A 457,174-nucleotide genomic window follows, 5' to 3' on the forward strand; every position below is an offset into this window, starting at 1 on the left:
CGTGGGCAGCTCCGTCGACCAGCCCGCCAGCTCGGTCGTCCAGCGGCGGTCGTCGGCGAGCGGCGGGGCACCATGGCTCAGGTAGAGCACGGGAGCTGGCATCGCGGAGCCTCACTGTCAAAAGTCGTTGAACTATAAATTACCAGACGGGGCGCGGGTCTGCGTCCATTCTCGCCGGACCCGCGTGCGCCCGGGGGTGCTTCACCGCAGCCGGTCGGTGCGGCGGATCGATGCGACTGCCCGGAGGTGGTGCTGTTACCGTCGGTCCGCGTCCACGTCCGGGCAGCGACGAATCCGCTGCACGTGAGATGCGGGAAGTCGAGGAACAGGCATGGCCGCAGGCAAGGGGCGCAAGCTCGTCATCGTGGAGTCGCCGGCCAAGGCGAAGACCATCGCCGGCTACCTCGGCGGTGAGTTCGAGGTCGAGGCGTCCGTGGGTCACATCCGGGACCTGCCGAACCCGTCCGAGCTGCCCGCCGACATGAAGAAGGGTCCCTACGGCAAGTTCGCCGTGGACGTCGAGAACGGCTTCGACCCCTACTACGTCGTCGACCCGGACAAGAAGAAGAAGGTCGCCGAGCTCAAGCGGCTGCTCAAGGACGCGAGCGAGCTCTACCTCGCCACCGATGAGGACCGCGAGGGCGAGGCCATCGCGTGGCACCTGCTCGAGGCGCTGAAGCCCCGGGTGCCCGTCAAGCGCATGGTGTTCCACGAGATCACCCGCGAGGCGATCCAGCGTGCCGTCAACGACACCCGCGAGATCGACACCGCGATGGTCGACGCCCAGGAGACCCGCCGCATCCTCGACCGCCTCTACGGCTACGAGGTCAGCCCCGTGCTCTGGCGCAAGGTCCGCCAGGGCCTGTCGGCCGGCCGCGTGCAGTCGGTCGCCACCCGCATGGTCGTCGAGCGCGAGCGCGAGCGCATGGCGTTCGTCCGCTCCTCCTACTGGGACGTCGAGGGCGACTTCACGCCCGACAGCGCGAGCCAGCAGTTCACCGCGCGCCTCTCCTCGGTCGACGGCGTGCGCGTCGCGACCGGCCGCGACTTCGCCGACGACGGCCGCCTGACCGGCAAGGGCGTCGTGCACCTCGACGAGGCGCTCGCCACCCGCATCGCCGAGGCGTGCCTTGCCGCCGGCGCCCGCGTCACGGACGTCCAGGAGAAGCCCTACACCCGCCGCCCGTCGGCGCCGTTCACGACCTCGACCCTCCAGCAGGAGGCCTCGCGCAAGCTGCGCCTGTCGTCGAAGAACGCGATGCGCGTCGCGCAGCGGCTCTACGAGAACGGCTACATCACCTACATGCGAACCGACAGCACGACGCTGTCGGACGCCGCCACCACCGCCGCCCGCAGCCAGGCCCGCGACCTCTACGGCGCCGAGTACGTGCCCGACAGCCCCCGCCGCTACGAGAAGAAGGTCAAGAACGCGCAGGAGGCCCACGAGGCCATCCGCCCCGCGGGTGACCGGTTCCGCTCGCCGGCGCAGGTCGCGGGTGCGCTGCGCGGCGAGGAGTACGCCCTCTACGAGCTGATCTGGAAGCGCACCGTCGCCTCGCAGATGGCCGACGCCCGCGGCTCGACGGCCACCGTCAAGCTCGCCGTCGACACGGTCGTCGAGGGTGCGCAGTCCGTCGAGTTCAGCGCGAGCGGCACCGTCATCACCTTCAAGGGCTTCCTCGCCGCCTACGAGGAGGGCCGCGACGACGAGGCCGCCGCCAAGGCCGACGCCGCCGCCGAGGAGCGCCGCCTGCCCAAGCTCTCCGCCGGCGTCGCGCTCGAGGTCGTGCGCGCCGAGGCCGACGGCCACGAGACGAGCCCGCCCGCGCGCTACACCGAGGCCACGCTCGTCAAGGCCATGGAGGAGCGCGGCATCGGCCGCCCGTCGACGTATGCCGCGACCATCGGCACGATCCAGGACCGCGGCTACGTCTTCACCAAGGGCCAGGCCCTCGTGCCGACGTGGCTCGCCTTCGCGGTGACGCGCCTGCTCGAGGAGCACTTCGGCAACCTCGTCGACTACGAGTTCACCGCCTCGATGGAGGAGGACCTCGACCGCATCGCCAACGGCGACGAGGGCCGGGTCGAGTGGCTCAAGCGCTTCTACTTCGGCGAGGAGGCGACCTCGGCCGAGGGGCTGCGCAGCCTCGTCGAGGACCTCGGTGAGATCGACGCCAAGGAGATCAGCACCATCCCGATCGGCGACGGCATCGTCGTGCGCGTCGGCCGCTACGGCCCCTACGTCGAGGAGGTCGTGCCGGCCGGTGTCGACCTCGCGACGGGTGAGGTGGCCGACGGCGCCGAGGTGCCGGCGACCCCGCGCCGCGCGACGATCACCGACGACGTCGCCCCCGACGAGATGACCCCGGAGAAGGCCCGCGAGCTGCTCGAGGTCGCGGCCGACGACGGCAAGGTGCTCGGCCAGGACCCCGCGACCGGCCGCGACATCGTCGCCAAGGCCGGCCGCTACGGCCCCTACGTCACCGAGGTCCTCGAGGACGACGACGCGGCCGCCGAGAAGCCGAAGGGCAAGAAGGCCGCCAAGGTCAAGCCCCGGACGGCCTCGCTCTTCAAGGACATGGAGCTGTCGACCCTGACGCTCGACGACGCGCTCCGGCTGCTCTCGCTGCCGCGCTTGGTCGGCGTCGACGCCGAGGGCGTCGAGATCACGGCGCAGAACGGCCGCTACGGCCCGTACCTCAAGAAGGGCACCGACTCGCGGTCGCTGACGACGGAGTCGCAGCTCTTCGACATCACCCTCGACGAGGCGCTGGCCATCTACGCGCAGCCGAAGCAGCGCGGCCGCGCCGCGGCGACCCCGCCGCTCAAGGAGCTCGGCGCCGACCCCGTCAGCGGCAAGCCGGTCGTCGTCAAGGACGGCCGCTTCGGCCCCTACGTCACCGACGGCGAGACGAACGCGACGCTGCGCAAGGACGACGACCCGGAGTCGATCACGGCGGAGCGCGGCTTCGAGCTGCTCGCCGAGAAGCGCGCCAAGGGCCCGACGACCCGCAAGCGGACCGTGAAGAAGACGGCGAAGAAGACCGCGAAGACGACGGCGAAGCGCACGACGAAGAAGGCCACGGCCAAGAAGGCCTGACCGCCCGTCGGCGCCGGGGGCGGCGGTGAGAGGGTGAGGCCATGGCAACCGTCGTCTTCGTCCACGCCCACCCCGACGACGAGGCCTCGCAGACCTCCGGGTCGATGGCGCGCGCCGTCGCCGAGGGGCACCGGGTCGTGCTCGTCGTCGCCACCAACGGCGACCACGGCGACGCGCCCGCCGACCTCGCCGACGGCGAGACCGTCGTGCACCGGCGGCGCGCGGAGGCCGAGGCCTCGAACGCCGTCATCGGCACGCACCGCGTCGAGTGGCTCGGCTACGCCGACTCCGGCATGACCGGCTGGGCGCAGAACGACCACGAGGAGAGCTTCGCCCGCGCCGACACCGAGGAGGCCGCGCAGCGGGTCGCGGCGGTGCTTCGCGACGAGCACGCGGACGTCGTCGTCGGCTACGACTGGCACGGCGGCTACGGGCACCCCGACCACGTCAAGGTGCACGCGGTGACGCGCCGCGCGGCCGAGCTCGCCGGCACGCCCCGCTACCTCGAGTCGTCGATGAACCGCAGCGCGATGGTCCGCGCCTTCGAGGCAATGGTGGCGGCCGGCCAGGACGTCGGTGAGGACTGGGACCCCCGGGCCCCCATGGACGACGGCAACCCGCTCGGCAGCCTCGAGGAGGAGCTGCACTGGGCGTGCGACGTCAGCGACTTCCTCGACGTCAAGCGGGCGGCGCTCACGGCGCACGCGAGCCAGTCGGACGCGCAGGGCATGCTCGAGATGCCGGGGGAGATGTTCGCCGCCGCCTTCGGCTGGGAGCACTTCATCGAGCCCGGCCGCCCCGACGGCATGGTGACCGGCTGGTTCCTCGCCCCCTGACGCCGCGCCCCGCCCCGCCCCGCCCTGCCTCGCAACACACCGAGAAAGCCACGACCCACCGGGATCGGATCCCGGTGGGTCGTGGCTTTCTCGGTGTGTTGCGCTGCGCTGCGGGGTGCCCCGGAGCGCGGGCCGCTCAGGCCAGGGCGTCGACGATCCCGTTGAAGGTCTTCGACGGACGCATCACCGCGGCCACCTTGTCGGCGTCGGGGCGGTAGTAGCCGCCGATGTCGACCGAGTGGCCCTGGGCGTCGACGAGCTCCTGCGAGATCGTGTCGATGCTCTCCTGCAGGTCGCGGGCGACGGGGCCGAAGATCTCCGCCAGGGCGGCGTCGTCGGTCTGCTTCGCCAGCTCCTGCGCCCAGTAGAGCGCCAGCCAGACGTGGCTGCCCCGGTTGTCGATCTGGCCGACCTTGCGGGCCGGGCCCTTGTTCTCGTCGAGCAGCGTGCCGGTCGCCCGGTCGAGCGTCTGGCCGAGCACGCGCGCCCGCGCGTTGTCGGTGACGTCGGCGAGGTGCTCGAAGCTGACCGCGAGGGCGAGGAACTCGCCGAGGCTGTCCCAGCGCAGGTAGTTCTCCTTGACGAGCTGCTGCACGTGCTTCGGGGCCGAGCCGCCCGCGCCGGTCTCGAAGAGGCCGCCGCCGTTGATGAGCGGGACGACCGAGAGCATCTTGGCCGACGTGCCGAGCTCGAGGATCGGGAAGAGGTCGGTGAGGTAGTCGCGCAGCACGTTGCCGGTGACCGAGATCGTGTCCTCGCCCTTTCGGATCCGCTCGAGGGAGAAGGCGATCGCGTCGGTCGGCTTCATGATCTCGATGGTGAGGCCCTCGGTGTCGTGCTCGCCGAGGTACTCCTCCACCTTCGTGATGAGGTTGGCGTCGTGCGCCCGGTCGGCGTCGAGCCAGAAGACGGCCGGGGTGCCGGTGGCGCGGGCGCGGGTGACCGCCAGCTTGACCCAGTCGCGGATCGGCACGTCCTTGGTCTGGCAGGCGCGCCAGATGTCGCCGGCCGAGACGGGGTGCTCGAGGAGCGTCGTGCCCGAGCCGTCGACGACGCGCACGGTGCCGTCGGCGGGGATCTCGAAGGTCTTGTCGTGGCTGCCGTACTCCTCGGCGGCCTGCGCCATGAGGCCGACGTTCGCGACCGACCCCATGGTGGCCGGGTCGTAGGCGCCGTGGGCGCGGCAGTCGTCGAGGACGACCTGGTAGATGCCGGCGTACGAGCTGTCGGGCAGCACGGCGAGCGTGTCCTGCTCGTCGCCGTCGCGGTTCCACATGTGGCCGGACGTGCGGATCATCGCCGGCATCGAGGCGTCGACGATGACGTCGCTCGGCACGTGCAGGTTCGTGATGCCCTTGTCGGAGTCGACCATGGCGATGGCCGGCCCGTCCTCGAAGCCCTTCGCGACGGCCGCCTCGACCTCGGCGCGCTCGTCGGCCGGCAGGCCCTCGACGGCCTTGAGCACCGCGCCGAGCCCGTCGTTGGGGGAGGCGCCCACGGAGGCCAGCGCGCCGGCATACGTCTCGAAGACGTCGGGGAAGAAGGCGCGCACGACGTGGCCGAAGATGATCGGGTCGGAGACCTTCATCATCGTCGCCTTGAGGTGCACGGAGAAGAGGACGCCCTCGGCCTTCGCGCGACGCACCTGCTCGGAGAGGAAGTCGCGCAGGGCGGCGACGTCCATCGACGTCGCGTCGACGACCTCGCCGGCCAGCACCGGGATCGACTCCTTGAGCACCGTCGTCGACCCGTCGGCGCCGACGAGCTCGACCCGGAGGGTGTCGTCGGACGCGATGACGACGGACTTCTCGTTGTGCCGGAAGTCGCCCGCGTCCATCGTCGCGACGTTCGTCCGCGAGTCCGCGGACCAGGCGCCCATCGAGTGCGGGTGCTTGCGCGCGTAGCTCTTGACCGACGCGGGGGCGCGGCGGTCCGAGTTGCCCTCGCGCAGGACGGGGTTCACGGCCGAGCCCTTCACCTTGTCGTATGCCGCCCGCGCCGCCTTCTCGTCGTCGGTCGACGGGTTGTCGGGGTAGTCGGGCAGCGCGTAGCCGGCCGCCTGGAGCTCGGCGATGGCCGCCTTGAGCTGGGGGATCGAGGCCGAGATGTTCGGCAGCTTGATGATGTTCGCCTCGGGCGTCTTCGCGAGCGCGCCGAGCTCGGCGAGCGCGTCGTCGACGCGCTGCTCGGGCGTCAGGACGTCGGGGAACGAGGCGATGATGCGCCCCGAGAGCGAGATGTCACGCGTCTCGACGTCGACGCCGGCCTGCTTGGCGAAGGCCGAGACGATGGGCAGCAGCGAGGCCGTGGCCAGGGCGGGTGCCTCGTCCGTGTGCGTGTAGATGATGGTCGAGTCCAACGCGGGTGCTCCGTTCGGGTTGCGGTTCCTGCCGGGTCCGGTTCGAGGGGATCCCGAATGAATCTTGATGTCAAGATATCCGATACGAGGCGGCGACGGGGCCGCCGTCCCATCCTGCCGGGGTGGTCTGCGCCACGCCAGCGCCCCCGACCTAGGGTGGAGCGGGTGGACATCGACCCGAGCACCGCCCGTTCCCTGCACCACACGCTCGCCGCGGAGCAGCGCCGAGGACGCGTGCCGTCGCTCGCCGCCGGCCTCGTGCGCGACGGCGCCCTGCTCTGGGCCGACGCCGTCGGCACGGTCGACGGTCGGGCCGGCGGTGTGCCGGCCGACCCGGACACGCAGTACCGGATGGGGTCGATCACCAAGACGTTCGTCGCCGTGGCCGTGCTGCGGTTGCGCGACGCCGGGCGGCTCGACCTCGACGACCGGTTCGAGCAGCACGTGCCCGGCACCCGGCTCGGCGGCGTGACGATCGCCCAGCTGCTCTCGCACGGGGGTGGGGTGCAGGCCGAGACCAACGGGCCGTGGTGGGAGCGCACGCCCGGTGGCGGCTGGGACGAGCTCGTCGGGTCGCCCGTGGCGCAGCGCTTCCGCGCAGGGCGGCGCTTCCACTACACGAACGTCGGCTTCGCCGCGCTCGGGCAGCTCGTCGCCCGGGCCCACGGCGTCGACTGGTTCGAGGTGGTCCGCCGTGACCTGCTCGACCCGCTCGGGATGACGCGCACGACGACGCGGCCCACCGGCCGTTCCGCGCCCGGGCTGGCGGTGCACCCCTTCGCGGACGTGCTGCTGCCCGAGCCCGAGCACGACGCGGGCGCCATGGCCCCCGCCGGCCAGCTGTGGACGACGGTCGGCGACCTCTCCCGGTGGGCCGCGTTCACGGCCGGAGACACCGCCGAGGTGCTCGCCGCCGACACGCTCGCCGAGATGGTGGAGCCCCACACGGTCGCCGACGAGCCGGGCCAGCCGTGGACGACCGCGCACGGGCTCGGCTTCCAGGTGTGGAACGTCGAGGGCCGGAGGTCTGCCGGTCACGGCGGCTCGATGCCCGGCTTCCTCGCGGGGCTGCGCGTCGACCTCGAGACCGGTGACGGCGCCGTCGTGCTCGTCAACGCGACGAGCGGGGTGGCCCCCGTCGCGCTCGCCGCCCGTCTGGTGGGCGAGCTCGCCGAGCAGGCGCCGAAGCCCGTGGAGCCCTGGCACGCGGCCGGTGACGCGTCGGTGCTCGACCTCGTCGGCACGTGGCACTGGGGCCCGACGGTGACGGTCGCCCGCGCGGTCGGCGAGCACCTCGTGCTCGGCGAGCCGGGGCAGGCCCGCGGGTCGCGCTTCGCCGCGGCCGGGCCCGACGCGTGGGTCGGGCTGGACGGCTACTACGCGGGGGAGCCCCTGCGGGTCGTCCGCCGGGCCGACGGGTCGCCGTCGCACCTCGACCTCGCGTCGTTCCGCTTCACCCGCACCCCCTACGATCCCGAGGCCGACGTGCCGGGCGGGGTCCACGACGAGGGGTGGCGGTAGTGCCCGTGCCGGGCGAGGTCGTCCCGCCGTGGCTGCGCGCGCGCCTCGAGGGACTCACCTGGCCGCGCCGCACCCACCGCCTGCGCCTGCGTCCGCTCCGCACCGACGACGTCGACGCCGTCCTGGCCTACCGGAGCCTGCCCGACGTGGTGGTCCACCTCTCCCACGACGTGCTCGACCGCCCTGCCGTCGAGGCCCGCGTCGCGGGGTGGGTGGCCCGGGGTCTGCCGGGCTCGACCGCGCCCCTGCTCGGTCTCGCCGTCGAGGAGCAGTCGAGCGGCCGGGTCGTCGGCGACGTCATGCTGCGGCTGGAGCCCAGCCACAGCATCTCGCGCACCCCGACGGCCGAGTGGGAGGGCACGATCGGCTATGCCCTCCACCCCGACGTGCACGGGCGCGGGTTCGCGGCCGAGGCCGCCACCGAGCTGCTCGCGCTCGGCTTCCGCGAGCTCGGTCTGCGCCGCATCACCGCCGACGCGTATGCCGCCAACATCGCGAGCAACCGCGTGCTGCGACGGATCGGGATGCGGCACGAGGCGACGGTCCGCGCGAAGTCGCTCGGCAAGGACGGCACGTGGCTCGACGACAACATCTGGGCCCTGCTGCGCGAGGAGTGGTCCGGCTAGGAGCCCCTGGGCTTTGAGTGGCCCTGAGAAGCCCTGGGGCGGGAGTGGCCGGGCGGGACGGCGGGGCGGCGGGCTCGCGGGACGGCGGGCTCGCGGGCGCGGGCACGTGCAGGTGTGGGCCGCGCACCGGAAGGGAGTCCGGTGCGCGGCCCACGGTCGGCCAACACCACCTCGGGAGGAAAGGGGCCTGGCCTGGAGGAAGGTCCTGGGGCGACGTCCAAGGTTTGTCCAAGGTTGCCCCCGATTCAAGAGGGCTGCCGCCCTCGTGTCAAGGGCGGGGGGCGTCCTGCGTCTCGCGGTCCCCGGCCGCAGCCTCCGCCGAGGCGGCGACGGGGCCTCGGGCGGGCGCCGGGTGCGGGCGCCGCGGCCACCAGAACCGGTCGCCGAGCACGATCGCGATGGCCGGCACGAGCAGGGTGCGCACGACGAGCGTGTCGAGCAGCACGCCGACGCAGATGATGACGCCGATCTGGGCGAGCACGACCAGGGGCAGCACCCCGAGCACCGCGAACACCGCCGCGAGCAGGATGCCCGCGCTCGTGATGACCCCGCCGGTCGCGGCGAGTCCGCGCAGCATGCCTTGTCGCGACCCGTGCTCGCGCGACTCCTCGCGGGCTCGGGTGACGAGGAAGATGTTGTAGTCGACGCCGAGCGCCACGAGGAAGACGAAGGCGAAGAGGGGTGCGTTGTCGTCGAGGGCCGAGAAGCCGAACACCTTCGTGAAGATCCACCACGACGCGCCGACGCTCGCGAGGTACGTCGCGACGACCGTCGCGACGAGCACGAGCGGGGCGACCACCGAGCGGAGCAGCAGGCCGAGGGCGACGAGCACGAGCGCGAGCACGATCGGGAAGATGACGAGCCGGTCCCGGGCCGAGGCCTCGGCCTGGTCGAGCGCGACGGCCTCGGTGCCGGCCACGTGCGTCTCGGGGAGGTCTGCGACGGCGGCGCGCAGCGCCCGCACCGTCTCGGTGGCCTCGTCCGAGCCGGGGGCGGCCTCGATGACCGCGTTCACCTCGGCGACGCCGCCGGCCTGCGCCACCGTGCGCGTCCCCGCGATGCCGGGCACCTGGCCGACGGCGGCGCCGACCGCCTTCGGGTCGGCCGTCGTGACGACGATGGCCGGGTCGGCGCTGCCGGCCGGGAACGACCTGGCCAGCCGCTCGCTCGCGGCGATGGCCTCGGGCTTCTTGAGGAACTGGTCGGACGACTTGAGGCCGGTGTCGATGGCGGCGATGCCCGCGGCCATGACCGCCAGCACGACGAGCGTGACGCTGATGATCCGGCGGGGGTGGGCGGCCACGCGGTCGCCGACCCGGCGCCACAGGGAGTGGCCGTCGGCGAGGGCCGCCTCGCCCTCGTGGGGCACGCGGGGCCAGAAGATCCACCGGTCGAAGATGACGAGGGCGGCGGGCAGGACGAGCAGCACGAAGGCCGCCGCCACGACGACGCCGACGGCGCAGGCGAGGCCGAGGCCGCGCGTGGCGGGGAAGAGCGACAGGAGCAGGGTCAGCAGGCCGATGACGACGGTGACGGCGCTCGAGAGCACGGCCTCGGCGGTGCGTCGCAGGGCCAGCGACATGGCCTCGCGGCGGTCGTGGTGGCGACGCAGCTCGTCGCGGTAGCGCGAGATGAGCAGCAGGGCGTAGTCGGTGCCGGCGCCGAAGACGAGCACCGAGAGGATGCCGATGGTCGACTCGTCCCACACGACCGAGAACGCGGCGAGCACGTGCGTGGCGAGGACGGCGGCGAGGCGGTCCGCCACGCCGACGACGACGAGCGGGAGGATCCACAGGATCGGGCTGCGATACGTCAGCACGAGCAGGAGGGCGACGACGGAGGCGGTGGCGATGAGCAGCCGGGTGTTCGCCCCCGCGAAGACCGCCGCGAGGTCGGCCTGGACGGCGGCGGGGCCGGTCACCTGCGCCGTCACCCCGTCGGGAAGGTCGGCCTTGACCGCGGCGCGCACGTCCTTGACGCGCTCGGCGACCGCCGTGGCGTCGGTCGCCTCGACGGGGATCACGGCCAGGGCGGCCGTGCCGTCCTCGCTGCGCTGGAGGGGCGTCCGGCCCGCGCCGGGAGCGTCGGCGAGCCGGGCCTCGATGGCCGAGACGTCGGCCGCGGAGAGGGAGCCCGACTCCCGGCTGAAGAGCACGACGGCCGCCGATCCCTCCGCCTCGGGGAGTCGGTCGCGCAGCTGCTGGGCTGCCGCGCTGTCGGATCCGATGGGCAGGGCGTCGGTCGAGGCGCTGGTCCGCGTCGCCTCGCCGAGCGTGCTCACCACCCCCATGGCCCCCGCAAGGGCCACAATGACGATCGCCACGGCCCACCATTTGCGCGTGATCCTGTCGGTCACCGAGCGCACGACACACCTCCCGTAGGATGAGTAATCAGCTTACTCAATAGATTACTAAGTTGGTGAGTGACATTAGCAGCAAGCACCCAGCCGGCCAACCGCCGACCCCTCCGACCCCGCGGCCGAGCACGGATGCCGGTGGTGGCGTCGCCGACGTCGCCGACGGCCGCCCGGACGTCGGGCTCGTGCCGGGCGTGCCCGCCTGGCGCACGACGGGCACCCTGGCCGCCCTGCAGGAGCTCGTCGAGGTCTCCGAGACGGTTCCGGCCGTCGTCGCCCGCCAGGCCGGCCTGAGCACCTCGGAGCTGCACTCGCTGCGCCACCTCATGCGCGGGCCGGTGGGACCCGTCGACCTCGCCCGCCTCCTCGGGGTCACGTCGGCGGCCTCGTCGGGGGTCGTCGACCGGCTCGTCTCGCGCGGTCACGCGGAGCGCCGGTCGCACCCGGGCGACGGGCGCCGTACGGAGGTGCGTATCACCGCCAGCGGCCGCGCCGAGGTGCTGGCCCGCATGACCCCGATGTTCGAGAGCCTCGCCGCGCTCGACGCGACGCTGCACGACGACGAGCGGGTGGTCGTCGAGCGCTACCTGCGCGGCGCCACGGCCGCGATGCGCAACCTCATGCAGTGACGGCAGCCGCCGGCGAGGCCCGACCGTCCGGCTGGCACCGGAGGTCTCAGGCGGGGAGCCGGCCGCGCAGCAGGCTGTCACCGGAGTGTGCCGGCTTGTCGTCGTAGAGCTCTCTCGAGATGTCGACGACGACGTAGCCCTGGTCGATGAGCGACTGCGAGATCGGGAAGGTGCCTGACTCGCCCTGCCCGAGCACGCCCACCGACACCATGCGCTTGCCGTCCGCGTTGAGAAGCCACACCTCGAGGTAGCCGTCGCCGGCGTCGAGTCGCCGGTCGGTCACGACGCGCAGGTCGAGCCCGTCGCGGGCGCGCAGCACGGTGGCCTCGCCCTCGCGGACGGCGGTGTCGAGGGTCGAGAGCGCCACCTGGCTGACGCGGCCTCCGTCGCCGCCACCCCAGATCGCCCGGCCCGTGAGGAGGCCCACGACGAGGCTCGCCGCGACGAGGGCGCCGGTGAGGGCGACGGTGCGTCGCCGGAGCCGGAGCCGGCGCGGGCCTCGCCCGCCGGCCCCCGGGTGCGCGGGCAGAGGGTGCACGGCCCCGGGGTGCGCGGGCAGGGCGTGCGTGGTGGTCGTCGGTGGGGTCGGGGTGGGCTCGGCCTCGGGTGCGGGCTTCGCGGGCGCGTCCAGCTCCGCCGCGATGCGCTCCCACACCTCGGGGCGAGGTGGCTGCCAGTCGACCGGCTCGGTCGACCATCCCGTGAGGACTCCGGCGCGGCGGAGCTGCTCGAGCGCCGCGGTGCAGCGGTCGCAGCCCGCGACGTGCGCACGCTGCGGCTCGCCCACGGGCTCGCCGATCGCGAGGTCGACGAGCTCGTCATCGCTCGGATGCGACACGTTCCACCTCCTGGAGTCGGTTCCTCAGCTCGATCAGTCCGCGCCGCACGTGGCTCTTGACCGTGCCGAGCGGCAGCTCGAGGGTGCGGGCGATGTCGTCGTGCGTGCGGTCCTCGATGAAAGCCATTCGGAGCACGGCGGCCCGCGGATCGCCCATCCGCTCGAGCTCGTGCACGAGGAGCAGGCGCTCGGCCCAGTCGGAGTCGTCGACGTCCGCCTCCGTGGCGGCCGCCGAGGCCACCGCCTGCAGGTTGCGCCGGGAGCGGTAGCGACCCGCCTGCGCGTCGGCCACGCGGTGCTTCGTGATCCCGACGAGCCAGGCCGCGGGCGAGCCCCGATCGAGCCGGAGCGAGGCCCGTCCCTGCCACGCCGCGACGAACACCTGCTGCACCACGTCCTCGGCGTCGTGCGGGTCGCCGAGGGACCGCAACGCGATGGTGTGCACGAGCGTGGACCACCGGCGGTACATCTCCGCGAGCGCGTCGCGGTCACCACCGGCGAGACGGGCGGCGAGCTCGGCGGACTCGACGTCAGGGTCGTCGTGCACGTGCACGGACCCACCCTAGCTGCGCCGCCCTCACGCCGTGGGCTCGGCAGTCACGACGACGTTCTCGTCGTAGCGTCGGGCCTCGCGGTCGAAGTCGCCCCCGCACGTGACGACGTGGAGCCGAGCCGGCCCGTCGCGGGCGAAGAGCGCGTCGAGGTCGAGGGCGGTCTTGCGGGTGCTCTCGACGGAGGTCACCGTGTAGCTGCGGACGGTCGGTCCCGACCGCACGGCGATGACGTCGCCGCGCCGCAGCGACCCGATGGCCGCGATCGGCCCGATGCCGTAGCCCGGCATGTCGAGGTGGGCCGCGACCACCGTCGCGCCCGATCGTTCACCGGGGCGCGGGCCGTAGGCGTACCAGCCGGCGAGCGCGGGGGTGGACGGCAGGGCCATCTCGCCGTCACGGGCCACCCCCACCGGCACGATGCGCATGTCGACGCCGAGGCGCCCGATGCGCAGCCGGTCGGGGGCCGGCGCCGCGGCGGGGGCCGGCGCGGCGGCGGCCGACCGTGCCGTCGCGGACCGCCGGGCCGCGGCGCGGTCCGACGCCGACCGCGCCGCTGAACCCGGAGCCACCGTGCCGGGAACCTCGACGTCGGTCGACGTCCCGATCTCCGGCGCCGTCGCGGGGGCCGGGTCCGTGGGGCGGGTCAGCCAGGCCGTGCCCGCCCCCGCGAGGAGGGCGGCGGCCACCGCGGCGGCCACCCTCCTGCGGGCGGACGACCCGGTGCTCCCCGGGGTCGGGGAGTCGTGGTCGGACGGGTCGGTCATGGTGATCGGTCCTGGTGATCGGTCCTGGTGATCGGTCCTGGTGAGCGGTCCTGGGCGGCGTCCGGCCGGGTCAGCGCGCGCCCGCGCCCCGCCGACGGGCGACGAGCACGAGGCCACCGGCGGCGGCAGCCGCACCGACGACGAGCGCGGAGCGGGCCGCGGCCGAGTCGGACCGCGCCTCCGCCGCCTGCCCACCGGCGCCGGCGGGCACGCCGCCGGGGGCCGAGTGCATGCCCGAGATCGTCTGGACCGCGAGCTCCAAGTTCTTGTCGGCGGCGCTGCCCCACGCGTACACGATGGTGTTGGTGCCCTCCTTGAGCGTGAGGTCGGCCGGGCCGATCGCGACGTCGGACGTGCCGGCGAGCACGACGTCCGCCTTGATCGTGCCGGCGTCGACGACAGCCTTGGCCTCGTTGGGGTTCGTCAGGCCCTTGAGCGCGACGGCCCCGTTGGCGCGCACGTCGACGGCCGGGGCGGCGGCCGTGTGCCGGACGGTGAGGCGCGCCTTGCCGGCCGGCACCTTCGAGGTGTCGTTGACGAACGGTGTCAGCACCGGCTTGCCGTCCGCGGAGAGGTGGGCGACGACGGTGACGTTGGCGCCGCCCGGCACCTGCACGTCGTTGGCCTCGATGACGGCCTTGCCGCCGGCGCCCGCACCGGCCGCCGTGACCTTGAGGTCGTAGGTGCCCTCGGGGAGCATGAGCGGGTCGGTCAGGGTGCCCGGCTTGAAGTTCGTCAGCAGGGCCTTGCCGTTCGCGTAGACGTCGACCGTCGCGCCCGGCACGCCGTGCAGGATCGAGACGGTCGCGTCAGCGGCGTGGGCGGGTGCCGCGAGGAACGCGGCGGGGGCCAGGGCGAGGGAGACGGCGGCGGCGATGCGGATGGTCTTCATGGGAGGTCCTTTCGAGGGTGAGCTGCTCGGGTGGGACTGCTGTGGAGGGGGACGGGGGTCGTGGGTGCGCCGGTCGGCGCAGGTGTCACTCGGGTCTCTGGCATCGGTGGCACCGGTGGCACGGCACGAGGGCCGTGCCGGGACCGGTCAGAGGTCGAGCGGGCGCAGGACGAGGACGATGCCGTGGGCGACCTGCCGGTTGCCCCGGTTGATGTCGAGCGCGCGCGGGTTGAGGAGCGGGTCGAGGTCGTCGCGGTCCTGGTCGACGAGGCGGACGAGCTTCAGCCACCGGGACAGCACGTCGACCTTGATCGTCGCGCCGGGCAGGGCGGTCGTCAGCCGCGCGCCGTCCGAGCGCAGGGCGGTCTGCGACGAGATGGGTGCGCCCGGCACGACGTGGTAGAGCAGCACCGACTCGATGGCGTCGACCCCGACGGCGCCGACGAGGGCCGAGAAGACCTGGGACTCCTTGCCGTACCAGCGGTGGGTGAGGTCGGCGGCGAGCACCTGGAAGGCGCGGTCGTTGGGGATGAACGCCGTGACCGGCCGGTCGCCCCGGGTGAGCACGCTGACGGGGCTGTTCGGCTTGGCCTTGAGCACCGCGAGCACGGCCTCGGTGACGATGTCGTAGTCGTACCAGTTGCGGTCGAACCGGTCGCCGTCGGCGGTCAGGACCGCCGCGAGGCTCCGGGTGCCCGAGGGCAGCGCCGACGACGCGGTCGGGGCCGGAGCGGCGGCGGTCGGTGCCGCCACGGCGGCAGGGACGGCGAGCGCGCTCGCCAGGGCGGCGACCACGGGGACGAGATGACGCTTCTGCACGGTCTGTCCTCTCTTCGGGTGCGACGGCGTCGGTGCCGTCTGCTCCCTACTTCCGAGGACGTGGCCCGTCCGGATGCACCCGGAGCGAACTTTTTTTCGGCAGGTCGCCCGGGTGTCGCGTCAGGCGGCCCGCAGCGCCGCGCGCCCCCGCCACCGGGCGGCGGCGGCGAGCACGACCACGGCGGCCACGGCGGCGGCGAGCCCGGTGGCGACCGAGCGGGGCTCGTCACCGAGGCGGCCCACGGCGATCCAGGCGAGGCCCCACGCCATCGCGGCGGCCACGGTCCACCGGCCGCCGAGCTGCTGCGCGAAGACGGCTCCGAGCACGGCGGCCACGGCGACGACGACGACGGCGGCGACCTGGTTGCCGACCGAGCCGAGGTCGACCCCCGAGTCCGCCAGTGCCGCAGTGACGTTCGCGCAGGTAGCGACGGCGACCCAGCCGAGGTAGAGGCCGAACGTCGCGTCGACGACGACGCGCTCGAGCGTCGACGACGCCGGCTCGGTCGTGAGGCGGCGCAGCAGCACCCCGAGGGTCAGCGCGAGGGCGACGATGACGACGACGCTCGCCCAGATCCAGCCCTGCTGCGTCACGAGCAGCCAGGCGGCGTTCAGCACCATCGACGCGGCGGCCAGCCACCCCGTGCGCCGCACCCGCTCGCGGACGGCGTTGGCGGGCAGGGCCTGCCACACGGCATACGCCAGGAGCCCGAGGTAGATGACGCTCCAGATGGAGAACGCCGGCCCGGCGGGCGCGACGAGGGTGGCGGTGGCGGCGAGCGCGCCGCCCGCGGCCTCCTCGACGCGGGTGCCGAGCACCCCGATGCCGAAGAGCGTGCCGACGACGCAGAAGATCTCGGCGGCGACGACGACGACCCGTCGGGCCTGGTCGGTCGTCGTCAGCGTGGCGTGGGCGGTGGGCGTGGCTGCGGTCATGTCGATCACCTCGGAGCGCGGGACGGGACAGGCGGGTCGCTCGGACGATTGCTCACCTGCTGAGCGACCCGATCGACCTGCTCCTACCCGATCACCCGCGCAGCCGGACCGAGAGGCACGTGACGCACCCCTCGAGCTTCTCGAACTCGGAGATGTCGACGGTCGTCACGTCGAGCCCGCGCGCCGACAGCAGCTGCGCCGTGCGGGGGGCGGCGGCCGACAGCAGCACCGACTGCCCGCCGAGGAGCACGACGTGCGACCCGGGCTCCTCCGGCACGGCGAGGAACTCGCTCCACGTCGATGGGTCGTCGACGAGCGGCGGGTAGCCGATGACCGTGCCGTCGGGCAGGGCCGTCACGGCCGACTTGAGGTGCAGCACGCGGCTCACCGGCACGGGCACGACGTCGACACGGTGGCCGTCGAGGGCCCGGCGCAGCTGCTCGGCGCCGGCGGCGTTGGTGCGACCGCCCACCCCGACCCAGACGTGGTGCCCGTGCTTGAGCACGTCGCCGCCGTCGAGCGTCGCCGGCTCGGTCATCTCGACGACGCGGTAGCCGAGCGGCTCGAGCACGCCGCGCAGGCCGACCACCTCGGGCCGCCGCGAGGCGGCGCCCGAGCGGCAGACCACGGCGACGTCGCCGTGCACCACGACGTTGTCCTCGACGAAGACGCCGTCCGGGCAGTCGTCGACGGGGGCTGCCTCGAGGACCTGCCAGCCGCGCCGGCGCAGCACGTCGACGTACTCCTGCCACTGCCGAAGGGCGAGGTCGGCGTCGACGTCGGATGAGCGCTCGAGGTGCGTCACGATGCCCTCCGCCAGCCGGGGGGAGGGGCGGCGGACGAGCGCGAGGCGGCGGTGCACGCGCCCACTCTAGGTGCGGCTCCGGGCCACACTTGACCCTGACGCGACGTGAGGCGCGAGGCTCGAGCCATGACCGGAAGGACGCAGGAGATGACCACCTGGACGGTGGGGCAGGTCGCCGAGCTCGTCGGCGTGACGGTGCGCACGCTGCACCACTACGACGAGATCGGCCTGGTCGTGCCCAGCGAGCGCTCGCGGGCCGGCTACCGGCTCTACACGGACGGGGACCTCGCGCGCCTCCAGCAGGTCGTGGTCTACCGGCGGCTCGAGATGCCGCTCGAGCAGATCGCGACCCTGCTCGGCGGCGGCGAGGACGCGGCCGACCACCTGCGCCGTCAACGCGCGACGGTCATGACCCGGCTGGACGAGCTGCGCGAGCTCGTCACGGCCATCGACCGAGCACTGGAGAGAGAGATGAACGACCAGCCCGCCACGCCCCAGGACCTCAAGGAGCTCTTCGGCGACGGTTTCGAGGACGAGTATCAGCAGGAGGCGCAGGAGCGCTGGGGCGAGACCGACGCCTGGAAGCAGTCGCAGTCGCGGACCCAGCGCTACACGAAGGCCGACTGGCAGCAGGTGAAGCAGGAGGCCGACGAGGTCAACGCGGCCTTCGTCGCGGCCCTGACCGCGGGTGAGCCGGCCACCGGTGAGGCGGCCATGGCCGCCGCCGAGGCGCACCGCCGGCACATCGACGACCGCTTCTACGACCTCGACCACGCCTTCCACCGCAACCTCGCCGACATGTACGTCGCCGACCCGCGGTTCACGAAGACGTACGAGGACCTCGCGCCCGGGCTCGCGGCATACGTCCGCGACGCGATCCACGCCAACGCCGACCGCCACGCGACCGGGGACTGAGCACGGGTCGGGCACGGCCCGCGCCTGACCGACAGGTGAACGCGGCGGGGGAGGGCGACCTTCCCCGCCGTACCCTTGTCGCCATGCGAGTCGGAGTCTTCGGTGCCACGGGTCAGGTCGGCGGGGTCATGCGCGCCCTTCTCGAGGAGCGCGACTTCCCGGTCACGCAGGTGCGCTTCTTCGCGTCCGCCCGGTCGGCCGGCACGACGCTGCCGTTCAAGGGTGAGGACGTCGTCGTCGAGGACTCCGCCACCGCCGACTTCTCCGGCATCGACATCGCGCTGTTCTCCAACGGTGGCGCAGCCTCCAGGGAGCTCGCACCCAAGGTCGCCGCGGCCGGTGCGACCGTCATCGACAACTCGAGCGCGTGGCGCAAGGACCCCGAGGTGCCGCTCGTCGTCTCGGAGGTCAACGCCGCCGACCTCGACGACATCCCCAAGGGCATCGTCGCCAACCCGAACTGCACGACGATGGCCGCGATGCCGGCGCTCAAGCCGCTGCACGACCGCGCCGGGCTGGTGCGCCTGCACGTCAGCAGCTACCAGGCCGTGAGCGGCTCCGGCGGGGCGGGCGTCCAGGAGCTCGACCGCCAGCTGACGGGAGCGTATGCCGCGGGCGACCCCACCGGGCTCGCGCTCGACGGGCGCGCGGTGGCCGTGCCGGACGCCAAGCTGTATGCCGTGCCGGTCGCCTTCAACGTCGTCCCCCTCGCCGGGTCGGTCGTCGACGACGGCTCCCTCGAGACCGACGAGGAGCAGAAGCTGCGCAACGAGTCGCGCAAGATCCTGCACGCCCCCGACCTGAGGGTCTCGGGCACGTGCGTGCGCGTCCCCGTCTTCACCGGCCACAGCCTCGCGATCCACGCCGAGTTCGCCGAGGACATCTCGCCGGACGAGGCGCTCGACCTGCTGAAGAACGCCCCGGGCGTCATCGTCACCGACGTGCCCAACCCGCTCGAGGCCGCCGGCCGCGACGAGGTCCTCGTCGGGCGGGTCCGCGCGGACCAGGCCGCGCCGGCCGGCAAGGGGCTCGTGCTCTTCGTCGTCGGCGACAACCTGCGCAAGGGCGCGGCGCTCAACGCCGTGCAGATCGCCGAGGAGCTGCTCGCCCGTCGCTGACGGCCTGCGCCGAGCTCGACCCCCAACACACCGAGCAGGTCACAACCCACCGCGATCCGATCGCGGTGGGTTGTGACCTGCTCGGTGTGTTGCCTTGTGGACGGGCGGGCGGGGCTGGCGGGCGGGTTGAGGCAGGGCAGGCGTGGGCCGCCTGACGGTGGGGTCGCATAGGGTCGGGGCGTGACGGAGAACCTCGCGGCCGCGACCCACCGGCAGGAGACCGCGCCCGGGCTCTTCGTGTGCTTCGAGGGCGGTGACGGCGCGGGCAAGTCCACGCAGGTGCGCCTGCTCGCCGAGGCCCTCGAGAGCCGCGGCAGCAGCGTCGTCGTGACGCGCCAGCCGGGTGGCACCCCGCTCGGCGCGCGCATCCGCGAGCTCGTGCTCCACGGCGACCACGTGTCGGCCCGGGCCGAGGCGCTGCTCTTCGCCGCCGACAAGGCCCACCACGTCGACGAGCTCATCCGCCCGGCCCTCGAGCGTGGGCAGGTCGTCGTCACGGACCGCTACGTCGACAGCGCCATCACCTACCAGGGAACCGGGCGCGAGCTCGGCCGCGACGAGATCACCGCCCTGCAGCACTGGGCCGTGGGCGGCCTGCTGCCCGACCTCACGATCGTGCTCGACGTGTCGCCCGAGGCCGGCCGCCGACGCCGCGGCGACGTGCACGACCGGCTCGAGTCGGAGGCCGACGACTTCCACGCCGCGGTGCGCCGCGGCTACCTCGAGCTGGCCGCGCGCGACCCCGAGCGCTACCTCGTGCTCGACGCCACCCTGTCCGTCGAGCACCTCCACGCCGCCGTGCTCGACGGCGTGACCCGCGCGCAGGACCGGCGATGAGCGTCTGGGACGACCTCGTCGGCCAGGAGCCGACGATCGGCACGCTGTCGCGGGCGGCCGGTGACGAAGCGGCGATGACGCACGCCTGGCTCTTCACCGGGCCGCCCGGCTCGGGGCGGTCGACGGCGGCGCGAGCCTTCGCGGCGGCGCTCCAGTGCCCCGAGGGTGGGTGCGGGCGGTGCCGCGAGTGCCGCACCGCGCTCGACGGCAGCCACGCCGACGTCAAGGTGGTGGCCACCGAGGGCCTGTCCATCAAGGTGGCGGAGGCCCGCGCCCTCGTGCAGGAGGCGGCCCTGCGCCCGTCGCTCGGGCGGTGGCGGATCATCATCATCGAGGACGCCGACCGGCTGACGGCCTACACCGACGCCCCCGCCGACGCCCTCCTCAAGGCCCTCGAGGAACCCACCCCCCGCACCGTCTGGATGCTCTGCGCGCCGAGCCTCGAGGACGTCATCGTCACCATCCGCTCCCGCTCGCGGCACGTGCGCCTGCGCACGCCGCCCGCCGCGGCCGTCGCCGAGCTGCTGACCCGCCGCGACGGCGTCGACCCCGCCATGGCCCTGTATGCCGCCCGTGCCGCGCAGTCGCACATCGGCCTCGCGCGCCGGCTGGCGCGCGACGAGCAGGCCCGCATCCGGCGCCGCGACGTCATCGCCATGGCGACGCGGATCAGCGGCGTCGGCGACGCGATCGGCGCCGCGGCCGACCTCGCCCAGATCGCCGACGAGGAGTCGTCGTCGGCGACCGCCGAGCGCGACGCCGCGGAGCGCTCCCGGCTGCTCGAGACGCTGGGCGCCGACCCCACCGCCCGCACCCAGCCGCCGCACATCCGCTCGCAGGTGGCCGCCCTCGAGCGGGAGCAGAAGACCCGGGCCACCCGGGCCGCCCGCGACGTCGTGGACCGCGCGCTCGTCGACCTCACCTCCGTCTACCGCGACGCGCTCGTGCTGCGGCTGCGCTCCGACGTCGACCTCGTCAACCCCGACGCCGTCGACAAGGTGCGTGCGCTGGCGGGCGTCTTCGGGCCCGAGCAGCTGCTCGCGGCCATGGACGCGATCGCCGAGGCCCGCGACCGCATCAACGCCAACGTCTCGCCCCTGCTCGCCCTCGAGGCGATGGCGCTGCAGCTGCGCGTCCCGCGCGACCTCGGGGTCTAGCCGTGCGCAGCGGCGCCGGACCCGGTCGTCGGCCGGCGTCTGACGACCTGCCGCGGACCGGCGACCCACGGGTGGCCGGGTTACGGTGTGCGCCATGACGACACGGCCCGCCGCGCCCGCCGCGCCCGCCGCGCCCGATCAGCCGCACGCCCGGCCGCACGCCCGCCGCCGCCCGGCGGCAGCGGCGCTCGCGGTGCTGCTCGGCGCGGTGGTCGCCCTCGGGGCGTGCTCGACGAGCGAGCCGCCGACCCCGCCCGCGGCCGGCACCGACGTGCCCCCGGCCACCGCCGCGCCGACGGCCGCCCTCGCCCGCTACTACGGCCAGAAGCTGGACTGGACGGCCTGCGGCGGACTCCAGTGCGCCGACCTCACCGTGCCGCTCGACCACGCGAACCCCGACCCCGCCGACGACCTCACCATCAAGGTCGTGCGGGTGCCGGCCCGCGACCAGGAGCACCGGCTCGGCTCGCTCCTCGTCAACCCCGGGGGTCCGGGCGCCTCCGGCAACGCCTACGTCCGCGCCGGCGCCGACAGCATCGGCGGACCCGAGGTGCGTCGCTACTACGACCTCGTGGGCTTCGACCCGCGGGGCGTGGCCGGCTCGGACCCGATCGACTGCCTCGGCGACGCGGCCCTCGACCGCTTCCTCGGCACCGACTCCACCCCGGACGACGCCGCGGAGGAGCAGGCGCTGCTGACGCAGGCCGAGGCGATGGCCGACGGCTGCGCCGCGCACGCCCCGAAGCTGGTCCGCCACCTCTCGACGGCCGACGCGGCGCGCGACCTCGACGTCCTGCGCGCGGCGCTCGGCGACCCCCAGCTGAACTACCTCGGCAAGTCCTACGGCACCTTCCTCGGGGCCACCTACGCCGACCTCTTCCCCAAGCGCGTCGGCCGCGTCGTGCTCGACGGGGTGCTGCCGCCCGACATCACGAGCGCCGAGCTCGGCGAGGGCCAGGCCAGAGGGTTCGAGATCGCGACGACGGCCTACCTGCAGGACTGCGTGACCGGTGACTGTCCGCTCGGCGACTCGGTCGACGCGGCGCGGCGCGGCCTCGACGACCTGTTCACCGCGATCGACCGCGAGCCCCTGCCGACCGGTGACCCCTCCGTGCCGCAGCTCACCGAGGCCTGGGCGCGCCTCGGCGTCGCCATCGCGCTCTACGACCAGGGCATGTGGGGCTTCCTCACCGACGCGATCCGCGAGGCCCGGGCGGGCAACGGCGCGAGCCTCATGCAGCTCGCCGACAGCTATGCGCACCGCCGGCCGGGCGGTGGCTACGACGGCAACCTCATGGAGGCGATCTTCGCCGTCAACTGCCTCGACCGGCCCGACAGCCCCGACCTCTCGGCCTACGCGCGCTACGCGAAGGACTTCTCGGCCAAGGCGCCGACGTGGGGCGCGACCCTCGCCTGGGGCGCGCTGCCCTGCGGCGTGTGGCCGGTGACGGGCGGCGTCGGGCCGCACCGCGTCACCGCCGCGGGCAGCAACCCGATCGTCGTCGTCGGCACGACCCGTGACCCCGCGACGATCTACGAGTGGTCGGTGCGGCTGCGCGACCAGCTCGACGACGCGGCCCTCGTGACCTTCGACGGCGACGGCCACACGGCCTACGGCCGGAGCAACTCGTGCGTCGACAGCGCCATCGACGCCTACTACGTGCAGGGGCGCGTGCCCCGGGACGGACTGCGATGCTGAACGACACCCCGCACCCCGACGACCTCCCCGAGGCGCCCAGCGCGTATGCCGCCCTCCCGCCCGACTACCCGCACGCTCCCTCGGGTGCGGGTGCGGGTGCGGGTGCCGGCCAGGCTGGGTCGTCGGGCGGGTCGTCGGTGGGCGGCGCCGGTGGTCCGGGCCGCTCGCCCCGGCTGCTCGTCGCGGCCGGCGTCGCGTTCGTGCTCGTCGTGGCCGTGGCGCTCGCCGTCTGGAAGGGCGGCGGCGCCGAGCCGGCCGCCGGCTCCACGGCGCTGCCGTCGGCGACGGGCAGCAGCAGCCCGACCGGCCCGACCAGCCCGAACCCGTCGACGCCCGCACCCTCGCCCGCCGCGCCCAGCGGCGTGCCGGCGGGGCTCGTCGGCTTCTACACCCAGCGCCTCGACTGGTCGCCGTGCTCCGACAACGCCAAGCACCGGTGCGCGACGATGGACGTGCCCGTCGACTACGCCAACCCCTCGGGCGACCGCTTCACGCTGGCGCTGCGCAAGGCGCCGGCCACCGACCCCGCCAAGCGTCTCGGCTCGCTCGTCATCAACCCCGGCGGGCCCGGCGGCTCGGGGGTGGAGTACGCCCAGTACGCGTCGTTCGTCTTCTCGCCGGCGGTGCGGGCGGCATACGACGTCGTGGGCTTCGACCCGCGCGGCATCGGCGCCTCCTCGCCCGTGCGGTGCCTGACGGACGGCGACATGGACCGGCTCTTCAGCTCGGACCCGACGCCCGACTCGGCGGCCGAGCGCTCGAAGCTGCTCGCCGAGGCCGACGACATCACCGCGCGATGCGCGGCCCGCGGCGGCGACCGCGCCCGTCACCTCAGCACGACCGAGGTGGCCCGCGACATGGACGTCATGCGGGCGCTGCTGGGCGACGAGAGGCTCAACTTCTTCGGCGGCTCCTACGGCACCTTCCTCGGGGCGATCTACGCCGACACCTTCCCGACGAAGCTCGGGCGCATGGTGCTCGACTCCGCGATGTCGCCGAACCAGACCGACGAGCAGGAGATGTCCTACGACATCCAGGGCTTCGAGTCCTCGATCGACGCGTTCATCGACTGGTGCGTGCCGCGCTCCGACTGCGCCCTCGGCAGCGACAAGGCGGGAGCACGGCAGAGGATCGTTCAGCTGCTCGACGACGTCGAGCGCGACGGTCTGACGACGACCACGCCGGGCCTGACCCGCATCGGCGAGGGCTGGGTCGGCTTCTCCATCTTCATGTGCCTCTACTCCGACACGTCGTGGCCGACCCTCAACCAGGGCCTCAAGGAGGCGTTCGCGGGCCGGGGCGACATCCTCCTCGAGAAGGGGATGTCGGTCGTCGAGCGCGACGGCTCGGGCGCCTACGCCCCGACCACCTACCTGCAGGCGATGATCCCGGTGCGGTGCGCCGACTGGCCGCGCTCGGCGAACGACCCGGCGCTCGCCGCGGCCCAGGCGAAGGCCAAGCGCGAGCACCCGCTGTGGGCCCGGATGACGGGGGAGCTCTACGACAACTGCCGCACCTGGCCGACGGCCGGGCGCACGCCCAAGGGCTCGACGCTCGCCGTGGGCGCCGCCCCGATCCTCGTCATCGGCAACGAACGCGACCCCGCGACGCCCATCGGCGGCACGAAGCAGCTCGCCGAGGACCTCGACTCGGGCATTCTTCTCACTTCCGACCACGACGGACACGGCACCTACTACGCTGGCAACTCGTGCGTGGACTCCGCCGTGGACGGCTATCTGCTGAGGGGAACGCCGCCGGCCGACGGCACGACCTGCTGAGCCGGCTGCGCGCGCCCCTCGTCTCCGCTGCCCTCCTCGGCGGGCTGCTGGCGCTCGCCGTCGCCCCGACCTCGGCGTCCTCGACCGGCACCCCGGGGACGGCTGGGACCCCCGGGTCCACGGGCTCCGGCGCCGTGACCGGTGCTGCCGCGGCCGAGCAGCCGGAGGAGCGTCCGGGCGGCGACCTGACGCCGTTCGCGTTCACCGGTCCGGTCGACCCGGAGCCGGAGGAGCTCGCGGCCTTCTACGGCAAGCGCGTGCGCTGGAGCCCGTGCGAGGACGGCGGCGGCTTCGACTGCGCGACCGTCACGGTGCCCGTCGACTACGCCCACCCGGAGGGTGCCACGACCGGGATCGCGCTCCGGCGCCTCCCGGCCGCCGGACCGGCGCCCCGCATCGGCTCGCTCTTCCTCAACCCGGGCGGCCCCGGCGGGTCCGGCATCGACTTCGCCGAGGCGGCGCCCGACGTCTTCGGCGACGCCGTGCTCGAGCGCTACGACGTCGTCGGCTTCGACCCGCGCGGCCTCGGTGAGTCCGACCCGGTCGACTGCCTCACCGACGCCGACCTCGACGAGGTGTTCGGTGCCGATCCCACGCCCGACACGGCCGCGGAACGGGCGGCTGCCGCCCGTGCCCCGGCCGCGCGGGCCCGTCGCTGCCTCGAACGCGGCGGCGCCCTCGCCGGCCGGATGGGCAGCGAGTTCGTGGCCCGCGACCTCGACGTCCTCAGGTCCGCGGTGGGCGACGAGCGGCTCAACTACTACGGCGTCAGCTACGGCACGATGATCGGCGCGCTCTACGCCGACTTCTTCCCCGCTCGGGTGGGGCACGTGGTGCTCGACTCCGCCGTGCGCACCGACGGGCTCGACCCGGGCACGCCGACGCAGCAGGAGATCGACGCCTATGCCCGCGGCTGGGCGTACGAGTTCGACGACGTCTTCGACGACTTCGTCACCGCGTGCGTCGACGAGGCCGACGACGCCGACGACGGCACCGGCTGCGCGCTGGGGTCCGACACGGCCGAGGCCTCCCGACGGATCGTCGGGCTGCTCGACCGGCTCGACCGCACGCCGCTGCCGACCGGGCTCGACTCGCTCCCGCAGCTCACCGAGGGCTGGGCTCGCACCGCGATCGGCTTCGGCCTGGGCGACCCCGACGCCTGGCCCGACCTCACCGCGGCCCTCGCGGCCGCGCTCGAGGACGACGACGGCGAGGGGCTCGCGTGGTTCGCCATGGACGAGGCCGAGCGCGACGACGACGGCAGCTACCCGGCCGCCTCGTTCGGTCGGGCCCAGCTGCTCGTCCGCTGCTCCGACTGGCCGTCGACCGCATGGGACGCCGCCGTGCCGAGCGCCGACGTGCTCGCCAACCACCCGCTGTGGGCCCGCGTCGAGCCGCCGGTCACCGACCCGTGCACCGGGTGGCAGGGCGTGCGGCGCACCACCCTGCTCGTCGGCGCCGACGTCGCCACGCCGGTGCTCGTCATCGGCAACGCGCACGACCGCACCACCCCGATCGAGGACACCGAGGCGATGGCCGCCTCGATCGTGCGCAGCCGCTTCGTCACGGTCGAGGCGGAGGGGCACGGCGCCTACGACAACGGCAACGAGTGCGCCGACGCGGTCGTCGACGGCTACCTGGCGCGCGACGAGGCACCCGAGGACGACTACGTCTGCGGCTCCTGACGCCGACCCGCGCCGGGGTCAGTCGGTCGAGACCTGCACGGTGATCTTGCCGGCCGTGTGACCCTCCTGGCTGAGCCGGAAGGCGTCGGCCAGCTCCTCGAGGGGGAAGGTGCGCGCGACCTGCACCGTCAGCTCGCCGTGCTCGACGAGCTCGGTGAGGCGCGAGAGCTCCGCGGCGTCGGGGCGCACCCAGATGTAGTGGCCGCCGGCCTCGGTGACCGACCCGTCGGCGATGGACGCGTGCCGCCCGCCCTCGGCGAGCACCGCGGTCGTCACGTCGAGCACGTCGCCGACGAAGTCCGCGACCACGTCGACGCCGTCGGGGGCGAGGGCGCGCACCCGCTCGACCACCCCGTCGCCGTACGCCACCGGCTCGGCCCCGAGCTCACGCAGCCGGTCGTGGTTGCGCTCCGAGGCGGTGCCGATGACGCGGGCGCCGAGGGCGCGGGCGATCTGCACGGCGAGCGAGCCGACGCCGCCCGCCGCCGCGTGCACGAGCACGGTGTCCTCCGGGCCGACCTCGAGGCGGGTGAGCAGGCGCAGGGCGGTCAGGCCGGCGAGCGGCAGCCCTGCGGCCTCGTCCCAGCTCATCGACGCCGGCTTCGCGGCGAGGGCGCGCACCGGCACGGTGACGAGCTCGGCGAACGTGCCGCCGTGCACGTAGTCCTTGCGCGCGTAGGCGAGCACCTCGTCACCGGGGGCGAACTCGGGGGTGTCGAACCCGACCTCCTCGACGACGCCGGCGACGTCCCAGCCGGGCACGACGGGGAAGCGTACGTCCATGACCGCGTCGAGGCCGCCCGACATGAGCTTCCAGTCGACCGGGTTGACCGAGGCGGACCGCACGCGCACGAGCGCCTCGCCGGGGCCGACCTTGGGGCGCGGCTGCTCGGTCAGGGCGAGCACCTCGGGGCCGCCGTAGGTGTCGTAGGTCATGGCGCGCATCGTGCTCATCGGGTGTCCTCCGGGGTTCGGGGCCGCCGTCGTCCGCGGCCGTCCCTCGGGTCAAGGACGGGCGGGTGGTGCGGCATTCCCGGGCGCCGTCGAGGCCAGCGGGATGCGTGGGGTGGCGGGCGGCGGGAGGAGCGCCGCGACGGGCTCTGGCGCGATTTTTGTCCGGGTCCGGGTCGTGCGTATACTCAACCTCCGTGTCCGGTCGCGCCTGTCGCGCCGAGCACGACCAGCCGCTTTAGCTCAGTCGGCCAGAGCGATTCACTCGTAATGAATAGGTCGTCGGTTCGATTCCGACAAGCGGCTCGGCCCGAGGCCCCGTTCCCTCCCTGGGAACGGGGCCTTCGCCGTGCCCGGGGCCGACCGGACCCGGGTCGACGGCGCGGGCGGGAACGACGAAGGAGCCCGCCTGCGGTGCAGGGGGCTCCTTCGGGGCTGGTGCGGATGGGGGGGGTGCGTTCCAGCCATGGGGGTTGTTACAGATGCGACATTAATCAGCCATTGCCCCAGTTGTGTGGGGTTTCGGGGATTTTTTCCTAAGAATTTTGCCGGCTGCTGCTCGGGAGGCCGCCGCGGGAGGGCGTCGTCGGGCCGTCGCACGACGGAATCCGTGGTCTGATCCAGGGGATCTTCGGGATGGTCCGGACCTACCACCGCAGACCCGGCACCGGGCTGGGTGAATTCAGGAGACGCGCCCGATGAGGGTGCCCATACTGAAGAGGCAGCCGGGGGGATGGCACTGGGGGGTACAGGGCATGGGCGCAGGTGTGTCGGGGCAGACGGCAACGCAGGCGGAGTCGATTCGGGTGCTCGTGGTGGACGACCACCGCACGGTGGCGGACGCCATGTCGTTCGCCCTTGCTTCGGAATCCGGCATCGAGTGCATCGGTGCCGTGCACAGCGCCCGGGAGGCCCGCGCGATGGCGCACCGCCTCGGGGCCGACGTCGTCGTGATGGACGTCCAGCTCGGCGACGGCGACGGGGTCGAGGTCGCCGCCGACCTGATGCATGCCGCGCCCGGGCTCAGGGTCGTCATCCTCACGGGCATCGTCGACCAGCCCCTGCTGCGCCGGGCCGCCGACGCCGGCGCCGTGGCGGTGCTGGCGAAGGACGGCACGCTGACCGAGCTGCTCGCCGCCATCCGGGGCTCGTCGTCCGAAGGTCTCGTCGTGCACCCCCGGGTGCTGCGCCGGCTGCTGGCCGCCGCGGCCCCGGGGGCGGGAGCCACGGTGCGCCTCACTGCCCGCGAGGGGGAGGTGCTGGCCCTGCTCGCCGAGGGCCTCGACGTCCACCGCATCGCGGCCCACCTCGGGATCACGGTGCTGACCTGCCGGGGCTACCTCAAGAACCTCATGGCCAAGCTCGACGCGCACACGCAGCTGGAGGCGGTCGTCACCGCCACGCGGCTCGGACTGGTCCGGGCCGCGCCACGTGGTTAGGCCCGGCGAGGCCGAGCAGATCGGGCTCCCGGTCCGCTCGGTCCGCAGCCAGGCCGTGCGCCGGTTCGTCTGGTGGAGCCTCGCCGCGTTTGTCATCTGCACGGTAGGGGGCGTCCTCGCGGTGCGTGCGGTGGCCTCGGAGATCGCCGCTCGCGACGCCGGCACGCGAGGCTCGTCGTTCGCGCGCAATGTCGCGGCCCCCCTCGTCAACGCCGCCGTCCGGCAGGGCGACGTCGAGCAGACCAGGCTGCTCGACACGGTGATGCGCAACCGCATGCGTGACGGCTCGATCGTCCGGATCAAGATCTGGTCGCCGGAGGGCAAGGTGATCTGGTCGGACGACCCCGTGGTGAACGGCGAGACCTTCACCCTCGAGGAGCAGGACGCGGCCCTGCTCGGCAGCGAGGGGGTCAACGCCTCCGTCTCCGACCTCGACAAGCCGGAGAACAGCCGCGAGCAGGGCTTCGACGAGCTGCTCGAGGTCTACGCCGGGGCGAGGGACGCCGACGGCCGGCCCCTCCTGGTCGAGTCGTACTGGAGCACCGACCGCATCCTGCGCGACGAGCTCGTCATCTCCACCCGCGTCGTGCCGCTCATCGTCGGCGTGCTCGTCATCTTCATGCTCGCCGTGCTCCCGCTCGCCTTCTCCCTCGCGCGCCGCGTCGACCGGGCGCAGGCCGACCGTGCCGCCATGCTGCGGCACGCCCTGGCGGCCTCGGACCGCGAGCGCCGGCGGATCTCCCGGGAACTGCACGACGGCCTCATCCAGGACCTCACGAGCCTCGGCTACGCGCTGCCCGCGGTGGCCAGGGAGCTGCCCCCGGGCGCCGACGCCGCGCGCGACCTGCTCGAGTCGGTCCACGTCGGGCTGCGTGACGACGTGACGTCGTTGCGCAGCGTCCTCACCGAGCTCTATCCCGACGACCTCGCGAGCGAGGGGCTCACCTCCGCCGTCGAGCAGCTCGTGGCGCCCCTGCGGAGCGGCGGGCTGACCGTCGAGGTGCACGTCGCCGACGCGGTCGCGTCGCTCTCGCCGGACGCCGTGCAGCTCGTCTACCGGGCCGTCCGGGAAGGGGTGCGCAACGTCGTCAAGCACGCGACGGCCCACTACGTCGTCGTCGAGGCCCGGCTGCAGGAGGGCGACGTCGTCGTCACCGTGACCGACGACGGTGTCGGACCGGGCGGCCGGGCGACGGAGGGGGCGCCCGACAGCGGCCACCTCGGCCTCCGCATGCTCCAGGACGACGCCGGCGACATCGGCGGCGTCGTGTCGTTGCGCGCTCTCGAGACCGGGGGCGCCTGCCTGACGGTGCGTTTCCCGAGCGAGTTCAAGTGGTCCTGGGGGGTCCCGAGCCCCTGAGCGGCGGCGTCCGACCCCCCACGTGGGGGGTCGCGTGCACCCCGACCGGGGGCTGCCCGCCGGGGTCCGGCCACGCGAGCATCGATGCGTGGACATGAGGGCCGGGGGGCCTGTGAGCCCAAGATCTCGAACGAGCACCGACGCCGTGCCGCCCACCCCAGGGGTGGCGGCCGGGACGTTTCAGGTGCGTCTGCGCGGAGAGCTGTCCGTGCGCCTGGGACCCGTCGTGCTGGGCCCGCGCCAGCTCGGCGGCGTCAAGCCGCGTCGGCTGCTGCTCGCGCTCCTGCTGGCGCGCGGTGCGCCGGTCTCCAAGGACCGTCTGGGCGAGCTGCTCTGGGACGGGCCGCGGCCCGTCACGGCGGCCGCCACCATCGAGGCGTACGTGTGCGTGCTGCGCAAGCGCCTGGAGCCGCAGGCGGGCCCCCGGGCCAGCCTCATCGAGACGCGCGCCGGCGGCTACCGCATCGAGCGCGCCCGCCTCGTCCTCGACGTCGACCGCGACGAGCGCCTGGCGTCCCGCGCCCTCCACCCGGCCACGCCTCCCGGGGACGCCGTCGGGCTGCTCCGCGAGGCCCTGTCCGAGGCGACGGCTCCGCTCGTGCCCGACGAGGGCTCCGCGGACTGGCTCGTGGCCGCCCGAGCGGCGCACGAGGCGCGCACGCGCGAGCTGCTCGTCGCCGCGGCCGAGAAGGTCGCCCTCGTCGCGCCCGACGACGCCACGCACTGGGCACAGCTCGCCCTGGACTCCGACCCGTTCGACGAGTCCGCCTGGCACGCCCTGATGCACACGAAGGAGCTGAGCGGCGACCACGCCGACGGCCTGCGCGCCTACGGCCGGTGCCGCACGCTCTTCGCCGACGAGCTCGGGTGCGCGCCGGGGCCCCGGCTCCAGGAGCTCTACGCCCGGCTCCTCGGCGGTGGCGGTCGCGCGACATCGGGCCCGCACGGCGGCGCCGGTGAGCTCGAGCAGCTCATCGAGGCCGTGGTCCGGCTGCACCACGACCTCTCCGACGGCCCGGCGTCCACCGCGGACGGGCCGGGGCGGGGAGCCGCACGCGGCATCTCCTCCGACCAGGCGCGGCGGGCCCTGACGGCGCTCGTGCAGCGCTCGGCACGCTCCCGCCCGCAGCTCGTGCGGACCGCGAGCGCGTGACGACGAGCGCGTGACAGCGAGCGCGTGACAGCGAGCGCGTGACGACGAACGGCTGAAGAGGGGCCGTCGCCAGGGGGCCCAGGGCCCCAAAGGTTTTTCGAAGGAGCCCACACCACCGTGGGCAGGACCAACTCCACTGATGAGGCAGGTGTGCAATGAATCGGTTCACCGGCATGTTGCCCCGGGGATCAACACCCGGGGCCCGCGACGGCGCCCGTCGGCCACGGGGCGCCGCCCCGTGGCGGCCGAGCCTGGCCGTCCGGTTCCGGCGGGTGGCGGCGGGCGTCGCCTTTGTCATCCCCATCGCGATGGTCATCCCCACCACCCCGACGCAGGCCGCCGTCGCCCCTGCGGGCAACGGGTTCGTCGTCACCGCCGGTGACCTCTCCTACATCCTCAAGCAGATCAAGATCGCCGAGCGCCACTCGGCGACGTGGACCGCCTCCAACCTGTGCGGCACGCTCGTCGGCCCCGGCCCCGACCAGGTGCCCGACCGGCTGACGTCCTACGGCCTGCGCACCGTCGACGGGTCGTGCAACAACCTCTTCTCCGGACGCGAGACCTTCGCCGCCGCCGACCAGCCGTTCCCGCGCCTGGCCGCGGCGACCTTCCGCGACGCCGAGGACAGCCCGCCCGACTTCTTCGGCCCCGGCAGCGGCACCGTCCCCTCCAACGGCGGCTACACGCAGAAGCTCGCCGGCAACGTCGTCTTCGACTCCCAGCCCCGCACCGTGAGCAACCTCGTCGTCGACCAGACGTCGACGAACCCCGCCGCCATCGCCGCGGCCGGGGCGCCGGTGCGCTCCCAGCGCAACCCGGGTCTCTTCCCCTGCACCGTCGACCCCGACCCGGTGAACAACGTCGACGCGTCACCGGCCGGCTGCGTGCCCTCGCACCAGACGCTCTTCATCCCCAACGTCACGACCGACGTCGGGCTCTCCCCGCCGTACAACTCGATGTTCACCTTCTTCGGCCAGTTCTTCGACCACGGTGTCGACCAGACGGTCAAGAGCAGCGGCACCGTCTTCGTGCCGCTCCGCGCCGACGACCCGCTGCGCACGCTCGGCGCCGACGGCAAGGCGAACACCGGTGACGAGGTGCCCGCGAGCCAGGCCTTCATGGTGCTGACCCGCGCACAGAACCAGCCGGGGCTCGACGGAGTGGTCGGCACGGCCGACGACGTCACCGACGCCACGAACACCGACTCGCCCTGGGTCGACCAGAGCCAGACGTACACCTCGCACTCCTCGCACCAGGTCTTCCTGCGCGAGTACACGCAGGTGTCGGGCAAGCCCGTGCCGACCGGCAGGCTGCTCGGTGGCCTGCCCGCGGGGCAGACGTATGCCGGCTCGCCCGACGGTCGTGACGGCATCTCGACGTGGGCCTCGACGAAGAAGCAGGCGCACGACCTGCTCGGCCTCCGGCTCGTCGACGCCGACGTGACGAACGTCCCGATGCTCGCCGCCGACCCGTACGGCAACTTCCTGCCCGGCCCGAACGGGCTGCCGCAGTACGTCCTCAAGGACGGCAGCACCGTCGAGGGCCGCCTCGACGACCCGGGCACCGCGGCCGACGAGACCGTGCCCGTGCCGGCAGACGTGCGCTACTTCGACACCCCGTTCCTCACGGACATCGCGCACAACGCCGACCCGTCGCCGCAGGACACCGACCACAACCCCGGCACGCCGCCGGTCGCGCCGTCGCCCGACGCCGACAGCACGCCGTCCGCCGACTTCGCGCACCAGCCGGCCGGGACCTACGACGACGAGATGCTCGACGCCCACTTCACCTGTGGTGACGGACGGTGCAACGAGAACATCGCCCTGTCGACGATCCACCAGGTGTTCCACTCGGAGCACGACCGGCTCGTCGCCGACATCACCGCCACGCTGAACAAGCCCGAGAACGCCGCGCTCCTGGCCGACTACCGGGCCGCTCACCCGTTCGCCGGTTCGGACGTCAGCTTCGGTTTCGGCGGCCGTCTCTTCCAGGCCGCGCGCTTCGTCACGGAGATGGAGTACCAGCACCTCGTCTTCGAGGAGTTCGGGCGCAAGATGGTGCCGGCGATCCGCCCGTTCCACGTCTACTCGCCCGACCTCGACCCGGCCATCGACGCCGAGTTCGCCCACGCCGTCTACCGGTTCGGTCACTCGATGCTCGACGACGACGTCGCCCGGGTGTCGACGAAGGCCGACGGCACGAAGGTGGACAACCACCTGAAGCTGCTCGATGCCTTCCTCAACCCGCCGGCGTTCTACGACAACGCCGTCGACCCGGCGCACCCGGTCTACACGCCGCAGGAGGCGGCCGGCGCCATCGTCATGGGTTCGTCGGACCAGGTGGGCAACGAGCTCGACGAGTTCGTCACCGAGACGCTGCGCAACAACCTGCTCGGGCTGCCGCTCGACCTCGCCTCGCTCAACATCACGCGGGCGCGCGACGCGGGGGTGCCACGGCTCAACGAGTTCCGCCGGGCGGTCTTCGCCGACACGAACGACGGGCAGCTCGCGCCCTACACGAGCTGGCAGGACTTCGGTCAGCACCTCAAGCACCCGGAGTCGCTCATCAACTTCGTGGCTGCCTACGGCCAGCACCCCAGCATCACGAGCCAGACGACGCTCAAGGGCCGGCGTGACGCCGCCCGGGCCATCGTCGACCCGCGGCCCGTCCAGCCCGGGCCGGACGCCGTGCTCGGCACGGCGGACGACATCCCGGCCGACGTGCAGCCGGCCGACGCCTCCGACTTCATGTTCGGCAACGCGGCCTGGGCCGACGCCGCCGGGCGGACGACGACGGGCGTCGACGACGTCGACCTCTGGGTCGGCGGCCTCGCCGAGGTGACGAACCTCTTCGGCGGCCTGCTCGGCTCGACCTTCAACTACGTCTTCCAGACGCAGATGGAGAAGCTGCAGGACGGTGACCGGTTCTACTACCTGGCCCGCACGCCCGGCATGAACCTGCGCACCCAGCTCGAGGGCAACAGCTTCTCGGAGATGATCCAGCGCAACACCGACGGCACGAACACGCTCAAGGCCGACGTCTTCGCGACGGCCGACTGCAAGTTCCAGCTCTCGGCCCTCAAGGGCACGGCCGCCGACTACACGGCGCTCGGCTCGACCGTCGCCGACGACCCGGCGACCGAGGACTGCAACGAGACCCTGCTGCTCGTCCGCTCGCCCGACGGCACCATCGCCTACCGGCAGCGCAACACCGTCGACCCGACCGGCATCAACGGCCAGGCCGTCTACAACGGCACGTCGCGGGTCGACCGCATCAAGGGCGGCAACGACAACGACACCTTCTGGGGTGGCGACGGCAACGACGTCATCGACGGCCAGGGTGGCGACGACGTCGCCCTGGGTGGCGACGGCAACGACATCCTGACCGACCTCGACGGCGCGGACGTGCCCAAGGGCGGCCCGGGGAACGACGCCATCGACGCCGGTCCCGGGGACGACATCCCGATGGGCAACGAGGGTCAGGACTTCATCAACGGCGGCGCCAACGACAACGAGACGTTCGCCGGGCCCGGCAACGACTTCGTCATCGCCGGCCAGGGCGCCGACGCCGTCTTCGGCGACGGTGGCGACGACTGGATCCAGGGTGGCTCGGGGCAGGACCTGCTCCAGGGCGACCACGGTGCACCGTTCTTCGACGACCCCGCGGAGTCGGCACCGGGCAACGACGTCTTCGTCGGTCAGGTCGGCGAGAACGACTACGACGCCGAGGGGGGCGACGACATCATGGCGCAGAACGCCGCCGTCGACCGCAACGCCGGTGCGGGCGGGTTCGACTGGGCGATCGGCCAGTACAACACCGTGGCCCAGAACGACGACATGATGGTCAACAACAACCTCGGCGGCCTGCCGATCCAGCTCGTCGTCAACCGCGACCGCTGGCAGGAGGTCGAGGCCGACTCCGGCACGCGGTTCAACGACACCATCAAGGGCACCGACGGCGTCCTCGCCACGCCACGCCTCATCGACGGCACGACCGGCGGCTTCACGGGGTGCAACGCCATCGACCAGGCCGGCATGGCCCGGATCAGCGGACTGTCGGCGATCCTGCCGCCCGTCGCGCAGTGGCAGGGCACGTCCGCCGCGGTGGCGGCGCTCTCCGCCTCCGGCGTCTGCCCGCTGAGCGGGCCGGTGTGGGGCGAGGGCGACATCCTCCTCGGCGGTGGCGGCAACGACACCTTCGAGGGGCGTGCGGGCGACGAGATCATCGACGGCGACCGCGCCCTGACCGTGCGGATCAGCGTCCGCACGAACCCGGCCGACCCCGCCACCGAGATCGGCAGCACCGACCTCATGGAGAACCGGGCGGTGACCGGCAACTTCGGGGCCGGCACGACGGGCATGACGCTCCAGCAGGCGGTCTTCGCCGGGCTCGTCGACCCGGGCAACCTCGTGGCCGTCCGTGAGATCGGCTCGACCGTCACGGCACCGGGCGACTGCGGGACGACCGCGCCGTTCACGGCGACGGCGACCTCCGTCAACTGCGACGTCGTCGTCTTCACCGGCCCGCGGGCGAACTACACGATCACCCCGGTCGCCGCGAGCGGCAGCACCGCTGCCGGCGTCGTGGTGAGCCAGACCGGCGCCAACGTCGTCGGCCAGCGCGCCAGCGACGGCACCGACACCGTGCGCAACGTCGAGGCGCTGAAGTTCAGCGACGCGACGGTGCAGGTCAAGGTGCCCGCCGCACCGACCATCGGCACCGCCACGGCCTCGGCCGCGGCCACCGCCACCGGGACGGCGACGGTGAGCTGGACCGGACCGGTCGCCAACGGCGGCCCGCCCGTCACCGGCTTCGAGATCGTGGCCACCCCGACGTCGGGCACCGCGCCCGTCGTGACCCGCACCGGCATCGCGCGCACCGCCCTCAGCGGGACCGTGACCGGACTGGTCAACGGCACGACCTACACCCTCCAGGTGCGCGCCGTGAACCTCTTCGGGGCGGGCCCGTTGTCGGCCGCGTCCAACGCGGTGACCCCTGCCGGACTGCCGGGCACGCCGACCGCGGTCGTCGCCCTCCGGGGCAACGCCTCGGCAGCCGTCAGCTGGACGGCTCCGGCGAGTGACGGTGGCTCGCCCATCACCGGCTACGTCGTGCAGGTGCGCGTCGCCGGAGTGGTCGTGCGCACGGACACCCTGACGGGTGCTGTCACGAGTGCGACGATCGGCGGCCTGACCAACGGCACGACCTACACCTTCCGGGTGCAGGCCCGCACGGCCGTCGGTCTGGGCGCCCTGTCCACCGCGTCGAACGTCGTCACCCCGGCGACGGTCCCGGGCGCCCCGGTGCTCGGTGCCGTCACGCAGGGTGCGGCAGGCGGCGCGCTCACCATCGCCGTGGCCTGGACGCCGCCGGCGAGCACGGGCGGCAGCGCCATCACCGCCTACACGGTGTCGGCCTACAACGCGGCGGGCACCGCCGTGCAGTCGGTCGTCGTCGGGTCGGCCACGCGCAACCGGACGTTCACGTTCACCAGCGTCGGACCGTTCACGTTCGACGTCACGGCGACGAACGCCGTCGGTGACGGAGCGGCCTCCAGCCGGTCCGCCGCGGTGAACGCGCGGTAGCCCGGGCGTCCGTGTGACGACCTCCCCGTGCCCCGGCCCCGTGAGGGTCGGGGCACGGGCGCGCCCGGCCCCGGGCGTGCGGCCCCGAGCGCCCGGCCCGGAGCGCCCGGCCCCGAGCGCCCGGCCACGGGGTCACGCGGTAGGCGGGGTCAGGCGGGCGTCGTCGACCCGGGCTCGAGGGCCCGGAGCTGGGCACGCTCGAGCATCCGGTGGAAGCCCCACGACACGAGCACCGCGGCCGCGCCGGCGCCGACCGTGACGGCATACGCCGGCGTGTGGCCACCCCAGTCGGCGAGGCGTCCGGCGAGCGCGGCCCCGACCGCGTAGCCGAGCCCGGTCGAGGCGGCGAGCACCGTCATGGCCGCACCGGTGCGCGAGGGCGGGGTGACGCGCTCGGCGAGCGTGAAGGTCGTGATCATGTAGGGCGCGACCGTGCACCCGAGCACGAGCAGCACCGGCACGAGCCCCGGCAGCGACCCGACGAGCAGCAGCGGTGCCGAGAGCACGAGCAGGCCGAGCGCGAACCAGCGCAGCCGCTGGGGGAGCGAGATCGTGGCGGGCAGCGCGGCGACCGCCAGGCCGGCGAGCACGCTGCCGATGCCGAGGAGCGCGTGGAAGTAGCCGGTGAGGCCGGGGGAGCCCGCGGCGGTCGCGAGCACCGACGTCCCGGTCTGCACCGACCCGAAGACGGTGCCGACGAGCAGCTGGGCCGCGCAGAGCACGACGAGCGCGGGCGTGAGCAGGCGGCCGACGACGCCGCGTCGACCCGCCGTCGCGGCATGGGTCGCGACGGCCGTCTCGTGCAGCGCGAACCACGTGCCGAAGACGGCGAGGGCGACCGCCGCGAGGGCGAGCGCGACCGACGGGTCGGCGACCGAGACGCCCAGCCCGACCAGCGCCGGGCCGAGCACGAAGGAGGCCTCGTCCGCGGCGCCCTCGTAGGAGAAGGCGGCGTCGACGAGCCGGTGCTGGCGCGCGCCCGTCTTCGAGGTGATCGGGCGCCAGCGCACGCGCGCGAGCGGGCCGATCTGCGGCAGCAGCAGACCCGCGACCGCGCTGACGAGCGCGGCCACGCCCCAAGGCAGCCCGGCACCGACGACGAGCAGGATGCCAAGGAGGCCGGCCGCCCCGGCGAGGGACTGGAAGGCGACGACGCGGCGCTGGCCGAGCCGGTCGGCGCGCGCGCCCCAGAAGGTGGCGCCCGCGGCGTTCGCCACGGCGAGCGCTCCCGCGCAGAAGCCCCCGGCGCCGTAGCTGCCGGTCGCCGACGAGACGAGCAGGAGGGTGCCGAGCTGGCTCATGGCGAGCGGCAGCCGGGCGAGGAAGGCCACGACGATGTAGGTGCGGCCGGTGAGGCCGAACAGGTGGCGGTACGAGTCGATGGGTGACACGGGGCGGCTCCGGATCTGGTCGCGGGGTACGCGACGTCGGGTGCGCGCCTACCCGCCCATCAGGCCACGCCGGATCCCTGTGCGCTCCCAGTGTACGGCGTGCGCGGGAGTGGGTCGCCCCGCCGCAGGTCAGTCGCGCACGTGGTGCGCGTCGCGGACCGACGGCGAGAGCCGGTAGATCCCCTCGACGACCGCCGCCCCGACGGCCCCCACGGCGAGCGACTGCCACACGAGCGCGAGCGGTGCGTCGAGGTTGAAGAACGTCCCCGCGAGGGGGAGCACGAAGGCGAGGACGGCGAGCCCGACCATCGCGGCCACGAGCGCCGCCTTCCAGGCACGGAACGGCCGGGCCAGCACGACGAGGATCCAGAAGAAGACGGTGAGCAGGGTGATCGTCGCGCCGCTGCCCGTCTGCCAGCACGCCACGTCGCTGACGGTCTTCGCGCCGGCCTCGACCGCGCACCGGTCCGCGAACTCGTCACGGGGGACGCCGTAGCTGCTGCCGGCCAGCAGGTAGGCGGTGATGACGGCGACCCCCGCCACCGCTCCCGAGGGCACGGCGAAGCGCAGGATGCGCCCGAGGAAGCCGGGCAGGTAGCGCCGCTGGTTCGGCCCGAGCGCGAGGAAGAAGGCGGGGATGCCGATGGTGACGGCCGACACGAGCGTCAGGTGGCGGGGGAGGAACGGGAACGGCACGGCGATGAGCGCGGCCGCGAGGATCGCGACGAGGCTCATCGCGTTCTTCGCCACGAAGAGGTTGGCGACGCGCTCGACGTTGCCGATGACGCGCCGGCCCTCGGCGAGCACGTCGGGCAGGTGCGAGAAGCGCCCGTCGAGCAGCACGAGCTCGGCCACGGCCTTGGTCGCCTGGGCGCCGTTGCCCATGGCGACGCCGATGTCGGCGTCCTTGAGGGCGAGAGCGTCGTTGACGCCGTCGCCCGTCATGGCGACGACGTGGCCGTCGGCCTGCAGCGCGTGCACGAAGGCGCGCTTCTGCTCCGGCGTGACGCGCCCGAAGACGGTGTGCGTGGCGAGTGCGACACGCAGCGCCTCCGGGTCGTCCGGGAGCGTCCGTGCGTCGACCGGCTCACCCACCTCGAGCCCGACGGTCCGTGCGACGGCGGCGACGGTGACGGGGTTGTCGCCCGAGACCACCTTGATCGCGACGTCCTGCTCGGCGAAGTAGGTGAGCGTCTCCTTGGCGTCGGGGCGCACCTGCTCGGTCAGCGTCACGAGGGCGGCCGGGGTGAGGTCGGGCGGGAGGGTGGCGTCGGTGAGGTGCTCCTCGCTGCGGGCGAGCAGCACGACGCGACGGCCGGAGTCGGCGAGCTCGGCCACCCGCGCGCGGATCCGGTCGAGGACCTCCGGCGGGGACGGTTGGGGATCGGCCGCGAGCAGCACCTCGGGCGCGCCGAGGACCCAGGTGGACCGGCCGGCGAAGCAGGCCGCGCTCCACTTGCGCGAGGAGTTGAACGGGATCGTCCGCGTGCGCTCCCAGCCGGGCGCCTCGACGACGCCGGCGACCGCGGTAAGCGTGCCGTTGGCGTTCGGGTCGTCGGCGAGCGCGCCCAGGGCGCAACGGATCTCGTCGGCGTCCTGTCCCTCCAGCGCGTGGGCGTCCTCGAAGGCGATCTCGCCGGCGGTCAGCGTGCCGGTCTTGTCGAGGCACACCACGTCGACCCGTGCGAGCCCCTCGACGGCGGGCAGCTGCTGCACGAGGACGTTGCGCCGGGTCAGCTGCACGGCCGACAGGAGGAAGGCGACGGACGTCAGCAGCACGAGCCCCTCCGGCACGAGCCCGACGACGCCGGCCGCCGAGCGGATGACCACCTCGCGCCAGCCCTGGTCGCCGACGGTGCGCCACTGCGACCAGATCGCGATCGGCAGGGCGCCGACGATGACCCACGTGATGTAGCGCAGCAGGGTATTGATCGACTCCTGGATCTCGGAGCGTGTGCGCGTGAACTTCCTTGCGTCGGCGGCGATCCGGTTGACGTAGGCGTCTGCCCCGACCTGCTGCGCGTGGTAGCGGCCCGACCCGGCGACGACGCTGGTGCCCGACATGATCTCGTCGCCCTCCGCGTGCGGCACCGGGTCGGACTCGCCGGTGAGGTTGGCCTCGTTGAGCTCCAGCCCGGCGCTCGCGATGAGGACGCCGTCGGCCGGCACCTCGTCACCGGTGCGCAGCTCGATGAGGTCGTCCTGCACGACGTCGGTGGTCGCGACGACGCGCACCTCGCCGTCACGCAGCACGCGCGTCGTCGGGGCGTTGAGCAGCGCGAGCCGGTCGAGCTTCCGCTTGGCGAGATACTCCTGGACGATGCCGATGGCGGAGTTGACGACGAGGACGATGCCGAAGAGGCCGTCGGCGAACGATCCCGTCACCATGACGAGCACGAAGAGCGCGCCGAGGATGGCGTTGAAGCGGGTCAGCACGTTGGCCCGCACGATCTCGCCGATGGAGCGCGACGTGCGCTCGCTCAGGCGGTTGACGGCGCCGCGGGCGACGCGCTCGGCCACCTCGGCGCTCGTGAGGCCCTCGGGGCGGGTCAGGGTCGCGTCGCCGGGTGTCGTCACTGGGCCATTGTCGTATGCCGGTCGCCGCGGCCGTGGCGGCACGCGCGGACCCGGGGCGCCGGGTCGGGTGCGGGACGGCACGCGCACGGCATACGGCGGTGGGAGGGAGGCGACGGACAAAGGTTACTGATCGGTCCGCGGACCATGTCGGGCGCGCTTCTCGGATCGTGGGACGATGGCCGACGTGACTGAGTCGATCCAACGTGCCCGCGCCACCACCGCCTCCTACTCGATCACGATGCGCATCCACACGGGGACCGATCCCGCCGTGATCGGGACCCTGGCGGTCAAGGTGGCCGAGAGCGGCGGCATCACGACCGCGCTCGACATCGTCGACTCGCACCCGGACCGCCTCGTCATCGACCTCACCTGCTCCGCGAGCAACGCCGAGCACTCGACCGAGATCGTCGCCGCCGTCGAGACGCTCGACGGCGTGCGCGTGCACAAGGTCTCCGACCGCGTCTTCCTGCTGCACCTCGGCGGCAAGATCAGCGTCGAGAGCAAGGTCAACCTGCGCAACCGCCAGGACCTCGCGATGGCCTACACGCCGGGCGTCGGCCGGGTGAGCCAGGCGCTCGCCGACCACCCCGAGGACGTGCCCAGGCTGACGATCAAGGGCAACTCGGTGGCCGTGGTCACCGACGGGTCCGCGGTGCTCGGCCTCGGCAACATCGGCCCGATGGCCGCGCTGCCCGTCATGGAGGGCAAGGCGGCGCTCTTCAAGCGCTTCGCCGACATCGACGCGTGGCCGATCTGCATCGACACCACCGACGTCGACGAGATCGTGCGCACCGTCGAGCTCATCGCCCCCGGCTTCGGCGGCATCAACCTCGAGGACATCGCCGCGCCGCGCTGCTTCGAGGTCGAGGCCAAGCTGCGCGAGCGCCTCTCGATCCCCGTCTTCCACGACGACCAGCACGGCACCGCCATCGTCGTGCTCGCCGCGCTGAAGAACGCGCTGCGCATCATCGACAAGCCCCTCCCGGAGGCGCGCATCGTCGTCTCCGGTGGCGGCGCGGCCGGCTCGGCCATCGTCCAGCTGCTCCTCGCGGCCGGGGCCCACGACGTCACGGTCAGCGACCGTCCCGGGCTGCTCAACCAGGCCGACGAGTCGCTCACCCCCGCGTGGCGCGAGCTCGCCGGCAAGACGAACCCGCGCGGCCTCACCGGCACGCTCCGCGACGGCCTCCAGGGTGCCGACGTCTTCATCGGCGTCAGCGCGCCGCGCATCCTGCACCCCGACTGGATCGACGAGATGGCCGAGAAGCGCATCGTCTTCGCGCTCGCCAACCCCGACCCCGAGGTCGACATCCACGAGGCCACGCAGCGGGCAACCGTCGTGGCCTCGGGCCGCAGCGACTACCCGAACCAGATCAACAACGTGCTGGCCTTCCCGGGTGTCTTCCGCGGCCTGCTCGACGCGCGCGCGACCGACGTCACGACCGAGATGCTCATCAAGGCCGCCGACGCCATCGCGTCGGTCGTCACCGACGAGCAGCTCAACCCGAACTACATCATCCCGAGCGTCTTCCAGCCCGACATGAGCAAGACCGTCGCCAAGGCGATCGTCGACTGCGTGCCCAAGGCGCCCGAGAAGAACATCCCGATGACCGGCGCCAACTGAAGGAGCCGGTCGACCGGATGACGAGCACGACCCCAGCCCGGCAGCGTCACGCGCTCGACGGCCGGCGCGCGTGGGCGGTGTGGGCGGCGGCAATCGCCGTCTACGTCCTCGCCGTCTTCCACCGCACCTCCCTCGGCGTCGCCGGCCTCGACGCCGCGGAGCGCTTCGGCATCAGCAGCTCGCAGCTGTCGACGTTCACCATCGTCCAGGTCTTCGTCTACGCGGCCATGCAGCTGCCGGTCGGGGCCCTGCTCGACCGCTACGGCTCGAAGAAGCTGCTCGGCGTGGGCCTGACGCTGCTCACGGTCGCGCAGTTCGGCTTCGCCTTCGTCGACTCGTTCCCGGCCGCGCTCGCGTGCCGGGTGCTGCTCGGCATGGGCGACGCCATGGTCTTCATCTCGGTGCTGCGCCTCGTCGCCCTGTGGTTCTCGCCGCGGCGCACGCCGATGGTGACGCAGCTGACGGGCGTGCTCGGCCAGCTCGGCGCCCTCGCCGCGGCCGGCCCGCTCGCGGCGGCGCTCGACCACTTCGGGTGGACGCCGTCGTATGCCGTGTCGGCCTCGGTCGGCGTGCTGACCGGCCTCGCGCTCGTGCTCGTCGTCAAGGACAGCCCGTACGCCGACCACCACCGCGACGAGCTGAGGCTGCGGGCCATCGCCCGCACGCTGCGCGCGGCCTGGCTCGTGCCCGGCACCCGGCTCGGCCTGTGGTCGCACTTCACGTCGCAGTTCGCGGCCAACATGTTCACGATGCTGTGGGGCTTCCCGTTCCTCGTCGCGGGGCAGGGCCTGGCGCCGTCCACGGCGAGCGTGCTGCTCATGGTCATGGTCTTCACGTCGGTGGTCTCGAGCCCGGTCATCGGCACGCTGACGATGCGCTACCCGTTCTCGCGCAGCACGCTCGTGCTGTGGATCGCCGGCGCGGCCATCGCGGCCTGGACCGTCGTGCTGCTCTGGCCGGGGCGGGCCCCGCTCTGGCTGCTCGTCGTCCTCGTCGTGCTCATCGCGGTGGGCGGGCCCGGCTCGATGATCGGCTTCGACCTCGCGCGCACCTTCAACCCGCCGACCCGCATCGGCAGCGCGTCGGGCATCGTCAACACGGGCGGCTTCATCGCCACCCTGACGGCCGTCGCCCTCGTCGGCGTCGTGCTCGACCGGGTGTCACCGGGCGGTCCGTCGACGTGGGACGTCGACTCGTTCCGGGCCGCCATGACGGTGCAGTACCCGGTGTGGGCGCTCGGCGTCGTCCAGGTGCTGCGCTACCGCCGCAAGGCGCGGCGGGCGGCCCTCGAGGCCGACCCCGAGGCGTACGCCGCCATGCAGGCCGGCCGCAGCGTCACCTTCCACTGACCCGACCGTCGAGACGCCCCCCCCGGGCAACACACCGTGAAAGGCACAACCCACCGGGATCGGATCCCGGTGGGTTGTGACCTGCTCGGTGTGTTGCGGGGGAGGGGTCAGGCGTCGCCGACCGTCAGCGCCTCGGCCTCGGTGCGCGAGGTGACCTCCTCGGCGCCGTGGCCCGGGGCCTCGTCGAGGGCGCCGATGATGCGGCGCGCCGTGAGCAGCACGAGGATCGCGAGCACGACCGCGCCGGAGCCCACCCAGAAGGGCAGGTGGATCGACCGCTCACCGAGGTTGCCGGCGAGCCACGGGGCGACGGCGCCGCCGCTGAAGCGGACGAAGGAGTAGGCCGCCGACGCGACGCCGCGCTCGACGGGCGCGACCTTCATGACCGTCTCGGTGATGAGGGTGTTGTTCACGCCGAGGAAGGCGCCGGCCAGGATGGTGCCGACGACGAGGACGGTCTTGTTCTCGGTGTAGCCCGCCATGACGGCGAGGATGACCGCGAAGCCGGCCAGGGCACCGACGATGCCGGCCATCGTGCCGAACCGGCGCTGCACCATCGGGGCCACGAACACGGAGGTGACGGCGAGCAGCACGCCCCAGCCGAAGAAGATGAAGCCGATCTCGTGGGCGCCCATGGCGAGCGGGAACGGGGTGAAGGCGAGCAGCGTGAAGAAGCCGAAGTTGTAGAGCAGGGCGGTGATGCCGACCGTGAGCAGGCCGCGGTGCCCGAGGGCCCGGATGGGCGCGGCGAGCGAGGTGGGGTTCTCGGCCGGCGGGGTCTTCGGCAGCGTCGTCAGGGTCGCGATGAAGGCGACGGCCATGAGCACCGCGACGCCGAAGAACGGCCAGCGCCACGAGATGCCGCCGAGCCACCCGCCGAGGAGCGGACCGGTCGCGATGCCGACGCCGAGCGCGGCCTCGTAGAGGATGATGGCCTGCTTGACCGACCCGGAGGCCGCGTTGACGATCGTCGCGAGCGCCGTCGCGATGAAGAGGGCGTTGCCGAGGCCCCACAGGGCGCGGAAGGCGACGATGCCGCCGACGGTGTCCTGGCTGCCGGCGAAGGCCGCCCCGACGATGATGAGGGCGAGGCCGAGCAGGAGGGTCCGCTTGGCGCCGACCCGGCTGCTGACGAAGCCGGTGCCGAGCATCGCGATGCCCATGACGGCGAGGTAGCTCGTGAAGAGCAGCGAGACCTGCGAGGGGCCGGCGCCGAGCTCGTCGGCGATCGGCTTGAGGATGGGGTCGACGAGGCCGATGCCCATGAAGGAGATCACGCAGGCGAAGGCGATCGACCATACGGTCTTGGGTTGGCGCCACATGGTGGTGGTCATCCGTCCTTTCGGGTGGGGTTCGGGAGGGGCGCGTCCGCCGCCGCGGCGAGCAGCTCGTCGAGCACGTCGACCGCGATGCGGACGCGATCGAGCGCAGGACCGTCGAGCCGGTCGAGGACGGGGGACAGGACGGCCAGTCGGGCCCGGCGCACGCTCTCGAGCGCGGCGTGACCCTCGTCGCTGAGGGAGACCACCGAGGCACGCGCGTCGTCCGGGTCGGACGCGCGGTGCACCCAGCCCGCCGCCTCGAGGCGCTGGAGCTGGTTGGTGGTCGTCGGCTGGCTGCTGTGATCGGCGGCCGCGAGGACGCTGACGCGGGACGGGCCCAGCTCGTCGAGGAGCGCGAGGAGGCGCGCCTGCGCGAAGGGGACGTCGAACGACGCGTGCCGGCTGGCCCAGCGCGAGAGGCGCGCGGCCGAGCGCAGCAGCTCGTTGCCCAGAGCGGTCGGTTCCATCACTCGCTCCAACTTACATAGACAACCTATGTAAATCAAGTCGAGGGCGCCCGGGCCGGCCCGGCCGGCGCCGGGTGGTCCGGGTTCAGAGGAGCTGGCGCAGCACCCCGTCGGCGATGTCGGCGAGGTGGTCGAGGTCGGCGAGGTCGAGGACCTGCAGGTAGATCCGCTCCGCCCCGACCGCCTCGAACGTCGCGATCTTCTCGACGACCTCGTCGGGTGATCCGGCGAGCCCGGACTCGCGCAGCTCGTCGAGGTCGCGCCCGATGGCGTCGGCGCGACGCCGCAGGGTGGCCTCGTCGCGCCCGACGCAGACGACCTGCGCGGCCGAGAGCGTCAGCGACGCCGGGTCGCGTCCCTCGCGCCGGGCCAGGCCGCGCACGCGCTCGAAGAGCACTCCCGAGGCCTCTGCCGACGAGAACGCGGCGTTGAACTCGGCGGCGTACCGGACCGCGAGCGCGGGCGTGCGGCGCCTGCCGCCGCCCCCGATGATGATCGGCACGCCGCCGTCCTGCACGGGCCTGGCGAGCGCGGGGGAGTCGGTGACGGGGTAGTGGGTCCCGTCGTGGCTGAACGTCGTTCCGGGCTCGGTCGACCAGAGTCCGGTGATGACGGCGAGCTGCTCCTCGAGCCGGTCGAAGCGTTCGCCGAGCGAGGGGAAGGGGATGCCGTATGCCGTGTGCTCGGCCTCGAACCAGCCGGCGCCCAGCCCCAGCTCGACGCGACCGCCGCTCATCTGGTCGACGCCCGCGACCTGGACGGCGAGCGGCCCGGGCAGGCGGAAGGTGGCGGACGTGACGAGCGTCCCGAGCCGGATCGTCGAGGTGTCACGCGCGAGGCCGGCGAGGGTCGTCCAGGCGTCGGTGGGGCCGACGCCGCCGTCGCCACCCATGTGGAGGTAGTGGTCGGAGCGGAAGAAGCCGCTGAACCCGAGCTCCTCGCCGGCTCGTGCGACGGCGAGGAGGTCGTCGTAGGTGGCGCCCTGTTGGGGCTCGGTGAAGATGCGCAGGTCGACGGTCATGCCCGTGCAACGACGGATCAGGCGCGGACAATCCCGTCGACGACGACCTCGAGCATCGGTCGCACGTCGAGGTCGGCGCGGCTCGTGTCGGCCACGCTCGCGACGCCGCTGACGAGGCGCATGACGTTGGCGGCGTCGACGCCGGGGCGCAGCTCGCCCGTCGCGTCGAGGTGGTCGATGACGCGGCGGTTGGCGTCGCCCATGACCCGGCACTTTCGGTACATCGGCGAGGCGGGGTCGTCCATGGCCGCGCAGATCTTGCTCGCTGCCCCGCGGTGGAGGGTGATGTGGTCGACGAAGTGCTCGAACCAGCCGAGCAGCATGTCGCGGGCGGGTGCCTCGGTGGCGATCGCGGTGTCGGCATCGGCGGCCACGCGATCGGTCCAGTCCTGCATGAGCGCGTCGACGAGCGCCTCGCGGGTGGGGAAGTGGCGGTAGAGGGTGCCGGCGCCCACGCCCGCGCGCTTGGCGATCTCGTCGAGGGAGGAGTCGGTGCCGCGCTCGGTGAAGACGATCCGGGCGGTGGCGAGGATCTTGTCGTAGTTGCGGCGGGCGTCGGCACGCATCGGCCGAGCGGATTTCCCGGTGCTCTCCAGGGCGGGTGCGTCGGCGCGATCCCCTTGGGTGCCAACGGATTCCGGCGACGGATCGAGCGTCGCCCCGCCGGTTGCGGCAGACGTCACGGGAAATTCCTCCTTGCAAAAGCGGAGAGTGTCTCCGTATTGTGGGTCAGGCAGAACCGGAGAGGTTCTCCGCTCATCGTAGCGCCGCCCGACGTCATTGAGGAGTCCGGCACCCATGACCATCACGATCCAGCCCACCCGAGCAGCCCGACGCGTGCACCTGTCGCACCTCGCGACCACCCACCGCGCCCCGCTCGTGCCCCGCGGTCCCCACGCCCACGGCGCCCGCGCCACGTCCTTCACCCCGATGGCCCGCGACCCGCTCACCGCCGAGACGCCGCGCCCCCAGTTCGAGCACCACGAAGCCTGAGGCAGACCATGTCGACCACCACCACCTCGCCCGCCACCCGACCCCCGGTCGCACCCACGGCGTCCGCGTCCGACCGCACCGCACGCCGCGGGGCCATCGGCCTCGGCGTCGTCCTCGTCGCCCAGCTCATGCTCGTGCTCGACGCCACCGTCGTGAACGTCGCGCTGCCGCACATCCAGACCGACCTCGGCTTCACGCCCGCCGGCCTGTCGTGGGTGCTCAACGCCTACACCCTGGCCTTCGGCGGCCTGCTGCTGCTCGGTGGCCGCCTCGGCGACGTGCTCGGACGGTTGCGCGCCTTCGAGATCGGCCTCGCGGTCTTCACCGTCGCGAGCCTCCTCGGCGGCCTCGCCACGTCACCCGCGTGGCTCATCGCCGCCCGCACCCTCCAGGGCGTCGGCGCCGCCCTGGCCGCCCCGAGCGTGCTCGCGCTCGTGACGACCAGCGCCCCGAACGAGGCCGCGCGCAACCGCGGCCTGGCGCTCTTCACGGCCGTCTCGTCCGCGGGCGCCTCGATCGGCCTGCTCCTCGGCGGCGCGCTCACCGACTTCGTCAGCTGGCACTGGACGCTCTTCGTCAACGTGCCGATCGGCGCCGTCGTCCTCGTGCTCGCCCGGCGCTTCGTCACGGAGACCCCGCGCGTGCGCGGCCGGTTCGACGTCGTCGGCGCGGTCACGGCGACGCTCGGGTCGGTGGCCGTGGTCCACGGCTTCATCAGTGCCGCCGACCGCGGCTGGACGGCGCCGCTGACGCTCGCGTCGTTCGTCGTCGGCCTGGGCCTGCTCGCGCTCTTCGTGCGCACCGAGAGCCGGGTCCCGGCGCCGCTGCTGCCGCTCGCGCTCGTGCGCGACCGCACCCGCGGTGGGGCTCTCGTGCTCATGGCGCTCGTCGTCGGGGCGCAGTTCTCGACGTTCTTCCTCGTGACGCAGTACCTCCAGCTCGTCCTCGGCTTCAGCCCGGTCGCGACGGGCGCCGCGTTCCTGCCCCTCAGCCTCGCGATCTTCGCGACGTCGCGGGTCAGCGCGCGCCTCGTCGCGAAGGTCGGCCCCCGCCCGATGCTCCTCGTCGGCACGCTGGGGCTCACCGCGAGCTTCGTGTGGCTGAGCAGCATCACGACGACGAGCACGTATGCCGGTCACCTCCTGGGTGCGCTCGTGCTCAACGGCGTCTCGGCCGCGCTCGTCTTCATGCCGGTCACCGTCGTCGTCCTCGGCGGCGTCGACCGGGCCCAGGCGGGCACCGTGTCGGGGCTGCTCCAGACGGCGCAGCAGCTGGGCGGCGCCGTCGGCCTCGCGGCCATCGTCAGCGTCTACGCCTCGAAGGCGGTGCCGGGGCAGTTCGTCCCCGGCGTCGAGCCGGCGTTCCTCACGTCGGCGAGCTTCACGCTCGTGGCCCTGCTCGTGGCGGCCCTCGTGCTGCGGCCCCGCCCGGCGCGGGCCGCAGCCGGGCCGGAGCCGACGCGCGAGACGGTCACCGTCGAGGCCGGCTGACCGACGGCAGGGTCACCTGGAGCTGCAGACGGTGCTGCGTCCGGTGGGGTGATCACCCCACCGGACGCAGCACCACGTGCGGACCCACGGCGCCGCGGCCTGGATCACCCGGTCGCGAGCAGCACCTGAGACCACACGACCCCCGCGGCCTGGGTGGGCTGCGGGGGTCGAGCGCACGGCATACGGCCCGTGTGGACTGCTCGCGCGGGCTCAGTGCCCCTGCGGCATGGCCCAGCGTGCCGTCGACGTGCCCTGCTCCTTGGCGCGCTCGAGGGCCTCGCCGATGATCTTCTCGGCGGCCTCGCGGTTGCCCCAGTCGGAGCCCTCGACGTGCTTTCCGGGCTCGAGGTCCTTGTAGCGCTCGAAGAAGTGCTGGATCTCCTTGAGCGTGAACTCGTTGACGTCGCCGATGTCCTGGACGTCGGCGTTGCGCGGGTCGACCGGCACGCAGAGCACCTTGTCGTCGCCGCCGGCCTCGTCGGTCATGTGGAAGACGCCGATCGGGCGCGCCTCGACGACGACGCCGGGGAAGAGCGGCTCGGGCAGCAGCACGAGCGCGTCCAGGGGGTCGCCGTCCTCGCCGAGCGAGTCCTCGATGTAGCCGTAGTCGGCGGGGTAGGCCATCGGCGTGAAGAGGTAGCGGTCGAGGCGGATCCGACCGGTCTCGTGGTCGACCTCGTACTTGTTGCGCTGTCCGCGCGGGATCTCGATGGTGACGTCGAACTCCACGTCTTCCCCTTCTTCACGGTCTTCGGGCGCTCGTCCGGGCGCGGTCGCTGCGCTCGGGTGCCGGGGCACGCGCCTGCGGCTGACAGAATCGTCCGCGACAGTGTGTCAGCAACGGCGGTCCTCGCGCGAAATCGCGGCGGACGGCGGACAGGGGTGGGAAGCGTGGAGCCAGCGGTGCGGCGACGTGCGGCACCCGCCCGGCGCCTCGTCGCGCTCGGCGCCGTCGGGTCCCTCGTGCTGGCGTATGCCGTGCTCGACGTCGTCGACGCGGTGCCCGGTGTGCTGACGACGCGACCGCTGCCCCCGCCCGCGCCCACCGAGACGGTCGCGCCCCGCACGGCGCCGAGCGTGGCGCAGCCGAGCCCGCCGACGTCGGCCCCGGCGCCGCTGCCGGCGCTGGCCGGCGAGGCCGAGGGCGCGTCGCCGGCCGGGGTGCAGCGGGCGCTCGCCGCGGTGCGCGACCTCCCCGCCCTCGGCGACGCCGCGCTCGTCGTGCGCGACGGCCAGAGCGGCCGGGTGCTGCTCGACCAGGGCGGCGACCAGCTGCGCATCCCCGCGTCGACGACGAAGCTGCTCTCGGCGGCGGCCATCGGCAAGGCGTTCGCGCCGGGCGACGTGCTGCGCACCGTGGTGCGCCAGGGCGCCGCGCCCGACCGGATCGTGCTCGTCGCCGGCGGCGACTCGCTGCTCGCGCCCGGCGCGGGCGACCCGGAGGCCGTCGCCGGCCACGCCGGGCTGCGCGACCTCGCCCGGCAGGTGGCCGCGAAGCTCGAGGGGGCCGGGGTGCGACGGGTCACGCTCGCCGTCGACGAGACGTACGCCCCGGGGCCGACGACGGCGCCCACGTGGTCCTCGTCGTTCCGCAGCACCGGCATCACCGGCGCGGTGGCGATGCTCGGCCTCTCGACCCAGCGGGCCCACGGCGGTTCGCCCGGTCCGGCCGACCCCGTCGCGTCGGTGCGCGGGGCCTTCGCCGGCCAGCTCGAGGCGCTCGGCGTCGCGGTGGAGACGGCGCCCCGCGACGAGAGCCCGACGGGGGGTGTGGCCGCGGCCGGTCCCGTGCTCGGCAGCGTCGAGTCGGCGCCGGTGCGCGACCAGCTGGCGCTCGCCCTCACCGACAGCGACAACGCGCTCACCGAGATCCTCGCCCGGCAGGCGGCCTTCCGCGCGGGCTCCGGCACCGACTTCGCCGCCGTGGGCGGCTGGATCGTCACCGAGGTGCGCGCCCTGGGGCTCGACACGACCGGGGTGCGGCTCGTCGACGCGAGCGGGCTCTCGCGGGAGAACCGGGTGCGTGCCTCGCTGCTCTCCGACGTGCTCGTGCTCGGCTACGACGGGTCGCACCCGGTGCTGCGCCGAGCCCTCGACGGCCTGCCGATCGGCGGGCTCACCGGCACCCTCGCCACCCGGTTCACCGGTGCGCAGCACGACGCCGCCGGCCGCGCACGGGCCAAGACCGGCACGCTGACGGGCGCCAACGCGCTCGCCGGGAGCGTCGTCGACGACGACGGTCGGCTGCTCGTCTTCGTGGGTATGGTCGCCGGGGCGGGAACCAACGACGCGCGGGCGGCGTTGGACCGTTTCGTAGCGGCGCTCGCCTCCTGCGGCTGTCGCTGACGGGCCGGTGGGCCGCTCGGGTGGCCGGCCTTCGCGACAGGGAGCGCCGTCGACCACGGCCGACCGACCGCACACCCACGACGTCGTCGTCGTCACGGCGCGGCACGGAAAGGGCTGGCATGACCGACACCACCGTCCCGATGCCTCAGTCGACGGACCGGGCGACGGACCGGACGACGGACCGGGCAGCTGCCGGCGGACCCCGTGGCCGGGCCGCCTACGTCGACTACGACTTCGCGAAGAAGACCGGCCGCACGGTCGTCAGCCCCGGCCCCCAGGTCACGGGTGACGAGGCGGCTGCCATCGTCGCCGACCTCCGGGCGGCCGCGGCCGCGGCCGTGGCACCCGTCGCGGAGACGAGCGCCCTCGTCGCGCCCGACGACGCCCCGGCGCCCCTCGTCGTCGACCGGCCGGGCTGGATCGACGCCAACGTCGACTCCTTCCGGGCGCTGCTCGACCCGGTCGTCGACAAGCTCAGCACCTCGAAGTCGACGCCCAGCGCGGCGGCCGCCGCCATCGGCGGCAAGGTGACCGGAGCGGAGATGGGCGGCCTGCTCGCGTTCCTCTCGAGCAAGGTGCTGGGGCAGTACGACCTCGCGCCCGGCGGCACGCCGCGCCTGCTCCTCGTCGCGCCGAACATCGTCGCGACCGAGCGTCGGCTCGCGGTCGACCCGACCGACTTCCGGCGGTGGGTCGCGATGCACGAGGAGACCCACCGCGTGCAGTTCACCGCCGTGCCCTGGCTGCGCGAGCACCTCGTCGAGCGCACGCAGTCGCTCGCCGTCGACCTCGCGCCGACCTCCGAGGACCTCGGCCGTCGCCTCGAGCAGCTGACCCGCAACCTGCCCGACGTCCTCTCCTCGGGCGAAGGCCTCGGCCAGCTCTTCGCGACGCCGGAGCAGAAGGCCCGGATCGCCGAGCTGACCGCGGTCATGTCGCTCCTCGAGGGCCACGCCGACGTCGTCATGGACGCCGTCGGCCCCCGCGTCATCCCGACGGTCGACGAGATCCGCCGCAAGTTCGACCAGCGGCGCACCGGCTCCGTCGGCGTCGACCGGCTGCTGCGCAAGCTGCTCGGGCTCGAGGCCAAGATGCGCCAGTACCGCGACGGGGCCGCCTTCGTCCGGGCCGTCACCGACGCGGTGGGTCGCGACGGCTTCAACGCCGTCTGGTCCTCGCCCGACCACCTGCCCCGAGCCGCCGAGATCGTCGACCCGGGCGCCTGGGTGCGCCGGGTCCACGGCTGAGCCGTGCGAGGTCCAGCAGACATGCCCGGTCCCGACCCCGCCGTCGCCGCCACCCGGCTCGCCGTGCGCGAGCACCTCGTCGACGTGCCGGAGGGCGGCGTCGTGCTCGTCGCGTGCTCGGGCGGCCCCGACTCCGTCGCGCTCGCGGCAGCCCTCGCCTTCGAGGCACCGCGGGCGGGCGTGCGCGCGGGCGCCGTCGTCGTCGACCACGGGCTGCAGGAGCGCTCCGCCGAGGTCGCCGAGGAGGCGGGTGCCCTCTGCCGCGAGATCGGCCTCGACCCCGTCGAGGTGGTGCGGGCCGACGTGCGCACGAGCGGCGCGGGTCTCGAGGCCGACGCCCGCACGGCGCGCTACGCCGCCATCGAGGAGGTCGCGGGCCGCGTGGGGGCCGCGCTGGTCCTCATCGGCCACACCCGAGACGACCAGGCCGAGCAGGTGCTGCTCGGCCTCTCGCGGGGGTCGGGAGCCCGCTCCCTCAGCGGTATGCCGGTGCGCCGCGACCGCTTCGTGCGCCCGCTCCTCGCCCTGCCGCGCGCCACGACGCTCGCCGCCTGCGCGGCCTACGGCATCGAGCCCTGGGTCGACCCGCACAACAGCGACGACTCGTTCCGGCGGGTGCGCGCGCGGCGGCTGCTCGCGACCCTCGAGTCCGACCTCGGACCGGGCTTCGGGGCCGCCCTCGCCCGCAGCGCCGACCTGCTGCGCGAGGACGCCGACTACCTCGAGACGCTCGCGGTCTCGGCCCGCGCGGGTCTCCCGCCCGGCCCGGACGGCGACGGCGTCGACCTCGGGGCGCTCGCGGACCTGCCCCGCGCCATCCGGACCCGGGTGTGGCGGCTGCTCGCCGCCGAGGCCGGCGCACCGCTCGCCGACGTCAGCGCGGCCCACGTCGAGTCGCTCGACGCGCTGCTGACCTCGTGGCACGGCCAGGGGCCGCTCCACGTGCCCGGCGGCATCGCCGTCGCGCGCACGCGGGGTGCGATCGTCTTCCGCCCGCTGCGCGAGAGCGCCATCGCCTGAGGGACTCCGTCGCCCGAGGACTCCCCGCCGGGGACGCCGTGACCGCGGGTGCGGTTGAATGGAGCCGCCCCGCACGACCCGCACAGCACGACACCGAGGAGCCTTCGTGGACCACGAGCACATGGGAGACGACCTGGCGCAGGTCCTCTACACCGAGGAGCAGATCCAGGCCCGGCTCGCCGAGCTCGCCGCCGACATCTGGAAGGACTACGAGGGCAAGGACTTCCTGCTCGTCGGGGTGCTCAAGGGTGCCGTCGTCGTCATGGCCGACCTCATGCGGGCGCTGCCCGGCACGGCCCCGATGGACTGGATGGCGGTCTCGTCCTACGGCTCCGGCACGAAGAGCTCGGGCGTCGTGCGCATCCTCAAGGACCTCGACACCGACATCAGCGGCCGCCACGTGCTCATCGTCGAGGACATCATCGACTCCGGCCTGACGCTCTCGTGGATCAAGTCCAACCTCGAGTCGCGCAACCCGGCCTCGGTCGAGATCTGCACGCTGCTGCGCAAGCCCGACGTCGTCAAGGTCGACATTCCCGTGCGGTACGTCGGCTTCGACATCCCCAACGAGTTCGTCGTCGGCTACGGCCTCGACTACGCCGAGAAGTACCGCAACCTGCGCTGCGTCGGCACCCTCGCGCCGCACGTCTACGCCTGACGGCCGAGGCGCTGCCGTGACCTTCTCCATCGTCGCGCGCCAGGGCGAGGCCTTCGGCGTCGCCGTCGCGAGCAAGTTCCTCGCGGTCGGTGCCGTCGTGCCCGACGCCCGCCTCGGCGTGGGCGCCGTCGCCACGCAGTCCTACGCCCGCGTCGCCTACCGCGACGAGCTGCTCGACCGGCTCGCCGCGGGGGAGGCCGCGGACCCTGCGCTCGTCGCGGCGACCGCGCTCGACGAGGGCCGCGAGACGCGCCAGGTCGGCGTCGTCGGTCCTGCCTCCGCAGCCACCTTCACCGGCTCGGAGTGCAACGCGTGGGCGGGGGGCGTCGCGCGCGACGACGGCGACACGGCATACGCCATCCAGGGCAACATCCTCACCGGGCCCGAGGTCGTCGAGGAGATGGAGCGTGCGTGGCACGCCTCGTCCGGGCGGCCCCTCGCGCAGCGGCTGCTCGCCGCCCTCGTCGCCGGCGACGCGGCGGGCGGCGACTCGCGGGGACGCCAGAGCGCCGCGATGTATGCCGTCGAGCCCGGGTCGGGCTACGACACGTGCGGGGTGCTCGCCGACCTCCGCGTCGACGACCACGCCGACCCGGTCACCGAGCTCGGCCGGCTCCTCGCCGAGTGGGAGATGTTCTTCGGCCGCCCCGAGGACGTCGCAGCCCTCACGGGCGAGCTCGCCGGGGAGGTGCGCGACCGCCTCGCCCGCCTCGGCTTCGAGGCCGACGACCTCTCCGTCGCCCTCGCCGACTGGGCCGGCAACGCCAACTACGAGGCGCGCCTCAGCCCGGACGGCATCGACGCGCGGGTGCTCGAGGCGCTGCGGGCGGCCACCGCCTGAGAGCGCGGGTCCGGGCGCCGGTCCGCCGAAGGTTCGACGGACTGGTTGGTCACCGGCGCGTCGCATGCGGAACACTGGTGAGCCACCGGACGTTGTGCCGGTGGATCAACTCACCGGACGAGCAGGAGGACCGGGGCCCGACAGGCCCCGCACGTACATGGACGCAAAGCGGATTCTGCGCACCCCACTGCTGTGGATCTTGGTCCTCATCAGCGCGCTCGTCTTCGGCATGATGTTCTCCGAGTCCGGCCCGCCCCGGATCGACACGTCCGAGGCGATGAAGCAGATCACCAACGGCAACGTCGAGTCGGCCAAGCTGCTCAACAACGAGCGCATGGAGCTGACCCTCAAGGCGCCCTACTCCTCGCCCGACGGCACGGTCAAGGACGCGAAGTCGGTCTACGCCTTCTACGTCGACGCCCGCGGCGGCCAGGTCGTCGACGCGCTCAACGCGAAGCCCCCGGCCCAGGGCGTCGACGACCAGATCGACGAGCCGAGCTGGTTCGGCTCGCTCCTCTTCTCGATCCTGCCGATCATCATCATCCTCGGCCTCTTCTGGTTCCTCATGGGCCAGATGCAGGGCGGCGGCAACCGCGTCATGCAGTTCGGCAAGTCGCGGGCCAAGCTCGCGACGAAGGACACCCCCAAGGTCACCTTCGCCGACGTCGCCGGCTGCGACGAGGCGATCGAGGAGCTGCAGGAGATCAAGGAGTTCCTCCAGGAGCCCGCGAAGTTCCTCGCCGTCGGCGCCAAAATCCCGAAGGGCGTGCTGCTCTACGGCCAGCCCGGAACGGGCAAGACGCTCCTCGCCCGCGCGGTCGCCGGCGAGGCGGGCGTGCCGTTCTACTCGATCTCCGGCTCCGACTTCGTCGAGATGTTCGTCGGCGTCGGTGCGAGCCGCGTGCGCGACCTCTTCGAGCAGGCCAAGGCCAACGCCCCGGCCATCGTCTTCGTCGACGAGATCGACGCCGTCGGCCGGCACCGCGGCGCCGGCATGGGCGGCGGCCACGACGAGCGCGAGCAGACGCTCAACCAGCTGCTCGTCGAGATGGACGGCTTCGACGTCAAGACGAACGTCATCCTCATCGCGGCGACGAACCGTCCCGACATCCTCGACCCGGCGCTGCTGCGCCCGGGCCGCTTCGACCGCCAGATCGCCGTCGACGCCCCAGACATGATCGGTCGCCACCGCATCCTCGAGGTGCACGCGCAGGGCAAGCCGATGGCGGGCGACGTCGACCTGCTCGCCGTGGCGCGCCGCACGCCCGGCTTCACGGGTGCCGACCTCGCCAACGTGCTCAACGAGGCCGCGCTGCTCACGGCCCGCAGCGACCGCAAGGTCATCGACAACGCCGCGCTCGACGAGGCCATCGACCGCGTCATCGCCGGCCCGCAGAAGCGCACCCGCATCATGTCGGCCAAGGAGCGCAAGATCACGGCCTACCACGAGGGTGGCCACGCCCTCGTCGCCGCGGCGCTCAACCACACCGACCCCGTCACCAAGGTGACGATCCTGCCCCGCGGTCGCGCCCTCGGCTACACGATGGTGATGCCCGTCGACGACAAGTACTCGACGACGCGCAACGAGATCCTCGACCAGCTCTCCTACGCGCTCGGTGGCCGGGTGGCGGAGGAGATCGTCTTCCACGAGCCGACGACCGGTGCGAGCAACGACATCGAGAAGGCCACCGGGATGGCCCGCAAGATGGTCACCGAGTTCGGCATGTCCGAGCGTATCGGTGCGATCAAGCTCGGCCAGAGCAACGGCGAGGTCTTCCTCGGCCGCGACATGGGCCACCAGCGCGACTACTCCGAGCAGATCGCGGGCGTCGTCGACGCCGAGGTGCGCAAGCTCATCGAGAACGCGCACGACGAGGCCTACGCCGCCATCAACGAGAACCGCGACGTGCTCGACCGTCTCGTGCTCGAGCTGCTCGAGCGTGAGACCCTCAATCAGCACGAGCTGGCCGAGATCTTCACCGACGTCGTCAAGACGCCCCAGCGCCCCACCTGGCTCTCGTCCGAGGCCCGCGTGCCCGGTGAACGTCCGCCGGTGCTGACCCCGGCCGAGATCGCCGCGCGCCAGAACGGCTCGAACGGCCAGAACGGCCACCTCCCGCCCCCGGCGCCCGCCGACAAGGCGATCGAGGACAAGATCGACCAGGCCGCCGCGGTCGGCGCCCACCCGCTCGCCGAGGAGCACCCGGTCGAGCAGGTCATCGAGGTGCCGGACGACCGTCCGGTCAACCCCGGCGAGAAGAGCTGACCCGTGCCGATCGACCAGCCACGGGCGGAGGCGGCCGTGCGGGAGCTGCTGCTCGCGATCGGGGAGGACCCCGACCGCGAGGGCCTGCTCGACACCCCCGCGCGGGTGGCCCGCTCCTTCGCCGAGATCTACGCCGGCCTCGACATGACGGCGGCCGACGTGCTCGGCACGACGTTCGAGATCGACCACCAGGAGCTCGTCATCGTGCGGGACATCGAGCTCTACAGCACGTGCGAGCACCACCTCGTGCCCTTCCACGGCGTCGCGCACGTCGGCTACATCCCGAGCCAGGACGGGCGCGTCACGGGGCTGTCCAAGCTCGCGCGGCTCGTCGAGGTCTACGCCCGGCGCCCGCAGGTGCAGGAGCGCCTGACGACGCAGATCGCCGACGCGCTCGTCGAGCACCTCGACGTGCAGGGCGTCATCGTCGTCGTCCAGGCCGAGCACCTGTGCATGTCGATGCGCGGCATCCGCAAGCCGGGTGCCAGCACGATCACCTCGGCCGTGCGCGGCCAGCTGCGCAACGCCGCCACTCGAGCGGAGGCCATGGCGCTCATGCTCGAGGGCAACAAGTGACGCGGGGCCGCACGGCGCCGCGACCGACCGCGACACAATGACGGCCATGACCACCCGCCGCAGCACCCCCGACGTGACGTCCCTGCTCCGGACCACCGACCGAACCCTCGTCATGGGCGTCGTCAACGTCACCCCCGACTCGTTCTCGGACGGCGGTGAGTGGTTCGAGCAGGAGGCCGCCGTCGCGCACGGCCTCGAGGTGCTCGCGGCCGGTGCCGACGTCGTCGACGTCGGTGGGGAGTCCACGCGGCCGGGGGCCGAGCGCCCGTCGGTCGAGGAGGAGCTGCGCCGCGTGCTGCCCGTCGTCACGGCGCTCGTGGCGGAGGGCGCCGTCGTCTCGATCGACACGATGCGCGCCGAGGTCGCGCGGGCCGCGGTCGACGCCGGCGCCGCCATCGTCAACGACGTGTCGGGCGGCCTCGCCGACCCCGGCATGGTGCCCTTCGTCGCGATGGAGCGGCTGCCGTTCGTGGCCATGCACTGGCGGGGCCACAGCACCGAGATGCAGTCCCGCGCCGTCTACGCCGACGTCGTCGCGGACGTCGTGCGCGAGCTGGCGCAGCGGCGCGACGCGCTCCTGGCCGCGGGGGTCGACGAGGACTCGCTCGTGCTCGACCCGGGACTCGGCTTCGCCAAGCACGCCGAGCACAACTGGGCGCTCATGGCCGCCCTGCCCGAGCTGCACGCGCTCGGCCACCCGATCCTGCTCGGGGCCTCCCGCAAGACCTTCCTCGGCCGGCTGGGCCGCGACGAGGGGTCGGCGCCCCGTCCGGCGGCCGAGCGCGACGTCGAGACGACCGCCACCTCGGTGATGGCCGCCATGGCCGGGCTGTGGTGCGTGCGCGTGCACGACGTCGCCTCAACCGTGCGCGCGCTCGCGGTCGTGCAGGCCGCCCTCGACCACGCCCCCGACGAGCCGACCGACACGGCGTGGGGAGACCTCGACCGATGAGCGACCGCATCGTGCTGCAGGGCGTCAGCGCCCGCGGCACCCACGGGGTGCTGGACTTCGAGAAGCGCGACGGGCAGACCTTCCTCGTCGACGTGACGATGGACTGCGACCTCTCGGCGGCCGGTCGCACCGACGACCTCGCCGCGACGGTCAACTACGCCGAGGTCGCCGACGACGTGGTCGCTCGCATCACCGGCCCGTCCTTCGACCTCATCGAGCGGCTCGCCGAGGTGGTGGCCGACGACGTGCTGCGCCACGACCTCGTCGACCGCGTCGAGGTCGTCGTGCACAAGCCGGAGGCGCCCGTCGGGCACCCGTTCACCGACGTGCAGGTCGCGGTGGTGCGCGACAACGCGGCCCGCGTCGTCGTCGCGCTGGGCTCGAACCTCGGCGACCGGGGCGAGACGCTGCACGCCGCGGTCGGTGCCCTCCGCGCCCTGCCCGGACTCACGGTCACGGCGGTGTCGGCCCTCGTCGAGACCGACCCCGTCGGCGGGCCGGAGCAGCCTCCCTACCTCAACGCGGTTCTCGTCGGACGCTCGACGCTGCCACCCGCCGAGCTCCTCGCCGCGTTGCACGCCGTCGAGGCCGACCACGGGCGCACCCGCGAGATCCGTTGGGGCGCGCGGACGCTCGACCTCGACCTCGTCCAGCACGGCGTGCCCGGTGGCCGTCGCGAGGTGACGAGCGAGGTCGCCGAGCTGACGCTCCCGCACCCGCGCGCGAGCGAGCGGGCCTTCGTGCTCGTGCCGTGGCTCGACGCCGACCCCCGGGCCACCCTGCGGGTCGGACCCGGACCGGACGGCATCCGGCGGGTGTCCGACCTGCTGGCCGACCTCGACCGCTCGGGCGTGCGCCCCGGTCCCCGATGGGAGCAGCCGTGAGACCACACGCCGGCATCCGCGTCACGACCCTCGTGCTCGCGGGCCTCGCCATGACCGTCGTCGCCTGGCTCGTGCTGCGCTGGGTCGCCGCGGGCGCCGCCGTGCCCGAGGCGGGCTGGGTGGGCGCCGCGGCCATGCTCTGCCTCGCCGCCGGCCTCGTCGTCGCGGGCCGCCAGGTGCGCACGGTGCGCGACGGCATCCCGAACCCGGCGGTCACCCCGCTGCGGGCGGCCCGCACCCTCGTGCTCGGCCAGGCGGGAGCCCTGACGGGCGCCGTGCTCGTCGGGTGGTACGTCGCGAACGTCCTCGTGCTGCTGCCCGACGCCGACGTCGAGTCGCAGCGCGGGCGGATCTGGCCCTTCGCGGCGCACGCCGTCGTGGCGGTCCTCCTGTCGGCCGCCGGGATGCTCGTCCAGCGGTGGTGCCGGCTGCGTCCCAGCGACGACGACGACGAGGAGTCCGGCCGCGCCTGAGCGTGGCGCAACGGTTTCGGTCCCTCGATCCGGCCTCGGTCCCGTGACAAGTCGCCCGACCGAAGCGCGTCCGCACGACTGAACACTCCTCGCGGGACTTGGCCCGGGCCCGGGCCCGCGCGCCGCGGGGCCGGGACACGGCTCAGGTGGTCGAGGTCACCGTCGAGGTGGGTGCCGCGGGCGGCTGGGGCGGGCCGTCGGGCGTCGTCGTCCGGGTCGGCCAGGGCGGCGGGATCGTGTCGACGGTGTCCTCGTCGGAGCAGGCCGCGGCGAGCGTCACCGTGGCCGTGACGAGCGCGACGGCAGCGGCGCGCAGGACGCTGGCGCGGGTGAACCGGGCGGACGGCATACGGCCCCTCACTTGTCGACGTCGCCGACGACGAAGAACATCGAGCCGAGGATCGCCACCATGTCGGCGATGAGCTGACCGGGCAGCATTTCGGCGAGCACGCTGACGTTGTTGAACGACGCCGAGCGCAGCTTGAGCCGCCACGGGGTCTTCTCCCCGCGCGAGACGAGGTAGTAGCCGTTGAAGCCGAGCGGGTTCTCCGTGGCGCTGTAGATCTCGCCCTCGGGCACCTTGAGCACCTTGGGCAGCTTGACGTTGATCGGGCCCTGCGGCAGCTGCCCGAGGCGGTCGAGGCAGGCGTCGACGAGGTCGAGCGAGACGTGCACCTGCTCGAGGAGCACCTCGAGGCGCGAGAGGCAGTCGCCCGCGGTGCGCGTGACGACCCGGCCCGGGCCGCCGGGCGCGAAGAGCTCGGCGTAGGCGAGGTAGGGCGCGTCGCGCCGCAGGTCGACGTCGAGGCCGCTCGCCCGCGCGATCGGGCCCGAGACGCCGTAGGCCTCGACGGTCGGCAGCGGCAGCACCCCGACGCCGCGCGTGCGGGCCTCGAGGATCTCGTTGCCCACGACGAGCCGCTCGAGGTCGGGCAGGCGCCGGCGCACGGCCGTGACGGCGTGCGCGACGCGCCCGAGCCAGCCGGACGGGAGGTCCTCCTTGAGGCCGCCGACCCGGTTGAACATGTAGTGCATCCGGCCGCCGGAGACCTCCTCCATGACGGCCTGCAGCTCCTCGCGCTCGCGGAACGCGTGGAAGACGGGGGTGATCGCGCCGAGCTCGAGCGGGTAGGACCCGAGGAACATCAGGTGGTTGAGCACCCGGTTCAGCTCGGCGAGCGCGGTGCGGGCCCAGACGGCGCGCTCGGGCACCTCCATGCCGAGCATCTGCTCGACACCGAGCACGACGCCCAGCTCGTTCGAGAAGGCGCTGAGCCAGTCGTGCCGGTTGGCCAGGACGATGATCTGCCGGTAGTCGCGCACCTCGAAGAGCTTCTCGGCGCCGCGGTGCATGTAGCCGACGATCGGCTCGGCGCTGACGATCCGCTCGCCGTCGACGACGATCCGCAGTCGCAGCACGCCGTGCGTGGCGGGGTGCTGCGGGCCGATGTTGAGCACCATGTCGGCGGTCGCGAGGCCCCCGGCGCCCACGCCGACGGTCAGGGAGCGGCCGCGCCCGTCCGCGGGCGCCGCGGTCCCGGGGTCGCTGCTCACGGGATCGACCCTACGTCGCTCATGCGCCGAGTATGCCGTGAGCCCCCGTTCGCGGGGGACGCGGCGTAGCGTGGTGCCGCCGTCGAGACGGGCGCCGACCTGTCCGGCGTCCGGGCGCGGCACCGTGTCGAGAGCGAGGAGCACTCGTGGGCGAGCTGACCCCGTACATCTGCGTGGCCGACGCCGCGGCGGCCGTCGAGTGGTACCGCGACCGCCTCGGAGCGGTGGTGACCTACGAGCCGATCGTCATGGACGACGGGCGCATCGGCCACTGTGAGCTCGCCGTCGACGGGGCCCGCTGGATGATGTCCGACGCCTTCGACTCCGCCGGGGTGGCCCCGCCCGACCCGGCCCGCGGCAACGCCGTCTCGCTCCACCTCACGGTCACCGACGTCGACGCCTTGGTCCGGAGCGTCACCGAGGGTGGCGGCACGCTCGACCGCGGCCCGGAGGACAACCCGCCGGTCGGGCGCGTCGCCGTCGTGCACGACCCCTTCGGCCACCGCTGGTTCCTCAACCAGCCGCTCGGGGGAGCGACGGAGGACGGGGCCGGCTCGACCGGATCCGACTGAGGCGCAGTCTGACCCGCCGGCCGACGGGCTGGTCAGCGGCGGTCGGCCTCGCGCCCGCGGAGCACGAGGTAGCCCCCCATCACGAGCAGCACGATGGTGCCGATGACGGTGAGCAGCACCGCGACGAGCGGGAAGTCCTGCGACGTCGAGGTCGTCGCCGGGGCGACGTGGACCGTCGCGCCGGCGGTGGCCGTCGACCCGTCGAGCCCCACCGTGGCGTGGAACGAGAACGTGCCGGTGACCGGATGGCCGTCGTCGGAGGTCACCCGGTACGAGACCGTGTAGTCGCCGCCGGGTGCGCTGGGCGCGAGCGCCTGCGTCACGTCGCGCCCGTCGATCACCGGCGACCCCGAGGAGACCGGGCCCGTGGGGCCGGTCACGACCACCTGCGTGCCGAGCGCGAGCGGCTCCTCCGAGAAGGTGAGCGTCACCGCGCCGGGCAGCCGGTCGACCGTCGTGCCGTTCGCGGGGGTCGTGCGCTCGAGCACGTCGTGCGCCCACGCGGTGCCCGGCACGGCCAGCGCCCCCAGCGCGAGCAGCACGGATCCCAGCAGCACGGAGGCACGACGACGCATGCCTCTCAGGCTACGACCCCGCCGGGACGGGCCGGCACGCTGCCCGCCCGTGCCCGCCCGAGCCCGCCCGTGCCGGCCCGTGCCGGCTCGTGCCGGCTCTTGCCGGTGCCGGTCGGCGTGGCGAGACTGGCCGGACGGTCCGGCACACACGTCGGCACGACGCATAGGGGATGTCATGCACGCACCGTTCCACCGTCACACCGCCACCCGGGCGTTCGCCGCAGCAGCGCTCGTCGCCGGCGGCCTCGTCGCCGCATCGGCCCAGCCGGCGGCTGCCGCCTCGGAGTGCAGCAACGTCGTCGCCGGCTCCGGCAAGGCGACGCCGCTGCGCGACTCCGCCGGACGCACGGTCGCGACGATCTGGTTCCACCAGCGCACGAGCTCGCCGCGCGGGTGCTACGTGCTGCAGGCCGGGCTCTACCGCGGCACGGCGCACTACATGTACCTGCGCATCTGCGACTCGGTGACGCCGCTGACCGGCTGCACCGGGTGGGACGCCGGCAACTACAAGTACTTCGCCGGGCCCATCAACACCGACCCGATCTGCAACAGCGCCGTCGTCAAGGTGCACGCCCCGAACGGCGCCGTCCTCTTCGACCGGAAGGTCAACGGGCTCAACGACATCTGCAACTGACCGCGACTGACGGCGACAACAGTCCGCGTCAGCCGCGTCTAGCCCACCCGTCCGGCACGCCCACCCGCCGGACGGCCCACCAGAACGCCCCGAACCCGCCCACGTCGAGCAGCCGGGCCTCGGCGCTCGCCCGCTCCAGGGCGGCGAGGTAGCCGAGCGGGTCCGTGGAGGCCAGCGCGTGCGGCGGCACCGTGCCGCGCAGCCCCAGCGCGCGCAGCGCGTCCCGCTGGGTGCGCACGGTGTCGGCCCCGAGCGTGTCGACGGCGACGTGGGCCGTCACGTCGCACGAGCCGTCCGGCACCGGGTGGGTCTGTCGTCCGCCGACGTATGCCGTCAGCGAGCCGCCGTCCGGACGCGCGGTCGCCGTGTGCCCGTAGTCCACCGCGACGAGGGTGCCCGAGCGCACCCGGGCGACGAGCCCAGCCCAGGCCCGGTCGCGCTCGAGCCCGACCTCGAGCCGGTCGCCGGGCGTCGTCGTGGGCCAGTGGGCCGCGCACCACTCGCGGTCGGGGCGGTCGAGGAGGTCGCCGAGCGTCTCCGCGCCGCTGACGGGGTCGACGAGCACCTCGCGCAGCTCGCCGTCGGGGTCGACCTGCGCCACCGTGCACGGCACGACGTCGAGCCACTCGTGGGCGATGACGAGCGCGTCCTCGAGGTCGCCCAGCTGCTCCGGGAGGGCGCTGCCGCCGGGGGAGCGGAGCCACTCGACGCGCTCGTCGAGGCCGGGCGGGCGCTCGACGACGTCGACCGCGACGACCCGCACCCCGTCGGGTCGAGGTGGTGCTGCGTGACCGGGCGCGGCGGCATACCTCGACCCAGTGGTGGCGTCATCGGGTCGAGGTGGTGCTGCGTGACCGGGCGCGGCGGCATACCTCGACCCGGGGGCGAGCGCCTCGACGAGGTGCGTGGCGAGCTCGCCGCGGCCGGCCCCGACGTCGACGACGACGCGCACGGGGTGCTCGGGCACCGCGAGCAGCGCCTCGGCCAGCAGGGCGCCGGTGGGGCCGTGCGTCGCCGTCGTGAAGTGCGCGGCCGGGCCCGCGCCCGCGACGTAGAAGCCGCGCCCGGCGGCATAGAGCGCGGTGTGCCACGCCTCACGCCAGGGAACGGGATCCACGACCACGGACTGTAGGCGATAGCGTGCCGTGGGTGAGCACCCCGCACGAGCGTCCCGCACGCTTCGACGTCGGCGTCGTGGGCGCCGGGCGGGTCGGAGCCGTGCTCGGTGCCGCCCTGGCGCGCGCCGGCCACGTCGTCACCGGCGTCTCGGCCGTCAGCGAGGCCAGCCTCGAGCGCGCGGCCGCGCTGCTGCCCGGCGTGCCCGTCAAGCCGATCCCCGACGTCGTGTCGGGAGCGCACCTCGTCGTGCTCGCCGTGCCCGACGACGCGCTCGCCGACCTCGTCGCGGGGCTCAGCACGACCGGCACGTTCACGCCGGGACAGCTCGTGCTCCACACGTCGGGGGCCCACGGGATCGCGGTGTTCGAGGCGGCGGCGGGCAGCGACATCATCCCGCTCGCGATCCACCCCGCGATGACGTTCACCGGCACCGAGGTCGACCTCGACCGCCTCGCCGACTGCTGCTTCGGCGTCACGACGGTCGACCTCGCCCGCCCGCTCGCCGAGGCCCTCGTCATCGAGATGGGCGGCGAGCCCGTCTGGATCGCCGAGGACGACCGGGTCACCTACCACGCGGCGCTGGCGCACGGCTCGAACCACCTCGTCACGCTCGTCGCCCAGTCGATGCAGCTGCTCGGCGAGGCCGGGGTCGACGACCCGGCCCGGATGCTCGAGCCGCTGCTCACGGCGGCGCTCGCGAACGCCCTGCAGCGCGGTGACGCCGCCCTCACCGGTCCGGTGGCCCGCGGCGATGCGGGTACCGTGGCCGGGCACGTCGCCGTGCTGCGTACGGTGGCGCCCGACATCCACCCGACCTACCTGGCGCTCGCGCGGGCGACGGCGCAGCGGGCCCTGCTGAGCGGTCGACTCCGTGCGGCGGCCGCGGACCCGCTGCTCGAGCTGCTCGCGCACGAGGAGGACCAACCATGACCGAACCGACCGTGACGGACACGCACGCCGTGCGCGCCGTCGACGCCGCAGGGGACGGCGCGTCCGGCGCGTCCGGCGCGTCCGGCGCGTCCGGCGCGTCCGGCGCGTCCGGCGCGTCCGGCGCGTCCGGCACCGTCCGGTCCGAGGTGCCCTCCGCGCCGGTCGTGCCCGTGGTCGCCCGCACCCGCGACGAGCTCGTCGAGGCGCGCTCGGCGCTCGGCGACGGTGACGTGGCTGTCGTCATGACGATGGGCGCGCTGCACGAGGGCCACGCCACGCTGATCCAGCAGGCCCGCCGCGCGCACCGCCACGTCGTCGTCACGATCTTCCTCAACCCGCTGCAGTTCGGGCCCAAGGAGGACCTCTCGCGCTACCCGCGCACGTTCGACGCGGACCTCGACATCTGCACGGCCGCGGGCGTCGACCTCGTCTTCGCGCCGACGCCCGACGTCGTCTACCCGGACGGCGACCCCGGGGTGCGCGTCTCGGCCGGGCCGCTCGGCGACGTGCTCGAGGGACAGTCGCGGCCGGGGCACTTCGACGGCATGCTCACCGTGGTCGGCAAGCTCATGCACCTGACCCGGTGCAGCGCGGCCTACTTCGGCCAGAAGGACGCCCAGCAGCTGCTCCTCATCCGCCGCATGTGCCGCGACCTCGACTTCCCGGTGCGCGTCGTCTCGGTGCCGACCGTGCGCGAGCCCGACGGCCTCGCGATGTCGAGCCGCAACACCTACCTCACCCCGTCCGACCGCGAGACGGCGCTGTGCCTCTCGGCCGCGCTGCGCGCCGGTGCGGAGGCCGCGCCGGAGGGGCCCTCCGCCGTGCGGCGCGCGGCCCGGGCCGTCCTCGTGCGCGAGCCCCTGGCCCTCGTCGACTACCTCGTGCTCGTGCACCCGGACACGCTCGAGGACGTGCCCGAGTGGTATCGCGGCGAGGCCCTCCTCGCGGTCGCCGGCCGGGTCGGCACGACGCGCCTCATCGACAACCTGCCGCTCCTCGTCGGCCCCGGGGGCGGCGCCCTCGAGACCTTCTCGCAAGACTGAGCACCCCTCTCCCTCGACGTCATCCAAGGACATCGCCGTGCAGCGCTTCATGCTCCACTCGAAGATCCACCGCGCCACCGTCACGCAGGCCGACCTGCACTACGTCGGTTCGCTCACCATCGACCGAGACCTCCTCGACGCGGCCGACCTCTGGCCGGGCCAGCAGGTCGACGTCGTCGACGTCGACAACGGCAACCGCCTCACGACCTACGCGATCGAGGGGGAGCGGGGCTCGGGCATCGTCTGCATCAACGGTGCGGCTGCCCGCCTCATCGCGCCCGGCGACACGGTCATCATCATCGCGTACGCCGCGATGGACGACGCCGAGGCGCGCACCTTCGAGCCGCAGGTCGTCTTCGTCGACGCGCACAACCGGATGGTCGAGGTGGGGCACGATGCGGGTGACGTCCCCGACGGCTTCGGCCTGCAGACCTCGGCCGTCACCGCGCGATCCCACGACCCGAAGCACTGAGAGGCCATCGCATGCCGCAGAGCGGGCTCCCCGACGTCACCGTCCCGCGACGGCTGCGCGCCCCGGCCCCGGGCTGGACGGCGACGGCAGACGTCATCGTCGTCGGCTCCGGCATCGCCGGCCTCACGACCGCCCTCCGACTGCGGCGGCGCGTCGACCGCGTGCTGCTCGTGACGAAGACGGTGCTCGACGAGGGCTCCACCGCGTGGGCGCAGGGCGGCATCGCCGCGGTCATGTCCCCCGAGGACAGCCCGGCCGAGCACGTCCACGACACCCTCGTGGCCGGCGTGGGGCTCTGCGACGTCGACGCCGTCGAGACCCTCGTCCGCGAGGGCACGGATGCCGTCTGGGACCTCATCGCGCTCGGTGCGGAGTTCGACCGTGGCGACGGCGGCAGCCTCTCCCTGACGCGCGAGGGCGGCCACCACCGCGACCGCATCCTGCACGCCGGCGGCGACGCGACGGGCCGGGAGATCAGCCGGGCGCTCATCGCGGCCCTCGACCGGGTGCGAGACGACCCGGGCATCGAGGTCATCGAGCACGCTCTCGTCGTCGACCTGCTCACCGACGCCGAGGCACGGGTCTGCGGCGTGACCCTCCACGTCATCGGGGAGGGCCAGGTCGACGGGGTCGGCGCGGCGCACGCCCGCGCCGTCGTGCTCGCGACCGGCGGTCTGGGACAGATCTACGCGTCGACGACGAACCCGTCCGTCGCGACCGGCGACGGCATGGCCGCAGCGCTCCGCGCCGGTGCCGTGCTCGCCGACCTCGAGTTCGTGCAGTTCCACCCCACCGTGCTGTGGTTGGGCGAGGGCTCGCGCGGCCAGCAGCCGCTCATCTCCGAGGCGGTCCGCGGTGAGGGCGCCTTCCTCGTCGACGCGTCCGGCGAGCGCTTCATGCAGGGGGAGCACCCGCTCGCCGACCTGGCGCCGCGCGACGTCGTGTCGCGCGCCATCATCCGCCGGATGCGCGAGACGGGCACCGACCACGTCTTCCTCGACTGCCGCCACCTCGGTGCGGAGTTCCTCGAGCAACGCTTCCCGTCCATCGTGCGGCGCTGTCGCGAGCTCGGTTTCGACCCGGCCACGCAGCTGCTCCCGGTCGCGCCCGCGCAGCACTACGCGAGCGGCGGCGTGCGCACCGACCTGCGGGGACGCACCTCGCTCGAGGGCCTCTACGCGTGCGGCGAGACCTCGTGCACGGGCGTGCACGGCGCCAACCGCCTCGCGAGCAACTCCCTCCTCGAGGGCCTCGTCTTCGCCCGGCGCATCGCCGACGACCTGACGGCCCGCCTCGCCGCCGGCGAGCTGCCCGAGACCGCTCCCGTCGCCCCGCAGGGCGAGCCCGGGCTCGTGCGCGGCAAGCGCCGCCTCGACGTGCAGCGGGCCATGACCGCGGGCTCCGGCACCGTGCGGTCGGCGACCTCGCTCGCGCGCACCCAGCAGGCCCTCGCCGAGCTCGCCGCACGAGCCGTCGCCGACGACGCCGACAAGCAGGGCGGGCCGAAGAGCTGGGAGACGACGAACCTGCTCCACCTCGGCCGCGCGCTGACGTATGCCGCGGCGCTGCGTGAGGAGACGCGCGGGGGTCACGTGCGCGAGGACTTCCCGGCGAGGGACGACGTCCGCTTCCTGCACCACGTCCACCTCGCGAGGGGGTCCGACGGGACGCTCGTGGCCGAGGTGGTGCCGGTGCCCCCGGCCAACCTCGACGGCCTGGACCTCGACAACACTGCAGCAGCGGAATCGACCGTTGCGCAGGATGATTCATGGATGGAAGGACGACGGTGAGCGTCGACGGACTGCACGGTTTCCCGCACGCCTGGGCGCAGGAGCTCGTCGCGACGGCCCTGCGCGAGGACCTCGGCCCCGACGGCGTCGACGTGACGACGCTGGCCACCATCCCCGCCGACCAGACCCGGACGGCCGAGATCGTCGCCCGGGCTCCCGGCGTCGTGGCCGGCGTGCCGGTCATCGGGCTCGTGCTCGCCGCCGTCGCGGAGCAGCTGGGTGCCGAGCCGCCCGCGGTCGAGGTCGTCAACGACGACGGCGCGCGGCTCGAGCGGGGCGACGTCATCGCTCGACTGCGGGGAACGACGCAGGTCGTGCTCGTCGCCGAGCGGACGATCCTCAACATCCTGAGCCGGCTCTCCGGGGTCGCGACGCACACCCGACGGTGGGCGGACGCGCTCGAGGGCACGACGACCATGGTGCTCGACACCCGCAAGACGACGCCCGGCATGCGCTGGCTCGAGAAGTACGCCGTGCGCTGCGGCGGGGGCACGAACAAGCGGATGGGCCTCTACGACGTCGCGATGATCAAGGACAACCACAAGCTGGCGGCGGGATCGGTGGCTGCGGCGTACGCGCTGGTGCGCGACCGCTTCCCGGACGTGGACGTGCAGGTCGAGGTGACGACGCCCGCCGAGGCCCGGGAGGCCTACGACGCGGGGGCGCGGTTCGTGATGTGCGACAACATGGACGTCGCGACGCTGCGCGAGACGGTCGCGCTGCTGCGGGCGGCGGGTGAGCCCGTCGAGATCGAGGCCACCGGTGGGCTGACGCTCGAGGTCGTGCGCGACTACGCCGGCACCGGGGTCGACTTCGTCTCCGTCGGCGGGCTCACGCACAGCTCGCCCATCGTCGACATCGCCCTCGACCTCACCGACTGACCCGTCGAAAGGCCAATTCCTGCGGGTCTTCAACCGTCGAGAGGCCAATCCGTGTGGGTCCCCAACCGTCGAGAGGCCGAACTCTGCGGGTCCCGAACCGTCGAGAGGCCGACGTTCGTTGCCGCTCGTGTATGCGCGAACGCAGGCCTTTCGACTTTGGGGGAGCCGCGCACGCTGGCCTTTCGATTTTGGGGGAGCCGCGAACGCTGGCCTTTCGACGGTGGGTGAGCCGCGAACTATGGCCTCTCGACGGTGGGGGACCCGCGAAAGGTGGCCTCTCGACGGTCAGAAGCGGCGGTGCCAGAGGTTGACGGCGTAGTCGACGCCGGTGGCGTCGGGGTGCTCGGCGAGGATGAGGTCGGCGTGCTCCGGCGCGAACTCGATGCCGACGACGGCCTCGAAGTCGGCGCGCGAGTCGAAGTCCCAGCGGATGTCGAGCCGCTCGCGCTCCCACCCCTGCCGCTGCCAGAAGCGCTCGACCGCGCGCGGGTCGTAGGAGGGCAGGGCGCGGCGGAACCACTGCCCGAACGTCGACCGCGTCGCGTCGTTGTCGATGACGAAGGCCGCGCCTCCCGGGCGCACGACGCGCTCGAGCTCGGCCAGCCCCGGCTCGCAGCCCGGCCCGAAGAAGTAGGCCCACCGGGCGTGCGCGACGTCGAACGACCCGTCGGGCACCCCGATCGCGGCTGCGCCCTCCTCACGGACCGAGACGGACGGCATACCCGAGACGCGTTGCGCGGCAAGGGCGGCGAGCGGCGGGTGCGGCTCGACGCCGACGACCGAAAGCGCGTCGCGGGCGAAGAAGGGCAGGTGGTAGCCGGTGCCGCACCCGATGTCGACGACGTCGCGACCGGACCAGTCGAGCACCGCGCGCATCGCGTGCTCGATGACGTGGTCGCGGTCGACGCCACGGTTCTCGGTCTCGTAGACGTCGGGCGTCTCCCAGATGTTGGGGGACGGGATGATCTCGCCGGAGTCGCTCATGCAGACCTCACTTCGCGCGCTGGGCCTCGATGGTCGCCGGGTGCACGAGCAGCGGGAGCAGCTTGCGCACGCCGCGCGCCCGGACCGCCTTGACCTGGGCGAGGTGCGCCTCGGCGCGGATGGCCAGCTCGGCGTAGGCGAGCGGCCCCATGAGCTCGGTCAGCTCGGGCGCGTTGGAACGGTAGACCGGCTCGCGGCCGACGTGCGCCTCGGAGTTGCCCGAGCAGTACCAGTCGAGGTCGTGGCCGCCGGGGCCCCAGCCGCGTCGGTCGTACTCGGTGATCGTCACCTCGAGGTAGCTCGTGTCGTCGGGCAGCTCGACGGTGCGGAAGGTGCGGCGGATCGGCAGCTGCCAGCAGACGTCGGGCTTGAGCGTGTGCGGCTCGACTCCGGTGAGGACGGCGTGCTGGTGGAGGGCGCACCCGGCGCCCGCCGGGAAGCCGGGGCGGTTGAGGAAGATGCAGGCGCCGTCGACGACCTTCGTCTTGCGCGCGCCGTCCTCCTTCTCGGTCCAGTCGTCCTTGCCGCCCGTGGCCCGACCGACGGAGTGGTACTCCCACTCGTCCTCGCCGAGCTCCGCGACGGCCTTCTCGACGCGCTTCCAGTCGTCCTTCTCGGTGAAGTGCGCACCGAGCGTGCAGCAGCCGTCGTCCGGTCGGCCGGCGTAGATGCCCTGGCACCCACTGCCGAAGATGCACGTCCAGCTGCTCGTGAGCCACGTCAGGTCGCAGCGGTAGCGCTGGTTCGCGTCGGCGGGATCGGTGAACTCGACCCAGACGCGGGGGAGGTCCAAGGGTGCTTCGGCCACCGGATCACCCTATGCCGTCCCGGTTTCGCCCGCGTGGGCACCACGCGCCGCGGGCGCGTCACCCGGCGTAGGCTGGCACCGGCGTCCAGGTCGCCCCCGGTGCGCGGGAAGGGGCTCAGCCTCCCTGGGAGCACGACGACACGCGGCCCGACCTCCTTTCGGCCCGACCCAGCGCACGCGGGCTGACGAGAGGAGGCCGCCATGGCCCTGTCCCTTCCCGGCAACCCCGACCTCGAGCACCTGCGGCGCGCGGCGCGGAACCTCCAGCGAGCCGTCCGCGAGGGCGAGGCCCGCGCGCTCGCGCTGGTGGCGCACCACCACCCGGCGGGGGTGCCCGACGAGCCGCGGCGCTTCACACTCGCCGCGGCGCAGCTCGTCGTGGCCCGGTCGCACGGCTTCGCCAGCTGGCCCCGTCTGGCGTCGCACCTCGCCGCGGCCGCGCGCCTCTCCCGCGACCCGGTGGTGCTCGACCCGGTCGGGTCGTCGGACGACCCCGCCGTCCTCGTGCCGGCGCTCGCCTGCCTGACCTACACCGACCGCGACGAGCCCGCGCGCTGGGCGCGTGCGGTCGAGCTGCTGGCCGCGCACCCGAACCTGCCCGGAGACGACGTCACGGTCGCGGCGACCGTGGGCGACGTCGTGGCGCTGCGGGCCCACGTGTCGGCCGACCGCGCCGCGGCGGTGCGCGAGGTCGGGCCGTTCCGGTGGGCGCCGCTGCTCTACGTCGTCTACTCGCGTGTGCCACAACAGGATCCGGTCGCTGCCGCGTCGCTGCTGCTCGACGCGGGGGCCGACCCCGACAGCGGCTACCTCTGGCAGGGCCTCGCCACCCCGTTCACCGCGCTGACGGGGGTTCTCGGCGAGGGCGAGGCCGGCCCCGGACGCCAGCCGCGTCACCCGCGCTGGCGGGAGCTGGCGGAGCTCCTGCTCGACCGCGGCGCCGACCCGAACGACCGGCAGGCGCTCTACAACCGGATGTTCGGGCGCGACGACTCCCACCTCGAGCTGCTCCTCGACCACGGCCTCGGCAGGCCCGCCTCCGAGGTGTGGGCGCAGCGCCTGACCACGCCGGGCGAGACCGTCGAGGAGATGCTCGACCGCCAGGTGCGCTGGGCGCGCGACCACGGGTTCGACGAGCGGCTGGCGCTCCTCGGGCGCCACGGCCTGGTGCCCGACGGGAGCACGCCGGGTCCGGCGGTGCCGACGATCCACCGGGCCCGCACCCCCGAGGCCGTGCGCGCCGCCGCTGACTCCGGCGCCGACCTCGACGCCCTCCACGAGGGTCGCACCGCGGCCCACCAGGCCGCCTTCCTCGGGGACGTCGCCCTGCTCGAGGCCCTGCTCGACGCCGGGGCCGACCTCGGCGCCGTCGACGCCGGGCACGGCACCACGCCGCTGTCGTGGGCGCGGTGGGCCCGCCAGGACGCCGCTGCAGCCTGGCTCGAGGTGCACGCGACCGGCGCGACCGGCGCGACCGACGCGGCCGACGCGGCCGACGCGGCCGACGCGCACGAGCAGGGTGCCGGGCGTCCCCACGGGCAGGGCTAGCGTGGCCCCATGACGTCACAGACCGCCGACGCGGCGTCGGCGCGAGGCCGCGGGCGGCGCCCCGGTGGCGTCGACACCCGAGCCGCGATCCTCGAGGCCGCCCGGAAGTCCTTTGCTGCCAAGGGTTACGACAAGTCGAGCCTGCGTGGGATCGCGCGTGAGGCCGGCGTCGACCCGGCTCTCGTGCACCACTACTTCGACGGCAAGGCCGCGCTCTTCGCCGAGACGATGGCCGTGCCCGTCAACCCGGCCGAGCTCATCGAGCGGGTGCTCGAGGGCGGCCACGAGCGGCTCGGCTGGCGGCTCGTCGAGACCTTCCTGTCGGTCTGGGAGCCGCCCGAGCGGCGCGAGTCCCTCGTCGCCCTCGTGCGCTCGGCGATGACGAGCGAGGAGGCGGCGCGGATGCTGCGCGAGTTCCTCGGGCGCGAGGTCTTCGGGCGCCTCGCGGCCTCGGCCGGCGCCGAGGACGCGCAGCTGCGCGGCGCCCTGGCCGCCTCGCAGATGATCGGCGTTGTCATGGCGCGCTACGTCGTGCGCGTGCCGGGTCTGGCGGACGCGACGCGCGCCGAGCTCGTCGAGCGGCTGGGCCCGGTGCTCCAGGGCTACCTGGTGGACGGGGCGACCCGACCGGAGTAGATTTCATCACATGATGAATAACCACGGTCCGGCCATCTCGGTCAGCGGGCTGCAGGTCGTGCGGGGCCGGCGGCGCGTCATCCCCGGTCTCGACCTCGAGGTGCCCGCCGGCGAGGTCGTCGGCCTGCTCGGGCCGTCGGGGTCGGGCAAGTCGACGCTGATGCGCTGCTTCGTCGGCGTCCAGGTCGTCGAGGCCGGCACCGTGACGGTGCTCGGCCACCCGGCCGGGTCGGCCGTGCTGCGCGCCGAGGTCGGCTACGTCACGCAGAGCCCCAGCGTCTACGCCGACCTCAGCGTGCGCGACAACGTCGCCTACTTCGGGCGCGCGGTGGGCCTGCGCGGCGCCGACCTGCGAGAGGCCGTCGATCGCACGCTCGAGGAGGTCGACCTCACCGGGTTCGCCTCCCAGCTCGTGCAGGACCTCTCCGGCGGGCAGGAGTCGCGCGTCTCGCTCGCGGCCGCCCTCGTCGGTCGGCCCACGCTGCTCGTCCTCGACGAGCCCACGGTGGGCCTCGACCCCGTGCTGCGCCGCGACCTCTGGGACCTCTTCCGGCAGCTGGCCGGGAGGGGGCACTCGCTCGTCGTCTCGAGCCACGTCATGGACGAGGCCGCCCGCTGCGACCGGCTCGTGCTGCTCCGGGAGGGGCGGGTGCTCGCCGACCTCACGCCCGACGAGCTGCTGAGCCGCACCGGAACGGCCGACGCGGACGCCGCCTTCCTCGCCCTCATCGACGCAGAGGTCGCGCAGTCGCACGAGCGGAGGGCGTCGTGAACGCGGGCCTCGCGACGGCCACCTCGGGCCGCGTCCTGCGCCAGGTGCGCACCGACCGCCGCACCATCGCGCTCATCCTCGTCGTGCCGTGCGTGCTGCTGGGACTGCTCGCCTGGATCTACGACGGCACGCCCGTCTTCGACACCATCGGGCCGGCCCTGCTCGGCGTCTTCCCGATGATCGTGATGTTCATCGTCACGTCGGTGGCGACCCTGCGCGAGCGGCAGTCGGGCACCCTCGAGCGCCTGCTGACCACGCCGATGGGCAAGGGCGACTTCATGATGGGGTATGCCGTCGCGTTCGGAGCGCTCTCGACGGTGCAGGCCCTGATCGCAACGGGATTCGCCGTGTGGGTCTGTGGCTTGGACGTCGCCGGGCCGCTGTGGCTCCTCGTCGTCGTCGCCGTGCTCGACGCCGTGCTCGGCACGGCGCTCGGGCTGCTCGCGAGCGGCTTCGCCCGCACCGAGTTCCAGGCGGTGCAGTTCATGCCGGCGTTCCTGCTGCCGCAGTTCCTGCTCTGCGGGCTGCTCGTGCCGCGCGACCAGCTGCCGACGGTGCTCGAGTGGGTGAGCAACGTGCTCCCGCTGTCGTACGCCGTCGACGCGATGAAGGTCATCGCCGCCGAGGTCGAACCGGTCACGACGGTGCTCGGTGACCTCGGCATCGTCGCCGCCTTCATCGCCGGCGCCCTCGCCCTCGCGTCGCTGACCCTGAGCAGGCGCTCCGCCTGACGGCATACGGCGGGTGGGGGCCACGGACGCGGCACTAGGGTGGGCGCATGCGCCTGGGCGTCATCGACATCGGGTCGAACACGGTCCACCTCCTCGTCGTCGACGCGCACGCCGGGGCGCAGCCGATCCCGGCCTTCTCGCACAAGACCGAGCTGCGGCTCTCGGAGAGCCTCGACCCCGACGGGCGCGTCAGCGACGCCACGGCAGACCGCCTCGTCGCGTTCCTGCGCGAGTGCCTCGTCGTCGCCGAGGACCAGGGCGTCAGCGACCTCTTCGCCTTCGCCACGTCGGCGCTGCGCGAGTCGCCGAACGGCGAGGCCGTCATCGCCCGGGTACGCGCCGAGACGGGCATCGAGCTCGACGCGCTGAGCGGGCCCGACGAGGCGCGCATGACCTTCCTCGCGGTGCGCCGCTGGTTCGGCTGGTCGAGCGGCCGGCTGCTCGTCGTCGACATCGGCGGCGGCTCGCTCGAGCTCGCGAGCGGCCTCGACGAGGAGCCCGACGTCGCCCTCAGCCTGCCGCTCGGGGCCGGGCGTCTGACGCGTGAACGCCTCCTCGGCGACCCGCCCGTCGAGGCCGAGGCGCGCGACCTGCGTGCCTACGTGCGGGCCTCCCTCGCCGAGCACGTGCGCCCCCTGCTCACGTCCGGCCAGCCCGACCGCGCCGTCGGCACCTCGAAGACGATGCGCTCGCTCGCGCGGATCGCCGGCGCCGCACCGCGCGCCGAGGGGCCGTTCGTGCCGCGCACGCTCTCCCGTGCCGACCTGCGCGCCGTGGTGGCCCGGCTCGCGGTGCTGGACTCGGCCACCCGCGCCACGCTGCCCGGCGTCTCCGAGGGGAGGGCCCGCCAGCTCTACGCCGGCGCGCTCGTCGCCGAGGCCGCCCTCGACCTGCTCCAGGTCGACCAGCTCGACATCTGCCCGTGGGCGCTGCGCGAGGGGCTCATCCTGCGCCGGCTCGACCACCTCGGCAGCTAGGGCCCGCACCCCGCCGCAGCCCGTGCCCGCGGTGGTGGCGCAGAATGGCGGCATGACGATCCGGGTCGGCCTCTCGACCTCCTCGTGCTACCCCGACACCGCGGCCACCGCGTTCGCGACGGCGGCCCGGCTCGGCTACGACGCGGTGGAGGTCATGGTCTGGACCGACCCCGTCACGCAGGAGGCCGGGGCGATCCGCGCCCTGTCGCGGCTGCACGGGCTGCCCGTCGTGTCGGTGCACGCGCCGACGCTGCTGCTCACCCAGCGTGTCTGGGGCACCGACCCGTGGGGCAAGGTCGACCGGTCCATCGAGCTCGCCCTCGACGTGGGCGCGCGCACCGTCGTGCTGCACCCGCCGTTCCGCTGGCAGCGGGAGTATGCCGCCGGCTTCGTCGAGGGGGTCGCCGAGCGCGAGCGCGCCTCCGGCATCCGGCTCGCGGTCGAGAACATGTATCCCTGGCGCACGGCGCGCCGCGAGGTGATGGCCTACCTGCCGCACTGGGACCCGGTCGGGCAGGCCTACGAGCACGTGACGCTCGACCTCTCGCACACGGCGACCGCGGGCTCGGACGCGCTGGGGATGACCCGGGCGCTGGGGTCGCGGCTCACGCACCTCCACCTCGCCGACGGCCTCGGCTCGTTCAAGGACGAGCACCTCGTGCCGGGGCGCGGCAGCCAGCCCTGCGCGGCCGTGCTCGAGCACCTCGCCGACTCCGGGTGGGACGGCGACGTCGTCGTCGAGGTGTCGACCCGCAAGGCCGGCCGCGACCAGCGCGAGGTCGACCTCGCGGCGGCGCTCGCCTTCGCCCGGCTCGCCCTCGTGCCCACCCGCGGAGCCAGCCGCATCTGACCCCCGAGACCGCGCAACACACCGAGCAGGTCGCAACCCACCGGCATCCGATCCCGGTGGGTCGTGTCTTTCTCGGTGTGTCGCGGTGGTGGCGGGGTCAGGGGCGCCAGCCGCGGGGGCGCACCGAGACCATGTCGATGCTCGCGTCGGGGCCGGCGTCGATCGCGAGCCGCGCCGCCCGCACCACCGAGTCGACCTCGAGGTAGGCGCCCGCGTCGTACTCCGCGCCCTCGAACTGCACGAGCTCGTGCTGCATGTCGGTGTCGACGCGGCCGGGATGCAGCGAGGTGACGCGCACGCCGTGCTCGCGCTCCTCCTGCCGCAGGGCGTCGCTCAGGGCGCGCAGCGCGAACTTCGAGGCGCAGTAGGCGCCCGACGCCGGCGTCGAGGTCAGCCCCGAGCCGGAGTTGACGGTGATCACGAGGCCGTGCGCCCGCCGCAGCGCCGGCAGCAGCGCCCGGGTGACGGCCGCGACCGCGACGACGTTGACGGTCATCGACACGGCCCAGTCGTCGACCTCCGACTCGGCGACCGTGCCGTTGCGCAGCACGCCGGCCGAGTGGACGAGCACGTCGACCCGGGGCAGCCGGGCCGCGAGCTCCTCGAGGGCCGCCTCGAGCGAGCCGCCGGCGGAGCAGTCGGCGAGGTCGGCCACGAGGCCCTCGGCGGAGGGCAGCGAGGCCACGACGGCGTCGACGGCCTCGCGGCTGCGCCCGCCGACGACGAGGTGGTGCGTGTCGGCGAGGTCGCGGGCGATCGCGAGGCCGATGCCGCGGGTGCCGCCGGTGACGACCGCCACCGGGCGCGGGGTGGACGGGACCGGGGAGGGGGAGCTCATGCGGTCACCCTACGAGCCCGGCGGCATACGGGACCGGGTGGCGGACGGGACCGGGCGGCGTGGGGCGCTCAGGCCAGGCCGAGCGCGTGCGCCTCCTCCCACAGGTCGTCACGGACACGGGGGTGCGCGCACTCCTCGATGATGTCGTGGCACTGGTCGCGCTCGCTGCGGCCCCAGAGGGGGGCGAGGCCGTGCTCGGTGACGATCGCGCTCTGCTGGAAGCTCGTCACGGGCTCGTCGAGCAGGGGCACGATCGTCGAGACGTCGGCCTTCGGGTGCCACGAGCGCAGCGCGATGAACGACTGCCCGCCGGGCGAGTGCAGGGCGCCCACGATGAAGTCGGTCTGGCCGCCGAAGCCGGAGTGGATGCGGGCGTTGATGCGTGAGGCGTTCGCCTGGCCGAAGAGGTCGACCTCGAGGGCCGTGTTGACCGAGGTCATCTGGCGCTGCTGGGCGATGAGGCCGGGGTCGTTCGTCTTCTCCGTGCGCATCATCCGCACGCGGGCGTTGCCGTCGAGCCAGCGGTAGAGCTCGGTCGAGCCGAAGCAGAACGACGTCACGAGCGGGTGGTCGGCGTCGAGGGCGCCCGCCTCGTCGAGGGCCAGCACGCCGTCGGAGAACATCTCCGTCCACATCCGGATGCCGCGGCGCGGGGTGAGCGCCGCCAGCGTCGCGTCCGGCACCGCCCCGATGCCGAGCTGCATCGTCGCCCCGTCCGCGACCCGCGCGGCCACGCGCTCGCCGATGAGCCGGCTCTCGTCGTCGGGCACGGCGGGCGCGTGCGCCGGCATCGGCGCGTCGACCTCGACGAGGAGGTCGACGTGCTCGAGCGGCACCTCGGCGTCACCGAAGGTGTAGGGCATCTGCGGGTTGACGACCGCCACGACGAGCCCACCGCGCGAGCGGCAGGCCTCGAGGGCCGCGGGCAGCACGTTGACCTCGAGGCCGAGGCTCACGTGCCCGTGCCGGGGCGGCGCGCAGTGCAGCAGCACGGCGTCGGGCGGCAGCACGCGGCCGTAGAGGAGCGGCACGAGCGAGAGCCGCGACGGCACGTAGCGCAGCCGCGGGTGCCGCCGCATGCCGGGGCCGACGAAGCACGTCTCGACGGTGACGCCGTCGCGCGTCGGCAGGCCGGCCGGGGCGTTGAGGGCGTGCAGCACGTAGGCCGGCACGGCCTCGTCGAGCGCGCGCACCGCCTCCCACGGCACCGCCATGTTGCCGCTGACGACCACCCGGGGGTTCTCGGGGAGGGTCCGCAGTCGTCTCGTCAGCTCGTCGATCGTCGCCGTCCGCACGCTGCCATCCTCGCGCAGGCACTGGCCGCAACGGGGGCGTATGCCGGCGACGTGACGCACGTCGCCGGCTGAGGGGGCGCCGGGGTCAGCTCGCCTTCTTGGTCGCCGCCTTCTTGGTCGCCGCCTTCTTGGTCGTCGTCTTCTTGGGCGCCGCCTTCTTCGTCGTCGTCTTCGCCGTCGTCTTCTTGGACGTCGTCTTCGCGGTGGCTGCCTTCGCGGTGGCTGCCTTCGCGGTGGCTGCCTTCGCGGTGGCCTTCGTCGCGCCCGCGCCGGCACTGTTCGTCGCCGCGCCGGACGTGTCGGAGGTGCCCGAACCGCCCTTGGCGGCCTTGGCCTTGTCGACGCTGCGCTGCAGGGCGGCGAGCAGGTCGACGACCTCCGTCTCCTCACCGGTGGCGTCGGGCGTCTCGGTGAGCTCCCCGCCCTCGATCTTCGTCGCGACGAGCGCGGTGACCGCCTCGGCGTAGTCGTCCTCGAACTCGTCGGGCTCGTAGTCGCCCGACAGCGAGTCGACGAGCGAGGACGCCATGGCGAGCTCCTTGGCCGTCGCGTGCGTCTCCTCCGAGAGCGACTCGAACTCGGGGGTGCGCACCTCGTCGGCCCAGAGCAGCGTCTGCAGCACGATGACGCCGTCGCGCACGCGGAGCACCGCCAGCGTCATCCGGGAGCGCACCGAGACGGTGACGAGGGCCATCCGGTCGGCCTTCTCCAGGGCGTCGCGCAGCAGGACGTAGGGCTTGAGTCCGGTCTTGTCGGGCTCGAGGTAGTAGCTCTTGTCGAACAGGAGCGGGTCGATCTGCTCCGACGGCACGAACTTCTCGATCGAGATCTCCTTCGTCGAGCGCGTCGGGAGGCTCTTCATGTCCTCGTCGGTGAGCACGACCATCTGACCGTCTGCGGCCTCGTATCCCTTGGCGATGTCGGAGTAGGGCACCTCCTCGCCGTCGATCGCACAGACCCGCTGGTACTTGATGCGACCCCCGTCCTTCTCGTGGACCTGCCGGAACTGCACGTCGTGGTTCTCCGTCGCCGAGAAGAGTCGGACCGGCACATTGACGAGGCCGAACGACACGGCGCCTTTCCAGATGGCTCGCATGGGAACAAGAATGCACCCATGCGCCCCATGCTCGCGACGTCCACGTCGACCATTCCGGCCGGCGAACGGTGGCAGCACGAGGTGAAGTGGGACGGGATGCGCGTCCTGGCCGACGTGCGCGACGGCGAGCTGCGGCTGTTCTCGCGCACCGAGCGCGACGTGACGGTGGCCTTCCCGGAGCTGCGCGGGCTGGCCGCGGAGTACGCCGACATGCTGCTCGACGGGGAGATCGTCTCGATGCGCGACGGCATCCCGTCGTTCGCGGCGCTCGCCGAGCGGTTCCACGTCACCGACGCGCGGCGCGCGGCCGGGCTGGCGGAGGCGTCGCCGGTGACCCTGATGACCTTCGACCTGCTCCGGCTCTACGGCGTCGACGTGCTCACGCGCCCGTGGTCCGACCGCCGGTCGACGCTCGAGCGGCTCGACCTCGCGGCGCCCCGCTGGCAGACGCCACCGACCTTCGGTGACGGTGCCTCGCTCCACGCGGCGACGAAGGAGCAGGGCCTCGAGGGCATCGTGTCCAAGCGCGTGGACTCCGTCTACGTGCCGGGGCTGCGCTCGCCCCACTGGCTCAAGTCGCCCCATCGCGGCACCGTCTCGGTCGTCATCGGGGGCTGGCGGCCGGAGTCGACGGGGACCGTGTCGAGCCGGCTCGGGGCCGTGCTCGTCGGCGTGCCCGTCGCGGGCGGTCTGCACTACCTCGGCCGTGTCGGCTCGGGGCTGGCGGGCAAGGCCGGGCAGTCCCTCATGCGTGACCTGCGCGAGCTGTCGGTCGACGAATCGCCTTTCGCCACAGACGTCCCCAGGGAGGATGCTGCCGGGGCGACCTGGGTGCGGCCGGTGCTCGTCGCCGACGTGGAGTCGCTGGGACTCGGCGGTCAGGGCCGACTGCGCCAGCCGGCATACAAGGGCCTGCGCGGCGACCTGACACCCGACGACGTCGACGGGCACGAGGACGGTGCGTGATGGCGTACGAGCCGACGAGGGTCACGGTCGAGGTGGACGGGCGCCGGATGAAGCTGTCGAGCCTCGAGAAGGTGATGTACCCGCGCGCCGGCACGACCAAGGCGCAGGTCATCGACTACTACGCACGCATCGCGCCGGTCATCCTGCCGCACCTGCGCGACCGGGCCGTGACGCGAATCCGCTTCCCCCACGGGGTCGGCGACATGCAGTTCTTCGAGAAGAACATCCCGGCCGGCACCCCGGCATGGATCCGGCGCGCGGGACGCGACCCGGTGTTCCCGCTCATCGACGACCTCGCGGGGCTGACGTTCTTCGCCAACCTCAACTCGCTCGAGCTGCACGTGCACCAGTGGCGCTACGAGGGGGAGGGGCGCGACGCGGTCGCGCTCAACCCGGACCGGCTCGTCATCGACCTCGACCCCGGCCCGGGCACGGGTCTGCACGAGTGCGCGCGCGTCGCGCTCGTCGTGCGCGAGCGCCTCGGCCGCATCGGGCTGCCGACGGTGCCGGTCACGAGCGGCAGCAAGGGACTCCAGCTCTACGCCGTGCTGCCGGGGGAGCACACGAGCGACGAGATCCGCGACACGGTGCAGCAGCTCGCGCAGGAGCTGACCAGGGCCCACCCCGACCTCGTCGTGTGGAAGATGGCCAAGGAGCTGCGCCCGGGCAAGGTCTTCCTCGACTGGAGCCAGAACGTCGCGGCGAAGACGACGGTGTGCCCGTACTCCCTCCGCGGCCGGGACCGTCCGACTGTCGCGGCGCCCCGGTCGTGGGACGAGATCGAGGACGGTGCCGACGGCGGGACGCTCGAGCAGCTGACCGCGGACGAGGTGCTCGAGCGCGTCGAACGGGACGGCGACCTCGCGGCCGAGATCACCGCCTGATCACCGCCTGATCACCGCCTGAGCACCGCCTGAGCACCCCGAGGCGGGGACGCGCCGGCCCCGCGGGACGTGGGCGAGGCGACCGCGCGAGGGCATGGGCAGGGCCCGGCACGTCCAGCGCGCCGGGCCCGTGGCTCATCTCCGGTGAGGGTCAGTGCGCCTTGTCGTAGGCCGCCTGGACCTCGGACGAGATGCGCCCGCGGTCGGAGACGTCGTGGCCGTTGGCCCGCGCCCACTCGCGCACGGCCGCGAGGTCGCCGCGCTTGGGGCCCGAGGAGCGGCGGCGTGAGCCGGCGCCCTTTGCCGAGCCCGAGCCGGCGCGACGGGCGTGGCCGGTCCACGTCGCGAGGTCGTCGCGCAGCTTGGCTGCATTCTTGTCGGAAAGATCGATCTCGTAGGTGACGCCGTCGAGTCCGAACGTCACCGTCTCGGACGCATTTCCACCGTCGATGTCGTCGATCAACACCACTTCGACACGCTGAGCCATGATTCTCCATCTGAAGTTGTCGGGCCTTTGGAGGGGAAAGCCCGCGAATACAGGGTTTCGCGGCAGGGCCAATTTACAACGCCGCGAGAAGAAATGCATTTACGTCCGGGAATGCGCGGGGCGGATGCCCGCAAATGCGTGGTGCGCCCTCTTCGCGACGTCGCCGGAAATGCGGTCCGGCCTATTCGGTGGGCTCTTTCGCGGCGGCGTCGCGGCGGTCCTGCTCCGCCTCCCACTTCGCCTGAGCGAGGCGCTCGCGACGGTCTCCCTGCAGGATGCTCTTGATGACGACGTAGAACAGTGCGCCGACGCCGATGGTGGGCACCAGGGCGAGCACGTAGGGCAGAACCGAGTCCATGGTCTCAAGTTTCTCACGGTGGGCCGGGGCGACCGCCCGCCGTCGGTGTCGGTCCCGCCCCGTACGGTCGTGCGCATGGCTACGAGGACGACGACGCGCCGCACCCCCGGCTTCCGCTGCGCCGAGTGCGGTTGGACCACCGCGAAGTGGGTCGGGCGCTGCGGCGAGTGCCAGGCCTGGGGTACCGTGGCCGAGACGGGCGCGGCCATCCCGCGCACGACGGCCGCCGCCGTCGCGACCCCGGCCCAGCGCATCGCCGACGTCGACCTCACCCGGGCCGCGGCCCGGCCCACCGGCGTCGCCGAGTTCGACCGGGTGCTCGGGGGCGGCCTCGTGCCGGGCGGTGTCGTGCTCGTCGCCGGCGAGCCCGGGGTCGGCAAGTCGACCCTCCTGCTCGACGTCGCGGCCCGCACGGCGCGGTCCGGTGCCGACGTGCTCTACATCAGCGGCGAGGAGTCCGCGGCCCAGGTGCGCACCCGCGCCGAGCGCATCGACGCCATGGCCGACACGCTCTTCCTCGCGGCCGAGACCGACCTCGGCACGGTACTCGGGCACGTCGAGGCGCGCTCGCCGGCCCTGCTCGTCGTCGACTCGGTGCAGACCATCGCGAGCGCCGACGTCGAGGGCCAGGCCGGCAACGTCTCGCAGGTGCGCGAGGTGACCGGCAGCCTCATCCAGGCCGCCAAGTCGCGCGGCGTGGCCGTGCTGCTCGTCGGCCACGTGACGAAGGACGGCTCGATCGCGGGGCCGCGGCTGCTCGAGCACCTCGTCGACGTCGTCATCGCCTTCGAGGGCGACCGGCACTCCCGGCTGCGGCTCGTGCGCGCCGTGAAGAACCGGTTCGGCCCCACCGACGAGGTCGGCTGCTTCGACCTCTCGGACGGCGGGATCGTGGGGCTCGCCGACCCGAGCGGGCTCTTCCTCTCCACCCGCGACCACGCCGTGGCCGGCACCTGCGTCACGGTGACCCTCGAGGGGCGACGTCCGCTCGTGGCCGAGGTGCAGGCCCTCGTGGCGCCCTCCACCCTGCCCTCGCCCCGGCGGACGTCGAGCGGTCTCGACTCCGCCCGGCTCGCGATGATCATCGCGGTGCTCGACAAGCGGGCCGGTGCACCGGTCGGCTCCCGTGACATCTTCGCGGCCACCGTCGGCGGCGTGCGCATCACCGAGCCCGCCGCCGACCTCGCCATCGTCTGCGCCGTGGCCTCGTCGGTCGTCGACCGGGCGCTGCCGACCGACGTCGTGGCCTTCGGCGAGGTGGGCCTGGCCGGGGAGGTGCGCCGGGTGGCCGGCCTCGACCGCCGTCTCGCCGAGGCGGCCCGGCTCGGCTTCCGCCACGCGCTCGTCCCGGCGGGGAGCCTCGGCGACACGACCACCCCGCCCGGCATCCGCGCCGTCGAGGTCGCCGACGTGCCGCGCGCCATCGAGGCCATGGGACGCCTCGCCGGGGGCCGGTCAACGAGCGCCGCAGCGGTCGGCACCGTCTAGACTGCGACCGGCCGGGGGCGCACGCGCCCGACCCCTCCGATGCGAACAGGGACGTGATGGACCGGAACGACGAGCTGCTGCTCCGCGCGGCCCTCGCCGCTGTCGCGCCCGGCACCGAGCTGCGCGACAGCCTCGAACGCATCCTCCGTGGTCGCACGGGCGCCCTCATCGTGCTCGGCCACGACCGCGTCGTCGACTCCATCTGCACGGGCGGCTTCTCGCTCGACGTCGAGTTCTCGGCCACGCGCTTGCGCGAGCTGGCCAAGATGGACGGCGCCGTCGTGCTCGACCGCGAGGGCACCCGCATCCTGCGCGCCGCCACGCAGCTCGTGCCCGACTCGAGCATCGAGACGACGGAGTCGGGCACCCGGCACCGCACGGCCGAGCGCGTGGCCAAGCAGACCGGCTTCCCCGTCATCTCGGTGAGCCAGTCCATGGGCGTCGTCGCGCTCTACGTCGGCGACCTGCGCCACGTCATCGAGGGTTCGCCGACGACGCTCTCGCGCGCCGACCAGGCGTTGCAGACGCTCGAGCGCTACAAGTCGCGCCTCGACGAGGTGACCGGCACGCTCTCGGCCCTCGAGATCGAGGACCTCGTCACGATCCGCGACGTCACCGCCGTGCTGCAGCGCCTCGAGATGGTCCGCCGCATCTCGGCGGAGATCCAGGACTACGTCGTCGAGCTCGGCACCGACGGCCGCCTGCTCAGCCTCCAGCTCGAGGAGCTCATCGGCGGCCTCGGCAACGACCGCGAGCTCGTCATCCGTGACTACCTGCCCGCCACGAAGTCGGGCCTGGAGCTCGACGACGCGCTCGCCAACCTCCAGGCGCTCAACTCCGTCGAGCTGCTCGACCTCGCCGCCGGTGCCCGCGCCGTCGGCTTCTCGGTCGTCGGCGACAGCCTCGACGCGCCGGTGTCGCCGCAGGGCTACCGCCTCCTGACCAAGGTGCCGCGGCTGCCCACGGCCATCGTCGACCGCCTCGTCGTGCACTTCGAGTCGCTCCAGCGGCTGCTCGCGGCCGGCATCGAGGACCTCATGCTCGTCGAGGGCGTCGGCGAGGGCCGCGCGCGCGCCGTGCGCGAGGGCCTCTCGCGCCTGGCCGAGTCGAGCATCCTCGAGCGCTACGTCTGACCCGCACGTCCGAGGTCGATCAGGTATGCCGTCCGGTCGGGTCCCGCTCGCGCTGCTCCACGAGCGCGTCAACGCCTGGTACGCGACCGAGGGGCGCGCACACCTGCCGTGGCGCCATCCCGACTGCCCGCCCTGGGGCGTCTTCCTCTCTGAGGTGATGTCGCAGCAGACCCCGCTCGCACGGGTCGAGCCGATCTGGCACGAGTGGATGGAGCGCTGGCCCACTCCGGCCGCGCTGGCCGCCGCGGCGCCGGGGGAGGCCGTGCGGGCCTGGGGCCGGCTCGGCTACCCGCGCCGGGCGCTGCGCCTCCACGAAGCGGCCACGGCGATGGTCGAGCGCCACGACGGGCAGGTGCCCCGCACCCCGGAGGAGCTGCTCGCGCTGCCCGGTGTCGGCGCCTACACGGCCGCGGCCGTGTCGTGCTTCGCCTTCGGCCTGCCCGAGGTCGTCGTCGACACGAACGTGCGCCGGGTGCTCGCGCGCACCCTCGAGGGCAAGGCCTTCCCGAACCTGACGCTCAACCGGGCCGAGGCACGGCTCGCCGCCGAGTCGATGCCGGCCGACCGCGACACCGCGAACACGTGGAACGTCGCGGTGATGGAGCTCGGCGCCCTCGTCTGCGTGGCGCGCGGGCCCCGGTGCGACGACTGCCCGGTGGCCGACCTCTGCGCCTGGAACCTCGACGGCCGCCCGGCCTACGACGGCCCGCCCCGGCGTGGACAGGCGTGGCACGGCACCGACCGGCAGGTGCGCGGCGAGCTGCTGCGCCGGCTGCGCGAGTCGACGGCACCGTTGCCGGTGCAGGCCCTCGAGGGTTCCGGCGACGACCCGCTCCAGGTCATGCGCTGCCTCGACTCGCTCGTCGCCGACGGCCTCGTCGAGCCCCTCCCGCGCCGCCGCTACCGCCTCCCCGCCTGACCGTCGAGCGGTCCCGGGCGATCCGCCCTCGGTTCGGCACGCCAACCCAGCCAAGGCGCACTTCGCGCAGCGATTCAGCCTCGGTTCGCCACGCCAACCCAGCCAAGGCGCACTTCGCGCAGCGATTCAGCCTCGAATCGCCACGCCAACCCAGCCAGGGCGGACTTGCCGCGGCGATCCGCCCTCGGTTCGGCACGCCAACCCAGCCAAGGCGCACTTCGCGCGCCGATTCAGCCTCGAATCGGCACGCCAACCCAGCCAGGGCGAACTTGCCGCGGCGATCCAGCCTCGAGTAGGTCGTGCGGGTCCCCGCCCGACGACGGGTCGATCAGACGTTGCCGAGCACCGACCGGACGGCGATCTCGACGACCACGCGCTCGGGGTTGGCGCGCGGGTCGCGGTAGCGGGCGGCATACCGGCGCTCGGCGTCGGCCACGGAGGCGGGGTCGTCGAGCACCCGCGCGGTGCCCTGCAGCGACAGCCACCACCGGCCGTCCACCTGGCAGAGCACTGCCGGGCAGCCGGCGAGGGCGTTTCGGGCCTTGCGGCTCTCGCGGCTCGTGATGACGCGCGCGACCGACGTCTCGGGGTCCCACGTGAAGCCGACCGGCACCACGTGCGGCGAGCCGTCGGGGCGCAGCGTCGTCAGCGTCGCGAGGTGTCGCACGGCCAGGAACTCGAGGGCCGCGGGGGAGAGGTCGCGGGGCAGGGTCGACATCGCGGTCACACCACGACGCTGAGCGCCATGACGAGCGCGAAGCCGACGACGGAGATCACCGTCTCCATGACCGACCACGACTTGATCGTCTCGCCGACCGTCAGGCCGAAGTACTCCTTGACGAGCCAGAAGCCGGCGTCGTTGACGTGGCTGAAGAAGAGCGACCCGCAGCCGATGGCGAGCACGAGCAGCGCGAGGTGGCTCGTGGTCAGGGTCGACGCGAGGGGGCCGACGATGCCGGCGGCCGTGATCGTCGCGACCGTCGCGGAGCCGGTGCCGAGGCGGATGAGCACCGCGACGAGCCAGCCGAGCAGCAGCACCGAGAGGTTGACGCCGGTGGCCCAGTCCTTGATGACGTCGCCGACGCCCGCGTCGACGAGCGTCTGCTTGAAGCCGCCGCCGGCCGCGACGATGAGGATGATGCCGGCGATGCCGGGGAGGCTGGCGCCGAACGAGTCGCTGACCTGCATCCGCGTCATGCCCGAGGCGAGGCCGAGGCGGAAGTAGCAGAAGATGACGGCGATGAGGAGCGCGACGACGGGCGTGCCGAAGACGTCGACGACCTTGCGTATGCCGTTCTCCTCGTCGGTGACGAGCAGCTTGGTGATCGCGTCGACGAGCATGAGCAGGACGGGAAGCGTGATGGCGACGATCGCCGAGCCGAAGCCGACGCGTCGGCGGCCGGGCTCGAGCGGGGCGTCGAGCTCGTCGAAGCCCTGCGCGTCGCCGCTGCTGCCGGTGGCCGAGCCGCCGGTGGCCGAGCCTCCGGCCGCCGAGCCTCCGGCGGACCCACCGCCGGGGAGGGCCGTGACGTGCTTGGGCACCCAGCGGTCGACGAAGGTCGCGAGCACCGGCCCGGCGATGACGACGGTCGGGATGGCGATGAGGATGCCGTAGAGCAGCGTGCGGCCGAGGTCGGCGCCGAGCAGGCCGATGGCGGTGAGCGGGCCGGGGTGGGGCGGCACGAGCCCGTGCAGCACCGAGAGGCCGGCGAGGGCCGGGATGCCGACCTTCATGACCGACAGGCCCGTGCGGCGGGCGACGAGGATGACGACCGGCACGAGGAGCACGACGCCGACCTCGAAGAAGAGCGGCAGGCCGAGGATCGCCGCGATGGCGGCCATCATCCACGGCAGGCCGTTCGGCCCGACCCTGCCGACGAGCGTCGCGACGATCTTGTTCGCGCCGCCGGACTCCTCGAGGATCTTGCCGATCATCGCGCCGAGGGCGATGAGCACCCCGACCGAGCCGGTCGTCGAGCCGAAGCCCGTCGTGAAGCTCGTGACGATGTCGCCGGGCGGCATCGTCGCGACGGCGCCGAGCACCGCCGAGCCGAGCATGAGCGAGAGGAACGGGTGCAGCTTGACGACGGTGATGAGCAGCACGACGGCGAGGATGCCGAGCAGGCACGCGGCGACGAGCTGGCCGTTGCCGGCATACGGCGCCTTGGGGGCCTCGTCGGCGAGGCGGGCGACCGACGGCAGCGCCCCGGTGGGGAGGGCGGCGGTCAGGGTGGCGAGGGTCATGCGGTGGGGTCCTTCCGGAGTCCGAGAGCACGCAGGGATCGGTCGAGCACCTCGGCGGCGGTGCCCTCGTTGGTGACGCTCACGCCGGGCTCGTCGGCCCCCAGCGGCTCGAGCGTGGCGAGCTGGCTGGGCAGCAGCGACGGGGGCATGTAGTGGCCAGCGCGGTGCTCCATGCGGTCCTGGATGACCTCGCTCGGCGCCTCGACGTGGAGGAAGCGCACGTGCGGGCGGCCGTCGCGCAGCAGGTCGCGGTAGACCCGGCGCAGCGCGGAGCAGGTGACGACGGCGGACTCGCCCACCGCCTCCTTGGCGCTGATCCACTCGCCGATGGAGCCGAGCCACGGCCACCGGTCGTCGTCGGTGAGCGGCTGGCCGCTGCTCATCTTCGCGACGTTGGCCTCGGAGTGGAAGGCGTCGCCCTCGGCGAACTCCCAGCCCATCAGGCTGGAGATCCCCTTGGCGACGGTGGTCTTGCCGCTGCCGCTGACGCCCATCACGATGACGACGTCCACGCGATCCGGAGCGCCGCCCGGGTCGCCGCTCGGGGCACTGCTGTCGGCGGGCCGGTCCGGTGGCCGCGGTGGGGCGGTGTCGTCCGTGCGGTCAGCGGCAGAGTCCGGCATGTCCCTGAACGTACCCCGTTGTCGACGAGTCGGCTCCGCGGTAGCGTTCGCCCTTGTGCCTGCCTCCGCCGTCTCGTCGTGAGCACCTTCTGGCTGCTCGTGCGCGCGGGCTTCCGGCGGCACTCGACCTACCGGCTGGCCCTCCTCGCGGGCATGACGACGAACTCCGTCTTCGGCGTCATCCGCGCCTCGATCCTGCTGGCGGCCCTCGCCTCCGCCGGCTCCACCATCGGCGGCTACGACGCCCCGACGGCCGTCGCGTTCGTCTGGTGGGGCCAGGCCCTGCTCGGCACCGTCAACCTCTGGGGCTTCGCGGAGGTCAAGGACCGCGTGCGCTCGGGCGACATCGCGGTCGACTTCCTGCGACCCGTCGATCCCCAGCTGGCCTATCTCGCAGGCGATCTCGGACGGGCGGGCATCAACCTGCTCGGTCGGGGAGTGCCCGCGATCCTGCTCGGGGCGCTCTTCTTCGACATGGCGGCCCCACCGTCGCCCGTCAGCTGGGTCGCGGGCGCCGCGTCGGTCGTGCTCGCCGTCGTCGTCGCGTTCGCGGGCAACTTCGTGATCAACCTGCTCGCCTTCTGGCTCGTCGAGATCCGGGGCGTCACGCTGCTGTGGATGATCACGGGTGGCCTGCTCTGCGGGCTCTACATCCCGGTGCCGTGGTTCCCCGACTGGCTGCGCACCATCGCCCAGTGGTCGCCGTTCCCGTCGATGCTGCAGAACCCCATCGACATCCTGGCCGGGCGTGTCGTCGGCGCCGACATCGCCTCGGCCGTCGCCGTGCAGGCCTTCTGGGCGGTGGCGCTGCTCGCGCTCGGCCAGCTCGTGCTGCGGGCCGGGCGGCGTCGCCTGGAGGTGCAGGGTGGCTGAGGTGACCCTGTCGCAGCGGCTGCGGCCCTACCGTGTCCTGCTCGCCTCGCGGGCCCGTGCCCAGCTGCAGTACCGCGCGTCGTTCGTCACCGACATCCTCGGCACGGTCGGGGTGGGCCTCGCGGAGTTCGCCGAGGTGTGGGTGATCTTCCACAACGTCGACGTGCTCGGCGGCCTCGACTTCACCGAGGCCCTGCTCGTCTTCGCCCTGTCCAACCTCGCCTTCTCGCTCGCCGACATGTTCGTCGGGCACCTCGACCAGCTGCCCGTCTACATCCGCGCCGGCCAGGTCGACGCCTTCTACGTGCGGCCGCTACCGCTGCTCGCGCAGCTCATGACGAGCGACCTGTCGCTGCGCAGGATCGGGCGGCTCACCGTCGCCGTCGTCGCCCTGGCGGTGGCCCTGACGACGGCCGACATCGACTGGGGGCCGAGCACCGTCGCCCTGCTCGCCCTGACCGTCGTCAGCGGCGCAGCGATCTTCTCGGCCCTCTTCACGACGGCCGGTGGGCTCCAGTTCTTCCTCGTCGACGGGGCGGAGTTCACCAACGCCTTCACCTACGGCGGGTCGTATGCCGCCCAGCAGAGCCAGCAGGTCTTCCCCGGTCCGCTGCGCATCTTCTGGACGTTCGTCGTGCCCACCGCGTTCGTCGCCTACGTCCCGGCCGTCGCCGTGCTCGACCTGCCACCTGACCCGTTCGCGCCGCACTGGCTCGCGTGGTGCACGCCGCTCGCGGCGCTGCTCGCGTGGGCGATCGCCGGCCTCTGCTGGAGGCTCGGGACCCGTCACTACCAAGGAGCCGGTGGATGAGCGCCCCCGTCATCGAGACCCACGAGCTCGTGCGCGACTTCCGGAGGACGCGGGCCGTCGACCGGATGACCTTCTCGGTCGAGTCGGGCGAGGCCGTCGGCTACATCGGGGCCAACGGCGCCGGCAAGTCGACGACGATCAAGATGCTGACCGGCATCCTCAGGCCGACGTCGGGGCAGGTGCGCACGTGCGGCCTCGACCCGATGCGCCGCCGCGTCGACGTCGCGCGCCGGGTCGGGGTCGTCTTCGGCCAGCGCTCGCAGCTGTGGTGGGACCTGCCGCTCCGCGACTCGTTCGCGATCCTCGGGGCGATCCACCGGATGGACGACGCGGCCACACGGGCCCGCACCGACGTGCTCGTCGAGCAGCTCGAGATGGGGCCGCAGCTCGGCACCCCGGTGCGCTCGCTGTCGCTGGGCCAGCGCATGCGCGCGGAGATCGCCGCGGCGCTGCTGCACTCGCCCGAGCTGCTCGTGCTCGACGAGCCGACGATCGGGCTCGACGTGCTGTCCAAGCAGCGCCTGCGCGAGTTCCTCGTCGCCGAGCGGCGCGAGCGCGGCACGACGCTGCTGCTCACGACGCACGACATGGGCGACGTCGAGCGGCTCTGCGACCGGGTGCTCGTCGTCGACCGCGGCCGGCTGGCGTTCGACGGGAGCCTGACCGGGCTCGCCGGCACGGTCGGGGCCCAGCGCGTGCTCGTGCTCGACCTCGCCGCCCCGACCCCCGACCTCGACGACGTGCCCGGTGCCAGCCTCATCTCGAGCGAGTCGGGCGGCCTGCGCCAGCGTCTGGGCTTCGACGCGGAGCGCACGACCGCGGCAGCCGTGCTCGCCCACGTGTCGGCGCGGCACGAGGTGCGCGACCTCGCCATCGAGGAGCCCGACATCGAGGACGTCGTCCGCCGCATCTACGCCGCGTCCGGGCGCGGGTGACCTCGACCGGCGCGCGCACGCACGTCTTGGCCTCTCGACGCTTTGGGAGTCGCGCGACGTGGCCTCTCGACGCTTTGGGAGTCGCGCGAAGTGGCCTCTCGACGGTCAGAGGGTGCGGAGCATGCGGGTGTTGCCGAGGGTGTTGGGCTTGACCCGTTCGAGGTCGAGGAACTCCGCGACGCCCTCGTCGTAGGAGCGCAGCAGCTCGGCGTAGACGTCCATCGGCACGGCCTGGCCCTCGATGACCTCGAAGCCGTGGCGCAGGAAGAAGTCCGTCTCGAAGGTGAGGCAGAAGAGCCGCTCGACCCCGATCTCCCTCGCGTCGTCGACGAGGGTCTCGAGCAGGCGGCCGCCGAGCCCGGTGCCGAGCTGGTCGGGCGCGACCGCGAGGGTGCGCACCTCGGCGAGGTCCTCCCACATGACGTGCAGGGCGCCGCAGCCGACGACGCGTCCGTCCTGCTCGGCCACGCGGAACTCCTGGAGGCTCTCGAAGTACGTGACGGCCTCCTTGCTCACCAGGACCCGCCGCTCGGCGAGCGGCGCGACGAGGGCCCGGATGCCGCGGACGTCCGACGTGCGCGCGCGCCGGATCACCGGGGTGCCGGCGGTCACGAGAGGTTCCCGTCACGGAAGGACCGGAACAGGCTGCGCGCCTGGGCGCCGAGCACGACGATCGACTGCTGCCCGGCCCAGCCGAACGCGCCCTTGGCCACGCCCCGGCCGACCTGCAGCGGGTTGAGCTGGTGCAGCCCGGCGGAGAAGGTGAGGATCTGCTCGGCGCTGAGGTTGCTGCGCCCGACCTTGCTGAAGCTGGTCAGCGCGCCGGGGATCGCGATGGGGCCGGCCAGCTTGGCCTTGACCGCGGCCGCGAGGATGACCTCGCCCTGGTGGCGCGAGCGCCCGAAGTCGCCGTCGGGCAGCGTCTTGCGCTCACGGGCGTAGGCCAGGGCCTGCTTGCCCGAGAGGGTCTGCGGCCCGGCCTTGATGACGAGGTCGCGCGCGTGCGAGGCGACGACGGTCCTCGGGATGACGATCGGGATGCCCCCCTGCTCGTCGACCACCTGCTTGAAGCCCGGGAAGCCGAGCACGACGTAGCCCTCGACGGGCAGGCCCGTCACCTTCTCGACCGTGCTGACCTGCGCCGTGGGGCCGCCCATCACCATTGCGGCGTTGATCTTGCCCTTGCCGCCGGTCGCCAGCGGCACCCAGAGGTCGCGGGCCATGCCCATGACGCCGCCGCCGCCCTTGCCGTCGATGCCGATGACCTGGAGCACGTCGGCGCGGGTGCGCTCGAGCGGCTGGCCCGGCCGCGCGTCGGAGCCGATCGCGAGCACCCAGCGGGGGCCACCGCCGAGGCTGGGCTTCGCGACGCCGAGCGAGGGCCACCAGCCGCCGACGACCTTCCAGCTCGGACCGACGGCGAGCGTCACGTCGTCGCCCGCCGTCACGACGGCCACGGGCGTGCCCATCCACGAGCCGACCTTGGCCGTGGCGGCGACCGGCCCGGTCGTGGGGGTGCGCGCCTCGAGCGCGGCCGCAGCGCTCGCCGATGCGGTCTTCGTGAGGTCGCCGCCGGCATACACGCTCGTCACGAGCGTGCGCAGGGCCGCGGGGGCGCCGGCCACGGTCACCCCTGAGGGCGCGCTCGAGGAGGAGCTCGTCGTCGTGCCGGCCCGTGACGACGGGCCGGGCGCCCCGGCCTGCGGCGTCGCGCCGGTGCAGGCCGCGAGCACGAGGGCGGCGACGACGGCCGTCCCGGCGGTGCGGGCCGCCGTCGAGGCCGGTGCGGTGGGGCGGTGCGTCGAGATCACCGCCCCACCGTAGACGACCGGTTCAGGCCACGCGGGACGCCGTCCGCACGAGCGGGCGGGACGCGAGCACCGAGGTCAGCACGACCGCTCCGGCCACCGCCGAGGTGACGACGAACCGCACGACGAGCGCGGTGTCGATGGCGTTCGTGAAGGGCAGCATGAGCACGAGCACGAAGCCGGCGGCCAGCACGATCGTCAGGGCGAGCGGCAGGGCGACCTCGAGGGCACGGGCCCGGTGGAGCGAGCGCTCGCTCGTGCCGGCGAGGGCGAGCGAGCGGTACTGCTCGCGCTGGTCGAGCACGCGCGCGGCCTGCACCACTCCGGTGGAGGTGGCCCCGACGACGGTGATGATGACGAGCGTCACGAGGGCGCCCGTGCCGAGGTCGTCGGCGAGGTAGGCCTCGAGCGGGTTGCTCGGCTCGTCGACGGAGGCGAGGCTCGTGAAGCCGACGACGACGACGGCGAGCCCGAGGGCCCCGACGGCGCGCCACGTGCTCTTGGGGTCGTCGGCGATGCGGCGGGCCGCGAGCAGCGTCGCGGCGCTCGGTGCCACACGCGCCGCGACGCGGCCCGCGACCATGACGACCCAGGGGCCGACGGCGTTGACGGCGAGGATCATGGCGCCGAGCACGAGCACGATCGTCATCCGCTGCGGCTCCTTCATCGGCGTGACGACGAGCACCCAGGCCGCGCCGGCCGCGACGGCGACGAGCACCCGCAGCACGCTGAGGCGTTTCGGGGTCGTGCGGGTAGCCACGCCGAGCGGGCTGATCGCCACCCGGGCGAGGCTCGACGCCCCGGAGACGACGGCCACGACGACCACCGCGGCCACCACGGCGAGCACCTGCGGGAGCGGGAGCACGAGCTCGCTCAGCTCGAACGGCCGGCCCTGGAAGGAGAGCCGGGCGACGAGCGGCAGCACCGCGAGGTGGAGCACGACGCCGGCCACGGCACCGACGAGCGCCTGCGCGGCCGCCTCGGCGAGCGTCATCAGCGTGACCTGCCCCGACGTGGCACCGGTCAGGCGCAGCGCGGCGAGGCGCTGGTCGCGCCGCGCGATGGCCAGGCGCGCGGCCACCCCGCCGAGGGTGAGGATCGGGATGACCATGCACGTCGTCGCGATCCACGCGAGCGTGACGTAGAGGTTGCCGAGGGCGGCCTGGTCGGTCAGCGGCCCGTCGAGGCCGCCGGGAGGGGTCGGGTTGCGCACCTCGAAGGCCCGAAGCCCCGCGATGCTGACGAGCAGGGCGGCCGTCGCGACGGCGAACGACACGACGGCGAGCACGCCGGGCAGCCGGTCGTCGGCGGCAGCGGCGCAGCGCAGCCGCCACCAGAGTGCGAGCGCGGCCCTCACCGGGTCACCGTCGCGGTGGTCGGGGAGGATGCCGGCACGCCGTGCCCGGCGATGCGACCGTCGCGCACGTGGACGACGCCGGTGCACCAGCGGGCGACGTTCTCGTCGTGCGTCACGACGACGAGCGAGGCGCCGGTGTGCGCGGCGAGCTGGGTCAGGTGCGCCATGACCTCGGCGCTCGTCGTCTGGTCGAGCGCGCCGGTCGGCTCGTCGGCGAAGACGACGCCCGGCCGCGCGACGAGCGCCCGGGCGATGGCGACGCGCTGGGCCTGGCCGCCGGAGAGCTCGCCCGGGCGCCGCTTCTCGAGGCCGGCGAGCCCGAGGGGGGCGAAGAGCGCGGCGGCGCGGGCGGTGGCCTCCGCCCGGCCGACGCGCCCGAGCATGAGCGGCAGGGCGACGTTCTCCACGGCCGGCAGCTCCGGCAGCAGCATGCCCTGCTGGAAGACGAAGCCGAAGTCCTCCCGGCGCAGCTTCGTGCGCTCGCGGTCGGACATCCGGGCGATGTCGCGGCCGCGCCACTGCACCTGGCCACCGGTCGGTCGCAGGATGCCGGCGAGGACGTGCAGCAGCGTCGTCTTGCCGGAGCCCGACGGCCCCATCACGGCGAGGCTCGTGCCCGCGCGGACGGTGACGTCGACGCCGCCCAGGGCGGGCGGGCCTGTCGTGCGCGAGCGGCCGTACGTCATGACGAGGTCGCGGGCCACGAGGTCACGCGAGTCGGGAGAGGCAGCGGCGGAAAGGCCGGAAGCGGCGGGAGAGGCGGCGGGGGAGGCGGCGGGCGGCGCGGCCGGGCGCTCGGGGGCACCGGCCGGCATACGGGCGGGGTCGTGGTGGCTCATGGCACCCAGCGTCGCCGGGGAGGGTGCGCCCCGGCGTCGGGCCGTGGTCGCCTCCTGCTGCGGGCGGCATACGACCCCGGTCGGACACGGGCGGCCCTGGCGTACGACCCGCACCTCGCACGACCCGGGCTGCGCACGACGGAGGGGCCGGGGACTCGCGTCCCCGACCCCTCCGGTCGACCTGTCGTGCGGCGCTCAGCGCTCCGTGCCGGTCAGCCCCGCGTCGGGGTAGACCTGGTCGTCGGGCACGGTGGGGCCGGCAGTGACGTTGACGCCGAGGGCCTCGTCGAGGGCGGCACCCTCGGGAAGCTCCGGCAGGTCGTCGGCCGGCCGGTGCGCGGCGTCCGGGTGGGCCATGTCGGAGAAGGTGAACTTCTCCTCCTTGCCCTCGCCCTCGGTGTCGATCTTGATGTACTGACCCGAGCCGAACTCGGCGAAGAGGATCTTCTCCGACAGGGCGTCCTCGATCTCGCGCTGGATGGTGCGGCGCAGCGGGCGCGCACCGAGCACGGGGTCGTAGCCCTTCTTGGCGAGCAGGTCCTTGGCCGCGGGCGTGAGCTCGATGCCCATGTCCTTGTCCTTGAGCCGCTTGTCGAGCTTGGCGATCTCGAGGTCGACGATCTGCGTGATCTCCGCCTTGTTGAGGTGCGGGAACACGATGGTGTCGTCGACGCGGTTGAGGAACTCGGGGCGGAAGTGCTGCTTGAGCTCGTCGGTGACCTTCGCCTTCATCCGCTCGTAGTCCGAGCGGCTGTCGGGCCCGGCCGAGAAGCCCATGTTGGCCTTGGAGATGTCCCGCGTGCCGAGGTTCGTCGTCATGATGATGACGGTGTTCTTGAAGTCGACCATCCGACCCTGCGAGTCGGTGAGGCGGCCGTCCTCGAGCACCTGCAGCAGCGAGTTGAAGATCTCCGGGTGGGCCTTCTCGACCTCGTCGAAGAGCACGACGGAGAACGGCTTGCGGCGCACCTTCTCGGTGAGCTGGCCGCCCTCCTCGTAGCCGACGTAGCCGGGGGGCGAGCCGAAGAGGCGGCTCACGGTGTGCTTCTCGGAGTACTCGGACATGTCGAGCTGGATCAGCGCGTCCTCGCTGCCGAAGAGGAACTCGGCGAGCGTCTTGGCGAGCTCGGTCTTACCGACACCGGTGGGGCCGGCGAAGATGAACGAGCCACCGGGGCGACGCGGGTCCTTGAGGCCTGCACGGGTGCGGCGGATCGCCTGGGACAGCGCCTTGACGGCGTCGTCCATGCCGACGATGCGCTTGTGCAGCTCGTCCTCCATGTGGAGCAGGCGGCTGGACTCCTCCTCGGTCAGCTTGAACACCGGGATGCCGGTGCTCGCAGCCAGGACCTCGGCGATGAGCTCCTCGTCCACCTCGGCCACGACGTCCATGTCGCCCGACTTCCACTGGGCCTCACGGGCGGCCTTCTCCTGGCGGAGGCGCTTCTCGTCGTCGCGGACGCGGGCCGCGCGCTCGAAGTCCTGGCCGTCGATGGCCGACTCCTTCTCGCGCACGAGGGCGGCGATCTTCTCGTCGAACTCGCGCAGGTCCGGCGGGGCCGTCATCCGGCGGATGCGCAGTCGCGCGCCCGCCTCGTCGATGAGGTCGATGGCCTTGTCGGGCAGGAAGCGGTCGTTGACGTAGCGGTCGGCCATGTTGGCGGCCGCGACGAGCGCGCCGTCGGTGATCGTCACGCGGTGGTGCGCCTCGTAGCGGTCACGCAGACCCTTGAGGATCTCGATGGCGTGCGGCAGCGTCGGCTCCTGCACCTGGATCGGCTGGAAGCGCCGCTCGAGGGCCGAGTCCTTCTCGATGTGCTTGCGGTACTCGTCGAGCGTCGTCGCGCCGATCGTCTGCAGCTCGCCACGGGCGAGCATCGGCTTGAGGATGCTCGCAGCGTCGATGGCGCCCTCGGCGGCACCCGCACCGACGAGCGTGTGGATCTCGTCGATGAAGATGATGATGTCGCCGCGGGTGCGGATCTCCTTGAGCACCTTCTTGAGGCGCTCCTCGAAGTCACCGCGGTAGCGGCTGCCGGCCACGAGCGAGCCGAGGTCGAGGGTGTAGAGCTGCTTGTCCTTAAGCGTCTCGGGCACCTCGCCCTTGACGATGTCCTGGGCCAGGCCCTCGACGACGGCGGTCTTGCCGACGCCGGGCTCGCCGATGAGGACGGGGTTGTTCTTGGTGCGGCGCGACAGCACCTGCATGACGCGCTCGATCTCCTTCTCACGCCCGATGACCGGGTCGAGCTTGCCCTCGCGGGCAGCCTGCGTGAGGTTGCGACCGAACTGGTCGAGCACGAGCGAGCCCGCCGGGGTGCCCTCGGCCTGGCCGGGGCCGACGCCGGCGCCGGCCTTCTCGCCGCTCTGCCCGCCCTGGTAGCCGGAGAGCAGCTGGATGACCTGCTGGCGCACCTTGTTCAGCTCCGCGCCGAGCTTGACGAGGACCTGGGCGGCGACGCCCTCGCCCTCGCGGATCAGGCCGAGCAGGATGTGCTCGGTGCCGATGTAGCTGTGGCCGAGCTGGAGCGCCTCGCGGAGCGAGTACTCGAGGACCTTCTTCGCGCGGGGCGTGAAGGGGATGTGGCCAGTCGGGGCCTGCTGCCCCTGGCCGATGATCTCCTGGACCTGGGCCCGGACCGCTTCGAGCGAGATGTCGAGCGACTCGAGGGCCTTCGCGGCGACGCCTTCGCCTTCGTGGATCAGACCCAGGAGGATGTGCTCGGTCCCGATGTAGTTGTGGTTGAGCAGGCGAGCTTCCTCCTGCGCGAGGACAACCACCCTTCGGGCCCTGTCGGTGAACCGTTCGAACATGTTCCTTCTCCTGACTGATCGAGAGACATCTCGATGCTATCCGTGCCCGCTGTGGACGAGCACAACCCGACCAACGCGGGTCGGGTGCGTCCTGTTCCCATCCTGAGCGTGATCGGCTCAGGTTCTGCCTCTGTTCGCCGTGGGCGGACAGATCGGGCACGTAGTACCCGCTGCCGCCCACCCCGTATGCCGGGACCCTCCCTTCGCGATCCCCCCGCCCCCACTCCCGCCAGGGCTGAGTTGGCGCGCCGGAACGCGTGGCTGCGGGCGTGCGAACTGCGCCCTGGCTGACTTAGCGTGCCGGGAACGGCGGCTCGGGGGCCGCCAACGTCGCCGTGGCTGACTTGGCGTGCCGGGAACGCCGGCTCGGGGCCCGCGAAGCGCGCCTCGGCTGACTGGGCGTGCCGGGTCAGGCCGGCGACTCCTCGTCGCCCGGTCGTCCGGGGAAGTGTCGTCGCCACTCGTCGTTGAGCGGGGGCACGGACATGCCCTGCCCTCGCATGGCCTTGGTGATGCGGCCCAGCGTCCGTCCCGGCACGCTGTAGATGTCCCTCGACACGATCACGAGGCGCCGGATCCCCGAGTCGTCGAGCTCCTCGTCCCGACCGATGTCGGCCAGCCACTGCTCGTTCGACTCGGCGTGCTGGCGACCGTCGTACTCGATGACCAGTCGGTGGGCTGGGTAGGAGAGGTCGAACCGCCTGAGCAGCGTGCCGTCGGAGTCGTGCACGCGGTGGTCGACCTCCGGCTCGGGTAGGCCGGCGAGGACGATGAGCAGGCGCAGGCGGGTCTCCATGGCCGAGTCCACGCCCGTCCGGACGAGGGACGCCGCTCGCCGGGCGAGCCGGCTGTGCGGGCCCGTGGCGCCGGCCACGAAGGTGCGCAGCTCCTCGACGGTGAAGCAGTGGCGGCGGACGAGGGAGTCGCCCAGCACGACGAGGTCCACGAGGTCGAGCACGTGCGCGAGGTCGCGGAAGGTCTGCAACGGGCTCGTGACGCGCAGGCCGGAGCGGGAGACCACGAGCTGGGACCGCTTGCGGCGGTGTGCGGCGACTCCGGTGACCTGGGCGCGCGGCCCGGGATAGCTGACGTGCACGTCGGGATGGTGCGGGACGACGCCGCCCCACAGTCGAGCCGCCGTGTGGTGCGAGAGGAAGGCCCCCGGTGGCGAGATGAGCAGCGCGGCCTCGGCGAGCAGCGTCGGCGAGGGCCTGACGTCCTTGGCGACGTAGACGCCGCGGAAGAGCGCCCGGTGCGACCGCCGGAGCTCGAACTCGGACATCGAGCAGGCCTGTGCGTCCTCGCTCGTGAACGGCCGCCCCGCTTCGATGGCCCGTGGACCCCGTGGGCGAAGCCGTGCCCTCCGCCGCGGTGCCGGGTTCGGGGTGCGCGCCTCCATGCCAATGAGGGTGGAGCAGTCAGGTCGGCCCGCGCCGCCGCCATCCACAGGGCCGCCGACTGCGCCTTGGCTGGGTTGGCGGGCCGATCCGGGCGGTACGGGGTGCATCAACTGCGCCTTGGCTGGGTTGGCGGGTCGGTCCGGGGGCTACGGGGTGCGCCGACTGCGCCTTGGCTGGGTTGGCGGGCCGATCAGGGCGCTGCGGGGTGCGCCGACTGCGCCTTGGCTGGGTTGGCGGGTCGGTCCGGGGGCTACGGGGTGCGCCAACTACGCCTTGGCTGGGTTGGCGGGCTGGGTCGGCGGGGGCGTATGCCGGGTGGCGGGGTGAGTCGGTTCGGCGGCGGGGTCAGTCGGTTCGGTGGGCGAAGCGCTCGTGGAGGGCGCGCACCTCGTCCTCGAGCTCGGGTGCGGGGCCGTCGACCACGGCGCCGGGCACGACGTCGAGGATCGACAGGGGCGCGACCGGTGACGCGGGCGAGCCCCACGCGGAGCGCCACGCGGTCAACCGGTCCGAGCCGACGGCGTACACGATGCGGCCGAGACCGACCCAGGCGTGCGCCGACGAGCACATCGGGCAGTGCTCACCCGAGGTGTAGACGGTCGCGGACGCCCGCTCGGCCGCCGTGAGGTTGGCGCCGGCCCAGCGGGCGATGGCGAACTCCGGGTGCTGCGTGGCCTCGAGCTCGACGACGTGGTTGTGGTCCTCGAAGAGCACCTCGCCCGCGCCCGAGACGAGCACCGACCCGAAGGGCTCGTCGCCGCGCTCGAGCGCGAGGCGGGCCAGGCCGACGGCGCGGCGGAGGTGGACGAGGTCGGTCGGCGTCAGGCTCATGCGACCCTCCCGGTGACGAGGGCGAAGGTGACGAAGGCGCCGCCGTCCGCCTCGAGCATGGACTGCACGGGGGAGGTCGGCTGGCCCTTGAGCTCCATGACGGCGCGCTCCCAGAGCAGCCAGTTGGCGCAGGCGTCGTCCTGGGTGCGGGCGGTGACGTCGGCGAAGGCGCGGCTGAAGGCCCACTGGCTGCGCAGCCACTCGGCGGTGTGCCAGGCGGCCGTCTCGGCGCCGACGACGCGGTCGATGTGGTCGGGGATCTCGCCGAGCTCGCGCACCTCGCTCGTCAGGGCGGGGGTCGCGACGCCGAGCTGTCCGCCGGGGCGGAGGAACTTCGCGAGGTAGGGCGGGTAGTGGTCGCCGGTGCCGAAGTACTCCCACGCGTCGATGCTGACGATCGCGTCGAACGAGCCGCTGCCGAAGGGCAGGGCGTGGGCGTCGACGCGCATCGGCAGCACCCGGTCGTCGACGCCCTCCTTGCGGAAGACCGCGCCGGCCGCGCTGGGGTCGACCCAGAGGTCGGCCGCGACGACGCTGACGCCGTACTCCCGCGCGAGGAAGACCGACGTGGCCCCGAGGCCCGAGCCGAGGTCGAGCACGCGCATGCCCGGGCGCAGGTCGAGGTCGGCGGCGAGGTCCTCGAGCAGCCACAACGGGTGCGGGCCCATGTCGAGGTCGACGAGCCACCGCGCGTCGTACTTCGACGACTTGGGAAAGGCGTCGCGGGTCAGGTGGTCGAGGGCGGGCATGCCACGATCCTCCGCGACCGGCCGGGCCCACGTCGACCCGGTTCCACCCCACGAGCGCACGACCGGGCGGGCGACGGCCCGCCGGAGGGTCCATGATGGGCGAAGCACCACCCGGGCCGCATCGGGTGGTCCGACACAGGGGAGTGCCGATGCACCACGCCGACACCACGCCTCGGAGGCTGCGCACGAGGTTGCTCGTCGTCCTGGCCGCCCTCGCGACGCTCGCGACCGCCGTCCTGCCGGCGACGTCGGCCACCGCTGCCACCGCGCCGCCGCCCGTCTCGGGCATCACGGTCACCGAGCGCACCGCGCACCGGGTCACCATCAGCTACCTCGTCCCGGCGGCCTACTACAGCCCCGGCGGCGGTGGCGTCGTGCGCGTGACCCGCGGCTACACGCCGGCGGCCTCCCCGACGAGCGGGTATGCCGTCCCCGTCACCGGGCGCACCGCCCGCACGACGCTCGTCCCCTCCCTGACCCCGAACGTCGCCTACACGTTCGCCGTCTGGGTCAGGGTCGGCCGCACGTACTCGGCCCGCCGCACCATCACGGTCGTCACCCGGCCCGACGTGGTGACGGGGCTGCAGTCGGCCGCGTCGGTCACGCCGCCCTCGTACGACCTCGGCCACGCGCAGGTGCGGCTCACGTGGCGCAACCCGGCCGGCCCGCTCAAGGCCGTCCGGATCGTGCGCAACACCGCCGCCACGACGACGGGCGGGACGGTCACGACCCTCCCCGGCACGGCCACGAGCTTCACCGACCCGTCCCTCCCCGCCTCGGTGTGCGGTGGCCGGACCACGGGGTGCAGCACGGCGCCCGTGCACTACTGGGTCATCCCCGAGTCGACGACCGGCGGCTTCGCCGACCGCTACGTGCGCAGCGACGTCGTCGTGGGCAGCCGCACCATCACCGGCACCGTGTCGCGGGGCAGCTCGGGCGTCGTCGCCCTCTGCTGCAACAACCTCTTCGACGCGGAGGGCGTCCTGGTCGCGCAGGCGGCTGCGGACCCGGCCGTCGCCGGAGGGGCGTTCACGATGCACGTGCCCCCGGGTGTGTACGCGGTCTGCACCTTCGCGGACCGCCCGCCGCAGAACCAGGTCGGCACGTGCTGGAGCACGGCCGCTGGCGGTTCGACTGAGGTCTGGTGGGAGGTGGGCGGCGACCCGACCCCCACGGTCGACGTGCGGACCGCGCCGTCCTACAACGGGGTCCGCCTCTAGAGGCCTCGGCGAGCGCGGGCCTGCAGACGTCCGCCCGGCCGTCGTCCACGTCGTGAGACGTCCGGGTGCCGACGGCACGACTCCGCAGATCCGCACGCGCAGTCCGGGTTGGGCGGCGGGGCGCTGTGGTAGACCGATCTCGGGCTCCGCGGCGGGGCTCCTGGATCGTCTGACGACGACTGCCCGAGAAGGACGTGCCTCGTGAACAAGAAGCTGCTCGTCGCGCCCCTGGCCCTCGGCCTGGCGCTCGCCGTCGGGGCGTGCAACCCGGCCCCGAAGAACTCCCCGACGGGCACGGGCGGCGCTGCGGCGTCGACGAAGCCGCTCGTCGTCGACACCGTCTTCGTGCTGAAGAGTGCCGACCCGGCCCGCAACTACGAGCCCACCGGCAACATCGTCGCGCGCGCCCTCTACGACACCCTCGTCACCTTCAAGGGCGCCGACCTCAAGACGCCGGTGCCCTCGATCGCGTCGAAGTGGGAGCAGTCGGCCGACGGCCTCAGCTGGACCTTCACCCTCGACCCGTCGGCGAAGTTCTCCGACGGCTCGGCGGTGACCGCCGACGACGTCGTCTTCTCCCTCACCCGCGTCGAGAACGTCAAGGGCAACCCGTCGTTCCTCGCCGACGGCCTGACGGTCACGGCCACGAACCCGCAGACCGTCGTCGTCAAGACGGCGACCTACGACCCGGCCCTGCTCGGCAAGCTCGCGAGCCCGTCGCTCGGCATCGTCAACTCCAAGGCGGCCAAGGCCGCCGGCGCCTCCGACGCCCAGGACGCCGCCACCGCGGACACCGCCGAGGACGCCTTCGCCAAGGCCTCGATGGGCTCGGGCCCCTACGTCCTCGAGTCCTTCGGCCTCTCGACCGAGGTCGTCCTCAAGGCCAACCCCAACTACTGGGGAGGCACGAAGCCGCACTACCAGCGCGTCGTCATCCGCAACGTCGACGCCGCCCAGCAGAAGAACAACGTCGAGAAGGGCGAGAGCGCCCTGGCCCTCGACCTCTCGCCCGATCAGGTGGCCTCCGTCGGCTCCGGCGTCGTGTCCACGTCGGTGCCGTCGCAGTACACCTTCTACCTCTTCACGAACGCCAACCCCGCGGTCAACAAGTGGACGGCGAACCCCGACTTCCAGGAGGCCGTCCGCCGCGGCATCGACTACTCCGGTCTGCTCGAGCTCGCCGGCAAGGGCTCGCGCCGGGCCGCCGGCATGGTGCCGGTGCAGTTCGCCGGGTCGCTGCCCGACGACAAGGCGCCGACCTTCGACGCCGCGGCCGCCAAGGCGGCGCTCGCGAAGTCGGGCTACGACGGCACCCCGGTCGAGATCTCGTTCCCGTCCGACCTGACGCAGAACGGCGTCTCCTTCACGGACATGTCGACGCGGATCGCCTCCGACCTCAACAAGATCGGCATCAAGACCGAGCTCAAGGGGGCGCCCGTCGCGACCGTGCTCGAGCTCGCGCGCGGCGGCAAGCAGCAGGTCGGCGTGTGGCTCTGGGGCCCGGACTTCCCGGACGCGAGCAACTACCTCGCCTTCGGCCCCGGCGGCATCGTCGGCGGCAAGCGCGTCAACTGGAAGGCCGGCTCCGACCCCGCCCTCGAGGCCGTCATGAAGCAGGCAGCCACCGAGAAGGACGAGACGAAGCGGGCCTCCCTCATGGAGCAGTTCCAGGAGGGCCTCAACGCCGGACCGGTCATGGGCCTCATCCAGCCGGCCCAGGTCTTCCTCGCGTCCGACTCGCTGAAGAACCTCAGCTACAACCTCGTGTGGTCGGTCAACGTCGCCGAGCTCGGCTGAGCCGCATCGCATGACGGCACCCGCCACGACACCACCCGCCGCGACACCACCCGCCTCGCCCGCGGGCCCGGCCGGCCGACGCGAGTCGGCCCGCCGGGCCTCCGGGCTCGGGGGCTTCCTCGCGCGCCGGGCGCTGGCCGGCGCGCTGCTCGTCGTCGGCATCACGGTCGTCGCCTTCCTGCTGACCCACGTCGTGCCCGGCGACCCCGCCGCGGCCGCCCTCGGTCAGCGGGCCATCGAGGACCCTGCGACGGTGGCGGCGTTCCGGGCCAAGTACGGCCTCGACCAGCCGCTCTGGCAGCAGTACCTCACCTACCTCGGCAACCTCCTGCAGGGCGACCTCGGCACCTCGCAGCAGACGCGGCGCCCGGTCACGACCGACCTGCTCGAGTACCTCCCGCCCACCATCGAGCTCGCCCTCGTCGCGATCGTCATCTCGCTCGTCGTCGGCGTGCTGCTCGGCACCGTCGCCGCGCTGAAGCGCGACCGCTGGCCCGACCAGCTCATCCGCGTCGTCAGCCTCACGGGGGTCTCGGTGCCGACCTTCTGGCTCGCGCTGACGGCCTCGCTCGTCTTCTCCGTCAAGCTCGGCTGGTTCAGCTCGACCGGACAGCTCGACCCCGGCTACCCCGCCTCGCCCCGGGTGACCGGGCTGCTCCTCATCGACTCGCTCCTCGACAACGACCCGTTCACCTTCCAGATGGCGCTGCACCACATCCTGCTCCCGGCGCTGGTGCTGTCGGCGTACACCGTCGGGCTCATCACCCGCTTCACCCGCGCGAGCGTGCTCGAGGTGCTCGGCAACGACTACGTCCGCGCCGCGAACGCCAAGGGGCTGCCGCGCCGGACCGTCATCGTGCGCCACGTCCTGCGACCCGCGATGGTGCCGATCATCACGGTGTCCGGCCTCGCGTTCGGGTCGCTGCTCTCGGGGACGGTGCTCGTCGAGTCGATCTTCTCGTGGCCGGGGCTGGGGCAGTACGCCTACAAGTCGTCACTCGCCCTCGACCTGCCCGCCGTCATGGGCGTCTCGGTGACCGTGGCCGTCGTCTACGTCGTCATCAACCTCGTCATCGACGTGCTCTACGGCGTCATCGACCCGCGGATCCGGCTCTCGTGAGCGCGGCCGGCACGAGCACGCCGCGCCGCCGACCGTGGCGCCGCGCACCGGGAGCCGCACGGTCCCCGTGGAGCCGTCCGCTCGCGGTGGTGGGCACCACGGTCATCGTCCTCTGGGTGCTCGTCGGCGTGTTCGCCCCGCTCATCGCCCCGCACGACCCGAACGCCCAGGACTTCGCGCGGCTCCTGCCGCCGGGCGGCGAGACCGTGCTCGGCACCGACGGGCTGGGCCGCGACATCCTCAGCCGGATCATCTACGGCACCCGCATCACGCTGCCGCTCGCGGTGCTGCTCGTCGTGCTCGCCACGGCCGTCGGCACGGTGCTCGGGTCGATCGCCGGCTACTTCGCCGGGTTCGCCGACACCGTCGTCATGCGCCTGGCCGACCTCGTCTTCGCCTTCCCGGGGATCATCCTCGCCATGGCAGCCGCCGCAGCCCTCGGTCCCGGTCTGCGCAACGCCGTCCTTGCCCTCGTCGTCGTCATGTGGCCGTCGTACGCCCGGGTCGTGCGCTCCATGCTGCTCGGACTGCGTGAGGCCGAGTTCGTCTCTGCCACGAGGCTGCTCGGCGCCTCGGCCCGCCGGACCCTCGTCACCGACCTCCGCCCGAACATCGCCGGGCCGGTCCTCGTGCTCGCCGCCCTCGAGGTCGGCAACGCCGTCCTGCTGCTCTCCGGCCTGTCGTTCCTCGGCCTCGGCGCGCAGCCTCCGGACCCCGAGTGGGGCGCCATGGTGTCGGAGGGCGCGCGCAACTTCGACGCGTGGTGGATCGGCGTCTTCCCCGGCCTCGCCATCCTCAGCGTCGTGCTCGCCTTCAACTTCCTCGGCGACACCCTGCGCGACGCGCTCGACCCCCGCACCGCCCGAGCCCTGAGGGAGACCCCGTGACCGGCGCCACGAGTGCTGCCCCGAGCGACACCCCGGTGCTCCGGGCGGAGTCGCTACGGGTCGAGCTGCCCGGCGGGCTCACCCCGGTGGACGGCGTCGACCTCGTCGTGCGGCCCGGCGAGGTCGTCGGCCTCGCCGGTGAGTCGGGCAGCGGCAAGACGCTGACGGCCCTCTCGCTCTTCGGCCTGCTGCCGCACGGCGGTCGCACGAGCGGGCGCCTCGAGGTCGGGGGTCGTGACGTGCTCACCATGTCGGAGCGGGCGCTGCGGGCGCTGCGGGGCGACGAGGTCGCGATGGTCTTCCAGGACCCGATGACCTCCCTGCACCCCATGCTCACCGTCGGCCGCCAGGTCACCGAGCACCTGCGCCACCACCACCGCACCGGGCGTGCGGCCGCGCGCGAGCGGGCCGTCGAGCTGCTGCGCCAGGTGCGCATCCCCGACCCCGAGCGCACCCTCGGCGCCTACCCCCACCAGCTCTCCGGCGGCATGCGCCAGCGGGCGGCCATCGCGATCGCCCTCGCGTGCTCGCCCTCGCTGCTCGTCGCCGACGAGCCGACGACGGCGCTCGACGTGACCGTGCAGGCCGGCATCCTGCGCCTGCTCGACCGGCTCCGCCGCGAGGAGGGCCTCAGCATCCTGCTCATCACGCACGACCTCGGCGTCATGGGCGCGCTCACCGACCGCCTCGCGGTCATGTATGCCGGCCGGATCGTCGAGACGGGCCCCACCGGTGACCTGTTGTCGGGGCCGCGCCACCCCTACACGCGCGGGCTGCTCGAGTCGCTGCCGAGCACCGACGTCGACGAGGTGCCTTCCGGCGGCACCGGCCGCGAGCCGCTCCGGGCCATCCCCGGTGCGGCGCCCCGGCTGACGCAGGTGCCGCCCGGGTGCCCGTTCCACCCCCGCTGCGCGCACGCCCGGCCGTCGTGCGCCACCGACCGTCCCGCGCTCGTGCCGATCGCCACCACGGCGCCTACGTCATCCACCGCGCCTACGTCATCCACCGCGCCGACGGCACCCACGGCATCCGGCGGCGGGCGACTGCTCGCGTGCCCCGTCGACCCGTTCGCCCCGACGTCGTCGGCCCGTCCCGAGGGGAGCCCGGCATGAGCCTCGTCACCGTCGAGGACGCCGAGGTCGTCTACCACCGTCGCGGTCAGGCGGTGCGAGCGGTCGCGGGCGCCAGCCTGACGGTCGAGCGGGGTGAGGTCGTCGGTCTGGTCGGCGAGTCCGGCTGCGGCAAGTCGACGCTCGCCAAGGCGATCCTCGGGCTCGTGCCGCTGGCGGCCGGATCGGTGCACTTCGAGGGCGAGCCGGTGGTCCCGCTGGGCCGGGGACCGCGGTCGCGGTCGCTGCGCGGCATGCAGATGGTCTTCCAGGACCCGTACTCCTCGCTCAACCCACGCCGCCGCGTCGGCGACCAGATCGCGGACGGCATCGAGCTCGGCACCGACGACCCGCCCCGCGCGGCCGAGCGCCGCACCCTCGTCGGCGAGCTGCTCGAGCGGGTCGGCCTGCCGCCGGAGTTCGCCCGGCGCTACCCCCACGAGTTCTCCGGTGGCCAGCGCCAGCGGATCGCCATCGCCCGGGCGCTCGCGGCCCGGCCGCGGCTCATCGTCGCCGACGAGGCGATCTCGGCCCTCGACGTCTCGGCCCAGGCCTCGATCGCGAACCTGCTCGCCTCGCTCGTCGCCGACCTCGACATGGGGCTGCTGTTCATCTCGCACGACCTCGGCATCGTGCGCCAGCTGAGCGACCGGATCGCCGTGATGTACCTCGGTGAGGTCGTCGAGACGGGACCGGCCGAGGACGTCTGGGCGCGCTCGGCCCACCCGTACGGCCGGGCCCTCATCGGCGCCATCCCGTCGGTGTCGAGCCGCGGCCTGCCCGACGACCTGCCGGGCGACGTGCCCGACCCGGCGGCGCCCCCGACGGGCTGCCGCTTCCACCCGCGCTGCCCGCGCGCCTTCGAGCCCTGCGCCGGCGAGGTGCCGGCCCTGCTCGAGGTCGCTCCCGGGCACCGCGCGGCGTGCCACCTCCACACGCGCAGCGCCTCGCTCGCGGCGGCCGTCGCCTCGCCCGACTCCACGCACCCCACCGACTCCACGCACCCCACCGACGGGACGCCCTCGTGACGACCACCCTCGAGCACCTCTGGCTGACCGGCGCGCGCGTCGTCGACCCCGACGGCGAGACCTCGGCGCCCTCCGCCCTGCACGTCGCGGGCGGACGGGTGACCGAGGTCCGCGCGGAGGCGCCCGAGGGGGAGCCCGCCCTCGACCTCGGCGGGCGCTTCGTCGCGCCCGGCCTCGTCACGGTGCACACCCACCTGTCGATCGTCTTCCCGTTCGTCGACACCGACGAGCAGGAGCGACCCGACCTCACGGCGTTCCGCTCCGCCGCCCGGGCCTGCGACGCGCTCGAGGCGGGGGCCACGACCGTGCGCTGCGTGCACGAGCAGCACGCCGTCGACGTCACCCTGCGCGAGGCGGACCGCCGCGGCTGGTTCGTCGCCCCACGCATCCTCGCGGGCGGGCGGGCGCTGTCGACGCCCGGCGGCCACGGCCAGGGCTCGGGGTCGGTCTACTGCGACGGCCCGGACGCCTTCGAGGCCGCAGCCCGCGCCGAGCTCGAGGCCGGCGCCGACCACGTGAAGATCTTCATCACCGGCGGCCTCGCCCACGCCGGCGAGCGCCCGCAGGACCCCGAGATGAGCGACGCCGAGATCGCGGCGGTCGTGCGCGCGGCCACCGACCACGGCACCTACGTCGTGGCCCATGCCGGGCACTTCAGCGCGATCCGGCGCGCCGTCGACGTCGGGGTGCGCAGCTTCGAGCACGCCTACGTCGTCGACGACGCGACGGCCCGGGTGCTCGCGCAGCCCGGTGTCTACGTCTCGCCGACGCTCGCCGTGACCCGCTCGCAGGACTGGATGGCCGAGCACGGCTTCGAGCAGCACTCGCGCGACAACGCGCGCCGCGTGGCCGTCGACCACCTCGAGAGCGCCCGCCGCCTCGTCGCGGCCGGGGTCACCCTGACGAACGGCACCGACATCCCGCCCGGCGACCGCACCGAGGGCACCTCCGCCGTCGTCCGCGAGGCCGAGCTGCTCGCCGAGGCCGGCCTCACGGCCCGCCAGGCGCTCGCGGCCTCGACGACGAACCCCGCCCGGATGTGCGGCGTCGACGACGAGACCGCCGGGGTCACCGTCGGCCGCAGCGCCGACCTGCTCGTCCTCGACGAGGACCCCACCGTCGACGTGTCGGCCCTGCGCACGGTGCGCGCCGTCGTCTCGCGCGGCCGGGTCGTCCGCGACGACCTGCACCTGCTCACCGCCCCGACCTCCGGAGGACCCCGATGACGACCGACCCCTCTGCCGACGGGACAGCCACCCACGCCGACGAAGCCCTCGAGGGCGAGGCGGCCCGCGTGTGGAACGTGCTCACCGACCTCTACGAGGCGTTCCTCGCCGGTGACCGGCAGCGCCTCGAGGCGCACCTCGACGAGGGGTGCACGATGTGGGACTCGACGATCCCGGCGCTGCGCACCAAGGCCGACCTCCAGGCCGGTCGAGGTGGGGGCGACAACGACCCCGGCTACCCCTCGCCCGTCGGGCTCGAGGCGAGCGAGCCCGTCGTCGGCCTGCTCGCCGACGACGCCGCGTGGGAGACGCACGTGCTGACGGCGCGCTTTCCCGACCCCTCGCTCGACGAGGTGCTGCGCTGCACGTCGGTGCTGCGCCGCGACGGCGGCGGCACGTGGCGCGTCGTGCACCACCACGAGGAGCTGCTCACCGGTCCCGGTCGCCCCGCCCCGTCGCGACGTCTCGCGGACGCCTGAGCGCAGCGGACGGCGTACGACCCCCCCGGGGCCGTATGCCGTCCGGTCACGCGGGAGCGCCACCCCGCCGGGTGCCGGTCGTCGTCGCGAGCGCGGTGCCCAGCGTGCGGAGCGGGCCGAGGCCCATCGGGCCCAGGCGCAGCAGCGCGGTGAGGAAGGCCCGCTCGTCCCACGCCGGCCCGGCCGAGGTGCGGGCCGCCACGCGGATCGACTCGAACTCGCGCGCCCCGACGCGGAAGGCGAGGGCCTGCGCCGGCCAGCCGAGGTAGCGGTCGACCTCGAAGCGCGCCATCGACGGCCCGAGCCCCGTCACGGCGCGGAGGAAGTCGACGGCGAGGTCGACCGACCACCGCCCCTGCTCGCCGAGGGCGGCGCCGCCGGCGAGACCGCCGTGCCGGCCGCGGCCCGGCGGGATCGGCAGGTCGAGGTGCAGCCCGAGGTCGATGACGATGCGGGCGGCCCGCCAGGCCTGGCCGACGAGCATGCCTAGCCGTTCGGCCGGGTCGTCGAGCAGCCCGATCTCGGCGGCCCACGCCTCGGCCCAGTGCGCCCAGCCCTCGGCGTGGCCGTGCACCTCGCAGAGGTGGCGCTGCCACGGGTGCAGCCCGGGGGCCGTCATCGCGGCGAGGATCTGGGTGTGGTGGCCCGGCACGCCCTCGTGGTGCACCGTCGTCGCCTCGCGCCACGTGCGCGCCCCGACGGCCGGGTCGACGGTCCACCAGACCCGTCCGGGGCGGGCCAGGTCGGCACCGGGCGGGTCGTAGTACATGACGCCCGAGGCCGCCGTCCACATGCGGCACTCGGGCAGCCGGTGCCGGCCCGCGGGCAGGTCGAGGTGGCGGCCGTCGACGTGGTCGGCGACCCGCGCGACGCGCTCGGCGAGCCACGGCTCGATGCCGGCGGGGGCGAGGTGACGGCCGGGCTGCTCGTCGAGCATCCGGGCGGCGGCGTCGAAGCCGTCGGGGTGCAGCTCCCGGGCCAGGGCGTCGGCCTCGCCCGCGATCCGGTCGAGCTCGCTCCAGCCCCAGGCATACGTCTCGAGCAGGTCGACGTCGGTGCCGAGGAAGGCGCGTGCCGTGCGGGTGTAGAGCTCGCGGCCGACGGGGTCGGCGGTCGGGGCCACGGGCAGCAGGACGCGCTCGAGGTCGTCGGCGAAGCGGCCCGTCGCGCGCGCGGCCTCGGCGGCGGCGACCGCGGCCCGGGCCCGGAGGTGGTCGGGGGCCCCGGCCACGACCCCCGCGTGGAAGCCGTCGTCGACCCAGCGGCGGCAGCGCGCCGCGATCCCGGTCACCTGCCGCGCCGCGACGACGTGGCCGCGCCCGGCCGAGCGGGTCAGCGTCGCGAGGTAGTCGGCATACGCGCCCCCGACGCCACCGAGGGCGTCGAGCACCGTCTCCCAGTCGTCGTCGGTGTCGCGGGGCAGGTGGTCGAAGGTCGCGCGCACGGCGTCGACGGGTGTGGCGAGCGGCGCGAGCAGGCGCTGGGTGAAGCCGACCTCGGCGAGGTCGACCTCCGCGTCGAGGCGCTCGGCGAGGACGAGGCGGAGGGCGGCGTCGGCGCCGGTCGGGTCGTCGGGGTGGCCGGCGGGCGCGGCCACGGGCGGGAGGGCACGGAGCGCCGAACGGGCCGCGCGGGCGGCGGCCAGGCGGTCGTCGTAGGCGTCCGGCGACAGGCGCGGCAGCGGCCCGTCGAGCGGGACGCCGGCGACGGTGGCCGCCTCGTGGTCGGTGCGGGCGAGCGCCGCGACGTAGTCGTCCGCGACGGCGTGCGCGGTGTCCCCGTGGTGGCGGGTGGCGGGCTCGGCGTGCTGCCGGTCGGCCGTCATGCGCCGACCCCCGCCCCGAAGGCGGCGCGCACGCGCGGGAGCGTCCGGGTGCCGAGCAGGCGGAGGCCCTCGAGGGCGTCGACGCCGTGCGGCGTGCCGAGCTCCACCCGGTCGGCGCCGGCGTCGAAGAGCGCCTCGACCTGGGCCGCGACGTCCTCGGGGGTGCCGGCGAATGCGAAACGGTCGAGGAGGTCGTCGGGCACGGCGCGACCGGCGGCGTCGTGGTCGCCCGCCGCGACGGCCGCGCCGATGCGCTCGCGCACGTCTGGGTCGACCGTGACGGTGGGGTCGAGGCCGGCGACGACGTCGAGGTAGAGGGCGACCTCGCGGCGGGCGAGGGCGCGGGCCGTGGCGCGGTCGGTGTCGCACACCGTGACGGCGCCGAGGACGACCCGGGTCGGGCCGTCGCCGAGCCAGCCGCGCACGAGCGCCGCCATGTCGGGATTGGCGCTGCCGCCGACCTTGACCTCGTCGGCGGTCGTGCCGGCCCAGCGCGTCGTCCGCTCGCCCCACGTGCCGACGAGCAGCTCGACGCGCTCGGGCGGCAGCGGGAACTGCAGCCGGACGCCCGCGGGCAGGCCGAGCACGGCGCCGTCGTAGCCGCTGTCGTCACCGGCGAGCAGCCGCCGCACGATCTCGGCGCTGTCGGCGAGCCGGGCGAGCGGGCGGCTCGCGTCGACCCCGAGCCCGTCGAGCCAGGCGCCGCGCGCGAGGCCGACGTAGGCACGCCCCTGCGAGGCGAGGGCGAGGGCGGCGACCTGCCCGGCGATCTCGACCGGGTGGGTGAGGAGCGGGTTCTGGCAGGCCGCGCCGATGCGCACGCGGGAGGTGGCCGCGGCGATCGTCGCGAGGGCGAGGGCCGGCGGCTGGAAGCCGAGGTCGGCGAAGACGCTGACCCCGTCGAAGCCGAGGTCCTCGGCCGCCCGGGCGAGGGTGGCGTAGGCGGCCGGCGTCTTGTCGGTCTGGAGGGCGACGGTGACCTGGCGCCCGGGGACGCCGCCCGGGGGGACGGTGGCGGTCACGTGAGGTCGTCCGTGCGGTGCGCGCGGACGTCGCCGCTCTCGATCCGCATGACGAGCCGCTCCTCGGGGTCCGGGCAGGCCACCTCGCAGTCGCGGGCGAGCCAGTCGTCCGGATCGAGGGCGCGCTGCCGGGCGGGCAGGAGCGGCAGCACCGCGGCGAGGGCGTAGAGGCAGAAGTGGCCGCCCTCGGGCAGGCGCAGCTCGCTCGAGCGGGTCACCGTGAAGGAGTCGCCCGGTCGCAGGCCGCAGACGGAGCGCCCCTCGATGCGGTCGACGACGACCCGGAGGTCGGCGAGCGTGGTGACGGGGTCGTCGGTCACGGGTGGTCTCCCGGGTGGGTCGGGCGGGTGTGGGCGGGTGCGGAGCGCGTGTGGTCGGTGCGGACCGGAGCGGTGTGGAGCAGGCGGTCGGGGGTGAGGTCCGCGAGCGAGGTGCAGCCCGTCAGCGCCATCTCGAGGTCGAGCTCGGCGCGGAGGTTGCGCAACACCTCGGAGACGCCTGCGGCGCCGGCGACCGCCAGGCCGTAGACGTGTGGACGACCGATGCCGACGGCGCTCGCACCCAGCGCGAGGGCGACGAAGGCGTCTGCGCCGCAACGGATCCCGCTGTCGAAGATGATCGGCGCCGCCGACCCCGCGCCGCGGACGGCCTCGACGACGCCGGGCAGGGCGTCGAGCGCGGCGACCGACCGGTCGACCTGTCGGCCGCCGTGGTTGGAGACGTAGACGCCGTCGACGCCCGCGTCGACCGCGCGGCGGGCGTCGTCGGGGTGCAGGATCCCCTTGAGCACGATGGGCAGGCTGGTCATCTGCCGCAGCCTCGGCAGGTCGTCCCAGGTGAGCGCCGGGCGGCTGAACACCTCGAGGAAGGTCTCGACGGCCGCCCGCGGCGCGGGGTCCGTGAGGTTGGCGCGCGTGCGGCCGGGGTGGTTGCGGCTCAGCGCGAGCAGGGTCGACAGGGCCGCCGGTGTCGGCCGGGGCCGCGCCGCCGGCGTGCCCGAGCCACCCGGCGCGCCCGGCCCGCCCGCGCCGTGGCTGGAAGTGCGCCGTGGCGCGGTTGCGGCCGGCGAGGGGCCCGTTGCCCGGCTGGAAGTGCGCCATGGCGCGGTTTCGGTCGAGCGGGCTGCGACCTTCGCCGCGACGCGGGCCCGGAAGACGGGGTCGGACGTGTACTGCGCGATGCCCTCACCGCGCGCGAAGGGGAGGTGGCCGAGGTCGAGGTCGCGCGGTCGCCAGCCGAGGTATGCCGTGTCGAGGGTGACGACGAGGGCCTCGCTGCCGCACGCCTCGGCCCGGGCGACGAGGCTCGCCGCCAGGTCGTCGTCGCTGCTCCAGTAGAGCTGGAACCAGTGGCCCGAGCCGCCGAGCTCCTCGGCGATGCGCTCCATCGGCGCGCACGCCTGGGTGCTGATCACCTGCGTGACGCGCTGTTCACGGGCACCGCGCGCGACGGCGAGGTCGGCGTCGGCGTGCGCCGCGGAGAGGACGCCGACCGGCGCGACGAGGAAGGGGCTCTCGTGCCGTCTCCCGAAGAGCTCGACGCCCGTGTCGCGCTCCGTCGTGTCGACGAGCAGGCGGGGCACGACCTGCCAGCGGTCGAAGGCGGCCACGTTGGCGCGCGCGGTGGCCTCGGACCCCGCCGAGCCGGCCACGTAGGCAAAGCCCCTGCGGGACATGGCCTTGCGGGCCTCGGTCTCGAGCCGGTCGTGGTCCGTCGGCACCGCGGGACGCCTCCCGAGGGCGCCGGCGCCGTAGATCGCGGACTGCACCGCGCGACCGAAGCCCTGGCTCACCACGCCACCGTCACGGTGTCGGCCCACCAGCGCTCGACGGCGTCCCGTGGCTCGCCGGCCCGGCTCCACAGCCGGAGCAGCACCTCGACCGGCCCGCCGGTGATGACGGCGTCCGCCTCCGGCGACGCGTCGCCCGGTGAGCGGGCCAGACGGGTCGTGACAGGAGGCCGGTCCGGGGCGAGCTCGAGCAGCCACGCCCGCCCCGCCGCGTCGGGGGCGACGACGACGCGCAGGCCCGGGTCGTGCGTGACGCCCTGGCGGGGGCGGGGCACGAAGCCGGTCAGCAGCTCGTCGATGCCGTCGAGCGCGACGGCCGGGCGGATCCACGTCTCCTCGGCGCGGGGCGGGCGCCCGAGGCGCGCGGCGAGCGCGTCGACCGCGTGGATCGTCGTCTCGTGGCACTGCCGACGGGCCCAGAAGAGGCGCGGGGCGGGCGCGTCGAGCAGGAACGGCCGGCCCGCCAGGTCGTCCGGGGCGTCGACGAGGGCCTGGAGCAGGTCGGTGGCGCCCTCGTCGAACCAGCCGAGCAGGTCGGCCGAGCCACGCCCTGCCTGCTCGAGCGCGGCGGTGTCGGTCACCGGCGAGCGCCGCAGGTGGCTCGCGGCCCAGCGGTGCACCATGCCCTGGTGCGCCACGAGGTCGCGCACCGTCCAGCCGGGGCAGGTCGGCACCGTGGCGTCGAGACCGGCGGCCACCGCGTTGGCGCGCAGCACCGTGGCCGCGGCGCCGAGGCCCTCGCCGAGCACGTCGAGCGCGGGCAGCGTGCGCGGCGCCGGGTCGGCGGGCACGTGCGACCCGTCCCCGACGGGCTCGTCCGACGACGCACGGGCGGGCGGCCCGGCGGCGGGCTCCGCCTCGGTGTCTCCACGCATGGGGGGAGTCTGCCCCATGGTCGGCCGTCTCCGGGGAGTGCGCGGCGGGCGCGAGACGTGGCGCTCCACCGTCGTGCGGGCACGGCGGTAGATTTGCCGGGCGGCACGGCACGACCGTCCGCCACCCGACCCAGCGACATCTCCCACACCACCGGAGGCCCCCGTGGACGCCAGCGACCTGCTGCGCAACTCCCTGCTGCAGCTGAGCAAGCAGGAGAAGATCCGAGACGTCATCGAGAAGGCGCCCGTCTCCCGCTCGGTGGTCCGGCGCTTCGTGCCCGGGGCCGAGCGGGCCGACGTCGTCGGCGCCGCCTCCGAGATCGCCGCGTCCGGCCGGCTCTCGACCATCGACTACCTCGGCGAGGACACCACCGACATCTCCCAGGCGCGCCACACCCGCGACGCCTACGTCGGCCTGCTCACCGCGCTGCGCGACCAGGGGCTCACCGAGCACGGCGCCGTCGAGGTGTCGCTCAAGCTGAGCGCCCTCGGCCAGGCGCTGCCCGGCGACGGCAACGCCATCGCGCTCGACCACGCGCGCGAGATCTGCGAGCTCGCGCAGCAGGCCGGCACGACGGTGACCCTCGACATGGAGGACCACACGACGACCGACCTGACGCTCGACGCCCTGCGCGAGCTGCGGGCCGACTTCCCGACGGTCGGGGCCGTGCTGCAGGCCTACCTCTACCGCACCGAGGCGGACTGCCGCGACCTCGCCCACGCCGGGTCGCGCGTGCGGCTGTGCAAGGGCGCCTACAAGGAACCCGAGTCGGTCGCCTTCCAGGCGGGCGCGGACGTCGACAAGTCCTACGTGCGCTGCCTCAAGATCCTCATGCAGGGGGAGGGCTACCCCATGGTGGCCTCGCACGACCCGCGGCTCGTCGAGATCGCCGGCGCCCTCGCCGGCCAGGCCGGACGCGACCCCCGCTCGTTCGAGTACCAGATGCTCTACGGCATCCGGCCCGAGGAGCAGAAGCGGATCGCCGACCGTGGCGACCAGATGCGCGTCTACATCCCCTACGGCCAGGAGTGGTACGGCTACCTGATGCGCCGCATGGCCGAGAAGCCGGCGAACGTCATGTTCTTCCTCCGCGGCGTCGCGACGAAGAGCTGAACGGGGGAGCGGCGGTGACGACGACGGCGATCTTCGGTGCCGGGGTGATGGGCGAGACGCTCGTCTCGGGCCTCGTCCGGTCGGGACGCACCCCGGGCGACCTCGTCGTCACGGGCCGCACGCCCGACAAGGTCAACGCGCTCGCGCAGCGCCACGGCGTGCGGGTGCTGCCCAACGCGGAGGCAGCCGACGCGGCGGACACCCTCGTGCTCTGCGTCAAGCCGCAGGACATGGCAGCCCTGCTCGACGAGATCCACGACCACGTCGCGCCGGGCAACACCGTCGTCTCGCTCGCGGCCGGCATCACGACCGAGTTCCTCGAGTCGCGGCTGCCCGCAGGGACGTCGGTCGTGCGCGTCATGCCGAACACGCCGGCGCTCGTCGACCAGGGGATGGCCGGCATCTCGCCGGGGAGCCACTGCACGGAAGCCCACCTCGCCGAGGCCGAGGCCCTGCTGCGCTCGTGCGGGAAGGTCGTGCGCCTCCCCGAGAAGCACCTCGACGCCGTGACCGCCATCTCGGGCAGCGGTCCGGCCTACATCTTCTACGTCGTCGAGGCCATGATCGAGGCCGGCGTCGTGCTCGGGCTGCCGCGCGCGACGGCCACCGAGCTCGTCGTGCAGACCCTCTACGGGGCCGCGACCATGCTCACCGAGACCCACGAGCACCCGACCGTGCTGCGCGAGCAGGTGAGCTCGCCCGGCGGCACGACCGTCGCGGCGCTGCGCCAGCTCGACGACCACAAGGTGCGGGCGGCCTTCGTCACCGCCATCGAGGCCGCCGCCGCGCGCTCGAAGCAGCTGGCGTCCGGGCAGGTCTGAGGGCACGGTAGGGGCATGGCCGAGCCACCCCCGCGCGGACAGCACGCCGCCCTCCACCTGCACCCGCTCTCGCCCGACGACTGGGAGTCGCATCGCGACGTGCGGCTCGAGATGCTGCGCGACGCGCCGGACGCGTTCTGGTTCACCCACGCCGACGAGGCCGTCTACGACGAGGCGGACTGGCGCGAGCGCATCGAGGGCGCCTGGCTCGTGCAGGCCCGCGACGCCGACGGCGTGGTGGGCAGCGCCGGGCTCGGCTCGCACTGGGAACCCGAACGAGCCACGACCGCAACGCTCTTCGGCATGTACGTCGCGCCCCGGGCGCGGGGGACCGGTGTGGGGGAGGCGCTCGTGCACGCCGTCCTCGAGGAGGCCCGTCGCCGGGGCAAGTCCGAGGTGGTGCTCGAGGTGACGAGCTCGAACACGGCGGCTGCGGCCCTCTACGAGCGGTGCGGCTTCGTGCGCACCGGGGCGGTGCACGCCCACCCGCGCCGCCCCGACCTCCACGAGGTCGAGATGGTCCACCGGTCCTGACGGCCGGGCCCACCGGGTGGCCGCGCGGAGGCCACGGGGGTCCGCGGGGGGCCGTGCCCCGAACGTTCACCGGTGCGCTGGTGCGGCGCGAGGGCCTGTCATGCGAAGGTGGACCCCATGACCGACATCACCGTGCGTCCCCTCGGCGAGGACGACTGGGAGGACTACCGTTCCGTCCGGCTCGCCGCACTGCGTGAATCCCCCGAGGCCTTCGCCGCCAGCGTCGAGGAGGAGGAGTCGTTCGACGAGTCGCTCTGGCGCGAACGCATGCAACGGTCGGCGCGGCTGGTGGCCGAGCGCGAGGGTGAGGCCGTCGGGGTCGTCAGCGTCGGCGTGGCCCGCGCGAGCGAGGGCGTGGCCGGCGAGCTCTTCGGCCTCTGGGTGCGTCCCGAGGCCCGCGGGTCCGGCGTCGCGACGCGCCTCGTCACGGACAGCGCCTCCCTCGCGGCCGAGCGCGGGCACTCGCACCTCGTCTACTGGGTCGGCACCGAGAACGGCCGCGCGGTCGCCTTCGCGAGCGGGATGGGCTTCCGCCCGACCGACTACCGCCGCCCGATGGGCGTCGTCAGCGAGGAGGACGGCGAGGAGGAGGTCGCCATGGTGCTTCCCCTGGGCAACGACTCCGGGCCGCAGCTGCGCCTCTGACCCCCGCCGCGCCGCCGGCCGGCCTCACGGCCGGGCGGCGAACCGCTCGATGAGCTCGGTGGGGCCGCTGACGATGAGCATGTGGTGCGCCGACACCTTCGTCTGCGGCACGGCGTACGTGAAGTCCTCGCCGGGGGCCTTGACCCCGACCACGGTGACGCCGTACTTCCGCCGGATCTGGCTCTGCTCGAGGGTGAAGCCGATCGTCTCGCTCGGCGGCTTCAGCTTGACGATGGCGAAGCCGTCGTCGAACTCGATGTAGTCGAGCATCTTGCCGTTGACGAGGTGGGCGACGCGCCGGCCCGAGTCGGCCTCGGGCGAGATGACGTGGTGCACGCCGATGCGGTCGAGGATCCGCTTGTGCTCGGGCGAGAGCGCCTTGGCCCAGATCGAGGGGACCCCGGCGTCGACGAGGTTCGCGGCCGCGAGCACCGACGACTCGATCGACGAGCCGATGCCGACGATGGCGATCTTCGGCTCGGCGTCGCGGATCATGTCGATGGCCGTCGCCTGCGACATGTCGGCGTGCACGACCTTGGCCACCTTGTTGACGTAGGTCTCGGCGCGGGCGTTGTCGCGCTCGACCGCGACCACCCGGTGCCCCAGTCGCGTCAGCTCGAGCGCGACGGCCGAGCCGAAGCGTCCCAGCCCGATGACGATCACGTCGTCGTCGAAGAGCCGGTTGCGGGCCATGGTTTCTACCTCCGTCGGTCACGGGCGCGGTTCCGCGATAGCGTCATCATCATGCCAACTCAGGCCCGGGTCGTCTGGGACACCTCGTTCACGAGGTACGACTTCGGCCCCACGCACCCGATGGCGCCCGTGCGCCTCGACCTCACGGCGAGGCTCTGCGAGGCCCTCGGGGTGTTCGACGCCGCCGGGGTCGAGGTCGTCGGTGCCCAGGTGGCCCCGGACGACCTCCTCGCGACCGTGCACGACGCCGACTACGTCGCGGCCGTGCGCGCGGCGTCCGACGAGCCGCGAACGGCCGACCCGGCATACGGCCTCGGCACCGAGGACGACCCCGCGTTCGCGGGCATGCACGACGCGAGCGCGCGCGTCGTCTCCGGCACGGTCGACAGCGCCCGCGCGGTGTGGACCGGCGAGGCGGCGCACGCCGTCAACTTCACCGGCGGCCTCCACCACGCGATGCCGGGGGCGGCGAGCGGCTTCTGCGTCTACAACGACATCGCGGTCGGCATCCAGTGGCTGCTCGACCACGGCGCCGAGCGCGTCGCGTACGTCGACGTCGACGTCCACCACGGCGACGGCGTCGAGCGGATCTTCTGGGACGACCCCCGCGTGCTCACGGTGTCGGTGCACGAGACCGGCCGGGCGCTCTTCCCCGGCACCGGGTGGCCCACCGACATCGGGGGACCGGACGCCGAGGGGACGGCGGTCAACGTCGCGCTGCCGCCCGGGATCGGGGATGCCGGCTGGCTGCGCGCCCTGCACGCCGTCGCCATGCCCGTCGTGCGCGCCTTCAAACCGGACGTGCTCGTCACCCAGCACGGCTGCGACACGCACGCGGAGGACCCGCTCGCACACTTCGCCGTCACCGTCGACGCCCAGCGGGCGGCGGCCGACGCGCTCCACCGCCTCGCGCACGAGGTCTGCGACGGGCGCTGGGTGGCGCTCGGCGGCGGCGGCTACGAGGTCGTGTCGGTGGTGCCCCGGACGTGGACCCACGTCACCGCCATCGCCGCGCACCAGCCGATCCGGACGAGCGTCGAGGTGCCCGAGGCCTGGCGCGCGCACGTCGAGCAGCTCTTCGGCCGCCCCGGTCCACGCCGGATGGGCGACCTGACCGCCGAGGACGGTCCGCTGTGGTGGCGGTCCTGGGAGATGGGCTACGACCCGGCGAGCGAGGTCGACCGGGCCGTCATGGCGACCCGCACCGCCGTCTTCCCGCTCCACGGGCTCGACGTCCACTTCGACTGACCCGGTTCCGCCGGCGCGTCGGCAGGTCGGGAGGTCGGCACGTCGGCCCGGCCAATCCGTTGGACGCCGGCGCTCGACGTCTCCTAGCATGACCGTCACGGCGACGAGGGGCCTGACGATCCTGAGCCGAGCACGACCAAAGGCCGCCCGCGATCTGCGGTGGCGAAGGTGTGGTGGCACAGCGACATTCCCCATCGCCCACACCTCCGGGGCGTCAATCCCTCTGGAGGTGAACGGAATGCAACCAACCCAACTCACGGCCACCGCTCCGCGCGTGCTGGCCCGCGACCTCGGGTCCGTCACGCCGGGTGAGCGCGTCGCGCTCGCCGGCTGGATCCACCGGCGACGCGTGCTCGCCCACGTGACGTTCCTCGTGCTGCGCGACCGCTCCGGTCTGGCGCAGGTCGTCGTCAAGGACCCCGCCGTCGTCGAGCAGCTCGGGGGGCTGCCCGAGGAGACGGTCGTCTCGGTGACCGGGACCGCGACCGCCAACGCGTCGGCACCCGGCGGCGCGGAGCTCGTCGAGCCGGAGGTGACCGCCCTGACGGAGCCCGCGGCCGCACCGCCGACCGAGCTGTGGCGACCGACCTTCGGCGCCGGCCTGCCGACGCACCTCGACCACGCGGCCGTGACGCTGCGCCACCCGCGCCACCGCGCGGCGTGGCAGATCGCCAGCGCCTCGATGCGCGGGTTCCGCTCTGCCCTCGGGGCGCTCGAGTTCACGGAGATCGCGACGCCCAAGCTCGTCGGCACGGCCACCGAGTCGGGGTCGACGGTCTTCACCGTCGACTACTTCGGCCGCACGGCCTACCTCGCCCAGAGCCCGCAGCTCTACAAGCAGATGCTCGTCGGGGTCTTCGAGCGCGTCTTCGAGGTGGGCCCGGTCTTCCGGGCGGAGCCCCACGACACGGTGCGCCACCTCGCGCAGTACACGTCGCTCGACGCCGAGCTGGGCTTCGTCCGCGACCACCGCGACGTGCTGGCCGTGCTCCGGGAGGCGATCGCCGGGATGGTGGACGCCATCGGGACGGAGGCGGCGGAGGCCGTGGCCCTGCTCGGCGTCGACCTGCCCCGCGTCCCGGACGAGTTCCCCGTCATCCACTTCCGCGACGCGCTCGCCATGGTGGGGGCGGACCCGGACGAGCCCGACCTCAGCCCAGCGCACGAGCGGCAGCTCAGCGAGTGGGCCAGGACGGCACACGGCTCGGACTTCCTTGCGGTGGAGGGCTACCCGATGGCCAAGCGGCCGTTCTACACCCACCCCCAGGGCCCGCCCCCGCCGGAGTGCGACGCGGACGACCCGCGGCGCGAGGTCGGCCGCTACTCGAACAGCTTCGACCTGCTCTTCCGCGGGCTCGAGCTGACGACGGGTGGGCAGCGGCTGCACCGGCCGTCCGACTACGCCGCGGCGCTCGAGCGGACGGGCACCGACCCGGCGGTGCTCGGTGGCTACCTCGACGCCTTCGCGCACGGCATGCCGCCGCACGGCGGCTTCGCCATCGGGCTGGAGCGGTGGGTCGCCCGGCTGACGGGGGCCGAGAACGTCCGCGAGGTGGCGCTCTTCCCTCGCGACCTCAACCGACTGGCGCCCTGATCGGCGCGGCGTCCTGCGGCGTGTCGGCTTGCATCCGTGCCGACAATTGTCCTCATCGCTTCCCCTCCAGTCACATCTGCCCCTAATGTTGCTTCTTGCACCTGCGTGCAGTTTTCGCCGGAGGGGAAGCCGTCGACGCGCGGGTGCGACCACTGAAGATCGGGGTTACACATGTCGAATGAGCGCCAGCTCGCCGAGGTGCGGTTCCTGACCGTCGCCGAGGTCGCCTCGATCATGCGGGTGTCGAAGATGACGGTCTACCGGCTCGTCCACGGTGGGGACCTCCCTGCCGTGCGCGTCGGCCGCTCCTTCCGGGTTCCGGAGGACGCGGTGCACACCTACCTGCAGACGTCGTACATCGACACCGCGTGAGCACTCGCGGTGCGCACGAGGGGGCGGTCACGACCATCGGGTCGTGGCCGCCCCCTCGACGTGCGGCGTGGGGGCTCGACTTTTGGGGTCTCGGCAGGCAGGCGCTACTCTGGTGACCCTGTTCGGCTCGTGTACTTCGACCTACCCTCGCGGTGATGTGTCGACGCAGGTCGACATCAGCTCACTCACGATCAGACACACGGCGAGGACAAACATGGGTTCTGTCATCAAGAAGCGGCGCAAGCGGATGGCCAAGAAGAAGCACCGCAAGCTGCTGCGCAAGACGCGTCACCAGCGCCGCAACAAGAAGTGACCTGACCAGATCAGGTGCGGTGGCTCCGCCCCGCTCGCTCTCGACCCTCACCGACCGGTGGGGGTCGTTCGCGTTCCCGGCGAGACGCCTGACACATCCCCGGGGACGCCCGACGACGGATGCCGGCCGGCGTCGGTAGGCTGCACGTGCGGGGGAGCGCGGCCTGCTCCGCCCGACGCGCAGGCGCGGGCACGAGCGTGCCCGCGGCGACCGACGATGAGGAGGAGCCGGATGGCCAGGATCGTCCTCGTCACGGGGGTCTCGCGCCACCTCGGCGGCCTCTACGCCCGCCGCCTCTCCACCGACCCCACCATCGAGCGCATCCTCGGCGTCGACGTCGTGCCGCCGAAGCACTCGATCGGCCGGGCGGAGTTCGTGCGCGCCGACATCCGCAACCCGATGATCGGCCGGATCATGGCGCAGTCGGACGTCGACACCGTCGTGCACATGAACGTCATCGCGACGCCCAAGGACACCGGGGGCCGGGTGACGCAGAAGGAGATCAACGTCATCGGCACGATGCAGCTGCTCGCCGCGTGCCAGAAGTCGGAGTCGGTGCAGCGCCTCGTGGTTAAGTCCTCGGCCTCCGTCTACGGCTCGTCGCCGCGCGACCCGGCGATGTTCAGCGAGGACATGAACCCCAAGACGCTGCCGCGCACGGGGTTCGGCAAGGACTCGGTCGAGGTCGAGGGCTACGTGCGCGGCTTCTCGCGCCGCCGCCCCGACGTCGAGATCACGATGCTCCGCCTCGCGAACGTCGTCGGGCCCGACATCCACACGGCGATCACCGACTACTTCGCGCTGCCGGTCGTGCCCGTGCCGCTGGGCTACGACGCCCGCGTGCAGTTCCTCCACGAGGACGACGCGACGGCGGCGATGATCCTCGCGACGACCGGCCCGGCCGTCGGCATCGTCAACGTGGCGGGCGACGGCTTCCTCACCGTCGCCCAGTGCGCGGCGATCGCCCGCCGGCCGGTGATGCCGGTGCCCCTCGCCGCCGCCGGGTTGCTCGGCAACGTCGTCAAGCGCAGCGGCCTGGCCGACTTCTCGTCCGACCAGCTGACCTTCCTCGCCTTCGGGCGCGGGCTCGACACGACCCGGATGCGGGCCGTGCTCGAGTTCGAGCCCCACTACTCGACCCGGGGCGCCTTCGAGGACTACGCCCGGCACCTACGCCCTGCCGTGCCCGGCGTCGACGGCGTCGGCGAGGTCGTCAGCGACGCCGCCGGCGGCACCGCTGCCGCCCTCTCCCGTGTCTTCGACAGGATCCAGCCGTGAGCACCGACCCGCGTACGCCAGCGCCCGACGCGTCCGAGACCGCCGTGCCTCGGCGGGCCGCGGCGAAGGGCCGCACCGAGAAGACGAGGAAGGCCGCGGCAGAGGGCGCCCCGTCCGGGGCCCAGGGCGCGAAGAAGGCCGCCGCGAAGGGGGCCGCTCCGAGCCGGACCACGACCGGCAGCCCGGCGTCGACGGCCACGACGAAGGCCGCCTCGGGGAGCGCGACGACGTCGGCGTCGAAACCGCCGGCGAAGCGCGCCGCGAGGAAGAGCGCCGCCACGAAGGCCGCCGCGACGAAGGCCGCGGCCTCGAAGAGCGCCGCCACGAAGGCCGCCGCGACGAGGAGCGCCGCCACGAAGACCTCCGCGACCACGAGCCCGAGGCGCCCGGCGGCGCGCGGGGCCTTCGCGGCGGGGGCGGACCGGGCCTCCGGCGAGCGGCGCCGCCGCAGCGGTACGCCGCTCATCGCCACCGGCCCGCTCGAGCTGAGCGTCGCCCGGCGCCAGGCCGCCGGTGCCGCCCCGGACTCCCGGCCGGCGCCCGAGCCGGTGCCGACCCGCGAGCCGGTGCCGACCCCCGAGCCCGTCCCGAGCCCGGAGCCCGTGCCCACGCCCGAGCCCCGGCCCACCCCGGACCCCCGGCCGAGCACCGCACCGACGTCGACCCCCGAGCCGGCGCAGACCCCCGCCCCCGGGACGACCACGGGGTCGTCGCCCGAGTCGTCGCTCGAGTCGTCGCCCGAGCCGTCGCAGCGGGCCCGCCCGAGCCGGGCCGCGATCCGCTCCACCCGGCGCGCCGGGTCGGGCGAGCCGGCCCGGCTACGGGCGGTGCCGCCCGTCGAGGTCGACGCCGACGACGCGCCCGCCGCACCCGCCGCCACCCGGCATCCGGCCTCCGACGACGCACCGGGCTGGGAGCGGGCCCTGCCGGGCGGGCTGCAGGCGCGCGCCGAGCAGCTCGTCGGTGCCGTGCGTGGCGGCGTGGAGTCCTCGACGCAGACCCGCCCCGGGCCGGCCGAGCTCGTCGAGCTCGCCGTCAACGTGCTGCGGGCGGCTGCCACCACGGCGGGCGTGCCGGCCGACGACGTGGAGCGCCAGGTGGCGGAGTCGCTCGCCTACCTGAGGCGCCGGCTCTCGGGCGACTACGAGGTCGACGAGTTCGGCTTCGACGAGGACTACACCGTCAACGTCCACCTGCCGCTGCTGCGACCGCTCTACCGCAAGTGGTTCCGCGTCGAGGTGCGCGGCATCGAGAACGTCCCCGACGTCGGGGGCGCGCTCGTCGTCGGCAACCACTCCGGCACGATCGCCATGGACTCCCTCATGACGCAGGTGGCCGTCTACGACGAGCACCCGCGGCACCGTCACCTGCGCATGCTCGGCGCCGACCTCGTCTTCTCGACGCCGTTCGTCGGCACCATGGCGCGCCGCTCCGGCACGACGCTCGCGGCGAACACCGACGCCGAGCGCCTGCTGCGCAAGGGCGCCCTCGTCGGGGTGTGGCCGGAGGGCTTCAAGGGCGTCGGCAAGCCGTTCACCGAGCGCTACAAGCTGCAGCGCTTCGGACGCGGCGGCTTCGTCTCCGCCGCCCTGCGCGCCGGCGTGCCCATCGTCCCCGTCTCGATCGTCGGGGCCGAGGAGATCTACCCGATCCTCGGTGACATGCCCGCCGTCGCGCGCCTGCTCGGGCTGCCGTACGCCCCGATCACCCCGACGTTCCCGCTGCTCGGGCCGCTGGGGCTCGTGCCGCTCCCGAGCAAGTGGCTCATCGAGTTCGGCCCGCCGATCGACACGAGCGCCTTCGGTCCCGAGGCCGCCGACGACCCGATGCTCGTCTTCGACCTCACCGACCAGGTGCGCGAGACGATCCAGCAGACGCTCTACAGCCTGCTGATGCACCGCACGTCCGTCTTCCTCTGAGCCGACGGGTCGCTCGCCGGGGCCGCTCCCGCGTGCGGTCGTGCCTCAGGGCAGCGGCAGCGGGGGCACCGGGATCGTCAGCGACGGCACGCTGACCGTCACGCCCGGCAGGGTGACCCCGCCGCCGCCGGCGTGGATCGTCGAGGGCGTGACGCCCACGGTCGGCAGGCTCACGGTGGCACCGGGCAGGGTGACGCCCCCACCGCCGGCGCCCACGGTCGAGCTCGTGACCCCGACACCGGGGAGGCCGATCGTCGCTCCCGGCAGGGTGACGCCGCCCGTGACCCCACCCGTGACCCCGCCGGGGGTGCCGGCGCCCGCGGGGCCCGTGCTTGTCGGGATGCCGGTGGGGGCGTCGGTCGGCCTGCCGGTCGGCGGGCGGGTGCCACCCGGTCGGGTGGGTGCGGCCGTCGCGCCGGCGCCCGGCGCGGTCCGCGGCGGCGTCGGACGCGTGGCCCCGGTGGCCGCGAGGGTGGCGACGGGTGGGGTGGCCGCGCCCGTCGTCAGCGTCGCCAGCTTGCGGCGGGCCGCCGCTGCGAGGTCCCCGCACGTCCTGCAGGCCGCGAGCTCGTGAAGCGTCGCGACCCGGCCGGCGCCGAGGGTGTCGCGCAGCCGCTGCCACGACTCGAGCGAGTCGGCCGGCACGCGGGGGCGCATCGCGTCGACCTGGGGCACCGCCCGGGTGTAGAAGTCCGACAGCTCGGTCAGCGCGTCGGTGCGCTGCTCGGTGCGGTACGCCTCGAGCAGCAGGGTCTGTGCGCGGAGCGTGGCGTCGGTGGCCGCGTCGTACGCGTCGTCGAGGTCGTGCGGCGCCGGGGCCCCGCGGTCCAGCAGGCCGCGGGCCTCGTCGACGTGCTCCTGCGCCTGCGCGAGGTAGGTCAGGCCGCGGTCGACCCGCGACCCGGCGATCTCGACGGCCGCCCGGTTGAGCAGCTGCTTGACGCCGTAGAGCGAGTCGCCGGGCACGGCCGAGCGGGAGGCGACGCCGACGGCGCCGCCGACGACGATGACCGCCGCGGCCGCGGCGGCGAGCAGCTTGAGCGGTCGGGTGGCGACGTGCAGCACCGACACCGTGGCCGACGAGCCGTCCTCCCGGCCCGCGCCGGCGTCGGCGCCCGCGTCGGCGTCCGCGCCGGCGTCGGTGGCCACGGCGGGCGACGCGCCCTCCTCGAGGAGCCGCGCGCGCAGGTCGGCGACGAACGCCGGGCGCGGGGCGAGCCCGGCCTGCTCGAGGGCCGTGACCGCGTGCAGCACCGTCACGAGCTCGAGGATGCCGGGGTCGCCGACCGCCTCGCCGTCGAGGGCGCGCTGGAGCAGCTCGGCGTCGGCGGTGCGGCCGAGGTCCATGGCTCCTCCTGCGTCCGGTGCGGGCTGGTCGGGTGGTCGGGTGGTCGGGTGGTCGGGGGGCGGGTGTGTCAGGTGCTGGGGTCAGGTGGGCGGCGGGGCCGACGGCCCGCGAGGTTCACGATGCGCGCGCGGTCGCCCCCCGGCCCACTGAGAACGAGGGGGCGACCGGGGAGGTTACGCGCGGTGGGGGCACCCGGCATACGGCGGCGGACGACGGGGCGCGGACTCACAGCGCCACCCCCTCGAGCTCGCGGCGCAGGCCGCGCACGGCGCGGAGCTGGAGCTGCTTGACCGCGCCCTCGGACTTGCCGAGGACGGCGGCGGTCTCGGCCAGGCTGAGGCCCTGCAGGAAGCGCAGCGTCACGCACTCGGCCTGGTCGGGGCCGAGGGTCCGGATGGCCGCCACGAGCCGTTCGTCCCGCAGCCGCGCCAGCACCTCGTCGTCGGGGGCGTCGACGCGCTCGTCGGCGTCGCGCATGTCGGCCGTCGTCACCTCGAAGCGGAACCGCGCCGACTTCACGTGGTCGGCGACGAGGTTGCGCGCGATCGTGACGAACCAGGCCGCGATGTCCTTGCCCTGCCAGGTGAACGAGTCGATGCGGCGCAGGGCGCGCAGGAAGGTCTCGGACGTGAGGTCCTCGGCGAGCGGGCGGTGGGCGACGCGCACGAGCACGTAGCGGAAGACGGTGTCGACGTAGGCGTCGTAGAGCTGCGCGAACGCCTCCGTGTCACCGCCCTGGGCCAGCTCGACGAGCGCCGCGATGCGGGCCTGCTCGGCGGCGTCCCGCTCGCCCGGCCGGCCGCGGCCGGCCCCCGGTCCGGTGCCGCCGGTGAGCGTGCCCTCGTCGGCGATCGCGGCCCACAGCGCGTCGAACGCCGCGCGCCAGCCGGGCGCCGCGCCCGCCGGGGCCGGGGTGGTCGGGGTGGCCGGCGCCGGGGTAGGCGGCGTCCACGCCGCGGCCGGGGACGGTCCCGGGGCAGGGCGGGGTCGGGGGGCCGACGTCCTGACGCGCATCGGTCGACAGTCTGGCGGAAGCCGGCGCCCGATGGGAGCCCGGCGACGTGGCGCTCACCACGTGGACGGCGGTCCGCGGTCGCCGGCGGGCCCGGCCGAGAAGACCGTCGAGAGGACCTGCACGGCGGTCCACCGTCCTACAGTGGTGGGCATGACGATCGAGCACGACGGCGCCGCGGCCCCCCGGGTCGTCCTGCTCGGACGGCCGGGCTGCCACCTCTGCGACGACGCGCGCGTCGTCGTCGAGCGGGTGGTGCGCGAGCTCGGCGTCACGTGGGAGGAGCGCTCGGTCGACGACGACCCGGAGCTGCTGCGGCGCTACGCGGAGCAGATCCCCGTCACCTTCGTCGACGGGCGGCGGCACGACTTCTGGCGGGTCGACGAGGCGCGGCTCCGAGCCGCGTTGGGGTGACCTGCCTCCCTACCCCGCCCCATGCCGTGGTAGACGCCCTCCCGTCAACTTTGTGCATGCCTTCACAAACGTCTAGCCTGATCGAGTCCCCACGTGCTCCGCGTTCGTTCCGAACGCCTCGCTGAGAGGAGCCGGTGAGCAAGCGTGTCCGCCGACCCTGCACTGCGTCGAGAGATCCCCGACGCAACCGTCGCGCGGCTTCCCGAGTACCTCCGGACGCTGTCGCGCCTCGCTGAGGACGGCGTCCTGTCGGTCTCGTCCGAAGAGCTTGCCGCCGAGGTGGGCGTCCGCTCGGCCCAGCTGCGCAAGGACCTCAGCCACCTCGGCTCCTACGGGGTCCGCGGCGTCGGCTACGACGTCGAGACGCTCGCCCTCGAGATCTCGCGCGCCCTCGGGCTCACCGAGGACTGGCCCGTGGCCATCGTCGGGATGGGCAACCTCGGTCACGCCCTCGCGTCCTACTCCGGCTTCGTCACCAAGGGGTTCCGCATCGTCGGGCTCTACGACGACGACCCCCTCCTGGCGGACGAGCTCGTGGTCGGCGTGCCGATCCGCCCGCTCGCCGAGCTGCCCGCGCACCACGCCGTCGAGGCCATCGCCATCGGCGTCATCGCGACGCCCGCGCCGGCCGCGCAGGCCGTCTGCGACGCGCTCGTGGGCGCCGGCATCAGCTCGATCCTCAACTTCGCGCCGGCCGTGCTCTCGGTCCCCGAGGGCGTCGACGTGCGCCGGGTCGACCTCTCGACCGAGCTGCAGATCCTGGCCTTCCACGCGCAGCGCAAGTCGCTCGCCGCGGGCCACCTGCGCGAGGCGGTGGCCAGCTCGTGAGCCTGCTCGTCATCGGCCTGTCGCACCACACCGCACCGCTGTCGGTGCTCGAGGCGCTCGCGGAGCACCCCGACGCCAGCCGCGCCATCGCCGCCTCGGTGCTCTCCTCGGCGACCGCGAGCGAGGCCGTCGTGCTCTCCACGTGCAACCGCCTCGAGGTGTATGCCGCCGTTCCCGCCTTCCACCCCGCGGTGGCGGCCATCGGTGAGTCCCTCGCGCTCGCCGCCGGCATCGAGCCGGCCGAGGGCACGCGCCCCCTGGCCGACCTGCCGCCCGGCGACCCGAGCGCGGCGCTCGCCGCCCGCGCCGAGGCGCTCGCCGACCACCTGTACGTCCGCTACGACGACGCGGCCGTCGCGCACACCTTCACCGTGGCGTGCGGGCTCGACTCGATGGCCGTCGGCGAGGCCCAGATCCTCGGCCAGATGCGCGACGCGCTGGCGGCCTCGCAGCAGCGCGGCCAGGTGGGGGAATCGCTCAACGCGCTCTTCCAGGGCGCGTTGCGCGTCGGCAAGCGCGCGCACACCGAGACCGACATCGACCAGCACAGCGTGTCGCTCGTGCAGATCGCGCTCGAGGAGGCGACCGCCGTGCTCGGGCCCCTCGCCGGGGTGAGCGCCGCCGTCGTGGGCGCCGGCGGCATGAGCGGGCTCGCCGCGGCGACGGTGCACCGCGCCGGCGTCGACTCCCTGACGATCGTCAACCGCACGCCCGAGCGAGCCGAGCGCCTCGCGGCGGCGACCTCCGGGCAGGCCCGGCCGTGGCACGCGCTGCCCGACGTGCTCGCGTCCAGCGACCTCGTCATCACCTGCACCGGGGCCGTCGGCCACGTCATCACGGCCGAGATGCTCGCCGAGAGCGCGGCGAGCCGCGGCGGCCGTCCGCAGGTCGTCGTCGACCTCGCGCTGCCCCGCGACGTCGAGCCGGCCGACACCTGGGAGCACCCCGTCCCCGGTGTCACGCTCGTCGACCTGCAGGCCCTCGGCCTGCTGCTCGAGGGCCGCGCCGACACGACCCAGGTGGTCCGTGTGCGCGAGCTCGTCACCGGGGAGGTCGCCGACTACCTGACCCGCCGCATGGAGAAGTCGGTGGCGCCGACGGTCGCCGCCCTGCGGGCCCGGGCCGCGGCCCTCGTCGCCTCGGAGATGGACCGCCTCGACCAGCGCCTCCCCGGGCTCGACGAGACGACACGCGCCGAGGTCGGCCTCGCGGTGCACCGGATCGTCGAGAAGCTGCTCCACACCCCCACGATGCGGGTCAAGGAGTTCGCCATGGAGGGCAGCGGCGAGGACTACGCCGCCGCCCTGCGCGAGCTGTTCGACCTCGAGCCGAAGGACGTCGCCAACGTGTCCATCCCGCCGAAGCGGGCCCAGTCATGACCGCGCTGCGCCTCGGCACCCGCCGCTCGGCCCTCGCCACGACGCAGTCGGGCTGGGTCGCGGACCGGCTGCGCGCCGCGGGTCACGAGGTCGAGCTCGTCGAGATCACGACCGAGGGCGACGTGTCGGGCGAGCTGCTGACGGCCATCGGCGGCACCGGGGTCTTCGCCGCGGCGATCCGCCGGGCCCTGCTCGACGGTCGCATCGACGTCGCCGTGCACTCGCTCAAGGACCTGCCGACCGCGCCCGAGCCGGGCCTCACGGTGGCCGCCGTCCCGGTGCGCGAGGACAGCCGCGACGTGCTCGTCGCCCGTGACGGCCTCACGCTCGGCGAGCTGCCCGCGGGCGCCGTCGTCGGCACCGGGTCGCCACGCCGCACCGCCCAGCTGGCGGCTCTCGGGCTCGGTCTCGAGATTCGGCCGATCCGCGGGAACGTCGACACGAGAATCGGATTCGTCACCTCGGGGGCGCTCGACGCCGTCGTGCTGGCGCGTGCCGGGCTCGCCCGTCTGGGCCGCCTCGACCAAGCCACCGAGGTGCTCGACCCCATCCAGGTGCTGCCCGCGCCCGGTCAGGGCGCCCTCGCCGTCGAGTGCCGGTCCGACCGCTCCGACGTCGTCGCCGCCGTGACGGTGCTCGACGACGTCGACACCCGCACGTGCGTCACGGCCGAGCGTTCGCTCCTCGCCACGCTCGAGGCCGGCTGCACGGCCCCGGTCGGCGCGCTCGCCGAGGTCGTCGAGGGCGACGACGGTCTCGAGCTGTCGCTCCGCGCCTTCGCCGGCAGCGAGGACGGCACCGTCGAGCTGCGCCGGTCCCTCGTCGGCCCCTACGACCGGCCCGAGGCGCTCGGCGCCGACCTCGCCCGAATCCTCCTCGAGGACGGCGCCGCCGACCTCGCGCCCTCCAGCTCCACCGCATCCGACCACGCCACCCACGAACCGGAGCAAGCTTCGTGACTCCTTCCCGCCCGCCGTCCGAGCAGACGGCTCCGACTCCCACGCACTCGACGACGCCGGCCCGCGTGGCCTTCGTCGGCTCCGGCCCGGGCGACCCCGGGCTCATGACGCTGCGCGGACGCGACCTGCTCGCCGCCGCCGACGTCGTGGTGCTCGACCGCATCACCCGCGACGAGGTCGTGCTCGAGCACGCCCGCGCCGACGTCGAGATCGTCGACGCCGGGCACGGGGAGCAGGGTCAGGAGCTGACGCACGCCGGCCGGGCCAAGCTCGTCGTGCGCGCCGCGAAGTCGGTCGCACCGGGTGGCCTCGTCGTGCGGCTCATGGACGGCGACCCCGCGACCTTCAACGGGCTCGTCGAGGAGGTGCGCGCGTGCCGCAAGGCCGGCATCACCTTCGACGTCGTGCCCGGCGTCTCCGCCGTCACGGCCGGGCCGACGTATGCCGGGGTGCCCCTGACGTCGAAGACGACCGGGGCGGTGCACGTGCTCGGCGCCGACCGCTCGGGCGTCGACTACTCGGCCTACGCCTCCGACGACGACACGCTCGTGCTGCTCGGCAGCACCGACTCGATCCGCTCGGCGCTGGCCGCCCTGCGGTCCGCCGGTCGACCGGCCGACGCCCTCGTCGCGCTCTCCGCCCACGGCACCACGGTGCGCCAGTCGTCGGTGGCGACGACGCTGGGCGAGGCCGACTCGGTCTTCGGCGGCAAGGAGCCCCTCGAGGTGTCGCTCGCCGTCGTGTCGCCGAACGTCGGGCTGCGCGAGGAGTTCTCGTGGTTCGAGACCAAGCCGCTCTTCGGCTGGAAGGTCCTCGTACCGCGCACGCAGGCGCAGGCCGGCCCGATGGTCGAGCGGCTCGCCGCCTACGGCGCCACCGCGGACGTCGTGCCGACCATCTCGGTCGAGCCGCCGCGCACGCCGCAGCAGATGGAGAAGGCCGTCAAGGGTCTCGTCACGGGCCGCTACGAGTGGATCGGCTTCACGTCGGTCAACGCCGTGCGCGCCGTGCGCGAGCGGTTCGAGGAGCTCGGGCTCGACGCCCGCGCCTTCGCCGGCCTCAAGGTCGCCGCGGTCGGCGGCGTCACGGCAGCCGCCCTGCGCGAGTGGGGGATCAACCCCGACCTCGTGCCCGAGGCGGAGCAGTCGGCCGCCGGCCTGCTCGAGGCCTGGCCCGAGTTCGACGAGGTGCTCGACCCGATCAACCGCGTGCTCCTGCCGCGCGCCGACATCGCGACCGAGACGCTCGTCGCCGGGCTGCGCGACATGGGCTGGGAGGTCGACGACGTCACGGCCTACCGCACGGTGCGGGCCGCGCCGCCGGCCGCCCCGATCCGCGACGCCATCAAGGGCGGCGACTACGACGCCGTGCTCTTCACGTCGAGCTCGACGGTGCGCAACCTCGTCGGCATCGCCGGCAAGCCGCACACCGCGACGGTCGTCGCCTGCATCGGGCCGGCCACGGCCAAGACGGCCCAGGAGCACGGCCTCCGGGTCGACGTGCTCGCCCAGGAGGCCTCGGCCCTCGGTCTCGTCGACGCCCTCGCCGGCCACGGCGTCGGGCTCGCCGTCGCGGCGGCGGAGGCCGGTCAGCGGGTCCAGCGCCCGAGCGACAAGCGGCCGGCCTCGCGCCGGCGCGCGCGCTGAGGTCGGCGCGATGATCGAGCGTCCTCGTCGCCTGCGCCAGAACGCGGCCCTGCGTGCCCTGGTGGCCGAGACCCGGCTGCACCCGCGCGACCTCGTGCTGCCCGTCTTCGTCGCGGAGGGGATCACCGAGCCGCGTCCCATCACGAGCATGCCCGGCGTCGAGCAGCACACGCTCGAGAGCGTCGTCGGGGTCGCCCGCCGCTGCGTCGCCGCCGGCCTCGGCGGGATCATGCTCTTCGGCGTGCCGGAGCACAAGGACCCGACGGGCAGCGGCGGCATCGCCGAGGACGGCATCCTCAACCTCGCGCTGCGGGCCGTGCGCGACGCGGTCGGCGACGACCTCGTCGTCATGGCCGACACGTGCCTCGACGAGTTCACCGACCACGGCCACTGCGGCGTGCTCGACGAGCACGGCCGGGTCGACAACGACGCGACGAACCTGCTCTACGCCGAGATGGCGGTCGCCCAGGCGCGAGCCGGCGCCCACGTCGTCGCGCCCTCGGGAATGATGGACGGCCAGGTCGCCGTCATCCGCGAGGCCCTCGACGCCGAAGGCCTCGAGCACGTCGTCGTGCTCGCCTACGCGGCGAAGTACGCCTCCGCCTTCTTCGGTCCCTTCCGCGAGGCGGTCCAGTCGAGCCTGCAGGGCGACCGGCGCACCTACCAGCAGGACCCCGCCAACCTCGTCGAGTCGATCCGCGAGATCGACCTCGACATCGCCGAGGGCGCCGACATGGTCATGGTCAAGCCGGCCATGAGCTACCTCGACGTCGTCGCCGCCGCGGCGGAGCGCGCGTCGGTGCCGGTGGCGGCATACCAGGTCTCGGGGGAGTACTCGATGATCCAGGCTGCCGCCGCACAGGGCTGGATCGACCTGCGGGCGACCGCGCTGGAGTCGCTGACCGCGATCCGTCGGGCGGGCGCACAGGTCGTGCTGACCTACTTCGCCCTCGACGTCGCCGACTGGCTGGCCTGACGCCACTACGATCTCAGTGAGGTCGCAGGGAGGTGACATGGCAGGCACAGGGGATGACGACGTGCGGTGGCTGACCGATGCCGAGCAGGCGTCGTGGCGGGCGATCCTGCGGGGGACCCGGCTGCTCGAGCGCGCGCTCGACGACGCGCTCGGTGACGCCGGAATCCAGCTGAGCGAGTACGAGATCCTCTCGATGCTCTCGGAGGGCCCGAACCACCGGCTGCGGATGTCCGAGCTCGCGGCCATGGTGGTCCAGTCGCGCAGCCGGCTCACCCACACGGCCAAGCGGCTCGAGGACCGCGGCTGGGTCACGCGCGAGCAGTGCGCCGACGACAAGCGCGGGGTCGAGCTCGTGCTGACGAGCGGCGGCCTCGCGGCGGTCGGCGACATCGCCCGCATCCACGTGCAGAGCGTGCGCGACAACCTCGTCGACATCATGAGCCCGGAGCAGTTCCGGGCCATCGGCGACGCCATGGCCATCGTCCGCGACCACCTCGACCCGGCCGGCGTCAGCGGCCACTGAGCGGCGGGGGACAATGGCCCCCATGAGCTCGCAGCCCGTCCCGGTCCAGACCCCCAGCGAGGCCCCGGCCTCCGCCGCCCTCCTCGAGCGCGCGAGCGTCGTCATCCCGGGGGGCGTCAACTCGCCCGTCCGGGCCTTCCGGGCCGTCGGCGGCACGCCGCGGTTCATGGCGAGCGGGTCGGGCCCGTGGCTCACCGACGCCGACGGCAAGCGCTACGTCGACCTCATCTGCTCCTGGGGGCCGATGATCCTCGGTCACGCCCACCCCGACGTGCTCGCCGCCGTCACCGAGGCCGCCGCGCGCGGGTTCTCGTTCGGCACGCCGTCGGAGAACGAGGTGCGCCTCGCGGAGGAGATCGTCGCCCGGGTCGAGCCGGTCGAGCAGGTGCGGCTCGTCAACTCGGGCACCGAGGCGACGATGTCGGCGATCCGCCTCGCGCGCGGCTTCACCGGCCGCGACGTCGTGGTCAAGTTCGCCGGCTGCTACCACGGCCACGTCGACGCGCTGCTCGCGTCGGCCGGCTCGGGGGTCGCGACCTTCGCCCTGCCCGACTCCGCCGGGGTGCCCCGCTCGAGCGCGGGCGAGACGATCGTCCTCCCGTACAACGACCTCCCGGCGCTCGAGGCGGCCTTCGCCGAGCGCGGCCACGAGATCGCCGCCGTCATCACCGAGGCCGCCGCCGGCAACATGGGCGTCGTGCCGCCGACCCCGGAGTTCACCGACGGCCTGCGCCGCGTCACCGCCGAGCACGGGGCGCTGCTCGTCTCCGACGAGGTGATGACCGGGTTCCGGTGCAGTGCCGCGGGCTACTACGGCCTCGAGACCGCCGCCGACGCGGGCGAGGCGCGCCGCACGACCGGTGCCCCCGACCTCTTCACCTTCGGCAAGGTGATGGGCGGCGGGTTCCCGACCGCGGCCTTCGGCGGGCGCGCGGACGTCATGGCGCTGCTCGCGCCGCAGGGGCCGGTCTACCAGGCCGGCACGCTCTCGGGGAACCCGGTCGCCTCGGCCGCCGGCCTCGCGACGCTGCAGGGGTGCACGCCCGAGGTCTACGCGCGGCTCGACGTCGTGTCGCACGCCATCGCGGACGCCGTGGCGAGCGAGCTCTCGGCGGCGTCGGTGCCGCACCGCATCCAGTGGGCCGGCTCGATGTTCTCGGTCTTCTTCCGCGAGGGCGCGGTCTCGGGCTACGACGACGCGAAGGACCAGGACACGGCTGCGTTCCGCCGGTTCTTCCACGCGATGCTCGGCCAGGGCGTGCACCTGCCGCCCAGCGCCTTCGAGTCGTGGTTCGTCTCGGCCGCCCACGACGACGCCGCCGTCGACCACGTCATCGCGGCGCTGCCCGCGGCCGCCCGCGCGGCCGCAGCCCCCGACGCCGACTGACCCGAGCGCCCCCCGCCCCCCAACCGTCGAAAGGCCACTTTTCGAGGGTCCGTCACCGTCGAAAGGCCACCTTTTGCGGGTGCCCGCTCGTCGAGAGGCCACCCTTCGCGGGTGCCCGCTCTTCGACAGGCCACAGTTCGCGATCTCGTATGCGTCATGTCGGCCCGTCGTGCACGCGCGCGACGTGGCCTCTCGACGTCGGAAACCCGCACCGAGTGGCCTCTCGACGGTGGGGGACCCGCAGCGAGTGGCCTCTTGACGGTTGGGGTGTCAGTGCACAGCGGCGAGGAGGACGCCGACGGTGACGAAGAGGGCACCGAAGACCCGGCCCAGCAGGCGGGCGCCCGACTCGCGACGGGTCAGCCGGCGCAGCCCTCGCGCCGCCACCGCGAAGACGCCCCACATGACGGCGACGTCGACGACCACGATGGTCGCCGTGAAGACGGCGTACTGCGGCAGGAGCGGGCGCTCGGGCCGGATGAACTGCGGCGCGAAGGCGAGGAAGAAGACCACCGCCTTGGGGTTCGTGAGGTTGACGAGCAGTCCGCGCCGCACCATCGACCACGCGGGCTCGGGCGCCTGCCGGTCGACGTCGGTGGAGGCCGCGCCCGACCGGAACTGCCGCACGCCGAGGTGGACGAGATAGGCGGCCCCCGCATACCGGATGACCGTGAAGAGCACGGGGCTGCGCGCGACGATGACCCCGAGACCGGCGGCGACGACGGCGATGTGGGCCAGCAGGGCGGCCTGCTGCCCGAGGATGCCCCAGATCGAGCGTGCCCAGCCCGAACCGATCGCGTTGGCCATGGTGTTGACCGCCCCCGCGCCGGGCGTGAGCGAGATGAGCGTCGCGGTGGCGACGAGCGCGAGCCAGAGGGACCAGGGCACGGCTCGGAGTGTAGGTCGGTGCCGACGGCGGGGACGCCCCGGGCCACGGTGCCGACGGGAGCGCACAGCAGGCATACAGGATGGGACGCGGATTCGGTCCTGAGCACGAGGTTTGAGAGACTGTCGAGCATGGGTGAGAGCACGAGCGGGGCGTCGGGACCGGGCGCACGCGACCGCACCGTCGTGCACCTCATGCGCCACGGCGAGGTGCACAACCCGACCGGTGTGCTCTACGGCCGGCTCGACGGCTTCCACCTCTCCGAGCTGGGTCGCGAGATGGCCGAGCTCGTGGCCCGGCACCTCGCGACGAACGACATCACGCACGTCGTCGCCTCGCCGCTCGAGCGGGCCCAGGAGACGGCCGCGCCCATCGCCGCGGGCCACGACGTGAAGGTCGTCACCGACGACCGCGTCATCGAGTCCGCTAACCGCTTCGAGGGGAGCGCGGTCGGGGCCCGCGATCTGCTGCACCCGCGCAACTGGCACCTCTTCCGCGACGTGCGGACGCCCTCGTGGGGCGAGCCCTACGAGGAGATCGCGACGCGCATGCTCGCCGCCATCGCCGACGCGCGCACGGCCGCACGCGGCCACGAGGCGGTCGTGGTCAGCCACCAGCTGCCGGTCTGGACGGTGCGCAACAAGCTCGTCGGCCACCGCCTCTGGCACGACCCGCGCCGCCGCGAGTGCACGCTCGCCTCCCTGACGTCGCTCACCTTCGAGGGTGACGACCTCGCCTCCGTCGCCTACTCCGAGCCGGCCGTGTCGCTGCTCGCGCGGGCGAGCAGGAGCGTGGGCGCCTGATGACGCACGTCGACCGACGCACCGCGCTGCGGTGGGGAGCGATGCTGGGCGCCGGAGCGCTCGTCACGGTCACCGCCGCCTGCTCGTCCGACCCGAACTCCGTCGCGGACCAGGCCCGTTCGGGCGACCGGAAGGGCTACGTGGCGGGCGACGGCTCCATCGAGGCGTTGCCCGTCGCCAGCCGCGGCGAGCCGATCACGCTCGAGGGCACGACGCTCGAGGGTGAGCCGTGGAGCACGTCGGGCCGCACCGGCACCGTGCTCGTGCTCAACGTCTGGGGCTCGTGGTGCCCGCCGTGCATCGAGGAGACTCCCGCGCTGCAGAAGGCGTGGGAGACCGTGCAGGCCAAGGGCAAGAAGGTCGAGTTCATCGGGCTCGACAAGCTCGAGGGTCCCGAGACGGGGCTCGCCTTCCTCAAGGCCAACAAGGTGACCTTCCCCTCGCTCGCCTACGACGGCGGCGTGCCGCTCCTCGCCCTGCAGGGCAAGGCGTCGGCCACCCCGACGACGCTCGTGCTCGACGCCCAGCACCGCATCGCGGCGCGCGTGTCGGGGCCGGTCACGACCTCGACGCTGCTCGGGCTCATCGACGACGTCCTCACCGGCAAGGCCTGAGCGTCGTGGGTGCCGAGCTCGCCAGCGGGTCGCTCCTCGTCGCGGCCGTCGTCGCCCTCGCCGCCGGCCTCGTGTCGTTCGCCTCGCCCTGCGTGCTGCCCCTCGTGCCGGGCTTCCTCGGCTACGTCACCGGCCTCTCCGACGTCTCGCTCGAGCAGCGCTCGCGCGGGCGCCTCGTCGTCGGGGCGCTGCTCTTCGTGCTCGGCTTCACGGCCGTCTTCCTCGTCGCGGCCGCCGCGGTCTCGGCCGTCGGTCTCGCCTTCTCGGAGCACCAGCGCCTGCTCCAGCGCATCGGCGGGGCCGTCGTGCTCGTCATGGGCCTGCTCTTCCTCGGTCTCGGGCGGTCGTATGCCGTGCCGGTCGCGTGGCGCCCGCGCGCGGGTCTCGCCGGGGCGCCGTTGCTCGGCGCCGTCTTCGCCATCGGCTGGTCGCCGTGCATGGGCCCGACGCTCGGCGCGATCCAGGCCATGGCGGCGCCGATCTCGGCGGAGTCGGGCTCGATCGGCCGGGGGCTCGCGCTCGCGGCGGTCTACTCCCTCGGCCTGGGGCTGCCCTTCGTGCTCATGGCAGCGCTCTGGGAGCGGGCCGGCCGGGCCAGCGACTGGCTGCGCCGGCACCGCCGCGCGATCCAGTCGGTCGGCGGCCTGCTGCTCGTCGCGGTCGGCCTGCTCATGCTGACCGGGGTCTGGGAGGACGTCGTCGTGTGGATCCAGGTGCGCCTCGTCAACGGTTTCCAGGTGGCGATCTGATGTCGACCGAGACGACGCCGACGACCCCGCCGACGACCCCGCCGACGACCCCGCCGACGACCCCGCCGACCACTCCGCCGACCACCGAGGGGCGCCCCGACGCCTTCGGCGCCGACACCGTCGACGGCCTTGCCGCCGGCTCGGGCGGGTCAGGTCGCGGGGCGGGACGCAGCGGCCGCGGCGGCCGTGGCGGTCGCCCGGAGCCCGCGCTCCCGCAGCTCGGCCCGATCGGGCTGCTCCGCTGGGGCTGGCGCCAGCTGACGAGCATGCGCACGGCGCTCTTCCTGCTCCTGCTGCTGTCCATCGCCGCGGTGCCGGGCTCGATCTTCCCGCAGCGCAACATCGACGCCGGCCGGGTCGCCGACTACATCGCGCAGAACCCGACCACGTCGCCGTGGCTCGACCGCCTCGGCTTCTTCGACGTCTACGCCTCGCCGTGGTTCTCGGCGGTCTACCTGCTCCTCTTCGTCTCGCTCGTCGGCTGCATCGTGCCGCGCACCAAGGTGCACCTCGGCGCGCTGCGCTCCCGCCCGCCCCGCGCACCCGCGCGGCTCGAGCGGCTCGCCGAGCACGCCGAGGTGACGACGACCCTGTCGCCCGAGGAGGCGCTCGACGCCGCCCGGGCGGCCCTGCGGCGCAAGCGCTTCCGGCTGCACTCGCACGACGCCACGAGCATCTCCGCCGAGTCGGGCTACCTCCGCGAGACCGGCAACCTGCTCTTCCACCTCGCGCTGACGGGTGTCATCGTCGGCATGGCCGTCGGGCACCTCCTCGGCTGGCGCGGCGACGTCATCCTCGCCGAGGGCGACCGCTTCGCCTCGTCGGCGGGCACGTACAACACCATCTCGCCGGGCCCGTGGGTCGACACCGAGAGCCTCCCGCCGTTCGTGCTCTCGCTCGACAAGCTGCACGTCGAGTTCAACGAGACGCCGGGTCGCTCCTTCGGCACCCCGCGCCTCTTCGACGCCCAGACGACGCTGCAGAGCTCGCCCGGTGCCCCGAAGAGCAGCGAGAACGTCTCGGTCAACCACCCCATCTCGGTCGACGGCGCGGACATCTTCCTGCTCGGCAACGGCTACACGCCGGTCATCACGGTGCGCGACGCGAAGGGGGCCGTGCTCTACCGCGAGGCGACCCCGTTCCTGCCGCAGGACGGCAACTACCGCTCGGTCGGCGTCGTCAAGGTCCCCTCGGCCGCGCCGAAGCAGCTCGGCTTCACCGGCTTCTTCCTGCCGACGGCCGAGCCGACCTTCGCGAACGGGCCGGCCTCGATCTTCCCCGACGTCAGGAACCCCGAGCTCGCGCTCTCGGTGTGGGAGGGCAACCTCTTCCCGGGCGGAACGCCGCAGTCGGTCTACACGCTCAACACCGACCAGATGAAGCAGGTGACCAAGGACGACGGGTCGCCGGCGCTCTTCCGCCTCAAGCCGGGGGAGACCAAGGCGCTGCCCGGCGACCGCGGCAGCATCACCTTCGACGGCGTCAAGCGCTTCGCGGGCCTCTCGGTGCGCACCGACCCCGGAGCGCCCATCAGCCTCGTCAGCGCCATCCTCGCCACCCTCGGGCTGATCCTCGGGCTGACGATCAAGCGCCGCCGCGTCTTCGTCCGCGTGCGCCCCGCCGGCACGCCGACGGGCCCCGACGGCACCCTCGACAGCGGTGCCGGCCCCGCCGGACGACCGGCTACCGTGGTCACCATCGGTGGCCTCTCCAAGGACTCCGACCCCGGACTCGCCGCGATCGTCTCCGCGATCACCGCCGGCGTGAACGACCGCCCCGCGCAAAGGACCGACCGCTCGTGAACCTCGCCGCCAACGCCAACGCCGCGCTCTACGCGTCGATGATCGTCTACACGCTCGCCATGCTGGCCTTCACCTGGCACCTGGCCGCGCGAGCCCCCAAGGTCGCCGACTCCAAGGTCGCCGCGGGCGTCACCGCCGACGAGCGCGAGCAGGTGCTCGTCGGCTCCGGCGCCCCGGCCCCCGAGCGCCGCGCCACGACGCCGTACGCCGCCGGCCCTGGGTTCGAGGAGAGCCTGAAGAGCCGCCAGCGCGGCAGCATCGCGCTCATGCTGACCTACCTCGCGTCGGCCCTGCTCGTCGCGTCGGTGCTCATGCGGGGACTGGCCGTGGGTCGTCCGCCGTGGGGCAACATGTTCGAGTTCGCGACGGCCGCGGCCGCGGCGGTCGGCGCCGCCTACAGCGTCCTCGCCAAGCGCAACAACTGGCAGTGGCTCGGGGTCTTCATCGTCACCCCGGTCCTGCTCGTGCTCGGCCTCGCGCTCACGGTGCTCTACACCGAGGCGGGCGAGCTCATGCCGGCCCTCAAGTCCTACTGGCTCGGCATCCACGTCTCCGTGGCCTTCATCGCCGTCGCCTTCTTCACGATCGCCGCCGCCGTCGGGCTGCTCTACCTCGTGCGCCTGCGCCGCGAGGAGAAGCCGCCGGCGAAGCCGAGCTTCATCGAGTCGCTGCCCAGCTCGTCGTCGCTGGAGCGGACCGCCTACAGCCTCAACATGGTCGGCTTCATCCTCTGGACCTTCACCCTCATCGCCGGCGCCATCTGGGCCAAGCAGGCGTGGGGCGCGTACTGGCAGTGGGACCCCAAGGAGGTCTGGACGTTCGTCATCTGGACCGTCTACGCCGCCTACATGCACAGCCGCGCGACGGCCGGCGTGGACCACCGGAAGTCGATGTACATCGCGCTCGCCGGCTACGTCGCGGTGATCATCAACTTCACGCTCGTCAACCTCGTGTCGACGTTCGTGGGCATGCACAACTACTCGGGCATGTGAGGGCGCTCTGAGATGGTCCGCTACTCGCTGCTGCGCATCCTCATCTTCTTCGGGTTCCTCTTCCTCTTCTGGCTGATCGGGATCCGCGACAACCCGGTGCTCCTGCTCGGGGCGTCGGCCATCGCGTCGGCCGCGGCGTCCTACATCCTGCTGCGGGGCATGCGCGACGAGATCACCGCGCGCCTCGTCGAGCGGCACGAGGCCAAGGTCGAGGCGAAGGGTCTGGTCGACCCGGCCAGCGACGAGGCGGCCGAGGACGCCGAGGACGAGCGCCCGCTGCCCGGCGAGCCGGCCGGTCCCGCCGGCCCGGCCGTGGAGGGCCCGCGCAGCTCCGACCGCTGAGCCCACCACCGCGTCACGAGCCGTGCTCCCCGATCCCGGGGGAGGCGGGTCAGGCGCGGCCGAGCGCCAGGCCGACGGCGAGCAGCACCGACCAGACGAGCTGGAACCGGCCCGTACCGGCCAGCGCGGGGATCAGCCCGCGACCCGTGGCCCGCCCGACGACGGCCTGCACGGGGCGCACGACGAGCGGCGCGGCGAGCAGGGCGACCAGCGCCCACGGCGAGGTGAACGCGGCCAGAGCGGTCATGACGAACGCGACGGCGAGCAGCGCGACGTAGAAGGCGCGCGTGCCGCCCTCGCCCATCCGGACCGCGAGCGTGAGCTTGCCGTGCTCGCGGTCCGTGGGGATGTCGCGCAGGTTGTTCGCGACGAGGATCGCCGAGGCGAGCGCCCCGACCCCGATCGCGGCCCACCAGCCGGCCGCCGTGGGCGAGGTCATCGTCGCCATGGTGCCGAGCGTCGCCACGAGCCCGAAGAAGACGAACACGAAGACCTCGCCGAGACCGAGGTAGCCATAGGGCCGCGACCCGCCCGTGTAGAACCACGCCGCGACGATCGAGGCGGCGCCGATCGGGATCATCACCCAGAGGCCGGAGAGTGCGACGAGCGCGAGCCCGACGAGGGCGGCGAAGAAGAAGCACGCGAAGGCCGCGATCTTGACCGAGCGCGGGTCGGCGAGGCGCTGCCCGACGAGGCGCACCGGGCCCACGCGCACCTCGTCGGTGCCGCGGACGCCGTCCGAGTAGTCGTTCGCGTAGTTGACGCCCACCTGCAGGGCCAGGGCGACGACGAGGGCGAGGACGGCATACGCCCAGACCACGTGGCCCGTCTGGTAGGCGGCACCCGTGCCGAGGACGATGGGCGAGACGGCGGCGGGGAGCGTGCGGGGGCGAGCGCCCTCGATCCACTGGGACAGGGTGGCCATGGAGGTCTGTGGGGTCCTTCTACAGCTTGCGGAGGAAGTCGGGGTCGTCGTCGGGGCCGACGGGGCCGGACGGACGTCCACCGGCGCGGGGCGGCGCCTGGCCACCGCGCGCGTCGGTGCGCCCGGCGACGAGCCAGAAGACGGGCCCGAGCACGGGCACGAGCACCGCGAGGAGCCACACCGACTTCGGCATGATCCGCACGAGCCGCCGGTCGGTCTGCACGCAGTCGACGAAGGCGTAGATCGTGGCGAAGACCACGAGGGCGACGAGCACGACGCGCAGCACGGTGGCCTCCTGACGAGCGACGGGTGGAACCCCCATCTTGCCACCGCTCAGGCGGGGTCCCGCACGCTGCGTCGGATGGCCGCCCGGTCGGGCTTGCCGGGGCCGCGCTGGGGGATGGCGGGGAGCACGACGACGCGCCGCGGCAGCGCGGCGTCGGGCAGGATGCCGCGGAGGCGCTCGCGCACCTGCTGGGTCGTCAGCGACGTCGTCGGGTCGGTGAGCGTGACGGCCGCGCACACCGCCTCGCCCCACTCGGGATCGGGCACGCCGAGCACGACGACGTCGAGCACGACGTCGAGGTGGCGGGTCATGGCGTCCTCGACGACGCCGGGGTTGATCTTGAGGCCACCGGTGTTGATGACGTCGTCGGCGCGTCCGTCGAGCACGAGCAGGCCGTCGTCGTCGAAGTGGCCGAGGTCGTCGGTGCGGAACCAGCGCACGCCGTCGGGGTCGACGGTGAACGCGTCGCGGGTCAGCCCCGGCTCGCCGAGGTAGCCGTGCGCGACCGTGTCGCCGCCGAGCACGACGTGGCGGTCGTTGTCGACGTGCACGCGGCTGACGGGCAGCGGGCTGCCGTCGTAGACGCAGCCACCGGCCGTCTCGCTCATCCCGTAGGTGAGGCTGAGGGCGACGCCGAGCCGCCGCGCCCGCTCGACGAGGACGGCCGGCGTGGCCGCGCCGCCGACGAGCACGCCGTCGAAGCCGAGCAGGGCCTCGAGGCCCGCAGGGTCGTCGACGAGCCGCGCGAGCTGGGTGGGCACGAGGGCCGTGTAGCGCCTGGCGGCCGCGCCGGACGGGCGCGTGGCGCGGGCCGCCTCCGCGAAGGCCTCGGCCGTGAAGCCGCCGCGCAGGTCGAGCACCGTCGGCGTCACCCCCGCCGCCAGCGAGCGCAGCAGCACCTGCAGGCCGGCGACATGGTGGGCGGGCATCGCGAGCAGCCAGGCGCCACTGCCGCCGAGCACCTGGTGCGTGGCCCAGGCGGACCGCCCCAGGGCCGTCGCCGTGAGCAGCGCCCGCTTCGGCCGTCCGGTCGAGCCGGAGGTGCCGATCGCGACTGCGAGGTCGTCGGGCAGGTCGTCGGGCGCATTGTCGGGCACATCGTCGTGCTGGTGGTCGTGGTGATGGTGGTCGTCGTGGTGGTCGACCGGCCCGGCCGCGTCCGGCGGGGCCGTCGCGGAGGACGTGGGCGCGGAGGGGACGGCGGGCACGGGGGTGCCCTCGGCATACGGCAGCACGGGGGAGCGGCCGGTGAGCGCGGCCTCGAGGTCGGGCAGCACGCGGAGCGCCTCCGGTCCCGCAGGGACCGCGAGCGGCCGCAACGGGCGCATCGGGGCCGCCATCAGGCGGTCCTCGCACGGGGCGGGTGTCGTTCGCCGCGGCGCCGCTGGCGGGCGGCCACGGCGACCGTCCAGACGAGCGCGGCCGCGCAGACGAGGAAACCGACGTGCGGGTTGAGCGGCAGCACGATGCCGAGGGCGCCGCCCACGACCCAGAGCACCTGGAGCACCGTCTCGGACCACGCGAAGACCGACGTGCGCACGTTCTCGGGCACCTCGCGCTGCACGAGCGCGTCGAAGCACAGCTTCGACAGCTGCGCCGACCCGCCGAGCACGAGGCCCAGCGCGACGAGGGTCCACACGCCGTACCAGACGCCGGCGGCCACGCAGCAGACCGTCGCGGCGAGCACGGAGACCATGGCGATGCGCTCCGGTCGCTGGTCGCGCACGACGTTGCCCGCGACGCTGCCGAGCGCGTTGCCGATGCCCATGGCGACGGCCACGAGTCCGAGCACGAGCTCGCCCCGGATGCCGTCGATGGGGTGGTCGCGCGCGAGGAAGGCCATGAAGGTGATGACGAAGCCGGTCAGCACGCGCGTGCCGCCCGTCGACCACATCGCGTGCAGCACGGGCCACGGGATCGCCTGCTTGCGCCGGCGGAAGCGGCCGAGGGGGCCCGAGGCGTCGACCGTGAGCGCCTCGCCCGCCGAGGGCGTATGCCGTCCGGCGGGGCCTGCGCTCCAGCCGCGCTGGGTGCCGCGCAGCGAGGTCGGGTGGCCGGTGTGGCCGGCGTCGGCACGGAGGGCGGCGACGCGGATCGGTGCGGTGTCCTCGATCGCGACCTCGCCGACCGTGGAGTCGACGCGCTGGGGCAGGCGGATGGCCTGCACCGTGCCGACGACGAAGACGACGAAGGCGACGCGCAGGGCCCACGACGGGCCGGCGAGCATGGCGAGCGCCCCCAGGGCGCCGCCGATGACGGCGCCGACGACGCCAGCCATTGAGACCCGCGAGTTGGCCCGCACGAGCGTCGTGCCCGGCGGCAGGAGCCGCGGCACCGCGGCAGCACGCGTGATCGTGTACGCGCGCGACGCGACGAGGCAGCCGAGGGCGGCGGGGAAGAGCCAGCCGCTGTCGTTGTTGATCGCCTCGCCGAGCACCCAGCAGAGGAAGGCGCGCGCGGCGAGGGTCGTGCCGATGGCCCAGCGCCGGCCGTGCGAGAACCGGTCGAGCAGGGGCCCGATGAGCGGCGCGACGAGCACGAACGGGATCATCGTCAGCAGCAGGAAGGTCGCGACCTGGCTGCGGGCCTGCGCGGTCTGGGGGTTGAGGAAGAGCGTGCCGGCGAGGGCGAGCGTCATGATCGTGTCGCCCGTGGTGTGGCTCGCGTGCAGCTCGGTCAGGCGGGCCAGGCCGGACTCGCCGGCGCCCCCGGAGTGGGTGTAGGCGTGCGCCCGGCGGGCGGCGAACCGCCCGCTGCGGGCCGTCGCGCGGGCGGTGCCGGTGGCCGCACGGCCGATGCCGCGACCCACGGCGCGCGTGGCGTGCAGCGCCGTCGTGCGCGGCGGCTGGCGGTAGTCGGCGGGACGACCTCCCTCCGGCACGGCCGAGGGGGTCGCCCCGGGGGACTCGGTGCCCGTGGGTTCACGTCCGGTGGGCACAGGTCCGGTGGGTCCAGGTCGGGTGGGTGCAGGTCCGGTGGGTGCAGGTCGGGTGGACTCGGGGGCGGCAGCGGGGACGGCGCCACCGGTTCCGTCCGCGGTGGCACCCGGAGCCCACCGCTCGGGATCGCTTCGCTGCACCCCTTCATCCTGCCCTGTCCCGGTGACGGCCGGGTGTCCGGTCTGTGGATGGGTCGGTCCCGAAGGGCGGGGCGGCCACCGCGCCCGGATACCCTCGGGGGCGTGACGACCATGCCGGACGACGGAGCGCTGGGGGCGGGGGCCGGCACCGCTCGCCGACCCGTGCGCTTCCTGCGCGTGCTCGGCTTCGCCTGGATGCTCGTGCCGCTCGGCTTCTTCCTGCTCGACCGCGGTGCCCTGCTCGCGGGGCACCCCGCCCACGTCATCACGCTCGCCGTGCTCGGGCTCGTCGGCGTCGTCTTCCTCGTGCGCGACCGCTCCGAGGGCTACGTGCGCCCGCCGCGCCAGCGCGCCGTGCCGCGCCCGGTCTTCCGGGTGCTGCTCGTCATCCTGTCGGTGGCCCTCGTCGCCGTGCTGGTCTGGCTGCGGCCGTTCGCGGCGACGCCGCAGGCGGTCGCGGCGATGTCGGGCGGCGCCGCCGTGCGGGTGACCGACGCGCCGGCCCACATCCTCATCGAGCCGGCCACCGGCACCCCGACGCGAGGGCTCGTCTTCCAGCCGGGCGCCCGCGTCGACCCCCGCGCCTACGTGCCGATGCTCTCGGAGGTGAGCCGGGCCGGCGTGCTCGTCGTCGTCGTCAAGCAGCCGTTCGGGATCGGTTTCCTCGCCGGGTCCGCCCCGCACGCCTTCCTCGACAACCACCCCGAGGTCACCGCCTGGGCGGTCGGCGGCCACAGCCTGGGCGGCGTCGCCGCGGCGACCTTCGCGGCCGACAACCCCGGCGCGGTCAAGGGGCTCGTGCTCTGGGCGTCCTACCCGCTGTCGTCGCTGGCCGGCCGCACCGACCTCGCCGTGGCGTCGATCAGCGGCAGCCGCGACGGCCTGACGACCCCCGCCGACGTCGCGGCGAGCCGGGCTCTGCTGCCGGGCGACACGGCATACACCGTCCTGCAGGGGGCCTCGCACGCGACCTTCGGCGACTACGGCGACCAGCCCGGCGACGGCACGCCGACCGGCGACCGGTCGGCGGCGCAGCGCCAGGTCGTCGCCGCGACTGTGGCGCTCGTCGAGGGGATGTGACGGCTCAGAAGTACCAGGGGAAGGGCGACCAGTCCGGCTCGCGCTTCTCGAGGAACTGGTCGCGGCCCTCGACGGCCTCGTCGGTCATGTAGGCGAGCCGCGTCGCCTCGCCGGCGAAGACCTGCTGGCCCATCAGCCCGTCGTCGGTGAGGTTGAAGGCGAACTTCAGCATCCGCTGCGCCTGCGGGCTCTTGCCCATGATCTCGGTGGCCGCCGCCAGCGCCTCGCGCTCGAGGTCGGCGTGGTCGGCCACGATGTTGACGGCGCCCATCCGCTGCATGTCCTCGGCGGAGTAGGTGCGGCCGAGGAAGAAGATCTCGCGAGCAAACTTCTGGCCGACCATCTTCGCGAGGTAGGCGCTGCCGTAGCCCGCGTCGAAGCTGCCCACGTCGGCGTCCGTCTGCTTGAAGCGGGCGTGCTCGCGGCTCGCGATCGTCAGGTCGCAGACGACGTGCAGGGAGTGTCCACCGCCCGCCGCCCAGCCGCCCACGACCGCGATGACGATCTTCGGCATGGTGCGGATGAGCCGCTGCACCTCGAGGATGTGCAGACGCCCGCCCTGCGCCCTCGTGCGCGCCGTGTCGACGGTGTCGGCCGTGTCGCCCTCGGCGTACTGGTAGCCCGAGCGGCCGCGGATGCGCTGGTCGCCGCCGGAGCAGAAGGCCCACTTGCCGTCCTTCGGGCTCGGCCCGTTGCCGGTGAGCAGCACGACGCCGACGTCGGGCGTCATCCGCGCGTGGTCGAGCGCGCGGTAGAGCTCGTCGACGGTGTGCGGCCGGAACGCGTTGAGCACCTCGGGCCGGTCGAAGGCGATGCGCACGACGCCCGACTCGGCGTGCGGGCGCCCCTCCACGGGCCGCCTGCGGTGGTAGGTGATGTCGGTGAGGTCGAAGCCTTCGACGGGGGCCCACTCGGCGGGGTCGAAGGTCTCGGACACGACGCTCTGGCTCGGCTCGCTGCTCACGACCCGACCCTATCGGCGAGGCTAGGGTCGGCCGTATGCCGATCCCTCCCTACGTCGCCCACCTGCGCACCATGATCGGCCGTGAGCTGCTCTGGATGCCGGGCGTGACGGCCGTCGTGCTGCGCGAGGTGGAGGGCGGCGCCGACGAGGTGCTGCTCGTCGAGCGCTCCGACAACGGCACGTGGACGCCGGTCACCGGCATCGTCGACCCCGGCGAGCAGCCGCACGTCACCGCGGTGCGCGAGGTCGAGGAGGAGGCGTGCGTCGTGGCCGAGGTCGAGCGCCTGGTCTGGGTCTGCGCCGGCGGCGTCGTCGACCACGTCAACGGTGACGTGGCGCAGTACCTCGACCACACGTTCCGCTGCCGGTGGGTCTCGGGCGAGCCGAGCCCGGGCGACGACGAGTCGACCGACGCGCGCTGGTTCCCGCTCGACGCTCTGCCGCCGATGCGCGAGGTGTTCCTCGAGCGCATCGCCGTGGCCGTCGCGAACGCCACCGACGTCGTCCTCGGGCCCCTCGCCCCCTCGCGGGCATGACATCTGTCAGGGCCAGGTGCTGACAGAGGGACGGGGCCGGGGGCACGCCGCACGCCTACCGTCGGAGACGAACGGGGCGACCGGCCCCACCCCCGACCGAGGAGTCACCGTGAACTCGTCCCGCAACCTCCTGATCGCCGGCGTCGTGCTGCTCGCCGTGGCCCTCGGCTCGACCGGCCACAGCGTGTGGTGGCTCTTCGGACTGCTGTGGATGCTGCCGCACGCCGGTCGCCACGGCTGCGGCTGGACGTCCCGTCGTCGTGACCGCGACGTCGCGCAGGGCACCCCGTCCCCGGCGAGCACCCTGCCCGACCCGACGCAGGACCGGCACGAGGCCTTCCCGACCCGCTGACGCGGCCCGCCGCCCCGGGGCTCCGACCCGGGGCGCAGGCCCGGGGCTCCGGCCCGGGGCGTGGACAATGGCCGCATGACGACCCTCCCCCCGCTCGGTGAGCTGCTCGACCGCGCCCACGTCGTCGCCCAGCCGATGCGTGTGCGCTTCCGCGGGGTCGACGTGCGCGAGGCGCTGCTCATCGAGGGCCCTTGCGGCTGGGGCGAGTTCGGTGCCTTCCCCGAGTACGGTGACGACGAGGCGGCCCGCTGGCTGGCCGCCGCGGTCGAGGCGGCGTATGCCGGGTGGCCCGGTCCCGTGCGCCGCGTGGTCCCCGTCAACGCGACGGTGCCGGCCGTCGGCCCCGAGCGGGTGCCCGAGGTGCTGGCCCGGTTCGACGGGTGCACGACGGCGAAGGTGAAGGTCGCGGAGTCGGGGCAGGTCGTCGACGACGACGTCGACCGGGTGGCCGCGGTCCGCGCCGCGCTCGGCCCCGCCGGGCGCATCCGGGTCGACGCCAACGGCGGCTGGGACGTCGAGACCGCCACGACGGCACTCGGCCGGCTCCACGCATACGGTCTCGAGTACGCCGAGCAGCCCTGTGCCACGGTCGAAGAGCTCGCCGAGCTCCGGATGGCACTGGCCCGCAGGGGGATCGACGTCGCGATCGCGGCCGACGAGTCGATCCGCAAGGCCGAGGACCCCGTCCGCGTGGCCCGGCTCGGCGCGGCCGACCTCGTGGTCGTCAAGGTGGCCCCGCTCGGTGGGGTGCGCCGGGCGCTGGAGGTCGTGCACGCGTGCGGGCTGCCGGCCGTCGTGTCGTCGGCGCTGGACACGAGCGTGGGGATCGCGGCCGGGGTGGCCCTGGCGGCGGCCCTCCCCGAGCTCGAGCACGCCTGCGGGCTCGGTACGGTCGGGCTCTTCGAGCGTGACGTCGCCGTCCCTCCGCTACGCCCGGCGGGAGGGGTGCTGGCGCCGGGACGGGCCGTGCCCGACGAGGTCTCGCTGCAGGAGCTCGCCGCGCCTGCGGACCGGCAGGCCTGGTGGCGCGACCGGCTGACGCGGTGCCATGCCGTGCTCGCGACGGGTGGCCGCGGGTGATGCTCAAGGCGTGCCTCAACGGCTCGCGCAGCCGCGACGAGCACCCCGCGGTGCCCGTGACGCCCGCGGAGGTCGGCGCCGCGGCCGCGGCGGCCCGCGCGGCCGGGGCGTGGATGGTGCACGTGCACCCCCGGGACGAGACGGGCGGCGAGTCGCTCGAGGCCGAGCACGTGGTGGCCGCCGTCGAGGCGGTCCGGGCGGCCGCGCCCGGCACGCGGGTCAGCGTGTCCACGCGTGACGGCATCGTCCACGGTGCAGCGACGAAGGCGCGTCTCGTCGCCGAGTGGCCCGGGCCCGGCGACGGCGGGCCGGACTGCGCGAGCGTCAACTGGCACGAGGCCGGCGCCGTGCTCGTCGCAGAAGGCTTACGTCACAACGGGATCGGGGTCGAGGCCGGCATCTGGACGCCGGACGCCGCCCGGGACGTCGTGGCATCCGGGTGGCTCGAGCGTGTCGAGCGCGTGCTCGTCGAGCTGCTGCCCGGTGCGTCGCCCGGGGCCGACGGGCCGTCCGCTGCCGCAGCGGTGCTCGCCGCGCTGGAGGGCGTGCCGGGGCCGTTCGTCGTGCACGGCGAGGACGCCTGGGCCTGGCCCGTCCTGCACTGGGCGGCCGAGCGCGGTCACGACCTGCGCATCGGGCTCGAGGACACCCTGCTGGCACCGGACGGCCGGCCCGCCGCCGACAACGCCGAGCTCGTCAGGGCGGCGCTGACGGAGCCTCCCCTCGCGTCACGATGGGCTATGTCAGCCGATGTCCGCTAAGAAGTTGATTACGTCACTCATGGCTCTTCGAGTGCCCCAGACCCCGCACGAACATAGACTCAGCCGGTGCCCATCGAAGTCGGAGCAAAAGCCTTGAGAGACCGAGCGTCAGCGCTGGAGTCTGCTGCAGTCCTACCTGTGGACTCGGAGTCAGGCGCGCTCCTCTTGTTTTACGCCGTGGAATGCGCGCTGAAGGAGTGTCTTTTGCTCCGCCGTCGGCACCGCAGCACAGCCGAGTTAGAAGCGCCCCTGAGGAGTCATGACTTGCGCGCACTCGCGAAGGAACTCAGACTCCCGGCCAACGTCAGTCTGGGTCAATCTTTTGCGGCGAGGAGTGGCGATGATCCGGCAATCAAGGCGTCAGATCTACACCAAGCCTGGCGATATGGAAAGAAATTGAGTTCGAGTGATCAGGTAGAAGCCGTCCGTGCGTTAAATGGCATCATGCAGTGGTATCGAAACGACAAGGGCCAGAGATGACAGTGAACTTCCCCGTGCCGGACAGGCTATTCACCTGGGTCGATGTTGACGATCATTTATCAAAAGCTGCCCGTGCCGGCGTGTTGCCGGGCTGGCTCCTCGAAGCATCTGCCTATTGGGACAGTCTCGAGCTCCGGGTGAAGGCAGGTTTTGACCCTCAAGAAGTAAGCAATTGGGTCGAATCAATGTTTGGTCCTGGCTCCACAGGAGGTGACTCTGAGGCGGGTATGACACTGCGCCTCGATCGTGTCTCTGACGGTTCAGGCGAGCGGTCGCTGGCTGTCGACGTCGTCGAAGTCGAGGATGTCCCGGACCTAGCGCGCGTGCCAAGGTGGCAGGACACCCGCATTGTGGGCGATCTCAGTTCGCCGCTGCCACGGCCATCAGGCGAGCTCCCAGAAGGCGTCAATGTGGTTGCCTTCTACTCATTCAAGGGCGGCGTTGGTCGCACTCTTCACGCTGTAGCCTTGGCTGAGAAGTTGGCGGCGTCGCAGAAAGTGCTCATCGTGGATGCCGATATGGAGGCGCCCGGCGTCACTTGGATGTACTCGACGCGGCGCGAGATCGACTTTGCCTATGAGGACTTCCTTGCGCTCCTCCACGCTTCGCCAGCGGGGTCGGCGGACGATGCTGTCGAGATGGCTATAGGACTACTCCCCAATCAGCTCGAAGAGAACATTTATGTCATGCCGTGCAGGCGCAATATGAGAGAGCTCTCTACACCGCGCCTTTCGCCTCTCGATCTTCAAGGCCCAGGGCAATCTCCCTACTATCTCACGGATGCGATAGCGCTTTTGGCGGCGCGGTTAGGCGTTCAAACTGTAATAGTCGATCTTCGCGCTGGAGTCTCTGAACTATCTTCTCCACTGCTCCTCGATCCGCGCATACAGCGAGTTGTCGTTACAACCACAAACGCTCAATCAGGATCGGGAACCGCGCTGGTGCTGCAGGAAATTCAGCGGCGAGCGCCACAAGAGCGGTCGGATCCTCGCCCTTGGCTGGTTGTTACTCAATATCGAGCAACCGACGATCCTGACGCCGTCGCACAATTCGCGTCCCCGTTGATTGAGGTCATGGAAGCGACTGCTTCGGTCGGCGCTGAAGACGGCGGATCTGGCACGCATGAAGTGCGCGCCGGCTTGCTCCTTAGTGAATTCCAAGACTCGCTCCTGAGCCTTCCCAGCGCATGGTCCGATGTTCTTTCGAGTGTGCGGCGCGCGGGGCTTCCCGACTTGGTAAGTGATCTGGCGGCTGACTTTATACTTGCAGCTGACCACACTCCTGCTACCTTGCGAGGCAACATCAGCGAGATCGTTGCCGCTAGATCGCGACTTGCGTCCTACGCCAAGACCTTGGCCTTTGCAGAAACCACGGAGGCCCAAGACTTTCTGTCTACTGAATCCCTCCGGCAACTGGTTATGGCACATCGCACCGAGGTTCCCATCGCCGTCATTGCCGGAGCGAAGGGCGCCGGGAAGACATTTACGCAACTGCAGATGTGCTATCGCGAGACCTGGGCTAAATATGGGAATGCGACTGGCATTTCGGATGTGAAACTTGATGCGCGATTGACTCCAGTTTTGACGTCGCGCAATGTCACGGAGGGTATTGAACGGCGAGTTGATGGCATCCGCCGCTCGGGTGCAGTGGGGTTCGATGTGCCCATGACCATGCTTGACATCAGAACCGAAATTCAAGAAGGCGTCGAGGCGGATCTGACCGAGCTTCAGTGGCGGACCAAATGGCTCTCATTTCTGGTGCGCTCAATGGGGATGACGCTGGACGGGTCCGCCCCAGAGAAGGTGCTAACTAGTCTCAGTGGATCAACGCGACGCATCTTCCTCATCGACGGTTTGGAGGACATTCTTCAGGACATTGCCTCAAATCCACGCCAGCAGCGTGCGCTTAGAGTTCTTTTGCTTGACTGCCTCGAGTGGCTCAGGAGCGTTCGTGGTAGGCCTTTTGGGCTGATCGTTTTCGTCCGGATCGATCTGGTGCGGGCTTCCGTGCTGCAAAATGCTGCGCAGTTGCTAGCACGATACGGTGAGTTCGCTCTGAATTGGGATCCCGCAGAGGCCGTGCGTTTAGCCCTGTGGGTTTCGAGGGAATCGACGGCGCTTCCCATTGATGCGGGGTCTGTGACGACGGAGGCGGAAGACCGCGTCACTGAACTGATGAAGCCTGTGTGGGGTGACAAGATGGGGACGGAGAAGTCACGCGAAGCCAGGTCTCATACTTGGTTTGTTGCAGCTCTATCGGATTTCAACGGCAATATCCAGCCTCGCGATGTGGTTACTTTCATGAGTGAAGCTGCTGAGAAATCGGTGTCAGACGTACGGTGGTCAGATCGGATTCTTGCCCCTACCGCGATGCGAGATGCCTTGGTTGCAGTGAGCGAGCAGAAGATCACCGCAATCAGCGAGGAGAGTCCTCAGATCGGTACGTTGTTGACCAAACTGAAGCGACTCGATGAGCCGCTTCGGCAAGTGCCATTCACCTTGGACAGCGTTTCCATGTCCTTGGAGGAGGCTGAACTTCTTACCTCGAGCGGCGTTATCTTCCGCGAGGAGGATCGGTTCTGGATCCCAGAAATCTTCCGTCATGGCCTTGGCTTCCGCGCTACTGGACGGCCGCGAGTGCTGGCTATCGCTAACCTCGTTCGCCGCCGTAACAACATCGACTGACGGCGGGACCTCTCCGGGAAGCTGCTTGGTTTCCTCGGTCCTGCGCTGGGCGGCCGAGCGCGGTCACGACCTGCGCATCGGGCTCGAGGACACCCTGCTGGCACCGGACGGCCGGCCCGCCGCCGACAACGCCGAGCTCGTCACGGCCGCCCTCGGTCGCTGACCCGGGCCGAATGCCTCGGCAACACACCGAGGAGGACGCAACGCACCGGCATCCGATCCCGGGGTGTTGGCTCCTTCTCGGTGTGTTGCGGTCAGGCGTGGGTGGCTTCGTGGGCGAGTCGGCGCAGCCGGGCGGCCTCGTCGCGGCGGTCGGTGCGCGACACCGGCACCTCGAGCACCCTGATGCCCGAGGGCTGCTCGTCGAGTGCTGCCGCGAGGCGCCCGAGGTCGTCGACGCGCTCGTATGCCGTGTGGTGCGCCGCGCAGAGGGCCGCGAGGTCGGTGCCGTGCGGGGTGGCGAAGACGCGCTCGAACGCGCTCGCGTAGCGACGGTCGCCCTGCTCGAGCGTGCTGAAGATGGCGCCGCCGTCGTCGCTCAGCACGACGAGGGTGAGGTCCGGCCGGCGCTGGCCGGTGCCGACGAGCAGGCCGTTGGTGTCGTGGAGGAAGGTGAGGTCTCCGAGGTAGGCGATGGTGCGGGCGGCGCGCGGTCGGCCGAGCGCGATCCCGATCGCGGTCGAGACCATGCCGTCGATGCCGGCCAGCCCGCGGTTGCCGACGACGAACCGGTGCTCGTGCGGTGGCCACGGGACGGCCATGACGTCGAGGTCGCGCACCGGGTTCGACGAACCGACGACGAGGGTGGTGTCGGCCGCGACGGCGCGGCCCACGACGGCAGCGACGGCGAGCGGCGACAGGCCCCTGGTGGCGTCGTCGGCGGTGCGCCCGGCAGCGACCCGTGCCGGGTCGGCGACGTCCGCGTCGACGAGCCCGGAGAGCCGGTCGTCGGCGACGCGCCAGGACGCGAACCACTCGGGCTCGTCGGGGCCCTCGACCCGGGGCACGGCGTCGAGCACGCGCGCCACGCGCCCGGGATCGGTGGCCACGCCGTCGCGGCCGCGCACGGCGAGCACCTCCAGGTCGGCGTCGCTGATGAGGCTCGTCACCGGGCGGGAGAGGGTCGGGTGGCCGACGACGACGACGCGCTCGATCCCGGCGCGCAGCGACGTCGTGAGCAGGAGGCGCCCGGTGCGCAGGGCCTGGCGCCCGATCCGTGCGCCCGACGTCGGCTCCGCGATCAGCGGCCAGCCGGCGGCCTCGGCGAGCAACCGGGCGGCCGGCCCCGCGTCGTCGCCGGCCACGACGACCGTGCGCGGACCGAGCGGCAGCACCTCGCCGCCGCCCGCCGCAGTCACCGACGGCTCCACCCCGGCCTCACCGGCAGCGGCCCCGGGCTGCAGCTGCGCCACGGCGGGGTCCGCTGGGCGCTGCCACCACGTGTCGGGGTCGGGGTCGGGCGGCAGGAGGTCGCCGTCGAGCTGGACGTTGAGCTGGGCCGGGCCCGGACCCGCACACGCCCTCGCGACGAGGTCGGCCAGGTCGTCGTCACCCGTGCTCGCGGTCACGTCGACGCAGGCGGCGAAGGTGCCGAACAGCCCCGCCTGCCACGTGGTCTGGTTCGCCCGGGTGCCGCGCAGCCGGTCCGGACGGTCGGCGCTCACCACGAGGAGGCGGCGTCCCGTGTGGTGCGCCTCCATGACGGCGGGCAGGAGGTTGCCGACGGCCGTGCCGGACGTGGTCACGACCGCGACGGGTCGGCGCGAGCCGGTCGTGAGGCCGAGGGCGAGGAAGCCGGCGGAGCGCTCGTCGACGCGCACGTGCAGGCGCAGGTCGCCGGCGCGGTCTGCCGCGTCGAGGGCCAGCGCGAGCGGTGCGGAGCGCGAGCCGGGGGAGAGCACGACGTCGCGCACCCCGCCGAGCCACAGCTGCTGCAGCACGCGCATCGCGAGGTCGGGAGCGCTGCGGCGGGAGGTCACGGCAGCCGGCCCGTCACTCGCTCGCCAGCGCGTCGCGCATCGGGATGAGCTTGGCGATCGACTCGGCGACCTCCGACTCGGGGTCCGAGCCCGCGACGATGCCGCAGCCGGCGTACAGGGTGATCTGCGAGGGGTCGTCGGGGTCGAGGGCCCCACTGCGCAGCGCGATGCCCCAGGCGCCGTCGCCCTGGGCGTCCATCCAGCCGACCGGACCGGCGTAGCGACCCCGGTCCATGTGCTCGAGCTCGCCGATGAGCTCGACGGCGCGGGCCGTGGGGGTGCCGCCGACGGCCGCGGACGGGTGTAGCGACGCCGCGAGGGTGAGCGACGACGCCTCGTCGGCGCTCACGGCGGCGACGTCGGTCGCGAGGTGCATGACGTTGGGCAGGTGCAGCACGAAGGGCGCCTCGGGCACGTTCATCGAGGAGCAGTGCGGGGCGAGGGCATCGGCGACGGAGCGCACCGCGTACTCGTGCTCCTCGAGGTCCTTCGACGACCGGGCGAGCGAGGCGGCGAGGGCGAGGTCCTTGGCGTCGTCGCCGGTGCGCCGGATCGTGCCGGCGAGCACCCGCGACGTGATGAGCCCCTGGTCGCGGCGCACGAGCAGCTCGGGAGTGGCGCCCACGAGCCCCGCGACGGCGAAGACCCAGGTGTTCTCGTAGCGCTCCGCGAGCCGGCGCAGCAGCCAGCGGGGGTCGATGGGGCTGGATGCCGTCGCGACGAGGTCGCGCGCGAGCACGACCTTGTCGACCTCCCCGGCCGCGATCCGCGCGACGGCCTCCGCGACCGAGTGCGCGTAGTCAGCGGGCGAGACGTCGCCGTCCGAGAAGGCGACGTCGCCGGGAGGCTCGGGATCGCTTGCCACGGAAAGCGTCTCGAGCAGCGTGAGCTGCGGGTCGAGCGAGACGGTGGTGAGCCAGGTCTGGCCGTCCCGGCGCCCGACGATCGTGGAGGGCACGACGAGCCGCGCGGGCTCGGCCGAGTCGGCGGCGAAGGGGAAGGAGCCGAAGCACACCAGGCCCGTGCCGGGCCGGCCCACGTCGTCGCGCACGACCGCGTGCCGGGCGACCTCGCGCCACCACGCCTCCGCGGCGGCGAACCGGTCCGGGCCGCGCGACTCGAACGACAGCGCCGTGCCCCAGCCGACGAGGCCCTCGCCCCGGCGCACCCACGAGAGCAGGTCGTCTGGCCGGTGGTCCGCGGGCAGGTGCGAGAGCAGGGGGTCCGTCGTGTCGAGCGGCACGGTGCGGACGACGACCGTCGGCCCCGGCGCGGGGGACGGCGCTTCGGTGGCGGGAAGCGTGGACATCGGGTGCAACTCTACGGCGCGGGCCCCGGCCGTCCCGCCGCGACCGTCCGCCGCACCGACCGGTCGCGGGTGGAAGGATGAGCGCATGAGCCGTGCGCAGCTGGACAAGAAGCCGGTCGACGTCGCGTCGATGTTCGACACCGTGGCCGAGAAGTACGACGTCACCAACGACGTGCTCTCGCTGGGGCAGGACCGGCTCTGGCGCCGCGCCGTCGTCAAGGCCGTCGACGCGAGGCCGGGGGAGCGCATCCTCGACATCGCGGCCGGCACCGGCACGTCGAGCGAGCCGTGGGCCGACCGCGAGATCGAGGTCGTGCCGGCCGACTTCTCGCTCGGCATGCTGCGCGTCGGCCGTCGCCGGCGGCCCGACATGGCCTTCACGGCCGCCGACGCCATGCGCCTGCCCTTCGCGGACGAGAGCTTCGACGTCGTGACGATGAGCTTCGGCCTGCGCAACGTCGCCGACACCGACCTGGCCCTGCGCGAGTTCCTCCGCGTGACCAAGCCGGGCGGTCGCCTGCTCGTGTGCGAGTTCAGCCAGCCGGTCAACGGGCTCTTCCGCACCGTCTACACGAACTACCTCATGCGCGCGCTGCCGCCGGTGGCACGCCGCACGTCGAGCAACCCGGAGTCCTACGTCTACCTCGCCGAGTCGATCCGCGCGTGGCCGCCGCAGGGCGAGCTCGCGCGCGTCATCGAGTCCGCGGGCTGGCAGCAGGTCGGCTGGACCAACCTCACGGGCGGCGTCGTCGCGCTGCACCACGCGACGAAGCGCTGAGCGCACCCCGAGCCCGGATGCCGGGTGGCGGCGTCGCCCACGGACGGTGGCCTCCCGACGTGGCCGCGTGTTCAGGGTTAGGCATGCCTTATCTGACAACGGCGAAAACTCGGGAATAGACTCGGCCGGTAGTTCGTGAAGATCTTCACAAGCGGTCCGGAAGCGTGCAGGGAGACATGACCAGTTCGAGCGTCGCGCCCAGCCCCTCGGGGTCTGGTGCTGCACCCGTCGAACGGGCCGACGTCATCGTCGTCGGCGCCGGGCCGGGCGGCAGCGCGACGGCGGCCTACCTCGCCGACCACGGCCTCGACGTCGTCCTCCTCGAGAAGTCGGCGTTCCCGCGCGACAAGATCTGCGGCGACGGCCTGACCCCGCGCGCGACGAAGGAGCTCATCTCCCTCGGCGTCGACACGACCGGCTGGCAGCGCACCAAGGGCCTGCGGATCAAGGGCGGTGGGCACACCCTCCAGCTCGACTGGCCCGAGTCCGACGCGTTCCCCGGCTACGGCATGGTCCGCACGCGCGCCCAGCTCGACGAGGCCCTGGCCCGTCACGCCGAGAGCCGCGGCGCCCTGCTCCACGAGCGCACGAGCGTCACCGCACCGGTGCGCGACGCCTCCGGCCGGGTCGCCGGCGTCAGCGCCAAGCGCCTCGACGAGAGCGGTCGGGCGACCGGTGAGACGGTGACCTACCGCGCCCCCGTCGTCGTCGCGAGCGACGGCGTCTCCTCGCGCCTCGCCACGGCGGTCGGCCGGCCCAGGCGCGAGGACCGAGTCATGGGCGTGGCCGTCCGGGCGTACTACACGACGCCGAAGCGCGACGACTACCTCGAGAGCCACCTCGAGCTGTGGAGCCGTGACGACGCCGGCAACCGCATCCTCATGCCCGGCTACGGCTGGCTCTTCCCGCTCGAGGACGGCCGCACCAACGTCGGCCTCGGCACGCTCGACACGACGTCGGCCTTCCAGAAGACCGACTACAAGGACGTCATGCGGCGCTGGGTCGAGGACATCAACCCGGAGTGGCAGCTCGAGCACGACGAGTCGGCCGGACCGATCCGCGGCGCGGCGCTGCCGATGGGCTTCAACCGCACGCCCCTCTACGCCGACGGCCTGCTGCTCGTCGGCGACTCGGGCGGCATGGTCAACCCCTTCAACGGCGAGGGCATCGACTACGCGCTCGAGGCCGCCCGCCTCGGCGCCGAGCTCGTCGCCCAGGCCATGGCCCGCCCGGGCGACGCGGCCCGCGAACGGGTCCTCGCGACCTACCCCAAGGTGATGAAGCACGAGCTCGGCGGCTACTTCACCCTCGGCCGCTGGTTCGCGCACGCCATCGGCAACCCCGAGGTGATGCGCCTCGCGACGAAGTACGGCCTGCCCCGCACGAAGCTCATGCCGCTGCTGCTCAAGATCATGGCCAACCTGGCCGACCCGACGAGCAAGGGGGCGAGCGACCGGCTCGTCACCGCCCTCTCGCGGATGGCGCCGAGCGCATGACCCCCCTGTCAGCCGGCGCGGTTGTGACGCCGAGCACAACGTCTGTCCGCGCCCCTAGGATGGGGGCGCCGCGCACCTGCGACCCCGTTCCGTCCGCCGCCCCCACCCCGCACGCACCGCACGACCGAAAGGCACGTGAGCTCGGATGAACTCCTACGTCCCGATCCTCTTCATGCTGGGGCTCGGCTTCGCGTTCGCCGCGCTGTCGGTCTTCACCTCGCTCGTCGTCGGGCCGAAGCGCTACAACCGCGCCAAGCTCGAGGCGTACGAGTGCGGCATCCAGCCCACCCCGCAGGCCGCGGGCGGTGGCCGCGTGCCGATCAAGTACTACCTGACGGCGATGCTCTTCATCATCTTCGACATCGAGTCCGTCTTCCTCTATCCGTTCGCGGTGGCCTTCAACAAGCTGGGCCTCTTCGCGCTGGTCGAGATGGTCCTGTTCATCCTCACGGTCTTCGTCGCCTACGCCTACGTGTGGCGTCGCGGCGGACTCGAGTGGGACTGACCCCGTCCGCACCCCGCCAGGGGCACGCGTCCGGGTTCGTCAGGCAAGTTAAGGAGTAAGCAATGGGTCTCGAAGAGAAGCTCCCCGCCGGGTTCCTGCTCTCGACCGTCGAGGGTCTCGCCGGCTACATGCGCAAGGCCTCGATCTGGCCGGCCACCTTCGGCCTCGCGTGCTGCGCCATCGAGATGATGGCCGTCGGCACGCCCGACTACGACATCGCCCGCTTCGGCATGGAGCGCTTCTCGGCGACGCCGCGCCAGGCCGACCTGATGATCGTCGCCGGCCGCGTCAGCCAGAAGATGGCCCCGGTCGTGCGCCAGGTCTACGACCAGATGCCCAACCCCAAGTGGGTCATCGCCATGGGTGTCTGCGCCAGCTCGGGCGGCATGTTCAACAACTACGCCATCGTGCAGGGCGTCGACCACATCATCCCGGTCGACATCTACCTGCCCGGCTGTCCGCCGCGCCCGCAGATGCTGCTCAACGCCATCATCGAGCTGCACCACCAGATCGAGACCTCGCCGCTCGGCGTCAACCGCGACGCCGCCGCCAAGGCCGCCGAGGCCGCCGCGCTCGCCGCGACGCCGACGCACCAGATGAAGGGCCTGCTCGCATGAGTGACGCCGACCGGAAGGCCGACGGCGCGCCCGACGTGCGCGCCGACACGACGAAGACCCAGAACTCGGGCCTGACGCCGCACGAGGTCGACATCGAGCAGCGCGCCGCGCAGGGCTCCGAGCCCCAGGTCGTCGGCATGCGCCACGGCATGTTCGGGGCCACGCAGGGCGGCGACACCTCCGGCTACTCCAAGCTGCAGCGCCCGATCCTCGTGGCCGGAGCGGCCGAGCGCCCCTACGGCGGCTACTTCGACGAGATCGCCGACAACCTCGAGCGCGGCCTCGTCGGCGGCACGGCGTCCTACGCCGAGGCCGTCGACACCGTCGTCGTCGACCGCGGCGAGATGACGCTGCACGTGCACCGCGAGCACCTGCTCGCCGTGGCCCGCGTGCTGCGCGACGACCCCTCGCTGCGCTTCGAGATGGTCACCGGCGTCTCGGGCGTGCACTACCCGAACCAGACCGGCGCCGAGCTGCGTGCGGTCTACCACTTCCTGTCGATCACCCACGGCGGACGCCGGGTCCGCGTCGAGGTCAGCTGCCCCGACGACGACCGGCACATCCCGTCGATCGTCTCCGTCTACCCGGCCAACGACTGGCACGAGCGCGAGACGTGGGACATGTTCGGCATCGAGTTCGACGGCCACCCGGCCCTCACCCGAATCCTCATGCCCGACGACTGGCCGGGCCACCCGCAGCGGAAGGACTACCCCCTCGGCGGCATCCCCGTCGAGTACAAGGGCGCCACCGTCCCGCCGCCGGACCAGCGGAGGTCGTACAACTGATGAGCACGCACACCGAGTTCACCCAGACCGAGGTGCCGGAGCCCGGCGCCAACGACGTCTACGCCACGTCCGTGGCCGACGAGCAGGCCAGCGAGGGCGCCCACGTCTTCAACGCCGCCGGCGGCGACTGGAACGACCTCGTCGACGAGGCCACCTCGCTCGGCGAGGAGCGCATCGTCGTCAACATGGGGCCGCAGCACCCGTCGACGCACGGCGTGCTCCGCCTCATCCTCGAGATCGACGGCGAGACGGTGACCGAGGCCCGCGCGGGCATCGGCTACCTGCACACCGGCATCGAGAAGAACATGGAGTACCGCACCTGGGTGCAGGGCGTCACGTTCTGCACGCGCATGGACTACCTCACGCCCATGTTCCAGGAGACGGCGTACTGCCTCGCCATCGAGAAGCTGCTCGGCATCACCGAGCAGATCCCGGACCGCGCCAGCGTCATCCGCGTGCTCATGATGGAGATGACGCGGATCAGCAGCCACCTCATCTGCCTCGGCACCGGTGGCATGGAGATGGGCGCGACGACCGTCATGACGGTCGCCTTCCGCGAGCGCGAGCGGCTGCTCCGGGTCATCGAGATGATCACCGGCCTGCGGATGAACAACGCCTACATCCGCCCCGGCGGCGTGGCCCAGGACCTCCCGCCCGGCGCCATCGACGCCCTGCGCGAGATGGTGCCCGAGGTGCGGCGCGGCCTCGGCGAGCTCGAGGCGCTGCTCAACGAGAACCCGATCCTCAAGGGCCGCACCGTCGACGTCGGCGTGCTGAACCTCGCCGGCTGCATGGCCCTCGGCATCACCGGCCCGGTGCTGCGCTCGACCGGCCTGCCGCACGACCTGCGCAAGCTCGACCCGTACTGCGGCTACGAGACCTACGACTTCGAGGTCAAGACCCGCACGAGCCAGGACGCCTACGGCCGCCTGCGCATCCGCATCGACGAGATGTACGAGTCGCTGAAGATCATCGAGCAGGCCACCGACCGCCTCCAGGCGAACGGGGGCCCGGTCATGGTCGAGGACAAGAAGATCGCCTGGCCCGCGCAGCTCGCGCTCGGCAGCGACGGTCTCGGCAACAGCCTCGACCACATCCGCGAGATCATGGGCAGCTCGATGGAGTCGCTCATCCACCACTTCAAGCTCGTCACCGAGGGCTTCCGCGTCCCGCCCGGCCAGGTCTACCAAGCCGTGGAGTCGGCCAAGGGCGAGCTCGGCTGCCACCTCGTCTCCGACGGCGGCACGCGCCCCTACCGCGCGCACTTCCGCGACCCGAGCTTCAACAACCTGCAGGCCGTGGCCGCCATGTGCGAAGGCAGCCAGATCGCCGACGTCATCGTCGCCGTGGCCTCGATCGACCCCGTCATGGGAGGTGTGGACCGTTGAGCGGCCACGACGCATCCGGACACCTGCACGTCAGCGCCGAGTCCAAGGCGCCCTACGACGACGAGACGCTCGCGCGGCTGCACGCCGACGCGGCCGAGGTCGTCGCGCGCTACCCCCAGAAGCGCTCGGCGCTGCTGCCGCTGCTGCACCTCGTGCAGTCGGTCGACGGCTACGTGGCGGGCCGCGGCGTCACCTTCTGCGCCGAGGTGCTCGACCTCACCGAGGCCGAGGTGAGCGGCGTCGCCACCTTCTACACGCAGTACAAGCGCCACCCCAACGGTGAGTTCACCGTCGGTGTCTGCACCAACACGCTGTGCGCCGTCATGGGCGGCGACCTCATCTTCGACCGCGTCTCGGAGCACCTCGGCATCGGCCACGACGAGACGACCGAGGACGGCGCGATCACCCTCGAGCGCGTCGAGTGCAACGCCGCGTGCGACTACGCGCCCGTCGTCATGGCGAACTGGGAGTTCTTCGACAACCAGACGCCCGAGAGCACCATCGCGCTCGTCGACGACCTGCGCGCCGGCAAGGACGTCGCGCCGACGCGCGGCGCCGCCAAGGTGTGCACGTTCAAGCAGGTCTCGCGCGTGCTCGCCGGCTTCGAGGACGGTCGCGCCGACGAGGGCGTGGGCGCCGGCCCGGCCTCGCTGCTCGGACTCCAGATCGCCAACGAGCGCGGCTGGGTCGCCCCGGGGGCCTCGGCCCCCGCCGGCTCCGCCGCCGACGGGAAGGACGGATCGCAGTGACCGACACCCTGACCCCGATCCTCACGAAGTTCTGGGACGACCCGCAGTCCTGGACCCTCGCGACCTACGAGCGCCACGACGGCTACAAGGCCCTCACCAAGGCGCTCGACATGGAGCCGCAGGCGATCATCGACGCCGTCAAGGACTCCAGCATCCGCGGCCGCGGCGGCGCCGGCTTCCCGACCGGCATGAAGTGGTCGTTCATGAGCCCGCCCGACGGCGGCCCGCGCTACCTCGTCGTCAACGCCGACGAGTCCGAGCCGGGCACGTGCAAGGACGTGCCGCTCATGATGGCCAACCCGCACGCGCTCATCGAGGGCGTCATCATCAGCTCGTACGCCATCGGCTGCGAGCACGCGTTCATCTACCTCCGCGGCGAGGTCGTGCACGTCTACCGCCGCCTGCTCCGTGCCGTCGAGGAGGCCCGCGCGGCCGGCTACCTCGGCACCGACGTCGGCGGCAAGGGCATCTCGATGGACATCACCGTCCACGCCGGTGCCGGCGCCTACATCTGCGGCGAGGAGACGGCCCTGCTCGACTCGCTCGAGGGCCGCCGCGGCCAGCCGCGCCTCAAGCCCCCGTTCCCCGGTGCCGCGGGCCTCTACGCCCGCCCCACATCGGTGAACAACGTCGAGTCCATCGCCTCGGTTCCCGGGATCATCCTCGAGGGCTCCGACTGGTTCAAGGGCATGGGCACCGAGAAGTCCACGGGCTTCGGCATCTTCAGCCTCTCGGGCCACGTGACGAACCCGGGCCAGTTCGAGGCCCCCCTCGGCATCACGATGCGCGAGCTCATCGAGCTCGCCGGCGGCATGCGCGGCGGCAGGAAGCTGAAGTTCTGGACGCCCGGCGGCTCCTCGACCCCGATCTTCACCGAGGAGCACCTCGACGTGCCCCTCGACTTCGACTCGGTGGCCGCGGCGGGCTCGATGCTCGGCACCCGCGCCCTGCAGGTCTTCGACGAGACCGTCTCGGTCGTGCGCGCCGTCGCGCGCTGGACGGACTTCTACGCCCACGAGTCGTGCGGCAAGTGCACGCCGTGCCGCGAGGGCACGTGGTGGCTGCGCCAGATCATGAACCGCATCGAGGCGGGCCAGGGCACGCAGGACGACATCGACAAGCTCGTCGACATCTGCGACAACATCCTCGGCCGCAGCTTCTGCGCGCTCGGTGACGCGGCGACGAGCCCGATCACCTCGGCGGTCCAGTACTTCCGGGAGGAGTTCGAGGCCGGCATGCACACGCCGGCGCACGAGCTCTTCCCGCCGGAGCGGTCGGTGCTGTTCGAGCTGCCGGCCCCCACGACGACCAAGGAGTCCAGCGGGATGGTGTCCGCATGACCGTCACGACGTCCCCGTCCGCGGGCGGCAACGCCGTCGACAAGGGCGGCAACGCCTCGGCGCCGGCGAACCCCGACCACGTCGGGCTGACCATCGACGGCGTCCCGGTGAGCGTGCCCAAGGGCACGCTCGTCATCCGTGCCGCCGAGACCGTCGGCATCGAGATCCCGCGCTTCTGCGACCACCCGCTGCTCGACCCCGTCGGGGCCTGCCGCCAGTGCCTCGTCGACGTCGCGATGCCCGACCGCGAGGGCAACGTCCGCCCCATGCCGAAGCCGCAGGCCTCGTGCACGATGACGGTGTCCGAGGGCATGGTCGTCAACACGCAGGCCACGTCCAAGGTCGCCGACAAGGCGCAGCAGGGCGTCATGGAGCTGCTCCTCATCAACCACCCGCTCGACTGCCCGGTCTGCGACAAGGGCGGCGAGTGCCCCCTGCAGAACCAGGCGATGAGCGCCGGCCGCCCGGTGTCGCGCTTCGAGGACGTCAAGCGCACCTACCCCAAGCCGGTCAACATCTCCTCGCAGGTGCTGCTCGACCGCGAGCGCTGCGTGCTCTGCGCGCGCTGCACCCGCTTCTCCGACCAGGTCGCCGGTGACCCGTTCATCGCCCTCGTCGAGCGCGGCGCGCTGCAGCAGATCGGCATCTACGAGGAGAAGCCCTTCGAGAGCTACTTCTCCGGCAACACCGTGCAGATCTGCCCGGTCGGCGCCCTGACCGGTGCGGCCTACCGCTTCCGCTCGCGCCCGTTCGACCTCGTGTCGACCCCGTCGGTCTGCGAGCACTGCGCGAGCGGCTGCGCGACGCGCACCGACCACCGCCGCGGCGTCGTGCTGCGTCGCCTCGCCGCCGAGGACCAGGCGGTCAACGAGGAGTGGAACTGCGACAAGGGCCGCTGGGCGTTCACGTACGCCACGCTGCCCGACCGCGTGCAGCTGCCGATGGTGCGTGACGCCGACGGCGAGCTCAAGGTCGTCGGCTGGCCCGAGGCGCTCGAGGCGGCTGCCGCGGGCCTCTCCCGGGCCCGCGCGGCCGGGGTGCTCGTCGGCGGCCGCGTGTCGGCAGAGGACGCCTACGCCTACGGCAAGTTCGCGCGCGTCGTGCTCGGCACGAACGACGTCGACTTCCGCGCCCGCCCGCACTCGGCCGAGGAGGTCGCCTTCCTCGCCGAGCACGTCGCGGCCACCGGCCCCGACGCCGGTTCGGTGACGTACGCCGACCTCGAGACGGCGCCCGCCGTGCTCCTCGTCGGCTTCGAGCCCGAGGACGAGAGCCCGATCGTCTTCCTGCGCCTGCGCAAGGCGTTCCGCAAGAACAAGACCAAGGTGTACGCCGTCGCCTCCCACGCGACGCGCGGCCTGGCCAAGATGGGCGGCACCCTCGTGCCGACCGTCCCCGGCCAGGAGACCGCGGCGCTCGGTGCCCTCGAGGCCCCGGTGCGCGAGGGCCTCTCGGGCGGCGTCGTCCTCGTCGGTGAGCGCCTGGCCACGGTGCCGGGCGCGCTCGCCGCCGCGGCCGACCTCGCCGCCGCCACGGGTGCCCGCCTCGCGTGGGTGCCGCGTCGGGCGGGGGAGCGCGGCGCGCTCGAGGCGGGTGCGCTCGGTGCGCTCCTGCCCGGCGGCCGCCCGCTCTCCGACGCCGCGGCCCGTGCCGAGGTGGCCCGGGCCTGGGACGTCGACCACGTGCCGGCCACGCCCGCCCGCGACACTGCCGGCATCGTCGCGGCCGCCGCCGCCGGCGAGATCGGGGCCCTGCTCGTCGGTGGCCTCGACCCCGCCGACCTCGGTGACCCCCAGGCCGCCGCTGCGCTCGAGCAGGCGTTCGTCGTCTCGCTCGAGCTGCGCGAGTCTCCGGTGACGGCCGTCGCCGACGTCGTGCTGCCCGTCGCGTCGCAGTCGGAGAAGTCCGGCAGCTACGTCAACTGGGAGGGCCGCGTCCGCTCGTTCGAGGAGGCCCTCGAGAGCAACGCCGTCAGCGACCACCGGGCGCTCGACATGCTCGCCAGCGAGATGGGCGTCTTCCTCGAGACCCGCACGCAGCGCGAGATCCACGCCCAGTTCGAGGCGCTCGGCCCCTGGTCCGGCGCCCGCGGCACCGGCTCCACCGCGCTCGCCGACGGGGCGCGCGCCGCCGCGTCGCCCGAGGGCACCGGTGACTTCGTCCTGTCGACGTGGGCCACGCTGCTCGACGCCGGCCGGATGCAGGACGGCGAGCCGTTCCTCGCCGGCACGGCTCCGAAGGCCGTCGCCCGCCTGTCCGCGGCCTCGGCCGCCGGGCTCGGCGTCGACGAGGGCGACACCGTCACCGTCACCGGCCCCGCCGGCTCGGTCACCCTGCCGGCGGCCGTGGCCGACGACATGGTCGACGGCGTCGTCTGGCTGCCGACCAACGCCCCCGACTGCTCGATCCGCTCGGGACTCGGCACCGATGCCGGTGGCCGCGTCCACGTCACGAAGGGTGGTGCGGCATGAGCCTCGGCCTGACCGCATACGGAATGGCGGCCACGCTGCCGCTCACCGAGAACCCCTCGGCCGACTTCAGCGACACCCCGTGGTGGGTGGCCCTGATCAAGGCCGTCGGCATCTTCGTCTACCTGCTCGTCTCGACGCTGCTCGTCATCTGGTTCGAGCGCCGCGTCATCGGCCGCATGCAGCAGCGCCCGGGCCCGAACCGCAACGGCCCGTTCGGCCTGCTGCAGACCCTGGCCGACGGCATGAAGTCGATGCTCAAGGAAGACATCACGCCGGCGCGCGCCGAGAAGTTCATCTACACCCTCGCGCCGCTCATCGCCGCGACGATGGCGTTCGTCTCGTTCGCCATCATCCCGGTCGGCGGCACCGTGTCGATCTTGGGCCACGAGACGCCGCTGCAGGTCACCGACGTGCCCGTCTCGGTGCTGCTCGTGCTCGCCGTCGCGTCGGTCGGCGTCTACGGCATCGTGCTCGCGGGGTGGAGCTCCGGCTCGACCTACCCGCTGCTCGGTGGCCTGCGCTCGACCGCGCAGGTGATCAGCTACGAGATCGCCATGGGCCTCTCGCTCGTCGCGATCTTCCTCTACAGCGGCTCGATGTCGACCTCGCAGATCGTCTCCGCGCAGAGCTCGCTCTGGTACATCCTGCCGGCGTTCTTCAGCTTCGCCGTCTACGTCATCACGATGGTCGGCGAGACGAACCGCCTCCCGTTCGACCTCGCCGAGGGCGAGGGCGAGCTGACCGGTGGCTTCCACACCGAGTACTCCTCGATGCGCTTCGCGATGTTCTTCCTCGGCGAGTACGTCAACATGTTCACCGTCGCCGCGCTCGCCACGACCCTCTTCCTCGGGGGCTGGCAGGCACCGCCGCTCATCTCGGGCATCAACGACAACATGTTCGGCGGCGGCTGGTGGGGCCTGCTGTGGTTCACCGCCAAGCTGTGGATGTTCATGTTCCTCTTCGTCTGGCTGCGTGGCTCCCTGCCGCGCGTGCGCTACGACCAGTTCATGCGCTTCGGCTGGAAGTTCCTCATCCCGATCACCCTCGCCTGGGTCGTCGCGGTGGCCTTCATCCGCGGTGCCCAGCTCGGCTTCCTCGGTGACAGCCGCCTGACGATCGCCGGCCGCGAGCTGTCCGTCGCGACGGTCGTCATCGTCAGCGTCATCGCCGTCGTCGCCCTCGCCGCGGCGTGGGTGTGGGACGACAAGCGCGCGGCCCGGGCGGCCGCCGAGGACGTCATGCCGCCCGAGGAGATCGACCCGTTCGAGGACGGCTACCCCGTGCCGCCGCTGCCGGGCCAGCGCCTCGTCGAGCCGCGCCAGCGGCTCGCCGCGACCCGCGAGCCGGTGCTCACGACCGCCAGCAGCTCGCCCACCGGAGCCCCCGCCAAGGAGGAGGACCATGGCTGACGACACCGTCGGCAAGGACGTCGCACCGAAGGGCCCGCACGGGTCGTCGGAGGTGGGTGCGCCGCGCGAGCAGCGCGCCGCCGACGAGCCGCAGAAGGGCTTCCTCTCGGAGCTCTTCGCGCCCGTCGCCGGCTTCGGGGTGTCGTTCTCCACGATGTTCCGCAAGGTCGCGACCGAGGAGTACCCCGAGAAGCCGCGCCCCACGGCGCCGCGCTTCCACGGCCGGCACCAGCTGAACCGTCACCCCGACGGTCTCGAGAAGTGCGTGGGCTGCGAGCTGTGCGCGTGGGCTTGCCCGGCCGACGCGATCCTCGTCGAGGGTGCCGACAACGACGACACCCCGCTCGAGCAGGGCGGCAAGGGCCGCTTCAGCCCGGGGGAGCGCTACGGCCGCGTCTACCAGATCAACTACCTGCGCTGCATCTTCTGCGGCCTGTGCATCGAGGCCTGCCCGACGCGCGCCCTGACGATGACGAACTTCTACGAGCTGGCCGACAACGACCGCGGCAAGCTGATCTTCACCAAGGACCAGCTGCTCGCGCCGCTCCAGGGCGGCATGCTGCCCCCGCCGTTCCCGATGGTCGACGGCATGGAGGAGCGCGACTACTACCAGGGCAAGGTCACCGGCTCGACCGACGACCAGAAGGCCTTCGTCGAGGCCCGTGACGCGAGCGGCGCCGACGGCGACCGCGACGGCATCGTCGACGCGCCGGGCAACCCCGGCGCCCCGGTGCCCGGGGTCCACGACCTCGCCCACGCCGCCCACCCGACCGCCGCTCAGACCAGGGAAGGTGCGAACCCGTGACCTCCACCGCCGAAGCCGTCGGCTTCTGGCTGCTCGCCCCGCTCGCGGTCGTCGCGGCGCTGGGCCTGCTCTTCGCCAAGAAGGCCGTGCACGCCGCCATGGGGATGGCGCTCGTCATGGTGATCCTCGGGATCTTCTACATCATGCAGAAGGCCGACTTCCTCGGGATCGTCCAGGTGTTCGTCTACACCGGCGCCGTGATGATGCTCTTCCTCTTCGTCCTCATGCTCGTCGGCGTCGACTCCTCCGACTCGATCGTCGAGACGATCAAGGGCCAGCGCTGGGCCTCCTACCTGCTCGTCGTCGGCCTCGCCGGCGTGCTCTTCTTCTCGCTCGGCACGGTCGTCGTCGACGAGCAGTCGGTGCAGGCCGGCATGGACAAGGTCGTCACGACGAACACCGAGACCGGCAACGTGACCGGCGTCGCCGAGCTGATCTTCGGCCAGTACGTCTGGATCTTCGAGGTCACCTCCGCGCTGCTCATCACCGCCGCGCTGGGCGCCATGGTGCTCGCGCACCGCGAGCGCCTGACGCCGCGCGTCACGCAGGCCGAGTGGGCCGCACGCCGCGTCCGCGAGAACCAGAACGTCGCGGGACTGCCGGCCCCCGGCGTCTACGCCCGCCACAACGCGGTCGACACCCCGGCGCTGCTGCCCGACGGCACGCCGAGCGACCTGTCCGTCTCGCGCGTCCTCGTCGCCCGCGACCAGGTCGCGACCGCCGACGGGTTCAAGGACGTCGAGCGCCACATGGAGCGCGAGATCGAGGAGGGTCGGTCCAAGTGAGCCCGATGCACTACATCTACCTCGCGGTGCTGCTCTTCGCGATCGGCGCGGCGGCCGTGCTGACGCGACGCAACGCGATCATCGTCTTCATGGGCGTCGAGCTCATGCTCAACGCGACGAACCTCGCCCTCGTCACCTTCTCGCGCATGCACGGCGCCCTCGACGGGCAGGTCATGGCGCTCTTCGTCATGGTCGTGGCCGCGGCCGAGGTCGTCGTGGGGCTCGCCATCATCATGGCGATCTTCCGTGCCCGCCGGTCGGCCTCGGTCGACGACGCCAACCTGCTGAAGCTGTAAGGAGCGCCGGCACACCATGGGAACTCTCGTCCAGACCCTCGCGAGCACGCCGACCCTCGGCTCGTACGCCGCGGGCCTCGCCACGCACGAAGGTGAGGCGCACGCCGCCACCGGCGTGACGGCATACGCGTGGCTGCTCGTCGCGCTGCCGCTGCTCGGCGCCGCGATCCTGCTGCTCGGCGGCCGGCGCACCGACAAGTTCGGCCCGCTCCTCGCGACCGCCCTCTCGTGGGGCGCCTTCCTCGTCGGCGCCCTCGTCTTCCTCGCCATGCTCGGCCGTGGCGCCGAGGACCGCGCCGTCGGCATCGACCTGTTCGACTGGGTGGCGGCCGGCTCCTTCAAGGTGAGCGCGGGCCTGCTCGTCGACCAGCTCTCGATGGTCTTCGTGCTGCTCATCACCTTCGTCGGGTCGCTCATCCACGTCTACTCGCTCGGCTACATGGAGCACGACCCCGACAAGCGGCGCTTCTTCGCCTACCTCAACCTCTTCGTCGCGGCGATGCTGCTGCTCGTCCTCGCCAACTCCTACCTGCTGCTCTACGTCGGCTGGGAGGGAGTGGGCCTCGCGAGCTACCTGCTCATCGGCTTCTGGAACTACAACCCGGCCTACGCGACCGCGGCCAACAAGGCGTTCGTCGCCAACCGCGTCGGTGACTTCGGGCTGTCCGTCGCCATCATGGTGATGTTCTTCCACTTCGGCGCCGTCGACTTCGAGACCGTGCTCGGCGCGGCCGGCGACAACGCGAACCAGGGCTTCATGACGGCCATCGGCCTGATGCTCCTGCTCGGTGCGTGCGGCAAGTCGGCGCAGTTCCCGCTGCAGAGCTGGCTCGGTGACGCCATGGCCGGCCCGACCCCGGTGTCGGCACTCATCCACGCCGCGACGATGGTCACGGCCGGTGTCTACCTCGTCGTGCGCTCGTCGGCGATCTTCGAGGCCGCCCCGACCGCGCAGCTCGTCGTCGTCATCGTCGGCGCGATCACGCTCCTCTTCGGTGCGGTCGTCGGTTGCGCGAAGGACGACATCAAGAAGGCCCTCGCGGCCTCGACGATGAGCCAGATCGGCTACATGATGCTCGCGGCGGGCCTCGGCCCGGTCGGCTACGCCTTCGCGATCTTCCACCTGCTCACGCACGGCTTCTTCAAGGCCGGCATGTTCCTCGGCGCCGGCTCCGTCATGCACGGCATGAACGACCAGGTCGACATGCGCCGCTTCGGCGGCCTGTCGGGCGCCATGAAGATCACGTGGGCCACCTTCGGCCTCGGCTGGCTGGCCATCCTCGGCGTGCCCCCGTTCTCGGGCTTCTGGTCCAAGGACAAGATCATCGAGGCGGCCTTCATCGGCGAGGGCTGGCGCCCGTGGGTCTTCGGGCTCGCCGCGCTGCTCGGCGCCGGTGTCACGGCGTTCTACATGTCGCGCCTGTTCTTCATGACCTTCCACGGCAAGAAGCGCTGGACCCACGACGTGCACCCGCACGAGTCGCCCAAGCTCATGACGATCCCGATGATGGTGCTCGCGGTCGGCTCGGCCTTCCTCGGCCTCATCGTCGGCCCGACCGGGCTGTTCACCTCGTGGCTCGAGCCGGTCACCGGCGCCGAGCCCGAGGGGGTCCACCCGGTCATCGCCGTGCCGGTCCTCATGGCCCTGACGCTGCTGCTCGTCGCGGGCGGCATCGCCCTCGCCTGGGTGCGCTACTGGCGCGAGGACGTGCCGGTCACGGCTCCCGCCGGCAACCTGCTGACGCAGGCCGCCCGCAAGGACCTCTACCAGGACCAGGTCAACGAGGGCCTGCTCATGCGGCCCGGGATCCACCTGACGCGCTCGCTCGTCTTCGCGGACGGCAAGGGCGTCGACGGTGCGGCCGGTGGCCTGGCCGCCCTCGTCGGCGGGACCAGCGCCCGCCTGCGCAAGCTGCAGAACGGCTTCGCGCGTTCGTATGCCCTGACGATGCTCGCCGGTGTCGTCGCCATTCTCGGTGCACTGTGGGTGATCTCCTGATGACGACCATGTCCAGCGTCCCGTGGCTGACGATCCTCGGGCTGATCCCGCTCGTCGGCGCGCTCCTCGTCGCCTTCGTGCCGGGCAGCGCGGAGAACGCGAAGCGGATGGCGCTCGGGTTCTCCCTCGTCACCCTCGTCGTGGGGATCGTCGCGGCCACGCAGTTCGACCGTGGCTCCAACGCTCAGTTCCAGCTCGGTGAGCAGCACTCGTGGATCCCGCAGTTCGGGGTCAGCTACGCCCTCGGCGTCGACGGCATCGCCCTCGTGCTCATCCTCATGGCGCTCGTGCTGACGCCCGTCTGCCTGCTCGCGGCCTGGCACGACGTGCCCGAGGAGGCCGGGGACAAGGGCGCGCAGCGCGTCAAGACGTACTTCGCGCTGCTGCTCGTGCTCGAGACGTTCATCGTCGGCGTCTTCGCCGCCACCGACGTGTTCCTCTTCTACGTCTTCTTCGAGGCCATGCTCATCCCGGTCTACTTCCTCATCGGCCGCTTCGGCGGGCCGCGCAGGCAGTACGCCGCGATGAAGTTCCTCCTCTTCTCGCTCGCCGGCGGGCTCATCATGCTGGTCGCCGTCATCGCGCTCTACCTGCAGGGGCCGGGCGGCACCGACGGCTTCCTCATCGAGCGCCTCACCGGTCTCTCGCTCGACCCGACGACCGAGCGGCTGCTCTTCTTCGGCTTCTTCTTCGCCTTCGCGGTGAAGGCGCCGATGGTGCCGTTCCACACCTGGCTGCCGGATGCCGCCACGGAGTCCTCGCCGGCGACGGCCACCCTCCTCGTCGGCGTGCTCGACAAGGTCGGCACCTTCGGGATGATCCGCTTCTGCCTGCAGCTCTTCCCGGACGCGAGCCGGTGGGCGACCCCGGTCGTCGTCGCGCTCGCCGTCATCTCGGTGATCTACGGCGCGCTGCTCGCCATCGGCCAGACCGACATGATGCGGCTCGTGTCCTACACGTCGGTCAGCCACTTCGGCTTCATCGTGCTGGGCATCTTCGCCTTCACCAACGTCGGCCACGCGGGCTCCACGCTCTACATGGTCAACCACGGGTTCTCGACGGCGGCGCTGTTCCTCTTCGCCGCGATGCTCGTGCGACGGCGGGGGAGCAAGCGGATCCCCGACTTCGGCGGCTGGCAGCGGATCACGCCGGGCCTCGCGGGCATCTTCCTCGTCGCGGGCCTCTCCGGCCTCGCGCTGCCGGGCCTGTCGAGCTTCGTCTCGGAGTTCCTGGTGCTCGTCGGCAGCTTCTCGACGCAGCCGGTGGCCGCCGTCATCGCGACGGCCGGCATCATCCTCGCGGCCCTCTACATCCTGCTGATGTACAAGAAGGTCATGACCGGCCCGAAGCCCGAGGGCCTCGTCGGTGAGCGGGAGCACGCCCGGCTCGACGCCAAGAGCCGCGGTGGTCTCAGCGTCGTGCGTGACCTGACGACGCGCGAGAAGATCGTCGCCGCGCCGCTCATCGCCGCGTTCGTCGTGCTCGGCTTCCTGCCGAACCTCGCCCTCAACGTCATCAACCCGGCCGTGGACAAGACCCTGTCGTTCGTCCAGCAGGCCGACCCGACCCTCAACCCGGCCGGCACCGTGGCCGAAGGGAGCTCGAAGTGACCGCCGTCGCACCGCTGGCACTGCCCACGCTGCCCGCAGCGTTCCAGCAGTCCAACGTCGACTACCTCGCGATCCTGCCGCTGCTCATCGTCTTCGGCGTGGCGCTCATCGGGGTCCTCGTCGAGGCGTTCGCGCCGCGTTCGCGCCGCCACACCATCCAGGTGACGCTCGCCGTGGTCGGCCTGCTCGCCGCGGCGGCCTCGATCGTGCTCGCCGCCAAGCACCAGGGCGTCACGATGGGCCTGACCGACGGGGCGACGAACCGTCAGCTCTTCGCGCTCGCCATCGACGGTCCCGCCCTCTTCATGCAGGGCACGATCGTGCTCATGGGTGTGCTCGGCGTCCTGACGATGTCGGAGCGCTTCGGCGGGGTCGGCCCCGACGCCTTCACCCCGAGCGGTGCCTCGACCCCGGGCTCGCAGAGCGAGACCGCGGCCGCCCGCGCCGGCGCGCTGACCTCGGAGGTCTTCCCGCTGACGATGTTCGCGATCTTCGGCATGATGCTCTTCCCGACGACGAACGACCTGCTCGGCATGTTCGTCGCGCTCGAGGTGCTCTCGCTGCCGCTCTACATCCTCTCCGGCCTCGCGCGCCGTCGTCGTCTTCTCTCGCAGGAGGCCTCGCTCAAGTACTTCCTGCTCGGCGCGTTCAGCTCGGCGTTCTTCCTCTTCGGCACGGCGCTGCTCTACGGCTACGCGGGCTCCGTCTACTTCGGCGACCTGAGCAAGGCGATCGCGTCCGGTCCGCTCGCGATGAACGGGCTGCTCCTGCCCGGCGCCTTCCTCGTCTTCGTCGGCCTGCTCTTCAAGGTCGGTGCGGTGCCGTTCCACGCCTGGACCCCGGACGTCTACCAGGGCGCCCCGACGCCGGTCACCGGGTTCATGGCGGCCTGCACCAAGGCGGCCGCGTTCGGCGCGATCCTCCGCCTCGCCTACGTCGGTCTCGACACGGGCCGCTGGGAGTGGACGAACGCCGTCGTCATCGTCGCGCTGCTGACGATGGTCGTCGGTGCGGTGCTGTCGGTGACGCAGACCGACATCAAGCGCCTGCTCGCCTACTCCTCGATCGCCCACGCCGGCTTCATCCTCGTCGGCGTCCTGGCGTTCGACCGCAAGGGTGTCGGTGCGGTGCTCTTCTACCTCGTGGCCTACGGCTTCTCGACGATCGCGGCCTTCGCCATCGTCTCGCTCGTGCGCCAGAACGGGGCCGAGGCCACGCACCTGTCGCAGTGGGCCGGGCTCGGCAAGCGCTACCCGGTCGTGGCCGGCGCGTTCGCCTTCCTCATGCTCGCCTTCGCCGGCATCCCGCTGACCTCGGGCTTCGTCTCGAAGTTCGGCGTCTTCTCGGCGGCCGTCGGCACGGGTGGCGCCACGGGCACCGTCCTCGCCGTCGTCGGCGTCGTGTGCAGCGCCATCACGGTGTTCGTCTACGCCCGGATCATCGTGCTGATGTTCTTCAGCGACGCACCGGACGACAGCGTCGAGGTCGTCACGCCGTCGGTGTCGACGACGTTCTCGATCGCCATCGGCACGCTCATCACGCTCGCCCTCGGCGTCCTGCCGTCGGCCCTGCTCGACCTCGCCGACCGCGCGTCGCAGTTCGTCCGATGACGGTGGCTGCGACGTGGGGCGGCCCCGGGCCGCGATGACGATGCACGCGACCCCGCCGGTCCTCGGGCTCCCCGGTGCCAGCGACGACCTCTCCGGCCGCCTGGCCGACGGGCTCGCCCGGGTCGACGCCCTCCTCACCGAGGTGGTCGACCACGACGACCCGTTCATCGCCGGGGCCTCGGCCCACCTGGTCGAGGCGGGGGGCAAGCGGTTCCGCCCGCTGCTCACCCTGCTCGCGGCCGAGCTCGGCGACGGCATCAACGACGACGTCGTGCGGGCCGCGGCCGGGGTCGAGCTGACCCACCTCGCCTCGCTCTACCACGACGACGTCATGGACGAGGCCGACGTGCGCCGCGGGGTGGCGTCGGTCAACGCCGCCTACGACAACTCGACGGCGATCCTCGTCGGCGACCTGCTCTTCGGCAAGGCGTCCGAGCTCGTCGCCGGGCTCGGGGCCGAGGCGGTCCTCATCCAGGCCCAGACCTTCGTGCGGCTGTGCTCCGGCCAGATCCGCGACGACCGGGCCTGCCCCGAGGGGGTCGACCCCGTCGACTACTACCTCGGCGTGCTGGCCGACAAGACCGGGGTGCTCATCGCCACGGCCGGTCGCTACGGCGCGATGTTCAGCGGCGGCACACCGGAGAGCATCGAGATCATGCGGTCCTATGGCGAGAAGGTCGGAGTGGCCTTCCAGCTCGCCGACGACCTCATCGACATCGCGTCCGACACCGACGCGAGCGGCAAGACGCCGGGCACCGACCTGCGCGAGGGGGTCGACACGCTCGCCGTGCTGCGCTTCCGAGCCATGGCCGACCCGGAGTCGACCGCCGACGCCCGCTTGCTCGAGCTGCTGGGCAGCGACCTCACCGACGACGCGGCCCTCGCCGAGACGCTGGGGCTGCTCCGCGCCCACCCGGCCCTCACGCTCGCCCGCGAGGAGACGTATGCCGTCGCCCGCCACGCGCAGGCCCTGCTCGACCCGCTTCCCGACGGCGACGCCAAGGCGGCACTGCAGGCACTCGCCCTCAGCGTCGTCGACCGCGTCGGCTGACGCGGTACGGCTGACGGGCCGGCAGGCGTACCGCCCGCCGGTGGACCGCCCACCGGGCAGCGCGAACCGGTGGTCGCACGCAGGGTCGCTGGGTAGGGTGCAAGCCATGCCCCGCCGACCGACGCCGCCTCCTGCAGGGCGCCGGTCGGCAGACCGGTTGACGACCGCCACCGCGCACCTGCCGGCTCCGCTCGCGGTCGTCGACCTGGATGCCTTCGACACCAACGCCGCCCGGCTCGTCGAGCTGGCCGGTGGGGTGCCGATCCGGGTGGCCACGAAGTCGCTGCGGTCCCGTCCGCTCATCGAGCGCGCGCTCGACCGGGAGGGGTTCGCCGGCCTCATGTGCTACTCGGTGCGCGAGGCGCTCTGGTGGGCGCGCAGCGGCCGGAGCGACCTGCTGGTCGCCTACCCGAGCGTCGACGTGCCCGCGCTGACCGAGCTCGCCGCCGACCGCGCGCTGCGGGACGCCGTCGTCGTCATGGTCGACAGCGTCGAGCACGCCGACCTGCTGGCCCGCGAGGTGCCCCGGCACGAGGGTCTGCGGGTGGCCGTCGACGTCGACGCCTCGCTGCGCGTCGGGCCGGCGCACGTCGGTGTCCGGCGCTCACCGGTGCGCACCCCGGCCGACGTCGAGGTCGTCGTGCGTCGCGCCCAGGAGCGCGGACTCGTGGTGAGCGGGCTGATGTTCTACGACGCCCAGATCGCCGGGCTGCCGGACTCCTCGCCGGTGGTGCGCCGGATGAAGACCGCCTCGGACGCCGACCTGCGGACCCGACGGGCGGAGGTCGTGGCCGCCGTGCGCGCCCTCGCCGACCTCGAGTTCGTCAACGGCGGCGGCACCGGCAGCCTGCACGTGACGCACCTCGACCCGTCGCTGACCGAGCTGGCCTCGGGCTCGGGCCTGTTCGCCCCGACCCTCTTCGACGGCTACGACGCCCTCGACCTCACCGCGGCTGCCTTCTTCGCCCTGCCCGTCGTGCGGCGTCCGGGCCCGGGGCTGGTGACGGCCTACGGCGGGGGCTACATCGCCTCGGGGCCCGCGGGCCCGTCACGGGTGCCGAGCCCGCTGCCGGAGCAGGACCTCGCGCTGCTGCCACGGGAGGGAGCGGGCGAGGTGCAGACCCCGCTCGTCGGCCGCGGCGCCGACCGGCTGCGCCTCGGTGACCGCGTCTGGTTCCGGCACGCCAAGGCCGGCGAGCTGGCTGAGCGGTTCGACGAGCTCGTGCTCGTCGCGGGGGATCGGGACGTCGAGGTGGTGGGCCGCGCCGCGACCTATCGAGGAGAGGGACAGAATTTTGGCTGACACCGAGCCGGCGGTCGAGCCCGCGGTCCAGCCCATCGCGGTCGAGCCCGTCGTGGTCGAGCCCACTGTCGCGCGCGAGGTCGTGCGGGCCGTCGCGTGGTCGAACTGGGCGGGCACCGAGACCAGCCGTCTGGCCCGGGTCGCCACGCCGCGCAGCGAGGCCGAGGTCGTCGACGAGGTGCGCCGAGCCGCGGCGAGAGGCCTGCGGATCAAGGCGATCGGCGCCGGGCACTCGTTCACCGGGGTCGCGGTGACCGACGGGGTGCAGCTGCGCCTCGGTGCCATGGCCGGTGTCACCTCGATCGACGCGACGCGCGGCGAGGCGACCGTGCGTGCGGGCACGGCGTTGCGGGTGCTCAACGAGGAGCTCGCGACCTTCGGCTGGGCGCTGCCCAACCTCGGCGACATCGACCGCCAGAGCCTGGCCGGCGCGACCGGCACCGGCACGCACGGCACGGGCCTGCGCCTCACCGGGCTGTCCGCCGGCATCCGGGCGCTGCGCATCGTGCTCGCCGACGGCTCGGTCGTCGACTGCTCGCCGACCCGCGAGCCGGAGCTGTTCGCCGCGGCCCGGCTGGGGCTCGGCGCGCTCGGGATCGTCACCGAGCTCACGGTCGCCGTCGTGCCGGCCTTCCTGCTGCACGCCGTCGAGAAGCCCGAGCCGCTGCTCGACCTGCTCGACCACCTCGACGAGGCCGTCGAGACGAACGACCACTTCGAGTTCTACTGGTTCCCGCACACCGACCGCACGCTGACCAAGCGCAACAACCGCGTCGGGCCCGGCACCGACGCGAGCCCGCTCCCGCGTTGGCGCGAGCGCCTCGACGACGACCTGCTCAGCAACCGCTTCTTCGAGCTGACGAACCGGGTGGCGACCCGTGTGCCGCGCTCGACGCGACTCATCAACGCCGTGGCGTCCCGCGCCCTGACGGAGCGGCAGTACACCGATCGCTCGCACCGCGTGTTCGTCACCGACCGCGAGGTGCGGTTCGCGGAGTCGGAGTGGGCCTTCCCCCGCGCGGCCCTCGGCGACGTGCTCCTCGAGCTGCGCGCGTGGGTCGACGCGCACGACGAGCAGATCTCGTTCCCGGTGGAGTGCCGGGTGGCGGCTGCGGACGACGTGTGGCTCTCGACGGCCCACGAGCGGGAGAGCGCCTACGTCGCGGTCCACCGCTACCACCGGCAGCGTCCCGGCGCGTACTTCGCCGCCTTCGAGGCGATCGCGGTCAACCACGGCGGCCGGCCGCACTGGGGCAAGATCCACACCCGCAGCGCCGACGACCTCCGCGCGCTCTACCCGCGCTTCGACGACTTCGTGGCCGTGCGCGACCGCGTCGACCCGCACCGCCGTTTCGCCAACCCCTACCTCGACCGAGTGCTCGGGCGCTGACCGGTCCCGGGTGCGGACCGCTCGCTCAGCCGCGGGCCCGCGCCGAGCGCTGGCGCTCCCAGGCCAGGGTCAGGGCGCTCCGGATGGCGTCGGCATCGCCACCGAGGTCGGCCTGCAGCTTGTCGTGGGCCTCCCACCGGGGTGGCACCCCGAACGTGTCGGGGTGGGTCGCGACGAGCTGCTCCCGGTCACGCCCACCCAGTCGGATGAGCACGGTGCCGGCCGCGTCGACGCGGGCGACGAGCAGTCCGTCGACGTACCACGCACGGCGCCCGTCGCGGTGTCTGGCGCGGATGCCGTCGAGCTTCCCGAGACAGGTGTCGACGTCGTCGAGGGTCATCGTCCGAGCGTAGGCGGGAACGGGTGAGCGCGGCGGGCTCAGGGAGGCTCTGGTGGGGGTCGGTCGCGGCCTCTGCGTTGCGTCGTGTGGTGACGCGGGATGGACAGGGGCGGTGGGGGTCGGGGTGACGCCCCTCTGCGTTGCGTCGTGTGGTGACGCGCGGTGGGAGGGAGGCTCTGCGTTGCGTCCGGTGGAGACGCACGGTGCTCAGGTCATCTGGCGACGCAATGCAGAGGGGCTGGGGGTGGCTGTGCGTTGCGTCGAGTGGTGACGCGCGGTGGGAGGGAGGCTCTGCGTTGCGTCCGGTGGAGACGCACGGTGCCCACGTCACCTGGCGACGCAATGCAGAGGGGCTGGGGGTTGCTCTGCGTTGCGTCGCGTAGTGGCGCGCGGTGGGCAAGGGGTGCTGTGCGTTGCGTCGGGTGGTGACGCGCGGTGGGAGGGAGGCTCTGCGTTGCGTCGGGTGGAGACGCACTGTGCCCACGTCACCTGGCGATGCAATGCAGAGGGGCTGGGGGTGCACATCCGGGTTCCGCGGGCCCGTCGATCTCACCCCACCGCGGCCTCGCTCGCGGGGATCACGTGCGAGAGGGCGCTGCGGACAGCGTCGGCCGGGCGCCTGCGTCCTGTGGCGACGCAATGCAGAGGGGCTGGGGGAGCAACTTCCGGAGAAGTCCAGCGCCCCGCCGGCGACGTGCCCGTCCAGCGCCGGCCGGTGCTCAGCCGGCGGCTGGCGGGCGGGTCATCGACAGGACGTCGAGGGCCTCGTCGAGCTGCTGCTCGGTGAGGCGTCCCTCGGCGACGTGACCCGCGTCGATGACGACCTCGCGGATCGAGCGGCGCTCGCGGATCGCCTGCTTGACGACGGCCGCGGCCGCCTCGTAGCCGATGTAGCGGTTGAGCGGCGTCACGATCGACGGCGAACCCTCGGCGAGCGCACGCGCGTGCTCCACCTCGGCGGTGATGCCGTCGACGCACCGGTCGGCGAGCAGCCGGCTAGTGGCGGCGAGGAGGCCGATCGACTCCAGGACGTTGCGGGCGAGCACGGGCAGCATCACGTTGAGCTCGAAGTTGCCGGCCGCGCCGGCCATCGTGATCGTCGCGTCGTTGCCGATGACCTGGGCGCACGCCATGAGCGTCGCCTCCGGCACCACCGGGTTGACCTTGCCCGGCATGATGCTCGAGCCCGGCTGCAGGTCGGGCAGGTGGATCTCGCCGAGACCGGTGCGCGGCCCGGAGCTCATCCAGCGCAGGTCGTTGCAGATCTTGGTCAGGCTGACCGCCACGACCTTGAGGGCGCCGGAGAGCTCGACCACGGCGTCCTGCGCCGACTGGGCTTCGAAGTGGTCGGTCGCCTCGCGGAACGAGATCCCGGTGACGCCCGAGACCCGCTCGATCACCGCACGGGCGAAGCCCGGGGCCGCGTTGAGACCGGTGCCCGCAGCCGTGCCGCCGAGGGGCAGCTCGCTCGTCGCCTTGGCCGCCGCGCGCACCCGGCCCGCGCCGAGCTCGACCTGCCGGCGGTAGCCGCCGAACTCCTGTCCGAGCGTCACCGGGACCGCGTCCATCAGGTGGGTGCGTCCGGCCTTGACGACGTCGGCGAACTCGGCCTGTTTGCGGCCGAGGGCGGCGGCGAGGTGCTCGAGCGCCGGTACGAGGTCGGTGACGGCTGCGACCGTGGCCGCGATCCGGAGCGCGCTGGGGAAGGTGTCGTTGCTCGACTGACCGGCGTTGACGTGGTCGTTCGGATGGACGTCGAGCCCCGAGGAGAGGTGCGCGAGGCGTGCCACGACCTCGTTGACGTTCATGTTCGTCGAGGTGCCGGAGCCGGTCTGGAACACGTCGACGGGGAACTGGTCGTCGTGCTCGCCGCCGGCCACCGCGGTCGCGGCGTGGGCGATCGCCTCGGCCCGCTCGGTGTCGATCACGCCCAGGTCGGCGTTGACCCCGGCCGCCGCGGCCTTGAGCCGGGCGAGGGCGTGCACGACACCGGCCGGCACCGGCTGCCCGCTGATCGGGAAGTTCTCGACGGCGCGGGCCGTCTGCGCGCCCCACAACGCGTCCGCGGGCACCTGGACCTCGCCCATCGAGTCGTGCTCGGTCCGGAAGCCCTGCGTGTCGGCGTCGCTCATGCGGTCCATTCTGCGTCAGGGACGCGACGCGGTGACGTCGTGGTCGTGCGCGGTGCCGGGGCAGCCCTCGGAGCCGGCGCACGACCACCCGGCCGCAACCGCCTGCGTGGGCCGCGCGACCGGGTTGCGGATGAGCAGCCACGACACGGCGCCGCCGACGACGAGCAGACCGGCGCAGATCAGCAGGGCCGTCCGGTAGCCGGCGGAGAACGCCTCGGGCACGGCGTAGTCCGAGCCGCTCAGTCCCACGACGGCCGGGAGCGCCGCGACGGCGAGCAGGCTGCCCGCACGCGCGACCGCGTTGTTGACGCCGCTCGCGACCCCGGCGTAGCGGTCCGGGGCGGCCGCGAGCACCGTCGCCGTCAGCGGCGCGACGAGCAGCGTCAGCCCGAGACCGAAGATCGAGATGCCGGGCAGCACCGCGGTCCAGTACGTCGAGCCGGCCCCGACGCGCGAGAGCAGCAGGACGCCGGTCGCGCAGACGAGTGGCCCGACGGTCATCGGCAGGCGTGGACCGATGCGCGAGGCGAGCTCGCCTCCGCGAGCGGCGAGGAGCAGCATGAGCACGGTCACGGGCAGCGACGCCATCCCGGCGAGGAGGGGACCGTAGCCGAGGACGGTCTGGACCTGGAGGGTGAGGAAGAAGAAGACCGCGCCGAGCGCGGCGTAGACGAGCAGGGTCATGGCGTTGGCCGCGCTGAACTGGCGCGAGGCGAAGAGAGTGGGCGCCACCATGGGATGGGAGGTGCGCCGCTCGGCCACGACGAAGCCGGCACCGAGCAGGACCCCGAGCGCACCGACCCCGAGCGCGGGCCCGACGCCGAGCGCCTCGTGCTGGATGAGGGCGAACGTCGTCACGCCGAGCGCGAGCGTCGCGAGCACGGCACCCGTCACGTCGAAGCGGTGGTCGGCCTCCTCGTCGCGGGTCTCGGGCACGTGCAGCTGGGCGATCCAGATGGTGGCGACGCCGAGGGGCACGTTGACGAGGAAGGCCCAGCGCCAGCTCGCGTACTGCACGAGCCACCCGCCGACGAACGGCCCGAGGGCGGAGGCGATGCCGCCCAGGCCCGACCACGTGCCGATGGCCTTGCCCCGGTCGGACGGGCGGAAGGAGGCCTGGATCATCGACAGGCTGCCGGGCGTCAGCAGGGCCCCGCCGACGCCCTGGAGCACCCGCGCGACGACGAGCTGCCCCGGTGACTGCGCGAGTCCGCACGCCGCGGAGGCCACGGTGAACCACGCGACCCCGACGACGAAGACGCGCCGCCGGCCGAAGCGGTCACCGAGCGAGCCGCCGAGCAGGATGAGGGAGGCGAGGGCCAGCAGGTAGCCGTTGGTGATCCACTGGAGGTCGGCGAGGCTCGCGCCGAGCTCCTCGCCGATGCGCACGAGGGCGACGTTGACGACCGTCCCGTCGAGCAGGGCCATCCCCGACCCGAGCACGGCGGCCGCGATGACGAACCGACCGGTGCGGGAGCCGAGGGCGATGTCGCTCACCTCGGCAGTGTGGCACCAGCCGGGCGACCGCGGGCGGTCAGCGCCCGCTCGTCGTCCGCGTGGGTCCCGTGCGGCTCAGCGCGGGCAGTCGTCGACGGGGAGCTGGCGCCGGGCGGCGCGGGCGCTGCGCATCCCGACGAGCGAGTCGACGGTGAGCACGACGAGCGCCACCCACACGACGGCGAAGCCGATCCAGCGTTCCCGCGGCATGTGCTCGTCGAGGAGGAGCACCGCGCAGAGCAGCTGCATGACCGGGGTGATGAACTGGATGAGGCCGATCGAGACGAGCGGGATGCGCCGGGCCGCGGCCGCGAAGCAGAGCAGCGGGACGGCCGTCACGAGGCCCGAGAGGACGAGCAGCGAGGTGTGCACGCCGCCGTGCCGCCCGAACTCGAGGCCACCCTGCGAGCCCACGACGAGCAGCAGCACGACGGCCACCGGAGCGAGCACCACGGTCTCGACCGTGAGGCCGTGGATCGCGTCGAGGCTGACCCCGACCTTCTTCTTCGTCAGGCCGTAGAGCGCGAACGAGAACGCCAGCGCCAGGGCGACCCACGGCACGCGGCCACCCGCGACGCCGAGGTAGACGCCGGCGCCGACGCCGATGCCGACCGCGACCCACTGCAGCACCCGGAGGCGCTCGCCGAGCACGACGACGCCGAGGGCCACGGTGACGAGCGGGTTGAGGAAGTAGCCGAGCGCCGCCTCGGACGTGTTGCCCGAGGTGACCGCGGCGACGTAGACGACCCAGTTGACGGCGATGAGGACGGCGGCCACGGCGGTGCCGGCGAGCAGCCGGGGCCGCCGGAGCAGCGGCCGCACCCAGCCGAGGTCGCGCGAGACGAGCAGCACGAGCAGGCAGAGCAGCAGCGTCCAGAGGATGCGGTGCGCGAGGATCTCCCACGGCCCGGCGGGCTTGAGGGCGTCGAAGTAGAGCGGGAAGAGCCCCCAGATCCCGTACGCCGCGAAGCCGAGCAGCGTGCCGCGCCCGACCTCGTTCTGCGGGGAGCCCACCGACGCCGGGGTGTCGACGGCCGTGCTGGTCTCGCGGGTGGTCACGCCCCCACGGTCCAGGTGTCCCGGCCGGCGAGCAGGGCGTCGATGTCGGCGTCGGTGACCTCGCCGGTGCGGGCCGAGGCGACCTGCTCGCGGAGCGAGTCGTCGTACGTCGGCCGCGACACGTCGCGGAAGATCCCCATCGGCACGTGGCCGAGGTCGGGGCTGTCCAGCCGCGAGAGCGCGAACGCCGCCGAGGGGTCCGCGGCCGAGGCGTCGTGGCGCACGATGCGGGTCGGGTCGGCGTCGGCCCGCGGCACGACCGCGAGAGAGCCCCGCTCGTCGCGCACGACGACCGTCTCCGCGGTGCCGACCTCCTCGCCGTCGGTGAGGTGCAGGATGCGCGCAGCCGCCTCGGTGCGGTCCTTGAGGACGTCGAAGACGCCGTCGTTGAAGATCGGGCAGTTCTGGTAGATCTCGACGAGCGCCGAGCCACGGTGGGCGGCGGCCGCGCGGAGCACCGAGGTCAGGTGCTGGCGGTCGGAGTCCATCGTGCGCGCCACGAAGCTCGCCTCAGCGCCGAGGGCGAGCGACACCGGGTTGAAGGGAGTGTCGAGCGAGCCGAGCGGCGTCGACTTCGTCACCTGGCCGACGTGCGAGGTGGGGGAGTACTGCCCCTTCGTCAGGCCGTAGATCTCGTTGTTGAAGAGCAGGATCGTGAGGTTGACGTTGCGGCGCAGGGCGTGGATGAGGTGGTTGCCGCCGATGGACAGGGCGTCGCCGTCGCCGGTGACGACCCACACCGAGAGGTCCTCACGCGTCGCGGCGAGACCGGTCGCGATGGCCGGGGCGCGCCCGTGGATCGAGTGCATGCCGTAGGTGTCGAGGTAGTACGGGAAGCGCGAGCTGCACCCGATGCCCGAGACGAAGACGATGTTCTCGCGCTTGAGCCCGAGCTCGGGCAGGAAGCCCTGCACGGCGGCGAGGATCGCGTAGTCGCCACAGCCCGGGCACCAGCGCACCTCCTGGTCGGAGGTGAAGTCCTTCTTGGTCAGTGCGGTCCCGTCGGTGAGCCGGGGCACGGCGGCGGTGCCGAGGGCACCGGGGCCGGCGGTCGGCATACCGAGGTCGACGGGCAGGTCGGTGGTCACTTGGCGGCCTCCTTCAGGGGCGCGTCCGACAGGGACGACACGGCGGTGGCGATGACGTCGGCGAGCTCGCCCGCCTGGAAGGGCAGGCCGCGCACCGAGGTGTGCGACTCGATGTCGACGAGGTACTTCGCGCGGAGCAGCAGCGCGAGCTGGCCGAGGTTCATCTCCGGCACGATGACCCGCTCGTACGAGCGCAGCACCTCACCGGTGTTGGCGGGGAACGGGTTGAGGTGGCGCAGGTGCGCCTGGGCCACGCGGGCGCCGGTGGCCCGCGCCAGGCGTACGGCCGCGGCGATCGGACCGAACGTCGACCCCCACCCCAGCACGAGCACGTCGGCGTCGCCCGTCGGGTCGTCGACGGCGAGCGGCTCGACCGTGTCGGCGATGCCGTCGATCTTGGCCTGGCGCAGCCGCGTCATGTGGTCGTGGTTGTCGGGGTCGTAGGAGATGTTGCCCGTGACGTCGGCCTTCTCGATGCCGCCGACCCGGTGCTCGAGTCCCGGCGTGCCCGGGATGGCCCACGGGCGCGCGAGCGTCTCCGGGTCGCGCAGGTAGGGGTGGAAGACCGGCTGGCCCTTGTCGTCGACGGCGTTCGGCTCGGTCGCGAACTCCACGGCGATGTCGGGCAGCTCTGCGGTCTGCGGCAGCCGCCACGGCTCGGAGCCGTTCGCGAGGTAGCCGTCCGACAGCACGATGACCGGGGTGCGGTAGGTCGTCGCGATGCGCACGGCCTCGACGGCGACGTCGAAGCAGTCGGCGGGGGTGGAGGGGGCGACGACGGCGACGGGGGACTCGCCGTTGCGGCCGAAGAGCGCCTGGAGGAGGTCGGCCTGCTCGGTCTTCGTCGGCAGGCCGGTCGAGGGGCCACCGCGCTGGATGTCGCAGACGATGAGCGGCAGCTCGAGCGAGACGGCCAGGCCGATCGTCTCGGCCTTGAGCGCGAGCCCGGGACCCGACGTCGTCGTGACCCCCAGCGCGCCGCCGAACGACGCGCCGAGCGCGGCGCCGACGCCCGCGATCTCGTCCTCCGCCTGCATCGTCGCGACGCCGTAGCGCTTGAGACCGGCAAGCGTGTGGAGGATGTCGGAGGCCGGGGTGATCGGGTAGCTGCCGAGGAAGAGCGGCAGGTGCGCGCGGTGCGCGGCGGCCACGAGCCCGAGCGAGAGCGCGACGTTGCCGGTGACGTTGCGGTAGGTGCCGGCCGGCATCGTGGCGGGGGCGACCTCGTAGGCGACCGCGAAGTCCTCGGTCGTCTCGCCGTAGTTGAAGCCGGCCCGCAGCGCGGTGAGGTTGGCCTCGAGGATCTCGGGCTTGTCGGCGAACTTCGCCTTGAGGAAGGCCTCGGTGCCGTCCATCGGCCGTGTGTAGAGCCAGGAGAGCAGGCCGAGCGCGAACATGTTCTTCGCGCGCTCCTTCTCCTTGCGGGTCAGGTCGGTGAAGGCCGCCAGCGCCTCGACGGCGATCGAGGTGAGCGCGACCGGGTGCACGTCGTAGGAGTCGAGCGAGCCGTCGTCGAGGGGGCTCTCGGTGTAGCCGACCTTGGCGAGGTTGCGCTTGCTGAACTCGTCGGTGTTGACGATGACCGTCGCGCCGCGCGGCAGGTCGCGCAGGTTGGCCTTGAGCGCGGCGGGGTTCATCGCGACGAGCACGTCGGGTGCGTCGCCGGGGGTCAGCACGTTGTGGTCGGCGAAGTGCAGCTGGAAGCTCGAGACGCCGGGCAGCGTGCCCTGGGGCGCCCGGATCTCGGCGGGGAAGTTCGGCAGGGTCGACAGGTCGTTGCCGAGCAGCGCGGTCTGCGACGTGAAGCGGTCGCCCGTCAGCTGCATGCCGTCGCCCGAGTCCCCGGCGAATCGGATGACCACGCGATCGAGCTTCTGGACCAGTTTGGCGCTCATGCTCTGCGACGTCCTCGATCTTCCATACGATTCACGGCCCGGAGCCCTGTGCGGCGGGCAACTTCCATGCTATGTCTCGCTGCTGCGCAGTTCGTGCACCTGCCACAACGTGGACGAGGTGGCGTCACGTCCCCTGCGGCGGGCGGCATGGATAGGCTGACGGCCATGTCCGGGTACGTGGCCGTCGCAGCGGTGCTGGGGGCGGGCGTCCTGCTCGTCACGGCGGCGATGGCGGTGCGCCGTCTGCTCGCGCCCCGCGCACCCCACCTCGCGAAGCTGACGACCTACGAGTCGGGCGTCGACCCGGTCGGCGAGGGCTGGGCGCAGACGAAGGTCCGCTACTTCGTCTTCTCCTTCCTCTACGTCGTCTTCGCCGTCGACGCCGTCTACCTCTTCCCGTGGGCGACGGTCATCCGCGACGCCGACCTCGGCCGCGCCAGCCTCGTCGAGATGGGCATCTTCATCGCGGTCATCGTGCTCGGGCTCGCGCACGCCGGCCGGCGCGATCTGCTGAGGTGGGTGTGATGGCGGGCGATCCCGTGGACCTGCCGCTGCCCACCCTGCGGCCCGCGACGATGGGGGTCGTCGGGGAGCACGCGCCCAAGCCCGTCAAGGTCGTGCTCAACTGGGGCCGGCGCTACTCCCTCTGGGTCTTCAACTTCGGACTCGCCTGCTGCGCCATCGAATTCATCGCCGCGTCGATGGGTCGCCACGACTTCATCCGCCTCGGCGTGATCCCCTTCGCGCCCGGCCCGCGCCAGGCCGACCTCATGGTCGTCTCCGGCACCGTCACCGACAAGATGGCACCCGCGATCCGGCGCCTCTACGACCAGATGCCCGAGCCGAAGTACGTCATCTCCTTCGGCGCCTGCTCGAACTCCGGCGGCCCCTACTGGGACTCCTACTCCGTCACGAAGGGCGTCGACCAGATCGTGCCGGTCGACGTCTACGTGCCCGGCTGCCCGCCGCGTCCGGAAGCCCTGCTGCACGGCATCATCCGGCTGCAGGAGCAGATCGCGAGCGAGCGCCTGACCGCCCAGAAGCTGCGTGGGAGGTATGCCGGCACGCGCGTCGCGAGCGCCGGTGACGTGCGCCGCCCGCTCCTCCGGCGGGCACCGAAGCGCGCCGAGGGCGAGCAGTGAGGGTCACCGACGTGCGCGACGTCCCCTTCGGGGAGTGGTCGGGCACCGTGCTCGCCGTCCGCGAGGAGGGCTACACGTACTTCGACTGGCTGACGGCCGTCGACGAGACCGACCGCGAGGGCGATGCGGCGGGCTTCGACGTCGTCGTCCACCTCATCGACCCGCGCGCGCCGCGGGCGGAGGGCGGGCTGCCGTCCATGCTGCTGCGCACGCGGGTGCCCGAGGGCCTCGCGGTGCCCTCGCTCACCCCGATCTTCCGGGGCGCCGCGTGGCACGAGCGCGAGACGCACGAGATGTTCGGCGTCGACTTCGACGGGTTCGACGACGGCACGGGCCTCGGCCTGCGGCCGCTCCTGCTGCCGGACGGCTTCGAGGGCACGCCGCTGCGCAAGTCGTTCGTCCTCGCGGCCCGGGCGTCCAAGGCGTGGCCGGGAGCGAAGGAGCCGGGGGAGGGGCACGACTCCGCGCGCGCCCCGGGGCGTCGCCGGGTGCAGGCGCCCGGTGTGCCCGGGCCCGAGTGGGGGCCGCGGTGACCCTCGAGCTGGCCCCGTGGGCCGAGGTGGTGCTGCGCGCCGGGGCGGTGCTCGCCGCCTTCCTCGTGCTGCCGCTCCTCGTGGGCCAGACCGAGCACAAGGTCATGGCGCACATGCAGGGTCGCCTCGGGCCGATGTATGCCGGTGGCTTCCACGGGTGGGCCCAGCTCGTCGCCGACGGCGTGAAGTTCGTGCAGAAGGAGGACATCGTGCCGGCCCGCGCCGACCGCTGGGCCTTCCGGCTCGCGCCGTTCGTCGCGCTGATCCCCTACCTCGTGGCGCTCGCCGTCATCCCGTTGTCGCCGACCGTGGTCGGCGCCGAGGTCGACGCGAGCGTGCTGCTCGTCCTGGCCGTCATCGGCGTCGGGATCATCGGCACCCTAATGGCAGGGTGGGCCTCGGCGAACAAGTACTCCCTGCTCGGCGCGATGCGTGCGGCGGCGCAGCTCGTCTCGTACGAGCTGCCGATGGTGCTCGCGGTCGCCTCGGTGGCGCTCGCGGCCGGCAGCCTCTCGCTCGTCGCCATCGCCGAGGCGTGGAACCCGTGGTGGCTCCTCTGGCAGCTGCCGGGTGCGGTCGTCTTCCTCGTGACCGCCCTCGCCGAGCTGCAGCGGCCGCCGTTCGACATGCCGCTCGCCGACTCCGAGATCGTCTTCGGGGCGTTCACGGAGTACACCGGGCTGCGCTTCGCCTTCTTCCTGCTCTCGGAGTACGCCGGCATCGTCGTCATGTCGCTCCTCTTCGCCGTGCTCTACCTCGGCGGCTGGGCGGGGCCGCTCGAGCCGTGGCTCGGCTGGCTCTGGACCCTGCTCAAGGGTTTCCTCGTCGCGATCGTCGTCATCTGGCTGCGCGTGTCGTGGCCGCGCATGCGGGAGGACCAGCTGCAACGCCTCGCCTGGGTCTGGCTCGTGCCGATGGCCCTGCTCCAGCTCGCCCTCACAGCAGTAGGGGTGGTGGTCTCCACATGACCCGACCCCCGCCCACCCCGCCAACCCAACCGTCGAAAGGCCAACCTTTGCGGGTCGTATGCCGTCGAGTGGCCGATGGTCGCTGGTGGCCACTCGACCTGGCCGACGCACCAAAGCTGGCCTTTCGACGGCATACGGCCACCAAATGTGGCCACTCGACGGTTCGGGACCCTCGAAAGTTGGCCTTTCGACGGTTCGGATGGGGAGGTGAGGCGTGATGGGTGACGGAGTGATCCCGGGGCTCGTCAAGGGGCTCGCGACGACGGCGCGGTCGCTGACCCGGCACACGCACACGGCGGAGTACCCCGACGTCTCGCCGGCGCTGCCGCCACGGTCGCGCGGCGTCATCGCGCTCACCGAGGAGAACTGCACCTCGTGCATGCTCTGCGCGCGCGAGTGCCCCGACTGGTGCATCTACATCGACTCGCACAAGGAGGAGGTGCCGCCGGCGACGCCGGGTGGCCGGGCCCGCCAGCGCAACGTCCTCGACCGCTTCGCCATCGACTTCTCGCTCTGCATGTACTGCGGCATCTGCATCGAGGTCTGCCCGTTCGACGCGCTGCACTGGAGCCCCGAGTTCGAGTACGCCGAGCTCGACATCCGCGACCTGCTCCACGAGAAGGACCGCCTCGGCGCCTGGATGGCCACGGTGCCTCCGCCGCCCGCCCTCGACCCCGCCAGCGCCGAGCCGGCCGAGGTCGCCGCCGCCGCGAAGCCGCCGCGGGCGGCCGCCGCACGGGGCGCGGCGGCGGGGCCCGCCGGCGCCGCACCCGCGCGCGCCGCTCGGGTGCGCCCGGTCCGTGAGTCGCAGCCGACCACGGAGCTGCCGACCACCGACCGCACCCGTGAGCTGCCGGCCGTCACCCCACCCGAGGACGGGGAGCCCGAGTGACCACGCGCGACATCGTCTTCACGGCCGTCGGCGTCGTCACCGCGCTCACGGCGCTGCTCTCGGTCACGACGCGGCACGTCGTGCACGCCGCGCTGTGGCTGCTCGTGTCTCTCGGCTCCCTGGCGGGCGCCTACGTCGTGCTCGGCCAGGAGCTCGTCGGGCTCGTGCAGCTGCTCGTCTACGTCGGCGCCATCGTCGTGCTCGTGCTCTTCGCGCTCATGCTGACGCGCGCCCCGATCGGGCCGCACGCCGAGATCGACACCCCCGGCTGGCAGCGGGCGGCCGGCGCCGTGCTCGCGGCCGCGACGACCGCCCTGCTCGCGGCGCTGCTCCTGCCGCTCTTCTCCGGCGCCACCGCCGACCTCGACCTCGCGTCGGCCACGAGCAGCACGACGACCCGACTGGCCACGGCGGTCTTCGGCACCTGGGTCTGGCCGTTCGAGCTGCTCTCGGTGCTGCTCCTCGTCGCGCTCATCGGCGCCTTCGCCGTCTCGCGGCTCGTGCTCGGTCACGCCGTGCCCGCGGGCAAGCCGACGGCCGACGCCGCCTCCGACCCGGCGACGGCGGGGGGGCGCCCGTGATCCACCTCGAGCTGCCGGCGGCCCTGGCCGCCCTCCTCGCCGGGATCGGCGTCTACGGTATCCTGGCCCGCCGCAACGCCGTGCTCGTCCTCATCGGCGTCGAGCTCGTGCTGAACGCCGCGAACCTCCTTCTCGTGACGGCGGGCTCGCGACCGGGCTCGCCGTTCTCCGCAGGTCCCGTGCTCACGCTCTTCGTCATCACGATCGCCGCCGCGGAGATCACCGTCGCGCTCGCGATCATCCTCGTCATGTTCCGCCGGGCCGGGCACATCGACCTCACCCGGGTGCCCGACACCGACGACGGCGACGACGCGGACGACGCGAAGGGCACGGACGACACAGAGAGCGTCCCCGTGCGGGAGGCGGCCCCGTGAGCTGGATCGTCCGCATGGTCGTCGTGCTGCCCGCCCTCGCGGGCCTGCTCGGCCTGCTCGCCCACCGCCGGCGGGTGGCGTCCGCCGCGATCGCGGTCTCCGTGTCGGCCTACGTCGTCGTGCTCGCCCTGGTCCAGTGGGTCGCGCCCGCGGGCGTCGCCGACATCGACTCGCTCGGGGCGCTGCCCGTCGGCGACCTCGCGGTGCCGCTGCACCTGCTCTCCGACCGCGTGTCGGGCCTCGTCTCCTTCGTCGTCGCGCTCGTCGTGCTCGGCATCCAGGTCTTCACCGCGTGGTACCTGCGCGACGACCCCCGCTACGGCCGGTTCGCCGCGACGGTCTCGCTCTTCGCCGCGGGCATGCTGCTCGTCGTGCAGGCCGGCGACCTCGTGCTGCTGCTCGTCGGCTGGGAGGTCATGGGCTGGTGCTCGTGGCTGCTCATCGGCCACGACAGCGAGCGGCCGGCTGCCCGGCGTGCTGCCTACAAGGCCTTCCTCGTCACCCGGGTCGCCGACATCGGCATGGTCGTCGGCCTCGTCGCGCTCGCGGTGCGGGCCGGCAGCACCGACCTCGTCGCCGTGCTCACGGCCACGCCCGCGGGGGGTGGCGCCGACGCGGCGCTCACCGTCGGCCTCGTGGGCGTCGCCCTCGGGGTCGCCGGCAAGTCGGGCCTCGTCCCGTTCCACGACTGGCTGCCCGACGCGATGGAGGGCCCGACCCCGGCCTCCGCGCTCATCCACGCGGCGACGATGGTGGCCGCCGGCAGCTACGTCGTGGCCCGCCTCTTCACCCTCTATGCCCAGGACGACGCCGCCCGCACGCTGCTCGCGGTCCTCCCCGCGGTGACGATGGTCTACGCCGCCCTCCTCGCCCTCGTGCAGACCGACCTCAAGCGCCTGCTCGCCTACTCCACGCTGAGCCAGGTCGCGATCATGCTCTCGGCGCTCGCCGCCGCACCGCCCGAGCTCGGGCCGGCCCCGGCCATCTCGCACCTCGTCGGGCACGCCTTCTTCAAGGCGCTGCTCTTCCTCGGGGCGGGCTGGCTGTCGGTGCTCGCCGGCGCCACCGCGCTCGCCGCGCTGCGCGGCCGGCTGCGCCCGACCGGGGCCCTGCGGTGGTCGACGGGCATCGGCCTCGCCGCGCTCGCGGGCGTGCCGCCCCTCATCGGCTTCTTCACCAAGGACACCGTCATCGACGCCGCCTTCGAGGGCGCGACCGGGGGAGCCGGCCTGCGGGCCTGGCTCGTCGTCGTGGCGCTCCTCGTCACCGTCGTGCTCACCGCCGCCTACTGCACGCGCGCCTGGCTGCTGCTCGACACGCCCCTCGCCGTGGCGTCCCCGGAGCCCGACGCCGAGCCGGCCGTCGTGCCCGCGTCGGAGGTGCCCGTCGTGACGGTCGCCGACAGCGCCGACGACGCGGAGGTCGAGCGGGTGCACGCCCACGGGCACCGCGAGATCACCCTGTCGGCCGCGCTCGTCGTCTCCGTCCTCGCCGCGCTCACCGTCGTCGGCACGCTCTTCCTCACGAGCCTGCGCGGCGGGGTGCACGTCGGCGTGCTCGGTGCCGTGCTCTCGGTGCTCCTCGTCGCCGGCGGGGCGTATGCCGTGTGGTCCCTGTCCGGGCGCGGCGCCGTCGACGTCGCCGAGCGCCTCCCCGACGACGTGCGCGAGCGCGCGGTGCGCGGCTTCGGCGCCGACACGGCATACGTGCGCGTGGGGCGCGGGGTCACGGCGCTCGCCCGCCTCGTCGTCGCCCTCGACCGCGACGTCGTCGACGCCTACCCGCGCGCGACCGCCGTGCTCGCGCGCGCCGCGGGTCGCGGCGGCGAGCGCGCCCACCGGGCCGTCCCGTCCCTGTCGGTGCTCGCGCTGCTCGTCGGCGTCGGGCTCGTCGCCGTGCTGGGGGTGACGGCGTGGCGTTGACGCTCACCCTCCTCGTGCCGATGCTCGCGGCCATCGCGCTCGTCGCGATCCCCGGCGAGTCCCGGGTCGAACGCGGCATCGCGCTCGGGTCGACGGTCGTCACGGCCGTGCTCGCCGTCGTCACGGTGTGGAGCCGCTCGGAGGTCGACGCACCGTGGATCCGCGCGCTCGGGGTGCGATGGCACTTCGGTGTCGACGGCATCTCGGCGGCGCTCGTGCTGCTCACCGCGCTGCTCACCGTGGCCGTCGTCGCGCACGCCCTCGCGGGCCCGATCCCGCGCGGCGGCACCGGGTCGACCTTCCTCGGCTGCATCCTGCTCGTCGAGACGGGCGCGCTCGCGACCTTCATGGCGCGTGACGCCGTGCTCTTCTTCATCGCCTTCGAGGTGGTGCTCGTGCCGATGTGGGTGCTCGTGCGGCGCTTCGGCGACGACCACGTGCCCGACGAGACGCGGGCCGACGCCGCCGGCCGGTTCGTGCTCTTCACGGTGCTCGGCTCGACGCTCATGCTCGTCGGCATCCTGCTCCTCGTGCACCACCAGGGCACGAGCGACCTCACCCTGCTCGCCGAGCGGCACGGCGAGGGCCTCTCGCGCTCGCTGCAGGTCGCCATCGCCGCGTTGCTGCTGCTCGGCCTCGGCATCAAGGTGCCGCTGTGGCCGGTGCACACGTGGCTGCCCGCGGCGCACACCGTCGCGCCCACGGCCGGCTCGGTGCTGCTCGCGGCGGTGCTGCTCAAGATGGGCACCTACGGCATCGTGCGCCTCGCCGTCGCCACCGTGCCGCAGGGCGTGGCCGTGCTCAGCCCGGTGCTCGCGCTGCTCGGCGTCGCGGGCATCCTCTGGGGAGGCCTCGCCTGCCTCGTCGAGCACGACCTCAAGCGGCTCGTCGCCTACAGCTCCGTCGCCCACATGGGCTTCGTCGCGCTCGCGCTCGCCGCCGGCACCGAGACGGGCCTGCAGGCCGCGCTCTTCGGCAACATCGCCCACGGGGTCGTCGCGGCCCTGCTCTTCTTCGTTGTCGGCGACCTCAAGGAGCAGTGGGGCTCGACCGACCTCCGCGTCGCCCGGGCCGCCCTGCGCGACAAGGCACCCCGCTTCGGTCTCGCGCTCGTCGTGGGGCTGGCGGCGGCGCTCGGCCTGCCCGGCCTCGTCAGCTTCTGGGGCGAGTTCCTCGCGCTCTACGCCGCGTGGTCGCCGGCCGCGGACCGGCCGGTCGCCCTCCTCCGCGTCTGCGTCGTGCTCGGCGCGGCGGGTCTCGCGCTCGCCGCTGCCTACGCCCTGCGGGTCGCCCGCATCGTCTGGGCCGGTGAGGGCAGCGAGGAGGCCACCGGGCCTGCCGCCGAGCCGGTCGCCGACGCCCGCGGTGCACGGTGGGCCGTCGCCCTCGCGCTCGTCGTCGCGGTGGTCGCGCTCGGGCTGCTGCCGCACCTGCTGCTGCGCCTCTCCGACGCCGCCTCCGCGGGGCTGCTCTCGGGAGCGGGGGTCGGCCCGTGAGCCTCGAGATCGACTACGCCGTCCTCCTGCCCGCGCTCGTGCCGCTCGCCGGCATCGTCGCGGTGCTCGTCGCCGACCTCGTCGTGCCCCGCCTGCGCCGGCTGCCGTATGCCGTCGCCGGGCTCGCCGCCCTCGGGTCGGCAGCCGCGACGGTGCCGGGGCTCGGCCTCGGTGGCGGCTCGACGCGGTCGACCGTGTGCCTGGCCCTGGCCGGCGGGCCGTCCGGCGGCCCGGCCCGCGGCCCGGCCGTCGAGGGGCTGGCCGGTCAGTGCTTCTGGCAGGCCGACGCGCTCGGGGCCACCCTGCAGCTCGCGGCGGCCCTGTCTGCCGCCGTGTGCGTGGCACTCGCCTGGCCCCGCCGCAGCCGGCGGCGCCCGGCCGGCACGACGAGCGAGCCGGTCGAGGCGGTGCTGCTGCTCGCGGCGCTGGCCGGCACCGTCGTCGTGGCCGCGAGCCGCGACGTCGGCACCTGGCTCGTCGCGCTCGAGCTCGCCACCCTGCCCGTCATCGTCCTCGTCGCCCTCTCCGGCCGACGCTCCGCCGTGGCCGGCGCCACGCAGCTGCTCGTCACCTCGCTCGTCTCCTTCGCCCTGCTCGTGCTCGGCATCGCCCTGTGGTTCGCCGCGACGGGCAGCCCGTTCCTCACGCCCGACGCCGTGCTCGGTTCGGTCGGCTCGGTCGGGTCGTCCGGGTCCGCGGGGGCGGCGGTCGCCGGCGGCACGAGCGTGGCGTGGGCATCGGTCTCGGGCGGGGTGCTCTCGCTCGCCACGGTGCTCGTCGTCGCCGGGGTCGGCTTCAAGCTCTCCCTCGTGCCGTTCCACGCGTGGACGCCGACGGCCTACTCCGGCTCGTCGGTCGCCGTCGCGACGTTCCTCGCCACCGTCTCGAAGGTGGCCGCGCTCGCCGCGCTGCTCGTCGTGCTCCGGGCCGTGGCGGTGCTCGGCACCCCGGCCCTCGTCGCGATGGCGGTGCTCGCCGCCCTCAGCATGACGCTCGGCAACGTCATGGCCCTGCGCCAGCACGACGTCGTGCGCCTGCTGGCCTGGTCGACGGTCGCGCAGGCCGGCTGGGTCGTGCTGCCGCTCGTCAGCATCTCGGCGCTCGGTGTCACCGCGAGCGCGACCTACCTGCTCACCTACGTCGTCGCCACGCTCGTGGCGTTCGGGGTCGTGGCCGTGACGGTGGGCGAGCGCCCGCGCGACGGCCGCCGGCTCACCGCCTACGACGGGCTGTGGCAGCGCGCGCCCTGGCGGGCCGGGGCGCTCGTGCTCGCGCTCACCTCCCTCGCCGGCCTGCCGCCCGGTGTCATCGGCCTCGTCGGCAAGGTGACCGCCCTGCGCCCGGTCGTGGCGCAGGGGTGGGTCTGGCTCGCCGTCATCGCCGCGGTCAACGCGGTGCTCGGCGTGGCCGTCTACCTCCGTTGGGTCCGCGGGATCATCACGGCGCCCGAGGCCGCCGCCGTGGCGGCCCCCGACGCGGCACCCGATGCGGCACCCGGCGCGGCTCGGGTCGCCACCCGGACGGCTGCGCGGCCGGCCGTCGTCGTCGCGCTCGTGCTGAGCGCGGCGGTGCTCGTCGCCGTCAGCGTGCAGCCCGACCTGCTCCTGCGCCTGCTCGGCTGACCGGCACCGGTCCCGGGGGAGCCACCGCGCGTCCAGCGGACTCACAGGGGGCTCCCAGCGGGAACACGCGGTGCGGGCTGCTCGTTCTCCCGGCATGCACAACCACTTCAACGGGCTCAAGACGGCCGCGCTCTTCGGCGGCATCTGGGCCCTGTTGCTCGGGCTCGGCGCCCTCGTCGGCGGCGGCCGGTTCATCTGGATCTTCGCGCTCATCGGCGTCGCCACGACGTTCTACGGCTACTGGAACAGCGACAAGCTGGCCATCAAGGCCATGCACGCCTACCCGGTCTCCGAGGCGCAGGCGCCGGCGATGTACCGCATCGTCCGCGAGCTCTCCACGGCCGCAGGCAAGCCCATGCCCCGTCTCTACATCAGCCCCACGCAGGCGCCGAACGCCTTCGCGACCGGCCGCAACCCGCAGAACGCCGCGGTCTGCTGCACCGAGGGCATCCTCGGGCTGCTCGACGAGCGCGAGCTGCGGGGCGTGCTCGGGCACGAGCTGATGCACGTCTACAACCGCGACATCCTCACGAGCTCGGTCGCCGCGGCCATCGCCGGTGTCATCACCTCGATCGGCCAGATGCTGATGTTCACGAGCATGTTCGGTGGCGGCAGCTCCGACGAGGACCGCCCCAACCCCTTCGCCCTGCTCGCCATGAGCCTGCTCGCGCCGATGGCCGCGATGATGATCCAGATGGCGATCAGCCGCACCCGCGAGTACGACGCCGACGAGGACGGCGCCAGGCTGACCGGCGACCCGCTCGCCCTGGCGTCGGCGCTGCGCAAGCTCGAGCAGGGCGTCGCCCGCGCCCCGCTCGCGCCGCAGCAGGACATCGTCAACGCGAGCCACATGATGATCGCGAGCCCGTTCCGCGCCCAGGACGTGACCCGTTTCCTCTCGACGCACCCGCCGATGGAGCAGCGCATCGCCCGCCTCGAGACGATGGCCGGCGGCCCTCACCGCGGCTGAGGCCGGTCCCGGGCCCCGCGCCACGAGGTCTGCGCACGCCGGGAGGCCACCCGAGCGACGCCGGGGCCGTCCATCTGGCAGGCTCGGGCCCATGCGCAGTCTCACACTGGCCGAAGCCCGCGAGCGATCCTCGCTGCTCACCGTCACGTCGTACGCCGTCGACCTCGACCTCGACCAGGGTGCGGAGGTCTTCGGCTCGCGCACGAGCGTCCGCTTCACGTGCGCGCACCCGGGCGCCGACTCGTGGGTGGACCTCAAGGCGCGCTCGGTCGAGACGGTCTCGCTGAACGGCCGGCCGCTCGACCCCGCGGACGTCGCCGACGGACGGCTGCCGCTGCGCGACCTCGCCGCCGACAACGAGCTCGTCGTCGCCGCGACCATGGCCTACAGCCACGACGGCCAGGGCCTGCACCGGGCCACCGACCCCGCCGACGACCGCGACTACGTCTACGGCCACCTCTTCCTCGACGCCGCACCCAGCGTGTACGCGTGCTTCGACCAGCCCGACCTCAAGGCGCCCTACGACGTGACGGTGCGCGCGCCCCTCGACTGGATCGTGCTCGGCAACGGCGCGGCCACGCAGTCCGGGGCAGGCACGTGGCACCTCGAGACGACGAAGCCGCTCGCCACCTACTTCATGACGGTCTGCGCGGGCCCCTACGTCTCCGTGCGCGACGAGCACGACGGCGTCCCGCTCGGGGTGCACGCCCGCGCCTCCCTCCGCGAGCCGCTCGAGCGGCACGCCGCCGAGCTGTTCGACGTGACGAAGCGCTCGTTCGACTACTTCCACGACCTCTTCGGCATCCGCTACCCGTTCGGGGAGTACCACCAGGTCTTCGTGCCGGAGTTCAACGCCGGCGCCATGGAGAACCCCGGCTGCGTCACCTTCCGCGACCAGTACCTCTACCGCGGCGCCGCGACGCGCGACGAGCTGCTGACGCGCGCCAACACGGTCAGCCACGAGATGTCGCACATGTGGTTCGGCGACATCGTCACGATGAAGTGGTGGGACGACCTCTGGCTCAACGAGAGCTTCGCCGAGTACATGAGCCACCGGTGCCTCGTCGACGCCACCGACTTCACCGACGCGTGGGTCGACTCCTCGATCGTGCGCAAGGTGTGGGGCTACGGCGCCGAGCGCTCGCCGTCGACCCACCCCGTCGCCGGCGTCGAGGCGCTCGACGCCCAGAGCGCGCTGCAGAACTTCGACGGCATCTCGTACGCCAAGGGCGCGGCCACGCTGCGCCAGCTCATCGCCTACGTCGGTGACGACCGGTTCATCGCCGGGGTGCGCGCCTACCTCACCGACAAGTCCTACGGCAACGGCACGCTCGCCGACTTCCTCGCGGCCATCGAGACCGCGAGCGGGAAGGACCTGACGGCCTGGTCGCGCGCCTGGCTGCTCACGGCCGACCGCGACACGATCTCGGTCGAGGTGCAGGAGCAGGGCGGCGTCGTCGGGTCCGCGGTCGTGCACCGCGAGTCGCCGGCCGACCGCGCCGCCGACCGGCCCCACGCCTTCGACGTCGCGGGCTGGACCGACGGCCGCGAGGTCGCGCGCGTGCGCACGACGGTCAGCGCCGACGAGACGGTGCTCGCCGAGCTCGAGGGCGGCCCGGTGCCGGCGCTGCTGCTGCCCAACGCGAGCGACCTGACGTGGGCCCGGGTGCGCCTCGACGACGCCACCGTCGCGGGTCTGCGCGAGCAGCTGTCCCAGGTGCCCGACGAGCAGGCCCGGGCCGTCGTCTGGTCCGCGCTCGTCGACGGCGTGCACGGCGCAACGGTCGACCCGCGCGACTTCCTCGACGTGTTCGACGCGGCCTGGCCGGTGGAGACGAACTCCTCGATCCTCACCCGCGTCGCCTCCTACGCCGAGCACCGCGTCGTGCCCTTCTTCGTGCCGCGCGCGGAGCAGGCCGACGCCCTCGCCCGTCTCAACCGGGCCGGCACGGCGCTGCTCGAGCGCGCCACGCCGGGCACCACCGAGTCGCTCGCGGCCGCCCGCCTCGTCGCGGGCACGAGCGACGACGAGGCGCTGCTGCAGGCCTGGGCCGACGGCCAGGGCCTGCCCGCCGGCCTCGAGGACGACGGCGACTTCCGCTGGATCGTCGTGCGCAACCTCGCCTCGCGCGGACTCGTCGACGCCGGTGACATCGACGCGTTCCGGGCCAAGGACGACACGCTCCAGGGCGGCCTCAACGCCCTGATGTGCCGGGCCAGCCTGCCGGACCCCGAGGCCAAGGCCTGGGCGTGGCAGCAGCTGACCGGGCAGGAGGGCCGGTCGAACTACGAGATGGTCCACCTCGCGCGCGGCTTCTGGGCCGCCCCCGACGACGCCCTCGTCGCCGACTACGTGCCCCGCTACTTCACCGACGTGCCGGCCATGTCGGGCTGGGTGGGGGAGGACGCGCTCTCACGCGTCGTCCTCGTGGCCTACCCGCGCGTCTTCACCGAGGAGACGGCCCGCCTCAGCGCCGACACGATCGCGCGCGACGACCTGACGCCGGCGGTCCACCGATCGCTCGTGGACGCCGACGCCGAGCTGCGCGAGGCGCTCGCGTCCCGGGCGGCCTTCGGCGCCGCCGTCTGAGCCGTGGCGACCCCGACCCGCGCCGAGCTGCCGGCGGTCGTCCGTGAGGTGACGGACGCGCACGTCGCGCTGCTCGACGCGGGGTTCCCCGGCCTGCTCGAGGGGCTGCACCTGCACGGCTCGATCGGCTTCGACGGCGAGTTCTGGGGGCGCAGCGACATCGACTTCGTCGCCGTCGTGCAGCGCCGTCCGACGGAGGCCGAGGTCGACGGGCTGCGCCGCGTCCACACCGAGCTCGAGCGGCGGCGGCCGGAGCCGGCATACGACGGCTTCTACGTCGTGGCCGACGACCTCCGCGGCTCGCCGGACGTCGTGCCCGACGTGCCCGGGGTGCTGCACGGCTGGTTCGACGTCGGCCACCACGCCGACGTCGTGCACATCACCTGGCGGGAGCTGCGTGACCACGGGATCACGCTGCACGGCAGGGAGCTTCGCGACCTGCAGGTCTGGAGCGACGACGCGGCGCTGCGTGAGGCGACCCGCCACAACCTGCGCACCTACTGGCGCGCGCAGCTCGAGGCGATGGAGCACCACCCGCGCGAGGCGTCGCTGCCGCAGGCGGCCGAGTGGGGAGCCCTCGGGGCGCCGCGGCTCGTCCACCTCCTCGTCACCGGCGCGCCGACGTCGAAGTCGGGCGCCGGCCGCTGGGCCCTCACCGCCTACCCGGCGCACCGCGAGATCCTCGAGGAGGCGCTGCGGGTGCGTGAGCGCCCCGACGACCCGACGACGTATGCCGGCGAGCCCGCCCGTCGTCGGAGCGACCTCATCGCGTTCATGACGCAGGTCGTCGCCGACGGGCTGGCGCTGCCCGAGCCGCCGGGGCCGGAGGTGTCGTGAGCGGCCGCGCGACGGGCGCCGGTGGCTGGGTCGTCGAGCTCGCCGACGTGCGGAGCCCGGGGTGCGAGGCGCTGCTGCGCGACTACTACGTCGAGGTGAGCGACCGGTGGTACCGGCTGCGCGAGGGCCGGGACTCCACGCCCGAGGAGATCGCGACGGGCTTCCCGCAGATGCGCAGCGACGACCTCGCCCCGCCGACGGGGGTCTTCGTCGTGGCCCGCGGCCTCGACGACCCCGACGTGCTGGGCGGCTGCGTGGGGGTGCGCCGCCTGCGGGACGCCACGGGGGCACGGGTGGCGGAGCTGCGCCGGCTCTACGTCCGCCCGGAACTGCGCGGCGCCGGGCTCGGCGGCAGCCTGCTCGCCACGGCCGAGGAGGTGGCGCGCGTCTGGGGCGTCGGCTCGATCCGGCTCGACACCCGGCTCGACCTCGAGGAGGCCCGGTCGCTCTACGTGAGCCACGGCTGGGCCGAGGTGGAGCCGTTCTCCGACGCCTTCTACGCCGAGGTCTGGTACGCCAAGACCCTCGGCTGACCACGGTCGCCCGGGGTCACCAGGGGCTGGGCTCGTAGTCCTTGACGAAGCAGCCGTAGAGGTCCTCGCCGGCCTCGCCGCGCACGATGGGGTCGTAGACGCGGGCGGCGCCGTCGACGAGGTCGAGCGGGGCGTGCCAGCCCTCGGCCGCGATGCGCAGCTTCTCGTCGTGCGGCCGCTCGTCGGTGATCCAGCCGGTGTCGACGGCGGTCATGAGGATGCGGTCGGTCTCGAACATCTCGCCCGCGCTGGTGCGCGTCATCATGTTGAGCGCCGCCTTGGCCATGTTCGTGTGCGGGTGGCCGGGCCCCTTGTAGCGGCGGGAGAACTGGCCCTCCATCGCCGAGACGTTGACGACGTAGGCCCGTCGCGCCCCGGCGGTGACCGCGGCCCGCATGGCCGGGCGCAGCCGCGAGACGAGGATGAAGGGCGCCGTCGAGTTGCACAGCTGCACCTCGAGCAGCTCGAGCGGGTCGACCTCCTCGACCTTCTGGGTCCACGAGTTGGTGCGCTGCAGGTCGGGCAGCAGGCCGCCGGCGTCGACGGCGGTGCCGGCGCGGTGCGCCTCGAGGCTCGCGTGGCCGGCCGAGAGCGCCAGGGCCGTCATCGAGGCGGCGGTCTGGGCGGCGATCGCGTGCTCGACCGACTCCCCGTCGTGGTGGGCGACCGCGTGCGAGCCCAGGGCGCCGGCGATCGAGGCGGGGTGCGCCTCGCTGATGCGGTCGAACGTCACCATCTCGGGCAGCCGCACGCCGTCGGGCAGCGGCGCCGACTCGAGCTCCACGAGGTTGCTGTAGGCGCCGGGGGAGCGGCGCACCGTCTGCGCGGCGTTGTTGACGAGGATGTCGAGCGGCCCGGCGGCGGCGACCTCGTCGGCGAGCGCGACGACCTGGGTCGGGTCGCGCAGGTCGATGCCGACGATCTTGAGCCGGTCGATCCAGTCGGCGCTGTCCTCCATCGAGGCGAACCGGCGCATCGCGTCCTTGGGGAAGCGCGTCGTGATCGTCGTGTGGGCGCCGTCACGCAGCAGCCGCAGCGCGATGTACATCCCGATCTTGGCGCGGCCGCCGGTGAGGAGCGCGCGCTTGCCGCTGAGGTCGGTGCGCTGGTCGCGCTTGGCGTGGCTCGTCCGCGCGCAGTCGGGGCAGAGCCAGTGGTAGAACGCGTCGACGAGGGTGTAGTCGCGCTTGCAGATGTAGCAGCCACGTGGGTTGACGAGCTCACCCGCGTAGGCGCCGGTCGCGTTGGAGACCAAGGGGATTCCCTTGGTCTCGTCGTCGATGCGCATCGGCGATCCCGTGGCCGTCGACTCGATGACCTGCCGGTCGGCCTTGCGCTCGGCCCACGTCTTGGCGTTGCGGCGGTCCTTCTTGAGCCGCTTGTACATCAGCGACGCGGCCCGCTTGAGGGTCTCGAAGTCCGGGTCGTCGATCTCGAGCGACGGAGCCAGGGCCAGCACCCGCACGGCGGTCGCGACGTCCTCGGGGTCGAGGCGCACGACGGCAGCGGGGTCCAGCTCGTTCTCGGTCTCACTCACCGCGCAAGGGTACGCGTGCGGCCCCCACCGCCCCCAATCCGCACGCCCGCGCGGGGCTGGCCTCGCCCGGGTCACGTCCGGGGTGTCGTCACCCCGTCCGTGACCCGGCGCGAAGTTCTGGGCGTCAGCTCGACGTGGCGGGCTTGACCGCGAGCGTGACCTGCACGTCCTGGCGGCTGCCGCCGCGGATCACCGTGAGCGTCGTCTTGTCGCCGGCCGTCATCTCGCGGATCTGCGCGACGAGGGCGGTGGCGGAGTCGACGCGCTGGCCGTCGACCGCGATGACGACGTCGCCGTTCCTGATGCCGGCGTTCGCGGCGGGGGTGCCGCCGCTCACCGAGACGACCTGGGCGCCCGCGCGCCTGGCCGCGCCGTCGGTGACGACGGTGTCACGGGTGCTGACCCCGAGGAAGGCGTGCTCGGCCTTGCCGCTCTTGATGAGCTGGTCGGCGATCGACTTGGCCTCCTTGATCGGGATGGCGAAGCCGATGCCGATGTTGCCGCTCTGGCTGTTCGAGCTCTGGCCCAGCGAGGCGATCGAGCTGTTGATGCCGATGAGCTCGCCCTTGCCGTTGACGAGCGCACCGCCGGAGTTGCCGGGGTTGATCGCCGCGGACGTCTGGATGGCGTTCGTCACGACCTCGTCGCCCGAGGACTGCTGCTGGCCGAAGGGCGACTCGCTCGACGTGCCGGTGCTGACCGGGCGGTCGAGGGCCGAGACGATGCCCGTCGTCACGGTGCCCGAGAGCCCGAGCGGGTTGCCGACGGCCATGGCGGGGTCGCCGACCTTGAGCGCGTCGGAGTCGCCGAGGCTGATCGGCGTCAGGTCGGAGGGGCCGTTCGTCAGCTTGATGACGGCGAGGTCGGTCGACGCGTCGGTGCCCACGATGGTCGCGCCGTAGGTGCGCCCGTCGCTCAGGGTCACGCTGATCGCGCCGTTGCCGGTGGCGTCGCCGACGACGTGGTTGTTCGTGAGGATGTGGCCGCTCCGGTCGAAGACGACACCGGACCCGGCGCCCGACCCCTGCTGGGTCGTGACGTCGATGCTGACGACGCTGGGCGCCACGGCGGCCGCGACGGCCCGCCAGTCGGGGCTGGAGGCGTTGCCCTGCACGACGGTCGGCGACGTGTTCTGGTTCTGCTGCGTCGTGGACGTCGAGGCCGGCGCCGTCGAGGTGGAGGTGCCCGAGCCGTCGAGCGAGGTGACGGCATACGTGCCGCCGCTCGCGAGGACGGCCGCGAGCAGCGCCGTGACGGCCGTCTGCCCGAGGCGCCGGTCGCGCTTCGGCGTCGGGCGCGAGCCCTCGCCGAGCGGCGGCGTCGGCGGCGCGGGCGGCGTGGGGGGAGCGGCCGGGGCGGACTGGCTGTAGTAGTCGCCCTGCGTCGGGATCTGCTGCGGGATCTGCTGCGTGCGGTCCTCGGGTGCCAAGGTCATGGCTCCTCCTCGATGTGGTCTCTTGGTCCCCATTCCACCGAGGCAGCTTTGGTCGCGGTTGTGCCGTTCCTAGGAATCGGCTGTGGCTTGGTGCCGGATCGCCGGGGCCGGCCTTCCGGCGCCCGGCGAGCGCGTCGGCAGCTCGACGACGAACGTCGCCCCGCCCCCGGGGGTCTCCGCCACCCGCACGCGGCCCCGGTGCGCGCCGACGATGGCGTGCACGATGGCGAGGCCGAGCCCGTTGCCCCCGCCCTTGCCCCGGCTGCGCGACCAGTCGGCCCGGTAGAAGCGCTCGAAGACCTCGTCGCGGTCCTTCTCCGGCACGCCCGGGCCGTGGTCGCGCACGTGGAGGGCGACGTGGCCGTGGTCGAGCGCGCCGACGAGGATCTCGATCGGCGTCCCCTCGGGCGTGTGCACCCGCGCGTTCGTCACGAGGTTCGTCACGACCTGTCGCAGCTGCTGCTCGTCGGCCTCGAGCTCGGTCGGCTCGATGGGCCCGTGGATGCCGGTCGCGACGATGTGGCGACCCGGCGCGATGGTGCGGGCGTCCTGCGCCGCGTCGGCGGCGAGCACCGCGAGGTCGACGGTCTGCAGCTCGAGCGGGCGCTCCCCGTCGAGGCGCGCGAGCGTCAGCAGGTCCTCGACGAGCCCGCTCATCCGGTGCGCCTCGGACTCGATGCGGCCCATGGCGCCGGTGACGGCGTCCGGGTTCGGCAGCGCCCCCTGACGGTAGAGCTCGGCGTAGCCGCCGACGGCCGCGAGCGGGGTGCGCAGCTCGTGCGAGGCGTCGGCGATGAAGCGCCGCATCTTCTCCTCGTTGGCCTCGCGCACGGCAAAGCTCTGCTCGATGCGGGCCAGCATCGAGTTGAGCGAGCGTGACAGCGAGGCGACCTCGTCGTCGGTGTCGGGCACCTCGACGCGCTGGGTGAGGTCGCCGACGGCGATCTGGGCCGCCGTGTCCTCGATCCGGGTCAACGGCCGGAAGGTGCGCCCGACGAGGTACCAGCCGAGCGCCGCGCTCACGAGCAGCGCGATGGCGCCGATCGCCCCGGCGTAGAGCAGGAACTGGTTGACCGTGCTGTCGAGCGGCCGCAGCGGCAGCGCCGTCACGACGACGAGGGTGCCGCTCTCGTTGAGCTGGGCGAGCGCGAGCCACTGGCCCTGCCCGCTCATCGAGTCGACGCGGAACGGGCGCCGGTCGACCACCTGCGGCGAGGTCGCGCGCAGCGCCGGGATGCGAGCCCGGTCCGACTCGGTGACGGCCTCGAAGATCGAGACGGTGGAGCCCGTGCGCACGTCGGTGGTGCGCGCCGTGAAGCCGGAGGGCAGCCGTGTGCCCACCTCGGCCAGCTCGCGCGCGTCGATCGAGGAGATGCTCGCGGCGTAGACGCCGAGCTCGTTCTCGGCCTGGTTGAGCAGGTAGCTGCGCAGCAGCGCGCTCACGACGAGCGTCGTCAGCGCGAGCGCCACGGCGATGAGCCCGAGCGTCACCCCGAGCAGGCGCCACCGCAGCGGCACCGCCCGGAGGCGCTGGCCCACGGTCCTGCGCGCGCCGCGGCGCTCGGCGGTCTCGTCCGTCACGTCGGACGCCCGGTCAGGGGGTGGTCAGCTCGGGAGGCACGCGCAGAACGTAACCCACGCCGCGCTTGGTGTGGATGAGCGAGGGCCCGTCCGCGTCGATCTTGCGGCGCAGGTAGGAGATGTAGGACTCGACGATGCCGGACTCGCCGCGGAAGTCGTAGTCCCACACGTGGTCGAGGATCTGCAGCTTGGAGAGCACCCGGTTCGGGTTGAGCAGCAGGTAGCGCAGCAGCTTGAACTCGGTGGGGGACAGGTCGATGACCCGGCCGCCGCGGCGCACCTCGTGGGAGTCCTCGTTGAGCTCGAGGTCGTGGAAGCGGAGGGTGGCGCCCTCGTCGACCTGGCCGCGCGTGCGCCGCAGCACGGCCCGGATGCGGGCGATGACCTCCTCGAGGCTGAACGGCTTGGTGACGTAGTCGTCGCCGCCGACCGTGAGCCCCTGGATCTTGTCGCCCGTCGCGTCGCGCGCCGTGACGAACACGATGGGCTGCTGCCGACCGCGGTCGCGCAGGCGGCGGGTCACCTCGAAGCCGTCGACGTCGGGCAGCATGACGTCGAGCACGACGAGGTCGGGCTCGGACTCCGCGGCCATCGCGAGGGCCGTCGTGCCGTCGCCGGCCGTGTCGACCTCGAACCCGGCGAAGCGCAACGACGTCGCGAGCAGCTCGCGGATGTTGGGCTCGTCCTCGACGACGAGCAGGCGGGCCTCGGGGGCCGATGCGGTCTGGGTGTCCACCCTCCCAGTGTCAGGGCGTTCGCTGGGAGTTGGCTGGGAATGCCGGGCGATCCCGTATGCCGTCCGCACCGTCGGCTGCCGTCCGCGCCGTCGGGTGCCCCGGCTCAGCGGCGGCGGGCCTTGGCGAGCGCCTTCTTGAAGTCCTTGCCGCACATCGAGGCGCAGTCCTGCTCGCAGAGTCGCTTGATCACCACGGGGCACTTCGTGCACCGCGGGCTGTCCTTGCAGCACTTGGACTTCGGCTTGAGCTTCGCCACGTCCTTGGCCTTGAGCTTGCCCACGCGCTCGATGGTAATTAGGTGAGGCTCTCCTGACCTAATTCGGCCACCCAGTGGGACGGCCGTCCGCTCGGCGGTCCGCCCTCAGAGGTCGTCGGCGTCGACGATCCGGTAGGCGTACCCCTGCTCGGCGAGGAAGCGCTGGCGGTGCGCGGCGAAGTCGGCGTCGACCGTGTCGCGCGAGACGATCGTGTAGAAGTGCGCCGTGCGGCCGTCGCCCTTGGGCCGCAGCACCCGGCCGAGGCGCTGGGCCTCCTCCTGGCGCGAGCCGAAGGTGCCGCTGATCTGGATCGCGACGCTCGCCTCGGGCAGGTCGATGGAGAAGTTCGCGACCTTGCTGACGACGAGGGTCGTGATCTCACCGGTGCGGAACGCGTCGTAGAGGCGCTGGCGCTCCTTGACCGTCGTCTCGCCCGTGATGACCTCGGCGCCGAGCCGGTCGGCGACCTCGTGCAGCTGGTCGAGGTACTGGCCGATGACGAGCGTCGGCTCGCCCTCGTGCCGCTTCGCGAGCGCCTCGACGACGGGCAGCTTCGCGTCGGAGCACGACGCGAGGCGGTAGCGGTCGTCGGGCTCGCTCACGGCATACGCCATCCGCTGGCCCTCGGGGAGGCTGACGCGCACCTCGACGCAGTCGGCGGGGGCGATGTAGCCCTGGGCCTCGATGTCCTTCCACGGCGCGTCGAAGCGCTTCGGGCCGATCAGGCTGAAGACGTCGGCCTCGCGGCCGTCCTCGCGCACGAGCGTCGCGGTGAGCCCGAGCCGGCGGCGCGCCTGGAGGTCGGCCGTCATGCGGAAGATCGGGGCGGGCAGCAGGTGCACCTCGTCGTAGACGACGAGGCCCCAGTCGCGGGCGTCGAGCAGGTCGAGGTGGGTGTAGGCGCCCTTCCGCCTCGTCGTCAGCACCTGGTAGGTCGCGATCGTCACGGGCCGGATCTCCTTGCGCGCACCGGAGTACTCGCCGATCTCGTCCTCGGTCAGCGTGGTCCGCTTGAGCAGCTCGTCCTTCCACTGCCGCGCGCTCACGGTGTTCGTCACGAGGATGAGCGTCGTCGCCTTGGCCGCCGCCATCGCGCCGGCGCCGACGAGGGTCTTGCCCGCGCCGCAGGGCAGCACGACCACGCCGCTGCCGCCGTGCCAGAAACCGTCGACGGCGTGCTGCTGGTAGGGCCGCAGGTGCCAGCCGTCCTGCTGGAGGTCGATGGGGTGCGCCTCGCCGTCGACGTAGCCGGCGAGGTCCTCGGCCGGCCAACCGACCTTGAGCAGCTCCTGCTTGAGCGTGCCGCGCTCGCTCGGGTGCACCGTGACGGCGAGGTCGTCGATGCGCTCGCCCGTCAGCGGCTTGATCTTCTTGTGCCGCAGCACCTCCTCGAGCACCGGCCGGTCGGTCGTGCGCAGCACGAGGCGGGTGCCCCCCTCGGAGTCGGCCAGCCCCTCCTTCTCGAGGGTGAGCCGGCCGTAGCGGTCCATCGTGTCGGCCACGTCGACGAGCAGGGCGTTGGGGACGGCATACCGGCTGTGGGTGAGGAGGGCGTCGACGACCTGCTCGGCGTCGTGCCCGGCCGCGCGGGCGTTCCACAGGCCGAGGGGCGTGATGCGGTAGGTGTGCACGTGCTCGGGGGCGCGCTCGAGCTCGGCGAACGGGGCGATGGCGCGTCGCGCGGCCTCGGCGTTCGGGTGGTCGACCTCGAGGAGGAGGGTCTTGTCGCTCTGGACGATCAGGGGTCCGTCATTCATCGTCAGTGCTCAACCCTGCCCTCGGTGCGATGTATTCCACGGTCACCCGCGACCACGGAACACATCGAACCGGCGGCGGGGACGGCTGGTGCCGTGGTGACAGTATGGGCGCATGCGATCCCCACAGGTCGAGGCGGCGACGGGGCTGCCCGCGAAGGTGACGATCTACGAGGTCGGTCCGCGCGACGGGCTGCAGAACGAGAAGACCGTCGTGCCGGCCGCCACCAAGGTGGAGTTCGTCCGGCGCCTCGAGGCCGCCGGGCTCGGCACCATCGAGACGACGTCGTTCGTGCCGGCGAGGTGGGTGCCGCAGATGGGCGACGCCGAGCAGGTGCTCAAGGCCCTCGGCGCCGACGGGCTGGGCCGTCGTCGGCCGGCCCTCGTGCCCAACGAGCGCGGCCTCGACCGCGCCGAGGAGCTCGGACTGTCGGCGATCGCGATCTTCGGCTCGGCCACCGAGACCTTCGCGCAGAAGAACCTCAACCGGTCGGTCACCGAGCAGTACGCGATGTTCGAGCCGGTCGTGAAGCGGGCGCTCGAGGGCGGGATGTGGGTGCGCGCCTACGTCTCCATGTGCTTCGGCGACCCCTGGGAGGGGCCGGTGCCGATCGCGCAGGTCGTCGACACCGCCGAGCGGCTGATGGACCTCGGCTGCCACGAGCTGAGCCTCGGCGACACCATCGGCGTCGGCACGACCGGTCACGTGCACCGGCTGCTCGAGGCGCTCGCCGCGCGCGGCATCGACGCCGACCGGGTCGCGGTCCACTTCCACGACACCTACGGCCAGGCGCTCGCCAACACGATGGCCGCCCTCCGCGACGGGGTGTCGGTCGTCGACGCGGCCGCCGGCGGGCTCGGTGGCTGCCCCTACGCGAAGTCCGCGACCGGCAACCTCGCGACCGAGGACCTCGTCTGGGCCCTGCACGGCGCGGGCGTCGAGACGGGCGTCGACCTCGACGCGCTCGTCGAGACGTCGGTCTGGATGGCCGGGCAGCTCGGGCGGCCGTCGCCGAGCAACGTCGTGCGGGCGCTCGCCGGGGCCTGAGCGCCCTCAGCCCGGGGGCTGGTCCTTCGTGAGGTGCAGCAGCCAGTCGCGGTCGGTGCGGATCAGGGCGTAGCGCCGCGAGCCGGTGCGCCCGTGCAGCACGAGGACGATCCGGTGGTCGTCGCGCGACTCCTCCTCCCACCAGCCCGTGTCGGCGATCGACTTGTGCTCGTCGGTGTAGCCGAGGTGGTCCATGGCGTGGTCGTCGACCGCCACGGCCAGCCGGTCGTGGCGGCTCGAGGTCGGCAGCCCCTTGGGCACCGCCCACGAGCGCAGCACGCCGCCCTCCTCGAGGCGCAGGTCGAAGTGCGGGCGCGGCCTCCGGTGGTCGTGGAGCACGTATGCCGGCCGGTGGCGACTGCGGGATGCGTTGCCGGACATGGTCGCTCAGCCCTCGACGGTGGCCCCGGTGATCCGGTGCACCGAGTAGGACTTCTCGTGGCCGGACTCGTCGGTGGCCCGCACCCGTCCGCCCTCGACCTTCTGGGGGTGGATGAGGTGGCGGCTCGTCGCGCCATGGCCGTCGGAGTAGCCGATCCACACGCCGTGCCGGTCGGCGACGGCGTCGCGCAGCAGCGACAGCGTGACCACGGGGTCCATGGTCTGGATGCGCGGCCCGGGCCTCGCGTCGTCGTCGGCGCGGCGCTGGTCGGCCGTCGCCTCGGCCGCGCGCAGGCCGTCGACGAGGGTCTGCGTCGAGGGACGGTCGACGGGGGAGACGGTCGGCCCGGGTCCCCGGCGGCGCGTGCCGGCCCGCCGGCGCGGCGTCTCGGCGTGCACCACGGAGCCGTCCTGGCCCTCGTGCACCGGGGCGAACCCGTTGTCGCGCAGCAGGTCGACGAGCACGCGCGGGTCGGCCGACGACACGAGCACGGTGGGGGCGAGGCGCCGCAGCCGCAGGGGGGCGAGGTCGCGCGAGGCGAGCATCGTGTCGAGCACGGCCTCGTCGTCGGAGCGGACGTAGGCCGAGGCGCCGCCGATGCGGGTCTGGCCGTGCTTGCGGGCGACGTCGAGCACGAGGTACTCGAGGGGCTGCGGCACGGGCGTGCGGCTCGAGCGGCGCACCGTGTCGGTGAAGTCGGCGGCCGTCCAGCCGGCGTCGAGCGCGCGCCGCACCGACTCGGGCGTGAAGCGGTAGACGGTGGCGCCGCCGCGCGACTCGACGTCGGCGGCGAGGCGCATGAACGAGCCGAGACCGCCGACGAGCGGCCCGGGGGCGACGGCGGTGAGGTCGGCCTGCACGAGGATGTGGTCGACGGGGGAGGGCAGGTGCGCCGACACGGCGGCCGCCACCTCGTCGGGGGAGTGGGGGGCGCCGAGCAGCGCGCGGCCCGCCTCCGAGAGCGCGCCGCGGCCGGTGACGCCGAGCCACTCCGCCTCGCGGAGCACCGCCTCGACGGCCTCCTCGAGCACGGCCGCGGACCGGTTCGGCCGTCGCCACGCGAGCCGCGCGCGCAACGACGCCGGGTCGGGGGCGTGGCCGGGCTCGACCGAGGCCAGCTCGCGCAGCACCTCGCGGCGGATCGACCGGATGGCCGGCCACTGCGCGTCGGGACCGAGGGCGTTCGCCGGTCCGGTGCCGGTGCTCCGGTGCCCGACGAGGTGCGGTGCGCGGGTCGAGCCGAACCAGGCGAGGGCGAGCGCCGCCCAGCGGTGCCCGGCCTCGCTCGAGCTCCACTCGTCGATCTCCGACGTGGGGGCCCACACTGGCACGACCTCGCCGTCGTCGGCGACGAGCCCGGCGGCATACGTGACCTCGACGACGAACGCGGCGTGCACGGAGTCGAGGTCGAGGGCCGACGCGGTGGTGCGCAGGTCGCGGACGGCGAGGCCGCCGGCCCGCAGCACCCGCGGCGGGTCGGCCCCCCACGCGGCGGCGAGCTCGTCGACGTGCGTCAGGCACTCGCTGGCGGCGCCGCCGGCCGCGGCGTCGACGAGGCTGACCGGCCGCGTCGCGACGGCGGGTGGGGTGAGCTCGACGCTGCGGTGCAGCTGCCCGTCGCGCAGCACGAGGCCGACCTCGCGGGGGAGCGCGACGCGGTCGGCGGAGACGGGCACGAGCAGGTGGCGCTCGAGCAGCCACCGGGCGGTCGTGCGCGCGGGCGCGGCGGTGGGCAGCACGCCGAAGGCCGGGCCCCACGTCATCCGTTCGAGCATCGCCCGGGAGTCGTCGGGGGCCTCCGCGAGCGCGGCCCGGATGTGCCCCGGGTCGGCGTGCTCCGGGGGCGACGACGGTCGCAGCTCGCGCATCGGCGCGCCGAGGCCCGCCACCGAGGTGCCGAGCACCTCGGGCACGGTGCGCACGACGTGGTCGCCGTCGGGCCCGCGCCAGAGCAGGGCGCAGCGCCGGAGGTCCTCGAGGATCGTCTCGACCGTGGCGCCGTCGTCGGTGCCGAGCAGCCGCAGCAGGTCGCCGCGCTCGGCGGCGTCGCCCGCCACGACGACGGCCTCGAGCACCTGGAGGTGGCCGCGGTCGAGCGCCTCGACGGCGCGCTGCACGCTCGCGCGGGTGCCGGCCCGGGCCGCGAGGCTCGTCAGGTCGGCCGGCGCGGGGCGCGCGAGGTCCGGGCGCGCGAGCACGAGGTCGATGAGCTCTGCGTCGCTGCGACCGCGGATGTCGTCGGCGAGGCTCCGGCTCGGGGTGGCCATCCTCCCAACCTACTGCCCGGATGCCGGTGGCCCGACTCGCGCCGCCCCCGACGGCGCTAGCGTGACCCCCATGAGCGCGCTCTCGCCGGCCCCTGCGGCCGAGCCCGCCCCGGCGCTGCCGACCGGGGAGCAGTGGACGATCGGGCACGGCCCGTTCGAGGCCACCGTCGTCGAGGTGGGGGGCGGCCTGCGGACCATGACCCGCGACGGGGTCGACGTCGTGGCCGGCTACGGCGCCGACGAGGCGTGCCGCTCGGGACGCGGGCAGCAGCTGATGCCTTGGCCCAACCGGATCCGTGACGGGCGCTACACCGCGGACGGCGTCGAGCACCAGCTGCCCGTCACCGAGGTGCCGCTGCACAACGCGAGCCACGGCCTCGTGCGCTGGGCGCTCTGGGAGCTCGTCGACCACGCGGACGACCGCGTCACCGTCGGCTACCGGTTGCACCCGCAGCCGGGCTGGGACCACTTCCTCAACCTGCGCACGACCTACCTGCTCGACGACTCGGGCCTCGTCGTGACGACCGCGGCCCGCAACGTCGGGCCGACGACGGCGCCCTTCGGCTACGGCGCCCACCCCTATCTCGCGATCGGCGAGACGCTCCTGCCCGACGTCGAGCTGCGCATCCCGGCCGCCTCCTGGGTCGAGGTCGACGAGCGGCTGCTTCCCGTCGCCGACCGCCCCGTCGAGGGGCAGCCCTACGACTTCCGCACCGCGCACCGCGTGGGCGACGTGCGGCTCGACACCGCCTACACCGACGTCGAGCGCGACGCGGACGGGCTCTGGAGGGCCGTCGTGCGGGCCGCCGACCGCTCCGCGACGCTCTGGGCCGACGCGTCCTTCGGCTGGCTGCAGGTCTTCACGGCGATCGCGGCGGACCGCAAGGACGCGGTCGGCATCGCCGTCGAGCCGATGAGCTGCCCGGCCGACGCGTTCAACTCGGGGGCGGGGGTCGTCCTGCTCGAGCCCGGCGCCGAGTGGACCGGCACGTGGGGCATCACGCCCGGCTGACTTCGCGGACCGCCGGCCGCGACCACGGCGGTGGCTGCGCTCGGCGCGCGAATCGGTTTGCGCCGAGCCGTTAGGCTGGGAGACGAGCGCAGAGAGCGCCATCGAGTCGTGCCGTCACACGCGCGACCGACGATCACTGGACGAGGTGGACTGTGCCGACTGGCAAGGTCAGGTTCTTCGACGCGGACAAGGGTTTCGGCTTCATCGCCGAGGACTCCGGCGCGGACGTCTTCCTGCACGCGAACGCCCTCCCGCAGGGCGTCACGACCCTGAAGAAGGGCGCGCGCGTCGAGTTCGGCATCGTCGAGGGCCGCAAGGGCGCGCAGGCGCTCTCGGTCAAGCTGCTCGACCCGGTCGCGTCGGTCGCCGCGAACATGTCGGCCCGCGAGCGCCGGACGCCCGAGGAGCTCGTCGTCATCATCGAGGACGTCGTCCAGCTGCTCGACGGCGTCGGTGAGGGCTACCGCGCCGGCCGCCGACCCGACCGCAAGCTCGCCTCGAACGTGGCCCGGGCCCTCCGCGGCCTCGCCGACGAGCTGGAGAAGTGACCCGATGACCGTCACCACCCCCAAGACCGACGCGGTGCTGCTCGCCGCCGCCGACCTCGCCCGCGGCGTGCTCGAGGAGATCGCCGAGCCCGGCACCGTGGGCGCGCACGTCGGCATGGACCTGCTCGAGGAGCGCCTCGGCATGCACTGGTTCGAGTGCACGTCGGCGGGCTACACGGGCTGGCGGTGGGGCGTCAGCGTCGCGCGCGTGCCCCGCGGCAAGGTCGCGACGGTCTGCGAGACGAACCTGCTGCCCGGCCCCGAGGCCGTGCTCGCCCCCGAGTGGCTGCCGTATGCCGACCGGCTCGCCCCCGGCGACCTCGGCGCGGGCGACGTGCTGCCGTTCCGCCCCGACGACCCCTTCCTCGAGGCCGGCTTCGAGGCCACGGGCGAGGAGGACGTCGACCGGATGGCCCTCTTCGAGCTGGGCCTCGGCCGTCCCCGCGTGCTCTCGGCCGAGGGCCGGGAGGCCGCGGCCACCCGCTGGTACGACGGCGACAACGGGCCGACCTCGGAGGTCGCGACCAAGGCGACCGCGCAGTGCACGACGTGCGGTTACTTCCTGCCGATGGCCGGCGCCCTGCGCGCCACCTTCGGGGTCTGCGCCAACGAGTGGAGCCCCTCGGACGGTCGGGTCGTCTCGCTCGACCACGGCTGCGGCGCGCACTCCGAGACCGACATGGACCACCCGGAGCCGACCCCGGTCGGCGACCCGATCGTCGACGAGTTCGCCGTCGACCTCGAGCCCGCCGAGCGGGCGGCCCGCACCGACGGGCCCGAGGCCGCGCCGTCCGACACCGAGCCGGCCGACGCCGGTCAGCCCGACATCGAGCCGGCCGACGCCGGTCAGCCCGACATCGAGCCGGCCGACACCGAGCAGCCCGAGCCGCAGTCCTCGGACGACCCGGTCACCGACTGACCCGCTCGGCCCGACCGCTGACCCGGCCGGCCGGCATACCTGCTCGGACGGGAGGGCTCAGGCGGCGTCGCGCGCGTTGCCGCGACCGCGACGCACGTAGGCCCAGCCGATGCTGCCGAGGACGAAGCCGGCCACGCACGTCCAGGGCCACCAGCTGCGGTCGCCCTCGTGCAGCGCGGGGACGACGAGGGTGACGACCAGCGCGAGCACCCATACCCCGAGCCCGACCTCGACGATGCGCAGCATCGGCACGTGGAGGGGGGCGATCGGCGGGTTCGTGCCGGCGCGCGTCGCCGTGTCGTCGGGCGTGGTCTCGTCGGTCACCCCGACAGCCTAGGGTCTCGTCACACGCGCGAAACGAGCCCCCACTAGGGTGTGCGCCATGTCGACGGATACGCGCACCACCCGCAGCACCGGCGGGCTCGACGGCTTCTTCAGGATCTCCGAGCGCGGGTCGACCGTCGCTCGCGAGGTCCGGGGCGGCATCGTCACCTTCTTCACGATGGTCTACATCGTCGTGCTCAACCCGATCATCCTCTCGGGGGTGGTCGACGGCTCGGGCACGATGATCGGCGGCACCACCGACCTCGTGCAGAGCAAGCTGCTCGTCGCGGTCGGCACCGCGGTCATCGCCGGCCTCATGTCGATCCTCATGGGGCTCGTCGCGAACTTCCCGATCGCGCTCGCGGCCGGGCTCGGCATCAACGGGCTCATCACCGGCATGGTGATCACGCACCAGGCCGACAAGATCACCTTCGCCGACCTCATGGGCCTCGTGGTCATCGAGGGCGTCATCATCCTCGTCCTCGTGCTCACCGGCTTCCGCAAGGCCGTCTTCAAGGCGATCCCGGCGCCGCTCAAGGTGGCCATCTCGGTCGGCATCGGCCTCTTCATCGCCTACATCGGCGTCATCGACGCCGGCTTCGCGCGCCGGCCCAGCTCGCCCGGCACGACCCCGAGCGAGCTCGGCATCGCCGGCAGCCTCGACGGCTGGCCGACCCTCGTCTTCGTCGCCGGCGTCTTCTTCATCGCCGTGCTGCTCATCCGCAAGGTCAAGGGCGCCATCCTCATCGGCATCGTCGCGGCGACCGTGCTCGCCATGGTGCTCGAGGCGGTCTTCAAGATCGGCCCGCGCGTCTTCGACGACAAGGGCGTGCTGACGAACCCGTCGGCGTGGTCGCTCACGGTGCCGAAGCTGCCCGAGACGGTGACGAACACTCCCGACCTCGGCATCCTCGGCCAGTTCAGCCTCTTCGGCTCGTTCGAGAAGATCGGCATCGTCACGGCCGTCATGTTCGTCTTCTCGCTGCTGCTCGCCGACTTCTTCGACACGATGGGCACGGTCGTCGCCATCGGCACCGAGGCCAAGCTGCTCGACGAGGACGGCAACCCGCCGCACACCGACCGCATCCTCGTCGTCGACTCGGTCGCGGCCATCGCCGGTGGCGCGGGCGGCGTCAGCAGCAACACGTCCTACATCGAGTCGGCCTCCGGCGTCGAGGAGGGGGCCCGCACCGGCCTCGCGTCCGTCGTCACCGGCGTGCTCTTCCTGCTCGCGACCTTCCTCGCGCCGCTCTTCGCGGTCGTGCCGTCGGAGGCCGCGGCGCCCGCGCTCGTCATCGTCGGTTTCCTCATGATGACCCAGGTCAAGAACATCGAGTGGGACGACATGGAGATCGCCCTCCCGGCGTTCCTCACGATCGTGCTCATGCCGTTCACCTACAACATCACCGTCGGCATCGGCGCCGGCTTCATCGCCTGGGTGCTCGTCAAGATGGCCCGCGGCAAGACGCGCGAGCTGCACCCGCTCATGTGGATCGTCGCCGCGTTCTTCGTCGTGTACTTCCTCAAGGCCCCGCTCGAGTCGATCATCACCTGACCGTCCCGAGCCCGTATGCCGTGAAGGCCCCCTCCGCACCGGAGGGGGCCTTCTCTGCGTGCGGCGTCCCAGCAGGTGACGCCTGGGAATGCTTAGCCGAGGTAATGAGTTAGGCTAAGCATCACCAGACTGCACTTCCGAGGATCCGCTCTTGACTGCCAAGACCCCGACCGCCCCGCTGAGCCGAGCCGAGCTCGTCTCGCTCTCGAACGACATCCGACTCGCCTGCATGCGCATCTCGCGACGCGTCCGGTTCGAGTCCGACCGTGAGCTGCCGCCGCACCACTTCTCGGTGCTCGCGCGCCTCGACGGCACACCCCGCACGAACAGCGAGCTCGCCGACATCGAGCGGGTCTCCGCGCCGAGCATGAAGCGCACGACGAGCGCCCTCGTCGAGGCCGGCTACGTCTCGCGCGCCGACGACCCCACCGACGGCCGGCAGGTGATCCTGTCGCTGACGGCCGAGGGCCGCAAGGCGCTGCGCCGCATCCGCCGGCACCGCGACGAGTGGCTGCTCGAGCGCTTCGAGACGCTGAGCGACGAGGAGCGCGAGCTGCTGCAGCGGGCTGCGGCCGTGCTGGGGAAGGTGGCGACGAAGTGAGCCCGACCTTCCACTCCCTGTCGATCCCGAACTACCGGATCTACGCGTCCGGCGCCATCGTCTCCAACGTCGGCACGTGGATGGGCCGCGTGGCCCAGGACTGGCTCGTGCTGACGGTCCTCACCGACCACTCGGCCACCTCGCTCGGCATCGTGACCGGACTGCAGTTCCTGCCCTTCCTCGTCCTCGCGCCGTTCGCCGGCATGATCGTCGACCGCTTCCCGAAGCGGCGCATCCTCTTCCTCACGCAGACCGCCCTGCTCGTCACGGCCCTGCTGCTCGCGGTGCTGACGGCGACCGGGGTCGTCGAGCTCTGGCACGTCTACGCGCTCGCCTTCCTCCAGGGTGTCGCGACGGCGGTCGACAACCCGGCCCGCCAGACGTTCGTCTCCGAGATGGTCGACACCGCGCACCTGCCGAACGCCGTCGCCCTCAACAGCGCGTCGTTCAACCTCGGCCGGCTCATCGGCCCGGCCGTCGCCGGTCTCGTCATCGCCGGGTTCGGCATCGCGCCCGCGCTCTACGTCAACGCGGCGACCTTCGTCTTCGTCCTCGTCGCGCTGCTGCGGATGGACACCCGGCTGCTGACGCCGTCGCCGCGGGCCCGCGGCAAGGGCCAGATCCGCGAGGGGCTGCGCTACGTCAAGGGGCGCCCGGACCTCGTGCTCATCATGGCGCTCGTCTTCGTCCTCGGCACCTTCGGCATGAACTTCCAGGTGACGATGGCGCTGATGGCCACGAAGGTCTTCGACAAGGGCCCGGGGGAGTACGGCCTGCTCGGCTCGATCATGGCGGTCGGCTCGCTCACGGCGGCGCTGCTCTCGGCGCGGCGCGCGCGGCCCCGGATGCGGGTGCTGCTCGTCGCGCTCGTCGGCTTCACGATCTCGACCGCGCTGCTGTCGACGGCGCCGAGCTACCTGCTCTTCGCGGTCTTCCTCGTGCCGACCGGCCTCTCGGCCCTCACCGCGCTGACGACGGCCAACGCCATGGTCCAGGTGAGCGTCGAGCCGGTCATGCGCGGGCGCGTCATGGCCCTCTACATGGCGATCTTCATGGGCGGCACCCCGATCGGCGCCCCGATGATCGGCTGGATCGGTGACGTGTGGGGCCCGCGCTGGACCATCGCCATCGGCACCATCGCCGTCGGCCTCAGCCTCGTCGCGGTGGCCCTCTGGGTCGCGCGTCGGCAGAATGTCGCGGTGACCTTCCAGACCCAGCGCCATCCCCGCCTGCGGATCCAGCTCGCCTCGGCGGTGCCGACGGCGCCCGAGGTGACGAAGTGAACTTCAAGTTCCGCCACCGCATCACGGTGGCGGCCCTCGTACTCTTCGTCGCCATCGCGGTCGTGGCCGCCCTCGTGAACCGCTGACCGCCCCCCGCCCCGCCTCCCCGAGCGCAACACACCGAGAAAGACGCAACCCACCGGTATCGGATCCCGGTGGGTTGCGTCTTTCTCGGTGTGTTGCGAGGGGGTGCCTAGGATGGGCGCGCACGCACCCCGTCGAGCCCAGCGCGGAGGACCCACCATGGCAGCCCAGAGGTTCGTCGACCTGCTCAACGAGCAGATCGGCCACGAGTACGCCGCCCACCAGCAGTACGTCGCGATCGCCGTCTACTACGACAGCCTGACGCTGCCGCAGCTGGCGGGCCTCTTCTACCGCCAGGCGCTCGAAGAGCGCGACCACGCCATGATGATGGTCCAGTACCTCCTCGACACCGACTCGCTCGTCGCGATCCCCGGCGTCGAGGCCCCGACCAACTCCTTCGCCGACATCGTCGCGCCCGTGCAGCTCGCCCTCGAGCAGGAGAAGCGGGTCACCGACCAGATCAACGCGCTGACGGCCGTCGCCCGCGAGGAGCACGACTTCGCCTCCGACCAGTTCATGCAGTGGTTCATCAAGGAGCAGGTCGAGGAGGTCAGCTCGATGTCCGACCTGCTCACGGTCGTCCAGCGCAACCGTGACGACGTCGAGAACATCGAGGAGTACCTGCGCCGCGAGGGCGGCGGCGAGTCCGAGGACGCGTCGGCGCCGCCCGTCGCGGGCGCCGGGGCCTGAGGCCGGGCGCCGAGGTTTGATGCCCGGCCTCAGCCGAGCGGCCCGCCGCCGGGGCAGCGCACCACCTTCGCGTCGAGCACGCAGACGAGGGTGCCCTTCAGCGGGTCGAGCACCCGCACGAGGTGCGGCGGGTCGCCGGGGAGCAGGGGCAGGTACGGCAGCGCGAGCAGCCGGGTGATCGCGGCCGGCACGGTCGCCACGGGAGCCGGCGGCGTCGGCACCGGGACCGGCACGGTGACGGACGGCAGCGGCACCCCCGGCACGCTCGGGAGCGGCAGGGCCGGCCGGTCCGTCGCCGGCTGCGGCGACGGACTGGGAGACGGAGCCGGCTCCGACGGGTGCGCCGTCGGCCGCGTGGCAGCCGGGGTGGGACGCGACGGCGCGGGAGACGGCGTGGCCGACGTCGAGGCCGGGTGCGGCGTGGCCTGGGCGCCCGGGGACGACCCTGACGGAGCGGGCCGCGGGACGGCCGGGACGGCATACGCGAACCCGGAGCCGGCGGGCGTGGCCGACCCGGTGCCCGACGCGGGACGCGCGGCGGGGAGAGCGCTGCGCGGCACGACGGGGACGCCGCGTCGGTAGGCGTCGGCGATCGAGAGCACGGTGCGGGCGTAGGCGTCGGAGTGGTTGTAGCGCAGCACGGCCCGGTAGGCGGCTCCCGGGCGGCGCAGGTCGGTCCCGCCGGAGCAGAGCAGCACGCCCGCCCCGGTGACGGCATCGGTGAGGCTCTGCGGGTCGGCCACCCCGTCGCCGTCCCCGTCGCGGCCGGCGAGTCGCCACGAGGTGGGGATGAACTGCATCGGCCCGACCGCGCGGTCGAAGACGCGGTCACGGTCGAGCGTGCCGCCGTCGGTGTCGCGGATGCGCGCCGTGCCGCGCGAGCCGTCGAGCGGGATGCCGATGATGCCCGGCCGGGCGATCCCGCGGGCGTCGAGGGTGCTGCCGCCGAAGCGGGCGTGGTTGCTCTCGACGCGCCCGATGGCGCCGAGGAGCGCCCAGTCGACGCCGCAGCCGGGGTCGGCGCCGCCGAGCACGCCGGCCGCGCGACGGTAGGCGGCGAGGGCGAGAGCCGGTATGCCGTTCGCGTCGAGCCGCACGGGGGCGTCCGCGGCCGACGCGGTCACGGGCGCCACGGCCCGCGAGGCGACGGCCACGCGGGCGTCGTCGGGGGTGAAGGTCTGGAAGACGGGCGGCAGCTGCATCGGCGCGGGCGCGGGGCCGGCCTCGGGGTAGGCGGGGCTGCCCCCGTCGATCGCCGTGGCGGGCACGGTGAGCGACGACGCGGCGCGACCGACCGGGTCGGCGTCACGGGTGGCGGCGAAGGCGACCCCGGCCGAGGCCAGGGCGAGGACGGGCAGGGCGGCGGCGACCCGGCGTGCCGTGCCACCGGCGGGCACGAGGGTGAACGTGCGCCGTGGCGCGCGGTGGGCACCGCCGGTGCGGGTGGTGCGGCCGGTGCGGCCGGTGCGGCCGGTGCGGACCATGGGGACTCCTCGCTGCCTGACCCGTCGCCGTCGGCGGGTCTGCACGGCTCAACGAGGCAGGAGGCCGGAGGTCACGCGAGGTCGGCCACCCGGAGGCGGCGCCCGGACGGGGGAGCGGTGCCGGACGGCATACGGGCGTGGGCGGCGATCGGGCGGGAGGTCGGTCAGCCGAGGGCCGCGACCACGTAGTCGACGGACTGCGTGAGCCGCGTGACGTCGTCGGGCTCGACCGCGGGGAACATCGCCACGCGCAGCTGGTTGCGCCCGAGCTTGCGGTAGGGCTCGACGTCGACGACGCCGTTGGCCCGCAGCACCGCGGCGACCGCGGCGGCGTCGACGGCGTCGTCGAGGTCGACGGTGCCGACGACCTGCGATCGGGCGGCGGGGTCGGCCACGAAGGGCGTCGTCCAGCTCGTGCGCTCGGCCCAGTCGTAGAGCCGGCTCGAGGAGTCGGCGGTGCGGGCGACCGCCCAGTCGAGGCCGCCGTTGCCGAGCATCCAGCGCAGCTGCGCGTCGAGCAGCGCGAGCGTGCCGAGGGCCGGCGTGTTGTAGGTCTGGTTCTTCAGCGAGTTCTCGATCGCGGTCGGCAGGCTGAAGAAGTCGGGCACCCAGCGGTCGGTCGCGGCGATCTGGGCGACCCGGTCGAGCGCGGCCGGGGAGAAGGCCGCGATCCACAGGCCGCCGTCGGAGGCGAAGCACTTCTGGGGGGCGAAGTAGTAGACGTCGGTCTGCGTGATGTCGACGGGCAGGCCGCCCGCGCCGGACGTGGCGTCGACGACCACGAGGGCGTCGTCGTCGGCGCCGGCGACCTGCTGCACCGGGGCCATGACCCCGGTCGAGGTCTCGTTGTGCGGCCAGGCGTAGACGTCGACGCCGGCCTCGGCGAAGGGCGCGGCGAGGGTGCCGGGGTCGGCCGTGACCACCGTGGGGTCACCGAGGAAGGGCGCGCCCTTCGTGACGGAGGCGAACTTGCTCGAGAACTCGCCGAACGCGAGGTGCTGCGCGCGCTCACGCACGAGGCCGAAGGCGGCGATGTCCCAGAAGGCGGTGGAGCCGCCGTTGCCGAGCACGATCTCGTAGCCCTCGGGCAGGCCGAAGAGGTCGCGCAGCCCCTGGCGCACGTCGCCGACGAGCGCCTTGACCGGTGCCTGGCGGTGCGAGGTGCCGAGCACCGTGCGCCCGAGCGCCACGAGGTGGTCGATCTGCTCGGGGCGCACCTTCGACGGGCCGGAGCCGAAGCGCCCGTCGGCGGGCAGCAGCTCGGCCGGGATCGTGATGGGCGAGGTCGGGGGTGCGTCGGTCACGACCGCCATTGAATCCCAGCTGCCCACCCCTCGGACACCATTTCTCGTCCCGTGGACGTGTCGCGCGCGTGGCCGCGGCTGGGGCGGTTGTCCACAGGGGCCCTGCACGCACCGGCCGACCCGCGGCACGATGTGGCGGATGGAGCTCGAGCCGCTCGCCGACCGCGGGGTCGTGGCCACGGCCGCGCTCGTCGCGGCGGGGTACTCCGACGCAGCAATCGCGGCAGCCGTCCGCTCCGGGCGCCTCGTCCCGCTCCTGCGGGGCTGGTATGCCGTGCGGCCCCCTCGCGACGCCCGTGACCTCCACCGCCTGCGCACGATCGCCGGCCGGGCACGCTTCGCTGGGCGGGCACTCGTCAGCCACCAGTCTCTCGTGCTGGCGTGGGACCTGCCGGACCACCGCGTGGACCTACGCACCGTGCACCTGACGAGGACCGGTCCCGGACCGACGCGCAACGGCTCCGGCGTCAAGATCCACCGCCCGCTGCCAGACCTGCCGCCGGTGCTGTGGAGGTCGCGCCCCGGCGAGGTGCCCCTGGCCGTGGGCATCGTCCAGGCCGGCCTCGAGGGGGTGCCGCTCACGGCGCTGGTGGCGGCGGACGCCGCGCTGCACCGAGGTCTGCTGACTCCCGTCGAGCTCGACGGCGCCTGCGGGCTGCTGGCCCGCTGCCGTGGCATCGGGCCGGTGCGTGCGATCCTCCGCGAGGCCGACGCGCGCACCGAGTCGCCGGGGGAGAGCGTGCTCGGGCACCGGCTGCGCCGGCTGGGGCACGACCTCGATCCCCAGTTCCGGGTCGAGAGCGACCTCGGCACACGGTTCGCCGACTTCCGGATCAGGGGCACCCGGGTCCTCGTCGAGTTCGACGGCGAGCAGAAGTATGCCGATCGCCCTGAGGCCTTCCGGGAGAAGCGACGCGAGGACGCCCTGCGCCGCCGGGGCTGGTTCTTCGCCCGGTTCGTGTGGCGTGAGCTCGACGACGTGTCGCTCATCCGGGGTCGCGTCGAGCAGGCGATCGCCGACGCGTGGCGATGGACGGGGTGACGAGTGCCGCGCCCAGGAGTGCGCGCTCGCGCCAGGAGTGCGCGTTTCCGCGAGGAGTGCACGTTTCCGCGAGGAGTGCACGGTGCGCCGTGCACTCCTGGAGGCGCAGCGCACCTCTGGTGGCGCGGCGCACTCCTGGAGGAGCGGCGCACCTCTGGGCGGGCGCTCGCACTCCTGCAGGAGCGGCATACCTCCGGCGTCAGCGGACGACGCCGCCGAGGTCGGTCGTGCGGTAGGCACCGGGCTTGCCGTCGTAGACGCGCAGGTGGCCGTCGGACGTGCGCCCGAAGAGCATGAAGGTGCCGTTCGACCGCGAGACGAGGTCGGGCGCCGAGGTGAAGGCCTGGGGGAGCCCGATGAGGATGCTGCCCCGCTGCACCACCGCGTGCCCGTCGACGCCGACGCCAGCCGCGAGCAGCGGACGTCCGGGCCAGGCGTCGCCGAGGGCCCGGTCCGACCAGATCGAGAGGCTGTCGAGGCGGCGCACCCAGCTCTTCGTCGCCGTCGTCGGGTAGAACACGCGCTCGTAGGTCGCGCCGTTCGTCCCGCGGCCGGTCACGAGGATGCCGCGGCCGACCGGGTCGGCCGACGCGGACAGCCCGGAGGTGAAGACGCCGCCCATGGACGTCCACCCGCTCCACCGGCGGCCGTCGAAGTGCTTGCGCCAGGCCGAGCCCGTCACGGCGATGCCGAAGACGTCGATGGTGCCGTCGCCGAGCGACGCGGCGTGCTGGGCGATGACGCTGCCGCCGATGGCGACCGAGCCCTGCCGCACCCCGTTGACGAACCACGTGTGCACGAGCTGGCGCGACGCCGTGCGGGTGAAGAGGTCGACGCGTCCCGGCCTCGAGCTCGTCGCGGTCGGCGCGTCGGTGGAGGTGACCCCGGCCGAGGCCCACGCCCCCCAGCTCGCGCCGTCGTTCGTGCTGCGGCGGAAGCGCACCGTGTCGCCGGTGGAGCGCACGAAGGTCGTCACCTGGCTGCCGGTGCGGACGGCCGTCACGCCGACCGGTGAGACGAGCGTGCCCGCCGTCCTCGTCGGCGCCGTCGCCGTGGGCCGGAGCCGCACGATCCTGTCGTTGCTGCCGTTCGAGGTCGTGAACCACAGCGAGCCGTCGGGGCCGAGCTGCACGGCGCGGATGCGGCCGTAGCCCTGCGCGGCCGGCAGCCGGGTCACGGACGCGACGGCGGTCGTCGTCGGTGACGGGGCGAACCGCATGACGTCGATGCCCTCGCCCTTGAGCAGCCCGACGGCGAGGGCGCCCTGCCACTCGCCCCAGGCTGCCCCCCTGAGGAAGGTCGCGCCGCTCGTGGCGACGGTGGGGAAGCCCGAGGACCACATGGCCCGGCGCGCCGTCGGGAACTTGCGCAGGTCGGTCATCGGGGTCGACTCGTCGTAGCCGGGCACGGGGTCCCAGCCGTAGTTGCCGCCCCGCACCGAGAGGTTGATCTCGTCGTCGCGGTCCGACCCGTGCTCCGCCGACCACAGCTCCGAGGTGCCGGGGCGCAGCGCGAGGCCCTGGATGTTGCGGTGGCCGTAGTTCCACACGTAGCGGGCGTTGCCGCCGCGGGAGTAGAAGGGGTTGTCCGTCGGGATCGAGCCGTCCCAGTTGACGCGCAGCACCTTGCCGCCGAGCGAGGCGAGGTTCTGCGGGTTCGTGCCCGTGGCCGCGTCGCCCGTGCCGACGTAGAGCTTGCCGTCACCGCCGAAGCGCAGGCGGCAGCCCGAGTGCCGCCCGCTCGTCAGCGGCAGGCCGGTGACGACGGGCGCGCCGTCCGAGACCGCCGTCGTGTCGCTCGTGAGGCGCCACCGCAGCACCCGGACGTCGAGGGGCGCACCCGACGAGCGGCGGACGGCCTGGCACGTGTAGAACTTCCGGTTGGCCGCGGCCCCGGGGTCGGCGACCATGCCGAGCAGGCCGCCCTCGCTGTTGACGTAGAGCGGCGGGAGGCCGGTGATGGAGACCCGCTTCGGCGCGGCGCCCTCGCGCTTGGACCAGACGCGCCCACCGCGCTCGTCGAAGAGCATGAGCGATCCCATCCAGGTGAGGTCCCACGGGTACTGCAGCCCCGCGACGACCGTGGTCGCCTGCAGTCGCGGCACCGCCTGCGCGACCTGCGGCTGGCCCACCGCGAGCACCCCGCCCGCCAGCAGCGTCCCGGCCCCGACGGAGGCCACCGACCTTCGCACGCGCAGTCCCTGTGCCACGGTTGCCTCCCGGTGTCTGGGTTCCTCCCAGCGAGGCTACGCGCGACCCGGCGTGCGTGCGCGCCGAGAGGTGGCGCGGCTCCGCCCGCTCCCGTATGCCGTCGCGACCCTGCCCGCGTCAGCGGCCGATGTCGTCGGTCCAGCCCGCGACGTCCTCGGGCCGGCGCGGGCCCTCGCCGACGTAGCGCGACGACGGCCGGATGAGCCGGCCGGTCTGCTTCTGCTCGAGGATGTGCGCCGACCAGCCCGCCGTCCGCGCGCACGAGAACATCGGCGTGAACATCGAGGCCGGCACCTGCGCGAAGTCGAGGATGACGGCGGCCCAGAACTCGACGTTCGTGGCGAGCACGCGGTCGGGCCGCCGGGCGTGCAGCTCCTCGAGGGCCGCCTTCTCGAGCGCGGCGGCGGCCTCGAAGCGGGGCGCGCCGAGGCGCTCGCAGGCGGCGCGCAGCACGCGGGCACGCGGGTCCTCGGCGCGGTAGACGCGGTGCCCGAAGCCCATCAGGCGCTCGCCCTTGTCGAGCACGCCCTTGACGTAGGCCGTGGCGTCGCCCTGCTCCTCGACGCCGTCGAGCATGTGCAGCACGCGCGAGGGGGCCCCGCCGTGGAGCGGCCCCGACATCGCCCCGACCGCGCCCGAGAGGGCGGCCGCGACGTCGGCGCCGGTCGAGGTGATGACGCGGGCGGTGAACGTCGAGGCGTTCATGCCGTGCTCGGCGGCCGAGACCCAGTAGGCGTCGACGGCCTCGACGTGCCTCGGGTCGGGCTCGCCGCGCCAGCGGATCATGAACCGCTCGGTGATGGTGCTCGCCTTGTCGACCTCGCGCTGCGGCACCATCGGCTTGTCGAGCCCACGCGCCGACTGCCCGACGAACGACAGCGCCATGACGGCGGCCCGGGCGAGGTTGTCGCGCACCTCCTCGGCGTCGACGTCGAGCGTCGGCCGGAAGCCCCACGCCGGCGCGAGCATCGCGAGCGCGGACTGGACGTCGACGCGCACGTCGCCGGTGTGCACCGGGAGCGGGTAGGGCTCCGCCGGTGGCAGGCCGGGCTCGAACGCGTTGTCGACGAGCAGGCCCCACACGTGGCCGAAGTCGACGTGGCCGACGAGGTCGTCGATGTCGACGCCGCGGTAGCGCAGCGCCCCACCCTCCTTGTCGGGCTCCGCGATGGTCGACTCGAAGGCGATGACGCCTTCCAGACCGGGCTTGAAGTCGGGGTCGGGCGTGCTGTCGGCCATGTCGGTCCTCGCTGTGCAGGCGGCTACCACCGCGGTCGGGTGCGAGCAGCCGGAGCGCACGACGTGGGAGGACGAGCGGGCGTCACCGGTGACTGCCAGAGTGAGCGTATGCCGTCAGCCGCCGACCAGACCGTGTTTCGTGACGCCGTGTTCAGCACGCGGGACGAGCACCACGACGCCGTCCGTTTCGAGGGCACCGACTTCACGGGGGCGCACGCCGAGGGCCACTCGTTCCTCGAGTGCTCCGTGCTCGGGGGCACGTTCGACGACGCCCACCTCGAGGGGTCGCGCTGGTCCGAGAGCGAGTGGCAGCGGGTCGGCGGGGTCTCCGTCAGCCTCGTCGAGGCGAGCCTCGTCGAGACCACCGTCGAGGGGTGCCGGCTCGCGGCCGTCTCGGCCTGGGGCTCGAGCTGGCGCGACGTCACGGTGCGCGGCGGCAAGGTCGACTTCCTCAACCTGCGCGGCGCCCGGCTCAAGGACGTCGCGTTCGTCGACTGCGTCGTCGTCGACCTCGACCTGCAGGAGGCGACGGTCGACGGCCTCACCTTCGAGGGGTGCACGCTCGTGCAGCCGGCGTTCGGCCGGGGCCGGTACGCCCGTCTCGACCTCTCCGGCGCCACCCTGCGGGCGCCCGTCGGGTTGGCCGGGCTGCGCGGCGCGACGCTGAGCCGGCCTCAGGTCATCGACCTCGCCGACGCGTTCGCGGCCGAGCTCGGCATCGACGTCAGGGACTGAGCCCGCGGCGCGCGGCAGGCGTGGTCAGTTGATCTGGTTCGGCTTGCCGCGGCGCAGGGCGGCGGTCGCGGCGTCCTTGGCGCGGTCGGTCGCGCGCACCTTGTCGCCGGGGCGGATGCGCTTGGTCAGGTCGGCCCGCTCGACGAGCGCCGCGGCCGGCAGGTCGGCCTGCGGGTGCACGCCGACCGGCTCGTCGCCGCTGAAGACGACCCAGTGCGACTGGTCGCCGCGGTAGACCTTGAGGATGCTGCCGTCGGCGAGCGACGTCGCGTGCGCCATCGCCTGGCGGCGGGCCCGCTCGCTCGAGATCGCCTTGTTGGCGGCCTCCTTGGCGGGCTCGCGCAGGGCCTGCGTGGCGACCCAGATCTGCGGGCCGTACTTGATGCCGAGCTTGACGCCCTGGGTGACGATCCTGGCCTTGCCTGCCATCGGGGAACTCCTCCGGTCGGGCCCGGTCGTGCCGGGCTCGTCGCACGGGTCCGCGCACGCCGTGGCCTGACGTCCGCGCGGGCCTCCTGCAGCCAACCCTAGTCTGGGGTCATGGACACCTCACCCTCTGCGGGACTGCCGGCCGTGCGCCGGGTCGACTACCGCGGCGACGGCCTCGTCGAGTCCGACGTCGCCGCGTCGCCCTTCCTGCAGGCGCGGGCCTGGATCGACGCGGCCCTGGCCGCCGCCGACGAGCGCGACGACGTGCCCGAGCCGACCGCGATCTCGGTGGCGACCGTGGACGAGTCGGGGGCGCCGGACGTGCGCACCGTGCTCATGCGCTTCTTCGACGAGCGCGGCCCGGGCTTCGTGACGAACCTCGAGTCGGCCAAGAGCCGCGAGCTGCAGGCCGATCCGCGCGTCGCCGCGGCCCTCACCTGGCCGGCGATCTACCGGGCGATCCGCTTCCGGGGCCGGGCCGAGCTCGTCGGCCGCGACGAGGTCGAGGCCTACTTCGACTCCCGGCCCTACGGCTCGCGCCTCTCGGCGTGGGCGTCCGACCAGTCCCGGCCGGCGGCCGACCGGGCCGAGCTCGAGCGCCGGTGGCAGGAGGCGCTCGAGCGCTTCCCCGACACCGGCAGCGACCGTGACGTGCCGGTGCCCGACTTCTGGGGCGGCTGGCGGGTCGTCTGCGACGAGGTCGAGTTCTGGGCCGGGCGGAGCAACCGCCTGCACGACCGGATCGTCTTCCGCCGCACCGGCGAGGGCACCCTGGCCGACCCCGACGCCTGGACCCGCCTGCGCCTGCAGCCCTGACGGCCCTCGCCCGAACCGGACGAGGGAACAGGGCAGTCCGACGTGGTCGGACTGCCCTGCTTCATCCTGGGATGTGGGTGGGGACGCGACTATCGCGTGGCCACCTCACACGTTCCGGAAGAAATCACTTCTCGGATCACCTCCCTTCTGGGTCGATGGCTCGACGTTACGTCGCGTCGGAATCGGGCGGCAAGGGTTTTTCCGGCTGGTCTCGCTCCGCGGCCCGGTAGCGGCGGATCCGGCGCACCGCCACGGCGAGCGCGACGACGGCGACGACGGCGAGCGCCACGACGAGCATGGGGCCCCACGCGTACTCCGGCGGCGCCGCGGCGTCCGCGGGGACGGTCACGGGCCCACCTCGGGATCGAGCGCGACCGCCGGTGCGGTCTCGGGCCGCAAGTCGAGGCCCTGCCCGGCTCCGCCGCCTCCGACCCCACCGCCGACGGGCGCGGTCCCGGCCCGCCCGGAGCCGGTTTGGGTCCCGGCCCCGCTGCCACCGGGGGACGCCGTCGCCTGGCGTGCGGCCGCGCCACCGACGAGCAGGGCGAGCAGCACGGGCAGCTCGAGGTAGGCGTGGTAGCTCGCGAGCGCGGCATACACGGCCTTGCCCTGGGTGAAGTCGAGCCCGAAGAGCACCGCGAAGAGGGCGGCCGCCACGAAGCCGGCCGCCCAGAGGCGTGGGCCGGTCAGCCATGGCGCGCGTGACTCGAAGGCGGCCGACGCGTCCGGGGCGACGCGGGGCATCAGGGCGACCCACACGACGTAGTGCATGGTCTGCATGAAGGCGAAGACCGCGAGCACCCGCATGCCGAGGACCGTGGCGGCCTCGCCCGGTGGGGCGCTCGCGGCGAGCACCGACTGACCGTCCCCGACGACGCTGCGCACGATGCCGGGGTCGGTGCCGAGGGAGCCGTCGAGCAGCCCGCTCAGCAGCACGGCCGGCACGACGAGCACCCAGAGCAGCTGCACGGCCCGGAACGACCGGCTCCAGCGGCGCGAGGCGATCCGGCGCGACCACTCCCAGAGGAACACGAGCGGCACGACGTTGTGCAAATGGGTCAGCACGACAAAGTGGTAGGCCGGGAACGACAGGGACGCGATGGCCGCGACGGCGATGACGCCCCAGGCCACGTGCCGGCGACGGCCCCGCAGGCCGCGCTGCGCCGCGACGGCGAGGATGGCGTAGCCGAGCACCACCTCGGCGAGCTGGGCGGGCCGGCCGACGACTCCGACGAGCAGCCGGCACACGACGATGCCGGTGATGAGGCCGACGAGCAGGTCGAGGAAGGGCCGGCCGAGCACGCCCGGGAAGCGGCCGACGACGTAGCGGATCTCGAGGAGGTTGTGCAGGATGCCGAAGAGGATGAGGCCGATCACGGCCGTCGCCATCGGCGAGCCCAGAGCCGCGGCGAGGGCGGCCGCGACGGCCCCGAGCACGAGGAGCGTGACGGTGCGCGCAGGAGGCGACGGCGGCGCGGCGGCGGACGTCACGCGATGATCCCTCGCGCGCTCGCGGCGCTCGCGCTGACGCTCGCGGCCGAGCTGCCCGTCCTCGTCGTGCCGGCCCGGCTCGCCGGCTGGGCGAGCGGACGCGTGGCGGTCGCCGGGGCGGTCGCGGTCAACGTGCTGACCCAGCCGCTGCTCTTCGCGGCATCGACCGCCTTCGGGTCGCCGGGGCGCCTGCTGGCCGCCGAGGCGGTCGTCGTCGCCGTCGAGACCGCGCTGCTGCGCTGGGCGTGGCGGGTGCGCGGGCGCCAGGGCGTGGTGACGCTGGCGTGCGCGGTCCTCGCCGCCAACGCCACCTCCACCGCCCTGGGGCTGCTCGTGCTCTGAGTCCCGGTCACGGAGCAATGCTTCCGCCGGCGTGCTGGGGCGGCCACCCGAGAAACCCAATCGTTAGGGTCCTGTGGCGTGACCGAGATTTCGGGGGAGACCCCGCCCGAGCAGGGCGGACGGCTGCGCGCGATCGCGCTGTCGGCATACGGCCCCACGCTGCTCGGCTCGACGGGGGCCGGCGCGGTCTCGCCGATCGTGGCCGTCTCGGCCCGCGAGCTCGGTGCCTCGGTCGGGGTCGCTGCGCTCCTCGTCGCGATGATGGGCGTCGGGCAGCTGCTCGGCGACCTCCCCTCGGGCGCCCTCGCCGCACGCATCGGCGAGCGGCGGGCGCTGCTCGCGGCCGCCGTCATCGAGGCCGTCGGCATGCTGCTGGCCGCGCTCGCCGGCGGGCTCGTGCAGCTCTTCGCCGGCGTGCTCGTCATCGGGCTCGCCGGCTCGCTCTTCGGGCTGGCCCGGCAGGCCTACCTCACCGAGGCCGTGCCCGTCGCGCTGCGTGCCCGCGCCCTCTCCACGCTCGGCGGGGTGCACCGCATCGGCTACTTCGTCGGACCGTTCATCGGCTCCCTCGTCATCGGGCGGTGGGGCATCGGGTCGGCGTATGCCATCGGCGTCGTCGCGAGCGCCGCGGCCTTCACGCTCGTGCTCCTCGCGCCCGACATCACGGCGCGCCACGACGAGGGCGCGCTGCGGTCCGCGCCGCGCAGCGTGGCCTCGGTGCTGCTCCAGCACCGGCACGTCCTGCTCACCCTCGGCACGGGCGCCATGTGCGTGGCCGGGGCGCGCGCGATCCGCGAGGCGCTCGTGCCGCTCTGGGCCGAGTCGGTCGGCTTCTCCCCGGCGCAGACCTCGCTCGTCTTCGGCGTGGCCGGCGCCATCGACATGGCGCTCTTCTACCCCTCGGGCTGGCTGATGGACCGCTACGGCCGCGTCGCCGCCGCGGTGCCGAGCATGCTCGTGCTCGGCCTCGGCATGGCGCTGCTGCCGCTCGCGACGAGCCTCGTGGCGGTGACGGCGGCGGCGACGGTGCTCGGCATCGGCAACGGGCTCGGGGCGGGGCTCATCATGACCCTGGGGGCGGACGCGTCCCCGGCGGACGGCCGGGCCCAGTTCCTCGGCGGCTGGCGGCTCTGCGCCGACCTGGGAAGGGCCGCGGGCCCGCTGGTGTTGTCAGGGCTGAGCGCCGTCATGACCCTCGGTGCGTCGGCCGTCGTGCTCGGCGCCGGGGCGGTCGTCGGCGCCGGCTGGCTGCGCCTCTGGGTGCCGCGGCACGACCCCACCCGCCGCGGGACCGGGGGCCGCCCACGTGCGGCACCCGAGGCTCCCTGATTCTGAGAAGGTATGACCGTGACGGACCTGATCGACACCACCGAGATGTACCTGCGCACGATCTACGAGCTCGAGGAGGAGGGCATCGTCCCGTTGCGCGCGCGCATCGCCGAGCGCCTCGGCCACTCGGGCCCGACGGTGTCGCAGACGGTGGCGCGCATGGAGCGCGACGGGCTCGTGGCCGTGTCGGGCGACCGCCACCTCGAGCTGTCGGACCACGGGCGGCTGCTCGCCACCCGCGTCATGCGCAAGCACCGGCTCGCCGAGCGCCTCCTCGTCGACGTCATCGGCCTCGAGTGGGAGTACGCGCACGACGAGGCGTGCCGCTGGGAGCACGTCATGTCGGAGAAGGTCGAGCGCAAGATCCTCGGCCTCATCGGCGAGGGGCTCGAGTCGCCCTACGGCAACCCGATCCCCGGTCTCGACGAGCTGGGCGTGCGCCAGGACGAGGACTTCCTCACCGGCCTGCGCACCCTGACCGCGGCCGTCGGCGACGCCCCGTCGGTCGTGACGATCCGCCGCATCGGTGAGCCCGTGCAGGTCGACCCCGAGGCCCTCGCGCTGCTGACGAGCGCCGGAGTCGTGCCCGGCGCCCGCGTCGAGGTGGTGCGCGACGGGACGCGCGTCGTGGCCGTGCGCGAGGGCAGCGAGCCCTCGACCGGTGTCTCGCTGCCGGCCGACGTCGCGGTCCACGTCTTCTGCCAGGCCGCCTGAGCCCCGGCCGGAGCGGCCGCCGAGGGGCCGCTGCACCCGCTCCACACCCGCTCCACACCCCCTCGGGACGTGCCCGGGACACCTGTGGACGGAAAGTGACAAGACCGTGACCATTGGGTACGGTTGGCGGGCTCGCTCTCCCCGTCGAGTGGGCGCCCCGGGTCGGACCGCCGAGTCCTGCCATCGACCAGGGGCCCAGTTCGAACACCATGGCAGGAGCGGGGGACCCACCGTTCTCCGGGCGTCGTGAGACGCCCTCGGGGTGAAGCCCTCCACGGACCGATGCCGGTCCGAGCGAAGGCCGGGTAGTACCTCAAGCCCGAACCCGACAGCTCACCTCGTAGGCGTCGAGAGGTCAACCTGTGGCTCAGAACGTTCCCGGGCGCCATCGCGCCCCCGGTCGCTTCAACGCGATCTCCGAGCTGAAGACGATCGCCCGGGAGTCAGCGCAGCCCGCCGTCAAGGGTGCGGCGATCGTGGCCGCCTCGGGTGGCCTCGTCGCGACGTTCGCCAACCCGGCCAGCGCCAGCGCTGCCGACGGCTCGAACAGCCCCGTGGCCGGTGTCAGCGTCTCCGGTGCCGCGGCCGTCGGCCCGGCCGCAGGCACGGTCACCGCCCCGAGCGCGCTGTCCGCGATCGGCTACGCCAAGCCGGCCCTCAAGGCCAAGGTCAAGCCGGTCGTCATCGAGGACGTCAAGGTCAAGCGCGAGCGCGCCCAGGCCAAGGCCGAGAAGGCCGCCGCCGAGCGTGCGGCCGAGCGCGCCGCCGCCCGTGAGGCCGCTGCCGCCCGCGACACGAGCTCGTCCTCGTCCGGCTCGAGCTCGTCCAGCTCCAGCTCCAGCTCTCGCGCCTCGCGCTCGTCGAGCCGCGCCGCCCTCAACGCCCCCGCGCCGAGCGCCTCGGGCATCGTCGGCATCGCGCAGGCCTACTCCGGCGTCCCGTACGTCTACGGCGGCACGACGCCCAACGGCTTCGACTGCTCGGGCTTCACCTCCTTCGTCTACCGCCAGGCCGGCATCTCGATCCCGCGCACGGCCTCCGCGCAGGCCCGCGCCGCCACGCCGGTCAGCGACCCGCGCCCCGGCGACCTCGTCTTCTTCGGCTCGCCGATCTACCACGTGGGCATCTACGTCAGCCCCGGCCGGATGATCGACGCGCAGCGTCCCGGCACGACGACGGGCAACCACTCCATCTGGACGACGCCGTCGTCGTACGGCCGCATCTGAGCGGTCGCTCCCGCCAGACCTTCGCGCTGCGCCCCCACCGGTCACCGGTGGGGGCGCAGCGCCGTACGGGGCCCCGGACGGCCCGTGGTTGACTGAGTCGATGACCGACCAGCCTGCTGCCGAGTCCACGACCGTCATCGAGCTCGACCTGTGGGGCGACCTCACCTGCCCCTACTCGTGGATCGTCAAGCGGCGCCTCGAGGCGGCCGTGCACGGCTTCGAGCGGCCCAGCGACGTGACGGTACGGCTCCGGTCGTTCGAGCTCGACCCCGACCTGGCGGTGGGCGGCGGCGTGCCGGTGCGCGAGCACCTCTCGGTGCGCCACGGGGGCGACGCCGGTGCCGGGCACCTGATGAACGCCCGCGCGAGCGAGCTCGCCGAGGCCGACGACCTCGTCTTCGACTGGGACCGCGCCGTGCGGGCGAACACCTTCGACGCGCACCGGCTGTGTGCCCTCGCGGGCGAGATGGGTGGCCCGGCCCTCCGGGGCGCGGCCACCGAGCGCTTCCACGCCGCCCACTTCGGCGAGGGGCTCGCGCTCGACGACCACGAGGTGCTGCAGCGACTGGCCGCGGAGTGCGGCCTCGACGAGCGCCGGGTCTCCTCCGTGCTCGCCTCGGACGAGTACGCCGACCAGGTGCGCGCCGACGAGCAGCAGGCGAGGTCGCTCGGCGTCACCGCGACGCCCTTCGTGCTCGCCAACGGGTATGCCGCCGTGACCGGTGCGCGCCCCACCGACGACTACCTCGCGCTGCTGCGCGGCGTCGCCACCCAGAGCGTCTGACAGCTCGCCGCCGCGGGTCGGGCGGAGGGCGCGGAGCGAGCCGACGGCATACGTGGTCGGCGCGACGGGCGGTGTCAGGAGGGGCGGTCGGCGGGCGGGCGCCCGAACGACACGGCGTCGCGCACCGTCGGGGAGGCGTCGTCGCGCAGCTGGCGGTCGGGGCGCACGCCGAGGGCGTCGTTGACGAGCGAGAACGCGCGCCGGAGCGCGACGAACGCCGTGATCGCGAAGATCTGCCGGTCGCCGAAACCGGCCGCGCGCAGCGGCTGGAGGTCGTCGGCGGTCGTCGCGTTGGCGTCGCGGGTGACGGTGCGCGCCCAGGTGGCTAGGGCGGCGTCGGCGGGCTCGAGACCTGCGTCGTCGTGGTGCAGGACCGAACCCGCGACGGCGTCGCCGGCCTCGATGGCGAGCCGGCCGCCCCATGCGAGGGAGCAGTAGGAGTCGCCGGCGGTCGAGGCCATCGCCGAGACGAGGATGCCGCGCTGGCGGAAGGTGAGCCCGCCGACGCGCGCGAGGTCGGCGAGCAGCTCGAAGAGCCGGTCGTGCGCGGCCGGGGAGTGCGCCCAGACGCGGCTGAGGTTCATGACGTAGCCGTGGTCGGCGACGTCGCTGTCGTAGTACGCCTGGATCTCGGGCGTGACCTCCGGCTCGGTGAGGAAGCCGTGGTCGGGGTGCTCTGCCATGGGTGCTCGTCTCGCTCGGTGCCGGTCTCCCTCGATGGTGGCACCACGACGGGCGGTGGGGTGGGCGGTTGACGCATCCCCGTGGGCGCGGGACGGTGAGGCGAGAGGTGCGTCTGCGGGACGGGGGAGACATGCGTCGCAGGACGGTGGCGGTGGTTGCCGCCGTGGTCGTGGGGGTCGTCGGGCTCACCGGCCTCGTCGGGGTGCTGCTCGGGCGCGCCGGGGTCGGGCCGCTGCGCGACGAGCCCGCCCGCGTGTCGCTGGCGCCGGTCGGCGTGCAGCTGCTCGGCGAGGGCGGAGACCCATTGGTGGTGATGGTGGTGTTCCCGTGGACCCAGGACGGCATCTGCGTCGGCCAGGTCGCGGTCGCGGCGTCGGAGACGGCGTCGGCCGTGTCGGTCGAGCAGGTGACGGGCTTCGCCGAGCCGCAGGGGCGGGCCTGCGCGGGCGTCGGGACCGACGGCCGGACCGCTTCGGTCGAGCTGCGGCTCGCCTCGCCGCTCGGCGAGCGCGCCGTGACGCGTCGGGTCGACGGCGCTGCGGTGCCGGTGACGCGGCCGTGCGAACGCGACGGCGTGGCGTCGTGGTGCCCCCGGTCCACCTGACGCGTCGGGCGGGCGTCGGCGGCCGGCGTCGCGCCCTGCGATGGATGGCCGGACGGATGATGCTGCCGATGAACCTGCATCTGATGGGGTGATCACCCCACCGGATGCACCTTCATCCGCAGCATCATCGGCAGGTTCATCCCGGCTGCGCGTTGCGGCCGGCGACCGATGCTGCTGTGGTGCCCCCGGCAGGATTCGAACCTGCGACACCCGCTTTAGGAGAGCGGTGCTCTATCCCCTGAGCTACGAGGGCGGGGCATGCCTGAAATCCTCGATGGAAACCTCGCTGCAAGGGTCGTTGTAACCCTCGCTGTTACGAGGCCCTGTCGGGCCGGCCAACGGGAGACAGGCTACTGGACCCGGGCTGCGATCCAGCGCATGGCCTCCCTCGGTGCCGACATACGTGCTGCCCGGGGGCCTCGGCGTACGACTCTCGACCGCTTGGCTAGGACCTCAGCAGCGCGGACACGGTGATGGCCCCCTGCACTGCGACTCCGGGGAAGGGGCTGTAGTCGACAGAGTCTTCGAGCACATCTGGCAGCATCACGATGAACTCATACTCGAAGCCACTCGGCAGCAGGCCGGCCTCGATCGGAGGCATGCGGAAGCGTAGAGACAGTCGCGGACCGTCGGGTGCCGGGGAGATCGTGGCCTCGGCCCGGACGGCTTGAGCCAAGGTGCCTCGGGCCACCTCTTCGGGGCTGGTCCGAGCGCGTTCCACCAGTGCGAGCAGACCGTCGATGACACGATCGAGGCGCTGGTGCCCGCCGCGTTCGTCAGCGAGGTCGAGGTAGTCCTGCGTGCTGGGCATGAGCTGGTTGTCCCCACCGGCTCCGCGCGTCTCCGCCGTGCCGGCGCGGCTCACGAACAGGCTGTAGTCGTGCTCGGGCGTGAAGCCAAGAAGCCAGACCACGGCGTGCGCAGTGTCGTACCAGGTGACGGCGCGCTGGCCGTCCCGACCGTCCAGTTTGTAGATGTCCGCGCGATGCACCTTCGACAGCGGAGCCTCAGTCCCGCGAGGGTCTAGCGCGCGCATTTTCGCGAACTTCTCCACGATGTCCGGGTACCCCGTCACAGCGGCGACGCCGTCGAGGTCTGCCGCACCGCACGCCTTCGCGCCCAGGTCTTCCAACGCCCGTAGGGTCAGTCTCAGTTCGTACTCGCCATCCAGCGGGTCAGGCCACTCGTGGTCCGCCAACGTCACGATAGGCGCTTCGGCGTGCTGGCCGCCTCCGCGGCCTGACGGGCGTCCGACCTGCGCTGCCGTTCCATCACCGCGTGCAGAGCAGTGCGGTCTCCACCACGCGCGGCCAGCGCCGCCGCGCGGCGCTCCTCCCGAGTTGGGGGCTCGTCGAGATCGACCCCCGCCTGCGTCAGACTATCGCGCACGCGCGCCGCCTCTGCCCGGGCATCCTCTGCTGCTCGGCGACGTGCGTCCCGCAAGGCAAGGACTTCCTCACGCCGGTAGCGGTGATGAGAGCCCACGCGGTGGTCCTCGAGCAGGCCGGAGCTAGCCCACCGGACAACTGTCGGTCGGGACACGCCAAGAAGTGCGGCGGCTTCCTCGGGCGAGACCATGCGCTCGGTCGTTGTCGTCGTGTCGTGGTGTTCCAGAAGCGCTGCGACGCCACGAACATCGTCCTCGGAGGCTGCCAACAGCATCGCCACAACGCGACCGCCCAGTTCCGTCAGTGGGACCGAGTCTCCAGCGGCCGTCACCGTCGCCCGGGCATGCCGCTTGGCCACCGCGGTCTGGAACGATGACACGTGTGCGCCGCTGGCCACCAGCGGGTTCACCGAAGACATGGAGACTCCTCACTAACTGGAACAACTGAACATGATAGTGCGCTTCCGAGGTGCGTCTGTCAATGGTCCGCCCAGGCCGCGGTGAGGGAAGGTCTGGAAGGGCCTCTGGCATCGGCCGGCGTCCCCTCTCGCCCCCAGCGGCGACGGCCACCAGACGCACCGTCAGCGGCAAGAGAGGATGTTCTCGTGAATCGACTCGTCCTGTGGTGGGGCGCCTTGGCCGCGTCGATCGTCTTCGTCGTCTCCGCGCTGACGAACAAGTCCGGTACCTGCGTTGACGCTGCTGACGCCGCCGCCTCGTCCTGCAGCACTAAGGGTTCTGGCGGTCTACTCCTGGTGGCGGTGGCTGCTTTGGGGCTGTCCCTCTGGATGCTCAGGCGCGCCCATCGCGCTCGTCGCCGGTAGGCACGCGCTATCGCGCATTCCCGTCCGCGGAACGGAATCTGCGACAGTGGCGTGCTTCTGTCAACCGGATGCTCGGCGCCTGAAGATGTGCAACCCAAGAGACGTGGCCATCATGACGCCGCCCATGGCGGTGAAGGCGACTGGTCCCTCGAAGCCGGTGCCGTAATCGGCGCTCTGGCAGTTGACGTCCGGGTAATCCCGCTCGTAGAGAACCTGAACCGTGTCGCCTTTGGCAGGCCCTCCGAGCACGTCCTGCGTGGAGCAGCTGACTGCAGTTCCGTCCGGGAGCACATACCGCAGCGAGTAGCTGAACGCCGACTTGACGCGGGTGACGTCGACAACCTCGGCCTGAGTAGTGACGCCGTTGTCTCGGAGGCCTTGCACGCTGCTGAAGCCTGCGAGTCCGAGCAGCAGGCCGAGCATGCCTCCGAGGGCTAGGCCCAGAACCGACTTCTGCCCTCCGGGCGGAGCAGTTCGGCGGTAGGGGGCACCCCTGTGGCGTCCAGGAGGGGGCTCACTTCTCACGGCGTCACGATAGATCAGCGGATCCAGCACCTCAGCAACCGCAGGCAAGCCATCCGCTGCGGCGTCGCCCGTGCCGTGCCGCAGACGTCCGACCATCGGCATGACAGGAATAGTGCTTCCGCGTTCCGCCCGCGCACTGGACTCAACCCAGGCTGGCGGGCAAGCACCCGCCGGGTCCGCCGCGTCGCCGCAGGTCAGGGACTTTCAGCCATACGCCACGAGGGCGGCGGGGACAGGTTACTGGACCGCCGGCCCTGCTCGTGCAGGGCGCCGGGCCGCGCCGACACACGAAGTGTGTGGCCCCGGGCTGCGCCAGGGTCGCGCGGCACCGACCGGGCGCACCTGCTGTGTCGCGCGGGACGTGGATCCGATCTCCTGCGCGTCAGGTGTCCGATCGGCCGGTTCCTGTTCGTAGCGTAAGTAGCGGCAGGCACCGGGTCTGCCCGACGAAGAGGAGCAGGGATGCCTCAGTACCTCATCTACTTCAACCAGCAGTGGGTCGGCGACCACGACGAGGCGTGGTTCGGCACGCGGGTCGAGCCGGCCACGGCCGTGGTGCGGGACATGCAGGAGCAGGGCGTCCTGGTCTACGCCGGCGGGCTCGTCGAGGAGCTCGAGGAGGCGGCCAGCGCGGACGCCACGAGCGGCGAGCTCGTCGTCACCGACGGGCCCTACGTCGAGACGAAGGAGTGGCTCGGCGGGCTCACCATCGTCGACGTTCCCGACGACGAGACGGCCCGGATGTGGGCCGGGCGAGTGGCGGAGGGCTGCGGCTGGCCGCAGGAGGTGCGCCGCTTCAAGGGCGGCTCACTCCAGGCGGTCTCGACCGGCAGCTGAGGGCTCGGGCGCCGGACCGGCCGCACGAAGCCGGCCGGGTCCGGCGCCACTCGGCCGTGGTCGCTCAGGCGTCGAGGTGAGTGCGGCGACCCTCGCGGTCGAGCACGACGATGATCTCGACCGGGCCGTCGGGCGCGGTGATGGCGTGCGGCTCCATCGTCGAGAACTGCGCCGACTCGCCCTCCTCGACGAGCACCACGCGGTCCCCGAGGTGCAGGCGCGCCGTGCCGGACAGCACGGTGAACCACTCGTGCCCCGGGTGCACGCCGAGCGAGCCGCCGCGGCGCGTCTTCGCCGTGATGCGCATCTTCGCGACGACGAGGCCGTTGGGGGCGTCCTCGCGGGTGAGCAGCCACGTCGTGTGGCCGTGGGCGGCGTTGCGCCGCGGTTTGATCACGACGTCGTCGTCGCGCGCCATCTCGACGAGCTCGTCGATCGTCGTGCCGAGCGCCCGGGCGATGGGCACGAGCTGGTCGATGGCGATGCGGCGGTGGCCGGTCTCGAGGCGGCTCAGCGTCGACGGGCTCATCGCGCAGCGTGCGGCCAGCACGTCGAGCGACCAGCCCCGGGCGAGCCGCAGCCCCCGGATCCGTGCGCGGATGACCGCCTCGACCTCCGCCTCTTGCTGCATGCGCAAGAGTGTATGCCGGCAGCGCAAACCCCTCTACCGTGGGGTCATGAGCCACCCCCGTCACACGCCCCCGCTCGGCAAGCACGTCGGCGAGCACGTCGGCGAGCACGCCGATCGGCACGCCCACACCCATGACCACGCGCACGGGCACGACGGCGGCGACGACGCCGGCGCCCTGGACGACCTCCTCGACCTCGACGGCCAGGTGCTGTCCGGCGCCTGGGACTCCGCCCTCGACCGGACCGTGGCGGCGCTCCACGCCGACAGCGACGACGCCTCGGCCGGCCTCCACGTCGTCGACCTCGGCGCCGGCACGGGCACCGGCTCCCTCGGCCTCGCCCGGCGGCTGCCGGCGGCCGAGGTCGTGGCCGTCGACGTGTCGGGGCCGTCCCTGGCCCGGCTCACCGCCGCCGCCGCCGCGCACGGGCTCGGCGACCGGGTGCGCACGCTCGTCGCCGACCTCGACGAGGGCTGGCCCGACCTCCCTGCCGTCGACCTCACGTGGGCCTCGATGTCGCTCCACCACCTCGCCGACCCGGTGCGGGTGCTGGCGCAGCTGCACGAGCACACCCGCAGCGGGGGAGTCGTGGCCGTGTGGGAGTTCGACGAGCCGCTGCGTTTCCTGCCCGAGGACCTCGGGGTCGGCCGCCCGGGCCTCGAGGACCGGATGCTCGAGGTGCTTGCAGGCGAGCACGCGGCCGCCGTTCCGCTCATCGGCTCGCCGTGGCCCGCGCTGCTCGCCGACGCCGGTTGGACCGTCCTCGACCAGCACGAGGTCGTCGTCGACGAGCCGTCGCCGACGCACCCGCTCGCCGGGCGTTACGCCCGGGGCTGGTTCGACCGGCTCGCCCGCGGCCTCGACGCCCGCCTCGCCCCCGAGGACGCCTCCGCCCTCGCCGCCCTCCTCGACGACACCGGTCCGCACGCCCTGCTCACCCGGGCCGACCTGCACCTGCGCGGCACCCGGACCCTGACGATCGCCCGCCGCTGAGGCTCGCCCGGCGGCATGATGGGCCCATGAGGCGTCGGGGCAGGGGCGGGGTCGTGGTCGCGGGCGTCGGGGTGGCGCTGCTCGCCGGGTGCGGCTCGAGCGCGTCGCCCGGTGCCGAGGGCGACTCGACCCCGGTGCCGTCCGCCGGTGGCTACGGCTGGGTCGCCTTCGACCCGCCGCCCGGTGCCACCGACGCGAGCGACGCCCGGCTCGTCGCGCACACCCCTCCCGACGCGCTCGAGCTGGCCGGCCTGCGGCTCCCCGAGGGCGCCGACGTGCGGCAGGTGGCGACCCAGACGGTCGCGGGGAAGGCCGAGAGCTTCCTCTTCGTCGTCCGCACCGACCGTGCCACGGCGGAGGGCGTCTGCGACCAGGCCGCACTCGGTGGCGCCCACGTCGTCGCCTCGATCCCCGGTGACGCCGCCGCGAGCATGGTCGACCCCGTCGTCGGACCGGCCTCGCGGTGGTGCGCCCGCGCCGACACGGCCGGCGACCGCTGGGAGCGCTACGTGCTCATCGCCCCGGGCGACCCCGCGACGGTGCAGATCTCCGTGCAGCGCCCCCGCTGAGCCGCTCGCGCCGCGTCGTCAGGCGCCGCAGAGCACGTATGCCGCCGTGCTCGGCAGGTGCAGCAGGCCGCCGTCGGCGAGCTCCGAGGCGGCGCGGCGGAAGTGCTGCTCGGCCGCGGCCCGGACGGCCGACGTCTGCGCCAGGTATGCCTGGCCCGCGGTGGCGACGCCGCCGGCGATGCCGCTCCAGAGGTTGTCGACGGTGACCGCCCAGTCCCAGCGCAGCTCGCGGGCGTCGAGCACGGTGAGCCCGGCGCCCTTGGCGCCCCCGGCGACGTCCGCCAGGCCCTCCACCGAACGGTCGAAGTCGAGCTCCGGCGGCAACCGACCACCCGGTGCCACGACGACGCCTGCCGCCTCGAAGGCATACGTCGTCAGCGCCGACCACGTGGGCGGGCGGGCCGTCCACGACGTCAGCGCGACGCGGCCGCCGGGGCGCGTGACCCGAGCGAGCTCGCGCGTCGCGGCCCGCGGGTCGCCGACGTGGTTGACGACGAAGTTGGCGGTCACCGCGTCGAAGCAGCCGTCGCCGAAGGGGAGCGAGGGCAGGGCAGCCCGGACGGCGCGGCCCGGCACGACGCCCTCGGTAAGCGCGGCCATGCCCGGGTCGGCGTCGACGGCGACGACGGTGCGCCCCTGCTCCGCGGCGCGGGCCGCGAGGTCACCGGTGCCCGAGCCGACGTCGAGGTGATGGCCGCCGCCCACGGCCACGGGGCGGGTGTCGTCGAGCAGCCGCTCGAGCGTGCCGCCGCACAGGGTGGCGAACGACCGCTCGTACGCCTGCGCCACCCCGGTCCACGAGCTCACCGGCCCATCCAACCCCACTCGTCGGCAACACACCGAGCAGGTTCGAACACACCGCGATCGGATGCCGGTGCGTTGCGACCTATTCGGTGTGTTGCGGGCGCGCGGCGTCGGCGACCGCGCGCCAGCCCGGGTTGGTCAGCCAGCGTCCTTGCGGGGACGGTGGGCGAGATCGCGGCGGAGCCACTCGTTGCGCTCGCCGACGAGGCGCGGCAGGTAGGTGTCGAGGACGGCGCGCTCGGCGAGCCGGCCCAGGGGACCCAGCGGGGCGGCATACGTGATCGTGTCGGTCATCAGCGTCACCCCCGCCCCCTCGGCGGCGAAGGTGGGCTCGTGCCACCAGGTGGTGAACGGGTCGCGCTGCTGCTCGTCGACGAAGCGGACCATTCCGGTCGCAGGTCGGCACGGCGCGAGCCTAGCCACGGCGCGTAGGTTCGGGGCATGCCACGGCTCGTCCTGCCCACCACGGCCCTGCACCGCGAGTTCCTCGACTGCCTGGACGACTGGGGTCCGGGCGACCACGAGGACGGCTTCGGCATCAGCTCCGAGATGGACCTCGTCTCACCGGAGGGCTTCGCGGCCTGGGTCGGGGACCGGCTGCGACGCACGCACCCGCACGGCACGCCGTGCCCGCCCTGGCCTCACGGCAGCCCGCGGTGGATCGTCGAGGACGGGCAGGTGCTCGGCGGCATCGTGCTGCGCCACCTCTTCGACGACCGCGTGGGCCAGATCGGCTACGGGGTGCGCCCGTCGGCCCGGCGTCGCGGGCTCGCCTCGTGGGCGCTCGGCGAGATGCTCGTCGAGGCCCGGCTCGCCCTCGGCGTCGACCGCGTGCTCGTGCCGTGCCTCGCCGACAACGTGGCGTCCGCCCGCACCATCGAGCACGTGGGCGGCGTGCTCGAGCAGGTGCGGGACGAGGCGCACGGGCCGGTGCGGCGCTACTGGGTGCCGGTGCCTGCCTGAGCCGGCGACGGGTCGGTCGTCCGCCGGCGGTGGCCGCTGCGCGGATTGCGGGTCCACGGGGGCTGTCGGTGTCCTCCACGGCCGGCAACGTTCGTTAGCCTGCAGGAATGACCGAAGCCCCCAGGACCGACCCTGCCCGTCAGGCCGAGTCGGGCACGGGTGACCCGCGGGCCGACCGCGTGGCCGCCGCGGTGCGGACCTGGCAGCGCACCCTCGTCGACCTCGGCGGCCGCAACACGCTGCTCTGGTACCGCGACCTCCCCTCCGGCACCCTCGACCTCACGACCGCGCACCCGGGCGGCGTCTCGATGCTGCTCGCCGGGCGGCGCACGCGCCTGTCAGACCTCGTCCGCGAGCCGGCCGCCTTCGAGGAGGCCCGGCGGCGGGCGCGGGCGATCCGCGCCAAGGCGCTCGAGCTGCGCGAGGAGCGCGGCATCGCGGCCGGCTTCGTCGCGATCGGCATGGCGACGTGGTCGGTGCCCCGCGCGGCCCGGCCACCGGCCTCGCCCGTGCTGCTCCGCTCGTGCGTGCTGCGTCCGACGGGTGCGTCCCAGGAGGACTTCGAGCTCGACCTCGGCCCCGAGGTCGAGTTCAACCCGGTGCTGCGCGAGTACCTCCGCTCCGAGCAGGGCATCGAGCTCGACGGTGAGGCGCTCGCCGACCTCGCCACGGCGACGAACGGCTTCGACCCCTACCCCGTCTACGCCGCGCTGGAGTCCGCGTGCGCGCGGGTGCCGGAGTTCGACATCACGCCGCGGCTCGTGCTCGGCACCTTCTCCTACGCCAAGCTGCCGATGGTGGCCGACCTCGCGCTGCAAGGCGCGACCCTCGCCGACCACGACGTCGTGGCCGCGCTCGCCGGTGACGAGTCCGCCCTCGCGGCGGTGCGGATGCGCCTGCCCGACGCCGAGGCCGACCCGGACCCCGAGCACGAGCACCTCGTGCTCGACGCCGACTCCTCGCAGCACGCCGCCATCGACGCCGTGCGGGCGGGCGCCCACCTCGTCATCAAGGGCCCGCCCGGCACCGGCAAGTCGCAGACGATCGTCAACCTCATCGCCTCGCTCGCCGCGGAGGGCAAGTCGACGCTCTTCGTCGCCGAGAAGCGGGCGGCCATCGACGCCGTGCTCGGGCGGCTCGACCGCCTCGGCCTCGGCGACCTCGTGCTCGACGCCTACGACGGCACGACGAACAAGCGCGCCACCGCCCAGCAGTTCGCCCGCAGCCTCGACGCGGCCGTGCAGAACGGCGCCACCGACGTCGACCGCACGACAAGCACGCTGCGCGAGCGCCGCGGACGCCTGACGGCCCACCTCAAGGCGCTCCACGAGGAGCGCCAGCCCTGGGGGGTCTCGGCCCACGAGGTGCAGGAGGCGCTCGTCGAGCTGGCCACCCGCACGCCGGCGCCGACGTCGGCCGTGCGCCTCACCGGGCGCGACCTGACGGGGATGTCGCGCACCCGGGCCGTCGAGCTCGGGCGCCGGCTGCGCGACGCCGCCGGGCTGGGCGCGTGGACCCGCGACGGCGACGACCCGTGGTTCGGCGCGCGGATCCTCACGCCCGACGACGCCGCCAAGGCGCTCGACATCACGACCCGCCACAGCACGGGCGGCCTCGACGAGGCCGCTGGTGAGCTCAACCGCATCCTCTCGGAATCGCATGTACCGGAAGCGAACTCGCTCGAGGACTGGAAGGCGGCCTTCGAGACGATGTCGCGGGTGCGTGAGACCCTCGAGGTGTTCCGTCCCGAGGTCTTCGACATCCCGCTCAAGGAGCACATCGCCGCGACGGGCACCCGCGACTGGCGGCAGAACCGCGACATCGACATGGGCTGGTTCGCCCGGTGGCGGGTGCGCCGCCAGACCAAGCGGCTGCTGCGCCCGGGCCGTCCGCCCGCCGACCTCCACGGCGAGCTCGTCTCGGCGAGCGAGCAGCGCGACCACTGGTTCGCCCTCGTCGGCGGCGGGGGCCGCCCCGAGATCTCGCCCCGGCTCGACGAGGGCCTCGCGCGCCTCGGCGCCCTGACGGCAGACCTCGAGTGGCTCGACGACCGGCTTCAGACCGGCCCGGCCTCGGAGCGTCTCGTCGTCCTGCCTTTGCGCGAGCTGCGGGAGCGCCTGGCCGACCTCGCCGGCCGACCCGAGCGGATCGCCGTGCTGCCGCACGTGACGGCCGCGCTCGACGACGTGCGCAGTGCCGGCCTCGGAGCCGTCGTCGACGACCTGGCCCGGCGCGGCGTCGCCACCGACCACGTGACGGCCGAGGTCGACCACGTCTGGTGGGCCTCGCTCGCGCAGGAGATCACGCTGCGCGACCCCGCCTACGGCGCCCACGACGGCGCCGGGCTGCGCCGCGACGCCGCGGAGTACGCCGAGGCCGACCACGCCCACCTCGCCGCGACGGTCGAGCGGGTGCGCGCGGCCGTCGCCCGCAACGTGCGGGAGGTGCTCTCCGACCACCCCGCGCACGAGGCGCTCGTGCGCTCCGAGGCGGGCAAGGCCCGGCGGCACCGGCCGCTGCGCGACCTCATGCCGCAGGCCGCGGCCACGCTCACGGCGATCAAGCCGTGCTGGGCCATGAGCCCGCTCGTCGTCGCCTCGACCCTGCCGCCCGGGCGCTGGTTCGACGTCGTCATCTTCGACGAGGCCTCGCAGGTGCAGCCGGCCCAGGCCATCGCCGCCATCGCCCGCGGGCGCCAGGTCGTCGTGGCCGGCGACGAGCGGCAGCTTCCCCCGACGAACTTCTTCACCGTCGTCTCGGACGACGACGGGGCGCAGCCGGCCGAGGCCGACGAGGTGCTCACCGAGGGCTTCGAGTCGGTGCTCGACGTGCTCGCGGCCGCCCTGCCGACCCGTGACCTGACGTGGCACTACCGCAGCCGCGACGAGCGCCTCATCGCGTTCGCCAACCGGGCCGTCTACGACGGCCGCCTGACGACGTTCCCCGGCACCTCGATCGAGTCGGCGGTCACCTTCGAGCCTGTCGACGGCCAGGCCGTCGTGCAGCCCGGCGTCGACACCATCGAGACGACCGACGGCGAGGTCGCCCGTGTCGTCGAGCTCGTGCTCGAGCACGCCCGCACGAGGCCCGGCGAGTCGCTCGGCGTCATCACGCTCGGGATCAAGCACGCCGACCGCATCGACGACGCCGTCACCGCGGCCCTGCGCACGGCACCCGACGTCGCCGCCTTCTTCGACGACACCCGTGACGAGCGCTTCTTCGTCAAGAACCTCGAGCGCGTGCAGGGCGACGAGCGCGACGCGATCATCCTGTCGATCGGCTACGGCAAGACGCCGCACGGCCGGGTGCTGCATCGCTTCGGCCCGCTCAACATCGAGGGCGGCGAGCGCCGGCTCAACGTGGCGATCACGCGTGCCCGCGCCCGCATGACGGTCGTCTCGGCCCTGCGCGCGAGCGACCTCGACCCCGAGCGGCTCAAGGCCCGCGGTGCGACGATGCTGCGCGACTTCCTCGCCTACGCCGAGAGCCGGGGCGACAGCGGCCACGAGGGCACCCTGTTCGCCACGGCGACGGTGACGAACGACCCGCTGCGCCACGACCTCGCCGAGCGTCTGCGCCGCGAGGGCCTCACCGTGCACGAGGACTACGGCACCGCCGACCAGCGCATCGACCTCGCCATCGAGGACCCCTACCACCGCGGTCGGGCGCTCGTCGCCGTCGAGACCGACGGCGCGAGGTATGCCGCCCTGCCGAGCACGCGCGACCGCGACCGACTGCGCCCGGAGCAGCTGGCCCGGCTCGGCTGGGTGCACGAGCGGGTGTGGAGCACCGACATCTTCCGTGACCCCGCCCGTGAGATCGCCCGTCTCGTCACGGTCGCCCGCACGGCATCGCCCCCGGCCACGCCGGAGCCCGAGGACGCCCCGGCATCCGGTGGCGCGGACGGCACGGCCGGGGACGAGCCGGGCGCCACGGTCGACGCCGCCCAGGACGCGACGACCGGCGGTGCGGCCTCCGGCGCGGACCGGTCCTCGTCGCGGTCGGCCGGTGCGGCGACGACGTCGGCCCCGGCGGCCGCTCCCAAGCCGAAGCGCAAGCGCCGCAGGGTCTTCCGCAAGGGCACCGGTGACGCCGCCGCGACCCCGGACGCCTCGGAGCCCGGTGCCGCCGAGCCCGGGGGAGCGCTGCGCCGCAACAGCGACGAGCTCGACCTCGGCTGGGGCGAGCGTCCGTCGGGTTCCGGCGTCGGTGACCGGTGGCTCGAGGAGCAGCGCCCGCCGCACTACGAGTGACCTGTCGGGTGGCCTGACGTCGGCCGGAATGCCGTGCCCCGCGCCGGCGTTGGAGGGCGCATGAACACCACGACTCCGTTCTCGCTGCGCCTCTCGATGGCCCAGGGTCTCTTCGAGCAGGGCGACCACCTGGCCGCCGCCACGGCGCTGGCCGAGCTCGTCGACGAGGTGGAGTCGCCCGAGTCGGGCGAGACCCTGCTCCACGGCACGACCGACCTGCGGCTGCTCCTCGCCCGCGCCTACTTCCACTCGGCCCAGTTCGGCCGGGCGGAGGCCACGCTGACGCGGATCATCGAGGAGTCGCCGACCGAGGCCTACGCCCACCTGCTGCTCGGGCGCACCCTGCAGCGGGCCGGCCGGCACGAGGAGGCGGCCCGGCCGCTCGCCCTCGCGGAGCTGCTCGGCGACTACGAGCGTCCGCAGGCCTACGGCGGTCCCGTCCGCGACCGCTGAGCACCGTCGGCCGCCGGGTCGAGGTGTGCCGCGGGGCCAGAGCGCGACGGATCACCTCGAACCGTCCGCGGCCCTCGCCGGTCGAGGTATGCCGTCGCGCTCGGGCACGAGGGATCACCTCGAACCGCTCGGGCGAGGTCACGACGACGAGGCCGCGACGAGGCCGCCACGAGACGACGACGGAGCGGGGACCGTTCGGTCCCCGCCCCGTCGCCGTCGGATCAGGTCAGCGGGTCCGCAGGCTGTCGCGGATCTCGGTGAGCAGGATGACCTCGGGCGACGGAGCCTCGGGCTCGGCCTCCTGGCCTCGGTTGAGGCGGGCGAGGAGCCGGTTGACCGGCAGCACGAGGACGAAGTACACGGCCGCCGCGATGATGATGAAGTTGAAGGCGGCATCGAGGATGAGGCCGATCGAGAAGTCGGCCTCGTTAATCGTGAACGTGCCGACCTGGGTGAGGTCGGGCTTCTTGAAGATGGCGGCGATGAGCGGCGTGACGAGGCCCTTGACGATCGCCTGGACGACCGCGGTGAAGGCCGCTCCGAGGACGACGGCGACCGCGAGGTCGATGACGTTCCCGCGCATGACGAAGTCCTTGAAACCCTTGAGCATGAGATCCCCTTCCTGGGCCCCCGCGACCCGGGTGCCGACGTGTGCTGCTCGGACCGGTGGTCCTGGTGCGGGTGTGCCGCGTGGGACGGGACCCGACGGGACGAGACTACTGCCCGGGTGAGCCGTTGCGACGGAGCGCGACGACGAGGGTCTGGCCTGCGTCGAGCGCGTCCAGGCTGCGCGCGACCGCAGCCGCCCGATCCGGGTCGAGGGCGACGGTGATCCGCGGGGGCGCCGCGGCCGCGACGCCGCCGGTCTCACTGCCCTGCTGCACCGCGAGCACGGCCACGTCGACGGCCACCCGGTCACCGCTGCCGGTCGCGTAGAGGTCCACACGGCTGCCGGGGCGCACCCCGACCGACGCGGTGTCGAGCACGGGCACGCCGAAGGCGACCCGGTCCGCGGGCTGGCCCGCGAGCAGGTCGGGGCCGAGCAGGCGTGCGGCCGTGACGACCTCGTGGGTGGTGAGCGGGCCGGCCGCCACCCGACCGACCGCGGCGTCGACGGAGTCGAGGGCCGTCTCCGGTCGTGCGCCCACCGGCCGCGGTGCCAGCTCGACGTCGTCGCGCCCGATGACGGTGCCGGCCGCCACGTCTCGTGCCACGACGACGGTCGCGACGCCCGAGCCGGCTGCGGCGGGCGGTCGCAGGCTGGCGACCACGGCCAGCGTCCCTGCGGCTGCGAGGACGGCGGCGACCCACCGGCGCGCGAGGGCTCGCCTCGCCCGTCGCCGGCGCGGCCCGTCGGGCCGGAGCGCACCCGCGCGCCCGGCCCACGGGGACCGCCCCGCCCGTCGAGACCGCCCGGCCCCAGGGGACCGCCCCGCCCGTCGAGGCCGCCCGGCCTCCGGGGACCGCAGGGCCCGGCGAGTCCGCGGGGTCGGGGGACGTGGCGCGGGCCGCCGCTCCTCGGGCATCAGGGCAGGGTGAGCGGCAGCTCGAGCCCGTCGAGCGCGCGGCGGCACGGGCAGGTGGCCCGCTCGTCCGGCTCGTGGGCCGGCAGCTGGCCGATGGCGTCGCGGAGGATGCCGGTGAGGTGCTCGACGTTCGTGGCGAAGACCCGCAGCACCTCGTCGTGGCTCACCGCGTCGCCACCCTCGACGCCCGCGTCGTGGTCGGTGACGACGGCGATCGTCGTGAAGCACAGGGCCAGCTCGCGGGCGAGGGCGGCCTCGGGCATCGTCGTCATGCCGACGATGCCGAACCCCGCCTGCTGGTGCATGAGCGACTCGGCGCGCGAGGAGAACCGTGGCCCGTTGACGACGACGAGCGTGCCGTCGGCCACGACGGGCAGCGGCGAGAGGCGCGCCGCGTCGACCGCGACCTGGCGCCCGTTCGGGCAGTACGGGTCGGCGAAGCCGACGTGCACGACCGGCCCCTCCTGCTCGTAGAAGGTGTGCGCCCGCCCCCACGTGCGGTCGACGACCTGGTCGGGCACGACGACGGTGCCGGGACCGTGCTCGGGGCGGAGCGAGCCGACGGCGCACGGCGAGAGCACCTGCCGGACGCCCACCGCGCGCAGCGCCCAGAGGTTGGCGCGGTAGTTGACGCGGTGGGGCGCGAAGCGGTGGCCCTTGCCGTGCCGGGCGACGAACGCGACCGAGCGCCCCTCGACCTCACCGATGACGAGCGGGTCGCTGGGACGCCCGAAGGGGGTGTCGACCTCGACCGTCTCGTAGTCGTCGAGGAACTCGTAGAGGCCCGAGCCGCCGATGACGCCGATCTCGGCGCGGGGCGCTTCCGGGGACCCGGTCGGTTCGGCGGGAGCGGGCGGGGTCGCGGTGGGGGGCGTCGCGGGAGTCGTCATGCCCCGAGCCTAGGGCGGTCGCCCGGCCCGCCGGACGGCATACGGCCGCGGCTGGGGACAACCGCCCGGAGCGTCAGGGGGCTGTGGACGACGCGCTGCCCGACGAGCCCGACGAGCCCGACGAGGAGGACGTCGACGACGTCGAGGATCCCGACGTGCCCGCCGTCGACGAGCCGGACGTCGAGCCCTTCGCCGACTCCGTGCTCGACCCCTTGGCGCCCGAGTCGCTGCCGGACGACTTCTCCGTCGGCGTCGTGCTGCCCGAGCCCTTCGTCGACGCGCGCGAGTCGGTCTTGTAGAAGCCGGAGCCCTTGAAGGCGATGCCGACGGGGTGGATCACCTTGCGCAGCCGCGGGGCCCCGCACTCCGGGCACACCGTCAGGGCGTCGTCGGTGAACGACTGGCGGATGTCGAAGGCGTGACCGCACTCGGGGCACGCGTAGGAGTAGGTCGGCACTGGGGAACCTCGGGCGGTCGGAGCGGACGGGTGGGGCGTGGCAGGCGGGCCCGCGAAACGGGCCGTCCGCCAGTCTACGGCCAGCCGGCGAGGCGCCCGCCCTGGCTGATCTCGCGGATCCGGCGCTCGGTGCGGACCTTGACCTTCGAGGTCGTCACGACGAGCAGCTGGTCGCCGTGACGGATCGTCGTGTGGGGCTCGGGCACGAAGCCCTCGCCGCCCCGCACGACGAGGGTGACGTTGGCGCCCTTGGGCAGGCGCAGCTCGAAGACCGCGACGCCGTGGAGGCGCGACTCCGCGCCGACCGTCACCTGGATGACGTCGGCGCTGATCGCCATGAGCGAGGTCGACTCGAGGTCGACGTCGACGGAGTGCACCTGCTCGGTGAGGCCGAGGCGCTTCGCGACCCACGGCAGGGTCGGCCCCTGGATGATCGTGAAGACGACGACGAGGACGAAGACGAGGTCGAAGATCCACTCGGTGTCGGGTGTGCCCGTGACGAGCGGCACCGTGGCGAGCACGACAGGGACCGCGCCGCGCAGGCCCGCCCAGGACAGGAACACCTGTTCTCGCCAGGGGATGCCGAACCACGACGCCGAGGCGACGACCGAGAGCGGGCGGGCGACGAGCAGCAGGACGAGCCCGATGACAACCGCCTTGACGAACATCTCGGTGAGACGCGTCGGGTCGGCGAGCAGGCCGAGCAGCACGAAGAGCCCGATCTGGGCGATCCACCCCAGGGCGTTGCCGAAGCTCTGGAAGGCGGCGCGGTTCGGCAGGCCCATGTTGCCGAGCACGAGGGCGGAGAGGTAGGTCGCGAGGAAGCCGGAGACGTGGACGGCGGCGCCGACGGCATACGCCAGCACCGTCAGCGCGACGACCCCGATGGAGAAGAGGGCGGAGGACGCGCCCGCGACGCGCTTGAGCAGCTGGCCGCCGAGCCAGCCGACGGAGACGCCGACGAGGGCGCCGCCGACGAGCTCGACCGCGGCGTCGAAGAGCAGCACCCACCACGGGTGGGCCTCGCCGCCCGGCAGGCCCTGCGCGGCGAACGCGACGACGAGGATGACGACGGGCGCGTCGTTGAAGCCGGACTCGGCCTCGAGCATGCCGGAGATGCGGCGGGGGAGCGCGACGTTGCGCAGCACCGCGAAGACGGCCGCCGCGTCGGTCGAGGAGACGATCGCGCCGATGAGGAGCGAGATGGTCCACGACAGCGGCAGGAAGGCGTGCGCGGCCACGGCGACCACGAGCACCGACACGACGACCCCGAGCGTCGAGAGCACCGCGGCCGGCGCGACCGACCGCTTGATGTTGCTCCACGAGGTGGTGAGGCCACCCTCGGCGAGGATGAGCACGAGGGCGGCGTAGCCGAGCACCCGTGTCGTCGAGGCGTCGTCGAACTGGATGCCCGCACCGGCGTTGCCCAGCGCGAGGCCGATGCCGAGGTAGATGAGCAGCGACGGGAGGCCCGAGCGGACCGAGAGCCGCACGGCGGCGACCGCGACGAGGAGCACGAGCGAACCGATGAGGAGCACGCGCGTCAGGTCGTCGAGAGTCATGCTCGTCGACGTGATGGACGCGAGTGCGGTCACGGGCGGCTCCTCCGGTCTCGGCCAATCCAACCATCCCGCCCGATCGCGCCGACGACCGGCCCGCGGCGCGGTGGCCACCGGCCGAGGCTGCCCGGGATGCCCGACCTCGTGGCCTAGGCTCAGGGCGTGTCACGGTTGAAGCGCGCCCGTCGGATCCTCCTGCTCCTCGCCGTCCTCGTCGTCATGGCGGTGGTCGGGGTGGGGATCCTCGCGATCGGCGTGGTGCGCCAGTCGTTCCCGCAGACCGCGGGCCGGCTGGAGATCGAGGGCCTCACGAGCTCGGTGTCGGTGCAGCGCGACGCGCGCGGCGTGCCGACGATCACGGCCGACAACGCCAAGGACCTCTTCCGGGCGCAGGGCTTCGTCAGCGCGCAGGACCGGTTCTTCGAGATGGACCTGCGCCGGCACATCACGGCCGGGCGCCTCTCCGAGCTCGTCGGCGACGCCGGCATCGAGAAGGACAAGGTGATCCGCGCCATGGGCTGGCGCCGGGTCGCCGAGGAGGAGCTGCCCAAGCTCGCGCCGGAGACGCGGCAGTACCTGCAGGCCTACGCCGACGGCGTCAACGCCTACATCAAGACGGTGGAGTCGCCGGAGAAGATGTCGCTCGAGTACACCGTGCTCGCGCGCCGCAACCCGAACTACCGCGTCGAGCCGTGGTCGCCGGTCGACTCGCTCGCGTGGCTCAAGGCCATGGCCTGGGACCTGCGTGGTGACTACAACGACGAGCTCGCCCGGGCCCGGCTCTCGCGGAGCAACCGCTCGGTCAAGCAGATCGGCCTGCTCTACCCGCAGTACCCCGCCGACCGCAACGCGCCGATCCTCTCGGACCGCGACTGGCAGCCCGCCGACGAGAGCGGCCAGGGCGACCAGGCGGCGACCCCCGCGCCGAGCGCACTGACGGCGGCCACGGCCGTGCGCTCCAGCGGCGGCCGCGACGCCGTCGACTCCACGCTCGCGGCGCTCGCCGCCGTGCCGGTGACGCTGGGCCGCGGCGACGACATCGGCTCGAACTCGTGGGTCGTCTCCGGCTCACGCACGACGACGGGCAAGCCGTTGCTCGCCAACGACCCCCACCTCGGCCTGACGATCCCCGGCATCTGGACGCAGGTGAACCTCCAGTGCCGCCAGGTGAGCGCGGCCTGCCCCTTCCGGGTGTCGGGCTACACCTTCTCCGGGCTGCCCGGGGTCGTCATCGGCCACAACGACCGCATCGCGTGGGGCATGACGAACCTCGGCCCCGACGTCACCGACTTCTACCTCGAGCAGGTCACCGGTGAGACCTACCTCCGCGACGGCGAGAGCGTGCCGCTCACCTCGCGCGAGGAGGTCATCAAGGTCGCGGGCGGCGCCGACGTGCGCCTCACCGTCCGTTCGACGGTGCACGGGCCGATCCTCTCCGACGTCGTGCGCGGCATCGAGGAGGCGGGTGACCGCACCGTCGTGCGCGGCGCCCCGCAGACGAACCGGTATGCCGTGTCGCTGGCCTGGACGGCGCTGACGCCGGGCACGACCGCCGACGCGATCTTCGCCCTCGACAAGGCCCGCGACTGGACCGAGTTCCGCAAGGCGGCGGCGCTCTTCACCGTGCCGGCGCAGAACCTCGTCTACGCCGACACGGCCGGCCACATCGGCTACCAGGCGCCGGGGCAGATCCCGGTCCGCCGATCGGCGACCCCGGCGGCGCCCCCCGGCTTCTGGCCGTCGCCCGGGTGGGACTCGCAGTGGGACTGGAAGGGCTTCGTGCCCTTCGAGGACCTGCCGCACAGCTTCGACCCCGCCGAGGGCTTCATCGTCACGGCGAACCAGGCGGTCACGTCGAGCTCGACGCCGTTCCTCACGTCGGAGTGGGACTACGGCTTCCGCGCCCAGCGCATCCGCAACCTGCTCGCCGCGACCCCGAAGGTCTCGCCGGAGACGATGTCGCGGATCCAGGGCGACACGACGAACACCTACGCGCCGGGCCTCGTCAAGCGCCTGCTCGCCGTGCAGGTCGACGACTTCACGGCCCAGGCGCAGCGCCTCCTCAAGGGGTGGACCGGCGACCAGCCGAACGACAAGTCGCGCGACTCGGCGGCGGCGGCGTACTACAACGCGGTCTGGAAGCACCTGCTGGAGTTCACCTTCGACGAGCTGCCGCCCGACATCGCGCCCGACGGCGGCAGCCGCTGGATGGTCGTCATGGAGCAGCTGCTCAAGGACCCGAAGAACGACTGGTGGGACGACAAGACGACGCCCGGTCTCACCGAGGGCTCCGGCGAGATCGTCAAGCGGGCCCTCGTCGAGGCGCGCCTCGACCTCGCCCGTGAGCTGGGCAAGGTGCCGGCGACCTGGCGCTGGGGCCGGCTGCACCAGCTCGACCTCAAGCACCAGGTGATGGGCGGCGACGGCGTGCCCGGCGCCGTGCAGGACCTCTTCAACCGCGGCGGCATCGAGCTCGGCGGCGGCAGCTCCATCGTCAACGCCAACGGCTGGAACGCCTCCCAGCCCGGCTACGGCGTGACGACGGGCCCGTCGATGCGCATGGTGGTCGACCTCGGCAACCTCGACGCCTCCCGCTGGGTCAACGCGACCGGCCAGTCGGGGCACGCCTACGACGACCACTACTCCGACCAGATCGACGCGTGGGCGGCGAACGAGAGCTTCCCGTGGCCGTTCACGGCGACCGCGGTGCGCGAGGCGACGGAGGACGAGCTGACGCTCGTGCCGCCGGCCTCGTCGTCGACGTCCTGACGCCGGGGTGGGTCGCCCGAGCAGGTATGCCGTCCGGCCGGCTCCTCAGCGCAGCCGCACGACCCGGCCGGTCGTCGTCACGTAGCCGTCGACCGGCACGTCGTGCGGGTCGCTCGGCAGGTCGAGCTCGCTCTGCTCGCCCTCGTGCAGCAGTGTCACGACCGGCGCGGCCGGGTCGCGGTGGCGCAGGGCCCGGTCGTAGCAGCCACCGCCCTGCCCGAGGCGCGTGCCGTGGCGGTCGACCGAGAGGCCCGGGGTGACCACCAGGTCGCAGGCGGCGAGCGCGTCGACGCCGAGCCACCCGGCGCGCTCGGCCGGGTCGGGAGCCCCGACCCGGCGGGTCACGGTGGCGCGGTCGCCGACCGCACCCGGCACGGCACACCGCCACTCGAGGCTGAAGTCGTCGAGCGTGACGGGCACGATCACCTCGTGCCCGGCCGCGAGGAGCGCCTCGACGAGGCGGCCGGTCGGGGGCTCGTCGGGCAGGGACTCGTAGACGGCCACCCGCGACGGGTCGGGCACGAAGCGCAGCACGGCGGCGGCGAGGGCGGCGGCCGCCGCCTCCCGGGCGCCGTCGTCGAGTCCTGCCGTGAGCTCGCGGCGTCGGGCGCGAGCGGCGTGACGCAGGTCACGCTTGGTCGCGCCGCTCATGGTCTCGGGATTGCACGCTCGGGGCTGACGCACATGTCAGCCATCGTAGGGTGAGCCCCATGACTGACCAGGGGCTCCGCGCGTCCGTCGACCTGATGCGCCAGCGGGGCCTCGGTCCCGAGGCGATCCGGGTCTTCGAGCACTACTACGAGCAGCTGAAGGGTGGCGCCCAGGGCACCATCCCCGAGGACTCCATCGAGCCGCTGCGCGAGGTCCAGCGGCTGCGCGAGGTGAGCGTCTCCGACGAGGAGGCGCGGGCCGCCCTGTCGCAGACCGCGATCATCAAGCTCAACGGCGGGCTCGGCACCGGCATGGGCATGACGGGCGCGAAGTCGGCGCTGGAGGTCAAGGACGGGCTGACCTTCCTCGACATCATCGCCCAGCAGGTGCTCGCGCTGCGCGAGCGGTGGGACGTCGAGCTTCCCCTCGTGCTGATGAACTCCTTCCGCACGTCGGAGGAGTCGCTCGAGATCCTGTCGAAGTACCCCGACCTGCCGGTCGAGGGGCTGCCACTCGACTTCATCCAGAACGCGGAGCCGAAGCTCTGCCCGGAGGACCTCACGCCGGTGCAGTGGCCGGCCGACCCCGAGCTCGAGTGGTGCCCGCCCGGCCACGGCGACATCTACGTCTCGCTCGTCACTTCGGGCGTGCTCGACGCCTTGCTGGACAAGGGGATCCGTTACGCGTTCCTCTCCAACTCCGACAACCTCGGCGCCACCTGCGACCCCGAGGTGGCCGCGTGGATGGTGGCGCACGGCCTGCCGTTCGTCGCGGAGGTCTGCAAGCGAACGAAGAGCGACCGCAAGGGCGGCCACCTCGCGGTGCGCAAGGCCGACGGACGCATCGTGCTGCGCGACACGGCGATGGTGGCGGAGGGCGAGGAGCGCTTCTTCCGCGACATCAAGCGCCACGACACCTTCAACGCGAACAACATCTGGATCGACCTGCGGGTGCTGCGCGAACGGATGACCGAGATGCAGGGCGTGCTCGGTCTGCCGATCATCGTCAACCGCAAGAACGTCGACCCCGCCGACCCCGCCTCGCCCGAGGTGATCCAGATGGAGTCGGCCATGGGCACGGCCATCGAGGTCTTCGAGGGCAGCGAGGCGATCCTCGTGCCGCGCTCGCGGTTCCGGCCGGTCAAGACGACGAACGACCTGCTCGTCATCCGCTCCGACTTCTTCTCGCTCGACGAGAGCTACCACGTCGTGGCTGCGGGCGACGGTCCCGAGCCCTTCGTCGACCTCGACTCCGCCTACCGCTTCGTGCCGAACTTCGAGAAGCGCTTCCCGCACGGCGTGCCCTCGATGAAGGAGTGCACGAGCCTGCGGGTCATCGGCGACCCCGTCTTCGGCCGCAACGTGCGCTGCGTCGGCGAGGTCCTCATCGACGGCTACCGGCGCGTGCTCGACGACGCGGTGCTCGGCGAGCTGCCCACGCCCGTCGCCCCGCCGGCCTCGGGCACCGGCCTGCGGACCGTCGACGAGCACCTCAAGGCCATCCTCTCGACGCTCCAGCCGTCGCCGACCCAGTTCACCCCGCTCACCGAGGCGCTCGGTCTCGTCGTGGCGCGCGACGTGCGCGCGAAGGTCGACCTGCCGCACTTCGACAACTCGTCGATGGACGGGTATGCCGTGCAGGCCGCGTCGCTCGAGGGCGCGGACGGGTCGCCGGTGCGCCTGCGCATCGTCGGCGAGGTCGCGGCCGGCGGTGACCCGACCTTCACGGTGCAGCCCGGTGAGGCCGCCCGGATCATGACCGGTGCCCCCCTGCCCGCGGGTGCCGACGCCGTCATCGCCGTCGAGGACACCGACGGCGCGGCGACCGGCGAGGTCGAGTGCCGCGCCGCCACCCGGCCCGGCCGCTACGTCCGGCCCCGCGGTGAGGACGTGGCCACCGGAGCGGTCATCGTCTCGGCGGGGGAGGTCGTCGGTGCCCGCACCGTCGCGCTGCTCGCCGCCTGCGGGCACGCCGGCGTCGAGGTGCACCGCCGTCCCCACGTCGTCGTGCTCTCGACCGGCGCCGAGCTCGTCGAGCCGGGGAAGCCCCTGGGGCCCGGCCAGATCCACGACTCCAACTCGTTCATGCTCTGGGCGGCCGCCGTCGGCGCAGGTGCGTCGGCCGAGATCCGCGCGGCCGTGGGCGACTCGGAGGACGAGCTCCTCGACGTGCTCGACGAGGTCGTCGCCGAGGCCGACGCGGTGATCACGAGCGGTGGTGTGTCGATGGGCGCGTACGACGTGGTCAAGAGCGCGCTCAAGGGCGAGGGCATCGACTTCGTCAAGGTGGCCATGCAGCCGGGCAAGCCGCAGGGCTACGGGCTCCTCACCGGGCCGGGCGGCCGGCGCGTGCCGATCTTCGCCCTGCCGGGCAACCCCGTCTCCTCCTTCGTCTCCTTCGAGGTCTTCGTGCGCCCGGCCCTGCGCCGCCTCATGCGCCTGTCGCCGGAGAAGCGGCGGCTCCGGCCGGCGACCCTCATCTCGGGCGTCGAGTCCTTCGAGGGCCGGCGCCAGTTCGGCCGGGCCGTCGTGTCGCGCTCGGCCGAGGGCACCCTCGTGGCCGTGCCCGTCGCGGGCCAGGGCTCGCACTTCGTGGCCGACCTGTCCCGCGCCAACGCCCTCTTCGTCGTGCCCGAGGACGTCACCGAGCTCGTGGCCGGCGAGGTCGTCGACGTGCTCGTGCTCGACCAGGAGGCCTGACGTGGCCGCCCCCGACAGCATTTCCGACCGCACCTCCGACCCCACCTCCGACCCCACGTCGGGCCTCACCCACGTCCGCGCCGACGGCAGCGCCCACATGGTCGACGTGTCGGCCAAGGCGGTCACGGCCCGGGAGGCGAGCGCGGCCGGGCGCGTGCTCCTCTCGGCCGAGGCGGTCTCGGCCCTGCGCTCGGGCGCGGTGCCCAAGGGCGACGCGCTGGCCGTGGCCCGGATCGCCGGCATCCAGGCCGTCAAGCGGACGCCGGAGCTCATCCCGCTCGCCCACCCCGTCGCCGTGCACGGGGTCGAGATCGACGTCGTCGTGGCCGACGACGGCGTCGACATCACGGCGACCGTGCGCACCGCCGACCGCACCGGCATCGAGATGGAGGCGCTGACGGCCGTCTCGGTCGCGGCGCTCGCGCTCGTCGACATGGTCAAGGCCGTCGACAAGCACGGTCGCATCACCGACGTGCGGGTCACCGCGAAGTCCGGCGGACGGTCGGGGGACTGGCGTGAGTGAGGGGTTCGGCACGGGCCGTCGGGCCGTCGTGGTCACGGCCTCGACGCGGGCCGCGGCCGGCGTCTATCCCGACCGCTCGGGGCCGGTGCTCGTCGAGCGCCTGCGGGCCTGGGGCTTCGAGGTGACCGACCCCGTCGTCGTGCCCGACGGCGACGAGCTCGGCCGGGCCCTGCGCGAGGCGCTCGCGGGCGAGCCCGAGCTCGTGCTGACGACCGGCGGCACGGGGCTCACGCCGACCGACGTCACCCCGGAGCAGACGGCGCCCCTGCTCGACCGGCTCGTTCCCGGCGTGGCCGAGGCGATCCGGGCCGCCGGCGTCGCCAAGGGCGTGCCCACCGCGATGCTGTCGCGGGGGCTCGTCGGCCTCGCGGGCCGCACCCTGGTGGCCAACCTGCCGGGCTCGCGCGGTGGCGTGGCCGACGCGCTCGACGTGCTCGAGCCGGTGCTCGGGCACGCGCTCGACCAGATCCCCGGCAGCGACCACTGAGGTGACGACCGAGGTGAGCCCCGAGCACGGCGAACGCACCGAGCACCGCGAGCGGCTCGAGCGCGCGGTGACGGGAGGGAAGCGGTGAGGATGCCGTGGCGGCCCCACCGCGACGGCCAGGCACGCTGGCCGGTCGTGCTGCGGGACTCCTCCGCCGAGCCGGCGATCGTGCTGCGCCCGCTCCGGGTCGACGACGAGCGCGAGTGGCAGCGCGTGCGCGGCGACAACGCCGACCACGTGCGCCCGTGGGAGCCGACGCTGCCGCCCGGCTCGGCCGCGCGCGCCCCGGTCTCGTTCCGCCAGTTCGTGCGCGACCTCGACGTCGAGGCGCGTGCCGACCGGGCCATGCCGTGGTGCATCGAGGTCGGCGGGCGCATCGTCGGCCAGGTGCACCTCTTCGGGATCGTCCGGGCCGCCCAGCAGTCGGGAGCCGCGGGCTACTGGCTCGACGCCGGTGCGACGGGGCGGGGGATCGCGACACGGGCCCTCGCGCTCGCCCTCGACCACGCGTTCGGGGCGGGTGGGCTGCACCGGGTCGAGGTCAACATCCGGCTCGACAACGAACGCTCGCTGCGCGTCGTCGAGCGACTGGGCTTGCGGGACGAGGGAATTCGCGAGCGTTTCCTCCACATCGACGGTGCGTGGCGCGACCACCGGTCGTTCGCGCTGACCGTCGAGGACCTGGCCGGATCGTCGGTGCTGGCCCGCTCGTCACAGTCGTAACACCAGCCTCTTGCGCGACACGCCTCGAATGTGCGGGGTCGCGTCGCGACCGGGACCTACCGTGGTGCCCGTGCCAGTCAGCAGCCTCATCTTCGTCGTGATCGTGGCGATCTGGGCTGCATACCTCGTGCAGCACTGGGTGCGCCGCCGCGAGGACGCCGCCGCCACGCGGTCCGTCGACGGCTTCACCGAAGCGATGCGCGTGCTCGAGAAGCGGCCCCTGCTGCCGTCGACCGAGCTGCGCCCACCGCGCCCGCACTCGTATGCCGTCCAGCCCGCGCGCACCGCCCGCCCCACCGTCGACGTGAAGCGGGCCGTGCCGGCCGGGTCCTCGCGTCGCAGCTCGCCCCTCGTGGCGCGCCGCCCCGAGCCGGTCGCGGCCGGCCACGCCCCCCACGCCGAGGTGGACCGTATGCCCTCGACCATGGCCCGCGCCCGGCGGCAGGAGCACCCCGGTGCGACCCGCCCGGGTGCGCCGGCCGCTCGCCGGGTGTCGCTCGCGCAGCGCCGCCTGCGCGCCGCGCTGCTGCTCGCGTCGCTCGCCTGGGTGCCGGTCTCGGTCGTCCTCGCCGTCACCGGCGTGCTGCTCTGGGTCTCGGTCCCGTTCGCCCTCGTCACGGTGGGCGCCGTCCTCTTCTGGCTCCGCGCCGAGGCGCAGGCCGACCGTCGCCGCGCGGCCGATGCCGGCCGTGGCCGGCGGCCCCGCGCACGCCACGTCGACGAGGACGTCCACGAGGACGCCGCGACCGACTGGGAGCTCGAGCCGTCGATCGACGCGACGCAGGTCATCCGCAGCGCGGTCGCCGGTGCCGCTCGCCCCGCCGCCGGCGCTCCCGAGCGTCGTGAGCCCGCCAGGCCCGGCGTCTTCGACGTCCAGGCGGCGATGACGGGCGAGGTGCCCGTCGCGCGTCCCGCGGCTCCCGAGGCCCTCGAGGACGACGCGGTCGTGCCCGAGGGCAGCTGGAGCCCCGTCCCGGTGCCCCGTCCGACCTACACGATGAAGGCCAAGGCCGAGCCGCGCTGGACCGACAGCGGCATCCCGGCCGACGTCTTCGACACCCCCGAGTTCGCCGACGAGGCCGAGGAGCTCGACGACCGGGCCCTCTTCGCCCGCCGGGCCGTCTCGCAGTAACGAACCGCTCCACCGAGGGGGCGATCCGCGCGAGCGGGTCGCCCCCTCCGTCGTGCAGCGGCCGCCCGGCTGCCCGGCTGCCCGGCTGCCCGGCTGCCCGGCTGCCCGGCTGCCCGGCTGCCCGGCTGCCCGGCTGCCCCGCCGCCCGGCCGGTCGGCTGGTCGGCCGGTGGGTTGCTGGGTGTGGGTGGTTTCCCCGCCTTACCCCCCGTCGCCACGACCCCGGGAGAGCGCGAGTGCCCAGCCCCGACGTGGGGGCTGGGCACTCGATGTGCGGCGTGGGGCCGGAGCCGGTCACCCTTGCGGCGGTCAGGTCTGGGCGGGGGCTCCACCGTCGTCGGCGGACGCCGTCAGCTCCCGGTCGAGGTCCGCCTCCGACTCGTCGCTGAAGAGGTGCTTGCCCACGGCGTTCAGCACCGCCGCGAAGGGCACCGCGACGAGGGCGCCGACGATGCCGGCGACGATCGACCCCGTCGCGATGGCGAGGATGACGGCGAGCGGGTGCACGCTCACGGCCTTGCCGAGCAGGAACGGCTGGAGCACGTGCGACTCGAGCTGCTGCACGCCGATGACGACGGCCAGCATGATGAGCGCGACACCCGGCCCGTGCGCGACGAGCGCGAGCAGCACCGCCACGGCCCCCGAGAGCAGCGCCCCGACGATGGGGATGAAGGCGAGGAGGAAGACGAGGATCGCGATGGCGAAGGCGAACGGCACCTTGAGGATGGCCGCGCCGACCGAGATGCCGACGGCGTCGACGAAGGCGACGATCATCGTGGCCCGCACGAACGCCGACAGCTGGTGCCAGGCGATGAAGCCCGAGGAGTTCACGCGCGGGCGCGTGGCGCGCGGGAAGAGCCGCACGATCCAGGTCCAGATGCGCGGGCCCTCGTAGAGGAAGAAGAAGAGCGAGAAGAGCGCGATGAACAGGCCCGCGACGAAGTGCGTGGCCGTGAGGCCGACCGAGGTCGCCGTGTCGCCGAGGTTGCCCGAGCTGCTCACCTTGTCGCGGATCGTGTCGAAGTACTCGTTGAACTGCGCGTCGGTGATCTTGAAGGTCGTGCGCACCCAGTCGCGGATCCGCTCGAGGCCGGTGGCCACCTGGCTCGTCAGGTCGGAGAAGCCGCTGCTGAACTGCGAGCCGACGAGCGTGAAGAGGGCGCTGACGAGCACGATGGTGCCGAGCACGGTGAGGCCTGCCGCGCCGCCCGCCGGCATCCGCCGGTGCAGCCAGGCCGACACGGGGTGCAGCAGCGCGGCGAGGAGGATGGCGATCGCGATGGGCACGATGATCTCGGAGACCGACCGCACGGCCATCGAGAGCAGGTAGACGGCGGCGCCGATGAGCAGCAGGCGCCACGCCCAGTCGGCCGCCACCCGGATGCCGGGCGGCACGGCGGCCGCCTCGATGCCGGGCAGCTCCGCGTCGTCGGAGGGGTGGGTCGCCGTGGTGGGCCGGTCGTCGGCGCGTGCGCCCGCGGGGGCGGCAGGGTTGTCGGTCACGAGCACACCGTATGCCGGGTCGGCCCCTGCGTGCGTCACCGACCGCCCCAGCACGCGGTCCGCCGCGTCGGCCGCGTTCCCCGGCCGGCCCTGCGGGCGGGTGCGTAGGGTCGGGGTCATGGCTGCTGACACCGCGAACCGACCGTCCCTGGCCGTGACAGGATCGACGGGCTGGCTGGGCGGCCTCGTCGCGCGCGACCTCGCCGCGCGGGGCGTGGCCCAGCGCCTCCTCGTCCGCGACCTGGCGCGGGCCCCCGAGCTGCCGGGGGCGGTGGCCGTGGCCTGCAGCTACCGGGACACGGAGGCCTCGCGTGCGGCTCTCGAGGGCGTCCGGACGCTCTTCATGGTCTCGGCCGCCGAGAGCGAGGACCGCCTCGACGAGCACCGCTCCTTCGTCGACGCGGCCGCCGCGGCCGGCGTGCGCCACGTCGTCTACGTCTCGTTCTTCGGGGCCGCCCCCGAGGCGACCTTCACGCTCGCGCGCGACCATGCCGCCACCGAGGCCCACCTGCGCGCGTCGGGCATGGCCTGGACCTTCCTGCGCGACAACCTCTACCTCGAGTTCATCGACCAGATGGTCGGCGAGGACGGCGTCGTCCGGGGCCCGGCGGGGGACGGCCGCGCTGCGGTCGTGTCGCACGACGACATCGCACGGGTGGCGGTCGCGGTGCTCCTCGACCCGGCCGCCCACGCCGGCGCGACCTACGACCTGACCGGCCCGGAGGCGCTGACCTTCACGGAGATGGCGCAGGTCGTCGGCGAGGTGACGGGCCGCGCCGTCACCTTCCACGACGAGACGCTCGAGGAGGCGTATGCCTCCCGCGCGGCCTACGGGGCCCCGGACTGGCAGGTGGACGCCTGGGTCTCGACGTACACGGCGGTCGCCGCGGGCGAGCTCGACGGGGTCAGCGACGCCGTGGAGCGGCTGACGGGCCGGCGCCCGACGTCGCTGCGCGAGCACCTCGAGTCGCGGCGCGGGTAGTCCGCCGTCAGCCGACGAGCCGCGCCGTCTGCCGGGCGATGGCGAGCTCCTCGTTCGTCGGCACGACCGCGACGACGACCCGCGCGCCGTCGGGGGAGATGACGCGGGCCGCTCCCGACCGGGCGGCGTTGCGCGCCCGGTCGACGGTGATGCCGAGCTCCTCGAGGCCCTCGGTGACGGCAGCGCGCAGCGCGACGCTGTTCTCGCCCACGCCGGCGGTGAAGACGAGGACGTCGATCCCGCCGAGCACCGCGAGGTACGCGCCGACGTAGTGCTTGAGCCGGTGCACGGCGACGTCGAAGGCGAGGCGCGCGTCGGCGTCGCCCGAGGCCAGCCGCTGCTCGAGCTCGCGGAAGTCGTTGACGCCGCTCAGGCCGAGCAGGCCCGAGCGCTTGTTGAGCAGCGTGTCGATCTCGCCGAGCGAGAGCCCGGCCTCGCGGGCGAGGTAGGCGTGCAGCCCGGGGTCGACGTCTCCCGAGCGGGTGCCCATGACGAGGCCCTCGAGCGGCGTGAGACCCATCGAGGTGTCGACGGCGACCCCGCCGCGCACCGCCGACGCGGAGCAGCCGTTGCCGAGGTGCAGCACGACCTGGCGCAGCTGCGCGAGGGGCCGGCCGAGCAGGTCGGCCGTGGCCCGGGAGACGAACTCGTGCGAGGTGCCGTGGAAGCCGTAGCGGCGGATCGCGTGCCGTCGCGCGAGGTCGCGGGGCACGGCATACGTCGACGCGGCCTCGGGCAGCGAGGCGAAGAAGGCGGTGTCGAAGACCGCGACGTGGGGCACGTCGAACCGGGCGCGCGCGGCCTCGATGCCGACGGCGGCGGCGGGGTTGTGCAGCGGCGCCAGCCCGCTCAGCTCGTGCACGCGCGCGAGCACGGCGTCGTCGATGACGACCGGCGCGGAGAAGTCGGGGCCGCCGTGCACGACCCGGTGCCCGACGGCCCGGAGGCGCACGTCGTCGAGGTCGACGCCGTCGGTGCGCAGTCGGCTCGCCATGGCCTGCATCGCGGCGGCGTGGTCGGCGACGTCGCTGCCGGCCTCGCCGATGCGCTCGACGAGCCCCTTGGCGAGCACCTCGCCCGTCTCGGGGACGACGAGCTGGTACTTCAGCGACGACGAGCCCGCGTTGAGCACGAGCACCGGTGCCGTTGCGGCGTCGGCCACGCGCTGCTCAGGCACGGAAGTCCCCGGCCGCGGGCGCGCCGCCCTGCGCCTGCACCGCGGTGATGGCGACGGTGTTGACGATGTCGTCGACGAGCGCGCCGCGCGAGAGGTCGTTGACCGGCTTGCGCAGGCCCTGGAGCACCGGCCCGACCGCCACGGCGTGCGCGCTGCGCTGCACCGCCTTGTAGGTGTTGTTGCCGGTGTTGAGGTCGGGGAAGACGAAGACCGTCGCGTGGCCGGCGACGGCCGAGTCGGGCATCTTCGCCCGGCCGACGACAGGGTCGATGGCGGCGTCGTACTGGATCGGCCCGACGAGGGCGAGGTCGGGGGCGCGCTCGGCGACGAGCGCGGTCGCCTCGCGCACCTTCTCGACGTCGGCGCCCGAGCCGCTGCTGCCGGTGGAGTAGGAGAGCATCGCGACCCGCGGGTCGATGCCGAACTGCCGGGCGGTCTGGGCCGACGACACGGCGATGTCGGCGAGCTGCTCGGCCGTCGGGTCCGGGATCACGGCGCAGTCGCCGTAGACGAGCACCCGGTCGGCGAGGCACATGAGGAAGACGCTCGAGACGGTCTTGACGCCGTCGGCGGTCTTGACGAACTCGAGCGCCGGCCGGATGGTGTGCGCCGTCGTGTGCACGGCGCCCGAGACCATGCCGTCGGCGAGGCCGAGGTGGACCATCATCGTGCCGAAGTAGGACACGTCGACGACGACCTCGCGCGCGCGCTCGAGGGTCATGCCCTTGTGCGCCCGCGCGGCGGCATACGTCTGCGCGAAGCGCTCGACGAGCTCGGGGTCCGTGGGGGAGACGACGGTGGCCGCGTCGAGGTCGAGCCCGAGGGCCGAGCCGCGCGCCCGGACCGTCGTCTCGTCGCCGAGGAGGGTGAGGTCGGCGACGCCGCGCCGCAGCAGCACGTCGGCGGCCTCGAGGATGCGGTCGTCCTGGCTCTCGGGGAGCACGATGTGCCGGCGGTCCGAGCGGGCCCGCTCCATGAGCTGGAACTCGAACATCAGCGGGGTGCGCACCTCGCTCGCCGACACGTCGACGGCCCGGAGCAGCGCAGTCTGGTCGACGCTCTCGGCGAAGAGCCGGCGGGCCGTCTCGATCTTGTTGCGCGAGCCCTTCGTCATCGGCCCGCGCACCTGCATGAGGCGCTCGGCGGTGCGGAACGTGCCGTCGGCGGTCAGCGCGATGGGGAGGTCCTGCTGCACGCCGGCCGAGAGGCGCGAGATCGTCTCGGGGATGGGGTAGCCGCCGGTGAGCACGATGCCGGCGAGCGTCGGGAACGTGCCGGACTGGTGCGCGAGGAGCAGCCCCGGGATGAGGTCGGTGCGGTCGCTCGGTGCGATGACGGTGACGTCGGGCGTCAGCCGGGCGAGGACGTTCGGCAGGCTCATCGCCGCGACGACGAGCCCGAGGCTGTCGCGGTCCATCCACGACTCGCTGCCGAGCACGAGCTCGGCCCCGATCGCGTCGGCGAGCGCCCGGAAGCTCGGCGCCGACAGGAGCGGGTGCTCCGGCATCGCGGCCGTGACGGGGAAGGGGAGGGTGGCGAGGGCGGCGCGGACGGCGTCGAGGTCGCCGGGCTCGACCCGGTTGGCGACGACGGCCACCGGCTGCGCGTGCTGGGCCCGCAGCTCGGCGATGGCACCCTCGGCGGCCACGCGCACCTGCTCGGGGGTGCGCTCGCGGCCGTGCACGACGAGCACGACGGCCGAGCCGAGGTTGGCCGCGACGCGCGCGTTGAACGACAGCTCGGTGCCGGTGGAGACGTCGGTGTAGTCCGAGCCGAGCACGAGCACGACGTCGAACCGGGCGCTCAGGGCCGAGAAGCGTTCGACGATGACGTGCAGCGCCTCGTCGGGGTCGTCGTGCGCCTGGGCGTACGTGACGCCGAGGGCCTCCTCGTAGGTCTGCTCGACGCCGGGCTGGCTGACGAGCATCAGGGCGATGTGGTCGACCTCGTCACCCGACCCGGTGCCGCCGAGGGTCGTCAGCGGCCGGTAGATGCCGACCGAGCCGACCTCGCGCAGCAGGGCGTCGAGCAGCCCGAGGGCGACGGCGGACTTGCCCGTCAGGCCCTCCGGCGAGGCGACGTAGACGCTGCGGCTCACGGCACGAACCTAGCGGTCGCGCGGCCCGACGGGCAGGGGCGCCCACTGCCTCGGTGGCGTCCGGCCCGGCGGGGTCCGGTCGTCCGCGTGCTCACTCGGCGGTCGGCAGCCCGAGGCGCCGCACGAGCCGTACGGCGTCGTGCGGCGCGTGGCCGCGCGCGTCGTTGTCGAAGTAGACGTGCACGTCGTGGCCCTCGGCGATCCAGGCCCGGCACGTGTCGGCCCACCGGTCGAGCGATGCGTCACCGTAGCCGCTCGCGTAGAGCTCGGTCTCGCCGTGCAGCCGCACGTAGCGGAAGTCGCTCGTCGCGTCGCGCATGACCGGCCACCGTCCGGCACTGTCGGCGACGACGAGGGCGATGCCGTGAGCCGCGCAGAGCTCGCGGGCCTCGTCGGAGTCGAAGCTCTCGTGGCGCGGCTCGAGGGCGTGCCGCACCGGCACGTCGACCTCGCACGAGGTCAGGGCCCGGTCGTCGGCGACCTTGTCGTCGTGGCGCGCCGCGAGCCGGGCGGCCGCCGCGGTCGAGCGCGGGAGCAGCTCGAAGAACGCCGCCAGCCGCGCGGGGTCGAACGTCGCGCGCTCCGGCAGCTGCCAGAGCACCGGTCCGAGCTGGCGACCGAGGGCGAGCACCCCGCTGGCGAAGAAGTTCGCGAGCGGGGTCTCGACCTCGCGCAGCGCCCTGAGGTGGGTGATGAACCGCCCGCCCTTGACCGCGAACGTGACGCCGGGTGGCACCGCGGCCCGCCACGCGGCATACGAGCTCGGGCGCTGGAGGGAGTAGAACGAGCCGTTCAGCTCGATCGAGGTCATCCGCTCGGCGGCGTAGGTCAGCTCGAGCCGCTGCGGCAGACCGTGCGGGTAGAAGTCGCCGCGCCAGGAGGGGTAGCGCCACCCGGAGACGCCGACGTGTGCGGTGGCCATGCCGGTCCCGTACCCGCCCGGCTGCCAGGCCTCGCCGGTGGGGCGACGAAGGAGTCCTGTTGGCCCCAGGTGCCGGCAGACCTCCACCGTTGGGTGCCCGCCCCGCGAACGCCGATGGGACCCGGCGAGCCGCCGGGTCCCATCGTCGTGCTGGTGGAGCTGAGGGGATTCGAACCCCTGACCTTCTCATTGCGAACGAGACGCGCTACCAACTGCGCCACAGCCCCAAGGTGCGAAGGAACGATAACACCACGCCGGGCGGCATACGCAATCGACCCGTCAGCGGCGGGCGTCGGCGACCTCGAGCTCCTCGTCCGCCTCGGGACGGCCGTCGCGGGCGGCCTGCTCGCGGTCGAGGTGCGTGGCGTCCCGCCGGCCGCCGAGGGCGAGGACGTAGACGACGAGCGAGGCCGCGATGGTCACCGTCACGTAGATCGCGAAGGTGCCGACCGCGTCGTTCTTCTTGGCCGCCTCGTAGAGCAGGGGCGCGGTGCCGCCGAAGAGCGAGTTGCCGACGGCGTAGCCGAAGCCGACGCCGAGGGCGCGCACGTGCGCGGGGAACAGCTCGGCCTTCACGACGGCGTTGATCGAGGTGTAGCCGGTGAGCACGACGTAGGCCGCCACGAGCAGCCCGAAGCTCGCCCAGGGGCTGCGCACGTCGGGCAGCGTGGTGATGAAGACGTAGCTGAAGAGCAGCCCGCCGACGCCGAAGAAGACGAGGAGCGGCTTGCGCCCCACCCGGTCGCTGATCGCGCCGCCGACCGGCTGGAGCAGCATGAGCACGACGAGGGCGGCGAGGTTGACCCACGTCGCGGTCATGCCCTGGCCGGCGTACGCCGCCTTGACGGTGGTCGGACCGTTGACGCTGTAGGTGTAGAAGGCGAGCGTGCCGCCGATCGTCACGAGGAAGCACGTCGTCAGCTGGCGCGGGTAGCGCTTCACGAGCTCGCCCATCGAGCCGGACCGGCCGGACTCGTGCGCGGCACCGCGCTGCAGCGACTCGTCCATCGACGAGCGCAGCCACAGCACGACGACCGCCGCGACGGCGCCGAAGCCGAACGCGATGCGCCACCCGAAGTCGCTGATCTGCTCGTCGGTGAGCACCGCCTGCTGGAGCAGGAGCATGCACTGCGCGAGCACGTGCCCGCCGACGAGGGTGACGTACTGGAACGACGAGAAGAAGCCACGCCGCTCGGGGGTCGCGGCCTCCGACATGTAGGTCGCCGACGTGCCGTACTCGCCGCCCGTGGCGAAGCCCTGGACGAGGCGGCAGAGCACGAGCACGACGACCGCCCCGCTGCCGATGGACGCGGCGGTCGGCGCGACGGCGATGGCGAGCGAGGCGAGGGCCATCAGGCTGACGCTCGCGACGAGGGCGGGGCGACGGCCGTGCCGGTCGGCGAACCGGCCGAAGAACCACGAGCCGATGGGGCGCATGAGGAAGGTGACGGCGAAGATCGCCATCGTGTAGATCCCGGCGTTCGGCTCGTCACCGCCGAAGAAGTGCGCCTCGAAGTACTTCGCGAAGACGGTGTAGACGTAGACGTCGTACCACTCGACGAGGTTGCCGAGCGAGCCGCGGATCGTGTTGAGCACGGCCCGTCGGGTCGACACGGGGTTCGTCCCGGCCGGGGTGGCCGGGGCAGCCGGGTTGGCCGGGGCGGCTGCGGCGCCGTTCGCCGGGCGGTCCATGGGTGGTCTCCTCTACGTCGCGGTCGCGCGGGAAGGGCCGGTGGCCGGCCCGAGGCGCCCGTCGACCGTACGGGGGTGGCCGCGCCGATGGTGGCTTGGGGCCCGGCTCTTGACCAAGACTTTGCGTGCCGTGGCCCGTGCGTGCGGGGTGGTGCCTCAGACCCAGCTGGGGAACCACATCCGTTGCTGCCACTCCCGGAGCGGGATGACGTCGGCGACGTAGACCGGGTGGAAGAAGGCGAAGAGCGCCATGGTGAGCAGGACGAAGGCGCCGAGCACCGCGTAGCCGACACGCCGGCGGGTCGGTGAAACCTCCCGGCCGCCGATGACGAGGCCGAGCACGTAGACGCAGGCCAGCACGACCCACGGCACGAAGGCGACCTCGTAGAAGGAGTAGATCGTCCGGTCGCCGAGGAGGAACCACGGCAGGTAGCCGGCGAAGAGCCCGCAGAGGATCGCCCCGGCCCGCCAGTCGCGGCGCAGGGCCCACATGAAGAGGAGCACGAGGATCGCGAGGGTGCCGCCCCACCAGATCGAGAGCGTGCCGATCGAGGTGATCGCCCGGCTGCACTGGTCGACGAGGCAGCCGTCCGCGCCCTTCTTCGGCCCCTCGTAGAAGAACGAGGTGGGTCGTCCCTGGATGAGCCACGACCACGGGTTGGTCTGGTACGGGTGCGAGCTCGTGATCGCCTGCGTCGAGGCGTACATCTGCTGGTGGTACGCCCACAGGGAGCGCCACCAGTCCGGCAGCCACGCGTGCGTCGTCTCGGGGTTGTTGCGCGCCCACGTGCGGAACGAGCCGCCCTGGGTGAGGATCCAGCCGGTCCAGCTCGCCACGTACGTGACGAGCGCGGTGCCGACGAGCTGGACGAACGCATACGGCCCGTCCTTGACGACGCCGCCGACGGCCCAGCCGCGCACGCCCGCGGCCCGCCGCGCGCCGAGGTCCCAGAGCACCGTCAGCAGGCCGAAGAAGACGAGGAAGTAGAGGCCCGACCACTTCGTGCCGGCCGACAGGCCGAGCATCACCCCCGCGACCCAGCGCCAGGGTCGCCAGCCGAGCCACGGGCCGAGCCACGGGACGGCCGCCCGCGGGCGGTCACCGACGCGCCGCGCGAGCACCTCACGGGCCCGGTCGCGGTCGATGAGCAGGGCGCCGAACCCGGCGAGGCCGAAGAACATGACGAAGATGTCGAGCAGGCCGGTGCGCGAGTGCACGAAGTGGTGCCCCTCGAACGCGAGGAGCGCGGCGGCGGCGGTGCCGAGCAGGTCGCTGCGGAAGAGCCGGCGCGCGATCCGCCCGAGCATGAAGATCGAGATGGTGCCGGCGAGGGCGACGGCAAAGCGCCAGCCGAACGAGTTGAGGATGCCGAAGGGCGCCTCGCCCCAGCCGATCAGCCACTTGCCGACGGGCGGGTGCACGACGAAGTCGCCCTCGGTGCCGTAGATCATCGGGTCGTTGGCCGTGAAGTGCTGGTCGACCTGCTTCGCGTCCTGCAGCACCTGGTCGTTCTTCATCTCGAACCAGTAGAGGACCATCGACCAGCCCTGCTTGACGTAGTACGTCTCGTCGAAGATCAGCTGGTGGGGCGCGCCGACGTGCCAGAACCGCATGACGCCGCCGACGAGCATGAAGAAGAGCGGTCCGGCCCAGCCGAGCCACGCGGTGCGGCCGGCGGTGCGCCGGGTTGGGCGGTGGTCGTCGGCCGGGTCCCCGAGCAGGCGGACGCGCACCTGCCGGGCGGAGTTCATGGGCGCCATCGTATGCAGTCGGGCTGGGGGCGCCGGACCGCCCACCGGGCGCGTCGTGGGCGCGTCGTGGGCGGGGCGGCCGGCTCGGCGGCCGGGCGGCGGTCGGGCGGCGGGGCGCCTAGAGCGAGACGCCGCGGGCGCGCAGCACGGAGTAGCCGACGAAGGCGACGACGTCGAGGATCGAGTGGCAGACGACGAGCGGCATGACGCGACGGGTGCGCACGAAGACGAGGCCGAGCACGAGGCCCATGACGATGTTGCCGGCGAAGCCGCCGAAGCCCTGGTAGAGGTGGTAGCTGCCGCGGACGACGGCGGAGACGCCGATGACGAGCGGCCAGGACCAGCCCGTCTGGCGCCACCGCGTGAAGAGGTAGCCGACCATGACGACCTCCTCGAGGAGGGCGTTCTCGACGGCCGCGAGGACGAGCACGGGCGCCGACCACCACACCGCCTCGAGGTTCGCGGCCGCGACCTGGGTGTTGATGCCGATGGCCTTGGCGAGCAGGTAGAAGCCGAGACCGGGGATGCCGATGAGGGCGGCGAGCCCGAGGCCGCGCAGCAGGTCGCGTCGCGGCTCGCGGCGGTCGAGCCCGACGACGTGGCGCGCGGGCACGTCGCCGGCCGGTCGGCGCACGTGGTTCAGCAGGTAGAGCGCGAGGGCGACCGCCGTCAGGGGCAGCACGATGCCGGCGAGCTGGTAGGCGAGGTCGAGCCACGGGCGACCCGGCGTCGCGGACTGGTTCATGGCGGTCGTCTGCTGCGACAGCGGCACCGGCCGGGTCAGCTTCTCGATGATGCTGAGCACGGCGTAGACGGCCGAGGCCCCGAGGCTGACCCCGAGCACGAGCACCGTCTCCCACCGCAGGGCCCGGCGTGGCGCACCGGGCCCTGCGGGCAGCGGGTCGCGCTCGGAGGGCGCGAGCAGGCCGGCGAACCGCCCACCCGCCGCGGTCGCGGAGGTCGACATGACGTCAGCGTAGCGACAGGCCCGCGGCGTACCGTCGGGCTCATGGCGCCGCTCGAGGACTGGCAGCGCGGCACGCACGCCGCCGACGGCTTCGCCTACCCCACGTACCGGCGCGGCACGGGTCCCGGAGTCGTCGTCATGCACGAGAGCCCCGGCCTGACCCACGAGGTGGTCGCCTTCGGCGAGGAGCTCGTCGCGGCCGGCTTCACCGTCGTCCTGCCGCACTTCTTCGGCGCCGCCGACGAGGACCCGCGCCGGCTCGAGGCGGCCCGGGTGCTGCCGCGGCTCTGCGTCGGGCGGGAGTTCACGGTCGTCGCCACCGGCCGCACGACGCCGGTCGCCGGCTGGCTGCGCAGCCTGGCCCGGCAGCTGCACGCCGACGTCGGCGGCGCCGGGGTCGGCGCCGTCGGGATGTGCTTCACGGGCGGCTTCGCGCTCGCGATGATGGTCGACCCGGTCGTGGCCGCGCCCGTCGTCGCCCAGCCGGCCGTGCCCGTGCCGCTCGGGCCGCGGCGGGCCGCCGACGTCGGCCTCGGCACCGACGACCTGCTCGCGGTGCAGGAGCGCGTGCGCGCCGGCTGCCCGGTGCTCGGCGTGCGCTACCGCGAGGACTGGTCGACGGGGACCCGCTTCGAGACGCTGGCCGAGGTGCTGGGGGACGGCTTCCGCCGGGTCGAGCTCGACGGGCCCGGGCACGCGACGCTCACCGCCGAGCGACACCCCGATGCGGTCGAGGCCGTCGTCGCCTTCCTCACCGAACGCCTCGGCCCCGCCCCCGTCTCCCCGTCGTCCTGAGCCCGACGGCGAGAAAGGGATGGAGCGCGCGGTCGGGGGCGGCATACGGTCGCGGCATGGACTCACCGCTCCGCGCCGCCCTGCGCTCCCGGCTCACGACCGCGATGCGCGCCCGCGACCGGGAGGCGGTCAGCGTGCTGCGCACCGCGGTGGCCGCCATCGAGAACGCCGAGGCGGTGCCGGTGGCGGAGGCGTCGTCGCCCGTCACGTCCGGGGACGTCGCGGGCGCGGCCCTCGGGCTGGGCGCGGGGGAGACGCCCCGGCGCGTCCTCGACGACACGGCCGAGCGCTCGGTGGTCGAGGCCGAGGTTCGCTCGCTCGTTGAGGCCGAGCAGCTGTATGCCGGCACCGGGGACCGCGACCGCGCCCGGCGGGCGGCCGCCGGGGCCGCGCTGCTCCAACGCGTCCTCGCGGAGCTCCCGAGTGGCGCGTCGTGAGGCCGGTGTCCACAGGCCCGGTGGACAACGTGTGCACGACCGGCCTTGTGGCTGTGCAGAACCGGTGCCGGACTGTGGACGACACGCCGCCCGACTGTGGACCGCGGAGAAGTTCTGCGAAACGCGTGACGGCGCCTGCTGCAGGGGCGTAGAACTGACTCACGCCCTCCCCTCGGGGAGAGCGGGACGACTCGCAGAGCGAGGGTCCATCCGGTGGGGCGACCCACCGCGGCAGCCGGGTGACGAGGCGGCCGGGACCCGAGACGGCGAGGAGTCGATCGGGAGCGTCACCATCGACCGATCACCCAGAAGGGCCCTTGAGACTCATACTCCCAAGGGCCCTTCGCCCGTCCCGGGCCGTCGTCTCAGGTCGTCGTCTCAGCTCGTCGTCGTGGGGCGCCAGGGCGTGAGCCACGGGGTCTCGGGCCAGCCCTCGCGCGCGGCGAGCAGCGCGTACATCGTCGCGCCGTCGACGGACTCGCGGACGATGTCGGCGTGGCCGGCATGGCGCGCGAGCTCCTCCACGAGATGCATGGCGACCCAGCGCACCGACCACGCCTCGACGTCGTGGGGGAACCACGGCGCGTCGCGCGGCACGGGCACGGCCGCCCCGAGGTCGGCGGCGCGCAGCACCTCGCGCGTCACGTCTCCCTGTGCGGCGAGTCCCGCGAGGAGCGACTCCAGGGTGTCGTCGTCGGTGACGCGGAAGTCGTCGCCCCACGACGTGGCCTGCTCCTGCAGGGTCTGGTCGGGCGGCGCGGGCGCCTCGGGTGCCGCCGCCATCCGCTCGGTCCACCCCCTCTCGCACGTCGTCACGTGCTTGACCAGGCCGCCGATGCTGAGTGCACCGGCGGTCGGGACGAGGCGGATCTGCTCCTCGGTGAGGCCGAAGGCGACGGTGGCGAAGGCGTCGCGCTGCTGGTCGAGGTAGGCGATGAGGCTCTCGCGCTCGTCGGCGACGGGTGGGACGTGTGCAGCCATGGTGGGCTCGCTCTCTGCTGGGGTGGGTGTTCGGGGCCGGCGGTCAGGCGTCGTCGCGGTGCGCGTAGAGGTCGCGCAGCAGGGCGATCTCGGCGCCGTGGTGGATCAGCTCGCGGTTGATGTGGAGCACCAGGGTGGCCCGGGAGGCGTCGGCCCAGGGGCCCTCCGCGGCGCCGCACGGCTGCGCGAGCTCGTCGGCGCCCCAGCCGTGCACGCCGTCGAACCAGGCGGCATACGCGGTGTCGAGCTGGGCGAGCGCGCCGTCGGCGGTGTGGGCGTAGTCGAAGGTGAGGTAGTCGACCTCCGGGCCGCCGAAGTGGCCGTGCACCCGGGCGCCGAGCACGCCGACGATGATGTGGGCGAGCCGCCAGGCGATCGTCGTGACGGGGGCCGGCACGGGCTCGGGGTAGACGAAGTCGATGGTGAAGGCGCCGCTGCCGCCCTGCAGCTCGGTGCTGCCCTGGCCACGGGGGTGCACGTTCCACGAGCCGGGGGTCGGCTCCCAGAGGTACTCCGCGTCGGTCAGCCCCTCGAGGCGCGGACGCAGCTGGTGGGTCCAGTGCCAGGTGGCCTGCTCGGTGAGGGTGGTGGCCCAGTCGATCGAGGTGGGGGTCGAGGCGGGGGTCGAGGTCGGTGTCGAAGTCATGGCTCCACCTTCCTCGGGATGTAGGACAGTTCCTGTCCGCAGAGGATGGGAGAGTGGGGCCATGACGACGAGCGACGGCACGGGCACGACGGCCCGCGTGCTGCGGCTGCTCGACCTGCTGCAGAGCCGGCCGGTGTGGAGCGGCACCGAGCTCGCCGCGCGGCTCGGGGTGACGACGCGCAGCGTGCGCCGCGACGTCGAGCGCCTCCGCGACCTCGGCTACCCCGTCAACGCCGCGCACGGTGCCGGCGGTGGCTACCAGCTCGGCGCCGGGCGCCGGCTCCCGCCGCTTCTGCTCGACGACACCGAGGCGGTCGCGGTGGCGGTGTGCCTCCGACTCGCGGCCGGCGGCACCGTCGAGGGACTCGGCGAGGCGGCGGTGCGCACGCTCGCCAAGCTCGACCAGGTGCTGCCGGGCCGCCTGCGGGCCCAGGTCGAGGCGATCCACGAGGCGACCGTCACGCTCGACAGCAACGCGACGCCGGTCGACGCCGCCACGCTCCTGCTCCTCGCCCGCGCCTGCCGCGAGACCGAGCGCGTCACGTTCACGTATGCCGGTCCGCGTGGTTCGCATGAACGCCGCGTCGAGCCATACCGGCTCGTGGCCACGGGCCGCCGCTGGTACCTGCTCGCCTACGACCTCGACCGCGACGACTGGCGCACCTTCCGGCTCGACCGGATCGCCGACGCGTCCGGACGTGGCTGGCGCTTCACCCCGCGTCCGGATGCCCCCGACGCGGCCCAGCACGTGCACCGCTCCATCACGAGCGGCGGCTACGACCACGTCGCGCGCGTCCGCATCCATGCTCCGAAGAAGCTGGTGGACAAGGAGATTCCCGTCTCCGTCGGCACCGTGACGGCGGACGGGGACGCCGCCTGCATCTTCGAGGCCGGCGGCAACCACCTCGGCGCCATGGCGATGCACCTCGGTGCCCTGCCGTGGGAGATCGACGTGCTCGACCCGCCGGAGCTGCGCGACGTCATGCGCGAGCAGGGCGAACGGATGCTCCGCGCCGCCGCCTCCGGAGACGCCAGGCCCTGACCCGCGCCCCGCGACCCGCGCCGTGGCGGAGTTGGCGCGGTCGTCGGGCCCCGGATCGCCCCGCGACCTGCGCCCTGGCGGAGTTGGCGCGGTCGTGGGGTCTAGGTTCGGCCGGAAACTGCGCCTTGGCGGGGCTGGCTTGGTCGTCGGGCTCCGGATCGGCCCGGGAACTGCGCCTTGGCGGGGTTGGCGTCGTCGTGGGCCCCGGATCAGCCTGCGAACTGCGCCTTGGCGGAGTTGGCGTGGTCGTCGGGCCCCGGATCGCCCCGCGAACTGCGCCCTGGCGGAGTTGGCGCAGTCGCGGGTCGGCGGGGGCGGGCCGGCTCAGCCGGTGTTGCGCAGGCCGGCCGCGATGCCGTTGATCGTCAGCAGGAGCGCGCGCTGCACCTCGGGGTCGGGCTCGACGTCGTCGGGCACGGCGCGCGACCGCGCGAGCAGCGAGGTCTGCAGCGCGTGGAGCGGGGCCAGGTAGCTGTCACGCAGGTCGAGGGTGCGCCGCAGCACGGGCGCCGACTCGAGCAGCTCCTTCTGGCCGGTCACCCGCAGCACCTCCTCGACGGTGCGGGCGTGCTCCTCGCGGATCGTGTCGAACAGCCCGGAGACGTCGTCGGGCACGAGGGCGCGCACGTAGCCCGCGGCGATGTCGAGGTCGGACTTGGCGAGCGTCATCTGCACGTTCGACAGGAAGGTGCGGAAGAACGCCCACGAGCCGTACATCTCGCGCAGCGTCTTCTCGCGCCCGTCCTCGCGGGCGGCCGCGAGGCCCGAGCCCACGCCGAACCAGCCAGGCAGGATGATCCGCGACTGCGTCCAGCCGAAGACCCACGGGATCGCGCGCAGGTCGTCGAGGCCGCCCTCGCCGCCCGGCCGCTTCGACGGGCGCGAGCCGATGTTCATCTTGCCGAGCTCGTCGACGGGCGTCGCCGAGACGAAGAACGGCACGAGGCTCGGGTCGCGCACGAGCGAGCGGTAGGCGTCCTGGCCGCGGCCGGCGACGAGGTCCATCGTGCCGTTCCAGCCGTCGAGGACGTCCTTGGGCAGCAACGACCTCCGGTGCAGCACCGACGCCTCGAGCACCGCGGCGAGCGCGACCTCGAGATTGAACCGGGCCAGGCCCGGCAGCGTGTACTTGTCGCTGATGACCTCGCCCTGCTCGGTGATCTTGATCGGGCCGTCGAGGCTGCCGTAGGGCTGGGAGAGGATGGCCTCGCCGGTGGGGCCGCCGCCCCGGCCGACCGAGCCACCGCGACCGTGGAAGAGCCGGAGCACGACCCCGTGGGCCCGCGCGATGTCGCGCAGCGCGCGCTGGGCCCGGTGGATCTGCCACTGCGACGCGGCGATTCCCGCGTCCTTCGACGAGTCGGAGTAGCCGAGCATGATCTCCTGCACGTCGCCGCGCGCCGCGACGATGCGGCGGTAGGACGGGTCGGAGAGCAGCGCCTCGAGGAGCGGGCCGGCGGCCTCGAGCTCGGCCACCGTCTCGAAGAGCGGGGCGAAGCCGATGCGCGCCGTGGCCTCCGTCGTCTCGGTGCCGAAGGTGACGAGCCCGGCCTCGCGGGCGAGGACGACGACGGCGAAGAGGTCGTCGACGTCGTGGGTCATCGACACGATGTAGGTCTCGATCGCCTCGGGCCCGTAGGTGTCGAGCGCCCGGCCGATGGCGCCGAGGAGGGAGAGCGACGCGGTGGCGGCCTCGCCCACGTCGGGCGCACCGTGGACCGCGACGCCCGTCAGCGGTCGTCGCGCTGCCATCTCCTTCGACAGCAAGGCGATCCGCTCGGGAACGTCGAGCTCCGCGTAGGGCGTCGGCAGCTCGCCGATGCGGTCGTAGAGCTCCCCGAGCGCGGCGTGGTGCTTGGCGCTGTGCTCGCGGATGTCGAGCGTGGCCAGGCCGGTGCCCGTCGCGACGACGGACCGGACGAGTCGCAGGATCGCGCCGTCGGCGGTCAGCCGGTCGCCGCCGGCGATCATCGAGTCGCGGATGAGCACGAGGTCGGCGAGCAGCTCGTCGAAGCTCGCGTAGTCGCGGCCGGGCTCGTGGGCCGTGCCGTGGTTGAGGCGGTCGCGGGTGCGCAGCAGGCGCACCCGGATGAAGCTGAGCTTGAGGCGGTAGGGCTCCTCGGCGTTGAGACGGCGCACGGCGGCATACGTCACCGGCAGCGCGGCCGCGTCGCGCTCGAGGCTCTCGCGCATCGCGTCGGTCACCTCGATGAACCGGGTCGACGACGAGAGCTCGTGGAGCATGTGGTCGAGCTTCTCGACGAGCTCCGCGAGGCCGGCGTCGTGCTGCATGCCGATGACCTCGAGGGTGACGGCGGGCGTGACGTTGGGGTTGCCGTCGCGGTCGCCGCCGGCCCACGCGCCGAAGCGCAGCGGCCGCGCCGACGTCGGCAGGGTGACCCCGATGCCCTCGAGGGTGCGGTCGAGCTCGGCGAGCAGGTCGGGCACCACCTGGTCGGCGAGGAAGCGCAGGGTGTGCAGCGCGGTGCGGGCCTCGTCGGTGGGCTCGGGCCGCACGATGCGCAACTCGTCGGTCTGCCACAGCATGTCGACGAGCTCGGCGAGGCGCCGCTCCGCGCGCGGGCCGTCGGAGGCCGGACGGCGGGGGTCCTCGAGCTCGTCGACGGTGACGGCGATGCGGCGCAGCAGGTTGAGCACGGTGCGCCGGGTCGCCTCGGTCGGGTGGGCCGTGAAGACCGGCCGGTACTCCAGCCGCGCGAGCACGTCGTCGAGCTCGTCGCGCTCGAGGGTGCCCTCCTCCAGCGCGTCGCCGATGCGCCCGACCGTCGCGGCGAGCGGGGTCTGCTCGACCGCGCTGAGCTCCTGCCACCGGTGCAGCTGCTCGGTGACGTTGACGAGCTGGAAGTATGCCGTGAAGGCCCGCGCGAGCACGACCGCGGTGCGCGCGTCGACGCCCTCGAGCAGCGCCCGCAGCTCGTCGTCCTCGGGCTCGCGGGCGAGCGCGCGCACCTTCTCGACGAGGGTGAGCAGCTCGGCCCCCTCGTGCCGTTCGAGGGCCTCGCCGAGCAGCGCGCCGAGCTGGCGCACGGAGGCCCGGAGCGCCGCGTGCTGCGACGCCGAGGAGACGCCGGAGGCGAACGTCGCGACGTTCGGCTCGCGCCGGTCGGCCTCGAGGAGCTGCGCGGTGGTGGCCTCGCCCTGAGTCGTCATGCACCAGTCGTACCGCGAAGAGGTTTCGAATGCGTTTCCTGTCCCATCATCGGGACACGGCCGCGAGACGACGGCGGGCGCTCGGGGCGTCGTGCCGGCCCCCTCGAGGTACCGGCTGTCGCTGCGGGCGTCCCCACGATCCCGCGCCGCGGCCCCGGCCCGGCTCACCCCGCTCGGGTGAAGGTGTGGTGCCCGCACTGCGAGGATGAGGCCATGAGCACCGGCACCCTCGTCCTCGCGGCCACCCCGATCGGCGACCCGCGCGACGCCGCGCCCCGGCTCGCCGAGGAGCTCGCGACCGCCGACGTCGTGGCCGCCGAGGACACCCGGCGACTGCGCCGGCTGCTCACCGAGCTCGGCGTGACCCCGGCGGGCTCGGTCGTCAGCTACCACGAGCACAACGAGGCCGCCCGCACCCCCGACCTCGTCGCCCGCCTCGTCGCGGGGGAGCGCGTCGTCGTCGTCACCGACGCCGGTATGCCGTCCGTGTCCGACCCGGGGTACCGCCTCGTCGCCGCCGCGGTCGAGGCCGGCGTCCGGGTGACGTGCGTGCCCGGGCCGAGCGCCGTCCTCATGGCCCTCGCGGTCTCGGGGCTGCCCGTCGACCGCTTCTGCTTCGACGGCTTCCTGCCCCGCAAGCCGGGTGAGCGCGCCCGCGTGCTGGCGGAGGTGGCGGACGAGCGACGCACCATCGTCTTCTTCGAGGCGCCCCACCGCCTGGCGGAGACGCTCGCCGCGATGCGGGACGCGTTCGGTCCCGAGCGCCGGGCCGCCGTGTGCCGCGAGCTGACCAAGACCTACGAGGAGGTGCGCCGCGGCAGCCTCGCCGAGCTCGTCGGCTGGGCCGAGGGCGGCGTCAAGGGCGAGATCACCGTCGTCGTGGCGGGGGCGGAGCGCGTGGTGCCCTCCATCGACGACGCCGTCGCCGGCATCCGGCAGCGGGTCGACGCGGGGGAGCGGCTCAAGGACGTCGCCGCCGACGTCGCGGCGCGCACCGGGCTGTCGAAGAAGGCGCTCTACGACGCCTCGCTCGCGGCCCGCTGACCCGGCCGTCCTCCTCCCGGGGCGGGGCGCGGACCGGCTCGCGTCTTGCGGGATGGAACGCCGCCCGCGCCGCGGGAACACCCGGCGAGGGCGGCGTCGTTCACCTTCCGCGGGCCGGCGACCGTCCGGCCGCGTCGACAGCACAGCGAAGGAGCACAGCATGGGCACCACGCGCACCGCCAGCACGCACTGGGAGGGTTCGCTCTTCGAAGGATCCGGCCAGGTCAGCCTCGAGAGCTCCGGCATCGGCACGTACGACGTCAACTGGCCCTCGCGCGCCGAGTCCTCGAACGGCAAGACGAGCCCCGAGGAGCTCATCGCGGCCGCGCACTCGTCGTGCTACTCGATGGCGCTGTCGAACGGCCTCGCCCAGGCCGGCACCCCGCCGACGACCCTCGACACGACGGCCGACGTGACCTTCGTGCCCGGCACGGGCATCACCGAGATCAAGCTCTCCGTCGTCGCCGACGTGCCGGGCCTCTCCGCCGAGGACTTCCAGAAGGCGGCCGAGGACGCCAAGGCGAACTGCCCCGTGAGCCAGGCCCTCAAGGCCGTGCCGATCAGCCTCGAGGCCAAGCTCGGCTGACGCGGAGCACGTTCGACGCCGGCGCCGACCCGCCCGACGGGTCGGCGCCGGCGCGCGTCCGCGGGGCGCCGGCGCAGCGGCCCACACGGGTGTCCCTCGCCCCCGCGGCGGCGACGACCGCGGCGCGCCTAGGATTCACGGCATGAGTCACGTCCTGTCTGCCGTCGCCTGGCCGTACACCAACGGCCCGCGCCACATCGGCCACGTCGCCGGTTTCGGTGTGCCCTCCGACGTCTTCAGCAGGTACATGCGGATGGCGGGCCACGACGTGCTCATGGTGAGCGGCACCGACGAGCACGGCACGCCGATCCTCGTGCTCGCCGAGGAGGAGGGCCTGACGCCGCAGGAGCTCGTCGACAAGTACAACGCCGTCATCGCCCAGGACCTCACCGACCTCGGCCTCTCCTACGACCTCTTCACGCGCACGACGACGCGCAACCACTACGCCGTCGTGCAGGAGATGTTCCGCCAGGTGCACGCCAACGGCTACATGGTCGAGCAGACGACGCGCGGCGCGATCAGCCCGTCGACCGGGCGCACCCTGCCCGACCGCTACATCGAGGGCACCTGCCCGATCTGCAGCTTCCCCGAGGCCCGCGGCGACCAGTGCGACAACTGCGGCAACCAGCTCGACGCCGACGAGCTCATCGACCCGCGCAGCAAGATCAACGGCGAGACGCCGGAGTTCATCGAGACCCAGCACTTCTTCCTCGACCTCCCCGCGCTCGCCGCCGCCCTCGGGACGTGGCTCGACGGGCGCGAGGCCTCGGGCACGTGGCGCCCGAACGTCATCAAGTTCAGCAAGAACCTCCTCAAGGACGTGCGCCCCCGGGCCATGACGCGCGACATCGACTGGGGCATCCCCGTCCCCCTCGAGGGCTGGGAGGACAACCCGAGCAAGCGCCTCTACGTGTGGTTCGACGCGGTCATCGGCTACCTCTCGGCCTCGATCGAGTGGGCCCGCCGCGTCGGCGACGCCGAGCGCTGGCGCGAGTGGTGGAACGACCCGTCGGCCGTGTCGTACTACTTCCAGGGCAAGGACAACATCACCTTCCACAGCCAGATCTGGCCCGCCGAGCTGCTGGCCTACTCCGGCCGGGGCGACAAGGGTGGGCAGCCGGGCGAGCTCGGCGCGCTCAACCTGCCGACCGAGGTCGTCGCCAGCGAGTTCCTCACCCTCGAGGGCAGGCAGTTCAGCACGAGCCGCAAGCACGTCATCTACGTGCAGGACATCGTCGCGCGCTACGGCGCCGACCCGATCCGCTACTTCATCTGCGCGGCCGGCCCCGAGAACCAGGACGCCGACTTCAGCTGGGCCGAGTTCGTGCAGCGCAACAACAGCGAGCTCGTCGCCGGCTGGGGCAACCTCGTCAACCGCACGGCGGCCATGATCGCCAAGAGCTTCGGCGAGATCCCGCAGCCGTATGCCGTCGAGGCCGTCGACGAGGAGCTGCTCACCACCGTGCGGGGTGCCTTCGCGACGGTCGGCGCGTCGCTCGAGCGGCACCGCCAGAAGGCCGCGCTCGCGGAGGTCATGCGCGTCGTGGGGGAGGCCAACGCGTACGTGAGCCGCACCGAGCCCTTCAAGCTCAAGGGGGACGACCAGCGTGAGCGGCTCGCCACGGTGCTGCACACGCTGGCCCAGGCCGTCTCGGACATCAACACGCTCATCTCGCCGTTCCTGCCGCACGCCGCCAACCGCGTGCACGCGGTGCTCGGCGGCGAGGGCGAGTTCATGCCCATGCCGCGCCTCGAGGTCGTGCGCGACCTCGACGACGACACCCGCAGCTACCCGGTCATCACCGGTGAGTACTCGGGCACGCCGCGCTGGGAGTCGCGCCCGGTCGTCGTCGGCACGCCGATCGCCAAGCCCTCCGGCGTCTTCGTCAAGCTCGACCCGGACCAGGTCGTCGAGGACGAGCGCGCCCGCCTCGGCGGCGCCGCGCCCGAGGACGCATGAGCCAGAAGGGTTCCGGGCCGCGCGGCCTGCCGGAGGAGCTGCCCGACCGGCTGCCGGTCGACGTCGTCGACAACCACGTCCACCTCGACATCACCCGTGAGGGCGACGAGCCGTTCGCCGTGGCCGACGCGATCGAGCGGGCCGCGGCGGTCGGGGTCAGCCGGCTCGTGCAGGTCGGCTGCGACCTCGACGGCATTCGCTTCACCCTCGCCGCGATCGACGAGCACCCCGAGCTGCTGGGCGGAATCGCCCTGCACCCCAACGAAGTTCCCCGGCTCCACGCCGAGGGGCGGCTCGACGAGGCCTACGCGGAGGTCGAGCGCGGGGCGGCCCACGAGCGGGTGCGCGTCATCGGCGAGACGGGCCTCGACTACTACCGGACCGGTCCCGAGGGGGTCGCCGTCCAGCAGGACGGCTTCCGCTGGCACATCGACCTCGCCAAGCGGCTCGGCAAGGCGCTGCAGATCCACGACCGTGACGCTCACGCCGACGTGCTGCGCATCCTCGACGAGGAGGGGGCGCCGGAGCGCACCGTGCTGCACTGCTTCTCCGGCGACCTCGCGATGGCCCGCGAGTGCGTCGAGCGTGGCTACCACCTCAGCTTCGCCGGCACCGTGACCTTCAAGAACGCCCGCGGCCTGCGCGACGCGCTGACCGCCGTGCCGCTCCACCAGCTGCTCGTCGAGACCGACGCGCCCTACCTCGCGCCGGCCCCCTACCGGGGTGCGACGAACGCGTCCTACCTCGTGCCGGCCACCCTCCGCGCCATGGCCGGCGTGCTCACCGTCGACGTGCCGACGCTCTGCCGCGCGGTGTCCGAGAACAGCGAGCGGGTGTACGGCCCGTGGGGTGGTCCGCGAAGCGGACAAACCGCATAGCGCACCCCAAATGGGCGCGTCCAGCGACACCGGTCGCCGTTACCGAAATTTGACCTTCTGTTGACCATCGGTCACTGTGGACGACTGTTGGCCGGTTGCCACCCCGCATCGACCTCCTCCCGACGGAGCGAGGAGACCCCGTCGAGAGCGCGTCGCACCCGGATCGTTCGACGTTCGGAGTGTCTTGATTTCTCGCAACGCCAAGATCGTGGCCGCCGCCGGCGCAGCCCTCGTCCTCACCGGTGGAGCCGTCGGCGCCGCCCAGCTCGACAAGTCGGTCACCGTCTCGGTGGACGGCACGACCACGGCCGCCCACGTCTTCGGCAGCACGGTCGGTGACGTCCTGCAGAGCCAGCACGTCGACGTCCGCCCCGGCGACGTCGTCGTTCCCGCGGTCGACCAGCCCGTCCAGGACGGCGACACGGTCACCGTCCGCTACGCCCGCACGCTGACCCTCACGGTCGACGGCAAGACCCGCCAGATCCGCACGACCGAGACCACGGTCGACGGCGCCCTGCTCGCCCTCGGCGTGCGCGGCGAGGGTGCGCGCCTCTCGACGTCGCGTTCCAAGACGATCGGCCGCCAGGGACTGACCCTCTCGGTCGTCACCCCCAAGGCGGTCACGGTGGCCCACGACGGCAAGAAGACGGCCAAGACCGTCGCTGCCGCCTCGGTCGGCGAGGCCCTGACGCAGCTCGGTGTGCGCGTCGGCTCCACCGACAAGGTGACCCCGGCCCTCTCGACGCCACTGCGCACCGGCCAGACGGTCGTCGTCCAGCGCGTGCGCACCAAGGACGTGACGAAGACCGCCACGATCGGCTACGGCACGACGAAGAAGAAGACCGGCGACCTCTACACCGACCAGACCCGCGTCTCGCGCGACGGCAAGGCCGGCTCGCGCACCACGGTCGTGCGCACCACGTTCGTCGACGGCAAGGCCGTGGCGAGCAAGACGATCTCCTCCAAGGTCACCAAGGCCCCGGTCGAGCGTGTGCTGCTCGTCGGCACCAAGGACCGCCCCGCGCCGAAGGCGACCAGCTCGAGCAGCTCGAGCAGCTCGAGCAGCCGCAGCTCGGGCGGCTCCAGCTCGGGTGGTGGCCTCAACCTCGCCCGCGCCGCCATGTGGGACTCCATCGCCCAGTGCGAGTCGACGGGGAACTGGCACATCAACACGGGCAACGGCTACTACGGCGGCCTGCAGTTCCTCACCTCGACGTGGCTCGGCTACGGCGGCGGCGAGTTCGCCCCCCGCGCCGACCTCGCCTCGCGCGAGCAGCAGATCACCGTGGCCAACCGGCTCTACGCCGACAACGGCACGTCGCAGTGGAGCTGCGGCTGACCGCCCGGCACCCCGCTGCGAGCCCGGCCCCCGACCCTCTCGGTCGGGGGCCGTTCGCGTGTGCCGCGCCCCGCTCCCTCGTCGCGGGCCGCGCTCGCGCGCGGGACGGCGGGGACGGCATACGGCGGCTCGTCGGCGCCTGGGCCATAGGGTGAACGCATGTCGAAGAAGGACCCCGCGCCGCAGGCCGACGACGCCGCGCTGCTCGGCGCGGCGCAGGTGCGCGAGCTCGCCGAGCGGCTCGAGGTGCGCCCGACCAAGCAGTGGGGGCAGAACTTCGTCGTCGACGCCAACACGGTGCGCAAGATCGTGCGCGTGGCCGGCGTCGGCCCCGACGACGTCGTCGTCGAGGTGGGCCCCGGCCTCGGGTCGCTGACGCTCGCACTGCTGCCCGTCGTGCGGCACGTGACGGCCGTCGAGGTCGACCCCCGGCTGGCCGGGGCGCTCGAGGAGACCGTGCGCTCGCTCCAGCCCGAGAACGCGGCGAAGCTGCGCCTCGTCGCGGCCGACGCCCTCACCGTGACGAAGCTGCCCGGGCCCGACCCGACGGCGCTCGTGGCCAACCTCCCGTACAACATCTCCGTGCCGGTCGTGCTCTCGTTCCTGCAGCACTTCCCGTCGATCGAGCGGGTCCTCGTCATGGTCCAGCTCGAGGTCGCCGAGCGCCTCGCGGCGCGCCCGGGCAGCAAGACCTACGGCGTGCCGAGCGTCAAGGCGGCGTGGTACGCCGACGTCGAGCTCGCGGGACGGGTCGGACGCAACGTCTTCTGGCCGGCGCCGAACGTCGACTCCGGCCTCGTGTCGCTGCGTCGGCGCACGCCGCCCGAGACGACGGCCTCGCGCGAGGACGTCTTCGGCTGCATCGACGCCGCGTTCCTCCAGCGCCGCAAGGCCCTGCGCGGGGCGCTCGCGTCGTGGGCCGGCTCGCCCGACCGGGCCGAGGCGGCCCTCGTCGCGGCCGGCATCGACCCGCTGACGCGCGGCGAGCAGCTCGACGTCGCGGCCTTCGCCCGCATCGCGGAGGCCCGTCCCGAGGGGGAGGCGGACACGCCGCCCCGCGCACGACGGCGGGGTCGCGAGACCCGGTCGCCGGTTCCCGGCCCCTAGGGTGGGCGCATGACTGTCGCTCCGACGCTGCCCGGTGCCGTGACCGTCCGGGTCCCGGCCAAGGTCAACCTCGAGCTGCGCGTGGGTCCCCGTCGGCCCGACGGCTACCACGCGCTCGCGACCGTCTACCAGGCCGTGTCGCTCCACGACGAGGTTTCCGTCGCACGCTGGGACGACTGGGAGGTCGTCGCGGCCGGCCCCTACGCCGAGCGCATCCCGCTCGACGGCGACAACCTCGCCGTGCGGGCCGCGCGCCTCGTCGCCGACCGTTGGCAGGTCGACGAGCGGGTCTCGATCCGCATCGACAAGGACATCCCCGTGGCGGGCGGCATGGCGGGGGGCTCGGCCGACGCCGCGGCCACCCTCCTCGCGTGCGACCACCTCTGGGGGCTCGGCCTCGACCGCGACGAGCTGGCCGAGCTCGCCGCGGCCCTCGGCAGCGACGTCCCGTTCTCGCTCGCCGGCGGCAACGCGATGGGCTCCGGCCGCGGCGAGCAGCTGGCGCCCGTGCTCGCGCGCGGCACCTTCCACTGGGTCTTCGCGATCAGCGACACCGGCCTGTCGACGCCCCAGGTGTATGCCGAGTGCGACCGCCTGCGCGAGCGTGACGGCGTCGACGTGCCCGAGCCGCAGGTCAGCCCCGAGCTCATGGCCGCGCTGCGCTCGGGGGAGCCGGCGGCGCTCGGCGCCGCCCTGCACAACGACCTCGAGCCCGCCGCGTTCTCGCTGCGACCGCAGCTGCGCGAGCTGCGCGACGCCGGGGTGGAGTTCGGCGCTCTCGGTGGCGTGGTCTCGGGCTCGGGACCGACCGTCGCGTTCCTCACCGAGAGTCACGAGGCCTCCCTCGACCTCTCCGTCTCGCTCGCCGCGTCGGACCTCTGCCGCGACCTGCGCCGCGCCAAGGGCCCGGTCCACGGCGCCCAGGTCGTCCCCGCCCCGCGCGACTGACGCGGCACCGGCCCTGCGACGTCGCCGAGCGCGATTCGGTCGGCGCCCCGCGCAGGCCGTAGGGTCGGTCAGCGATGGCAAACCTGATCTCCCTCGAGCGCGTGTCGCTCGTCTTCGGCACCTCCAGCGTCCTCGACGACGTCAGCCTCGGCGTGCTCACGGGCGACCGCATCGGTGTCGTCGGCGTCAACGGTGGCGGCAAGTCCACCCTGCTGCGCGTCATGGCGGGCCTGCAGGAGGCCGACTCCGGCCGCATCACGAAGCAGGGCGGCGACGACGGCATCCGCATCGGCATGCTCGCCCAGGACGACGCGCTCGACCCCGGCTGGACGATCCGCGAGGCCGTCCTCGGCGACCTGCCGGAGCACGTGTGGGCCGGTGACCCCCGCATCCGCGACGTCCTCACCGGACTGCTCGGCGGCATCGCGGCCGAGAACGTGGGCGGTCTCGACAGCCTCGTCGGGCCCAAGTCCGGTGGCGAGCGCCGACGACTCGCCCTGGCCCGCCTGCTCGTGGCCGACCCCGAGCTGCTGCTCCTCGACGAGCCGACCAACCACCTCGACGTCGAGGGCGTGGCCTGGCTCGCCGACCACCTCGCGACGAAGCGGCCGCGCCCCGGCAACGCCACCGTCGCGATCACCCACGACCGGTGGTTCCTCGACGCCTACGCGACGAACACGTGGGAGGTCGAGGGCGGTGCGGTCAACGCCTTCGAGGGTGGGTATGCCGCCTACGTCCTCGCCAAGGCCGAGCGCGACCGCCTCGCCGGCGTCGTCGCCGACCGTCGCTCCAACCTCATGCGCAAGGAGCTCGCGTGGCTCCGGCGCGGTGCGCCCGCCCGCACGAGCAAGCCGAAGTTCCGCATCGACGCGGCGAACGCGCTCATCGCCGACGAGCCGGCCCCGCGCAACAGCGTCGAGCTCGCGTCGTTCGCCAGCCGGCGGCTCGGCAAGGACGTGCTCGACCTCGAGGACGTCACCGTGAGCGTCGGGGAGCCGCCGCACGAGCGGCGCCTGCTCGACCACGTGACGTGGCGCCTCGCGCCGGGCGAGCGCGTCGGCATCATCGGCGTCAACGGCGCCGGCAAGTCCACGCTGCTGCGCGCGCTCACCGGTGACGTCGCGCTCGACGGCGGCCGGCGCAAGATCGGCAAGACCGTCGCGATCGCCCACCTGACGCAGGAGGTCCGCGAGCTGGAGCGGTTCGAGCAGTGGCGCGTCATAGAGGCCATCGAGGACGTCAAGCAGTGGACCATGCTGGGCGACAAGGAGATCAGCGCCGGCCAGCTGGCGACCCGGCTCGGCTTCCCGGGCGGCCGGCAGCAGTCGCGCGTCGGCGACCTCAGCGGTGGCGAGCGCCGGCGGCTGCAGCTGACGCGGCTGCTGCTGACCGAGCCGAACGTGCTCATCCTCGACGAGCCGACCAACGACCTCGACATCGAGACCCTCACCTCCCTCGAGGACGTGCTCGACGGCTGGGCCGGCACGCTCGTCGTCGTCTCGCACGACCGCTACCTGCTCGAGCGCGTGGCCGACAAGCAGCTGGCGCTGCTCGGCGACGGCAAGGTGCGCGAGCTGCCGGGCGGGGTCGAGGAGTACCTCCGGTTGCGGGCGGCCCACGCCACGAGCGCCACGAGCGCGAAGGGCGCCGCTGCGTCGTCGGCCACGGCCCCGAGCGGTGGTGCCGGGCGCACGGCCGGCACGCCGGAGGGCGCACCGGCCCGGAAGGTCGTGAACCCGGCCCAGCTGCGCGAGGCGCGCAAGGCGATGGCGCGGATCGAGAAGCAGCTCTCCCGGCTGGCCGACCGGGAGGAGCGCCTGCACGGCGAGATGGCGGAGCAGGCCACCGACCCTGCAGCCCTGGCCGACCTCAGCGCGAAGCTGCAGGCCGTCCTCGCCGAGCGCGAGGAGCTCGAGCTGGAGTGGCTCGAGGCCGCCGAGCTCGTCGGCTGACCCTGACCCTCTCCCCGCAACACACCGAGCAGGTCGCAACCCACCGGCATCCGATCCCGGTGAGTTGCGACCTGCTCGGTGTGTTGCCTGGGGTGGGCCTTGAAAGTATCTTGATGTCGAGATACTTTGGCGGGCATGGAGATGTCGCTGCACCACGTCCAGGTGTCCGGTCCCGCGGGCTGCGAGGAGGCCATGCGCGGCTTCTACGTCGGCGTCCTCGGCATGGTCGAGGTCGCCAAGCCCGAGCGGCTGGCGGCCCGGGGTGGCGCGTGGTTCCGGGCCGGCGCGGCGGAGCTGCACGTCGGCATCGAGGAGGGCTTCGTCCCGGCCCGCAAGGCGCACCCGGGCATCGCGGTCACCGACGTCGAGGCGCTCGCGCGCGCGGTCGAGGCGGCCGGGGCCCCGGTGGCCTGGGACGACGCGATCCCGGGGCTGCGCCGCTTCCACACCCACGACCCGGTGGGCAACCGGCTCGAGTTCCAGCAGGCCGCGACCGCGTGACGGCCCGCCTGGGTCGCCGCCGGCGCTCAGCCCGTCGTGGCGTCGGGGCGGGCGTCGGGGCGGGCGTCGGGGCGGGCGTCGGACCGGGCCTCCGCGCGGGTGTCGGGGCGGGTCTCGAGCGGCGCGAGCATCCGGCGCAGCAGCGCCGCGAGCTCGGACCGCTCGGTCGGCGAGAGCTCCGAGAGCAGCGACTTCTCCTGCTCGATGAGGTCGGCCATCGCGGAGTCGACGACGTCGCGGCCGGCGGCGGTGAGCCGCACCAGCACGCCGCGGCGGTCACCCGGGTCGGGTCGGCGCTCGACGAGCCCGGTGCGCACGAGCCGGTCGACACGGTTCGTCATCGTGCCCGAGGTGACGAGCGTCTGCTGCACGAGCTGGCCGGGGGAGAGCTCGTAGGGCTCACCGGCCCGGCGCAGCGCCGACAGCACGTCGAACGCCCAGCCCTCGAGCTGGTGCACCGAGAAGGCCGAGCCGCGCGCGAGGTCGAGGCGGCGGGCGAGGCGCGAGACCCGCGAGAGCACCTCGAGCGGCGACACGTCGAGGTCGGGCCGCTCACGGCGCCAGGCCGCGACGATGGCGTCGACGTCGTCGGCCGGTGGGCGGGGCGCGGTCATACGGCAACTGTAGTCGCCGTCAAGAGTCTTGACATCGAATGAAAGCGAGGCCCACATGAGCGACGCACCACCCCCCACCGCCACCCCCGGCCGGCCGTCCGACGCGGCGTGGGACCCGAGGCAGTATGCCGTGTTCGCAGGCCCGCGCGGCCGTCCCTTCGCCGACCTGCTCGCACGCGTCGAGGCCGAGCGTCCGGGCCTCGTCGTCGACCTCGGCTGCGGCCCCGGCGAGCTGACCCTGGGCCTCGCAGAGCGGTGGCCGGGCGCCCGGGTCGTCGGCGTCGACAGCTCACCGCAGATGCTCGAGCGGGCCCGGGCCCTCGACGCCGGGGGACGGGTGCGGTGGGAGCAGGCAGCCGCCGAGGACTGGGACCCCACGTCCGCCGGTGCGACCGGGCCCGCCGGACCCGACGGCATCGACGTGCTCGTCACGAATGCGACGCTCCAGTGGGTGCCGAGCCACCTGCGCCTCGTGCCGACCTGGCTCGCCGCCCTCGCCCCGGGCGGCACCTTCGCCCTGCAGGTGCCCGCGAACTTCGACGCGCCCTCGCACCGGCTGATGCGCGAGGTCGCCGCCCGCCACCCCCGCGCCGCGGACCTCGCGCCGGGCCTCGACCGGGCGCAGGCGGTGGCGCGGCCGGAGACGTATGCCGCCCTGCTCCTCGAGCGGACGCCGCACGTCGACGTGTGGCAGACGACCTACCAGCACGTGCTGGCGGCCGACCCGGACGGGCCGCACCCGGTGCTCGAGTGGGTGCGCGGGACGGGTCTGCGGCCCGTCCTCGGGGTCCTCGACGGGGCGGAACGGGAGAACTTCCTGTCCGAGTACGAGCAGGCGCTCGAGATGGCCTATCCTCGGCGTGGATTCGGGGTGCTCTTCCCGTTCACACGGACCTTCGCCATGGCCCGGATGCCCGGCTGAGTGCGGTCCCGGAAAAAATAGTCATCGGATTTCCGGCAATTCCCCCCGTTCTGGGAAAAAGTGTCATGAAATAGGTCATGGCACGTCATCGACGGTCGGTGCGTGGGCAGTCTCCCGCTTGGTCAGGGGAGGGAGTGGCTGCTCGTCGTCCGGCGCCGGTGCTGTCGCCAGGTTTCGTCCTTCCGCGTGGTTTCGTGGAGGGGATCAAGTGGAAGGACGAAACCTGCCAGCCGGCCCGCTCACGAGCGAGGCACGGTGACGAGTCGCGGTGACCGGTCGAGGCCGGAGAGGCCGTTCCAGGCGAGGTTGACCAGGTGCGCCGCGACCTGGTCCTTCTTGAACTTGCGCCGGTCGAGCCACCACTGGCCGGTGAGCGCCACCATGCCGACGAGCATCTGCGCGTGGATGGGGGCCGACTTCGGGTCGATGCCCCGCTGCTTGAACTCCGCCGCGAGCAGGTGCTCGACCTGGCCGGCAACGTCGCCGAGCACGCTGGCGAACGACCCGGTCGCCTGCCCCGGCGGGGAGTCGCGCACGAGGATGCGAAAGCCAGCGGGGTCGCTCTCGATGTAGTCGAGCAGCGCCAGCGTGGCCCGCTCGAGCATGACCCGCGCGCCCTCCGGCTCCTCGAGCGCGGCCGATATCCCGCCGAGCAGGGCCTGGATCTCGCGGTCGACCACGACGGCGTAGAGGCCCTCCTTGCCGCCGAAGTGCTCGTAGACCACCGGCTTGCTGACGTTCGCCCGCGAGGCCACCTCCTCGACCGTGGTGGCCTCGAAACCCTTGTCCGCGAAAAGCTTGCGCCCCACGTCGATGAGCTGCTCGCGCCGCTCCGGTCCCGTCATGCGGGCCCGGGGTCGGGAACGGTCGGAACGGTCGGCGCGGTCAGCGGTCACGCCGCCATTCTGCCGGGCGCGGGTGCGCCGACGTGCAGCCGCCGCCCCGCCCTGCCGGATCCGTCTCGATCGATCTGCGGAATCCCGTCATGAAACGGCTCCCCGCTCGTCTACGTCGTGTTGGGGGGATCCGGTTCTGCCGCTCGGTCTGGGGGACACGAGGGGCACGGAACCGAGAGCGGGGTCGGTCGCGGCGAGTACCTGGGGAGGTTGCCGCGGCCGACCTCTTCACCCCGTCCACGGGGCGGCGCACCCGGTGCGTCCTGCGACCGCGAGAGCGAGTGCGCGATTCAGGCCCCACCGAGCCCCTCGCTGGCGCACACTGGGATCCCATGCCACCCGGGAGGGCCAGCGGTGTCTGCTCAGTCTCCAGCGCCTCGCGCGCCGATCGAGCCCGTCCACATCGAGCCCGCAGGACACCTCGAGCACCTCGCGCAGATGGCCGCCGAGGAGGCTCACGATCCCGGGCTCGACGGGATGAGCGACGCCGGGCTGCTCGACCGGGCCCGTGACGGCGACGACGTCGCGTTCGCCGCACTCTGGCACCGCCACCTGCCGGCCGCGTACGCCGCTGCGTCCCGGTTCCGTGGACGCGTGTCGGCCGAGGACCTCGTGGCCGAGGCCTCCGCGCGGGTGCTGCGGCTCGTGCGCCAGGGCCAGGGACCCACCGAGAACTTCCGGGCCTACTTCGTCTCGGCCGTGCGCTCGATCGGGGTCGACGCCGTGCGCGGCGCGATCACCGTGCTGCCCACCACGACCGAGGACCTCGACCTGCTGCCCGGCAGCCAGCCCGGCCCCGAGGCGGTGACCGTCGGCGAGCTGGGCATCGACGCCGAGATCGTGCGCGAGGCCTTCCTCGGGCTGCCCGAGAGCGACCAGGACCTGCTCTGGCGCACCATGGTCGAAGGTGCCGCACCGCGTGCCGTCGCACCCGAGCTCGGGGTCTCGGCCAACGTCGTGAGCGCGCGGGCCATGCGGGCGCGCGACGCGCTCCGCACCGCCTACCTCGACGTCTGGCTGCAGCGCCGGCCGCACACCTGTGCCGGCCCGGAATGCCGCTGGGTGCTCGACCACCTCAGTGGCTACGTCCGCGGCCGGCTCACGGCCCGCCAGCAGCTGCGCGCCGTGGCGCACCTCGAGACGTGCGCGGCCGATGCGCGCCTCGCGGCCGACCTCGTCCGGGTGCACGACGGTTTCCGCGGGTTCACGAGCCCGCTCGTCCTCGTCGCCGGCACCGCCGCCGCCATGGGCCACGGCTCGCTGGCCGGCCTCCTCGGCTCCTCGGCCGCGCCGGGACTCACGTCCTCGGCCGCCGGCACCGGCACCGCCGTCGGCACCACGGCGACCGTGACGACCGCGACCACGGCCACCGCCACGACCGCGACCACGGCCACCGCCACGACCGCCACGACCGCCACGACCGCAGCCTCGGCCACCACCGCGGCCACGGCCGGAGTGACGACGGCGACCGCGACGACGGCGAGCGCGGCCACGTCCGTGGCGACCACGGTCACCACGGCGACGGTCGCGACCGCCGCACCCGTCTGCGCGACCGCCGCCGTCTCGGCGGGTGGCGCGACGGTCGCGGGTGCGTCCGCAGCCGGCGCATCGGCCGCCGGTGCCACGGCCCTCGGGGCCACCGCGGGCGCGTCGGCCGCCGCCGCCGGAGTGTCGACGGCGACCGCCGTGGGCGCCTCGGCCGGTGGTGCCGCCGCCGGTGCGGTCGGCGTCTCCGTCGTCGGTGCGCCGCTCGTGGTGGCAGCCGCCGCGCCCCTCGCAGCCGCGGTGCCCGTGGCCGCCGCGGCCGGCGGGTCGGCCCTGCTCGCCGGCACGGCGCTCGGCCCGCCGCTCGCGACCGCCGTGGCCGGACTCGTCATGGGACTGGGCGTCTCGGCCGCCCCCGCGACGGCCGCGCAGCAGCCGCCCGTGCCCACGGTGCAGACCGTCGGGGCGCAGCTCGGGGTCGACGCCGGCTCGGGGCAGCCGGGTGGGGCGGTTGCCGCAGCCGGTCTCTCCGGGCTGTCCTCGTCGGCGACCGCGAACTCGACGGCGTCGTCCCTTGCGCAGGACCTCGTGCTCCCGGTGCCCGGTGGCTCGCCCGCCGTCGTGCCGGTGCAGCTCGGGGCGTCAACAGGATCGGGCGCCACCGACATCGGCCCGGCGGCCGGCGCCGCGACGGGCTCGACCACGGGCACGGACGCCGGCCCCACCTCCGGAGGCACCACGCCGGACGTCCCGGTCACCACCCCCGAGCCGCAGCCGGTGGATCCGCAGCCGGTGGATCCGCAGCCGGTGGATCCGCAGCCGGTGGATCCGCAGCCGGTGGATCCGCAGCCGGTGGATCCGCAGCCGGTGGACCCGCAGCCGGTGGACCCGCAGCCGGTCGATCCGCAGCCCGCCGACCCGCAGCCGACGGAGCCCTCCACGACCGTCTCGGACGGCTCCGTGGCCGACCCCGTGTCGACCGACCCGGCCACGGACGTGGACCCGACCTCCTCCGGCTCCTCGTCCCGGACCAGCCCCGACCCCGCGTCCACCGACTCGACCGTGGAGACGGTGCCGGACCTGACGTCCGGCGCGTCGGGCACCGGCGGGTCGTCCAGCACGTCGTCCAGCTCGTCGTCCACGACGACGTCGAGCGCCACGTCCAGCGAGACGACCACGACGACCTCCTCGACGACCGAGACGACCGTGGTGGCCTCGGACGCGAGCCCGACGACCGAGGTCACGGCCGAGCCCACCGGCACGTCCACCGACCCCGCCGCGACCCCGTCGCCCTGAGGTCTCCCGTAGAGGCTCCCGCCCGCCCGTCGACGCCGCCCGTCGACGCCTTCGGTCGCCGTTCGGCCACGCCGGTCGGCTGCACTACCCTGTGACCCGTCCGACGACGATCCCCGGTTGGTCTGCCGGTAGGGCCCGCCTGACTTTGAATCAGGACAAGCGACGCAGGTTCGACTCCTGCCCGGGGAGCTCGCTCGCCGCGACCGGCCACCGGCCACCGGCGCCCGCCGTGTCGGGGCCGCGGGCGGGAGCGGTCGTGAGCTCCCGGCATACGGCCTCGGGGGCCTGCGCTGTGAGCGGGGTCACGGTCGCCCCACGGGCGGCGAAGCGGCGCCCCCGGCCGCGAGTAGCATGGCTGCGGCGCACCCCGGCGCCCGTGCGGGCCGGGGTCGTACGCACCCGAGTGCACCCCGATCCGAAAAGGAGCTGCACCCCGTGAGCGATCGACGGCCGACCGCCGTGATCGTCCTCGCCGCCGGTGAGGGCACACGCATGAAGTCCACGACCCCCAAGGTCCTGCACACGATCGGCGGCCGCAGTCTCGTGGGCCACGCGATCCGGGCCGCCCGGGGCACCCGCCCGCAGCACCTCGCCGTCGTCGTGCGGCACGAGCGCGACCGGGTGGCCGCGCACGTCGCGCAGGTCGACCCGGAGGCGCTCGTCGCCGACCAGGACGACGTCAAGGGCACGGGGCGCGCCGTCGAGTGCGCCCTCGAGGTGCTGCCGGCCGACCTCGCGGGCACCGTCGTCGTCACGTACGGCGACGTGCCGCTGCTGACGACCGAGACCCTGCACGGGCTCGTCGCCGCGCACGAGGGCGAGGAGAACGCGGTCACCGTCATCACCGCGACGCTCGCCGACCCCACCGGCTACGGCCGCGTCGTGCGCGACGAGCAGGGCGCCGTCGTCGCCATCGTCGAGCAGAAGGACGCCGACGAGTCCCAGCGCGCCATCCGCGAGGTCAACAGCGGGCTGTACGCGTTCGACGCCGCGGTCCTGCGCGAGGCGCTTGCCGAGGTGGGCACCGACAACGCGCAGGGCGAGAAGTACCTCACCGACGTCATCGCCATCGCCCGCGGTCGCGGGCTCGCGGTGCGCGCGCACCTCGTCGCCGACCTGTGGCAGACCGAGGGCGTCAACGACAAGGTGCAGCTCGCGCGCCTCGGCGCCGAGCTCAACCGGCGCACCGTCGAGGCCGCCATGCGCGAGGGCGCCATCGTCATCGACCCCGCGACGACGTGGATCGACGCCGACGTGACGATCGGGCCCGACACCGTCGTGCGCCCCGGCACCCAGCTCCTCGGGGCGAGCACGATCGGGCGCGACTGCGTCATCGGGCCCGACACCACCCTCACCGACGTCGAGGTCGGCGACGGCGCGAGCGTCGTGCGCACCCAGGCCGAGCTCGCCGTCATCGGCGCGGAGGCCACCGTCGGACCGTTCTCCTACCTGCGTCCCGGCACGCGCCTCGGCGCGCGGGGCAAGATCGGCGGCTTCGTCGAGACGAAGAACGCCGACATCGGCGAGGGCGCCAAGGTGCCGCACCTGACCTACTGCGGCGACGCCACGATCGGCGCGGGCGCGAACATCGGGGCGGGCACGATCTTCGCCAACTACGACGGCGTCACCAAGGGCCACACGAACGTCGGGGCGCACAGCTTCGTCGGCAGCAACTCGGTCATCGTCGCGCCGCGCACCATCGCCGACGGCGCCTACGTCGCGGCCGGCTCGGCGGTCGTCGGCGACGTGGCTCCCGGCCAGCTCGCGGTGACCCGCGCCCAGCAGCGCAACATCGACGGGTGGGTCGCGCGCCGACGCGCCGGCACGAAGACCGACGAGGCGGCGCAGGCCGCGACCTCCGAGACGAAGGACGCCCAGCGATGAGCGGCATCAACAAGACGACCGAGAAGCACCTCATGGTCTTCTCCGGCCGGGCCCACCCGCAGCTCGCGCAAGAGGTCGCCGCTTCGCTCGGCACCGACCTCGTCCCCACGAGCGCCTACGACTTCGCCAACGGCGAGATCTACGTGCGCTACGAGGAGTCGGTGCGCGGCTCGGACGCCTTCGTCATCCAGAGCCACACCGCGCCGATCAACGAGTGGATCATGGAGCAGCTCATCATGATCGACGCGCTGAAGCGCGCCTCGGCCAAGCGCATCACGGTGGTGCTGCCGTTCTACGGCTACGCCCGCCAGGACAAGAAGCACCGCGGCCGCGAGCCGATCTCGGCGCGACTCATGGCCGACCTCTTCAAGACGGCCGGCGCCGACCGGCTCATGGCCATCGACCTGCACACGGCGCAGATCCAGGGCTTCTTCGACGGCCCCGTCGACCACCTCATGGCGATGCCGATCCTCGCCGACTACGTCGGGCAGAAGTACGGCCACCTCGACCTCGCGGTCGTCTCGCCCGACGCGGGCCGGATCAAGGTCGCCGAGGACTGGAGCTCGCGCCTCGGCGGCGCCCCGCTCGCCTTCATCCACAAGACGCGCGACATCAACCGGCCCAACGAGGTCGTCGCCAACCGCGTCGTGGGCGAGATCAAGGGCCGCGTCTGCGTGCTCGTCGACGACATGATCGACACCGCGGGCACCATCACGAAGGCCGCGGACGCGCTCATGGAGCAGGGGGCCGCCGCCGTCATCATCGCGGCCACGCACGCCATCCTCTCCGGCCCGGCCGTCGACCGGCTCAAGGCCTGCCGCGTCGAGGAGGTCATCGTCACCAACACGCTGCCCATCCCCGACGACCGCCGCTTCGACAAGCTCGAGGTGCTCTCCATCGCGCCGCTCGTGTCCATGGCGATACGTGAGGTCTTCGAGGACGGCTCGGTCACGAGCCTCTTCGACGGCAAGGCCTGACGCCCGGGCAGGGGGCCGACCCCACGGCCGGCGTCACGGCCGGCGTCACGGCGGGTCGTCGCCGCGGGCCCGTTCCTGCTCGACCAGCTGCTCGAGGTCGGCGAGCCGGTGGCGGCCCTGCAGCGGGCGCGCCATCCGGTGGTTGCCCTCGAGCCGCCCGGCGTTGCGGTCGAGGTAGGCCCAGTAGCCGGCGGTGAAGGGGCAGGCGTCGTCGCCGACCCGCTTCTTCGGGTCGTACCGACAGCCGCCGCAGTAGTCGCTCATCCGGTCGATGTACGCCCCGCCGGAGACATAGGGCTTGGTCGTCATGGCGCCGCCGTCGGCGTGCTGGCTCATCCCGACGACGTTGGGCGGCATGACCCAGTCGTAGCCGTCGACGAAGCGGGTCTGGAACCACTCGGTGAGCGCCTCGGGCTGGTAGCCGCGCTGGGCGGCCCAGTTGCCGAGCACCATGAGGCGCGGGATGTGGTGCACCCAGCCGCGGTCACGCACGCCGGCGAGCACGTCCGAGAGGCACGCGGCGTCGACCCGGTCGCCGTCGAGGTCGTCGAACCACGCGGGCAGGGGCGCGTCGGCGCCCAGGCCGTTGCGCCGCCGGTAGGCCGGGCCGAAGTGCCAGTAGGTGTGCCAGACGTACTCGCGCCAGCCGATCACCTGGCGCACGAAACCCTCGACCGATGCGAGCGGCGCGTCGCCGTCGTGCAGGGCCCGCACGGCACGCTCGGCCACCTCGACCGGGCTCAGCAGCCCGAGGTTGAGCGGCACCGAGAGCAGGCTGTGCGCCATCGCCCAGTCGCCGCGCAGCATCGCGTCCTCGTGCGGCCCGAAGGCGCCGAGGCGGTGCGTGACGAACCGCTCCAGCGCGGCGAGCGCCTCGCGCCGGGTCACCGCGAAGAGCCGCGGCCCGTCCTCCCCGACGGTCTCGAGCCCCTCGTCGCGGGTCCAGCGGTCGAGGTCGTCGCGCACCTCGGCGTCGACGTCGCTCTCCCGGGGGGCGTATGCCGGGGGCACCTCGAGCGTCGCCGCGCCCTTCGGCGGTGGCTCGCGGTTCTCGTCGTCGAACGACCAGCGCCCGCCCACCGGGTGCTCGCCCTCGACGAGCAGGTCGAGACGCTGGCGCTGGAAGCGGTAGAAGTCGTCCATGCGCAGCCGGCGTCGCGAGCCCGCCCACTGCGCGAACTCGGCCCGGGGGAGGCTGTAGCCCGGCGTGGGGTCGATGCCCTCGACCTCTCCCGTCTCGAGCCGGCGGCGCACGAAGGCGTCGGCGGCGTACGACGTCGGCTCGTGCACGCGGACGGGCTCACCGAGCTCGGCGAGGGCCTCGCCGTAGGTGTCGGTGCGCAGCAGCACGGCGGAGTCGCCGAGCTCCGCGGCGCGGTGCCGCAGCGCCGAGAGCACGAGGTGCAGCTTCTGGCGGTGGTAGCGACGACGGCCGAGGGCCGCACGGCTCTCGACGAGCAGCACCCCCTCGCGCCGCTCGCCCGCGGGGGAGAAGTGCGGTCCGAGCTGGTCGGCGAAGAGCCACCGTCGAGTCACGGGAGGGTCATACCCGCGTCGAGGCCCTCCGGGTGCGCTCGCGGTAGGCGGCCGTGTGGGCGCGCGCCGCGCAGCCGCCGTCGCAGAACCGGCGCGAGCGGTTGCGCGACAGGTCGACGACGACGTCGTCGCAGTCGTCCGCCTCGCAGAGGCGCAGGCGGCGCAGCTCCCCGGCGCGCACGACGTCGATGACGGCGATGGCCGCCTCGACGGCCATCCGGGTCGCGAGGGGCGCGTCGGGCGCGGTCGCGTGCACGTGCCAGCCGACCCCGTCGTGGTCGACGAGCTGCGGCACGGCGCGGGACTCGGCCAGCAGCCGGTTGACGAGCTCGACGACGCCGTGCTCGTCGAGCTCCCAGAGCCTCCGCAGGCGTGGCCGCAGGGCCCGCACGGCCTCGAGCTCGGCCGGGTCGCGGTCGAAGCGCCCGGTCCACCCGTGCTCGGTGAAGAGCCGGGCGAGGTCGTCGGGCGTCGTCAGCGTGTCGGGGTCGTGGTCGCCGGGGAGGGAGCCGGGCAACGTGTTGACGAGGGCGGCGGCGCCGGCCAGCGCGAGATCGGTGTCATGGGTGAAAAGCACGTTGACTCCTGACTCGGACGGTCGCTACCGTCAGGAGTCTAAGTCGTGATGGGTGCTGACAGTGCGCCCGGCAGGGTGGTGGAGCGGATGGGTGAGCCGGTGGGTCAGGACGTGCGGCCGGGGGGTGCCCCCGGGGGCACGAGCACGAGCACGGGGACGGGCGCGGGGACAAGCGCGGCCCTGGGCGGGCCGGCGGCTGCGCCGAGCCTTCGCCCGCGGCGGCACCCGCTCGTCGGTCTCGGCGTCGCGCTCGTGTCGGCCGCGGCCTTCGCCACCTCGGGGGCGTTCGGCAAGGCGCTGCTCGTCGGCGCGTGGTCGCCCGGCCTCGTCGTGACGCTGCGGATCACCGTCGCCGCCCTCGTGCTGCTCGTGCCGGCCCTCTGGTCGCTGCGGGGTCGGTGGGCCGCGCTGCGGCGCCGCGCGTGGGTGGTGGTCGGCTACGGGCTCACCGGGGTCGCGGGCTGCCAGCTCGCCTACTTCAACGCGGTGACGCACCTGTCGGTCGGGGTGGCGCTGCTGCTCGAGTACCTCGCCCCGGTGCTCATCGTCGGCTGGCTGTGGCTGCGCCACCGACGGCCCCCGCGGCGGCTCACGGTGGCCGGGGTCGTGCTCGCCCTCGTCGGGCTCTTCCTCGTGCTCGACGTCGTCGGCGGCGCGAGCGTCAGCCTCGTCGGGGTGCTCTGGGGCCTCGCGGCCGCGGTGTGCCTCGTGCTCTACTTCCTCCTCGCCGAGCACGTCGGCGAGGACGTGCCTCCGCTCGCCCTCGCCGGCGGCGGGCTCGTCGTCGGCGCCGTCTCGCTCTGGCTGGCCGCGGGCCTGGGGGTGCTGCAGATGTCGCGGGGCGCCGCGCAGGTGCCGCTCGGCGGGCACGTCGTGCCCTGGTGGGTGCCCCTGCTCGTCATCGCGCTCGTCGCTGCGGCCTTCGCCTACGTCACGGGCATCGCGGCCGTGCGGCTGCTCGGGGCCAAGGTGGCCTCGTTCGTCGCCCTCACGGAGGTGCTCTTCGCCGTCGTCTTCGCCTGGCTCGTCCTCGCCGAGCTGCCGACCCCGGTGCAGCTCGCCGGGGGCGCGCTCATCGTGGCGGGCCTGGTCGCGGTGCGGGCCGACGAGTCCCGCGTGCTGCCGGGGCCCGAGGCGCTGCCGGTGGCGGAGCAGACGTCGGGGTAGGTGGCGGCGTCGGTGGTGCAGCAGGCGGCACCATGGGCGGCGCGGTGGGCTGCACGGCGGGCGGCGTGGTGGGCGGCGCGGGCGGGCTCCGTCGCCGCAGGCCCGCGCGATTTCACCCGCCGGGTGCTCGTCGCGTAAGATCGAGCAGTTGCCTCGGCGAGGGACGGTGCACGGCCGCTTCGGTGGACGTGACGGGGTCCGTGATCGACGCGGTGGACCGACGGCGGAGATCTTCGCCGACGGGTCCGCCTCTGCGCGCGGATCCCCTGGTCACCCGGACCACTCCTGCCGACACCCGTGCGGTGTCCCGCGTCGAGGCCGCCACCGACCGCCTCACCCTCTTCGATCCCAGGAGATCCCGTGTCCGACAACACCACGCTCGTCGCCGAGAAGCGCACCGACTTCGGCAAGGGCGCCGCCCGCAAGATCCGCCGCGCCGGCAACATCCCCGCCGTCATGTACGGCCACGGCACCGAGCCCGTGCACATCTCGCTCCCCGGCCACGACACGATGATGGCCCTGAAGCAGGCCAACGCCCTGCTGACGATCGTCATCGACGGCAAGGAGCAGCTCGCGCTCGCCAAGGACGTGCAGCGCGACGCGATCAAGCCGGTCATCGACCACGTCGACCTCGTCGTCGTCCGCAAGGGCGAGAAGGTCGTCGTCGACGTCGCCGTGCACCTCGAGGGCGAGGCCGCTCCCGAGACGGTCGTCACGCTCGACAACAACACCCTCCAGGTCGAGGCGCTCGCCACGGACATCCCCGAAAACGTCGTCGTCTCGGTCGAGGGCCTGACGGCCGGCACCCAGATCCTCGCCGGCGCCGTCGAGCTGCCGCAGGGCGCGACCCTCGTCACCGACGAGGAGGCCCTGGTCGTCAACGTGACGCAGGCCATCTCCGCCGAGGAGCTCGAGGCCGAGCTCGCCGAGGCCGAGGCCGAGGCCGGCATCGAGCGCGACGAGTCCGACGAGGAGGCCGCCGAGGGCGAGTCCGAGGGCGACGAGGCCAAGGCCGAGGGCGACGACGCCTGAGCCGTCGCACCACCTCGGCGGTGGCGCCCCGCGCCACCTCCTGCGTCCACGGGTCCCGCCCGAGCTCCGGCTCGGCGGGGCCCGTGCCCGCTCCGGCCCTCCTGCGCCGGCCGACCACCGACACCTCCCACCGATCGGACTCCCCATGGACACCTGGCTCGTCATCGGGCTCGGCAACCCGGGGCCGGGGTATGCCGGCAACCGGCACAACGTCGGCGCCATGGCCGTCGACGAGCTCGCGGGCCGTGCCCTCGGTGGACGCGCGTCGTTCAAGGCGCACAAGGCCGCCCGCGCCCGGGTCGCCGAGACCCGCCTGCGGGTCGGCGGCCCCAAGGTCGTGCTCGCGGTGCCCTCGCTCTACATGAACGAGTCCGGCTCCGCGGTCGCCGGCCTCTCGAAGTACTACGACGTGCCGGCGGAGCGCGTCATCGTGCTGCACGACGAGCTCGACATCGACGCGGGCCTCGTGCGGCTCAAGCTGGGCGGGGGCGAGGGCGGCCACAACGGCCTGCGGTCGGTCTCCCGCTCGATCGGCACCCGTGACTACCTCCGGGTGCGCCTCGGCATCGGCCGGCCGCCGGGTCGCCAGGACCCCGCCGACTTCGTGCTCAAGGACTTCTCCAAGGCCGAGCGCGCCGACGTGCTCCCCTTCCTGCTCGACGAGGGCGCGGACGCCGTCGAGGCGCTCGTCGACGTCGGTCTGCTCGACGCCCAGCAGCGCTTCCACGCCCCCCGCTGACCGACCGCTCGCACCCCGCCGACCGGTCTGCGCGGGATTCGCCCGAACGACAGGCGATCTGGGCCCCCCGAGGGTTCCCAACCACGCAAACCGCACCTTTGCCCATTCGCCGGACACGCCTGCGGGGCCGCCGTAGCATGAAGCCAATGCACGGCGGAGCGCCATCACGGAGCGCCGCCTGACCATGCGCGGGGGGGCCGCCGAACACGCAGACACCGTCACAGCCGACGGTGCCGGTGTCGTCGATCCTTCGTGTCCAGATTCGGACGTGCGGGGGGCACAGATGGGGTTCACGGAAGGGCGCACGGACAGTGCGCCACCACACACGACGTCGCCGGGGGGCGGGGTCACCGACCGGCTCGACGACGCGAGGCTCGCTCGTCGACTCGCCGAGTCGGCAGGGCGCGTGCTGCTCGAGCTGCGGCGCGAGCAGGCCGACCTCGAGCCGGCCGCGCTCAAGGCAGCCGGTGACGAGCGGTCGCAGCAGCACCTGGCCGCCGAGCTCGAGCACCACCGTCCCGCGGACGCGGTGCTGAGCGAGGAGGCCGCAGACGACGCGAGCCGGCTGGGGGCCGACCGCGTCTGGATCATCGACCCGCTCGACGGCACCCGGGAGTTCTCGGAGATCCCGCGCGAGGACTGGGCCGTGCACGTCGCGCTCTGGGAGGACGGCGAGCTCGTCGCCGGGGCCGTGTCGCGGCCCGCGATGGGCGACACCCTGGCCACCGACGAGCCGCCGGCGGTGCCCGCACCGGTGGACGGCCCGATCCGCCTGGCCGTCAGCCGAACCCGCCCGCCGGCGTTCGTGACCGCCTTGGCCGCGCGCCTCGGGGCCGAGCTCGTGCCCATGGGCTCGGCGGGCGTCAAGGCCACCGCCGTCCTCGACGGCACGGTCGACGCCTACGTCCACGCGGGTGGCCAGTTCGAGTGGGACTCGGCGGCCCCGGTCGCCGTGGCCCGCAGCGCAGGCCTGCACACGAGCCGCATCGACGGGTCGCCGCTGCGCTACAACCAGTCCGACCCGCGACTGCCCGACCTGGTCATCTGCCGGCCGGAGCACGCGGAGCACCTGCTGTCCGTCATCGACGAGCTGACCAAGGGGGAAGAGCAGTGAATCGGGAGACACCCGACTACCAGCTGAGCCAGCTGAGGGTCCTCGAGGCCGAGGCCATCCACATCATGCGGGAGGTGGTCGCCGAGTTCGAGCGGCCGGTCCTGCTCTTCTCGGGGGGCAAGGACTCCATCGTCATGCTGCGCCTCGCGCAGAAGGCGTTCCACCCGGCGCGGATCCCGTTCCCGGTCATGCACGTCGACACGGGGCACAACTTCGACGAGGTGCTCGAGTTCCGCGACCGACGCGTCGGCGAGCTCGGGATCCAGCTCATCGTCGCGAGCGTCGAGGAGGCCATCGAGAACGGCAGCGTCGTCGCCCCACGTGACGGCACCCGCAACCGCATCCAGACCCCGGTGCTGCTCGAGGCCCTCGAGAAGCACGCCTTCACGGCGATCTTCGGCGGGGCCCGGCGCGACGAGGACAAGGCGCGCGCCAAGGAGCGGATCTTCTCCTTCCGCGACGAGTTCGGGCAGTGGGACCCGAAGAACCAGCGGCCCGAGCTGTGGAACCTCTTCAACGGGCGCATCAGCTCGGGGGAGAGCATCCGGGTCTTCCCGCTGTCGAACTGGACCGAGCTCGATATCTGGCACTACATCCGCGAGGAGGGCATCGACCTCCCCTCGATCTACTTCGCCCACGACCGCGAGTGCTTCGAGCGGGACGGCATGCTCTACGCCGTCCACGAGCACAAGCAGCCCCGCCCCGGCGAGGAGGTCTCAACCGTCCGCGTGCGCTACCGCACGGTCGGCGACGCGAGCCTCACCGCCGCCGTCGTCTCCGACGCGGACACGGTGGAGAAGGTCATCGAGGAGATCGCCACCACCCGGGTGACCGAACGCGGCGCGACCCGCGGCGACGACAAGTTCAGCGAGGCTGCGATGGAAGATCGCAAGCGTGAGGGGTACTTCTGATGGACATCCTGCGTTTCGCCACGGCCGGCTCGGTCGACGACGGCAAGTCCACGCTCATCGGGCGTCTGCTCTACGACACCAAGACGGCGTTCTCCGACCAGATCGACGCCGTCGAGAAGGTCAGCCGGGAGCGCGGCGACGAGCACGTCAACCTCGCGCTGCTGACCGACGGCCTCCGGGCCGAGCGGGAGCAGGGCATCACCATCGACGTCGCCTACCGCTACTTCGCGACGCCCAAGCGCAAGTTCATCATCGCCGACACCCCGGGGCACGTGCAGTACACGCGCAACATGGTGACGGGGGCCTCGACGGCCGACCTCGCCCTCGTGCTCGTCGACGCCCGCAAGGGCATCGTCGAGCAGAGCCGGCGGCACGCGTTCCTCGCGACCCTGCTCCAGGTGCCGCACATCGTGCTGTGCGTCAACAAGATGGACCTCGTCGACTACTCCGAAGAGGTCTACCAGCGCATCCACGAGGAGTTCACCGCGTTCGCGGCCAAGCTCCGGGTGCCCGACCTCACGGTCATCCCCGTCTCGGCGATCCACGGCGAGAACGTCGTGACGCGCTCGGAGAACATGCCGTGGTACGACGGTCCGAGCCTGCTGCACCACCTGGAGAACGTCCACGTGGCGAGCGACCGCAACCTCATCGACGTGCGGTTCCCCGTCCAGTACGTCATCCGACCGCAGTCCGACGAGTGGCACGACTACCGCGGCTACGCCGGGACGGTGGCGGGCGGGTCGATCCGCAAGGGTGACGACGTCATGGTGCTGCCCTCGGGCTTCACGACCAAGGTCAAGGCGGTCGAGACGGCCGACGGCGAGATCGACGAGGCGTACCCGCCGATGTCGGTGACGATCCGGCTCGAGGACGACATCGACGTCTCGCGTGGCGACATGATCTGCCGACCGCAGAACCGTCCCCACGTCGCCCAGGACGTCGACGCGATGATCTGCTGGATGGACGAGACGACGCCGTTCCGGGTCGGCGCGAAGTACGCGATCAAGCACACGACGCGCACGGCCCGCACGATCGTCAAGGACCTCAACTACCGGCTCGACATCAACTCGCTGCATCGCGACGAGGCAGCAACCACCTTGACGCTCAACGAGATCGGCCGCGTGCGTCTGCGCACGACCGTGCCGCTCATGTGCGACGAGTACAGCCGCAACCGGAGCACCGGAGGCTTCGTGCTGATCGACGAGGCGACGAACCGCACCGTCGCTGCCGGCATGATCACCGACGCCGCCTGAGCGCCTGGCGGCCCCGGTCGCCGTGCACACCGAAGGTCCCGCCCGTCACCGACGGGCGGGACCTTCGGGCGTCCGGGCGGGGCCGGACGCGGCCTGCGGGCTCAGGACGCGGAGGGGCGCCGACCTCGACCACGCAGGGCGCCGAGCGCCGCGAGGTCGAGCGGTCCGCGGAAGACCCGCAGCCCCGCGAGCCACAGCAGCCCTCCGACGACGGCGGAGACGACGATGGCCGTCAGCCCCGAGCCGAGCGCCGCGCGCGTGAGGAGCGGCACGAGCAGGAACGACACGAGCACGAGGCCCACCGCGATGAGGGTCGCGCGGCCGAAGGGGTGCAGCTGCAAGGCGATCCGGGCCTGGGCGAGAGCGACGACGTTGCGCACCACGATCGCGCTCGCCCACCCGACGGCAGCGCCGAAGACGCCCCACGTCGGGATGAGCAGCACGTCGAGGCCGAACATCACGGCGGCCGCGACGACGGCGTTGGCAAGGTTCCAGCTCGTGTGACCGGCCATCATGATGATCGAGTCGACGGTGCCGCAGAGCGTCGACAGGAGCATCGCGAGCGACAGGACGACGAGCGTCGACTGGGCCGAGGTGTAGCCGGAGCCGAAGACGGCGAGCATCGAGTCGCGGTAGACGACGAGCATGAGGAACATCGGCCAGGTGAGGGTCACGAGCCACGCGGTCGAGGTCTGGTAGATCCGGCTCACGTCGGTGCGGTCGTCGCGGGCCATGCCCTCGGCGATCCTCGGGTCGCTCGCGTTGCCGAGGGCCGTGCCGAGCGTCTGCCCGACGACGACGAAGCGGGTCGCGGCGGTGTAGACGGCCGCGGCACCGGCGCCGGCGAGCGCACCCACGAGCACGATGTCGAGCCGCTGCATCGCGATCTGGAGGATGCTCGTGAGCGCGCGCGGCGAGCTGAAGGCCCAGAACTGCCTACCGACGCGGTGTGCGTCCGGCTCGTCCTGCGCGTCGCCGGCAGGCGGAGCCGTGGCGGCCGTCCCGGTGGCGTCGTGCCGCGCGGCGCGGGCCAGTCGACGCAGCCACGCGATCGCCGCCACCCCGGTCGCGAGGTAGGCGACCGACCAGCCGGCGCTCACCGCTGCGACGTGGAGGCCGAGCACGAGGGCCAGGGCGACGAGCAGCAGCTGGAGCACGGGGCGGCCGACGAGGGCCACGAGCATGTTCGGCCGCATCGTGCCGAGTCCCCGGGTGCCGGCGAGCGTGACGTTCTCGAGCGAGGCGAGGGGGATGAAGAGGCTGAGGACGCGCAGCACCGTCGAGCCGAGCTCGGCCTGGTCGGGCACCGTGATGCGGGCCAGCTCGGGCGCGGACACGAAGAGCCCGACGGCGAGCAGCACCGACACGACGACGACGGGCCGCAGGGCCGCGGACAGGTAGGCGCCGACGAGGTCGGTGCGCCCGAGCGCCCGGCACCGCGAGAGGAAGTAGACGAGCCCGACGTTGGAGCCGAGGTTGCCGACCACCACGGCGAGCAGGAAGAGCGAGGTGGTGGAGAAGAAGACACCGGCCTCGGCCTGGCTCAGCAGGCGCGTCACGACGACGGTGAGCGCGAACTGGGCCACACCCGTCACCGCGGCCCCGACGAGGTTGGCCGTGCCACCGCGCGCGATCCGGCGCAGGGCGGGGGAGGTGTCCTCGGCACCGGCGGCCGGAGGGGGGAGCGAGGGCTCGGAGCGCTCGGGGCTGACCGTCCGCTCAGCCACCACCGACGCCTCCCGCCCGCTCGAGCCCGACGCGGCGGAGCTCCCGCTCGAGGGCGCCGTCGAGGTCGGCGAGGGTGTCGCGCAGCCAGAGGTCGACCCGTGAGAGCCGGGTGCCTGTCTCGCCGTCCTGCAGGTAGCGGCACGTCGTCTCGAGCAGGTAGAGCGCCACCGTGAGGGCAGCCTGCTCGGTCGGCACACCGAACGCGCCGACGACGCCCGGCGCGGTCCGCACCAGCCGGTCGTAGGCCTCCCGCGGGTCGACCGACTGCAGGACGACGAGCTGCTGCAGGTCGAAGTGCACGGCATCGAGACCGAGGGGCACGTCCTGCTCGAACTGCTCCCAGTCCCACACGAGCACCGTCGGGCCGTCCATGGCGATGTTCCACGGCGCCCAGTCGGTGTGCCGGCAGCCGAAGGACAGGCTCTCGCCGCCACGGGACGTCACGAGGCGCCGGGCGGCGTCACGGAGCGCGTCGGTGGCGTCGCCGGCGGGAAGGCGCTCGATCCGGCCCTCGAGGTCCTTCCACCAGCGGCTCTCGCGCAGCAGGTGGTGGGCGACGCCCTGGCTCCGGGCGACCTCGACCATCGCGGCGCGCACGGCGTCCCGCTCGCCCGCCCACGGGCGCCCCTCGAGGGGTTCCTGCACGAGCACCTCGTGGCCCTGCCACCGGCCGTCGTGCAGCACGGTGGGCACCCGGAGGTGGGTCCACTCGTGGGTCCCGAGCAGGCGCAGGGCGGCCGCCTCGGTGCGCACGAGGGACGCCGAGAAGCCGGTCGTGCCGATCTTGGCGTAGCCGACCGTCGCACCGTCCGGCGAGAGCAGGTGGAGCACGGGCTTCTGCACGGCCCGCACGGGTCCGATCTTGAGGCTCACGGCGAGCGGTCGCCCCAGCGCCGACTCGAGGTGGCTCGCGACGTCGTCGACGACCGCGTCCGCCGGTGCCGTCACGACGAAGCCCTGGGGGAGCGCGCGCACGAGCCCGGCGGAGGCGAGCAGCCTCAGGCCGGTCGAGCGCAGGCGCGCCGCCGCGCCCGGGCCGTCCGTCAGCCGGGCGAGGGCCGCCGCAGCGGCCGCCCGCGGCGCGCGGGGCAGCAGGGCGCGGGGTCGGTCGGCGTTGGGCAGGGCGGCAAACCGGGCCACCCGCCGACCGCGCACGACCGTGCCCGGCCCGACCCGGCATACGACCGCGGGGTCGGGCCACAGGGTCCGCAGCATCTCGACGACGTAGTCCTCGCCCGGCCGCTCGGGCGGGGCCATGAGGGCGGGTTCGTCAGGCATCGCGTCGGCCGACGCCACGCGCGCCGGCCAGGGCGCCTGCGCCGTCCGCGGAGCCGTCGTCGGCCGCCGTCGCGGCGGACGGGCGCGAGGACGAGCGTCCGGCCGCGCCGCGCGAGCCACCCACCGAGGCGTCGTTGCCGGCGCCGCGTGAGCCCTCGTGCGCGCCGACCGCACCGAGGCGTCGCGGGAGCGCGACGAGGCCGATGTAGCGGATGCCGAGCCGGGCGGCGCGCTCGAGCGCCTCGCCGACCTCGGTGGCCCGTGTGCGCCGCTCCGTCACGACGAGCACCGTGGCGTCCGCGGCCATGCAGACCTCGTTGCCCTGCGACGTCGTGGCCGACGGGGCCGCGAGCAGCACGATGTCGAACTCGGCGCGCAGGTGCTCGACGACGAGGCGCATCCGGTCGCTCGCGACGAGGTCGGCGGGCTCACGCGTCGTCGTGCCGGACGGGAGGACGACGAAGCCCTGCGCGTCGCGCAGCGAGGTCGTGACGTCGCGCGCGAGGTCGGCGGCGGATGAGGCGGCGGCCCCGGCGGCGCGGTCCGCAGCCGAGGCCGGGGAGGCGGCGGCGTAGGGGTCGGCGTCGACGGGAGCGGCGAGCAGCTCCATGAGGCCGCCCGGGTGGTCGGCGCCCAGCACGCGGTCGAGACCGGCGGCCGGCGCGGTCGCGTCGACGACGACGACGCGGCGACCGGCGTCGGAGAGCGAGCGGGCGAGCTCCACCGTCGCGAAGCACGAGGTGCGCACGTGCACGTCGTCCGTCACCGGCGCGACGGCCAGCACGAGCGGCTCGTCCGTGGCGACGAGGACGCCGGCGCGGATCTGGCGGAACGCCTCGGTGCGGTCCTCGTCGTGGTCCTCGCCGCCTGCGGGGACCGAGCCGAGGATCGGCAGGCCCATGCTCGACGGGTCGACGGTGGCGCGGATGCGGTCGTCGGTGCGCTCGCGCCACACGGCGAGCGCCACGCCGAAGCCGAGTCCGAGCAGCGCACCGGCGAGCAGGAGCAGCACCGGGCTGATGCCGTTGGGCTTCGTCGGCGAGGACGCCGGGATGATGATGGCGCCGGGGTTCGTGTCGGTGGCGTTCGTCTCGCCGATGAGGTCCTGCGTGCTCGCGAGGCGGCTCGAGTAGAGCTGCACGCGCGCGACGGCCTGGGCCGTGGGGCGGTCGACCGAGGCGTCGGCCGTCGCCTCCTTGAGGTTGTCCTGGGCGACCTTCTCCTGCGTCTTCAGCTGGCGCAGCTCGCGGTCGAGCGTCTTCTGGGTCTCGGAGAGGCGGTACTGCAGGAAGCCCTTGGCGTAGGCCTCGGCGACCTGCTGCGCCTCCTGCGCGGTGTCACCCGTGAACGAGACCTGGACGATCTGGGTGTTCGTCGAGATGACGGCGTCGACGTCGGGCGAGGCCGCCGGGTAGTCCTTGCGCATCAGCTGCGAGACGTAGGCGGCGACGCCGGGCGAGTTGACCAGGCCGGCCTCCGTCTCCATCGCGACGGTGATCTGCTGCGCGTTCTTCGCCGAGTCGGGCGAGAGCGCGTTGCCCGGCGTCGGGCGCAGCAGCACCTGCGCGGTCGAGGTGTAGGTCGACGCGACGGAGAACGCGTAGGCGGCGACCGCCCCCACGACGAGCGCTGCGGTGAGCAGCACGATCGGCCAGCGCCGACGAAGGGCATCGCCCACCAACGAGGGTCGGGCGTCGTTCTGCGGCAAGGCCGTCACGGGTCCTCCTACGGGAAGCGTCTGGTCGACGTTCAAAGGTTAGGTTCGGGTGTCTCACGGGTGGTGCGGAATGCTGAAGTTGTGCGGTTGCGGTCCGTGGTCGGGCTCAGCGGGTGAGCACGACCCCCGCCAGCTCGTGCCCCGCGCTCGAGAGGCGCCGCATGGCGGCGCGGACGGCGCGGGTGCGGGTGACGGTGCGGGCGACGAGCACGACGGCTCCCGGACGGCCGGTGGGGTCCTCGCCGACGAGGCCGGACTCGCGCCAGGCCTCGAGCGAGCTGATGACGTCGCGGGCCTCTGCCGACCCGTCGACGTTGACGAGCACCGGGTCCGGGGCCTGGCGGAGCAGGGCGGCCGCGTGGTGGCGACTCACCGGTTCGTTGGCCCACTGCACCGCGAGCAGGGGCAGGCCGGTCTCGGCGAAGAGCCAGCGGCCCTGGCCCAGCCGGTGCGTGAGGGCCCGGCGGGCGAGGCCGATGCCGAGGCCGACGAGCAGGCCGACGAGCGCACCGCTGAGCAGGATGGAGCGCAGGCTCGTCTCCGAGTCGGTGGCGACCACCGGTCGCACGACGTCACCGCCCGACTGGAAGCTGTCGCTCGAGGCACGACCGATGCGCGAGTGCATGACGCCGGCCGTCGAGATGAGGCGCGCGCGGGTGTCGCGCATGGCCTGCACCTCGAGCGTGAGGTCGAGGGTCTGCTTGCCCTCGAGCGCCGCGAGCTGGTCCTCGAGCGCGTTGACCGAGGCGTCGAGGGATGCCGAGCGCGCACTCAGCACCTTGAGCACCGACTTCTGCAGCGACGAGAGCCGGTCGGCCCGTTGCTGGAGGATCGCGCTCTGCGCCGCCCTGGCACCCACGGCGGCGTCGCGCACGTCGAGCCCCTCGTAGCGCAGGTTGAGGATGCGGGTGTTCGGGTTGGCCGAGATGAAGACGTCGCGGGCGGTGACCGGGTGTCCCACGGCCTCCGACATCGCCGACAGCACGCGGTCGTCACGGGCCAGGAAGGCCTCGGTGTCCATCGTGCTCGGCGGTCCGTCGTCGGTGAGGTAGGCGGGCTCGGGCTCGAGGTAGACAGAGAGGGTCGCGACGCCGCGGCTCGTGTTCTGCGCGACGGTGAACCACGCGGCGGCGGTGCCGAGCACGGCGGCGACGAGCAGCACGGCGGTGTTCTGCTGGAGCAGGCGCAGGAACGAGGCGACGCTCTGCGACCCGGAGGCTCCGGGGTTGCCGGCCCGCTCGGCCTTGGCGTCGAGCTCGCGCCAGAGGAACGCGACGGCCACCATGACGGGGACCATCGCGATCCCGATGTAGTCGTAGATCGGCAGGGTGAGCAGGTGCGCGAAGAGCACGACGACGCCCACCGTGGCGGGCACGGTGCGGATGCGCAGCCCGCGCACGAACCAGCCGACGTAGAACGCGAGGTAGAAGAACAGGCCGACGAGGCCCTGCGAGAAGACGACGAGCCAGAGGTGCCCCTGGGTGCCCAGCGCCGGGGGCGAGCAGGAGGGGCACAGCCCGCTGTCGCCGCCGGCGATCGACAGGAAGCTGCCCTGCACGTCACGGGTCGTGCCGAAGCCGACGACCGGCGAACCGGTCGTGACGCTCTCGACCGTCGCCAGGCCGAGGTTGCTGCGGGTGCTCTCGCTCATGCCGTTCGCGAGCCGGAAGGCGATCATGTCGCCGGCCGGGGTCAGCACGAGCAGGGCGCCGAGCACGAGCCCGCCCGCCACGAGCAGGGCCAGGACGCCGACCCGGCCACGCAGGGCCGAGAGGACGGCGACGAGGACGGCCGCGCCGACGAGGACGAGCCACAGGCCGCGGTTGAGCGAGGCGACGGCCGGCACGAGCGCGAGCAGGAGCAGCGGCGGTGCCCAGCTGCGTCGCCACCCGGCCTCGGCGCCGAACCACGCGTGGATGAAGAACGGCACGAAGACCGCGAAGTTGAGGCCCCAGATGTTGGCGTAGCCGAACGGTGCGCTCGGCCGTGGCGCCGAGATCGAGTTCATGTTGTCCTGCACCACGGCCGGGTGGATCAGGAAGTTGACGAAGGGCTGGCTGGCGACGCGGTGCGGCAGCACCGCCTCGAGCAGCGACGGGAAGTCGAGGTGCGGGGCGAGCATCCCGATCCAGCCGCCCGCGGCGATGGTGAGGAACATCCACGAGAGGATGCGGCTGACCCGCCAGGTCGGCAGCTCGTGCCGCAGGTTGCCGACGTAGAGCAGCGTCACCGTGGCGGTGACGTACCACGAGAGCCGGAAGGCCCACGTGAAGTAGCGGCCGGACGAGTAGCCGGGCACGGCTCCCGGTGCGTTCACCTGGAGCACGACGACGCCGAGGGCGACCCACACGAGGATCAGGGCCCACCAGCCGAAACCCTTGGGAACGCTGAGCGCCCGACGGCGGGCCAGCTCGACGAGCATGAAGACCGCGGCCAACGGGCCGACGAAGGCGGAGATGCCCAGCACCCACCAGAGCGGGAAACCGCACAGGGCGACCGCGAGCGGCCAGCCGGGGCCGAGCCAGGCGGAGGTCCGGTGGCGCGACCGCGGGGCCGGGGGCCCGGCCGGGGACTCGGTCCGAGGCGTGGTCGGACCAGCGCCCGGGGGCGCGGTGGGGGAGGGCCGGGCAGACCTGCGCGCAGCCGTCATCACCGAACCGGACACACCGTCCCCCTGCCATCTCCCATGTCACGCCCGCAGCGCCTCTGCGCCAATCTCGTCCGTGACTCCCGGGTTCAACGTTAATCTGCAGTCGGGGGCGACCGGGGTGAATCGCAGAAACCGGGCGCTGGGTTTCCGGATTCCGGAGGGGTGCGATGAACGGTGCCGTGCTGGTGGGGGTCGTCTCGTTGGTGGTCGTCGCGGCGGTGGGCCTGGCGGCCGTGGTCACCGCGCCCCAGTGGCGAGAACCGTCGTGGTGGCGGTCGACCCGCCACCGCACCTCCGTGGTCCTCGACACCGCGGTGGAGCAGCTCGGCCGCCTGGTGACGGCGTTCGTCGTCGTGCTGGCCGGCGGTGGACTCGTCGTCGCCGTGCTGTGGCCCGTCGGGTGGCCGATCAAGCTGACCGAGCAGTCGTTCGACGTGCCGGTCTACGAGTGGTGGGTCGCCCGGGTGGCGGACGCCCCCGGCTGGTGGTCGCGCAGCTGGCTCACCCTGACGAACATCGGTGGGCTCACCCAGACGCAGACCCTGACGGCGGTCTTCGCCGTCGTCCTCGCCGTCCTGTGGCGCGTGCTGTGGCGCCGGCGGCAGTGGTGGGTGCCGCTCGTCGTGCTCCCCGTCGGCTACGTCCTCGAGAAGACGTTGCAGGACCTGCTCAAGCTCGTCGTCGACCGCGGTCACCCGCCGACGACGCTCGGCTCGTTCCCGAGCGGCGGCTGCGCGAGGGTCGTGCTCGTCTACGGCCTCATCGTCTTCCTGCTGCTGTGGGGCGCGCGGGTGCGCGACCGTCGCGTGTGGGTCGCCGGCGGCGCGTTCGTCGCCGTGTGCGCGACGATCCAGGCGTACGCACGCACCTTCAACCTCGAGCACTGGGTGACCGACGTCGCGGCCGGTCTCGTCTTCGGGCTCATGCTCCTCGTCACCATGGTCGTGACCGTCGTCGTGCTCGACCGGGACGCGCCGCGCCAGGACGTTCCGCGCCGGGACGTTCCGCGCCGTGACGAGGTGGCGTCGCACGAGGCGCCGGCGCACCACGACTCGGACGGGGACGACGAGCGGGTCAGCGAGCGCGTCGCCCGCTGATCCGCGTCACCGTGCGACCGTGGCACCGCCCCCGCGGGGGCGGTGCCACGCTCAGACGGAGATCCAGCCCGGCTGGCGGCCGAGCAGCTCGGTGAGGGCGCGGTCGTGCGGGGCGTAGTGCTCGACGAGTCGAGCGCGGGCCTCCTCGGGCATCGGCTTGCTCGGGCGCGCGTTGAACTGGTCGAAGCGCGCCGGCAGGTAGTCCTCGAGACCGAGGAAGCGCGTGAGGTCGCGGTACTGCTCGGCGGGCTGGGCGAAGTACGACTCGCTGTCGCAGACGAAGACCTGCTCGCGCGGGAAGTGGGCGAACACCCGCTCGAGCTGCTCGGCATACTGCCCGCGGGCCCGGTAGGCGTGGTGGCGGTGCGCGTGGCTCTCGTACGTCGGGTCCGCCGCCATGCGCTCCACCTCGCCCTCGAGGCGGGCGTCCTCGAGCTCGAGGGCCCGGACGAAGTCGGGCTCGGTCTCGAACCCGCGGGCGAACTCGTGCTTGTAGGCCGAGAAGGCGCGCTCCACGGGGTCGCGGAGCATGGCGACGAGCTTGACGTCCGGGAGGTCCTTCGCGATCCGCTCGATCGCGAAGGGGTGGAACATGTAGTACGTGCAGGCCTCGAAGACCTGGGGCTCGCCGTGGCGGAGCGTGCGCAGGCGCGCCAGCCCCCGCACGGGGAAGTTGCCGCGGTACCAGTCGATCCCACGCTCGGGGTAGAGCGAGTAGTAGTCGATCCCCTTCTCGATCCCCGGCCGCAGCACCTGCGGGTGCTCGGCGATGTTCTTGAAGAGCGACGTCGTGCCGCACCGCTGCCCGCCGATGACGATGAAGTCGGGGAGGGCCCGGAACGACCGGGTCGCCTGACCGAGGCGCGCGTATGCCGCCCGGCTCAGTCCGTGGAGAGGCTTGGGCACGTGGGTTCTCAGCTGCATGGGTTCGGTCCTGTCGCGACGTCGATCGGTCTGACAGAGGACGGACGACACGAAGCGGGCCCCCCGGCTCCACCACCAGTGATCAGGAATATAGGCGAGGAACCATGCGGTCTCAGCGGTTTCGGCGATATGCGAACGGCGCTGCCCTACCGTTGGGGCGAGGAACGACCGGGGGAGGCGCAGGGCGTTGACGGGCATGCAGCTGTGGGACGGTGGCCGCGGCCGCCGCGGGGGGCGGGACCGCGCCGCGGTGCGGCGAACCCTGCTCGTGGCCTCCACGGGTGGCCACCTCGAGGAGCTGACGCGCCTGCGACGGCGCATGCCCTCGCTCGGCGAGGTCGAGTGGGCCACCTTCGACGACGCCCAGTCGCGGTCCCTGCTCGCCGGTGAGACCGTCCACTACGTGCGCTACATCGCCCCGCGCGACCTCGCGGCGACGCTCGCCGTGAGCCGCGAGGCCCTGCGGATCGTGCGGCAGGGGGGCTACGACCTCGTCGTGTCGACGGGCGCGGCCATCGCCGTGCCCTTCCTCGGCGCTGCACGCGCCCTGGGCCGCTCGTCGCACTACGTCGAGAGCGCGGCGCGGTCGCAGGGCCCGAGCCTCACGGGGCGCCTCGTGTCGCGGCTGCCCGGGCTCCGGCTCTACACGCAGTATCCCGGCTGGGCCGACGATCGGTGGCGCCACGGGGTGTCGCTGTTCGACGCCTACGAGGCCGAGGACTCGGCCCGGCCCCTGGCCCGTGCGCAGCGGGTCGTCGTGACGCTGGGGACGATGAGGACCTACGGATTCCGTTCTGCCGTCGAGGCGCTCGTCGACGTGCTGCCCGACGTCATCACCCCCGACGCAGAGGTGCTGTGGCAGTTCGGCTGCACCGACGTCTCGGGGCTCCCCGTCGACGGGCGCGCGTCGGTGCCCGCCCAGGAGATGCGCGAGGCCGTCGAGGCAGCCGACCTCGTCATCGCCCACGCGGGCATCGGGTCGGCGCTGTCGGCCCTCGACGCCGGTCTCTGCCCGGTGCTTCTGCCTCGGCGTGCGGCGCGGGGTGAGCACGTCGACGACCACCAGCTGCTCATCGCCGAGGACCTCGGCGCGCGCGGCATCGCCGTCTCGCGCGACCCGCGGTCGCTGACGGCGGACGACCTGCGCCGGGCCCTCGCCACGCGGGTGAGGCTCGGGGTGCCGGCGGCCTTCGAGCTGACCCGCTGACGACGCCGCGGCGGGCGGCACCCGAGCCGCGGGCTCGGGACAGCCGGCGCCGGCCCGGGCCGGCGCCGGGCCTCAGGGGACCTGGGTCTGGCTCAGCCGCGGCGAGGTGAGCAGGGTGTCGACGCCGGCCTGGACGGGGGCCTCCTCCGAGAACCGGTAGTCGCAGATGTTGTTGCCCGTGTGGTCCCAGAGGCCGACCGCCTTGATCTGCGGGTAGCGGCTCAGGGCCGACTCGATGTCGCGGTACCAGGCGGCCCGGCGGTCCGGGTTGCTCGGATCCTTGACCGAGCCCGACTCGCTGATCATCTGGGGCTTGGAGAGGTCGATGCCGACGCGGGCCCCGTTCTTCGTGAGCCAGTCGTGGAAGACGAGCAGGGCCGCCTCGAAGCTCTTCCAGCGCGAGGGGTCGAGACGGCCGGCGCGGCAGCCGGCCGGGTTGTAGGACTCCCAGCTCACCCAGTCGACGACGTCGTTGCCCGGCCAGAACTGCTCCACGCGGTCGAGGCTCTCGCTCGCACCCGTGACGACCCACACCCACACGGCGTTCGTCGTCCCGGCCGCGGCGAAGACCTCGTGCACGTGACGCCACGCCTCGACGTAGTCGGCGCCCGAGCCGCGCGGCTGCTTCGTCCCGTTGTCGGGCTCGTGGTCGAAGGTGACCCACACCGGCACCTTGAGACCGGCGATGCCCTTGGCCTGCGCCGTCAGCTGGGCGTCCACGACGCCGTCGGCCACCTCGCGCCAGGTGTAGGTGCGGCCGTTCTTCTGGTGCTGGCGCGTGCCGATGGCGACGTGCAGCAGGCGGCCGGCGTCGACCACCGACCGGTCCACCTCGTCGGGGATCGCGGCATCGAGGTCGTGGAAGCGGTAGACGAAGTCGTACGGACGGGCGGCCGCGGCGTCGGCGGCCGCGAGCGAGCTCGCGGTCGGGTCGGGGGGCGTGACCCCGAGGAGCACGCCGCAGGCCGGCACGAGCTGGGCCGAGACGGCGCACCGCGCGGACGCCGTGGGCGCCGCTGTCGGCTGCTGTTCTGCGCTGCAGGCGGCGAGGGCCACGGTGGTGACTGCGAGGGCCGCCACGGGCAGCCGTCGGCGGCGGTGTCGGCCGCGGACGGGTGTGCTGCTGCTGGCGAAGGCCACGAGGTCTCCCCTACCTGGATAACGGCGTCGGAGGAGTTCCGCGCGTGCGTGTCACATGGGGTTGAAGTATAGGCAGGCAGAGGTGGGCCAATGTGGCGCAATCGCAATGCCGCCCGCAATCCGCGGGCGTTCCCTAGGATCGTCTCGAACGCGTGATCCCGGGGGAGGCAGATCGGATGGACCGTCATGGTGCAGTTCTCGTCAGCGGCATGCCGCGATCGGGCAACACGTGGGTGGCCCGGTTGCTGGCGACGGCGCCGGGAACCGCGCTGACCGGTCGTGAGCCGATGAACCCGCGCGGCCGGCAGTACGCCCTCGGGCGCACGCTGCCCGGCTGGGCGAGCCTCGAGTCACTGACGCCGCGACAGACGCGCGCGCTGCGCTCGGCCTACCGCGGCACGAACCCGTGGGTCTACAGCCGCTACGGCAGGCGCCAGTGGGCGGCGGTGCTGCCCGGCACCCGCAACATCCTCAAGGACCCCTTCGCGATGCTGAGCCTGCCGGCCGTCGCCCGTGCCACGGGGGCGTCGACGGTGCTCGTCTACCGGCACCCCGGCGCAGCCCTCGTCAGCTACCGGCGGATGGGCTGGCAGCCGGACCTCGAGGAGCTGGCGCCCGTGGTCCGCGCCCACAACGCGAGGGCGTCGCGCGCGCACCCGGCGGACGAGCAGCCGCGTCCGGGCGAGGTCGACGAGCCGGAGGCGATGGGCCGCTTCTGGAACGCGCTCTACGGGATGGCGCTCAACGACGCCGCGAGGGTGCCCGGTCTGCTCGTCGTGTCGCACGCCGAGCTCGCGGCCGGCGGCGAGCGTGCGGCGCGTCGGCTCTTCACGGCCCTGGGTCTCGAGTGGTCGGCGGAGTCGGACGCCGAGCTGAGGCAGGAGACCGGAGCGGTCGACTCCGGCGAGCTGCACAACTTCCACCGCAAGCCGAGCGAGGTCGCCGAGTCGTGGCGTGCCCGGCTCGCGCCGGGAGAGCTGGAGACCATCGAGTCCGTCACGAGCGACGTGCGGGCCCGGCTCGACGCCGCTCGTTTCGTGCTCGACGTGCCCGCCGACGAGCTGTCGGCGGGCCCGCGGTCCTGACCGGGCCGGCCGACCGGCACCTGCGCGGCCGGTGCCGGCGACGGGCCCCTCGGCGGGAGTTGCCGTTTCAGCCTCGGCGTCGGTGGCGCTGTCGTACGCTCGAAGTCGCTGCGACGAATGGGGGAGCACGTGCGAGGAACTGCCCGCGGGGGCCTGGGCGGCCGATTGGTCCTGGCGGCTGTCGGCGGGTCTCTCGTCGTGGTCGCCGGCTGCACCCCGTCCGGCTCCGGGGGGTCGACGGGGGCGACCGGTCAGACGTACGTGCCTCCGACCTACTGGACCCCCACCGCGGCGCCGCGCGAGACGATCACCGCCGACCCGGCTCCGGTCGTGCTGCCTCCGCCGAAGGCCGGCTCGGCCCTGGCCCTGCTGGCACGCCTCAAGACCGCCGACCCCGGGCCCGTCACCGGGTTCTCCCGGGCCCGCTTCGGTGCGATCGACCTCGACGTCGACGGCAACGGGTGCGACACCCGCAACGACGTGCTCCGTCGCGACATGACCAAGCTCGTGCTCGCCGCCAAGAGCAATGGCTGCTCCGTGCTGCGCGGCAGCCTGCGTGACCCGTACACCGGCAAGACCATCGCCTACGTCCGCGGGCCGAAGACCTCAAAGGCCGTGCAGGTCGACTACGTCGTCCCCCTGCGCGAGGCGTGGCGGTCCGGCGCAGCCGCCTGGACGGCGAGCAAGCGCGCCGCCTTCGCGAACGACTCGCTCGACCTGGTCGCCGTCGACGCGGCGGCCGCCCGGGAGCGGGCGAGCGAGCCGCCCGGCTGGCAGCCGGCGAACAAGGCCTACCGCTGCGCCTTCGCCGCCCGCCAGATCACCGTCAAGGCCCGGTACGGGCTGAGCGTCGACGCCCGCGAGCGCGCCACCCTCGAGTTCGTGCTCCGGCCGTGCCGCGACGAACTCGCGACGAAGACCGTCCCCTTCCGTCTGGGCGGTGGCCGCGAGGAGAAGTCGCCGCAGCAGATCGCCAACGAGAAGGCCAAGGCCGCGGCCGAGGCCAAGGCCGCGGCGAACGCCCGGGCCAAGGCCGAGGCGCGGGCGAGGGCCAAGGCGGCCCGGGTCAAGGCGCGCGCGGCTGCGGCCGCGCAGGCCAAGGCCAGGGCCCTGGCCACCGCCCAGGCCAAGGCGGCCGCCCGCGCCAAGGCCAGGGCCGCCGCGAAGGCGAAGGCAAAGGCTGCTGCCGCTGCCAAGGCGAAGGCCGCTGCCGCAGCGAAGGCGAAGGCCGCCGCCGCGGCGAAGGCGAAAGCCACTGCTACGCAGTCGAACTGACGCGCCGCCCGTCGGGCCGACGGGCGCGCACGAAGGGGTGGCCCGCCGCGGCGGGCCACCCCTTCAGGCGTCTCGGGCGGGGCTCAGATGCCATGCCCGCGCTTGTTGAGCGTCTCGGTCACCACCCGGGCCGGCACCCCCGCGGCGACGGCGAGCGCGAGGTACGCCCGCGGCTCGTGCCAGTTGGCGCGGAGCGCGACGCCTGCGTGCTGCAGGGCGCGGCGACGCTGCCCGACGGCGGCGTTGCCGAACGCGAGCTTGCCGTGCATGAGCCCCAGGCCCGTCGCGGACGCCGAGAACTCGGGGTGGTGGTCGATGAGCCACTGGTGGGCCTCGTTGCGGTCGAACCAGGCGTCGTTGAAGTAGGAGCTGGCGCCCCACACGACGAGGACGTAGGGCACGTCGATGTGCACGACCGGGCACACGCGCGCCGCGCGGATGAGCAGGTCCCAGTCCTCCGCCATGCTCTTGGGCAGGGTCTCGTCGACGAGCCCGAACTGCTCGAGCGCGGCCACGCGCCGGAAGACGAAGGCCGACGAGTGGAGCATCGCCATGCGCGACCGTGCGAGGTGGTCGAGCGTCACCTCGTCGACGCCGGCGAGCCGGTCGGTCGTCTGCCCCTGCCACGTCACCCGCATGGCGGTCGTGCAGAAGACGGCGTCAGGCCGTGACTCGAGCAGCGCGACCTGTGCCTCGAGCTTCCCGGGCAGCCACTCGTCGTCGTCGTCGCAGAAGGCGACGTAGGGCGTGTCCAGCTCGAGGATGCCGGTGTTGCGCCCACCGGCGAGGCCGGGAGTACGGGCATTCGTGACGACACGGACACGCCGGGCGTCGTCCGCCCGTTCGAGCGAGAGGTCGGGCTCGCTCTGGTCGAAGACGACGACCACCTCGATGTCGCCGGCGTAGTCCTGCTCGAGGATGGAGGCCAGGGCCGCCCGGAGCGGGCCGGGGCGGTCACGTGTCGCGACGACGACGCCCACGCTCGGCCGGCGACCCGGAACTTCTTGCTGCAGAGCCTCGTTCGAGCGACTCTCCTCCACGTGTGCTTCCCCCGCCGTCTCCGTGCGCCACGCAGGCGCGACCTGTGTCGTCGCCTTACAGTGGCACGCGGGCCTCGGCGATGTGCGCGGTTTGCGTCAGCTGCCCCCGTCGAGGACCCAACTGCGCAAAGCCCGAACAGGGATGCTCCGGACGGATTACATTCCTGTTGGGGAAGTGCGGGATGGGGGACGTCGGGCGGCTCGGGGGAGTCGGCCGCGACATCACGTGGCCACCCCTGACACCGGGCGGCATCAGTCTCGCCCGGCTTCGCCTAGAGGGGGAGTACAGATGCACAAACTGCGTAACATGGCCGCTGCCGCCGTCGGCATGGCCATCGGCCTCGTGGCCGCGGGAGGCCCGGCCGCGGTGGCCGTGCAGCCGCCGGCGCCGCCACCGACGCCGAGCTCCATGGTCAACGCCGTCCCGGCGGCGAACACGCCGTCCGTCGACGACGGTGACGTCCGCGCCATCGCCAAGGTGGGCTCCACCATGGTGATGGGTGGCAACTTCACGAGCGTCAACGGCCAGGCCCGCAGCCGGGTGGCCGTCTTCAACCCGAGCACCGGCGCACTCTCCGGCTTCAACCTCGCCTTCAACGGCGAGGTCGACTCCATCGTGCCCGGCCCGACGACCGACACGGCCTACGTCGGTGGCAGCTTCACGCAGGTGGGCACCGCGGCGATCAAGAACGTCGCGCTCGTCAACCTGACGAGCGGCACCGTCGTGAGCTCCTTCGTCACCCCGGGCTTCGGCTCCTGGGGCAACATCAACGACATGGTCAAGGTGGGCAACCGCCTCGTCGTCGCCGGCAACTTCACCGTGGTGGGAGGGCGGGCCCACGCCGGCATCGCCGCGCTCAACGCGACCACCGGAGCCGTCGACCACACGTGGATGAACATCCAGTTCGCCGGCCACCACAACAACACGGGCAGCGGAGCCCAGGGCCCGGTCGGACCGTGGAACCTCGACGTCAGCCCGTCCGGCGACCGCATCGTCGCGATCGGCAACTTCCGCACGGCCGACGGCCTCGACCGTGACCAGGTCGCGCAGATCACGACGACCGGTGCGACGGCGGTCGTGACGCCCGACTGGCAGACCAACCGCTACAACCCCTACTGCTTCAACTGGGCCTTCGACTCGTACGTCCGTGGCGTGTCGTACTCGCCCGACGGCTCGTACTTCGTCGTCGCGGCGACGGGAGGTGGCGTCGCGAACACGTTGTGCGACGCCGCAGCTCGCTTCGAGACGTACGCGACGGGCTCCGACATCCAGCCGACGTGGGTCAGCGAGACCGGCGGCGACACGATGTGGGGCACCGAGATCACCGACAACGCGGTCTACGTCGGCGGTCACCAGCGGTGGGGCAACAACCCCTACGGCAGTGACACCCCCGGCCCCGGCGCCGTGCCGCGGCCCGGCCTCGTGGCGCTCGACCCCGTGAGCGGCCGTCCGCTGCAGTGGAATCCGGGACGCAACCCCCCGGGCAAGGCGGTCTACGCCGTCCTGGCGACCTCCGAGGGCCTGTGGATCGGCTCGAACACCGACTACGTCGGCAACTTCCGCTACCTCCGCAAGAAGATCGCGCTCTTCCCGTACGCGGGTGGCGCGCAGCTCGCGCAGACGAACGTCGGCGCCCTCCCGGGCAGCGTCTTCATGGGCGGTCCGGTCGGCGGCGCCACGAGCACCAACGTGCTGTACCGCGTCAACGCCGGTGGCGGCGCGATCGCCGCCATCGACAACGGTCCCGACTGGGCCGACGACAGCGGCTCGAGCCCGCTGCACAACGACGGCAGCAACGCGGCCGGCTGGGGCAGCGGCGCGGCGATCGACCCGTCGGTGCCGAGCTCGACCCCGTCGTCGATCTTCGACAGCGAGCGGTGGGACCCGGGCGACGCCAACGAGATGCGGTGGACGTTCCCGATCGCGGCGGGCACGGACGTGCAGGTGCGGCTCTACCTCGCCAACCGCTGCGGGTGCACCAGCGCCGTCGGATCGCGCGTCTTCAGCGTCAGCGCGAACGGCAGCCCCTGGCTGACGAACTACGACATCGTGGGCGACGTCGGTGACCAGAAGGGGACGATGAAGTCCATCAACCTCACGGTGCCGGCCAGCGGCCAGGTGACGCTCGACTTCACGCACGTCGTGGAGAACCCGCTCGTCAACGGCATCGAGATCGTCCGGGCCGGTGTCCCGACGCCGCCGCCTGCGGCGTCCGACACGCTCAGCCGCGTCGGTCTCACCGCGACGGCTGCCTCGTCCGCACCGGAGCCCGCCGCCGACGGTGGCATCGCGTGGTCGAACACGCGGGGCGCCTTCATGGTCGGCAACAAGGTGTTCTACGCGCAGACCGACGGCTACCTCTACTCGCGCACCTTCACGGGCACGACGTGGGGGCCCGCGGTGCAGATCAACCCGTACCACGACCCGGCCTGGGCGACGGTCGACAACCACCTCGGTGGCACGTTCGACGGCAACCTGCCGACGCTCTACGGGCAGATCCCGAACCTGACCGGCATGTTCTACAACGCAGGTCGGCTCTACTACACGCTCTACGGTGACAGCCGGCTCTTCTGGCGCTGGTTCTCGCCCGACAGCGGGATCGTCGACGAGCGCACGAACGTCGCCCCCAGCTCCGTCGACCTGCGCAACGTGCGTGGCATCTTCGTGGCCGGAGACAGCGTGTACTTCGCCTCGCGCACCGACAGCACGCTCTACAAGGCGGGCTGGGACGGGGCGTCCGTCACGGGGAGCCCGGTCGCGATCAGCGGCCCCGCGGTCGACGGCACGTCGTGGTCGAGCCGGTCGATGTTCCTCTTCGCCGGGCCGCCCCTCAACCAGGCGCCCAAGGCGGCGTTCGGGTCGTCGTGCTCCGGTGCGACGTGCGGCTTCGACGCCTCGGCGTCGAGCGACTCGGACGGCACGATCGCCTCGTACGCGTGGGACTTCGGTGACGGCAGCACGGGCTCGGGCAAGACGCCCTCGCACCCGTATGCCGCCTCGGGGACCTACTCGGTGAAGCTGACGGTGACCGACGACAAGCGTGCCACCGGCACGCTGACGAAGGACGTCGTCGTGACGGTCCCGGTCAACCAGGCGCCGACGGCGGCGTTCGGGTCGTCGTGCTCCGGTGCGACGTGCGGCTTCGACGCCTCGGCGTCGAGCGACTCGGACGGCACGATCGCCTCGTACGCGTGGGACTTCGGTGACGGCAGCACGGGCTCGGGCAAGACGCCCTCGCACCCGTATGCCGCGTCGGGGACCTACTCGGTGAAGCTGACGGTGACCGACGACAAGGGTGCCACCGGCACGCTGACGAAGGACGTCGTCGTGACGGTCCCGGTCAACCAGGCGCCGACGGCGGCGTTCGGGTCGTCGTGCTCCGGTGCGACGTGCGGCTTCGACGCCTCGGCGTCGAGCGACTCGGACGGCACGATCGCCTCGTACGCGTGGGACTTCGGTGACGGCAGCACGGGCTCGGGCAAGACGCCCTCGCACCCGTATGCCCCGTCGGGGACCTACTCGGTGAAGCTGACGGTGACCGACGACAAGGGCGCCACCGGCACGCTGACGAAGGACGTCGTCGTGACGGTGCCCTCGAGCAGCACGACGTTCGTCGGGGCGAACCACTCGGCTCCCGGCGCGGCCAAGTTCAAGGCCGCGGCGGTGCCGACGGGGACCCAGGCCGGTGACCTGATGCTCCTGATGTTCTCGCGACCGACGGTGGCCACCTTCTCGGGGCCGACCGGCGTGACCGGCTGGACCCAGGTGGCGACGGTCACCAACGGCTCGGTCACCTCGACCGTGTGGCGCAAGAGCGCCGACGCGGCGGACGTGGGCAAGACGGTGCGGTTCGACGACCCGAGCACCTACCGGCTCGGCACGCTCGACCTCGCGGTCTACCGCGGTGCGGACGCCACCAGCGTGCGTGCGGTGAGCGCGGTCGACGTGGGGCAGAGCTCGCACACGACGCCCGCGATCGCGGTCTCGGCGGGTGACTGGGTCGTGTCGCACTGGGCCGGCCTGACGTCGGCGGTGTCGCCGTGGACCCTGCCCTCGGGCATGGTCGTGCGTGACCACCTCGAGGACCCGAGCGGTGCCTACCGCTACGAGTCGCTCACGGCCGACCCGGGTGCGGTCGTCACGTCGGGCGGCACGTCCGCCGGGGTGACCGCCACGACGGTCAACAAGTCCGACCGTGAGGTCATGTGGTCGATCGCCTTCGGGCAGTCGTGACCACCGGTGCCGGGGGGTGCCCGCCCAGGCGGGCGCTCCCCGGCACCTCTTCTCCGTGAACAGCACCAGACGTCGGGGGGACGCAGCATGAGAGCTCAGCGAGTCACACGTCGGTCGGCCGTCGCCTCGGCCCTGGTCCCGGTGGCGGCACTCGCGCTGCTCACCGGGTGCAGCAGCACGGCGGGCGACGCCGTGGCCGCAGCCGGCGGCCCGGCGTCGTCCACACCGGCAGGCACGCCCGTGGCCGCTGGCACGACCGCGACCGGGCGGCCGGACGGTGCGGCGTCGGCCACCGAGCCGGCGCCGTCGTCGGCCCCGGCCACGCGACCGGGCACGAGGCCGACGGCACCTGCCACCCCGGCGCCGACCAAGCCGGTGGCGGGCCCGGGGGTGGCTGCGGCCGGTGACCAGACCTCGGTGCTGAACCGCTTGCCGGGCAGCGCGTCGTCGTCCTGCGCGACCGTGGGCACGCAGACGGACGTCCGCTCCGGATCGCTGGCGGTCGGCAACTTCGCGCAGGCCCGGGCCGCCGTCGCCAAGGGCGCGGTCAACGGCGCCGAGGTCAGCTTCTACGTCGTGCCCGCCGACGGTGCCGCGATGCCCGGCGTCCGGCTCAAGGCGACGTCGCCGACCGGGGCCGTGCGGACCGTGTCCTCGACCCAGGTCGAGCAGGCCGACACGTGGTACTACTACCGCGTCGCGCTCCCGGTGCGCGACCGCGGCAGCTGGCGCCTGGAGTTCACCGCGGGCGCCGACACGGGCTGCTACCGCGTCACGTTCTGAGCGGCCGCCGACAGGCCCTGCCGCACGAGCGGCAGGGCCTGTCGGCGTCCGACGACGCGACCGGCCCCGTGCACTCGGAGGGAGCGCGCGGGGCCGGAGCCGGATTCGCCCGTCAGTAGGCGAAGTTGACGTTCTTCAGCAGCGACCCGTAAGCGGAGTACTCGGCCGAGGTGCTGAGGTTCCACACGCAGTCGAGGTTGTTCTTGTTCGTCGGCGGGTGGTTGAAGTAGTACGCGGCCGCGAACCAGCTCTCGTTCGCGATGAGGTAGTTCTTCGCGTTCGTGAGCCACGTGGCGCGTCGGGAGTCCTTCGTGACCCCAAACTCGGGGAGCGCCACGAGCTTGCCGTGCGCCTTGCCGAAGGCGAGGAGGGGGCTGATGATCGTGCTCAGCTCGACCCACTTGCCCCGGCCCTCGCCGCACGTGTACCAGTTGTAGGCGTCGGCACCGATGACGTCGACGTAGGCGTCGCCCGGGTACCACTTGCCGGCATACATCCGGTCGGACGTGCTGGTGCGGAACGACCAGTCGGTCAGCTGGAGCACGAAGCGCGCGTTCGTGACGCCCTGCTGGCGGAAGATCGTCACGACGCGGGCGTAGGCCGCCTTGAAGTCGGTCGCCGTGCCGAGGCCGGTCTTCGAGGTGAGCTCGGGCTCGTGGCTGTAGGCGAAGAGGGTGAGGCTGCCGCGCGACTTGATCGTCGTCGCCCAGCGCACGATGTTGTTGTAGATCGCCGTGCCGGGCTTGGCCGCGGCGACGGTCTTCCAGTTCGACGAGCTGTTCGCGGTCAGCATCCGGCCCGTGGGCACGCTGCCCTCGAAGTTGCCGTAGCCGTGGACGCCGACGGTCGTCCCGGTCTTGCTGGCGAGGGTGGCCGTGTCGCCGACGGCGCCGGCGTAGATCTTGCCGCCGGGCAGCGCGGTCGCCGTGGCGGCCTGCGCCGGCACGGCGAGGGTGGCCACGAGGGAGCCGGCCGCGGCGAGGCCGAGGGCGGCGACGGTGAACCGGTGGGGGGATCTGCGCGCGGGCAGGGCGAAGCGAGGGGTGGTGCGCATGTCTGCTCCAGGTCTCCTAGGCTGCCGACCGGGTTAGCTGACGGGTTCGGGCCGGATGGCGCCCTACAGGAGCAGGCTCCTGATTCACCCCGAGGGAACGGTGGGTCCCCGGCTCCCGGGAGGCCTCGAGGGCTCCGGGATTAGGCGATGTGTGTGAAGGCGAACGGAACCCTAGCGGACCCCTGCACACGGGGACAGGTCACGACAGGTCCGATGGGAACGGGCAGATGGCAGCAATCCGGACGATCCGGTCAGCGCCCCGCGACCGGCGGGAGGGGCCGTCCTGAGCACGCGGCCGTGCTCAGGAGCGGGGTCCCCGAAGGCTGGGAGCAGATGTGACGCGGATCACACCGTTTTCCCGTCATAGCGGTCTCAGAGGGCCGCGTCGCCCGCTTCCGTGACGCGCGACCGGGTCCCGGTGCCGGCCTCCGAGGTGGCCCCGGGTGCCCTGTCGGGCACGGCGCTCGAGCGCTGCGCGAGCCGGCCGGAGAAGGCGGGCAGGCCGTGGCGGCGCCGGGCGGCGAACCACACCGGGGGCCCGATGAGCAGCGCGAGGAGCAGGACGATCCCCGTGGCCGTGTTGGGCACCCCGAGCAGCTTGAGGGCCGAGGCGAGCAGCACGAAGGCCAGCGCCCGGCGCACGAGCCCGCCCGGGGCACGCGCCGAGAGCTGGGCGCCGATCCAGACGCCGGGGATCGAGCCGAGCAGGAGCGACAGCGTCAGGTCGAGGTGGAAGTCGCCGAGCAGCATGTGCCCGACGGCGGCGGAGGCCACGAGCGGCACCGCCTGGAGCAGGTCGGTCCCGACGAGCTCGCTCGCCTTGAGGGTGGGGTAGATCGCCATGAGGGCGATGATGATGAGCGAACCGGACCCGACGGAGGTCATGCCGACGACGATGCCGCCGACCGCTCCCACGAGCACGGTCTGCCAGATGCGGACCGTCACGGTGGGCGGCCCGGGCGGCAGGGGCGCGGCGCGGCCGTCGAGGCGGCGCGCCCGCTCGAGCAGGCGCAGGTAGGCCCGCACGATGAGGCCGGCCGAGGCCAGCAGCAGGGCCACCCCGAGGGCGACCTGCAGCCAGTGCTGCGCGGCGGCGCCGGAGCCGAGGCGGTTGAGGATCAGCACGCCGACGAAGGCGCTCGGGATCGACCCGATGCAGAGCCACTTGACGAGGGAGAGGTTCACCGTGCCGCGCCGCAGGTGCACCATCGACCCGACGGGCTTCATCACCGCGGCCGCGACGAGGTCGCTCGAGACGGCCGTGAGCGGCGGCACCCCGAAGAAGAGCACGAGCATCGGCGTCATGAGGGCGCCACCGCCCATGCCGGTGAGGCCGACGATGATGCCGATGCCGAGCGAGGCGATGGTGAGCAGCGGGTCGAGGGTCATGCGAGCCACCCTCCGTCGCGCAGGTGCCCGAGGATCTGCTCGAGGGACTCCTCGAGGGTGCTCCCCGTCGTGTCCACGACGAGGTCGGCGTCGACCGGGGCCTCGTAGGGCGACGAGATGCCGGTGAACTCCGGCAGCGACCCGGCCCGGGCCTGGGCGTAGAGGCCCTTGCGGTCGCGCTGCTCGCAGACCTCGAGCGGGGTGGCGACGTGCACGAGGACGAAGTCGCCGACCTCGCAGACCATCCGGCGGACCTCGGCGCGGGTCTGCGCGAACGGTGCGATGGGCGCGCAGACGGCCATCCCGCCGTGCCGGGCCACCTCGGCGGCCACGAAACCGATGCGCAGCACGTTGGCGTCACGCCCGGCGCGGTCGAAGCCGAGCCCGGACGACAGCAGCCGGCGCACGAGGTCGCCGTCGAGGAGGCTGACGCTGCGCACGCCCTCGCTCTCGATGCGCTGGACGAGGGCGGAGGCGAGCGTCGACTTGCCCGACCCGGAGAGGCCCGTGAGCAGGACGACGACGCCGCGCCGGGTGCGCGGCGGGCGCCACCGGTGCAGCACGGTGCGGACGGCTGGGTCGAGGCCCACGGGTTCGAGCCCGCGGTCGAGCGCGGCCCCGGCCTCGAGCCACGCCCGGTCGGTGTGGGCGAGCACGCGGACCGGTGCGCCGGCAGAGCGTGCCACGGCCGCGACGAGGGCGGCGTCGCTGTCGGCGTCGCGCCACCAGATCGGGGCGTCGACGACCGTGACGTCGGGGTGGGTCGCGCTCGTCGCGAGGAGCGCCGCCCTCAGCACGGCGGCCGGGATGCCTTGGGGCGTCGGCGAGCTCGGCGCGAGCACGACGACCGGCCCGGTCACCTCGTCGGCGAGCGGCGGCCGCTGGGCCACCACGAGAGTTGCGCCGGGACGCAGCCAGTCGGCGGCCGTCGCGGTCGGTGCCGTCGGGTCGGTCACGAGCTCACCGCGCACCGTCAGCCGCCCACCGCCGTCGACGTCCCCGCCGCGACCCGGCTCGGCACGACCCAGCTCGGGCCGCTCCAGCTCGGCCAGCGGCAGGCACGTCGCGTCGGTGAGCACGAGGCGTCCGCTGTCGACCAGCGGCGCGAGCGCGACGTCGCCGTCCGCCACCTCGATCGTGACGCAGGGCGCCCCGGCCGGGGTCGACGGGTCGGCCGTGCGGCCGCCGGCCGCGTCGGCGCCGAGCCCGACCCGGCCGCCGAGCAGGCGCCAGGGAAGTCGCACGCCGTGGCGCACCAGTCCCAGGTCCGCCGCGGCCGCCCCCTCGACGACGATCCGTGGAGCCGTCGTCCGAACGGCAGCAGTCAACGATGTCAACGTCTTTCCTCCCCCTTTGCGCCCACCCGCGTGACCAGCCTGCCATGCGGGGGGAGTCGCCGGAGGTGGAATGCGCGATGCCGGGGTCCGAGGCGCTGTGGCCTCGGACCCCGGCAGGCGCGCCGGTTCCCGAACGGGTCAGGAGGTGGGCGACGAGGCGACCGCGGACTTCCAGGTGGCGATGCTCTTGGGCAGGTTCGGCGTGTTGCTGCCCGGCTTGGGCAGCAGGTTCCACGGGCCGAGCGCGCCGTTGTCGTTCTCGAAGTACGCGACGGCCTGCGTCTTCGGCGAGGCGTTGAACAGCTTCACGGCGTCGCCGAGGAAGCTCGCGCGGGCGCCGTCCGACAGGGTGTTGCGGGCGCCGAGCTCGCCGACGAGCAGGCCCTTGCCCTTGGACGTGGCGGCGTTGATGACCGGCGTGACGACGGTGGCGGCGGAGTCGGCCGTGGCGTCGCTCTTGCCCCACTGGTAGATGTCGGCGCCGAGGGCGTCGACGTTGGTGAGGTCGAAGTCGAACCACGTCGACCACGGCACGTTGCCGGATGCCGAGACCTGGTAGCGGTTGCTCATGTAGGTCGTGCCCATGAGCAGGGGCGCGTACTTGACGTTCGACGGCGCGTACTGCGTCTTGAGCTTGGCCAGCCGCTTCTGCGCCTGCTGCCAGGCCGCGACGGTGAAGCCGTCGCCCTCGGGCTCGTGGGCGAAGGAGAACCAGATCGGGCGGTCCTTGGGGGCCGTCTTGAGGATCTGGATGAAGGCGGCGTCGTGCGCGCCCCGGTTGACGCCGGCGACGTCCGAGCCGAGGTTGATGTAGACCGCGGTCTTCGCGTCGTAGACGTAGCTCGGGATGAGGCCGCCGCGCCAGGTCGTCGTGAACGAGTTGGGCCAGAGGCGCATGAAGCCGAGCGTGCCGTAGGCGCCCACGGCGGCCTTGTAGGCGTCGGGGGCGGTCTGCCCGGCCGTCTTCCACCAGCCACCGGAGTTGACGCCGTAGCGGACGTGACCGGTCGCGGCGTCGGCGGTCGTGGCGTGGGCGGCGATCGGGAGCACGACGGCCGTGCAGAGGCTGGCAGCGGCCAGGGTCTTGCGACGAGTGGACTCGAACATGAGGGGGGTACCACCTTGAGGGGATCTGTGTGGGAGTGCGTCGCACTCGTGCCGCAGGGCGCGGCCGAGCCTCGGCCCGGCCGTGAGGGCGGCCGGCCGACGGGTGCGGCGCGTGGCTCTCGCTCGAAGGGTCGGTCGAGGCCGGAGCGGGACGCGGGTCAGGCGTCCAGCGGCGTCGCGTCGAGGGCGACGCGTCGCGGCGGCGCCGGCGCGAGCCGGTGCCGTGCAGCGGGACCCTGCGGCCGATGAGGGCGGCCGTCGGGGCGGGCTGTGAGCGCTCGTCGGCGAGGGCCGGACGAGCACGACGGGGAATCACTGTACGAGCGGGTATCCGGACGGTGCAAAACGGGCATCCGGGCCAGGCGGCCTCGACGGGCCCGGCGCGACGAGGGGCTGGTCGAACGTCGCCCGCGGCCCGTCCGACCGCTCGAGGACCACGGTGATCGCGTTCGAACTCGTTGTTCGGCAACGTGATTCGCAATCAGCCTTCGCGGGCACCACCGCTGCCGCCGTCCCGAGCCGAGGCCCCCCTCGCTGGTCGTGCCCCGGCCCGACACGCCGTGGGCCGCCGGTGAGCCGTCGGACGTGTCGTGCGCGCGCCGTCCGCTCCCGTCCGGGCCGACGTGGGCGGCTGCGGGCAGGGCCGGGCGCGTCCGGGCTGCCCGTCCGGGCGGTCGGCCGGCGGTCGGTGGGCGCGATTAGAGTGGAGCAGATGCGTGCAGTCCCCGTGACGGCGCGTCCGTGCTGTCCGGGAACCGTGGCGCCCGCCGCGGCCGGTGGCACCTGACCGCCTTCGACACGTTGGGACCTCCGCTCATGGCCACCACCACCGGCTCGCCGGCCCACCTCACCGGCCTCCTCGACGCGTGGCAGACGGAGCCCGCCCCGCGGCGGGTGCTCGAGCAGCTGGGCCACGCGCACCTGCTCGACGTCTCGGGCAGCGACGGCACGCGGCCGTTCCTCGTCGCCGCCCTCGCGCGGGCCGGCGCGGGGTCCGGGCCGCTCCTCGTCGTCACCGCCACCACGCGTGAGGCCGACGACCTCGCCGTGGCGCTCGAGGCCTTCCTGCCCCGCGATGCCGTCGCCGTGTTCCCGAGCTGGGAGACGCTCCCGCACGAACGGCTGTCGCCGCGGAGCGACACCGTCGGTCGCCGGCTCGCGGTGCTGCGACGGGTCGCGCACCCGGACCCCGACGACGCGGCATACGGCCCCTTGTCGGTGGTCGTCGCGCCCGTGCGCGCCGTGCTGCAGCCCATCACGCGCGGCCTCGGCGACCTCGCGCCGGTGGCCCTGCGCCCCGGCGACGAGCAGCCCCTCACCGACGTCGTCGAGGCCCTGGCGGCAGCCGCCTACACCCGCACCGACCTCGTCGAGCGGCGCGGCGAGTTCGCCGTGCGCGGTGGCATCCTCGACGTCTTCCCGCCCACCGAGGAGCACCCGGTCCGCATCGAGTTCTGGGGCGACACGGTCGAGGAGGTGCGGTGGTTCAAGGTGGCCGACCAGCGCAGCCTCGAGGTGGCCGAGCACGGTCTGTGGGCCCCGCCGTGCCGTGAGGTGCTGCTGACCCCCGAGGTGCGCGCGCGGGCGGCGGAGCTCGCCACGCAGCTGCCCGGCGTCGCCGACATGCTGACGAAGGTCGCCGAGGGCATCGCCGTCGAGGGCATGGAGTCGCTGGCACCGGCCCTCGTCGACGGCATGGAGTCGCTGCTCGACGTGCTGCCCCTCTCGTCGACCGTCCTGCTCGCCGACGCCGAGCGCATCCGCACGAGGGCTCACGACCTCGTCCTGACGAGCGACGAGTTCCTCCAGGCCAGCTGGGCGAACGCCGCGGCCGGCAACGTCGTGCCCGTCGACCTCGAGTCGCTCCTCGGCTCGGCCTCCTACTGGACCCTCGCGCAGGTGCGGGCCCACGCCGTCGGTGCCGGCCGGCCGTGGTGGACCATGACGCCCTTCACCTCGGACGCGGAGCTCGTCATCGAGGACGACGACGTCGACGTCCGGCTCTCGCTCGGCGCGGTCGAGTCCGAGGCCTTCCGCGGCGACACCGAGCGCGCGGTCGGTCACGTGCGGCAGCGGGTCGCGGACGGCTGGCGGGTCGCCATCGTCACCGAGGGGCCCGGCCTGGCCAAGCGCGTGGAGGAGGTGCTCCGCGACCACGAGGTGCCGGTCGAGCGCATGGCCGACGATGTCCCGACGGGGCGTGCCGTCATCACGACCGCTTGTCTCGGAAGGGGATTCGTCGACGAGGCGGCCCGGCTCGAAGTGCTCACCGAGACCGACCTCACGGGCTCGGTCGGTGGCGCGACGTCGACGAAGGACATGCGCCGCATGCCCTCGCGCCGTCGCAACCAGGTCGACCCGCTCCAGCTCCGTCCCGGCGACCACGTCGTGCACGAGCAGCACGGCGTCGGCCGGTTCGTGGAGATGATGCAGCGCACCGTCGGTGGGGCCACGCGCGAGTACCTCGTCATCGAGTACGCCGCGAGCAAGCGCGGCCAGCCCGGCGACCGCCTCTACGTCCCCACCGACCAGCTCGACCAGGTGACGAAGTACGTCGGTGGCGAGGAGCCCACGCTCAACAAGATGGGCGGCTCCGACTGGACGAAGACGAAGTCGCGGGCGAAGCGCTACGTCAAGCAGATCGCGGCCGACCTCATCCGCCTCTACAGTGCGCGGCAGGCCACGCGCGGACACGCCTTCGCGCCCGACACCCCGTGGCAGCGCGAGCTCGAGGAGGCCTTCGCCTACGTCGAGACCCCCGACCAGCTCTCGAGCATCGACGAGGTCAAGGCCGACATGGAGAAGCAGGTCCCCATGGACCGCCTCATCTGCGGCGACGTCGGCTACGGCAAGACCGAGATCGCGGTGCGCGCGGCGTTCAAGGCGATCCAGGACGGCAAGCAGGTCGCCGTCCTCGTGCCGACGACCCTCCTCGTGAGCCAGCACCAGCAGACCTTCTCCGAGCGCTACGCGCAGTTCCCCGTCCGGGTGGCCTCGCTGTCGCGCTTCCAGACCGACAAGGAGGCCGCGGAGGTCATGGCCGGCATGGCGGACGGCTCGATCGACCTCGTCATCGGCACCCACCGCCTCCTCGCGAAGGACGCGCAGTTCAAGGACCTCGGCCTCGTCATCATCGACGAGGAGCAGCGCTTCGGCGTCGAGCACAAGGAGCTGCTCAAGACGATGCGCACCGCGGTCGACGTGCTCTCGATGTCGGCCACGCCGATCCCGCGCACGCTGGAGATGGCCGTCACCGGCATCCGTGAGATGTCCACCCTCGCAACGCCGCCCGAGGAGCGCCACCCGGTGCTCACCTTCGTCGGCGCCTACGACGAGAAGCAGATCACGGCAGCGGTCCGCCGCGAGCTGTTGCGCGAGGGGCAGGTCTTCTTCGTGCACAACAAGGTGAGCAGCATCGAGAAGGCCGCGAGCCGGCTGCGCGAGCTCGTGCCCGAGGCGCGCATCGCGACGGCGCACGGCCAGATGGGGGAGCACCGCCTCGAGCAGGTCGTCGAGGACTTCTGGGAGAAGCGCTTCGACGTCCTCGTCTGCACGACGATCGTCGAGACCGGTCTCGACATCTCCAACGCCAACACCCTCATCGTCGAGCGTGCCGACGTGCTCGGCCTCAGCCAGCTCCACCAGCTGCGAGGTCGCGTCGGCCGAGGGCGCGAGCGCGCCTACGCCTACTTCCTCTACCCGCCCGAGAAGCCGATGACCGAGACGGCGCACGACCGCCTGCGCACCATCGCGAGCAACACCGACCTCGGCTCCGGCATGGCGGTGGCGATGAAGGACCTCGAGATCCGCGGCGCGGGCAACCTGCTCGGCGGCGAGCAGTCCGGCCACATCCAGGGCGTCGGCTTCGACCTCTACGTGCGGCTCATCGGCGAGGCCGTCGCCGACTTCCGCGGCGACACGGTGGACGTGCCGGCCGAGATCAAGATCGAGCTGCCCGTGGACGCCCACCTGCCGCACGACTACGTGCCGGGGGAGCGGCTGCGGCTCGAGGCCTACCGCAAGCTGGCCACGGTCGAGACCTTCGAGGCCGTCGACGAGATCGCCGCCGAGCTGCGCGACCGCTACGGCGCACCTCCCAAGCCGGTGGAGAACCTGCTCGAGGTGGCCCGGCTGCGCGTCGTCGCCCGCGAGGCCCGCATCGGCGACATCGGCCTGCAGGGCAAGGTCGTGCGCTTCGGCCCGGTCAAGGACCTCCGGGAGAGCCAGCAGCTGCGCCTCATGCGCCTCTACCCGGGCACGATCGTCAAGGAGGCGCTCGGCACGATCCTCGTGCCCGCTCCGACGACGGCCCGCGTCGGCGGCAAGCCGCTGCGTGACGTCGAGGTGCTGGCGTGGGCACGCGGGCTCATCTCGGCGGTCCTGCTCGACGACATCGCGGCCGCCTCGTCGGCTGCCTCGTCGGGCCGGCCGTCGGGCGCCTCGTCGGGCCGGCCGTCGGGCGCGGCCCGGTAACCCGCAGGAGCACCGTAGGATGTCAGACGCATCCGCCAGAGGAGGAAATTCGTGAAGGCTTGGTCTGCTCACCCCGCGAAGCGCGCGGCCGCCGTCGGCGTCGTCGCGCTCGGTGCCGTCTCGCTGCTCGGCGGGTGCGGTTTCGACACGCGGCAGCAGGCCGCCGCCGTCGTCAACGGCGAGGTCATCCACGAGTCCGACGTCCGCGAGACGTTCGACCAGCTCAAGTCGGCCAAGCTCGACTTCGCCGAGAACATCGTCGTGACGGCCCTCGTCGCCGCGCCGCTGCTCAAGGCGTCGGTCGAGAAGTCCGGCTCCTGGAAGCCCGACGAGACGTACGCGTCGGTCATCTCCTCGATCCCGGGGGCGACCCCCACGACGAAGGAGTTCGTCGAGGCCGTCGCGCTCATCCAGTCCCAGCGCATGACGCCCGCCGACATCGCCGCCTACCGGGCCGACCTCAAGAAGGCCGAGATCTCGGTGAACCCGAAGTACGGCAAGGTCATCACCTCGAACGAGGGCCCGGTCTACTTCACCCTCGGCCAGACGACGCCCGACTGGGTCAAGCCGGAGGCCAACAGCGCCCCGGCCGCCCAGTAGCCGGCCGCGACGACGCGCGCCCCGGAGCGATCGTGCCCGGCCGCGTCGTCCTGCTCGTCTCGACCCCCCGCGTCGCGCCCGGTCTGCTGACCCGCGAGGCGTGGAGCTCCCTCGAGGGGGCGTATGCCGTGTGGGCGCGTCCCGACGAGCCGCAGGCGCTCGCGGTGGCGGAGGCCGGCATCGACGTCGCCACGGCGCCGCACGAGGACCCGGCCGCGCTGGCCCGCGCCCTCGTCGCGGCGACGGCCGACGGTGACGTCGTGTGGGTCGGCTCGTCCGACGGTGACCCCGGGCTCAGCGACGCCGTCGCCGTCGAGGTGACGCGACTGCCCGACCCGCCCGAGGTCGAGCTGCTCATCGCCTCGTTCGACGTGCCCGGCGCGCGCCTGCTCGACGTCGTGGCCGTCATGGACCGCCTGCGCTCACCCGGCGGGTGCCCGTGGGACGCGGAGCAGACGCACGAGAGCCTCGTGCCCTACCTGCTCGAGGAGGCGCACGAGGCGGTCGAGGCGATCGAGAGCGGCGACCCCGACCACGTCCGGGAGGAGCTGGGAGACCTGCTGCTCCAGGTCGCCTTCCACGCACGGGTCGCCGAGGAGCACCCGAGCGCGCCCTTCGGCATCGACGACGTGGCCGCCGGCCTCGTCGACAAGCTCGTGCGTCGCCATCCCCACGTCTTCGCCGAGGTGGAGGTCGACTCGGCCGAGCAGGTCGCCGCGAACTGGGACGCGATCAAGGCGGGCGAGAAGCAGCACCGCACGCACCCGCTCGACGGCATCCCGACCGCCCTGCCGGCCCTGGCCCGGGCCGACAAGACCGTCGGGCGCCTGACGAAGGCCGGCCTCGCGGCCGTGGTCGACGAGGCCGCCGCGGGCGAGGGGATCGGTCCCCGGCTGCTCGCGCTCGTGCTCGCCGCGCGCGCCGACGGGCTGGACCCCGAGGGCGAGCTGCGCGCGACCCTGCGCGAGCTGCACGAGCGCGCCTCGTCCTGAGGGCGGGCCCGGCGCCCCTCCGTCGGGGGGGAGGTCAGGGCGCCGGACCCGCGGGCGCGGGCGCGGGCCCGAAGGTCCGCGCCCACGCCGTCCGGGTGGCCCGTCGGTCAGTACGCCCCGTTGGAGGCGAAGACCGCGTGCACGGTGCGCGCCAGGATCGTGAGGTCCTGGACGATCGACCAGTTGTCGACGTAGTAGAGGTCGAGCCGGACGGTGTCCTCCCACGACAGGTCGCTGCGGCCGGACACCTGCCACAGGCCGGTGAGGCCGGGGCGCACGTGCAGGCGGCGCTGGACGTCGGTCTCGTAGCGCCGCACCTCGGCGGGCAGGGCCGGGCGCGGGCCGACGAGGCTCATGTCGCCGTTGATGACGTTGATGAGCTGCGGCAGCTCGTCGATCGAGAAGCGCCGCATGACGGCGCCGACACGCGTGATCCGCGGGTCGTGCTCGGCCTTGAAGAGGACGCCCTCGGCGTTCTTGTTGAGGTGGCTGATGCCGGAGAGCCGGGCCTCGGCGTCGACGACCATGCTGCGGAACTTGAGGCACTCGAAGAACTCGCCGTCGCGCCCGACCCTGGTCTGGCGGAAGAGGATCGGGCCGCCGTCCTGCAGCTTGGTGAGCAGGGCGAAGACGATCATGACGGGTGAGGCGAGCACGAGGGCCACTCCGGCGCCGACGACGTCGAACATCCGCTTGAGGCCCCGCGAGGCGGCGAGGCTCTGCGGCGGCTCGACGTGCACGAGCGGCAGCCCGCCCACCGGGTGCATGGCCATCCGGCCGGAGGAGATGTCGCTGAGGCTCGGCACGACGGCCATCTGCACGTCGTGGCCCTCGAGGTCCCACGCGATGCGGCGGAAGTCGACGGCCGACGGGAAGGAGCCCTCGGTGAACAGGACGAGGTCGGCCTCCGAGGCCAGGGCGTTCGAGGCGGTCTCGTTCGTGAAGCCGAGCACCGGCACGCCGCCGGGCGTCGCCTTCACGGGGCGTGACGCCGGCACGAGCGCGCCGATGATGGTGAACCCGAGCCACTTCTCGCGGCGCAGCACGCTCGCCACCTCGTCGATGCGGCTCTCGGAGCCGGAGATGATGACCTTGGTCAGCAGGTGGCCGCGGTGGTGCAGGCCGTGCACGAGGCGGCGGGCCGACCAGCGCCAGACGAGCAGGCCCGGCACGCCGACGAGGAAGAGCAGCACGAAGAACCCGCGCGAGAGCTCGAACTTCGTCAGGTAGCTGGCGATGCCGATGGCGCCGGCCGTGAGCCCCGCGGCTCCGAGGACCCGGGCGTACTCGACGGTGCCGACCCCCAGGTGGGCCTTGGTGTAGGTCCCCCGGACCACGTTGGCCAGCATCCACGCGAGGACGACCCACGGCCCGACCGAGAGGGCGAGCGTGTTGACGTCGTTCGTGACCGGCAGCACCGGCACGTCGATGTGGCGAAGACCCGCCAGCACGGTCGCGGCGAGGATGACGAGGACGTCACCGGCCGCGATGCCCAGCTGCAGCAGCCGTTGGCTTCGCGACCGGTCCGTCGCCCGGCGTTCATCGACTCGCGCGTTGAGATCCAGGAGAATCGCTCCTGGTTGTCGCACAGCCTGACCCATGACAGCACCAACCCCCCGCTGGTGTCGTAACTCCCCAATGGAACAGCCACCCCCCGGTGACCCTTCGGAGTATGTCGGTTCCACCCAGCCGAAGGTCAAGAACGAGTAAAAAATTTGTCGGTTTGCGTCCGGTTCGGCGGCCTTTGGCGGGTAATGTCTGACAACTTTTTTTCGGCCGGCGGCGCCCGTCGCGGCCCGGCGTCCGCCATCCGACACCGAGCCGGGTCGCTCCGAGGTGTTCGGCGGGTCAGCCACTAGGCTTCGGACGTACCGGGGCGCCGACTGCGCACCGCGCGGACGCAGCGTGGCGCCGTGGCGCACGCCCCGGGCGCACCCGCGCGACCCGCGGCGGGTGCCCGAGCGCGACCTGCACAGGAGTTGTCAGTGGCCAGCATTGAGGAGATTGGCGCCCGCGAGATCCTGGACTCGCGCGGCAACCCGACGGTCGAGGTCGAGATCCGTCTCGACGACGGCACGTTCGCCCGCGCCGCCGTCCCGTCCGGCGCCTCCACCGGTGCCTTCGAGGCGTCCGAGCGCCGCGACGGCGACAAGGGCCGCTACCTCGGCAAGGGCGTCAGCCAGGCCGTCGACGCCGTCATCGAGGAGATCAACCCGCGGCTCGTCGGCTTCGACGCGAGCGAGCAGCGCCTCGTCGACGCCGAGATGCTCGCCCTGGACGGCTCGTCGAACAAGGAGAACCTCGGCGCCAACGCGATCCTCGGGGTCTCTCTCGCCGTCGCGCACGCCGCCGCCGAGTCCGCCGGTCTGCCGCTCTTCCGCTACGTCGGTGGCCCGAACGCCCACGTGCTGCCGGTGCCGATGATGAACATCCTCAACGGCGGGTCGCACGCCGACTCCAACGTCGACATCCAGGAGTTCATGATCGCCCCGATCGGCGCGCCGACCTTCAGCGAGGCGCTGCGGTGGGGCGCCGAGGTCTACCACGCCCTCAAGAAGGTGCTGAGCGAGCGCGGGCTCGCGACCGGTCTCGGCGACGAGGGCGGCTTCGCGCCCAACCTCGAGTCCAACCGGGCCGCGCTCGACCTCATCCTCGAGGCCATCCGCGCCGCGGGCTACGAGCCCGGCCGCGACATCGCCCTCGCGCTCGACGTCGCGGCGTCCGAGTTCTTCACCGACGGCTCCTACACCTTCGAGGGTGCGAGCAGGTCGGCCGACGAGATGGTCGCCTACTACGCCGAGCTCGTCGACGCCTACCCGCTCGTCTCCATCGAGGACCCCCTCAACGAGGAGGACTGGGAGGGCTGGAAGTCGATGACCGACCTGCTCGGGACCAAGGTCCAGATCGTCGGCGACGACCTCTTCGTCACGAACCCGGAGCGCCTCGGCCGCGGGATCGCCTCGAGCACCGCCAACGCGCTGCTCGTCAAGGTCAACCAGATCGGCACGCTCACCGAGACGCTCGACGCGGTCACGCTGGCGCAGACCAACGGCTACCGCTGCATGATGAGCCACCGGTCCGGCGAGACCGAGGACGTCACGATCGCCGACCTCGCCGTCGCGACCAACTGTGGCCAGATCAAGACCGGCGCCCCGGCGCGGTCCGAGCGCGTCGCCAAGTACAACCAGCTGCTGCGCATCGAGGAGGAGCTCGACGACGCCGCGGTCTACGCGGGAGCCGGCGCCTTCCCGCGCTTCGACGCGAGCCGCTTCGGCGCCGAGGGCTGACCTCGTGGCCGACCGCACGCCGTCCCGCCCGGGCCGCCCGTCACCGACGGGCCGCCCGGCGGGCGGCGCGCGCCCGACCGGGGCCCCGGCGGGTTCCGGTCGGTCGACGTCGCGCTCGGGGACGGCCCGCGCGTCGGGCACCCGGCCCGGTCAATCGCGCCCCGGTCAGTCCCGGCCCGGCGCCTCCCGCGCCGCCCGGCCCGGTGCCGGCAAGGAGCGGCCGGCCCTCGCGGCCCGGCCGCGCACCCCGGCGCCCGCACCCCCCTCGGCCTCAACCGCCTGGGTGCGGGGCGCCATCCTGCTCGGCATCGTCGTCATGCTCGCGGTGACGCTCGTGCCGACCCTGCGCTCGCTGGTGCAGCAGCGCGGCGACGTCGCGGCCATGCAGGACAAGGTCGACGAGCAGCGCCGCACGGTGGCCGCGCTCGAGCACGAAGCGGCCCTGTGGAAGGACCCCGCCTTCATCGAGGTGCAAGCCCGCGAGCGACTCAAGTTCGTGCGCGTCGGTGACCGGGCGTACACCGTCATCGACCCGGGCGCCGACACCCCGAACACGCCGACGGCGCCGCGCCCCGTCGTGGCGGCGCCGATGGCCAACGACACCTCGCCGTGGTACGGCAAGGTCTGGCAGTCGATCCAGATCGCCGACCGACCCACCGCCGGCATCGCGCGCGCCAGGTGAACGCCGCACCCGCCGGTCGCTCCCGGACCGAGACCGCGAGCCCGACGGGTCCGACGCCGCCCGACCTCCCGACACCGCCGACACCCACTCTGGAGTGACCCCCGCGTGAGCGCCCCCGACCGTCCGTCCCCGCTGCCCGCCGACCTCGCTGCCGTCGAGCGCCAGCTCGGCCGTCCGCCGCGCGGCGTCGCCGAGGTCGCGCACCGCTGCCCGTGCGGCGAGCCCGACGTGCTGCGCACGGAACCACGCCTGCCCGACGGGACCCCCTTCCCGACGACGTACTACGCCACGTGCCCGCGCCTCACCGGCGCGGTGAGCACCCTCGAGACCGCCGGGGTCATGAAGGAGATGACCGAGCGGCTCACGCGCGACGACGAGCTCGCCGCGGCCTACGGGCGTGCGCACGAGCACTACCTGGCCCGCCGTGCCGAGCTCGGCGACGTGCCCGAGATCGACGGCATCTCGGCCGGCGGCATGCCCACGCGCGTCAAGTGCCTGCACGTCCTCGTCGGCCACGCGCTCGCCGCCGGTCCGGGGGTCAACCCGCTCGGCGACGAGGCGCTCGCGATGCTGGGCGAGTGGTGGTCGCCGACGTCGTGCGCCGCCCTGCACGCGGCCGAGGACGCTGCCGCCGAGGGCGCGGCCGACCCGTCCGGCTCGCCGAGCGAGGGGAGCGGGGCGTGAGCGCCACCGTCCGGGTCGGCGCGATCGACTGCGGCACCAACTCGATCCGCCTGCTCGTGGCGGACGTCGACCCCGCCACGGGCGAGCTCACCGACGTGCTGCGCCGGATGGAGATCGTTCGGCTCGGGCACGGCGTCGACCGCACGGGCGTCATCGCGCCCGAGTCCATGGAGCGCACCCTCGCGGTCACGCGGGAGTATGCCGCGTCGTGCCGCGAGCTCGGCACCGAGCGCGTGCGCTTCGTGGCCACCTCGGCGTCGCGCGACGCGCGCAACGCCGGCGACTTCATCGAGGGCGTGCGGGCGGCCTTCGCCGAGCACCTCGGCGTCGAGGTGTCGCCCGAGGTCGTCTCCGGCGACGAGGAGGCGGCCCTGTCGTTCGCCGGCGCCACCGGGGGGCTCGCCGCTCGTGGCGTCCCCGGCCCCTATCTCGTCGTCGACCTCGGCGGCGGGTCCACCGAGCTCGTCCGCGGCACCGACCACGTCGAGGCGGCGCGGTCGGTCGACGTCGGGTGCGTGCGGATGACCGAGCGCCACCTCGTCAGCGACCCGCCGACACCCGAGGAGGTCGCCGCCGCCATCCGGGACGTCGACGCCGCGCTCGACCTGGCGGAGTCGGTCGTGCCGATGGCCGGTGTCGCGACGCTCGTGGGCCTGGCCGGGAGCGTCACGACGATCACCGCCCACCTGCTCCGGCTGCCGGCCTACGACGCGACGCGCATCCACCTGCACCGCTCCTCCCTCGACGACGTGCGCGCAGCGTGCGACGACCTGCTCGCGATGACGCGCGCCGACCGGGCGGCCCTGCCCTACATGCACCCCGGACGCGTCGACGTCATCGGTGCGGGTGCCCTCGTGTGGCGCCGCGTCGTCGACCGGGTCGCCGACCGCGCCGGGCTGCGTGAGGTGGTCACCTCGGAGCACGACATCCTCGACGGCATCGCGCTCGGCGTGGCCCGCCGGGCCTGAGCGCCGGCTCAGACCTGCTGGGGCGAGGCCTGCTGGACCGCCGCCGGCTGGACCGAGGCGGTCAGCACGGGCTGGTCGGCCCGCTCGTGGGCCCGGCTCCGGTGGGCGCGCAGCCGCGCCGCCATCCAGAGCGCGGCCGAGACCCCGAGGGCCCAGGTGCCGTTGGACACCGTGGCGTCGACGACGCCGTAGGTGACGAAGAAGAGGGTGACGAAGACGACGGCCCGCACGTGTCGCGCCGAGAGGCGCACGGCCGCGAGGAGCAGGCCACCCCAGAGCAGGTACCAGGGGTGGATGACCGGCCCCGACGCGCACAGCACGAGGAAGGCGCCGGCGACGGCCAGCACCGGGTTGCGCGGCGCCACCCGCCAGGTGATCCACGCGATGCCCGCGAGGCCGGCGACCAGGCCGATCGACTGCGCGACCGGAACGGGGGCGGCCGCCCAGCTCTCCGGCATGCCGAAGAGGCGCATGAGCCACTCGACGACGCTGCCGACGAAGGTGGGCGGCGACAGCATCGAGCGCAGCGTCACCGGCACCGACAGGTTGGGGATCCAGCCCCAGCCGAGCCCCGACACGGCCGTGATCGCGGTGAAGGCCAGGCCCGTGACGCCCCCGAGCACCAGCCCGTGGCGCAGCATCGCCCGCAGTCGTGCCGCGGCGCCGGGAGGCAGGTCGGTGCGGGCCTGCAGCGCCATCCCGACGACCCCGATGAGGGCGAGCACCGCGGTCTGCTTGTAGGCCGCCGCGGCGGCGATCGTCACCGCGGCCGTCAGCAGCTGGCCGCGGCTCGCGAGGAGCAGGGCGAAGGTGACGAGGGCGACCATGACGGCGTCGCCGTGCGCGCCGCCGATGAAGTGCATGAGCACGAGCGGGTTGAGCACGCCGAGCCAGAGCGCGTGCCGGCCGCTGACGCCGTAGCGCTCGGCGAGCCGCGGGAGGGCGTAGGCGAGCAGGCCGACGGCGAGCAGCGCGGGCACGCGCATGGCGATGGCCGCGAGGTAGGCGTTCTCGGGGAACACCGCGACGACGAGGTGCTGCACCTGCAGGGCGAGGGGTCCGTAGGGCGCCGGGGTCTGCACCCACATCGGGTCGACCTGGTCGGCGAACGGGCCCGCGACCCAGAAGGGGCCGACGGCATACGGGTCCATGTGGCGCAGGACGATCTGGCCCTGCGCGGCATAGCTGTAGGCGTCGCGGCTGAAGAGCGGCGGCGCGAGCATGATCGGCAGGCTCCACAGCAGCCACGCGAGCGAGGGGGGCTTCGGACCGTGCGTGGGCCGCATCCGCAGCCACGCGTCGACGAGCAGGGCGATGCCGACGGCGAGCAGGATCGTCGTGATCACGCGGCCGGTGGCCGTGCCGAGCCACTCGATGCCGAGGCGCTGGACCAGGGGCGAGGGCGGGTCCTCGAAGGTGTCGGCGGGCAGGAACGCGGGGCTGACCGAGCCCGCCGCGACGAGGACGGTGCCGACCAGGCCGCGGCGCACGTGGCGGTCGGCCCAGCTGCGGCGCAGCGAGTCGGCGACGCGCCGACCGAGGTCGGCGGCGCCGGCCACGTGCGGCTCGGCCATCCGGGCCCAGGGCGCGCGGGAGGGAGCGGTCGTCGTCGCGGGTGCGACGCGGGGCTCCAGCACCGGGGTGCTCCTTCTCTTTCGGGGACTGCGCCGTGGTGCAGCAGGCCCGAGAGGAGTGGCCCAGCCCTGGTCCCCCTGGACCTCGATCTCGCACGTCATTCTAGATGCTGTCGGCGCCCGGGGCCCGCGGCGCGCCCGAGGGGTGGGCGGACGGCGTCGACCGACCTGCGCAGCACGTACCCCCGGAGGGACTCGAACCCTCACCGATGGCGATTTTAAGTCGCCTGCCTCTGCCGGTTGGGCCACGGGGGCGGAGGGAGCCAGTATGCCGTCCGCCGCGCCCGCGCGCGCCCGGAGCAGGCGCGCCCCCGTGCGCGTTTCGGGAACCAGCGGGCACCCCCCGAACGCTTATTCTGGTGACAGTCGCCACGCCCGGTGGCACCAGTGCCCCAAGGAGCACACTCACATGGCAGGTGGAAACCCGGTCTTCGACCGGCTCAACAAGCAGATCGAGAAGGAGCGCTACGCCGGCTTCGGCGCGCCCCAGGGCAGTCCGCAGCAGCCCGGCACCCAGTCGGCAACGGCCGGGCACGCGGCCCAGGACGCCCTGACCGCGCAGCAGCTGAACGACATGTACGCGCGCCAGAGCGCCGGCCCGGTCGACACCGGTCGGCTGACGCTCGACAGCGTCATCATGAAGAGCCTCGGGCTCTTCGCCCTCCTCGTCGCCGCGGGTGCGGTGACGTGGGTCCTCGTCAGCGGATCGCCGGGTCTCGCCGCCCCGATCTGGCTCGGCGGCATGGTCATCGGCCTCGTGCTCGGCCTCGCGATCGCGTTCATGAAGACGGTCTCGGTGCCGCTCATCGTGCTCTACTCGGCCGTCGAGGGTGCCTTCCTCGGCGCCTTCAGCTACACGATCAACTCGATCCAGGGCTACGAGGGCGTCGTGCTCATGGCCGTCCTCGCGACGGTCTGCACGTTCGCCGCGATGTACGCGGGCTACGCGACGGGCTTCATCAAGGTCACGTCGAAGTCGCGCCGGATGTTCTTCATGGCGATCGTCGGCTACATGATCTTCAGCCTGCTGCAGCTGGTGCTCCAGCTGACCGGCGTCATCAGCGGCTGGGGCTTCGGCGGCAGCGGCATGCTCGGCATCGGCCTGTCGATCCTCGGTGTCGGCCTCGCGGCCTACTCGCTGGCCATCGACTTCGACTCGATCGACAACGCGGTCAAGGTGGGTGCCCCCGAGAAGTTCTCGTGGCTGCTCGCGCACGGCCTCATCGTGTCGGTCGTCTGGCTCTACATCGAGTTCGTCCGTCTCTTCGCGCGCCTGCGCGACTGATCCCCCATGACACCTTCGCGCGCGGGTTCGCCGACCCCGCACGAGGTGTCCGACGAGCTCCGGCGCGTGGTCGGGCGGTGGCACCAGCTGCCGCTCGACCACGCGCTCTCGCGTATGCCGTCCGTCCGGGTCCTCGTGCAGTCGCTCGCCGACCGCGTGGCCGCGGCGCGCGGCGTGCCGGCCACCGCGGTGCCCGACCTCGGCCCGGCCGTCGTCATGGACCAGCTGGCCGTCATGGTGCACGACGTGCTCGCCGCCGGGGCGGACGCCGACCTCGAGCACCGTCTGGCCGACCTCCGCCGAGCGCTGTAGAGGGGCGGGTGCCGGGCCCGTCCTGCCGAGTGGTGGCTCAGGAGGCCGTCGCCGACCGGCCACGTCTCGAGACCCTGCCGAGTGGTGGCTCGTGCTGGCGCGCCGGGTTACGCGCGCCCCGGGAAGTGCCGTCGCCACTGGGTCGAGCGGATTCGCACCGGCAGGCCCGCGCGCCGAAGAGCCTCCTCGAGGCGTTGCAGGGTGAGCCCCGGGGTGGCGAAGACGTCACCGGCGATCGCCACGACGAGCCGCCACCCGTCGGCCTCGAGCGCCTCGCGCCGACCGAGGTCGCGCGCCCACTGCCGCTCGCGCTCGACGTGGTGCCGGCCGTCGTACTCGAGGGCGACGCGGACGGCCGGCCACGCGAGGTCGAGTCGGTAGGAGCCGTGCCGGGTCCGCACCGGGTGCTGGAGGACGGGCTCGGGAAGACCCGAGAGCACGACGAGCAGGCGAAGACGTGACTCCATCGCCGACTCCGCCCCGGCCCGCACGAGGCCCGCGGCGCGCCGGGCCACCAGGGCTCCGCGCCCGCGGTGCGCGGCCGCGGCCGTGCGGAGGGCGTCCGGCGACGTGACCCCGACGTGCACGAGCGAGTCGCCGAGCACGACGAGGTCGACCAGGTCGAGCTCGGCGGCCAGGTCGAGGAACGTCCGCTCGGGCGAGGTGACCGGTAGACCCCGCCGCCGACCGGTGGCCGGCACCACGGTCGGTCGGTGCGCCCGGAGACCGCTGACGACGAGCCGGCGCCCGTCGGGCACGGCGACGTGCACGTCGGGGGAGTGCGGCACGGCCGCGCCCCAGAGTGCGGCCGCGGTGTGGTGGCACACCGCCGTGCCCGGTGGTGAGGCCAGCAGGGCCGCTGCGGCGAGCACGGGCGTCGTCACCGCGACGTCGGACCGGACGTAGATGCCGGTGAAGAGCCGCTGGAAGCGCGGCCCCTCGAGCTGCCAGCGCGAGATCCCGGCGGCGCGTGCGTCGGCGACGGTGAAGGGCCGGTAGGGGTCGAGGGGCTGCACGGTCCCGACCTTCGCAGGACGAGGCGGTCGGCCCGGGGCGTCGTCCACAGGCTCGGTCCCGGCCCGAGGCCGCCGAGTGGTGGCCGGCGCGGGTCGTGCGCCGGCGCGACCCCGCCTGGGTGCGCCGAACGGTGGCCGAGGAGGCGCGCCGACGGCATCCGGGGTGGGCCCGGGTCGGGCCCACCCCCGGGGCTCAGCTGAGGCGCTCGAAGACCACGGCCATGCCCTGGCCGCCGCCGACGCACATCGTCTCGAGCCCGAACTGGCCGTCGCGCTCACGCAGCGCGTTGATGAGGGTGCCGGTGATGCGCGCACCGGTCGCGCCGAACGGGTGGCCGATGGCGATGGCGCCGCCGTTGACGTTGAGCTTGTCGTAGTCCATGCCGATCTGGTCGGCCGACCCGATGACCTGGGCCGCGAAGGCCTCGTTGATCTCGTAGAGGTCGATGTCGCCGATCGACAGGCCCGCCCGCTTCAGGGCGAGGTTGCTCGCCTCGACCGGCCCGAGGCCCATGATCTCGGGGGAGAGGCCGGTCGCGGCCGTCGAGACCACGCGGGCGAGCGGCGTCAGGCCGAGCTCCCGGGCCTTGGTGTCGCTCATGATGACGAGGGCCGCCGCGCCGTCGTTGAGCGGGCAGCAGTTGCCTGCCGTGACGGTGCCCTCCTGGCGGAAGACCGGGTTGAGGCCCTGCACGGCCTCGAGGGTGACGCCGGCGCGGGGGCCGTCGTCCTTGGTGACGACGGTGCCGTCGGGCGTCGTGACGGGGGTGATCTCCCAGTCGAAGAAGCCACGAGCGATGGCGGCCTCGGCGCGGTTCTGGCTCGTCACGCCCCACTCGTCCTGGCGCTCGCGCGAGATGCCGTATGCCGTGGCGACGTTCTCGGCGGTCTGGCCCATCGCGATGTAGATGTCGGGCAGCAGGCCCTCCTCGCGCGGGTCGGTCCACGTCGCGTTCGTCTCGGCGATGCGCTTCGTGCGGGCCTGGGCCTCGGCGAAGCGGCCGTTCTGCTGGTCCTCCTTGGCGCCGCCGGCGCCGGCCCAGTCGGTGTACTGCGACACGCACTCGACGCCGGCCGAGACGAAGACGTCGCCCTCGCCCGCCTTGATGGCGTGGAAGGCCATCCGGGTCGTCTGGGCCGAGGAGGCGCAGAAGCGGTTGATCGTCGCGGCAGGCGTGGCGTCCAGGTCGAGCAGGGTGGCGACGACCTTCGCCATGTTGGAGCCGTGCCGGCCGGACGGCTCCGCGCAGCCGAGGTAGAGGTCCTCGACGAGGCGCCGGTCGAGCTCGGGCACCTTGTCGAGCGCGGCCTGGATGACCGTGGCCGCGAGGTCGTCGGGGCGCACCTCCTTGAGCGAGCCCTTGAAGGCCCGGCCGAACGGCGAGCGGGCGGTCGAGACGATGACGGCTTCGGTCACGGGTGATCTCCTGGTGCGGCGTTCGGCCCGGTCGCGCTGCGGCGGGCGACTAAGCGCTTGCTCAGTCCCACGATGGTAGGACGTCCTTGCACCGGTTGGACAGGGCGCGTGCCATGACGTGCGTCTCGCCGAGCGCGCCGGGCGGGTATGAACACGCGGCGAGGTCGTCGTCACGCCCGGATACGCTGGTCGGGCCGTCGGCGCACCAGCGCCGACCACCGCCCGCCTGCTCGAGCCGGGCGAACCAACGATCAGGGGGCCATCTCCACCATGAAGACCTTTCCGACCCGCGTCGCCGCGCTGACCGGGGCGCTCGCGATCAGCCTCGGCGCGGCCGCGTGCTCGAAGTCCGAGACACCCGCCGCCAGCGCGCCCAGCGCGTCGAGCACCGCCAGCACGCCCGCCGAGTCGAGCAGCAGCACCTCGGCGCCGGCGAGCGACGCCCCCGAGGCCGCCGACATCCTCAGCAAGGCGAAGGCGAACGCGCTCGATGCGAAGTCGGGTGCCTTCGTCGGCCAGGTCGACCAGAACGGCAAGACGATCAAGATCGACTTCAAGGGCACGAGCGACGGCAAGACCGCCGACATCGCCATCGAGATGGAGGGCGACGGCAAGGCCCGCGTCATCTCGCTGCCCGACGGCGTCTACATCCAGGGTGACGAGACCTTCTGGAAGAAGCAGGGCGCACCGGCAGCGGTCCAGAAGGCCGGCGGCAAGTTCATCAAGGCGCCGGTGTCGGCGTCGTCGATGACCCAGAGCCTCAGCCTCAAGAGCTTCCTCGAGAAGGCCTTCGGCGCGGTGACCCCGAGCCAGCTGAGCACCGACGTCGCGAGCGAGAGCGTCAACGGCGTCGACTGCTGGGTGCTCACGGACACCAAGGGCAAGGACGAGGGCGCCCTCTACGTCTCCAAGGACGCGTCGCAGGTCGTGCGCTTCACCGGCTCGACGAAGAGCCCGGGCCAGCTCGACTTCTCCAAGTGGAACGAGGACCTCGGCATCACGGCTCCGGCCAAGGGCGAGATCATGTCGGTCGGCTGAGACCACCTGCTCCGCGAGGGGGCCGTCCGCGACGCGGGCGGCCCCTTCCGCATGCAGCGGGCACCTCAGGCATACGCCCCCGGGGTGCCCGCGGGAGTGGTGGCGTCGTCGTCGGAGGCGTCGGCGCCGGTGGCCGGCGACGGACCGGGGCCGGAGCCCCCGGAGCCCCCGGAGCCCGGCAGGGCGGGGCGGATCCGGTGCAGCAGCACGGCCCAGCGGCCCTGCGCGCCGCGGGCCTGGCCGCCGACCTCGGCGGGCGCCACCTCGCTGCCCGGGCGGGTCACGGCCATGGTGGCCGCGACCGCGACCGGGCCGACCCCCTCGCCGCGGCGCCGGTCGGGCGCCGGGCTGTCGAGCTCACCGAAGAGGCGCAGGGCGGCGCACACGCTCGGCAGCAGGGCGGCCGCCACCCGGGCGTAGCCCACCGGGCTGGGGTGGAAGCGGTCCTTGCTGAACATCACGTGCGGCTCGGCGGCGAAGGCCTCGCTCAGCAGGTCGCCGATCGACACGGCCCGGCCGCCGGCCTCGACGACCGCGACCGTCTGCGCGGCCGCGAGGTCGCGCGACCAGCGCCGCGCGAGCAGCCGCAGCGGCTGCGGCACCGGCTCGAGGGCGCCGAGGTCGGGGCACGTGCCGACGACGACCTCGGCGCCGGCCGCCCGCAGCCGGCGGACCGCCTCCGCGAGGTGGCGCACGGCCACGGAGGTGTCGATGCGGTGGGTGACGTCGTTGGCGCCGATGAGCACGAGGGCGACGTCGGGCTCGGTGACGGCCTCGAGGGCGCGGTCGACCTGCTCGCCGAGGGCCGTCGACTCGGCGCCGATGACCGCGACGTTCGTCAGCTCCACCGGGCGCCCGCTGAAGGCCGCGACGCCGCTCGCCACCGTCGCGCCGATCGTCTCGTGCGGGTGGTCGGCGCCCATGCCGGCCCCGGTCGAGTCGCCGAGCACGACGAGGCGCACCGGTCGGCCGTGCCCCGTGCCGTAACGGCCGGCGTCGTCGGGCGCACCCTCGAAGTGCTGCCCGACGATGCGGCGGGTCATCACCGCCTCGACCCGGAGCAGTCCGTAGCCGAGGCCACCCAGCACGCCGAGCCCGGCCACGCCCACACCACCGCCGTAGGCCGCGGCCTGCGCGATCCTGCGCGCGCGTCGTGCACGCCCCATGCGGGCTCCCCTTCCGCCGAGATGAAACCGCGTCCACCACGGTAACGCCCCGGCTCGTCGGTCCGTGCCCGGTTCGGCCCTGTCTGCACGCTCCGGACGGGGCGCTCGCCGCACCGCGTGTCTCGCACGGTGGGACGGTCCTCCTAGGATGGGCGCGTGAAGTATGCAGAGAACGTCGCCGACCTCGTCGGCAACACGCCCCTGGTCAAGCTCGGCTCCGTCGTCGCGGACGCGGGGGTGAAGTGCACCGTGCTGGCGAAGGTCGAGTACTTCAACCCGGGCGGCTCCGTCAAGGACCGCATCGCCCTGCGCATGGTCGAGGCCGCCGAGCGCGACGGGCTGCTCAAGCCGGGTGGCACCATCGTCGAGCCGACGAGCGGCAACACCGGCGTCGGCCTCGCCCTCGTGGCCCAGCGCCGCGGCTACCACTGCGTGTTCGTCTGCCCCGACAAGGTGAGCCAGGACAAGCGCGACGTGCTCAAGGCGTACGGCGCCGAGGTCGTCGTCTGCCCGACCGCCGTCGAGCCCGAGCACCCCGACTCCTACTACTCCGTCTCGGACCGCCTCGTGCGCGAGATCGACGGGGCGTGGAAGCCGAACCAGTACTACAACCCCGAGGGCCCGAACAGCCACTACCTGACGACCGGCCCGGAGATCTGGCGCGACACCGACGGGCGCGTCACGCACTTCGTCACCGGCGCGGGCACGGGCGGCACGATCAGCGGCACCGGCCGCTACCTCAAGGAGGTCAGCGACGGCGCCGTGCGCATCATCGCGGCCGACCCCGAGGGCTCCGTCTACTCCGGCGGCACGGGACGGCCCTACCTCGTCGAGGGCGTCGGTGAGGACTTCTGGCCCGGCGCCTACGACCCCTCGGTCGTCGACGACGTCATCGCCGTCAGCGACGCGGACTCCTTCGAGATGACGCGCCGGCTCGCGCGCGAGGAGGGCCTGCTCGTCGGCGGTTCGTGCGGCATGGCCGTCGTGGCGGCCCTGCGCGCGGCGAGGGACCTGCCCGAGGACGCCGTTCTCGTCGTGCTCCTGCCCGACTCCGGCCGCGGCTACATGAGCAAGATCTTCAACGACGAGTGGATGCACTCCTACGGCTTCCTCAACGACCACACGGAGACGACGGTCGGCGAGGTGCTGCGGAGCAAGACCGGCGACATGCCGGCGCTCGTGCACACGCACCCCAACGAGACGATCCGCGACGCGGTCCAGATCCTGCGCGAGTACGGCGTCTCGCAGATGCCCGTCGTCAAGGCGGAGCCGCCCGTCATGTCCGGCGAGGTCGCCGGCGCCGTGAGCGAGCGGGCCCTGCTGGCAGCCCTGTTCACCGGTCAGGCCCACCTGGCCGACCCGGTCGACAAGCACATGGAGGCGGGCCTGCCGCTCGTGGGTGCCGGGTCGCCGGTGTCCGCGGCCCGCAAGGAGCTCGAGGAGTCCGATGCCATCCTCGTCGTCGAGGACGGCAAGCCCGTCGGCGTCCTGACGCGCGCCGACCTGCTCGGCTTCCTCGCCGACTGACCGCCGCCGGGCCTCGCCCGAACCAGGTATGCCGCTGGGCTCGCTTCGAGGAGAGGCGAGCCCAGCGGCATACCTGCGACGGTGACGGTGGCTCAGCCTTGTTGGTCGGCCTTGGCCTGGGCCTTCTTGGCCTGCTTGAACTCCCGCACCTTGAGCAGTGAGTCCCCGTCGACGACATCGGCGACCGAGCGGTAGCCGTCCTGGGCGTAGTCGCCGGCAGCCGCCTCCCAGCCCTCGGGACGGACGCCGAGCTGCTTGGCGAGGAGGGCGACGAAGATCTGCGCCTTCTGCTTGCCGAAGCCCGGCAGCTCCTGCACGCGCTTGAGCAGCTCCTTGCCGGTCGTGGCCTCGGTCCAGAGCCGCGTGACGTCACCGTCGTAGCGGCTCTCGACGAGCGCGGCGAGCTCCTGCAGCCGGGCGGCCATGGAGCCGGGGAAGCGGTGGATCGCCGGCGGCGTGCTCGCCATCGCCTTGAACTCGTCGGGGTCGGCGCCGGCGATGGCGGCGGGGTCGAGCGTGCCGAAGCGGCTCAGCACCTTGTGGCCGCCCCTGAAGGCGTGCTCCATGCCGTACTGCTGGTCGAGCATCATGCCGACGACGACGGCGAAGGGGTGCTCGTCGAGGACGCGGTCGGCAGCGGGGTCACCTGCGATCTGGAAGCCCATGCCGGCATGCTCTCACGCGCGCGGCGCGGCCGGCCGTCACGCGTCGTCGGCGTCGACCCACGTCGACGGCCCCGGCCCCAGGCGACCGCGCCCCGACGTCACGGCGGCCACGGTGGCCGTCACCGCGCCCGCGCTGCCGGGGGCCGTCGCGACGTGGAGGCGGATGCCGTCGGCGCCGTACTCGACGGCCGTCACCCCGGTGGTGGGCAGGCCGCGCAGGGCGTGCTCGAGTCGCGGCCCGGTCGCGTGGTCGACGTCGACGACGATCCCCTCGCGCCGCTCGCGGGCCAGCACCCGGGCGTCGTCGAGGGCGAGCGACACGGCATCGGCGTAGGCGCGGATGAGCCCGCCGGTGCCGAGGAGCGTGCCGCCGAACCACCGGCAGACGACGGCGGCGACGTCGGTGAGGTCGCGGCCGCGCAGGACCTCGAGCATTGGCGCGCCTGCGGTGCCGGAGGGTTCGCCGTCGTCGTTGGAGCGCTGCGTCGCGCCGTCGGCACCGACGACGAAGGCCGTGCAGTGGTGTCGGGCGTCGCGGTGGTCGGCCCGCACGTCGGCGACGAACGCCCGTGCCTCCTCCTCGGAGCTCACGGGGGCCAGCTCGCACCGGAAGCGCGACCGCTTGACCTCGAGCTCCGCGGCAGCCGGGGAGGCGAGGGTGAGGTAGCGCAGGGGCTGGGTCACCGGGGCCATCTCTCCTCGGACGTGACGCGGACCTCTCGAGTATGCCCCGGCCGGTGCGCGCGTCGACCGGCCGGCTGCGAGACTGCTGCCATGCACGTCGTCGCGGTGGCCCTCGGTGGCGCGCTCGGCACCCTGCTGCGCCTCGTCCTCACGAGCGGGAGCTCCGGTGGCGCGGAGTGGGACCCACGGATCAGCGTCGTCAACGTCGCCGGTGCCTTCCTGCTCGGGGTGCTCGCCCGGCTGCCGGTGCGCCCGCGGCTGCGCTCGCTCCTCGGCCCGGGCTTCCTCGGTGCCTTCACCTCGTTCTCGGCGCTCAGCATCGCGCTCGTCGACGGCTCGGCCGCGACCGCCGTCGCCCTCGGGCTCGCGGTGAGCCTCGGGCTCGGCGTGGTGGCCGCCGCCCTCGGCTACTGGCTCGGCGGGCTCGTCGCACCGGACGAGGAGGCGGGCGCGTGAACGGCACGCCGTGGTGGGGGTGGGTGCTCGCGGTCGCGGCAGGTGCTGCCGGTGCCCTGCTGCGCACGTGGCTCGTCGCCGCGCTCCCGCGGCGCCCGCTCCCGCTCGGGGTGCTCACCGCGAACGTCGCGGCCTCGGTGGTCGGCGGCGCCGTCGTGGCGGCCCGCGGCGACCTCGGGCCCACGTGGACGCTCGTGCTCGTCGGCGGCACGTGCGGCGGCCTCTCGACCCTGTCGACCCTCGCGGCCGACACCGTCGAGCTGTGGCGCGAGGAGCGGAGGAGCGGTGCCCTCGGCAACCTGCTCGCCAACCTCGTGCTCGGCCTCGCCGGCGCCTGGCTGGGCTGGTGGGCGCTCAGCTGAGGTAGCGCTCGACGACGATGTCGACGAGCTCCTCCGGTGCGGGCCCGTCGGGCAGCAGCAGCGGCGGCGTGACGACGTCCGCCCCGCACCGGGTGGCGCGGTCGGCGAAGAAGCCGGGTGCGAGCAGGTAGGTGGCGACGACGACGCGTCGCCCGCGGACCCGCACCGCCGCGACGGCCTCCTCCAACCGTGGCTGGGCCGCCGAGAGGAAGGCCGCCGTGACGGCACGCCCGAGCAGGCCGCCGAGGGCGTCGGCGACCCGGACGCAGTCGGCGACGGCGGAGGGCTGCGAGGAACCGGCGGCGGCGAGCACGACGACGTCGTCGGCGCGCAGCCCGGCCGCCTCGAGGCGGCGACGCAGCAGCTGGGCCAGGCGGTCGTCGGGTCCGAGGGCCGGGGCCAGCGTGGCCCCGGGCACGGGCGTCACGGCCTCGGTGAGATCGACGAAGACGTGGTAGCCCGCCGAGAGCAGCAACGGCACGACGCGGGCCCCGCGACCGGCGGGGATCGACCCGAGCACGCTCGCCGGGTCCGGTGGCTGCACGTCGACGAAGGCGGCCCGCACCGTGAGGTCGGGCCGGCGTGCCGCGACGGCGGCCACGAGCCGCCCGATCGCCGCCCGGCCGCGGGGTGAGGACGTGCCGTGCGCGGCGGCCACGAGCACGGGCTCCTGCGCCGCGGCGGGCTCGCGGCTCATCGGGCGTCCGCGTCGGCGAGGATGTCGGGCGCGTGCGCCACGATCCACAGCATGAGGGGCACCATGAGCCCGGCCAGCTCGACGCCGCGGGCGGTGAGGGAGTACTCCACGTGCGGCGGTACGACCGGTTTGGCGTCCCGGTGCACGAGCCCGTCGGCCTCGAGGGTGCGCAGGGTCTGCGCCAGCATCTTCTCGCTGACGCCCTCGGCCCGTCGGCGCAGCTCGCTCCAGCGCAACGGCTCGCCCTCCGACAGGGCGAGGAGCACGAGCGTGCCCCACTTGCTCGTCACGTGGTCGAGGACGACCCGGCTCGGGCACCCCGCGGCGAAGACCGCGTCGGGGAACCAGTCGCGCAGCGTGGCACTTCCCATCATGTCAGTACCTTACTTCAAAGTGGGTACTAACTCCCGGGAAGTGCCGCGGCCGAGGGCGTGTTGAGGGGGAACCAGACCCTCCCCGAAAGGATCCGTCATGACCCTCCTCGTCACCGGCGCCGGCGGCCACCTCGGTCGCCTCGTCGTCGAGTCCCTGCTCGAGCGCGGCACCCCGGCGCGCGACGTCGTCGCCACGGCCCGCACCCCGGAGGCCGTCGCCGACCTCGCGGCGCGCGGCGTCCAGGTCCGCCGCGCCGACTACGACGAGCCCGCCTCGCTCGATGCCGCGTTCGCCGGCGTCGATCGGCTGCTCCTCGTCTCGGGCAGCGAGGTCGGCCGGCGGGTGGCCCAGCACCGCAACGTCGTCGAGGCCGCCGGTCGGGCGGGTGTCGGCCTCGTGGCCTACACGAGCATCACCCGGGCCGACCGCTCCACCCTCGTGCTGGCCGAGGAGCACCGAGCCACCGAGCAGCTGCTCGCCGCCTCCGGCCTGCCGCACGTCTTCCTGCGCAACTCCTGGTACCTCGAGAACTACACGGCCCAGGTGCCGACCGTCCTCGAGCACGGAGCCGTGATCGGTTCGGCGGGAACGGGCCGGGTGAGTGCGGCCACGCGGGCCGACTACGCCGCGGCCGCCGCTGTCGTGCTCGCCCAGCCCGACCCGGCGCGCACCGTCTACGAGCTCGGGGGCGACACCGCGTTCACGCTCGGCGAGCTGGCCGAGACCCTGGGCCGGGTCGCCGGGCGGGAGATCGCCTACCGGGACCTCTCCGCCGACGACCACACCGCCGCGCTGGTTGCCGCCGGCGTGCCGGAGCCGTATGCCGCCGTGCTCGCCGACGGCGACCGCGGGCTTTCCGAGGGGGAGCTGTTCACCGACGCCCGCGACCTGTCCACGCTCATCGGGCGCCCCACGACGACGCTCGAGCAGGCCCTGCGCTCCGCCTGAGGAACCGCGGCGAGGTCGTGCCCGGGCGCCGCGTAGGCTCGCGGGCATGACCTCGGCTGCGGATCAGGACCGCCTCAACACCCTGGCCGTGGGCACGGCCGGGCCCCGGATCGCCTTCCTGCACGGCCTCTTCGGCCAGGGCCGCAACTGGACCCAGATGGCCAAGGCCGTGAGCGGGTCCGAGGGCGCCGACGCCCGGTGCCTCCTCGTCGACCTGCCCGACCACGGCCGGTCGCCGTGGTCCGACGGGTTCTCGCTCGACGGCTACGCCGACGCCGTGGCCGCCACGCTGCGGGCGGCCGGGGGCCCGGACCGGTGGACCGTCGTCGGGCACTCGCTCGGCGGCAAGGTGGCCATGGTGCTGGCGCTGCGCCACCCCGAGCTCGTCGACCGGCTCGTCGTCGTCGACATCGCGCCGAAGGGCTACGGCTCGCTCGAGCGGTTCGAGGGCTACATCCGCGAGATGCAGGCCCTCCCGCTCGGAGAGCTGACGAGCCGTAGCGACGCCGAGGCCCGGTTCGCCGAGCCCGACCGCGGCGTCAAGGCCTTCCTCCTGCAGAACCTCCGCCGCGACGGGGCGTCGTGGCGGTGGCAGGTCAACCTCGACCTCGTCGCGGGCGACGCCGCCCGTGGCGCCGGGTCGCGCATCGCGGGCTGGCCCGACGACCTCGACGCGCTGCCGGCCTACGACGGACCGGTGCTGTGGGTCGCGGGCGGCGACTCGCCGTACATCCAGCGCGACGACGCCGAGCGCATGCGACGGCACTTCCCGCGCACCCGCCTCTTCACGATCAAGGGCGCCGGGCACTGGGTGCACACCGACGCGCCGGAGATCGTCGTGACCGCCCTGCGTCGCTTCGTCACGGCCCCCGACTGACCGCATACGGCCCCGGCCGCGGACGACGCGGCAGGTGGTCAGAGGAGGCGGCGGCCCATAGCCCAGGCCGTCAGCTCGTGCCGCGAGCTGAGCTGCAGCTTGCGCAGCACCGAGCTGACGTGGGTCTCGACGGTCTTGACGGAGATGAACAGCTCCTTCGCGACCTCCTTGTACTGGTAGCCGCGGGCGATGAGCCGCATCACCTCGCGCTCGCGCGCCGAGAGCCGGTCGAGCTCCTCGTCGATCTCGGCCACCTCGCCGGCGGCCGCCCCGAACGCGTCGAGGACGAAGCCGGCGAGGCGGGGGCTGAAGACGGCGTCGCCGTCGGCGACCCGCCCGATGGCCGTGAGCAGCTCCTCGGCGTTGATCGTCTTCGTGACGTAGCCGCGGGCCCCGGCCCGGATGACGGCGATGACGTCCTCGGCGGCGTCGGAGACCGACAGCGCGAGGAAGCGCACCGGGACCCCGGCGCGTGACTGCACGCCCGCGCACGCCCGGATGACGTCGGCGCCGCCGTGCCCGTCCCCGCCCGGCAGGTGGACGTCGAGCAGCACGACGTCGGGCTGCTCCGCCGTGATCACCGACGTCGCCGACTCCACGGCCCCGGCCTCGCCGACGATCTCGAGCCGGAAGGCGGCCGGCCGCGCTCCGCCGTCGAGCGACGACAGCTCGGCGCGCACGCCGGTGCGGAACATGTGGTGGTCGTCGACGAGGACGATGCGGATGGTCCGCGGGTCGGTCATGAAGGTTGCTCCTGCGCGTGCGTGGGCGGGGTGGACGAGGTGGACGAGCTGGTCGGGTCGCCGGGCGCGGCCGGGTCGGGGCCGGGCACCTGCCCGACGGGCAGGCGCAGCTCGACCTCGGTGCCGTCGGCGCGGCGGCGGATCCGGGCGCTGCCGCCGTGGCGCTCCATGCGCCCGATGATCGACTCGCGCACGCCGGCGCGGTCGTCGGGCACGGTGTCGAGGTCGAAGCCGGTGCCGTGGTCGCGCACGAACGCCTCGACGGCGTCCGGGCCGACCTCGACGTAGGCGCTGACGGGCGGCGCCGCGTGGCGCACGGCGTTCCACGTCGCCTCGCGCACCGCCTTGACGAGGGCGTCGAGGTGCTCGTCCATGGGCCGGTCGCCCGTGACGACGAGCTGGACCGGCACGCCGTGGAGGTCCTCGACCTCGCCCATGGCGGCCGTCAGCGCGGCCGTCAGGGTGCCGGCGCGCGCGTCCTCGTCGTAGAGGTAGCTGCGCAGCTGGCGCTCCTGGGCACGGGCGAGCCGGGCCACGGTCGCGGAGTCGGTCGACTGGCGCTGGATGAGGGCGAGCGTCTGCAGCACCGAGTCGTGCAGGTGCGCCGCGATGTCGGCGCGCTCGGTGGCCCGGATGCGGGCGGCCTGCTCGAGCCGCAGGTTGCTCCACAGCCGCAGGATCCACGGCGCCGAGAGCACGGCGACGCCGACGAGGGCGGCGAGCACCGCACCGGCCACCTGCCACAGCTCGGTGAGGTCGGTGCCCCGCACGAGCAGGCCGACGAGTCCGAGGATCGTCAGGCCGAGACCGACGACGAGCCACACCCACCGCACCGGCCGCCGGGCGCCGATCGCGTCGGTCTCGTCGAGCTGCGACCAGAAGAAGATGGCGCCGATGACGATGGCGACGAGGGGCAGCACGAGCTCGGCGTGCACGTCGAGACCCGCCCCGCCGAGCCACAGCGCGCCCGCGACGGCGAGCGCGGCCACCCCGAGCAGCGTCAGCACGACGGCCTGGTTGCCGCTGCGCAGCCACGTGCGCAGGCTCGCGAGGTCCACGGCGGGAGTCGCCCTCGCGGCGGACCCGCCCCCCGGGCTCGTGGTCGGGCTCGTCGTCGGGTTCGTGGCTGCCCCCGCTGCGGCTGCCGCCGGCGGGGAGGTCACGGCTCCCGGGAGGTTGTCGACCTGGCGCATCGTGGCCCAGAGGAACACGTAGACCGCGAGGCCCGCGCCGAAGGGGATCGTCGTGAGCACCAGGGCGATCCGCACGGCGAGCACCGGCACACCGAGGTGCAGGGCCAGCCCGGTGGCGACCCCCGCGACGACCTTGCCGTCGCGTCGACGGGCGAGCGGCGGCCGCGGCGTCGTGCGCCAGCTCATGGCGGGCGGCAGCGGTGGCGAGCTCGGGTGCGACGGCGCCGGGACGGCGGGGGCGGGGGTCGCGCGACCGGCGGGCCCCTGGGGGTCCACGGGGTCCACGGGGTCCGCGCCGCTCTCGTATGCCGTCTGCACCATCCCATCCTCGCCCACGCGGGTGCGTGGCGGCGACCCTCGAGGCCACCTTTGGGGGTCGCGTCAGGGTGCGCTCAGGGTCGACCCTCATGGCTGGCGACCGTTCGCGGGGGCCACGCTGGGGCCATGACGAAAAGCACTGGCGCCCCGCCGCAGGGGCGCGGCCTCGACGGCTTCTACGCCGCCCTGCGCAAGCCGGGGATCATACGCCGCTCCGACGGTCGCTGGTTCGCCGGTGTCGCCGCGGGCACGGCCCGCTGGCTCGGGGTCGACCCGCTCGTCGTGCGTGCGGGCTTCATCCTCTTCTCCCTCTTCTTCGGCATGGGCCTCGCCCTCTACCTCGTGCTGTGGCTGCTCATGCCCGACGAGGGCGGCGAGATCCACGTCGAGCGCGCGCTGAAGCACGGCGAGGGCAGCTCGATCTTCCTGCTCGTCGTCACGGCCATCGCGGTGAGCGGCGGCGGCCCGTGGTGGGGCGGCGACTCGCGCGGCTTCCGCTTCTTCGGCTTCGCGCTCCTCGTCGTGGGGGCCTGGTGGTTCCTCACCCGCACCGGAACGGGTCGCGAGCTGATGGCACAGGCGCCCTGGCGCGACCGCAGCGGCAGTCCGAGCCCGTCCGAGGGCGTGGCCGGCACCACCCAGGCGACCCCGGGTGGGTCGACCCCGCCGGTGGGCGACGGCACGGCGACGCCCGGGGGAGCAGGCGCATACGGCAACGGGCCCTACGGCTCGACGGGGAACGCGGCGGCGAACGCCGGCGCCTCCCTCGGCGCCCCGCGGACGCCCGCGCCGACCGTCGTGCGCGAACGCACGCCGTCGCTCGGCTTCGCCGGCTCCCTGCTCGCGCTGGGTCTCGCCATCGTCACCGGTGTCGCCCTCATGTCGGTGGCCCAGGCCGCCGACTGGCGGGGCAACGCCCTCGCCGTCGGGGTCGCCTCCGGCGTCGGCGTGCTCGGCCTGGTGATCCTCGTCGCAGGCATCGCCGGGCGTCGCTCGGGTGGACTGCACTTCTTCGTGGTGACGGGCCTCTTCGTGGCCGCCGTGGCGACGGCCGCCCCGGCGGGGCTGACACAGCCCTGGCAGGCCGGCGAGCGCACCTTCACCGTGACCTCGCTGACGCCGCCGCCCGACCTCGAGCTCGGCCTCGGCCAGATGAAGGTCGACCTGACGAAGGCCGGCTACGCCGCGACGCCGCAGACCGACACCGTGACGGCCACCGTCGGCGTCGGGCAGCTCGACCTCGTGGTGCCGGAGGGCGTGCGGGTCACGGTGCACGCCAAGGGCCGCGCCGGCGACCTGGACGCGAAGGGCACGACGGACGGTGACGTGACCGTCTCGTCGGGCGACGGCGGACGCACCGGGATGGGCGGCATGCGCGAGAGCGGCCTCGGCTGGGAGCGCACCCTCACCTACGGCCCGCAGACCGGTCAGGAGCAGATCGTCGTCGACGCGGAGGTCGGCATCGGCCAGATCACCGTCACCCCCGCCAGGGCGAGCCGATGAGCGCCACGACCGACCCGCAGGGCACCGACCCGCGCGGTACCGACCCCCACGGCACCGACCCGCACGGCACCGACGTGCATGCCGACCTCGACCATCCCAATCCCCCGGAGGCGACCGCGATGAACCAGCACACCCCGGACGAGACGCCCGACCTGACGTTCAGCGACCCGACCGCGGACCCGACGCCCGCGCCCTCCGCCGCGAACGACCCGACGGCATCCGTGCCGACGAACGCGGGCGACACGGCGGCGATCCCGTCGGGCGCGACGCGGACGATGCCCGCGGCGGGCCCCGCCCCGACGACGCCGTTCCGCGTGGAGTCGCACGCGCCGGTGCCCGACGACGCGGTCGTGCCGGGCAGCGACCTGCCGCACCTGCCCCCGCCCGGCACGACCCGTCCCGACCCGGCCTGGGCGCCCCCGGCGCCCCCGGCGCCCCCGGCGGCCCCGACCCCCGCCCCGCGCCCGGTGCTCGTCACCGTGCGCAGGGGCCCGCGGCCCGGCGCGATCATGTTCGGCCTGCTGACGATGCTCGTCGCGGCCTACCTCGTCGTCGGCAACGTGACGGACGCCGACCTCAGCCTCGACCAGGTGGGTCCCTCGATGATCGGTGCCTTCGGCGGGGTGCTGCTCCTCGTCGGCCTCGCCGGCGTCGTGGCGGGGCGGCTGCGCCGCTGACCGACCCGGTGGGGCGCTCGCCGGCCGACCCCGCCGACCCGTGGCAGAGGCGGCGGGGGGCCGAGCGGGCGCCCCGGGTCGTGACTAGGCTCGAACGCACGATCGCCGGTCCGGTCCGGCGCCCGATGTGGGGAGAGAGAGCGTGGTCATGCAGTCCGGCATCAACCTCGAGGCCTTCGACCGGTCGGCCCGTCCGCAGGACGACCTGTTCCGGTTCGTCAACGGCACGTGGCTCGACACGACGCAGATCCCGGGGGACCGGTCCCGCTTCGGCACCTTCGACATCCTCCGCGAGGAGTCGACGTCGCGCGTGCGCGACCTCATCGAGGAGGCGGCCGCGGCCCACGACGCGGTGGGCGGCAGCCCGCAGCGCCAGGTCGGGGACCTCTACGCGAGCTTCATGCGGACCGAGCGCATCGAGGAGCTCGGCCTGACGCCGCTGCAGGCGGCGCTCTCGCAGGTCGCCGCCGTGACCGACGTCGAGTCGCTCGGGGCGACGTTCGGCCGCCTCGAGCGTGACGGCGTCGGCGGCCCGCTGCGGCACTTCGTCTCGCCCGACGAGCGGTCGCCGGAGGACTACGTCGTCTACCTCGAGCAGGGCGGGCTGGGCCTGCCCGACGAGTCGTACTACCGCGAGGAGAAGTATGCCGCGATCCGCACGGCCTACGTCGCGCACATCGAGCGCCTGCTCGACCTCGCGGCCATCCCCGACGCCGCCGACAAGGCCGCGCGCACGATGTCGCTCGAGACGCGCCTCGCGTCGTCGCACTGGGACACGGTGACGAACCGCGACGCGATCAAGACGTACAACCCGCACTCCCTCGAGGAGGCGAAGGCGCTTGCGCCCCAGTTCCCCTGGGACGCATGGATCTCCGGCCTGCAGGCGCCGGAAGGTGCGTTCGGGAAGGTCGTCGTGCGCCAGCCGAGCTTCGTCAGCGCCCTCGGCGCCGAGCTCGAGGGCGCGCACCTCGAGGACTGGCGTGCCTGGCTCACCTTCCACGTGCTGTCGGAGTTCGCGGCACTGCTGCCGCAGGCCCTCGTCGACGAGGACTTCGACTTCTTCGGCCGCACCCTCTCCGGTCAGCCGGAGAACAAGGAGCGGTGGAAGCGCGGGGTCGCCGTCGTCGAGTCGTGCGTGGGCGAGGCCGTCGGACAGCTGTATGCCGATCGCTGGTTCCCGCCGGCGGCCAAGGAGCGCATGCAGCAGCTCGTCGCCAACCTCGTCGAGGCCTTCCGCCGATCGTTCGCGTCGCTCGAGTGGATGGGCCCCGACACCCGGGCCCAGGCCATCGACAAGCTCGCCGCCTTCACGCCGAAGATCGGCTACCCCGACGTCTGGCGCGACTACTCCTCGATCGAGATCGACGCGGACGACCTCGTCGGGAACGTCTGCAGGAGTGCGGCCTTCGAGGTCGACCGCAACCTCGCCAAGATCGGCGGGCCGATCGACCGCACCGAGTGGTTCATGCTGCCCCAGACGGTCAACGCGTACTACATGCCGACGATGAACGAGATCGTGTTCCCGGCTGCGATCCTCCAGCCGCCGTTCTTCGACCTCGAGGCCGACGACGCGGTCAACTATGGCGGCATCGGGGCGGTCATCGGCCACGAGCTGGGGCACGGCTTCGACGACCAGGGCTCGCGCTACGACGGCACCGGTGCCCTGCGCGACTGGTGGACCGAGCAGGACCGGTCGCGTTTCGACGCGCTGGCCCAGCAGCTCATCGAGCAGTTCAGCGCCTACACGCCCGCCGGTCTCTCCGAGGACCACAAGGTCAACGGCGGGCTCACCGTCGGCGAGAACATCGGCGACCTCGGGGGGCTGCAGATCGGCTACTCCGCCTACCGCATCGCCTGCGAGGAGCACGGCATGCCCGAGCTCGACGGCTTCACGGGTCCGCAGCGCTTCTTCATCGGGTGGGCCCAGGTGTGGCGGGGCAAGGCGCGCGAGGCCGAGGCGATCCGCCTGCTCGCCGTCGACCCCCACTCACCGCAGGACGTGCGCGGCAATGCCGTGCGCAACCTCTCCGAGTTCCACGAGGCCTTCGACGTGCATCCCGGCGACCGCATGTGGCTTGACCCCGACCAGCGGGTGCGCATCTTCTGAGCGCGGCACGCCACCGACGACCGACCCCGTGGGCGACGCCCGCGGGGTCGGTCCGGGTCAGTCGTCGAGCGGCAGCTTGAACCCGACGTGCGAGGCGACGAAGCCGAGCCGCTCGTAGAAGCGGCGGGCGTCGGTGCGGCTCGCGTCGCTCGTCAGCTGCACGAGGCCGGCCCCCAGTCGACGCGACTCCTGCACGGCCCACGTGACGAGCTCGGTCCCGAGGCCCGAGCCGCGCTCGTCCCGAGCCACGCGGACGCCCTCGATCACGGTCCGGGTCGTGCCGCGTCGCGAGAGTCCCGGGACGACGCTGAGCTGGAGCGTGCCGACGACGGCCCCCTCACGCTCGGCGACGACGAGGTGCTGCGCCGGGTCCGCGGCGACGCGGTCGTAGGCGGCGTCGTACGTCGCCGTGTCAGCCGGGTCCTCCCGGGCCGCGCCGAGCGGGTCGTCGGCGAGCATCGCGACGATCGCGGGCACGTCGTCGCGCGTGGCGCGACGGATCGCCCACCCGCTCACGCCTGCTCGGCCGTGCGCTTCAGCTGGGCGAGGCCCCTCTCGAAGTCGGGACCGACGAGCTTCTCCATCGACCAGACCTTGCTCATCAGGCGCATGACGACGTTCTGCGGGCCGGTCATCGTCCACTCCACGTGCGTCTGCCCGCCCTCGGGCGTGAGGGTGAGGTCGACGCGGTTGTGGGCCTTCATCGGAGCCGCGAAGAGCAGGTCGACGGCGACGTGGTGCGGCTCGGACTCGAGGATCTCCATCCGGCCCTGGCCCGCCTTGCTGTTGCCGCGCCAGGCGTAGACGGCCCCGACGCCGCTCGGGGCTCCGGTGTAGGTGCGCTCCATCGCGGGGTCGAGGCCCTCCCAGGGCGACCAGGCCTGCCACTCGCGGAAGTCGTCGATCAGCGCGTGGATGCGCTCCGGCGTCGCCGAGATGGTCGTCGTCCGGCTGATGTGGAAGCTCTTGTCGGCCATGGCGCGATCCTCCCACGGCGAGCGAGGTCCGCGCCGGTCGTCTCCGCCCCCGCCTGCAGGTCGACGTCAGCCGGCGCGGACGAGCTCGGCCAGCACGGCCGCCGCCCGCCGGGCGCCGTCGAGCTCCACCTCCCGGTGGCGCACGTCGTGCCCCAGCTCCTCGACGAGGGCGGCGGCCAGCCGGTCGGGGTCGGCCTCCTCCCACGTCAGGCAGCGCCCCGCGCCGTAGGTGTCGAGGCGGTGGCGCACGTGGACGTTCTGCTCGAAGTGGTGGCGCAGCGGGACGTAGACGAACGGCCGCCGTGCCGCCGCCAGCTCCATCGTCGTGGTCAGCCCACCCTGGACGAGCGCCACGTCCGCGGCGGCCAGCAGCCGTGGGAGGTCGCGCACAAACCCCCGCACCGTGAGTCCGGGCACCCGCGGCACCGACCCGGGCGCGATCCTGGGACCGGTGACGAGGATGGTGCGGAGCCCGCCGACGTGCCGGCGGGCGAGGACGTGCGCCTCCACCGCGCGACGCAGCAGCGCCGTCCCGACGGCCGACCCGCCGACGGCGACGACGCATGCCGTGTCGTCCGGTGCGATGCCGAACTCCGTTCGCCACAAGTCTCTTTCGGCGGCAGAGGGAGGACGGACGTCGGTGATGTAGCCGGTGTAGTCGTAGTGGGCCCCCACCCAGTCGCGCACCCTCGGCAGACCCGGCCCGAAGGTGGTGTCGACGACGTCGTCGGGGTTGCCCACGAAGAGGGAGCGGTCGCGCACACCGGGCAGCCGTTCGACGTGCTCGATCATCTCCGCGTTGTAGTCGGCGGTCAGCTCGGCTTCGCGGGCCGAGCTCGCCGCGTCCTCGCGCGGCATCGGCACCCAGCCCACGAAGTCGGTGAGCCACGCGTAGGGGGCCCGCTTGAGGCGCGGGTTCTCGTGGAGGAAGTGGTCGACCTCCCAGGCCTCGTCGCCGGTCCAGAGGTCGTAGGTCTCGCCTGCGACGAGGTCGCTGAAGACCATGAAGTTGTGGACGAGGATCTCGTCCATGTCGCGGATCGCCGCGAAGGCGTCGAGGTCGTGCTCACCGGCGACCGACTCGAGGTGCGACGTCTCGTTGGCCAGCCAGCGTGAGGCGGGGTGCACGCGCTCGCCGTGCGCCTCGAGGAACGTCGTGACGGGCGACTGCGACAGCCAGTCCACCTCGAGCCCGGGCACGCGCTCGCGCAGCGCCCTCACGACGGCCAGGTCTCGCCGCGCGTGCCCGAGCCCGATGGGGGAGGACAGATACAGGGCGCGGGGTGCTCGGCGAGCCCGACGGACGGCCGGCACCCCCACCCGCACGTCCGACACCCGATCGGACGTCGGGTCGGGCTTCGGGTCGACGGCTTCCTGCGCCGTCGATGGTGCGAGCACGCCCGTGTCGGTGAGGAACTCGCGGATGAGCTGGTTGACGACGACGGGCTGCCGCGCCATCGGCAGGTGACCGCTCCCCGGCACCAGCACGCGCCGGCCCCGCGTCAGCTCGGCGAGCCGGACCGCCCGGCCCTCGGGCTGGCAGCGGTCGTCGTCGCCGTGGATCACGAGCACGGGGCACCGGACGCTTCCGATCAGCTGCAGCGTCTCCTCGAGGGTGCTGGTCGCCGGTGGCCTTGCCTTCCAAGCGATCTGGGCCTCCACGTCGGCACCGAGACCCCACTCGACGAAGTCGTCGCGCTGCTTCGTCGAGTGCGGCTCGGGCAGCACCTGGCCGGCGAAGAAGTCGAGGAAGCCGCGGTAGTCGCGACGCCAGTACCACGCCGTGTCCTTGGCCCAGCCCTCGTCCGTCCCGGGCACCTCGTCGAACGCGTGGCGGGCCCGGGCCGGGTGGGGGTCGGTGACGTGCGGCACCTGTGGCGCGACGGCCACGAGGGCCTCGACGCGGTCGGGGTGCTCGGCGGCGACCACGAGGCTCCACCAGGCGCTCGAGCAGAGCCCGACGAGGGCTGCCGAGCGGATGCCGAGGTGGTCCATCACGGCAAGCGTGTCCCCGGCATACGCCCGGTCGGCGTAGGCGGCCGGGTCGCGCGGCCGGTCGGACCGCCCGTTGCCGCGGGGGTCGATGGTCACGACGGTGGCGAGGCGCGAGAGGTAGGGCACCTGCGCCTTCCACGCCCGGCTGTGGACCACCGGCGACATCGGCGCGAAGACGACGGCGGGCGAGCGTGGGGTGGGGGCGTCGCCGAACACCTCGTACGCCACGGCGACGCCCTCGCGGACGACGGTGCCCTCGAGCAGCGGGGATCGGGCTCTCATCGCACTCCTCGGTCCTCGCCCCTTTGTCAGGGTCGCGCCTCGTAGACGTGGTTGAAGGGCGTCTCAGCCGCCCGCCGGAAGCGGGTGAAGCCCGCATCGGTGACGACACGACGGATCGCGGCCTCGCCGGCCTGAGCCCCGAGCGCGTAGCCGCCGGGCTGCGAGACGGCGTTGGGCACGCAGAGGAACGTCGAGAAGTTGTAGTAGACACGGCCCACGGGGTTGAGGTTTCCGGCCACGGTGTCGCCGGCCGCGGGCTCGACGATGAGCCAGCTGCCGTCGGACGCGAGCGCGGACCGGATGTGTCTGGCGGCCGCGACCGGGTCACCCATGTCGTGGAGGCAGTCGAACGTCGTCACGAGGTCGTAGCCCGTGCCCGAGAACGAGTCGGCCCGCGCGACCTCGAAGGTCGTCCGCTCGGTGACCCCCGCGTCCGCGGCCCGCTTGCGCGCCAGCTTGATCGAGCCGCCGTGGTAGTCGGAGGCGCTGACCTGGCTGCTCGGATAGGCCTGCGCCATGAGCACCGACGAGGCACCCAGCCCGCAGCCGATGTCGGCGATGCGTGCCCCGGTGCGGAGCTTCTCCTCCACACCGTCGAGCGCCGGGATCCACGCCGTCGTCAGGTTGCCGACGTAGCCCGGCTTGAAGAAGAGCTCGCAGCCGGTGAAGACGTCGTCGTCGTGCTCGTGCCAGCCCATGCCGGCCCCGGTGCGGAAGGCCTCGGTGATCCGCGGCACCGACCGCAGCGACCCCAGGGCGAGCACGAACGCGCCGGGCACGTAGAGCGGCCCGTCCGGGTCGGTGAGGGCGAAGGCCTGCTCCTCCGTGAGGTGGTAGCGGTCGGCGTCGGCGTCGTACTCGACGTAGCCGCCTGCCGCCTGCCCGCGGGCCCACTCGGTGACGTAGCGGGCGTGAGTCCCCGTGCGCTCGGCGAGCTCCTCGGCCGTGGCCGGGCCCTCGGCCAGCGCCGCGTAGAGGCCGAGCTCGTGGCCGACGACGACGTTGCCCGCCGCGACCGTCGCGCCGAGGTCGCCGGCGAAGCGGTTGACGAAAGCGCCCAGCTTGTCCATGTCCAGAGCCATGGGAGGTCCTCCTCGAGATCGTGCGGCGCCCCTCCGGCGCCCCGTGCGGACCACGGTCCTCACCCACGTTGCAGGTCTGTTGCAGCCGGCGGTGGGCCCGCGCCGGTGAGCACCTCGTGGGCGAGCCGGGCGAGTGCCGGCCACCCCTCGCGCGCGGCCGCGACGGCGAACGGCTCGAGCAGGTGCGCCGCCCGTGCGGCCTCGCCGGCCTCGACCCGGGCCCGGGCGAGGCACAGGTAAGCGTCGGCACCCAGCAGCCAGGCGCGCCCCGGCTCGGGCCGCAGCCCGTCGACGAGGACAGCAGCCGCCGCGCGATCGGAGGCGGAGCCGGTGGCTAGGGCGAGCGGTCCGAGGAGCCGCAGCCGGAAGGCCTCGTCGCCGATCGCGGGGCCCGACGGCCGCAGCGGCTCGAGGAGTCGTCGGGCCTCGGCGCGATGCCCCGCGGTGAGCAGGTGCGCCGCCTGCAGTCCCGCTGCGGCGCTGAGCCACCAGCGGTGGCGGCCGTGTGCCTCCGCGAGCTCGACGGCACGGGCCCCGGTCGTGAGAGCGGTCGGTAGGTCGCCGGCGAGCCGGTGGAGCCAGCCGACGTGCGCCAGGTGCCAGCTCTCGATGGCGACGAAGCCACTGCGACGGTTGATCTCGAGCGCCTCGGTCATGAGGCCGAGGGCCGTCGGGTAGTCCTCGGCCGCGAGCGGTACGAAGGAGGACTCGAAGACCGTCCACTGCAGCGACCAGAGGTCGCCCCTGCGGCGCTGCAGCGGCTCCAGGTCGCGCGTCACGGCGCCGAGGCCAGAGACGACGCCCTGGTAGGCGAGCAGGTTCTTGCGGGCGTCGAGAGCGTTGACGATCGCGAAGGGGTCGTGCGAGGCCTCCGCCGCCGCCTCGGCCCGCTCCACGTGGCGCGCAGCCGCCACGAAGTCGAGTCGCGCGCCGCAGAGCACGGTGAGCCGGGCGAGGGCATCGGCCTCGGCACCCCGGTCGCCGAGGCGGCGGGCGATCTCCAGCATGCGGTGCAGGGGGTCACGGATCTCGTCGAGCGATCCGGCCACCGCGACGAGCACGTCACCGCTCGCCGCACGCAGGGCGGTCATCTCGAGGCGCAGGTCGCCCGACGACCGCCCTGCCTCGCCGGCCGCCACGAAGTCGGCGTGGGACCGCTCGTAGTCCGAGCGAGCCTCCCGGCCGTGGCCGCGGACGAGCAGGGCGCGGCCACGCAGCTCTGCGTCGTCGATCTGCGAGGCGGCCCTGAGGGCACGGTCGGCGAGGCCCTCCGCGTCCCGTGCGGCGAAACGCTCGAGCGCGGCCTCGGCCGCGAGCAACCAGGACAGGCAGGCGCGGCGCCACTGCCCCGCTGCGGCCGCGTGGGCCGCGGACGCCTCGGGCTGGTCGACGAGCAGGTCGGCCGCGATCCGGTGCTGCGCGGCCCGTGACGCGTCGGGGATGGCGTCGTGGACGGCGTCGCGCACGAGGTCGTTGGCGAACTCGTAGATCCCGCCCCTGTCGCTGAGCAGGCCTGCGGCGAGGGCCTGCTCGCACGACGACAGGGTCGTTGCGGGCGTCTCACCGGACAGACGGGCGACCACGAGCGGGTCGAAAGCCGTGCCGAGCACCGCCGCCGACCGCAGCACCGAGCCCACGGCCGGGCCGCACCGTTCGACGCGGCGCAGCACCGAGTCGGCCAGGCTGCGCGGGCGTCCCGGTTCGCCCGCCGCCAGGTCGCGCAGCACCTCGACGACGTAGAGGGCCAGGCCGCCGGTCCACCCGGCGATCTCCTCGGCACGGTCGCCGAAGCCGGCCCGGTCGGCCAGGACGCGCACGGCCGGGCCGTCGAGCGGGCCGAGCGGAAGGGTCGTGGCGACGTCGGAGAGCAGGCGCACGGCGGAGGCCCCCTCGGCGGGCCGCACGGTGGCGACGACGAGCAGCGGCCCCGACGCGGCGCGGTGCAGGTAGTGCAGGGCCTCGACCGTGAGGTCGCCCGCCTCGTGGAGGTCGTCGACGAGCAGCAGCACCGGCCGGTCGCGGGCAAGGACGGTCAGGAACGACGACACGCCGAAGAGCAGCTCCTGCCGCTCGAGGTCGGGGGCGCGGCGCCCCGGACCACCCGCGCGGCCGCCCGCACCGGTGCTGCCCGCGCCGGCGCCGCCCGCCGCCGGCCACGAGAAGGTCGCCGTGCGCAGCACGGGGAGCAGGCGGTGCAGCGCGTCGCCGGCGCCGGCCGCGGCCGTGCGGACGAGCTCCGGGGGCAGCGACACGACCGCCGACCCGAGCGCCTCGGCCAGGGGCTGGAGCGGCAGCGAGCGTTCGGCCGCATAGCACCGGGCGGCGAGCACGAGCCCGCCCGTCGAGTCGGCGAGGTCGGCGAGCGAGCTGGCGAGGCTCGTCTTGCCGACCCCGGCCTCGCCGGTCACGAGCACGATCGCCCCGTGGCCGGCGGCGGTCCGGCCCCAGACGCGGCGGAGCCGTTCCGTCTCGAGGTCCCGCCCGACGAGCTCGACCGGTTCCGGTCGACGACGTGCCCCTGCGCCCGGCTGCCACGTGCGCCGCGGGGTGGCCCGTCGCGCGTCGGGTCGGGCGAGAGGTCGGGCGTCCGGCCCCGCTCCCCGTCCGGCCCGCGTCGGCGAGCCGGAGTCGTGGGCCAGCACGGCCGCATGGAGCTCGGCGGTCGCGTGGCTCGGGTCCGTGCCGAGCTCGTCGCGCAGGGTCCGGCGTAGGTCGGCGAAGACCCGCAGGGCCGCAGCCGGGTCGCCGGAGTCGGCGAGGGCGTGCATCAGCAGCCGCGCGGCCTCCTCGTCGAGCGGGTCGTCGGCGAACGCGAGTCGCGCCGGCCCGACGGCCGCCGCCGGCCGCCCGAGGTCGAGCTCGCACCGTCCCACCCCGAGACGGGCCCTGCGGAGCAGGCGAGCCTGCTCCGCTCGCGCGGAGTCGTCGCGCCCGTCGTCGGGGGGTGTCTGCGCCAGAAGGGATTCCGCACGACGGCTGCACGCGAGTGCGAGCGACGGCTCGCCGTCCGACGCGCGCGCGGAGGCCTCGTCGAGGAGCCGTCGCGCGTCGTGCAGGTCGACCGCGACGTCGGGGCCGAGGCGGTAGCCGCCGGCATCGCCCACGACCGCCTCGCGGCCGATGGAGGCGCGCAGTCGGCTCACGAGCGAGGCGAGCACGCGGTCGGCACGCACGGGCGGGGCCGGCCCCCAGAGCGCGTCGACCAGTGCGTCCGCCCCGACCCGGTGACGCTCGTCGCAGGCGAGGCGGACGAGCAGCCGGCGGGCCATGCGGCTGCCGATCGCCGGACCGGCCAGCTCGTGACCGGCGACGTGCACCCGCAACGCGCCGAGCACCTCGACGCGCACCGCACCAGACCGTCCGGAGGGGGCAGCGGGACCGGACGGGCCAGGACGCGGGGCGCGGGGCGCCATGGTGACCATTGTCCGCCCGTCGCCGGCCGTGGACAGGCCGTCGCCCGGGACCGAGGTCCCGGGCTACGGTGGAGGAGGGGCGGGGGCGGGGCCGTCAGGCCCGCGGGTCAGGCGGGCGGGGCGATGTCCTGCTGCGCGGGCAGCTGGTCCTGGCGCACGATGCCGACGGGGCACGTCATGCCGTTCGGTCCGTGGTTGCAGTAGCCACCGGGGTTCTTGTGCAGGTAGCCCTGGTGGTAGTCCTCGGCGAGGTAGAACGGGCCCGCGTCGTCCGCGGAACGGATCTCGGTCGAGATCTGCCCGAAGCCGTTGTCGTCGAGCACCTTCTGGAACGCCTCCCTGGTGGCCTCGGCGGCGAGCCGCTGCCCCTCGGTGGTCCAGTAGATGGCCGAGCGGTAGGCCGTGCCGATGTCGTTGCCCTGGCGGTTCGCCGTCGTCGGGTCGTGGTTCTCCCAGAAGGCCTTGAGCAGCAGCTCGGGAGAGGTCTTCTCGGGGTCGTAGACGACGCGGACGGTCTCGGCGTGCCCGGTCATGCCGGTGCACGTCTCCTCGTACGTCGGGTTGGGCGTGTAACCGCCCATGTAGCCGGCCGCCGTCGAGATGACGCCGTCCTGGCGCCAGAAGATGCGCTCCACACCCCAGAAGCAGCCCATCGCCACGTAGAGCACCTCGGAGCCGTCCGGCCACGGTCCCTCGAGCGGGGTGCCGAGCACGACGTGCGTGGGGTCGACAGCATACGGCCGCTCGGGGCGCCCCGAGAGCGCGTCCTCACGGCTGGGCATCTGGGACTTCCTACCGAAACCGAACACCATGCGAGTGTCACATCCTTGTTGCCGGGAGCGTCGTACGCCCCTGTAACGCTCGTGGCCGCTCCCGTATGCCGGGAGCCGGGCACCGCGGACAAACCGGTGGCCACCGGGGTGGCCGGGTCGACAGACTGCGCCCATGCGTGAGGACCTCGAGACCCGACCCGTCGACCTGCTCGACCCGGCCCAGCTGGACGTCGCCCGCGCGTGGATCGGGGTCCACGCGGCGGTGCAGCGCGACCTCTTCGGCGACCGGGGGAGCGCCTGGACGCTCGAGGAGGTGCAGGGCTTCGTGCGCGGGTCGGACAAGAAGCGCGTCGCCCGGGGCGTGTGGGCGGGCGACCGGCTCGTCGGTGCGCTCGAGGTGCACCTGCCCCTGCGTGACAACCTGCGCAGCGCGCTCCTCTGGCTGTCCGTCGAGCCGTCCGCGCGCGGCCGCGGGGTGGGGTCGGCGCTCGTCGTCGAGGCCGAACGCATCGCGGCCGAGCACGGGCGGAGCACGCTGCTCGTCGAGACCGAGTGGGCGGAGGGCGGGTCGGACGCCGCTGAGGCGTTCGCCACCGCGCGCGGCTACGTCGTGGCGCAGACGGTGCTGCGCAGCGAGCAGGCCCTGCCGGCCGACCGCGGTGCCCTCGAGGCGGTCGTCGCCGCGCCCGGCGCGGAGGACTACCGGCTCGAGTCCTGGGTCGACGACATGCCGGACGCGTGGCTCGACGACCGTGCGGTCCTCCAGCAGCGGATGAGCACCGACGCCCCGTCGGACGACCTCGACCTCGAGGAGGAGGACTGGGACGCGGGCCGACTGGCCGAGGCCCAGCGCCGCGCGACGGAGTCCGGCCGCCGCGTCGTCGAGTCCGTCGCCCGGCACCTGCCCAGCGGGCGGCTCGTCGGGTTCACGACGATCGGGGTCTCGGCCGGCGAGCCGGGCCTCGGCTACCAGCAGGACACCCTCGTGCTCAGGGAGCACCGCGGCCACGGGCTCGGCCTGCGGCTCAAGGCGGCGAACGCGCTGCGGATCATGGACGAGCTGCCCGAGGTGACGGCGGTCCGCACGTGGAACGCCGCCTCGAACGAGCACATGCTGGCCGTCAACCGCCGCCTCGGCTACGCCGTCGACGGCTACAGCCGCCAGTGGCAGAAGACCACGGGAGGGGCCGGTGGGTCCGGCGTGGGGGGCGGCGCTCCGCAGGGGTGAACCGGGCGGCCCGGATGCGCGTCGTGGCAGGTACTAGGACCAAAGCCCGATGGTGGCTGCCCGGCCCGCGGCGGCACGGTTGGACCACAGCACCTCGCTGACCGCCTCGGATCCTCCGGCGCGGCAACCGACCAGGAGGTCACCATGAGCATCCGCCGCACCGTCGCCGCCACCACCACCGCTCTCACCCTCGGCCTCGCCGCGGCCGGCGCGGTCGCCCTCGCCCCGGCCGCGTCGGCCAAGGGACTCGAGGTCCGCGCCACCGGCACCTGCTCCGCCGGCGTCACCGCGAAGCTCAAGGCCAAGCAGGACGACGCGCGCATCCAGGTCGAGTTCGAGGTCGACGCCAACCGCAACGGCCAGCGCTGGAACGTCGTCCTGAGCGACAACCTCGTCGTCGTGCACCGCGGCACCGCCACCACCGTGGCGCCGAGCGGGTCGTTCTCGGTCAACAGGCTCATCGCCAACCGCGCGGGCTCCGACGTCATCCGCGCCACCGCGACCAACCCCACCACCGGCGCCGTGTGCCGCGCCGCGCTCACCTACCCCGGCTGACCCGCGACCAGCCTCGCGACCCGTCAGCCCCGTCCTCGACCGCACCGAAAGGCCACTCCGATGCGCCGCCTCAGTCTCTCCGTCGCCGCCGTCGCCGCGCTCGTCCCCGCGACGCTCGGGCTGCTCGGCAACAGCTCGTTCGCCGAGAGCGTGCCCGCCCGCGTCCCCGCCGCCGCCCAGGTCGTCGGCGCGGACGGAGCCACCTCGACCCCGACCCCCGCCACCGGCACGCCGACACCGTCCGGGACGGCCGAGCCCGGCGACGACCACGGTGGTGACCGGCCGCGGGCCACACGGACCACGGAGGCCGGCGACGACCACGGCGGTGACCGGCCGCGGGCCACGCGGACCACGGAGGCCGGCGACGACCACGGCGGCGGGAGCGGCGGCGGGAGCGGCGGCGGGAGCGGCGGCGGGAGCGGCGGCGGGAGCGGGAGCGACCGGCCGCAGGCCACGCGCACCGCCGAGGCCGGTGACGACCGCGGCGGGGACCGCCCGCGCGACACCCGCACCGAGTCCGGTGACGACCGCCGCTCCGGCTCCGGATCCGGCTCCGGCGGCTCGTCCTCGGGCCGGCACGGGACGGGCTCGTCCGACGCATCGCGCTCGTCCAGCTCGTCCGGCTCGTCCGGCTCGTCCGGCTCGTCCGGCCGGCACGGCTCCGACGACTCCGGATCGGACGACCACTGACGTGCTGTCCCACCAGAGCAGTGACCACCACGACCCCGGCGCCCTGCGCCCCGGGGGCGTGGCGGTCACCCGTCCGGGAGACCCCCCGCTCCCGGACGGGCACCCCGCCGTCGGCCCAGAGGATCCCCCGTCGCCCCCCGCGTGGTGGACCCTGGCCGACGGCGTGGTGCCGCCCCCGACCCGCCCCCTGCCGAGCCGGCGCCGCACCCTGCTCCAGCTCGGCCTCGCGGCCGTGGCCGTCATCGTGACCGTCGTCGTGGGCACCTCGTTCGCCGCGAGCCGGCTCGCCGAGCGCGAGGCCGTCACCGACGCGGCCCACACGACGAACCTGCTCGCGCTCGCCGTCGTCCAGCCGGCGCTCGAGGACGCGCTGCTCACGGGCGACGCGGCGGCATACGCGGCCTTCGACCGCGTCGTGCGCGCGCGGGTGCTGCCCAACGGCATCGTCCGCGTCAAGCTGTGGACGCCCGACGGCACCGTCGTCTACGCCGACGAGTCCCGGCTCGTGGGCCAGCGCTTCCAGCTCGGCGACGAGCAGCGCGAGACGCTGGCCAGGCCGACGACGCGCGCCGAGGTCTCGGCCCTCGACCGTTCCGAGAACGAGTTCGAGCGCTACGGCGGCAAGCTGCTCGAGGTCTACCGGCCGGTGTGGACGCCCTCGGGCTCCGAGCTGCTCTTCGAGGTGTACGGCGACTACGAGCCGGTGAGCGCCCGCGCGTTCGACCTGTGGCGCGGGCTGGCCGGGGTGCTGACGAGCAGCCTGCTCCTGCTGCTCGTGCTCCTCGCCCCGCTCATCTGGCGCCTCCTCGACCGGCTCGGCGCCGCGCAGGCGCAGCGCGAGAGCCTGCTGCGCAGCGCGGTCGACGCCTCGGCGGGGGAACGGCGCCGGATCGCCGCCGACCTGCACGACGGCCCGGTGCAGGACCTCGTGGCGAGCTCGCTCGTCGTGAGCGGCGCGGCCGAGGCCGCACGTGCCGACGGCCGGCCCGCGCTGTCGGCGAACATCTCCGAGGCCGCCTCGACCGTGCGGGCGAGCATCGCGAGCCTGCGCTCGCTCCTCGTCGACCTCTACCCATCGCGCCTCGCCGACGCCGGCCTGGCGGCCGCGGTCTCGGACCTCGCCCGCCCACTGGCCGGCCGCGGCATCCACGTGGACGTGGCGGTCGACGACGACGAGGCGGCGCGGCTCGGCGAGGCCGCCCAGCAGGTGGCGCACCGGGTCGTGCGCGAGGGGCTGCGCAACGTCGTGCGCCACGCCGACGCGCGGCACGTGACGATCCGCCTCGGCCGAGCCGGCGTCGAGGACGGCGTCCTCAGCTGGGAGCAGGACGTCGACGAGGACGTCGACGACGTCTTCGACCCCGACCACGACTCCGACCCCGGTGACCACGACCCGGCGCGACCCGTCGTGCTCGTCCTGCACGACGACGGGGTGGGTTTCGACCCCGCCGCCGTGCTGCCCGGTCCCGAGGGCCACTTCGGCATCCGCGTGCTCGCCGACGTCGCGACCGACGTCGGTGCCGTGCTGCGCGTACGATCTGCCCCGGGCAGGGGCACGACGTGGCTGCTCGCCCTACCCGTCGAGGAGGACCGATGACCACCGTCGTCGTCGTGGACGACCACCGGCTCGTGCGTGCCGGCCTGCGCACGATCCTCGACGCGAGCGACGACCTCGAGGTCGTCGGCGAGGCCGCCGACGGCGCGGAGGCGGTCACCGTCGTCGCCGCGACGAGCCCGGACGTCGTGCTGCTCGACCTGTCGATGCCCGGCGTCGACGGCATCGAGGCGATGCACCGTCTCCGGGCGGCCGGGCTGCACACCCCCGTCGTCGTGCTGACCTCGTTCGCCGAGGCCGACCGGGTGCGGGCCGCCGTCGAGGCGGGGGCGATCGGCTACCTGCTCAAGGACAGCGAGCCGGGCGACGTGCTCGACTCCGTGCGCGCCGCCGCGGCCGGCCACGCCCCCCTCGACCCGCGCGTGGCCGGGGCCCTGCTGCCGTCGTCGGCGCGACCGGCACCCGGCCCGACCCTCAGCGGGCGCGAGCGCGAGGTGCTCTCGCACGTGGCGCAGGGCCTGGCCAACAAGCAGATCGCCCGCACGCTCGGCATCAGCGAGCGCACCGTCAAGGTGCACCTCGGCAACGTCTTCCGCCAGATCGGCGTCGGAGACCGCACGTCCGCAGCCCTCTGGGCCCGCGACCACGGCCTCGGCTGAGAGGACGGCGAGCCCGACACGCCGCGGGAATGCCGGCGGGGGCCTCGTGGTTGGCACCCGTGGCCCTGCCTCATCTGATTATGCCCGTCCCAAGCGGGACTTATATCTTGGCTGGTGGCCGTCCCGTCCCGTCCGTCCTCCCAGGAAGTGCTCCCCATGCGTTCGAGGTCCGTCCTCACCGCCCTGTTCGCCGCGATCCTCGCCGTCGCCCTCACCGCCTGCAGCAGCGGGTCCGGAGGCGGCTCCGACCTGCAGTCGGTCAAGGATGCCGGGGTGCTGCGGGTCGGCACCGAGGGGACGTACTCGCCGTTCTCCTTCCACGACCCGAAGACGAACGCCCTCACCGGCTACGACGTCGAGGTCGCCAAGGCCGTCGCCGACAAGCTCGGCGTCAAGGTCGAGTACGTCGAGACGCCGTGGGACGCGATCTTCGCCGGCCTCGCCGCCGACCGCTACGACGTCGTCGTCAACCAGGTGACGAAGAACCCCGAGCGGGCCGGTCTCTACGGCCTCAGCTCGACGTACACGTGGTCGGAGGGGGTCATCGCCACCCGGGCCGACGAGAGCTCGATCACCTCGCTCGCGTCGCTCAAGGGCAAGAAGTCCGCGCAGAGCCTGACGAGCAACTGGGCCACCGTCGCCAAGGACGCCGGGGCGCAGGTCGAGTCGGTCGAGGGCTTCACCCAGGCGATCACCCTGCTCAAGCAGCAGCGCGTCGACGCCACCGTCAACGACAGCCTCGCCGTGCTCGACTACCAGAAGTCGACCGGCGACCAGGGCGTCAAGATCGCCGGCAAGACCGGCGACGTCTCCGAGCAGGCCGTCGCGACGCGCAAGGGCTCCGACCTCGTCGCCGCGATCGACAAGGCCCTCGCGGACCTCAAGGCCGACGGCACGCTGGCGAAGATCTCCGAGAAGTACTTCTCGGCCGACGTCTCCGTGAAGCCGTCCGCCGCGACCGCCTCGTGACCGACCGGTGAACGACCAGACCGTCTCGCTCATCCTCGACTCGCTGGGGCCGCTGCTGCGCGCCACAGTGACCTCGACGATCCCGCTGACCCTCGTCAGCTTCGTCCTCGGGCTCGCGCTGGCGCTCGGCGTCGCGCTCATGCGGCTCTCGTCGGTGCGCATCGTCTCCGGGGTGGCGCGCGTCTACGTCTCGCTCATCCGCGGCACGCCCCTGCTGCTCCAGCTCTTCATCATCTACTACGGCCTCCCGGCGATGGGGGTGCGCTTCGACCCGTTCCCGGCTGCGATCCTCGCCTTCACCCTCAACGTCGGCGGCTACGCGGCCGAGGTGATCCGGTCGGCGATCCTCTCCGTCCCCAAGGGGCAGTGGGAGGCCGCCTCGACGGTCGGGATGGGCTACGTCACCACCCTGCGGCGGGTCGTCCTGCCGCAGGCCGCCCGCACCGCGATCCCGCCGTTGTCCAACACCCTCATCTCCCTCGTCAAGGACACCTCGCTCGCCTCGACCATCCAGGTCACCGAGCTGCTCCGCGTGGCCCAGGAGGCCGCGGCGCCGACGTACCAGTTCTTCGCCCTCTACGGCGTCGCCGCCGTCTACTACTGGGTCGTCTGCCTCGCCCTCTCGTTCGGACAGTCCCGCCTCGAGGAACGACAGAACAGGTACGTCGCCACATGACCGACACCACGACTCCCGCGGGTTCGCCTGCAGCGCAGGGCCGCTCCCTCGTCTCGGTCTCCGGACTGGCCAAGTCGTTCGGCGACCACGAGGTGCTCCGCTCGATCGACTTCGAGGTCGCGCCGGGCAGCGTCACGGTGCTCATCGGCCCGTCGGGTTCGGGCAAGACGACGGTGCTCCGCTCGCTCAACGCCCTCGACGTCGCCGACGCCGGGGTCGTGCGCATCGGTGACGTCGAGGTCGACTTCGCCGCACCCGTCGGCAAGACCGAGGTGGCCACGCTGCGGGCGCAGAGCGGCATGGTGTTCCAGTCGCACCACCTCTTCCCGCACCTCACCGTGCTCGAGAACGTCACCGCCGGCCCGGTGCTCGCGCAGCGGCGCGACCGTGCAGCGGCCGAGGAGGAGGGGCGCGAGCTGCTGCGCCTCGTCGGCATCGCCGACAAGGCGGACGCCTACCCCTACCAGCTCTCCGGTGGGCAGCAGCAGCGCGTCGGCATCGCCCGTGCCCTGGCGATCCGCCCGCAGCTCATGCTCTTCGACGAGCCGACCTCCGCGCTCGACCCCGAGCTCGTCGGTGAGGTGCTGACGGCGATGAAGGACCTTGCGGCGCAGGGCTGGACGATGGTCGTCGTCACCCACGAGATCCGCTTCGCGCAGCAGGTCGCCGACCAGGTGCTCTTCATGGACGGCGGCGTCATCGTCGAGCGTGGCACGCCCGAAGAGGTGCTGACCCGTCCGCGCACCGAGCGTGCCCGCCAGTTCCTCCACCGCATCCTCGACCCGCTCGACTGAGCGCGGCTGCGCTGCAGGCCGTCTCGCGGCGATCGCCCTCACCGGCCGGATGCGTCCGCCGGCGTCAGTCGACGACGTCCGCCCGGTCGACGGCGCGCTCCACGACGCGCGCCATGTCGGCGTAGCCGACGTCGTTGGGGTGGAACTTGTCCGAGGCCAGCCGTCCGCGCCACGAGCGCGGCCCGTCGCCGCGCATGTCGACGAGGACGAGGCGTCCCGCGGCGTCGCGCTCGCGCAGCATGGCGTCGACGGCGCGCGCCTCGCGGTGCGGGTTCGGCAGGTTCGAGACGAGGGCCCCCGCGGGCAGGCGGTCGAGCAGCTGCTCGAAGCGCTCCACGAGACCGCGGCGGTGGCGGCGCACGACGACGTCGTTCGAGCCGATGACGACCGTGACGAGCGCCGGTGGGGTGGCGAGGGCCTCGAGCGTCGGGAGCTGGCGGTCGAGCACGTCCTCGACCCGCGCGCCGTTGACGCCGAGGTTGACGAGCCGGTGGTCCCAGCCGCGCGCCGTGAGGCGCTCGCTCAGCTGGCCGACCCACCCGCGGTCGGGGGCGCTGGCGCCGATGCCCTGCGTCATCGAGTCGCCGAGGGCCACCCAGAGCGGCCCGGGCTGCGTGAGCGCGCGCCGGTTGTGCGACTCCCACCACACGGCATACGGCTCCACCTGCTCCTGCACGGCGCGGATGCCGGGAAAGACCGCCGAGAGCGCCGAGAGCACGGGCCCGCGGGGCCGCTCGCTGCGGTTCGAGTAGTGGAAGTCCGGTGCCACGACGGCAGCATCGCAGACGAGCGGCCCGAGGCGCCGGGGGCCCTCGGGACCCGGCGCCTCAGGGCATAGGCTCGTGGGCATGTCTGACGAGCACGGTTTCTCCACACGCGCCATCCACGCCGGCCAGGAGGCCGACGCGCTCACGGGCGCGGTGGTCACCCCGATCTACCAGGTCTCGACCTACAAGCAGGACGGCATCGGCGGCTTCCGCAGCGGCTACGAGTACAGCCGGAGCGCCAACCCGACGCGCACCGCGCTCGAGGAGTGCATCGCCGCGCTCGAGGGCGGCAGCCGCGGCTTCGCCTTCGCCTCCGGCCTCGCCGGGCAGGACACCGTCGCCCGTGCGCTCCTCGTGCCCGGCGACCACGTCGTCGTGCCGAACGACGCCTACGGCGGCACGTACCGCTACTTCAACAAGGTCGCGAAGCCCCAGGGCATCGAGCACTCGATCGCGAACATGGGCGACGTCGAGGCCGTGCGCGCGGCGATCCGTCCGGGTCGCACCAAGCTCGTCTGGGTCGAGACGCCGACCAACCCGCTCCTCGGGATCGCCGACATCGAGGCCATCGCCGCGGTCGCGCACGAGGCCGGCGCGGCACTCGTCGTCGACAACACGTTCGCCACGGCCTACCTGCAGAGCCCGATCGCGCTCGGCGCCGACATCGTGACCCACTCGACGACGAAGTACTCCGGCGGCCACAGCGACGTCGTGGGCGGCGCCGTCGTCACCGCGCCGACCATCGCGGTTCCCGGACTCGAGGACGCCGAGGAGCGGATCGCCTTCCACCAGAACAGCATCGGCGGCGTCGCCGGGCCCTTCGACTCGTGGCTCACGCTGCGTGGCCTCAAGACGCTCGCGATCCGCATGGAGCGCCACTGCGACAACGCGGAGAAGGTCGTCGAGTTCCTCGAGGGCCACGACGCCGTCTCGCAGGTGCTCTACCCGGGCCTGCCCGACCACACCAACCACGACGTCGCGACGCGCCAGATGAAGCGGTTCGGCGGCATGGTCAGCTTCCGCCTGCGCCGGGGCGAGGACGCCGCCGTCAAGACGTGCGCGGCCGTCAGCCTCTGGACCCTGGGCGAGTCGCTCGGTGGCGTCGAGTCGCTCATCGAGCACCCGGGCCGCATGACGCACGCGAGCGTCGCCGGCACCGAGCTCGAGGTGCCCGCCGACCTCATCCGGCTCTCCGTCGGCATCGAGGACGTCGACGACCTCATCGCCGACCTGCGCGAGGCGCTCGACATCCACGGCTGACGCCGGCCACGACGACCGCGACCACCGCGACCCCGCTCATGACGATCCTCGCCGTCGACTTCGGCTCGACGTTCACCAAGGCCGCCCTCCTCGCCGACGACGGCACCGTGCTGCGCACGGCGTCGACCCCGACGACGGGCACGCAGGGTCGGGGGGACGTCCTCGACGGCTACCGGTCGCTGCGGGCCACCCTCGACGTCGACGACGACGCGGTCGTCCGGGCCTGCTCGAGCGCCGGGGGAGGCCTGCGGCTGGCCGTCGTCGGCTACGAGCGGAGCGTCACGGCGCAGGCCGGCCACCGGGTCGGGCTGTCCGCGGGGGCCAAGGTCGTGCACGTCGCCGCCGGTGAGCTGACGACGTCCGACGTGGCTGCCGTCCGCGCCGCTCGCCCCGACCTCGTGCTGCTCGTCGGCGGCACCGACGGCGGCAACGGAACCGTGCTGCTGCACAACGCCGCCCGGCTCGCCAAGGGGGCCCTCGGCGGTCACGGCTCGCGTGCCGTGCCGGTCGTCGTCGCCGGCAACGTCGACGTGCGCGACGCGGCGGCCGCGACGCTCGCGACGACCGGCCGCCCCACGGTGCTCGCCGACAACGTGCTGCCCGAGATCGGTGTCATCGCCCCGGAGTCGGCGCGGGCGGCGATCCGGGAGGCGTTCCTGCGCCACGTCATCGGCGGCAAGGGCCTCTCGCGCGACCCCGCCTTCGCCGCGATGGTGGAGGCCGCGACGCCCGACGTCGTGCTGCGCGGCGTCGAGGTGCTCGCCGCCGTGGCCGGCGGGGGCGACGTCATGGTCGTCGACATCGGTGGCGCGACGACCGACGTCTACTCGTGCCTGACCCCCGAGGGCGAGGACGCCGGCCTGCGCAAGGACGTCGTGGCGCCGCTCTGGCACGCCCGTACCGTCGAGGGCGACCTCGGCATGCGGTGGAACGCCGAGCACGTCGTCGAGGCCGCCGAGTCCGAGCACCTGCTCGCCACGGTGCCCGACGCCGACGCGCTGAGGGCGTATGCCGCCCGCGTCCACGAGCGCCCCGGCTCCCTCCCCGTCGACGACGACGAGCGCGGGCTGGACCTCGAGCTGGCCCGCCTCGCGGCGCTCGTCGCCGTGCGCCGCCACGCCCGCCCGGCCCAGCCGACCGAGTCGCCCCGGCCGCTCGCCAACGTCACGGCGCTCGTGGGCTCCGGCGGAGTGCTCCGGCACGGTGGCCCGGCCGCGCGCGACCACGTGCTGGGCGCGGTGCTGGCCGACCACGCCGGCGGCTGGAAGGTGCCGCGCGCGGCGCGCACGGGGGTCGACACGGCATACCTGCTCTTCGCGGCTGGCCTGCTGGCCGCGGACGAGCGCACCCACGAGCTCGCCCGCACCGTCGCCGCCCAGATCACCCCCTAGACCGTCGAAAGGCCACTTCTTGCGGGTCCCCGCCCGTCGAAAGGCCACTTCGTGCGGGTCCCCACCCGTCCAGGGGCCACTCTTCGTGGGTCTGCGCCCGTCGAGTGGTCGCTTGTCCACACCCCCCGTGGCCGCGCCCGGCGTCATGCACAGGTGACACGTCGAGGGTCGCGCGGTGAGCCGAGTCGCCGGACCGTCGGGTCATGGACGCCCAAGACCTCCCTCCCGACCTGCTCCGCCGTCCTTTCCGGACATCGGAGGCCCTGCGCAGGGGCGTGACGCCCTCGCGCCTGCGTGCCGGCGACCTGTGGACGCCGACGCCGGGCGTTCGCACCCTCGAGATCCCGATGACCCTGTGCGAGCGCGCGTGCGCGTTCGCCGTCGTGGCGCCCGTCCCGTTCGCCTTCGCCCACGCGACGGCGGCCCGTCTGCTGGGAATCCCGCTGCCGTATGCGCTCGATGAAGACCCACACCTGCACATCGTCACGCGCACCGAGGCGAACCGCGTGCGGCGCTTCGAGGTCGTCGGACATCGCGGCCTCGAGTCGCGTGAGGTCGTCGAGGTCTGTGGATTGCCGGTCGTGGGTCCTGCGGACACGTGAGCCGACCTCGGGGAGTACGTCGGCGCAGGCCTCCCCGTGGGCTTGGACGACCTGATCGTGGCGGGCGACGCGGCAGCGAACCTCTTGGGAGCGATCGCGCCGCTCAAGCGGGCGGTCGAGGTGCGAGTGCGTCCGCGGGGCAAGGTGACGCTGACGTTCGCCCTGCCGAGGATCCGTATGGGTGCGTGGTCACCCATGGAGACGCGCAGCCGCCTCATGGTCACTCGCGCCGGACTACCGGAGCCGCGACACAACCTCCCCGTCGTCAGTCGCACGGGCACGTGGCTCGGGTTCGGCGACCTCGTCTGGGAGGAGCAGCGCGTCATCGGGGAGTACCAGGGCGTCGAGTTCCACACCCGTCCTCGCGACAAGACCCACGACGATCTCCGCCGGGACCGGATCGAGCGTGGCGACTGGTCGGTCGTCGACATCGTCGCGGCGGACGTGTTCGATCACGACGATCGTGCGGCGAAGCTGCGCGAGCTCGCCGGCGTCCTGGGAGCCAACGTCCATCTCCTCGACGTCATGGCCGCGGCTCCGCAGTTCTTCGCGCCCGCGCAGTTCGCCCGGCCGCGCCGACGACGGTCCTAGCCGGCGGACCCACGAAGTGTGGCCCCTCGACGGTCGGGGACCCACGAAAGGTGGCCTTTCGACGGTTGAGGGTGGGGGGTGTGCGAACGGGCCGGGTCCCGTTCGGGACCCGGCCCGTTCGACGGGTCTGCGGTGCTCAGCCGGTGTAGGGCTTGGCGGCGATGATCTTGACGTCGATCGTCTTGCCGTTGGGGGCCTCGTAGCTCGTGCTGTCGCCCACGCTCTTGCCGTGGATGGCGGCCCCCATGGCGGACTTCTCCGAGAAGACCTGCAGGTCGGAGCCGTCGGCGATCTCACGGTTGCCGAGCAGGAAGGTCTCCTCGTCACCGAAGATCTCGACCGTCACGAGCATGCCGGGCTCGACGACACCGTCGTCGGGGGGCGTCTCGCCGATCGTCGCGGTCTGGAGCAGCTCGGTGAGCTGGCGGATGCGGGCCTCCATCTTGCCCTGCTCCTCGCGGGCGGCGTGGTAGCCGCCGTTCTCCTTGAGGTCGCCCTCTTCCCGGGCCTCCTCGATCTTGCGCGCGATCTCGATGCGACCTTCGCCCGTCAGCTGGTCGAGCTCCGCCTTGAGGCGGTCATGGGCCTCCTGGGTCAGGAAGCCAGCGGCAGTCTCGGTCACTGTTGTCACTCCTTGGATGAACAGCGCCCACGCGGTGCTCGCGTGGGCGCCTGCACAAAAGAAAGGGCCCGAACCGTGGTGTCACCGACTCGTGATGCCGGTCGGCGACGGGTCCGGACCCTGGATGAAGGATTCAGGATAACAAAGTCGGACGCATCCGCGCAGTTCACGCACGGTTTTCCACCGTGCGGGCCGGGTGCGCGGTGGGCCGGCCCGCTGCGGCGGGCCACCGGCTCAGGAGCAGGTCTTGACCTGGCCCGTGACCGCCCGCGACGTCGTGCGCAGCAGCGCCGACTCGTTCGTCGTCTCGTCGGGGCTCGCCGCGACCGTGACCCGTGCGGTGCCGACGGGCGAGAAGTCGCGGGCGAGAGCCTCGATGGTGCACGTGAGGGCGGCGCCGCCGGGGCGCGTGACCTGCCAGTCGACGCGCACCTGCTGGTCGCTGACGACCTTGTAGCCCAGCGTCTGCCAGCTCGCTTGGCCGAGCGTGGCCGAGAGACCGAACCAGATCGCGAGCGCGGTGCCGGCGAGGACGCCGACCGTCCCGACGACCCACCACTTCAACTGGCCGGGTGCGGGGCGGGGCAGGGTCGTGCGCGACGGCATACGGGGTCCTGGCGGGTCGAGCCCGCGCGCTGGGAGCCGCGCGGGAGTGAGAGGATGGCGGACGGGTCCAGTGTCTCCCATGACACGGCGAGTGCTCGCACGGGCCCGGGGTGCCCGGTGGCCGTGAGCCTCCGGCGACACCCCACCGACGACGCGAACGAACAGGGAGCCACGTGGCCGAGGGCATGCGGTTGATGGCGGTGCACGCGCACCCCGACGACGAGTCGAGCAAGGGCGCGGCCACGACGGCGAAGTACGTCGCCGAGGGCGCGTCGGTGATGGTCGTCTCCTGCACGGGTGGCGAGCGCGGCGACATCCTCAACGAGAAGCTCAAGGGCGACCCGCACATCCTGCGCGACATCGCGCAGGTGCGCCGCGACGAGATGAAGGCCGCGCAGGACGTGCTCGGCTGCGAGCACACCTGGCTCGGCTTCGTCGACTCAGGCCTGCCCGAGGGCGACCCGCTGCCGCCGCTGCCCGACGGCTGCTTCGCCCTCGAGGACATCGACGTGACGACCGAGGCCCTCGTGCGCGTCATCCGCGCCTGGCGCCCGCACGTCATGACGACGTACGACGAGAAGGGTGGCTACCCGCACCCCGACCACATCATGTGCCACACGGTGTCGATGGCCGCCTTCGAGGCCGCCGGCGACCCGAGCCGCTACCCGCACGCCGGCGAGCCGTGGCAGCCGCTCAAGATCTACTACAATGGCGGCTGGACGCGGGAGCGCCTCGAGGCGATCCACGACGCCATGGTCGCCGAGGGCCTCGAGAGCCCGTATGCCGAGTGGTTGGCCAACTGGAAGCCGCGCCGCTCCGGGCGGCCGACGACGACGATCGCCTGCGCCGACCACTTCGAGACCCGTGACCGCGCGCTGCTCGCGCACGCCACCCAGGTCGACCCCGACGGCTTCTGGTTCCAGGTGCCGCTCGAGATCCAGCGCCGCGTCTGGGGCGTCGAGGAGTTCGAGGCGGCCGTCACGTACGTGCCGCTCGCCGACGGCGAGGACGACCTCTTCGCAGGGCTCGGCAGCGTCGCGGAGGCCGACGCCCTCGCGACCCGCGGCGACCTCGAGATCGTCCACGACGGCCGCATCACCGAGGAGCCGGAGGCCGAGGAGCCCGAGGCCGAGCGGCACGGCGACAGCTCGGACACCCACGTCGACGAGGACGAGACGGCGGTCCGGCGATGAGCGGCGGCGGCAACCTCCCCGTCGGCCCGGGCATCTGGGGCTTCGTCGCCTTCTTCGTGCTCGCGCTCGCCCTGTGGCTGCTCGTGCGCAACATGAACACGCGGCTGCGCCGGATGGCCTACCGCGACCGTGAGCGCGCCGAGCACTTCGCGGCCGACGCCGACCCGACGGGCGCCGGTCAGCAGGCCGGGTCCACCCGGTTCAACGGGTCCACCGGGTCCACCCGGTTCAACGGGTCCACCGGGTCCACCGGGTCCACGGACGCGACGGAGTCCGGGAAGCCGGCCGGGCCCACGGAGCCGACCGGCGAGGCGCCGAGGCCCTGAGGTCCCGGCACCCGGCATCCGGCCGACGACGAACGCCCCGACCGATCGGTCGGGGCGTTCGCGCGTGCGGCTGCGGGGACGGCGCTCAGGTGGCGACCTGGTAGCCGACGACGGCGAGCGCGACGGCGGCGAAGTGCGCGAGGAAGCCGCCGAGCGTGAAGGCGTGGAACACCTCGTGGAAGCCGAACCACCGCGGCCACGGGTTGGGCTTCTTCGTGCCGTAGACGATGCCGCCGGCGGTGTAGAGCAGGCCGCCGATGCCGATGAGCGAGCCGATGAGCGGGCCGCCCTCGCGCCAGAACGGCACGACGTAGAAGACGGCGGTCCAGCCGAGCGCGATGTAGAGCGCGGTGTAGAGCCAGCGGGGTGCGCCGACCCAGAAGACGCGGAAGAGGACCCCGGCGACGGCCCCGCCCCAGATGACCGAGAGCAGCAGGCGGGCCTGGTCGCCGGGCAGCAGCGTCACGGCGAAGGGCGTGTAGGTGCCGGCGATGATGAGGTAGATGTTCGAGTGGTCGAAGCGCTTGAGCAGCCCCGACATCCTCGGGCCCCACGTGCCGCGGTGGTAGACGGCCGACACGCCGAAGAGCAGGGCCGCGCTCACGGTGAAGACGAGCGAGGCGGTGCGCACGGCTCCGGGGTCGGAGACGAGCACGAGGGCGAGGCCGCCGAGGACGGCGACCGGGAACATGCCGAGGTGGAGCCAGCCGCGCAGGCGGGGCTTGACGACGGCGACGAGGTCGGCGACGGGGCCTCCGCTCGGGGGCGTCGGCGTGCGCTGGGGGTCGGTGCTCATGGTCCCGAGTGTAACCTACGCAACCGTAGGTTACGCAGTCGTAGGTTGGGGTCGACGGCAGGTCGGGCCGGGGCCTGTGGAGGTCCCGTGGGGGCCCGGTGAAGGATCGGCGGAGGTTCTGCGCCGATCCGCGACGCGCCCGCCCGGCGCCCGCACGACCGCCGCGGCGGCGCGGATCGCGAGGGGTACGGTAAGGACCGCCGACCCGAGCGGGTCTGCCCCTGTCCCGAGCGGCGTGGACGAGCGAGTCGACGAGGAGGCCCCGTGGGGTGGCGCGATGTGGTCTACGGCGCGTACGAGCGCCGGGTCCTCAAGGATCTGCCCCAGGGGTCGCTGCCGCGGCACGTCGCCGTCATGCTCGACGGCAACCGCCGGTGGGCCCGTGCTCGCGGTGCCGGCACGGCGAGCGGCCACCAGGCCGGGGCCGACAAGATCGAGGAGCTGCTCGGCTGGTGCCGGGAGGCTGGGGTCGAGTACGTCACCCTGTGGCTGCTCTCGACCGACAACCTGCGCCGCGCCGAGGAGGAGCTCGCGCCGCTGCTCAAGATCATCGAGACGGCCGTCTCCGACCTCGCCGACAGCGGCACCTGGCGCCTGACCATCGTCGGCGCCCTCGACCTGCTGCCCGCCGAGACGGCCGAGAGCCTGCGCCGCTCGGCCCGGCGCACGGCCGACGTCGACGGCATGACGGTCAACGTGGCGGTCGGCTACGGCGGGCGGCGCGAGATCGCCGACGCCGTGCGCGACCTGCTCCTCGAGCGCGCGGCGGCGGGGGAGTCGATCGAGCAGATCGCGGCCGGGCTGACGGCGGAGGACATCGCCGGCCACCTCTACACCAAGGGCCAGCCCGACCCCGACCTCGTCATCCGCACCTCGGGCGAGCAGCGCCTCGGCGGCTTCCTGCTGTGGCAGAGCGCGACCTCGGAGTTCTACTTCTGCGAGGCGTACTGGCCCGACTTCCGGCACGTCGACTTCCTCCGCGCGCTGCGGGCGTATGCCGGCCGGCACCGTCGGTTCGGCGGCTGACCGTGCGTGCGGGGCGGGGGTGGGGAGTGCTCCCCATTGTCCGGTTCGAGTGGGCCACGTAGGTTCTCGGGAGGCAAGGGCACCGGCCGTGTGGGCGCGGGGGTGCGGTCCGTCGTTCCGCCGACATCAGGGGAGAGCAGAGATGGCGATCTACAAGAAGGGTGCCGACCCGGTGGCGCTGCGCGCGTCGGCCGACCGGATCACCGGTCACGCCCGCGAGTGCGACACCGTCAAGGGTGAGGCGAGCCGTGCCGTGCACGCGCTCAAGGGCCAGTGGGGTGGCGCGGACCTCGACCACCTGATGAACCGCTGGCCGCCGGTCGAGGCGCAGCTGACCCAGTTCGGCACCGACCTCGGCAAGCTCGCCGAGGCGTTGCGGCGCAACGCCGGCGCGCAGGACACCACGAGCGGCCAGGGCGGCACCGGCCCCGGCCTGCCGCAGGGTCCCGGCCTGCCCGGGATGCCGGGCACCCCGGGCCAGCCGGGCGGGCCCTCCAACCTCGGCGGCGGTGGGGGCGAGGACGGCACGTCGCCGCTCGACGGCATCGCCAACGCCATGACGATCTTCGGCATGCCGAGCCTGCTCGCCCAGACGGCGGCCTTCGGCTCGGTGTTCTCTCGCTCGCAGGGCGCGCTCATGAGCGGCCGCTACCTGTCGAACATCACCGAGATGATGCGCGTCGGCGACAGCATGATGGACGTCTTCCCGGGTGCCTCGCGCTTCGCCGCCGGCGCCAACCTCTTCGCGGACGCCTGGGACATGAAGGGGCTCTCCGGCCTCTTCGCCGAGGGCAGCGCGGCCGGCAACGCCGTCGGCAGGTTCGGCGTGCTCGGCCCGGTGGGCATCGGCCTCAGCGCCGCCCAGCTCGGCGTCTCCATCGCCGAGGGCGACACCGAGGGCATCATCACGAACGGCCTGAGCACGGGCCTGGCCGCGGGCGCGGTCTTCGCCCCGCCGCCGATCAACATCGCCTGCGGCGTGGCCGGCCTCGGGGTCGCGGCCTACCAGAACATCCCGGCGGTGCACGACGCCGTCAACGCCGTCGGTGAGGGCATCGCCGACGTCGCCGGTGACATCGGCGACGCCGCCTCCGACGCGTGGGACTCCGTCACGAGCATCTTCTGACCCGCCACGACCCGGGCGCCGGCGCACCGCCGGCGCCGGGTCGGGCGCGCACGACACGGGCCGGCACGACAAGATGGGTGCCGTGCCACAGGGACCGATGAAGGAGCACCTCAATGTCCATTGCCACTGACCCGTTGGCGGGCTCGGACCTCGCGCGCGTGCCGCTGCCCGACGACGTGTACGGATTCGGCTGGGCCGAGATCCGCTACCTGCTCGGCCGGCACGCGACCGAGAGCTCGCGGATGACGGTCGCCTCGCTCGGCTTCGACGCCGCCCCGACCGACGAGCTCGTCGGCGCCGCGGGGGTGGCGTCGCTGCTCGCGCGCGGGCTCGCGCAGCCGGAGGGCGACCACGCGGTGAGCCGCGGTGAGGCAGCGGTGCTCGAGACCGTCTTCGCCCGCGCGAAGCGCTGGAGCGGCATCAGCGTGCGCGACGGCGACACCGGTGACCTCATGGTCGTCATCGAGGACGGCGACATCATCGCGCTCCTGCAGCCGCGCAGCCTCGGCACGTGGTTCGTCGGCCTGACCGACGCCGTCGACCGGCCCGCCGAGGTGCTCGCGCGCGCGGTCGAGCAGCTGCGTGCCGCGCACGGCGGCACGTCGCGGTTCGCCATCGAGACGCGCACCCTCGAGGGCAGCGTCGGCACCCGCTACTTCCGCCCCGACGCCTCGGGCTGGACCGTCGCCGACGAGCGCGACGCGCAGCCGCGACCGGTGGCCGACGGCCTCGAGCGCGAGCTCGCCCAGCTGCTGCCCGGGGCGCCCGCGTGAGCGCGCCCACCCCTCCGCCGAGCGCGGGCGCGCGGCCGGGTGACCCGCCGCCGTATGCGTGGCTCGACGACCCCGCGCAGCCCTTCGGTCCCGTGGGGATCCGCACGACGGTCGTCATCGGCTCGGCGCTCGGCGCGATGGGCCTCTTCGGCCTGGCCTTCGGCCTCCTCGGCGGTGACCAGGGCCGCGCCGCGCGGCTCGGCGTCGGCATCGTCTTCGTGCTCATCGGTGCCGTCGTGGTCCGGATGGGCACGGCCCGCCGGGCGTGGCGTGACCGCAACCCCGGCGTCGACCCGCTCGCGGCCGCCGTCGAGTCCGGCGCGAACGTCGGCAGCGCGTTCGGCGACCAGTCGCGGGTCGGCCGCTTCGGGCGCTGGCTGCTCGTCGCGGTCTGCGCGTTCGTGACGATCGTCATGGCCCTGGCCCTGCGGCGCGCCGTGACGGGGGAGACCCCGACGAGCGCGGGCGCGATGGTCGTCATCGTGCTGCTCGGCCTCTTCGCCGCCGTCATCGGCGTCATGGCGGCGATGCGCACCCGCCCGCCCCGCGGCTGACCCGCCCCGCGGCTGACCCGCCGGGCAGCTGACCCGCCGGGCAGCTGACCCGCCGGCCGGCCGGGCGGCCGACCCGGCCGGGCGGCCGACCCGGCCCTCCGCGGGCCCGCCCGGCGCCGGGACAGGGCCGGACGCATACGGCCTCGGGTGACGGCGTCGTGTCGCGCTCGTGTCGCAGAGGTGTCGGCGCCGGTGACCCCAGCGACGGAGGGTGAACACCGTCGCGACACGAGCCCGCGACACGCGTCAATGCGCGTCGTCGCGGCGCGGCGGTCGTACCGTCGTCACAGCGGACGGCACCCGCCGGACGCTGCCAGGAGGCCCACCCATGGAGCAGTCGCTCAGGACGGAGGGCCGGGCACGACGCCACCCTCTGGTGGTCGCCCGGCACCTCGGGAGCGAGTAGGCGCGCGCAGGCCGCGCGCCGGTCAGGGAGTGGGAATGGCTGGACAGGGAACGGGTTCGCCCGACACCGCCACGGGGACGACCACACGCGCGCGCACGCCGGAGACCAAGACCTACGTGCTCGACACGTCGGTGCTCCTCTCCGACCCGCGGGCCATGCTCCGGTTCGCCGAGCACGAGGTCGTCCTGCCAGTCGTCGTCGTCACCGAGCTCGAGGGCAAGCGCCACCATCCCGAGCTCGGCTACTTCGCCCGCCAGGCGCTGCGCCTGCTCGACGACCTGCGGGTCAACGAGGGGCGCCTCGACAAGCCGGTCGCGGTCGGCGCCGACGGCGGCACGCTGCGGGTCGAGCTCAACCACACCGACCCGTCGGCCCTGCCGGCCGGCTTCCGGCTCGGCGACAACGACACCCGCATCCTCGCGGTCGCGCGCAACCTCGCGAACGAGGGCGCCGACGTGACGGTCGTCAGCAAGGACCTGCCGATGCGGGTCAAGGCGTCGGCGTGCGGGCTCGAGGCGGAGGAGTACCGCGCCGAGCAGGGCGTCGACTCGGGCTGGACCGGGCTGCACGAGCTCGAGGTCTCCTCGGAGGAGCTCGACCAGCTCTACGACCGGGGACGCATCGAGCACGCCGGCGCGGCCGAGCTGCCGTGCCACACCGGTCTCGTCCTGCTCTCGCCGCGGGGAAGCGGTCTGGGGCGGGTCGGGGCCGACAAGCAGATCCGGCTCGTGCGCGGCGACCGCGACGCGTTCGGCCTGCACGGCCGCAGCGCCGAGCAGCGCATCGCGCTCGACCTGCTGCTCGACCCCGACGTGGGCATCGTCAGCCTCGGCGGGCGGGCCGGTACCGGCAAGTCGGCGCTCGCGCTCTGCGCCGGCCTCGAGTCGGTCATGGAGCGCCGGGTGCAGCGCAAGGTCCTCGTCTTCCGCCCGCTCTTCGCCGTCGGCGGCCAGGAGCTCGGCTACCTGCCCGGCACCGAGGCGGAGAAGATGAACCCCTGGGGACAGGCGGTCTTCGACACCCTCAGCGCCCTCGTCTCGACCGAGGTCGTCGAGGAGGTCATGGACCGGGGCCTGCTCGAGGTGCTGCCGCTCACGCACATCCGGGGGCGCTCGCTCCACGACGCGTTCGTCATCGTCGACGAGGCGCAGTCGCTCGAGCGCAACGTGCTGCTCACCGTCCTGTCGCGGATCGGCCAGAACAGCAAGGTCGTGCTGACCCACGACGTCGCCCAGCGCGACAACCTCCGGGTCGGTCGCCACGACGGGGTCGCGGCGGTCATCGAGAAGCTCAAGGGCCACCCGCTCTTCGCGCACGTGACGCTGACCCGCAGCGAGCGCAGCCCCATCGCCGCGCTCGTGACCGACCTGCTCGAGGGCCTCGACGTGTGACCTGATCCACGTCACGTCGGCTCCCCGGGCACGCGCGGCCCGGGGAGCCGATGCGTTTCGTCCGCTTTGCGGCGGCCGGAACCGCCCCGGGCGCGGGCCGCGATTTGCCCTCGGCTAGTTTCGGCTGGCACGGTGGAGGCAAAGATCTCGGATTGATAACGGCGTTTCGCTACGACGCGGAGGGGCCGACCGGGGTCGACCTCCCCCTTGTACCGACCGGGCGCCGCCCGTCGCGGGCCCCGCCCGTGACGACCTGAGCCCGGCACTGCCCCGAGACCCAGGAAGGCGTGACGACCCGCCATGGCACGCTACGAAGGCCGGCACCGCACCCCGGCCCCCGCAGTCCCGCCGCGCAGGGAGACCGCCGGCACCGCCCTCACTGCCACCGGCTCCACCGGCTCCACCGGCGCCACCGGCGCCATCACCGACGGCGCTGCCCGGCGCAGCGCCCGGCACGAGCCGGGCCGCGCGCACCACCCGCACCACTCGAGCACGCGCAAGCGTGTCGTGCGCCCCGTCGTCGCCGGTGCGCTGGCGATCGCCATGGGCGCGTCCGGCTTCGCCTACGCGAAGGCCAACGACCTCCTCGCCGCCGACTCGGCCGCCTTCGTCGTCGGCTCCGGCGTCGCCGCCCAGACCGACGAGATGGCCCGCGCCGCCACGGTCGACACGACCTACCGCGCGGCCGCCTCGGTGTCGCGCAACGAGCGCCGCACCGCGATCGCCGCCGGCGGCGTGCGCACCGCCAGGGAGCTCGAGGCCAAGAAGAAGAAGGCGGCCGCCGAGCAGGCCGAGAAGGCGCGCGAGAAGGCCGCCGAGGCCGCCCGCGAGAAGGAGCGCCAGCGCGTCATCGACAACGCGAAGGACGACCCGAAGGCCGCCGCGCGCCTGCTCATGGTCGACCAGGGCTGGAGCAGCGACGCGCAGTACAACTGCCTCGTCAACCTCTGGACGGGCGAGAGCGACTGGCGCTGGTCGGCGGAGAACGCGAGCTCGGGCGCCTACGGCATCCCGCAGTCGCTGCCGGCCCGCAAGATGGCCCAGTTCGGCGACGACTACCGCACCAACCCGCTGACGCAGATCAAGTGGGGCCTCTGGTACATCAAGATGTCCTACGGCAACCCCTGCAACGCGTGGTCGACGTGGCAGGCGCGCTCGCCCCACTGGTACTGACGGCCTCTGCCCAGGGCCCTCGCCCGATGGCCGCCTCAGATCTTCCGCAGCCGCACCGACCGCACGGCGTGGTTGTCACCCTTGGAGAGCACGAGGCTCGCGCGTGAGCGCGTCGGCAGGATGTTCTCGACGAGGTTGGGCCCGTTGATCTCGCGCCAGATCCGGTTCGCCGTGGCGACGGCCTCCTCGTCGGACAGCACGGCGTACCGGTGGAAGTAGGAGTCCGGGTCGGAGAACGCCGTCTCGCGCAGGCGCAGGAACCGCTCGACGTACCACTTGCGCACGTCGTCGACCCACGCGTCGACGTAGACGGAGAAGTCGAAGAAGTCGCTGACCGCGAGGCCCGTGCCGCGCACCGGGTGCACCTCGGGCGCCTGGAGCACGTTGAGCCCCTCGACGATGAGCACGTCGGGCTGGCGCACGACGATGCGCTCGCCGGGCACGATGTCGTAGGTGAGGTGCGAGTAGACCGGCGCCGACACCTCGGGCTTGCCCGACTTGATCTCGGCGACGAAGCGCAGCAGCGAGATCCGGTCGTAGGACTCCGGGAAGCCCTTGCGCTGCAGCAGGCCGCGGCGCTCCAGCTCGGCGTTCGGCCAGAGGAAGCCGTCGGTCGTCACGAGCGCCACGCGGGGCGTGTCGGGCCAGCGCGCGAGCATCTCGCGCAGGATGCGGGCCGTCGTCGACTTGCCGACCGCGACGGAGCCGGCCACGCCGATGACGAAGGGCGTGCGTGCCGGGCGCTCCCCGAGGAAGTCGCTCGTCACCTGGTGCAGCTGGCGGGTGGCGCCGACGTAGAAGTTGAGCAGGCGCGAGAGGGGGAGGTAGACCTCCTCGACCTCCCTGAGGTCGATGCGGTCACCGAGCCCGCGCAGGCGCGCGAGGTCGGCGTCGTCGAGGTTGAGCGGGTGGTTCTCGCGCAACCGGGACCACGCGGCCCGGTCGAACTCGACGTAGGGCGACGGGAGGGAGGCGCTGCTGCTGCCGCCGCTCGCCTCGTTCCCGCCGGGTCCGCTGGTTGGCTCCGACACGGGCGCCATTCTTGCGGACGGTCGGCCCGCCGTGGCGCGGGGGCCCCACGCGGTCCCTTAGGCTGGCCCTCATGTGTGGAATCGTGGGATACGTCGGGCGCGCGAACGACGGGACGGCGCTCGACGTCGTCATGGAGGGCCTCGCCCGCCTCGAGTACCGCGGCTACGACTCGGCCGGTGTGGCACTGCTCGACGGCGACCACGTCGAGACCCGCAAGAAGTCGGGCAAGCTCGCCAACCTGACGGCCGAGCTCGAGGCCGACCCGCTGCCGTCGTCGACGACCGGCATCGGCCACACCCGCTGGGCCACGCACGGCGGCCCCACCGACCAGAACGCCCACCCGCACCGCGGCGGCGAGGACGGCAAGCTCGCCCTCATCCACAACGGCATCATCGAGAACTTCCACGCCCTCAAGCAGGGCCTGCTCGCCGAGGGCGTCACCTTCACGAGCGAGACCGACACCGAGGTCGTCGCCCACCTCGTGGCCCGCGCCTACGACGCGGAGGGCGACCTCACCGCCGCGATGCGCCGGGTCGTGGCCGACCTCGAGGGCGCCTTCACGCTCCTCGCGATCCACGCCGACCAGCCCGGCGTCGTCGTCGGCGCCCGGCGCAACAGCCCCCTCGTCGTGGGCCTCGGCGACGACGCGAACTACCTCGGCTCCGACGTCGCCGCCTTCATCGGCCACACCCGCCACGCGCTCGAGCTCGCGCAGGACCAGATCGTCACCATCACGCCGGACGGCGCCAGCGTCGTCAACTTCGACGGCACGCCCGCCGAGGGCAAGGCGTACGAGGTGACGTGGGACGCCGCCGCCGCCGAGAAGGGCGGCTTCGCGACCTTCATGGAGAAGGAGATCCACGACCAGCCGCACGCCGTCGCCGACACGCTCCTCGGCCGCACCGACATCGACGGCCGGCTCGTGCTCGACGAGATGAGCATCTCCGAGGAGCAGCTCAAGGCCGTCGACCGGATCACCATCGTCGCCTGCGGCACCGCCGCGTATGCCGGCATGGTGGCCAAGTACGCCATCGAGCACTGGACGCGCATCCCCGTCGAGGTCGCCCTCGCGCACGAGTTCCGCTACTGCGACCCCATCGTCAACGAGCGCACCCTCGTCGTCTCGATCAGCCAGTCGGGCGAGACGATGGACACCCTGATGGCCGTCAAGCACGCCCGCGAGCTCGGTGCCCTCACGGTGTCGGTCTGCAACACGCACGGCTCGACGATCCCCCGCGAGTCCGACGCGGTGCTCTACACGCACGCCGGCCCGGAGATCGCCGTCGCCTCGACGAAGGCCTTCCTCGCCCAGATCACCGCCTGCTACGTGCTCGGCCTCTACCTGGCCCAGCTGCGCGGCGGCTCGTTCGCCGACGACGCGCAGTCGGTGATGAAGGAGCTCGGTGGGGTCCCGGCGAAGATCGAGGCGCTGCTCGGCCAGATGGACCGCGTCAAGGAGATCGCGGGCTTCATGGCCGACACGCGCTCGGTGCTCTTCCTCGGCCGCCACGTCGGCTACCCGATCGCCATGGAGGGCGCGCTCAAGCTCAAGGAGCTCGCCTACATCCACGCCGAGGGATTCGCGGCCGGTGAGCTGAAGCACGGCCCCATCGCCCTCATCGAGCCCGGCCAGCCGGTCTTCGTCGTGGTGCCCTCACCGACGAGCGAGCACGGCCTGCACGGCAAGGTCGTCAGCAACATCCAGGAGATCCGCGCCCGCGGCGCCCGCACCCTCGTCATCGCCGAGGAGGGCGACGAGGCCGTGGTGCCGTTCGCCGACGAGGTCATCCGGGTGCCCGCGACGTCGCCGCTGCTCGCGCCGCTGCTGACCGTCGTGCCGCTGCAGGTCTTCGCGCTGTGGCTCTCGACGGCCAAGGGCCTCGACGTCGACCAGCCGCGCAACCTCGCCAAGTCGGTCACGGTCGAGTGACGTGATCGTCGGGGTCGGCATCGACGTCGTCGACATCGCGCGCTTCGAGCAGACGCTCGAGCGCACGCCGGCGCTGCGCGAGCGTCTCTTCACGCCGGAGGAGCGCGGTCTCGGGATCGCCTCCCTCGCAGCGCGATTCGCCGCCAAGGAGGCGCTCGCCAAGGCGCTCGGCGCGCCCGTCGGGCTGCACTGGACCGACGCGCGCGTCGTCACGAACGACGACGGGCGCCCCTTCCTCGAGATCGGGGGCACCGTGCAGTCGCGCGCCAACGACCTCGGGGTCGACTCGTTCCACCTGTCCCTGTCGCACGACGCCGGTGTGGCGTCGGCCGTCGTCATCGCGGAGGGCTGATGATCCGCGCCCACTCCGTCGACACCGTGCGCGCCGCCGAGGCGGCCGCCATGGCCGAGCTGCCCGAGGGTGAGCTCATGGCCCGCGCCGCGCGCGGGCTCGCCGACGTCGCCACCGCGCGCCTCACCGACAGCGGGGGCACGACGGTCGTCGGCCTCGTGGGTGCGGGCGACAACGGCGGCGACACCCTGTATGCCGTCGCCCACCTCGCTGACGCCGGGTACGCCTGCGCCGTGGTGCTCCTGCCGTCGGCCGGCCGCGACGGCGTGCACGCCGGTGGGCTCGAGGCCGCCGAGGGCGCCGGCGTCATGGTCCACCTCGTCGCGGAGGGCCCCGAGGCGCTCGCCCACGTCGTGGCCGAGGCCGACCTCGTGCTCGACGGCATCGTCGGCATCGGCGGCCGACCCGGCCTGCGGCCCGAGGCGGCGCAGCTCGTCGACGCCGTCGACGACGACGCGTGGGTCCTCGCCGTCGACCTCGCGAGCGGGCTCGACCCGGCGGGGGAGTCCGGTGAGGACGACGCCGTGTGGGCCGACGAGACGGTCACCTTCGGCACGCCCAAGCCCGTGCACCTGCTGCCCGCGGGCGAGGCGGCCACCGGGCGACTCACCGTGGTCGACATCGGCATCGAGGTCGAGGAGGTGCCCGCCGCCGTCGAGCGCCTCGAGTGGGACGACGTCGCAGCGCTCTGGCCCGTGCCCGGCCGCGGTGACGACAAGTACTCGCGCGGCGTGCTCGGCCTCGTCGCGGGCAGCGAGGCCTACCCGGGCGCCGCGGTGCTCAGCGCGACCGCGGCGGCCGAGGCCGGGGTCGGCATGCTCCGCGTCGTCGGCACCCCGACGCCCGTCGGCCTCGTCCACCAGGCCGTGCCCGAGGCCGTCGTCGGCGACGGCCGCGTGCAGGCGTGGGCCGTCGGGCCCGGGCTCGACACCGAGGCGACCGACGCCGACGCCGTGGCCCAGCTCGACGTCGCACGCGCGGCGCTCGCGAGCGACCTGCCCGTCGTCGTCGACGCGGGCGGCCTCGCGCTCGTCGAGGGCCGGCGCGCGGCGCCGACCGTGCTGACGCCGCACGCCGGCGAGCTCGCCCGGCTGCTGACCCGGCTCGGGACCACCGACGGGCAGCAGGGCTCCGGCTCCGCCTCGCCGAGCGCGGCTGGTGACGAGCTGCCAGCCGGTCGTCCCGTCACGGCCGACGACGTCAGGGCCGACCCGCTCCGCCACGCGCGCCGGCTGGCCGCGCTCACCGGGGCGACCGTGCTGCTCAAGGGCGCCACCACCCTCGTCGTCACGCAGGGCCACGCGGTGCGCTCGCAGGCCGACGCGCCGCCGTGGCTCGCGACGGCCGGCGCCGGTGACGTGCTGACGGGGATCGTCGGCACGTTGCTCGCCTCCGGCCTCGAGCCCCACGACGCGGCCGCGCTGGGCACCCTCGTGCACGGCGTCACCGCCGACCGGGTGTCGAACGGCGGCCCGCTGCGGGCGCTCGCGGTCGCCCACGGCATCCGTCCGACGGTGCGCGACCTGCTCGCGCGAGGACGCTCGGCGCCGGCCTGACCACCGGCGCGCCCTGCCCCCGAGACCACCCTGACGACCTGCGAGACTGCACAGATGAGCGAGACCGACGCCACCGAGCCGGCCGTGCCGACCCCGCACGAGTCGGCCACGCGCGGCCGCACCGTCTGGGCCGAGATCGACCTCGCCGCCCTCGAGGCCAACGTGCGCACCCTGCGCGAGCGGGCCTCCGGCGCCGAGTTCATGGCGGTCGTCAAGGCGGACGCCTACGGCCACGGCCTGCTCCCGGTCGCGCGCGCCGCGCTGCGGGCCGGCGCGACCTGGCTCGGCGTGGCCCAGCTGCCCGAGGCCGTGGCGCTGCGCGACGCCGGCATCGGGGCCCGGCTGCTCACCTGGCTCAGCGTGCCGGGCACCGACTTCGCCGCCGCCGTGGCGCGTGACATCGACCTGTCGGCGTCGGCGCCGTGGGTGCTCGACGAGATCGCCGCGGCGGCCCGCTCGCTCGGCCGCACGGCCCGCGTGCACCTCAAGGTCGACACCGGCCTCGGCCGCGGGGGCGCCTACGGCCGCGACTGGACCACGCTCGTGCGCCACGCCCGGCCGCTCGAGGCCGAGGGCGCCGTGCAGGTCGTCGGCATCTGGACGCACTTCGCGCACGCCGACTCGCCCGAGCACCCGACGGTGCTCGCGCAGCAGGAGCGCTTCTTCGAGGCGGTCGCCGAGGCCGAGCAGGCCGGCTGCCGGCCCGAGGTGCGCCACCTCGCGAACTCCGCCGCCACGCTCGTGCACCCCTCCGCCCACGCCGACCTCGTGCGCCCCGGGATCGCGATGTACGGCCTGACCCCCGTGCCCCAGCTCGACGACGACTTCGGGCTGCGGCCCGTCATGACCCTGCGGGCGCGCCTTGCCCTCGTCAAGGGCCTGCCGGCCGGCCAGGGCGTCAGCTACGGCCACGCCTACGTGCCCGCCACCGACACCGTGGTCGGCCTCGTGCCGGCCGGGTATGCCGACGGCGTGCCCCGCGACGCGACGAACGTCGGCCCGCTCCTCGTCGACGGCCGGCGCACGACGATCGCCGGCCGGGTCTGCATGGACCAGTTCGTGGTCGACCTGGGTGCCGGGTCGGGTGCGAGCGCCGGCGACGTCGTCACCCTCTTCGGCGGCGCGCCCGGTGAGCCCACCGCCCAGGACTGGGCCGACGCGACCGGCACGATCAGCTACGAGATCGTCACCCGGCTCGGCGCCCGCGTGCCCCGGCTGCACCTCGGTGCGCCGGACGCCGACGCGAAGGCCGGTGCATGAGCTCGCGGCGCAACCCCGTCATCGGCATCGCGGCCGCCACCCTCGGGGTCGCGGCCGGTGTGGCCGCCGGCATCGCCGCCGACCGGGCCGGCAAGCACCGCGCGGCCATGGCGGCCCTCGAGACCCCCGAGCTGCTCGACATCACGCCCGACGAGGAGCGCGTCGTGCTCACCGACGACGGGGTGGCGCTCCACGTCGAGATCGACCGGCCCGCGCCCGAGGCCGCCCGCGTGGCGGCCGACGGTTCCACGCGCCACGGCCGGCCCGACGAGCTGCCGACCGTCGTGCTGACGCACGGCTACTGCCTCAGCCTGCGCTGCTGGGTCTACCAGCGGCGGGCGCTCAAGGAGGCCGGCTACCGGGTCGTCAGCTGGGACCAGCGCGGCCACGGCCAGTCGGGCCGGGGCGCGCGCGACAGCTACACGATCGACCGGCTCGGCCAGGACCTGCACGCCGTGCTTGCCCAGGTGGTGCCCGACGGCGACCTCGTGCTCGTCGGGCACTCGATGGGCGGCATGACGATGCTCGCGCTCGGCGAGCTGGACCCGGTGCTCGTCGTCGAGCGGGTGGTCGGCGCGGCGTTCGTCGCGACGAGCGCGGGCGGGCTCATGCTCGCCAACGGCGGCCGCGTCGCCACCATGGGCCGGCTCATGCTCGAGCGCCTCGGGCCGGGGGTGCTCGGCTCGCTCAGCCACCGCCCCGAGCTCTTCGGCCGGATGCGGCGGGTGGCCCGCGACCTCGAGCACTTCCTCGTCGAGCAGAACTCGTTCGCCTCGCCGGTGCCTCGCTCGGTCGTGCGCTACACCTCCGACATCCTCCTCGGCACGCCGCTCGACGTCGTCAACGACTACCTGATGACCTTCGACGGCTTCGACAAGCGGCCGGCGCTGCTCGAGTACCGCCACGCGGTCGTGCTCGTCTTCAACGGCCGGGACGACGTGCTCACGCCGCCCGCGCACAGCGAGCTCATCGTCGAGGGCATCCCCGGTGCGGAGCACATCGTCGTCAACGACGCCGGGCACGTCATCATGCTCGAGCACCCCGAGCTGCTCGACGCACACCTCGTGCAGCTCGTCGACCAGTCGGCCCGCGCCCGGGCCGAGCAGATCGAGGTCTCGACGCAGCCCCGCGTGCGCCGGGTCGTCACCGACGTCGCGAAGAACCGCCGCCAGCGCCGCCTCGAGAGCGAGGCCGCCGAGCTCGCCCGTGCGGGTCGGGGCGGGAGGCGCGGGAAGAGCGTCAGGGGCGCCGGCGACGCCGAGGCCGGGAAGGCCGGTACGTCCGCGAAGAGCGGGAAGGCCGGGAAGACCGCGAGGACCGGGAAGACCGCGAAGACCGGGAAGGGTGACGCGGCCGAGCGGAGGACGGGGACGTGAGCGGCGTCGAGCGGTCCGTGACGTGGGCGACGCCGGAGGAGACGCAGGACTTCGGCAGGAGGCTCGGGGCGCTGCTGCGCGGGGGTGACGTGCTCGTGCTGACCGGTGACCTCGGAGCGGGCAAGACGACGCTGACCCAGGGCATCGCCGAGGGCCTGGGCGTGCGCGGCCCGATCACCTCGCCGACCTTCGTCATCGCGCGGGTGCACCCGTCGCTCGTCGGGGGGCCCGCCCTCGTGCACGTCGACGCCTACCGCCTCGGCAGCGCCGTCGAGCTCGACGACCTCGACCTCGACGCCGACCTCGACGCGAGCGTCACCGTCGTCGAGTGGGGCGCCGGGCTGGCCGAGCAGCTGAGCGAGTCGCGGCTCGAGCTGACGATCGCGGGCGAGGACGTGCGCACCACGCGCCTCGTCGGTGTCGGCCCGCGCTGGGGCGCGGTGCTCGACGCGGTCGCGCGGCTCTGACGCCGGCGCGCCGCTCAGGCCCGTCGCGCCGGTGGGCCGATCGACCGGCGGCGGTGGTGGGGCGTCGCCGTCCCTCGGATAGCCTGACCGCGTGCTCCTGCTCGCGATCGACACGTCGACGACCGCCATCACCGTCGCCCTGCACGACGGCAGCTCGGTGGTCGCCGAGGAGACGACCCTCGACGCCCGCGCGCACGCCGAGCACCTCGCACCCGGCATCCGGGCCGTCCTCGGAGCGGTGAGCGCGGAGCCGGGAGACGTCACCGACGTCGTCGCCGGCATCGGGCCCGGGCCGTTCACGGGGCTGCGCGTCGGCATCGTCACCGCCCGCACGTACGCCTTCGCGCTCGGGCTGCCCGTGCGTGGCCTGACCAGTCCTGACGCGATCGCCCACGAGGCGTGGCGCTCCGGGCGGCGCGGCGACCTGCTCGTGGCCACCGACGCGCGCCGCAAGGAGGTCTACGCCGCCGCCTACGCGCTCGGCGACGACGGCGCGGTGCGCACCCTCGACCCCTTCGTGGCGCGGGCGGCCGACCTGGCGCCCGAGCTGCGCGGCCTGCCCACGGCCGGGCGCGGACCCTCCCTCTACCCCGACAGCCTCCCGCACGCCACCGGTCCGCTCGACGTCAGCGCCGGCGCGCTCGCCGACCTCGCCGTGCGCCGGCTCGCGGGCGCTCCCCGCCCGGACGGGGCGCAGCTCCAGCAGGTCGACGCCGGTGGGGGCTTCGACGGCCTCGAGCCGCTCTACCTGCGCCGGCCCGATGCGGCGCCGGCCCCGCCGAGCGCGAAGTCGACGCTCGGATGACCGCGGCCCCGGGTCCCCGCGTCGACGCGGCCTCCGCGCCCGCCGTGCCGCCCGGCCCCACCGAGTCCACCGCGTCCACCGAGTCCACCGTGATCCTGCGCGAGCTCGAGTGGACCGATCTCGCCGTCCTGGCCGGGCTCGAGCAGGTGCTCTTCGCCGACGACGCCTGGTCGGAGGCGACGTGGTGGGCCGAGCTCGCCGGCCGCCCCCGGCGCGACTACGTCGTGGCGCAGGCGCCGGACGGCTCGATCGCCGGGTATGCCGGCCTCGACGTCGCGGGTGACGTGGCCGACGTCATGACCATCGCGACGGTGCCCGCGCACCGCGGCCGCGGCCTCGGTCGGGTGCTGCTCCACGAGCTGCTGCAGCGGGCCCGTCGGCATGGGGTCGAGGCGGTCATGCTCGAGGTGCGCGCCGACAACACCGCCGCCCGCCGGCTCTACGAGAGCGCCGGCTTCGAGGTCGTCTCGGTGCGGCGCCGCTACTACCAACCGGGAGACGTCGACGCCCTCGTGCTGCGTCTCCTCGTCACGGAGGGAGACGCATGAGCGACGAACCGCTCGTCCTCGGCATCGAGACGTCGTGCGACGAGACCGGGGTCGGCATCGTGCACGGCCAGACACTCCTCGTCGACACGGTCGCGAGCAGCGTCGAGGAGCACGCCCGCTTCGGCGGGGTCGTGCCGGAGGTCGCGAGCCGGGCCCACCTCGAGGCCATGGTGCCGACCGTCGAGCGGGCCTGCCGCGAGGCCGGGGTGGCGCTGCGCGACCTCGACGCGATCTCGGTGACCTCGGGCCCGGGACTCGCCGGCGCGCTGCTCGTCGGCGTGGCCTCGGCCAAGGCCCTCGCGGTGGCGCTCGGCAAGCCGCTCTACGGCGTCAACCACCTCGCCTCCCACGTCGCCGTCGACATCGTCGAGCACGGGCCCCTGCCCGAGCCGACGATGGCGATGCTCGTCTCGGGCGGCCACTCCTCGCTGCTGCTCGTGCCCGACGTGACGAACGACGTGCGCTCGCTCGGCGCGACGATGGACGACGCCGCGGGCGAGGCCTTCGACAAAGTCGCTCGCGTGCTGGGTCTGCCCTTCCCGGGCGGGCCCCACGTGGATCGGGCTGCGCGAGAAGGCAATCGGATCGCCATCGACTTCCCGCGTGGCCTGACGACGGGTCGTGACATGGAGCGGCACCGGTTCGACTTCTCGTTCTCCGGGCTCAAGACGGCCGTGGCCCGCTGGGTCGAGACGCGGCAGCGGGCCGGCGAGAGCGTGCCCGTCGCCGACGTCGCCGCGAGCTTCCAGGAGGCGGTCGTCGACGTGCTGACCCGCAAGGCCCTGCTCGCGTGCAAGGAGCACGAGGTCGACCACCTCCTCATCGGCGGTGGGGTCGCGGCGAACTCGCGCCTGCGGGCGCTCGCCGAGGAGCGCTGCGCCAAGGCCGGCGTCACCCTGCGCGTGCCGCGTCCCGGGCTGTGCACCGACAACGGCGCCATGGTGGCCGCCCTCGGCGCGCAGATGGTGGCGAAGGGCCGCGAGCCGAGCGACCTCGGGCTGCCGACCGACTCGTCCATGCCCGTCACCCTCGTGCAGGCCTAGGAGCAGCGGGCGAGGCCCATCCGCAGCTTGAGGTCGACGACGCGGGTCGTGGCGGCCTCGACCTTCGCGGCGAACGCCGGGTCGGCCGCCATCTTCTGGGTGATGGCCTCGTGCATCGTCGGCACGGTGCTGGGGCGCGCGGTGAGCGTGATGTCGCCACCGGCCGCGATGAAGCGCGTGGCCCGCTGGCCCACGGGCACGTCCGCCACGGCCTTCGCGGCGCCGACGTCGTCGGTGATGACGACCCCGTCGTAGGAGAGCCGGTCGCGCAGGAGGCCGGTGACGATCGTCCGGGAGAACGGGGCGTTGGTGCCGGGGTCGATGCGGCTGTAGACGGCCGAGCCGACCATGACGAGCTCGACGCCGTCCTGGATGCCGGTGCGGAAGGGCTCGAGGTAGGGGTCGTCGACCGTCGTCGTGCGGTCGGTGATGCCGGTGGCCGTGACGTCGGTGTTGCCGGTGATCCGGCCGATGCCGGGGAAGTGCTTGACCGTGGAGGCGATCCCGCCGGCCCGCATGCCGGCGACGAAGGCCCCGACCATCCGCGCCACGCGCTCGGGGTCGCTCGAGAACTGGCGGTCGTACTGCCCGATCGGGCCGTTGGCCCGCCCGAGCGACGCCGGGACGGTGTCGGCGACCGGGGCGAGGTTGACGTTGATGCCGGCCGCCCGCAGCTGCCCCGCCCAGCGCGCGGCGTCCGCGGTGAGCGCCTTGGCCGACCCCTCGCCCTGGGTCGTGGCGGACGGCATCCGGCTGAAGCCGTCGCCGCGCAGCTGCTGCACGGCGCCGCCCTCCTGGTCGGCGGCCACGAGCATGCCGAGGCCGGCCGTGTCCTTGGGCGACGCGAGCGAGGCCAGGTGCCGGGTCGTGGCGCGCACCCGGTCGATCCCGTCGCCCCAGCCGCCGAGGAGGATGACGCCGCCGAGGTGGCGCCTCGCGACGAGGGAGTCGAGGCTGGTGCGACTCGCGCCGGCGTCGAGCCCGACCATGAGCAGCTGACCGGCCCGCTCGTCGGCGTCCATGCGGGCCACGAGGGCGGGCGCGCACGAGGACGGTGTGGACCCGGTGGGGGTGCCCGTCACCGTGCCCGTGGGGGTGCTGCTCGCGCCGTCCGACGACGTCGGCACCGAGCTCGGCCCCGACGAGGCCGGCGTGGTCGGGCCCGCGCCGGTGCCGGCCCCGCCGGACTCCGCACCGGTGGCGCCGCCCGGTGACGGCGCGGACGAGCAGGCGGCGGTGAGAGCCGTGGCGGCCACGAGCGTCACGAGCCGGAGGCGGGTCGGGGGACGGCGTCGACGGGGCTGCGCGGGCATCGCTCGAGCGTATCCCGGGCGGCTGGGAGCGACCGCCCGGTACCGTGCCCGCTGTGACGACCGACCCGATCGCAGCCCCGATCCCCGCACCGGACCCCGCACCGGCCTCGGCAGCGAACGCTGCAGCGAGCGCCCGGCCCTCGGCCGAGCCGAGCGCCGCCGACGGCCCGCTGCCGCGTCCCGTGCCCGTCGTGCTCGACGTCGACACGGGCGTCGACGACGCGTGCGCGCTCCTGCTCGCCGCGCTGCACCCCGGCCTCGACCTGCGCGCCGTGACCTGCGTCGGCGGCAACGCCCCCGTCGACGACGTCGTGCGCAACACCCTGCTCGTGCTCGAGACGGCCGGGCGGGCCGACGTGCCGGTCGCGCGTGGCGCCGACCGTCCCCTCCTCGAGCGACCGGTCGACGCCCGGCACGTGCACGGCGAGGACGGCATGGGCGAGCTGGGCTGGGGGCCGGCCGCCCACGACCCCGACCCGCGCCACGCCGTCGAGCTGCTCCGCGACGTCTGTCGCGAGGCGGCACGGGCGGGCCGTCCCGTCACCCTCGTGCCGCTGGCGCCGCTGACGAACATCGCCCTGCTCCTGCGCACGTATCCGGATGTGGCGCAGGGCATCTCACGCATCATCTTCATGGGCGGCGCGGCGAACGTCGGCAACGCGACGGCGTCGGCGGAGTTCAACGTCTTCCACGACCCGGAGGCCGCGGCCGTCGTGCTCGACGCCGCGGCCGACCTCGGCATCGCGGTGACGATGTACGGCCTCGACGTCTTCTACGAGCCGGTCGTCGACCGGGCGCTCGCCGCCGAGCTCGTGGCCGTCGGGGGTCGCGGCCCGGCCGAGCTGGGCGGGCGCCTGCTCGAGTTCCAGCACGAGCGCTTCGCCCGCGAGGCGTCGACCATCGGCGACGCCGGCGCCGTCTGCGCCGTGCTCGCCCCCGAGGGCCTGACGACCGAGAGCCTGCCGCTCCGCGTCGAGCTGGCCGGGGCGTGGTCGCGCGGACGCACCATCGTCGACCGGAGGGACTGGACGGGAGACATGGCGCACGACCCGCACGGCGAGGCCCCGGTGCGCATCGACGTCGCCCTCGAGGTCGACGGGGAGCGCTACGCCAGGCTCTGGGCCGACACGCTGCTCGGCGCGGGGGAGCGGTCCTGATGGGGCGCGTCGCGGTGCTCGGCTCGCTCAACGTCGACGTCGTCACCCTCGTCGAGCGGCACCCGCTGCCCGGCGAGACGCTGCTCGGTGAGGACGGCGGCCGGTTCGCCGGCGGGAAGGGCGGCAACCAGGCCGCGGCCGCCGCCCGGGCGGGGGCCGACGTCGCGATGCTCGCGCGGGTCGGCGACGACGGGCCCGGGCGCTCCTACGTCGAGCGGCTCCGGCGGCTCGGCATCGACACCTCCGAGGTGTCCACGAGCCCGGGCGCGCCCACGGGCACCGCCTACATCACCGTCGACGAGGAGGGCGAGAACGCCATCATCGTCGTGGCGGGGGCGAACGGCGAGCACGACGAGTCGCTCGTCGCGGCCGCCGGTCGGCTCGGTTCGGGCGACGTGCTGCTCTGCTCGCTCGAGGTCGACCTCGACACGGTGGCGGCCGCCTGCCGCGCCGCCGCCGCAGCGGGAGCCACCGTCGTCGTCAACCTCGCCCCGTATGCCGCGCTCCCGCCCGACGTCGTCGCGCTCGCCGACCCCGTGGTGGTCAACGAGTCGGAGATGCGCGAGCTCGCCGACTCCGACCTCGTGCCGGGGTCGCTGCTCGTGACCTTCGGGGCGGCCGGGGCGCGCTGGGGGATGGACGGCGTCGACGGCATACCCGTGGCGAAGCGCGACCTCGGTGACACCGTGGGGGCCGGAGACGCCTTCTGCGGCGCGCTCGCCGCGGCCCTCGCGTCCGGTGCCGACCGCCGACGAGCGCTGGAGGCCGCCAACGCCGCGGGCGCGGCCGCGGTGCGCTGGGTCGGGGCCCAACCGGACGCTGCCCTCTGATCGACGGCGGCTGCAGCAACGCGTACCTTGCGCGTTACGTAACTTGAGAGTTACGCTTTTGCCATGAACGGCACCTGGGAGGCGTTGGCCGACCCGACACGACGGAGCATCGTCGAGCACCTCGCGAGCGGGGAGCTGACGGCCGGCGAGGTCGCGGCACGGTTCGACGCGGCCCGGCCGGGCATCTCGCGCCACCTGCGCGTGCTGCGGGAGGCCGGGGTCGTCGAGGCGCAGGAGCGGGGGCGCCAGCGCGTCTACCGCCTCGCGCCGGCCGCGCTCGACGAGCTCGAGCAGTGGTGCCGCGACGTCCGCACGTTCTGGGGGCAGCGCCTCGACGCCCTCGACACCGAGATCGCCCGCGGCGCGCGGGCCAGGCGAGAGGAGCAGGCATGAGCGAGCTGACCGAAATGCTGGGCCGCATCGAGCGCGACGGCGAGGGGGTGGCCGCCGTCTTCGACCGCCGCTACGCGACCTCGACCGACGACCTCTGGGAGGCCTGCACCGACCCCGAGCGGCTGGCGCGGTGGTTCGCGCCGGTGACCGGCGACCTGCGCCCCGGGGGTGCCTTCACGATCCACTTCGACGACGCCGACACCCCGTCGTGCCGGGTCGTCTCGTGCGAGCGGCCCACCCGCCTGGTCTGGGAGTGGCCCGTCGGCGGCGCGGCGACCCTCGTGACGGTGGAGCTCGTCGCCGAGGGTGACGAAGCGCGGCTGCGGCTGCGGCACGAGCGCCTCGGCGACCAGCAGGCGGCGGGGTATGCCGCGGGCTGGGACACCTACGTGCGCCGCCTCGAGGCCGACCTCGACGGCGCCGCCCTGCCCGAGTGGGACGAGACGTGGAGCGCGCTGCACGAGCGCTACCGCAGCGCCTGAGCCGGTCGGCTGGGCGCGCCCGGTCCGGTGGAGCGTGCTCGGTCCGGTGGAGCGTGCTCGGTCCGGTGGAGCGTGCTCGGTCCGGTGGAAGATCACCGGACCGGGGCCAGGTGGGCGGACTCAGGCGGGCGGACTCAGGTGGGCGGACTCAGGCGGGCGGACTCAGGCGGGCGCGACGACGAGGGCGACCTGGCCGCCGCCGACCCGGGTCAGCACGAGGGTCGCCTCGGAGCCGCCCCGACCCCTGCCGGTCATCTTCAGCTGCCGGCGCAGCTGGTCGGCGTCGAGGGTGACGCCCCGCTTCTTGATCGTCACGCGGTCGTGGCCGTGGTCGCGCAGCCACCGGGCGAGGTGCTTCGTCGAGAGCGGCATGGCCTCGAGCACGCGGAACCGCCGCGCCCACGCGACCTCGTGCGCCGCTCGGCTGCTGACGTAGCCGACGCCCCCCGCGAGCTCCGCGCCCTCGACAGCGTCGACGAGGGCCCCGGTGAGCCCGGCCCGGATGACGGCGCGGTCGGGCTCGTAGAGCCACTCGCCCACCTCGGCGACCGAGCCGAGGGGCGGCCGACGCGTGCCCTCCTCGGCGTCGGCCTCGGTCACGAGCCACGTCGACGCCTCGGTCGCGACCGAGGCCGTGCGGCCCGGCGTCGTCGCGAGCGGCCCCCACCAGACCGCGCACTCGAGCACCTCGCCGTTCCACGAGGTCCACTGCGCCTCGGTGCCCGGCGGCAGTGCGCGGTGGGGGAAGGCGGGGGAGAGCTTGGCCCCGGTCGCCGGCACCCGGGCGGCGAAGGCCTGCACCTGCTGCCACGACGGCGAGATCGCGTCGAGGGAGAAGACGCGCTTCGTGCGGCCGCTGATGTCGGCCACCCCGCTCACGCGGCGGGCGGGGTCGAGCCACAGCCCGAGGTGGCTGGGCCCCGCGACGTCGGGGAGGCATACGTCCTCCGCGAGCCCGTGGGTGACGTGGGCCGACGGCCAGTGCCGCAGGTTGACGGCCGCGACGCGCGCGGTGACGTCGTCGGCGTCGACCGCGTGGACGGTGAGGTCGAGGCCGGCGAGCGCCATGGCGTCGGCGCCCACCCCGCACCCGAGGTCGTGCACCTCACGGATGCCGGCGGCGGCGTACCGGTGCGCGTGGCGGGCAGCGACGGGCAGGCGGGTGGCCTGCTCGAGGCCGTCTGGGGTGAAGAGCATGCCGGCGGCGAACTCACCGAACTTGTCGGCCGCGCGCGCCCGCAGCCGCGACTGGGTCAGGGCAGCAGCCACGAGGTCGGCGGCGAAGCCCGCGTCGCGGAGCCGTCCCTGCAGCCCCAGCGAGGCCGCCTCGTCGTAGGGCGGCAGCGACTGCAGCAGGGCCCATCCCTCGCCCGCGGACAGGCGGTCGACCATCGCGGCGTCCATGACGCCATCCTCGCAGCCTCGCGGGGACGACGAGTATTGGCACTCGACTTGACCGAGTGCTAACGGCAAACCTAGATTTGCTCGTGTTGGCACTCTCGCACCGAAAGTGCCAGCGTCCTCCTCGAGTTCGGTCGACCCCCGCGACGGCGGCCAGCCTCGAAGAGCCCCAGTCCGCAGTTCCATTCCGACTGTCCCGAAGGGAAGGTCACCACCGTGTCGGTTTCCATCAAGCCGCTCGAAGACCGCATCGTCGTCAAGTCCCTCGAGGCCGAGCAGACCACCGCGTCCGGCCTCGTCATCCCGGACACGGCCAAGGAGAAGCCCCAGGAGGGCGAGGTCCTCGCCGTCGGTCCCGGCCGCTTCAACGAGAACGGCTCGGAGCGCGTGCCGCTCGACGTCAAGGTCGGCGACAAGGTCATCTACAGCAAGTACGGCGGCACCGAGGTCAAGTACGGCGGCGAGGAGTACCTCATCCTCTCCGCGCGCGACGTCCTCGCGATCGTCGGCTGACCCAGCCGTATGCCGTGAACGCACCCCGGTGAGCCCCGCTGGGGCCTCGCCGGGGTGCGTCTCGTTTGACCCGGGTCCTTCCCGGAAGACCAAGAACCACAACGCAACCCGAGCCAAAGGAACATCATGGCCAAGCAGCTGGAGTTCGACGACTCCGCCCGCAAGTCGCTCGAGCGCGGCGTCAACGCGCTCGCCAACGCCGTCAAGGTGACGCTCGGCCCCAAGGGCCGCAACGTCGTCATCGACAAGAAGTGGGGCGCCCCCACGATCACGAACGACGGCGTCACCATCGCCCGCGAGATCGAGCTCGAGGACCCCTACGAGAACCTCGGCGCCCAGCTCGCCAAGGAGGTCGCGACCAAGACGAACGACGTCGCCGGTGACGGCACGACGACCGCCACGGTCCTCGCCCAGGCCATGGTCAAGGAGGGCCTGCGCAACGTCGCCGCCGGCGCCGCCCCGGCCGCGCTCAAGCGCGGCATGGACAAGGCCGTCACCGCGGTCAACGACCGCCTGCTCGAGAACGCCCGCGAGGTCGACGGCAAGGACGAGGTCGCCTCCGTCGCGACGCTCTCCGCCCAGGACGCCACCCTCGGTGGCCTCATCGGCGAGGCGTTCGACAAGGTCGGCAAGGACGGCGTCATCACCGTCGAGGAGTCCTCGACGACGGCGACCGAGCTCGAGTTCACCGAGGGCATGCAGTTCGACAAGGGCTACCTCTCGGCCTACTTCGTCACCGACACCGAGCGCATGGAGACCGTCCTCGAGGACGCCTACATCCTCATCAACCAGGGCAAGATCTCGGCCGTGGCCGAGGTGCTCCCGGTCCTCGAGAAGGTCGTGCAGTCGGGCAAGCCGCTGCTCATCATCGCCGAGGACGTCGACGGCGAGGCCCTCTCGACGCTCGTCGTCAACAAGATCCGCGGCACGTTCAACGTCGCCGCCGTCAAGGCCCCCGGCTTCGGCGACCGCCGCAAGGCGATGCTCCAGGACATCGCCGTGCTCACCGGCGGTCAGGTCATCGCGCCCGAGGTCGGGCTCAGCCTCGACCAGGCCGACCTCACGGTGCTCGGCCAGGCCCGTCGCGTCGTGCTCACCAAGGACGACACGACGATCATCGACGGCGCCGGCGAGCAGTCCGAGGTGACCGGCCGCGTTAACCAGATCAAGGCCGAGATCGAGCGCACCGACTCCGACTGGGACCGCGAGAAGCTCCAGGAGCGCCTCGCCAAGCTCGCCGGTGGCGTCTGCGTCATCAAGGTGGGTGCCCACACCGAGGTCGAGCTCAAGGAGAAGAAGCACCGCATCGAGGACGCCATCTCCGCGACGCGCGCTGCCATCGAGGAGGGCATCGTCGCCGGTGGCGGCACCGCCCTCATCCACGCCGCGACGGCCATCGACGCCCTCGAGCTGACCGGTGACGAGGCCACGGGTGCGACCATCGTGCGCAAGGCTGTCGCCGAGCCGCTCCGCTGGATCGCCGAGAACGCGGGCCTGCAGGGCTACGTCGTCACCTCGAAGGTCGCCGAGCTGCCGCTCGGCCAGGGCCTCAACGCGGCCACCGGCGAGTACGGCGACCTCATCGCCGCCGGTGTCATCGACCCGGTCAAGGTGACGCGCTCCGCGCTGCGCAACGCCGAGTCGATCGCGTCGATGATCCTCACGACCGACACGCTCGTCGTCGACAAGCCGGAGGAGGAGCCCGAGGCCGGCGGCCACGGGCACGGTCACGGCCACTGAGCCGCATCGCACGGCGCGTGAGCGCCGACGGCGACAGGCGCCGTGAGCGGCGCCGGAGCTGACGAAGGGCCGCTCCCCGAGAGGGGAGCGGCCCTTCGTGCGTCGGTGGTGCGTCGGTGCCGCTGGAGGCCGGTGGAGGCCGGTGAAGGTCTGGCGGGACCCTGGGGGTGCGGCGTCAGGAGGCTTCCTGGATGCCGCCGTAGAGCACCTCGCGCTCGTTCTCGGTCAGGCCGCCCCAGACGCCGTAGGGCTCGCGCACCTCGAGGGCGTGCGACCGGCACTGGGTCAGCACGGGGCAGGCCGCGCAGACGGCCTTGGCCTGGGCGTCACGGTTGCGCCGCCGCGGGCCGCGCTCACCCTCGGGGTGGAAGAAGACCTCGGGGCTGACGCCGCGGCAGGCCCCGTCCAGCTGCCAGTCCCAGAGGTCGGCTACCGGTCCGGGCAAGCGGGTGATCTCGGCCATGAACTCGTCTCTCGCGTCGGGCGGCTCAGCCGCCAGGTCGTGTCGGCCGCCTGCGGACGGAGGTCCGCAGGGCCGCAGATCGACGCTAACCGGGCGCTCGACCCGGGATAAAGGTCACGTGGTTCAAGACTTGTTCAAGACTTGGCCTGCCGTTGGGATGGTCGGCGTCTGGTGCCCCGGCCCGGACCGCCGCCGGATGCGTGACCGCCCGTCACGTCGCCGGCACGACGTGGGGCAGCTCGCCCGGGAGCACGCGGGCACCTCCACGGGTGCATCGACGGGTGCCTCGACGAGTGACTCGTCCCACCACCCGGGGAGGCGGTGCGCCACTAGCATGGGCCAGCGCCGACGGGGACGACCCCGGGCGGGCAGGTCTGGCACGGCACGCACGAGCGACGAGAGAGCTTCGGGGGATCGGCACGGATGGCGCACGAGGAGCCGGGACGCGGCGGCGTAACGCCGGGCGCCCGGGACGCGATGGGGCGGGTGGACGCACCCCCGCTCCGCGAGCTGGCGAGGTGCGCCGTCCGGGACCCGGACGCGCGCGACCTGCTGCTGGCCCGCGTCCGCGAGATGGCCGTGCGGTACGCGCGCGTCCGCCTCGGTCGCTTCGGCGCCGAGGACACGGCCCAGGACGTCGCCCAGGAGGTGTGCATGGCGCTCGTCACCGCCCTGCCGACGTACGAGGAGCGCGGCGTGCCCTTCGAGGCCTTCGTCTACACGATCACCGCCCGCAAGCTCGCCGACGCGCAGCGCTCGGCCATGCGCGCCCCGACGCCGGTCGCGGAGGTGCCCGACGCCACCGACGAGGGGCCGACGCCCGAGTCGGTCGCCGTCCTGCGCGACGACGCGTCGGCCGCGCTCGCGCTCATGCAGACGCTCCCCGCGCAGCAGCGCGAGATCCTCACCCTGCGGGTCGCCGTGGGCATGTCGACCGACGAGACGGCTGCCGCCCTCGGCATGACGACGGGCGCAGTGCGGGTGGCGCAGCACCGGGCGCTCGCCAAACTGCGGACCCTGCTCGCCCAGGCCGAGGCGGGTGACGTGGCATGAACGACCCCACGCCGATGAGCGACCTCGTCGCCGACGACCTCCTCCTCGACCGGCTCGCCGGTCGGATCGACGCCGGCACCGAGCCCGTGGCACAGATGCTCTCCGCGCTCGCCGGGCACGCGGACGCGCCGTTGCCGGGCCGCACCCCGCGGCGCCGCATCGGGCGGCGTCCGCACCGCTACCTCGGAGCGTTCGCCGCGCTGGCCGTCGGGGCCTCGGGCGCGGGCGTGGCCGCCGCGGTCGGCCTGCCCGACGCCGTGCTCGACCGGGTCGAGCGCAGCCCGATCGGACGGCCGTACGAACCCGTCGTGCGTGGCGCGCGCCCCGGCCCGGATGCCGTGGGCGGGGCTGCCGCTGCCCCGGACCGAGGCGACACCGGCACCCCCCGCGGCACCGGCAGCAGCACGGGCACCGGCACCCGGCCGACGGCACCCGTCGAACAGCCGGGCGGCAGCCTCCTCGTCGAGGCCCGGCCGGCATCGCCCGTCGTCCTCGTCCGCGTGCCGGGCGCGACGCTCGCCGTCACGCCCGAGGCGCTGCCGCACCGGCTGCCCGGAGTCGCGGCCACGCCGGCCACGCCTGCCGAGTCCGCCAAGTCCGCCAAGGCGAAGAAGCCCGCCAAGTCCGCCAAGGCGAAGAAGCCCGCCACGCCCGCCAAGGCGACCACGCCGGCCAAGCCCGCCAAGTCCGCCAAGGCGGGGAAACCCGGGTCGGAGGACCCGGCGACGTCCGGGGGGACCGGCGAGCCGGGCGACGCCGCCCGGCGCGCCGTGCCCGCCGACCCGGCCACCCCGGAGAAGCCGAAGCAGGCCGAGAAGCCCACCAAGCCCACCAAGCCCACCAAGCCCACCAAGCCCACCAAGCCCACCAAGCCCACCAAGCCCGAGAAGCCCACCACGCCGGCCGAGCCCACCACGCCCGCCGAGCCGGCCACGCCGGCCGAGCCGGCCACGCCGGCCGAGCCGGCCACGCCGGCCGAGCCGACGGCGCCGGAGCAGCCCGTGGAGCCCGGGCACCCGACCGGCCCCGGCGGCTCGGGATCCGCAGACCCGCACCCCGGCGCGACCACCTCGTGACGCGGGTTCGGAGCCTCGTGCGCGAGACCGTAGAATCGGCGGATGAGCCTCGGATCGTCTGACGTGCCCGCCGCTTTCGCCACGATGGGGCTGACGTACGACGACGTCCTGCTCCTGCCGGGCTACAGCGACCTCGCGCCGAACGACATCGACACGACGACGCGGCTGACGCGCGAGCTGTCGATCCGTTCGCCCCTCGTCTCGGCCGCGATGGACACGGTCACCGAGGCCCGGATGGCCATCGCGATGGCCCGCCAGGGCGGCCTCGGCGTGCTCCACCGCAACCTCTCGATCGCCGACCAGGCCTACCAGGTCGACCTCGTCAAGCGGACCCAGACCGGGATGATCTCCAACCCGATCACCATCGGCCCGGACCGCACGCTCGAGGAGCTCGACACGATCTGCGGGGAGTACCGCGTCTCGGGCCTGCCGGTCATCGGCGAGGACAAGAAGCTCATCGGCATGGTGACCAACCGCGACCTGCGCTTCACGCCCGTCGCCGACTGGGCCACGACGCTCGTGCGCGACGTCATGACGCCCATGCCGCTCATCACCGGCCCGGTCGGCATCAGCCGCGACGAGGCGACGGCCCTGCTGCGCCAGCACAAGCGCGAGCGCCTGCCGATCGTCGACGCCGAGGGCCACCTCGCGGGACTCATCACCGTCAAGGACTTCGTCAAGGGCGAGCAGTTCCCCGACGCGAGCAACGACGCCGACGGCCGGCTCATGGTCGGCGCGGCCATCGGCTACTTCGGCGACTCCTGGGAGCGCGCGACGACCCTCATCGAGGCCGGCGTCGACGTGCTCGTCGCCGACACCGCCCACGGCCACGTGCGCCTGCTCATCGAGATGGTGCAGCGCCTCAAGAGCGACCCCGCCACCCGGCACGTGCAGGTCATCGGCGGCAACGTCGCGACGCGCGAGGGCGCCCAGGCGTTCGTCGACGCGGGCGCCGACGCCGTCAAGGTCGGCGTCGGCCCGGGGTCGATCTGCACGACCCGCATCGTCACCGGCGTCGGCGCCCCCCAGGTCACGGCGGTCCACGCCGCCGCGCAGGCCTGCAAGCCGGCCGGGGTGCCGGTCATCGCCGACGGCGGCCTGCAGTACTCCGGCGACATCGCCAAGGCGATCGTCGCGGGCGCCGACTCGGTCATGGTCGGCTCGCTCCTCGCCGGCTGCGAGGAGAGCCCGGGCGAGCTGATCTTCGTCAACGGCAAGCAGTTCAAGAGCTACCGCGGCATGGGCTCGCTGGGCGCGATGAGCAGCCGCGGCAAGAAGTCCTACTCCAAGGACCGCTACTTCCAGGCCGAGGTCGAGTCCGACGACAAGATCGTGCCCGAAGGCATCGAGGGCCGAGTGGCCTACCGCGGTCCGCTGTCGGCCGTCGCCCACCAGATGCTCGGCGGCCTGCGCCAGTCGATGTTCTACGTCGGGGCACGCACCGTGACCGAGCTGCAGGAGAAGGGCCAGTTCGTGCGCATCACCTCGGCCTCGCTCAAGGAGAGCCACCCGCACGACATCCAGGGCATGGTCGAGGCCCCCAACTACACCGTCGGCTGACCCGCTGGGCCCAGCCGCCCGAGCACGGATGCCGTCCCGCGGGCCCCGCGGGACGGCATACGTGCGCCCGGGGCCGGGTCGGTAGGATCGGCCGGTGACCGAGATCGAGATTGGCCGAGGCAAGCGCGGACGGCGCGCCTACTCCTTCGACGACATCGCCGTCGTGCCCTCGCGGCGCACGCGCGACCCCGAGGAGGTCTCGGTGTCGTGGCAGATCGACGCCTACCACTTCGACATCCCCGTCATGGCGGCGCCGATGGACTCGGTCGTCTCGCCCGAGACCGCGATCACGCTCGGCAAGCTCGGTGCCCTGCCGGTGCTCGACCTCGAGGGCCTCTGGACGCGCTACGAGGACCCGACCGCGCAGCTCGCCGAGATCGCCGAGATCGGCGCCGACGCGGCGACCGCGCGCATGCAGCAGATCTACGCCGAGCCGATCAAGCCCGAGCTCATCACCGAGCGCCTGCGCCAGCTGCGTGACGCCGGGGTGCCGGTCGCCGGCGCGCTCTCGCCGCAGCGCACGCAGCAGCACTGGAAGACCGTCGTCGACGCCGGGGTCGACCTCTTCGTCATCCGCGGCACCACCGTCTCGGCCGAGCACGTCTCGGGGCGCGCGGAGCCGCTCAACCTCAAGCGCTTCATCTACGAGCTCGACGTGCCGGTCATCGTCGGCGGCGCGGCGTCCTACACGGCGGCCCTGCACCTCATGCGCACCGGCGCCGCGGGCGTGCTCGTCGGCTTCGGCGGCGGCGCCGCGCACACGACCCGCACCGCGCTCGGCATCCACGCCCCGATGGCCTCGGCCGTGGCCGACGTCGCGGCGGCGCGCCGCGACTACCTCGACGAGTCCGGCGGCCGCTACGTGCACGTCATCGCCGACGGCGGCGTCGGCACCTCCGGCGACATCGTCAAGGCCGTCGCGTGCGGCGCCGACGCCGTCATGCTCGGCGCGGCCCTCGCCCGCGCCACCGACGCCCCGGGGCGCGGCTACCACTGGGGGCCCGAGGCGCACCACGCCGAGCTGCCCCGCGGCGAGCGCATCGCGCTCGGGGCGCAGTCCTCCATCGAGGAGATCCTCTTCGGCCCGGGCCGACAGGCCGACGGCACGACGAACGTCATCGGGGCGCTGCGCCGCGCCATGGCGACGACCGGCTACTCCGACGTCAAGGAGTTCCAGCGGGTCGAGGTCGTCGTCTCGCCCTACCTCGGCAACTGAGCCGGCGCCCGCCCGCCCCACGGGGAGCGCGGGCGCTCCCGGTTAGGATGAGTACGGCATACGCCCTCGAGCGACGGTGGCGCGGTGCGACAGTCGGACGCGAGTCCGCCGCAGACCAGAACCACGCAGCACGGGACTCACGTGGGTGCCCCGTGCGGGAAAGGCACCAGAGATGACCGAGGCGACCCCCGACACCGTGACGACGCCGGACGGGGGCCGCCCGCTCTTCTCGATCGTCTCGGCCGTCTACAACGTCTCGCGCTACCTGGCCGAGTACATCGCCTCGATCGAGGCGCAGACCTTCGACCTCTCCCGGCTGCAGGTCGTGCTCGTCGACGACGGCTCCACCGACGACTCGCGCGAGGTGCTCGAGGCGTGGGCCACCCGGGCCGCCTGCGAGGTCGTCGTGCTCCACCAGGAGAACGCCGGTCAGGCCGCCGCCCGCAACGCCGGCCTCGAGCGCGCCACGGGGGAGTGGGTCACCTTCCTCGACCCCGACGACACCGTCAACGAGGGTTTCCTCGCCTCGATGGCCGCCTTCGTCGAGGCGCACCCCGAGGTGCAGTTCCTCTCCGCGAACGTCGTGCTGCGCCACGAGGGCACCGGCGAGCTGGGCAAGCACCCGCGCTGGAAGATGTACACCGACGACCGGCTCGTCGACCTCGACGTCGCCACCTCGTTCATCCCGGGCAGCTCGACGACCTCGCTGATGCGCCGCGACGTCGTCGGCGACCTGCGCTTCAACGCCGGGCTGCGGCCGAACTTCGAGGACGGCGACTTCGCCGTGCGCTACCTCCTGCAGGCGCCGAGCCGCCAGACCGGCTTCGTCGGGTCGGCGAAGTACTTCTACCGCAAGCGCGCCGACCAGAGCTCGACGCTGCAGACCGGCATCTCCGCGGTCGGACGCTACTCCACGGTGCCGCGCGACGGCTACCTCGCGCTGCTGCAGCACGCGCGCGGGCAGGACGGCGAGATCCCGATGTGGGTCCAGCACGTCATCCTCTACGAGCTGTCGTGGTACTTCTCGTCGGAGGACGCGATGGCCAACTCCGCGTCTGCCATCGAGGGCGAGCTCGCCGCGTCGTTCCGCGCGACCCTCGGCGAGATCGCCGAGCTGCTCTCGCCCGACGTCGTCGACTCGTTCTCGATCCGCAAGCTGCAGCCGCACTGGCGCGACATCCTGCTGCACGGCCTGCGCGGCACGTCGTGGCACACGCCGTATGCCGTCACCGACCAGTTCGACCGCACGAAGAAGCTCGTGCGGGTGCTCTACCGCTACATCGGCGAGCCGCCGGCCGAGAAGGTGACGTTGCGCGGCCGCGCCGTCCCGCCGGTCTTCGCCAAGGTGCGGGCCATCGAGTTCTTCGGCGACACCCTCATGTGGGAGCGGATCCTCTGGGTCGACGCCCGCGGCACCCTCGAGGTGCGCCTCGACGGCGCCCGCGTCGAGCTGCTCGGCGGCTGGATGGGGGTGCGCACGCGGGCCCTGGGCGCCCGCGCCATCGCCAACCGCTTCCGCCGCCCCGGCCGCCGCCGCAAGGAGGCCCTCGACCGGCTCAAGGTCGACCCGGTGCGCGTGCTCGCCGGGCGCGGCCCGGTGCGCAAGCAGTTCAAGGACGCCTGGGTGCTCATGGACCGCATCCACGACGCCAACGACTCCGGCGAGATCCTCTACCGCTGGCTGCGCGACCACCGGCCCGACGTCAACGCGTGGTTCACCCTCGAGAAGGACACGCCCGACTGGAAGCGCCTGCAGGCCGACGGCTACGGCTCGCACCTCGTCGCCCACGGCACGCTGCGGTGGAAGCTGTTGATGATCAACGCCGCCCACCTCATCTCCTCGCACATCGACGCGCCGGTGCAGAGGCCGCCGGCGATCCTCCAGCACGTCCAGCCGAAGTGGAAGTTCACCTTCCTGCAGCACGGCGTCATCAAGGACGACCTGTCGAAGTGGCTGAACCCCAAGCAGATGGACGTCTTCGTCACGTCGACGCCCGGTGAGTACGAGTCGATCGCCGGTGACGGCAGCCCGTACGTCTTCACGGACAAGGAGGTCGCGCTCACGGGCCTGCCCCGCTTCGACCGCCTCCACGAGAAGGCGCAGCGGATCACCGGCGACGCGTGCGACCTCATCCTCGTGGCCCCGACGTGGCGCAACTGGCTCGTGCCGCCGCTCAAGGCCGGCAGCCAGCGCCGCGTCATCGACTCGCACTTCTTCGAGACCGAGTACGCCCGTGCGTGGACGGCGTTCCTGCGCAGCCCCGAGCTGACCGAGCTCGCGGCCCGCACCGGCCGCACGGTGGCCTTCCTGCCGCACCCGAACATCCAGCCGGTCCTCGCCAAGATGGACCTGCCGGACTCGGTGCTGCGCCTGTCGTTCGACGGAGCCGACGTGCAGGAGTACTTCGCGCGCTCGGCCGTCATGGTGACCGACTACTCCTCGATGGCGTTCAACGCCGCCTACATGGACCGACCGGTCGTCTACTTCCAGTTCGACGCGCAGCGCGTCATGGCCGGCGGCCACGTCGGGCGCGCCGGCTACTTCCAGTACCCGCGCGACGGCTTCGGACCGGTCGTCGACGACGTCGAGGCCGCGGTGGCCGCCGTCGCCGACATCGCCGAGAACGGGTATGCCGCCCGCCCGGAGTTCCAGGCGCGCATCGACGCGACGTTCCCGCTGCGCGACGGGCAGTGCTGCGCCCGGGTCACGGCGGCCGTCGAGGCGCTCGACCGGCCGCTCGCACGCTGAGCGCGGGTCAGCCGCCGGTGCCGACGCTGCGGAGCGACAGGTTGCCGTTGCGGGTGCGGTAGGTCTCGACCCCGGCCCCGGGCACGGTGGCCGGCCCGTCCGCCAGCTCGTCCGCCGGCGGCGCCTCGATCGGTCGCAGCGGGCCGGGGCGGCGCGCGACGAACCGGCGCAGCCCGCTCGCGTAGCCCGCCTTGAGGTCCCACGTCACGTCGGCGGGCGGCAGGCCGGAGGCCGGGAGGTCGAGCTCCACCTCGAAGGCGCCGTCGCGGCCCACCGCCGCCGACGCCGTGGCGACGGGTGACGCCGTCGCGCGGTCGACGACGACCACCGTGACGCGCGGCGAGGCGCCGAGGGTGTCGTCGCCGTCGACGACCGACCCCCGCAGGCGCAGCCGGGCGCCGTCCCCCGACAGGGCCGTGCACCGCGTCGTGCGCACCCGCCGGCCTTGCGTGTGCAGCTGCTCGACGAGCGCCGTGAGGTCGTGGTCGGCCGTGGAGCCGGCCGCCGGCCGGTGCGGCCACCACCAGCCGCCGGAGCGCCGGACGAGCGGTCGGTCGACGTGGTGGGAGCGGAACGCGAAGAGGCAGGCGGCCAGGGCGCTCTCCGGCGTGCCGTCGACGAGCTCGCGCACCACGAGGCGGTAGGGCTGCTCGAGCCCGGCCCGCAGCTCGGCGGGCACGCCGGCCAGGTAGTCCGACGCGGCGGCGAGGAACGCGGTGCGGTAGGCCGGCTCGCGGGCGTCGAGGTCCTTGGCGTAGAGCGCGAGGTCGTGCCGCACGAACTTGTCGAGCTTCGCGGCGGCGAGGTCGGGCCGCCCCACCAGTTGGTCGTCGATGGCGCGGTTGGCCGCGACGCGGTCGTGGAAGTTGTCGATCTCGTGCCGTCGGGCCGTGATCGACTCCTCGCCGGCGACGTTGTTGACGTACCAGTGGTAGACGACCTCGTCGAGGGTCGCGACCCGGCGGGCGGCCGACCACACGGCGACGGTGAAGGGCTGGTCCTCGTAGAGGATGCGCTCGGGGAAGCGGATCCGGAGCTCGTCGAGCAGGCTGCGCCGCAGCACCTTCGCCACCGCGATGGTGTCGAGCCAGAGCGGCGACCCCGGAGCCAGGGGGCCGACCGGTCCGGACGTGTACGCCGTGGCCGGCAGCGGCGTCACCCGGTCGGTGCGCTCGTTGTAGCGGGCCACGGCACCCGCGGCGACGTCGGCGTCCGCGTCGACGGCGCGGTCGACGAGCCGCCTCAGCGTGCCCGGCAGGTACTCGTCGTCGCTGTCGACGAAGGCGACCCACTCGCCCCGGGCGTCGTCGAGGCCGAGGTTGCGCGGCGCGCCCGGTGCCCCGTCGTTGCTGCCGCGGTGCAGCACGCGCACCCGCTCGTCCGCCGCCGCGAGCCGGTCGGCCACCGCACCGGTGTCGTCCGTCGAGCCGTCGTCGACGACGAGCACCTCGATGCCGGGGCCCTCCCAGGCGGCGAGCGCCGAGGCCACGGCCCGGGGCAGCCGGTCGGGGTCGTCGTGGACGTTGCAGATGACGGTCAGCAGGGGAGCGGGGGAGCCCACGCGGGTCCTCTTCCGGTCGGGGAGCGGGACCCCATCGTAGGCGGGGCGCAGCGGCCGGGGCGGGCGCGCGGGAGCGCGCGAGTCGGCCGCGCAGAGGTTCGTGCGTTATTTTGTGGGGGTTGAGGTCGGTCGACCCGAGGCCGGATACGAGGCCGGACCCGCGCGTCGTGGATCCGGCCCTGCGCGGGCGCCACGGCGCCGGTGCGGCCCTCCCTCGTCCAGCAGCGGAACCAGCAGTTCGGAGCAGATCCCTTGGCAGCACCCGACGCGTCGAGCGCCACGGCCACCGGCGCCCCGACGGCCGTGACCGCACGTCCCGCCCCGGCCGGGCGCACCGCCAAGGCCGCGCCGCGCAAGGACATCCAGGCGCTGCGGGCCGTCGCCGTGACGCTCGTCGTGCTCTACCACTTCTGGCCGCAGCGTCTCACCGGCGGCTACGTCGGGGTCGACGTCTTCTTCGTCATCTCCGGCTTCCTCATCACGCTCCACCTGCTCGAGCGGCCGATCCGCTCCGGCGCCGACCTGCTCTCGTTCTGGGCCCGCCGCGTGCGCCGCCTCATCCCGGCCGCGACGGTGGTGCTCGTCGTCACCCTCGGCGCGAGCCTCGTCTGGCTGCCCCAGACCGTCCACGCGCGGAGCGCGCAGGAGGTCATCGCCTCGGCGCTCTACGTCGAGAACTGGATGCTGGCGCTCACCTCGACCGACTACCTCGCGACCGACCAGCTCCACTCGGCGACGCAGCACTACTGGTCGCTCTCGGTCGAGGAGCAGTTCTACATCGTCTGGCCGCTGCTGCTCGGCCTCGCCTTCCTCGTGGTGCGCCGTCTCGGCCGGTCGTTCCGCTTCCCGCCGCTCGTCGTCATCTCGGCCCTCACCCTCGCCTCGCTCGCCTTCTCCGCGTGGTTCACCGGCGAGGACGCCGCGCAGGCCTACTTCGTCTCGACGACCCGCGTCTGGGAGCTCGGCATCGGTGCCCTGCTCGCCGCCGCCGTGCACGCCGGGCTGCGGTTCCGCGTGCCCGTCGTCCGCGTCGGCCTCGTGTGGGCGGGTCTGGCCGCGATCCTCTGGTCGGCGGTCTCGTTCACGGCCGCCACGCCCTTCCCCGGGGTCGCGGCGCTGCTGCCGACCCTCGGCGCCGCTGCCGTCATCGCCGCGCGGTCCGACGACCTCGCTGCCGGCCCGCGCCGGCTGTGGTCGGGGCGTGCCGTCCAGTGGCTCGGCGACGTGTCCTACTCCGTCTACCTCTGGCACTGGCCGGCCATCGTCCTCGCGCCCTTCGTGCTCGACGACGACAGCGTCGCGTGGTGGCAGAAGCTGCTCGTCCTCGCGGTCGTGCTCGTGCTGTCCGCCGCGAGCAAGCGGTGGGTCGAGGACCTCATGCGGTTCACCCCGAGCATCGCGCGGAGCACCGGCCGCTCCTTCGTCCTGCTCGCCGTGTGCCTCGGGCTCTCCGTCGGCCTCGCCGGCATCGCCCTCTGGCAAACCCAGCGCACCGAGGCGGCCGCCGCCGCGGTGGTCGTCGACTCGAGCGCGCCGTGCGTCGGCGTCGACGCGTTCCGCACCGCATCGTGCGCCGGCCGCGACCTCGGCATGCTGACGAACCCGATCCAGGCGGCCAAGGACAAGCCGCAGGTCTACGCCGACGACTGCTGGAACAACCGCCCGTTCACCCGGCGCAAGGTCTGCAGCTACGGCCCGAAGGACGCCGCGGTCAAGGTCGCGCTCTACGGCAACTCGCACGCGGGCCAGTGGTCGCCGCCGATCCTCGCCACGGCGCGGGAGCGGGGATGGCGCGTCGACACCTACATCGCCTCCGAGTGCTACTCGGTCGACGTCCCCGTCGCCTTCGGCACGAAGGCGCTGGAGGACGCGTGCACCGCCCTCAACACCTGGGCCCGCGACCGCATCACGACGGGTGGCTACGACCTCGTCGTCATGTCCGACCGCACCCTCCAGCCGCTGGCGGGAGTGCCGGCCGCGCGCAAGGTCGCCACGGCGAAGGCCGCCTACGGCCGGGTCGTCGACGGCTTCGTCGAGGCCGGCGCGCGCGTCCTCGCCATCCGGGACACCCCCGGCTCGGCCGAGAGCGTGCCCGACTGCGTCGCCCAGCACGCCGACGACGTCTCCCGGTGCGCGACCGACGTCGCCTACCGCGGCACGTCGGGCCTCGAGCCGGACCCGCTCGCCGACGCCGCGAAGGCCCGCACGGGCACCGACGTCCACCTCCTCGACGTCACCGACCTGCTCTGCCGCGACGGGTCGTGCCCGGCGGTGCTCGGTGGGCTCATCACCTACTTCGACCACGGCCACATGACCCGCACCTTCTCGATGTCGCTGCTCCCCGAGGTCTCCCGAGCCCTGCGCGACGCGCTCGCCGGCGTCCCGGGCGCCTGAGCGGCGCGCGTCACACGGCATACGCCCTCGTGCGCCAGGCGGCCCACCCTAGGGTGGCGCCCATGGAGCACGACCACGACGTCGTCGTCATCGGGTCCGGGTTCGGCGGGTCGGTGGCCGCCCTGCGGCTCGCCGAGAAGGGCTACCGCGTGCACGTCTACGAGGCGGGGCGCCGCTTCGAGGACGCCGACTTCGCCCGCACGAGCTGGGACGTGCGCCGCTACCTGTGGGCGCCGCGGCTCGGCCTCTTCGGGGTGCAGCGCATCCACCGCCTGCCCGACTGCCTCGTGCTCGCCGGCGCGGGCGTCGGCGGCGGGTCGCTCAACTACGCCAACACCCTCTACGTGCCGCCGGACGCCTTCTTCCGCGACCGCCAGTGGGCGCACATCACCGACTGGAAGGCCGAGCTCGCGCCGCACTACGCGACCGCCTCGCGCATGCTGGGCGTGACGGTCAACCCGTGCGAGGGGCCGGTCGAGACGCTGATGCGCGACACGGCAGCCGACCTCGGCGTCGGCGACACCTTCCGCAAGACGCCGGTGGGCGTCTTCTTCGGCGAGCCCGGCAAGCGCGTCCCCGACCCCTACTTCGGCGGCGAGGGGCCGGCCCGCACGGGCTGCACCGAGTGCGGCAACTGCATGGTCGGCTGCCGCGTCGGCGCCAAGAACACGCTCGTCAAGAACTACCTCGCCCTCGCGGAGCGCCGCGGCGTCACCATCGAGCCGTTGCGCACCGTGACGCGCGTGCGCCCGCTCGACCCGGCGTCGCCGGGGCAGGGGTATGCCGTCACGACCGTCCGCAGCGGGTCGTGGGGTCGCCGCCGGGCGGGGGAGCGCACCGTCACGGCGGCCCAGGTCGTCGTCGCGGCGGGCGCCTGGGGCACGGCGCAGCTGCTCCAGGCGATGAAGGCCGAGCCCGAGGGGCGTGGCCTGCCACGGCTCTCCGACGCGCTCGGCACCCTGACCCGCACCAACTCCGAGGCGCTCGGCGGCGCCATGACGGCGCGCGTGCCCGAGGGTGTCGACCTGACGCGAGGCGTCGCCATCACCTCCAGCTTCCACGTCTCGGGAACGACGCACGTCGAGAACGTCCGTTACGGCAAGGGGTCCAACCTCATGGGGGCGCTCGCCGTGCTCCAGGTCGACGGGGGAGGGCGGCTGCCGCGCTGGGCGCGCTTCGCCGGCACGGCGGTCCGGCACCCCGCCGTCTTCGCACGGTCGCTGTCGACGCGGCGGTGGAGCGAGCGCACCGTCATCGCGCTCGTCATGCAGAGCCGCGACAACTCGATCACGGTGCGCCGCCGTCGCGGGCCGCTCGGCTGGCGCCTCACGTCGGAGCAGGGCCACGGCGAGCCGAACCCCACCTACATCCCCGAGGGCAACGAGGCGGTGCGCGCCATGGCCCGCCGCCTCGAGCAGTCGACCGGCGAGCGGTCGTGGCCCGGGTCGTCGGTCGGCGAGGTGTTCGACATCCCGATGACCGCGCACTTCCTCGGTGGCGCCGTCATCTCCGACTCGCCGGAGCACGGCGTCGTCGACCCCTACCACCGCGTCTGGGGCTACCCCGGCCTGCACGTGCTCGACGGCGCCGCGGTCTCGGCCAACCTCGGCGTCAACCCGAGCCTGACGATCACGGCCCAGGCCGAGCGGGCGGTGTCGCTCTGGCCCGCCCGGGGTGAGGCCGATCGGCGACCGGCCCAGGGCGCGGCATACCGTCTCGTCGACGCCTGACCCACCACCCGCACCGGCGGTGGGTGGGCGGGTGGGTGGGGCCGTCACCCCTCAGAGACGACCCCACCCGGGGTGCCGGCCCACCGGTCGAGTCAGTCGGCACCACCCGGACAACGAGCCGCCGGCGCCGGGGTTACGGCACCCGCGCCGCGAGTCCGGTGCGCCGACGGACCGCCACGAGCGCGGTCTCGCACGCCCGCACCGCGGCCGGATGCCGTGTCGTGGCGGTCCGTCGGTGCGCGGAGGGTCAGGCAGGGGTCGGGTTAGGGTCGGGCTGGGGTCTGGCGGGGCGTCGCGTCAGTGGGTGGGGGCGGGCTCGTCGCGCCAGGAGCGCCAGAGGGCGGCGTAGGCGCCGTCGGCGCGCAGCAGCTCCTCGTGCGAACCGATCTCGCTGATGAGGCCGTCCTCGACGACGCAGACCCGGTCGGCGTCGTGCGCCGTCATGAGCCGGTGCGCGATGGCCACGACGGTGCGGCCCTCGACGACCGCCGCGAGCGACCGCTCGAGGTGGCGGGCCGCGCGCGGGTCGAGCAGCGACGTCGCCTCGTCGAGCACGAGGGTGTGCGGGTCGGCGAGCACGAGCCGGGCGAGGGCCAGCTGCTGGGCCTGCGGCTCGCTGAGCCGGTGACCGCCCGACCCGACGACGGTGTCGAGGCCGTCGGGCAGCCCGAGGGCCCACCCGCGCGCGTCGACGGCCGCCAGGGCGTCGAGCAGCTGGTCGCGCGAGGCCTCCGGCCGGGCGAGGCGCAGGTTGTCCTCGAGCGAGCCGACGAAGACGTGGTGCTCCTGCGTCACGAGGGCCACCTGGCCGCGCAGTTGGGCGAGCTCGAGGTCGACGAGCCGCACGCCGCCGACGTCGACCCGCCCCTCGCGAGGCCCGTCGATGCCGGCCATGAGGCGTCCGAGGGTCGACTTGCCGGCGCCGGACGGCCCGACGATGGCGAGCCGCTCGCCGGGGCGCAGGTCGAGCGAGACGCCGCGCAGCACGTCGCGGCCGGCGCGGTAGGCGTAGTGCACGTCCTCGACCTCGAGGTGGTCGTCGGCGGGCTCCTCGCCGGTCGCCGCGCGGTCGGCGGGCACGTCGGCGATGCCGATGACGCGAGCGAGCGACGTCGCCCCGACCTGGATCTCGTCGAGCCACGAGATGAGCTCGTCGAGCGGCCCGGCCATCTGCTGGACGTAGAGGGCCACGGCCGTCACGGTGCCGGCCGTCGCCACGTCGCGCGAGATGAGGAAGCCTCCCCAGAGCAGCGTGACCGCGACGGGCGCGAAGAACGCGAACTCCACCGAGGGGAACCAACGCATCCGCAGGCCGAGGGTGTAGCGCTCGGCGTCGTAGCAGTCGCGCAGGGCGTCGTCCATGCAGCGCCGGCGACGACCCCGCAGCCTGAGCGCGTCGACGGTGCGCGAGCCGTCCGCCGACTCGGTGACGACGCCGTTGAGCACGGCGTAGGTCGCCCGCTCGCGCAGGTAGCCCTCGGGGGCGAAGCGCAGGTAGCGCCGGGTCGAGAGCACGAGGATCGGGGCGCCGACGAGCACCGCCAGCGCCACCTGCCACCCGGTGACGAAGGCGGCGACGAGCGTGATGGCCGTCGTGATGGCGCCGACGAAGATCGCAGGCACACCGAAGCGGATGACGTGCGAGAGGGCCTCGACGTCGTTGGTCGTGCGGGAGACGAGGTCGCCCGTACCGGCCCGCTCCACAGTGGAGAGGGGCAGCTCGACGACGCGCTCCATGAACTGCTCGCGCAGCTCGGCGAAGATCGTCTCGCCCATGACGAACGACGCGCGCCGGGCGAACCACGTGACGACCGTCTGCACGACGACGGCGCCGGCGATCCAGAGGGCGAGCCGGTTGACGACCTCGACCGACCGGCCGTGGCTGATCTCGTCGACGAGCAGGCCGATGACGCGGGGAGCGACGAGCGCCGCGACGGCCGCGACGGCGTGCAGCCCGACGACGGTGCCGAGGCTGCGCCGGTGCCGTCGCAGCAGGCCGCGGGTGTGCTCCCTGACCGAGGCCGTGTCGGCGACCGGGAGGGTGCGCGTGGTGGGGGCCGGTGTCGGCGACATCAGTCCTCCTCTCCGCGCACGACGGTGCGGCGGTAGTCGGGGTCGTCGGCCATGAGCCGGGCGTGCGTGCCGGTGGCGGCGACGCGGCCGTCCCGGAGGTAGACCACGGCGTCGGCCTGGTCGAGGATGAGCGGGCTCGCCGACATGACGACCGTCGTCCGGCCGGCGCGGGCCGCGGTGAGGCGGCCGGCGATCCGGGCCTCGGTGTGGGCGTCGACGGCGCTCGTCGGCTCGACGAGCACGAGCGTCTCGGCGTCCGAGAGCAGGGCCCGGGTGAGCGCGAGGCGCTGGCGCTGGCCGCCCGAGAAGGCCCGCCCGCGTTCCTCCACCTCGTTGTCGAGCCCGCCGGGCAGGGCCTCGAGCACGTCGTCGCCGCTCGCGACCGACAGTGCCGCGAGGACCTCGGCGTCGTCGTGCACGCCCCACGGGTCGAGCTCGTTGCGCAGCGTCCCGGTGAAGAGCCGGGGGTCGTTCTCCGACACGACGATCCGGCGTCGCACCGCGTCGAGGGAGGCGTCGGCGAGCCGGGTGCCGTCGAGCCGCACGTCGGTCTCCGCCGCCCCGAAGCGGCCGAGGCGGTCGGCGAGGGCGGACGTCTCCTCGGGACGGGCCGACACGACGGCGGTGAACCGTCCGGGCTCGATCGTGACGCCGCTCGCGGGGTCGTGGAGCGGGGCGGGGCCCTCCGGGAGGGGCGTGCCACCGGCGGTGTCGACGTCGTCGGGCTCGACGCGCAGGATCTTCGTCAGCTTGCGCGCGCCGATGTGGGCGCGCGTGGCGCGGTCGACCATCTCCGTGGCGGTGCGCAGCGGGATGACGAGGAAGGCGGTGTAGCCGTAGAAGGCGACGAGCTGGCCGGCCGTGATCTGCCCGTCGATGGCGAAGCGCGCGCCGAGCCACACGACGACGAGCACGAAGAGGCCCGGCAGCAGCACCTGCGCGGCGTCGAGCGCGGCCTGGTAGGCGGCCACCGTGTTGCCGACGCGGCGCACCGACTGCGACTGCACGGCATACCGGCTCAGGAAGGTGTGCTCGCCGCCGATGCCGCGCAGCACGCGCAGTCCGGCGACCGTGTCGGCGCCGAGGCCGATGAGCTTGCCCGACTCCTCGCGCTGGGCGAGCTGGCGCGTCTGGAGCGGTCGCACGATGAAGGTGAGGCAGGCGACGAGCACCGGCACGCCGATGAGGACGACGAGGCCGAGCGGCGTCGAGGCGCCGAGCAGGATGAGCGCCACCACGACGTAGGAGACGACCGCGCCGGCGAAGCGCGCTGCCACGTCGTAGAGCCCGCCGATGCGCATCGCGTCGGAGCTGACGGTCGCGACGACGTCGCCCGTCGGCACGGCGCGCGTCAGCGCCTCGCCCGTGTCGGCGGCCTTGTGGCCGATGAGCTGGGCGGAGCGGAACGCGCCCTGCATCCAGTTCGCCACGGCGTAGCGGTGGCGCATCATGCCGGAGAGGGCGCTGACGACGACGAGCCCGACGAGCACCAGGCACCAGCGCACGAGGGCGTCGGTGTCGCCGCCGAGGATGCCTTCGTCGATGGCCTTGCCCATGGCGGCCGGGAAGAGCGCCTGGCTGACGAGCCAGACGACGCCGAAGCCGATGGCGACGAGCAGCGTGCGCCACTGGCCCTTGCCCACCCACCGCAGGTATGCCGTCGGGCTGGTCAGGTCGGGAGAGCCCGGGTCAGCCAGGGGGAGTGAGATCACTTGCTGCAGTGTACGTTCGGCGCCGGCGTGCCTCACACCGGTTTTCGCCCGGCGCCGGCGGCGGGCGTCAGCGCGTCGGGTCCCAGCCGGACCGGTCGAGCGCGTCGGAGAGCTCGTCGACCTCGAGGGTGTCGGTGTCGACGCAGCGGTTGCGGTAGGCGCCGCGGCCGACGAGGTGCGCCGAGACCGGGCTGGTGAAGAACTGCGTGGCGGCCAGGAGCACGAGGGTGGTGACCGCCGCCCAGGTGCGGAGGGTCAGGGCGAGCCCCGTGAGGACGAGGATGAGGCCGAGGGTCTGCGGCTTCGTCGCCGCGTGCAGGCGCGAGAGCGTGTCGGGGAAGCGGAGCAGGCCGACGGCACCGGCCAGGCAGAGGAAGGCGCCGAGCAGGAGGCACACCGCGCCCGCCACGTCGAGGACGGCTGACCACGTCATGACTGCTCCCAGGGCTCTTGCTGCTGGCGCGGCTCGGGGTGGTCGGGCACGAGCGCGTCGGCCTCGTCGGAGTCGCGGGACATGAAGCGCGTCACCGCCACGCCGCCGACGAAGCCGACGAGCCCGAGGATCATGAGGAGCGGCAGGTAGGTCGTGGTGCGCTGCCGCGCGGACTCGAGCGCGACGCCGGCGATGACGATGACCATGAGGATCTCGGCGGCGACGATGCGGTCGAGGTTGCTCGGCCCGCGGAAGAGCCGGACGAGCACGAGGGCTGCTGCCACGCCGAGCATGGCGAGGGCGAGGCCGAGGACGACGGTCATGGGCGCTCCTCCGTCGGGGTGGTGCGGGACGGCCAGGGGGCGTCGGTGTCGAGCGCGGCGATCTCCTCGCGCGAGCCGAGGGCCCGCACGACCCGGCGCTCGACGGCGAGCACGTGGGCGCGCTGGCGCTCGATCGTGCCCGGCCGCTCCACGTCGAGCAGGTGCAGGTAGAGCACCGAGGTCGAGCGCCGCGCGTCGACGACGACCGAGCCCGGCACGAGGGCGACGAGCTCGGCGGTCAGGGTGAGGTAGAAGTCCGACCGCGAGCGCAGCTGCACCTCGATGACGGCGTTGCGGGGGCGGCGTCGGCCGAACGCGAGCCGCATGACCTGCCACGAGGCGCCCACGAGGTCGACGAGGAACTGCCCGATGAGCAGGGCGACGCGGTGGGGGCGCAGGCGGCCGGAGTACTCGATCGAGGGGAGCGGGAACGCGTACGTGACGAAGAGCCCGACGAGGAGGCCGTTGACGACGTTGCCCCAGCTCACGCGGTCCCACAGCAGCACCCAGGCGAGCGCGATCGTCACGATCGCGCGCGGCTGGAACTCGCGTCGGCGCCGCCGGGGTGACTCCGGGCCCCGGGGGGCGGTGGCCAGGCGTGCCTCGCTCATCGGCGCACCTCCGGTGGGAGGACGCTCGTGACGTAGGGGTCGCGGTCCATGAGGTCGGTGGCGGCCCGCTGCGTGTAGGCGAAGAGCGGCCCGGCGACGAGGGTGATGAGCAGGCCCACGGCCGTCATCGCCGCGGTGGCCCCCAGCATCGTGCGGGGCAGGGCCCGGGGGCTGGTGTCGACGGCGACCGCGGTGGCGGGGTCGGTGGCCGGCTCGACGTCGAGCGTGCCGTCCTGGAGGGCGGCCACGGTGTCGGCCCCGCGGGGTGCGTCGGCGAGGGTGCGCCAGAAGGCCTGGCTCCAGACCTTGGCCAGCGCGTAGAGCGTCAGCAGGCTCGTGACGATGCCGCCGACGACGAGCAGCCACGCGAGCGGCGTGCCGACGGCGATGCCGGCGTGGAGCAGCCCGATCTTGGCGAGGAAGCCCGAGAGCGGGGGGATGCCGGAGAGGTTCATCGCCGAGACGAAGAAGAGCGTCGCGAGCACCGGCGACGCGACGGCGAGGCCCCCGAGCCGGTCGAGGGAGGTCGTGCCGCCGAGGCGCTCGACGAGGCCGGTGATGAGGAAGAGCGCGGTCTGGATCGTGATGTGGTGCGCGACGTAGAAGATCGCGCCGGCCGTGCCCTCCGGGGTGGCGAGCGCGATGCCGAAGATCATGTAGCCGATGTGGCTGACCAGCGTGAACGAGAGGATCCTCTTCAGGCCCGACTGCGAGACCGCGCCGAGGATGCCGATGACCATCGTCAGCAGCGCCGCCCACATGAGCAGGCCCTGGAGCGGCGACTCGGGGAAGAGCAGCGTCTGCAGCCGGATGATCGCGTAGACGCCGACCTTCGTCAGCAGGCCGGCGAAGACCGCGGTGACCGGGGCCGGCGCCGTCGGGTAGCTGTCGGGCAGCCACGCGGACATCGGGAAGACGGCGGCCTTGATCGCGAAGGCGGTGAGCAGGCAGAGCTGGAGCACGAGCGCGACGCCCGGCGCGAGGTCGCAGATGCGGATCGAGAGCTGGGCGAGGTTGACGGTGCCCGTGGCCGCGTAGACGGCCGCGATGCCGACGAGGAAGAGCGCCGAGCTGAGCAGGCTGACGACGACGTAGGTCGTGCCCGCGTGGATGCGCGCGGCCGAGCCGCCGAGGGTGATGAGCACGTAGGAGCTGAAGAGCAGGATCTCGAAGCCGACGAAGAGGTTGAAGAGGTCGCCGGCGAGGAAGGCGTTGGACACGCCCGCCGAGAGCACGAGGTAGGTCGGGTGAAAGATCGTGAGGGGCGTCTCGCTCGTCTCGTCGTCGCTGTCGGCCTGGCCCTGCCCGATGGCGAAGACGAGCACGAGGAGCGTGACGATGGCCGAGACGAGGAGCATGAGGGCGCTCAGCCGGTCGGCGACGAGCGAGATGCCGAGCGGCTCCTGCCAGGCGCCGAGCCACAGCACCTGCGGGCCCGAGACGTCGGTCTGCCACACGAGCACGCCGGCGACGGCGACGACGGCGGCGAGGGCGGCGATGCTGACGCCGCGCTGGAGCCGTGGCGACTGGCGGAAGGCGAGCGCGAGCGCCGCGCCGAGGAGCGGCAGCAGCACGGGCAGCGGCACGAGGTCGGTCACGTGGAGGTTCACGCGGTCTCCCTCCCGTCGCCGGCGGCGAGCTCGTCGGAGGTCGTCGTCGACGTCTCCGACGGGTCGTAGGTCGAGGACGTCTGGTCGTCGAGGGCGAGTCGCTGGATGCGCGCGTCCTCGGCGTCGTCGGGCACGTCGTCGGTGCCGGAGATCTGCCAGAGCCGGTAGGACAGGGCGAGCAGGAACCCGATCGTCGCGAGCGAGATGACGATGGCGGTCAGGACCATGGCCTGCGGCAGCGGGTCGCTGATCGCGGCCGGGTCCTCGCCGACGAACGGTGCGCGCCCGGCCCGGCCGCTGACGACGAGGTAGAGCACGGCGACGCCGTTGCCGATGAGGACCATGCCGAGCAGCACCCGCACCAGGCTCCGGTCGAGCGCGAGCGCGGTGCCGGCCGCGACGAGTCCCGCCGTGACGAGCACGAGGGTGAGGTTGGGCGCCAGGGTCGGCTCGATGAGCGTCGGGGCGAGGGCGGCGGTGAGGGTCGTCACGGGCGGAGCACCTCCCCGGCGGCGGAGGCGTCGTCCTGCTCCTCGGCGATCTGCCGGTCGATGCCGGTGCCGAGGCTGCGCACGATGTCGAGCATCATGCCGACGACGATGAGGTAGACGCCGATGTCGAAGAAGAGCGAGGTCACGAGGTGCACCTCTCCCCACGGGGGGATCGTCACGTCGAGCGCGGTCGTCTCGAGGATCGTGCCGCCGAAGGCGAGCGGGGCCAGGGCGGAGCCGACGACGACGAGCAGCCCGACGCCGACGACGAGGCCGGCGTCGAAGGGGGCCGCCTCGTCGAGCTCGTAGCGCCCGCCCGCGAGGTAGCGCACGACGAGCGCGAGCCCGGCGACGAGGCCGCCGGCGAAGCCGCCGCCGGGCTGGTTGTGCCCGGCGAAGAGCAGGAAGAGCGAGGCGGCGAGCATGATGTGGAAGACGAGGCGCGTCACCACCTCGAAGATGACCGAGCGCTTCTCCTTGCGCATCGTGCGCCCGCCGAGCAGCCAGGTGCCGCGGCCGGGGCTGCTCGAGGGCAGCGCCTTGGCCGTGGCCCGCGACAGGCGCGTGTTGCGGGTGCGCACGAAGATGAGGCTCGCGACACCGGTCGCGGCCGCGACGAGCACCGAGACCTCGCCGAGGGTGTCCCAGGCGCGGATGTCGACGAGCGTGACGTTGACGATGTTCTTGCCGTGGCCGAACGCATACGCCTCCGTCGGGAACCCGACCGACACGGGGTCGGTGCGCCGGCCGCCCGACGCGACGAGGGCGATGGCCCCGACCGACGCGCCGACGGCCACGCCGAGGGCGATCCGCCACGTGCGCGAGGGGGAGTGCGGGTGGCGCGTGAACTTCGTCGGCAGCCGCCGGAGGGCGAGCACGAAGACGACGAGCGAGACCGTCTCGACGAGCATCTGGGTGATGGCGAGGTCGGGCGCGCCGTGCAGGATGAAGAGCAGCGAGACGCCGTAGCCGGTCGCGCCGACGAGCATGACGGCCGTGAGGCGGCGTCGGGTGACGAGCACGAGCACCGCGGCCGCCATCACGACGAGCCCGACGACGGCCTGGCCCGGGGTGTCCCAGAGGCGGAGGTCGGGCAGCGAGCCCGCCCGCACGGCCGCGACACCGGGCAGGGCGACGAAGACGAGCAGGATGGCCGCGAGGTAGATCGGCAGCGAGCCCCGCTGGGTGACGGCGGTCGTCTCGACGGCGCCGCGGTCGACCCACCGCAGCGTGCGGGCGAAGCCGCGCTCGCCGTCGACGAGGGCGGGCACGCGTGCCTGCGCCCGGCCCACCACGTCGCGACCGGCGAAGAGGGCGAGGCCCCCGGCGACGGAGGCGAGCGAGAGCAGGAGCGGCACCGTGACGCCGTGCCACAGCGCGAGCGTCTGCGGGGGCGCCCCGACGGGGAACGACACGGCATACGGCAGCAGCCACGGCGACTCGAGGGGCGCGAGCAGGCCGAGGAGCAGGCACGAGACGCCGAGCACCAGCGGCGCGAGCACGAAGCCCGGGTGCGCGGCCCTGACGGGCGTCGGCGCGACGCCCGGCTTGGTCGCGAAGGCTCCCCAGAGGAAGCGGGCCGTGTAGGCGACCGTCAGGGCCGAGCCCGCGACGACGCCGGCCACGGCGAGCCAGCTCCACGGGGCGGGCAGGGGAGCCGAGGTGTGGACGTCCTCCCACAGCGCCTCGAGGGCGCTCTCCTTGGACACGAAGCCGGCGAGCGGGACGATGCCCGCCATCGACAGCCCCGCGAGCGTCGCCGGGACCGCGACCGGCAGCAGCCGCCGGCCGACGCCCGAGAGCTCGCGCAGGTCGCGCGTGCCGGTGCACTTGTCGACGACGCCGACGGTGAGGAAGAGGGTCGACTTGAAGAGCGCGTGGGCGATGACGAGGGCGAGCGCCGACAGCGCCGACGCCTTGGTGCCGAGGCCCGCGATGGCGACGATGAAGCCGAGCTGGCTCACGGTGCCGTAGGCGAGCAGCAGCTTGATGTCGTGCTGGCGCAGGGCCCGCCACCCACCGACGAGCATCGTCAGCAGGCCGAGCCCGACGGTGAGCGCGTGCCACGCGGGGGCGCCGGCGAAGACCGGGGCGAGGAGCGCGACGAGGTAGATGCCGGCCTTGACCATCGCCGCGGCGTGCAGGTACGCGCTGACGGGGGTCGGGGCGGCCATGGCGCCGGGCAGCCAGAAGTGGAAGGGCACGAGGGCCGACTTCGAGAGCGCGCCGACGAGGAGGAGCACGACGGCTGCGACGGTCACGGCGTCGAGCGCGGGCGGGTCGGCGAGCAGCTCGGCGATGGAGTACGTGTGGTGGACGCCGAGGGCGATGATCCCGACGAGCATCGCGAGGCCGCCGAAGGTCGTGACGATGAGCGCCTGCATGGCCGCGCGGCGGTTCGTCGAGCTCGCCGGGTTGTGCCCGATGAGGATGTAGGAGAAGACCGTCGTCAGCTCCCAGAACACGTAGAGCACGAGGAGGTTGTCGGTGAGGACGAGCCCGAGCATCGCGCCCGCGAAGGCCGTGAAGACCGACGTGAAGCGCCACAGGGTGGGGTCCCGGTCGGTGAAGTACCACGTGCAGTAGAGCAGCACGAGGGCGCCGACGCCGGTCACGAGCAGGCCGAGCACCCACGAGAGCGTCGTCAGCCGGAAGTCGAGGTCGATGCCGAGACCGGGCACCCACGAGATCCGTTGCGTCGGGTACGCGCCGGCGCGCACGTCGCCGGAGACGGACACGAGCCACGCGAACGACGCCGCCGGGGCGAGGGCGAGTACCGGGAACGCCTTGGTGCGCAACGTCTTCGCGAGCCAGGGCGCGAGCGCGGCGGCAAGCAGGTGCAGGAGCAACAGTTGCGCCACGGCGGCCCCTCGGTCGTCGGGTCGGTCAGGTCAGGTCGGTCAGGCCCAATCCTAAGGGCGCGGCAGGGCCCCGCCGACCACGAGGGTCGACGGGGCCCTGTCCCGTGTGGGTCACCCCTCGGGGTTCACCGGGTGCGGGTCACCGCTTCGGGGTGACGAGCACCGTGAGCACGCCGCCCTTCTGGTGCGACTTGACGACCCGGATGACCGTGCCCGTCTTCGGCACATCGACGGAGTACCAGCCGGGCTGGTAGCGGCCGGGGTGTGCGCCCGTCGCGCCGTGCCGGTCCTGGTCGAACCACCACGTCCTCGTGTCGTCGAAGGCCGGCACGGCCTTCTTCGACGCGATGCGGCCCTTCGAGCCGTCGGCCGGGTTGTGCAGCGTGATCGCGTCGGTCTTCTCGAGGCCGAACGTCGAGTCGTAGCTGAGGATGCGGTTGCGCATCAGCGTGCCGTCCGACCAGTGGCTGAACTGCGGGTGCGCGTCGACGGGGAGCACGAGACCCGAGCCCGGGTGGTCGCCGACGTTGTTGTCCGACTGCGAGCCGTCCCAGTAGTTGACGAGCATGCCGTTCTGGTAGCGGTAGCTCTCCACCCAGTCGGGGCGCTTCGGGAAGCCGAAGTTGTAGGCCGTCCGCAGCGACCGGTCGTAGCCGTCGTACTGCCGGTTCTCGGCGATGTACGCGTTGAAGAAGGCCCGCTCGACCGTGCCCGTCGACGCGCGGAACCCGCTGCCGTCGGACGGGTCGAAGGTCCACCCGGTGTCGCTCTCGGCGCCGTCGAGCGGCTGGCCGGTCACGGCGACGGCGTCGACCTGCAGGCCCGGCGGCGGGGCGCTGACGCCCGGGTTGCCGACCTGCGCGGCGTCCATCTTGTAGCGGAACTGCAGCTGCACGGTGCGGCCCGCCCACGGCGTCAGGTCGGCCGTCAGGTCGGTCCACGACGCCTGCAGCCCGGTGAAGCCCTGGCCGAGGTTGTTGCCGTTGGGGTCGGTCGTGCGCGAGAGGTTCGTGGGCACCTGGCTCCACGTCGTGCCGCCGTCGGCCGAGACCCGGAGGTAGGCGTAGTCCCAGTCCTCCTCGATGTTGTAGCGCACCTTGGCGCTCAGCCCGACCGTGCCGGAGGGCAGCGTCACCGACTTCGTCATCGTCGTGTCGAGGTCGTCGGCCGCGCCGCTGTAGTAGAGCCGGTCGCCCTCGAAGGGGTCACCGAGCTCGAGCGGCACCTGCTTGTCGGGCAGGACGGTGAAGATCGCCTGCACGGTCCGCTTCTGCGCCGGCACGTTGGAGCCGAGGGCGTGCCACGAGCGCTCGCCCGCACGGGCCACGGCGTAGAACGGGCCCTTCTTGCCCTGGGGCTGCAGCCAGCCGAGCTGGAAGAGCTCGTAGGCGCCGAGGTCGGTCGGGTTGTCGCCGATGCCGTCGCGCCCGCCGTCGCCGATGTTCGCGCCCGAGGACATCAGGGTCCAGAACGCGGTGTTGTTCTCGGCGCCGCCGGTGTTGCCGGAGGTGTCGTAGAGGTCGGGCAGGCCGAGGTCGTGGCCGAACTCGTGGGCGAAGACGCCGAGGCCGCCGTTCTCGGGCTGCATCGTGTAGTCACCGACCCAGACGCCGGTCGGGTTGTTCGGCACGAGCGAGCTCGAGACGAGGCCGCTGTTGCTGCCGATGTCGACGCCCGCGCCGAGCGGGCCGCCGGCCTGGACGGCCGCGAACGAGCGGTGGCTCCAGATGGCGTCCGACCCCTGGTTCGGGTCGCCCGCGGCCTCGTCGCCGCCGGCGTGCACGATCTGGAAGTGGTCGATGACGCCGTCGGGCTCGTCGAAGTTGCCGTCGCCGTCGATGTCGTAGCGGTCCTGCTGGTCGAACGTCTTGAGGTAGGCGCTGATCTGCTCCATCGTCTGGCCGGCGTCGAGCCGGCCCTTGACCCAGACGGCGAGCGCGTCACGCACGAGGGCCGTCGAGGTGTTGCAGACGATGCTGCCGCAGTAGTTGCGTCCGTAGAGGGCCTCGTTGAAGGGCACCTTGACCCACTCGGTGACCGCGCCCTCGACGGAGTAGCGACCCGAGGACTGCCGCTCGTAGTACTTCGCCATCCGGTTGAAGTACATGTTCTCGTAGTGCGCCTTGGTGAAGTCCTTCTGCCACAGCGTCGAGTTGTCGACGCGGCGGTTCGGGGCCGGGATCTCGTTGTGCCGCGGGCCGGTCACGTCGGTGGTGCTGCCGTCCGGCGGCGGGCCCTGGAAGATCGGGTTCGGGTACTGCTCGTCGCCGAACTCGACGAGCACGACGAAGATCTTGTCGGTGCCCTCGCGCTCGAGCTGGACGTACTGGCCCTTGTCGCCCTTGGTGTGGCCGCCCTTGCCGCCGCCCTTGGCGGAGCCGCTGGCACTCGTGCTGCTGCGCGCGTTCGGTGCGGCGGTCGCCGTGTCCGCGGCCGCCGCGGCGGAGCCGCCGACCTTGACGACGGCGCCCTGGGCGGCGGGCTCGCCCCGGAGGCGGGCCTCGAGCGCCCGCTGGCGCAGGGCGTCCTGGCGCACGGCCAGGGGCGAGCGGAGGTTGTCGTCGGTGGAGCGCACGACCCCCTTGCCGCTTCCGGCCGCGGGGTGGACGCCGACAACGGGCACCGCGGAGGAGCCGCCGCCGGCGGCCGGGGCCGCGGAGGGGGTGGACGCGGCGAGGGCCGCGGGGACCGGGGACGCCGCGAAGGCTCCCACGGTCAGCGCCGAGGTGGCGACGAGGGCGAAGAGTCGACTGCGCCCGCCTAACGAGTGATGCGTCACGTGACCGTCCCTAACAGGTGTGAGTGGACCAGGGAGCTGCCGTGACGGGGATGACCCCGTGGCGACCGGCCCAGTCAAGTCCGCAGGGTGAGACCCGACCAGATCGACTGCAGATCGTTACCGTTTCGAGACCTTAAAGACAGGGTCTGCACAGCCTGTATGTCCCGTGTGTGCTACTTGTCCGGTCAGAAGGTGACGAACGTGTCGCGCGCGAGGAAGAACCCGTGCCGCGCGGAGGCGTCCACGCACGTCACCCCGAACTCCTCGCTGACGCAGCCCACCGGGCCTCCCGGTCGGGTGCGGGTGCCGTAGGCGAGCGTCGGCTCGGTGCCGGTGCGGATGGTGTCGGAGTTGCAGACCGGCACGGCGCCGTCGGGGCGCAGCTCGATCCGTCCGATGTCGCGCGGGCCTCCGGGTGCGCAGATCGTCGGCAACGGCGGGGCGATGCGGCCCTTGGCCACCTCGCAGGCGATCGACGTGCCGGTGGCGCCCCCGCCCTGCACGCAGACGATGTTGCCGCTCGGGCTCTGGAAGCTCGAGGTGACGCCGGCGACCTTCGACGTGCGGTTGACGCGGTCCTTCGCCTCCTCGTACGAGTGGGGTGCGCCGCGCTGCCGGCCCACGGCGAGCGAGGTCGGCACCTGCGCCGGGGTGGCCCGCTGGGTCGGCACCGCCGAGGGGGTGGCCGGGGCCGGGGTCCCCGTGCCCGACGCCGAGCCGCCGGGGGCGTCGACCTCCACCGTCACCGTGCGCGCCGGCGCGCCGCCCCCACCCGACCCGCACGCGCCCAGGGCGACCGTCAGGGCGACGAGCGCGGTGACGCCGGCGAGCCTGCCGGGCCTGCCGGGCCTGCCGGGACGGCGGCGCGTGGTCCTCGGGGCGAGGGTCCGGGCGTCCGCGGGGACCGGCGGCGCGGGCAGCTGCTCGACCATGGGCGTCGAGTCTGGCACGGGCCCGGGGCCCCGGGCCAGCCGTCTCCGAGGCCGGTGACCTACCCTTGGCTCGTGTTCCGGCGCCTGCTCACCCCTCGCTGGGTCGGCCTGCTCGCCGGCCTCGCGGCCGTCGTGGCCGCCTGCGTCCTGCTCGGGCTGTGGCAGCTCGGGGTGGCCCGTGACTCGGGCCGTCGTGACGCGGTCGCCGCCGCCGGGACCCTCGAGCGGGCGCCGCTCCAGCAGGTGACCCGCGCGCACGCCGACTTCGCCGCGGACTTCTCGAACCGCCCCGTCACAGTGACCGGCACGTACGACGGCGCCCGCAGCCTCGTCGTCGTCGACCGCCGCCTCGACGGCAGGGTGGGCTCGTGGGTCGTGACCCCGCTGCTGACGGAGGGAGGCACCGTGCCCGTGCTGCGCGGCTTCGTCGACGGCACGCCGACGGTCGCTCCCGAACCGCCTTCCGGGGTCGTCACGGTCGCGGGCACGCTGGGCCCCGGCGAGTCGCCCCGCGACGGCGCCGACCTGCCCGCGCCCCAGGTGCGCTCCGTCGACCTCGCGGCCCTCGTCAACGAGTGGCCGGGCGACCTCTACAACGTCGTGGTGCTCGCCTCCGGCGAGTCGGAGGGGGCGGGCGCGGGCGCCGCGCTGGTCACCCCCGGTCTGTCCCGGGTGCCACCGCCCGACGTCGCGACGCCCCTCAACCTGCGCAACGCGGCATACGCCGTCCAGTGGTGGGTCTTCGGGATCTTCGCGATCTGGATGTGGTGGAAGATGTTCCGAGCAGAGCAGCAGGCGCAGACCGCGCCCGCCGCCCCGACAGAAGGTGTCACGACGTGAGCACGTATCCCCAGACCCTGGCGAAGCCGCAGCAGATCCGCTCGGCGCTGTCGGCCTACCGCGTGCTCGCGGTCGTCGCGGGCATCGCGCTCTTCGTGCTCGTGCTCGAGATGGTGATGAAGTACGGGCTCGACCAGACGAACGTGCTGACGCAGTACTGGAGCCCGATCCACGGCATCATCTACATGGCGTACGCCGCGTCGGTCGCCAACCTCGGCATCAAGGCCGCATGGGGCCCGGGCCGCATCGTGAAGAACCTCCTGGCCGGCTTCGTCCCGGTGGTTCCGTGGATCGCCGAGCGGCGCAACACCGCCGAGACGCACGCCCTCCTCGCGCGGGCGTACGCCGCGGGTGACGGGAGTGCCCCCGAGGGCCGATAGGCTGGTCCGGTGACCGACAGCGTGCCGACCGACCTGCCGACCGAGACGCCCCCGGAGACGCCCACCGACCTGCAGGGACACCCCGTCCTCGTCGTCGACTTCGGTGCGCAGTACGCCCAGCTGATCGCCCGGCGCGTGCGCGAGGCACAGGTCTACAGCGAGGTCGTGCCCCACTCGATGGCGGTGGCCGACATGCTGGCCAAGGAGCCGGCGGCCATCATCCTCTCCGGCGGTCCGAGCTCGGTCTACGACGACGGCGCGCCCCGGCTCGACCCCGCGCTGCTCGAGGCCGGCGTCCCGGTGTTCGGCATGTGCTACGGCTTCCAGTCGATGGCGCAGGCGCTCGGTGGCACGGTGGCGCGCACCGGCGCCCGCGAGTACGGCAAGACCGACGCGGCCATCACCGACGTCGCGTCCACGCTCTTCGACGGCCAGCCGCCGAGCCAGACCGTCTGGATGTCGCACGGCGACTCGGTGAGCGCGGCCCCCGAGGGCTTCGCCGTGACGGCGTCGACGGCCGGCACCCCGGTCGCGGCCTTCGAGGACGACGAGCGCCGGCTCTACGGCGTGCAGTGGCACCCCGAGGTGCTCCACTCCGAGCAGGGCCAGCGGGTGCTCGAGAACTTCCTCTGGAAGGGTGCCCGGATCACGCCCGACTGGACGCCCGGCCACGTCGTCGACGACCTCGTCGCGACGATCCGCGAGCAGGTCGGCGAGGACCGCGTGCTCTGCGCGCTCTCCGGCGGCGTCGACTCCTCGGTGGCGGCGGCCTTGGTGCAGAAGGCGATCGGCGACCAGCTGACGTGCGTCTTCGTCGACCACGGCCTGCTCCGCGAGGGCGAGGCCGAACAGGTCGAGCAGGACTTCGTCCAGGCGACCGGCGTCGACCTCGTCGTCGTCGACGCGCGCGAGCGGTTCCTCGAGGCGCTCGCGGGGGTCACCGACCCCGAGGCCAAGCGCAAGATCATCGGCGAGCAGTTCATCCGCGTCTTCGAGCAGGCCGCGCGCGACGTCGTGCACGACCGCGGCGACGAGGAGCACCCCGTCAAGTGGCTCGTCCAGGGCACGCTCTACCCCGACGTCGTCGAGTCGGGCGGCGGCGAGGGTGCGGCCAACATCAAGAGCCACCACAACGTCGGCGGGCTGCCCGACGACCTCCAGTTCGCGCTCATCGAGCCGCTGCGCACGCTCTTCAAGGACGAGGTCCGCCAGGTCGGCCTCGAGCTCGGCGTGCCCGAGGTCATCGTGTGGCGCCAGCCGTTCCCCGGCCCCGGTCTCGGCATCCGCATCATCGGTGCGGTCGACGCCGAGCGCCTCGCGATCCTGCGCCGCGCCGACGCGATCGCCCGTGAGGAGCTGACGCGCGCCGGCCTCGACCGCGACATCTGGCAGTGCCCCGTCGTGCTCCTCGCCGACGTGCGGTCGGTCGGGGTACAGGGCGACGGCCGCACCTACGGCCACCCGGTCGTGCTGCGCCCCGTCGCGTCGGAGGACGCCATGACGGCCGACTGGGCCAGGGTGCCCTACGACGTGCTCGCCACCATCTCGACCCGCATCACGAACGAGGTCGAGGAGGTCAACCGGGTGGCCCTCGACGTGACGAGCAAGCCGCCGGGCACCATCGAGTGGGAGTGACCCCCACCCCCTGGCCGTCGAGTGGCCACCCTTTGTGGGTCCCCAACCGTCGAGTGGCCACCTTTTGTGGGTCCCCAACCGTCGAGTGGCCACCGGCGCCGGTGGCCTCTCTCGATGGCCGAGGACCCGCGAAAGGTGGCCTTTCGACGGTTGAGGGTGGGGTCAGCGGCCGGTGGCGGCGATGTAGACGGCCGCGTTGCCGTTCGGGTTGAGCAGCACGGCCGGGGCGAGGCAGCGCGCGGGCAGCGCGACCCTGGTGTCGATGACCGCGTCGCCCGCGGTGCTGAACGGGACCGTCGCCGTCGGCGTCAGCGCCGTGCCGTTGCACGCGACCGTCGCCGAGACCATGACGACGGGGTTGACCCCCGTCGTCGGGATGACGAGGCCCTCGACCTCGACGCGGAGCCGACCGTCGGCGCGCAGCCGGGCCGTGCCCTCGGAGATGACCCAGGGGGCCCCGCCGCGGGTCAGCCCGAAGAGGGGCGGGTCCGCGAGCTGGCTGCCCTGCACGGACGCGCGGAGCAGGTCGCCCCGTGAGGCGCCGCCGTCGTCGGCGGACGCGCTCGACGAGGCGGCGAGGGCGCAGACGCCGATGACGGCTCCGGCGACGAACGCGGCGGTGCGGGAGATCGTGTGCATGTCAGGCTCCTGTCGGTCACGGACGGGGAGTGGACCCCAAGCCAAGGACGACGGCGCCGGCCCCACCGGTTCAGCCGGTCCAGCCGGTCCAGCCGGTCGGCCGGTTCGGCCGGACCGAGAGCGGTGTCCGCGCGTCGGAGCGGCGTCCGGCGCACGTCCTCCGTGGAACTAGGGTGGAACTCATGTGCGGAATCGCCGGACACGTGGGTGTCCCTGCCGACGAGGCCCTGATCGAGCGACTCCTCGGAGCGCACCCCGGGGCGGCCCCGGCAGCCACGGCCCTCGACGGCGACGCGGGCCTCGGTGCCCGCGCCGCGCGTGACGACGGGGGCGTGGGCCGCCTCGTGACGAGCCGCGGCGGCCGGTTCACGCTGGCGCTCGACGGCGAGATCTACAACCGGGGCGCGCTGCGGGCCGACCTCGAGGTGCTGGGCCACGACTTCGGCGTCGGCAGCGACGCCGAGGTGGTGCTCGCCGCCTTCACGGAGTGGGGCACCGACGGCCTCGACCGGCTCGACGGCGCCTTCGCGCTCGTCGTGTGGGACCGCGACGCCCGGCGCATGACGCTCGCGCGCGACCACTTCGGGGTGCGGCCCCTCTACGTCGCTCCGGCCGGTGACGGCTGGCTCGTCGCGAGCGAGATCCGGGGCATCCTCGACAGCGGCCACCACGACCGGCGGCCCGACGACCGCACCATCTACCGCTACCTGCGCTTCCGGGTCCACGACGACGGCCCGGCGACGTTCTTCGCGGGCATCGAGCGCGTCGGCGCCGGCGAGGTCGTCACCCTCGGGCCGGACGGCCTCCAGCGCCGCCCGTACACGCACCTCCGGGAGGAGCTCGCCGAGCTGGCGCGCACGCCACGGCCCTACTCCCGCGCCGTCGCGGACGAGTTCCGCGACCTGCTGAGGGCGGCCGTACGACGCCGTGTCCCGTCGACCGGTCGCGTCGGCACCGCGCTCTCCGGCGGCATCGACTCCGCCGCCGTGGCTGCCCTCGTCGACGCCGTCGAGCACGAGCCGGGCCGGCCCGGCGCCGAGCCCACGCACGACGCGTGGTCGGCCGTCTACCCGGGTTCGCGCAACGACGAGGTGGCGCACGTCGACGCCGTCCTCGCCTCCCTCGGCGACCACGTCGACGCCCATCGCATCGAGCCGACGCCGACCGAGTTCAAGAAGGACCTGCGCGACCTCGTCCGCACCCAGGAGGAGCCGCTCGTCTCGACGGGTGCGTACACGCAGTACCGCGTGCTGCGCGAGGCCGCCGACCGTGACGCCGTCGTGCTCGACGGGCACGGCGGTGACGAGACCCTCGCCGGCTTCGGCCCGCACCACCTCATCCACCTGCGCGAGCTCCGTTCCCGCAGCGCGGCGCTCGCGGCGACCGAGCTCGGCCACTCTCTCGACGTGCTCTACCGGAGGGGCCGCCCCGTCATCGGAGACCGGTTGCACGGCCGCAAGGACGTGCCGGTCACCTCGCTGCTCGCTGCCGACTTCGCGCGCGCCCACAGCGACGAGGGCTATGCCGTCGAGACCAGCGGCCTGCGAGCGCGGCTGCTCGACGACGTCTTCACCGGATCGCTGCCTGCCCGGTTGCGCTACACCGACAAGAACGCCCGTCGTTTCGGGGTGTCGGTCCGCACGCCCTTCGTCGACCGCGAGCTCGTCCGTTTCGTCTTCGGCCTCGGCGACGACGCGCTCGTCAAGGACGGCATGGGCAAGCGCGTGCTCCGCGACGCCATGCGGGGGCTGCTGCCCGACTCCGTCGTCGAGCGGCGCGACAAGGTGGGCGCCACGACGCCGCAGGGCGAGTGGTTCATGCGGCTGAAGAACCACATCTACGGCGAGTTCCTCTCCGAGTCGTTCGCCAACCGGCCCTACGTCGACCAGACCGCGGTGCTGCACGCGTTCGAGGGCTGGATCAAGGGCACGAACTCGATCGACTCGATGACGGTGTGGCGGCTGCTCAACCTCGAGCTCTGGCTGCAGGAGTTCTTCGACGAGCGCGAGCCCGACGACGAGGCCGAGGTCGAGCACGTCAAGACCGACTACGAGCCGAACGCCCGCAAGCAGCTCGACCTCGTCACCGCGGACGGCACGACCGTGCGCCGGTACCCGCTGCGCACCGACCTCTTCGCCCGCGAGGACGACCTCGAGGCCAAGGCGCTCGGCTACGTCGACCGGTTCTTCGCGGGCCTGCCCACCGCGGGGGCGGACCACGCGGCGGCGACGGGCGGGCGGTGGTTCTTCTTCATCTCCGAGAAGATCGTCGCGATCAGCCAGGGTCGCTCGTTCTTCATCTGGGACATCAAGGTCGGTCGGCCGGCCCGGGTGCTCTCGCGCTACGTGACGCGCACGCCCGCGGGCATCGGGCTCGGCTCGCCCTTCACCATGCAGCTCGCCATCGAGGAGGCCGGCCTGCCCCGCGTCCTCCTCGCCTCGGCCGGCGGCGCGGTCGGGAAGGTCATCGGCCGCCGGGGTCTCTTCTACGACCTCGTCGGTGGTGACATCCGTGCGATCGACGGCCCGACCGAGTACTCCGTCTACCCCGCGAACGTCTCGGCCAAGCTCGGCCCCAAGGACCCCGACGCCGTGGCAGCCGCGCTGTCGCGGGCGATCCGCGCGCGGGTGCCCGAGGCCTACCGCGACTCCTTCGGCGGCACCGTCGTCATGGACGCCAACGACATCGGCCGCAACGTGCTCGGCAAGGACGCCCCGGGCTCCAAGGAGCGCTACGAGCTGATGTTCGCCGACAACCCGCTGGGTCAGGGCTCGGAGCAGACCCCGATGGCGATCGTCTTCGAGAAGCCCTCTGCCTGAAGGTGATTGGGTATGCCGTCAGCGCGACTCGTGCGCTGACGGCGGGGACCCCGACGGGGCCGGGACGAGGGCGAAGGCGCCCTCCTCCTCCTGCTGGTTGTGCAGCCGGCACACGGCGTAGAGGCCGTAGAGCAGGCGCCGCAGCTCGGTGACGTCGCCGGCGGGGACCTCGGCCGCACCGTCCGGGGCCTCGGCGTCGTCGAGGCCCTCGAGGAGTCGGCGCAGCCGGGCGACCTGGTGCTCGATCTCGGCGTGCGTGCGGCTCATCGTCGTCGTGGCCGAGCTGCCGAGGGCGCGGGCCACGACGGGCATCAGCTCCTCCTCGTCGGCGCGCTCGTGCGGCACGAGCTCGCGCTCGAGGCGGTCGAGGAGGGCCCGCACCGGCCCGAGGTCGCAGTCGTGCGTCCGCAGGCCGTCGGCGACGTCGCGCACCTGCTCGACCACGGCCGCTGCGGCGTCGTGCGCGGGCCGCAGCCGCGCCGCCGTCGCCACGTCGCTCGGCGACATCGGCACCGAGTGCAGCCGGCTGGGCAGCAGGGCGCGGAGCGCGATCCCGATGGCGAGGACGTCGATGCCCTCCTGGAGCACGGCACCGGCCGCCGCCGGCAGCAGGCCGGCGGTCGCCACGAGCATCGCCACGAGCGAGAGCCCCATCCCGACGACGACCGCCTGCACGGCGATACGGCGCGACCGGCGGGCGATGAGGATGGCGTCCGCCACGGCGTCCACCCGGTCGACCGACAGCACGACGTCAGCGGCCTCCGACGACGCCGTGGCGCCGCGCGCGGCGAGCGCGACGCCGACCCCTGCGGCGGCGAGGGCCGGGGCGTCGTTGACGCCGTCGCCGACCATGACCGTTCGGGCGGTCGCCGACTCCTCGTGCACGGCCGCGAGCTTCTCGGCCGGGTCGTGGTCGGCGAGCACCGCGTCGGTGCCGACGATCCTCCCGACGCTCTCGGCGACCTCGGCCCGGTCGCCCGTCAGCAGCACGGTGCGCCGGATGCCGGCGCGGCGCAGGGCCGCCACCATGCGGGGCGCGTCGGGGCGGATCGGGTCCTCGAGGAGGAAGGCGCCCGCCGGCCGGCCGTCGACCGCGGCGAACACGGTGAGGCACCCGTCGAGGGCGGCACGCCGGCGCGCCCGGCGCAGCCAGGCCGGGTCGCCGGTCCCGACGACCCACGCGGCCTTGCCCAGGCGCACGGCCACCCCGCCGACGCGTCCCTCGAGGCCGTGGCCGGGCACTTCGCGCACGCCGGTCGGCAGCTCGAGGGCCAGACCGCGGCTGCGCGCGGCGCGCACGAGGGCGCTGGCGAGCGGGTGCGGCGAGACCTGGTCGAGGGAGGCGGCGAGGCGCACCAGCTCGTCGGACGTCACGGCACGCGACACGGCATACGGAACGGGTGAGGTTGCGGGGGAACCGGATCCGGCTCGCGGGGGCTCCGCGGCGAGCACGACCGAGGTCAGCTCCGGCCGGCCGCGCGTCAGGGTGCCCGTCTTGTCGAAGAGCACCACCTCGCCCGCCGCGAGCGCCTCGAGGGCGGCACCGCCCTTGACGACGACGCCGATCCGCGACGCGCGCGACAGGCCCGACATGATCGCGACGGGGGCCGCGAGCAGCAGCGGGCAGGGGGTCGCCACGACGAGCACCGCGACCGCGCGGTCGGGTGAACCGGCGACCGCCCACGCGACGGCTGCGACGGCGAGCGTCAGCGGCACGAGGAGCGCCGCGAAGCGGTCGGCCGTGCGCACGAAGGGCGACGACGCCGCCTGCGCCTGCTCGACGAGGCGCACGACGTGGGCGTAGGTCGACTCGTCGGCGGTCGAGGTCGCCACGAGGTCGACGGGGGCCGCCGCGTTGACGACGCCGCTGCGCACGTCGTCGCCGACGGGCCGGTCGACGGGCATCGGCTCGCCGGTCAACGCGGACTCGTCGAATGTCCCCGCCGTGAGCGCCCGCGCGTCGACCGGCACCACCTCACCGGTGCCCACGACGAGCACGTCACCGACCGCCACCTGCTCGACCGGGATGCGGGCGACACCGTCACGGTCGCGACGCCGGGCCGTGCGCGGGGTGCGCTCGACGAGCAGGCGCAGCTCCCGGTCGGCGCGGGCGGACGCGCGCGCCTCGAGCAGGCGTCCGCTCGCCAGCATCACCGTGACCATGGCGCCGGCGAACTGCTCGCCGACCCAGAGCGCGCCGCCGAGGGCGATGACGTCGACCGTGGTGCGTCGGGCCAGGATCGAGCGCGCGGTCCACAGCAGCGAGAGCGCCAGGCCGAGCACCGTGGCGACGGCCCAGGTGCCGCGCGACAGCTCGTCGGCGCCCCGGGCGGCCGCGATCGCGCCGGCGGCGAGGAGAGCCGTCGAGCCGAGGAAGAAGGCGGCCGGCGTGCGGCCGCGCCACCCGGTCACACCGCCATCGTGCGCCGATGCGCCGGCGCCGGCTGCTCATCGCGAGCGACCTCACACCCGACCGTCGGCCGGCGGCGACCCGCCTCCCGACCGTCAGGGCAGGTCGGCGAAGACGTCCCGCCGGATCGCCGAGCCCCGCGGGAGGGACCGGTCGACGAACCACTCGCGGCCGAAGACGAGGTCGTAGAGCGGGCGGGGGATGCGCAGGAAGGCGGCGAGGGTGCGGTCGGCGCCACCGTCCGCGGTCGCCTGGGAGGCGTGGGCGCGCATCGAGGCCCGCTTCGCGGCGACGTGGCGACGCACGTTTATCCGGTGGGTGATCTCGATCCGGGCGGAGAAGGCGCGGTCGAAGCTCGACCGGTCGAACTCCGGCGGGAAGCGGTAGACCTTCGCGGCGAGGTCGATGGCCCGGCAGATGGTGTCGCGCGGGACGGTGGCCTCGAGCACCCTCGGGGTCGCCGCCAGCTCGGCCGCGCGGGCCCCGACGACGTGCACCTGGCGGTGGTCCGGGTGGCCGTAGCCGCCGTTGGGCTCGTAGCTGAGCAGCACGTCCACCGCCTCCTCCCGGAGGATCGCGGCGAGCCGACCGGCGGCCTCCTCGACGTCGGCGCGAACGAAGCGGGTGGCGCCGGGCGGGTCGGGCGCCACCTCGGGGCCGAGGCCGCTGTCGGCATAGCCGAGGTGCTCGACGCGGGCCACACCGAGCGCGCGGGCGCTCGCGCGCAGCTCGTCCATGCGGGTCGCGGCGAGCTCGCCCGTGCCGGTGTACTCGCTGGACGCGAGGCCGAGCTCGCCGTCGGTGGCGACGACCACGACGACCCGGTGGCCCTCGGCGGCGGCGCGCGCCATCGTCCCCGAGGTCAGCAGGGCTTCGTCATCGGGGTGGGCGTGGAAGGCGAGGAGCGTGTGCGGCACGAGGCCCCATTCTGGCCCATGGCACAGTGGGGCCCGTGAAGGTGGCGCTGCTCTCGGACTGTTACCTGCCCCGGCTCGGTGGCATCGAGGTGCAGACGCACGACCTCGCGCAGCACCTCGTCGCCGCCGGGCACGAGGTGGAGGTGTTCACGGCGACCCGGGGCGCCGAGGGTGAGATGCACGGGGTGGTCACGGTCGTCGACGGCGTGCCCGTCCACCGCCTCGCCGCCCGGATGCCGTGGGAGCTGCCGGTCAACCCGCGCGCCCCGGCCGAGCTGCGCCGCCGCCTCGCGGCCGGGAGCTTCGACGTCGCGCACGTGCAGACCGGAGTCGTCTCGCCGTTCGCGTGGGACTGCACGCGGGTCACGCTCGGCCTGGGCCTGCCGACGGCGATGACGTGGCACTGCATGCTGGCCGGCGTGGCGCCCGTCTTCGGCGCCCTGCGCATCATCCGGCGGTGGGCCGCGCGGGGCGTGGCCATGTCGGCGGTCTCCGACGTCGCGGCCGAGCCGCTGCGGCGCCTCGTCGGCCCGGGCGCCTCCGTGGGGGTGCTGCCCAACGGCATCGACGTCGACCGGTGGGCGGTCGGGACGGTCGAGCGGCCGCCCGGCCCGCTGCGCCTCGTCACGGCGATGCGGCTCGCCGCGCGCAAGCGGCCCGCCGCGCTCGTCGAGCTCGTGGCGGAGGCCGCGCGGCGGGCCGGGCCCGGCTCGCTCACGCTGACCGTCCTCGGTGACGGTCCGGACCGGCGCAAGGTCGAGGCGTTCGTGCGCGAGCACGACCTCGACTGGGTCTCGCTGCCGGGTCGGGTCTCCCGCGACGAGCTCCGCAGCAGGTATGCCGCGTCGGACGTCTACCTCTCACCCGCCCGTCTCGAGTCGTTCGGCATCGCGGCCCTCGAGGCGCGCACCGTGGGCCTGCCCGTCATCGGCCGGTCCGGCTCCGGCGTGGGCGAGTTCGTGTCGGACGGCGTCAACGGCCTCGTGGTGTCGAGCGACGCGGAGATGGCGGCAGCGATCGCGCGGCTGGCCGGTGACCGGCAGGCGCTCGAGGCGATGCGGGCGTGGAACGTCGGCCACCCGCCCGAGCAGGAGTGGTCGCGCGTGGCGCAGCTCGCCGTGGGGGAGTACGAGCGCGCCGTCGGGCTGGTGCGCCGATGAGGTCGAACGTGCCGGGCGGCATCCGGGTGGTCGCCACGACCGGCGTCGGTGACCGCCTCGCGGAGGCGCCGCTGCGCCACGGCGAGCACCCGGAGGTGGTGCTCGGCCGTGCCGGGTGGGCGATCGACGCGCCCGCCTTCGCCGACCTGGCGGACGACGGGGCGCTCGAGCTGGGCTACCTCGTGCGCGCCCTCGACGGCGCCCACCCCCGCCGCGAGGGGCCGGCCCGCGACGCAGGGGTCGCCGACGACGAGGTCGGTGAGCCGCACCAGCGGGTGGCGGCATACGCCGTCGTCACGAGTGACCGCGGTGTGCTGCTGACGCAGTTCAACTCCCAGACCCACGTCGCCGGTGACTGGGGGCTGCCCGGCGGAGGGCTCGACGTCGGGGAGCCACCGACCACCGGCGTGCACCGCGAGGTGTGGGAGGAGACGGGGCAACGGATCGTGCTCGGCGGGCTGCTCACGGTCCAGTCGCAGCACTGGGTCGGGCGCGCTCCCGCCGGTGGGCTCGAGGACTTCCACGCCGTGCGCATCGTCTACGCCGCGACGTGCCCGGAGCCGACCGAGACCGTCGTGCACGACGTCGGCGGCACGACGTCCGACGCGCGGTGGGTCAGCCGACCCGAGCTCGTCGACTACCCGCTCAGCTCGTCGTGGCGGCGCCTCGACGACCTGCTGCGGATGGCGGGGGAGGGGCAGCAGGGCCACGGCTCCGACGCTCCGTAGGATGTCGGCCATGGACCTCGTCTACAACATCCTCGTCGCGCTGCACCTGCTCGGCATGGCTGCGGTCGTCGGCGGATGGATCGCCGTGCGCAGCGGCCGCACCGTCATCGCCCCGATCGTGTGGGGCGCTCGGGCGCAGCTCGTGACCGGGCTGCTGCTCGTCGGCATCGCGTCGGCGATCAAGGACGACGACCACACCGTGGACAACACGAAGATCGCGGTCAAGCTCGTCGTCGCCCTCGGCGTCCTGGCCGCTGCGGAGATCGGCGCGGCGCGCGGTCGCAAGGGGCGTGACACGGGTCCGCTCCTCGACGTCGCGGGCGGGGCGGCCGTCGCCAACGTGCTCGTCGCGGCCCTCTGGTGATCCGCCTCGTCCACTCCTTCGGTCGCTGAGATGCGTTGGGACGCAGGCGTTCTCGCAGGCCTGCTCATCGGCCTCGTGTGGCTGGTGGCGGGCCTCACGCTCGTCGTGACCGGACGCCGCCGGCGGCGTGTGTCACGGGCCGACGGCGCCGGCAACATGGCCGTCATCGGCTTCTTCCTGCTCGCGGTGGCCGGCCTCACGTGGTTCGCCACGCTCCTGCTCGCCCTCGTGCCGGCCTGACCCGGTCGCGCCGGGACGGGGACGCGACGCCGCGCACGACGTCGCGTGGTTCGCCGGCCCGCGGACCGCGAACGCCTTCGAGTCGGTGGTCCATGCGCTCTCGCTCGAGGTGCCCGGGCTGCGCCTGATCCCGCAGGTGCGGATCCGTCTGGGCGGGAAGCGCATCTGCCCCGACCTCGTCGACCGCGAGCTGCGCATCGTCGTCGAGGCCGACAGCCGCGAGTTGCACACGCGCGCCCGGGCCATCGACGCCGACTGCTGGCGCTGCTCCGAGCTCGTCCTCGCCGACTGGGTTCGTCGTCCGGGTCTTGTGGGTGCAGACGATGTCTGGCGCCGGTTGTGTCACGTCGGCGCTGACCCGGGCTGCGGCGCGGCAGGACGCCGCGCTGAAACCGGCGCCCAGAGCAGCGAGCGGCTCGCCGGAGCCACCCGTGCGAGAGACGGTGGTCGCTCGGTGTCGCGGTCGGTCGTCCGTGCCGCCGCCGTATGCCGTTCTGCTCAGCCGCGCTCGTGCGCGAGCTCCCCGCCCACCCAGGTCTGGAGCACGGCGGTGTCGCGGATCTCGCCGGGCGCCGTCGCTTCGAGGGCCCACAGGTCGCGGTCGACGGCGACGAGGTCGGCGAGCTGGCCCGGGGCGAGGCGTCCGACGTCGGTGCGCCCGACGGACTCGTGGGCGCCGACCGTGAAGGCGTGCACCGCCTCCGTCAGGCTGATCCGCTCCTCCGGCCGCCAGCCCCCGAGCGGGTGCCCGTCGGCGCGCTGCCGTGTCACGGCGGCGTGCAGGCCGAAGAACGGGTTCGGGTCCTCCACCGGTGCGTCCGAGCCGAACGCGAGGCGCACCCCGGCGTCGAGGAAGCTGCGCCAGGCGTACGACGCGAGCCGCCGCGGCCCGATGATGGCGTCGGCCAGCTCCAGGTCGGCCGTGCAGTGGCTGGGCTGCATCGACGCCACGACGCCCAGCGCGCGGAAGCGGGGGATGTCGACGGGGAGCACGTGCTGCGCGTGCTCGACGCGCAGCAGGGCATCCAGGCCCTCCGCCCGGACCGCCTCGAAGGTGCCGAGCACGAGGCGGTTCGCCTCGTCGCCGATGGCGTGGGTCACGACGTCCAGCCCGTTGCGCGCCGCGAGGAGCGTGCGCTCGAGCAGCACGTCGTAGGGCATCGCCGCGATGCCGCAGCCCTCGTGACCGACGAACGGCTCGGTCATGTGGGCCGTGTGCGACCCGAGGGCGCCGTCGCTGAAGAACTTGACGGGCCCGACGCGGAAGGTGTCGTCGCCCTGCCCGGAGCGCCGGCCCTCGGCGACGGCCGCCTCGAGGTCGGGGTCGCGCGTGCACTTCGTGACGCGCAGCCGCAGCGCGCCCTCGGCGTGAAGGTCGGCATAGGCCGCCCGGACGTCCTCACCGTCGATGTCGGTGATGCTCGTGAGACCGTCGGCGAGCAGCGCCTGCTGGCACCGCTCGAGCCACGGTCGCAGCGGGGACTCGTCGCGGGGGATGACGTCGAGCAGCTCCTGCGCCGACTCGCGCAGGATGCCGGTCGGCTCGCCGGACGCGTCGCGCGCGATCTCGCCGCCGACGGGGTCAGGGGTGTCGCGGGTGATCCCGGCGCGTTGCAGGGCAAGGGAGTTCGCCCAGATCGTGTGGCCGTCGACGCTCGCGAGGGCGGCGACGCGGTCACCGGACACCGCGTCGAGGGCGTGTCGGTCGGGCTGGACCGGCACCGCCCACCGGTTGTGGTTCCAGCGCCCGCTGTGGAGCCACTCGCCGGCGGGAAGCCTTGCGGCGTGGGCACGCACGAGCTCGAGGGCCTCCTCGAGCGAGCGCGCCTCGCGGAGGTCGACCGAGGAGAGGTCCCGGGAGAGCCAGCCCGTGTGGATGTGGGCGTCGTGCAGTCCGGGCATGACGAGCGCACCGGTCAGGTCGACGGTCGACGCCGCGCCGGCCTCGCGGGCGTCGGCGCCGACGGCCACGACGCGGCCGTCCTCGACGAGCAGTGCGTCGGTCCAGGGGGTGGTCGCGTCGCCGGTCCAGATGCGGTCGTGCCGCAGGAGCGTTCGGCTCATGCGCCCGGCACCAGGATGAGCTTGCCGGTGGTGCGGCGGCCCTCGAGGGCCTCGTAGGCCGCGGCCACCTCCGACAGGGGGTAGCGCCCGCCCACGTCGATGCGCAGCGACCCGTCGGCCACGGCCCCGAGCACCTCGCCGGCGCGCCAGACGTACTCGGCCCGGTCGGCGACGTAGTCGGCCAGCGTCGGGCGCGTCAGGAAGAGCGAGCCGCTGCGGTTGAGCCGCTGGATGTCGAAGGGCGGCACCTGGCCGCTCGCACCGCCGAAGAGCACCATCGTCCCTCGGGGTCGCAGGGAGGCCAGCGAGGCGTCGAAGGTCGACGCGCCGACACCGTCGTACGCCACGTCGACGCCGCGCCCGGCCGCCCGGCGCACGTCGGCGGCGAGGTCGTCGGCGGTCGTGTAGTTGATGA

General features: G+C 73.5%; 408 protein-coding genes, 5 tRNA genes and 2 riboswitches (2 of these 415 cut by a window edge). Of the genes, 251 read left to right on the forward strand and 162 right to left on the reverse strand.

What is annotated here, in order from left to right; translation table 11 throughout:
- Positions 1-102 carry the 5' end (the start) of a dioxygenase family protein gene (locus ABT295_RS16295; protein WP_352395456.1) on the reverse strand. 678 nt of this gene lie to the left of the window's left edge, so 102 of the gene's 780 nt are visible here — the first part of the coding sequence; its start codon is at positions 100-102; its stop codon lies off the left edge, out of view.
- Between the two features lie 229 nt (positions 103-331).
- Here ABT295_RS16295 and topA point away from each other — a divergent pair, with 229 nt between their 5' ends.
- Entirely contained in the window at positions 332-3,100 is a 2,769-nt protein-coding gene (gene topA, locus ABT295_RS16300; protein ID WP_352395457.1) for a type I DNA topoisomerase, read from the forward strand.
- Positions 3,101-3,141: 41 nt separating this feature from the next.
- Positions 3,142-3,936 (forward strand): PIG-L deacetylase family protein, encoded by a 795-nt coding sequence (locus ABT295_RS16305; protein ID WP_352395458.1) that lies wholly within the window; start codon positions 3,142-3,144, stop codon positions 3,934-3,936.
- A gap of 136 nt (positions 3,937-4,072) precedes the next feature.
- On the opposite strand, the gene ABT295_RS16310 is transcribed toward ABT295_RS16305, so the two are convergent.
- Positions 4,073-6,295, reverse strand: coding sequence for an NADP-dependent isocitrate dehydrogenase (locus ABT295_RS16310; RefSeq protein WP_352395459.1), 2,223 nt, complete (start codon positions 6,293-6,295; stop codon positions 4,073-4,075).
- A gap of 165 nt (positions 6,296-6,460) precedes the next feature.
- On the opposite strand from ABT295_RS16310, the gene ABT295_RS16315 reads away from it, so the two are divergent.
- Both ABT295_RS16315 and ABT295_RS16320 read left to right on the forward strand, forming a co-directional pair.
- Positions 6,461-7,816 carry a serine hydrolase domain-containing protein gene (locus ABT295_RS16315; protein ID WP_352395460.1) on the forward strand — a complete coding sequence of 452 codons (1,356 nt, stop codon included), beginning with the start codon at positions 6,461-6,463 and terminating at the stop codon, positions 7,814-7,816.
- Positions 7,816-8,442: a GNAT family N-acetyltransferase gene (locus ABT295_RS16320; protein ID WP_352395461.1), complete on the forward strand. Its 627-nt coding sequence runs from the start codon at positions 7,816-7,818 to the stop codon at positions 8,440-8,442. The genes ABT295_RS16315 and ABT295_RS16320 overlap by 1 nt, the downstream gene beginning before the upstream one ends.
- Positions 8,443-8,710: 268 nt before the next feature.
- Here ABT295_RS16320 and ABT295_RS16325 read toward each other — a convergent pair whose 3' ends face one another.
- On the reverse strand, positions 8,711-10,765 hold the full coding sequence (locus ABT295_RS16325; protein ID WP_352395462.1) for an MMPL family transporter: 2,055 nt from the start codon (positions 10,763-10,765) through the stop codon (positions 8,711-8,713).
- A 95-nt stretch (positions 10,766-10,860) separates the two neighbouring features.
- Here ABT295_RS16325 and ABT295_RS16330 point away from each other — a divergent pair, with 95 nt between their 5' ends.
- Entirely contained in the window at positions 10,861-11,427 is a 567-nt protein-coding gene (locus ABT295_RS16330; protein ID WP_352395463.1) for a MarR family winged helix-turn-helix transcriptional regulator, read from the forward strand.
- A gap of 46 nt (positions 11,428-11,473) precedes the next feature.
- Here ABT295_RS16330 and ABT295_RS16335 read toward each other — a convergent pair whose 3' ends face one another.
- The 7 genes from ABT295_RS16335 to ddaH all read right to left on the reverse strand — a co-directional run bounded on the left by ABT295_RS16335 (position 11,474) and on the right by ddaH (position 17,092).
- Positions 11,474-12,265: an anti-sigma factor gene (locus tag ABT295_RS16335; RefSeq protein WP_352395464.1), complete on the reverse strand. Its 792-nt coding sequence runs from the start codon at positions 12,263-12,265 to the stop codon at positions 11,474-11,476.
- Positions 12,246-12,818: an RNA polymerase sigma factor gene (locus ABT295_RS16340; RefSeq protein WP_352395465.1), complete on the reverse strand. Its 573-nt coding sequence runs from the start codon at positions 12,816-12,818 to the stop codon at positions 12,246-12,248. Before ABT295_RS16340 ends, ABT295_RS16335 begins: the two co-directional genes overlap by 20 nt.
- 24 nt (positions 12,819-12,842) lie before the next feature.
- Positions 12,843-13,583, reverse strand: coding sequence for a class F sortase (locus tag ABT295_RS16345; protein ID WP_352395466.1), 741 nt, complete (start codon positions 13,581-13,583; stop codon positions 12,843-12,845).
- A 70-nt stretch (positions 13,584-13,653) separates the two neighbouring features.
- Complete coding sequence (locus tag ABT295_RS16350; protein ID WP_352395467.1) at positions 13,654-14,475, reverse strand: DUF4397 domain-containing protein; 822 nt, start codon at positions 14,473-14,475, stop codon at positions 13,654-13,656.
- A gap of 147 nt (positions 14,476-14,622) precedes the next feature.
- A complete protein-coding gene (locus tag ABT295_RS16355; protein ID WP_352395468.1) occupies positions 14,623-15,294 on the reverse strand; it encodes a fasciclin domain-containing protein in 672 nt (223 codons plus the stop codon).
- A 120-nt stretch (positions 15,295-15,414) separates the two neighbouring features.
- Positions 15,415-16,230 carry a TspO/MBR family protein gene (locus ABT295_RS16360; protein ID WP_352395469.1) on the reverse strand — a complete coding sequence of 272 codons (816 nt, stop codon included), beginning with the start codon at positions 16,228-16,230 and terminating at the stop codon, positions 15,415-15,417.
- Between the two features lie 91 nt (positions 16,231-16,321).
- Positions 16,322-17,092: a dimethylargininase gene (gene ddaH, locus ABT295_RS16365; protein WP_352395470.1), complete on the reverse strand. Its 771-nt coding sequence runs from the start codon at positions 17,090-17,092 to the stop codon at positions 16,322-16,324.
- A 69-nt stretch (positions 17,093-17,161) separates the two neighbouring features.
- Here ddaH and ABT295_RS16370 point away from each other — a divergent pair, with 69 nt between their 5' ends.
- The 7 genes from ABT295_RS16370 (at position 17,162) to ABT295_RS16400 (ending at position 26,224) form a co-directional block, all read left to right on the forward strand.
- A complete protein-coding gene (locus ABT295_RS16370; RefSeq protein WP_352395471.1) occupies positions 17,162-17,950 on the forward strand; it encodes a MerR family transcriptional regulator in 789 nt (262 codons plus the stop codon).
- A gap of 83 nt (positions 17,951-18,033) precedes the next feature.
- Positions 18,034-19,068 (forward strand): aspartate-semialdehyde dehydrogenase, encoded by a 1,035-nt coding sequence (locus ABT295_RS16375; RefSeq protein ID WP_352395472.1) that lies wholly within the window; start codon positions 18,034-18,036, stop codon positions 19,066-19,068.
- A gap of 180 nt (positions 19,069-19,248) precedes the next feature.
- The gene (gene tmk / locus ABT295_RS16380) at positions 19,249-19,905 is read left to right on the forward strand and encodes a dTMP kinase (protein WP_352395473.1); all 657 of its coding nucleotides are present in this window, start codon (positions 19,249-19,251) and stop codon (positions 19,903-19,905) included.
- A complete protein-coding gene (locus ABT295_RS16385) occupies positions 19,902-21,062 on the forward strand; it encodes a DNA polymerase III subunit delta' (RefSeq protein ID WP_352395474.1) in 1,161 nt (386 codons plus the stop codon). The genes tmk and ABT295_RS16385 overlap by 4 nt, the downstream gene beginning before the upstream one ends.
- A gap of 94 nt (positions 21,063-21,156) precedes the next feature.
- Positions 21,157-22,761, forward strand: a complete 1,605-nt coding sequence (locus ABT295_RS16390; protein WP_352395475.1) for an alpha/beta hydrolase — start codon at positions 21,157-21,159, stop codon at positions 22,759-22,761.
- Complete coding sequence (locus ABT295_RS16395) at positions 22,755-24,539, forward strand: alpha/beta hydrolase (RefSeq protein ID WP_352395476.1); 1,785 nt, start codon at positions 22,755-22,757, stop codon at positions 24,537-24,539. The genes ABT295_RS16390 and ABT295_RS16395 overlap by 7 nt, the downstream gene beginning before the upstream one ends.
- Positions 24,470-26,224: an alpha/beta hydrolase gene (locus ABT295_RS16400; RefSeq protein WP_352395477.1), complete on the forward strand. Its 1,755-nt coding sequence runs from the start codon at positions 24,470-24,472 to the stop codon at positions 26,222-26,224. Before ABT295_RS16395 ends, ABT295_RS16400 begins: the two co-directional genes overlap by 70 nt.
- Before the next feature lie 18 nt (positions 26,225-26,242).
- Here the strand turns inward: ABT295_RS16400 and ABT295_RS16405 are convergent, their stop codons facing one another.
- Entirely contained in the window at positions 26,243-27,169 is a 927-nt protein-coding gene (locus ABT295_RS16405) for an NADP-dependent oxidoreductase (RefSeq protein ID WP_352395932.1), read from the reverse strand.
- A gap of 238 nt (positions 27,170-27,407) precedes the next feature.
- Between ABT295_RS16405 and ABT295_RS16410 the strand changes: the two genes are divergently transcribed.
- The 5 genes from ABT295_RS16410 (at position 27,408) to ABT295_RS16430 (ending at position 36,712) form a co-directional block, all read left to right on the forward strand.
- Positions 27,408-27,481 (forward strand) — tRNA-Thr (locus ABT295_RS16410).
- A gap of 509 nt (positions 27,482-27,990) precedes the next feature.
- Positions 27,991-28,614, forward strand: a complete 624-nt coding sequence (locus tag ABT295_RS16415; protein WP_352395478.1) for a response regulator — start codon at positions 27,991-27,993, stop codon at positions 28,612-28,614.
- Entirely contained in the window at positions 28,607-29,974 is a 1,368-nt protein-coding gene (locus tag ABT295_RS16420) for a sensor histidine kinase (RefSeq protein WP_352395479.1), read from the forward strand. The genes ABT295_RS16415 and ABT295_RS16420 overlap by 8 nt, the downstream gene beginning before the upstream one ends.
- A 208-nt stretch (positions 29,975-30,182) precedes the next feature.
- A complete protein-coding gene (locus ABT295_RS16425) occupies positions 30,183-31,127 on the forward strand; it encodes an AfsR/SARP family transcriptional regulator (protein ID WP_352395480.1) in 945 nt (314 codons plus the stop codon).
- 308 nt (positions 31,128-31,435) lie between these two features.
- Positions 31,436-36,712: a peroxidase family protein gene (locus ABT295_RS16430; protein ID WP_352395481.1), complete on the forward strand. Its 5,277-nt coding sequence runs from the start codon at positions 31,436-31,438 to the stop codon at positions 36,710-36,712.
- A 149-nt stretch (positions 36,713-36,861) separates the two neighbouring features.
- Here ABT295_RS16430 and ABT295_RS16435 read toward each other — a convergent pair whose 3' ends face one another.
- Positions 36,862-38,103 (reverse strand): MFS transporter, encoded by a 1,242-nt coding sequence (locus ABT295_RS16435; protein ID WP_352395482.1) that lies wholly within the window; start codon positions 38,101-38,103, stop codon positions 36,862-36,864.
- Between the two features lie 129 nt (positions 38,104-38,232).
- Positions 38,233-40,680 (reverse strand): HAD-IC family P-type ATPase, encoded by a 2,448-nt coding sequence (locus ABT295_RS16440; protein ID WP_352395483.1) that lies wholly within the window; start codon positions 40,678-40,680, stop codon positions 38,233-38,235.
- A 175-nt stretch (positions 40,681-40,855) separates the two neighbouring features.
- Here ABT295_RS16440 and ABT295_RS16445 point away from each other — a divergent pair, with 175 nt between their 5' ends.
- Positions 40,856-42,304: an NAD-dependent malic enzyme gene (locus ABT295_RS16445; protein ID WP_352395484.1), complete on the forward strand. Its 1,449-nt coding sequence runs from the start codon at positions 40,856-40,858 to the stop codon at positions 42,302-42,304.
- 17 nt (positions 42,305-42,321) lie between these two features.
- Positions 42,322-43,653 (forward strand): MFS transporter, encoded by a 1,332-nt coding sequence (locus ABT295_RS16450; protein WP_352395485.1) that lies wholly within the window; start codon positions 42,322-42,324, stop codon positions 43,651-43,653.
- Positions 43,654-43,760: 107 nt separating this feature from the next.
- Here the strand turns inward: ABT295_RS16450 and ABT295_RS16455 are convergent, their stop codons facing one another.
- The 4 genes from ABT295_RS16455 to ABT295_RS16470 form a co-directional block, all read right to left on the reverse strand.
- Positions 43,761-44,987 carry an MFS transporter gene (locus ABT295_RS16455; protein WP_352395486.1) on the reverse strand — a complete coding sequence of 409 codons (1,227 nt, stop codon included), beginning with the start codon at positions 44,985-44,987 and terminating at the stop codon, positions 43,761-43,763.
- Positions 44,984-45,442: a MarR family winged helix-turn-helix transcriptional regulator gene (locus ABT295_RS16460; RefSeq protein ID WP_352395487.1), complete on the reverse strand. Its 459-nt coding sequence runs from the start codon at positions 45,440-45,442 to the stop codon at positions 44,984-44,986. The genes ABT295_RS16455 and ABT295_RS16460 overlap by 4 nt, the downstream gene beginning before the upstream one ends.
- Positions 45,443-45,527: 85 nt before the next feature.
- Positions 45,528-46,463, reverse strand: coding sequence for an LLM class F420-dependent oxidoreductase (locus ABT295_RS16465; protein WP_352395488.1), 936 nt, complete (start codon positions 46,461-46,463; stop codon positions 45,528-45,530).
- Between the two features lie 17 nt (positions 46,464-46,480).
- On the reverse strand, positions 46,481-47,029 hold the full coding sequence (locus tag ABT295_RS16470) for a TetR/AcrR family transcriptional regulator (RefSeq protein ID WP_352395489.1): 549 nt from the start codon (positions 47,027-47,029) through the stop codon (positions 46,481-46,483).
- Positions 47,030-47,261: 232 nt separating this feature from the next.
- On the opposite strand from ABT295_RS16470, the gene ABT295_RS16475 reads away from it, so the two are divergent.
- Both ABT295_RS16475 and ABT295_RS16480 read left to right on the forward strand, forming a co-directional pair.
- Entirely contained in the window at positions 47,262-47,456 is a 195-nt protein-coding gene (locus tag ABT295_RS16475; protein WP_352395490.1) for a hypothetical protein, read from the forward strand.
- Positions 47,457-47,464: 8 nt separating this feature from the next.
- Positions 47,465-48,946, forward strand: a complete 1,482-nt coding sequence (locus tag ABT295_RS16480; protein ID WP_352395491.1) for an MFS transporter — start codon at positions 47,465-47,467, stop codon at positions 48,944-48,946.
- Between the two features lie 210 nt (positions 48,947-49,156).
- On the opposite strand, the gene ABT295_RS16485 is transcribed toward ABT295_RS16480, so the two are convergent.
- Complete coding sequence (locus ABT295_RS16485; RefSeq protein WP_352395492.1) at positions 49,157-49,675, reverse strand: inorganic diphosphatase; 519 nt, start codon at positions 49,673-49,675, stop codon at positions 49,157-49,159.
- Positions 49,676-49,849: 174 nt separating this feature from the next.
- Here ABT295_RS16485 and ABT295_RS16490 point away from each other — a divergent pair, with 174 nt between their 5' ends.
- The 10 genes from ABT295_RS16490 to ABT295_RS16535 all read left to right on the forward strand — a co-directional run bounded on the left by ABT295_RS16490 (position 49,850) and on the right by ABT295_RS16535 (position 60,209).
- A complete protein-coding gene (locus tag ABT295_RS16490; RefSeq protein ID WP_352395493.1) occupies positions 49,850-51,292 on the forward strand; it encodes a D-alanyl-D-alanine carboxypeptidase/D-alanyl-D-alanine-endopeptidase in 1,443 nt (480 codons plus the stop codon).
- A 119-nt stretch (positions 51,293-51,411) separates the two neighbouring features.
- A complete protein-coding gene (locus ABT295_RS16495) occupies positions 51,412-52,539 on the forward strand; it encodes an Rv3626c family coenzyme F420 biosynthesis-associated protein (RefSeq protein ID WP_352395494.1) in 1,128 nt (375 codons plus the stop codon).
- A 21-nt stretch (positions 52,540-52,560) separates the two neighbouring features.
- Positions 52,561-53,559, forward strand: coding sequence for a tRNA lysidine(34) synthetase TilS (gene tilS, locus ABT295_RS16500; RefSeq protein ID WP_352395495.1), 999 nt, complete (start codon positions 52,561-52,563; stop codon positions 53,557-53,559).
- A 106-nt stretch (positions 53,560-53,665) separates the two neighbouring features.
- A complete protein-coding gene (gene hpt / locus ABT295_RS16505) occupies positions 53,666-54,217 on the forward strand; it encodes a hypoxanthine phosphoribosyltransferase (protein ID WP_345508232.1) in 552 nt (183 codons plus the stop codon).
- A 16-nt stretch (positions 54,218-54,233) separates the two neighbouring features.
- Positions 54,234-55,058 carry a DUF1028 domain-containing protein gene (locus ABT295_RS16510; RefSeq protein WP_352395496.1) on the forward strand — a complete coding sequence of 275 codons (825 nt, stop codon included), beginning with the start codon at positions 54,234-54,236 and terminating at the stop codon, positions 55,056-55,058.
- Positions 55,059-55,215: 157 nt separating this feature from the next.
- On the forward strand, positions 55,216-57,324 hold the full coding sequence (gene ftsH / locus ABT295_RS16515) for an ATP-dependent zinc metalloprotease FtsH (RefSeq protein WP_352395497.1): 2,109 nt from the start codon (positions 55,216-55,218) through the stop codon (positions 57,322-57,324).
- A 3-nt stretch (positions 57,325-57,327) separates the two neighbouring features.
- Positions 57,328-57,900, forward strand: a complete 573-nt coding sequence (folE, locus tag ABT295_RS16520; RefSeq protein ID WP_352395498.1) for a GTP cyclohydrolase I FolE — start codon at positions 57,328-57,330, stop codon at positions 57,898-57,900.
- A 46-nt stretch (positions 57,901-57,946) separates the two neighbouring features.
- Positions 57,947-58,852 carry a dihydropteroate synthase gene (gene folP / locus ABT295_RS16525; RefSeq protein ID WP_352395499.1) on the forward strand — a complete coding sequence of 302 codons (906 nt, stop codon included), beginning with the start codon at positions 57,947-57,949 and terminating at the stop codon, positions 58,850-58,852.
- On the forward strand, positions 58,849-59,736 hold the full coding sequence (folK, locus tag ABT295_RS16530) for a 2-amino-4-hydroxy-6-hydroxymethyldihydropteridine diphosphokinase (protein ID WP_352395500.1): 888 nt from the start codon (positions 58,849-58,851) through the stop codon (positions 59,734-59,736). The genes folP and folK overlap by 4 nt, the downstream gene beginning before the upstream one ends.
- The gene (locus ABT295_RS16535) at positions 59,733-60,209 is read left to right on the forward strand and encodes a DUF3180 domain-containing protein (protein WP_352395501.1); all 477 of its coding nucleotides are present in this window, start codon (positions 59,733-59,735) and stop codon (positions 60,207-60,209) included. Before folK ends, ABT295_RS16535 begins: the two co-directional genes overlap by 4 nt.
- Before the next feature lie 142 nt (positions 60,210-60,351).
- On the opposite strand, the gene ABT295_RS16540 is transcribed toward ABT295_RS16535, so the two are convergent.
- Both ABT295_RS16540 and ABT295_RS16545 read right to left on the reverse strand, forming a co-directional pair.
- Positions 60,352-60,558 (reverse strand): hypothetical protein, encoded by a 207-nt coding sequence (locus ABT295_RS16540; protein WP_352395502.1) that lies wholly within the window; start codon positions 60,556-60,558, stop codon positions 60,352-60,354.
- A gap of 8 nt (positions 60,559-60,566) precedes the next feature.
- Entirely contained in the window at positions 60,567-61,670 is a 1,104-nt protein-coding gene (locus tag ABT295_RS16545; RefSeq protein WP_352395933.1) for an NADH-quinone oxidoreductase subunit D, read from the reverse strand.
- Between the two features lie 239 nt (positions 61,671-61,909).
- Between ABT295_RS16545 and ABT295_RS16550 the strand changes: the two genes are divergently transcribed.
- The gene (locus ABT295_RS16550) at positions 61,910-62,335 is read left to right on the forward strand and encodes a VOC family protein (RefSeq protein ID WP_352395503.1); all 426 of its coding nucleotides are present in this window, start codon (positions 61,910-61,912) and stop codon (positions 62,333-62,335) included.
- A 32-nt stretch (positions 62,336-62,367) separates the two neighbouring features.
- Here the strand turns inward: ABT295_RS16550 and ABT295_RS16555 are convergent, their stop codons facing one another.
- Positions 62,368-62,910 carry a copper resistance CopC family protein gene (locus tag ABT295_RS16555; RefSeq protein WP_352395504.1) on the reverse strand — a complete coding sequence of 181 codons (543 nt, stop codon included), beginning with the start codon at positions 62,908-62,910 and terminating at the stop codon, positions 62,368-62,370.
- Positions 62,911-63,085: 175 nt separating this feature from the next.
- On the opposite strand from ABT295_RS16555, the gene ABT295_RS16560 reads away from it, so the two are divergent.
- Positions 63,086-63,544, forward strand: coding sequence for a hypothetical protein (locus tag ABT295_RS16560; RefSeq protein WP_352395505.1), 459 nt, complete (start codon positions 63,086-63,088; stop codon positions 63,542-63,544).
- 28 nt (positions 63,545-63,572) lie between these two features.
- On the opposite strand, the gene ABT295_RS16565 is transcribed toward ABT295_RS16560, so the two are convergent.
- A complete protein-coding gene (locus ABT295_RS16565; RefSeq protein ID WP_352395506.1) occupies positions 63,573-64,661 on the reverse strand; it encodes an SAM-dependent methyltransferase in 1,089 nt (362 codons plus the stop codon).
- A gap of 23 nt (positions 64,662-64,684) precedes the next feature.
- Between ABT295_RS16565 and ABT295_RS16570 the strand changes: the two genes are divergently transcribed.
- From ABT295_RS16570 to nadC, 5 genes are read left to right on the forward strand one after another with little or no spacing between them, the layout of a single operon-like run.
- Positions 64,685-65,593 carry a Rossmann-like and DUF2520 domain-containing protein gene (locus tag ABT295_RS16570; RefSeq protein WP_352395507.1) on the forward strand — a complete coding sequence of 303 codons (909 nt, stop codon included), beginning with the start codon at positions 64,685-64,687 and terminating at the stop codon, positions 65,591-65,593.
- On the forward strand, positions 65,590-66,636 hold the full coding sequence (gene panC, locus ABT295_RS16575; RefSeq protein ID WP_352395508.1) for a pantoate--beta-alanine ligase: 1,047 nt from the start codon (positions 65,590-65,592) through the stop codon (positions 66,634-66,636). The genes ABT295_RS16570 and panC overlap by 4 nt, the downstream gene beginning before the upstream one ends.
- Positions 66,637-66,673: 37 nt before the next feature.
- On the forward strand, positions 66,674-67,108 hold the full coding sequence (panD, locus tag ABT295_RS16580; RefSeq protein ID WP_352395509.1) for an aspartate 1-decarboxylase: 435 nt from the start codon (positions 66,674-66,676) through the stop codon (positions 67,106-67,108).
- 11 nt (positions 67,109-67,119) lie between these two features.
- A complete protein-coding gene (locus tag ABT295_RS16585; RefSeq protein WP_352395510.1) occupies positions 67,120-68,898 on the forward strand; it encodes an L-aspartate oxidase in 1,779 nt (592 codons plus the stop codon).
- A complete protein-coding gene (gene nadC / locus ABT295_RS16590; RefSeq protein ID WP_352395511.1) occupies positions 68,877-69,779 on the forward strand; it encodes a carboxylating nicotinate-nucleotide diphosphorylase in 903 nt (300 codons plus the stop codon). Before ABT295_RS16585 ends, nadC begins: the two co-directional genes overlap by 22 nt.
- A gap of 285 nt (positions 69,780-70,064) precedes the next feature.
- Here the strand turns inward: nadC and ABT295_RS16595 are convergent, their stop codons facing one another.
- Positions 70,065-70,763 (reverse strand): class I SAM-dependent methyltransferase, encoded by a 699-nt coding sequence (locus ABT295_RS16595; protein ID WP_352395512.1) that lies wholly within the window; start codon positions 70,761-70,763, stop codon positions 70,065-70,067.
- Between the two features lie 7 nt (positions 70,764-70,770).
- Complete coding sequence (locus tag ABT295_RS16600; protein ID WP_352395513.1) at positions 70,771-71,571, reverse strand: DUF3109 family protein; 801 nt, start codon at positions 71,569-71,571, stop codon at positions 70,771-70,773.
- A gap of 201 nt (positions 71,572-71,772) precedes the next feature.
- On the opposite strand from ABT295_RS16600, the gene ABT295_RS16605 reads away from it, so the two are divergent.
- From ABT295_RS16605 to ABT295_RS16630, 6 genes are read left to right on the forward strand one after another with little or no spacing between them, the layout of a single operon-like run.
- Positions 71,773-73,119: an ankyrin repeat domain-containing protein gene (locus ABT295_RS16605; RefSeq protein WP_352395514.1), complete on the forward strand. Its 1,347-nt coding sequence runs from the start codon at positions 71,773-71,775 to the stop codon at positions 73,117-73,119.
- Between the two features lie 9 nt (positions 73,120-73,128).
- On the forward strand, positions 73,129-73,755 hold the full coding sequence (locus tag ABT295_RS16610; protein WP_352395515.1) for a TetR/AcrR family transcriptional regulator: 627 nt from the start codon (positions 73,129-73,131) through the stop codon (positions 73,753-73,755).
- 10 nt (positions 73,756-73,765) lie between these two features.
- Complete coding sequence (locus tag ABT295_RS16615; protein ID WP_352395516.1) at positions 73,766-74,527, forward strand: ABC transporter ATP-binding protein; 762 nt, start codon at positions 73,766-73,768, stop codon at positions 74,525-74,527.
- Positions 74,524-75,258, forward strand: coding sequence for an ABC transporter permease (locus ABT295_RS16620; RefSeq protein WP_352395517.1), 735 nt, complete (start codon positions 74,524-74,526; stop codon positions 75,256-75,258). The genes ABT295_RS16615 and ABT295_RS16620 overlap by 4 nt, the downstream gene beginning before the upstream one ends.
- A 47-nt stretch (positions 75,259-75,305) precedes the next feature.
- Positions 75,306-76,235 (forward strand): Ppx/GppA phosphatase family protein, encoded by a 930-nt coding sequence (locus tag ABT295_RS16625; RefSeq protein WP_352395518.1) that lies wholly within the window; start codon positions 75,306-75,308, stop codon positions 76,233-76,235.
- 52 nt (positions 76,236-76,287) lie between these two features.
- Positions 76,288-77,085 carry a sugar phosphate isomerase/epimerase family protein gene (locus tag ABT295_RS16630; protein ID WP_352395519.1) on the forward strand — a complete coding sequence of 266 codons (798 nt, stop codon included), beginning with the start codon at positions 76,288-76,290 and terminating at the stop codon, positions 77,083-77,085.
- 97 nt (positions 77,086-77,182) lie between these two features.
- Here ABT295_RS16630 and ABT295_RS16635 read toward each other — a convergent pair whose 3' ends face one another.
- The 3 genes from ABT295_RS16635 to ku form a co-directional block, all read right to left on the reverse strand.
- Positions 77,183-77,923, reverse strand: a complete 741-nt coding sequence (locus ABT295_RS16635; RefSeq protein WP_352395520.1) for an SDR family oxidoreductase — start codon at positions 77,921-77,923, stop codon at positions 77,183-77,185.
- A gap of 68 nt (positions 77,924-77,991) precedes the next feature.
- Positions 77,992-79,218: an acetyl-CoA hydrolase/transferase family protein gene (locus ABT295_RS16640; RefSeq protein ID WP_352395521.1), complete on the reverse strand. Its 1,227-nt coding sequence runs from the start codon at positions 79,216-79,218 to the stop codon at positions 77,992-77,994.
- An 85-nt stretch (positions 79,219-79,303) separates the two neighbouring features.
- Positions 79,304-80,314, reverse strand: coding sequence for a non-homologous end joining protein Ku (gene ku, locus ABT295_RS16645; protein ID WP_352395522.1), 1,011 nt, complete (start codon positions 80,312-80,314; stop codon positions 79,304-79,306).
- An 18-nt stretch (positions 80,315-80,332) separates the two neighbouring features.
- On the opposite strand from ku, the gene ligD (ABT295_RS16650) reads away from it, so the two are divergent.
- Both ligD (ABT295_RS16650) and ligD (ABT295_RS16655) read left to right on the forward strand, forming a co-directional pair.
- Entirely contained in the window at positions 80,333-81,280 is a 948-nt protein-coding gene (gene ligD / locus ABT295_RS16650) for a non-homologous end-joining DNA ligase (RefSeq protein ID WP_352395523.1), read from the forward strand.
- A complete protein-coding gene (gene ligD, locus ABT295_RS16655; protein WP_352395524.1) occupies positions 81,280-82,164 on the forward strand; it encodes a non-homologous end-joining DNA ligase in 885 nt (294 codons plus the stop codon). The genes ligD (ABT295_RS16650) and ligD (ABT295_RS16655) overlap by 1 nt, the downstream gene beginning before the upstream one ends.
- 151 nt (positions 82,165-82,315) lie before the next feature.
- On the opposite strand, the gene ABT295_RS16660 is transcribed toward ligD (ABT295_RS16655), so the two are convergent.
- Both ABT295_RS16660 and ABT295_RS16665 read right to left on the reverse strand, forming a co-directional pair.
- Positions 82,316-82,651: a histone-like nucleoid-structuring protein Lsr2 gene (locus ABT295_RS16660; RefSeq protein ID WP_352395525.1), complete on the reverse strand. Its 336-nt coding sequence runs from the start codon at positions 82,649-82,651 to the stop codon at positions 82,316-82,318.
- 181 nt (positions 82,652-82,832) lie between these two features.
- Positions 82,833-83,009, reverse strand: coding sequence for a hypothetical protein (locus ABT295_RS16665; protein ID WP_345508263.1), 177 nt, complete (start codon positions 83,007-83,009; stop codon positions 82,833-82,835).
- 75 nt (positions 83,010-83,084) lie between these two features.
- Here ABT295_RS16665 and radA point away from each other — a divergent pair, with 75 nt between their 5' ends.
- Genes radA through ABT295_RS16680 form a run of 3 tightly spaced genes read left to right on the forward strand, consistent with a single transcriptional unit; the run spans position 83,085 to position 86,549 of the window.
- Entirely contained in the window at positions 83,085-84,497 is a 1,413-nt protein-coding gene (gene radA, locus ABT295_RS16670) for a DNA repair protein RadA (RefSeq protein WP_352395526.1), read from the forward strand.
- A gap of 56 nt (positions 84,498-84,553) precedes the next feature.
- Positions 84,554-85,630, forward strand: coding sequence for a DNA integrity scanning diadenylate cyclase DisA (gene disA / locus ABT295_RS16675; RefSeq protein WP_352395527.1), 1,077 nt, complete (start codon positions 84,554-84,556; stop codon positions 85,628-85,630).
- 25 nt (positions 85,631-85,655) lie between these two features.
- A complete protein-coding gene (locus ABT295_RS16680) occupies positions 85,656-86,549 on the forward strand; it encodes an HhH-GPD family protein (RefSeq protein ID WP_352395528.1) in 894 nt (297 codons plus the stop codon).
- Positions 86,550-86,877: 328 nt separating this feature from the next.
- On the opposite strand, the gene ABT295_RS16685 is transcribed toward ABT295_RS16680, so the two are convergent.
- Genes ABT295_RS16685 through ABT295_RS16695 form a run of 3 tightly spaced genes read right to left on the reverse strand, consistent with a single transcriptional unit; the run spans position 86,878 to position 89,416 of the window.
- Complete coding sequence (locus tag ABT295_RS16685; RefSeq protein WP_352395934.1) at positions 86,878-87,267, reverse strand: PPOX class F420-dependent oxidoreductase; 390 nt, start codon at positions 87,265-87,267, stop codon at positions 86,878-86,880.
- 5 nt (positions 87,268-87,272) lie between these two features.
- Positions 87,273-88,793: a GntT/GntP/DsdX family permease gene (locus ABT295_RS16690; protein WP_352395529.1), complete on the reverse strand. Its 1,521-nt coding sequence runs from the start codon at positions 88,791-88,793 to the stop codon at positions 87,273-87,275.
- Positions 88,790-89,416 (reverse strand): gluconokinase, encoded by a 627-nt coding sequence (locus ABT295_RS16695; RefSeq protein ID WP_502991188.1) that lies wholly within the window; start codon positions 89,414-89,416, stop codon positions 88,790-88,792. The genes ABT295_RS16690 and ABT295_RS16695 overlap by 4 nt, the downstream gene beginning before the upstream one ends.
- A gap of 78 nt (positions 89,417-89,494) precedes the next feature.
- Between ABT295_RS16695 and ABT295_RS16700 the strand changes: the two genes are divergently transcribed.
- The 3 genes from ABT295_RS16700 to ABT295_RS16710 are packed head-to-tail and all read left to right on the forward strand — an operon-like array spanning position 89,495 to position 92,035.
- On the forward strand, positions 89,495-90,289 hold the full coding sequence (locus ABT295_RS16700) for an ABC transporter permease (protein WP_352395530.1): 795 nt from the start codon (positions 89,495-89,497) through the stop codon (positions 90,287-90,289).
- Entirely contained in the window at positions 90,282-91,100 is an 819-nt protein-coding gene (locus ABT295_RS16705; RefSeq protein ID WP_352395531.1) for an ABC transporter permease, read from the forward strand. The genes ABT295_RS16700 and ABT295_RS16705 overlap by 8 nt, the downstream gene beginning before the upstream one ends.
- Complete coding sequence (locus tag ABT295_RS16710) at positions 91,097-92,035, forward strand: ABC transporter ATP-binding protein (protein ID WP_352395532.1); 939 nt, start codon at positions 91,097-91,099, stop codon at positions 92,033-92,035. The genes ABT295_RS16705 and ABT295_RS16710 overlap by 4 nt, the downstream gene beginning before the upstream one ends.
- 105 nt (positions 92,036-92,140) lie before the next feature.
- Here the strand turns inward: ABT295_RS16710 and ABT295_RS16715 are convergent, their stop codons facing one another.
- From ABT295_RS16715 to ABT295_RS16750, 8 genes are all read right to left on the reverse strand, one after another.
- A complete protein-coding gene (locus ABT295_RS16715) occupies positions 92,141-92,647 on the reverse strand; it encodes an amino-acid N-acetyltransferase (protein WP_352395533.1) in 507 nt (168 codons plus the stop codon).
- A complete protein-coding gene (locus ABT295_RS16720) occupies positions 92,644-93,846 on the reverse strand; it encodes an LCP family protein (protein WP_352395534.1) in 1,203 nt (400 codons plus the stop codon). The genes ABT295_RS16715 and ABT295_RS16720 overlap by 4 nt, the downstream gene beginning before the upstream one ends.
- Before the next feature lie 22 nt (positions 93,847-93,868).
- Positions 93,869-95,200, reverse strand: a complete 1,332-nt coding sequence (locus tag ABT295_RS16725) for an FtsX-like permease family protein (RefSeq protein ID WP_352395535.1) — start codon at positions 95,198-95,200, stop codon at positions 93,869-93,871.
- Entirely contained in the window at positions 95,197-96,039 is an 843-nt protein-coding gene (locus ABT295_RS16730; RefSeq protein ID WP_352395536.1) for an ABC transporter ATP-binding protein, read from the reverse strand. The genes ABT295_RS16725 and ABT295_RS16730 overlap by 4 nt, the downstream gene beginning before the upstream one ends.
- A gap of 195 nt (positions 96,040-96,234) precedes the next feature.
- A complete protein-coding gene (locus ABT295_RS16735) occupies positions 96,235-98,853 on the reverse strand; it encodes an ATP-dependent Clp protease ATP-binding subunit (protein WP_352395537.1) in 2,619 nt (872 codons plus the stop codon).
- A gap of 409 nt (positions 98,854-99,262) precedes the next feature.
- Positions 99,263-100,135 carry a putative endonuclease domain-containing protein gene (locus ABT295_RS16740; RefSeq protein WP_352395538.1) on the reverse strand — a complete coding sequence of 291 codons (873 nt, stop codon included), beginning with the start codon at positions 100,133-100,135 and terminating at the stop codon, positions 99,263-99,265.
- Positions 100,136-100,598: 463 nt separating this feature from the next.
- Positions 100,599-101,084 carry a nucleoside deaminase gene (locus tag ABT295_RS16745; RefSeq protein WP_352395539.1) on the reverse strand — a complete coding sequence of 162 codons (486 nt, stop codon included), beginning with the start codon at positions 101,082-101,084 and terminating at the stop codon, positions 100,599-100,601.
- Complete coding sequence (locus tag ABT295_RS16750; protein WP_352395540.1) at positions 101,081-101,833, reverse strand: class I SAM-dependent methyltransferase; 753 nt, start codon at positions 101,831-101,833, stop codon at positions 101,081-101,083. Before ABT295_RS16750 ends, ABT295_RS16745 begins: the two co-directional genes overlap by 4 nt.
- A 149-nt stretch (positions 101,834-101,982) precedes the next feature.
- Here ABT295_RS16750 and ABT295_RS16755 point away from each other — a divergent pair, with 149 nt between their 5' ends.
- The 8 genes from ABT295_RS16755 (at position 101,983) to ABT295_RS16790 (ending at position 110,699) form a co-directional block, all read left to right on the forward strand.
- Positions 101,983-103,053 carry a hypothetical protein gene (locus tag ABT295_RS16755; protein ID WP_352395541.1) on the forward strand — a complete coding sequence of 357 codons (1,071 nt, stop codon included), beginning with the start codon at positions 101,983-101,985 and terminating at the stop codon, positions 103,051-103,053.
- 201 nt (positions 103,054-103,254) lie between these two features.
- Positions 103,255-104,850 (forward strand): ABC transporter substrate-binding protein, encoded by a 1,596-nt coding sequence (locus tag ABT295_RS16760; RefSeq protein ID WP_352395542.1) that lies wholly within the window; start codon positions 103,255-103,257, stop codon positions 104,848-104,850.
- A 10-nt stretch (positions 104,851-104,860) separates the two neighbouring features.
- Positions 104,861-105,970, forward strand: a complete 1,110-nt coding sequence (locus ABT295_RS16765) for an ABC transporter permease (protein WP_352395543.1) — start codon at positions 104,861-104,863, stop codon at positions 105,968-105,970.
- On the forward strand, positions 105,967-106,857 hold the full coding sequence (locus tag ABT295_RS16770; RefSeq protein WP_352395544.1) for an ABC transporter permease: 891 nt from the start codon (positions 105,967-105,969) through the stop codon (positions 106,855-106,857). Before ABT295_RS16765 ends, ABT295_RS16770 begins: the two co-directional genes overlap by 4 nt.
- A complete protein-coding gene (locus ABT295_RS16775; RefSeq protein WP_352395545.1) occupies positions 106,854-107,969 on the forward strand; it encodes an ABC transporter ATP-binding protein in 1,116 nt (371 codons plus the stop codon). The genes ABT295_RS16770 and ABT295_RS16775 overlap by 4 nt, the downstream gene beginning before the upstream one ends.
- Positions 107,966-108,994 carry an ABC transporter ATP-binding protein gene (locus ABT295_RS16780; protein ID WP_352395546.1) on the forward strand — a complete coding sequence of 343 codons (1,029 nt, stop codon included), beginning with the start codon at positions 107,966-107,968 and terminating at the stop codon, positions 108,992-108,994. The genes ABT295_RS16775 and ABT295_RS16780 overlap by 4 nt, the downstream gene beginning before the upstream one ends.
- On the forward strand, positions 108,991-110,220 hold the full coding sequence (locus ABT295_RS16785; RefSeq protein WP_352395547.1) for a metal-dependent hydrolase family protein: 1,230 nt from the start codon (positions 108,991-108,993) through the stop codon (positions 110,218-110,220). Before ABT295_RS16780 ends, ABT295_RS16785 begins: the two co-directional genes overlap by 4 nt.
- Positions 110,217-110,699 carry a YybH family protein gene (locus tag ABT295_RS16790; protein WP_352395548.1) on the forward strand — a complete coding sequence of 161 codons (483 nt, stop codon included), beginning with the start codon at positions 110,217-110,219 and terminating at the stop codon, positions 110,697-110,699. The genes ABT295_RS16785 and ABT295_RS16790 overlap by 4 nt, the downstream gene beginning before the upstream one ends.
- Before the next feature lie 46 nt (positions 110,700-110,745).
- Here the strand turns inward: ABT295_RS16790 and ABT295_RS16795 are convergent, their stop codons facing one another.
- From ABT295_RS16795 to ABT295_RS16815, 5 genes are read right to left on the reverse strand one after another with little or no spacing between them, the layout of a single operon-like run.
- Positions 110,746-112,524, reverse strand: coding sequence for a DUF885 domain-containing protein (locus ABT295_RS16795; protein ID WP_352395549.1), 1,779 nt, complete (start codon positions 112,522-112,524; stop codon positions 110,746-110,748).
- Complete coding sequence (locus tag ABT295_RS16800; protein ID WP_352395550.1) at positions 112,521-113,546, reverse strand: LLM class flavin-dependent oxidoreductase; 1,026 nt, start codon at positions 113,544-113,546, stop codon at positions 112,521-112,523. The genes ABT295_RS16795 and ABT295_RS16800 overlap by 4 nt, the downstream gene beginning before the upstream one ends.
- Positions 113,543-113,866 (reverse strand): TIGR04076 family protein, encoded by a 324-nt coding sequence (locus ABT295_RS16805; RefSeq protein WP_352395551.1) that lies wholly within the window; start codon positions 113,864-113,866, stop codon positions 113,543-113,545. Before ABT295_RS16805 ends, ABT295_RS16800 begins: the two co-directional genes overlap by 4 nt.
- Positions 113,863-115,341 carry an alpha-hydroxy-acid oxidizing protein gene (locus ABT295_RS16810; RefSeq protein ID WP_352395552.1) on the reverse strand — a complete coding sequence of 493 codons (1,479 nt, stop codon included), beginning with the start codon at positions 115,339-115,341 and terminating at the stop codon, positions 113,863-113,865. Before ABT295_RS16810 ends, ABT295_RS16805 begins: the two co-directional genes overlap by 4 nt.
- Complete coding sequence (locus tag ABT295_RS16815; RefSeq protein WP_352395553.1) at positions 115,335-116,210, reverse strand: maleylpyruvate isomerase N-terminal domain-containing protein; 876 nt, start codon at positions 116,208-116,210, stop codon at positions 115,335-115,337. Before ABT295_RS16815 ends, ABT295_RS16810 begins: the two co-directional genes overlap by 7 nt.
- A gap of 163 nt (positions 116,211-116,373) precedes the next feature.
- On the opposite strand from ABT295_RS16815, the gene ABT295_RS16820 reads away from it, so the two are divergent.
- From ABT295_RS16820 to ABT295_RS16835, 4 genes are all read left to right on the forward strand, one after another.
- The gene (locus ABT295_RS16820; protein WP_352395554.1) at positions 116,374-117,324 is read left to right on the forward strand and encodes a proline dehydrogenase family protein; all 951 of its coding nucleotides are present in this window, start codon (positions 116,374-116,376) and stop codon (positions 117,322-117,324) included.
- A 14-nt stretch (positions 117,325-117,338) separates the two neighbouring features.
- Entirely contained in the window at positions 117,339-118,145 is an 807-nt protein-coding gene (gene proC / locus ABT295_RS16825) for a pyrroline-5-carboxylate reductase (RefSeq protein WP_352395555.1), read from the forward strand.
- Between the two features lie 15 nt (positions 118,146-118,160).
- Complete coding sequence (locus ABT295_RS16830) at positions 118,161-118,679, forward strand: GNAT family N-acetyltransferase (protein WP_352395556.1); 519 nt, start codon at positions 118,161-118,163, stop codon at positions 118,677-118,679.
- Positions 118,680-118,796: 117 nt separating this feature from the next.
- A complete protein-coding gene (locus ABT295_RS16835) occupies positions 118,797-119,324 on the forward strand; it encodes a GNAT family N-acetyltransferase (RefSeq protein ID WP_352395557.1) in 528 nt (175 codons plus the stop codon).
- A 24-nt stretch (positions 119,325-119,348) separates the two neighbouring features.
- Here the strand turns inward: ABT295_RS16835 and ABT295_RS16840 are convergent, their stop codons facing one another.
- Complete coding sequence (locus ABT295_RS16840; RefSeq protein WP_352395558.1) at positions 119,349-120,017, reverse strand: potassium channel family protein; 669 nt, start codon at positions 120,015-120,017, stop codon at positions 119,349-119,351.
- A gap of 51 nt (positions 120,018-120,068) precedes the next feature.
- Between ABT295_RS16840 and ABT295_RS16845 the strand changes: the two genes are divergently transcribed.
- The 5 genes from ABT295_RS16845 (at position 120,069) to ABT295_RS16865 (ending at position 124,822) form a co-directional block, all read left to right on the forward strand.
- Positions 120,069-121,265, forward strand: coding sequence for an acetoin utilization protein AcuC (locus tag ABT295_RS16845; RefSeq protein ID WP_352395559.1), 1,197 nt, complete (start codon positions 120,069-120,071; stop codon positions 121,263-121,265).
- A gap of 238 nt (positions 121,266-121,503) precedes the next feature.
- Entirely contained in the window at positions 121,504-122,859 is a 1,356-nt protein-coding gene (aspS, locus tag ABT295_RS16850; RefSeq protein WP_352395560.1) for an aspartate--tRNA(Asn) ligase, read from the forward strand.
- A gap of 171 nt (positions 122,860-123,030) precedes the next feature.
- On the forward strand, positions 123,031-123,231 hold the full coding sequence (locus tag ABT295_RS16855) for a helix-turn-helix domain-containing protein (RefSeq protein ID WP_345508302.1): 201 nt from the start codon (positions 123,031-123,033) through the stop codon (positions 123,229-123,231).
- 214 nt (positions 123,232-123,445) lie between these two features.
- Complete coding sequence (locus ABT295_RS16860) at positions 123,446-123,544, forward strand: 30S ribosomal protein bS22 (protein ID WP_003792170.1); 99 nt, start codon at positions 123,446-123,448, stop codon at positions 123,542-123,544.
- Positions 123,545-123,775: 231 nt separating this feature from the next.
- Positions 123,776-124,822 (forward strand): NAD-dependent epimerase/dehydratase family protein, encoded by a 1,047-nt coding sequence (locus tag ABT295_RS16865; protein WP_352395561.1) that lies wholly within the window; start codon positions 123,776-123,778, stop codon positions 124,820-124,822.
- Here the strand turns inward: ABT295_RS16865 and ABT295_RS16870 are convergent.
- Positions 124,758-125,702, reverse strand: coding sequence for a hypothetical protein (locus ABT295_RS16870; protein ID WP_352395562.1), 945 nt, complete (start codon positions 125,700-125,702; stop codon positions 124,758-124,760). The two genes, ABT295_RS16865 and ABT295_RS16870, sit on opposite strands and share 65 nt — an antisense overlap.
- On the opposite strand from ABT295_RS16870, the gene ABT295_RS16875 reads away from it, so the two are divergent.
- Positions 125,650-126,741: a lysophospholipid acyltransferase family protein gene (locus tag ABT295_RS16875; protein WP_345508305.1), complete on the forward strand. Its 1,092-nt coding sequence runs from the start codon at positions 125,650-125,652 to the stop codon at positions 126,739-126,741. The genes ABT295_RS16870 and ABT295_RS16875 overlap by 53 nt on opposite strands.
- Before the next feature lie 45 nt (positions 126,742-126,786).
- Here the strand turns inward: ABT295_RS16875 and ABT295_RS16880 are convergent, their stop codons facing one another.
- Entirely contained in the window at positions 126,787-128,088 is a 1,302-nt protein-coding gene (locus ABT295_RS16880) for a DUF5667 domain-containing protein (protein ID WP_352395563.1), read from the reverse strand.
- Between the two features lie 226 nt (positions 128,089-128,314).
- The gene (locus tag ABT295_RS16885; RefSeq protein ID WP_352395564.1) at positions 128,315-129,103 is read right to left on the reverse strand and encodes an RNA polymerase sigma factor; all 789 of its coding nucleotides are present in this window, start codon (positions 129,101-129,103) and stop codon (positions 128,315-128,317) included.
- A 151-nt stretch (positions 129,104-129,254) separates the two neighbouring features.
- Between ABT295_RS16885 and ABT295_RS16890 the strand changes: the two genes are divergently transcribed.
- The 8 genes from ABT295_RS16890 (at position 129,255) to hemL (ending at position 137,213) form a co-directional block, all read left to right on the forward strand.
- Entirely contained in the window at positions 129,255-129,515 is a 261-nt protein-coding gene (locus ABT295_RS16890) for a glutaredoxin family protein (RefSeq protein ID WP_352395565.1), read from the forward strand.
- Positions 129,516-129,659: 144 nt separating this feature from the next.
- A complete protein-coding gene (locus ABT295_RS16895) occupies positions 129,660-130,343 on the forward strand; it encodes a redox-sensing transcriptional repressor Rex (protein ID WP_352395566.1) in 684 nt (227 codons plus the stop codon).
- Positions 130,340-131,722: a glutamyl-tRNA reductase gene (hemA, locus tag ABT295_RS16900; protein ID WP_352395567.1), complete on the forward strand. Its 1,383-nt coding sequence runs from the start codon at positions 130,340-130,342 to the stop codon at positions 131,720-131,722. The genes ABT295_RS16895 and hemA overlap by 4 nt, the downstream gene beginning before the upstream one ends.
- A complete protein-coding gene (hemC, locus tag ABT295_RS16905; RefSeq protein ID WP_352395568.1) occupies positions 131,719-132,681 on the forward strand; it encodes a hydroxymethylbilane synthase in 963 nt (320 codons plus the stop codon). Before hemA ends, hemC begins: the two co-directional genes overlap by 4 nt.
- Positions 132,678-134,327 carry a bifunctional uroporphyrinogen-III C-methyltransferase/uroporphyrinogen-III synthase gene (locus ABT295_RS16910; RefSeq protein WP_352395569.1) on the forward strand — a complete coding sequence of 550 codons (1,650 nt, stop codon included), beginning with the start codon at positions 132,678-132,680 and terminating at the stop codon, positions 134,325-134,327. The genes hemC and ABT295_RS16910 overlap by 4 nt, the downstream gene beginning before the upstream one ends.
- Before the next feature lie 10 nt (positions 134,328-134,337).
- Positions 134,338-135,303, forward strand: a complete 966-nt coding sequence (gene hemB / locus ABT295_RS16915; RefSeq protein ID WP_352395570.1) for a porphobilinogen synthase — start codon at positions 134,338-134,340, stop codon at positions 135,301-135,303.
- A 37-nt stretch (positions 135,304-135,340) separates the two neighbouring features.
- Entirely contained in the window at positions 135,341-135,826 is a 486-nt protein-coding gene (locus tag ABT295_RS16920) for a MarR family winged helix-turn-helix transcriptional regulator (RefSeq protein ID WP_352395571.1), read from the forward strand.
- Between the two features lie 22 nt (positions 135,827-135,848).
- Complete coding sequence (gene hemL, locus ABT295_RS16925) at positions 135,849-137,213, forward strand: glutamate-1-semialdehyde 2,1-aminomutase (RefSeq protein ID WP_352395572.1); 1,365 nt, start codon at positions 135,849-135,851, stop codon at positions 137,211-137,213.
- A 270-nt stretch (positions 137,214-137,483) separates the two neighbouring features.
- On the opposite strand, the gene ABT295_RS16930 is transcribed toward hemL, so the two are convergent.
- The gene (locus tag ABT295_RS16930) at positions 137,484-138,101 is read right to left on the reverse strand and encodes a LysE family transporter (RefSeq protein ID WP_352395573.1); all 618 of its coding nucleotides are present in this window, start codon (positions 138,099-138,101) and stop codon (positions 137,484-137,486) included.
- A gap of 129 nt (positions 138,102-138,230) precedes the next feature.
- Here ABT295_RS16930 and ABT295_RS16935 point away from each other — a divergent pair, with 129 nt between their 5' ends.
- The 6 genes from ABT295_RS16935 to ABT295_RS16960 are packed head-to-tail and all read left to right on the forward strand — an operon-like array spanning position 138,231 to position 143,401.
- Positions 138,231-138,902, forward strand: coding sequence for a histidine phosphatase family protein (locus ABT295_RS16935; protein ID WP_352395574.1), 672 nt, complete (start codon positions 138,231-138,233; stop codon positions 138,900-138,902).
- A complete protein-coding gene (locus ABT295_RS16940) occupies positions 138,902-139,516 on the forward strand; it encodes a TlpA family protein disulfide reductase (RefSeq protein ID WP_352395575.1) in 615 nt (204 codons plus the stop codon). The genes ABT295_RS16935 and ABT295_RS16940 overlap by 1 nt, the downstream gene beginning before the upstream one ends.
- A 5-nt stretch (positions 139,517-139,521) precedes the next feature.
- A complete protein-coding gene (locus tag ABT295_RS16945) occupies positions 139,522-140,265 on the forward strand; it encodes a cytochrome c biogenesis CcdA family protein (protein WP_352395576.1) in 744 nt (247 codons plus the stop codon).
- Complete coding sequence (resB, locus tag ABT295_RS16950) at positions 140,265-142,067, forward strand: cytochrome c biogenesis protein ResB (protein ID WP_352395577.1); 1,803 nt, start codon at positions 140,265-140,267, stop codon at positions 142,065-142,067. Before ABT295_RS16945 ends, resB begins: the two co-directional genes overlap by 1 nt.
- The gene (gene ccsB, locus ABT295_RS16955; RefSeq protein ID WP_352395578.1) at positions 142,064-143,059 is read left to right on the forward strand and encodes a c-type cytochrome biogenesis protein CcsB; all 996 of its coding nucleotides are present in this window, start codon (positions 142,064-142,066) and stop codon (positions 143,057-143,059) included. The genes resB and ccsB overlap by 4 nt, the downstream gene beginning before the upstream one ends.
- A gap of 12 nt (positions 143,060-143,071) precedes the next feature.
- Positions 143,072-143,401: a DUF4229 domain-containing protein gene (locus ABT295_RS16960; protein ID WP_352395579.1), complete on the forward strand. Its 330-nt coding sequence runs from the start codon at positions 143,072-143,074 to the stop codon at positions 143,399-143,401.
- A gap of 49 nt (positions 143,402-143,450) precedes the next feature.
- On the opposite strand, the gene ABT295_RS16965 is transcribed toward ABT295_RS16960, so the two are convergent.
- From ABT295_RS16965 to ABT295_RS16980, 4 genes are read right to left on the reverse strand one after another with little or no spacing between them, the layout of a single operon-like run.
- Positions 143,451-144,326, reverse strand: coding sequence for a 1,4-dihydroxy-2-naphthoate polyprenyltransferase (locus ABT295_RS16965; RefSeq protein WP_352395580.1), 876 nt, complete (start codon positions 144,324-144,326; stop codon positions 143,451-143,453).
- A gap of 19 nt (positions 144,327-144,345) precedes the next feature.
- Entirely contained in the window at positions 144,346-144,648 is a 303-nt protein-coding gene (locus ABT295_RS16970; RefSeq protein WP_345508324.1) for a PLD nuclease N-terminal domain-containing protein, read from the reverse strand.
- A gap of 11 nt (positions 144,649-144,659) precedes the next feature.
- Positions 144,660-145,952, reverse strand: coding sequence for an o-succinylbenzoate--CoA ligase (gene menE / locus ABT295_RS16975; RefSeq protein WP_352395581.1), 1,293 nt, complete (start codon positions 145,950-145,952; stop codon positions 144,660-144,662).
- Positions 145,952-147,493 (reverse strand): MFS transporter, encoded by a 1,542-nt coding sequence (locus ABT295_RS16980; RefSeq protein WP_352395582.1) that lies wholly within the window; start codon positions 147,491-147,493, stop codon positions 145,952-145,954. The genes menE and ABT295_RS16980 overlap by 1 nt, the downstream gene beginning before the upstream one ends.
- Before the next feature lie 309 nt (positions 147,494-147,802).
- Here ABT295_RS16980 and ABT295_RS16985 point away from each other — a divergent pair, with 309 nt between their 5' ends.
- Complete coding sequence (locus ABT295_RS16985; RefSeq protein WP_352395936.1) at positions 147,803-148,771, forward strand: alpha/beta hydrolase; 969 nt, start codon at positions 147,803-147,805, stop codon at positions 148,769-148,771.
- A gap of 4 nt (positions 148,772-148,775) precedes the next feature.
- Here the strand turns inward: ABT295_RS16985 and ABT295_RS16990 are convergent, their stop codons facing one another.
- Positions 148,776-149,735, reverse strand: a complete 960-nt coding sequence (locus ABT295_RS16990; protein WP_352395583.1) for a 1,4-dihydroxy-2-naphthoyl-CoA synthase — start codon at positions 149,733-149,735, stop codon at positions 148,776-148,778.
- A gap of 35 nt (positions 149,736-149,770) precedes the next feature.
- On the opposite strand from ABT295_RS16990, the gene ABT295_RS16995 reads away from it, so the two are divergent.
- The 6 genes from ABT295_RS16995 to ABT295_RS17020 all read left to right on the forward strand — a co-directional run bounded on the left by ABT295_RS16995 (position 149,771) and on the right by ABT295_RS17020 (position 155,791).
- Complete coding sequence (locus ABT295_RS16995; RefSeq protein ID WP_352395584.1) at positions 149,771-150,271, forward strand: NUDIX hydrolase; 501 nt, start codon at positions 149,771-149,773, stop codon at positions 150,269-150,271.
- 109 nt (positions 150,272-150,380) lie between these two features.
- On the forward strand, positions 150,381-150,623 hold the full coding sequence (locus tag ABT295_RS17000; protein ID WP_352395585.1) for a hypothetical protein: 243 nt from the start codon (positions 150,381-150,383) through the stop codon (positions 150,621-150,623).
- A gap of 75 nt (positions 150,624-150,698) precedes the next feature.
- Positions 150,699-151,703 carry an o-succinylbenzoate synthase gene (locus ABT295_RS17005; protein ID WP_352395586.1) on the forward strand — a complete coding sequence of 335 codons (1,005 nt, stop codon included), beginning with the start codon at positions 150,699-150,701 and terminating at the stop codon, positions 151,701-151,703.
- Positions 151,703-152,464, forward strand: a complete 762-nt coding sequence (locus tag ABT295_RS17010; protein ID WP_352395937.1) for a 3-keto-5-aminohexanoate cleavage protein — start codon at positions 151,703-151,705, stop codon at positions 152,462-152,464. The genes ABT295_RS17005 and ABT295_RS17010 overlap by 1 nt, the downstream gene beginning before the upstream one ends.
- 476 nt (positions 152,465-152,940) lie before the next feature.
- Entirely contained in the window at positions 152,941-155,628 is a 2,688-nt protein-coding gene (locus ABT295_RS17015; protein ID WP_352395587.1) for a KGGVGR-motif variant AAA ATPase, read from the forward strand.
- Between the two features lie 25 nt (positions 155,629-155,653).
- Positions 155,654-155,791 carry a 3-keto-5-aminohexanoate cleavage protein gene (locus ABT295_RS17020; protein WP_352395588.1) on the forward strand — a complete coding sequence of 46 codons (138 nt, stop codon included), beginning with the start codon at positions 155,654-155,656 and terminating at the stop codon, positions 155,789-155,791.
- A 91-nt stretch (positions 155,792-155,882) separates the two neighbouring features.
- Here ABT295_RS17020 and menD read toward each other — a convergent pair whose 3' ends face one another.
- On the reverse strand, positions 155,883-157,574 hold the full coding sequence (gene menD, locus ABT295_RS17025; protein ID WP_502991213.1) for a 2-succinyl-5-enolpyruvyl-6-hydroxy-3-cyclohexene-1-carboxylic-acid synthase: 1,692 nt from the start codon (positions 157,572-157,574) through the stop codon (positions 155,883-155,885).
- 46 nt (positions 157,575-157,620) lie between these two features.
- On the reverse strand, positions 157,621-158,916 hold the full coding sequence (locus ABT295_RS17030) for an isochorismate synthase (RefSeq protein WP_352395590.1): 1,296 nt from the start codon (positions 158,914-158,916) through the stop codon (positions 157,621-157,623).
- Positions 158,917-159,001: 85 nt separating this feature from the next.
- Here ABT295_RS17030 and ABT295_RS17035 point away from each other — a divergent pair, with 85 nt between their 5' ends.
- The 19 genes from ABT295_RS17035 (at position 159,002) to ABT295_RS17125 (ending at position 181,303) form a co-directional block, all read left to right on the forward strand.
- On the forward strand, positions 159,002-159,694 hold the full coding sequence (locus ABT295_RS17035; RefSeq protein WP_352395591.1) for a demethylmenaquinone methyltransferase: 693 nt from the start codon (positions 159,002-159,004) through the stop codon (positions 159,692-159,694).
- 176 nt (positions 159,695-159,870) lie between these two features.
- Positions 159,871-161,190 carry a geranylgeranyl reductase family protein gene (locus tag ABT295_RS17040; RefSeq protein WP_352395592.1) on the forward strand — a complete coding sequence of 440 codons (1,320 nt, stop codon included), beginning with the start codon at positions 159,871-159,873 and terminating at the stop codon, positions 161,188-161,190.
- 145 nt (positions 161,191-161,335) lie between these two features.
- On the forward strand, positions 161,336-161,695 hold the full coding sequence (locus ABT295_RS17045) for an NADH-quinone oxidoreductase subunit A (RefSeq protein WP_020145018.1): 360 nt from the start codon (positions 161,336-161,338) through the stop codon (positions 161,693-161,695).
- Between the two features lie 62 nt (positions 161,696-161,757).
- Complete coding sequence (locus ABT295_RS17050) at positions 161,758-162,312, forward strand: NuoB/complex I 20 kDa subunit family protein (protein ID WP_345506384.1); 555 nt, start codon at positions 161,758-161,760, stop codon at positions 162,310-162,312.
- Complete coding sequence (locus ABT295_RS17055) at positions 162,309-163,097, forward strand: NADH-quinone oxidoreductase subunit C (protein WP_352395593.1); 789 nt, start codon at positions 162,309-162,311, stop codon at positions 163,095-163,097. The genes ABT295_RS17050 and ABT295_RS17055 overlap by 4 nt, the downstream gene beginning before the upstream one ends.
- Complete coding sequence (locus ABT295_RS17060) at positions 163,097-164,485, forward strand: NADH-quinone oxidoreductase subunit D (RefSeq protein ID WP_352395594.1); 1,389 nt, start codon at positions 163,097-163,099, stop codon at positions 164,483-164,485. The genes ABT295_RS17055 and ABT295_RS17060 overlap by 1 nt, the downstream gene beginning before the upstream one ends.
- Positions 164,482-165,234, forward strand: a complete 753-nt coding sequence (gene nuoE, locus ABT295_RS17065) for an NADH-quinone oxidoreductase subunit NuoE (protein ID WP_352395595.1) — start codon at positions 164,482-164,484, stop codon at positions 165,232-165,234. Before ABT295_RS17060 ends, nuoE begins: the two co-directional genes overlap by 4 nt.
- Positions 165,231-166,574, forward strand: a complete 1,344-nt coding sequence (nuoF, locus tag ABT295_RS17070) for an NADH-quinone oxidoreductase subunit NuoF (RefSeq protein WP_352395596.1) — start codon at positions 165,231-165,233, stop codon at positions 166,572-166,574. The genes nuoE and nuoF overlap by 4 nt, the downstream gene beginning before the upstream one ends.
- Positions 166,571-169,045, forward strand: a complete 2,475-nt coding sequence (locus ABT295_RS17075) for an NADH-quinone oxidoreductase subunit G (protein ID WP_352395597.1) — start codon at positions 166,571-166,573, stop codon at positions 169,043-169,045. The genes nuoF and ABT295_RS17075 overlap by 4 nt, the downstream gene beginning before the upstream one ends.
- Positions 169,042-170,454: an NADH-quinone oxidoreductase subunit NuoH gene (nuoH, locus tag ABT295_RS17080; RefSeq protein WP_352395598.1), complete on the forward strand. Its 1,413-nt coding sequence runs from the start codon at positions 169,042-169,044 to the stop codon at positions 170,452-170,454. Before ABT295_RS17075 ends, nuoH (ABT295_RS17080) begins: the two co-directional genes overlap by 4 nt.
- Complete coding sequence (nuoI, locus tag ABT295_RS17085; RefSeq protein WP_352395599.1) at positions 170,447-171,259, forward strand: NADH-quinone oxidoreductase subunit NuoI; 813 nt, start codon at positions 170,447-170,449, stop codon at positions 171,257-171,259. The genes nuoH (ABT295_RS17080) and nuoI overlap by 8 nt, the downstream gene beginning before the upstream one ends.
- A complete protein-coding gene (locus ABT295_RS17090; protein ID WP_345506391.1) occupies positions 171,256-172,044 on the forward strand; it encodes an NADH-quinone oxidoreductase subunit J in 789 nt (262 codons plus the stop codon). The genes nuoI and ABT295_RS17090 overlap by 4 nt, the downstream gene beginning before the upstream one ends.
- Before the next feature lie 5 nt (positions 172,045-172,049).
- A complete protein-coding gene (gene nuoK / locus ABT295_RS17095; protein WP_502991214.1) occupies positions 172,050-172,340 on the forward strand; it encodes an NADH-quinone oxidoreductase subunit NuoK in 291 nt (96 codons plus the stop codon).
- 16 nt (positions 172,341-172,356) lie between these two features.
- The gene (gene nuoL, locus ABT295_RS17100) at positions 172,357-174,339 is read left to right on the forward strand and encodes an NADH-quinone oxidoreductase subunit L (protein WP_352395601.1); all 1,983 of its coding nucleotides are present in this window, start codon (positions 172,357-172,359) and stop codon (positions 174,337-174,339) included.
- A gap of 8 nt (positions 174,340-174,347) precedes the next feature.
- A complete protein-coding gene (locus tag ABT295_RS17105) occupies positions 174,348-175,949 on the forward strand; it encodes an NADH-quinone oxidoreductase subunit M (RefSeq protein ID WP_352395938.1) in 1,602 nt (533 codons plus the stop codon).
- Positions 175,946-177,559: an NADH-quinone oxidoreductase subunit NuoN gene (gene nuoN / locus ABT295_RS17110; RefSeq protein ID WP_352395602.1), complete on the forward strand. Its 1,614-nt coding sequence runs from the start codon at positions 175,946-175,948 to the stop codon at positions 177,557-177,559. The genes ABT295_RS17105 and nuoN overlap by 4 nt, the downstream gene beginning before the upstream one ends.
- Before the next feature lie 34 nt (positions 177,560-177,593).
- Positions 177,594-178,610: a polyprenyl synthetase family protein gene (locus tag ABT295_RS17115; protein WP_352395603.1), complete on the forward strand. Its 1,017-nt coding sequence runs from the start codon at positions 177,594-177,596 to the stop codon at positions 178,608-178,610.
- 106 nt (positions 178,611-178,716) lie between these two features.
- Positions 178,717-179,913, forward strand: a complete 1,197-nt coding sequence (locus ABT295_RS17120; RefSeq protein WP_352395604.1) for an alanine racemase — start codon at positions 178,717-178,719, stop codon at positions 179,911-179,913.
- Between the two features lie 82 nt (positions 179,914-179,995).
- Positions 179,996-181,303 carry a D-arabinono-1,4-lactone oxidase gene (locus ABT295_RS17125; RefSeq protein WP_502991215.1) on the forward strand — a complete coding sequence of 436 codons (1,308 nt, stop codon included), beginning with the start codon at positions 179,996-179,998 and terminating at the stop codon, positions 181,301-181,303.
- Positions 181,304-181,328: 25 nt separating this feature from the next.
- Here the strand turns inward: ABT295_RS17125 and ABT295_RS17130 are convergent, their stop codons facing one another.
- The 6 genes from ABT295_RS17130 to ABT295_RS17155 form a co-directional block, all read right to left on the reverse strand.
- Positions 181,329-181,643: a hypothetical protein gene (locus tag ABT295_RS17130; RefSeq protein WP_352395606.1), complete on the reverse strand. Its 315-nt coding sequence runs from the start codon at positions 181,641-181,643 to the stop codon at positions 181,329-181,331.
- Positions 181,644-182,362: 719 nt separating this feature from the next.
- Positions 182,363-183,775, reverse strand: coding sequence for a class II fumarate hydratase (locus ABT295_RS17135; RefSeq protein WP_352395607.1), 1,413 nt, complete (start codon positions 183,773-183,775; stop codon positions 182,363-182,365).
- Between the two features lie 15 nt (positions 183,776-183,790).
- Positions 183,791-185,272 (reverse strand): MFS transporter, encoded by a 1,482-nt coding sequence (locus ABT295_RS17140; RefSeq protein ID WP_352395608.1) that lies wholly within the window; start codon positions 185,270-185,272, stop codon positions 183,791-183,793.
- Between the two features lie 75 nt (positions 185,273-185,347).
- The gene (rarD, locus tag ABT295_RS17145) at positions 185,348-186,331 is read right to left on the reverse strand and encodes an EamA family transporter RarD (protein WP_352395609.1); all 984 of its coding nucleotides are present in this window, start codon (positions 186,329-186,331) and stop codon (positions 185,348-185,350) included.
- The gene (locus ABT295_RS17150) at positions 186,328-187,407 is read right to left on the reverse strand and encodes a 2-oxoacid:ferredoxin oxidoreductase subunit beta (protein WP_352395939.1); all 1,080 of its coding nucleotides are present in this window, start codon (positions 187,405-187,407) and stop codon (positions 186,328-186,330) included. The genes rarD and ABT295_RS17150 overlap by 4 nt, the downstream gene beginning before the upstream one ends.
- A gap of 8 nt (positions 187,408-187,415) precedes the next feature.
- Positions 187,416-189,314: a 2-oxoacid:acceptor oxidoreductase subunit alpha gene (locus ABT295_RS17155; RefSeq protein ID WP_352395610.1), complete on the reverse strand. Its 1,899-nt coding sequence runs from the start codon at positions 189,312-189,314 to the stop codon at positions 187,416-187,418.
- A gap of 165 nt (positions 189,315-189,479) precedes the next feature.
- On the opposite strand from ABT295_RS17155, the gene ABT295_RS17160 reads away from it, so the two are divergent.
- The 14 genes from ABT295_RS17160 to ABT295_RS17225 all read left to right on the forward strand — a co-directional run bounded on the left by ABT295_RS17160 (position 189,480) and on the right by ABT295_RS17225 (position 203,774).
- Entirely contained in the window at positions 189,480-189,839 is a 360-nt protein-coding gene (locus ABT295_RS17160) for an NADH-quinone oxidoreductase subunit A (RefSeq protein ID WP_352395611.1), read from the forward strand.
- A complete protein-coding gene (locus ABT295_RS17165) occupies positions 189,839-190,456 on the forward strand; it encodes an NADH-quinone oxidoreductase subunit B (protein WP_352395612.1) in 618 nt (205 codons plus the stop codon). Before ABT295_RS17160 ends, ABT295_RS17165 begins: the two co-directional genes overlap by 1 nt.
- Positions 190,453-190,989: an NADH-quinone oxidoreductase subunit C gene (locus ABT295_RS17170; protein ID WP_502991190.1), complete on the forward strand. Its 537-nt coding sequence runs from the start codon at positions 190,453-190,455 to the stop codon at positions 190,987-190,989. Before ABT295_RS17165 ends, ABT295_RS17170 begins: the two co-directional genes overlap by 4 nt.
- Positions 190,986-191,957 carry an NADH-quinone oxidoreductase subunit NuoH gene (nuoH, locus tag ABT295_RS17175; protein WP_352395614.1) on the forward strand — a complete coding sequence of 324 codons (972 nt, stop codon included), beginning with the start codon at positions 190,986-190,988 and terminating at the stop codon, positions 191,955-191,957. The genes ABT295_RS17170 and nuoH (ABT295_RS17175) overlap by 4 nt, the downstream gene beginning before the upstream one ends.
- Before the next feature lie 217 nt (positions 191,958-192,174).
- Positions 192,175-192,849, forward strand: a complete 675-nt coding sequence (locus tag ABT295_RS17180) for a NuoI/complex I 23 kDa subunit family protein (protein WP_352395615.1) — start codon at positions 192,175-192,177, stop codon at positions 192,847-192,849.
- Positions 192,846-193,430: an NADH-quinone oxidoreductase subunit J family protein gene (locus tag ABT295_RS17185; RefSeq protein WP_352395616.1), complete on the forward strand. Its 585-nt coding sequence runs from the start codon at positions 192,846-192,848 to the stop codon at positions 193,428-193,430. The genes ABT295_RS17180 and ABT295_RS17185 overlap by 4 nt, the downstream gene beginning before the upstream one ends.
- The gene (nuoK, locus tag ABT295_RS17190) at positions 193,427-193,804 is read left to right on the forward strand and encodes an NADH-quinone oxidoreductase subunit NuoK (protein ID WP_502991191.1); all 378 of its coding nucleotides are present in this window, start codon (positions 193,427-193,429) and stop codon (positions 193,802-193,804) included. Before ABT295_RS17185 ends, nuoK (ABT295_RS17190) begins: the two co-directional genes overlap by 4 nt.
- On the forward strand, positions 193,801-195,726 hold the full coding sequence (locus ABT295_RS17195; RefSeq protein ID WP_352395617.1) for an NADH-quinone oxidoreductase subunit 5 family protein: 1,926 nt from the start codon (positions 193,801-193,803) through the stop codon (positions 195,724-195,726). The genes nuoK (ABT295_RS17190) and ABT295_RS17195 overlap by 4 nt, the downstream gene beginning before the upstream one ends.
- The gene (locus ABT295_RS17200) at positions 195,717-197,222 is read left to right on the forward strand and encodes a complex I subunit 4 family protein (RefSeq protein ID WP_352395618.1); all 1,506 of its coding nucleotides are present in this window, start codon (positions 195,717-195,719) and stop codon (positions 197,220-197,222) included. The genes ABT295_RS17195 and ABT295_RS17200 overlap by 10 nt, the downstream gene beginning before the upstream one ends.
- Positions 197,219-198,844 carry an NADH-quinone oxidoreductase subunit N gene (locus tag ABT295_RS17205; RefSeq protein ID WP_352395619.1) on the forward strand — a complete coding sequence of 542 codons (1,626 nt, stop codon included), beginning with the start codon at positions 197,219-197,221 and terminating at the stop codon, positions 198,842-198,844. The genes ABT295_RS17200 and ABT295_RS17205 overlap by 4 nt, the downstream gene beginning before the upstream one ends.
- Before the next feature lie 94 nt (positions 198,845-198,938).
- On the forward strand, positions 198,939-199,814 hold the full coding sequence (gene htpX / locus ABT295_RS17210) for a zinc metalloprotease HtpX (protein ID WP_352395620.1): 876 nt from the start codon (positions 198,939-198,941) through the stop codon (positions 199,812-199,814).
- Between the two features lie 91 nt (positions 199,815-199,905).
- A complete protein-coding gene (gene pepN, locus ABT295_RS17215) occupies positions 199,906-202,404 on the forward strand; it encodes an aminopeptidase N (protein ID WP_352395621.1) in 2,499 nt (832 codons plus the stop codon).
- Between the two features lie 3 nt (positions 202,405-202,407).
- Complete coding sequence (locus ABT295_RS17220) at positions 202,408-203,241, forward strand: hypothetical protein (RefSeq protein WP_352395622.1); 834 nt, start codon at positions 202,408-202,410, stop codon at positions 203,239-203,241.
- Positions 203,238-203,774, forward strand: coding sequence for a GNAT family N-acetyltransferase (locus ABT295_RS17225; RefSeq protein WP_352395623.1), 537 nt, complete (start codon positions 203,238-203,240; stop codon positions 203,772-203,774). The genes ABT295_RS17220 and ABT295_RS17225 overlap by 4 nt, the downstream gene beginning before the upstream one ends.
- A gap of 16 nt (positions 203,775-203,790) precedes the next feature.
- Here the strand turns inward: ABT295_RS17225 and ABT295_RS17230 are convergent, their stop codons facing one another.
- The 6 genes from ABT295_RS17230 to ABT295_RS17255 form a co-directional block, all read right to left on the reverse strand.
- On the reverse strand, positions 203,791-205,311 hold the full coding sequence (locus ABT295_RS17230; RefSeq protein WP_352395624.1) for an SDR family NAD(P)-dependent oxidoreductase: 1,521 nt from the start codon (positions 205,309-205,311) through the stop codon (positions 203,791-203,793).
- A 124-nt stretch (positions 205,312-205,435) separates the two neighbouring features.
- Positions 205,436-206,746: a S1C family serine protease gene (locus tag ABT295_RS17235; protein ID WP_352395625.1), complete on the reverse strand. Its 1,311-nt coding sequence runs from the start codon at positions 206,744-206,746 to the stop codon at positions 205,436-205,438.
- A gap of 69 nt (positions 206,747-206,815) precedes the next feature.
- Positions 206,816-208,327, reverse strand: coding sequence for a sensor histidine kinase (locus ABT295_RS17240; protein WP_352395626.1), 1,512 nt, complete (start codon positions 208,325-208,327; stop codon positions 206,816-206,818).
- Positions 208,328-208,340: 13 nt separating this feature from the next.
- Positions 208,341-209,063 carry a response regulator transcription factor gene (locus ABT295_RS17245; protein ID WP_345506419.1) on the reverse strand — a complete coding sequence of 241 codons (723 nt, stop codon included), beginning with the start codon at positions 209,061-209,063 and terminating at the stop codon, positions 208,341-208,343.
- Positions 209,064-209,167: 104 nt separating this feature from the next.
- Positions 209,168-209,344, reverse strand: coding sequence for a hypothetical protein (locus tag ABT295_RS17250; protein WP_352395627.1), 177 nt, complete (start codon positions 209,342-209,344; stop codon positions 209,168-209,170).
- 81 nt (positions 209,345-209,425) lie between these two features.
- Positions 209,426-211,078, reverse strand: a complete 1,653-nt coding sequence (locus tag ABT295_RS17255) for a DNA repair helicase XPB (protein WP_352395628.1) — start codon at positions 211,076-211,078, stop codon at positions 209,426-209,428.
- 112 nt (positions 211,079-211,190) lie between these two features.
- Here ABT295_RS17255 and ABT295_RS17260 point away from each other — a divergent pair, with 112 nt between their 5' ends.
- The gene (locus ABT295_RS17260; RefSeq protein WP_352395629.1) at positions 211,191-212,123 is read left to right on the forward strand and encodes a hydroxymethylglutaryl-CoA lyase; all 933 of its coding nucleotides are present in this window, start codon (positions 211,191-211,193) and stop codon (positions 212,121-212,123) included.
- A gap of 6 nt (positions 212,124-212,129) precedes the next feature.
- Here the strand turns inward: ABT295_RS17260 and ABT295_RS17265 are convergent, their stop codons facing one another.
- Positions 212,130-212,504, reverse strand: a complete 375-nt coding sequence (locus tag ABT295_RS17265) for a DNA polymerase ligase N-terminal domain-containing protein (protein WP_352395630.1) — start codon at positions 212,502-212,504, stop codon at positions 212,130-212,132.
- 6 nt (positions 212,505-212,510) lie between these two features.
- A complete protein-coding gene (locus ABT295_RS17270) occupies positions 212,511-214,772 on the reverse strand; it encodes a helicase-associated domain-containing protein (protein WP_352395631.1) in 2,262 nt (753 codons plus the stop codon).
- Positions 214,773-214,842: 70 nt separating this feature from the next.
- Here ABT295_RS17270 and ABT295_RS17275 point away from each other — a divergent pair, with 70 nt between their 5' ends.
- From ABT295_RS17275 to ABT295_RS17285, 3 genes are all read left to right on the forward strand, one after another.
- Complete coding sequence (locus ABT295_RS17275) at positions 214,843-215,784, forward strand: aldose 1-epimerase family protein (RefSeq protein WP_352395632.1); 942 nt, start codon at positions 214,843-214,845, stop codon at positions 215,782-215,784.
- A gap of 152 nt (positions 215,785-215,936) precedes the next feature.
- Positions 215,937-216,332: a cold-shock protein gene (locus ABT295_RS17280; protein ID WP_352395633.1), complete on the forward strand. Its 396-nt coding sequence runs from the start codon at positions 215,937-215,939 to the stop codon at positions 216,330-216,332.
- Between the two features lie 4 nt (positions 216,333-216,336).
- Positions 216,337-217,251: a DUF3027 domain-containing protein gene (locus ABT295_RS17285; RefSeq protein ID WP_352395634.1), complete on the forward strand. Its 915-nt coding sequence runs from the start codon at positions 216,337-216,339 to the stop codon at positions 217,249-217,251.
- Positions 217,252-217,308: 57 nt separating this feature from the next.
- Here ABT295_RS17285 and ABT295_RS17290 read toward each other — a convergent pair whose 3' ends face one another.
- On the reverse strand, positions 217,309-217,575 hold the full coding sequence (locus ABT295_RS17290) for a DUF2530 domain-containing protein (protein WP_352395635.1): 267 nt from the start codon (positions 217,573-217,575) through the stop codon (positions 217,309-217,311).
- Between the two features lie 58 nt (positions 217,576-217,633).
- Between ABT295_RS17290 and ABT295_RS17295 the strand changes: the two genes are divergently transcribed.
- The 4 genes from ABT295_RS17295 (at position 217,634) to ABT295_RS17310 (ending at position 221,788) form a co-directional block, all read left to right on the forward strand.
- Positions 217,634-219,130 carry an NCS2 family permease gene (locus ABT295_RS17295; RefSeq protein ID WP_352395636.1) on the forward strand — a complete coding sequence of 499 codons (1,497 nt, stop codon included), beginning with the start codon at positions 217,634-217,636 and terminating at the stop codon, positions 219,128-219,130.
- A gap of 151 nt (positions 219,131-219,281) precedes the next feature.
- Entirely contained in the window at positions 219,282-219,731 is a 450-nt protein-coding gene (locus ABT295_RS17300) for a MarR family winged helix-turn-helix transcriptional regulator (RefSeq protein ID WP_352395637.1), read from the forward strand.
- Positions 219,728-221,014: an MFS transporter gene (locus ABT295_RS17305; protein WP_352395638.1), complete on the forward strand. Its 1,287-nt coding sequence runs from the start codon at positions 219,728-219,730 to the stop codon at positions 221,012-221,014. Before ABT295_RS17300 ends, ABT295_RS17305 begins: the two co-directional genes overlap by 4 nt.
- Positions 221,015-221,257: 243 nt before the next feature.
- Positions 221,258-221,788 carry a ferritin gene (locus ABT295_RS17310; protein WP_352395639.1) on the forward strand — a complete coding sequence of 177 codons (531 nt, stop codon included), beginning with the start codon at positions 221,258-221,260 and terminating at the stop codon, positions 221,786-221,788.
- Positions 221,789-221,817: 29 nt separating this feature from the next.
- Here the strand turns inward: ABT295_RS17310 and ABT295_RS17315 are convergent, their stop codons facing one another.
- Both ABT295_RS17315 and serC read right to left on the reverse strand, forming a co-directional pair.
- Entirely contained in the window at positions 221,818-223,272 is a 1,455-nt protein-coding gene (locus ABT295_RS17315; protein ID WP_352395640.1) for a lytic transglycosylase domain-containing protein, read from the reverse strand.
- Positions 223,273-223,436: 164 nt separating this feature from the next.
- Entirely contained in the window at positions 223,437-224,585 is a 1,149-nt protein-coding gene (gene serC / locus ABT295_RS17320; RefSeq protein WP_502991194.1) for a phosphoserine transaminase, read from the reverse strand.
- 130 nt (positions 224,586-224,715) lie between these two features.
- On the opposite strand from serC, the gene ABT295_RS17325 reads away from it, so the two are divergent.
- Positions 224,716-225,618, forward strand: a complete 903-nt coding sequence (locus ABT295_RS17325) for a DUF559 domain-containing protein (protein WP_352395642.1) — start codon at positions 224,716-224,718, stop codon at positions 225,616-225,618.
- A gap of 199 nt (positions 225,619-225,817) precedes the next feature.
- On the opposite strand, the gene ABT295_RS17330 is transcribed toward ABT295_RS17325, so the two are convergent.
- Together ABT295_RS17330 and ABT295_RS17335 are read right to left on the reverse strand one after the other, a co-directional pair.
- Positions 225,818-227,827, reverse strand: a complete 2,010-nt coding sequence (locus ABT295_RS17330; RefSeq protein ID WP_352395643.1) for a PQQ-dependent sugar dehydrogenase — start codon at positions 227,825-227,827, stop codon at positions 225,818-225,820.
- 118 nt (positions 227,828-227,945) lie between these two features.
- Positions 227,946-229,067: a citrate synthase 2 gene (locus ABT295_RS17335; RefSeq protein WP_352395644.1), complete on the reverse strand. Its 1,122-nt coding sequence runs from the start codon at positions 229,065-229,067 to the stop codon at positions 227,946-227,948.
- Between the two features lie 108 nt (positions 229,068-229,175).
- Here ABT295_RS17335 and ABT295_RS17340 point away from each other — a divergent pair, with 108 nt between their 5' ends.
- Positions 229,176-229,802, forward strand: coding sequence for a pentapeptide repeat-containing protein (locus tag ABT295_RS17340; RefSeq protein WP_352395645.1), 627 nt, complete (start codon positions 229,176-229,178; stop codon positions 229,800-229,802).
- Between the two features lie 24 nt (positions 229,803-229,826).
- Here the strand turns inward: ABT295_RS17340 and ABT295_RS17345 are convergent, their stop codons facing one another.
- Positions 229,827-230,231, reverse strand: coding sequence for a hypothetical protein (locus tag ABT295_RS17345; RefSeq protein ID WP_352395646.1), 405 nt, complete (start codon positions 230,229-230,231; stop codon positions 229,827-229,829).
- Between the two features lie 111 nt (positions 230,232-230,342).
- Here ABT295_RS17345 and pdxH point away from each other — a divergent pair, with 111 nt between their 5' ends.
- Positions 230,343-231,047 (forward strand): pyridoxamine 5'-phosphate oxidase, encoded by a 705-nt coding sequence (gene pdxH, locus ABT295_RS17350; RefSeq protein ID WP_352395647.1) that lies wholly within the window; start codon positions 230,343-230,345, stop codon positions 231,045-231,047.
- A gap of 166 nt (positions 231,048-231,213) precedes the next feature.
- On the opposite strand, the gene ABT295_RS17355 is transcribed toward pdxH, so the two are convergent.
- Positions 231,214-231,396, reverse strand: coding sequence for a hypothetical protein (locus tag ABT295_RS17355; RefSeq protein WP_352395648.1), 183 nt, complete (start codon positions 231,394-231,396; stop codon positions 231,214-231,216).
- Complete coding sequence (locus tag ABT295_RS17360; RefSeq protein ID WP_352395649.1) at positions 231,393-232,538, reverse strand: hypothetical protein; 1,146 nt, start codon at positions 232,536-232,538, stop codon at positions 231,393-231,395. Before ABT295_RS17360 ends, ABT295_RS17355 begins: the two co-directional genes overlap by 4 nt.
- Positions 232,539-232,541: 3 nt before the next feature.
- On the opposite strand from ABT295_RS17360, the gene ABT295_RS17365 reads away from it, so the two are divergent.
- The 5 genes from ABT295_RS17365 to ABT295_RS17385 all read left to right on the forward strand — a co-directional run bounded on the left by ABT295_RS17365 (position 232,542) and on the right by ABT295_RS17385 (position 236,933).
- On the forward strand, positions 232,542-232,880 hold the full coding sequence (locus ABT295_RS17365) for a hypothetical protein (protein WP_352395650.1): 339 nt from the start codon (positions 232,542-232,544) through the stop codon (positions 232,878-232,880).
- 78 nt (positions 232,881-232,958) lie between these two features.
- Positions 232,959-234,209 (forward strand): MFS transporter, encoded by a 1,251-nt coding sequence (locus tag ABT295_RS17370; protein ID WP_352395651.1) that lies wholly within the window; start codon positions 232,959-232,961, stop codon positions 234,207-234,209.
- 18 nt (positions 234,210-234,227) lie between these two features.
- Positions 234,228-234,923 carry an iron-dependent transcriptional repressor DtxR gene (locus ABT295_RS17375; RefSeq protein ID WP_352395652.1) on the forward strand — a complete coding sequence of 232 codons (696 nt, stop codon included), beginning with the start codon at positions 234,228-234,230 and terminating at the stop codon, positions 234,921-234,923.
- Positions 234,924-235,105: 182 nt separating this feature from the next.
- A riboswitch (cyclic di-AMP (ydaO/yuaA leader) is annotated at positions 235,106-235,282 on the forward strand.
- A 3-nt stretch (positions 235,283-235,285) separates the two neighbouring features.
- A complete protein-coding gene (locus tag ABT295_RS17380; protein ID WP_352395653.1) occupies positions 235,286-236,149 on the forward strand; it encodes a C40 family peptidase in 864 nt (287 codons plus the stop codon).
- 100 nt (positions 236,150-236,249) lie between these two features.
- Positions 236,250-236,933 carry a DsbA family oxidoreductase gene (locus ABT295_RS17385; protein ID WP_352395654.1) on the forward strand — a complete coding sequence of 228 codons (684 nt, stop codon included), beginning with the start codon at positions 236,250-236,252 and terminating at the stop codon, positions 236,931-236,933.
- A 74-nt stretch (positions 236,934-237,007) separates the two neighbouring features.
- Here the strand turns inward: ABT295_RS17385 and ABT295_RS17390 are convergent, their stop codons facing one another.
- Entirely contained in the window at positions 237,008-237,616 is a 609-nt protein-coding gene (locus ABT295_RS17390) for a carboxymuconolactone decarboxylase family protein (protein ID WP_352395655.1), read from the reverse strand.
- A gap of 131 nt (positions 237,617-237,747) precedes the next feature.
- On the opposite strand from ABT295_RS17390, the gene ABT295_RS17395 reads away from it, so the two are divergent.
- Positions 237,748-238,221 carry a hypothetical protein gene (locus tag ABT295_RS17395; RefSeq protein ID WP_352395656.1) on the forward strand — a complete coding sequence of 158 codons (474 nt, stop codon included), beginning with the start codon at positions 237,748-237,750 and terminating at the stop codon, positions 238,219-238,221.
- Positions 238,222-238,398: 177 nt separating this feature from the next.
- On the opposite strand, the gene ABT295_RS17400 is transcribed toward ABT295_RS17395, so the two are convergent.
- The 4 genes from ABT295_RS17400 to ABT295_RS21195 all read right to left on the reverse strand — a co-directional run bounded on the left by ABT295_RS17400 (position 238,399) and on the right by ABT295_RS21195 (position 240,855).
- Positions 238,399-238,474 (reverse strand) — tRNA-Arg (locus ABT295_RS17400).
- 192 nt (positions 238,475-238,666) lie between these two features.
- Positions 238,667-239,425 carry a hypothetical protein gene (locus ABT295_RS17405; RefSeq protein ID WP_352395657.1) on the reverse strand — a complete coding sequence of 253 codons (759 nt, stop codon included), beginning with the start codon at positions 239,423-239,425 and terminating at the stop codon, positions 238,667-238,669.
- The gene (locus tag ABT295_RS17410) at positions 239,422-240,027 is read right to left on the reverse strand and encodes a helix-turn-helix domain-containing protein (protein ID WP_352395658.1); all 606 of its coding nucleotides are present in this window, start codon (positions 240,025-240,027) and stop codon (positions 239,422-239,424) included. Before ABT295_RS17410 ends, ABT295_RS17405 begins: the two co-directional genes overlap by 4 nt.
- Before the next feature lie 465 nt (positions 240,028-240,492).
- The gene (locus ABT295_RS21195) at positions 240,493-240,855 is read right to left on the reverse strand and encodes a hypothetical protein (protein ID WP_502991196.1); all 363 of its coding nucleotides are present in this window, start codon (positions 240,853-240,855) and stop codon (positions 240,493-240,495) included.
- A gap of 564 nt (positions 240,856-241,419) precedes the next feature.
- On the opposite strand from ABT295_RS21195, the gene ABT295_RS17420 reads away from it, so the two are divergent.
- Complete coding sequence (locus ABT295_RS17420) at positions 241,420-241,794, forward strand: YciI family protein (protein WP_352395660.1); 375 nt, start codon at positions 241,420-241,422, stop codon at positions 241,792-241,794.
- Positions 241,795-241,858: 64 nt separating this feature from the next.
- On the opposite strand, the gene ABT295_RS17425 is transcribed toward ABT295_RS17420, so the two are convergent.
- On the reverse strand, positions 241,859-242,425 hold the full coding sequence (locus ABT295_RS17425; RefSeq protein WP_352395661.1) for a helix-turn-helix domain-containing protein: 567 nt from the start codon (positions 242,423-242,425) through the stop codon (positions 241,859-241,861).
- A 46-nt stretch (positions 242,426-242,471) separates the two neighbouring features.
- Here ABT295_RS17425 and ABT295_RS17430 point away from each other — a divergent pair, with 46 nt between their 5' ends.
- Positions 242,472-243,416: a class I SAM-dependent methyltransferase gene (locus tag ABT295_RS17430; protein WP_352395662.1), complete on the forward strand. Its 945-nt coding sequence runs from the start codon at positions 242,472-242,474 to the stop codon at positions 243,414-243,416.
- A gap of 26 nt (positions 243,417-243,442) precedes the next feature.
- Positions 243,443-243,985: a hypothetical protein gene (locus tag ABT295_RS17435; RefSeq protein ID WP_352395663.1), complete on the forward strand. Its 543-nt coding sequence runs from the start codon at positions 243,443-243,445 to the stop codon at positions 243,983-243,985.
- Between the two features lie 18 nt (positions 243,986-244,003).
- Here ABT295_RS17435 and ABT295_RS17440 read toward each other — a convergent pair whose 3' ends face one another.
- Positions 244,004-244,792: a class I SAM-dependent methyltransferase gene (locus ABT295_RS17440; RefSeq protein ID WP_352395664.1), complete on the reverse strand. Its 789-nt coding sequence runs from the start codon at positions 244,790-244,792 to the stop codon at positions 244,004-244,006.
- 135 nt (positions 244,793-244,927) lie between these two features.
- Positions 244,928-245,212, reverse strand: coding sequence for a hypothetical protein (locus ABT295_RS17445; protein WP_352395665.1), 285 nt, complete (start codon positions 245,210-245,212; stop codon positions 244,928-244,930).
- Between the two features lie 18 nt (positions 245,213-245,230).
- Between ABT295_RS17445 and ABT295_RS17450 the strand changes: the two genes are divergently transcribed.
- The 3 genes from ABT295_RS17450 (at position 245,231) to ABT295_RS17460 (ending at position 250,458) form a co-directional block, all read left to right on the forward strand.
- Complete coding sequence (locus tag ABT295_RS17450; protein ID WP_352395666.1) at positions 245,231-245,752, forward strand: GNAT family N-acetyltransferase; 522 nt, start codon at positions 245,231-245,233, stop codon at positions 245,750-245,752.
- A gap of 107 nt (positions 245,753-245,859) precedes the next feature.
- The gene (locus tag ABT295_RS17455; RefSeq protein WP_352395667.1) at positions 245,860-250,005 is read left to right on the forward strand and encodes a PDDEXK-like endonuclease domain-containing protein; all 4,146 of its coding nucleotides are present in this window, start codon (positions 245,860-245,862) and stop codon (positions 250,003-250,005) included.
- A gap of 60 nt (positions 250,006-250,065) precedes the next feature.
- Complete coding sequence (locus ABT295_RS17460; protein ID WP_352395668.1) at positions 250,066-250,458, forward strand: tetratricopeptide repeat protein; 393 nt, start codon at positions 250,066-250,068, stop codon at positions 250,456-250,458.
- Between the two features lie 226 nt (positions 250,459-250,684).
- On the opposite strand, the gene mscL is transcribed toward ABT295_RS17460, so the two are convergent.
- The 5 genes from mscL to ABT295_RS17485 form a co-directional block, all read right to left on the reverse strand.
- Positions 250,685-251,068 carry a large conductance mechanosensitive channel protein MscL gene (gene mscL / locus ABT295_RS17465; protein WP_352395669.1) on the reverse strand — a complete coding sequence of 128 codons (384 nt, stop codon included), beginning with the start codon at positions 251,066-251,068 and terminating at the stop codon, positions 250,685-250,687.
- A 106-nt stretch (positions 251,069-251,174) separates the two neighbouring features.
- Entirely contained in the window at positions 251,175-251,729 is a 555-nt protein-coding gene (locus ABT295_RS17470; protein WP_352395670.1) for an SAF domain-containing protein, read from the reverse strand.
- A gap of 254 nt (positions 251,730-251,983) precedes the next feature.
- The gene (locus ABT295_RS17475; protein WP_352395671.1) at positions 251,984-252,874 is read right to left on the reverse strand and encodes an S-methyl-5'-thioadenosine phosphorylase; all 891 of its coding nucleotides are present in this window, start codon (positions 252,872-252,874) and stop codon (positions 251,984-251,986) included.
- Between the two features lie 73 nt (positions 252,875-252,947).
- The gene (locus tag ABT295_RS17480; protein ID WP_352395672.1) at positions 252,948-253,331 is read right to left on the reverse strand and encodes an FmdB family zinc ribbon protein; all 384 of its coding nucleotides are present in this window, start codon (positions 253,329-253,331) and stop codon (positions 252,948-252,950) included.
- Between the two features lie 74 nt (positions 253,332-253,405).
- A complete protein-coding gene (locus ABT295_RS17485; protein WP_352395673.1) occupies positions 253,406-254,926 on the reverse strand; it encodes a potassium/proton antiporter in 1,521 nt (506 codons plus the stop codon).
- Between the two features lie 126 nt (positions 254,927-255,052).
- Here ABT295_RS17485 and ABT295_RS17490 point away from each other — a divergent pair, with 126 nt between their 5' ends.
- Complete coding sequence (locus ABT295_RS17490) at positions 255,053-257,659, forward strand: penicillin acylase family protein (protein WP_502991197.1); 2,607 nt, start codon at positions 255,053-255,055, stop codon at positions 257,657-257,659.
- 45 nt (positions 257,660-257,704) lie between these two features.
- On the opposite strand, the gene ABT295_RS17495 is transcribed toward ABT295_RS17490, so the two are convergent.
- Entirely contained in the window at positions 257,705-258,310 is a 606-nt protein-coding gene (locus ABT295_RS17495) for a 5-formyltetrahydrofolate cyclo-ligase (RefSeq protein WP_352395674.1), read from the reverse strand.
- Between the two features lie 59 nt (positions 258,311-258,369).
- Here ABT295_RS17495 and ABT295_RS17500 point away from each other — a divergent pair, with 59 nt between their 5' ends.
- The 5 genes from ABT295_RS17500 to ABT295_RS17520 all read left to right on the forward strand — a co-directional run bounded on the left by ABT295_RS17500 (position 258,370) and on the right by ABT295_RS17520 (position 263,874).
- Positions 258,370-261,009, forward strand: coding sequence for a UTP--glucose-1-phosphate uridylyltransferase (locus ABT295_RS17500; RefSeq protein ID WP_352395675.1), 2,640 nt, complete (start codon positions 258,370-258,372; stop codon positions 261,007-261,009).
- Between the two features lie 97 nt (positions 261,010-261,106).
- Positions 261,107-261,532 (forward strand): cyclic pyranopterin monophosphate synthase MoaC, encoded by a 426-nt coding sequence (moaC, locus tag ABT295_RS17505; RefSeq protein WP_502991216.1) that lies wholly within the window; start codon positions 261,107-261,109, stop codon positions 261,530-261,532.
- Positions 261,525-262,019, forward strand: a complete 495-nt coding sequence (locus ABT295_RS17510; RefSeq protein WP_352395676.1) for a MogA/MoaB family molybdenum cofactor biosynthesis protein — start codon at positions 261,525-261,527, stop codon at positions 262,017-262,019. Before moaC ends, ABT295_RS17510 begins: the two co-directional genes overlap by 8 nt.
- 90 nt (positions 262,020-262,109) lie before the next feature.
- Positions 262,110-262,742 (forward strand): GNAT family N-acetyltransferase, encoded by a 633-nt coding sequence (locus ABT295_RS17515; RefSeq protein ID WP_352395677.1) that lies wholly within the window; start codon positions 262,110-262,112, stop codon positions 262,740-262,742.
- A gap of 70 nt (positions 262,743-262,812) precedes the next feature.
- The gene (locus ABT295_RS17520; RefSeq protein ID WP_352395678.1) at positions 262,813-263,874 is read left to right on the forward strand and encodes a SepX/GlpR family protein; all 1,062 of its coding nucleotides are present in this window, start codon (positions 262,813-262,815) and stop codon (positions 263,872-263,874) included.
- A gap of 308 nt (positions 263,875-264,182) precedes the next feature.
- Here the strand turns inward: ABT295_RS17520 and ABT295_RS17525 are convergent, their stop codons facing one another.
- Positions 264,183-265,376, reverse strand: a complete 1,194-nt coding sequence (locus ABT295_RS17525; protein ID WP_352395679.1) for an AI-2E family transporter — start codon at positions 265,374-265,376, stop codon at positions 264,183-264,185.
- Between the two features lie 118 nt (positions 265,377-265,494).
- On the opposite strand from ABT295_RS17525, the gene ABT295_RS17530 reads away from it, so the two are divergent.
- Positions 265,495-266,358, forward strand: a complete 864-nt coding sequence (locus ABT295_RS17530; RefSeq protein WP_352395680.1) for an SDR family oxidoreductase — start codon at positions 265,495-265,497, stop codon at positions 266,356-266,358.
- Between the two features lie 7 nt (positions 266,359-266,365).
- Here the strand turns inward: ABT295_RS17530 and ABT295_RS17535 are convergent, their stop codons facing one another.
- From ABT295_RS17535 to ABT295_RS17565, 7 genes are all read right to left on the reverse strand, one after another.
- Entirely contained in the window at positions 266,366-267,535 is a 1,170-nt protein-coding gene (locus ABT295_RS17535; RefSeq protein WP_352395681.1) for an acetate/propionate family kinase, read from the reverse strand.
- Positions 267,528-269,633: a phosphate acetyltransferase gene (gene pta / locus ABT295_RS17540; protein ID WP_352395682.1), complete on the reverse strand. Its 2,106-nt coding sequence runs from the start codon at positions 269,631-269,633 to the stop codon at positions 267,528-267,530. The genes ABT295_RS17535 and pta overlap by 8 nt, the downstream gene beginning before the upstream one ends.
- A 91-nt stretch (positions 269,634-269,724) precedes the next feature.
- Positions 269,725-270,555, reverse strand: a complete 831-nt coding sequence (locus tag ABT295_RS17545) for a DUF72 domain-containing protein (protein WP_352395683.1) — start codon at positions 270,553-270,555, stop codon at positions 269,725-269,727.
- A 151-nt stretch (positions 270,556-270,706) separates the two neighbouring features.
- Positions 270,707-270,782: transfer RNA gene (locus ABT295_RS17550), tRNA-Ala, on the reverse strand.
- A 52-nt stretch (positions 270,783-270,834) separates the two neighbouring features.
- Entirely contained in the window at positions 270,835-272,247 is a 1,413-nt protein-coding gene (locus ABT295_RS17555; RefSeq protein WP_352395684.1) for an MFS transporter, read from the reverse strand.
- Positions 272,248-272,403: 156 nt separating this feature from the next.
- Complete coding sequence (locus tag ABT295_RS17560) at positions 272,404-273,999, reverse strand: dolichyl-phosphate-mannose--protein mannosyltransferase (RefSeq protein WP_352395685.1); 1,596 nt, start codon at positions 273,997-273,999, stop codon at positions 272,404-272,406.
- 118 nt (positions 274,000-274,117) lie between these two features.
- Positions 274,118-274,966: a CPBP family intramembrane glutamic endopeptidase gene (locus ABT295_RS17565; RefSeq protein ID WP_352395686.1), complete on the reverse strand. Its 849-nt coding sequence runs from the start codon at positions 274,964-274,966 to the stop codon at positions 274,118-274,120.
- 42 nt (positions 274,967-275,008) lie between these two features.
- Between ABT295_RS17565 and ABT295_RS17570 the strand changes: the two genes are divergently transcribed.
- Positions 275,009-275,761 carry a dienelactone hydrolase family protein gene (locus tag ABT295_RS17570; RefSeq protein ID WP_352395687.1) on the forward strand — a complete coding sequence of 251 codons (753 nt, stop codon included), beginning with the start codon at positions 275,009-275,011 and terminating at the stop codon, positions 275,759-275,761.
- 56 nt (positions 275,762-275,817) lie between these two features.
- Positions 275,818-276,198, forward strand: a complete 381-nt coding sequence (locus ABT295_RS17575; RefSeq protein WP_352395688.1) for a GatB/YqeY domain-containing protein — start codon at positions 275,818-275,820, stop codon at positions 276,196-276,198.
- 378 nt (positions 276,199-276,576) lie between these two features.
- Here ABT295_RS17575 and ABT295_RS17580 read toward each other — a convergent pair whose 3' ends face one another.
- On the reverse strand, positions 276,577-277,179 hold the full coding sequence (locus tag ABT295_RS17580) for a DinB family protein (RefSeq protein WP_352395689.1): 603 nt from the start codon (positions 277,177-277,179) through the stop codon (positions 276,577-276,579).
- A 43-nt stretch (positions 277,180-277,222) separates the two neighbouring features.
- On the reverse strand, positions 277,223-277,825 hold the full coding sequence (locus ABT295_RS17585; RefSeq protein ID WP_352395690.1) for a DinB family protein: 603 nt from the start codon (positions 277,823-277,825) through the stop codon (positions 277,223-277,225).
- A 61-nt stretch (positions 277,826-277,886) separates the two neighbouring features.
- On the opposite strand from ABT295_RS17585, the gene ABT295_RS17590 reads away from it, so the two are divergent.
- Entirely contained in the window at positions 277,887-278,867 is a 981-nt protein-coding gene (locus ABT295_RS17590; protein ID WP_352395691.1) for a helix-turn-helix transcriptional regulator, read from the forward strand.
- A 324-nt stretch (positions 278,868-279,191) separates the two neighbouring features.
- Here the strand turns inward: ABT295_RS17590 and ppc are convergent, their stop codons facing one another.
- On the reverse strand, positions 279,192-282,038 hold the full coding sequence (gene ppc / locus ABT295_RS17595) for a phosphoenolpyruvate carboxylase (protein WP_352395692.1): 2,847 nt from the start codon (positions 282,036-282,038) through the stop codon (positions 279,192-279,194).
- 213 nt (positions 282,039-282,251) lie between these two features.
- Here ppc and rsmI point away from each other — a divergent pair, with 213 nt between their 5' ends.
- The 9 genes from rsmI (at position 282,252) to ABT295_RS17640 (ending at position 292,353) form a co-directional block, all read left to right on the forward strand.
- Complete coding sequence (rsmI, locus tag ABT295_RS17600; protein ID WP_352395693.1) at positions 282,252-283,082, forward strand: 16S rRNA (cytidine(1402)-2'-O)-methyltransferase; 831 nt, start codon at positions 282,252-282,254, stop codon at positions 283,080-283,082.
- A gap of 160 nt (positions 283,083-283,242) precedes the next feature.
- Complete coding sequence (locus tag ABT295_RS17605) at positions 283,243-283,668, forward strand: OsmC family protein (protein ID WP_352395694.1); 426 nt, start codon at positions 283,243-283,245, stop codon at positions 283,666-283,668.
- 142 nt (positions 283,669-283,810) lie between these two features.
- Complete coding sequence (gene metG / locus ABT295_RS17610) at positions 283,811-285,628, forward strand: methionine--tRNA ligase (RefSeq protein ID WP_352395695.1); 1,818 nt, start codon at positions 283,811-283,813, stop codon at positions 285,626-285,628.
- Positions 285,625-286,506 carry a TatD family hydrolase gene (locus tag ABT295_RS17615; RefSeq protein WP_352395696.1) on the forward strand — a complete coding sequence of 294 codons (882 nt, stop codon included), beginning with the start codon at positions 285,625-285,627 and terminating at the stop codon, positions 286,504-286,506. Before metG ends, ABT295_RS17615 begins: the two co-directional genes overlap by 4 nt.
- Before the next feature lie 184 nt (positions 286,507-286,690).
- A complete protein-coding gene (locus ABT295_RS17620) occupies positions 286,691-287,845 on the forward strand; it encodes a resuscitation-promoting factor (RefSeq protein WP_352395697.1) in 1,155 nt (384 codons plus the stop codon).
- Between the two features lie 159 nt (positions 287,846-288,004).
- Entirely contained in the window at positions 288,005-288,952 is a 948-nt protein-coding gene (rsmA, locus tag ABT295_RS17625; protein WP_352395698.1) for a 16S rRNA (adenine(1518)-N(6)/adenine(1519)-N(6))-dimethyltransferase RsmA, read from the forward strand.
- 9 nt (positions 288,953-288,961) lie between these two features.
- The gene (locus tag ABT295_RS17630; protein ID WP_352395699.1) at positions 288,962-289,900 is read left to right on the forward strand and encodes a 4-(cytidine 5'-diphospho)-2-C-methyl-D-erythritol kinase; all 939 of its coding nucleotides are present in this window, start codon (positions 288,962-288,964) and stop codon (positions 289,898-289,900) included.
- 74 nt (positions 289,901-289,974) lie between these two features.
- Positions 289,975-291,852, forward strand: coding sequence for an ABC-F family ATP-binding cassette domain-containing protein (locus ABT295_RS17635; protein WP_352395700.1), 1,878 nt, complete (start codon positions 289,975-289,977; stop codon positions 291,850-291,852).
- Positions 291,853-291,987: 135 nt separating this feature from the next.
- Positions 291,988-292,353, forward strand: coding sequence for a VOC family protein (locus ABT295_RS17640; protein WP_352395701.1), 366 nt, complete (start codon positions 291,988-291,990; stop codon positions 292,351-292,353).
- Between the two features lie 26 nt (positions 292,354-292,379).
- Here the strand turns inward: ABT295_RS17640 and ABT295_RS17645 are convergent, their stop codons facing one another.
- The gene (locus tag ABT295_RS17645) at positions 292,380-292,967 is read right to left on the reverse strand and encodes a MarR family winged helix-turn-helix transcriptional regulator (RefSeq protein ID WP_352395702.1); all 588 of its coding nucleotides are present in this window, start codon (positions 292,965-292,967) and stop codon (positions 292,380-292,382) included.
- Positions 292,968-293,022: 55 nt separating this feature from the next.
- On the opposite strand from ABT295_RS17645, the gene ABT295_RS17650 reads away from it, so the two are divergent.
- Complete coding sequence (locus ABT295_RS17650) at positions 293,023-293,889, forward strand: methyltransferase domain-containing protein (protein ID WP_352395703.1); 867 nt, start codon at positions 293,023-293,025, stop codon at positions 293,887-293,889.
- Between the two features lie 239 nt (positions 293,890-294,128).
- Here the strand turns inward: ABT295_RS17650 and ABT295_RS17655 are convergent, their stop codons facing one another.
- Complete coding sequence (locus tag ABT295_RS17655; RefSeq protein WP_352395943.1) at positions 294,129-294,734, reverse strand: TetR/AcrR family transcriptional regulator; 606 nt, start codon at positions 294,732-294,734, stop codon at positions 294,129-294,131.
- Positions 294,735-295,139: 405 nt separating this feature from the next.
- Here ABT295_RS17655 and ABT295_RS17660 point away from each other — a divergent pair, with 405 nt between their 5' ends.
- The 4 genes from ABT295_RS17660 (at position 295,140) to ABT295_RS17675 (ending at position 300,427) form a co-directional block, all read left to right on the forward strand.
- Complete coding sequence (locus tag ABT295_RS17660) at positions 295,140-297,566, forward strand: sigma-70 family RNA polymerase sigma factor (protein WP_352395704.1); 2,427 nt, start codon at positions 295,140-295,142, stop codon at positions 297,564-297,566.
- 110 nt (positions 297,567-297,676) lie between these two features.
- A tRNA-Gln gene (locus ABT295_RS17665) sits at positions 297,677-297,755 on the forward strand.
- Positions 297,756-298,001: 246 nt separating this feature from the next.
- Positions 298,002-299,450: a bifunctional UDP-N-acetylglucosamine diphosphorylase/glucosamine-1-phosphate N-acetyltransferase GlmU gene (gene glmU / locus ABT295_RS17670; RefSeq protein ID WP_352395705.1), complete on the forward strand. Its 1,449-nt coding sequence runs from the start codon at positions 298,002-298,004 to the stop codon at positions 299,448-299,450.
- Positions 299,447-300,427, forward strand: coding sequence for a ribose-phosphate diphosphokinase (locus ABT295_RS17675; RefSeq protein WP_352395706.1), 981 nt, complete (start codon positions 299,447-299,449; stop codon positions 300,425-300,427). The genes glmU and ABT295_RS17675 overlap by 4 nt, the downstream gene beginning before the upstream one ends.
- A gap of 45 nt (positions 300,428-300,472) precedes the next feature.
- Here the strand turns inward: ABT295_RS17675 and ABT295_RS17680 are convergent, their stop codons facing one another.
- A complete protein-coding gene (locus tag ABT295_RS17680) occupies positions 300,473-301,963 on the reverse strand; it encodes a cryptochrome/photolyase family protein (RefSeq protein ID WP_352395707.1) in 1,491 nt (496 codons plus the stop codon).
- Positions 301,964-301,970: 7 nt separating this feature from the next.
- Positions 301,971-302,540: a CGNR zinc finger domain-containing protein gene (locus ABT295_RS17685; RefSeq protein WP_352395708.1), complete on the reverse strand. Its 570-nt coding sequence runs from the start codon at positions 302,538-302,540 to the stop codon at positions 301,971-301,973.
- Between the two features lie 48 nt (positions 302,541-302,588).
- Here ABT295_RS17685 and ABT295_RS17690 point away from each other — a divergent pair, with 48 nt between their 5' ends.
- The 6 genes from ABT295_RS17690 to cysN all read left to right on the forward strand — a co-directional run bounded on the left by ABT295_RS17690 (position 302,589) and on the right by cysN (position 308,756).
- On the forward strand, positions 302,589-303,707 hold the full coding sequence (locus ABT295_RS17690) for an EamA family transporter (protein ID WP_352395709.1): 1,119 nt from the start codon (positions 302,589-302,591) through the stop codon (positions 303,705-303,707).
- Between the two features lie 360 nt (positions 303,708-304,067).
- Positions 304,068-304,739 carry a 50S ribosomal protein L25/general stress protein Ctc gene (locus tag ABT295_RS17695; RefSeq protein WP_352395710.1) on the forward strand — a complete coding sequence of 224 codons (672 nt, stop codon included), beginning with the start codon at positions 304,068-304,070 and terminating at the stop codon, positions 304,737-304,739.
- Positions 304,740-304,884: 145 nt separating this feature from the next.
- On the forward strand, positions 304,885-305,478 hold the full coding sequence (pth, locus tag ABT295_RS17700; protein ID WP_352395711.1) for an aminoacyl-tRNA hydrolase: 594 nt from the start codon (positions 304,885-304,887) through the stop codon (positions 305,476-305,478).
- Between the two features lie 283 nt (positions 305,479-305,761).
- Positions 305,762-306,592 carry a 3'(2'),5'-bisphosphate nucleotidase CysQ gene (locus ABT295_RS17705; protein ID WP_352395712.1) on the forward strand — a complete coding sequence of 277 codons (831 nt, stop codon included), beginning with the start codon at positions 305,762-305,764 and terminating at the stop codon, positions 306,590-306,592.
- A gap of 65 nt (positions 306,593-306,657) precedes the next feature.
- A complete protein-coding gene (gene cysD / locus ABT295_RS17710; RefSeq protein ID WP_352395944.1) occupies positions 306,658-307,503 on the forward strand; it encodes a sulfate adenylyltransferase subunit CysD in 846 nt (281 codons plus the stop codon).
- Entirely contained in the window at positions 307,503-308,756 is a 1,254-nt protein-coding gene (cysN, locus tag ABT295_RS17715) for a sulfate adenylyltransferase subunit CysN (protein WP_352395713.1), read from the forward strand. The genes cysD and cysN overlap by 1 nt, the downstream gene beginning before the upstream one ends.
- A 101-nt stretch (positions 308,757-308,857) precedes the next feature.
- Here cysN and ABT295_RS17720 read toward each other — a convergent pair whose 3' ends face one another.
- From ABT295_RS17720 to ABT295_RS17735, 4 genes are all read right to left on the reverse strand, one after another.
- Positions 308,858-310,483: a lipopolysaccharide biosynthesis protein gene (locus ABT295_RS17720; RefSeq protein WP_352395714.1), complete on the reverse strand. Its 1,626-nt coding sequence runs from the start codon at positions 310,481-310,483 to the stop codon at positions 308,858-308,860.
- Positions 310,476-311,762, reverse strand: coding sequence for a protein kinase family protein (locus ABT295_RS17725; protein ID WP_352395715.1), 1,287 nt, complete (start codon positions 311,760-311,762; stop codon positions 310,476-310,478). The genes ABT295_RS17720 and ABT295_RS17725 overlap by 8 nt, the downstream gene beginning before the upstream one ends.
- Positions 311,755-313,479, reverse strand: coding sequence for a Wzz/FepE/Etk N-terminal domain-containing protein (locus tag ABT295_RS17730; protein ID WP_352395716.1), 1,725 nt, complete (start codon positions 313,477-313,479; stop codon positions 311,755-311,757). The genes ABT295_RS17725 and ABT295_RS17730 overlap by 8 nt, the downstream gene beginning before the upstream one ends.
- Positions 313,480-313,585: 106 nt before the next feature.
- Positions 313,586-315,946, reverse strand: a complete 2,361-nt coding sequence (locus ABT295_RS17735; protein WP_352395717.1) for a GumC domain-containing protein — start codon at positions 315,944-315,946, stop codon at positions 313,586-313,588.
- A 350-nt stretch (positions 315,947-316,296) separates the two neighbouring features.
- Between ABT295_RS17735 and ABT295_RS17740 the strand changes: the two genes are divergently transcribed.
- Entirely contained in the window at positions 316,297-317,226 is a 930-nt protein-coding gene (locus ABT295_RS17740; RefSeq protein WP_352395718.1) for a phosphatase PAP2 family protein, read from the forward strand.
- A 51-nt stretch (positions 317,227-317,277) separates the two neighbouring features.
- Here ABT295_RS17740 and ABT295_RS17745 read toward each other — a convergent pair whose 3' ends face one another.
- A complete protein-coding gene (locus tag ABT295_RS17745; protein ID WP_352395719.1) occupies positions 317,278-318,150 on the reverse strand; it encodes a sulfotransferase in 873 nt (290 codons plus the stop codon).
- A 196-nt stretch (positions 318,151-318,346) separates the two neighbouring features.
- On the opposite strand from ABT295_RS17745, the gene ABT295_RS17750 reads away from it, so the two are divergent.
- A complete protein-coding gene (locus tag ABT295_RS17750; protein WP_352395945.1) occupies positions 318,347-319,357 on the forward strand; it encodes a glycosyltransferase in 1,011 nt (336 codons plus the stop codon).
- A gap of 72 nt (positions 319,358-319,429) precedes the next feature.
- On the opposite strand, the gene ABT295_RS17755 is transcribed toward ABT295_RS17750, so the two are convergent.
- A complete protein-coding gene (locus ABT295_RS17755) occupies positions 319,430-320,497 on the reverse strand; it encodes a glycoside hydrolase family 26 protein (protein ID WP_352395720.1) in 1,068 nt (355 codons plus the stop codon).
- Between the two features lie 176 nt (positions 320,498-320,673).
- On the opposite strand from ABT295_RS17755, the gene ABT295_RS17760 reads away from it, so the two are divergent.
- Positions 320,674-321,582 carry a sulfotransferase gene (locus ABT295_RS17760; protein WP_352395721.1) on the forward strand — a complete coding sequence of 303 codons (909 nt, stop codon included), beginning with the start codon at positions 320,674-320,676 and terminating at the stop codon, positions 321,580-321,582.
- A 261-nt stretch (positions 321,583-321,843) separates the two neighbouring features.
- Positions 321,844-322,857, forward strand: coding sequence for a GmrSD restriction endonuclease domain-containing protein (locus tag ABT295_RS17765; RefSeq protein ID WP_352395722.1), 1,014 nt, complete (start codon positions 321,844-321,846; stop codon positions 322,855-322,857).
- An 83-nt stretch (positions 322,858-322,940) separates the two neighbouring features.
- Here ABT295_RS17765 and ABT295_RS17770 read toward each other — a convergent pair whose 3' ends face one another.
- Entirely contained in the window at positions 322,941-323,897 is a 957-nt protein-coding gene (locus tag ABT295_RS17770; RefSeq protein WP_352395723.1) for a glycosyltransferase family 2 protein, read from the reverse strand.
- A gap of 307 nt (positions 323,898-324,204) precedes the next feature.
- Here ABT295_RS17770 and ABT295_RS17775 point away from each other — a divergent pair, with 307 nt between their 5' ends.
- Entirely contained in the window at positions 324,205-328,131 is a 3,927-nt protein-coding gene (locus ABT295_RS17775; protein ID WP_352395724.1) for a PKD domain-containing protein, read from the forward strand.
- A 95-nt stretch (positions 328,132-328,226) separates the two neighbouring features.
- Here ABT295_RS17775 and ABT295_RS17780 read toward each other — a convergent pair whose 3' ends face one another.
- Positions 328,227-328,601: a hypothetical protein gene (locus tag ABT295_RS17780; protein WP_352395725.1), complete on the reverse strand. Its 375-nt coding sequence runs from the start codon at positions 328,599-328,601 to the stop codon at positions 328,227-328,229.
- Here ABT295_RS17780 and ABT295_RS17785 point away from each other — a divergent pair.
- Complete coding sequence (locus ABT295_RS17785) at positions 328,594-328,914, forward strand: hypothetical protein (protein WP_352395726.1); 321 nt, start codon at positions 328,594-328,596, stop codon at positions 328,912-328,914. The genes ABT295_RS17780 and ABT295_RS17785 overlap by 8 nt on opposite strands.
- Positions 328,915-329,026: 112 nt before the next feature.
- Here the strand turns inward: ABT295_RS17785 and ABT295_RS17790 are convergent, their stop codons facing one another.
- The 4 genes from ABT295_RS17790 to ABT295_RS17805 form a co-directional block, all read right to left on the reverse strand.
- Entirely contained in the window at positions 329,027-329,968 is a 942-nt protein-coding gene (locus ABT295_RS17790; protein WP_352395727.1) for a glycosyl hydrolase, read from the reverse strand.
- A 6-nt stretch (positions 329,969-329,974) separates the two neighbouring features.
- Positions 329,975-330,125, reverse strand: a riboswitch (cyclic di-AMP (ydaO/yuaA leader).
- 215 nt (positions 330,126-330,340) lie between these two features.
- Positions 330,341-331,357 (reverse strand): sulfite exporter TauE/SafE family protein, encoded by a 1,017-nt coding sequence (locus ABT295_RS17795; RefSeq protein ID WP_352395728.1) that lies wholly within the window; start codon positions 331,355-331,357, stop codon positions 330,341-330,343.
- Positions 331,354-332,685 (reverse strand): adenylyl-sulfate kinase, encoded by a 1,332-nt coding sequence (gene cysC / locus ABT295_RS17800; RefSeq protein WP_352395729.1) that lies wholly within the window; start codon positions 332,683-332,685, stop codon positions 331,354-331,356. The genes ABT295_RS17795 and cysC overlap by 4 nt, the downstream gene beginning before the upstream one ends.
- A gap of 147 nt (positions 332,686-332,832) precedes the next feature.
- On the reverse strand, positions 332,833-333,801 hold the full coding sequence (locus ABT295_RS17805; RefSeq protein ID WP_352395730.1) for a hypothetical protein: 969 nt from the start codon (positions 333,799-333,801) through the stop codon (positions 332,833-332,835).
- Positions 333,802-334,617: 816 nt separating this feature from the next.
- On the opposite strand from ABT295_RS17805, the gene mfd reads away from it, so the two are divergent.
- Genes mfd through ABT295_RS17820 form a run of 3 tightly spaced genes read left to right on the forward strand, consistent with a single transcriptional unit; the run spans position 334,618 to position 339,866 of the window.
- On the forward strand, positions 334,618-338,274 hold the full coding sequence (gene mfd / locus ABT295_RS17810; RefSeq protein WP_352395731.1) for a transcription-repair coupling factor: 3,657 nt from the start codon (positions 334,618-334,620) through the stop codon (positions 338,272-338,274).
- Positions 338,275-338,325: 51 nt separating this feature from the next.
- Entirely contained in the window at positions 338,326-338,874 is a 549-nt protein-coding gene (locus ABT295_RS17815; RefSeq protein WP_352395732.1) for a SurA N-terminal domain-containing protein, read from the forward strand.
- Positions 338,875-338,906: 32 nt separating this feature from the next.
- Positions 338,907-339,866, forward strand: coding sequence for a nucleoside triphosphate pyrophosphohydrolase (locus ABT295_RS17820; protein WP_352395733.1), 960 nt, complete (start codon positions 338,907-338,909; stop codon positions 339,864-339,866).
- Positions 339,867-339,973: 107 nt separating this feature from the next.
- Here the strand turns inward: ABT295_RS17820 and ABT295_RS17825 are convergent, their stop codons facing one another.
- Positions 339,974-341,317: a sugar transferase gene (locus ABT295_RS17825; protein ID WP_502991200.1), complete on the reverse strand. Its 1,344-nt coding sequence runs from the start codon at positions 341,315-341,317 to the stop codon at positions 339,974-339,976.
- A 534-nt stretch (positions 341,318-341,851) separates the two neighbouring features.
- Here ABT295_RS17825 and eno point away from each other — a divergent pair.
- The 4 genes from eno (at position 341,852) to ABT295_RS17845 (ending at position 345,487) form a co-directional block, all read left to right on the forward strand.
- Entirely contained in the window at positions 341,852-343,153 is a 1,302-nt protein-coding gene (gene eno, locus ABT295_RS17830) for a phosphopyruvate hydratase (RefSeq protein ID WP_352395735.1), read from the forward strand.
- Between the two features lie 283 nt (positions 343,154-343,436).
- Positions 343,437-343,835, forward strand: coding sequence for an FtsB family cell division protein (locus ABT295_RS17835; RefSeq protein WP_352395736.1), 399 nt, complete (start codon positions 343,437-343,439; stop codon positions 343,833-343,835).
- A 105-nt stretch (positions 343,836-343,940) separates the two neighbouring features.
- On the forward strand, positions 343,941-344,519 hold the full coding sequence (locus ABT295_RS17840; RefSeq protein WP_352395737.1) for a DUF501 domain-containing protein: 579 nt from the start codon (positions 343,941-343,943) through the stop codon (positions 344,517-344,519).
- A complete protein-coding gene (locus tag ABT295_RS17845; RefSeq protein WP_352395738.1) occupies positions 344,516-345,487 on the forward strand; it encodes a Ppx/GppA phosphatase family protein in 972 nt (323 codons plus the stop codon). Before ABT295_RS17840 ends, ABT295_RS17845 begins: the two co-directional genes overlap by 4 nt.
- A gap of 8 nt (positions 345,488-345,495) precedes the next feature.
- Here the strand turns inward: ABT295_RS17845 and mptB are convergent, their stop codons facing one another.
- Both mptB and ABT295_RS17855 read right to left on the reverse strand, forming a co-directional pair.
- Positions 345,496-347,124, reverse strand: a complete 1,629-nt coding sequence (gene mptB, locus ABT295_RS17850; protein WP_352395739.1) for a polyprenol phosphomannose-dependent alpha 1,6 mannosyltransferase MptB — start codon at positions 347,122-347,124, stop codon at positions 345,496-345,498.
- A gap of 177 nt (positions 347,125-347,301) precedes the next feature.
- Positions 347,302-347,376 (reverse strand) — tRNA-Leu (locus tag ABT295_RS17855).
- 154 nt (positions 347,377-347,530) lie between these two features.
- On the opposite strand from ABT295_RS17855, the gene ABT295_RS17860 reads away from it, so the two are divergent.
- Positions 347,531-348,406 carry a Bax inhibitor-1/YccA family protein gene (locus ABT295_RS17860; protein WP_352395740.1) on the forward strand — a complete coding sequence of 292 codons (876 nt, stop codon included), beginning with the start codon at positions 347,531-347,533 and terminating at the stop codon, positions 348,404-348,406.
- Between the two features lie 6 nt (positions 348,407-348,412).
- A complete protein-coding gene (locus ABT295_RS17865; RefSeq protein ID WP_352395741.1) occupies positions 348,413-348,718 on the forward strand; it encodes a hypothetical protein in 306 nt (101 codons plus the stop codon).
- A 107-nt stretch (positions 348,719-348,825) separates the two neighbouring features.
- Here ABT295_RS17865 and ABT295_RS17870 read toward each other — a convergent pair whose 3' ends face one another.
- Entirely contained in the window at positions 348,826-349,734 is a 909-nt protein-coding gene (locus ABT295_RS17870) for a type IV toxin-antitoxin system AbiEi family antitoxin (RefSeq protein ID WP_352395742.1), read from the reverse strand.
- Between the two features lie 193 nt (positions 349,735-349,927).
- On the reverse strand, positions 349,928-351,151 hold the full coding sequence (locus ABT295_RS17875; protein ID WP_352395743.1) for an acetyl-CoA C-acetyltransferase: 1,224 nt from the start codon (positions 351,149-351,151) through the stop codon (positions 349,928-349,930).
- 270 nt (positions 351,152-351,421) lie between these two features.
- Between ABT295_RS17875 and ABT295_RS17880 the strand changes: the two genes are divergently transcribed.
- On the forward strand, positions 351,422-352,189 hold the full coding sequence (locus ABT295_RS17880) for a hypothetical protein (protein WP_352395744.1): 768 nt from the start codon (positions 351,422-351,424) through the stop codon (positions 352,187-352,189).
- Positions 352,190-352,254: 65 nt separating this feature from the next.
- Here ABT295_RS17880 and ABT295_RS17885 read toward each other — a convergent pair whose 3' ends face one another.
- Positions 352,255-353,355 carry an SGNH/GDSL hydrolase family protein gene (locus tag ABT295_RS17885; RefSeq protein WP_352395745.1) on the reverse strand — a complete coding sequence of 367 codons (1,101 nt, stop codon included), beginning with the start codon at positions 353,353-353,355 and terminating at the stop codon, positions 352,255-352,257.
- 156 nt (positions 353,356-353,511) lie between these two features.
- Here ABT295_RS17885 and ABT295_RS17890 point away from each other — a divergent pair, with 156 nt between their 5' ends.
- Positions 353,512-354,882, forward strand: a complete 1,371-nt coding sequence (locus ABT295_RS17890) for a cystathionine beta-synthase (protein WP_352395746.1) — start codon at positions 353,512-353,514, stop codon at positions 354,880-354,882.
- A 92-nt stretch (positions 354,883-354,974) separates the two neighbouring features.
- On the opposite strand, the gene ABT295_RS17895 is transcribed toward ABT295_RS17890, so the two are convergent.
- Both ABT295_RS17895 and ABT295_RS17900 read right to left on the reverse strand, forming a co-directional pair.
- Positions 354,975-355,547 carry an HhH-GPD-type base excision DNA repair protein gene (locus ABT295_RS17895; protein WP_352395747.1) on the reverse strand — a complete coding sequence of 191 codons (573 nt, stop codon included), beginning with the start codon at positions 355,545-355,547 and terminating at the stop codon, positions 354,975-354,977.
- A 36-nt stretch (positions 355,548-355,583) separates the two neighbouring features.
- Positions 355,584-356,240, reverse strand: a complete 657-nt coding sequence (locus ABT295_RS17900) for an IMPACT family protein (protein ID WP_352395748.1) — start codon at positions 356,238-356,240, stop codon at positions 355,584-355,586.
- 81 nt (positions 356,241-356,321) lie between these two features.
- Between ABT295_RS17900 and ABT295_RS17905 the strand changes: the two genes are divergently transcribed.
- Both ABT295_RS17905 and ABT295_RS17910 read left to right on the forward strand, forming a co-directional pair.
- Entirely contained in the window at positions 356,322-356,687 is a 366-nt protein-coding gene (locus ABT295_RS17905) for a fluoride efflux transporter FluC (RefSeq protein WP_352395749.1), read from the forward strand.
- On the forward strand, positions 356,684-357,049 hold the full coding sequence (locus ABT295_RS17910) for a FluC/FEX family fluoride channel (protein WP_352395750.1): 366 nt from the start codon (positions 356,684-356,686) through the stop codon (positions 357,047-357,049). The genes ABT295_RS17905 and ABT295_RS17910 overlap by 4 nt, the downstream gene beginning before the upstream one ends.
- Here ABT295_RS17910 and ABT295_RS17915 read toward each other — a convergent pair.
- Together ABT295_RS17915 and ABT295_RS17920 are read right to left on the reverse strand one after the other, a co-directional pair.
- Complete coding sequence (locus tag ABT295_RS17915) at positions 357,042-357,746, reverse strand: sirohydrochlorin chelatase (RefSeq protein WP_352395751.1); 705 nt, start codon at positions 357,744-357,746, stop codon at positions 357,042-357,044. The genes ABT295_RS17910 and ABT295_RS17915 overlap by 8 nt on opposite strands.
- Complete coding sequence (locus ABT295_RS17920; RefSeq protein ID WP_352395752.1) at positions 357,743-358,120, reverse strand: winged helix-turn-helix transcriptional regulator; 378 nt, start codon at positions 358,118-358,120, stop codon at positions 357,743-357,745. Before ABT295_RS17920 ends, ABT295_RS17915 begins: the two co-directional genes overlap by 4 nt.
- Positions 358,121-358,217: 97 nt before the next feature.
- Between ABT295_RS17920 and ABT295_RS17925 the strand changes: the two genes are divergently transcribed.
- A complete protein-coding gene (locus ABT295_RS17925) occupies positions 358,218-359,069 on the forward strand; it encodes an SDR family oxidoreductase (protein ID WP_352395753.1) in 852 nt (283 codons plus the stop codon).
- Positions 359,070-359,115: 46 nt separating this feature from the next.
- A complete protein-coding gene (locus tag ABT295_RS17930; protein WP_352395754.1) occupies positions 359,116-359,946 on the forward strand; it encodes an alpha/beta fold hydrolase in 831 nt (276 codons plus the stop codon).
- Positions 359,947-359,984: 38 nt separating this feature from the next.
- Here the strand turns inward: ABT295_RS17930 and ABT295_RS17935 are convergent, their stop codons facing one another.
- Complete coding sequence (locus ABT295_RS17935; RefSeq protein WP_352395755.1) at positions 359,985-360,689, reverse strand: LuxR C-terminal-related transcriptional regulator; 705 nt, start codon at positions 360,687-360,689, stop codon at positions 359,985-359,987.
- On the reverse strand, positions 360,686-362,200 hold the full coding sequence (locus tag ABT295_RS17940; protein WP_352395756.1) for an ATP-binding protein: 1,515 nt from the start codon (positions 362,198-362,200) through the stop codon (positions 360,686-360,688). Before ABT295_RS17940 ends, ABT295_RS17935 begins: the two co-directional genes overlap by 4 nt.
- A gap of 126 nt (positions 362,201-362,326) precedes the next feature.
- On the opposite strand from ABT295_RS17940, the gene ABT295_RS17945 reads away from it, so the two are divergent.
- The 3 genes from ABT295_RS17945 (at position 362,327) to ABT295_RS17955 (ending at position 366,487) form a co-directional block, all read left to right on the forward strand.
- The gene (locus tag ABT295_RS17945) at positions 362,327-363,703 is read left to right on the forward strand and encodes a PspC domain-containing protein (protein ID WP_352395757.1); all 1,377 of its coding nucleotides are present in this window, start codon (positions 362,327-362,329) and stop codon (positions 363,701-363,703) included.
- A complete protein-coding gene (locus tag ABT295_RS17950) occupies positions 363,700-364,380 on the forward strand; it encodes a hypothetical protein (RefSeq protein WP_352395758.1) in 681 nt (226 codons plus the stop codon). The genes ABT295_RS17945 and ABT295_RS17950 overlap by 4 nt, the downstream gene beginning before the upstream one ends.
- A gap of 148 nt (positions 364,381-364,528) precedes the next feature.
- Positions 364,529-366,487: a M13 family metallopeptidase gene (locus tag ABT295_RS17955; protein ID WP_352395946.1), complete on the forward strand. Its 1,959-nt coding sequence runs from the start codon at positions 364,529-364,531 to the stop codon at positions 366,485-366,487.
- Between the two features lie 57 nt (positions 366,488-366,544).
- Here ABT295_RS17955 and ABT295_RS17960 read toward each other — a convergent pair whose 3' ends face one another.
- The 6 genes from ABT295_RS17960 to msrA all read right to left on the reverse strand — a co-directional run bounded on the left by ABT295_RS17960 (position 366,545) and on the right by msrA (position 375,018).
- Positions 366,545-367,003 carry a GNAT family N-acetyltransferase gene (locus ABT295_RS17960; RefSeq protein WP_352395759.1) on the reverse strand — a complete coding sequence of 153 codons (459 nt, stop codon included), beginning with the start codon at positions 367,001-367,003 and terminating at the stop codon, positions 366,545-366,547.
- Complete coding sequence (locus tag ABT295_RS17965; RefSeq protein ID WP_352395760.1) at positions 367,000-367,464, reverse strand: SRPBCC family protein; 465 nt, start codon at positions 367,462-367,464, stop codon at positions 367,000-367,002. The genes ABT295_RS17960 and ABT295_RS17965 overlap by 4 nt, the downstream gene beginning before the upstream one ends.
- Before the next feature lie 66 nt (positions 367,465-367,530).
- A complete protein-coding gene (locus ABT295_RS17970; RefSeq protein ID WP_352395761.1) occupies positions 367,531-369,741 on the reverse strand; it encodes an alpha/beta hydrolase in 2,211 nt (736 codons plus the stop codon).
- 26 nt (positions 369,742-369,767) lie between these two features.
- Positions 369,768-370,823, reverse strand: a complete 1,056-nt coding sequence (locus ABT295_RS17975) for a class I SAM-dependent methyltransferase (RefSeq protein ID WP_352395762.1) — start codon at positions 370,821-370,823, stop codon at positions 369,768-369,770.
- 59 nt (positions 370,824-370,882) lie between these two features.
- Positions 370,883-374,170: an ATP-binding protein gene (locus ABT295_RS17980; protein WP_352395763.1), complete on the reverse strand. Its 3,288-nt coding sequence runs from the start codon at positions 374,168-374,170 to the stop codon at positions 370,883-370,885.
- A gap of 173 nt (positions 374,171-374,343) precedes the next feature.
- Positions 374,344-375,018, reverse strand: coding sequence for a peptide-methionine (S)-S-oxide reductase MsrA (msrA, locus tag ABT295_RS17985; RefSeq protein ID WP_352395764.1), 675 nt, complete (start codon positions 375,016-375,018; stop codon positions 374,344-374,346).
- Positions 375,019-375,181: 163 nt separating this feature from the next.
- On the opposite strand from msrA, the gene ABT295_RS17990 reads away from it, so the two are divergent.
- From ABT295_RS17990 to ABT295_RS18025, 8 genes are all read left to right on the forward strand, one after another.
- Positions 375,182-376,237 (forward strand): GNAT family N-acetyltransferase, encoded by a 1,056-nt coding sequence (locus ABT295_RS17990; RefSeq protein WP_352395765.1) that lies wholly within the window; start codon positions 375,182-375,184, stop codon positions 376,235-376,237.
- 144 nt (positions 376,238-376,381) lie between these two features.
- Positions 376,382-376,792 carry a hypothetical protein gene (locus ABT295_RS17995; protein ID WP_352395766.1) on the forward strand — a complete coding sequence of 137 codons (411 nt, stop codon included), beginning with the start codon at positions 376,382-376,384 and terminating at the stop codon, positions 376,790-376,792.
- Between the two features lie 60 nt (positions 376,793-376,852).
- Positions 376,853-377,482 carry a hypothetical protein gene (locus tag ABT295_RS18000; protein WP_352395767.1) on the forward strand — a complete coding sequence of 210 codons (630 nt, stop codon included), beginning with the start codon at positions 376,853-376,855 and terminating at the stop codon, positions 377,480-377,482.
- Between the two features lie 163 nt (positions 377,483-377,645).
- The gene (locus tag ABT295_RS18005; RefSeq protein ID WP_352395768.1) at positions 377,646-379,079 is read left to right on the forward strand and encodes a sensor histidine kinase; all 1,434 of its coding nucleotides are present in this window, start codon (positions 377,646-377,648) and stop codon (positions 379,077-379,079) included.
- Positions 379,076-379,696: a response regulator gene (locus tag ABT295_RS18010; RefSeq protein ID WP_352395769.1), complete on the forward strand. Its 621-nt coding sequence runs from the start codon at positions 379,076-379,078 to the stop codon at positions 379,694-379,696. The genes ABT295_RS18005 and ABT295_RS18010 overlap by 4 nt, the downstream gene beginning before the upstream one ends.
- A 156-nt stretch (positions 379,697-379,852) precedes the next feature.
- Complete coding sequence (locus ABT295_RS18015; protein WP_352395770.1) at positions 379,853-380,665, forward strand: amino acid ABC transporter substrate-binding protein; 813 nt, start codon at positions 379,853-379,855, stop codon at positions 380,663-380,665.
- 7 nt (positions 380,666-380,672) lie between these two features.
- Positions 380,673-381,341 (forward strand): amino acid ABC transporter permease, encoded by a 669-nt coding sequence (locus tag ABT295_RS18020; RefSeq protein ID WP_352395771.1) that lies wholly within the window; start codon positions 380,673-380,675, stop codon positions 381,339-381,341.
- Positions 381,338-382,135 carry an amino acid ABC transporter ATP-binding protein gene (locus ABT295_RS18025; protein ID WP_352395772.1) on the forward strand — a complete coding sequence of 266 codons (798 nt, stop codon included), beginning with the start codon at positions 381,338-381,340 and terminating at the stop codon, positions 382,133-382,135. Before ABT295_RS18020 ends, ABT295_RS18025 begins: the two co-directional genes overlap by 4 nt.
- Before the next feature lie 64 nt (positions 382,136-382,199).
- Here the strand turns inward: ABT295_RS18025 and ABT295_RS18030 are convergent, their stop codons facing one another.
- Entirely contained in the window at positions 382,200-382,904 is a 705-nt protein-coding gene (locus tag ABT295_RS18030; protein ID WP_352395773.1) for an SGNH/GDSL hydrolase family protein, read from the reverse strand.
- A 79-nt stretch (positions 382,905-382,983) separates the two neighbouring features.
- Here ABT295_RS18030 and ABT295_RS18035 point away from each other — a divergent pair, with 79 nt between their 5' ends.
- The 4 genes from ABT295_RS18035 (at position 382,984) to ABT295_RS18050 (ending at position 386,746) form a co-directional block, all read left to right on the forward strand.
- A complete protein-coding gene (locus ABT295_RS18035) occupies positions 382,984-384,162 on the forward strand; it encodes a cystathionine gamma-synthase (RefSeq protein WP_352395774.1) in 1,179 nt (392 codons plus the stop codon).
- 38 nt (positions 384,163-384,200) lie between these two features.
- Positions 384,201-385,553 (forward strand): glutamate mutase L, encoded by a 1,353-nt coding sequence (locus tag ABT295_RS18040; RefSeq protein ID WP_352395775.1) that lies wholly within the window; start codon positions 384,201-384,203, stop codon positions 385,551-385,553.
- A gap of 203 nt (positions 385,554-385,756) precedes the next feature.
- On the forward strand, positions 385,757-386,155 hold the full coding sequence (locus tag ABT295_RS18045; RefSeq protein ID WP_352395776.1) for a hypothetical protein: 399 nt from the start codon (positions 385,757-385,759) through the stop codon (positions 386,153-386,155).
- Positions 386,156-386,197: 42 nt separating this feature from the next.
- Positions 386,198-386,746, forward strand: a complete 549-nt coding sequence (locus ABT295_RS18050) for a hypothetical protein (protein ID WP_352395777.1) — start codon at positions 386,198-386,200, stop codon at positions 386,744-386,746.
- A 136-nt stretch (positions 386,747-386,882) separates the two neighbouring features.
- Here ABT295_RS18050 and greA read toward each other — a convergent pair whose 3' ends face one another.
- Together greA and ABT295_RS18060 are read right to left on the reverse strand one after the other, a co-directional pair.
- Entirely contained in the window at positions 386,883-387,368 is a 486-nt protein-coding gene (greA, locus tag ABT295_RS18055) for a transcription elongation factor GreA (RefSeq protein WP_352395778.1), read from the reverse strand.
- A 234-nt stretch (positions 387,369-387,602) separates the two neighbouring features.
- Positions 387,603-387,974, reverse strand: a complete 372-nt coding sequence (locus ABT295_RS18060) for a DUF4307 domain-containing protein (protein WP_352395779.1) — start codon at positions 387,972-387,974, stop codon at positions 387,603-387,605.
- 173 nt (positions 387,975-388,147) lie between these two features.
- On the opposite strand from ABT295_RS18060, the gene mca reads away from it, so the two are divergent.
- Together mca and ABT295_RS18070 are read left to right on the forward strand one after the other, a co-directional pair.
- A complete protein-coding gene (mca, locus tag ABT295_RS18065) occupies positions 388,148-389,167 on the forward strand; it encodes a mycothiol conjugate amidase Mca (protein ID WP_352395780.1) in 1,020 nt (339 codons plus the stop codon).
- A complete protein-coding gene (locus ABT295_RS18070) occupies positions 389,164-389,493 on the forward strand; it encodes a hypothetical protein (RefSeq protein WP_352395781.1) in 330 nt (109 codons plus the stop codon). Before mca ends, ABT295_RS18070 begins: the two co-directional genes overlap by 4 nt.
- Positions 389,494-389,578: 85 nt before the next feature.
- On the opposite strand, the gene trhA is transcribed toward ABT295_RS18070, so the two are convergent.
- On the reverse strand, positions 389,579-390,289 hold the full coding sequence (gene trhA / locus ABT295_RS18075; RefSeq protein WP_352395782.1) for a PAQR family membrane homeostasis protein TrhA: 711 nt from the start codon (positions 390,287-390,289) through the stop codon (positions 389,579-389,581).
- A gap of 264 nt (positions 390,290-390,553) precedes the next feature.
- Between trhA and ABT295_RS18080 the strand changes: the two genes are divergently transcribed.
- The 6 genes from ABT295_RS18080 to ABT295_RS18105 all read left to right on the forward strand — a co-directional run bounded on the left by ABT295_RS18080 (position 390,554) and on the right by ABT295_RS18105 (position 396,738).
- Entirely contained in the window at positions 390,554-391,315 is a 762-nt protein-coding gene (locus ABT295_RS18080) for an isoprenyl transferase (protein WP_352395783.1), read from the forward strand.
- A 142-nt stretch (positions 391,316-391,457) separates the two neighbouring features.
- Complete coding sequence (locus ABT295_RS18085; RefSeq protein ID WP_352395784.1) at positions 391,458-392,441, forward strand: WXG100 family type VII secretion target; 984 nt, start codon at positions 391,458-391,460, stop codon at positions 392,439-392,441.
- Between the two features lie 113 nt (positions 392,442-392,554).
- The gene (locus ABT295_RS18090) at positions 392,555-393,214 is read left to right on the forward strand and encodes a hypothetical protein (RefSeq protein ID WP_352395785.1); all 660 of its coding nucleotides are present in this window, start codon (positions 392,555-392,557) and stop codon (positions 393,212-393,214) included.
- Positions 393,211-393,768, forward strand: a complete 558-nt coding sequence (locus tag ABT295_RS18095; protein WP_352395786.1) for a hypothetical protein — start codon at positions 393,211-393,213, stop codon at positions 393,766-393,768. Before ABT295_RS18090 ends, ABT295_RS18095 begins: the two co-directional genes overlap by 4 nt.
- Before the next feature lie 561 nt (positions 393,769-394,329).
- The gene (gene phoH2 / locus ABT295_RS18100; RefSeq protein ID WP_502991218.1) at positions 394,330-395,565 is read left to right on the forward strand and encodes an RNA 5'-3' helicase PhoH2; all 1,236 of its coding nucleotides are present in this window, start codon (positions 394,330-394,332) and stop codon (positions 395,563-395,565) included.
- Positions 395,566-395,865: 300 nt separating this feature from the next.
- Entirely contained in the window at positions 395,866-396,738 is an 873-nt protein-coding gene (locus ABT295_RS18105; RefSeq protein ID WP_352395788.1) for an aggregation-promoting factor C-terminal-like domain-containing protein, read from the forward strand.
- Positions 396,739-396,773: 35 nt separating this feature from the next.
- Here the strand turns inward: ABT295_RS18105 and coaA are convergent, their stop codons facing one another.
- Positions 396,774-397,778 (reverse strand): type I pantothenate kinase, encoded by a 1,005-nt coding sequence (gene coaA / locus ABT295_RS18110; RefSeq protein ID WP_352395789.1) that lies wholly within the window; start codon positions 397,776-397,778, stop codon positions 396,774-396,776.
- Between the two features lie 62 nt (positions 397,779-397,840).
- On the opposite strand from coaA, the gene glmS reads away from it, so the two are divergent.
- The 9 genes from glmS to tsaD all read left to right on the forward strand — a co-directional run bounded on the left by glmS (position 397,841) and on the right by tsaD (position 407,107).
- Positions 397,841-399,700 (forward strand): glutamine--fructose-6-phosphate transaminase (isomerizing), encoded by a 1,860-nt coding sequence (gene glmS / locus ABT295_RS18115; protein WP_352395790.1) that lies wholly within the window; start codon positions 397,841-397,843, stop codon positions 399,698-399,700.
- Between the two features lies 1 nt (position 399,701).
- Positions 399,702-400,052, forward strand: a complete 351-nt coding sequence (locus ABT295_RS18120; RefSeq protein ID WP_352395791.1) for a holo-ACP synthase — start codon at positions 399,702-399,704, stop codon at positions 400,050-400,052.
- On the forward strand, positions 400,052-401,608 hold the full coding sequence (locus tag ABT295_RS18125) for a bifunctional ADP-dependent NAD(P)H-hydrate dehydratase/NAD(P)H-hydrate epimerase (protein WP_352395792.1): 1,557 nt from the start codon (positions 400,052-400,054) through the stop codon (positions 401,606-401,608). Before ABT295_RS18120 ends, ABT295_RS18125 begins: the two co-directional genes overlap by 1 nt.
- Before the next feature lie 54 nt (positions 401,609-401,662).
- Complete coding sequence (gene alr / locus ABT295_RS18130; RefSeq protein WP_352395793.1) at positions 401,663-402,868, forward strand: alanine racemase; 1,206 nt, start codon at positions 401,663-401,665, stop codon at positions 402,866-402,868.
- On the forward strand, positions 402,865-404,244 hold the full coding sequence (locus ABT295_RS18135) for an alpha/beta fold hydrolase (protein WP_352395794.1): 1,380 nt from the start codon (positions 402,865-402,867) through the stop codon (positions 404,242-404,244). The genes alr and ABT295_RS18135 overlap by 4 nt, the downstream gene beginning before the upstream one ends.
- Entirely contained in the window at positions 404,241-404,711 is a 471-nt protein-coding gene (gene tsaE, locus ABT295_RS18140) for a tRNA (adenosine(37)-N6)-threonylcarbamoyltransferase complex ATPase subunit type 1 TsaE (RefSeq protein WP_352395795.1), read from the forward strand. The genes ABT295_RS18135 and tsaE overlap by 4 nt, the downstream gene beginning before the upstream one ends.
- 91 nt (positions 404,712-404,802) lie before the next feature.
- On the forward strand, positions 404,803-405,516 hold the full coding sequence (gene tsaB / locus ABT295_RS18145) for a tRNA (adenosine(37)-N6)-threonylcarbamoyltransferase complex dimerization subunit type 1 TsaB (protein ID WP_352395796.1): 714 nt from the start codon (positions 404,803-404,805) through the stop codon (positions 405,514-405,516).
- Positions 405,513-406,064, forward strand: coding sequence for a ribosomal protein S18-alanine N-acetyltransferase (gene rimI, locus ABT295_RS18150; protein ID WP_352395797.1), 552 nt, complete (start codon positions 405,513-405,515; stop codon positions 406,062-406,064). The genes tsaB and rimI overlap by 4 nt, the downstream gene beginning before the upstream one ends.
- The gene (gene tsaD, locus ABT295_RS18155) at positions 406,061-407,107 is read left to right on the forward strand and encodes a tRNA (adenosine(37)-N6)-threonylcarbamoyltransferase complex transferase subunit TsaD (protein ID WP_352395798.1); all 1,047 of its coding nucleotides are present in this window, start codon (positions 406,061-406,063) and stop codon (positions 407,105-407,107) included. The genes rimI and tsaD overlap by 4 nt, the downstream gene beginning before the upstream one ends.
- Here the strand turns inward: tsaD and ABT295_RS18160 are convergent.
- The gene (locus ABT295_RS18160) at positions 407,104-408,420 is read right to left on the reverse strand and encodes a glycoside hydrolase family 3 N-terminal domain-containing protein (RefSeq protein WP_352395799.1); all 1,317 of its coding nucleotides are present in this window, start codon (positions 408,418-408,420) and stop codon (positions 407,104-407,106) included. The genes tsaD and ABT295_RS18160 overlap by 4 nt on opposite strands.
- A gap of 53 nt (positions 408,421-408,473) precedes the next feature.
- On the opposite strand from ABT295_RS18160, the gene ABT295_RS18165 reads away from it, so the two are divergent.
- The 4 genes from ABT295_RS18165 (at position 408,474) to ABT295_RS18180 (ending at position 411,282) form a co-directional block, all read left to right on the forward strand.
- The gene (locus ABT295_RS18165) at positions 408,474-409,577 is read left to right on the forward strand and encodes a nucleoside hydrolase (RefSeq protein ID WP_352395800.1); all 1,104 of its coding nucleotides are present in this window, start codon (positions 408,474-408,476) and stop codon (positions 409,575-409,577) included.
- Positions 409,577-410,407, forward strand: a complete 831-nt coding sequence (locus ABT295_RS18170) for a PfkB family carbohydrate kinase (protein ID WP_352395801.1) — start codon at positions 409,577-409,579, stop codon at positions 410,405-410,407. Before ABT295_RS18165 ends, ABT295_RS18170 begins: the two co-directional genes overlap by 1 nt.
- 63 nt (positions 410,408-410,470) lie before the next feature.
- Entirely contained in the window at positions 410,471-410,800 is a 330-nt protein-coding gene (locus ABT295_RS18175) for an ArsR/SmtB family transcription factor (RefSeq protein WP_352395802.1), read from the forward strand.
- On the forward strand, positions 410,797-411,282 hold the full coding sequence (locus ABT295_RS18180) for an SRPBCC family protein (RefSeq protein WP_352395803.1): 486 nt from the start codon (positions 410,797-410,799) through the stop codon (positions 411,280-411,282). Before ABT295_RS18175 ends, ABT295_RS18180 begins: the two co-directional genes overlap by 4 nt.
- 162 nt (positions 411,283-411,444) lie before the next feature.
- Here ABT295_RS18180 and ABT295_RS18185 read toward each other — a convergent pair whose 3' ends face one another.
- Positions 411,445-412,686, reverse strand: coding sequence for a class I SAM-dependent methyltransferase (locus ABT295_RS18185; RefSeq protein ID WP_352395804.1), 1,242 nt, complete (start codon positions 412,684-412,686; stop codon positions 411,445-411,447).
- A 213-nt stretch (positions 412,687-412,899) separates the two neighbouring features.
- Between ABT295_RS18185 and groES the strand changes: the two genes are divergently transcribed.
- Positions 412,900-413,196 (forward strand): co-chaperone GroES, encoded by a 297-nt coding sequence (gene groES, locus ABT295_RS18190; RefSeq protein WP_345506596.1) that lies wholly within the window; start codon positions 412,900-412,902, stop codon positions 413,194-413,196.
- A 126-nt stretch (positions 413,197-413,322) separates the two neighbouring features.
- The gene (gene groL, locus ABT295_RS18195) at positions 413,323-414,936 is read left to right on the forward strand and encodes a chaperonin GroEL (protein WP_352395805.1); all 1,614 of its coding nucleotides are present in this window, start codon (positions 413,323-413,325) and stop codon (positions 414,934-414,936) included.
- Positions 414,937-415,111: 175 nt separating this feature from the next.
- On the opposite strand, the gene ABT295_RS18200 is transcribed toward groL, so the two are convergent.
- Positions 415,112-415,399: a WhiB family transcriptional regulator gene (locus ABT295_RS18200; RefSeq protein WP_352395806.1), complete on the reverse strand. Its 288-nt coding sequence runs from the start codon at positions 415,397-415,399 to the stop codon at positions 415,112-415,114.
- Positions 415,400-415,876: 477 nt separating this feature from the next.
- On the opposite strand from ABT295_RS18200, the gene ABT295_RS18205 reads away from it, so the two are divergent.
- The 5 genes from ABT295_RS18205 (at position 415,877) to ABT295_RS18225 (ending at position 423,053) form a co-directional block, all read left to right on the forward strand.
- Positions 415,877-416,452, forward strand: a complete 576-nt coding sequence (locus tag ABT295_RS18205; RefSeq protein ID WP_352395947.1) for a sigma-70 family RNA polymerase sigma factor — start codon at positions 415,877-415,879, stop codon at positions 416,450-416,452.
- Complete coding sequence (locus ABT295_RS18210; protein WP_352395807.1) at positions 416,449-417,528, forward strand: hypothetical protein; 1,080 nt, start codon at positions 416,449-416,451, stop codon at positions 417,526-417,528. The genes ABT295_RS18205 and ABT295_RS18210 overlap by 4 nt, the downstream gene beginning before the upstream one ends.
- 42 nt (positions 417,529-417,570) lie before the next feature.
- Positions 417,571-419,088, forward strand: coding sequence for an IMP dehydrogenase (gene guaB / locus ABT295_RS18215; protein ID WP_352395808.1), 1,518 nt, complete (start codon positions 417,571-417,573; stop codon positions 419,086-419,088).
- 94 nt (positions 419,089-419,182) lie between these two features.
- Complete coding sequence (locus ABT295_RS18220; RefSeq protein ID WP_352395809.1) at positions 419,183-420,304, forward strand: GuaB3 family IMP dehydrogenase-related protein; 1,122 nt, start codon at positions 419,183-419,185, stop codon at positions 420,302-420,304.
- Between the two features lie 172 nt (positions 420,305-420,476).
- Positions 420,477-423,053, forward strand: coding sequence for a bifunctional glycosyltransferase/CDP-glycerol:glycerophosphate glycerophosphotransferase (locus ABT295_RS18225; RefSeq protein ID WP_352395810.1), 2,577 nt, complete (start codon positions 420,477-420,479; stop codon positions 423,051-423,053).
- A 7-nt stretch (positions 423,054-423,060) separates the two neighbouring features.
- Here the strand turns inward: ABT295_RS18225 and ABT295_RS18230 are convergent, their stop codons facing one another.
- On the reverse strand, positions 423,061-424,614 hold the full coding sequence (locus ABT295_RS18230; protein WP_352395811.1) for a glycosyltransferase: 1,554 nt from the start codon (positions 424,612-424,614) through the stop codon (positions 423,061-423,063).
- 252 nt (positions 424,615-424,866) lie between these two features.
- Between ABT295_RS18230 and ABT295_RS18235 the strand changes: the two genes are divergently transcribed.
- Together ABT295_RS18235 and ABT295_RS18240 are read left to right on the forward strand one after the other, a co-directional pair.
- Entirely contained in the window at positions 424,867-427,008 is a 2,142-nt protein-coding gene (locus tag ABT295_RS18235; protein ID WP_352395812.1) for an acyltransferase family protein, read from the forward strand.
- A 62-nt stretch (positions 427,009-427,070) separates the two neighbouring features.
- A complete protein-coding gene (locus ABT295_RS18240; RefSeq protein ID WP_352395813.1) occupies positions 427,071-428,738 on the forward strand; it encodes a GMC oxidoreductase in 1,668 nt (555 codons plus the stop codon).
- Between the two features lie 297 nt (positions 428,739-429,035).
- Here the strand turns inward: ABT295_RS18240 and ABT295_RS18245 are convergent, their stop codons facing one another.
- The 10 genes from ABT295_RS18245 to ABT295_RS18290 form a co-directional block, all read right to left on the reverse strand.
- Positions 429,036-430,811 carry an ABC transporter ATP-binding protein gene (locus ABT295_RS18245; RefSeq protein WP_352395814.1) on the reverse strand — a complete coding sequence of 592 codons (1,776 nt, stop codon included), beginning with the start codon at positions 430,809-430,811 and terminating at the stop codon, positions 429,036-429,038.
- Positions 430,811-432,523 carry an ABC transporter ATP-binding protein gene (locus ABT295_RS18250; protein ID WP_352395815.1) on the reverse strand — a complete coding sequence of 571 codons (1,713 nt, stop codon included), beginning with the start codon at positions 432,521-432,523 and terminating at the stop codon, positions 430,811-430,813. Before ABT295_RS18250 ends, ABT295_RS18245 begins: the two co-directional genes overlap by 1 nt.
- A 67-nt stretch (positions 432,524-432,590) precedes the next feature.
- The gene (mnhG, locus tag ABT295_RS18255; RefSeq protein WP_352395816.1) at positions 432,591-432,956 is read right to left on the reverse strand and encodes a monovalent cation/H(+) antiporter subunit G; all 366 of its coding nucleotides are present in this window, start codon (positions 432,954-432,956) and stop codon (positions 432,591-432,593) included.
- Complete coding sequence (locus ABT295_RS18260) at positions 432,953-433,279, reverse strand: MrpF/PhaF family protein (protein WP_352395817.1); 327 nt, start codon at positions 433,277-433,279, stop codon at positions 432,953-432,955. The genes mnhG and ABT295_RS18260 overlap by 4 nt, the downstream gene beginning before the upstream one ends.
- The gene (locus tag ABT295_RS18265; protein ID WP_352395818.1) at positions 433,276-433,890 is read right to left on the reverse strand and encodes a Na+/H+ antiporter subunit E; all 615 of its coding nucleotides are present in this window, start codon (positions 433,888-433,890) and stop codon (positions 433,276-433,278) included. The genes ABT295_RS18260 and ABT295_RS18265 overlap by 4 nt, the downstream gene beginning before the upstream one ends.
- Positions 433,887-435,500: a Na+/H+ antiporter subunit D gene (locus tag ABT295_RS18270; protein ID WP_352395819.1), complete on the reverse strand. Its 1,614-nt coding sequence runs from the start codon at positions 435,498-435,500 to the stop codon at positions 433,887-433,889. The genes ABT295_RS18265 and ABT295_RS18270 overlap by 4 nt, the downstream gene beginning before the upstream one ends.
- Positions 435,497-435,991 (reverse strand): Na(+)/H(+) antiporter subunit C, encoded by a 495-nt coding sequence (locus ABT295_RS18275; RefSeq protein ID WP_352395820.1) that lies wholly within the window; start codon positions 435,989-435,991, stop codon positions 435,497-435,499. The genes ABT295_RS18270 and ABT295_RS18275 overlap by 4 nt, the downstream gene beginning before the upstream one ends.
- Positions 435,988-438,852 carry a Na+/H+ antiporter subunit A gene (locus ABT295_RS18280; RefSeq protein WP_352395821.1) on the reverse strand — a complete coding sequence of 955 codons (2,865 nt, stop codon included), beginning with the start codon at positions 438,850-438,852 and terminating at the stop codon, positions 435,988-435,990. Before ABT295_RS18280 ends, ABT295_RS18275 begins: the two co-directional genes overlap by 4 nt.
- A gap of 139 nt (positions 438,853-438,991) precedes the next feature.
- On the reverse strand, positions 438,992-441,631 hold the full coding sequence (locus ABT295_RS18285) for an immune inhibitor A domain-containing protein (RefSeq protein ID WP_352395822.1): 2,640 nt from the start codon (positions 441,629-441,631) through the stop codon (positions 438,992-438,994).
- 185 nt (positions 441,632-441,816) lie between these two features.
- Positions 441,817-442,563, reverse strand: a complete 747-nt coding sequence (locus ABT295_RS18290) for a hypothetical protein (RefSeq protein WP_352395823.1) — start codon at positions 442,561-442,563, stop codon at positions 441,817-441,819.
- A 72-nt stretch (positions 442,564-442,635) separates the two neighbouring features.
- On the opposite strand from ABT295_RS18290, the gene ABT295_RS18295 reads away from it, so the two are divergent.
- The 3 genes from ABT295_RS18295 to guaA are packed head-to-tail and all read left to right on the forward strand — an operon-like array spanning position 442,636 to position 445,418.
- Entirely contained in the window at positions 442,636-443,403 is a 768-nt protein-coding gene (locus ABT295_RS18295) for an SURF1 family protein (protein ID WP_352395824.1), read from the forward strand.
- Entirely contained in the window at positions 443,400-443,783 is a 384-nt protein-coding gene (locus ABT295_RS18300; RefSeq protein ID WP_352395825.1) for a DUF3817 domain-containing protein, read from the forward strand. The genes ABT295_RS18295 and ABT295_RS18300 overlap by 4 nt, the downstream gene beginning before the upstream one ends.
- Before the next feature lie 21 nt (positions 443,784-443,804).
- A complete protein-coding gene (guaA, locus tag ABT295_RS18305; protein ID WP_352395948.1) occupies positions 443,805-445,418 on the forward strand; it encodes a glutamine-hydrolyzing GMP synthase in 1,614 nt (537 codons plus the stop codon).
- 162 nt (positions 445,419-445,580) lie between these two features.
- Here the strand turns inward: guaA and ABT295_RS18310 are convergent, their stop codons facing one another.
- Positions 445,581-446,057 (reverse strand): hypothetical protein, encoded by a 477-nt coding sequence (locus ABT295_RS18310; RefSeq protein ID WP_352395826.1) that lies wholly within the window; start codon positions 446,055-446,057, stop codon positions 445,581-445,583.
- A gap of 182 nt (positions 446,058-446,239) precedes the next feature.
- Here ABT295_RS18310 and ABT295_RS18315 point away from each other — a divergent pair, with 182 nt between their 5' ends.
- On the forward strand, positions 446,240-448,876 hold the full coding sequence (locus tag ABT295_RS18315; RefSeq protein ID WP_352395827.1) for an asparagine synthase-related protein: 2,637 nt from the start codon (positions 446,240-446,242) through the stop codon (positions 448,874-448,876).
- An 18-nt stretch (positions 448,877-448,894) separates the two neighbouring features.
- Here ABT295_RS18315 and ABT295_RS18320 read toward each other — a convergent pair whose 3' ends face one another.
- Both ABT295_RS18320 and ABT295_RS18325 read right to left on the reverse strand, forming a co-directional pair.
- Positions 448,895-451,288, reverse strand: coding sequence for a heavy metal translocating P-type ATPase (locus tag ABT295_RS18320; RefSeq protein WP_352395828.1), 2,394 nt, complete (start codon positions 451,286-451,288; stop codon positions 448,895-448,897).
- A 93-nt stretch (positions 451,289-451,381) separates the two neighbouring features.
- Positions 451,382-452,203: a PIG-L deacetylase family protein gene (locus ABT295_RS18325; RefSeq protein WP_352395829.1), complete on the reverse strand. Its 822-nt coding sequence runs from the start codon at positions 452,201-452,203 to the stop codon at positions 451,382-451,384.
- 35 nt (positions 452,204-452,238) lie between these two features.
- Between ABT295_RS18325 and ABT295_RS18330 the strand changes: the two genes are divergently transcribed.
- Genes ABT295_RS18330 through ABT295_RS18345 form a run of 4 tightly spaced genes read left to right on the forward strand, consistent with a single transcriptional unit; the run spans position 452,239 to position 454,695 of the window.
- A complete protein-coding gene (locus ABT295_RS18330) occupies positions 452,239-453,363 on the forward strand; it encodes a glycosyltransferase family 4 protein (protein WP_352395830.1) in 1,125 nt (374 codons plus the stop codon).
- Positions 453,360-454,091: an NUDIX hydrolase gene (locus ABT295_RS18335; protein ID WP_352395831.1), complete on the forward strand. Its 732-nt coding sequence runs from the start codon at positions 453,360-453,362 to the stop codon at positions 454,089-454,091. The genes ABT295_RS18330 and ABT295_RS18335 overlap by 4 nt, the downstream gene beginning before the upstream one ends.
- Before the next feature lie 10 nt (positions 454,092-454,101).
- Positions 454,102-454,455 carry a hypothetical protein gene (locus ABT295_RS18340; RefSeq protein WP_352395832.1) on the forward strand — a complete coding sequence of 118 codons (354 nt, stop codon included), beginning with the start codon at positions 454,102-454,104 and terminating at the stop codon, positions 454,453-454,455.
- A 30-nt stretch (positions 454,456-454,485) separates the two neighbouring features.
- Positions 454,486-454,695, forward strand: coding sequence for a hypothetical protein (locus ABT295_RS18345; protein WP_352395833.1), 210 nt, complete (start codon positions 454,486-454,488; stop codon positions 454,693-454,695).
- A gap of 498 nt (positions 454,696-455,193) precedes the next feature.
- On the opposite strand, the gene ABT295_RS18350 is transcribed toward ABT295_RS18345, so the two are convergent.
- Both ABT295_RS18350 and ABT295_RS18355 read right to left on the reverse strand, forming a co-directional pair.
- Complete coding sequence (locus ABT295_RS18350) at positions 455,194-456,759, reverse strand: amidohydrolase (protein WP_352395834.1); 1,566 nt, start codon at positions 456,757-456,759, stop codon at positions 455,194-455,196.
- Positions 456,756-457,174 carry the final stretch of a quinone oxidoreductase family protein gene (locus ABT295_RS18355; RefSeq protein WP_352395835.1) on the reverse strand. The gene runs 565 nt beyond the window's last position, so the window shows 419 of its 984 coding nt (coding positions 566-984); its start codon lies off the right edge, out of view; the stop codon is at positions 456,756-456,758. The genes ABT295_RS18350 and ABT295_RS18355 overlap by 4 nt, the downstream gene beginning before the upstream one ends.

The sequence above is a fragment of the Terrabacter sp. NPDC000476 genome, assembly GCF_040300125.1.
In the GTDB taxonomy this organism is placed as follows: Bacteria; Actinomycetota; Actinomycetes; order Actinomycetales; family Dermatophilaceae; genus Terrabacter.

Excerpts from the sequence above, each read along its gene's own strand:
- ABT295_RS16545 (WP_352395933.1), bottom strand. The coding sequence starts at position 61,670 with ATGGTGCTCAACATCGGCCCGCAGCACCCCGCCACGCACGGCGTGCTG.
- ABT295_RS17120 (WP_352395604.1), top strand. The coding sequence starts at position 178,717 with ATGCCCCGCCGACCGACGCCGCCTCCTGCAGGGCGCCGGTCGGCAGAC.
- folP (WP_352395499.1), top strand. The coding sequence starts at position 57,947 with ATGACCACCCGCCGCAGCACCCCCGACGTGACGTCCCTGCTCCGGACC.
- ABT295_RS16395 (WP_352395476.1), top strand. The coding sequence starts at position 22,755 with ATGCTGAACGACACCCCGCACCCCGACGACCTCCCCGAGGCGCCCAGC.
- ABT295_RS17010 (WP_352395937.1), top strand. The coding sequence starts at position 151,703 with ATGCTCAAGGCGTGCCTCAACGGCTCGCGCAGCCGCGACGAGCACCCC.
- ABT295_RS17295 (WP_352395636.1), top strand. The coding sequence starts at position 217,634 with ATGTCGACGGATACGCGCACCACCCGCAGCACCGGCGGGCTCGACGGC.
- ABT295_RS17915 (WP_352395751.1), bottom strand. The coding sequence starts at position 357,746 with ATGAGCCGCGAGCCCGCCGCGGCGCAGGAGCCCGTGCTCGTGGCCGCC.
- ABT295_RS16685 (WP_352395934.1), bottom strand. The coding sequence starts at position 87,267 with ATGTCGACCCTGCCCCGCGACCTCTCCCCCGCGGCCCTCGAGTTCCTG.
- ABT295_RS17795 (WP_352395728.1), bottom strand. The coding sequence starts at position 331,357 with ATGACCCTCGACCCGCTGCTCACCATCGCCTCGCTCGGCATCGGCATC.
- ABT295_RS16480 (WP_352395491.1), top strand. The coding sequence starts at position 47,465 with ATGTCGACCACCACCACCTCGCCCGCCACCCGACCCCCGGTCGCACCC.
- ABT295_RS17745 (WP_352395719.1), bottom strand. The coding sequence starts at position 318,150 with ATGCAGCTGAGAACCCACGTGCCCAAGCCTCTCCACGGACTGAGCCGG.
- nuoH (WP_352395598.1), top strand. The coding sequence starts at position 169,042 with ATGAGCCTCGGCCTGACCGCATACGGAATGGCGGCCACGCTGCCGCTC.
- ABT295_RS17740 (WP_352395718.1), top strand. The coding sequence starts at position 316,297 with ATGAACGGTGCCGTGCTGGTGGGGGTCGTCTCGTTGGTGGTCGTCGCG.
- ABT295_RS16660 (WP_352395525.1), bottom strand. The coding sequence starts at position 82,651 with ATGGCTCAGCGTGTCGAAGTGGTGTTGATCGACGACATCGACGGTGGA.
- ABT295_RS17580 (WP_352395689.1), bottom strand. The coding sequence starts at position 277,179 with ATGGCTGCACACGTCCCACCCGTCGCCGACGAGCGCGAGAGCCTCATC.
- ABT295_RS18340 (WP_352395832.1), top strand. The coding sequence starts at position 454,102 with ATGGACCTCGTCTACAACATCCTCGTCGCGCTGCACCTGCTCGGCATG.
- ABT295_RS18350 (WP_352395834.1), bottom strand. The coding sequence starts at position 456,759 with ATGAGCCGAACGCTCCTGCGGCACGACCGCATCTGGACCGGCGACGCG.
- ABT295_RS16940 (WP_352395575.1), top strand. The coding sequence starts at position 138,902 with ATGACGCACGTCGACCGACGCACCGCGCTGCGGTGGGGAGCGATGCTG.
- ABT295_RS16615 (WP_352395516.1), top strand. The coding sequence starts at position 73,766 with ATGATGAATAACCACGGTCCGGCCATCTCGGTCAGCGGGCTGCAGGTC.
- ABT295_RS16855 (WP_345508302.1), top strand. The coding sequence starts at position 123,031 with ATGTCGAATGAGCGCCAGCTCGCCGAGGTGCGGTTCCTGACCGTCGCC.
- ABT295_RS18205 (WP_352395947.1), top strand. The coding sequence starts at position 415,877 with ATGGGGCGGGTGGACGCACCCCCGCTCCGCGAGCTGGCGAGGTGCGCC.
- ku (WP_352395522.1), bottom strand. The coding sequence starts at position 80,314 with ATGCGAGCCATCTGGAAAGGCGCCGTGTCGTTCGGCCTCGTCAATGTG.
- ABT295_RS16475 (WP_352395490.1), top strand. The coding sequence starts at position 47,262 with ATGACCATCACGATCCAGCCCACCCGAGCAGCCCGACGCGTGCACCTG.
- ABT295_RS16935 (WP_352395574.1), top strand. The coding sequence starts at position 138,231 with ATGGGTGAGAGCACGAGCGGGGCGTCGGGACCGGGCGCACGCGACCGC.
- ABT295_RS17365 (WP_352395650.1), top strand. The coding sequence starts at position 232,542 with ATGATCCCTCGCGCGCTCGCGGCGCTCGCGCTGACGCTCGCGGCCGAG.
- ABT295_RS18240 (WP_352395813.1), top strand. The coding sequence starts at position 427,071 with ATGGAGCACGACCACGACGTCGTCGTCATCGGGTCCGGGTTCGGCGGG.
- msrA (WP_352395764.1), bottom strand. The coding sequence starts at position 375,018 with ATGCCCAGCCGTGAGGACGCGCTCTCGGGGCGCCCCGAGCGGCCGTAT.
- ABT295_RS17385 (WP_352395654.1), top strand. The coding sequence starts at position 236,250 with ATGACCGACCAGCCTGCTGCCGAGTCCACGACCGTCATCGAGCTCGAC.
- ABT295_RS17335 (WP_352395644.1), bottom strand. The coding sequence starts at position 229,067 with ATGGCCGACAGCACGCCCGACCCCGACTTCAAGCCCGGTCTGGAAGGC.
- ABT295_RS18160 (WP_352395799.1), bottom strand. The coding sequence starts at position 408,420 with ATGCCCGCGCAGCCCCGTCGACGCCGTCCCCCGACCCGCCTCCGGCTC.
- ABT295_RS17390 (WP_352395655.1), bottom strand. The coding sequence starts at position 237,616 with ATGGCAGAGCACCCCGACCACGGCTTCCTCACCGAGCCGGAGGTCACG.
- ABT295_RS16745 (WP_352395539.1), bottom strand. The coding sequence starts at position 101,084 with ATGAGCCTGACGCCGACCGACCTCGTCCACCTCCGCCGCGCCGTCGGC.
- ABT295_RS17495 (WP_352395674.1), bottom strand. The coding sequence starts at position 258,310 with ATGAGCGGCGCGACCAAGCGTGACCTGCGTCACGCCGCTCGCGCCCGA.
- ABT295_RS16540 (WP_352395502.1), bottom strand. The coding sequence starts at position 60,558 with ATGCCGTCCGCCCGGTTCACCCGCGCCAGCGTCCTGCGCGCCGCTGCC.
- ABT295_RS17255 (WP_352395628.1), bottom strand. The coding sequence starts at position 211,078 with ATGAATGACGGACCCCTGATCGTCCAGAGCGACAAGACCCTCCTCCTC.
- ABT295_RS16815 (WP_352395553.1), bottom strand. The coding sequence starts at position 116,210 with ATGCGTGGAGACACCGAGGCGGAGCCCGCCGCCGGGCCGCCCGCCCGT.
- ABT295_RS16305 (WP_352395458.1), top strand. The coding sequence starts at position 3,142 with ATGGCAACCGTCGTCTTCGTCCACGCCCACCCCGACGACGAGGCCTCG.
- ABT295_RS17860 (WP_352395740.1), top strand. The coding sequence starts at position 347,531 with ATGGCAGGTGGAAACCCGGTCTTCGACCGGCTCAACAAGCAGATCGAG.
- ABT295_RS16730 (WP_352395536.1), bottom strand. The coding sequence starts at position 96,039 with ATGAGCCACCACGACCCCGCCCGTATGCCGGCCGGTGCCCCCGAGCGC.
- ABT295_RS17565 (WP_352395686.1), bottom strand. The coding sequence starts at position 274,966 with ATGTCGACCTCCGCGACCGCGGCGGGTGGGCGGTTCGCCGGCCTGCTC.
- ABT295_RS17435 (WP_352395663.1), top strand. The coding sequence starts at position 243,443 with ATGAGGCGTCGGGGCAGGGGCGGGGTCGTGGTCGCGGGCGTCGGGGTG.
- ABT295_RS17310 (WP_352395639.1), top strand. The coding sequence starts at position 221,258 with ATGGCAGCCCAGAGGTTCGTCGACCTGCTCAACGAGCAGATCGGCCAC.
- ABT295_RS16690 (WP_352395529.1), bottom strand. The coding sequence starts at position 88,793 with ATGACCCTCGCCACCCTGACCGCCGCCCTCCCCACCGGGGCGCTGCCG.
- ABT295_RS17430 (WP_352395662.1), top strand. The coding sequence starts at position 242,472 with ATGAGCCACCCCCGTCACACGCCCCCGCTCGGCAAGCACGTCGGCGAG.
- phoH2 (WP_502991218.1), top strand. The coding sequence starts at position 394,330 with ATGCTCCGGTTCGCCGAGCACGAGGTCGTCCTGCCAGTCGTCGTCGTC.
- menD (WP_502991213.1), bottom strand. The coding sequence starts at position 157,574 with ATGCGCGTGCTGCAGCAGCTGTGGCTCGGCGGGGTGCGCGACGTCGTG.
- ABT295_RS18135 (WP_352395794.1), top strand. The coding sequence starts at position 402,865 with ATGAGCTCGCGGCGCAACCCCGTCATCGGCATCGCGGCCGCCACCCTC.
- ABT295_RS17135 (WP_352395607.1), bottom strand. The coding sequence starts at position 183,775 with ATGAGCGACGCCGACACGCAGGGCTTCCGGACCGAGCACGACTCGATG.
- mscL (WP_352395669.1), bottom strand. The coding sequence starts at position 251,068 with ATGCTCAAGGGTTTCAAGGACTTCGTCATGCGCGGGAACGTCATCGAC.
- ABT295_RS18090 (WP_352395785.1), top strand. The coding sequence starts at position 392,555 with ATGTCCATTGCCACTGACCCGTTGGCGGGCTCGGACCTCGCGCGCGTG.
- ABT295_RS16370 (WP_352395471.1), top strand. The coding sequence starts at position 17,162 with ATGACCGGAAGGACGCAGGAGATGACCACCTGGACGGTGGGGCAGGTC.
- nuoL (WP_352395601.1), top strand. The coding sequence starts at position 172,357 with ATGGGAACTCTCGTCCAGACCCTCGCGAGCACGCCGACCCTCGGCTCG.
- ABT295_RS18025 (WP_352395772.1), top strand. The coding sequence starts at position 381,338 with ATGACCGACACCACGACTCCCGCGGGTTCGCCTGCAGCGCAGGGCCGC.
- ABT295_RS16740 (WP_352395538.1), bottom strand. The coding sequence starts at position 100,135 with ATGTCCGAGTTCGAGCTCCGGCGGTCGCACCGGGCGCTCTTCCGCGGC.
- ABT295_RS17705 (WP_352395712.1), top strand. The coding sequence starts at position 305,762 with ATGGGGTTCACGGAAGGGCGCACGGACAGTGCGCCACCACACACGACG.
- ABT295_RS18010 (WP_352395769.1), top strand. The coding sequence starts at position 379,076 with ATGACCACCGTCGTCGTCGTGGACGACCACCGGCTCGTGCGTGCCGGC.
- ABT295_RS17130 (WP_352395606.1), bottom strand. The coding sequence starts at position 181,643 with ATGACCCTCGACGACGTCGACACCTGTCTCGGGAAGCTCGACGGCATC.
- ABT295_RS17790 (WP_352395727.1), bottom strand. The coding sequence starts at position 329,968 with ATGCGCACCACCCCTCGCTTCGCCCTGCCCGCGCGCAGATCCCCCCAC.
- ABT295_RS16375 (WP_352395472.1), top strand. The coding sequence starts at position 18,034 with ATGCGAGTCGGAGTCTTCGGTGCCACGGGTCAGGTCGGCGGGGTCATG.
- ABT295_RS16450 (WP_352395485.1), top strand. The coding sequence starts at position 42,322 with ATGACGAGCACGACCCCAGCCCGGCAGCGTCACGCGCTCGACGGCCGG.
- tilS (WP_352395495.1), top strand. The coding sequence starts at position 52,561 with ATGCCCGGTCCCGACCCCGCCGTCGCCGCCACCCGGCTCGCCGTGCGC.
- ABT295_RS16835 (WP_352395557.1), top strand. The coding sequence starts at position 118,797 with ATGACCGACATCACCGTGCGTCCCCTCGGCGAGGACGACTGGGAGGAC.
- ABT295_RS17570 (WP_352395687.1), top strand. The coding sequence starts at position 275,009 with ATGGCGCCGCTCGAGGACTGGCAGCGCGGCACGCACGCCGCCGACGGC.
- ABT295_RS16845 (WP_352395559.1), top strand. The coding sequence starts at position 120,069 with ATGCCAACTCAGGCCCGGGTCGTCTGGGACACCTCGTTCACGAGGTAC.
- pdxH (WP_352395647.1), top strand. The coding sequence starts at position 230,343 with ATGGACACCTCACCCTCTGCGGGACTGCCGGCCGTGCGCCGGGTCGAC.
- ABT295_RS17905 (WP_352395749.1), top strand. The coding sequence starts at position 356,322 with ATGCACGTCGTCGCGGTGGCCCTCGGTGGCGCGCTCGGCACCCTGCTG.
- nuoI (WP_352395599.1), top strand. The coding sequence starts at position 170,447 with ATGGCTGACGACACCGTCGGCAAGGACGTCGCACCGAAGGGCCCGCAC.
- ABT295_RS17055 (WP_352395593.1), top strand. The coding sequence starts at position 162,309 with ATGAGTGACGCCGACCGGAAGGCCGACGGCGCGCCCGACGTGCGCGCC.
- folK (WP_352395500.1), top strand. The coding sequence starts at position 58,849 with ATGAGCGACCGCATCGTGCTGCAGGGCGTCAGCGCCCGCGGCACCCAC.
- ABT295_RS18245 (WP_352395814.1), bottom strand. The coding sequence starts at position 430,811 with ATGTCGCCGACACCGGCCCCCACCACGCGCACCCTCCCGGTCGCCGAC.
- ABT295_RS17690 (WP_352395709.1), top strand. The coding sequence starts at position 302,589 with ATGGGTGCTGACAGTGCGCCCGGCAGGGTGGTGGAGCGGATGGGTGAG.
- ABT295_RS16840 (WP_352395558.1), bottom strand. The coding sequence starts at position 120,017 with ATGGCCCGCAACCGGCTCTTCGACGACGACGTGATCGTCATCGGGCTG.
- ABT295_RS17425 (WP_352395661.1), bottom strand. The coding sequence starts at position 242,425 with ATGCAGCAAGAGGCGGAGGTCGAGGCGGTCATCCGCGCACGGATCCGG.
- ABT295_RS18345 (WP_352395833.1), top strand. The coding sequence starts at position 454,486 with ATGCGTTGGGACGCAGGCGTTCTCGCAGGCCTGCTCATCGGCCTCGTG.
- ABT295_RS18180 (WP_352395803.1), top strand. The coding sequence starts at position 410,797 with ATGAGCGAGCTGACCGAAATGCTGGGCCGCATCGAGCGCGACGGCGAG.
- mfd (WP_352395731.1), top strand. The coding sequence starts at position 334,618 with ATGGCCACCACCACCGGCTCGCCGGCCCACCTCACCGGCCTCCTCGAC.
- ABT295_RS16830 (WP_352395556.1), top strand. The coding sequence starts at position 118,161 with ATGGCCGAGCCACCCCCGCGCGGACAGCACGCCGCCCTCCACCTGCAC.
- ABT295_RS18265 (WP_352395818.1), bottom strand. The coding sequence starts at position 433,890 with ATGAGCGAGGCACGCCTGGCCACCGCCCCCCGGGGCCCGGAGTCACCC.
- ABT295_RS17900 (WP_352395748.1), bottom strand. The coding sequence starts at position 356,240 with ATGGCCCCGGTGACCCAGCCCCTGCGCTACCTCACCCTCGCCTCCCCG.
- ABT295_RS17655 (WP_352395943.1), bottom strand. The coding sequence starts at position 294,734 with ATGACGGGACCGGAGCGGCGCGAGCAGCTCATCGACGTGGGGCGCAAG.
- ABT295_RS17040 (WP_352395592.1), top strand. The coding sequence starts at position 159,871 with ATGACCAGTTCGAGCGTCGCGCCCAGCCCCTCGGGGTCTGGTGCTGCA.
- ABT295_RS18310 (WP_352395826.1), bottom strand. The coding sequence starts at position 446,057 with ATGCACACGATCTCCCGCACCGCCGCGTTCGTCGCCGGAGCCGTCATC.
- ABT295_RS17950 (WP_352395758.1), top strand. The coding sequence starts at position 363,700 with ATGAGCGCCACGACCGACCCGCAGGGCACCGACCCGCGCGGTACCGAC.
- ABT295_RS18225 (WP_352395810.1), top strand. The coding sequence starts at position 420,477 with ATGACCGAGGCGACCCCCGACACCGTGACGACGCCGGACGGGGGCCGC.
- ABT295_RS18045 (WP_352395776.1), top strand. The coding sequence starts at position 385,757 with ATGGACGCCCAAGACCTCCCTCCCGACCTGCTCCGCCGTCCTTTCCGG.
- ABT295_RS17635 (WP_352395700.1), top strand. The coding sequence starts at position 289,975 with ATGGCAAACCTGATCTCCCTCGAGCGCGTGTCGCTCGTCTTCGGCACC.
- ABT295_RS17645 (WP_352395702.1), bottom strand. The coding sequence starts at position 292,967 with ATGACCGCGCCCCGCCCACCGGCCGACGACGTCGACGCCATCGTCGCG.
- ABT295_RS18015 (WP_352395770.1), top strand. The coding sequence starts at position 379,853 with ATGCGTTCGAGGTCCGTCCTCACCGCCCTGTTCGCCGCGATCCTCGCC.
- trhA (WP_352395782.1), bottom strand. The coding sequence starts at position 390,289 with ATGAGCACCGACCCCCAGCGCACGCCGACGCCCCCGAGCGGAGGCCCC.
- ABT295_RS16885 (WP_352395564.1), bottom strand. The coding sequence starts at position 129,103 with ATGCGCGTCAGGACGTCGGCCCCCCGACCCCGCCCTGCCCCGGGACCG.
- ABT295_RS17630 (WP_352395699.1), top strand. The coding sequence starts at position 288,962 with ATGACTGTCGCTCCGACGCTGCCCGGTGCCGTGACCGTCCGGGTCCCG.
- ABT295_RS17270 (WP_352395631.1), bottom strand. The coding sequence starts at position 214,772 with ATGGCCACCCCGAGCCGGAGCCTCGCCGACGACATCCGCGGTCGCAGC.
- ABT295_RS16735 (WP_352395537.1), bottom strand. The coding sequence starts at position 98,853 with ATGTTCGAACGGTTCACCGACAGGGCCCGAAGGGTGGTTGTCCTCGCG.
- ABT295_RS16625 (WP_352395518.1), top strand. The coding sequence starts at position 75,306 with ATGCGCCTGGGCGTCATCGACATCGGGTCGAACACGGTCCACCTCCTC.
- ABT295_RS18000 (WP_352395767.1), top strand. The coding sequence starts at position 376,853 with ATGCGCCGCCTCAGTCTCTCCGTCGCCGCCGTCGCCGCGCTCGTCCCC.
- ABT295_RS16970 (WP_345508324.1), bottom strand. The coding sequence starts at position 144,648 with ATGGGGGTTCCACCCGTCGCTCGTCAGGAGGCCACCGTGCTGCGCGTC.
- ABT295_RS16585 (WP_352395510.1), top strand. The coding sequence starts at position 67,120 with ATGCCGCAGAGCGGGCTCCCCGACGTCACCGTCCCGCGACGGCTGCGC.
- ABT295_RS17345 (WP_352395646.1), bottom strand. The coding sequence starts at position 230,231 with ATGGCAGGCAAGGCCAGGATCGTCACCCAGGGCGTCAAGCTCGGCATC.
- groL (WP_352395805.1), top strand. The coding sequence starts at position 413,323 with ATGGCCAAGCAGCTGGAGTTCGACGACTCCGCCCGCAAGTCGCTCGAG.
- ftsH (WP_352395497.1), top strand. The coding sequence starts at position 55,216 with ATGGACGCAAAGCGGATTCTGCGCACCCCACTGCTGTGGATCTTGGTC.
- ABT295_RS16430 (WP_352395481.1), top strand. The coding sequence starts at position 31,436 with ATGGTCATCCCCACCACCCCGACGCAGGCCGCCGTCGCCCCTGCGGGC.
- resB (WP_352395577.1), top strand. The coding sequence starts at position 140,265 with ATGTCGACCGAGACGACGCCGACGACCCCGCCGACGACCCCGCCGACG.
- metG (WP_352395695.1), top strand. The coding sequence starts at position 283,811 with ATGAGTCACGTCCTGTCTGCCGTCGCCTGGCCGTACACCAACGGCCCG.
- ABT295_RS16385 (WP_352395474.1), top strand. The coding sequence starts at position 19,902 with ATGAGCGTCTGGGACGACCTCGTCGGCCAGGAGCCGACGATCGGCACG.
- ABT295_RS17165 (WP_352395612.1), top strand. The coding sequence starts at position 189,839 with ATGGCGGGCGATCCCGTGGACCTGCCGCTGCCCACCCTGCGGCCCGCG.
- nadC (WP_352395511.1), top strand. The coding sequence starts at position 68,877 with ATGGATGGAAGGACGACGGTGAGCGTCGACGGACTGCACGGTTTCCCG.
- ABT295_RS16960 (WP_352395579.1), top strand. The coding sequence starts at position 143,072 with ATGGTCCGCTACTCGCTGCTGCGCATCCTCATCTTCTTCGGGTTCCTC.
- ABT295_RS16390 (WP_352395475.1), top strand. The coding sequence starts at position 21,157 with ATGACGACACGGCCCGCCGCGCCCGCCGCGCCCGCCGCGCCCGATCAG.
- ABT295_RS17475 (WP_352395671.1), bottom strand. The coding sequence starts at position 252,874 with ATGACGACTCCCGCGACGCCCCCCACCGCGACCCCGCCCGCTCCCGCC.
- rimI (WP_352395797.1), top strand. The coding sequence starts at position 405,513 with ATGACCGCGGCCCCGGGTCCCCGCGTCGACGCGGCCTCCGCGCCCGCC.
- ABT295_RS17075 (WP_352395597.1), top strand. The coding sequence starts at position 166,571 with ATGACCGTCACGACGTCCCCGTCCGCGGGCGGCAACGCCGTCGACAAG.
- alr (WP_352395793.1), top strand. The coding sequence starts at position 401,663 with ATGAGCGAGACCGACGCCACCGAGCCGGCCGTGCCGACCCCGCACGAG.
- ABT295_RS17895 (WP_352395747.1), bottom strand. The coding sequence starts at position 355,547 with ATGGGCTTCCAGATCGCAGGTGACCCCGCTGCCGACCGCGTCCTCGAC.
- ABT295_RS17395 (WP_352395656.1), top strand. The coding sequence starts at position 237,748 with ATGCGTCGCAGGACGGTGGCGGTGGTTGCCGCCGTGGTCGTGGGGGTC.
- ABT295_RS16860 (WP_003792170.1), top strand. The coding sequence starts at position 123,446 with ATGGGTTCTGTCATCAAGAAGCGGCGCAAGCGGATGGCCAAGAAGAAG.
- ABT295_RS16630 (WP_352395519.1), top strand. The coding sequence starts at position 76,288 with ATGACGATCCGGGTCGGCCTCTCGACCTCCTCGTGCTACCCCGACACC.
- ABT295_RS18210 (WP_352395807.1), top strand. The coding sequence starts at position 416,449 with ATGAACGACCCCACGCCGATGAGCGACCTCGTCGCCGACGACCTCCTC.
- ABT295_RS18125 (WP_352395792.1), top strand. The coding sequence starts at position 400,052 with ATGATCCGCGCCCACTCCGTCGACACCGTGCGCGCCGCCGAGGCGGCC.
- ABT295_RS16470 (WP_352395489.1), bottom strand. The coding sequence starts at position 47,029 with ATGCGTGCCGACGCCCGCCGCAACTACGACAAGATCCTCGCCACCGCC.
- menE (WP_352395581.1), bottom strand. The coding sequence starts at position 145,952 with ATGGCGGCCCCGATGCGCCCGTTGCGGCCGCTCGCGGTCCCTGCGGGA.
- ABT295_RS17060 (WP_352395594.1), top strand. The coding sequence starts at position 163,097 with ATGAGCACGCACACCGAGTTCACCCAGACCGAGGTGCCGGAGCCCGGC.
- ABT295_RS17450 (WP_352395666.1), top strand. The coding sequence starts at position 245,231 with ATGCCACGGCTCGTCCTGCCCACCACGGCCCTGCACCGCGAGTTCCTC.
- coaA (WP_352395789.1), bottom strand. The coding sequence starts at position 397,778 with ATGGCGCCCGTGTCGGAGCCAACCAGCGGACCCGGCGGGAACGAGGCG.
- ABT295_RS17990 (WP_352395765.1), top strand. The coding sequence starts at position 375,182 with ATGCGTGAGGACCTCGAGACCCGACCCGTCGACCTGCTCGACCCGGCC.
- ABT295_RS17285 (WP_352395634.1), top strand. The coding sequence starts at position 216,337 with ATGACCGTCACCACCCCCAAGACCGACGCGGTGCTGCTCGCCGCCGCC.
- ABT295_RS17555 (WP_352395684.1), bottom strand. The coding sequence starts at position 272,247 with ATGGACCGCCCGGCGAACGGCGCCGCAGCCGCCCCGGCCAACCCGGCT.
- ABT295_RS17935 (WP_352395755.1), bottom strand. The coding sequence starts at position 360,689 with ATGACCGACCCGCGGACCATCCGCATCGTCCTCGTCGACGACCACCAC.
- topA (WP_352395457.1), top strand. The coding sequence starts at position 332 with ATGGCCGCAGGCAAGGGGCGCAAGCTCGTCATCGTGGAGTCGCCGGCC.
- ABT295_RS17590 (WP_352395691.1), top strand. The coding sequence starts at position 277,887 with ATGACGACGAGCGACGGCACGGGCACGACGGCCCGCGTGCTGCGGCTG.
- pth (WP_352395711.1), top strand. The coding sequence starts at position 304,885 with ATGGACACCTGGCTCGTCATCGGGCTCGGCAACCCGGGGCCGGGGTAT.
- ABT295_RS18085 (WP_352395784.1), top strand. The coding sequence starts at position 391,458 with ATGGCGATCTACAAGAAGGGTGCCGACCCGGTGGCGCTGCGCGCGTCG.
- ABT295_RS16345 (WP_352395466.1), bottom strand. The coding sequence starts at position 13,583 with ATGACCGACCCGTCCGACCACGACTCCCCGACCCCGGGGAGCACCGGG.
- ABT295_RS17115 (WP_352395603.1), top strand. The coding sequence starts at position 177,594 with ATGACGATGCACGCGACCCCGCCGGTCCTCGGGCTCCCCGGTGCCAGC.
- ABT295_RS17725 (WP_352395715.1), bottom strand. The coding sequence starts at position 311,762 with ATGCCTGACGAACCCGCCCTCATGGCCCCGCCCGAGCGGCCGGGCGAG.
- ABT295_RS18260 (WP_352395817.1), bottom strand. The coding sequence starts at position 433,279 with ATGACCGTCGTCCTCGGCCTCGCCCTCGCCATGCTCGGCGTGGCAGCA.
- ABT295_RS16795 (WP_352395549.1), bottom strand. The coding sequence starts at position 112,524 with ATGACGGCCGACCGGCAGCACGCCGAGCCCGCCACCCGCCACCACGGG.
- ABT295_RS17160 (WP_352395611.1), top strand. The coding sequence starts at position 189,480 with ATGTCCGGGTACGTGGCCGTCGCAGCGGTGCTGGGGGCGGGCGTCCTG.
- ligD (WP_352395523.1), top strand. The coding sequence starts at position 80,333 with ATGCGCCCCATGCTCGCGACGTCCACGTCGACCATTCCGGCCGGCGAA.
- aspS (WP_352395560.1), top strand. The coding sequence starts at position 121,504 with ATGCAACCAACCCAACTCACGGCCACCGCTCCGCGCGTGCTGGCCCGC.
- ABT295_RS18070 (WP_352395781.1), top strand. The coding sequence starts at position 389,164 with ATGAGCGGCGGCGGCAACCTCCCCGTCGGCCCGGGCATCTGGGGCTTC.
- ABT295_RS17180 (WP_352395615.1), top strand. The coding sequence starts at position 192,175 with ATGGGTGACGGAGTGATCCCGGGGCTCGTCAAGGGGCTCGCGACGACG.
- ABT295_RS17865 (WP_352395741.1), top strand. The coding sequence starts at position 348,413 with ATGACACCTTCGCGCGCGGGTTCGCCGACCCCGCACGAGGTGTCCGAC.
- ligD (WP_352395524.1), top strand. The coding sequence starts at position 81,280 with ATGGCGTACGAGCCGACGAGGGTCACGGTCGAGGTGGACGGGCGCCGG.
- ABT295_RS16665 (WP_345508263.1), bottom strand. The coding sequence starts at position 83,009 with ATGGACTCGGTTCTGCCCTACGTGCTCGCCCTGGTGCCCACCATCGGC.
- ABT295_RS18335 (WP_352395831.1), top strand. The coding sequence starts at position 453,360 with ATGAGGTCGAACGTGCCGGGCGGCATCCGGGTGGTCGCCACGACCGGC.
- ABT295_RS17035 (WP_352395591.1), top strand. The coding sequence starts at position 159,002 with ATGAGCCGTGCGCAGCTGGACAAGAAGCCGGTCGACGTCGCGTCGATG.
- ABT295_RS17885 (WP_352395745.1), bottom strand. The coding sequence starts at position 353,355 with ATGGGGCGTGCACGACGCGCGCGCAGGATCGCGCAGGCCGCGGCCTAC.
- ABT295_RS16445 (WP_352395484.1), top strand. The coding sequence starts at position 40,856 with ATGGCCGACGTGACTGAGTCGATCCAACGTGCCCGCGCCACCACCGCC.
- ABT295_RS16790 (WP_352395548.1), top strand. The coding sequence starts at position 110,217 with ATGACGACCGACCCCTCTGCCGACGGGACAGCCACCCACGCCGACGAA.
- ABT295_RS16750 (WP_352395540.1), bottom strand. The coding sequence starts at position 101,833 with ATGCCCGCCCTCGACCACCTGACCCGCGACGCCTTTCCCAAGTCGTCG.
- ABT295_RS17155 (WP_352395610.1), bottom strand. The coding sequence starts at position 189,314 with ATGAGCGCCAAACTGGTCCAGAAGCTCGATCGCGTGGTCATCCGATTC.
- ABT295_RS17260 (WP_352395629.1), top strand. The coding sequence starts at position 211,191 with ATGCGATCCCCACAGGTCGAGGCGGCGACGGGGCTGCCCGCGAAGGTG.
- ABT295_RS17955 (WP_352395946.1), top strand. The coding sequence starts at position 364,529 with ATGCAGTCCGGCATCAACCTCGAGGCCTTCGACCGGTCGGCCCGTCCG.
- tsaD (WP_352395798.1), top strand. The coding sequence starts at position 406,061 with ATGAGCGACGAACCGCTCGTCCTCGGCATCGAGACGTCGTGCGACGAG.
- ABT295_RS17515 (WP_352395677.1), top strand. The coding sequence starts at position 262,110 with ATGCCGTGGCGGCCCCACCGCGACGGCCAGGCACGCTGGCCGGTCGTG.
- ABT295_RS17560 (WP_352395685.1), bottom strand. The coding sequence starts at position 273,999 with ATGAACTCCGCCCGGCAGGTGCGCGTCCGCCTGCTCGGGGACCCGGCC.
- ABT295_RS17805 (WP_352395730.1), bottom strand. The coding sequence starts at position 333,801 with ATGTTCGAGTCCACTCGTCGCAAGACCCTGGCCGCTGCCAGCCTCTGC.
- ABT295_RS17500 (WP_352395675.1), top strand. The coding sequence starts at position 258,370 with ATGACTGACCAGGGGCTCCGCGCGTCCGTCGACCTGATGCGCCAGCGG.
- ABT295_RS18290 (WP_352395823.1), bottom strand. The coding sequence starts at position 442,563 with ATGGTCGAGCAGCTGCCCGCGCCGCCGGTCCCCGCGGACGCCCGGACC.
- ABT295_RS17015 (WP_352395587.1), top strand. The coding sequence starts at position 152,941 with ATGACAGTGAACTTCCCCGTGCCGGACAGGCTATTCACCTGGGTCGAT.
- ABT295_RS18170 (WP_352395801.1), top strand. The coding sequence starts at position 409,577 with ATGGGGCGCGTCGCGGTGCTCGGCTCGCTCAACGTCGACGTCGTCACC.
- ABT295_RS17235 (WP_352395625.1), bottom strand. The coding sequence starts at position 206,746 with ATGACCTTGGCACCCGAGGACCGCACGCAGCAGATCCCGCAGCAGATC.
- ABT295_RS17930 (WP_352395754.1), top strand. The coding sequence starts at position 359,116 with ATGACCTCGGCTGCGGATCAGGACCGCCTCAACACCCTGGCCGTGGGC.
- radA (WP_352395526.1), top strand. The coding sequence starts at position 83,085 with ATGGCTACGAGGACGACGACGCGCCGCACCCCCGGCTTCCGCTGCGCC.
- ABT295_RS17675 (WP_352395706.1), top strand. The coding sequence starts at position 299,447 with ATGAGCGGCATCAACAAGACGACCGAGAAGCACCTCATGGTCTTCTCC.
- ABT295_RS16560 (WP_352395505.1), top strand. The coding sequence starts at position 63,086 with ATGCACGCACCGTTCCACCGTCACACCGCCACCCGGGCGTTCGCCGCA.
- ABT295_RS16755 (WP_352395541.1), top strand. The coding sequence starts at position 101,983 with ATGCACCACGCCGACACCACGCCTCGGAGGCTGCGCACGAGGTTGCTC.
- ABT295_RS17575 (WP_352395688.1), top strand. The coding sequence starts at position 275,818 with ATGGACTCACCGCTCCGCGCCGCCCTGCGCTCCCGGCTCACGACCGCG.
- ABT295_RS16920 (WP_352395571.1), top strand. The coding sequence starts at position 135,341 with ATGGCAGGCACAGGGGATGACGACGTGCGGTGGCTGACCGATGCCGAG.
- ABT295_RS16890 (WP_352395565.1), top strand. The coding sequence starts at position 129,255 with ATGACGATCGAGCACGACGGCGCCGCGGCCCCCCGGGTCGTCCTGCTC.
- ABT295_RS18185 (WP_352395804.1), bottom strand. The coding sequence starts at position 412,686 with ATGGACGCCGCGATGGTCGACCGCCTGTCCGCGGGCGAGGGATGGGCC.
- ABT295_RS16865 (WP_352395561.1), top strand. The coding sequence starts at position 123,776 with ATGGCCAGGATCGTCCTCGTCACGGGGGTCTCGCGCCACCTCGGCGGC.
- ABT295_RS16605 (WP_352395514.1), top strand. The coding sequence starts at position 71,773 with ATGGCCCTGTCCCTTCCCGGCAACCCCGACCTCGAGCACCTGCGGCGC.
- mnhG (WP_352395816.1), bottom strand. The coding sequence starts at position 432,956 with ATGACGTGGTCAGCCGTCCTCGACGTGGCGGGCGCGGTGTGCCTCCTG.
- ABT295_RS17045 (WP_020145018.1), top strand. The coding sequence starts at position 161,336 with ATGAACTCCTACGTCCCGATCCTCTTCATGCTGGGGCTCGGCTTCGCG.
- ABT295_RS16460 (WP_352395487.1), bottom strand. The coding sequence starts at position 45,442 with ATGGAACCGACCGCTCTGGGCAACGAGCTGCTGCGCTCGGCCGCGCGC.
- ABT295_RS17750 (WP_352395945.1), top strand. The coding sequence starts at position 318,347 with ATGCAGCTGTGGGACGGTGGCCGCGGCCGCCGCGGGGGGCGGGACCGC.
- ABT295_RS16610 (WP_352395515.1), top strand. The coding sequence starts at position 73,129 with ATGACGTCACAGACCGCCGACGCGGCGTCGGCGCGAGGCCGCGGGCGG.
- ABT295_RS17050 (WP_345506384.1), top strand. The coding sequence starts at position 161,758 with ATGGGTCTCGAAGAGAAGCTCCCCGCCGGGTTCCTGCTCTCGACCGTC.
- ABT295_RS16360 (WP_352395469.1), bottom strand. The coding sequence starts at position 16,230 with ATGACCGCAGCCACGCCCACCGCCCACGCCACGCTGACGACGACCGAC.
- ABT295_RS17455 (WP_352395667.1), top strand. The coding sequence starts at position 245,860 with ATGACCGAAGCCCCCAGGACCGACCCTGCCCGTCAGGCCGAGTCGGGC.
- hemL (WP_352395572.1), top strand. The coding sequence starts at position 135,849 with ATGAGCTCGCAGCCCGTCCCGGTCCAGACCCCCAGCGAGGCCCCGGCC.
- ABT295_RS18035 (WP_352395774.1), top strand. The coding sequence starts at position 382,984 with ATGTCTGACGAGCACGGTTTCTCCACACGCGCCATCCACGCCGGCCAG.
- rsmA (WP_352395698.1), top strand. The coding sequence starts at position 288,005 with ATGTCGAAGAAGGACCCCGCGCCGCAGGCCGACGACGCCGCGCTGCTC.
- cysD (WP_352395944.1), top strand. The coding sequence starts at position 306,658 with ATGCGGGAGGTGGTCGCCGAGTTCGAGCGGCCGGTCCTGCTCTTCTCG.
- ABT295_RS17965 (WP_352395760.1), bottom strand. The coding sequence starts at position 367,464 with ATGGCCGACAAGAGCTTCCACATCAGCCGGACGACGACCATCTCGGCG.
- ABT295_RS16765 (WP_352395543.1), top strand. The coding sequence starts at position 104,861 with ATGACGGCACCCGCCACGACACCACCCGCCGCGACACCACCCGCCTCG.
- ABT295_RS17275 (WP_352395632.1), top strand. The coding sequence starts at position 214,843 with ATGAGCGCGCTCTCGCCGGCCCCTGCGGCCGAGCCCGCCCCGGCGCTG.
- guaB (WP_352395808.1), top strand. The coding sequence starts at position 417,571 with ATGAGCCTCGGATCGTCTGACGTGCCCGCCGCTTTCGCCACGATGGGG.
- ABT295_RS21195 (WP_502991196.1), bottom strand. The coding sequence starts at position 240,855 with ATGCTCGGCCTGCTGCTCGGACTCGCAGGCTTCAGCAGCGTGCAAGGC.
- ABT295_RS17585 (WP_352395690.1), bottom strand. The coding sequence starts at position 277,825 with ATGACTTCGACACCGACCTCGACCCCCGCCTCGACCCCCACCTCGATC.
- moaC (WP_502991216.1), top strand. The coding sequence starts at position 261,107 with ATGGTCGACGTGTCGGCCAAGGCGGTCACGGCCCGGGAGGCGAGCGCG.
- ABT295_RS17265 (WP_352395630.1), bottom strand. The coding sequence starts at position 212,504 with ATGTCCGGCAACGCATCCCGCAGTCGCCACCGGCCGGCATACGTGCTC.
- ABT295_RS17325 (WP_352395642.1), top strand. The coding sequence starts at position 224,716 with ATGGAGCTCGAGCCGCTCGCCGACCGCGGGGTCGTGGCCACGGCCGCG.
- ABT295_RS17650 (WP_352395703.1), top strand. The coding sequence starts at position 293,023 with ATGAGCGACGCACCACCCCCCACCGCCACCCCCGGCCGGCCGTCCGAC.
- ABT295_RS18200 (WP_352395806.1), bottom strand. The coding sequence starts at position 415,399 with ATGGCCGAGATCACCCGCTTGCCCGGACCGGTAGCCGACCTCTGGGAC.
- ABT295_RS17315 (WP_352395640.1), bottom strand. The coding sequence starts at position 223,272 with ATGGTCCGCACCGGCCGCACCGGCCGCACCGGCCGCACCACCCGCACC.
- ABT295_RS18175 (WP_352395802.1), top strand. The coding sequence starts at position 410,471 with ATGAACGGCACCTGGGAGGCGTTGGCCGACCCGACACGACGGAGCATC.
- ABT295_RS18060 (WP_352395779.1), bottom strand. The coding sequence starts at position 387,974 with ATGCCGTCGCGCACGACCCTGCCCCGCCCCGCACCCGGCCAGTTGAAG.
- ABT295_RS17775 (WP_352395724.1), top strand. The coding sequence starts at position 324,205 with ATGGCCGCTGCCGCCGTCGGCATGGCCATCGGCCTCGTGGCCGCGGGA.
- panC (WP_352395508.1), top strand. The coding sequence starts at position 65,590 with ATGACCGAACCGACCGTGACGGACACGCACGCCGTGCGCGCCGTCGAC.
- serC (WP_502991194.1), bottom strand. The coding sequence starts at position 224,585 with ATGGCGGTCGTGACCGACGCACCCCCGACCTCGCCCATCACGATCCCG.
- cysN (WP_352395713.1), top strand. The coding sequence starts at position 307,503 with ATGGACATCCTGCGTTTCGCCACGGCCGGCTCGGTCGACGACGGCAAG.
- ABT295_RS16695 (WP_502991188.1), bottom strand. The coding sequence starts at position 89,416 with ATGCCGGACTCTGCCGCTGACCGCACGGACGACACCGCCCCACCGCGG.
- ABT295_RS17975 (WP_352395762.1), bottom strand. The coding sequence starts at position 370,823 with ATGGCTCTGGACATGGACAAGCTGGGCGCTTTCGTCAACCGCTTCGCC.
- ABT295_RS17880 (WP_352395744.1), top strand. The coding sequence starts at position 351,422 with ATGAAGACCTTTCCGACCCGCGTCGCCGCGCTGACCGGGGCGCTCGCG.
- ABT295_RS16710 (WP_352395532.1), top strand. The coding sequence starts at position 91,097 with ATGAGCGCCCCCGTCATCGAGACCCACGAGCTCGTGCGCGACTTCCGG.
- ABT295_RS17105 (WP_352395938.1), top strand. The coding sequence starts at position 174,348 with ATGTCCAGCGTCCCGTGGCTGACGATCCTCGGGCTGATCCCGCTCGTC.
- ABT295_RS16595 (WP_352395512.1), bottom strand. The coding sequence starts at position 70,763 with ATGAGCGACTCCGGCGAGATCATCCCGTCCCCCAACATCTGGGAGACG.
- ABT295_RS16965 (WP_352395580.1), bottom strand. The coding sequence starts at position 144,326 with ATGGCCACCCTGTCCCAGTGGATCGAGGGCGCTCGCCCCCGCACGCTC.
- ABT295_RS17995 (WP_352395766.1), top strand. The coding sequence starts at position 376,382 with ATGAGCATCCGCCGCACCGTCGCCGCCACCACCACCGCTCTCACCCTC.
- pepN (WP_352395621.1), top strand. The coding sequence starts at position 199,906 with ATGCGCAGTCTCACACTGGCCGAAGCCCGCGAGCGATCCTCGCTGCTC.
- hemC (WP_352395568.1), top strand. The coding sequence starts at position 131,719 with ATGACCGCGCTGCGCCTCGGCACCCGCCGCTCGGCCCTCGCCACGACG.
- ABT295_RS16465 (WP_352395488.1), bottom strand. The coding sequence starts at position 46,463 with ATGACCGTCGACCTGCGCATCTTCACCGAGCCCCAACAGGGCGCCACC.
- ABT295_RS16495 (WP_352395494.1), top strand. The coding sequence starts at position 51,412 with ATGACCGACACCACCGTCCCGATGCCTCAGTCGACGGACCGGGCGACG.
- ABT295_RS16985 (WP_352395936.1), top strand. The coding sequence starts at position 147,803 with ATGCCGGACGACGGAGCGCTGGGGGCGGGGGCCGGCACCGCTCGCCGA.
- htpX (WP_352395620.1), top strand. The coding sequence starts at position 198,939 with ATGCACAACCACTTCAACGGGCTCAAGACGGCCGCGCTCTTCGGCGGC.
- ABT295_RS16455 (WP_352395486.1), bottom strand. The coding sequence starts at position 44,987 with ATGACCACCACCATGTGGCGCCAACCCAAGACCGTATGGTCGATCGCC.
- ABT295_RS16555 (WP_352395504.1), bottom strand. The coding sequence starts at position 62,910 with ATGCGTCGTCGTGCCTCCGTGCTGCTGGGATCCGTGCTGCTCGCGCTG.
- ABT295_RS18315 (WP_352395827.1), top strand. The coding sequence starts at position 446,240 with ATGTGCGGAATCGCCGGACACGTGGGTGTCCCTGCCGACGAGGCCCTG.
- ABT295_RS17760 (WP_352395721.1), top strand. The coding sequence starts at position 320,674 with ATGGACCGTCATGGTGCAGTTCTCGTCAGCGGCATGCCGCGATCGGGC.
- ABT295_RS17340 (WP_352395645.1), top strand. The coding sequence starts at position 229,176 with ATGCCGTCAGCCGCCGACCAGACCGTGTTTCGTGACGCCGTGTTCAGC.
- ABT295_RS17005 (WP_352395586.1), top strand. The coding sequence starts at position 150,699 with ATGACGACCCTCCCCCCGCTCGGTGAGCTGCTCGACCGCGCCCACGTC.
- ABT295_RS17970 (WP_352395761.1), bottom strand. The coding sequence starts at position 369,741 with ATGAGAGCCCGATCCCCGCTGCTCGAGGGCACCGTCGTCCGCGAGGGC.
- ABT295_RS16635 (WP_352395520.1), bottom strand. The coding sequence starts at position 77,923 with ATGAGCTCCCCCTCCCCGGTCCCGTCCACCCCGCGCCCGGTGGCGGTC.
- ppc (WP_352395692.1), bottom strand. The coding sequence starts at position 282,038 with ATGACGACTCAGGGCGAGGCCACCACCGCGCAGCTCCTCGAGGCCGAC.
- ABT295_RS16350 (WP_352395467.1), bottom strand. The coding sequence starts at position 14,475 with ATGAAGACCATCCGCATCGCCGCCGCCGTCTCCCTCGCCCTGGCCCCC.
- rsmI (WP_352395693.1), top strand. The coding sequence starts at position 282,252 with ATGAGCACCGGCACCCTCGTCCTCGCGGCCACCCCGATCGGCGACCCG.
- nuoK (WP_502991214.1), top strand. The coding sequence starts at position 172,050 with ATGCACTACATCTACCTCGCGGTGCTGCTCTTCGCGATCGGCGCGGCG.
- ABT295_RS17030 (WP_352395590.1), bottom strand. The coding sequence starts at position 158,916 with ATGTCCACGCTTCCCGCCACCGAAGCGCCGTCCCCCGCGCCGGGGCCG.
- ABT295_RS16680 (WP_352395528.1), top strand. The coding sequence starts at position 85,656 with ATGCCGTCCGGTCGGGTCCCGCTCGCGCTGCTCCACGAGCGCGTCAAC.
- hemB (WP_352395570.1), top strand. The coding sequence starts at position 134,338 with ATGATCGAGCGTCCTCGTCGCCTGCGCCAGAACGCGGCCCTGCGTGCC.
- ABT295_RS18105 (WP_352395788.1), top strand. The coding sequence starts at position 395,866 with ATGGCACGCTACGAAGGCCGGCACCGCACCCCGGCCCCCGCAGTCCCG.
- ABT295_RS18040 (WP_352395775.1), top strand. The coding sequence starts at position 384,201 with ATGACGATCCTCGCCGTCGACTTCGGCTCGACGTTCACCAAGGCCGCC.
- ABT295_RS17945 (WP_352395757.1), top strand. The coding sequence starts at position 362,327 with ATGACGAAAAGCACTGGCGCCCCGCCGCAGGGGCGCGGCCTCGACGGC.
- ABT295_RS16880 (WP_352395563.1), bottom strand. The coding sequence starts at position 128,088 with ATGGACCTCGGCCGCACCGCCGACGCCGAGCTGCTCCAGCGCGCCCTC.
- ABT295_RS17605 (WP_352395694.1), top strand. The coding sequence starts at position 283,243 with ATGGGCACCACGCGCACCGCCAGCACGCACTGGGAGGGTTCGCTCTTC.
- glmS (WP_352395790.1), top strand. The coding sequence starts at position 397,841 with ATGTGTGGAATCGTGGGATACGTCGGGCGCGCGAACGACGGGACGGCG.
- ABT295_RS16780 (WP_352395546.1), top strand. The coding sequence starts at position 107,966 with ATGAGCCTCGTCACCGTCGAGGACGCCGAGGTCGTCTACCACCGTCGC.
- ABT295_RS17420 (WP_352395660.1), top strand. The coding sequence starts at position 241,420 with ATGCCTCAGTACCTCATCTACTTCAACCAGCAGTGGGTCGGCGACCAC.
- ABT295_RS17615 (WP_352395696.1), top strand. The coding sequence starts at position 285,625 with ATGAGCCAGAAGGGTTCCGGGCCGCGCGGCCTGCCGGAGGAGCTGCCC.
- ABT295_RS16995 (WP_352395584.1), top strand. The coding sequence starts at position 149,771 with ATGCCGATCCCTCCCTACGTCGCCCACCTGCGCACCATGATCGGCCGT.
- ABT295_RS16405 (WP_352395932.1), bottom strand. The coding sequence starts at position 27,169 with ATGCGCGCCATGACCTACGACACCTACGGCGGCCCCGAGGTGCTCGCC.
- ABT295_RS17920 (WP_352395752.1), bottom strand. The coding sequence starts at position 358,120 with ATGATGGGAAGTGCCACGCTGCGCGACTGGTTCCCCGACGCGGTCTTC.
- ABT295_RS17410 (WP_352395658.1), bottom strand. The coding sequence starts at position 240,027 with ATGTCTTCGGTGAACCCGCTGGTGGCCAGCGGCGCACACGTGTCATCG.
- ABT295_RS17530 (WP_352395680.1), top strand. The coding sequence starts at position 265,495 with ATGGCTGCTGACACCGCGAACCGACCGTCCCTGGCCGTGACAGGATCG.
- ABT295_RS17460 (WP_352395668.1), top strand. The coding sequence starts at position 250,066 with ATGAACACCACGACTCCGTTCTCGCTGCGCCTCTCGATGGCCCAGGGT.
- disA (WP_352395527.1), top strand. The coding sequence starts at position 84,554 with ATGGACCGGAACGACGAGCTGCTGCTCCGCGCGGCCCTCGCCGCTGTC.
- ABT295_RS17640 (WP_352395701.1), top strand. The coding sequence starts at position 291,988 with ATGGAGATGTCGCTGCACCACGTCCAGGTGTCCGGTCCCGCGGGCTGC.
- ABT295_RS17925 (WP_352395753.1), top strand. The coding sequence starts at position 358,218 with ATGACCCTCCTCGTCACCGGCGCCGGCGGCCACCTCGGTCGCCTCGTC.
- ABT295_RS17545 (WP_352395683.1), bottom strand. The coding sequence starts at position 270,555 with ATGGCCACCGCACACGTCGGCGTCTCCGGGTGGCGCTACCCCTCCTGG.